At 46.4% G+C, this 461,373-nt stretch carries 405 protein-coding genes and 1 pseudogene (2 of these 406 only partly in view); 213 read left to right on the forward strand and 193 right to left on the reverse strand.

The genetic code is table 11. The features are described 5' to 3' along the window. Window positions 1–816, forward strand: partial view of a transketolase C-terminal domain-containing protein gene (locus tag NWE73_RS02870; RefSeq protein WP_277576764.1) — the end only. It extends 1,191 nt beyond the left edge of the window; 816 of the gene's 2,007 nt are visible here — the last part of the coding sequence; the start codon falls outside the window, past its left edge; it ends in the stop codon at window positions 814–816. 175 nt (window positions 817–991) lie between these two features. Here NWE73_RS02870 and NWE73_RS02875 read toward each other — a convergent pair whose 3' ends face one another. Beyond that, window positions 992–1,489 carry a chemotaxis protein CheW gene (locus NWE73_RS02875; RefSeq protein ID WP_277576765.1) on the reverse strand — a complete coding sequence of 166 codons (498 nt, stop codon included), beginning with the start codon at window positions 1,487–1,489 and terminating at the stop codon, window positions 992–994. 303 nt (window positions 1,490–1,792) lie between these two features. Between NWE73_RS02875 and NWE73_RS02880 the strand changes: the two genes are divergently transcribed. The 3 genes from NWE73_RS02880 to NWE73_RS02890 are packed head-to-tail and all read left to right on the forward strand — an operon-like array spanning window position 1,793 to window position 5,789. Further along, window positions 1,793–3,847, forward strand: coding sequence for a chemotaxis protein CheA (locus NWE73_RS02880; RefSeq protein ID WP_277576766.1), 2,055 nt, complete (start codon window positions 1,793–1,795; stop codon window positions 3,845–3,847). Then, complete coding sequence (locus NWE73_RS02885) at window positions 3,844–4,719, forward strand: CheR family methyltransferase (protein ID WP_277576767.1); 876 nt, start codon at window positions 3,844–3,846, stop codon at window positions 4,717–4,719. The genes NWE73_RS02880 and NWE73_RS02885 overlap by 4 nt, the downstream gene beginning before the upstream one ends. Window positions 4,720–4,730: 11 nt before the next feature. Next, window positions 4,731–5,789, forward strand: coding sequence for a protein-glutamate methylesterase/protein-glutamine glutaminase (locus tag NWE73_RS02890; protein ID WP_277576768.1), 1,059 nt, complete (start codon window positions 4,731–4,733; stop codon window positions 5,787–5,789). 61 nt (window positions 5,790–5,850) lie between these two features. Here the strand turns inward: NWE73_RS02890 and NWE73_RS02895 are convergent, their stop codons facing one another. Next, window positions 5,851–6,351 carry a hypothetical protein gene (locus NWE73_RS02895; RefSeq protein WP_277576769.1) on the reverse strand — a complete coding sequence of 167 codons (501 nt, stop codon included), beginning with the start codon at window positions 6,349–6,351 and terminating at the stop codon, window positions 5,851–5,853. 50 nt (window positions 6,352–6,401) lie between these two features. Further along, on the reverse strand, window positions 6,402–7,589 hold the full coding sequence (locus NWE73_RS02900; protein WP_277576770.1) for a poly(A) polymerase: 1,188 nt from the start codon (window positions 7,587–7,589) through the stop codon (window positions 6,402–6,404). A 77-nt stretch (window positions 7,590–7,666) separates the two neighbouring features. Between NWE73_RS02900 and NWE73_RS02905 the strand changes: the two genes are divergently transcribed. Both NWE73_RS02905 and NWE73_RS02910 read left to right on the forward strand, forming a co-directional pair. Continuing rightward, window positions 7,667–8,509, forward strand: a complete 843-nt coding sequence (locus NWE73_RS02905) for an alpha/beta fold hydrolase (protein ID WP_277576771.1) — start codon at window positions 7,667–7,669, stop codon at window positions 8,507–8,509. Between the two features lie 63 nt (window positions 8,510–8,572). Beyond that, window positions 8,573–10,207, forward strand: a complete 1,635-nt coding sequence (locus tag NWE73_RS02910; RefSeq protein WP_277576772.1) for a DEAD/DEAH box helicase — start codon at window positions 8,573–8,575, stop codon at window positions 10,205–10,207. A 79-nt stretch (window positions 10,208–10,286) separates the two neighbouring features. Here NWE73_RS02910 and NWE73_RS02915 read toward each other — a convergent pair whose 3' ends face one another. Further along, window positions 10,287–10,946 (reverse strand): ankyrin repeat domain-containing protein, encoded by a 660-nt coding sequence (locus NWE73_RS02915; RefSeq protein WP_277576773.1) that lies wholly within the window; start codon window positions 10,944–10,946, stop codon window positions 10,287–10,289. 8 nt (window positions 10,947–10,954) lie between these two features. After that, on the reverse strand, window positions 10,955–12,304 hold the full coding sequence (locus NWE73_RS02920) for a D-alanyl-D-alanine carboxypeptidase (RefSeq protein WP_277576774.1): 1,350 nt from the start codon (window positions 12,302–12,304) through the stop codon (window positions 10,955–10,957). 146 nt (window positions 12,305–12,450) lie between these two features. Here NWE73_RS02920 and NWE73_RS02925 point away from each other — a divergent pair, with 146 nt between their 5' ends. The 3 genes from NWE73_RS02925 to NWE73_RS02935 all read left to right on the forward strand — a co-directional run bounded on the left by NWE73_RS02925 (window position 12,451) and on the right by NWE73_RS02935 (window position 15,288). Further along, on the forward strand, window positions 12,451–12,810 hold the full coding sequence (locus NWE73_RS02925; protein WP_277576775.1) for a CidA/LrgA family protein: 360 nt from the start codon (window positions 12,451–12,453) through the stop codon (window positions 12,808–12,810). Beyond that, the gene (locus NWE73_RS02930; RefSeq protein WP_277576776.1) at window positions 12,803–13,483 is read left to right on the forward strand and encodes an LrgB family protein; all 681 of its coding nucleotides are present in this window, start codon (window positions 12,803–12,805) and stop codon (window positions 13,481–13,483) included. Before NWE73_RS02925 ends, NWE73_RS02930 begins: the two co-directional genes overlap by 8 nt. Before the next feature lie 230 nt (window positions 13,484–13,713). Continuing rightward, a complete protein-coding gene (locus NWE73_RS02935; RefSeq protein ID WP_277576777.1) occupies window positions 13,714–15,288 on the forward strand; it encodes a methyl-accepting chemotaxis protein in 1,575 nt (524 codons plus the stop codon). On the opposite strand, the gene hemH is transcribed toward NWE73_RS02935, so the two are convergent. From hemH to NWE73_RS02980, 9 genes are read right to left on the reverse strand one after another with little or no spacing between them, the layout of a single operon-like run. After that, a complete protein-coding gene (gene hemH, locus NWE73_RS02940) occupies window positions 15,285–16,292 on the reverse strand; it encodes a ferrochelatase (RefSeq protein ID WP_277576778.1) in 1,008 nt (335 codons plus the stop codon). The genes NWE73_RS02935 and hemH overlap by 4 nt on opposite strands. Beyond that, window positions 16,285–17,517, reverse strand: a complete 1,233-nt coding sequence (locus tag NWE73_RS02945; RefSeq protein ID WP_277576779.1) for a protoporphyrinogen/coproporphyrinogen oxidase — start codon at window positions 17,515–17,517, stop codon at window positions 16,285–16,287. Before NWE73_RS02945 ends, hemH begins: the two co-directional genes overlap by 8 nt. Next, window positions 17,514–18,863, reverse strand: a complete 1,350-nt coding sequence (gene hemN / locus NWE73_RS02950) for an oxygen-independent coproporphyrinogen III oxidase (RefSeq protein ID WP_277576780.1) — start codon at window positions 18,861–18,863, stop codon at window positions 17,514–17,516. The genes NWE73_RS02945 and hemN overlap by 4 nt, the downstream gene beginning before the upstream one ends. Then, window positions 18,860–19,879, reverse strand: a complete 1,020-nt coding sequence (locus tag NWE73_RS02955; protein ID WP_277576781.1) for a uroporphyrinogen decarboxylase family protein — start codon at window positions 19,877–19,879, stop codon at window positions 18,860–18,862. Before NWE73_RS02955 ends, hemN begins: the two co-directional genes overlap by 4 nt. Then, complete coding sequence (locus tag NWE73_RS02960) at window positions 19,876–20,550, reverse strand: response regulator transcription factor (RefSeq protein ID WP_277576782.1); 675 nt, start codon at window positions 20,548–20,550, stop codon at window positions 19,876–19,878. Before NWE73_RS02960 ends, NWE73_RS02955 begins: the two co-directional genes overlap by 4 nt. Further along, window positions 20,547–21,398 carry a sensor histidine kinase gene (locus tag NWE73_RS02965; RefSeq protein WP_277576783.1) on the reverse strand — a complete coding sequence of 284 codons (852 nt, stop codon included), beginning with the start codon at window positions 21,396–21,398 and terminating at the stop codon, window positions 20,547–20,549. The genes NWE73_RS02960 and NWE73_RS02965 overlap by 4 nt, the downstream gene beginning before the upstream one ends. Before the next feature lie 6 nt (window positions 21,399–21,404). Further along, entirely contained in the window at window positions 21,405–22,685 is a 1,281-nt protein-coding gene (locus NWE73_RS02970) for a glutamate-1-semialdehyde 2,1-aminomutase (RefSeq protein WP_277576784.1), read from the reverse strand. Then, entirely contained in the window at window positions 22,673–24,184 is a 1,512-nt protein-coding gene (gene hemC, locus NWE73_RS02975; RefSeq protein ID WP_277576785.1) for a hydroxymethylbilane synthase, read from the reverse strand. The genes NWE73_RS02970 and hemC overlap by 13 nt, the downstream gene beginning before the upstream one ends. Continuing rightward, the gene (locus tag NWE73_RS02980; protein WP_277576786.1) at window positions 24,175–25,074 is read right to left on the reverse strand and encodes an NAD(P)-binding domain-containing protein; all 900 of its coding nucleotides are present in this window, start codon (window positions 25,072–25,074) and stop codon (window positions 24,175–24,177) included. Before NWE73_RS02980 ends, hemC begins: the two co-directional genes overlap by 10 nt. Before the next feature lie 119 nt (window positions 25,075–25,193). Here NWE73_RS02980 and hemB point away from each other — a divergent pair, with 119 nt between their 5' ends. The 3 genes from hemB (at window position 25,194) to NWE73_RS02995 (ending at window position 28,902) form a co-directional block, all read left to right on the forward strand. Further along, the gene (gene hemB, locus NWE73_RS02985; RefSeq protein ID WP_277576787.1) at window positions 25,194–26,177 is read left to right on the forward strand and encodes a porphobilinogen synthase; all 984 of its coding nucleotides are present in this window, start codon (window positions 25,194–25,196) and stop codon (window positions 26,175–26,177) included. 79 nt (window positions 26,178–26,256) lie between these two features. Then, window positions 26,257–28,314 (forward strand): hypothetical protein, encoded by a 2,058-nt coding sequence (locus NWE73_RS02990; protein WP_277576788.1) that lies wholly within the window; start codon window positions 26,257–26,259, stop codon window positions 28,312–28,314. Between the two features lie 18 nt (window positions 28,315–28,332). Further along, window positions 28,333–28,902 (forward strand): outer membrane beta-barrel protein, encoded by a 570-nt coding sequence (locus NWE73_RS02995; RefSeq protein WP_277576789.1) that lies wholly within the window; start codon window positions 28,333–28,335, stop codon window positions 28,900–28,902. Window positions 28,903–28,907: 5 nt separating this feature from the next. Here the strand turns inward: NWE73_RS02995 and NWE73_RS03000 are convergent, their stop codons facing one another. The 3 genes from NWE73_RS03000 to mutY are packed head-to-tail and all read right to left on the reverse strand — an operon-like array spanning window position 28,908 to window position 31,569. Further along, window positions 28,908–29,471 (reverse strand): hypothetical protein, encoded by a 564-nt coding sequence (locus NWE73_RS03000; protein ID WP_277576790.1) that lies wholly within the window; start codon window positions 29,469–29,471, stop codon window positions 28,908–28,910. A 47-nt stretch (window positions 29,472–29,518) separates the two neighbouring features. Then, window positions 29,519–30,541 (reverse strand): TolB family protein, encoded by a 1,023-nt coding sequence (locus tag NWE73_RS03005; protein WP_277576791.1) that lies wholly within the window; start codon window positions 30,539–30,541, stop codon window positions 29,519–29,521. Between the two features lie 20 nt (window positions 30,542–30,561). Further along, window positions 30,562–31,569: an A/G-specific adenine glycosylase gene (gene mutY, locus NWE73_RS03010; protein ID WP_277576792.1), complete on the reverse strand. Its 1,008-nt coding sequence runs from the start codon at window positions 31,567–31,569 to the stop codon at window positions 30,562–30,564. A 38-nt stretch (window positions 31,570–31,607) separates the two neighbouring features. Here mutY and speB point away from each other — a divergent pair, with 38 nt between their 5' ends. Next, window positions 31,608–32,540, forward strand: a complete 933-nt coding sequence (gene speB, locus NWE73_RS03015; protein WP_277576793.1) for an agmatinase — start codon at window positions 31,608–31,610, stop codon at window positions 32,538–32,540. A gap of 41 nt (window positions 32,541–32,581) precedes the next feature. On the opposite strand, the gene NWE73_RS18100 is transcribed toward speB, so the two are convergent. From NWE73_RS18100 to NWE73_RS03035, 5 genes are all read right to left on the reverse strand, one after another. After that, window positions 32,582–33,229 carry a transposase gene (locus NWE73_RS18100; protein ID WP_407652925.1) on the reverse strand — a complete coding sequence of 216 codons (648 nt, stop codon included), beginning with the start codon at window positions 33,227–33,229 and terminating at the stop codon, window positions 32,582–32,584. A 185-nt stretch (window positions 33,230–33,414) separates the two neighbouring features. Beyond that, on the reverse strand, window positions 33,415–34,818 hold the full coding sequence (locus NWE73_RS03020) for a sigma-54-dependent transcriptional regulator (protein WP_277576794.1): 1,404 nt from the start codon (window positions 34,816–34,818) through the stop codon (window positions 33,415–33,417). A 170-nt stretch (window positions 34,819–34,988) separates the two neighbouring features. Continuing rightward, entirely contained in the window at window positions 34,989–36,869 is a 1,881-nt protein-coding gene (locus NWE73_RS03025; protein ID WP_277576795.1) for a histidine kinase dimerization/phospho-acceptor domain-containing protein, read from the reverse strand. After that, window positions 36,857–37,540, reverse strand: a complete 684-nt coding sequence (locus tag NWE73_RS03030) for an HAD family hydrolase (RefSeq protein WP_277576796.1) — start codon at window positions 37,538–37,540, stop codon at window positions 36,857–36,859. Before NWE73_RS03030 ends, NWE73_RS03025 begins: the two co-directional genes overlap by 13 nt. Further along, window positions 37,537–38,265, reverse strand: a complete 729-nt coding sequence (locus tag NWE73_RS03035; protein WP_277576797.1) for a DUF2817 domain-containing protein — start codon at window positions 38,263–38,265, stop codon at window positions 37,537–37,539. The genes NWE73_RS03030 and NWE73_RS03035 overlap by 4 nt, the downstream gene beginning before the upstream one ends. Window positions 38,266–38,322: 57 nt before the next feature. Between NWE73_RS03035 and glmU the strand changes: the two genes are divergently transcribed. From glmU to NWE73_RS03050, 3 genes are all read left to right on the forward strand, one after another. Continuing rightward, the gene (gene glmU / locus NWE73_RS03040) at window positions 38,323–39,753 is read left to right on the forward strand and encodes a bifunctional UDP-N-acetylglucosamine diphosphorylase/glucosamine-1-phosphate N-acetyltransferase GlmU (RefSeq protein ID WP_277576798.1); all 1,431 of its coding nucleotides are present in this window, start codon (window positions 38,323–38,325) and stop codon (window positions 39,751–39,753) included. Window positions 39,754–39,760: 7 nt separating this feature from the next. After that, window positions 39,761–41,647, forward strand: a complete 1,887-nt coding sequence (gene glmS, locus NWE73_RS03045) for a glutamine--fructose-6-phosphate transaminase (isomerizing) (protein WP_277576799.1) — start codon at window positions 39,761–39,763, stop codon at window positions 41,645–41,647. Between the two features lie 245 nt (window positions 41,648–41,892). Then, window positions 41,893–42,600, forward strand: a complete 708-nt coding sequence (locus NWE73_RS03050) for a hypothetical protein (RefSeq protein WP_277576800.1) — start codon at window positions 41,893–41,895, stop codon at window positions 42,598–42,600. A gap of 65 nt (window positions 42,601–42,665) precedes the next feature. On the opposite strand, the gene NWE73_RS03055 is transcribed toward NWE73_RS03050, so the two are convergent. Continuing rightward, window positions 42,666–43,289 carry a type II secretion system protein gene (locus tag NWE73_RS03055; protein ID WP_277576801.1) on the reverse strand — a complete coding sequence of 208 codons (624 nt, stop codon included), beginning with the start codon at window positions 43,287–43,289 and terminating at the stop codon, window positions 42,666–42,668. Continuing rightward, the gene (locus NWE73_RS03060) at window positions 43,290–44,237 is read right to left on the reverse strand and encodes a PulJ/GspJ family protein (protein WP_277576802.1); all 948 of its coding nucleotides are present in this window, start codon (window positions 44,235–44,237) and stop codon (window positions 43,290–43,292) included. A 309-nt stretch (window positions 44,238–44,546) separates the two neighbouring features. On the opposite strand from NWE73_RS03060, the gene NWE73_RS03065 reads away from it, so the two are divergent. After that, window positions 44,547–46,424 (forward strand): metallopeptidase domain-containing protein, encoded by a 1,878-nt coding sequence (locus NWE73_RS03065; RefSeq protein ID WP_277576803.1) that lies wholly within the window; start codon window positions 44,547–44,549, stop codon window positions 46,422–46,424. A 36-nt stretch (window positions 46,425–46,460) separates the two neighbouring features. On the opposite strand, the gene NWE73_RS03070 is transcribed toward NWE73_RS03065, so the two are convergent. Then, a complete protein-coding gene (locus NWE73_RS03070; protein ID WP_277576804.1) occupies window positions 46,461–47,159 on the reverse strand; it encodes a Fic family protein in 699 nt (232 codons plus the stop codon). 15 nt (window positions 47,160–47,174) lie between these two features. Then, the gene (locus NWE73_RS03075; RefSeq protein ID WP_277576805.1) at window positions 47,175–47,807 is read right to left on the reverse strand and encodes a hypothetical protein; all 633 of its coding nucleotides are present in this window, start codon (window positions 47,805–47,807) and stop codon (window positions 47,175–47,177) included. A gap of 111 nt (window positions 47,808–47,918) precedes the next feature. Between NWE73_RS03075 and NWE73_RS03080 the strand changes: the two genes are divergently transcribed. Beyond that, on the forward strand, window positions 47,919–48,794 hold the full coding sequence (locus tag NWE73_RS03080) for a LysR family transcriptional regulator (RefSeq protein ID WP_277576806.1): 876 nt from the start codon (window positions 47,919–47,921) through the stop codon (window positions 48,792–48,794). 19 nt (window positions 48,795–48,813) lie between these two features. Here NWE73_RS03080 and NWE73_RS03085 read toward each other — a convergent pair whose 3' ends face one another. From NWE73_RS03085 to NWE73_RS03095, 3 genes are all read right to left on the reverse strand, one after another. Next, window positions 48,814–49,785 (reverse strand): 2-hydroxyacid dehydrogenase, encoded by a 972-nt coding sequence (locus NWE73_RS03085; protein ID WP_277576807.1) that lies wholly within the window; start codon window positions 49,783–49,785, stop codon window positions 48,814–48,816. Between the two features lie 10 nt (window positions 49,786–49,795). Then, on the reverse strand, window positions 49,796–51,154 hold the full coding sequence (locus tag NWE73_RS03090; RefSeq protein ID WP_277576808.1) for an MFS transporter: 1,359 nt from the start codon (window positions 51,152–51,154) through the stop codon (window positions 49,796–49,798). Window positions 51,155–52,185: 1,031 nt separating this feature from the next. Then, window positions 52,186–52,602 carry a hypothetical protein gene (locus tag NWE73_RS03095; protein WP_277576809.1) on the reverse strand — a complete coding sequence of 139 codons (417 nt, stop codon included), beginning with the start codon at window positions 52,600–52,602 and terminating at the stop codon, window positions 52,186–52,188. Between the two features lie 43 nt (window positions 52,603–52,645). On the opposite strand from NWE73_RS03095, the gene NWE73_RS03100 reads away from it, so the two are divergent. Then, complete coding sequence (locus tag NWE73_RS03100; protein ID WP_277576810.1) at window positions 52,646–52,861, forward strand: hypothetical protein; 216 nt, start codon at window positions 52,646–52,648, stop codon at window positions 52,859–52,861. Between the two features lie 54 nt (window positions 52,862–52,915). On the opposite strand, the gene mltF is transcribed toward NWE73_RS03100, so the two are convergent. Next, entirely contained in the window at window positions 52,916–54,295 is a 1,380-nt protein-coding gene (mltF, locus tag NWE73_RS03105; RefSeq protein WP_277576811.1) for a membrane-bound lytic murein transglycosylase MltF, read from the reverse strand. A 329-nt stretch (window positions 54,296–54,624) separates the two neighbouring features. On the opposite strand from mltF, the gene NWE73_RS03110 reads away from it, so the two are divergent. Next, window positions 54,625–55,239 (forward strand): thymidine kinase, encoded by a 615-nt coding sequence (locus NWE73_RS03110; RefSeq protein ID WP_277576812.1) that lies wholly within the window; start codon window positions 54,625–54,627, stop codon window positions 55,237–55,239. A gap of 123 nt (window positions 55,240–55,362) precedes the next feature. On the opposite strand, the gene trmFO is transcribed toward NWE73_RS03110, so the two are convergent. Then, a complete protein-coding gene (gene trmFO, locus NWE73_RS03115; RefSeq protein ID WP_277576813.1) occupies window positions 55,363–56,721 on the reverse strand; it encodes a methylenetetrahydrofolate--tRNA-(uracil(54)-C(5))-methyltransferase (FADH(2)-oxidizing) TrmFO in 1,359 nt (452 codons plus the stop codon). A gap of 35 nt (window positions 56,722–56,756) precedes the next feature. Here trmFO and NWE73_RS03120 point away from each other — a divergent pair, with 35 nt between their 5' ends. Then, the gene (locus NWE73_RS03120) at window positions 56,757–57,161 is read left to right on the forward strand and encodes a DUF721 domain-containing protein (protein WP_277576814.1); all 405 of its coding nucleotides are present in this window, start codon (window positions 56,757–56,759) and stop codon (window positions 57,159–57,161) included. An 8-nt stretch (window positions 57,162–57,169) separates the two neighbouring features. Here the strand turns inward: NWE73_RS03120 and NWE73_RS03125 are convergent, their stop codons facing one another. Beyond that, window positions 57,170–58,033, reverse strand: coding sequence for a S1 family peptidase (locus NWE73_RS03125; protein WP_277576815.1), 864 nt, complete (start codon window positions 58,031–58,033; stop codon window positions 57,170–57,172). A gap of 231 nt (window positions 58,034–58,264) precedes the next feature. Here NWE73_RS03125 and NWE73_RS03130 point away from each other — a divergent pair, with 231 nt between their 5' ends. Together NWE73_RS03130 and NWE73_RS03135 are read left to right on the forward strand one after the other, a co-directional pair. Further along, window positions 58,265–59,842: a L,D-transpeptidase family protein gene (locus NWE73_RS03130; RefSeq protein WP_277576816.1), complete on the forward strand. Its 1,578-nt coding sequence runs from the start codon at window positions 58,265–58,267 to the stop codon at window positions 59,840–59,842. A gap of 76 nt (window positions 59,843–59,918) precedes the next feature. Next, window positions 59,919–61,253 (forward strand): beta-sandwich domain-containing protein, encoded by a 1,335-nt coding sequence (locus tag NWE73_RS03135; protein ID WP_277576817.1) that lies wholly within the window; start codon window positions 59,919–59,921, stop codon window positions 61,251–61,253. A gap of 48 nt (window positions 61,254–61,301) precedes the next feature. On the opposite strand, the gene NWE73_RS03140 is transcribed toward NWE73_RS03135, so the two are convergent. Beyond that, window positions 61,302–61,703, reverse strand: a complete 402-nt coding sequence (locus NWE73_RS03140; protein WP_277576818.1) for an ankyrin repeat domain-containing protein — start codon at window positions 61,701–61,703, stop codon at window positions 61,302–61,304. 30 nt (window positions 61,704–61,733) lie between these two features. Continuing rightward, entirely contained in the window at window positions 61,734–63,227 is a 1,494-nt protein-coding gene (locus NWE73_RS03145) for a catalase (RefSeq protein WP_277576819.1), read from the reverse strand. 243 nt (window positions 63,228–63,470) lie between these two features. On the opposite strand from NWE73_RS03145, the gene NWE73_RS03150 reads away from it, so the two are divergent. Beyond that, on the forward strand, window positions 63,471–65,411 hold the full coding sequence (locus tag NWE73_RS03150) for a hypothetical protein (RefSeq protein ID WP_277576820.1): 1,941 nt from the start codon (window positions 63,471–63,473) through the stop codon (window positions 65,409–65,411). Window positions 65,412–65,445: 34 nt separating this feature from the next. Here NWE73_RS03150 and NWE73_RS03155 read toward each other — a convergent pair whose 3' ends face one another. The 6 genes from NWE73_RS03155 to NWE73_RS03180 all read right to left on the reverse strand — a co-directional run bounded on the left by NWE73_RS03155 (window position 65,446) and on the right by NWE73_RS03180 (window position 69,794). Continuing rightward, complete coding sequence (locus tag NWE73_RS03155) at window positions 65,446–66,345, reverse strand: hypothetical protein (RefSeq protein WP_277576821.1); 900 nt, start codon at window positions 66,343–66,345, stop codon at window positions 65,446–65,448. Window positions 66,346–66,355: 10 nt separating this feature from the next. After that, window positions 66,356–66,880 carry a hypothetical protein gene (locus NWE73_RS03160; RefSeq protein WP_277576822.1) on the reverse strand — a complete coding sequence of 175 codons (525 nt, stop codon included), beginning with the start codon at window positions 66,878–66,880 and terminating at the stop codon, window positions 66,356–66,358. A gap of 70 nt (window positions 66,881–66,950) precedes the next feature. Continuing rightward, window positions 66,951–67,757, reverse strand: coding sequence for an MlaD family protein (locus tag NWE73_RS03165; protein ID WP_277576823.1), 807 nt, complete (start codon window positions 67,755–67,757; stop codon window positions 66,951–66,953). Further along, a complete protein-coding gene (locus tag NWE73_RS03170) occupies window positions 67,757–68,509 on the reverse strand; it encodes an ABC transporter ATP-binding protein (RefSeq protein ID WP_277576824.1) in 753 nt (250 codons plus the stop codon). Before NWE73_RS03170 ends, NWE73_RS03165 begins: the two co-directional genes overlap by 1 nt. Beyond that, window positions 68,506–69,294 (reverse strand): MlaE family ABC transporter permease, encoded by a 789-nt coding sequence (locus NWE73_RS03175; protein ID WP_277576825.1) that lies wholly within the window; start codon window positions 69,292–69,294, stop codon window positions 68,506–68,508. Before NWE73_RS03175 ends, NWE73_RS03170 begins: the two co-directional genes overlap by 4 nt. Next, window positions 69,294–69,794, reverse strand: coding sequence for a hypothetical protein (locus NWE73_RS03180; protein ID WP_277576826.1), 501 nt, complete (start codon window positions 69,792–69,794; stop codon window positions 69,294–69,296). Before NWE73_RS03180 ends, NWE73_RS03175 begins: the two co-directional genes overlap by 1 nt. Window positions 69,795–70,006: 212 nt before the next feature. Between NWE73_RS03180 and NWE73_RS03185 the strand changes: the two genes are divergently transcribed. The 17 genes from NWE73_RS03185 (at window position 70,007) to NWE73_RS03265 (ending at window position 88,575) form a co-directional block, all read left to right on the forward strand. Beyond that, on the forward strand, window positions 70,007–72,781 hold the full coding sequence (locus tag NWE73_RS03185; RefSeq protein ID WP_277576827.1) for a tetratricopeptide repeat protein: 2,775 nt from the start codon (window positions 70,007–70,009) through the stop codon (window positions 72,779–72,781). A gap of 8 nt (window positions 72,782–72,789) precedes the next feature. After that, window positions 72,790–73,629, forward strand: a complete 840-nt coding sequence (locus NWE73_RS03190) for a sigma 54-interacting transcriptional regulator (protein ID WP_277576828.1) — start codon at window positions 72,790–72,792, stop codon at window positions 73,627–73,629. Continuing rightward, window positions 73,626–74,039, forward strand: a complete 414-nt coding sequence (gene flgB / locus NWE73_RS03195) for a flagellar basal body rod protein FlgB (protein ID WP_277576829.1) — start codon at window positions 73,626–73,628, stop codon at window positions 74,037–74,039. The genes NWE73_RS03190 and flgB overlap by 4 nt, the downstream gene beginning before the upstream one ends. Window positions 74,040–74,060: 21 nt before the next feature. After that, window positions 74,061–74,504: a flagellar basal body rod protein FlgC gene (gene flgC, locus NWE73_RS03200; protein ID WP_277576830.1), complete on the forward strand. Its 444-nt coding sequence runs from the start codon at window positions 74,061–74,063 to the stop codon at window positions 74,502–74,504. A gap of 74 nt (window positions 74,505–74,578) precedes the next feature. Then, complete coding sequence (gene fliE / locus NWE73_RS03205) at window positions 74,579–74,914, forward strand: flagellar hook-basal body complex protein FliE (protein WP_277576831.1); 336 nt, start codon at window positions 74,579–74,581, stop codon at window positions 74,912–74,914. Window positions 74,915–74,997: 83 nt separating this feature from the next. Beyond that, window positions 74,998–76,650: a flagellar basal-body MS-ring/collar protein FliF gene (fliF, locus tag NWE73_RS03210; RefSeq protein WP_277576832.1), complete on the forward strand. Its 1,653-nt coding sequence runs from the start codon at window positions 74,998–75,000 to the stop codon at window positions 76,648–76,650. Further along, complete coding sequence (gene fliG / locus NWE73_RS03215; protein ID WP_277576833.1) at window positions 76,650–77,684, forward strand: flagellar motor switch protein FliG; 1,035 nt, start codon at window positions 76,650–76,652, stop codon at window positions 77,682–77,684. Before fliF ends, fliG begins: the two co-directional genes overlap by 1 nt. Further along, window positions 77,671–78,522 carry a FliH/SctL family protein gene (locus tag NWE73_RS03220; protein WP_277576834.1) on the forward strand — a complete coding sequence of 284 codons (852 nt, stop codon included), beginning with the start codon at window positions 77,671–77,673 and terminating at the stop codon, window positions 78,520–78,522. The genes fliG and NWE73_RS03220 overlap by 14 nt, the downstream gene beginning before the upstream one ends. Beyond that, window positions 78,522–79,850 (forward strand): FliI/YscN family ATPase, encoded by a 1,329-nt coding sequence (locus NWE73_RS03225; protein ID WP_277576835.1) that lies wholly within the window; start codon window positions 78,522–78,524, stop codon window positions 79,848–79,850. Before NWE73_RS03220 ends, NWE73_RS03225 begins: the two co-directional genes overlap by 1 nt. 194 nt (window positions 79,851–80,044) lie before the next feature. Next, on the forward strand, window positions 80,045–80,494 hold the full coding sequence (gene fliJ / locus NWE73_RS03230; RefSeq protein WP_277576836.1) for a flagellar export protein FliJ: 450 nt from the start codon (window positions 80,045–80,047) through the stop codon (window positions 80,492–80,494). A 4-nt stretch (window positions 80,495–80,498) separates the two neighbouring features. Further along, complete coding sequence (locus NWE73_RS03235; RefSeq protein WP_277576837.1) at window positions 80,499–81,314, forward strand: magnesium transporter MgtE N-terminal domain-containing protein; 816 nt, start codon at window positions 80,499–80,501, stop codon at window positions 81,312–81,314. A gap of 47 nt (window positions 81,315–81,361) precedes the next feature. Then, window positions 81,362–83,221, forward strand: coding sequence for a flagellar hook-length control protein FliK (locus tag NWE73_RS03240; RefSeq protein ID WP_277576838.1), 1,860 nt, complete (start codon window positions 81,362–81,364; stop codon window positions 83,219–83,221). Window positions 83,222–83,263: 42 nt separating this feature from the next. Continuing rightward, window positions 83,264–84,274, forward strand: coding sequence for a flagellar hook assembly protein FlgD (locus NWE73_RS03245; RefSeq protein ID WP_277576839.1), 1,011 nt, complete (start codon window positions 83,264–83,266; stop codon window positions 84,272–84,274). A 1-nt stretch (window position 84,275) separates the two neighbouring features. Further along, window positions 84,276–84,710, forward strand: a complete 435-nt coding sequence (locus tag NWE73_RS03250; protein ID WP_277576840.1) for a TIGR02530 family flagellar biosynthesis protein — start codon at window positions 84,276–84,278, stop codon at window positions 84,708–84,710. 142 nt (window positions 84,711–84,852) lie between these two features. Then, window positions 84,853–86,136, forward strand: a complete 1,284-nt coding sequence (locus NWE73_RS03255; RefSeq protein ID WP_277576841.1) for a flagellar hook protein FlgE — start codon at window positions 84,853–84,855, stop codon at window positions 86,134–86,136. 371 nt (window positions 86,137–86,507) lie between these two features. After that, complete coding sequence (locus NWE73_RS03260; RefSeq protein ID WP_277576842.1) at window positions 86,508–87,182, forward strand: response regulator transcription factor; 675 nt, start codon at window positions 86,508–86,510, stop codon at window positions 87,180–87,182. Beyond that, window positions 87,163–88,575, forward strand: a complete 1,413-nt coding sequence (locus NWE73_RS03265; RefSeq protein ID WP_277576843.1) for a sensor histidine kinase — start codon at window positions 87,163–87,165, stop codon at window positions 88,573–88,575. Before NWE73_RS03260 ends, NWE73_RS03265 begins: the two co-directional genes overlap by 20 nt. Before the next feature lie 204 nt (window positions 88,576–88,779). On the opposite strand, the gene NWE73_RS03270 is transcribed toward NWE73_RS03265, so the two are convergent. From NWE73_RS03270 to NWE73_RS03310, 9 genes are all read right to left on the reverse strand, one after another. Continuing rightward, window positions 88,780–89,493: an ABC transporter ATP-binding protein gene (locus NWE73_RS03270; protein ID WP_277576844.1), complete on the reverse strand. Its 714-nt coding sequence runs from the start codon at window positions 89,491–89,493 to the stop codon at window positions 88,780–88,782. Beyond that, window positions 89,490–90,266 (reverse strand): ABC transporter ATP-binding protein, encoded by a 777-nt coding sequence (locus NWE73_RS03275; protein ID WP_277576845.1) that lies wholly within the window; start codon window positions 90,264–90,266, stop codon window positions 89,490–89,492. Before NWE73_RS03275 ends, NWE73_RS03270 begins: the two co-directional genes overlap by 4 nt. After that, window positions 90,247–91,221 carry a branched-chain amino acid ABC transporter permease gene (locus tag NWE73_RS03280; RefSeq protein ID WP_277576846.1) on the reverse strand — a complete coding sequence of 325 codons (975 nt, stop codon included), beginning with the start codon at window positions 91,219–91,221 and terminating at the stop codon, window positions 90,247–90,249. The genes NWE73_RS03275 and NWE73_RS03280 overlap by 20 nt, the downstream gene beginning before the upstream one ends. Continuing rightward, on the reverse strand, window positions 91,221–92,123 hold the full coding sequence (locus NWE73_RS03285) for a branched-chain amino acid ABC transporter permease (RefSeq protein ID WP_277576847.1): 903 nt from the start codon (window positions 92,121–92,123) through the stop codon (window positions 91,221–91,223). Before NWE73_RS03285 ends, NWE73_RS03280 begins: the two co-directional genes overlap by 1 nt. 7 nt (window positions 92,124–92,130) lie before the next feature. Continuing rightward, window positions 92,131–93,252: an ABC transporter substrate-binding protein gene (locus NWE73_RS03290; RefSeq protein WP_277576848.1), complete on the reverse strand. Its 1,122-nt coding sequence runs from the start codon at window positions 93,250–93,252 to the stop codon at window positions 92,131–92,133. A gap of 186 nt (window positions 93,253–93,438) precedes the next feature. Then, window positions 93,439–94,428 (reverse strand): 6-phosphofructokinase, encoded by a 990-nt coding sequence (gene pfkA, locus NWE73_RS03295; RefSeq protein ID WP_277576849.1) that lies wholly within the window; start codon window positions 94,426–94,428, stop codon window positions 93,439–93,441. Window positions 94,429–94,544: 116 nt separating this feature from the next. Then, entirely contained in the window at window positions 94,545–94,817 is a 273-nt protein-coding gene (locus tag NWE73_RS03300; RefSeq protein WP_142697633.1) for an HU family DNA-binding protein, read from the reverse strand. Window positions 94,818–95,009: 192 nt separating this feature from the next. Beyond that, a complete protein-coding gene (locus NWE73_RS03305) occupies window positions 95,010–95,249 on the reverse strand; it encodes a DNA gyrase inhibitor YacG (RefSeq protein WP_277576850.1) in 240 nt (79 codons plus the stop codon). Between the two features lie 86 nt (window positions 95,250–95,335). Then, complete coding sequence (locus NWE73_RS03310; RefSeq protein WP_277576851.1) at window positions 95,336–96,034, reverse strand: hypothetical protein; 699 nt, start codon at window positions 96,032–96,034, stop codon at window positions 95,336–95,338. Between the two features lie 270 nt (window positions 96,035–96,304). On the opposite strand from NWE73_RS03310, the gene NWE73_RS03315 reads away from it, so the two are divergent. Next, window positions 96,305–97,132 (forward strand): hypothetical protein, encoded by an 828-nt coding sequence (locus NWE73_RS03315; protein ID WP_277576852.1) that lies wholly within the window; start codon window positions 96,305–96,307, stop codon window positions 97,130–97,132. Here the strand turns inward: NWE73_RS03315 and NWE73_RS03320 are convergent. Beyond that, entirely contained in the window at window positions 97,106–97,852 is a 747-nt protein-coding gene (locus NWE73_RS03320) for a prolipoprotein diacylglyceryl transferase (RefSeq protein ID WP_277576853.1), read from the reverse strand. The two genes, NWE73_RS03315 and NWE73_RS03320, sit on opposite strands and share 27 nt — an antisense overlap. A 106-nt stretch (window positions 97,853–97,958) precedes the next feature. On the opposite strand from NWE73_RS03320, the gene NWE73_RS03325 reads away from it, so the two are divergent. After that, window positions 97,959–99,389, forward strand: coding sequence for a cyclic nucleotide-binding domain-containing protein (locus NWE73_RS03325; RefSeq protein WP_277576854.1), 1,431 nt, complete (start codon window positions 97,959–97,961; stop codon window positions 99,387–99,389). On the opposite strand, the gene NWE73_RS03330 is transcribed toward NWE73_RS03325, so the two are convergent. Genes NWE73_RS03330 through NWE73_RS03345 form a run of 4 tightly spaced genes read right to left on the reverse strand, consistent with a single transcriptional unit; the run spans window position 99,374 to window position 102,720 of the window. Then, the gene (locus NWE73_RS03330; RefSeq protein ID WP_277576855.1) at window positions 99,374–100,183 is read right to left on the reverse strand and encodes a metal ABC transporter permease; all 810 of its coding nucleotides are present in this window, start codon (window positions 100,181–100,183) and stop codon (window positions 99,374–99,376) included. The two genes, NWE73_RS03325 and NWE73_RS03330, sit on opposite strands and share 16 nt — an antisense overlap. Continuing rightward, window positions 100,183–100,749, reverse strand: a complete 567-nt coding sequence (locus NWE73_RS03335; protein ID WP_277576856.1) for an ATP-binding cassette domain-containing protein — start codon at window positions 100,747–100,749, stop codon at window positions 100,183–100,185. Before NWE73_RS03335 ends, NWE73_RS03330 begins: the two co-directional genes overlap by 1 nt. Before the next feature lie 9 nt (window positions 100,750–100,758). Beyond that, entirely contained in the window at window positions 100,759–101,646 is an 888-nt protein-coding gene (locus NWE73_RS03340) for a metal ABC transporter substrate-binding protein (RefSeq protein WP_277576857.1), read from the reverse strand. 9 nt (window positions 101,647–101,655) lie between these two features. Continuing rightward, entirely contained in the window at window positions 101,656–102,720 is a 1,065-nt protein-coding gene (locus NWE73_RS03345) for an outer membrane beta-barrel protein (protein WP_277576858.1), read from the reverse strand. Between the two features lie 158 nt (window positions 102,721–102,878). Here NWE73_RS03345 and NWE73_RS03350 point away from each other — a divergent pair, with 158 nt between their 5' ends. Together NWE73_RS03350 and NWE73_RS03355 are read left to right on the forward strand one after the other, a co-directional pair. Beyond that, entirely contained in the window at window positions 102,879–104,156 is a 1,278-nt protein-coding gene (locus NWE73_RS03350; protein ID WP_277576859.1) for a sensor histidine kinase, read from the forward strand. A gap of 1 nt (window position 104,157) precedes the next feature. Next, window positions 104,158–104,682, forward strand: a complete 525-nt coding sequence (locus NWE73_RS03355; RefSeq protein WP_277576860.1) for a response regulator transcription factor — start codon at window positions 104,158–104,160, stop codon at window positions 104,680–104,682. Window positions 104,683–104,702: 20 nt separating this feature from the next. Here NWE73_RS03355 and lspA read toward each other — a convergent pair whose 3' ends face one another. From lspA to NWE73_RS03385, 6 genes are all read right to left on the reverse strand, one after another. Continuing rightward, window positions 104,703–105,209, reverse strand: coding sequence for a signal peptidase II (lspA, locus tag NWE73_RS03360; protein WP_277576861.1), 507 nt, complete (start codon window positions 105,207–105,209; stop codon window positions 104,703–104,705). Window positions 105,210–105,300: 91 nt separating this feature from the next. Then, window positions 105,301–105,924: a hypothetical protein gene (locus tag NWE73_RS03365; protein ID WP_277576862.1), complete on the reverse strand. Its 624-nt coding sequence runs from the start codon at window positions 105,922–105,924 to the stop codon at window positions 105,301–105,303. A gap of 326 nt (window positions 105,925–106,250) precedes the next feature. Further along, window positions 106,251–107,777, reverse strand: coding sequence for a sigma-54-dependent transcriptional regulator (locus tag NWE73_RS03370; RefSeq protein WP_277576863.1), 1,527 nt, complete (start codon window positions 107,775–107,777; stop codon window positions 106,251–106,253). After that, a complete protein-coding gene (locus tag NWE73_RS03375; protein ID WP_277576864.1) occupies window positions 107,770–109,653 on the reverse strand; it encodes a CHASE2 and HATPase_c domain-containing protein in 1,884 nt (627 codons plus the stop codon). Before NWE73_RS03375 ends, NWE73_RS03370 begins: the two co-directional genes overlap by 8 nt. Before the next feature lie 208 nt (window positions 109,654–109,861). Then, window positions 109,862–111,184: a radical SAM/SPASM domain-containing protein gene (locus NWE73_RS03380; protein ID WP_277576865.1), complete on the reverse strand. Its 1,323-nt coding sequence runs from the start codon at window positions 111,182–111,184 to the stop codon at window positions 109,862–109,864. A 136-nt stretch (window positions 111,185–111,320) separates the two neighbouring features. Further along, window positions 111,321–113,279 (reverse strand): hypothetical protein, encoded by a 1,959-nt coding sequence (locus tag NWE73_RS03385; RefSeq protein WP_277576866.1) that lies wholly within the window; start codon window positions 113,277–113,279, stop codon window positions 111,321–111,323. A gap of 224 nt (window positions 113,280–113,503) precedes the next feature. Between NWE73_RS03385 and NWE73_RS03390 the strand changes: the two genes are divergently transcribed. Continuing rightward, entirely contained in the window at window positions 113,504–113,764 is a 261-nt protein-coding gene (locus tag NWE73_RS03390; protein ID WP_277576867.1) for a 2Fe-2S iron-sulfur cluster binding domain-containing protein, read from the forward strand. Between the two features lie 44 nt (window positions 113,765–113,808). Further along, entirely contained in the window at window positions 113,809–114,789 is a 981-nt protein-coding gene (locus NWE73_RS03395) for an MBL fold metallo-hydrolase (RefSeq protein WP_277576868.1), read from the forward strand. 6 nt (window positions 114,790–114,795) lie between these two features. Here the strand turns inward: NWE73_RS03395 and NWE73_RS03400 are convergent, their stop codons facing one another. Continuing rightward, entirely contained in the window at window positions 114,796–117,108 is a 2,313-nt protein-coding gene (locus NWE73_RS03400; RefSeq protein WP_277576869.1) for a transglycosylase domain-containing protein, read from the reverse strand. A gap of 68 nt (window positions 117,109–117,176) precedes the next feature. Here NWE73_RS03400 and NWE73_RS03405 point away from each other — a divergent pair, with 68 nt between their 5' ends. The 3 genes from NWE73_RS03405 (at window position 117,177) to NWE73_RS03415 (ending at window position 120,109) form a co-directional block, all read left to right on the forward strand. Then, the gene (locus NWE73_RS03405; protein ID WP_277576870.1) at window positions 117,177–117,851 is read left to right on the forward strand and encodes a co-chaperone GroES; all 675 of its coding nucleotides are present in this window, start codon (window positions 117,177–117,179) and stop codon (window positions 117,849–117,851) included. A gap of 10 nt (window positions 117,852–117,861) precedes the next feature. Next, window positions 117,862–119,283 (forward strand): hypothetical protein, encoded by a 1,422-nt coding sequence (locus NWE73_RS03410; RefSeq protein WP_277576871.1) that lies wholly within the window; start codon window positions 117,862–117,864, stop codon window positions 119,281–119,283. A gap of 139 nt (window positions 119,284–119,422) precedes the next feature. Further along, entirely contained in the window at window positions 119,423–120,109 is a 687-nt protein-coding gene (locus NWE73_RS03415; protein WP_277576872.1) for a hypothetical protein, read from the forward strand. Window position 120,110: 1 nt separating this feature from the next. Here the strand turns inward: NWE73_RS03415 and NWE73_RS03420 are convergent, their stop codons facing one another. The 4 genes from NWE73_RS03420 to NWE73_RS03435 form a co-directional block, all read right to left on the reverse strand. Then, window positions 120,111–120,794 carry a hypothetical protein gene (locus tag NWE73_RS03420; protein ID WP_277576873.1) on the reverse strand — a complete coding sequence of 228 codons (684 nt, stop codon included), beginning with the start codon at window positions 120,792–120,794 and terminating at the stop codon, window positions 120,111–120,113. Between the two features lie 2 nt (window positions 120,795–120,796). Then, window positions 120,797–122,500, reverse strand: a complete 1,704-nt coding sequence (locus NWE73_RS03425) for a DUF1501 domain-containing protein (RefSeq protein WP_277576874.1) — start codon at window positions 122,498–122,500, stop codon at window positions 120,797–120,799. Between the two features lie 22 nt (window positions 122,501–122,522). Beyond that, window positions 122,523–124,052 (reverse strand): hypothetical protein, encoded by a 1,530-nt coding sequence (locus tag NWE73_RS03430; RefSeq protein WP_277576875.1) that lies wholly within the window; start codon window positions 124,050–124,052, stop codon window positions 122,523–122,525. Window positions 124,053–124,239: 187 nt separating this feature from the next. Beyond that, window positions 124,240–125,556 carry a hypothetical protein gene (locus tag NWE73_RS03435; protein ID WP_277576876.1) on the reverse strand — a complete coding sequence of 439 codons (1,317 nt, stop codon included), beginning with the start codon at window positions 125,554–125,556 and terminating at the stop codon, window positions 124,240–124,242. A 314-nt stretch (window positions 125,557–125,870) separates the two neighbouring features. Between NWE73_RS03435 and NWE73_RS03440 the strand changes: the two genes are divergently transcribed. Beyond that, window positions 125,871–127,061, forward strand: a complete 1,191-nt coding sequence (locus NWE73_RS03440) for a KamA family radical SAM protein (protein ID WP_277576877.1) — start codon at window positions 125,871–125,873, stop codon at window positions 127,059–127,061. Window positions 127,062–127,110: 49 nt separating this feature from the next. Here the strand turns inward: NWE73_RS03440 and NWE73_RS03445 are convergent, their stop codons facing one another. From NWE73_RS03445 to NWE73_RS03455, 3 genes are all read right to left on the reverse strand, one after another. Beyond that, window positions 127,111–127,578, reverse strand: a complete 468-nt coding sequence (locus NWE73_RS03445; RefSeq protein ID WP_277576878.1) for a hypothetical protein — start codon at window positions 127,576–127,578, stop codon at window positions 127,111–127,113. A 118-nt stretch (window positions 127,579–127,696) separates the two neighbouring features. Beyond that, entirely contained in the window at window positions 127,697–128,320 is a 624-nt protein-coding gene (locus tag NWE73_RS03450) for a hypothetical protein (protein WP_277576879.1), read from the reverse strand. Window positions 128,321–128,398: 78 nt separating this feature from the next. Beyond that, the gene (locus NWE73_RS03455; RefSeq protein WP_277576880.1) at window positions 128,399–130,681 is read right to left on the reverse strand and encodes an ATP-dependent helicase; all 2,283 of its coding nucleotides are present in this window, start codon (window positions 130,679–130,681) and stop codon (window positions 128,399–128,401) included. A 217-nt stretch (window positions 130,682–130,898) separates the two neighbouring features. Between NWE73_RS03455 and NWE73_RS03460 the strand changes: the two genes are divergently transcribed. Both NWE73_RS03460 and NWE73_RS03465 read left to right on the forward strand, forming a co-directional pair. Further along, complete coding sequence (locus tag NWE73_RS03460; RefSeq protein ID WP_277576881.1) at window positions 130,899–132,233, forward strand: hypothetical protein; 1,335 nt, start codon at window positions 130,899–130,901, stop codon at window positions 132,231–132,233. 3 nt (window positions 132,234–132,236) lie between these two features. Beyond that, complete coding sequence (locus NWE73_RS03465) at window positions 132,237–132,845, forward strand: hypothetical protein (RefSeq protein ID WP_277576882.1); 609 nt, start codon at window positions 132,237–132,239, stop codon at window positions 132,843–132,845. Between the two features lie 90 nt (window positions 132,846–132,935). Here NWE73_RS03465 and NWE73_RS03470 read toward each other — a convergent pair whose 3' ends face one another. Beyond that, window positions 132,936–133,739, reverse strand: coding sequence for an SPOR domain-containing protein (locus NWE73_RS03470; protein WP_277576883.1), 804 nt, complete (start codon window positions 133,737–133,739; stop codon window positions 132,936–132,938). Window positions 133,740–133,871: 132 nt separating this feature from the next. On the opposite strand from NWE73_RS03470, the gene NWE73_RS03475 reads away from it, so the two are divergent. Next, on the forward strand, window positions 133,872–134,711 hold the full coding sequence (locus tag NWE73_RS03475; protein WP_277576884.1) for an inositol monophosphatase family protein: 840 nt from the start codon (window positions 133,872–133,874) through the stop codon (window positions 134,709–134,711). Here the strand turns inward: NWE73_RS03475 and NWE73_RS03480 are convergent. From NWE73_RS03480 to NWE73_RS03495, 4 genes are read right to left on the reverse strand one after another with little or no spacing between them, the layout of a single operon-like run. Continuing rightward, window positions 134,708–135,064, reverse strand: a complete 357-nt coding sequence (locus tag NWE73_RS03480) for a hypothetical protein (protein WP_277576885.1) — start codon at window positions 135,062–135,064, stop codon at window positions 134,708–134,710. The genes NWE73_RS03475 and NWE73_RS03480 overlap by 4 nt on opposite strands. Window positions 135,065–135,110: 46 nt before the next feature. Then, on the reverse strand, window positions 135,111–136,034 hold the full coding sequence (locus tag NWE73_RS03485; protein WP_277576886.1) for a phosphatidate cytidylyltransferase: 924 nt from the start codon (window positions 136,032–136,034) through the stop codon (window positions 135,111–135,113). Further along, window positions 136,031–136,687 (reverse strand): CDP-alcohol phosphatidyltransferase family protein, encoded by a 657-nt coding sequence (locus NWE73_RS03490; protein WP_277576887.1) that lies wholly within the window; start codon window positions 136,685–136,687, stop codon window positions 136,031–136,033. The genes NWE73_RS03485 and NWE73_RS03490 overlap by 4 nt, the downstream gene beginning before the upstream one ends. Next, the gene (locus tag NWE73_RS03495; protein WP_277576888.1) at window positions 136,674–136,826 is read right to left on the reverse strand and encodes a hypothetical protein; all 153 of its coding nucleotides are present in this window, start codon (window positions 136,824–136,826) and stop codon (window positions 136,674–136,676) included. Before NWE73_RS03495 ends, NWE73_RS03490 begins: the two co-directional genes overlap by 14 nt. A 264-nt stretch (window positions 136,827–137,090) precedes the next feature. Between NWE73_RS03495 and NWE73_RS03500 the strand changes: the two genes are divergently transcribed. After that, window positions 137,091–137,948 carry an SDR family oxidoreductase gene (locus NWE73_RS03500; RefSeq protein WP_277576889.1) on the forward strand — a complete coding sequence of 286 codons (858 nt, stop codon included), beginning with the start codon at window positions 137,091–137,093 and terminating at the stop codon, window positions 137,946–137,948. 21 nt (window positions 137,949–137,969) lie between these two features. Here the strand turns inward: NWE73_RS03500 and NWE73_RS03505 are convergent, their stop codons facing one another. Further along, window positions 137,970–138,269 (reverse strand): hypothetical protein, encoded by a 300-nt coding sequence (locus NWE73_RS03505; RefSeq protein WP_277576890.1) that lies wholly within the window; start codon window positions 138,267–138,269, stop codon window positions 137,970–137,972. Window positions 138,270–138,638: 369 nt separating this feature from the next. On the opposite strand from NWE73_RS03505, the gene NWE73_RS03510 reads away from it, so the two are divergent. From NWE73_RS03510 to NWE73_RS03565, 12 genes are all read left to right on the forward strand, one after another. Further along, the gene (locus tag NWE73_RS03510) at window positions 138,639–139,172 is read left to right on the forward strand and encodes a flagellar basal body-associated FliL family protein (RefSeq protein WP_277576891.1); all 534 of its coding nucleotides are present in this window, start codon (window positions 138,639–138,641) and stop codon (window positions 139,170–139,172) included. Between the two features lie 9 nt (window positions 139,173–139,181). After that, a complete protein-coding gene (gene fliM, locus NWE73_RS03515; RefSeq protein WP_277576892.1) occupies window positions 139,182–140,192 on the forward strand; it encodes a flagellar motor switch protein FliM in 1,011 nt (336 codons plus the stop codon). A 33-nt stretch (window positions 140,193–140,225) separates the two neighbouring features. Further along, the gene (gene fliN, locus NWE73_RS03520; protein WP_277576893.1) at window positions 140,226–140,597 is read left to right on the forward strand and encodes a flagellar motor switch protein FliN; all 372 of its coding nucleotides are present in this window, start codon (window positions 140,226–140,228) and stop codon (window positions 140,595–140,597) included. A gap of 14 nt (window positions 140,598–140,611) precedes the next feature. After that, window positions 140,612–141,334 (forward strand): FliO/MopB family protein, encoded by a 723-nt coding sequence (locus tag NWE73_RS03525; RefSeq protein WP_277576894.1) that lies wholly within the window; start codon window positions 140,612–140,614, stop codon window positions 141,332–141,334. Then, window positions 141,331–142,092, forward strand: coding sequence for a flagellar type III secretion system pore protein FliP (fliP, locus tag NWE73_RS03530; RefSeq protein WP_277576895.1), 762 nt, complete (start codon window positions 141,331–141,333; stop codon window positions 142,090–142,092). The genes NWE73_RS03525 and fliP overlap by 4 nt, the downstream gene beginning before the upstream one ends. A gap of 8 nt (window positions 142,093–142,100) precedes the next feature. After that, entirely contained in the window at window positions 142,101–142,373 is a 273-nt protein-coding gene (fliQ, locus tag NWE73_RS03535; RefSeq protein WP_277576896.1) for a flagellar biosynthesis protein FliQ, read from the forward strand. Next, window positions 142,374–143,153 (forward strand): flagellar biosynthetic protein FliR, encoded by a 780-nt coding sequence (gene fliR, locus NWE73_RS03540; protein WP_277576897.1) that lies wholly within the window; start codon window positions 142,374–142,376, stop codon window positions 143,151–143,153. Between the two features lie 92 nt (window positions 143,154–143,245). After that, window positions 143,246–144,307: a flagellar biosynthesis protein FlhB gene (flhB, locus tag NWE73_RS03545; RefSeq protein WP_277576898.1), complete on the forward strand. Its 1,062-nt coding sequence runs from the start codon at window positions 143,246–143,248 to the stop codon at window positions 144,305–144,307. Then, a complete protein-coding gene (gene flhA / locus NWE73_RS03550; RefSeq protein ID WP_277576899.1) occupies window positions 144,307–146,406 on the forward strand; it encodes a flagellar biosynthesis protein FlhA in 2,100 nt (699 codons plus the stop codon). The genes flhB and flhA overlap by 1 nt, the downstream gene beginning before the upstream one ends. After that, entirely contained in the window at window positions 146,396–147,859 is a 1,464-nt protein-coding gene (gene flhF, locus NWE73_RS03555) for a flagellar biosynthesis protein FlhF (protein WP_277576900.1), read from the forward strand. The genes flhA and flhF overlap by 11 nt, the downstream gene beginning before the upstream one ends. Further along, entirely contained in the window at window positions 147,856–148,686 is an 831-nt protein-coding gene (locus tag NWE73_RS03560) for a MinD/ParA family protein (protein WP_277576901.1), read from the forward strand. The genes flhF and NWE73_RS03560 overlap by 4 nt, the downstream gene beginning before the upstream one ends. Before the next feature lie 81 nt (window positions 148,687–148,767). Further along, complete coding sequence (locus tag NWE73_RS03565) at window positions 148,768–149,553, forward strand: FliA/WhiG family RNA polymerase sigma factor (RefSeq protein ID WP_277576902.1); 786 nt, start codon at window positions 148,768–148,770, stop codon at window positions 149,551–149,553. 83 nt (window positions 149,554–149,636) lie between these two features. Here NWE73_RS03565 and NWE73_RS03570 read toward each other — a convergent pair whose 3' ends face one another. Then, complete coding sequence (locus NWE73_RS03570) at window positions 149,637–150,440, reverse strand: hypothetical protein (protein ID WP_277576903.1); 804 nt, start codon at window positions 150,438–150,440, stop codon at window positions 149,637–149,639. A gap of 403 nt (window positions 150,441–150,843) precedes the next feature. Here NWE73_RS03570 and NWE73_RS03575 point away from each other — a divergent pair, with 403 nt between their 5' ends. Genes NWE73_RS03575 through NWE73_RS03585 form a run of 3 tightly spaced genes read left to right on the forward strand, consistent with a single transcriptional unit; the run spans window position 150,844 to window position 169,324 of the window. Further along, complete coding sequence (locus NWE73_RS03575) at window positions 150,844–158,091, forward strand: Calx-beta domain-containing protein (protein WP_277576904.1); 7,248 nt, start codon at window positions 150,844–150,846, stop codon at window positions 158,089–158,091. Continuing rightward, window positions 158,085–162,065: an RCC1 domain-containing protein gene (locus NWE73_RS03580; protein ID WP_277576905.1), complete on the forward strand. Its 3,981-nt coding sequence runs from the start codon at window positions 158,085–158,087 to the stop codon at window positions 162,063–162,065. The genes NWE73_RS03575 and NWE73_RS03580 overlap by 7 nt, the downstream gene beginning before the upstream one ends. A 23-nt stretch (window positions 162,066–162,088) precedes the next feature. Beyond that, window positions 162,089–169,324 (forward strand): Calx-beta domain-containing protein, encoded by a 7,236-nt coding sequence (locus tag NWE73_RS03585; RefSeq protein WP_277576906.1) that lies wholly within the window; start codon window positions 162,089–162,091, stop codon window positions 169,322–169,324. Between the two features lie 32 nt (window positions 169,325–169,356). Here NWE73_RS03585 and NWE73_RS03590 read toward each other — a convergent pair whose 3' ends face one another. Together NWE73_RS03590 and NWE73_RS03595 are read right to left on the reverse strand one after the other, a co-directional pair. Beyond that, on the reverse strand, window positions 169,357–170,034 hold the full coding sequence (locus NWE73_RS03590) for an FKBP-type peptidyl-prolyl cis-trans isomerase N-terminal domain-containing protein (RefSeq protein ID WP_277576907.1): 678 nt from the start codon (window positions 170,032–170,034) through the stop codon (window positions 169,357–169,359). 43 nt (window positions 170,035–170,077) lie between these two features. Beyond that, window positions 170,078–171,922 carry a hypothetical protein gene (locus tag NWE73_RS03595; RefSeq protein WP_277576908.1) on the reverse strand — a complete coding sequence of 615 codons (1,845 nt, stop codon included), beginning with the start codon at window positions 171,920–171,922 and terminating at the stop codon, window positions 170,078–170,080. 24 nt (window positions 171,923–171,946) lie between these two features. Between NWE73_RS03595 and NWE73_RS03600 the strand changes: the two genes are divergently transcribed. Then, window positions 171,947–173,749 (forward strand): SpoIIE family protein phosphatase, encoded by a 1,803-nt coding sequence (locus tag NWE73_RS03600; RefSeq protein WP_277576909.1) that lies wholly within the window; start codon window positions 171,947–171,949, stop codon window positions 173,747–173,749. Between the two features lie 15 nt (window positions 173,750–173,764). Here the strand turns inward: NWE73_RS03600 and NWE73_RS03605 are convergent, their stop codons facing one another. Next, window positions 173,765–174,640: an ATP-binding protein gene (locus NWE73_RS03605; RefSeq protein WP_277576910.1), complete on the reverse strand. Its 876-nt coding sequence runs from the start codon at window positions 174,638–174,640 to the stop codon at window positions 173,765–173,767. Next, on the reverse strand, window positions 174,637–175,110 hold the full coding sequence (locus NWE73_RS03610; RefSeq protein WP_277576911.1) for a hypothetical protein: 474 nt from the start codon (window positions 175,108–175,110) through the stop codon (window positions 174,637–174,639). Before NWE73_RS03610 ends, NWE73_RS03605 begins: the two co-directional genes overlap by 4 nt. Window positions 175,111–175,188: 78 nt before the next feature. On the opposite strand from NWE73_RS03610, the gene NWE73_RS03615 reads away from it, so the two are divergent. After that, window positions 175,189–176,538: a hypothetical protein gene (locus NWE73_RS03615; protein WP_277576912.1), complete on the forward strand. Its 1,350-nt coding sequence runs from the start codon at window positions 175,189–175,191 to the stop codon at window positions 176,536–176,538. Window positions 176,539–176,597: 59 nt separating this feature from the next. Here the strand turns inward: NWE73_RS03615 and NWE73_RS03620 are convergent, their stop codons facing one another. After that, window positions 176,598–177,647 carry a hypothetical protein gene (locus tag NWE73_RS03620; RefSeq protein WP_277576913.1) on the reverse strand — a complete coding sequence of 350 codons (1,050 nt, stop codon included), beginning with the start codon at window positions 177,645–177,647 and terminating at the stop codon, window positions 176,598–176,600. Window positions 177,648–177,849: 202 nt separating this feature from the next. On the opposite strand from NWE73_RS03620, the gene NWE73_RS03625 reads away from it, so the two are divergent. The 4 genes from NWE73_RS03625 (at window position 177,850) to NWE73_RS03640 (ending at window position 180,068) form a co-directional block, all read left to right on the forward strand. Then, the gene (locus NWE73_RS03625; RefSeq protein WP_277576914.1) at window positions 177,850–178,830 is read left to right on the forward strand and encodes a TonB-dependent receptor; all 981 of its coding nucleotides are present in this window, start codon (window positions 177,850–177,852) and stop codon (window positions 178,828–178,830) included. Further along, window positions 178,830–179,150 carry a hypothetical protein gene (locus NWE73_RS03630; RefSeq protein WP_277576915.1) on the forward strand — a complete coding sequence of 107 codons (321 nt, stop codon included), beginning with the start codon at window positions 178,830–178,832 and terminating at the stop codon, window positions 179,148–179,150. Before NWE73_RS03625 ends, NWE73_RS03630 begins: the two co-directional genes overlap by 1 nt. A 181-nt stretch (window positions 179,151–179,331) precedes the next feature. Beyond that, a complete protein-coding gene (locus NWE73_RS03635; protein ID WP_277576916.1) occupies window positions 179,332–179,640 on the forward strand; it encodes a hypothetical protein in 309 nt (102 codons plus the stop codon). 113 nt (window positions 179,641–179,753) lie between these two features. After that, window positions 179,754–180,068, forward strand: a complete 315-nt coding sequence (locus NWE73_RS03640; protein ID WP_277576917.1) for a hypothetical protein — start codon at window positions 179,754–179,756, stop codon at window positions 180,066–180,068. Between the two features lie 2 nt (window positions 180,069–180,070). Here NWE73_RS03640 and NWE73_RS03645 read toward each other — a convergent pair whose 3' ends face one another. Further along, a complete protein-coding gene (locus tag NWE73_RS03645; protein WP_277576918.1) occupies window positions 180,071–181,180 on the reverse strand; it encodes a sigma-70 family RNA polymerase sigma factor in 1,110 nt (369 codons plus the stop codon). Window positions 181,181–181,185: 5 nt separating this feature from the next. After that, complete coding sequence (locus NWE73_RS03650) at window positions 181,186–181,491, reverse strand: polyhydroxyalkanoic acid system family protein (protein ID WP_277576919.1); 306 nt, start codon at window positions 181,489–181,491, stop codon at window positions 181,186–181,188. Window positions 181,492–181,803: 312 nt separating this feature from the next. On the opposite strand from NWE73_RS03650, the gene aspS reads away from it, so the two are divergent. Further along, on the forward strand, window positions 181,804–183,621 hold the full coding sequence (gene aspS / locus NWE73_RS03655; RefSeq protein WP_277576920.1) for an aspartate--tRNA ligase: 1,818 nt from the start codon (window positions 181,804–181,806) through the stop codon (window positions 183,619–183,621). Here the strand turns inward: aspS and NWE73_RS03660 are convergent. Next, window positions 183,605–184,285 carry a DUF4097 family beta strand repeat-containing protein gene (locus tag NWE73_RS03660; RefSeq protein ID WP_277576921.1) on the reverse strand — a complete coding sequence of 227 codons (681 nt, stop codon included), beginning with the start codon at window positions 184,283–184,285 and terminating at the stop codon, window positions 183,605–183,607. The two genes, aspS and NWE73_RS03660, sit on opposite strands and share 17 nt — an antisense overlap. 67 nt (window positions 184,286–184,352) lie before the next feature. Between NWE73_RS03660 and NWE73_RS03665 the strand changes: the two genes are divergently transcribed. After that, window positions 184,353–185,129: a DUF1266 domain-containing protein gene (locus NWE73_RS03665; RefSeq protein ID WP_277576922.1), complete on the forward strand. Its 777-nt coding sequence runs from the start codon at window positions 184,353–184,355 to the stop codon at window positions 185,127–185,129. Window positions 185,130–185,242: 113 nt separating this feature from the next. Further along, window positions 185,243–185,587: a hypothetical protein gene (locus NWE73_RS03670; protein WP_277576923.1), complete on the forward strand. Its 345-nt coding sequence runs from the start codon at window positions 185,243–185,245 to the stop codon at window positions 185,585–185,587. Here the strand turns inward: NWE73_RS03670 and NWE73_RS03675 are convergent. Beyond that, complete coding sequence (locus NWE73_RS03675; RefSeq protein ID WP_277576924.1) at window positions 185,584–186,480, reverse strand: LysR family transcriptional regulator; 897 nt, start codon at window positions 186,478–186,480, stop codon at window positions 185,584–185,586. The genes NWE73_RS03670 and NWE73_RS03675 overlap by 4 nt on opposite strands. A gap of 366 nt (window positions 186,481–186,846) precedes the next feature. On the opposite strand from NWE73_RS03675, the gene NWE73_RS03680 reads away from it, so the two are divergent. Next, entirely contained in the window at window positions 186,847–187,287 is a 441-nt protein-coding gene (locus tag NWE73_RS03680; protein WP_277576925.1) for a hypothetical protein, read from the forward strand. On the opposite strand, the gene NWE73_RS03685 is transcribed toward NWE73_RS03680, so the two are convergent. The 3 genes from NWE73_RS03685 to NWE73_RS03695 all read right to left on the reverse strand — a co-directional run bounded on the left by NWE73_RS03685 (window position 187,214) and on the right by NWE73_RS03695 (window position 190,836). Next, entirely contained in the window at window positions 187,214–188,332 is a 1,119-nt protein-coding gene (locus tag NWE73_RS03685) for a CpaF family protein (protein ID WP_277576926.1), read from the reverse strand. The genes NWE73_RS03680 and NWE73_RS03685 overlap by 74 nt on opposite strands. A 9-nt stretch (window positions 188,333–188,341) precedes the next feature. Continuing rightward, window positions 188,342–189,634, reverse strand: coding sequence for a type II and III secretion system protein family protein (locus NWE73_RS03690; protein ID WP_277576927.1), 1,293 nt, complete (start codon window positions 189,632–189,634; stop codon window positions 188,342–188,344). A 98-nt stretch (window positions 189,635–189,732) separates the two neighbouring features. Further along, window positions 189,733–190,836, reverse strand: coding sequence for a hybrid sensor histidine kinase/response regulator (locus tag NWE73_RS03695; RefSeq protein WP_277576928.1), 1,104 nt, complete (start codon window positions 190,834–190,836; stop codon window positions 189,733–189,735). 220 nt (window positions 190,837–191,056) lie between these two features. Between NWE73_RS03695 and NWE73_RS03700 the strand changes: the two genes are divergently transcribed. Together NWE73_RS03700 and NWE73_RS03705 are read left to right on the forward strand one after the other, a co-directional pair. Continuing rightward, window positions 191,057–193,240, forward strand: a complete 2,184-nt coding sequence (locus NWE73_RS03700; protein ID WP_277576929.1) for a hypothetical protein — start codon at window positions 191,057–191,059, stop codon at window positions 193,238–193,240. A gap of 54 nt (window positions 193,241–193,294) precedes the next feature. Next, window positions 193,295–194,557 carry an amidohydrolase gene (locus NWE73_RS03705; protein ID WP_277576930.1) on the forward strand — a complete coding sequence of 421 codons (1,263 nt, stop codon included), beginning with the start codon at window positions 193,295–193,297 and terminating at the stop codon, window positions 194,555–194,557. A gap of 234 nt (window positions 194,558–194,791) precedes the next feature. On the opposite strand, the gene NWE73_RS03710 is transcribed toward NWE73_RS03705, so the two are convergent. The 6 genes from NWE73_RS03710 to NWE73_RS03735 form a co-directional block, all read right to left on the reverse strand. Continuing rightward, on the reverse strand, window positions 194,792–195,700 hold the full coding sequence (locus tag NWE73_RS03710) for a hypothetical protein (RefSeq protein WP_277576931.1): 909 nt from the start codon (window positions 195,698–195,700) through the stop codon (window positions 194,792–194,794). A gap of 20 nt (window positions 195,701–195,720) precedes the next feature. After that, complete coding sequence (locus tag NWE73_RS03715; RefSeq protein ID WP_277576932.1) at window positions 195,721–196,197, reverse strand: hypothetical protein; 477 nt, start codon at window positions 196,195–196,197, stop codon at window positions 195,721–195,723. A 99-nt stretch (window positions 196,198–196,296) separates the two neighbouring features. Then, a complete protein-coding gene (locus tag NWE73_RS03720) occupies window positions 196,297–197,016 on the reverse strand; it encodes a hypothetical protein (protein WP_277576933.1) in 720 nt (239 codons plus the stop codon). Then, window positions 197,001–197,390: a hypothetical protein gene (locus NWE73_RS03725; RefSeq protein WP_277576934.1), complete on the reverse strand. Its 390-nt coding sequence runs from the start codon at window positions 197,388–197,390 to the stop codon at window positions 197,001–197,003. Before NWE73_RS03725 ends, NWE73_RS03720 begins: the two co-directional genes overlap by 16 nt. Window positions 197,391–197,392: 2 nt before the next feature. Then, window positions 197,393–197,674, reverse strand: a complete 282-nt coding sequence (locus tag NWE73_RS03730) for a Flp family type IVb pilin (RefSeq protein WP_277576935.1) — start codon at window positions 197,672–197,674, stop codon at window positions 197,393–197,395. A gap of 182 nt (window positions 197,675–197,856) precedes the next feature. Further along, window positions 197,857–198,147 carry a hypothetical protein gene (locus tag NWE73_RS03735; RefSeq protein WP_277576936.1) on the reverse strand — a complete coding sequence of 97 codons (291 nt, stop codon included), beginning with the start codon at window positions 198,145–198,147 and terminating at the stop codon, window positions 197,857–197,859. 208 nt (window positions 198,148–198,355) lie between these two features. Between NWE73_RS03735 and folD the strand changes: the two genes are divergently transcribed. Genes folD through NWE73_RS03755 form a run of 4 tightly spaced genes read left to right on the forward strand, consistent with a single transcriptional unit; the run spans window position 198,356 to window position 202,776 of the window. Next, window positions 198,356–199,216 (forward strand): bifunctional methylenetetrahydrofolate dehydrogenase/methenyltetrahydrofolate cyclohydrolase FolD, encoded by an 861-nt coding sequence (folD, locus tag NWE73_RS03740; RefSeq protein WP_277576937.1) that lies wholly within the window; start codon window positions 198,356–198,358, stop codon window positions 199,214–199,216. A 19-nt stretch (window positions 199,217–199,235) separates the two neighbouring features. Further along, window positions 199,236–200,276, forward strand: coding sequence for an aromatic ring-hydroxylating oxygenase subunit alpha (locus NWE73_RS03745; RefSeq protein ID WP_277576938.1), 1,041 nt, complete (start codon window positions 199,236–199,238; stop codon window positions 200,274–200,276). A 50-nt stretch (window positions 200,277–200,326) separates the two neighbouring features. Further along, window positions 200,327–201,469: an esterase-like activity of phytase family protein gene (locus tag NWE73_RS03750; RefSeq protein ID WP_277576939.1), complete on the forward strand. Its 1,143-nt coding sequence runs from the start codon at window positions 200,327–200,329 to the stop codon at window positions 201,467–201,469. Between the two features lie 2 nt (window positions 201,470–201,471). Then, a complete protein-coding gene (locus NWE73_RS03755; protein ID WP_277576940.1) occupies window positions 201,472–202,776 on the forward strand; it encodes a class I SAM-dependent rRNA methyltransferase in 1,305 nt (434 codons plus the stop codon). Window positions 202,777–202,864: 88 nt separating this feature from the next. Here NWE73_RS03755 and NWE73_RS03760 read toward each other — a convergent pair whose 3' ends face one another. Next, entirely contained in the window at window positions 202,865–203,236 is a 372-nt protein-coding gene (locus tag NWE73_RS03760) for a cupin domain-containing protein (protein WP_407652933.1), read from the reverse strand. A 196-nt stretch (window positions 203,237–203,432) separates the two neighbouring features. Here NWE73_RS03760 and NWE73_RS03765 point away from each other — a divergent pair, with 196 nt between their 5' ends. The 10 genes from NWE73_RS03765 (at window position 203,433) to NWE73_RS03810 (ending at window position 214,476) form a co-directional block, all read left to right on the forward strand. Then, entirely contained in the window at window positions 203,433–204,119 is a 687-nt protein-coding gene (locus NWE73_RS03765; RefSeq protein WP_277576942.1) for an ABC transporter ATP-binding protein, read from the forward strand. Between the two features lie 2 nt (window positions 204,120–204,121). Continuing rightward, window positions 204,122–205,429 (forward strand): ABC transporter permease, encoded by a 1,308-nt coding sequence (locus tag NWE73_RS03770; protein WP_277576943.1) that lies wholly within the window; start codon window positions 204,122–204,124, stop codon window positions 205,427–205,429. Further along, window positions 205,430–206,170, forward strand: a complete 741-nt coding sequence (locus NWE73_RS03775; protein ID WP_277576944.1) for an outer membrane lipoprotein-sorting protein — start codon at window positions 205,430–205,432, stop codon at window positions 206,168–206,170. A gap of 10 nt (window positions 206,171–206,180) precedes the next feature. Beyond that, on the forward strand, window positions 206,181–207,503 hold the full coding sequence (locus NWE73_RS03780) for an ABC transporter permease (RefSeq protein ID WP_277576945.1): 1,323 nt from the start codon (window positions 206,181–206,183) through the stop codon (window positions 207,501–207,503). Beyond that, window positions 207,496–208,764 (forward strand): hypothetical protein, encoded by a 1,269-nt coding sequence (locus NWE73_RS03785; RefSeq protein WP_277576946.1) that lies wholly within the window; start codon window positions 207,496–207,498, stop codon window positions 208,762–208,764. The genes NWE73_RS03780 and NWE73_RS03785 overlap by 8 nt, the downstream gene beginning before the upstream one ends. Window positions 208,765–208,778: 14 nt before the next feature. Then, a complete protein-coding gene (locus NWE73_RS03790) occupies window positions 208,779–209,885 on the forward strand; it encodes a GNAT family N-acetyltransferase (protein WP_277576947.1) in 1,107 nt (368 codons plus the stop codon). After that, window positions 209,882–210,856, forward strand: a complete 975-nt coding sequence (locus NWE73_RS03795; RefSeq protein WP_277576948.1) for a hypothetical protein — start codon at window positions 209,882–209,884, stop codon at window positions 210,854–210,856. The genes NWE73_RS03790 and NWE73_RS03795 overlap by 4 nt, the downstream gene beginning before the upstream one ends. After that, window positions 210,856–211,722, forward strand: a complete 867-nt coding sequence (locus tag NWE73_RS03800) for a HesA/MoeB/ThiF family protein (RefSeq protein ID WP_277576949.1) — start codon at window positions 210,856–210,858, stop codon at window positions 211,720–211,722. Before NWE73_RS03795 ends, NWE73_RS03800 begins: the two co-directional genes overlap by 1 nt. A 205-nt stretch (window positions 211,723–211,927) precedes the next feature. Next, window positions 211,928–212,692 carry a M48 family metalloprotease gene (locus tag NWE73_RS03805; protein WP_277576950.1) on the forward strand — a complete coding sequence of 255 codons (765 nt, stop codon included), beginning with the start codon at window positions 211,928–211,930 and terminating at the stop codon, window positions 212,690–212,692. Between the two features lie 83 nt (window positions 212,693–212,775). Then, window positions 212,776–214,476 carry a c-type cytochrome gene (locus tag NWE73_RS03810; RefSeq protein ID WP_277576951.1) on the forward strand — a complete coding sequence of 567 codons (1,701 nt, stop codon included), beginning with the start codon at window positions 212,776–212,778 and terminating at the stop codon, window positions 214,474–214,476. On the opposite strand, the gene NWE73_RS03815 is transcribed toward NWE73_RS03810, so the two are convergent. From NWE73_RS03815 to NWE73_RS03825, 3 genes are read right to left on the reverse strand one after another with little or no spacing between them, the layout of a single operon-like run. After that, window positions 214,463–215,710 carry a hypothetical protein gene (locus NWE73_RS03815; RefSeq protein WP_277576952.1) on the reverse strand — a complete coding sequence of 416 codons (1,248 nt, stop codon included), beginning with the start codon at window positions 215,708–215,710 and terminating at the stop codon, window positions 214,463–214,465. The genes NWE73_RS03810 and NWE73_RS03815 overlap by 14 nt on opposite strands. Continuing rightward, window positions 215,707–216,645 (reverse strand): hypothetical protein, encoded by a 939-nt coding sequence (locus tag NWE73_RS03820; protein WP_277576953.1) that lies wholly within the window; start codon window positions 216,643–216,645, stop codon window positions 215,707–215,709. Before NWE73_RS03820 ends, NWE73_RS03815 begins: the two co-directional genes overlap by 4 nt. A gap of 39 nt (window positions 216,646–216,684) precedes the next feature. Beyond that, window positions 216,685–217,683 carry a coiled-coil domain-containing protein gene (locus tag NWE73_RS03825; protein ID WP_277576954.1) on the reverse strand — a complete coding sequence of 333 codons (999 nt, stop codon included), beginning with the start codon at window positions 217,681–217,683 and terminating at the stop codon, window positions 216,685–216,687. 101 nt (window positions 217,684–217,784) lie between these two features. On the opposite strand from NWE73_RS03825, the gene NWE73_RS03830 reads away from it, so the two are divergent. The 7 genes from NWE73_RS03830 to NWE73_RS03860 all read left to right on the forward strand — a co-directional run bounded on the left by NWE73_RS03830 (window position 217,785) and on the right by NWE73_RS03860 (window position 224,826). After that, a complete protein-coding gene (locus tag NWE73_RS03830) occupies window positions 217,785–218,339 on the forward strand; it encodes an SLBB domain-containing protein (RefSeq protein ID WP_277576955.1) in 555 nt (184 codons plus the stop codon). Further along, entirely contained in the window at window positions 218,339–219,625 is a 1,287-nt protein-coding gene (locus tag NWE73_RS03835; RefSeq protein WP_277576956.1) for an O-antigen ligase family protein, read from the forward strand. Before NWE73_RS03830 ends, NWE73_RS03835 begins: the two co-directional genes overlap by 1 nt. A 103-nt stretch (window positions 219,626–219,728) precedes the next feature. Next, window positions 219,729–221,156 carry a GumC domain-containing protein gene (locus NWE73_RS03840; RefSeq protein ID WP_277576957.1) on the forward strand — a complete coding sequence of 476 codons (1,428 nt, stop codon included), beginning with the start codon at window positions 219,729–219,731 and terminating at the stop codon, window positions 221,154–221,156. 6 nt (window positions 221,157–221,162) lie between these two features. Further along, window positions 221,163–222,326, forward strand: coding sequence for a polysaccharide deacetylase family protein (locus tag NWE73_RS03845; RefSeq protein ID WP_277576958.1), 1,164 nt, complete (start codon window positions 221,163–221,165; stop codon window positions 222,324–222,326). A gap of 15 nt (window positions 222,327–222,341) precedes the next feature. Continuing rightward, window positions 222,342–222,731 (forward strand): YkgJ family cysteine cluster protein, encoded by a 390-nt coding sequence (locus NWE73_RS03850; protein WP_277576959.1) that lies wholly within the window; start codon window positions 222,342–222,344, stop codon window positions 222,729–222,731. Window positions 222,732–222,987: 256 nt separating this feature from the next. Beyond that, window positions 222,988–224,052: a hypothetical protein gene (locus NWE73_RS03855; RefSeq protein ID WP_277576960.1), complete on the forward strand. Its 1,065-nt coding sequence runs from the start codon at window positions 222,988–222,990 to the stop codon at window positions 224,050–224,052. Between the two features lie 39 nt (window positions 224,053–224,091). Next, the gene (locus NWE73_RS03860; RefSeq protein WP_277576961.1) at window positions 224,092–224,826 is read left to right on the forward strand and encodes a hypothetical protein; all 735 of its coding nucleotides are present in this window, start codon (window positions 224,092–224,094) and stop codon (window positions 224,824–224,826) included. On the opposite strand, the gene rfaE2 is transcribed toward NWE73_RS03860, so the two are convergent. The 12 genes from rfaE2 to NWE73_RS03920 all read right to left on the reverse strand — a co-directional run bounded on the left by rfaE2 (window position 224,823) and on the right by NWE73_RS03920 (window position 247,754). Continuing rightward, on the reverse strand, window positions 224,823–225,293 hold the full coding sequence (rfaE2, locus tag NWE73_RS03865; protein WP_277576962.1) for a D-glycero-beta-D-manno-heptose 1-phosphate adenylyltransferase: 471 nt from the start codon (window positions 225,291–225,293) through the stop codon (window positions 224,823–224,825). The genes NWE73_RS03860 and rfaE2 overlap by 4 nt on opposite strands. A 5-nt stretch (window positions 225,294–225,298) precedes the next feature. Next, entirely contained in the window at window positions 225,299–226,081 is a 783-nt protein-coding gene (locus NWE73_RS03870; protein WP_277576963.1) for an RDD family protein, read from the reverse strand. 80 nt (window positions 226,082–226,161) lie between these two features. Beyond that, window positions 226,162–226,923: an RsmE family RNA methyltransferase gene (locus NWE73_RS03875; RefSeq protein WP_277576964.1), complete on the reverse strand. Its 762-nt coding sequence runs from the start codon at window positions 226,921–226,923 to the stop codon at window positions 226,162–226,164. A gap of 11 nt (window positions 226,924–226,934) precedes the next feature. Continuing rightward, a complete protein-coding gene (locus NWE73_RS03880) occupies window positions 226,935–227,855 on the reverse strand; it encodes a 50S ribosomal protein L11 methyltransferase (RefSeq protein ID WP_277576965.1) in 921 nt (306 codons plus the stop codon). Then, window positions 227,848–228,630 carry a hypothetical protein gene (locus NWE73_RS03885; protein ID WP_277576966.1) on the reverse strand — a complete coding sequence of 261 codons (783 nt, stop codon included), beginning with the start codon at window positions 228,628–228,630 and terminating at the stop codon, window positions 227,848–227,850. Before NWE73_RS03885 ends, NWE73_RS03880 begins: the two co-directional genes overlap by 8 nt. Window positions 228,631–228,837: 207 nt before the next feature. Beyond that, complete coding sequence (locus tag NWE73_RS03890; protein WP_277576967.1) at window positions 228,838–229,131, reverse strand: hypothetical protein; 294 nt, start codon at window positions 229,129–229,131, stop codon at window positions 228,838–228,840. A gap of 180 nt (window positions 229,132–229,311) precedes the next feature. Further along, window positions 229,312–235,050, reverse strand: coding sequence for a tail fiber domain-containing protein (locus tag NWE73_RS03895; protein WP_277576968.1), 5,739 nt, complete (start codon window positions 235,048–235,050; stop codon window positions 229,312–229,314). A 183-nt stretch (window positions 235,051–235,233) separates the two neighbouring features. Beyond that, window positions 235,234–239,262 (reverse strand): tail fiber domain-containing protein, encoded by a 4,029-nt coding sequence (locus NWE73_RS03900; protein ID WP_277576969.1) that lies wholly within the window; start codon window positions 239,260–239,262, stop codon window positions 235,234–235,236. A 104-nt stretch (window positions 239,263–239,366) separates the two neighbouring features. After that, on the reverse strand, window positions 239,367–244,808 hold the full coding sequence (locus NWE73_RS03905; protein WP_277576970.1) for a tail fiber domain-containing protein: 5,442 nt from the start codon (window positions 244,806–244,808) through the stop codon (window positions 239,367–239,369). 130 nt (window positions 244,809–244,938) lie between these two features. Then, a complete protein-coding gene (locus tag NWE73_RS03910) occupies window positions 244,939–245,826 on the reverse strand; it encodes an EamA family transporter (protein WP_277576971.1) in 888 nt (295 codons plus the stop codon). 3 nt (window positions 245,827–245,829) lie between these two features. Further along, on the reverse strand, window positions 245,830–246,747 hold the full coding sequence (locus tag NWE73_RS03915; protein ID WP_277576972.1) for a pseudouridine synthase: 918 nt from the start codon (window positions 246,745–246,747) through the stop codon (window positions 245,830–245,832). Next, window positions 246,702–247,754 carry a hypothetical protein gene (locus NWE73_RS03920; RefSeq protein WP_277576973.1) on the reverse strand — a complete coding sequence of 351 codons (1,053 nt, stop codon included), beginning with the start codon at window positions 247,752–247,754 and terminating at the stop codon, window positions 246,702–246,704. Before NWE73_RS03920 ends, NWE73_RS03915 begins: the two co-directional genes overlap by 46 nt. Before the next feature lie 173 nt (window positions 247,755–247,927). On the opposite strand from NWE73_RS03920, the gene NWE73_RS03925 reads away from it, so the two are divergent. The 3 genes from NWE73_RS03925 (at window position 247,928) to NWE73_RS03935 (ending at window position 249,648) form a co-directional block, all read left to right on the forward strand. Then, window positions 247,928–248,455: a hypothetical protein gene (locus NWE73_RS03925; protein ID WP_277576974.1), complete on the forward strand. Its 528-nt coding sequence runs from the start codon at window positions 247,928–247,930 to the stop codon at window positions 248,453–248,455. 87 nt (window positions 248,456–248,542) lie between these two features. Further along, window positions 248,543–249,064, forward strand: a complete 522-nt coding sequence (locus NWE73_RS03930; RefSeq protein WP_277576975.1) for a hypothetical protein — start codon at window positions 248,543–248,545, stop codon at window positions 249,062–249,064. Further along, the gene (locus NWE73_RS03935; protein ID WP_277576976.1) at window positions 249,040–249,648 is read left to right on the forward strand and encodes a hypothetical protein; all 609 of its coding nucleotides are present in this window, start codon (window positions 249,040–249,042) and stop codon (window positions 249,646–249,648) included. The genes NWE73_RS03930 and NWE73_RS03935 overlap by 25 nt, the downstream gene beginning before the upstream one ends. Here NWE73_RS03935 and NWE73_RS03940 read toward each other — a convergent pair. The 3 genes from NWE73_RS03940 to NWE73_RS03950 all read right to left on the reverse strand — a co-directional run bounded on the left by NWE73_RS03940 (window position 249,645) and on the right by NWE73_RS03950 (window position 252,590). Then, window positions 249,645–250,022, reverse strand: a complete 378-nt coding sequence (locus NWE73_RS03940; protein WP_277576977.1) for an SRPBCC family protein — start codon at window positions 250,020–250,022, stop codon at window positions 249,645–249,647. The two genes, NWE73_RS03935 and NWE73_RS03940, sit on opposite strands and share 4 nt — an antisense overlap. A 134-nt stretch (window positions 250,023–250,156) precedes the next feature. After that, a complete protein-coding gene (locus tag NWE73_RS03945; RefSeq protein ID WP_277576978.1) occupies window positions 250,157–250,780 on the reverse strand; it encodes a hypothetical protein in 624 nt (207 codons plus the stop codon). Between the two features lies 1 nt (window position 250,781). Continuing rightward, entirely contained in the window at window positions 250,782–252,590 is a 1,809-nt protein-coding gene (locus NWE73_RS03950) for a protein-disulfide reductase DsbD family protein (RefSeq protein WP_277576979.1), read from the reverse strand. Window positions 252,591–252,692: 102 nt separating this feature from the next. Between NWE73_RS03950 and motA the strand changes: the two genes are divergently transcribed. Continuing rightward, complete coding sequence (gene motA / locus NWE73_RS03955) at window positions 252,693–253,562, forward strand: flagellar motor stator protein MotA (RefSeq protein WP_277576980.1); 870 nt, start codon at window positions 252,693–252,695, stop codon at window positions 253,560–253,562. A gap of 152 nt (window positions 253,563–253,714) precedes the next feature. Continuing rightward, window positions 253,715–254,674 (forward strand): flagellar motor protein MotB, encoded by a 960-nt coding sequence (locus NWE73_RS03960; protein ID WP_277576981.1) that lies wholly within the window; start codon window positions 253,715–253,717, stop codon window positions 254,672–254,674. On the opposite strand, the gene NWE73_RS03965 is transcribed toward NWE73_RS03960, so the two are convergent. Next, window positions 254,646–255,326, reverse strand: coding sequence for a TorF family putative porin (locus tag NWE73_RS03965; RefSeq protein ID WP_277576982.1), 681 nt, complete (start codon window positions 255,324–255,326; stop codon window positions 254,646–254,648). The two genes, NWE73_RS03960 and NWE73_RS03965, sit on opposite strands and share 29 nt — an antisense overlap. Window positions 255,327–255,435: 109 nt before the next feature. Between NWE73_RS03965 and NWE73_RS03970 the strand changes: the two genes are divergently transcribed. Together NWE73_RS03970 and lon are read left to right on the forward strand one after the other, a co-directional pair. After that, complete coding sequence (locus NWE73_RS03970; protein WP_277576983.1) at window positions 255,436–256,260, forward strand: exonuclease domain-containing protein; 825 nt, start codon at window positions 255,436–255,438, stop codon at window positions 256,258–256,260. A 221-nt stretch (window positions 256,261–256,481) separates the two neighbouring features. Then, complete coding sequence (gene lon, locus NWE73_RS03975) at window positions 256,482–258,863, forward strand: endopeptidase La (RefSeq protein ID WP_277576984.1); 2,382 nt, start codon at window positions 256,482–256,484, stop codon at window positions 258,861–258,863. Between the two features lie 64 nt (window positions 258,864–258,927). On the opposite strand, the gene NWE73_RS03980 is transcribed toward lon, so the two are convergent. From NWE73_RS03980 to NWE73_RS03990, 3 genes are all read right to left on the reverse strand, one after another. Then, window positions 258,928–259,377, reverse strand: a complete 450-nt coding sequence (locus NWE73_RS03980) for a hypothetical protein (protein WP_277576985.1) — start codon at window positions 259,375–259,377, stop codon at window positions 258,928–258,930. Window positions 259,378–259,537: 160 nt separating this feature from the next. Continuing rightward, window positions 259,538–263,824: an RCC1 domain-containing protein gene (locus tag NWE73_RS03985; protein ID WP_277576986.1), complete on the reverse strand. Its 4,287-nt coding sequence runs from the start codon at window positions 263,822–263,824 to the stop codon at window positions 259,538–259,540. A gap of 156 nt (window positions 263,825–263,980) precedes the next feature. After that, on the reverse strand, window positions 263,981–264,937 hold the full coding sequence (locus NWE73_RS03990; protein ID WP_277576987.1) for a signal peptidase II: 957 nt from the start codon (window positions 264,935–264,937) through the stop codon (window positions 263,981–263,983). Window positions 264,938–265,053: 116 nt separating this feature from the next. Here NWE73_RS03990 and dacB point away from each other — a divergent pair, with 116 nt between their 5' ends. Beyond that, window positions 265,054–266,475 (forward strand): D-alanyl-D-alanine carboxypeptidase/D-alanyl-D-alanine endopeptidase, encoded by a 1,422-nt coding sequence (gene dacB / locus NWE73_RS03995; protein ID WP_277576988.1) that lies wholly within the window; start codon window positions 265,054–265,056, stop codon window positions 266,473–266,475. Between the two features lie 32 nt (window positions 266,476–266,507). Beyond that, on the forward strand, window positions 266,508–267,701 hold the full coding sequence (locus NWE73_RS04000; RefSeq protein ID WP_277576989.1) for a lytic transglycosylase domain-containing protein: 1,194 nt from the start codon (window positions 266,508–266,510) through the stop codon (window positions 267,699–267,701). 82 nt (window positions 267,702–267,783) lie between these two features. On the opposite strand, the gene NWE73_RS04005 is transcribed toward NWE73_RS04000, so the two are convergent. Both NWE73_RS04005 and NWE73_RS04010 read right to left on the reverse strand, forming a co-directional pair. Beyond that, window positions 267,784–268,464, reverse strand: a complete 681-nt coding sequence (locus tag NWE73_RS04005; RefSeq protein WP_277576990.1) for a TetR/AcrR family transcriptional regulator — start codon at window positions 268,462–268,464, stop codon at window positions 267,784–267,786. Between the two features lie 141 nt (window positions 268,465–268,605). Continuing rightward, window positions 268,606–269,073 (reverse strand): hypothetical protein, encoded by a 468-nt coding sequence (locus tag NWE73_RS04010; protein ID WP_277576991.1) that lies wholly within the window; start codon window positions 269,071–269,073, stop codon window positions 268,606–268,608. Between the two features lie 253 nt (window positions 269,074–269,326). On the opposite strand from NWE73_RS04010, the gene NWE73_RS04015 reads away from it, so the two are divergent. Continuing rightward, the gene (locus NWE73_RS04015) at window positions 269,327–270,088 is read left to right on the forward strand and encodes a hypothetical protein (protein ID WP_277576992.1); all 762 of its coding nucleotides are present in this window, start codon (window positions 269,327–269,329) and stop codon (window positions 270,086–270,088) included. A 74-nt stretch (window positions 270,089–270,162) separates the two neighbouring features. On the opposite strand, the gene murB is transcribed toward NWE73_RS04015, so the two are convergent. The 5 genes from murB to NWE73_RS04040 all read right to left on the reverse strand — a co-directional run bounded on the left by murB (window position 270,163) and on the right by NWE73_RS04040 (window position 273,886). Continuing rightward, entirely contained in the window at window positions 270,163–271,176 is a 1,014-nt protein-coding gene (gene murB, locus NWE73_RS04020; RefSeq protein ID WP_277576993.1) for a UDP-N-acetylmuramate dehydrogenase, read from the reverse strand. 14 nt (window positions 271,177–271,190) lie between these two features. Further along, window positions 271,191–271,502, reverse strand: coding sequence for a PilZ domain-containing protein (locus NWE73_RS04025; protein WP_277576994.1), 312 nt, complete (start codon window positions 271,500–271,502; stop codon window positions 271,191–271,193). A gap of 93 nt (window positions 271,503–271,595) precedes the next feature. Beyond that, entirely contained in the window at window positions 271,596–272,114 is a 519-nt protein-coding gene (locus tag NWE73_RS04030; RefSeq protein ID WP_277576995.1) for a dihydrofolate reductase, read from the reverse strand. Then, on the reverse strand, window positions 272,111–272,905 hold the full coding sequence (locus NWE73_RS04035) for a thymidylate synthase (protein WP_277576996.1): 795 nt from the start codon (window positions 272,903–272,905) through the stop codon (window positions 272,111–272,113). Before NWE73_RS04035 ends, NWE73_RS04030 begins: the two co-directional genes overlap by 4 nt. 108 nt (window positions 272,906–273,013) lie before the next feature. Next, window positions 273,014–273,886, reverse strand: coding sequence for a LysR family transcriptional regulator (locus NWE73_RS04040; RefSeq protein WP_277576997.1), 873 nt, complete (start codon window positions 273,884–273,886; stop codon window positions 273,014–273,016). Between the two features lie 117 nt (window positions 273,887–274,003). Between NWE73_RS04040 and NWE73_RS04045 the strand changes: the two genes are divergently transcribed. The 5 genes from NWE73_RS04045 to NWE73_RS04065 all read left to right on the forward strand — a co-directional run bounded on the left by NWE73_RS04045 (window position 274,004) and on the right by NWE73_RS04065 (window position 276,906). Further along, window positions 274,004–274,381, forward strand: coding sequence for an acyltransferase (locus tag NWE73_RS04045; protein ID WP_277576998.1), 378 nt, complete (start codon window positions 274,004–274,006; stop codon window positions 274,379–274,381). Between the two features lie 65 nt (window positions 274,382–274,446). Further along, complete coding sequence (locus tag NWE73_RS04050; protein WP_277576999.1) at window positions 274,447–275,148, forward strand: pirin family protein; 702 nt, start codon at window positions 274,447–274,449, stop codon at window positions 275,146–275,148. Between the two features lie 350 nt (window positions 275,149–275,498). Next, on the forward strand, window positions 275,499–275,960 hold the full coding sequence (locus NWE73_RS04055; RefSeq protein ID WP_277577000.1) for a hypothetical protein: 462 nt from the start codon (window positions 275,499–275,501) through the stop codon (window positions 275,958–275,960). Between the two features lie 215 nt (window positions 275,961–276,175). Then, window positions 276,176–276,652 carry a hypothetical protein gene (locus tag NWE73_RS04060; RefSeq protein ID WP_277577001.1) on the forward strand — a complete coding sequence of 159 codons (477 nt, stop codon included), beginning with the start codon at window positions 276,176–276,178 and terminating at the stop codon, window positions 276,650–276,652. Continuing rightward, window positions 276,652–276,906, forward strand: coding sequence for a hypothetical protein (locus NWE73_RS04065; RefSeq protein ID WP_277577002.1), 255 nt, complete (start codon window positions 276,652–276,654; stop codon window positions 276,904–276,906). The genes NWE73_RS04060 and NWE73_RS04065 overlap by 1 nt, the downstream gene beginning before the upstream one ends. Before the next feature lie 94 nt (window positions 276,907–277,000). Here NWE73_RS04065 and hpt read toward each other — a convergent pair whose 3' ends face one another. Genes hpt through NWE73_RS04080 form a run of 3 tightly spaced genes read right to left on the reverse strand, consistent with a single transcriptional unit; the run spans window position 277,001 to window position 279,404 of the window. Then, a complete protein-coding gene (gene hpt, locus NWE73_RS04070; protein WP_277577003.1) occupies window positions 277,001–277,531 on the reverse strand; it encodes a hypoxanthine phosphoribosyltransferase in 531 nt (176 codons plus the stop codon). 14 nt (window positions 277,532–277,545) lie between these two features. Next, window positions 277,546–278,337 (reverse strand): uracil phosphoribosyltransferase, encoded by a 792-nt coding sequence (locus NWE73_RS04075; RefSeq protein WP_277577004.1) that lies wholly within the window; start codon window positions 278,335–278,337, stop codon window positions 277,546–277,548. A 32-nt stretch (window positions 278,338–278,369) separates the two neighbouring features. After that, on the reverse strand, window positions 278,370–279,404 hold the full coding sequence (locus tag NWE73_RS04080) for a hypothetical protein (protein WP_277577005.1): 1,035 nt from the start codon (window positions 279,402–279,404) through the stop codon (window positions 278,370–278,372). Window positions 279,405–279,557: 153 nt separating this feature from the next. On the opposite strand from NWE73_RS04080, the gene rsmH reads away from it, so the two are divergent. From rsmH to NWE73_RS04105, 5 genes are all read left to right on the forward strand, one after another. Beyond that, on the forward strand, window positions 279,558–280,544 hold the full coding sequence (gene rsmH, locus NWE73_RS04085) for a 16S rRNA (cytosine(1402)-N(4))-methyltransferase RsmH (protein WP_277577006.1): 987 nt from the start codon (window positions 279,558–279,560) through the stop codon (window positions 280,542–280,544). After that, complete coding sequence (locus NWE73_RS04090; protein ID WP_277577007.1) at window positions 280,525–280,845, forward strand: histidine kinase; 321 nt, start codon at window positions 280,525–280,527, stop codon at window positions 280,843–280,845. Before rsmH ends, NWE73_RS04090 begins: the two co-directional genes overlap by 20 nt. Beyond that, complete coding sequence (locus NWE73_RS04095) at window positions 280,846–282,867, forward strand: penicillin-binding transpeptidase domain-containing protein (protein ID WP_277577008.1); 2,022 nt, start codon at window positions 280,846–280,848, stop codon at window positions 282,865–282,867. It begins immediately after the preceding gene. Window positions 282,868–283,060: 193 nt separating this feature from the next. Further along, window positions 283,061–284,527: a DASS family sodium-coupled anion symporter gene (locus tag NWE73_RS04100; protein ID WP_277577009.1), complete on the forward strand. Its 1,467-nt coding sequence runs from the start codon at window positions 283,061–283,063 to the stop codon at window positions 284,525–284,527. Between the two features lie 227 nt (window positions 284,528–284,754). Then, a complete protein-coding gene (locus tag NWE73_RS04105) occupies window positions 284,755–285,735 on the forward strand; it encodes an alpha/beta hydrolase (RefSeq protein ID WP_277577010.1) in 981 nt (326 codons plus the stop codon). 38 nt (window positions 285,736–285,773) lie between these two features. On the opposite strand, the gene NWE73_RS04110 is transcribed toward NWE73_RS04105, so the two are convergent. Continuing rightward, on the reverse strand, window positions 285,774–286,232 hold the full coding sequence (locus tag NWE73_RS04110; RefSeq protein ID WP_277577011.1) for a DMT family transporter: 459 nt from the start codon (window positions 286,230–286,232) through the stop codon (window positions 285,774–285,776). A gap of 105 nt (window positions 286,233–286,337) precedes the next feature. Between NWE73_RS04110 and NWE73_RS04115 the strand changes: the two genes are divergently transcribed. Together NWE73_RS04115 and NWE73_RS04120 are read left to right on the forward strand one after the other, a co-directional pair. Next, window positions 286,338–287,498 carry a C1 family peptidase gene (locus NWE73_RS04115; protein ID WP_277577012.1) on the forward strand — a complete coding sequence of 387 codons (1,161 nt, stop codon included), beginning with the start codon at window positions 286,338–286,340 and terminating at the stop codon, window positions 287,496–287,498. A gap of 134 nt (window positions 287,499–287,632) precedes the next feature. Then, window positions 287,633–291,349 (forward strand): TolB-like translocation protein, encoded by a 3,717-nt coding sequence (locus NWE73_RS04120; RefSeq protein WP_277577013.1) that lies wholly within the window; start codon window positions 287,633–287,635, stop codon window positions 291,347–291,349. 13 nt (window positions 291,350–291,362) lie between these two features. Here the strand turns inward: NWE73_RS04120 and NWE73_RS04125 are convergent, their stop codons facing one another. After that, a complete protein-coding gene (locus NWE73_RS04125) occupies window positions 291,363–292,043 on the reverse strand; it encodes an alpha/beta hydrolase (RefSeq protein ID WP_277577014.1) in 681 nt (226 codons plus the stop codon). A gap of 25 nt (window positions 292,044–292,068) precedes the next feature. Here NWE73_RS04125 and NWE73_RS04130 point away from each other — a divergent pair, with 25 nt between their 5' ends. Both NWE73_RS04130 and NWE73_RS04135 read left to right on the forward strand, forming a co-directional pair. Beyond that, window positions 292,069–293,556 (forward strand): UDP-N-acetylmuramoyl-L-alanyl-D-glutamate--2,6-diaminopimelate ligase, encoded by a 1,488-nt coding sequence (locus tag NWE73_RS04130; protein ID WP_277577015.1) that lies wholly within the window; start codon window positions 292,069–292,071, stop codon window positions 293,554–293,556. 26 nt (window positions 293,557–293,582) lie between these two features. After that, the gene (locus tag NWE73_RS04135) at window positions 293,583–295,004 is read left to right on the forward strand and encodes a UDP-N-acetylmuramoyl-tripeptide--D-alanyl-D-alanine ligase (RefSeq protein ID WP_277577016.1); all 1,422 of its coding nucleotides are present in this window, start codon (window positions 293,583–293,585) and stop codon (window positions 295,002–295,004) included. A gap of 58 nt (window positions 295,005–295,062) precedes the next feature. Here the strand turns inward: NWE73_RS04135 and NWE73_RS04140 are convergent, their stop codons facing one another. Both NWE73_RS04140 and NWE73_RS04145 read right to left on the reverse strand, forming a co-directional pair. Then, entirely contained in the window at window positions 295,063–295,761 is a 699-nt protein-coding gene (locus NWE73_RS04140; RefSeq protein WP_277577017.1) for a hypothetical protein, read from the reverse strand. Window positions 295,762–295,919: 158 nt separating this feature from the next. Beyond that, the gene (locus tag NWE73_RS04145; RefSeq protein WP_277577018.1) at window positions 295,920–296,741 is read right to left on the reverse strand and encodes a substrate-binding periplasmic protein; all 822 of its coding nucleotides are present in this window, start codon (window positions 296,739–296,741) and stop codon (window positions 295,920–295,922) included. Between the two features lie 324 nt (window positions 296,742–297,065). Between NWE73_RS04145 and mraY the strand changes: the two genes are divergently transcribed. From mraY to murC, 6 genes are all read left to right on the forward strand, one after another. Continuing rightward, window positions 297,066–298,142, forward strand: a complete 1,077-nt coding sequence (mraY, locus tag NWE73_RS04150; protein WP_277577019.1) for a phospho-N-acetylmuramoyl-pentapeptide-transferase — start codon at window positions 297,066–297,068, stop codon at window positions 298,140–298,142. A 3-nt stretch (window positions 298,143–298,145) separates the two neighbouring features. Next, window positions 298,146–299,534, forward strand: a complete 1,389-nt coding sequence (murD, locus tag NWE73_RS04155) for a UDP-N-acetylmuramoyl-L-alanine--D-glutamate ligase (protein WP_277577020.1) — start codon at window positions 298,146–298,148, stop codon at window positions 299,532–299,534. 123 nt (window positions 299,535–299,657) lie between these two features. Continuing rightward, window positions 299,658–300,086 carry a hypothetical protein gene (locus tag NWE73_RS04160; RefSeq protein WP_277577021.1) on the forward strand — a complete coding sequence of 143 codons (429 nt, stop codon included), beginning with the start codon at window positions 299,658–299,660 and terminating at the stop codon, window positions 300,084–300,086. Between the two features lie 97 nt (window positions 300,087–300,183). After that, window positions 300,184–301,356 carry a putative lipid II flippase FtsW gene (gene ftsW / locus NWE73_RS04165; protein WP_277577022.1) on the forward strand — a complete coding sequence of 391 codons (1,173 nt, stop codon included), beginning with the start codon at window positions 300,184–300,186 and terminating at the stop codon, window positions 301,354–301,356. Beyond that, window positions 301,353–302,423 (forward strand): undecaprenyldiphospho-muramoylpentapeptide beta-N-acetylglucosaminyltransferase, encoded by a 1,071-nt coding sequence (gene murG / locus NWE73_RS04170; RefSeq protein ID WP_277577023.1) that lies wholly within the window; start codon window positions 301,353–301,355, stop codon window positions 302,421–302,423. The genes ftsW and murG overlap by 4 nt, the downstream gene beginning before the upstream one ends. Continuing rightward, complete coding sequence (murC, locus tag NWE73_RS04175; RefSeq protein ID WP_277577024.1) at window positions 302,420–303,781, forward strand: UDP-N-acetylmuramate--L-alanine ligase; 1,362 nt, start codon at window positions 302,420–302,422, stop codon at window positions 303,779–303,781. The genes murG and murC overlap by 4 nt, the downstream gene beginning before the upstream one ends. A gap of 57 nt (window positions 303,782–303,838) precedes the next feature. Here murC and NWE73_RS04180 read toward each other — a convergent pair whose 3' ends face one another. The 5 genes from NWE73_RS04180 to NWE73_RS04200 all read right to left on the reverse strand — a co-directional run bounded on the left by NWE73_RS04180 (window position 303,839) and on the right by NWE73_RS04200 (window position 310,023). After that, entirely contained in the window at window positions 303,839–305,332 is a 1,494-nt protein-coding gene (locus tag NWE73_RS04180; protein ID WP_277577025.1) for a hypothetical protein, read from the reverse strand. Window positions 305,333–305,379: 47 nt separating this feature from the next. After that, a complete protein-coding gene (locus NWE73_RS04185; protein ID WP_277577026.1) occupies window positions 305,380–306,348 on the reverse strand; it encodes a hypothetical protein in 969 nt (322 codons plus the stop codon). 9 nt (window positions 306,349–306,357) lie between these two features. Beyond that, the gene (locus NWE73_RS04190; RefSeq protein WP_277577027.1) at window positions 306,358–307,299 is read right to left on the reverse strand and encodes a hypothetical protein; all 942 of its coding nucleotides are present in this window, start codon (window positions 307,297–307,299) and stop codon (window positions 306,358–306,360) included. 24 nt (window positions 307,300–307,323) lie between these two features. Continuing rightward, window positions 307,324–309,399, reverse strand: a complete 2,076-nt coding sequence (locus tag NWE73_RS04195; protein ID WP_277577028.1) for a type IV pilus modification PilV family protein — start codon at window positions 309,397–309,399, stop codon at window positions 307,324–307,326. A gap of 162 nt (window positions 309,400–309,561) precedes the next feature. After that, entirely contained in the window at window positions 309,562–310,023 is a 462-nt protein-coding gene (locus NWE73_RS04200; RefSeq protein WP_277577029.1) for a Mut7-C RNAse domain-containing protein, read from the reverse strand. 188 nt (window positions 310,024–310,211) lie between these two features. Between NWE73_RS04200 and NWE73_RS04205 the strand changes: the two genes are divergently transcribed. Next, a complete protein-coding gene (locus tag NWE73_RS04205) occupies window positions 310,212–310,610 on the forward strand; it encodes a nuclear transport factor 2 family protein (protein ID WP_277577030.1) in 399 nt (132 codons plus the stop codon). A 59-nt stretch (window positions 310,611–310,669) separates the two neighbouring features. On the opposite strand, the gene NWE73_RS04210 is transcribed toward NWE73_RS04205, so the two are convergent. Further along, window positions 310,670–312,211: a methyl-accepting chemotaxis protein gene (locus NWE73_RS04210; protein WP_277577031.1), complete on the reverse strand. Its 1,542-nt coding sequence runs from the start codon at window positions 312,209–312,211 to the stop codon at window positions 310,670–310,672. Between the two features lie 173 nt (window positions 312,212–312,384). On the opposite strand from NWE73_RS04210, the gene NWE73_RS04215 reads away from it, so the two are divergent. The 5 genes and pseudogenes from NWE73_RS04215 (at window position 312,385) to NWE73_RS04235 (ending at window position 318,466) form a co-directional block, all read left to right on the forward strand. Next, on the forward strand, window positions 312,385–313,131 hold the full coding sequence (locus NWE73_RS04215) for a cell division protein FtsQ/DivIB (RefSeq protein WP_277577032.1): 747 nt from the start codon (window positions 312,385–312,387) through the stop codon (window positions 313,129–313,131). Window positions 313,132–313,266: 135 nt separating this feature from the next. Then, window positions 313,267–314,523, forward strand: coding sequence for a cell division protein FtsA (gene ftsA / locus NWE73_RS04220; RefSeq protein WP_277577033.1), 1,257 nt, complete (start codon window positions 313,267–313,269; stop codon window positions 314,521–314,523). 91 nt (window positions 314,524–314,614) lie between these two features. Further along, a pseudogene (gene ftsZ / locus NWE73_RS18105) lies at window positions 314,615–315,613 on the forward strand (cell division protein FtsZ); the annotation flags it as partial. A 719-nt stretch (window positions 315,614–316,332) separates the two neighbouring features. After that, on the forward strand, window positions 316,333–317,106 hold the full coding sequence (locus NWE73_RS04230) for a UDP-2,3-diacylglucosamine diphosphatase (RefSeq protein WP_277577035.1): 774 nt from the start codon (window positions 316,333–316,335) through the stop codon (window positions 317,104–317,106). A 91-nt stretch (window positions 317,107–317,197) separates the two neighbouring features. Beyond that, entirely contained in the window at window positions 317,198–318,466 is a 1,269-nt protein-coding gene (locus NWE73_RS04235) for a metallophosphoesterase (protein ID WP_277577036.1), read from the forward strand. Window positions 318,467–318,469: 3 nt separating this feature from the next. Here NWE73_RS04235 and NWE73_RS04240 read toward each other — a convergent pair whose 3' ends face one another. Next, on the reverse strand, window positions 318,470–319,621 hold the full coding sequence (locus NWE73_RS04240; RefSeq protein ID WP_277577037.1) for a hypothetical protein: 1,152 nt from the start codon (window positions 319,619–319,621) through the stop codon (window positions 318,470–318,472). 217 nt (window positions 319,622–319,838) lie between these two features. On the opposite strand from NWE73_RS04240, the gene NWE73_RS04245 reads away from it, so the two are divergent. Together NWE73_RS04245 and NWE73_RS04250 are read left to right on the forward strand one after the other, a co-directional pair. After that, on the forward strand, window positions 319,839–320,516 hold the full coding sequence (locus NWE73_RS04245) for a response regulator transcription factor (RefSeq protein WP_277577038.1): 678 nt from the start codon (window positions 319,839–319,841) through the stop codon (window positions 320,514–320,516). A 6-nt stretch (window positions 320,517–320,522) separates the two neighbouring features. Next, window positions 320,523–322,031 (forward strand): sensor histidine kinase, encoded by a 1,509-nt coding sequence (locus NWE73_RS04250; RefSeq protein ID WP_277577039.1) that lies wholly within the window; start codon window positions 320,523–320,525, stop codon window positions 322,029–322,031. A 43-nt stretch (window positions 322,032–322,074) separates the two neighbouring features. On the opposite strand, the gene NWE73_RS04255 is transcribed toward NWE73_RS04250, so the two are convergent. Beyond that, the gene (locus NWE73_RS04255) at window positions 322,075–322,365 is read right to left on the reverse strand and encodes a hypothetical protein (RefSeq protein WP_277577040.1); all 291 of its coding nucleotides are present in this window, start codon (window positions 322,363–322,365) and stop codon (window positions 322,075–322,077) included. 142 nt (window positions 322,366–322,507) lie between these two features. Continuing rightward, window positions 322,508–323,266 carry a hypothetical protein gene (locus NWE73_RS04260; RefSeq protein WP_277577041.1) on the reverse strand — a complete coding sequence of 253 codons (759 nt, stop codon included), beginning with the start codon at window positions 323,264–323,266 and terminating at the stop codon, window positions 322,508–322,510. 185 nt (window positions 323,267–323,451) lie between these two features. Here NWE73_RS04260 and NWE73_RS04265 point away from each other — a divergent pair, with 185 nt between their 5' ends. Both NWE73_RS04265 and acnA read left to right on the forward strand, forming a co-directional pair. Further along, a complete protein-coding gene (locus NWE73_RS04265) occupies window positions 323,452–324,000 on the forward strand; it encodes an NUDIX domain-containing protein (protein ID WP_277577042.1) in 549 nt (182 codons plus the stop codon). A 17-nt stretch (window positions 324,001–324,017) separates the two neighbouring features. Next, a complete protein-coding gene (gene acnA, locus NWE73_RS04270; protein WP_277577043.1) occupies window positions 324,018–326,696 on the forward strand; it encodes an aconitate hydratase AcnA in 2,679 nt (892 codons plus the stop codon). 46 nt (window positions 326,697–326,742) lie between these two features. Here the strand turns inward: acnA and NWE73_RS04275 are convergent, their stop codons facing one another. The 8 genes from NWE73_RS04275 to NWE73_RS04310 all read right to left on the reverse strand — a co-directional run bounded on the left by NWE73_RS04275 (window position 326,743) and on the right by NWE73_RS04310 (window position 337,734). Further along, the gene (locus NWE73_RS04275) at window positions 326,743–328,788 is read right to left on the reverse strand and encodes a S9 family peptidase (RefSeq protein ID WP_277577044.1); all 2,046 of its coding nucleotides are present in this window, start codon (window positions 328,786–328,788) and stop codon (window positions 326,743–326,745) included. Window positions 328,789–328,896: 108 nt separating this feature from the next. After that, window positions 328,897–330,549, reverse strand: coding sequence for a hypothetical protein (locus NWE73_RS04280; RefSeq protein ID WP_277577045.1), 1,653 nt, complete (start codon window positions 330,547–330,549; stop codon window positions 328,897–328,899). Continuing rightward, window positions 330,546–331,061: a hypothetical protein gene (locus NWE73_RS04285; protein ID WP_277577046.1), complete on the reverse strand. Its 516-nt coding sequence runs from the start codon at window positions 331,059–331,061 to the stop codon at window positions 330,546–330,548. Before NWE73_RS04285 ends, NWE73_RS04280 begins: the two co-directional genes overlap by 4 nt. A 59-nt stretch (window positions 331,062–331,120) precedes the next feature. Continuing rightward, the gene (locus tag NWE73_RS04290) at window positions 331,121–332,062 is read right to left on the reverse strand and encodes an NmrA family NAD(P)-binding protein (RefSeq protein WP_277577047.1); all 942 of its coding nucleotides are present in this window, start codon (window positions 332,060–332,062) and stop codon (window positions 331,121–331,123) included. A gap of 92 nt (window positions 332,063–332,154) precedes the next feature. Continuing rightward, the gene (gene recN, locus NWE73_RS04295) at window positions 332,155–333,849 is read right to left on the reverse strand and encodes a DNA repair protein RecN (protein WP_277577048.1); all 1,695 of its coding nucleotides are present in this window, start codon (window positions 333,847–333,849) and stop codon (window positions 332,155–332,157) included. Between the two features lie 2 nt (window positions 333,850–333,851). Next, the gene (locus NWE73_RS04300; protein WP_277577049.1) at window positions 333,852–334,796 is read right to left on the reverse strand and encodes an NAD(+)/NADH kinase; all 945 of its coding nucleotides are present in this window, start codon (window positions 334,794–334,796) and stop codon (window positions 333,852–333,854) included. Next, the gene (locus tag NWE73_RS04305) at window positions 334,796–336,835 is read right to left on the reverse strand and encodes a M3 family metallopeptidase (RefSeq protein WP_277577050.1); all 2,040 of its coding nucleotides are present in this window, start codon (window positions 336,833–336,835) and stop codon (window positions 334,796–334,798) included. Before NWE73_RS04305 ends, NWE73_RS04300 begins: the two co-directional genes overlap by 1 nt. Window positions 336,836–337,125: 290 nt before the next feature. Beyond that, window positions 337,126–337,734 (reverse strand): hypothetical protein, encoded by a 609-nt coding sequence (locus NWE73_RS04310; protein WP_277577051.1) that lies wholly within the window; start codon window positions 337,732–337,734, stop codon window positions 337,126–337,128. A gap of 285 nt (window positions 337,735–338,019) precedes the next feature. Here NWE73_RS04310 and NWE73_RS04315 point away from each other — a divergent pair, with 285 nt between their 5' ends. The 3 genes from NWE73_RS04315 to NWE73_RS04325 all read left to right on the forward strand — a co-directional run bounded on the left by NWE73_RS04315 (window position 338,020) and on the right by NWE73_RS04325 (window position 339,720). After that, window positions 338,020–338,526, forward strand: coding sequence for a hypothetical protein (locus tag NWE73_RS04315; RefSeq protein WP_277577052.1), 507 nt, complete (start codon window positions 338,020–338,022; stop codon window positions 338,524–338,526). A 3-nt stretch (window positions 338,527–338,529) separates the two neighbouring features. Beyond that, complete coding sequence (locus tag NWE73_RS04320) at window positions 338,530–339,279, forward strand: hypothetical protein (RefSeq protein WP_277577053.1); 750 nt, start codon at window positions 338,530–338,532, stop codon at window positions 339,277–339,279. A gap of 147 nt (window positions 339,280–339,426) precedes the next feature. Beyond that, a complete protein-coding gene (locus NWE73_RS04325; RefSeq protein ID WP_277577054.1) occupies window positions 339,427–339,720 on the forward strand; it encodes a hypothetical protein in 294 nt (97 codons plus the stop codon). 65 nt (window positions 339,721–339,785) lie between these two features. On the opposite strand, the gene NWE73_RS04330 is transcribed toward NWE73_RS04325, so the two are convergent. Together NWE73_RS04330 and NWE73_RS04335 are read right to left on the reverse strand one after the other, a co-directional pair. Next, entirely contained in the window at window positions 339,786–341,564 is a 1,779-nt protein-coding gene (locus tag NWE73_RS04330; protein WP_277577055.1) for an AMP-dependent synthetase/ligase, read from the reverse strand. Window positions 341,565–341,644: 80 nt separating this feature from the next. Next, complete coding sequence (locus NWE73_RS04335; protein WP_277577056.1) at window positions 341,645–343,591, reverse strand: serine/threonine-protein kinase; 1,947 nt, start codon at window positions 343,589–343,591, stop codon at window positions 341,645–341,647. A gap of 65 nt (window positions 343,592–343,656) precedes the next feature. On the opposite strand from NWE73_RS04335, the gene coaE reads away from it, so the two are divergent. Continuing rightward, on the forward strand, window positions 343,657–344,262 hold the full coding sequence (gene coaE / locus NWE73_RS04340) for a dephospho-CoA kinase (RefSeq protein ID WP_277577057.1): 606 nt from the start codon (window positions 343,657–343,659) through the stop codon (window positions 344,260–344,262). Here coaE and NWE73_RS04345 read toward each other — a convergent pair. Then, window positions 344,259–344,825: a hypothetical protein gene (locus tag NWE73_RS04345; protein WP_277577058.1), complete on the reverse strand. Its 567-nt coding sequence runs from the start codon at window positions 344,823–344,825 to the stop codon at window positions 344,259–344,261. The genes coaE and NWE73_RS04345 overlap by 4 nt on opposite strands. A 55-nt stretch (window positions 344,826–344,880) precedes the next feature. Between NWE73_RS04345 and NWE73_RS04350 the strand changes: the two genes are divergently transcribed. Further along, complete coding sequence (locus tag NWE73_RS04350) at window positions 344,881–346,077, forward strand: PorV/PorQ family protein (protein ID WP_277577059.1); 1,197 nt, start codon at window positions 344,881–344,883, stop codon at window positions 346,075–346,077. Here NWE73_RS04350 and NWE73_RS04355 read toward each other — a convergent pair. Beyond that, a complete protein-coding gene (locus NWE73_RS04355) occupies window positions 346,074–346,811 on the reverse strand; it encodes a hypothetical protein (RefSeq protein WP_277577060.1) in 738 nt (245 codons plus the stop codon). The two genes, NWE73_RS04350 and NWE73_RS04355, sit on opposite strands and share 4 nt — an antisense overlap. A gap of 161 nt (window positions 346,812–346,972) precedes the next feature. Between NWE73_RS04355 and NWE73_RS04360 the strand changes: the two genes are divergently transcribed. From NWE73_RS04360 to NWE73_RS04380, 5 genes are read left to right on the forward strand one after another with little or no spacing between them, the layout of a single operon-like run. Then, on the forward strand, window positions 346,973–348,058 hold the full coding sequence (locus tag NWE73_RS04360) for a PorV/PorQ family protein (protein ID WP_277577061.1): 1,086 nt from the start codon (window positions 346,973–346,975) through the stop codon (window positions 348,056–348,058). A gap of 9 nt (window positions 348,059–348,067) precedes the next feature. Beyond that, window positions 348,068–349,045 (forward strand): outer membrane protein assembly factor BamD, encoded by a 978-nt coding sequence (locus tag NWE73_RS04365; protein WP_277577062.1) that lies wholly within the window; start codon window positions 348,068–348,070, stop codon window positions 349,043–349,045. 12 nt (window positions 349,046–349,057) lie between these two features. Next, the gene (locus NWE73_RS04370) at window positions 349,058–350,176 is read left to right on the forward strand and encodes a PorV/PorQ family protein (RefSeq protein ID WP_277577063.1); all 1,119 of its coding nucleotides are present in this window, start codon (window positions 349,058–349,060) and stop codon (window positions 350,174–350,176) included. A 7-nt stretch (window positions 350,177–350,183) separates the two neighbouring features. Further along, window positions 350,184–352,916, forward strand: a complete 2,733-nt coding sequence (locus NWE73_RS04375) for a PD-(D/E)XK nuclease family protein (protein ID WP_277577064.1) — start codon at window positions 350,184–350,186, stop codon at window positions 352,914–352,916. After that, entirely contained in the window at window positions 352,892–355,987 is a 3,096-nt protein-coding gene (locus NWE73_RS04380) for a UvrD-helicase domain-containing protein (protein ID WP_277577065.1), read from the forward strand. Before NWE73_RS04375 ends, NWE73_RS04380 begins: the two co-directional genes overlap by 25 nt. Window positions 355,988–356,121: 134 nt before the next feature. Here NWE73_RS04380 and NWE73_RS04385 read toward each other — a convergent pair whose 3' ends face one another. Then, complete coding sequence (locus NWE73_RS04385) at window positions 356,122–356,907, reverse strand: hypothetical protein (protein ID WP_277577066.1); 786 nt, start codon at window positions 356,905–356,907, stop codon at window positions 356,122–356,124. 176 nt (window positions 356,908–357,083) lie between these two features. Here NWE73_RS04385 and NWE73_RS04390 point away from each other — a divergent pair, with 176 nt between their 5' ends. Together NWE73_RS04390 and NWE73_RS04395 are read left to right on the forward strand one after the other, a co-directional pair. Continuing rightward, entirely contained in the window at window positions 357,084–357,359 is a 276-nt protein-coding gene (locus NWE73_RS04390) for a hypothetical protein (RefSeq protein ID WP_277577067.1), read from the forward strand. Then, complete coding sequence (locus tag NWE73_RS04395; protein ID WP_277577068.1) at window positions 357,349–358,305, forward strand: HNH endonuclease; 957 nt, start codon at window positions 357,349–357,351, stop codon at window positions 358,303–358,305. The genes NWE73_RS04390 and NWE73_RS04395 overlap by 11 nt, the downstream gene beginning before the upstream one ends. A 97-nt stretch (window positions 358,306–358,402) precedes the next feature. Here the strand turns inward: NWE73_RS04395 and NWE73_RS04400 are convergent, their stop codons facing one another. The 3 genes from NWE73_RS04400 to NWE73_RS04410 all read right to left on the reverse strand — a co-directional run bounded on the left by NWE73_RS04400 (window position 358,403) and on the right by NWE73_RS04410 (window position 365,282). Continuing rightward, window positions 358,403–363,442, reverse strand: a complete 5,040-nt coding sequence (locus NWE73_RS04400) for a zinc-dependent metalloprotease (RefSeq protein ID WP_277577069.1) — start codon at window positions 363,440–363,442, stop codon at window positions 358,403–358,405. A gap of 209 nt (window positions 363,443–363,651) precedes the next feature. After that, window positions 363,652–364,395 carry a hypothetical protein gene (locus NWE73_RS04405; RefSeq protein ID WP_277577070.1) on the reverse strand — a complete coding sequence of 248 codons (744 nt, stop codon included), beginning with the start codon at window positions 364,393–364,395 and terminating at the stop codon, window positions 363,652–363,654. Between the two features lie 23 nt (window positions 364,396–364,418). Beyond that, a complete protein-coding gene (locus NWE73_RS04410; protein ID WP_277577071.1) occupies window positions 364,419–365,282 on the reverse strand; it encodes a hypothetical protein in 864 nt (287 codons plus the stop codon). Window positions 365,283–365,419: 137 nt separating this feature from the next. On the opposite strand from NWE73_RS04410, the gene rnhA reads away from it, so the two are divergent. Both rnhA and NWE73_RS04420 read left to right on the forward strand, forming a co-directional pair. Continuing rightward, window positions 365,420–366,169: a ribonuclease HI gene (gene rnhA, locus NWE73_RS04415; RefSeq protein ID WP_277577072.1), complete on the forward strand. Its 750-nt coding sequence runs from the start codon at window positions 365,420–365,422 to the stop codon at window positions 366,167–366,169. Window positions 366,170–366,200: 31 nt separating this feature from the next. Further along, window positions 366,201–366,980 carry an SDR family NAD(P)-dependent oxidoreductase gene (locus tag NWE73_RS04420; RefSeq protein WP_277577073.1) on the forward strand — a complete coding sequence of 260 codons (780 nt, stop codon included), beginning with the start codon at window positions 366,201–366,203 and terminating at the stop codon, window positions 366,978–366,980. 80 nt (window positions 366,981–367,060) lie between these two features. Here the strand turns inward: NWE73_RS04420 and NWE73_RS04425 are convergent, their stop codons facing one another. Genes NWE73_RS04425 through nadB form a run of 3 tightly spaced genes read right to left on the reverse strand, consistent with a single transcriptional unit; the run spans window position 367,061 to window position 370,146 of the window. After that, entirely contained in the window at window positions 367,061–367,642 is a 582-nt protein-coding gene (locus tag NWE73_RS04425) for a hypothetical protein (RefSeq protein ID WP_277577074.1), read from the reverse strand. Continuing rightward, window positions 367,642–368,493, reverse strand: a complete 852-nt coding sequence (locus NWE73_RS04430) for an alpha/beta hydrolase (protein ID WP_277577075.1) — start codon at window positions 368,491–368,493, stop codon at window positions 367,642–367,644. The genes NWE73_RS04425 and NWE73_RS04430 overlap by 1 nt, the downstream gene beginning before the upstream one ends. A 39-nt stretch (window positions 368,494–368,532) precedes the next feature. Next, window positions 368,533–370,146: an L-aspartate oxidase gene (nadB, locus tag NWE73_RS04435; protein ID WP_277577076.1), complete on the reverse strand. Its 1,614-nt coding sequence runs from the start codon at window positions 370,144–370,146 to the stop codon at window positions 368,533–368,535. Window positions 370,147–370,320: 174 nt separating this feature from the next. Here nadB and NWE73_RS04440 point away from each other — a divergent pair, with 174 nt between their 5' ends. The 12 genes from NWE73_RS04440 (at window position 370,321) to NWE73_RS04495 (ending at window position 382,768) form a co-directional block, all read left to right on the forward strand. Beyond that, the gene (locus tag NWE73_RS04440; RefSeq protein ID WP_277577077.1) at window positions 370,321–372,435 is read left to right on the forward strand and encodes a sensor histidine kinase; all 2,115 of its coding nucleotides are present in this window, start codon (window positions 370,321–370,323) and stop codon (window positions 372,433–372,435) included. Beyond that, window positions 372,432–373,925 (forward strand): GGDEF domain-containing protein, encoded by a 1,494-nt coding sequence (locus tag NWE73_RS04445; RefSeq protein WP_277577078.1) that lies wholly within the window; start codon window positions 372,432–372,434, stop codon window positions 373,923–373,925. The genes NWE73_RS04440 and NWE73_RS04445 overlap by 4 nt, the downstream gene beginning before the upstream one ends. Before the next feature lie 23 nt (window positions 373,926–373,948). After that, window positions 373,949–375,139 carry an alanine racemase gene (gene alr, locus NWE73_RS04450; RefSeq protein WP_277577284.1) on the forward strand — a complete coding sequence of 397 codons (1,191 nt, stop codon included), beginning with the start codon at window positions 373,949–373,951 and terminating at the stop codon, window positions 375,137–375,139. Beyond that, a complete protein-coding gene (locus NWE73_RS04455) occupies window positions 375,140–375,967 on the forward strand; it encodes an MlaE family ABC transporter permease (protein WP_277577079.1) in 828 nt (275 codons plus the stop codon). After that, window positions 375,967–376,731, forward strand: coding sequence for an ABC transporter ATP-binding protein (locus tag NWE73_RS04460; protein WP_277577080.1), 765 nt, complete (start codon window positions 375,967–375,969; stop codon window positions 376,729–376,731). Before NWE73_RS04455 ends, NWE73_RS04460 begins: the two co-directional genes overlap by 1 nt. After that, entirely contained in the window at window positions 376,728–378,086 is a 1,359-nt protein-coding gene (locus tag NWE73_RS04465) for an MlaD family protein (protein WP_277577081.1), read from the forward strand. Before NWE73_RS04460 ends, NWE73_RS04465 begins: the two co-directional genes overlap by 4 nt. A gap of 96 nt (window positions 378,087–378,182) precedes the next feature. Next, a complete protein-coding gene (locus NWE73_RS04470; RefSeq protein WP_277577082.1) occupies window positions 378,183–379,874 on the forward strand; it encodes a tetratricopeptide repeat protein in 1,692 nt (563 codons plus the stop codon). Further along, the gene (locus NWE73_RS04475) at window positions 379,874–380,605 is read left to right on the forward strand and encodes a hypothetical protein (RefSeq protein WP_277577083.1); all 732 of its coding nucleotides are present in this window, start codon (window positions 379,874–379,876) and stop codon (window positions 380,603–380,605) included. The genes NWE73_RS04470 and NWE73_RS04475 overlap by 1 nt, the downstream gene beginning before the upstream one ends. After that, the gene (locus NWE73_RS04480; RefSeq protein ID WP_277577084.1) at window positions 380,605–381,567 is read left to right on the forward strand and encodes a 3'-5' exoribonuclease YhaM family protein; all 963 of its coding nucleotides are present in this window, start codon (window positions 380,605–380,607) and stop codon (window positions 381,565–381,567) included. The genes NWE73_RS04475 and NWE73_RS04480 overlap by 1 nt, the downstream gene beginning before the upstream one ends. Continuing rightward, window positions 381,567–382,073, forward strand: coding sequence for a serine O-acetyltransferase (gene cysE / locus NWE73_RS04485; protein WP_277577085.1), 507 nt, complete (start codon window positions 381,567–381,569; stop codon window positions 382,071–382,073). The genes NWE73_RS04480 and cysE overlap by 1 nt, the downstream gene beginning before the upstream one ends. Window positions 382,074–382,079: 6 nt before the next feature. Then, complete coding sequence (locus tag NWE73_RS04490) at window positions 382,080–382,499, forward strand: Mpo1 family 2-hydroxy fatty acid dioxygenase (protein ID WP_277577086.1); 420 nt, start codon at window positions 382,080–382,082, stop codon at window positions 382,497–382,499. Window positions 382,500–382,642: 143 nt separating this feature from the next. Further along, the gene (locus NWE73_RS04495) at window positions 382,643–382,768 is read left to right on the forward strand and encodes a hypothetical protein (RefSeq protein ID WP_277577087.1); all 126 of its coding nucleotides are present in this window, start codon (window positions 382,643–382,645) and stop codon (window positions 382,766–382,768) included. A 22-nt stretch (window positions 382,769–382,790) separates the two neighbouring features. On the opposite strand, the gene NWE73_RS04500 is transcribed toward NWE73_RS04495, so the two are convergent. Beyond that, window positions 382,791–383,147: a hypothetical protein gene (locus NWE73_RS04500; protein WP_277577088.1), complete on the reverse strand. Its 357-nt coding sequence runs from the start codon at window positions 383,145–383,147 to the stop codon at window positions 382,791–382,793. Between the two features lie 363 nt (window positions 383,148–383,510). Here NWE73_RS04500 and rpsD point away from each other — a divergent pair, with 363 nt between their 5' ends. Both rpsD and NWE73_RS04510 read left to right on the forward strand, forming a co-directional pair. Then, window positions 383,511–384,137, forward strand: a complete 627-nt coding sequence (rpsD, locus tag NWE73_RS04505) for a 30S ribosomal protein S4 (protein WP_277577089.1) — start codon at window positions 383,511–383,513, stop codon at window positions 384,135–384,137. A 21-nt stretch (window positions 384,138–384,158) separates the two neighbouring features. Next, entirely contained in the window at window positions 384,159–384,374 is a 216-nt protein-coding gene (locus NWE73_RS04510) for a hypothetical protein (RefSeq protein WP_277577090.1), read from the forward strand. Here NWE73_RS04510 and hrpB read toward each other — a convergent pair. From hrpB to NWE73_RS04525, 3 genes are read right to left on the reverse strand one after another with little or no spacing between them, the layout of a single operon-like run. After that, window positions 384,371–386,899, reverse strand: a complete 2,529-nt coding sequence (gene hrpB / locus NWE73_RS04515) for an ATP-dependent helicase HrpB (protein ID WP_277577091.1) — start codon at window positions 386,897–386,899, stop codon at window positions 384,371–384,373. The two genes, NWE73_RS04510 and hrpB, sit on opposite strands and share 4 nt — an antisense overlap. A gap of 1 nt (window position 386,900) precedes the next feature. Next, a complete protein-coding gene (locus NWE73_RS04520; RefSeq protein WP_277577092.1) occupies window positions 386,901–387,557 on the reverse strand; it encodes an SAM-dependent methyltransferase in 657 nt (218 codons plus the stop codon). Further along, window positions 387,558–388,286, reverse strand: a complete 729-nt coding sequence (locus tag NWE73_RS04525) for an HAD family hydrolase (RefSeq protein WP_277577093.1) — start codon at window positions 388,284–388,286, stop codon at window positions 387,558–387,560. A gap of 102 nt (window positions 388,287–388,388) precedes the next feature. Between NWE73_RS04525 and NWE73_RS04530 the strand changes: the two genes are divergently transcribed. Genes NWE73_RS04530 through NWE73_RS04545 form a run of 4 tightly spaced genes read left to right on the forward strand, consistent with a single transcriptional unit; the run spans window position 388,389 to window position 391,490 of the window. Then, window positions 388,389–389,285 (forward strand): phosphate/phosphite/phosphonate ABC transporter substrate-binding protein, encoded by an 897-nt coding sequence (locus tag NWE73_RS04530; RefSeq protein ID WP_277577094.1) that lies wholly within the window; start codon window positions 388,389–388,391, stop codon window positions 389,283–389,285. Beyond that, a complete protein-coding gene (phnC, locus tag NWE73_RS04535; RefSeq protein ID WP_277577095.1) occupies window positions 389,285–390,088 on the forward strand; it encodes a phosphonate ABC transporter ATP-binding protein in 804 nt (267 codons plus the stop codon). Before NWE73_RS04530 ends, phnC begins: the two co-directional genes overlap by 1 nt. Further along, on the forward strand, window positions 390,066–391,073 hold the full coding sequence (phnE, locus tag NWE73_RS04540) for a phosphonate ABC transporter, permease protein PhnE (protein WP_277577096.1): 1,008 nt from the start codon (window positions 390,066–390,068) through the stop codon (window positions 391,071–391,073). The genes phnC and phnE overlap by 23 nt, the downstream gene beginning before the upstream one ends. Window positions 391,074–391,082: 9 nt before the next feature. Further along, window positions 391,083–391,490, forward strand: coding sequence for an acyl-CoA thioesterase (locus NWE73_RS04545; RefSeq protein WP_277577097.1), 408 nt, complete (start codon window positions 391,083–391,085; stop codon window positions 391,488–391,490). 7 nt (window positions 391,491–391,497) lie between these two features. On the opposite strand, the gene NWE73_RS04550 is transcribed toward NWE73_RS04545, so the two are convergent. Further along, the gene (locus tag NWE73_RS04550; protein WP_277577098.1) at window positions 391,498–392,439 is read right to left on the reverse strand and encodes a chemotaxis protein CheX; all 942 of its coding nucleotides are present in this window, start codon (window positions 392,437–392,439) and stop codon (window positions 391,498–391,500) included. Window positions 392,440–392,643: 204 nt separating this feature from the next. Between NWE73_RS04550 and NWE73_RS04555 the strand changes: the two genes are divergently transcribed. Continuing rightward, window positions 392,644–393,447: a GYF domain-containing protein gene (locus NWE73_RS04555; protein ID WP_277577099.1), complete on the forward strand. Its 804-nt coding sequence runs from the start codon at window positions 392,644–392,646 to the stop codon at window positions 393,445–393,447. 26 nt (window positions 393,448–393,473) lie between these two features. Beyond that, window positions 393,474–394,472, forward strand: coding sequence for a hypothetical protein (locus tag NWE73_RS04560; protein ID WP_277577100.1), 999 nt, complete (start codon window positions 393,474–393,476; stop codon window positions 394,470–394,472). On the opposite strand, the gene NWE73_RS04565 is transcribed toward NWE73_RS04560, so the two are convergent. Genes NWE73_RS04565 through NWE73_RS04575 form a run of 3 tightly spaced genes read right to left on the reverse strand, consistent with a single transcriptional unit; the run spans window position 394,403 to window position 398,145 of the window. Next, window positions 394,403–396,214, reverse strand: coding sequence for an ABC transporter ATP-binding protein (locus NWE73_RS04565; RefSeq protein ID WP_277577101.1), 1,812 nt, complete (start codon window positions 396,212–396,214; stop codon window positions 394,403–394,405). The genes NWE73_RS04560 and NWE73_RS04565 overlap by 70 nt on opposite strands. Then, a complete protein-coding gene (locus NWE73_RS04570; protein ID WP_328517223.1) occupies window positions 396,207–397,964 on the reverse strand; it encodes an ABC transporter ATP-binding protein in 1,758 nt (585 codons plus the stop codon). Before NWE73_RS04570 ends, NWE73_RS04565 begins: the two co-directional genes overlap by 8 nt. Before the next feature lie 16 nt (window positions 397,965–397,980). Then, window positions 397,981–398,145 carry a hypothetical protein gene (locus tag NWE73_RS04575; RefSeq protein ID WP_277577103.1) on the reverse strand — a complete coding sequence of 55 codons (165 nt, stop codon included), beginning with the start codon at window positions 398,143–398,145 and terminating at the stop codon, window positions 397,981–397,983. Between the two features lie 103 nt (window positions 398,146–398,248). On the opposite strand from NWE73_RS04575, the gene NWE73_RS04580 reads away from it, so the two are divergent. Together NWE73_RS04580 and NWE73_RS04585 are read left to right on the forward strand one after the other, a co-directional pair. Then, window positions 398,249–398,992: a helix-turn-helix domain-containing protein gene (locus tag NWE73_RS04580; RefSeq protein WP_277577104.1), complete on the forward strand. Its 744-nt coding sequence runs from the start codon at window positions 398,249–398,251 to the stop codon at window positions 398,990–398,992. 58 nt (window positions 398,993–399,050) lie between these two features. Further along, on the forward strand, window positions 399,051–399,884 hold the full coding sequence (locus NWE73_RS04585) for a murein L,D-transpeptidase catalytic domain family protein (protein ID WP_277577105.1): 834 nt from the start codon (window positions 399,051–399,053) through the stop codon (window positions 399,882–399,884). Here the strand turns inward: NWE73_RS04585 and NWE73_RS04590 are convergent. After that, window positions 399,874–400,530 (reverse strand): TetR/AcrR family transcriptional regulator, encoded by a 657-nt coding sequence (locus NWE73_RS04590; protein ID WP_277577106.1) that lies wholly within the window; start codon window positions 400,528–400,530, stop codon window positions 399,874–399,876. The genes NWE73_RS04585 and NWE73_RS04590 overlap by 11 nt on opposite strands. A gap of 194 nt (window positions 400,531–400,724) precedes the next feature. On the opposite strand from NWE73_RS04590, the gene NWE73_RS04595 reads away from it, so the two are divergent. The 4 genes from NWE73_RS04595 to NWE73_RS04610 all read left to right on the forward strand — a co-directional run bounded on the left by NWE73_RS04595 (window position 400,725) and on the right by NWE73_RS04610 (window position 406,434). Further along, window positions 400,725–402,203 carry a TolC family protein gene (locus tag NWE73_RS04595; RefSeq protein WP_277577107.1) on the forward strand — a complete coding sequence of 493 codons (1,479 nt, stop codon included), beginning with the start codon at window positions 400,725–400,727 and terminating at the stop codon, window positions 402,201–402,203. 2 nt (window positions 402,204–402,205) lie between these two features. Continuing rightward, complete coding sequence (locus tag NWE73_RS04600) at window positions 402,206–405,367, forward strand: efflux RND transporter permease subunit (RefSeq protein WP_277577108.1); 3,162 nt, start codon at window positions 402,206–402,208, stop codon at window positions 405,365–405,367. A 48-nt stretch (window positions 405,368–405,415) separates the two neighbouring features. Further along, window positions 405,416–405,940, forward strand: a complete 525-nt coding sequence (locus NWE73_RS04605; RefSeq protein WP_277577109.1) for a MarR family winged helix-turn-helix transcriptional regulator — start codon at window positions 405,416–405,418, stop codon at window positions 405,938–405,940. 92 nt (window positions 405,941–406,032) lie between these two features. Then, a complete protein-coding gene (locus NWE73_RS04610) occupies window positions 406,033–406,434 on the forward strand; it encodes a four-helix bundle copper-binding protein (RefSeq protein WP_277577110.1) in 402 nt (133 codons plus the stop codon). A gap of 15 nt (window positions 406,435–406,449) precedes the next feature. Here NWE73_RS04610 and NWE73_RS04615 read toward each other — a convergent pair whose 3' ends face one another. Genes NWE73_RS04615 through NWE73_RS04630 form a run of 4 tightly spaced genes read right to left on the reverse strand, consistent with a single transcriptional unit; the run spans window position 406,450 to window position 408,941 of the window. Next, the gene (locus tag NWE73_RS04615) at window positions 406,450–407,220 is read right to left on the reverse strand and encodes an HvfC/BufC N-terminal domain-containing protein (protein WP_277577111.1); all 771 of its coding nucleotides are present in this window, start codon (window positions 407,218–407,220) and stop codon (window positions 406,450–406,452) included. Next, the gene (bufB, locus tag NWE73_RS04620; protein ID WP_277577112.1) at window positions 407,189–408,043 is read right to left on the reverse strand and encodes an MNIO family bufferin maturase; all 855 of its coding nucleotides are present in this window, start codon (window positions 408,041–408,043) and stop codon (window positions 407,189–407,191) included. The genes NWE73_RS04615 and bufB overlap by 32 nt, the downstream gene beginning before the upstream one ends. Next, a complete protein-coding gene (gene bufA2, locus NWE73_RS04625) occupies window positions 408,044–408,328 on the reverse strand; it encodes a BufA2 family periplasmic bufferin-type metallophore (RefSeq protein WP_277577113.1) in 285 nt (94 codons plus the stop codon). A 25-nt stretch (window positions 408,329–408,353) separates the two neighbouring features. Then, the gene (locus NWE73_RS04630) at window positions 408,354–408,941 is read right to left on the reverse strand and encodes a YceI family protein (RefSeq protein ID WP_277577114.1); all 588 of its coding nucleotides are present in this window, start codon (window positions 408,939–408,941) and stop codon (window positions 408,354–408,356) included. A 273-nt stretch (window positions 408,942–409,214) separates the two neighbouring features. Here NWE73_RS04630 and NWE73_RS04635 point away from each other — a divergent pair, with 273 nt between their 5' ends. The 6 genes from NWE73_RS04635 (at window position 409,215) to NWE73_RS04660 (ending at window position 413,888) form a co-directional block, all read left to right on the forward strand. Then, window positions 409,215–409,400: a hypothetical protein gene (locus NWE73_RS04635; protein ID WP_277577115.1), complete on the forward strand. Its 186-nt coding sequence runs from the start codon at window positions 409,215–409,217 to the stop codon at window positions 409,398–409,400. Window positions 409,401–409,585: 185 nt separating this feature from the next. Next, complete coding sequence (locus NWE73_RS04640) at window positions 409,586–410,383, forward strand: outer membrane beta-barrel domain-containing protein (protein WP_277577116.1); 798 nt, start codon at window positions 409,586–409,588, stop codon at window positions 410,381–410,383. Then, the gene (locus NWE73_RS04645; RefSeq protein WP_277577117.1) at window positions 410,380–411,918 is read left to right on the forward strand and encodes a tetratricopeptide repeat protein; all 1,539 of its coding nucleotides are present in this window, start codon (window positions 410,380–410,382) and stop codon (window positions 411,916–411,918) included. Before NWE73_RS04640 ends, NWE73_RS04645 begins: the two co-directional genes overlap by 4 nt. Before the next feature lie 13 nt (window positions 411,919–411,931). Then, window positions 411,932–412,192, forward strand: a complete 261-nt coding sequence (locus tag NWE73_RS04650; RefSeq protein WP_277577118.1) for a hypothetical protein — start codon at window positions 411,932–411,934, stop codon at window positions 412,190–412,192. Next, complete coding sequence (locus tag NWE73_RS04655; protein ID WP_277577119.1) at window positions 412,173–412,892, forward strand: outer membrane beta-barrel domain-containing protein; 720 nt, start codon at window positions 412,173–412,175, stop codon at window positions 412,890–412,892. Before NWE73_RS04650 ends, NWE73_RS04655 begins: the two co-directional genes overlap by 20 nt. A 159-nt stretch (window positions 412,893–413,051) precedes the next feature. Continuing rightward, window positions 413,052–413,888, forward strand: a complete 837-nt coding sequence (locus NWE73_RS04660; protein WP_277577120.1) for a hypothetical protein — start codon at window positions 413,052–413,054, stop codon at window positions 413,886–413,888. Between the two features lie 88 nt (window positions 413,889–413,976). Here NWE73_RS04660 and NWE73_RS04665 read toward each other — a convergent pair whose 3' ends face one another. After that, entirely contained in the window at window positions 413,977–415,410 is a 1,434-nt protein-coding gene (locus NWE73_RS04665) for a S8 family peptidase (protein WP_277577121.1), read from the reverse strand. A 282-nt stretch (window positions 415,411–415,692) separates the two neighbouring features. Between NWE73_RS04665 and NWE73_RS04670 the strand changes: the two genes are divergently transcribed. From NWE73_RS04670 to NWE73_RS04695, 6 genes are read left to right on the forward strand one after another with little or no spacing between them, the layout of a single operon-like run. Continuing rightward, window positions 415,693–416,256 carry an NADH-quinone oxidoreductase subunit B gene (locus tag NWE73_RS04670; RefSeq protein ID WP_407652926.1) on the forward strand — a complete coding sequence of 188 codons (564 nt, stop codon included), beginning with the start codon at window positions 415,693–415,695 and terminating at the stop codon, window positions 416,254–416,256. Beyond that, window positions 416,243–417,925: an NADH dehydrogenase (quinone) subunit D gene (gene nuoD, locus NWE73_RS04675; protein ID WP_277577122.1), complete on the forward strand. Its 1,683-nt coding sequence runs from the start codon at window positions 416,243–416,245 to the stop codon at window positions 417,923–417,925. The genes NWE73_RS04670 and nuoD overlap by 14 nt, the downstream gene beginning before the upstream one ends. 18 nt (window positions 417,926–417,943) lie before the next feature. After that, window positions 417,944–418,417 carry a complex I 24 kDa subunit family protein gene (locus tag NWE73_RS04680; protein ID WP_277577123.1) on the forward strand — a complete coding sequence of 158 codons (474 nt, stop codon included), beginning with the start codon at window positions 417,944–417,946 and terminating at the stop codon, window positions 418,415–418,417. Next, complete coding sequence (gene nuoF, locus NWE73_RS04685) at window positions 418,417–419,709, forward strand: NADH-quinone oxidoreductase subunit NuoF (protein ID WP_277577124.1); 1,293 nt, start codon at window positions 418,417–418,419, stop codon at window positions 419,707–419,709. Before NWE73_RS04680 ends, nuoF begins: the two co-directional genes overlap by 1 nt. Then, complete coding sequence (locus NWE73_RS04690) at window positions 419,690–421,273, forward strand: 2Fe-2S iron-sulfur cluster-binding protein (protein WP_277577125.1); 1,584 nt, start codon at window positions 419,690–419,692, stop codon at window positions 421,271–421,273. The genes nuoF and NWE73_RS04690 overlap by 20 nt, the downstream gene beginning before the upstream one ends. Next, on the forward strand, window positions 421,270–421,794 hold the full coding sequence (locus NWE73_RS04695; protein WP_277577126.1) for a NuoI/complex I 23 kDa subunit family protein: 525 nt from the start codon (window positions 421,270–421,272) through the stop codon (window positions 421,792–421,794). The genes NWE73_RS04690 and NWE73_RS04695 overlap by 4 nt, the downstream gene beginning before the upstream one ends. A gap of 116 nt (window positions 421,795–421,910) precedes the next feature. Here the strand turns inward: NWE73_RS04695 and NWE73_RS04700 are convergent, their stop codons facing one another. Next, window positions 421,911–422,246, reverse strand: coding sequence for a hypothetical protein (locus NWE73_RS04700; RefSeq protein ID WP_277577127.1), 336 nt, complete (start codon window positions 422,244–422,246; stop codon window positions 421,911–421,913). 275 nt (window positions 422,247–422,521) lie between these two features. Here NWE73_RS04700 and NWE73_RS04705 point away from each other — a divergent pair, with 275 nt between their 5' ends. Continuing rightward, window positions 422,522–422,911 (forward strand): hypothetical protein, encoded by a 390-nt coding sequence (locus tag NWE73_RS04705; protein ID WP_277577128.1) that lies wholly within the window; start codon window positions 422,522–422,524, stop codon window positions 422,909–422,911. 67 nt (window positions 422,912–422,978) lie between these two features. Here NWE73_RS04705 and thpR read toward each other — a convergent pair whose 3' ends face one another. Both thpR and NWE73_RS04715 read right to left on the reverse strand, forming a co-directional pair. Further along, window positions 422,979–423,599 (reverse strand): RNA 2',3'-cyclic phosphodiesterase, encoded by a 621-nt coding sequence (gene thpR / locus NWE73_RS04710; RefSeq protein WP_277577129.1) that lies wholly within the window; start codon window positions 423,597–423,599, stop codon window positions 422,979–422,981. Window positions 423,600–423,728: 129 nt separating this feature from the next. After that, window positions 423,729–424,685 (reverse strand): TerC family protein, encoded by a 957-nt coding sequence (locus NWE73_RS04715; RefSeq protein WP_277577130.1) that lies wholly within the window; start codon window positions 424,683–424,685, stop codon window positions 423,729–423,731. A gap of 121 nt (window positions 424,686–424,806) precedes the next feature. On the opposite strand from NWE73_RS04715, the gene NWE73_RS04720 reads away from it, so the two are divergent. Beyond that, window positions 424,807–425,688, forward strand: a complete 882-nt coding sequence (locus NWE73_RS04720) for a LysR family transcriptional regulator (protein WP_277577131.1) — start codon at window positions 424,807–424,809, stop codon at window positions 425,686–425,688. Window positions 425,689–425,690: 2 nt separating this feature from the next. Here NWE73_RS04720 and NWE73_RS04725 read toward each other — a convergent pair whose 3' ends face one another. The 5 genes from NWE73_RS04725 to NWE73_RS04745 all read right to left on the reverse strand — a co-directional run bounded on the left by NWE73_RS04725 (window position 425,691) and on the right by NWE73_RS04745 (window position 431,221). Further along, window positions 425,691–426,356 carry a thermonuclease family protein gene (locus NWE73_RS04725; RefSeq protein WP_277577132.1) on the reverse strand — a complete coding sequence of 222 codons (666 nt, stop codon included), beginning with the start codon at window positions 426,354–426,356 and terminating at the stop codon, window positions 425,691–425,693. Next, window positions 426,340–426,768 (reverse strand): hypothetical protein, encoded by a 429-nt coding sequence (locus tag NWE73_RS04730; RefSeq protein WP_277577133.1) that lies wholly within the window; start codon window positions 426,766–426,768, stop codon window positions 426,340–426,342. The genes NWE73_RS04725 and NWE73_RS04730 overlap by 17 nt, the downstream gene beginning before the upstream one ends. Next, a complete protein-coding gene (locus tag NWE73_RS04735) occupies window positions 426,756–428,054 on the reverse strand; it encodes a transglycosylase SLT domain-containing protein (protein ID WP_277577134.1) in 1,299 nt (432 codons plus the stop codon). The genes NWE73_RS04730 and NWE73_RS04735 overlap by 13 nt, the downstream gene beginning before the upstream one ends. 153 nt (window positions 428,055–428,207) lie before the next feature. Beyond that, window positions 428,208–429,653, reverse strand: coding sequence for an adenylate/guanylate cyclase domain-containing protein (locus NWE73_RS04740; protein WP_277577135.1), 1,446 nt, complete (start codon window positions 429,651–429,653; stop codon window positions 428,208–428,210). Window positions 429,654–429,757: 104 nt separating this feature from the next. Then, entirely contained in the window at window positions 429,758–431,221 is a 1,464-nt protein-coding gene (locus tag NWE73_RS04745) for a class I SAM-dependent methyltransferase (protein WP_277577136.1), read from the reverse strand. Between the two features lie 196 nt (window positions 431,222–431,417). On the opposite strand from NWE73_RS04745, the gene NWE73_RS04750 reads away from it, so the two are divergent. Continuing rightward, complete coding sequence (locus tag NWE73_RS04750) at window positions 431,418–432,962, forward strand: YiiX/YebB-like N1pC/P60 family cysteine hydrolase (protein WP_277577137.1); 1,545 nt, start codon at window positions 431,418–431,420, stop codon at window positions 432,960–432,962. 69 nt (window positions 432,963–433,031) lie between these two features. On the opposite strand, the gene NWE73_RS04755 is transcribed toward NWE73_RS04750, so the two are convergent. Together NWE73_RS04755 and NWE73_RS04760 are read right to left on the reverse strand one after the other, a co-directional pair. Continuing rightward, the gene (locus tag NWE73_RS04755) at window positions 433,032–434,159 is read right to left on the reverse strand and encodes a fatty acid desaturase (protein WP_277577138.1); all 1,128 of its coding nucleotides are present in this window, start codon (window positions 434,157–434,159) and stop codon (window positions 433,032–433,034) included. A 61-nt stretch (window positions 434,160–434,220) separates the two neighbouring features. Then, window positions 434,221–434,844: a hypothetical protein gene (locus tag NWE73_RS04760; protein ID WP_277577139.1), complete on the reverse strand. Its 624-nt coding sequence runs from the start codon at window positions 434,842–434,844 to the stop codon at window positions 434,221–434,223. A gap of 120 nt (window positions 434,845–434,964) precedes the next feature. Between NWE73_RS04760 and NWE73_RS04765 the strand changes: the two genes are divergently transcribed. The 3 genes from NWE73_RS04765 (at window position 434,965) to NWE73_RS04775 (ending at window position 438,522) form a co-directional block, all read left to right on the forward strand. Next, window positions 434,965–435,951, forward strand: coding sequence for a hypothetical protein (locus tag NWE73_RS04765; protein WP_277577140.1), 987 nt, complete (start codon window positions 434,965–434,967; stop codon window positions 435,949–435,951). Then, window positions 435,948–436,547 (forward strand): DNA repair protein RecO, encoded by a 600-nt coding sequence (gene recO / locus NWE73_RS04770; RefSeq protein ID WP_277577141.1) that lies wholly within the window; start codon window positions 435,948–435,950, stop codon window positions 436,545–436,547. Before NWE73_RS04765 ends, recO begins: the two co-directional genes overlap by 4 nt. A gap of 163 nt (window positions 436,548–436,710) precedes the next feature. Next, window positions 436,711–438,522 carry a C1 family peptidase gene (locus tag NWE73_RS04775; RefSeq protein WP_277577142.1) on the forward strand — a complete coding sequence of 604 codons (1,812 nt, stop codon included), beginning with the start codon at window positions 436,711–436,713 and terminating at the stop codon, window positions 438,520–438,522. Window positions 438,523–438,584: 62 nt separating this feature from the next. On the opposite strand, the gene NWE73_RS04780 is transcribed toward NWE73_RS04775, so the two are convergent. The 4 genes from NWE73_RS04780 to NWE73_RS04795 all read right to left on the reverse strand — a co-directional run bounded on the left by NWE73_RS04780 (window position 438,585) and on the right by NWE73_RS04795 (window position 441,740). Then, window positions 438,585–438,869: a hypothetical protein gene (locus NWE73_RS04780; RefSeq protein WP_277577143.1), complete on the reverse strand. Its 285-nt coding sequence runs from the start codon at window positions 438,867–438,869 to the stop codon at window positions 438,585–438,587. A 1-nt stretch (window position 438,870) separates the two neighbouring features. Next, window positions 438,871–440,235 (reverse strand): hypothetical protein, encoded by a 1,365-nt coding sequence (locus NWE73_RS04785; RefSeq protein ID WP_277577144.1) that lies wholly within the window; start codon window positions 440,233–440,235, stop codon window positions 438,871–438,873. Window positions 440,236–440,384: 149 nt separating this feature from the next. Further along, complete coding sequence (locus NWE73_RS04790; protein WP_277577145.1) at window positions 440,385–440,753, reverse strand: TRASH domain-containing protein; 369 nt, start codon at window positions 440,751–440,753, stop codon at window positions 440,385–440,387. Window positions 440,754–440,852: 99 nt separating this feature from the next. Further along, the gene (locus NWE73_RS04795) at window positions 440,853–441,740 is read right to left on the reverse strand and encodes a tyrosine-type recombinase/integrase (protein WP_277577146.1); all 888 of its coding nucleotides are present in this window, start codon (window positions 441,738–441,740) and stop codon (window positions 440,853–440,855) included. A gap of 195 nt (window positions 441,741–441,935) precedes the next feature. Here NWE73_RS04795 and NWE73_RS04800 point away from each other — a divergent pair, with 195 nt between their 5' ends. From NWE73_RS04800 to NWE73_RS04810, 3 genes are all read left to right on the forward strand, one after another. After that, complete coding sequence (locus tag NWE73_RS04800; protein WP_277577147.1) at window positions 441,936–442,991, forward strand: sigma-54 interaction domain-containing protein; 1,056 nt, start codon at window positions 441,936–441,938, stop codon at window positions 442,989–442,991. A 99-nt stretch (window positions 442,992–443,090) separates the two neighbouring features. Next, entirely contained in the window at window positions 443,091–444,107 is a 1,017-nt protein-coding gene (locus NWE73_RS04805) for a hypothetical protein (RefSeq protein ID WP_277577148.1), read from the forward strand. Between the two features lie 140 nt (window positions 444,108–444,247). Next, window positions 444,248–445,261, forward strand: a complete 1,014-nt coding sequence (locus NWE73_RS04810; protein ID WP_277577149.1) for a hypothetical protein — start codon at window positions 444,248–444,250, stop codon at window positions 445,259–445,261. Window positions 445,262–445,488: 227 nt separating this feature from the next. On the opposite strand, the gene NWE73_RS04815 is transcribed toward NWE73_RS04810, so the two are convergent. From NWE73_RS04815 to NWE73_RS04835, 5 genes are all read right to left on the reverse strand, one after another. Beyond that, a complete protein-coding gene (locus NWE73_RS04815; RefSeq protein ID WP_277577150.1) occupies window positions 445,489–446,646 on the reverse strand; it encodes a selenocysteine lyase in 1,158 nt (385 codons plus the stop codon). A gap of 64 nt (window positions 446,647–446,710) precedes the next feature. Then, window positions 446,711–447,346, reverse strand: coding sequence for a hypothetical protein (locus NWE73_RS04820; RefSeq protein WP_277577151.1), 636 nt, complete (start codon window positions 447,344–447,346; stop codon window positions 446,711–446,713). 100 nt (window positions 447,347–447,446) lie between these two features. Beyond that, window positions 447,447–448,208, reverse strand: coding sequence for a hypothetical protein (locus tag NWE73_RS04825; RefSeq protein WP_277577152.1), 762 nt, complete (start codon window positions 448,206–448,208; stop codon window positions 447,447–447,449). Window positions 448,209–448,428: 220 nt separating this feature from the next. Continuing rightward, complete coding sequence (locus NWE73_RS04830) at window positions 448,429–449,262, reverse strand: flagellin N-terminal helical domain-containing protein (RefSeq protein ID WP_277577153.1); 834 nt, start codon at window positions 449,260–449,262, stop codon at window positions 448,429–448,431. A gap of 445 nt (window positions 449,263–449,707) precedes the next feature. Beyond that, a complete protein-coding gene (locus tag NWE73_RS04835) occupies window positions 449,708–449,992 on the reverse strand; it encodes a hypothetical protein (protein ID WP_277577154.1) in 285 nt (94 codons plus the stop codon). Between the two features lie 118 nt (window positions 449,993–450,110). On the opposite strand from NWE73_RS04835, the gene clpB reads away from it, so the two are divergent. Continuing rightward, complete coding sequence (clpB, locus tag NWE73_RS04840; protein ID WP_277577155.1) at window positions 450,111–452,696, forward strand: ATP-dependent chaperone ClpB; 2,586 nt, start codon at window positions 450,111–450,113, stop codon at window positions 452,694–452,696. 70 nt (window positions 452,697–452,766) lie between these two features. Beyond that, entirely contained in the window at window positions 452,767–452,964 is a 198-nt protein-coding gene (locus NWE73_RS04845) for a hypothetical protein (protein WP_277577156.1), read from the forward strand. Between the two features lie 129 nt (window positions 452,965–453,093). Here the strand turns inward: NWE73_RS04845 and NWE73_RS04850 are convergent, their stop codons facing one another. Next, entirely contained in the window at window positions 453,094–453,267 is a 174-nt protein-coding gene (locus NWE73_RS04850; protein ID WP_277577157.1) for a DUF1328 domain-containing protein, read from the reverse strand. Window positions 453,268–453,415: 148 nt separating this feature from the next. Here NWE73_RS04850 and NWE73_RS04855 point away from each other — a divergent pair, with 148 nt between their 5' ends. Next, the gene (locus tag NWE73_RS04855) at window positions 453,416–454,402 is read left to right on the forward strand and encodes a sigma-54 interaction domain-containing protein (RefSeq protein WP_277577158.1); all 987 of its coding nucleotides are present in this window, start codon (window positions 453,416–453,418) and stop codon (window positions 454,400–454,402) included. Here NWE73_RS04855 and NWE73_RS04860 read toward each other — a convergent pair. After that, the gene (locus NWE73_RS04860; RefSeq protein ID WP_277577159.1) at window positions 454,383–454,907 is read right to left on the reverse strand and encodes an OmpA family protein; all 525 of its coding nucleotides are present in this window, start codon (window positions 454,905–454,907) and stop codon (window positions 454,383–454,385) included. The genes NWE73_RS04855 and NWE73_RS04860 overlap by 20 nt on opposite strands. Before the next feature lie 189 nt (window positions 454,908–455,096). Between NWE73_RS04860 and NWE73_RS04865 the strand changes: the two genes are divergently transcribed. The 6 genes from NWE73_RS04865 to NWE73_RS04890 form a co-directional block, all read left to right on the forward strand. After that, on the forward strand, window positions 455,097–455,600 hold the full coding sequence (locus tag NWE73_RS04865; protein WP_277577160.1) for a hypothetical protein: 504 nt from the start codon (window positions 455,097–455,099) through the stop codon (window positions 455,598–455,600). Window positions 455,601–456,044: 444 nt separating this feature from the next. Continuing rightward, window positions 456,045–457,220, forward strand: coding sequence for a hypothetical protein (locus NWE73_RS04870; RefSeq protein WP_277577161.1), 1,176 nt, complete (start codon window positions 456,045–456,047; stop codon window positions 457,218–457,220). Window positions 457,221–457,357: 137 nt separating this feature from the next. Continuing rightward, window positions 457,358–457,957: a riboflavin synthase gene (locus tag NWE73_RS04875; protein ID WP_277577162.1), complete on the forward strand. Its 600-nt coding sequence runs from the start codon at window positions 457,358–457,360 to the stop codon at window positions 457,955–457,957. Between the two features lies 1 nt (window position 457,958). Continuing rightward, window positions 457,959–459,089: a 3,4-dihydroxy-2-butanone-4-phosphate synthase gene (gene ribB, locus NWE73_RS04880; RefSeq protein WP_277577163.1), complete on the forward strand. Its 1,131-nt coding sequence runs from the start codon at window positions 457,959–457,961 to the stop codon at window positions 459,087–459,089. Beyond that, window positions 459,089–459,649, forward strand: a complete 561-nt coding sequence (gene ribH / locus NWE73_RS04885; RefSeq protein WP_277577164.1) for a 6,7-dimethyl-8-ribityllumazine synthase — start codon at window positions 459,089–459,091, stop codon at window positions 459,647–459,649. Before ribB ends, ribH begins: the two co-directional genes overlap by 1 nt. 94 nt (window positions 459,650–459,743) lie before the next feature. Then, a protein-coding gene (locus NWE73_RS04890; protein ID WP_277577165.1) for a sensor histidine kinase crosses the window boundary here: on the forward strand, window positions 459,744–461,373 show its 5' portion. The gene runs 584 nt beyond the window's last position; the window shows 1,630 of its 2,214 coding nt (coding positions 1–1,630); its start codon is at window positions 459,744–459,746; the stop codon falls past the right edge of the window.

The raw sequence follows: 461,373 nt of genomic DNA on the forward strand, positions 1-461,373 counted from the left end.
GGTGTTGCGGAAAGCAACATGGTTTCAGCGGCGGCGGGTCTTTCAAAATTGGGCTATATCCCTGTTGTGGATACTTTTGCGCAATTTGGTGTGACTAAAGGCGCTTTGCCTTTGACGATGGGTGCTTTGTCGGAAGCTCCGATTGTTGCGGTTTTCTCTCATACTGGTTTCCAAGATGCTGCTGATGGTGCTTCTCACCAGGCTTTGAGCTATATGGCGATGGTTTCATCCATTCCGCATGTTGATGTTTACTCATTGTCTTGCAGCGAAGAAGCAGATGCTTTGATGTTTACGGTTCTTGAAAACTTTGCGAAAGATCGCAAAGCTGGAAAAGTTCCGAACAGCTCTATCTTTTTCTTGGGGCGTGAAAACTTCCCTAAGACTTATGTTGCCGGTACCGCTTATGACTTGAAAAAAGCGCAGGTGCTTGCTGATACAACTGCGGGCAAAGCGAAGTCTGTGACGATTGCGACGACGGGTTCGTTGGTGCCACAAGCATTGGAAGCCGCGAAGCAACTGGAAACTCAAGGTGTGGGTGCCGTTGTTGTGAACTGTGCAAACGTCAATCATGTCGACGTTGCCACTTTCAAAACCACTTTGGCAAAAACTCAAGGCCGTCTGGTGACTGTCGAAGATCACCAAGTAATTGGTGGCTTCGGCCAAATGCTGGCTCATGCGCTTTTGCAAGCTGGGGTTGAGATCAAATTGAAATCACTGGGCGTGCACGGGGAGTTTGGCCAAAGCTCTTACACAGCTCTTGAGCTTTATAAGAAACACAAAGTTGATGCCTCAGCGATCGTAACCGCCGCTCTTTAAAAGGTACCTGCTTCCTTTTCGTTCAAAAAAGAACACAGGAAGTCGGGGAAGTCCTCAATTTGGCGTGATCCAATCGGCATATAAATTTGCTTAAGCTGAAAAATAAAAAAAGGCGTTGTTCTAAGAAGAACAGCGCCTTTTTTGTACTTTTTTAAATCAAAAGGAAGCAGGTACCTTAAGCGGCTTTTGCTTCTTCATTGTGAGAGAAGTTGGCCATAACACCCATTTGATCTGCAGAGAATGCAGATACGATGTCCACCAAGATCACGACTTTGTTGTCGACTTTACCCATGCCGCGTACGAAAGACATAGCGTTTTCGTTGCCAAGCACTGGAGAAGGCTCGATTTGATTTTCTTGAAGATCTACGACCTCTTTAACAGAGTCTACGATCATACCCACTTGACCGATTTCAGTGTCGATCACAATGATGCATGTGTCGCGAGTCGTATCCTGAGAATCCATACCAAACTTGATACGAAGATTTACAACAGGAATGATTTTACCACGCAGATTCATAACACCCTTTACGTAGTCAGGTGTGCGCGGAACAGGTGTGATTTCACCAAACTGATTGATTTCGCGTACGGTTTCGATAGCGACACCGTATTGCTCAGACATCAATTGGAAGGTGAGGTATTGGCCCGGCTTAGCTTTCATAGATAAATCGCTCATATGTTATTGCCTTTCACAGTGGAAAAAATGGAATACACATTCTTTTCGTGCGAAAATCAGGGGGACTTAAGAGATATTTGCGAAGTTGTTAATTTTTAGTTAAGTCCCCCATGTCCGACTCAGAATGAAACACGGCTCGACGAACCGATTGCTTTTTATAATTCCTTTGCAAGGAAGGGTACCAAAGGACTAGTTCACCATTAAATGGCGCTTCTCTAGACTAAGGAAGGAAATAGGTCTGACGTCTAAAGGCCGATACTTTTAATGATTAAAAGCACTTAAAAGCATTCACGGAGCATAGTAATGAGCGGTGACAATTCCTTTTTCGAAGAACTGCAGTCAGATTTCCTCAACGAATCAGCCTTCATGTTGGAACAATATGAAGAGTCGATGATCAAATTGGAAACCAGTCAAGAACCTGCAAAAGACTTAACAGATATCTTCCGTGTGGCCCATTCCGTAAAGGGTGGTGCAGCAGCTGTGGGTTTGATGGATCTCGCAAAGTTTGCCCACGTGATGGAGGATCTTTTGGATCTTCTTCGTTCGCGGCCCGAGTTGGTGAATCCAAATGCCATTTCACTCTTGCTTGTGTCGGGCGATGAATTGAAAAATCGCATCGCGGCTTTGCAACAAGGACAGGGTGGCCCATGGGACACTTCCGCTTTGAAAGCTCAATTGATTGAAATTACAGAATCACTTTCTGGTAAAAAGAAAAAACATCACGAGCCGGAAGAAGTGACTCCGGTCAGTGAAGAAGTCAAAGAGCAAGCGCCCGATGATTTCTTTGCCGTGACTCCGGCAGCAGAAGCAGTTTCCGCTTCCGCTCCGCCAGAGGAAGACTTCACAAACCATGAACTGCTTGCAGAGTTGCTTGCGGGATTATCTCCTGAAGATCAGGCAGAGTTCCGAGCTCAAGAAGCGGCTGCGGCTGCTCCTGCTCCGGCTTTGCATGTGGCACCGGCTCCAGAGCCTGTTGTTGAAATGGAAGAAAAAGCTGCGCCAGTTGTGGCGGCACCCGTTGCCCCTGTCGCATTGAAAGTTGTTCCGAAGGCTGCAGCGCCGACTCCTCCCAAAGCGGCGGGCGATGGCGGTGGACCGAAGGGCCCAAGCAAACCAGCAGCCAGCGCTATCAAAGTTGATACAGGTCGCGTTGACTCAGTTCTTGATGCCGTCGGTGAGTTGGTTGTCTTGAAAAATCAGCTGGTGCACGATGAAACGGTTCGCAGCGGAGTCAATCTTCGTCTTGAAGCTATCGTGGACCAACTCGATAAGGCTGTGCGTGAATTGTACGAAAAAACTTTGAGCATTCGTATGACCCCGCTTAAATCTATGTTCATTAAAATTCAACGTATCGTGCGCGACGTTTCTTTGACTTTGGATAAGCCTGTCGATTTGCAATTGGTGGGTGAAGAGACAGAGGTTGAAAGAACAGTCTTTGAACTTCTTGGCGATCCTCTCGTTCACTTGGTTCGTAACTCTATGGATCACGGGATTGAGAAAAGAGAGACCCGTCAACAACGCGGCAAACCTGCGACGGCGAAAGTCACAGTGTCGGCGAAGCAAAATGGCGGTAACGTTGTCATCGAAATTATCGATGACGGTGGTGGTATTAACCGTGAAAAAGTATTGGGCAAAGCGATTGAAAGAGGATTGGTGCCTCAGGGGGTAGACCCAGCGACAATTCCAGACGAAACTGTCTTCCAATATATTTTCCAACCGGGATTCTCGACTGCAGATAAGATTTCTGATCTTTCCGGCCGTGGCGTTGGTTTGGATGTCGTGAAATCAAACTTGGATAAGATCAATGGTAAAATCAATATCATGTCTAAATCTGGAGTGGGAACGACTTTCCGTCTGACGATTCCTCTCAGCACGGCAATTACCGATGGTATCATCGTGGCTTTGGATGGCGCCCGCTATATTCTGCCAATCCATTCAATCCGTGAAATCGTTAGAGTACAACCTAAGGACTACACGAATGTTTCTAATGCCGGAAAAGTGGCAAGCATCCGTGGACTCTTGTTGCCAGTGATTGATGTGTCGAAAACTTTGGGCTCTATCAACTGGAAACTCAATAAAAAAGACGACATGTTAGTAAAGCGCAGCGAAACCTCATTGAGTGCTCGCCGTGAAGAGACCATGCTTGTTGTTATTGAGTCTATGACCGGTCAGATGGCTTTCCCTGTAGATGATGTTTTAGGACAAGCACAGGTGGTCGTAAAACCAATTACGACAGGAGTGCAAATCCCTGAGGTGGCAGGAGCAGCAATCCTCGGTGATGGTCGTACAGTTCTTATTCTTGATCCAAGTGCGTTGGTTAATAATATTGCTAGAAATAGAGATGTGGCGGCTGCATGAGTGCTGTAAAAAAAGTGAATACCGAAGCAACGTCAGCGTTGTATGACTTTGAAGAGATCAAGCTCTCTGACAAGCTGTACACCAAGTTTGCGACGAAGATGTATGAATTGGCGGGTGTGGATCTTCCGTTCACTCCAAAAAATCACGCTCTGATTCGCAATCGCATTGTGAAGCTGTTGCGCAGGCACTCTTTGAAGTCGTACGAAGAGTATTGGGGATTGCTTGAAAGAGGTAATAATGACCTAATTCAGGAATTCATCTCGGCTTTGACCACAAATATGACCTCTTTCTATCGTGAGTCGAATCATTTTGATTTCCTTCAGAAAGCGCTGCCAGAGTTGGCTAAGAAATGTGGAAACGATCTTCGTATGTGGTGTGCTGCTGCGAGTACAGGCCAAGAGCCTTACACCATCGCGATCACAGCTTGTGAGGCGCAGGCAGAGATGCCAAGTGCAAAAGTTCGTCTTTTGGCGACGGATATTGACTTGCAGGTTTTGAAAAAAGCCTCTGTGGGCACTTATGAAGAGCGTGAGATGCAGGGGCTTCCGCCTGTACAACGAAGCAAATATTTTGAAAAAGTAAAATCCAACGGGGATGAGTTTTTCAGAGCAAAAGATCAAATTCATAACATGATCCGCTTTGCCCAATTCAACCTGATGAATCCAAAGTACGAGTTTCAGCATAAGTTCCATGTGATCTTCTGCAGAAACGTTTTGATTTACTTTGATGAAGCAACAACAAAAAGGGTCATCGATAATTTGACCTCTTGTTTGGCGCCTGGTGGCTATTTGATTTTAGGACATTCTGAGTCAGGCAACGTAAAACATTCAAACCTCAAGCCGCTGTCACGTGCGGTTTATCAGAAGATTTAAGGGGAAGCCGTATGGCTAAAATTCGTGTTCTAATTGTTGATGACTCCGCAGTGATTCGTAAACTTTTAGAAAAAATATTTTCTTCCAGCCCTGATATTGAAGTGGTGGGAACGGCGTCAGATCCCTATATTGCACGCGATAAACTTGTGCAACTGAAGCCTGACGTGATGACTTTGGATGTGGAGATGCCACGTATGGATGGCATCAGCTTCCTGGAAAAAGTTATGCAGCATTTTCCCACTCGCACAATCATCTTTTCTAGCTTGGCGAAAACCGGATCCGAAACTTACTTCCGTGCTTTAGAAGCGGGTGCGATTGAGATCATGGAAAAGCCGTCGATTGACGTCAGTCAGTCATTGGAAACTTTGTCTAAAGATATCATTGAGAAAGTGCGTGTGGTCGCCAAAGCCCGCGTGAATGCGATCGCGAAAGTTGCAGCACCCTCGGGGCCTGTGGCGAAAGTGGCGCGTACTTCATTGGCCAGAACAACCCATCAAATGATTGCCGTGGCATCTTCGACAGGTGGAACTGAGGCTTTGAAAGTCTTCTTGTCAGGCATGCCGGCGGATATTCCTGGAACTGTGGTGGTGCAACACATGCCACCGGGTTTTACCAAGTCATTTGCTGACAATCTCAATAAGATGTTTCCCTTCGAAGTGAAGGAAGCCGAAGAAGGTGATCAGGTCGTTCCAGGTCGTGTGTTGATCGCGCCGGGCAACTACCACATGGAGATCACGCGCAGTGGTGCTTATTACTACGTGAAGCTTCATCAGGGGCCAGCCTTGCACAGTGTGCGTCCCGCTGCAGATTATCTCATGAAATCAGTCGCAAAGTTTGCGGGTAAGAATGCCTTGGGTGTTGTTTTGACCGGTATGGGTAAGGACGGCGCAGAGGGTTTGCTTGAGATGAAAAATGCAGGTGCCTATACGGTCGCGCAAAATGAAGAAACATGCGTGGTGTATGGAATGCCTGCGGCCGCGGTGGCCTTGGGTGCTGCAGATAAGGTTCTGGCTCTTGATAAAATTGCCGGAGATCTTTTGAAACAGCTTTCAGCTCGAAATGCTGCTTAAGACTCTTTTTAGTTCAAAGGCCCCACTTTTATTAAGTGGGGCTGCGAAACCTTCTGAATAATTATTTCGCTTCCTTTGCCAGCTCGTTCAGAGCTTGCGTAAAGAATCTCAATCCCAAAGTCAGTTGGGTATTTTCAACGTCAGTCAAAGTGCTATCCTCAGGCGCATCCTGGAACAACTCAGCAATGATGTACTTGAAAACTTCCGGTTGGCAGAACTCTTCGGCGTTCTTAATGAGCGAAACAAACCACTCTTCCGTGATATTTTCGTCGTCAGGCATGGCCGCTTCAAAAGCTTCGTAAAGGCTGATGACTTCCTCTTCTGGCATTGCGCGAAGAGTGCCATAGGTCGCCACGACAGATCTCCAGATAATCAAACCCATGATTACGATCAGATCCTGAGCCTCTTCATTGAGGTCTTCCGCGAAGTCCACCAGGAATTGAGCAAGATCCGGTTGGCCTTCAAAAAGTCCATCCGTCAGTTTGATCATGTCTTCATCGCTATCAATTGTCGAAACAAGCTCAATAGCAGCATCTAGGGTCTTAAAAGAAACTAATTTCAAGGGGCACTCCTAAAGAATCCCACCCAAGGGGCGGGAGTGTGGGCAGAAAATCAGTGAACAGGAGCGGATTTGCCGCCACTGAATTTTTCGATCTGTTGTAGCCAGTAATGAATTTCATTTGCCGAAAGAGAGTAATCCATCATCGACAATTTGAGAGCGAGACCGAAGCAATCGTTGGAAACGAAGGCCATCTGACGGCGCTCTCCTTTGCGGGAGTAAACGTCGATTTTGCGAAGACCTGACATCAAATGCATCGCCTTCATCAAAACCAGAGCTTCTTGTTTAAAGATGCCCAGTTCTTCACGCATAAAATAAGCAAGTTTTGGATCATCGAACACTTCAGCATTGGTCCAAGACTCTTCACCGTATTGAGCTTTCATGAAAGCAAACATGAAGGCTGCGAAAAGTTCTGTGGGATCTTGCTTGTCGATGCCCGCTTGGTTGATGCGCGCCAAATGGATCTCAAAGATTTCCATTTTTGCGGGATCCACAAAGACAGAGTGCAGGCCTGGAAGGATTTGCTCAAGGATGTGCAAATCAAAAAGCTCCATGAAGGCCAAATGAGGCTCTTTCAGGCGCAAGAACTTCAACCATTCTTCACGACGACGTGGCAGGGCTGACTTTTTAAGCTCGCCACTGCATTCTGCAATTGCAGAACGCATCGAGGACTCAATCGAAAAGTGCAATTTGTGCGATAAACGAATCGCACGCAGGATGCGAATAGGATCTTCGATCAGACGCTCTTTAGGATCGCCGATCATGCGAAGCACGCGGTCTTCGATATCTTTGATGCCGCCCGTGTAGTCGATCAACTTGCGTTGAACAGGGTCGTAGAAAATGGAATTCACGGTGAAGTCGCGGCGTTGGGCATCCTCTTCAACCGTACCGAAGTAATTATCACCTTCAACAGCATCTTCTTCTGTTTGCGCCGCCAGTTCTTCAGAGCTGACATTGCGACGGAAAGTAGCGACTTCGAATTGCTGATCGCCGCGTTTGACCAAAACAAGTTTGAAACGACGGCCAATGATGTAGGCATTAGAAACTTTTTTACGGACCTGGTTCGGTAGAGCACTGGTCGCGATATCGAAGTCCTTGGGATGAATTCCAACCAGAAGGTCGCGCACGCAGCCGCCCACTAAGTAGGTTTCGAAACCAGACTCTTGGAGGTTTTTAACAATTCGAAGAGCAAAGGAATCAATCCAGTCTTCATGAAGCTGAGGCTTTTGTTGAGAATTCATCGAGGCTGAATCTAAACGCTTTCCCCTTAAAATTCAAACTTGAAATACCCGAAAGGCGGGCGCAGGATGGGAAAATCATGGCTTATCTCGATAACTTCAATCATCAATTCTATGGTCCAGAAACAGGCAGTCCAGAGCCTCGAAAGTGGATCTTTATTCACGGTCTAATGGGTTTTGGACAAAACTGGCGACGAATCATTTCAGGCTTGGAAAAGACCGAACGATGCCTTGCTTTTGATCAAAGGGGCCACGGTCGATCTTTCAAACCTGAATCTGGTTACAGTCCTGAAGACTATGCCGATGATTTGAAGAAGATTGTCGACGAGCTGGGCTGGAAGAAGTTCAACCTGGTCGGCCACTCCATGGGAGGCCGCAATGTCCTGGTTTTTGCCTCTAAATACCCCGAATACGTTGATAAACTGGTAATTGAGGACATCGGCCCCGAATCTAGCGCCAACGCCCATGAGTATTATGCTTATTTGTTGAATCTGGCTCCCACACCCTTTGCGAGCAGAGATGAGGCCCGCAAATTCTTTGCTGAGGACTTTATTCAGAAGGCTAAGACCCGAGAAAACGTCGAAGTCTTGTCGAAGTTCTTTTATAGCAATATGGAGGAAAAACCAGACGGGACCGTCGATTGGCGCTTCTCAAAGTATGCTATCATTGAGTCAGTTAAGGCAGGTCGTAATATGGATCGATGGCAGGAGGTCAGAGATCTAAAGGTTCCCACTCTGTTGATCAGGGGGGAAAGCTCGCAGGAGCTGAGCCAGCAGAATTACGAAGCCATGTTAGCCAGCAATCCAATGATTAAGGGCGTCGTAATACCCGGCGCTGGACATTGGGTCCATTCAGATCAAGCTCAGGCCTTTGTAGAGGCCCTAAAGAGCTTTGTTGGTGACTTTCCCAGCCCTGAAAAGTAATTTTGGGGCTTAAACCCGGAGTAGTAAAAGTTGAAATTTTCAGAGTTAAATTTAGAAGCCACATTGGCATCCGCAATCACCAAACTTGGTTATGAAGATTGCACCCCAGTTCAAGAGCAGGCCATCCCACACGTTCTCGATGGGAAAGACGTCGCAGGTCTTGCGCAAACAGGCACAGGCAAAACAGCAGCATTCGTTCTTCCTTTGATGGAGCGTATTCTTCGCGCTCGCCCAGCCCCTGGCGACGTGAGTGAAGAAGAAAAAGCAATTATCGAAAAACGCGCTTTCAAAGATTGGAAACCACAAAACTTTATTTTGATTCTGGTTCCAACTCGCGAATTGGCGGAACAAGTTCAAGATAATATTTTGAAATTGAGCATCGATTCAGGTTTGCGCGGATTTGCGATTTACGGCGGCACTGGTTATGACAAACAAAAAGACGCTCTTAAAAATAGCGTTGAGTTTATCGTAGCAACCCCAGGTCGCTTGATTGACCTTTACAAGGAACATCTTGTTGATTTGAAACAAGTGCGTGCAGTCGTCTTCGATGAAGCGGATCGTATGTTCGACATGGGTTTCAAAGATGATATGAAGTTCATCTTGCAAAGAATCCCTAGAGAACGTCAGATCCTGGTGTTCTCTGCCACATTGAATTTCGATGTTTTGAACACGATCTATCAGTTCGGTTCTGAACCGGTAGAGATCAACATCAGCCGTGACCAGGCAAAAGCTGACAACGTGAAGGACCAAATCTTCCACGTCGGTAGCAATGAGAAGCCTCAACATCTTCTTTCTTTGTTAAAAGCACAGAATCCAAAACAAGCGATCATCTTCACAAACTTCAAATTGAATGTTGAGAAGATCACCAAGTTCTTGGTGGATAACGGAGTTCCAGCGATGGCGATTTCGAGCTTGTTGACTCAAGCGCAGCGCAATCGCGTGATTGAACAGTTCAAGGCTGAAAATCATTTGAACATTCTAGTGGCGACAGACGTAGCTGCCCGTGGTTTGGATATCAAAGGCGTAGACCTTGTGATCAACTACGAACTTCCAATGGACAGCGAATCTTACGTTCATCGTATTGGTCGTACCGGCCGTGCGGGAACAACAGGTTCAGCGTTCTCATTGGTTGGCGATAAAGACATCGAGTCCTTGGCGCGCATTGAAGAATATTTGAAGCATAAAATTGAAGTGGGCTATCTTGAAAATGATCAGCTTCTTCAAGAGTTCAAACCTTTCCCATCTCATTTCGATGGTCACTATCCAAAATCATTGGATCGTGGGCCTCGCAAAGAGGGTGGAGACCGTGGACCTCGTCGTGAAGGCGGCCCTCGCAGAGAAGGCGAACGTGGCCCTCGTAGAGAAGGCGGAGGCCGTGATGGCAACCGTGGTCCTCGCAGAGAAGGTGACCGTGGACCTCGTGGTGAACACAGACAAGGTCAAGGTTCAGGCCCTATTGCTCAAGGAACGAAAACGGAAAGACCGCCACGTCCAGAGCACAAACATACAGAACACAAACGCCAAGATGGACAGCGCCCACAACACGCTCACAAACGTCACGAAAATCGTGGCAGCGGACCTATCAAGAAAATTGAAGGTGGACGTAAACCAGGCGGTTACCAGCACGCGAAGAAAGCTCCAGCTCCTAAGAGCGTGGGACAAAAAATTGCGGGATTCTTTAAGAAGATTTTCTCGTAAGGTTTTAGTTTCAGATTTCTTGGAATCTAAATTGAAATAAAAAAGGAGCCCTGCGGCTCCTTTTTTTGCTCTTTGATCTCTACTTCTTCAGTAGTTTCACAACGTCTTCGTTTTGAGCCTTGATCGCGATATCAAGGGCGGTTTTGCCGTTTTGATTTTTCGCTTTCTTGTCAGCTCCGGCCTTCAGTAAGATGCTTGCCGTTTTTGCGGATCCAAAACGTGCTGCTTCCATCAAAGGTGTCGTACTGGCGTTGCTGGCTTTGTTGACCAATGCCGGCTTCTTTTTGATAAGCAAATTCATAATGTCATTTTGATTTGCTGTGGTGGCGATCAAAAGCGCTGATTCACCTTCACCACTGATATCATCAACCATCGCCCCTTGTTTGATCAGATCAAGAGCGATTTCTGGTTGTTCATTGACCAAAGCAAAGTACAAAGCTGTCTGGCCTTCTTGGTTCTTGATATTCACATCGGCTTTGTGTTCCAACAAAAACTTCGCAGCTTCCTGGTGACCGTTCGAGGCCGCCACCATCAATGCTGTGTAGCCGGCTTTGTCTTTCGCGTTGATATCAACTTTTGATTTTACTAAAGAGTTGAGTTTTTTAACGTCGCCTTCGGCCGAAGCACTCATTAGGGGGCTCGTGGTGCCTGCAGTTTCCTTTTTGGCAGTCCCTGCGCAGGCTGTTTGCACAACCAGCGCCAGAGAGAGAGAAACGAGAACTGCGAATTTCTTATTCATAAGAGCTCCTATTTCAAACTTGTTGAAACTTTCGAAGTCTGTTCTTCAACCAATGTAGACTGATCATCCGTAGGGTTCATATCGCCAAGTTGCTTGTAGCTAAACTTCGTGAGCTTTTGTCTTTCCGCCAACGTCTGCACCAAAGAACGGATCAGGACACGCGCGTTTGTGGTGTCTGCACCTCCGTAATTGTCCGGTGAGGTGAGGACTGCGAAGAAGAGGTCGCCATCTTTTGTGGAAAGCATGCCGCCGAAAGTAATCGCCTTATCCGCAGAGCCCGTTTTTGCAACCAAGGTGTTGTCGTAAGTGCTCGAACCGTAGAGACCCTTAAAAGTGGAGTATGATTCGCCCGATCCGCCAACAGCCATGACGTCAGCCATCTGGAAAGGGCGTGAACCTTTGTAGGCCTCAATCGTCTTATCAAGGTCTTGCATGATATGAACAAGTGCAGAGCAAGAAACCAGATTATATAGTTTCACTCCATCAATGATGGCTGGGTATCCCGAACCATTGTACATCTCAATATCATTGGCACTTAACTTCATACGGTCAGCCACGAATTTCTTGTAGCCTTCCGCGCCACCCAACTTTTCAAAGATCACATTCGGTGGATAGTTGAATGAGTACTTGTTGAGGTCCTTCAAGATCATATGCAAAGGACGAGACTTCACAGAGAAAGTCTTTGAAGGAACGGTTTTCAAATACACGGAGTAGCGATCTTTCGTGACCACGCCGATATTATCAAAATTGCCGCGAAGGCCTGATTTGAGCTTTATAAATGCTGTCAGGTCATTTTTAGTTTTTGTTGAATTGAAATAGCGAGCCGGATCTTCCCAGCCTGCTGCGTGATCCTTTTGATGCTTCATAACATCCAAGTACACCGGGAAGAACTGATCATAAGAGAAGGTTTCGATGAACTTGCAGTTCTGCGCCTGCAGTTTTGGTTTTAGTTGTGTGAAAATACGAGTCAACATATCGCGACCCATATACGGATCCATGTCGCCTTCAATATGGATATTGCAGTTCGCTGTTTTTGAACCCGGTGTGACATGAATTTTGGTTTTGAAGCGATACTCAGGCCCCAGTTTCGCAATCGCCCACTGGGTTGTTAAAACCTTTGAGAGGGAGGCGATACGAAATTTCGTTTCGACATCTTTATCAGTCACGTTGGTGGGGTTCTTTTTTAAAACGGAATCATCGGCGATCTCTTCCTTTGTAGGATTGAATGCCTGCGCAGCCGTGTCGCTTTGTTTCATAAAGCACATGGCGTTCATTTCCACTTTGGCCATGGCTGATGAGGCCATCAGGCTCAATCCTAGGGTCAGGGAGGCAGCGTTTACCAGCTTACGTGAGATCATCGGGGCTCCAATCTTTAAACTCGTGGACCTTTTTCCAAGTTCTATACCAGCTCTATCTCCAATCCTTTTAGTTACAGGTGTCTCATTCTTCGACAGTGCCAAAAATTGCGGTTCAATTTGAGACACACTGGGCGTACAGTAGGCTCATGCTTTTGGCCCTCTTTATATTACTATCCTTTCAACTTCTTGGTGAGGGGACTGTCCAGCTTTTCCATTTGTTTATCCCGGGCCCTGTCTTGGGAATGGTTTATTTCTTTTTGGCCCTGCTTTTGTGGAAGCCAATGAAGGGCCACGTTGAAAGTCTGACCCAGTTTATTACCACTCATTTATCTTTGTTCTATATTCCAGCCGGTGTGGGGTTGATCGAGTACTTTGATCTTTTTGGCAAATATGGAGTGGGGATGGTGCTGACAATTATTTTCAGCACGACGATCACCATTGTCGCCACCGCGCTGATTTTCCACTGGGTTTTGAAGTGCTCGGGCAAAGGGGAATCTCATGATTGAGATCTTCTCGCTTATTCTGACCTTGGGAGTCTATTTGGCTTCGCGAAAAGCCAGCACGAAGCTGAACAATCATCCTCTGCTCAGTCCCGCGGTGCTCTCGATCCTGATTATTTCGGCAATCCTTTTGATATTTAAAATTCCCTATAGAGAGTATTTCCAGGGAGCTCGCCCGATTCATTTTATGTTGGGGCCGGCAACGGTGTCTTTGGCGTTGCCACTCTTTGCCCAGTTGGAAAAATTGAAGAAGCTGCTGGTCCCACTGTGCCTCTCTTTGATAGTGGGCTCTGTGATTGGAATTTTTAGCGCGGTATTGATTGGGGCTTCGTTTGGTTTACCTCACGAAATTCTTTTGTCCTTGGCGCCGAAATCTGTGACCACTCCGATTGCTATGGGTGTATCTGAAAAAATCGGGGGCATCGCTTCACTGTCGACAGTGTTTGTGATGATCACAGGTCTTTTTGGTGCGGCGATTGCGACGTCTATTTTGGGCATGGTCAAAGTCAAAGACCCTGCAGTGAAGGGCTTTGCTTTGGGGTTGGCTTCTCATGGTTTGGGTACAGCTCGCGCTTTTCAGGTGTCTTCGGTAGCAGGTGCCTTTGCTGGATTGGCAATGGCCTTGAATGGCTTGATGACAGCGATTCTTGTTCCTCTTTTGTTGTTTTTAATTCCCTAGTTTTTCTCGGTGAAACGCGAAAGTTTATGATTTCGAAATTGAAATCATAAATTAATTACTGTTTTCTTTAGTCCGGTGTGAGTATTTGCTCTACAGCTTGAATATTAAGATTACGCAATCATTGTATCCAAAGGGGCTTGGCGGAGCATTTTGCAATATGGGGTCCTATTGAGTTTTCAAATTTCACCGAACAAGCGTGTGAAGTTTAGAACCATTCAAGGAGACCCAGCATGAAGTTCAACACCAAGGTAATGTTAAGCATCGCACTCGCTTGTATCATCTGTACTGCTGCTGCTGTTTTTGTTTCATCGTCACGTATTTCTGCGCAAGGAGAACAGCAACTGATTGAGAAATCAAAAGCGATTCTCTCCCGCCTGGAAGCAGTTCGGTCCTATGTCGCCGCTCAAGGTGGATTGGATGCAAGTATTGAAAAGGCGGTCAGTACTTATGCCGATGGAAATCTTCCCAAGGATGCGAAGCACACAATTCTAAAACAAGTTCCTATTTTTGCCGCGATGAAAGTGGGGGCGGAAGGTGCTAAAGAAGAAGGTTATACTTTCCGTATTTTTTCAGATGAGCCTCGCAATCCAGATAACAAAGCCACCGCTTCTGAGATGGAAATCTATAAGAGGTTTTTAGAAAATCCTGAACTGCGTGAGATCTCTACTTCGACCGAGCAGGACATCATTGTGTACCGTCCTGTCAGATTGTCAGCGTCACAAGGTTGTATGAATTGTCATGGTGATCCGGCAAAATCTCCGTGGAAAAACGGCAAAGATATTTTGGGTTATCAAATGGAAAACTGGTCTGATGGAAAACTCCATGGAGCCTTTGGTGTGATCTCCAGCAAAGCAGAAATTAAAGCCGCTGCAGCAAGTGCGACTTGGTATATTATCGCTTGGTCAGGCGGTCTGTCGGTTGTTGCATTGTTATTGGCATTTGTAATTTTGCGACCTCCAATGAAGGCCCTTTCAGGAATTGCTGAAAAACTTCAGGATGCGGGAACGGGTGTGGCCCAAGCCAGTGTTGAGATCTCCAAATCATCAAGTGACTTGAGTGCCGCCGCGACAACGGCAGCGGCATCCCTGGAAGAAACGACGGCAGCGACAGAGGAAATGTCGAGCATGATTCGCATGAATGCGGAACATACCAATGGAGCCAGGACCTTGGCGGAGCAGGCGCAAGTCAAAGCTCGAACTGGAAAAGACGAAGTTGAAAAATTAATTGTGTCGATGGACGAGATTGCCAAGAGTTCTAAAAAAATTGAAGAGATTATCACCGTCATCGATGATATCGCCTTCCAGACGAATCTTTTGGCATTGAATGCCGCTGTCGAGGCAGCTCGAGCTGGAGAACAAGGAAAAGGGTTCGCAGTTGTTGCCGAGGCCGTGCGCGCTTTGGCACAAAGAAGTGCGACGTCAGCGAAAGAGATTTCCGGTCTTATCAAAGACAGTGTTGAGAAAATTGAGAATGGTCATGAAGTCGTTCAAGCCAGTGGATCCATGTTGAATGAAATCGTCTTGCAGATTGAAAAGCTCACTTCGTTGAATATCGAAATCTCCACCGCGAGCACAGAGCAGGCTCAGGGGGTCACTTCGATCAACGCGTCTATTAATGACCTAGATCGCGTCACGCAGAGTAATGCGGCGGCGGCTGAAGAATGTGCTGCCTCAGCAGAAGTTCTCACTAAACGATCAAAGCAAATGCACAACATGGTCCAAGAGCTAATTACAATTATTGAGGGGCCGCAGAGTGCGTCTGGTCCTTCGAATGAATTCGAAAAAAAGGCAGCTCACGCTGCCTAGATCTCTTTAAGTTTGGAGGCGAAGCCTTTAACCCAGCGGTCGTCTTCATTGACACAGGGGATGACGTAAAGGTTGTCGCCACCGGCATGTTTGAAGGTTTCAGCACCGCCCATGGCGATTTCTTCCAAAGTTTCGATGCAATCCGCAACAAACGATGGGCAGATGACGGCGACGTTCTTCTTGTCGGTTTTCGCTAGAACTTCCAAACTGTGTTCTGTGGACGGCTTAAGCCATTCCGCTCGGCCCAGTCTGGATTGGAATGAAACACTCCAGTGGGATGACTGCAGATTCAGGCTTTCAGCGATCTTGGTCGCCGTGGCAAAACACTGCGCGCGGTAACAAGGTTTTTCACAAGCTGATTTTTCAAAGCAGCAGTCTTCAGAGCGTAAGCATCCTTCATTTCTGCGAATATGACTTTCGGGAAGTCCATGGAAAGAAAACAGATAGTGATCAATCTTTTTACTTTCCAGACTCTCTTCAAGGATTTCCACGGAGGGCTGAATAAAGCTGTCATCTTGGTAAAAATCACGCAAAGTTTTGGTCGGAATTTGAATGCCGTGCTTCTTTCTAACGCGTTCAAACTCTTTCAGCATGGAGCCAGTGGTAGCATCGGCATATTGCGGGAACATCGGAACTAAAATGATGGAATCCACTTTTTTAGCTGCGAACTCCTTGAGAGAGGTCTCAATGGAGGGTTCACTGTAACGCATGCCCAATTTGATGCTGTAATCAGCACCCATCTCGGTTTGAAGTTTTTCCGCAAAGTGTTTTGAGTAAACCCATAGCGGCGAGCCTTCGCTCATCCAAACTTTTCTATAGTTTTCCGCTGAAAAGGGCGCGCGCCGAGGGACGATGATGCCATGAACCAAGGGCCAGCGAATAATAAAAGGTAAATTGATGACGTCCTTATCCATGAGGAAATCCAGAAGATACTCTTTGACGTCATTCACCTCATAAGAACGAGGTGTCCCAATGTTAAAAAGAATTACACCGGTTTTAGCCATGCTGTCGTCCAATCTCTGCTGCCAATAAATCACTGCGTTCAAGAATTTTGCTCAGACCAATGCCACTTAAATAATTCCCGTGAAGGAATATTTTCTTAGCATCAGCTTCGATTGCCAAAGTCAAGTTCAAGTCCGCCATTTTTTTCTGAGCTTCTTCCAGATGTAAATCATAATAAGGAAGCGCTTTGTTCCAACGGTTGATGCGATATTCGAGCAACGACTGTTTGGCACCCAGGACTTGAAAACGCTCTTCGGCGATCAATTTCAAGATGGCCTCATCAGACATTTCAAGAAGTTGCTCTTCTTTGACTCCGCCCATGATCCAAGTTTCGTTGTAGGTTTTGTCGCGATCTTTAAAGATATAGGAGTTCATTAAAATACCCATGGTTTTGATACCAAAACCTCTCGGGATTAAACAACCGAAACCCTTATAGGTCTCTTGAGCTTTGCTGAAGAACAAAGTGGAGCTCATCAAGGAGGACATTCTGATTTTGGTAAGAATCGCACTGAGTTCAGCATGGGTGTCTTCCAAAAGCTGTGCAGCGACGTTGGCTGGAGTCGCAATGATCACGACTCCTTGCAGATTCTTGAGGTCCACGGAGCTGTTCGTATGAATGTGAACGCCCAGTTCTTTCAAGCGCAGTTCAATTTTATTGATCAGATCCTGCATGCCGCCGGGGCCGGTCAGCAAGCCTTTGTACTTTTCTCTTCGCCCAGAGAATAAAGGAGACAAGATCAGTTTTGAACTCAGCCCTGAGATCTCATTGCCGTAAATTCCCTGCATCGCGGGACCCAGCAAGTACTCCGTCGCAGTGGCGCCCAGGTTGCGGCGCCCCCAGTTTTCCAAAGTCTCCTGGTCGCGGGGTTTGAGGGAGCTTTTAGAGAATAAAAATTTCGGTAGAAACTTGCTGATAAAGAAAAGAGTTTCAAGAAAAGTCAGTGGCCATTTTCTGGGCGTGTATCGGAAGATAAAGCGTTTCTTTGAAGAATCGAGGGGATAGCTGGGAGTAATGCCCAGCTCCTGGAAAAGCTTCTCAGCGCGTTCTGTGCGAATCAAGGCGTTGGCGGCATGCTCTGCAATACCGTGCTCAGTTCGATCGGTGCCTAAAAGGCCTCCGACCCGAGAGCTGCTTTCGTAAAGATCTACTGCATAGCCTTTTTGAGCCAGCCTGAGGGACACTGTCAGTCCCGCAAAGCCGGCTCCGATCACGCTGATTTTTTTCATATAGATTGAGAGAAAATCTTCGTTTGAGGTTGCTTGGCCTTCAGGCGCTCATCGAAAAAGACACAGGCATTGCGCAAGAACGGACGACCTTTTTCTTTCACGATCAGCTTGTGATGATGAATTTCAACCAAATGGTCATTCAGCATCTCTTGAAGGAATTGCTTCGATGCTTCCTCTTGTTCTTCGCTGACAAAATCAACTTCATACTGAGTCATCAAAGTTAAGATCTGCTGGCGACGAACACGATCTTCTTCAGTCAAGACATGCCCACGCAGAGTTGGCAAACGCCCTTCGTTCAAAGCCGCCTCATACAATGGCAAAACTTTTTCGTTCTGATGGAAGCTGTAAGGAGTTTCAGAAATAGAAGAAACTCCGAGGCCCAGCAACACGTCGGTGCGTTGATCGGTATAACCCATGAAGTTTCTGTGGAGACGCTTTTCTTTCAAGGCGATACTCAGATTGTCAGTTGCTAAGGCAAAGTGGTCCATACCGACTTCGATATAGCCAGCTTTCAGCAGGATGCCGCGAGCAATCTCATAAAGCTCACGCTTTTCCGTCGCCTTAGGAAGATCTTCGTCTTTGAACAAGCGCTGCTGTGGTTTGATCCATGGAACCAAGGCAAAGCTGTACAAGGCAATGCGATCTGGACGAAGTTTTACGGTCAATTCCGCTGTTTCGCGGATAGATTCTGCCGTTTGCTTCGCCAGACCATAGATCAAGTCGAAGTTCACTGAAGAATAACCCATATCGCGAGCGGCATTTGTTAAGTTTGCTGTGATTTCATAAGGTTGAATGCGGTTCACCAGGCGTTGAACCTCTGGATTGAAATCTTGAACACCCATGCTGACACGAGTGAAACCCAATTCACGCAGAGCCTTTAATTGCTCAGCGTTGGTGCGGCGAGGGTCCACTTCAATAGAGCCCTCGAAATCATTCGGATCAATTTTCACACGAGTCAAAATCGGACGAAGAAGTTGAGTCAAGGCCTCAGCTGACAGGAAGGTTGGAGTTCCGCCTCCCAAATGGATATGTTTCAAAGGCTTCTGAAGTAGCTCAGGAACTTGATCCAAATAAAGTTGCCACTCTTTCAGGACCATATCCACGTAAGGATATTCTTTTTTGTGGTCTTTAGTGATGATGTTGTTGCAACCGCAGAAGGTGCACAATGATTCACAGTAAGGAATATGCAGATACAAAGACCAGCCGCCCTGACCTTCTTGAAGGGTCGCCTTCAAGTGACTCACCCATTGGTCAGTGGTGGGATTGATTTCCCAGTAAGGAACTGTCGGATAGGACGTGTAACGGGGAGCTGGGACGTCGTATTTGGCCAAAAGGTCTTTGATCATGACAACACCTCGCGCACAGTCTCTACAAACAATTTTACATTCTTTTCAGGAGTTTTCGGAAGGACGCCATGACCAAGTCCGCAAACCCAGCCAGCACGTTGTTCAATGCTCATGTCTTTCATTGGAGCCAGGAAATTGTTCAAAGCTTTTTTGAAATCAGCGTCGTCCATAAATAGAAGACCTTGGTCGAAGTTTCCTTGGACGAAGCCTTTATTTTGAATCTTAAAGCATTCTGGGATGTAGCAACGGTGATCGAAACCTTGTCCTGCCCATGGCAATTCCGTGAACGCCTTGTTGAAGAATACAGCTTGAGTGCCTTTAGAGTAGTATCCGATTTTTCCTGGGTATTCTTTCGCAAGGCTGGTCAGAACGGGCTGAATCCATTCTTGGAAGAACATCGGAGAAACTTCACCCGCTGCCGTGTCGAAGATCATAACCACTTCAACACCACCTTCAAGCTGCAAGCGGATGTTTTCCTTGATCAATGGATACATTTTCTCCAGGAACTTAGGGAATAAATGGATGTTCTTTTTAGATTGAATCAAAGATCCCGCGTGGGAACCTTCGGTTGCATAGACAAACAAAGTCCATAGGCCACCGACAAAGCCAATCAAGCTTTTGTTAGATGGAAGAACCTGGCGTGTCGCAATGACCGCGTCTTTTTGGAAGTGCATGAACTCGATCGCCTTATTGACGTCACCTAAGTTGCCAATGGTTTCATGAGACAATCTATAGCCCAACTGAGGACCGTGGTCTGTGTAGTCCAAGCCCATGCCCAAAGCTTCCAGAGGGAAAAGAATATCGCTGAACAAGATGGAAACGTCGAAATCAAATTCTTCCACAGGACCTAGCGCCACTTGCGCCGCCAATTCCGGCTGTTTACAAAGCTCCATGAATGAATGCTTGGCGCGCAAAGCCTGATAATGCTGATGATAGCGACCTGCTTGGCGCATAAACCATATTGGAGGAGTCTTTTGTGGTGTTCTGTTAAGTGCGTTTTTAAAAAGTTCATTCATGGTGTTTCCTCCGTAGCCCATTGGTAGCCCACACCGCGAACGGAGCGGATATGCTTTTCTCCGTCGTCGCCTAAGAGCTGTCTCAGGCGGACAATAATATTGTCGATGGTGCGAACACTGGGGTTTTTATCAACGCCCCAAATCTCATTCATGATTTCATCACGACTAAGAACTCGGGGAGATTTATCAATTAATAACTGCAAGATCTTCATGTCAGTCACCGGCGGGTATTCGATTTGGCCCGATGATTTTTTGACCGACATATTTGAAAAATTAATCACACATTCGTCCAAGACGATTTCGCGAACCGGAGCATGGGCATCCAGGACGTGTTTCACGCGAATCAAAAGCTCTTTTAAGTGGAAAGGCTTGGGAATATATTCTTCCGCTCCCAGCTCAAAACCTTTGAGGCGGGATTCCGCATCCGCTTGAGCCGTCAAAAACAAAAAAAGCACCGGAGAGATCTGTTTGATTTTAGCAGCCAATTCAAAGCCGCTGCCATCGGGAAGCCCAACATCCAAAAGAACAAGATCGTAGTCTTTGGTTTTGGAAAACAAAGCCCAGGCTTCCGCCAAAGTTTTGCCCCAAGACACTTCATAGTCTTTGCGAAGACGTTCTGTGAGGGTTTCACCTAAAGACAAGTCATCTTCCACCAGAAGGATCTTTCTCATATCAGAGAGCCCTCCACCTGGATAATAGATTGGAAGCCTGAGTTCTCTTTAGATGTAAAATGAATGTCGCCCTTCATTTTACCCAATAAACGTTTTGTGATCAGAAGGCCAATGCCGTTGCCGCGGGAATCCGTGGAAATCAAAATTTCCGATCCTAACTTGGCCAGGCTGCCCTTAAAACCCAAACCATCATCTTCAACAATAAGTTCCAGGCGATGATTTGAAAGGGCACGGACTTTAATTTTGACTGTGCTGGCTTTGCCGTGAATCACGGAGTTTTGCAAAAGATTGCGGAAAATGCTGAGTAAAGCTCTGCGGTCGCCTTGAATAAAGGCTTCTTTTTCGATCTCCAACGACAAATCTGTAAATTCATTACGCAAAGACGCGAAAAGATTATTCAATGAAACTTTCTCGCGCAAGAGATGCCCTTCTTCAAGATTCGCAAGCAGAAGGGAATTCTCAAGCTGCAGGTCCAAGCGCTGAATGTCTTGGATCAGGCGCTTCATCACAGGACTGTTGTTCCCGTGAAGGTCTTCTTCCAAGACTTCCGCTTGCAAACGCAGGCGGGCGATCGACGTTTTGATGTCGTGGCTGAAAGTCGAAAAGAAGAAGCGCAGGCGCTGATGACGTTTTTGATCGCGGTAACTGAAGATCACCAAAGCAATGCCGCCAATAAGTACGGCCGCAATCAGGATGGAGCCTTCCCAGGCAAACATGCGATGAGAAGAGTCTCCGCGGAAACGAAGCAGGAAGAAGATCCACCACCATGTCACCAATGAAAACGTAAAGGCGAACCAGATGATCGCCAAGGCCGTTTTCAAGTTAGGTTTAAGGAACTTCTTCGTCATAGTTAATTACTCTGCGGAATCGATAATGATTTGTGCAGCTTCTGCCAAAAGTTCATCGGAGTGAGCCATTGAGACAAAGCCGACTTCATAGGCATTGGGAGCCAGGTAAACACCTTTATCCAAAGCCTTGAGGAATAACTTCTTAAAGGTCGCGCTTTGATCCTTAGGAATTGCTTCAATGGTACGAATAGTTGAAGTCGTGTTGCCATGGATCCAGAACAAAGAGGCGGTTTGCTCGATCTTCAAAGGAAGACCTTTCTTTGCGAAACCAGCACGCAAAGTTTCTGCGAACCTCGCCGTACGTTTTTCAAGGACATTCCAGCCATCCAAACGCTGCATTTTTTTAAGAGTCGTTAGACCCGCACGCATCCCGATAGGATTCGCACTCAAAGTGCCGGCTTGGTAAACATCCCCACTTGGTGCAACCATGTTCATGTATTCTGCTTTACCGCCGTAGCAACCCACAGGGAAACCGCCACCGATAATTTTTCCATAAGTCACAAGGTCAGGGCGAATGCCGGTTTTCTCGACCATGCCGCCAAGGCCCACGCGGAAACCAGAGATCACTTCGTCAAAGATCAACAAGCTGCCATTCTTTTCGCAAAGTTCAGCCACTTTTTTCAAGAACTCCGGTCGTTGCACCAACAAGCCATAGTTCGCAGGAAGCGGTTCAATGATGACCGCAGAAATATCTTTTCCATGAGTTTGGAAAACTTCCGCCAATTTTTCTTCATCATCAAGCGGAGTTACCAAAGTCAAAGCTGCCAATTCCGCAGAGATGCCGGCGCTAGACGAAGCTGCCGCTCCGGCAAGTCCGCTGCCAGCTTTTACCAAAAGATTATCCACGTGTCCGTGGTAGCAACCTTCAAATTTCAATACTTTACCGCGGCCAGTGGCAGCACGTGCCACACGCAAAGCACTCATAACAGCTTCAGTACCAGAAGATACGAAGCGCAGTTTTTCCATGAATGGAAGAGTCGTGGAAATCCACTCTGCCAATTCCAAAGAATAAATCTCTGTTGCCCCGAAGGTCCAAGCTGTGTCGACCATGCGATGAACTTCCTCAGCCACCTCGGGATCTCTGTGACCCAAAATCAATGGACCGAAGCTTTGGCAGAAGTCGATGTATCTTTTGTCTTCGACAGAAGTCAGGAAGGCGCCTTCAGCTTGTTTGAAGAAAACAGGTGCTCTGTCCAAGCCTTTAAATGATCGAACAGGGGAGTGAACGCCACCAGGTGTGACTTTCAAAGCGCGTTGGAAGAGTTCTTCAGATGTTACTTTGTGCATTGTTGTCTCCAGTCTTCTTGATCCAGGAAAATTCTTAAGCAGGAAGGATCATACATATTTTTTTCTGCAAGATACTGTTGAATCACTTTGTGAGTGTTGCCAGGACCGCAGGCATGTTGTTTCTTTAAAATCTCTGGCGCTTGTTCTGCGGCTGCCAAAAACTGACTGCCACTGCTCCAGAAGAACGTTTCCTTGCCAGAAAGAGATTTGAAATTCTCTTTCGTGTGCAAAGTGTAAGTCGCAACTAACGGCATGACTTTATGGTCTTCTTGAAAGCCGGAGTCATGAGAAAGCTTCGCCCACTTCACAGGAACACCCGCAAGGATGTCCAAGCGCGCTTCTTCTTGTTCGCCCATGCTCTCTGAGCTGCCATGAACCCATATACCTTTTTGCGCGAGGGATTTCCATGTTTTAAGACCTGCTGTCCAAACATAGTGAGTGCCAGCCTGCAAAGTCTCAGGCCAGGCTTCACTTCGTGCCACATAAAGGGCGTTCGTGCCATTTGGCAAAGTCCAATCAGTTAAAGCCGCGCGTTCCGCACTGACTTCACCAGACCACATTTGCTCAGAAGAATATTTTGTCACAGGTGTGTGAGGAATGAGCTCGCGTTTATCTAGAACCACGCCGGCGTCTGTCAGACCCTTGAGGATTGTGATTTCGCCGTAGGGACGGGACAAAACAGCCACGCCAATTTTTTGATGGCAACCGCCACCAAAGCTCGCCAAAACTTTGCGTTCTTTGTCGGCGCAGGCAAATGTCGAAGGATGATCGATCTTGGAGAGCAGTTCGCGCATATCTGAACGGGTCGCAAGAATTTCCACCGCCAAGGCGCCTTGAGCTGCGGCGTTGGGGTTGATGGAAAGAGGCAATGCCATCCATTCCAACTGATCCAGATAACCGCGCAGAAGTTTTTGAACATCGGCAAACTCTTCCTGTGGGGCGGTCAAAAGACGATCCAGAGCCGCCTTCGCAACGATCAAGCCGTCAGTTTCGTTCGCCTCAAGAAGTTTGCGAATACGTGTTGGAATATTGCCACGGACACTTTCAAATTTCACACTGTCCAGATGGAACGGCAAATGAGATTTGAAAAAGCCTGTGAGGTTGTATTCGCGACGAGGTGAGGAGCTGAAAACGCGCATCGCTTTTGAGGTGCGCAGCTTTTCAAAATGAGATTTTTTAACCAATAACAAATCACGTTGATCAGCACGCGGCAAAGTTGCCACGATTGCGGTGTCGGCTTTTACTTCCGTCGGAAGATCTTTCCAGGAATGCACCACCATGTCGGTCTCGCCACGGATCAGCTCGCCGTAGAAGTCTTCGGTGAAGACGCCTTTTTCGGGAATCTGCCAAAGAGCATCCGTCAGGTTTTTATCTCCTAAAGATTCTTTGAAGCGGTACTCAATTTCTAAACCGGGAGTTTGGGCTTTTAAAGAGTCGCCAACCATATAGGCCTGGAGGCGGGCCAAATCACTTTTGCGTGCGGAAATTTTTAGGCGCATATATCGTCCCAACCAAGTGGACGAAGCTCTGTTCTTTGCGTGAAGGCTAAAGCTTTCTCAAGCAGGTATGCTTTGATTGTCTCTAGCTTGGTTTGCGTATCTTTTTTGTTTTCTTCAATTTCACTAAAGAATTGTTGAAGACTCATGACTTTAACATGTGGATGTTGAGCGTGGGCGAGGTCGGCAAGTTTATTGTCTTCTCCGCGCAAGTCGAACACTCCTTGAGGGCGAGTGTCTTGTTTGCCCAACAGTTCCAGAATACGTGCATCACCGACCGGCGCTGCGATCACCATCGCTTCGCCGTGAACAAAGGCTTCGTTGTATGTAGAAATTGTCAGATTGTCGTATTTCTCTGCGAAGGCTTGAAGCTTTGCGGGATTGCGACAAATAATTTGAACTGATTTTTTATGAGCCACCCAAGGAAGAATCTCTTGAGCGAGTTGGCCGGAACCACAGATCGTCACTGAATCGAGATCTTTCGTGTAACGACGTAAAAGGCTGCCGTAACTTTGTGAGCCAATACCAACAAGATGCTCAGAACGGGTTTTCTTTACTTCAGAAGTTATGAAGTTCAACCATTTCTGGCTGTCAGAGAAAAGTGCGTCTTTAATTTGCTTGCGTGATTCGACAAATGCACGGAACTGCCCAAGCACTTCCGTTTCACCCACGATGGGTGAATGCAGGCCGCAAAGAATTTCCAGAAGAAGTGTAAGAGCCTCTTCGCCGCGAAGAACTTTGTCTTCGGGTTCCAGGTAATCCAAAAAATTATTCAACTCGTCTTCGCGACAAAAAAGAATTTTGCGCAAACATGTTTTCCAGATCGCGGCGTCTTGCAGGGCCTCGGAAAAGTTTCGATTGGATTTTCTGTGAACGAGAAGTATATCTTCCATGGGTATTAGGTGTATCAGTAAACTTTCATTAAAGTGTCATTGAAATGTCATCGCCACGTGCGAAAAGTCATCTGCCGCTAGTCATCTAAACCAAGATTCAAACCCCAGGTGGAGGTATTATGAAGCTCACTCAAAGACCGAGACGAAATCGCAAATCTGAAGCCCTGCGCCAAATGGTGGCAGAGACAGAATTACGCGTTTCTCAGCTCGTTTTGCCCCTGTTTTTATGCGAAGGCAAAGGTCAAATGCAAGCAATTGCCTCCATGCCTGGAATTTTTCGTCAAAGTCCCGATATGATCCTTCAGGAAGTGGGAAAAGCGGTGGAATTGGGGGTCAAAAGCTTCGACCTTTTTCCAGCTTTACCAGAGTCAAAAAAGGACCAAACTGGAACTGAATCACTAAATCCCAATGGCCTCTTGCCAACCACATTGAGAATGATTCGCGATAAGTACCCTGACGTCACTTTGATCACAGATGTGGCTTTGGACCCCTACTCTTCGGATGGTCATGATGGCGTGGTCAGAAACGGGGTTATCGTCAATGACGAAACTGTCGAGATCTTGGCAAAGATGTGTCTTGTCCATGCACAAAATGGCGCGGACATTGTGTCGCCCTCTGACATGATGGACGGTCGCGTGGGAGCGATTCGTGAAGCTTTGGATTCTGCTGGTTTTATTGATACAGGAATTTTGTCTTACTCGGTAAAATATGCTTCCAGTTTCTACGGTCCATTCCGTGAAGCCCTGGATTCTGCTCCAAAATTTGGTGATAAAAAAACTTATCAAATGGATTTCCGAAATTCTCGCGAAGCACTTCGCGAAATTGATCTGGATGTTGCCGAAGGTGCTGACATCGTAATGGTAAAACCGGCTCTGAGTTATCTGGATATCATCGCCAAAGTGAAAGCTCACACGAACATTCCCGTGGCAGCCTACAATGTCAGCGGCGAATATGGATTGATCAAGTTGGGCGCGAAACACGGCCTTATTGATGAAACTCGCGCTATGGTGGAAACTTTGTATTCCATGCGCAGAGCCGGCGCCGATGTGATCTTCACATACTTCGCTTTGCCAATGGCTGAGTGGTTGCGAAAGAACACATAAGCACAAAACTTTGATTTTTACCCAAGCTCATACCCCCTTTGCGAATCTGTCCTTAGGATAGATTCAATGGGGGAAAACTATGAGATGGCTTTTAACGGCTTTGTTATTTAGCTCCTATATTTCTGTGGCAATTGCCGCCAAAAAAGCTTCCACCGATTTGGTTTGGCCCAAAGAATTTTCATTCGAAAATAAGCAAGCCATCACTATGTTTCAGCCGCAAGTGGACTCTTTACAAGAGGGCATGGTGACTGCCACTTCTGCTTTCAGATTCTCACGTGATAAAAAGGAATATTTCGGAAGCTTTCGCATTCAAGGGAAGGCGCTAATTAATAAGGAAACCAATGTTGTTACATTGAGCAATATTAAAATCTCAAATGTACAATTGCCGGCTGGCAAATTTGACGTTCAGGAATTGCAACGACAGATTGAAGAAATCTTTGCAGGAAAACAGTACCAAGTTTCCTACCAATCTTTGATTAAAAATCGCGATGTGCAGGTTTCCGAAGGAGATCGGCCAGCTCCTGATATTAAGAATGTCGTTCCTAATTTTATCTATATCACAAGGCCTGGGATTTTAGTGATGGTTTCCGGGGATCCGGTGTGGGGTGAATCCAAAGGGGCGAAGGAAGTAAAAAGAGTTATCAACACCAGTGCTCTCATTATGCATGAAGATAAAAAAGAGTATTACATCTGGGGAATAGGGCGATGGTTTTCAGCTCCGGAGTTGATGGGTCCTTATAAGGTTGCAAAAGCTCCAGGATCTAAATTTGTGATCATAAAAGATGACTTGGTTAAAAACAAAAAAATCGATCCGATGGATGGAAAGACATCAGATGGGAAGTCGATTTATGCCCCAAGTGTGATTCCGGACATCTACATTTCTACCAAGCCCGCAGAGCTTTTGCAGAGTGAAGGGGAGCCAAAGTTTCAAGCTGTTCAAAAAACGGGTTTGCTGTATATGGCGAACTCTCCTAACTCGATATTTTTAGATTCAAACACACAAGATTATTTTGTTCTGGTAACGGGGCGTTGGTTCACCGCTAAAAATTTAAAGAGTGGTCCATGGAGTTACGTTTCTGGCAGAGACTTGCCAAAGGACTTTGCGAAAATTCCAACAACCAGCCCGGTGGCGGAAGTTCTTGTTTCTGTTCCCGGATCGCCGCAATCCAAGGAAGCTCAGATCGTCAGTAAAATTCCTCAAATGGCTGAGGTGAAAAAAGATCTGAAGCCAAAAAATATTGAATGTGACGGAGCTCAGAAATGGGCGGCCATTGCGGGAACCAATTTGAAGTTTGCGGAAAACTGCAACACTCCAATCATTCAAGTCACTGAAAAGCAATTCTATGCCGTTCAGGATGGAGTGTGGTTTACATCTTCCTCCGGAGCGGGTCCGTGGAGTGTGGCGGTTGTTGTTCCCGATGACATTTACAAAATGCCGTCCTCTTCGCCAATTTATTATGTGACCTATGTGCATATCTATGGAGTCTCGGATGACTCAGTCACCGTGGGATATACGCCGGGCTATCATGGAACTTTTGTTTCTGCAGATGGAACCATCGTGTATGGCACTGGCTATGTCTATCCTTCCTATATTTCAGAGTCGGCTTGGTATCCAGCTCCCGCGACATATGGATTCGGCGTTGGCTATGGTTGGGGATATTCGGATGGGTTTTACATGGGCTACTCCATGGGCTCGATTATGTATCCGTGGGGTTGGGGCTCTTGTTGTTGGGGCGGAATCTACGTGAATATTTCTGTCACCAACGTCTATCACAATTGGGGGACTCACACTGTTGTCACGGGCAGTGGTGGTCGCGGATTCAATGTGAATACTGTCGGAAATACGAAGTTTGTCAGAGGTCATGGCAGCAATGAAATTTATGCGGGACATGATGGTCAGGTTTATCGTCGCAACCCAGATGGTCAGTGGCAACAGTATCAGGGGCCGGGCGCCTGGGAGGATGTAAATCGAGGAAATACGGGTCAGTTAGAGAACCTGCATCAGACCCGGAGTGCAGAGCCTGTCAGGCAGCCCAGTAGCATGGCAGAGCGTCCCGCAGCAAGCCAACCCGATCGGTTACGCGGGGGTGGTGCGCGCGCTAGTGGAGGATTTCGTGGCGGCGGTGGCCGTCGTTAACAACGAGGTGAGGTGTGAATGAAAAAGTTATTTTTGGTAATGGCGATGTTTCTTTTCAATGCGGCCGGCACAGCTCAAGCCGCGAAAGATTACGGTTTGGAGCTGGGAGCTCGTCAGCAATCGGGCAATGTTGCTGGGGCGAGCATTTCCACGAACTCGAAGACCGGGATGCAGTTTGGAGGTTACTATCATCACCCTCTGGAAGGCGGAGTCGCACATTTTCGCACGGGACTGCTGTACACGCAAAGGCCCATCGAGAGTGAAAATGATATCACTGGAGCCAAGGTTCAATACAATCTGGATTATCTGGATATTCCGGTGGATATCATGTTCAAGCCGTCTGAATCAGTGGGATTCTATTTGGGCTTTAATGTCGCAATCAATATCACCAAGTCATGTACCGGGGATGTCACCTGCAAAGTGAATAGCGTGAACACACCCTTGTTCCCTTTTGTTTTTGGTGTGATGTTCAACTTTACACCAAAGTGGGGCTTGGACTTCTATGTGGATGGTGCGAATTCAAATGTGGCCAAGGGTTTATATGACTACCGAGCAGTCGGTTTGAATTTAACTTATTCGCTACAGTAGTCTGATTATTTTTTGATAGCGGGTGCACTCGGTGCATCCGGTGTCGTCCAGCGGAAGGTCTTGATGATCTGATTGCACTGTTGCAGAGAGGCGCTGAAAGCCTCTTTCGCATCCATACAAGTCATGATGGCAACTTTATCTTCGTTCTTCAGAACGACTTGGCGTATTTGCTTTCCTTTTGTGCGTGAAAGCAGATCGACAATTAAGGCAGGTTGACCATTCAATGAAAACTGTTTCGTCGCAAGGACTTCAAAGCCGTAGTTGGGATAATCGCGCATCCATTTGCGTGTATAGAGCTCCAAAGAAGCGCTCTTCGCGACTCTGTCAGTTCGGATGCTGAGGTAGCCACCTTGTGGTTTGTCTTTGGAGGCAAAGCGAACCGTGTCGAGCAATTTAGTTTCAGATTCAGCGACCGGCAGCCAGGTGCTGCCATCTGTTTTAAGGGTGAAGCCTTTGTGTAGGAAATAAAGCCCTTGTTCTGGTGCCGTCAATGCAGATGTGCTTGTCGCGGGATGAGGAGCGGCAAGGGCAGAGAGCGGAAATAAGAAAGGGAGCAACAAAGTTTTCACCCTTTTAGGCTAACAAGACCCCCTTTGCCTTTGCAAGGGGAGAATCGCTATTTCGTCGGTGTTGCAGTTGAGCGATCTTCAAGGCAGGGGCCGAGGTCCTCAGGAAGATTGACGATGTAAATTTGTTTCTTATCTTGAAAGTTTCTGACGAAAGCCAGTCTTTCTTGGCGGTCATCAGAAACCACGGGATGGGACAGGGAGTCTGTTCCCTTAAAGACCACTTGAGTGCACTTCTTCTCTAAGTCATAGGATTCAATTTGGTATTGCTTTTCCCCTTTTCGAAGAACGCTATAGAACAAACGCGCGGGTGACCGTGGCGCGAAGTTCAAATCGCGGTACAAGCCATCGCCGCCCTTTAGGACTTCCAACTTTTTGCCCTTGACGGTGAAAAGCATCAGATTTTGTTCCTGGGTCTTTTTATCTTTTTCGATAAAAGCAATCTGCTTCAGATCGGCTGCGATAGTTGGGAAGCGTCGCTCTTTTTCTCCATCCGCTGAAATCAGACTGATAAAAAGATTTTTCAAGTCCATGCGATAAACGCCCATAAGGTCGCCACGATAGGATGTGAACAGAATGAAGGGCTTCACAGGGTGAGGGACAAACAAAGCCTCGGCATCGAAGCCAGGCTGTTCGGTAAGTCGCAAGATCTCTCCACCAAAGCGATCACTCATATAGAGATCTGAAGGAGGAAAGTCTTTATTGAAACTCTTATTGATGAAAGGACTTTCTTTGATTTCGTCTGTGGTCGACGCATAAAGAATTTCCGTGTCACTGACATAGCTGGGATCGAAGGCGTCGCCATCCGAGAACGTCACGCGACGCTCTTTATTTTTTGTCAGATCCATTTCATAGATTTGCAGACCCTTGTGAAGGGGGCGAGAGCGGCTGGCGTAAATTAACTTCGTTCCATCCGGAGAAAAACGAGGGTGTTCGTTGTCGCCTTGAAAAGTGATCTGCTTGGAACCTTTGCTAAGCAGATAGTCAGGAGAGAGAAGATCTTTGGTAAGACTTAAATGGGAACAGCCGCAAAGCAACCCCATCAAAGCAGTGATCTTCAAAGTCCATTTCATATATCAACCTTATGTGAAACTTATTGTGAAACTTTTTGGAATACCTTTTGTAAAACCTTTTGCAACAGAGAAGATGGATTCACCTTCTTGAGTTCTTTCAAGTTTACCCACTGAATGTTTCGGCCGGCGAGGCTTTTTTTCTGAGTGATTTGAATAAAAATATCGTGATGGGTGATGTTATGTTTAACATCATAGTCCTTAGGCTTGCTTTTCTCCATGGCAATTTCCCCAGGGAAAATCCATTGGCCTTTCAGAAAAGGGGCGTAGTCATTTTGAATCAATGCAACCTTGTTGTCCTTAATTGCGACAAGCGGTTTCCAGACCCAGACCTCACTTTGTTTGCGTGGCTTTTTCAAGGGCAATTTCTCGATCAAATTTTTGTCGCGGGCCACGCAATCCTGAGACCATGGACACAACACACACATGACTTTTTGTGGCGTGCAAACTGTGGCTCCTAATTCCATGAGGCCTTGGTTCAATGAATCGGATTGCCCAAAGGCTGCCAACTGATCCGAGATCGTTTGGAGTTCAGCACGCGCTTTATTATTCCACCATTCTGTTTTCAAACCATACTTGCGAGAAAGAACGCGGATGACGTTTCCATCTAAGACACCGACTTTTTCTCCAAAGGCGATACTCGAGACCGCTCTGGAAGTATAAGGGCCAAATCCTGGAAGCTCTAAAAGCTCTGCCGCAGTCTCGGGAAAGCCATTTTCAGCCAAAGCCTTGGCAGCCTTATGAAGATTGCGGGCGCGAGAGTAATAACCTAGACCAGCCCACGCTTCGAGAACGTCTTGTTCGGGAGCTTTAGCCAAGTCCTGGACGGTGGGAAACTTTTCTAGAAATTTTTCGAAGTAGGGAATGACCGCAACGACCGTGGTTTGCTGCAGCATTACTTCGGAGAGCCAAATTTTGTAGGGATCTTTGCTAGCGCGCCACGGGAGAGATCGTTTGTTCTTTTTGTACCACTGTATCAATGATTTATGGTCGTCTTTATGATGCTCTTTGTGTTCGTATTTTGCGCTCATTCGCGGTAATCTAGTCGGTAGATAAATCAGGAGTCAATATGGAATACAAACCACTGAGCGGACGCGAGTTTCCTCGATTTTCTGCGATTAAAACTTTCTTCCGTTTGCCTTATGTTGCCGTCGACGCTGACTATGATGTTGGAATCTTTGGAATTCCCTACGACGGCGGTGTCTCATACAGACCTGGAGCCCGTTTTGCTCCGACAAAAGTGAGAGAGGTTTCTGCCTTAGGCCGTGGCTTTCATATGACTCGCATGGAAAACTTCTTCGAAAAACTCAAAGTCGCTGATATTGGCGATTGCCCGACAGTGCCCATCGATCAAAACCAAACTTATGAGCGCATTGAAAAATTTGTTGGCGAAGTCCTGTCACACAATAAAAAGTTTTTATCTGTTGGCGGAGACCATTCCACAACATTGCCGGTGTTGCGTGCGCTTCGCAAAAAATATGGAAAGCCTTTGGCATTTGTCCACTTCGATGCACATCTGGATACATATCCGGCGGCTTGGGGTTGTGAATACCATCATGGTGCATTTGCTCGCCATGCGGTGGAAGAAGGTTTGGTTGATCCTAAGAAGATGGTGCAAATCGGTATCCGCGGTCCATTGGCTGGTGGCGATGATTTAAGTTTCGTGAACAAACACGGTATTCGCGTGATCACAGTGGACGAGATCCGCAATCAAAACATCAATGACTTCTTAAAGACGCTTCCAACCTTCGATGAAACACCGACTTACATTAGCTATGACATCGACAACTTGGATCCATCCTGTGCACCAGGAACAGGCACACCGGTGCCAGGTGGGCTGACAACTTACGAAGTGCAAAGAATCTTCCGCGCCCTCACAATTCCAAACCTCGTCGGCGGCGACGTCGTGGAAATCTCACCACCCTATGACACCAGCGACATCACGGCCCTTGCAGGCATGGATGCTCTCTTCGAAATGCTTCACTTATTTGTGAAAAAATAATCCGCAAAAGGTGCCAGGCACCTTTTGCTTCACTCGGCGTGTCAGTATTTTTGGTGCTCCAAGGGGTGGGGCATATTTCGTGTGCGGCATTTTGCCAGTTTGAAATTTGCTCTCAATAGGGCTTTGCTTATCGCCTCGGTGTTTTCTTTTCTGGGCTGAGTATTAAGCCATCTGAGAATGGCTTGGGGCGATTCGTTTAGGCTGTCTATAAAGCTATTTTTAAAGTTGAGAGACGATTCCTTTAGTCCCAAACATTCTTGAAGAGTACTATATCTATATTCCTCAACTTTATTGCATATTCCCGCTTCAACCGGGTTTCTATAAGTATATTTTAAGACATTAAAAAGGTAGTGATCGTTTCTAATGAGACTTCGGTGGAATCTATCACCGTAAACCTGATTCTTTTTTTGCGACATTAAGTTAATGCATTTACTCGAGGAGCTCATAAAATAGTGCATTCCCTCACTCAAATTTCCGTCGGGGGTTGTCGTGAGAAGGTGGAAGTGATTGCCCATCAAAAGGAAGGCATGAATTTGGAATTTGTATTCTGATTGAAGCTCAATGAGGTGGCGCTGCATGATTCGCCAAACAGCCTCAAGTTCTAGATCGAAAAAGAAGTTCTGATTATGGCAGCGAGCCGTGACGTGATAAGGAAAATCACTAGAAACGATGTGTTTAGGGCGGGGCATTCTTCACCTCAATGTAAGGACGCTCTGCAAATATCATCCTTGAGTCTATTGAGCTGAATCTTGGCTGGAGTTTGCTCTCGATCCGAATATTGACACATTGAGTGAAGCAAAAGGTGCCTGGCACCTTTTGCGGAATGAAAGAAAAAGCCCCTGGGGGACAGGGGCTGATTCAGATTTTAAATTGTCTAGGTAGGTGTGACTTCGTTTGGTGGAGTGAGACCTTTCTTTTTGATCTTTTCTACCAAGGTTGTTCTATTCAATCTCAACAAAGCGGCTGCCTGGTTGCGATTCCATCCTGTTTTTTCAAGTGCTTTCAGGATCAACGTGTTTTCAAAAGTATCAACAGCGGTGTTAAAGTCCATACCACTATCAGGGATTTCCAAGTTGCCCACATCTGTCGAAACAGTGCGACTGGATTTGTACTTTGGAGGCAAGTCGCTGACTTCGATGGAGCCATGACCTTTAAGAATTGTCATGCGCTCGACTAGGTTTTCAAGCTCACGTATATTTCCAGGCCAAGCATAATTCACCAAGCAGTCCAAGGCGTCTGATGCGATGCCCGTCAATCCGCGGCCCTTCGTTTTATTGAAGATGTCCATGAAGTGAGTCAGAAGCAAAGGAATATCAGTTTTGCGTTCACGCAAAGCGGGAACGACCAGTGGAATCACGTTCAAACGATAGAACAAGTCCTCGCGGAAGCGACCGTTGTCAACGGCTTCTTCCAAATTGATATTAGTGGCTGCAATCACGCGAACATTTACTGACACAGTTTTTGTTGAACCCACGGGTTCAAAGCTTCTTTCCTGCAAAGCGCGAAGAAGTTTCACCTGCAGAGAAGGTTCAAGATCGCCGATTTCGTCCAAGAAGATCGTGCCGTTGTCAGCCATTTCAAAACGGCCCACACGGTTGGCGATGGCGCCGGTGAAAGCGCCTTTCATATGACCAAAGAGTTCACTCTCAAGAAGTTCAGAAGGAATCGCGCCGCAGTTGATAGGCACGAAAGGGCCGGAAGCACGCGGGGAGTTGTAGTGAATCGCACGTGCAATCAGCTCTTTGCCGGTTCCAGATTCACCTGTCACAAGGACAGTGGAATCAGAATCTGCCACGCGTTCGATCAAACGCAAAACACCTTGGATCTGGTCGCTAGAGCCAACAATTTGATCAAATTTATATTTCTTATTAAGTTCAGAACGAAGTTGCTGGTTTTCTTGTTGTAACTTCTTATGCGTCAGAGCCTTTTCGATCAAGCTCATTAGTTCTTCAAGATTGAAAGGCTTCGTGACGAAGTGGAAGGCCCCTTTTTGAGTTGCGCGAATCGCAGACTCAATCGTGGCATGACCAGTAAGAATGATCACTTCGGCAGCAGGATGAAGAGCTTTTAAATGAGTCATGAATTCAATGCCATCTCCGTCAGGGAGATTTAAATCGACGATAGCAAGATCAACGGGAACGTCGCCTTGACACAAAACTTTGGCTTCTTCGATTTTGTTGGCAGTGATGACATTAAGACCTTTTCGATCAAGCACTCTGAAGAGTGCGGTGCGAAGAGATGACTCGTCATCTAATATAAGGACTCGTTGGGTGCGCATGAACCTTCCTTCCATGGTGGGTTCTGTTCCTGCCTACAGTTCGACGCAAATCATTCTGCGATGATTTACATTTTGCCCCATCACTACTTTGACAGAGTTGAAGTGTATGCAGGTTAAAGGATAGATTGATTTTGACTGGACTGTCAAAAAATCCGCGCCCAGATGGGCTTTCAGGACCTTAAAACTAGACGGGTGAAGGAAATTTTTGCCACGTTTTCATGATCAGGACCCGAGAAAAATTCGAGGTCGGCCTCATGATCGCGAAGGATTTGAGTGGCCACTGGAACACCTAAGCCTATGGGAAGACTTGGATTTTTTTCAGGCGTTCCGTTGTCCTTGACTAAAATTTGGGCAATCTCGGGCTGCAGGTTGTTGGGGGAAGAAATTTCTATGTTGATGAAGCCCTTAAACCCTTTCTGCTGGCGGATTCGATCATTGATACGATCAATAGAATTTTGCAGCAGGTTCTTCAAGGCTTGAGCCAAAAGATTCAGATGACCTAGGACAAGAATATCGTCTCCTGGTTTTGAAGTGGACCAGTGTAGTTTCACATCAATGCCTTGTGACTTCGTTTGTAGTTCGACAATTTTGAAAGCGCGCGTGCAAACTTCTTTCAAGCTCACATCGCCTTCCTGATCGGCGTTGGGATTTCTGGTGAAACCCAAAAGATTTTGGACGATCTCTTTGCAGCGTTGGACGCCCGCTTCCATCTCCACCACGTCAGGATAAAGTGGATTCGCAGGATTCATTTCCATCTTGATCAACTGCGTGAAAGAAAGAATTCCTCCGAGGGGATTATTCAGCTCATGGGCAATCGAAGAGCCAATCGTTCCCAACTCGGCCATCTTTGCAGATTCCAAAATCTGTCTTTCCATCTTCAATTGCGCCGTCACATCGTGATAAAGATTCACGTAGACTGCGGGCTTGTCAGAATCAAGGACTAAACTTTGGCTGTACACTTCAAAGGTTCGCGGTGAAGCATCTTTGGAGACCACGCGGAAGTTCGAGCCCCGCTGGCAGCCTGGACAAGGTGTTTCGCGATTGTATAAAGCTTGATAGCATTTGCGAGCGGGCACGGGGTGTTCGCGTTCTTTGAAGCGCTCATCCGCCGCTTTGTTGGATTGAATGATATCGTAGTTTGCATCAATCAAAACGACAGGATCCGACATCGAGTTGAAGGTCGCCTCCCATTGTTCTTTAAGAGATTCAGATTCTTTCAATTTTTGAATACGATCCAGAGCCAGGGCTACGGCCTCGGCAACGCGGGTCAGGAAATCGCTTTCATCGCGATTGAACGGATGATCTGGCGCGCGCAAATAAAATATCGAACCGACTTTTTCGTGCTGGCGGAAAAGTGGAACTTGTAACTGGGTGAAATTTAATTGAGTGCTGACCTGGCGATGAAAAAGTTCATCTTGAGGATGAAAGAAAACGCGAATCCATGACGTTTGAACTGTGGCCGCTAAAGACTCATTCAAAAGCTGCTCAATTTCACCCACAGAGCTGGCTTGATGGACGGCCATCAGGGCGCTCTTAAAGCCTTCAATGCGTGAATTTGTCAGAAAAAGTTTGCGGCGTGCTTCAGTCAGGAAGCGTGTTCTTCGTTGCACTCGTTCTTCCAGCTCGATTTGTAAGCGTTTGAGTTTCGCCGTTTGCTCGCGAATCAAGAGAGCAAGGTTTTCATCCTGCTTGCGTTGATTGGCTTCTTCGAGGGCGGAAAATAAATGAGCTTCCAGATCGGGATCTTGAAAGGTGGCCATCACACGGAAGAAAGAATACTCCTCGTGCAGAATTGAAAGTTGATTCGCGGAAAAGTCATTGGGAACCACGGCGATGAATTGTGTCGCGGGATTCGAGCGTTTGAGCTCCTCATAGAATTCATTAAACTTTTTACCCAAGATCAGGGTCACAGACAAGGCCACGACATTGTAAGTGGAATCTTGAACCCAATGCCAAGCTTGATTCAAATCAGTCGCAATATGGGCACCAAGCTCTTGCAGCCGGGCATCCCAAGGACCAATAAGCAGGAAGCTCGCTTTTAAAGTCCGCATGTCGTGATTAAATCCCTGTGATGATAAATCGTAAAATCAGGATGGTCTTCCGGATACTGGGCTTTTTCGCCAACATGTTCACCATGGGCAAAATAGCAGGTGTCAGAGCCCACGCGTTTGGCGTCACGAATCTCACTGGAAAGGCGATTGCCAATGCTGAGAAGTTCTTTGGCGTGGTGGCCCTCAACTTTTAAGATCTCAGTGAAGGCGATCTCTTTTCTTTCGCCAATAAATCCATTGAGAACGTAGATTTTCTTGAAAAACTTTTCGATTTGTAAGGCGCGGATTTTTTCAGCTTGCGCTTCGAAAGATCCCATTGTTACCAAATACAAATTGTATCGTTCGTGAAGGTGCAAGAGATTTTCTGTGGCACCTGTCATCAAGGGGAGAACCGCGGGAATGTCGGGATTGTAAAACTGCTCCAGGGCATCGTGCACGGCTTTGCCCTTGGTGTGCATTCCATAATGATTGGCAATTTGCGTGAAAATTTCCGTGTGCGAATACTCTGCTGCCAAGTTGTGGCGCATTTTCATGCACTCTTCCAGAGTGCAGCTAAGGCCGGCGTTGACCATGGCCTGACAAGCTCGCAAGGAAGCCATCGGTACCAGCAGTCCGGAGGTGTCGAGAAGGGTGTCATCTAAATCAAAGACGATGGATTTGTATTTGATCATCGAGATTCCTTTCTCTCCGTCTGCACTCCCGCGTTGCTGGAGTTGGTTAATAAAAGTTCTAAGCCCTGTCTAAAGTGAGGCCAGACCAGGTTTAGATCGATATGCTCTTGCTCCTCGATGCAGATCACCGGGATTTGATGTTCGATCCAACCAAACTGCCCTAAGCTTCCAGGTGTGGGATAGCCAATGTCCTCGCGGCATTCGTATCCAGTCCCGGTTGCGAGGGTTTCCGCGGCCTTTTGCCCAGGGTGTCCTGTGAAGACAACGCAAGGCTCCCACGAATGAAAGTGTACTATAAGCTGTGGCTTTTCGTCCTCAATGAGTTTTACCAAAGCCCGAACTTCAGCCTCGCTCCCAGGCGAAGGGCCGGGATAGTATCGAGGCGCCTTAGCTTCCGGGCTCCAATCGCGGCAGGGAAAGTTGCGATTTAAGTCGACCCCGTTGCCATTGGTGCGTTGGTGATGAGAGTAGCCGTCGGGATTAATGCAGGGAATGAGAATCCAGGGGTGAATTTTTTCACTTTGAGTTTTCTCATTTTCTTGAAGCCATGCTAGAAGCTCGGTAGCCAGGCGAACACCTTCGGGCTCGTCGCCATGTACGCCACCAATAAACAAGATGGGCTGTTCCGAAAAACCACTCATTGTGTGTGATTTTTTATACAGCTCGATGGGCGTTCCTGATGATGTCGAGGCCCAAGAAGATTGGTGAAAAATGTTTCTGTGCATGACATAATTAAGCCTGTTTTTTTTAGATAAGAAAAGCATTTAAAAGGAAGTTTGCAAATGCCAGTCAATAAGTCAGAGAGTGCATCAGAACAGTCAGCGGAAAAACAAACGCCGAAACTGACAGTGATTGCCCTAGCAGCAGGGAAGGGGACTCGTATGAAGTCGCCTCTTCCTAAAGTACTTCATCCTGTTGCAGGACGCCCGATGATTGAGAAAGTCATCCAAGCCTCTAAACAAGCAGGTGCGACAGAAGTGCGCGTGATCGTGGGTCATGGGCAGAATCTTGTGCGCCAAGTGGTAGAGCCGATGGGCGTTTCTTGTTATGTGCAAGACGAACAATTGGGCACTGCTCACGCAGTTCGTTGTGCGAAGTTGGAAGACGTCGAAGGCGATGTTGTGATCATGAACGGCGACCATCCTTTGATCGAAGCCTCCGATATCAAGGATTTCCTAAGAATTTTCCGAGATGAAAAATGTGACCTGGCGGTGGTGACGGCGGAACTTAAAAATCCGGGTGAGTTCGGTCGCATCGTGCGTAATCGTGGCGACTTGGTGGCGATCGTAGAAGCGAAGGACGCCTCTGCGGAAGCTTTGAAGATTAAAGAGATTAACACCGGAATTTATATCGCCAAGGCGGCGACCCTGGCGGAGTATCTTCCGCAAATTAAAAACAACAACGCAAAAAAAGAATTTTACATCACCGATTTGATTGCCTTGTGCATTCAGGATAAATTGCGTGTGCAGGCTATTAAGGCGACTCCGAAAGTTGCCGTGGGTGTGAACAATCAGCTTGAGCTTGCTAAAGCAACCAGCATGATCTTCAAGCGTAAAGCATTGCGCTTGTTGGAAGATGGCGTCTTGATGATTGATCCACGTACAACTTATGTGGAAGAGTCTGTGCAAATTGGCGCGGGAACTGTGATCTATCCAAATGTCTTTATTCGTGGACGTACAAAGGTTGGCTCATTCTGCGTGATTGAATCGAACTCCTTCTTGTCTGACAGCGAAGTGGCTGACAGTGTGCAAATTCGCGCAGGCAGCTATCTCGAAAACGCCAAGGTGCACAGCAAGGCGTCAGTGGGTCCTTATGCGCGTCTTCGTCCAGACACAGAGATCTGCGAAGAAGCTCATGTCGGTAACTTCGTGGAAATGAAGAAAACAAAATTTGGGAAAAGATCTAAGGCAGGTCATTTGACTTATCTTGGCGATGCTGAGGTCGGTGAGGACGTGAACGTAGGTTGCGGAACTATAACTTGCAACTACGCTGCGGACAGAAAGAAATATAAAACTAAAATTGGCAATCGTGTTTTCGTTGGCAGTGATACTCAGTTTATTGCGCCCATCGAGATTGGTGACGATGCTGTTATTGGATCAGGCTCCACAATCACGAAGAATGTTCCCGCAAAGGCCCTGGCCGTTGCGCGTGGCAAACAATTCGTAAAAGAAAACTATGTCGTGAAGTCTGAAGAGACTGAAAGTAAAGAGTAGGTGAATTATGTGTGGTATCGTCGGTTATCTAGGACCTCAAAGCCCTAAAGATATTATTATCAGCGGTCTAAAAAAACTTGAGTATCGTGGTTACGATAGCGCTGGTATTGCAATTCTGGATCAAGGAAAAACAAAGCGCGTGCGCGCTCAAGGTAAATTGAAAGCCTTGGAAGACAAACTTGTTGGCGAAAAGTTCGATGGCCATTTGGGCATCGGTCACACTCGTTGGGCGACTCATGGTAAACCGTCAGAGCGCAACGCCCATCCTCATCAGGTTCGTGGAATCAATCTGGTTCACAACGGCATTATTGAAAACTATCTCGATATCCGCGAAGAGCTGCTTGCACAAGGTGCTGACATCACTTCAGACACAGATTCTGAGTTGGTGGCGCACTTGATCGCCAATGAAGTTGAGATCACCAAAGATCTTTTCCAAGCTGTGGAAAGAACCTTGGGAAAACTTCGTGGTGCCTTCTCGATCCTGGTTATGTGGGAACAACAACCAGATCGTTTGATCGCCTTTAAAGACGGTCCTCCTTTGGTGGTTGGTCTTGGCGAAAAGGAGATGTTCGTAGCCAGTGACGTTCAAGCCTTGATTCAGTACACGAAGAAGTTCGTTTATCTGGAAGATCGTGAAATTGCGGATATCAAAGGCAATGAAGTGAAATTCTTCTCTGCGAATGGTTTCCCGATTCAGAAAAAAGTGGTTGAGCTTAATTGGAATCCAGAAATGGTTGAAAAGCAGGGCTTTGCTCACTACATGCTTAAAGAAATCTATGAACAACCTCGTGCGGTGGCATCAGCTATTGAGCCACACGTGAATCCAGAAACATTCTCTGTAGCCTTGAAAAACGTGGGCTTTGGTGGAGTGTCAGTTCAAAAGTTAGACGAACTTGATAGCAAAGCGGACTGGGCAAAGACTCAAGAGATGTTCAAAGGCATTGAACGAGTATTCATCATTGCTTGCGGAACAAGTTTCTATGCGGGTTTAATCGGTAAATATTTGTTTGAGCAATTGGCACGCATCCCTGTTGAAGTGGATATCGCCAGCGAATTCCGTTATCGCAATCCGGTCATTCCGCCAAAAACATTGGTAATGACAATTTCACAAAGCGGTGAGACGGCAGATACTTTGGCAGCAATCCGTATGGCCAAAGAAATGGGCGCGACGACTTTGAGTGTGTGCAATGTTCGCAACTCAACAATTGATCGCGAAGCCCATGGTCACTTGTACATGAATTCAGGTCCAGAGATCGGTGTCGCTTCAACGAAAGCTTTCACCAGTACTTTGGCAGTTTTAAACTGTATCGCTATTGCTTTGGGGCGCACTCGTGGTGCCTTGGATGAAAAGACTGAAGCTGAGCTGGTTAAGTCTATTATGGCGGTTCCAAGCCAAATGGAAGGCGTCTTGGCCTTCGATAAATACTTCGAAGAAGCTGCTTCTGGCTTGAAGCTTTTCAGAGGCTTCTTGTACATGGGACGTGGCACGAGCTATCCAATTGCTATGGAAGGAGCTTTGAAATTAAAAGAGCTCGCTTACATGCATGCGGAAGGTTACGCCGCTGGCGAAATGAAGCATGGACCCTTGGCTTTGATTGATGAGCGTATGGCTATCGTGATGGTGGCTCCAACGGATCATCTTTATGAGAAAACGATCAGCAACTTGGAAGAAGCTCGTGCTCGTGGAGGAAAAATCATCTCTATCGGCACTGGCGACAATGAAAAACTTCGCGCGATCAGTGAATACTATTTGGCGATGCCAAAAGCTCACTGGACAACGCACGCTTTGTTGTCTGTGATTCCGTTGCAGTTGATGTCTTATCATTTGGCGTGCAGCCTTGGATACGATGTCGATCAGCCAAGAAATTTGGCGAAGTCAGTTACGGTCGAATAAGTCTATTCTTCCAAAACATAAAAAGCCCCCTCGCTCATCGCGTGGGGGCTTTTTATTTGAGACTTCTTGCGTGGCTCTATAAGCCTGCCTCATTGAATCAGAAGTGACACTTTGGCCTTTCCTGAACACTGCTTAGACACCCTAATAGTCATAAAACGGTTTAGAACTGTTTTTCTGGTGGCACGAATCTAGCTCAGTGATCTAGCGGTGCATTTTAAACCAGTTCGTTTATGAAAGGATCTTACATGAAAAGTTTGTTGGTTTTGGTTACGGGATGTCTATTGGCGGTAACAGTTTCCGCTCAGCAAGAAAGGCAAGAAAGCATTGAGCTTAAGGCTCAAACAATTGCTCAAGACCTTCAGTATAACGGGCGCAATCTTACTCGTGAACAAAGATTTGAGATCTCTAGAAATCTGGATGCCATTCGCCGTATTATGAAAGGTGGGTCTACTTTGCCGCTTCCGCCACCTCCACCACCACTTCCTGCTCCAACAAGTAATTATACATGTGTTTCACGTGATAATGACGGCCGCAATCCTTACGTATTAGGTATTCGCGAAGGCATCAATGTGACTCGTATCATGGCTGCGACCTTTAGTACTGAAGCCGAATGCCAAGGTAATTTGAATTCCATCCGTTATGTTGGTGGAAAAAGCCTACTTTGCCTGTCACGTGATAACGACGGTAGAAATCCTTTCCTCGTGGCTTCACTTTCAGGAGGCCGCATTTCTCGAATCATAAGAACTGTCGTGAGTACGAAAGGAGAATGTGATGATTTGCTAGGCAACTTCCGTCCTGACAGAAATAACAATGTTTCGTTTTGTACCTCTAGAGACAATGACGGTCGCGTTCCTTATGTGGCGGCAATCTTGAATTTGAATAGCGAAAGCATTCAAACGGGCTCAGAGTCTTTCTCAAGCCTCGGTGCTTGTAAGTCCTTTTTGGGTCAATAGACTTTCAACGAGAATAAAATAATTATTTCCTATACTAAAACCGAGAGTTCTCACTCTCGGTTTTTTTATTTGCAGACCCACTTCTGAACACCGGCAGAGACCATGAATTGTCCGTTGGCGCAGGCGTATTGGGGAAGTTGGCACTGTCCGGTCCCATCTAGATAAAGACCATCTTGTCGGAGACAGCGATCCTTGCTGGAAAGTTCTGCGTAGCAGGATTGTGTTGTACCCGCTGAGTTGACTTCCAAAAAAAGTGGGCCGACGAAGTAGTTCTTATTGTCACTGAGATCTTTCATTTGAAGTTCCCCGTAGAGCAAGTGACGACCATTTTTCAGAGTCGTCACTTTCATTAGATCGCGAATTAGGACGGATTTATTTTTTGCTAATGCGCCGACATAAGACTCTGAAAGTTTAAATGACGCCGAATTTGGTAAAGAAGAGGGATTGAGCAAGGGAGCATTTTGAAAAGAAGAAAGGCAGGACGGGCTTACTGAAAGCAGATCCCGGAGACTGACAACGGCTGTTTGAGTCTCCGAAAGTTGCTCTAAGGCCACTTTTTTTTGGGCGATCACCGAGGAGGTGACCAACCAAGCGGAAACAACGATAGCGAGAATTCCGGCAGCAACGAGGCCTTCGAGTGTCGAAAAGCCTTGTTGATTTTTTCTTCTCTGAATGAAATAAAAGGCCATCTATTTTCCAGCCTTTTTGATAGCGGCTTCGGTGCTGTTGGCGATCTCTCTGCGAATCGACTCAATACTGTTCCCAGGATCATACTGGTTTCCCTTGTTGACTGCATTCCAGTACTCAAAGCCCTCTTTGTCAGGCTCGCGTCCCAAGATATCTCGATAAGCAGTACAGACAGCTGGATTTGTAGCGCACATATCGTTTTTCGCCACAGTGGGCCCTCCACTTCCAGAGCCCGAGGCGACATATACGGTTTGCGTGACATATTCAACGCGCACCGGAGGCACTTCACAGTGGCCTGGCTTATTAGGACCTTGGGAAACAAGGATTTGCCCTGTCGGGCATGCTGGGGGCACAGAACATGCGGGGTCACGGGTAGGATTGAAAACACCTCCCATCAATCGGCAGCTGCCTTCGACACTGATATCAGAAAAACATGAAGTCATCCGATTGCTTGCATCGACTTCAAACATTAAAGCACCCATGTCGGTGGCCTTGTTGGTTTTGCCGCCAATAAGTTCGCCTTTTTTTGAAGACTGAATTGAGAGCTGACCTTTAAAGAGTCTATTCGGAGATCCAGGTATGGGTTCAATTAATGAAATATTATTCAAGTTGAGAGTGACATCGGTCAGACCATACAGGTCTCTGGCAGCGTTTGCATCTTTGCCAATTTCTGTACCATTGATGACAACGAAGATTTTAGAACTCCCATCCGTGATGCTATCGACGGGATCTAATTTGATTTTTTGAGAACACACTGCCTTGTCAGATAAGATGCGGCGTGCATCCTGCTGAAGATTGATTTTTCCGAAGGACGAGGCTACGGATTGCTCCAAATTTTTTGCGACTGAAACTAAAGCCATTGATCCAACACTGACCATCCCGGCTAAGCCAGCCGCGATCAAGACATTGACTAAAGAAAAACCTTGTTGATTGCGGATGAGACTTCTCAAGGCAACTCCCTTCCAAAGTGTACTCATCTCTTATCGGCTTGAAGTGGTCCTATAAATAGAGAATGAAAAAACTTTGACAACTAGGGCGCTCCCGAAAATTGAGCGAGCACTAAGCAAGGCACAGCTCAATTTCGAGAGTTCTCTCGAGTGTCTAATAAACTTTAGACGGTGTACAAAGTTTCATCGGCGAGAACAAACACATCTGCTTTAGCGCGGTTCATGAATTGCAGCATCTTTGTTTAAAGAAATCAAAACAAGCCGGGGGGCTGTGTGATGAAGGACGTTAAGGCTGTATTATCAATTTTTTTTATGTTCTCACTATTTTCAGAGAGCACTTTTTCGCAAACTAAAAAGAAGATCAGTGGGCGAATCGAAATGACTGTTGCGGATGACTTCAAGAATAGAAGAGCAACGACTCAGTATTTTATTAAAGAAAAAGCAACCGGTAAAAAAACGGAACTGCGTTTTAAAAAAGGGAAGTTACCTGTATGGCTTGCGCCAGGACAAGAGATTGTCGTGTCGGGCACTGAAGAAAGCATTGCGCTGAATACAGCACTCAGTGCTGAATCAACAACATTGGTTTCGGAGGCCCCGGCGTTGGTGACTCAAACTTCAGCGATCAAATCCACATTGGTGCTTATTATCGAGATGGATGGCGGGACCATGCCCACAAGTCGTAGGGATGCGGAGGCCGCATTGTATGGATCGACCAAGTCCGTGCGCGATCTATTTTTGAAAAACTCTTTTGGCAAAGTCGATCTGGTGGCTGATTCTGATGGTGACGGCAAGAGCGATATCTATGGACCTATTCATCTGACTCAGCAAATGGGAACAAGCTGCAACTATTCGCAGTGGAGCGATGAAGCCTTGCAGATTGCCAAGCAAACTTATGGAATTAATCCTGACAACTACATGTTCAAAATGTTTATTTTGCCAGGCAATGTTCCGTGTTTTTGGAATGGATTAGCTCCCGGAATGACGACTTATATTCGCGGGTATGACGGAGCGAATACCACTTTTGTTATGGCCCATGAATTAGGCCATGCAATGGGGCTGGGCCATGCGGCGATCGACTCAGACAATGATGGCATTGTTGATTCTGAATACGGCGATCAAAGTTGTATTATGGGCAATGATGTTCCAGACCTTCGCTTTGTCGATGGACCCCATGCCTATAAATCAGGATTTTATGCTGATAATCCTGGCCGAGTTGTCGATGTGACCCAAAGTCAAACAGTGGAAATCTGGCCCTTAGAGCTTGCTCCATCAAGCGCACCAGGTGCTCAGATTGTTCGCATTCCACGCACGGGCACTAGTGACTATTACTATTTGAGTTTGCGCAGTTCAGTCAGTTACGCGAAGACCATGCCGACATCCTTTGTTGAGGGTGTGAGTATTCACCGTGCCGGAGCGACGCCATATTATTCCTATCTTATTCGTACAGTGGCAGCCGGAGAGGTTTGGGAAGACTTAGGTGGTGGTGTGCGCATCTCTGCGATAAAACGCAATAGTGGTAGCATCGTCGTCTCCATTGAAGTCAGCGGTCAAGGTTGTATAGTACGCCCTCCGACTTTTGCATTTACCTTCGGCAACAGTTCACTGACATCAGGTTTTGGAACGACTTCGAATGGAATTGAACTCAGCTTGGTGAATAATGATTCTCTATCTTGCCCCGCGACTCAGTTCTCGCTGGCTTCAATTCTTCCATTAGGTATATCCAGCTCCATGCCTAACTTCACGACGAAGCTTGCCCCTGGAGCCAAATACAATCTGTCTATGGTAATTAAGTATTCGAATCTTCTTAGTGGAACATATCCACTTCAATTTAAATTGATCGACTCTGACGCCCAAGATCCAATTCACTCTGATGTTGCCCTTGCAGCAAATCTGGTTGTTGACCTGGGAGCACCATCAGTTCCTCAAAATCTTGCTGCAGTGATAGGGCGAAGAGGAGCCGTTAGCTTATCGTGGAGTCCTTCTCAAGATAAAGAAACTCAGGTTATTTACTATAACATTTATGCGGACTCGGGATTTGGTCCTCAACTGATAGGTCAATCCAACATTCCGAGCTTTAGCACGACTGCGAGTGGATCTGTGATTTATAAAATTCAGGCGATAGATTGGGTGGGAAATCTATCAGAGTTTAGCAAGGATCTTGTTGTCACTACATCGACAAGAAGAAAGTAGTCGTGGATGTTGTTGGTATAAACATTGGCCCTCGCTTTATTGAGCGAGGGCTTTATCGAGAACAACTTGATAGCTATGGAAGATACTTCGCAAAGTTTTAAGAATGGCTTGCCCTGGAGTGGCAGAGACACGGCTGCCATCGATAGAACCAATAACAGCATCCAGTTTTCGCTCAAAGCTGAGAGGCAGATAACCGCGACTCAGTAACAACCAATCGGCAATCATGACGGAAGTTCTGCCATTCGCATCTTCAAAGGGATGGAGGCTTACGAGCCAGTAGCGCGATAAGGCGGCGGCGACCAAGGGGTGAGAGTGCTTATCAAGGGGAAGCATGTTCTCGTAGTAGTAGCTAAGAAATTTCGGCAATTCTTCAGGAGCACAGGCCTTGTGAGGTCCAATAAATACATCCACGGCTCTGATAGAAGCCTCAGTCTGTTGCCTCATCATAGCGTTAATTTGCAGAATGTCTTGTTCTCGCGGAAGCTGCTCGGCTGCAACTTTCTCTGCAACATAAGTGTTGGCGGCAATCCAGCCTTCCCGTGATCCACGTTTCAATGTGCCGGACGAGCGCAGGCGATAGGGGCTCAGGCGTTGTAGTCCGGCGTGCCATTCTTGAGGGGAGAGTGACTCGGCCCATTCGCGATGCTGCTCTATTTTTTGAATCAGAGACTCCACTTGTGAAGTCTCTGATTCGGTCATTTTCAAAGTAAGACTGCGAAAAAGACTGGATTCCATTTCCACTTCCAATTTCTAATTGGCGCGCACCATTTCTAGGCTTGTTGCTGAAAGACTCCACTGCAGAGTGGATTCCATTTTTTGAGTCTTTTCATTCCAGACATATTGAGGCGCAAGAATTTCAATTCTGTCTTCTGCTGAGAGCGTCAGACTCATCTCTACCAGGTGGTCCCTTCTGGATCCGCCAAAACTCATGGAAAATTGCGAGAAATCACAGGAAGTCAAAGTCGAGTTGCAACCGTAAATACGGTACTCATTGCCTCCGGTTGCGGAGCGGTTCACAAGATCAATAAGCGCTTCCCCGTCGTCGCCAATCAGGCTGCGCACAGTTTTATATTTTTGGCCATTGTACTCAGATGTGTAGGCATCGCTTTCGAAATAAAGATTTCCGCTCATTTCACCATGAAGTTGATTTTGGAAGTGTGGGGTGAACGGAGTTTGATCCAATGAAATTTTGATACGGCCCGGAATCACTTTTCCATCTTGGTCGGTGTAGCGAGCTGGAGCATTCAATGCGAGCGTGAATTGTTTGGCGTAAGATTTTTCCGCCTGATGAGTGGATTTCGCCAAGGCATATTGAGGAAAACTGATTGTGCTAGCCATGCCTGCAGTCAAAGTAAGGACGCTGGCCATAAATTCTTTTTTCATCGGGAACTCCTTTGGGTTGTTGTTACAGGAAGGGGTATACCCTAGGTCTGGAGATATTATCCAATTGAATAAAAAAATGCTTTTGATAGCAATTTGATATATAAGAAATTCATGTTTAATTGGAACTATCTGGAAACATTCGTGATTCTGTCCGAGAACCTGAGTTTTAGTGAGACGGCCAAGGTCCTCAATACAGCTCAGCCAGCGATCTCCCGGCAGATTAGGCTCTTGGAAGACAGCCTGGGGTATCCACTGTTCATCCGCAGCCGCAAGAGCGTGGTCCTATCCAAGGAAGGACAGCAGCTGAAAGTTCAATTGGCTCCCTTGGTAGAAGAGATCAAAAAGCTTTTCTTTGAAAGGCAGGCAGTGGGAAGCCTGCTGTCTGGAGCCATCCGAATCGGGAGTATGCAAGAAGCGGGACAGATCTTACTGATGCCGAAGATCAGTCAATTCCTAAGAATTCATCCTGACTTAGATATCCATACAACCTTCATGTCCTCAAACCAGGTGAGCGAGGCGGTCCTGAAGGGCAGTCTTGATTTCGGCTTTGTCTACCGTCTGCCAGAAAGTAAAACCTTAAGAGCCTATGCCCTCACCGAAGACTGTCCAGTATTGATTCAGTCAGCGAAGTCGAAAGTGCCTTTGGCGGCCAGAAAGACCTTGGAGTTTGTGGGCTATCGTGAGGACGATCTTTATGCCAAGGAATTTCTAAGCCGAATCTTGGCTAAGAGCGAGCAGAAGAAAGTACGCTTTCGCTCAAGTGTAAATTCACACTCAGCCATGGTGCAGCTGGTGTTGGAGGAAGATCTGCTGGCGGTTCTTCCAAAAAATAGCGCGCTGAGGGCTCTTGAAAAAAATAAAATCAAAGTTGTGACCGAAGATGCGAAGACCCATCCATTGCATCTGATCTGTCATGAGCAGATGCTTGTCGATAAAAAGAAGAAAATATTCCGGGACTTTCTAATGAAGGAATTTAGAGCCAAGTAAGACAGATCAGATCCTGCTATTACACCAATGCGGGAATTTGAGTCCGCTCAAGATTCTGTATTGTGGTTGTTGCAATATTGGCTAACGCTTCCTTGGTCAGAAATGCTTGATGAGATGTAATCAAAACATTAGGGAAAGTTGTCAGGCGAGCCAAAATATCATCCTCAATGCCTTCAATGGATTGATCATTGAAGAAGATGCCTTCTTCCTCCTCATAGACGTCTAAACAGGCTCCGCCAATTTGATGTGTCTTGAGTGCATTAATCAGAGCTTTAGTATCTATAATCGCGCCTCGCCCCGTATTGATGAGAATCGCATTGCGTTTCATCTGCCCAAAAGCCTGTTCATTTAAAAGATATCTTGTGTGTTCGTTCAAAGGACAGTGCAAAGAAAGGACATCTGAATTTCTATATATTTCATTCAAGGTGACGTACTCTATGTCGATCTTCAGGTCTGTATTGGGATGCGGATCAAATGCAAGAACTCGGCAGCCAAACCCCTTCATGATAGTTGCAAAGACTCTTCCAATTTTTCCCGTTCCAATTACGCCAACGGTTTTACCATGTAAATCAAATCCTACTAAACCATCGAGAGCAAAATTCAGCTCGCGCACACGGTTGTGGGCACGGTGAATCTTTCGGTTCAAAGTGAGGAGCAAAGCCGTTGCATGCTCAGCGACCGCGTAAGGGGAATATTCTGGCACACGAAAAACTTGAAGGCCCAAATTCTGAGCCGCATTGAGGTCAATGTTATTATAGCCGGCACATCGTAAGGCAATATATTTAATATTGAGGTCGGCGAGTATCCTTAGAACGGGGGCGTCTAAAACATCATTTACAAAACAACAGACGGCATGGTGCCCCTTTGCGAGTTGGGCAGTCTGTTCCGTCAGTCTGGATTCAAAAAAATGAAATTCCAGGGAACTTTTCTGATTGCTCTGCTTGAAAATTTCAACTTCATATTTTTTTGCGCTAAAGAAGGCAACTTTCATAGAGTATCCTTTATCCAAAAACAATAATTCCCTGTTTCTTCATGCGCTCTTTCTTTTGGGAAAGAAGGAACATCGTGCCTCCGCCGACAGAACAGAAAAGAGCCATGATCGGGAACCAGGAAGACCAACCATATCTATCCAACAACCAACCCATGATTGGCATAGCGGCTGCGGCTCCATAGTATTGAAAAGAATCAATCACACCAGAGGCAAAGCCCGCCATTTTTTTGCCGCCGATATCCATGGGTGCCGCTGCACCGACAATGGAATGAGTGGCATTGATAGGAAATGAAATCATAATAAGCATTGCCATGGCAATTGCGACGTTAACGAGATCCATTCCAATCAGAACTCCTCCACCTAGCAAGACGAGGGCTCCAGCGAAATAAAGGAACATGGCGACGGGGGCACGCTGACCTGCGAACAGTTTGTCAGAGATCCAGCCGGAGGCCAGAGATCCCAGAACACCCACGAAAGGCATGAAGGTCAGGGTCCATTTAACTGCGCCTGATCCATTGCCATTCAAGTGCAACTTCTCGACAAAGAAGAGTGTCGCAAGCTGATCCGAGCTGTGTCTGGCCGCTCCGGTGCAGGCGTAGGCGATTGCATAGTACCAGACTAGAGGATGCTTGAAGATTGTTTGGAAACTTTCTTTGAGAGAAACACGGGCTCCGTTGGAGTCGTCAATTTCATCGACCACGACATCTGGAGCGAAGCCTGCATCTTCAGGTGTTTCTTTAACAACCAGAGCCACCAAGATGACAGCAATAGCTGTCACTATTGGTGGAATACGAAACAACCAACGCCAATCATTTTCGGCAACCACAAAGGTGCCAATGGCAAATCCAGTAAGGATGATAGGCGAGAGTTGCGCGGTTGCCATTTGTCCAAGCTGAACCATGAAACCAAAAACTCCAGAAAATGTTCCGCGTTCTTGTCGGCGAAACCAGGCGGCATTAATTTTCACCATACCCGGTGCGCCCCAAGCTTGCAGATATCCGTTGAACAGTAAGATCAAACTCAACGTCGAGAAAGAGGAAATCATGGGGCTAAATCCAAAGATCAAGTTGATGATCACGGTGCCGATGCCGCCAATAAGCATCGCCTTTTTCCCGCCGATGCGATCCGAAAAAAGACCATTGATCAGCTGACCGGTTCCATAGGCAAAACTAAATGCGGCCCACAAAGTGGAAATATCAGTTTTAGAGAAATGAAACTCATCGACAAGATATGGAGTCGCCGAGCGGAAGTTATATCGGCACATATAATAAGACGCATACATCAAGCCAAGGACGAGCCAATTGCGAACACGCTTTTTTCTAAAGCCTTTTGGGTAGTGATGAATGAATTCGATTTTCTTTTCGCCCATGCAAATTTCTCCACCCCAGGTTGTGACATCCAAAGAGTCTCAATAGGTAGTTCATTAAACACATAGGAAGGATGAGGTCAACGCCCGTAGAGAAGGAACGACGTCACCTGCTCTGAATTTACAAAATCGCAGGAGCTGGATCCAATTTGTTCATTGTGGATCAAAATGAAATTCACAAAAAGTGTCTATCTTTTGGTAGATCAATTGATAGACAAAAAATCAGTCATTCCAATCTTAGAGCAAGCGGCACTGTGAATTTTGCAGAATAAAGTGACTACAGGCTATACTGCTTTCGAAAGAACCATGGAGGATCTCGTGAGAAAATGTCTAGTAGGAACGCCGCTCCCGTTAGTATTGGCACTATCACCATTTTTTTGTTCAACGATTGCCTACGGAGGGGCTGGTCAACAGCAAAGCAGTTCTCAAAGTTTGAAAGTCTACTTTGGGACCTTAACCAAGGACTCAGCACTTCAAACGAATAGAAGTGGAAACGATATCTCGGACGTTCAGGTGAATATCGACCGAATTGATTATCTGACCAAGAAAGGTTGGTACTCAGTTCCGTCAGGAAAATCGTTGAAATTCACACAAGGTCAGGACGAGTCAGAGGGAGCTGCCAATCTTGGAGATGCTGAGGGCTGCTCCAAGATCCGACTTGTAGTTAATAAAAAGTTCTATGGAAAAATCCACGATCACAGGGGACATGAGTGTCAGATTAAAGATTCTTATTTTGAAGTTGAACTTCAAAAGGCGCTGACATTGCAGAACAAAGAGGAAAGCGAGATCAAAGTCTTTCTTGATTTAAGAGAATCAACTTTTGAATACAACAAAGATAGAGCCTGCGTATTTAAGCCAAAGTTTAAAGTTCACCACAAGTATCATGACAAGAAGTGCTTGAAAAAACATGGGCATGATGATGACCGGGATCATGGAAAGAAAGTAGGTCATGACTCTTGCGAAGGAAATAAAGACAACCCGGGTAAAGGACACGCATACGCCTATGCTTATGGTCACTACAAACATAAGAAACATCAATGTGAACAAGACACCGACGTACCGGTAGTACCAACACCAGTACCAACACCAGTTCCAACACCGGTTCCAACACCGGTTCCAACGCCGGTTCCAACACCGGTACCGACACCAGTACCAACGCCGGTACCGACACCGGTACCAACACCAGTTCCAACACCGGCTCCAGCGCCAGAGCCAACACCGGTACCAACACCAGTTCCAACGCCGGTACCAACACCAGTTCCAACACCAGTTCCAACACCAGTTCCAACACCAGTTCCAACACCGGCTCCAGCGCCAGAGCCAACTCCAGTACCAACGCCAGCTCCTACACCGGCTCCAGTACCAGAGCCAATACCGGTTCCAACACCAGCGCCCACACCGGCTCCAGCACCAGAGCCAACTCCAGCTCCGGTGGTGAATGCGCCAGTCATTTCAAACTTTAGAGTTCTGGAAGTGTTTTTGACCGGAGTGACGGTGGCATGGACAACGGATGTGCCAAGCACGTCTCAAGTGCTGCTAACGGATCTCACGACGGGGGTGCAAACTGCAACAGGCATGGATATGACAATGACAACTCAACATAAGATGTTCGTCGATAATATGTCAGACGGAACGACATATAATCTTCAGGCAGTTAGTGCGGACGGCTCAGCGAAGGGAGTCAGCGTTGAAATTTCTTTTGCGAAATAATTAGAGAGTAAATTTAGAAACAAAAAAGGGATCTCATGACGAGATCCCTTTTTTTTATCCAGCGTTCATCAAATTATAGAAAGACTTTACGCGCTCGACGAATTCAACAGTTTCATAACCACGAGCGAAACCGTATTCTAATTTGTCGGCGTAGCTTGGATCCGCCAGTAAAGGCAGGATTTCTTTCATATGGTGCCAAGAGTAAGGATTGCGACCCATTTGCTCCGCCAATTTTTGCGCATCACGAAGATGAGCATAACCGACATTGTAAGCTGCCAGAGTTAGGGCCATGCGATCTTTCGAATTTACGAAGGTCGGCATTTTATCCATCAAATAGCGAAGGTACTTTGAGCCACCCCAGATGCTTTGCAAAGGATCTGTGCGGTCTTCGATATCCATGTGATCAGCGGTGTCTGTCGTCAATTGCATCAAGCCACGAACACCGGTGAAGCTGCGCGCTTCCGGATCCCAATGAGATTCTTGGTAGGCCACTGAGGCAATCAATTGCCAAGGAAGACCGTGCTCACTGGCTGCTTCTTTGAAGGCCTGCTTATAAGTCGGCAAAGTCTCTTCGATGCTTTTAAAGAATTTCGAGATGTCTTTCTTATCCAGCTGGGTCAGAGTCGATTTGTAGCGATCCATGATGCGCATGACTTCATCTTCACGAGAAGCTTGTTGATACCAAGACTGCATCAAAAGAAGCAGATCCTGATTTTCCGGTGTCAAAAGCCAGCTCAAAGAATAAGGATCAGTGAGGTTCGAAACCTTTTCCAGTTTCGTGTGGAAACGCACATAGAAATCACCCGCGGCATTTTCGGCGATCGCGCAGTCAAACTTTTTGGCGTTTAAGGATTTCAGTAAATCCTGAGTTTGCACAGACTCGAGTTCTTGGATGCTCACCTGGGGTGAAAGCTGTTGCAGGCGGGTGGCGAACCCTTCGTAGTTGTCCTTTTTGAGGATGCCGACATTTTTGCCGCTCAGGTCCTTGATGTTTTCAATGCGAGATTTTTTCTGGCAATAAAGGCTAAGGTAAGTTTCCTCGTAAGCCGGGCCGGTCAAAAAGCCAATGCGATTTTCGGGAGTCCTCAGGCGGGCCGCTGCCACGTCGCCTTCACCTTTTGAAAGGGCGCGGTAAACAGCTTTCTCATCAGGGAGGACCACAAACTTGATTTTTAATCGATAATGGTCGGCGAAGCTTTGTAAAAGGTCATGGTCGATGCCCGCGGCTTCGCCATTCTTTTTGGAATGACTATATATAAGAGGACTTTCCGTGGTGAGGATTGTGATCTCACCCTTGTTTTGAACTTTGGCTAAGCTTTCTTCTTCATTCAAGTAGATGGCGTCACAACCATTCATCATGATCGTGGTAATTGCCAAACTTCCGAAAACGCAGACCTGGCTTAATTTCTGTCTAAATCTTAAATTCCTACTCATACTGTTCGACCTAGGTAGTCCATGGGGCACTGCGTGTGCAAGCAATAAGCACCCTCTTGCATGCTTTAAATGTGAAAAACTGACGGTTTTTGTATCTTTTAAACGGTGAATCAGAAAAAAGTTCAGTAACCGCAAAGCCTTGATGCGTGCGGAGAACAAAGCGCCAAAGCCTCAGGTTTATGACGCAACCCTGTTGAAATGATCCCTGACAGGGGCATTGCGGCGAGCTTTTCGGAGCTTTAGCGTAACTTTCGGGCAACAAAAGCTCCTCAATTGACAGCTTTTAGGGGCTATTCCATTCTCTTCGAGTCTTAATTGAGGGGGAATGTGTGACTGAGTTTTCTTATGTGTCGCCACGTGGTTGGATCGAAGTTGTTGTGGGTTCTATGTTTAGTGGCAAAACTGAAGAGTTGATCCGTCGTCTTCGTCGCGCAGAATTCGCCCGTCTACAAATCCAAGTTTTCAAACCGATCATTGATAAACGCTATAACGAAATGGCTGTGACTTCTCACAACCTTACAACAATTGATTCATTGCCCATCGAAGATGCTGAGCAAATTTGGGAACACCTGAAACCTGGAACCAAGGTCGTCGGGATTGATGAAGGTCAGTTCTTTTCTTCTAATTTAGTTCAGGTGGCTCAGGATCTGGCCGAGCGCGGTCTTCGTGTGATTATTGCCGGATTGGATACGGATTGGCAGGGGAAGCCTTTTGAGCCGATGCCGACTTTAATGGCTGTCGCTGAAAGTGTGACCAAGCATCACGCAGTGTGTGTGGTGTGTGGAGCCCAAGCCAGTCGCACTCAAAGGACTTCTGGAGGAGACGGCCAAGTTTTGGTTGGAACTCATGATTCTTATGAAGCTCGTTGCCGCCAGCATTTCAAACCGGCGGTGGATACTCCAACGATGGATTGGAAAATGAAGCGAGAAGTGGATCTCGCTTAGCGGTCGGTGAAAAAGGCCCATCCACTTCGTTGGAGGGCCCTTCTCTTCACTCCGACGTGGCGCTGCCACGCCTGCGTTTCGCGAAGAACCCTCCGCCTCGCGGCTGAACCTTTTTGACCGACCTCAAATTCTCCAGGTTTCGAGAGCCTCGCGGGCGATGGCGATTTGTTTTTCTTTGCGAATTTGTTTATCGCGTTCTTTTTCCGCCAATGGAGGGAAAAGCGCGAAGTTAATATTCGTTGGCTGGAAGTGGTCAGCACGAGTTTCATCGGTGATGGCCTCCAGCAATGAACCCAAGGCAGACGCACGCGGCGGAGGATTGAAGGATTTGTCCTTCAGTTTTTGATCCAAGAAACGCGACACCAATAAGCCTACACATGTCGATTCAAAGTAACCTTCAACTCCTGTGATTTGTCCTGCAAAGAACAGCCAAGGATCATTTTTACTGGAGAGATCTTTATTCAATCTCTTCGGTGAATTGATAAATAGATTTCTGTGAATACTTCCCAGTTTCAAGAATTCGGCATTCTCCAGGCCAGGAATCATTCGGAACACGCGCACTTGTTCGGCGTAAGCCATACGCGTTTGGAAACCTACCATGTTGAAGGCGGTGCCTTCTTTATTGTCTTGGCGAAGTTGCACTACAGCCCATGGATAACGACCGGTACGAGGATCATCCAGGCCGATAGGTTTCATAGGGCCGAAACGCAAAGTTTGCGGTCCGCGTTCCACCATCACTTCAATCGGCATGCATCCTTCGAAAAACTCAGTTGTCTCAAAGTGCTTGGGTTCGATCTTCTTTGCAGCGGCCACTTCTTCGATGAAGCGATTGTATTCTTCTTTGTTCATCGGGCAGTTGTAATAATCGTCCGTGCCTTTGCCATAGCGATCGGCTTTCCAGGCGATTTCAGTGTTGATGGAATCAGCATCAATAATGGGCGCAATCGCATCAAAGAAATACAAGAACTCATCGCCAAAATGCTTGCGCAGATCTTCTGCCAAATCATCGTGAGTCAAAGGACCTGTCGCAACCACTGTCGGGCGAGGCACGTCACTCAAAGACTTCACAACATCGGTGCGAACTTCAATGCGCGGATGGTTTTTAATTTTCTCAGTGATCAGTGCTGAGAACACTTCGCGGTCCATGCCCAAAGCTTGCCCCGCTGGAACTGCTGATTCATGGGCCATCTTAAGAATATGTGAACCCAGCTTTTCGGCTTCCCATTTCAACTGACCAGGTGCGGAAATAGGATTCAAGCTGCCAAAGGAGTTAGAGCAAACTAATTCGGCGAATTTTCCGGTTTTATGCGCCGGAGTCATGGTTTTTTCACGCATTTCAAAGAGGACGACCTGATAGCCCATATCAGCCAGCTGTAATGCGCACTCAGAGCCCGCAAGACCGGCACCAACCACGGATATTTTTTGTCCAATATTTTGGAAATCTTTTTGATTTTGAGTCAAGTTGGTCGTCTTTTCTGTCATTTGTCGCGTTCCTCTGTTAACTTACCGGCAATCGTATGGATCAAAATAATCCCAATTATAAAAAGAAAAAACTCACGCTCGGCTCGGAAGTACTACAAAGTCTTTTCGAAAATGGCAAGTCGCCTTTGTCAGAGCAGTTTATGCGCTGGAAGCTGTGGGCGAAATGGGAAGAGGTCGTGGGTCCAACGATTGCCAAAAATGCAGAACCTGTCGGGTTTCAAAGAGGCACTCTGTACGTATGGGTGCGAAACTCAACGTGGATGCAGCAGATGATCTTTATGAAAGATCCTATTCGCGATACCATCAATCAAAAGTTTCAGAATAACTTTGTAAGATTTATCAAATTCACTCTCGACAGACACGACGTCCCTCAAAGCGACGACACCGCATTTAAAAGCATGATTCAGAAAATTGCGCCGAAGGAAGGCGATTCTGAGTAGTCGTTTCTTTACTTGAGATTATAGCCAACTGCAAAGGCCTCTGGAATCTCAATTTTTGCCGACAGGGCCGTTATCATGTTGTCGACCCAGTATTGAAATGGGCGGTATTGAAGATTGACGTATTCTCCGACGTAATTGCATTTATCCACCGGAGTTTTGTCATCTGTTGGGGGTCTATAGCGAGTTTTCGAAACGACACCAACAACATAATCCACGTCATTGTACTTCACCAGTGCTGGTCCGCCAGAATCTCCCTGGCAAATTCCTTTTCCCTCTGTTTGATCGACTGAAAATATTTTTTTCGTCGCATCAAAATTCAAGACTTTTAAAGTCGTCGTGCGCAGAACATCAACCTCGCCGGGCTGACCTTCGACTCCGGTCTTTCTGCCATATCCCGCCACCTGAACCTCTGTGAGATTTCCGCGGGCAACCATATTGGGAATTCTTAAAATGGCAATATTTTGAGGAAGATCATTTTCCAGTGTGATGATCGCAAGATCATTGTCTTTATCTGCTTTGTAGCGCCCGTGCACATAGGCTTTGACTGCCTTTATTTTCGTGATTTTTCCATTAGCGTCGCGCAGTTCGACTCGGGTGAAATCTGCGGAAGTACTCACACAATGAGCGGCAGTTAGAAGGACTCTTCGGGCGATCGCACTGGCCGTGCATTGATAAATTGTGAAATAAGTATTGTCTTGGCTTTTGACGCCCACTCGCAAGGAGAGGACTTTATTTGTTAATTCGTGCTTGTAAGGAACGTTGGTTCCGCCCACGACATTGGTGTTTTCATCTGAGGTGTCTACCTCGTGAGTGTTATTGGACCCTTGGCAGGCTGTCAAAAATAGTAGTGCAATCACGATAAGTTTCTTCATCGCGAATCTGTCGTGCAAAAGTCTTTCTCATTCGAAAAGCAATGAGTTGTAGCTGAGCTGTCAAATACTTCGACAGTGACTTAAAAGGCCCGTACGGGGTTTGTGAGTCCGCATGGGGAGCTGTGATTTTACGCAACTTCCCCGAATACAAGTTCGATTTTTCAAAGCATCGAGACAGAATTATCAGCCAATACCAAAGTTCAGCGATTATCATCTTAGGAGACAATCATTATGGGTCGTAAGGAAGTCGTTCTTGCCGGGGGAGTTTTTCTTTCCATCCTGATAGCTCTTTGCACTTCAGTATCTCATGCTCAATTTCAAGTGAGTCAGCCGATTCGCGAGAACTCAGACTATAGCTCTGTTTTGAATCAGTTCGAACTCGAGGATATGCGCCAGGCTGTTTTGGACGTATGGAAGCATGGATTCAATCCACAATTCTATTGGACGGACAAGCTTGAAGGAATCTATCAACGTGGAGGAAGTTTGGAGATAACCTTACGACCTGCTGCGAACCAAATGTTCCTCCGTCTGTTGAAAGATGTGTATAGAGGAAGTGTGGATCCGCAATCTGCGGGTCGTGACGTGAAGTTCATCCGCAGAGAGTTTTTAACACCCCAGCAGCTGATGACAGTGGCATATGCCTCGGGAAGAAAGAGCGCCGCTTTTATTGATCTGGTGGCGCCTCGGAATCCTCCATACTTTGCAGTTAAACAAGCGATGGAAAAAATATATCCGGTTTGTCAAAGCGGCGCATGGACTGAAATCACTCCCGTCAACACGACACTTCGTTTGTATGCCCGAAACAAAGTGATAGTCGACATTAAGAAACGCCTGGCTCTTCTGGGCTATAAAATGACGAACGCAGATGATTTATTTGATGGTGATCTGTTAAATGCAGTCAGCGATATTCAATGGAATATGAGGATCAAACCGGATGGATTGATTTCTCCAAACGGAAAAGTATGGAAATACTTGAGTGTCTCTTGCATGGATCGCGTTCGCCAGCTGCAGGTTGACATGGAAAAGATGCGCTGGTTTCCGCAGTATTTTGAAGATCGCTACATCTTTGTCAATTTGGCGTTTTCATACTTCGTTCTTTATGACGGTTCGACAGACTGGATAAGAACAATGACTTTCCGCACAGTCAACGGTCGCCCCGCCAGAAAATCTCCAACCATGCAGGATGAAGTTTTGCGTGTGATTATCAATCCGTTTTGGGTGGTTCCTCCGACGATCTTCAGTGAAGACAAGGTCAATGATCTGAAGAATCTCTCCAAGGATCAAATCTATCAGTACTTCACTTCTCACAACTATGAAGTTTGGGATAGCGACTTTAAACGGAAGATTGATCCGACCACAGTGGATTGGCTGGGCATTAGCGAAGGACGGGTGACTCCCGATATTCAAATTCGTCAGTTGCCACACTTGGGAAATGCGCTGGGAGTACTGAAGTTCGATTTGACTAACTCGTATGCGATTTATCTGCATGACACCAATCAGCGAGAGCTTTTTAATGAGCCCATGCGCCAACTCAGTTCGGGTTGCATTCGTCTCGAAAAGCCTCTGGATCTTGCAGAATATTTGTTAGAGGACACACCTTGGGATCGCAAAACCATTGAAGCGGTTATGGCGCGCCCCGGGGAGGTTTTATCCAAGTCCACGGAGCTTCCAATTCCCAAGTCAAAACATACCTCTGTCTACACAGTCTACTTAACTTCTTTGATTAGTTCCGACGGCGTTGTGCGATTTGTTGAAGACATTTACGGGCAAAATGCCGCGATAAGGAGAAACATTATGGCCGCTTTTTAAGGTGAACAAAATGACAACTATGTTTCTAATTATACAAATTTTCTCGAAATGAATAACCAACGAAAGGATTCTGAAAATGTCTCTTCAACTTTTTAGCAAAGTTCTAGTTGCAGTCACTATAGGGACCAGCGGAGCTTATGCGGCGGCACCAGCGAAGCCTGCCCCTCCGGCGAAACCAGCACCACCTGAGGCAAAACCGACGCCTCCAATGCCAAATCCTCCAGCACCGCCTTCTCAACCGGCACCACCGAATCAAAATCAATTTGAAGGTATCGGTCGTATTGATCAAGTTACTCGTGACTCCGGGGGCGCGATTTATCGACTGGATCTTTCCAAAGCCCTTCCTCTAGTGCGCCTTGAGGCGAAATCTAAGATGGGTCGTATGAAGGTCTATTCGACAAATCTCGTCACGGATAAAAATGAAAGAATCCCAGTGCGTCAGTTAGGTGGCGTTTATGTAGAGGAAGCGGGACAGCCGGTAAGCTCAGAAGTGTTCAACTTCCAAACAAATATTGCAGCCATCGAAATCTTGACTGAGGCGATGGGAGGCGAGGGGGCCTTGGAGATTAAGGCGATCTCTACCAAAGAAGCGCCTAAGCTGGCGCTGGGGACTGCTGTGCCAGAGTTCTCTTGTAAAAAAACACTTGATCCAGTTCTTAAAGATAAACTCGACCCGATTCAACTTTGGGTTTCGCGAGCTGAAAGCAGTGCGCCGGGATCCGTTCAGGAAAAGTTTGCGGGGAATCAGTTGAAAGATCAGGTGAGTGATTTCATCTCGACAATTCGCTCTGGCGGATCGTATACAACTTCCGCTTACTTGCTAACACTGATTAACTTTTTCGGAGATCAGTACAATGCAGTCAGAGCGGGAGGAGTTTCTGAACCGGCATACAAAGACTTGCTAAATGGAACCTTTGATGTGCTGATTTTGTCGATTCAGAATGAGATGCCATGTCGCCGCTTCCCGAGTGATGCCCTTATTAAGATTGCCTTAGACCTTAATAAAAAATATCAAGGCTTGCCGGAAGGAGCTCGCGCGAAGGCCGCATATTCCAATATGATGAATAAAATTAGAGATTATGCTCCTAATCAATATCGTAAAGAAGTTGCAGCGGCGAACTTCACTTTCCGCCAGGCAGACACCGAAGGCACCAACTTCTACAAACTGTATATCACAGCTCCAGAGGGTGCATTCTTGAAGACTGTACATCGCGATATGAGTGCTCATGTTTATATGATCGCAGAACAAGCGCTACAGCGTGAAGTGAAGCTGATGGATATCGAGCAAAGATATCAGCTGATCGTTGAATATCAGGCCAAATTCAATTCGAATGAGTTTCCACAGGCAGTTGCTCAGAGATATTTGAACATCCTGTCTGACTCCAGCTATATTCTAAGATTATTAAGATAGAGAATCTTAAAAAGGTCCTTCCGAAAGGAGGGACCTTTTTTATTTGATCTAAGTTGAAAGAATTTTTACCACGTCAGCGCGCCGAAATGTTTTGGCAAATAAAAGGGCCGTCATGCCCATGCAATTCCTCAATTTTCTATCTGCTCCAGAATTGATCAGCAGCGAAGCAATCTGGGGATAACCCTTGAAGGAAACCCCCATTAAAATTGTATTGCCGGAATTGTCTCTTCCATTCACATCAGCTCCGGCCTCCAAGAGCAGTCTGCAGGCTGCTTCTCTTTCGTTGTAAGCAGCCAGCATCAGCAAGGAGTAGCCTCTATGGTTTTTGCGATTGGCGTCTCCGCCTTGGGCCAGGTAATTCACCAGGGCCGGAAGATCCCCCTGGCGGGCGTACTCAAAAATATCCTCTTCATTGCGCATTGTTTTTTTATATTCTTCCCAAGTCGCCATTTCTTTTACTCCTCGCTGATGAGTTTTCGACTAGTGGTGGTGGAGATCTCGACTGTGTCTCATGCTGTCGTCGGCGATCTTTAAATTCATACGTTCCGCAACACCCAATCCATAGTCAGGGTGGACTTTCAGGAAGACATCAATCTGGCGTTGGACAATTTCCAAAGGAACCTTTCCGCCCTGCATATGTTCAGCAATGTTGTCCATCAATTGATTTTTCTGATCCGCAGACATCAGCTTGAAAAGAGCCCGGCATTGAGAGTAGTCATCATTGCCAATTCGATGGTTGAAGCGATCCATAGTTGGATTATCAAAGGCCAGAGATGGCTCTTTGAAGTCCTCCTGCTGAACCGGTCCACCGAAGCTGTTGGGCTCATAGTAGGCATCATGATACTCCGGCACATCGGATCGCATGGCTCCGTCAAGATTGTAGTTATTCACTTCGACCCGGGCTCTGTTGACTGGCAATTGTGCATAGTTGGAGCCGATGCGATAGCGGTGAGCATCGGCATAAGCGAAGATGCGAGATTGCAACATTTTATCTGGCGACCAAGAAATTCCAGGCACCATATTGGACGGCTCAAAGGCGGCTTGCTCGATTTGCGTAAAATAGTTTTCAGGATTGCGATTGAGTTCAAAATGGCCAACTTCGATCATCGGAAAATCGGCATGAGGCCAAACTTTGGTGAGATCAAAGGGATTGTAGGAGGTTTTTTTAGCTTCTTCCTGAGTCATGATCTGCACGAAGAATTTCCATTGAGGATATTCTTTTCTCTCAATAGCCTCGTAGAGGTCCCTCTGATGACTTTCCCGGTCAGAGCCCACCAGCTCCGCGCCTTGTTCGTTGGTGAGGTTTTGGATTCCTTGCTCTGTTTTAAAGTGAAACTTTACCCAATATCTTTCGTTCTGTGCGTTGATAAATGAATAGGTGTGAGAACCAAAACCGTGCATATGACGGTAAGAGGATGGCAATCCGCGATCTGAGAATAGAATCGTCACCTGATGAACGCTCTCGGGGCTTAAAGACCAGAAATCCCACATGGATGTTGGTGAACGCATATTGGTTTTAGGATCGCGTTTTTGAGTATGGATAAAATCGGGAAATTTATAGGGATCACGGACAAAGAAAACAGGGGTGTTGTTGCCGACAAGATCGAAGTTTCCTTCTTCAGTGTAGAATTTCATGGCGAATCCACGGACATCCCTTTCTGCATCGGCGGCGCCGCGTTCGCCAGCGACTGTTGAAAAGCGAATAAGCATATCTGTCTTGCGACCTTTTTGAAGGAAATGAGCCTTCGTATATTTGCTGATGTCGTGGGTGATCTTTAAAGTTCCAAAAGCACCGGAGCCCTTGGCGTGAACGGTTCGCTCTGGGATGCGTTCGCGGTTCTGTCGCGCCAGTTTCTCTAAGAGCTGAAAATCCTGAATGAGGAGGGGGCCTCGTTCTCCGATGGTCAGTGAATTTTGGTTGTCCGCAATCGGTGCGCCCGCATCTGTGGTCAAACCCTTCTTAGACTTTTTCATCTATGCCTCTTGTTTATGAATGTTGAGTTGCTTTAGCAGGATAGCGAAGGAGAAGGGGAGCGGCGTATCTGTTTTATGTCAGGCATTATTGATGAAAATTACCGGTAATTTTGGCCAAAATGTTCCATTAACTTACACGGTCTTACATGAAAATCCGCATGACCAGGCGTGAGTTGCGTTTGTTACAGCTTTGTTAGAGTCTTCGCTCCATTGCATTTTAGTAACTGAACAACGGAGCGTCTTTTGAAGTTCACAGCATTGTTATTCGCCACACTATTAGGAATGTCGTTCACTGCGACACCTGCTCAAGCGGGTTGGGATTTTTTGCAGCCAGCAAAGATCATCGAAAAAATTCGTCAACAAATTGCAAAGCAGGATATTGGCGTATCTATCGGGCTCATCGATGGTGAAATTTTCAGTGGCTTCTCGACAGCTCTTGGCTACAAATTGGAATCAGAACCTTCATATATTGATGGCTATTACACGCGAGTCGATAAATACAGACTCGAAGCCCAGGTAAATCCCGGTGATATTCTTGAGGACAATGATTCTCCGATTGGATTCACAATTCAGCAAAACACGGAAATTATTTTTGCTCGTCAGTTTAAGTCGCAAAGTGATTCTTTGAAGGCTTTCCCATACACATTAAAGAATTTGCCTTTGAATGCCCACAAGGCGATTCGTAATTTGCAAGTCGGTGACTTCGTGGCCCTTCAGGCGAAATTGGGAATTGTATTCTCAGTCGGTGCGAGCACAGAAGTAAATCCAGCACTGAGCCTCGGTGGTTCCACTCACGTCTATTTGTCCGGCGACTTCATGATCCACATCTTCCGCATGGAGAATGACAAGATTCGTGTGAAGCTAATTACCATGCGTAAAAAAGGTGTTGGTGCAAACATCGATCTTGATTATGCAAGGAAGTTTAAAATCGTCGGTCTTAGAGTCATTGATAGAAGAATCGAGAAAATTGTTGATTTGACGCCTTTATCTTTGGGCTTCGGCAAAAGCGCTAACGACGTTTTCATGTTGGACTATGTATTCGATCTAAAGAATTCTCAATCGTCACAATCTTTCGATGATTTGATGTCTAAAAAAGTTCGCTTCAAAGATTTGAAAGTCATTGATCCAACGGCTTCTCGTCCGGAGCTTGCTGAGGATTTGATGACGGACATGTCGGGTGTGGAACAGATTTTCAACGAAGACCGCGACTTGCCGGCTTCGCAAAGACGTATTGATCGCATTTTCAAAGGATCCAACACTTCACTTGATTCAGGCAGCAACTTCAAACTTGGATTGAGCATCATCAAGTTGAAATCGGGTTTCTTGTACAGTCAGAATCAGCTTTTGAACTATGATCGCAATGATCGCGAGCAAAAATATCTGTTGGATAGCTATTCTCGCGATTTCGAGTCGAAGTTCCTTTTTGGTCTGTTCGGAGACAAAACTGCGCAAGGAACCAACGTCGTCTTCAACGCGACGGATTCATGGGCTCCAGCAAGTTTCGTGACTTATACGGGTTACCGCATGGTTAAGATGAGAAGCGTGTCTAAACGCGACTTCCGCCATGTTCAGGAAGAAGTTAAAAATACCATTCCGGCAGATCAATATGCACAAATCGATTGGAAAAATTGGGATTTCTCTGATGGATCTTTTGTAAATGGTTATTTCAGACAGCAATTGTTCATCAACCCTGAGGCTTTGGCGACTTTGCCAGTAATGAGTGAACGTGCTTACAAACAGGCATTTATAAAATATGTGACCAAGGCAGGGGAGCCAGCTCGAAAAGGGGCTGCCGGCCGTGGACATGACAGTTTTTCTGGATGGGAAGATGACTATGATTCAGAGTTGATGACAATCGCACGTTCATTTGTGGGTGTGGTTTCTTCTTTGAACGACAGCACAGCTTTGTATCGCCACTTTAAAACTCTTCAGGCGATTCCTTTGTGGAGAGAGCGTGGAGTGGGTTTCATACTTTCAATGATTCCTCCATACCGTGCAAACTCAATGGTGAGCTACGAAATGACCTTCTCTTCGAAGGGCAACGAAGCAATTAAGTTTAAGTTTGGAACCTTCCCCAATGAGGATCTGTACAAATCTTTGATGTATATCCAAAACATCATCAACAATCGTTCATTTGATTTGCGATTGATTACAGATGAAAATGGTGAGTTTAAGAAGAACTAAATTGGGTGATTAGAGAGGCGAAAGCCTCTCTTTTTTATGGGCAACCCTGGTTGCCGTAGACTTTCAGACAAATCTGATTCTTCTCTTCTGAATTAGGCATTCGACCAAATTTCTTTTGGAACTTTTCAAGAACAGTATCAAACAGGACATCTTCTTTTGTTTCAATCTCTCCACCACCGAACATTTTTTCAAATTTGTCCTTTATGGCGTTGAAAGCGTCGTCGCTTTCCTTTTTGTGATCCTCGTCCAAGGCTGCCAATGTCTTGTTGAAAACCACATAAGCCAGTACAGCGATCGCTACGCGTGAATAATACTTACTGATGAGGGTGTAGCCACGAATGGCCTCTTGGCGAAGCCCATAACGTTTCGCGATCACCTTTCCTTCGGGGGATTGAAGGCCTTTCAAAAGCAGCGTTTGCTTGTCCATGTCCTTCATTTTGAAAAACACTTCCGGAAGCATTATCGGAGGTGTGCCTCGGAGGGCGGCCGAATAGGCGATCCAAGCTGCTTGTGCCGAATTGAAAAGGCCACTGCGATTGATGACCTGTAGTTTGGTATAAAATCGAGTTTTATCAACCAGCAGGTCATGCTCTTCAAAGTATTTGAGCAGACCATGATGAATCACGTCTTCACCGATATAACGTTCTAAAACAGCCAGAGTTCTTTCCTCTGCTGTCTTTCTCCAATAGTGGGAGGGTTTGTATTTCTGACCTTGTTTTTGATCAAAGACTTTTTCGACCAGGAATTCGAGGTCCTTAGTTGAAAGACCTTTGACGGTGCCATCGGGGGTGATGGCTTTTTTTAGAGCCGAATCCAATGCTACTTTGTGATAGGAGTCTTCTGCAAAAATACCCCCGCAGGTTTCTGCAGCATGAGCGGCCACAGAAACCAGAAGAAGTCCCAGAATAAGGATTTTATGCAGAAGCTTTATCATCGGCAGCGGATTACTTCAGAAGCTCTTCTGTTTGTCTTTCCAATTGCTGTTTCAAATCAGCCAAAGTCGCCTCGAGGGCTGGGATCTTCTTTTCATCAAGTTTGAGGATGATGTAGTGATAACCCGCCTTGCCGCCATTAAAGATGGTAAGTGAAGAACCTACGAGTGTTGAGGCCATGGAAAGCATGAGATTTATTTGGTCACCCATCTCACTGCGTCCTGTTTTTCTAATTAACATATAAGATGTAATAGCTGTGGCAACAGCGGTTCCTCCGGCGATGATGAGATCTTTCTTGGCCGCGTAGGAGTTTTCGGCGATATCCGCTTTGATTTTATCGAGATCTGCGGAAACCTTGGCGATCTCTAAAACCAGACGTTGGTTTTCTTGGATTTTAGCACGGATGGCCGCTTGGGCTTCGGGGCGGCTCTCTTCCACTAGTGAGTCAATCTCAGTAGAGGAGGCTGAAGCAGCAAAGCTGTTTAAGGGAATGACATGAAGACAAAAAAGGGCCACTGCGAATAGATTCTTGCTCATAAGATCCTCCAGAATGGTTTTTAAACGTTCCGAGGATCATAAAGCAAATTGCAGGCCCCAATCAGGAAGGCTAGTCTTCCTTTTCAATAGAGGTGCGAAGCAAGGTTTTCACTTGGTTTTTGCGTTGAGTACCGCCACCGCCAAGGGCGGCTTTGAGTTGATTGTGAATGCTTGGGTCATTGATCAAAAGCCCCAAAGAGCCTTCACCCTTATCAATCTTAGTAAGAATCGAATCCAACTTTTCGATAGAATGATTCAGTTTTACGCCACCGCTGGAATTGCCAACGATCTTCTGAATATCTTTGCTTGTCTGCGCAAGGTTCGAAGAAGCTGTATCAAAATTCATCATGATCTTTTCCATGCGGTTTTCGGCATTGATAGTGTGAGCCATCTTGTAAACCTCATTCACCACATCAAAGATCTTTCCGGCTTCACCCCCGCGTTCCGTAAGGATGCCAAGCAAATCAGAAGCTTTCGCCAAAGGAAGCACATCTCCGTCTTTCACTTCGGGTTGACGAGGATCGCCTGGGAAGATCAGAACAAATTTGTCACCCAAGGCGCCTTGGGTGCGGATTTCCACAGCCGATTCCTTGCGAATGCGCTTAAGGAACTTCTCATCAATGCTCATCGTAACATCAAGTTTATTTTCATCAGGCAGGAAGGTGATATCCTGCACGTTACCCACGGTGACTCCTGAAAGGGAGACAACACTGCCGACGGCAAGTCCCTGCACCTGTTCAAAATGGGCATGGATTTTTACATATCGTCTGAAGAGGGCCTTGTCGGCGCCCAAGAAGAAGATCGATCCCAAAATGCAGATGGTCCCGATGGCAAGGTAGATTCCAATTTTGATTTGAGTATTGCCTTGTGATTCCATTATGCACTCTCTCCGTTAATAAATTCAGTCATCGCTCCAGAGGGCTCGGTTTTCAGCTTGTCAATTGTATATTGTTCGCCGATGCGTCCGTTCAGAAGCAGGGCGACCTTGTCGCAGACCGCATAAACAGTCGGCATATCATGGGTTACAAGAATTGACGTCACGCCCTTGGCTTTCATTTTCAAAATAGACTCTTGGATTTTTTTTGTGTTGTAAGGATCCAGCCCCGCAGTCGGCTCATCATAAAGAACCACTTGGGGATGCATCATCATAGAGCGAGCCAAACCCACGCGCTTTTGCATACCGCCTGAAAGGCTGCCTGGATAGAGCTTTTCACTCGAGGGATCCAGACCAAATTCTTCAAGCTGCGCGCGAATTTGTTCGGCAATTTCCTTTTCTGTGAAATGGAAATGTTCTCTGAGTGGATAAGCCAGGTTTTCATAGACTGTCATGGAGTCGAACAGGGCTCCGCCTTGAAAAGCATAGGCAACTTTTTTGCGAACTTCGATCAGTTCGCGTTCATTTTTTGGAACGATATCTTCGCCATCAATGATAATTTTTCCCGAGTCAGGCTTTTCCAAGCCCACCAGACTTCGTAAGAGAACGCTTTTACCGGTGCCGGATCCTCCGATTAAGCCCAGACATTCACCTTTGCGAACATAGAAGCTCACGCCGTCGTGGACCTGCTTTTCACCAAACGATTTTTTGAAATCAATCACTTCCAGAAAGCTTTGTGGTTTTTCATTACTCATAGGATTTTCTCCACAACCCAAAACAGCTTTGAAAGGAAGAAGTCTGCAATAAGAATCATAATGGAAGAGACCACGACTGCTTTCGTTGTCGCAATGCCCACTTCTTTCGTGCCATTTTTGACGGTCAAGCCAAAATAACAAGATGGGATGGAGATGATGAGGGCGAAGAAAAAGCTTTTAGCAAAGCCGGAAAAATAGTCAGACAAGGATGAAGTTGAAAGAACTTTGAGAAGATAGAAGCTGGGATCCAATTTGAGTTCTGTCGCTCCGATGAGGAGGCCGCCGGCATTGCCTACGACGTTGGCAAAGGCCACGAGGATTGGCAAAACAATTAAGGTTGCCAGAACACGAGGAATGACGATCTTGCGAATTGGAGAGGTTCCCAAGGCGCGAATTGCATCGATTTGTTGAGTGACGACCATGCTGCCGATTTCACTGGCAAAGCCTGCACCCACGCGGGCAGCGACCATCAGGCTGGTAAACATGGGGCCCATTTCACGAAGAATGGTTACAGCCAAAAGTTTTGGCACGTACATTTTGCCGCCAAACTTTTCCAATCCCAAACCGAACTGCAGAGCCATGACCATGCCGACACTGACCGAGGTGATGACGACCAGCGGAGTTGATCTGACGCCCACTTGGTAGATTTGTTCGCCCAAGAGCTTCCAATAAAGACGTGTCGTGAAGAACTCTTTGAAGATCTCACGGGATAGCATTCCCACGCCGCCCAGGAAATGCAGCAATTCGTAAATGAAGGGTGCTAAGGGAAGAGCCATTAAGTTCATTATGGTGCCTTAAAGTCTACTTTGAATTTTTCAAAATCATTGAGTTCCATCGGGAACTGTTTTTGTAATCCGCCATAAGTCATCGTGTAAGTGCAGCCATTTTTTTTGAAAATTAAAAGTGCCATCTGCACCGGGACGCCATCAAGCTCGCCCTTGGAAATACTTTGACGTGCTTCTCGACCATTGTAGATCAAAGTTTCAGAACTTACGGTTTGCAGTTTGTTCATGGCACTTAAGGATTCATTTTCAATTGCTTGCAGGCTCATGTCGCCGGGGCCACCGCATTCTGAAAGGTATGAAATGGTGTTGCCTGTTTTTGAACTCAGCCAAGCGCGGTCCGCATTGACGGCCTTGATCTTTTCAAATGGAGATTTGGGTTCAGACAGCTGCACATCCTTGGCTGACGTGACTTTCCCGCCAGGCAATTGGACAGAAACGCAGCCTCCAAAAAGGAGACCGAGCAGAATACATGTGATGCAAAATCTTAGATGGTTTCTCATAGCACCTATCTATCGGAATTTTCTATCAATTAATTCAGTGTTCTTGTTTCACTCTGCGAGAATCAGGACTAAGGTCGCTGTCATGTCTTTGTCAGGCCTGACAAAGATTCTATGAAACTTTTTGCCCATCTTGAACATATTTGCCAATAGACCTTAGAAAGGGGTGGCATCCTCTGTGCATTGGCATGGTGAAGGGAAAAGGGGTTCAAGGAGTGAACGCTTTACGTAATGTTCTTGTGGCAGGATGCCTGATCTTTAGTCTAGTTCCAGCATTGGCGGCGTCCGTCAATGGCGCCATTAGTTTTCAAGGTGACACTGTTCATCTTGAGCTTTCGGGGCAACAAAATTGGGACTACGACGTGAAACGCAGTGAAAGCAAAGGCAAGACTGTTGTTGAGATGACGGTTCCTGCGCTTGATGACAGCACAGTTCAAGCTTTGAATAATTTTAAAAGCGAAATGGTGACTCAAGTTTCAGTGGATCGCAAAGGTCCCGATGGCAAGTACTTGGTTTACTTCACATTATCCGGTGCCAGCATTGATACTTTTGATTATTTGACGGATCAGCCATCACGTTTGATCGTCGACTTTTATGTGAATCCTTCAGCAAAAGCGGATAAGAAATCCGTTGCGAAAAAAGAACCAACAACAAAAGCAGATTCAGCAAAGTCATCGAAAGCATTGGCTAAAAATAAAACTGATAAAACCAGAACGCCAGCGACTGCGGATGCTCTTGCCATTGCAGATCAAGGTGCTGCGGTCGCTCTAAATGATTCGGCGGCTCAAAGAGGCATTTTTGATGGTGGCGATCCCAACTACGAACGCTTCACGATCAAGCCTTATGATATTAAGGAAGAGTCAGTCATTCGTGCCAAAGATAACTATTATATCCCATTCCCGATGCTTGAGACCCCGGTGTCTTATTGGGAAAAGCTTAAGAACACTCCGACAATTTATGAAATCTCTCCGAAGCCGACGGACGAGAATAAGCAAGCTCGATTGCTTCTGACTTTATTTGAAAAGCAAAGATATGCGGTATATCTGAAAACAGTTCAGTGGTTTAAAGAAAAATATCCGACGTCGCAATACAACGAAGTCATCGACTTTATGACTGCGGATGTGCACTTGGCTTTGTCACAAGGTGCTGAGCATGCGAAGAGCTATGAAGATGCCATTCAAAAATATAAAGAAGCTATTGCGAAATATCCTCAATCACCTTTGGCTGAGCGCACGTCTTTAAAGATTGGCTATCTGGCTCTAGAACGTGGTGATAATCTTGCCGCTCTTCGTCTGTTCAATGAGCATATTGCGAATAAAAACTTTGGCGGCAAAGAGTCCTTGTCCAAAGACCTTGCGCGCATGGGGTCTGGCCTTGCTTACATGAGACTGAACAGATGGGAAGATGCGGTTGCTCAGTATGAAGATATCGAAAAAAATTCCATTCATCGTGATTTAAAAGTTGAGGCAGCTTACCGCCGTGGTGATGTTTGGATCAAAGCAAAGAACTACGCAAAAGCGACTAGCGAATACCAAAATGCATTGAAGAAATATCCTGAAGGTCAAACCTTCTTCCCGAATGCCTATTACAATCAGGCGGAGTCTTTGTTTGGAATGCAGAAGTATCCGCAAAGTTTGGATTTGTATCGCGAATTTGTAAAAAAATTCCCATCCAGCGAACACGCACCATTTGCGATGACTCGCATGGGTGAATTGCTGGAAATCCTGGGCGCGGATAAGTCTCGCGTGATGGGCGCCTATCTTGAAACTTATTTCCGCTATGGTGAAAATCCAAGTGCGGTGATTTCACGTTTGCGTCTGCTGTCAACCCGTATGAAGGGCATGAAACCAAAAGAGACGGATAATGCAGTAAAAGAAATCATGTCTTTGGCAAAGAAAGTGGATCTTCCAAATATCGAACAATTCGCAACTGTCATGGTGGCGGATGGTTACACCCAACGTGGTGAATTTGATAAATCTATTTCACTGCTTTCAAAATACTACAAAGAGCATCCAACGAGCGTTGATATTCCTTTGATGACTCAAAGGATTGTGACCAATATCAACAACAAGCTGGAAGATCAGGTCAATGATGGAAACTTTATTGGCGCGTTGAAAACGCACAATCAATATTCTGACAGCTGGTTGAAAAACTCAAAACGTCTGGATACAAAATTCAATGTCGGCCGCGCCTTTGAAATGGCCGGAGTCCCGATTGAATCTGAAAAGTATTATAAAGATGTCCTAAATAGAGTTTATGCGATTCGTGGAACTCCGGAAGCAAAAGAGATCAGTGTTAAAGAACGAGTTCCTACAGAAGATGAGTTGAATCTGCGCCTTGCTGCGGTTTCCACGAACGAGCAGAAATACAATCAAGCCTATGAGTACCTTAAGAATGTAAAGACTCCGGAAAAACTTTCTGAGTTGGAACAGATTGAGCGCGTGAATATCGCAGTTCGTCTTTTGGAAAGACGCGGAGATAATGAGTCAGCTATTCGTTATTTGGGCGAGTTGCTTCGCACTTGGAAAGGCCAACCGGAACTTGTCGCGGAACCTTACTTGAAATTGGCGGAACTGCAAATCAAACAAGGCAAAAAAGATGAGGCCCTTCAGGCTTTGGGCATGATTGATAAGCTTTCGAAAGATTCTGACCACGTTTCACCGGTCGTTCATGCGAAAGCACTGGAATCAATGGGTGATATCTACTTGGCAAAGAACTCCAAAGATCAGGCGATTGATGCTTATCAAACGCTTTTGGAAAAATACGAACAGACGCGTCCGTTGTCGTCAATTCGCTATAAGTTGGGTCAAATTTATTTCAAACGCGGCGACATGCAATTGGCTGCCGAAACTTGGAATGAATTTAAAGGGGAGAAAAGTGGTTTCTGGAAGAACTTAGCCCAGGAACAGCTTAAGAACTCTGAATGGCGCGATGGTTATAAGAAATATATTAAACGTATCCCAGCAATGTCTGAAAAAGAAAGTAAGTAGGAGAGTGGATGTCGTACTTTGATTTTGATGCATTACACATCGAAGACAGAAAAATGAACGAGGCGAAACAGTTGAGCCTTCAGTTGGCGCCAACTCAAGCCAGTCTTCTGATTGTTGGTGACGCGGGTGTGGGTAAAACAAGCTTGGCTCGTTATATCTATACAAAAAGCCGTTCTCCGCGTCTTTATGTTTTGGAATGCAGAAACCCCGGTGGTTTTGATTTTTCAAGAGTCGACGGCGGAACGTTGATGATTGAAGACCTGGATTGCGCTTCATCGGCTTTGCAAACTGAGTTGATGAAATTGGCAGAACGTACGGATGGAACAAAACCTCGTTTCATTTCGACATCACGCCGTGATTTGCGTGCAATGGTAAAGCAAGATCAGTTCCGTCAGGATTTGTTCTATAAAGTTGCCGTTGTTCATTTGGAGCTTCCTCGTTTGGAAGATCGTTCAGTGGATTTCCAGAATATTGTGAATTTTATTTTGGAAGTTTCACAAATCATGCACGGTAAGAGTGGCTTGCGCTTGGCCGCCGATGCCTATTCCCGTTTGAATTCATGGAATTGGCCGGGAAATATTCGCGAACTTGAAAATGTGATTGAGCGCTCTGTGGTTCTTGCAAAAAATTCAACGATTGGCCCTGAAGCTATTCAGTTTGAGGCCGTCGCTGAGGATATGTCGGTGGATTTTGCTCCCGGAATGTCCCTTTCTGAGGTTGAGAAGCGTCTCATCTTACAGACCTTGGAACTGACGGCGCAGAATCGCACCCGTGCAGCTCAAATGTTGGGAATTAGTATCAGAACTCTGAGAAACAAACTCAATGAATACAAGGAGAGTGTCGTATGAGTGGTGATCTTTTCGATAAAACCACAAATGCCTTAGCGACTTCCATGCGCATGAGGCAGCTTCGTCACAATGTGACGTCTTCGAACATCGCGAACGCAGAGACTCCGGGATACCATGCGAAAAAAATGGATTTCGAAGAGGCTTTGGGGCGCGCTCTGGACATGGATGGCGCAAACGGTCTGAGCACTAGCAGCAAAGAGCACTTTGCAGTGGGTGGTGTATCCGTTGCCAAGACCCGTCCCGATATTTACGAGAACCCTGAAGGGGCCGTGAATAATGACGGTAATACCGTAGACCTTGAGAAAGAAATGTCGGCTTTGTCAGAGAATGCGATCATGTACAAAACGGCACTTCAATTGATCAATAAAAAAATGGCGGCACTTAAATACGCAGCGGGCGACGGTCGGTAGATTTTTTAATAGGAGGCCAGGATGGCTGACTTTTTAACTGGTATGAGAATTAGCAGTAGTGGTATGGCAGCGCAAAGAATGCGCATGAATACCATTGCCAGCAATATTGCGAACATTAATACCACCCAGACTCCGGAGGGTGGCCCCTATCGCAGAAAAGACGTGGTCTTTGAAGCGATGCCTGATGCCAAAAATTTTGGCGAAATCATTACGGGCTCGGACCCTCATGGAAACATGCAGCGGGTCCAGGTCAGCGATGTGATCTCGGATCGCAAGGCGCCATTGTTGAAGTATGAGCCGGATCATCCTGATGCAAATCCAGATGGTTACGTGGCTTATCCTAATATCAACCTCATGGAAGAGATGACCAATATGATACAGTCATCGCGTTCTTACGAGGCAAACGTCTCTGCTTTGCAGGCGTCAAAAGATATGGCCATGAGCGCTTTGGAGATAGGAAGATAGTTCCTAGACCTGGCTAAAAAAGCAGGAATTTTAACAACGTTTAGATTACTATTTTATTAGGGAGAGGTGAAGCCATGGAAGGTTTTACGGTATCAAATGCCAATAGATTTCTCGACACTGGAAACATCCGTGATTCCAAGTCTTTGTCTGTCGAGGGACCTTCATCGATTAGTTCTACATCAGATACTGGTAAGAGCTTCGCCGACACTTTGAAAGATGCTGTTAGTTCTGTGAATGAGTTGCAAAAGTCTTCTGACACTTTTGCTCAGAACGTTGCCACAGGAAAAACAGATGACGTCGCTGGTGCGATGATCGCCGCTGAAAGAGCGGACATCGCGCTGAGAGTGATGGTTCAAGTACGTAACAAGATCATTGATGCGTATTCTGAAGTTATGAAAATGCAAGTGTGATTTACTGATTGTTTGATTTGTAGTTTGAGTATGTTTGCCCACTCTGAAGGATTCGGAGTGTTGACAAGAGGGTAGGGGTTACCTTGAACAAGATTTTCGGTGGATTGGTTGTCCAGTTTCGTGAGTTCTTTAAGAATCTCGGTCCAACCAAGAGGCTTTCAGTTATTGCAGTTTCTGTCATTGCCCTTGTGGCCTTGTCCACGATGTTTTTCATGGCGTCGGGTAAGGACTATGTACCTCTTTTTACAAATATCCCGACAGAGCAAGTTTCGACAATCGTAGCGAAGTTGAATGAAAAAAATATTCCATTCCAACTTCGTGATGGTGGCAAGACAGTAGCGATCCCTAAAGAACTTTTGGCTTCGACCCAAATGACTTTGATGGCAGAGATTGGCTCGCCAAAAATGGGAAATATCGGTCTTGAGCTTTTCGATAAGCAGGATTTCGGTGTAAATTCTTACGCTCAAAAGATCAATTATCAAAGAGCCCTTCAAGGTGAGTTGATGAGAGCGATCAACACTTTGACAGCGGTTAAGCAATCAAAAGTGATCTTGGCTCTTCCAGCAAAAAAGACTTTCCTTGAGGATGGTGGACAGGCGTCTGCTTCGGTGGTTGTTGAGCTGCACCAGGGCAAAGAGCTGAACGCGGACCAAGTTCGTGGTATTCGCTATTTGGTGGCGAATGCTGTTGAAGGCATGGATCCGGATAAAGTTGCCGTACTTGATGAACGCGGAAAAGTTTTGACTCGTGCTTCAGACGGTTCAACGGGTGGTTCGAATGAACTCATGGATCTGAAAGCTAAAGTAGAGCGCGACTTTGAAGAGCGTATTGAAGACATTCTTTCTAAAGTTGTAGGTCACGCCAAAGTTGTCGCAAAAGTAAATGCCACTTTAAATCATCGAGTCATTTCTTCAGTGGAAGAAATGGTGGACCCGGATAAAACCGCGATCAAATCGCAACAATCTGAAGAAGAGTCTTTGGATGGAGCCAGAACAAATCCTTCCGGTGTCCCAGGGTCTCGTTCCAATATTCCAGGGGCTGAAGATAACAACGGCCAAGTTGGATTTAAACAAGATGTTAAAAAAGAGTTGAAAACGATCAACTACGAAGTTCCTAAGACCGTTCGTAATATCAAAGAGACCGCTGGTAATTTGGAGCGCGTGAGCGTTGCCGTTGTGGTTGACGGCGTTGCTGTAACGACAACGAAGCCAGATGGTACAACGGAAACGAAATGGCAGCCTCGTTCTGCTGAAGAAGTTAAGAAGTACGAAGACCTCGTAAAGAATGCTATTGGGTTTAAAGCTGAACGTGGTGACAGCGTAAAAATTGAAACGATTCAGTTCCAACCGGAAGACTTCTCTGAAGCAGAAAAAATCCTGACGACACTAGAGCGTAAAAAGTTGATCCACGCTTTGTTCAAGTGGGCTTTGTTGGGCTTCTCTTTGGCATTGTTCTTCTTCATCGTCGTCCGTCCATTTATGCAATGGATTACCGATAGTTTCCAGGACTCTGTGGAGGAAATGTTGCCTCGTACAATTGAAGAACTAGAAGAATTGCAATCCGTTGATAGTACGCTTCCTGGTATGTCCACAGCTCTTCCTGTTTTGCAGGAATCTATTGATCCAGAAAAAGCGGAAAGTGAATTGCTCAAAGATCGCATCATGGCCACGATGGGCCGCGATGAAGAGAAAGCTGCAAATGCCTTTGGTATGTGGCTGGTTAGGAAGGATGGCTAATGAAACTTCATAGAGCCGAGAATATCGAGTATGAGAATCTAAAGGGCTTTGATAAAGCCGCAATCCTTATTAACTATCTGGGCCGCGATGCGGTGAAGGTTCTTTTGCGCCGTATGGATGATGCGGACATTCGCAAGCTGATCAATCAGATGAGCAAGCTGCGTGTCGTTCCAGTTCACGTGACAAAGCGTGTGTTGGAAGAGTTCTATGAAATGATCTCTGAGACTGAAGATTATATCTTCTCTGAAAGTATCTCTGCGAAAGATACCATCGTCGACGCCCTCGGTGAAGAAAGAGCCCGCGGTATCCTTGGGGGTTTGAATATTACTTCCGGTGGTTCGCGTTCTTTGGAATCTTTGGAGATGGTCGATGCGAAATCATTGGCGACCTTCCTGGTGAATGAGCATCCACAAACTGTGGCTGTGATCTTGGCGCATCTTGAGCCCGAGAAAAAAGGTGAGGTTCTTAAACGTCTTCCAGAAGCTCTTCAAGCCGAAGTGGTTCTGCGTATGGCAAACCTTGAACACGTCGATCCAGAGCTTATTGCCGAGATCGATCGTGTGTTGAAAAATCAATTATCAAATACCGCAACAGTCGAGCAGGCAAGTTTGGGCGGCGTTCAACCAGTGGCCGAAATGCTCAACGTTATGGACAAGAACACAGAGACTGCGATCATGTCTCGCCTGGAAGAGAAAGATCCTCTTTTGGCGGAAGAGATTCGCAAACTTATGTTCGTCTTCGACGACATCGTCAAAATCGACGACCGTGGAATTCAAACTCTTCTCAAAGAGGTTCCGAACGACAAACTTCTTCTCGCTCTCAAAACTTCGAGCGAAGAGATCCGCGTCAAGGTCTTCAAGAATATCTCTGCTCGTGCGGCCGAGATGTTGCGCGAAGACTTGTCAAACATGGGACCTTCTCGTTTGTCAGACGTCGAGTCTGCACAACAAGAGATCGTCAATGCGGCTCGTCGCCTAGAGGCGGAAGGCAAAATCCTAATTGCAAGAGGCGGTTCAGAAGATGCCATGGTCTAATAGCGGCTCTAACAGCGGATCAGGTAGTGGTGTTGGCAGCAGCAACACTAGAAATGGTTCTCAAATCCGTAAGGCAAAGTCGGTTCTATCCAAAGAATTGGCTGATGAGTCGGTTTTGGATTTTGTACCAATGCGCTTTGATTTGGGTACGCCGAATCAAGCCATGCAGTACATTAATGAAAAACAACGCGGTTCTGATTTCCGCATGAACGATGCCGTTCGTGTTCAGACTGGCGTTGACCAAGTTGAAAAAGTAAATGAAGAAGAAAAAGTTGAGGCAGCAGCCCTTGAAAAGCTTAAAGAGATTCAAGAGCAAGCTTATCAACAGGCTTATGAGCTAGGCCTTGAAGAGGGTCGCAAAGAGGCCTTCGAAAAGGTGTCCGCTGAAATTGCGGAACGCATGGGTTCATTGGATCAGCTTCTTCTGGGCGTGAAAGAATTGAAGACAGAGATGGCTTCTTTCAATGAATCGCATTTGATGAAGTTGGTATTCCAGATGGCAGCGCGCATTGCGAAAACCCAGTTGGAAGGCAATAACGAAGCGATGGTGCAGATCCTTCGCGATGCGGTCGGCTTGGCTCAGGATGAAGAAGAGATCACGGTCCATGTTTCTCAGTCTCAATTCGAATTCCTTGAGGAATTGAAAAAAGAAACCAGTCGCGAATTTGAATTTACCAAAAAGATCCGTTTTGAACCCCATGCCGACGTCAATGATGGCGGCTGCATCGTAGAGACGAATTATGGGGAAGTCGATGCCCGTGTTGAACAACGGGTGCAACAACTTTGGACAACTCTTTCTGAAAATATGCCTAAGGTAAAACCTAGGATTGCAGTCTAATGAGTGAACTTGAAATCAATCTGGAAAAGTATTCTGATATTATTGATACCGTCCATTTGACTCGCGATAGTGGCAAGGTGACGGAAGTGAATGGGATGCTTATCAAGGGTTACCTTCCCGGTGCCAGTGTTGGCAGCATTGTGCAAATCGCTCCCGCGGGGATGGAAAAGACTTTCTTGGCGGAAGTCGTTGGTTTCAAAGACAAGCATGTTCTGATGATGGCTCTCAATGATATGAGAGGCGTCGCTTTAGGCTCTAAAATCATTCTATCTCGTCAAATTGCAACAGTTCGAGCCGGCGAAGAGCTTCTCGGTCGCGTTGTGGATGGTTTGGGTCGCCCGTTGGATGATAAGGGTGAAGTCGAAAATTTCCGTGAAGTTCCTTTGTACAGTGAAGTAAAAAACCCCTTGGCTCGCCGGCCTATTCGCGAACCTATTGATTTAGGGATTCGCGCTATTAATGGAGCATTAACCGCTGGTCTAGGTCAGCGTGTCGCAATTATGGCGGGTTCTGGTGTGGGTAAGTCCGTCCTTTTGGGGATGATGGCCCGAAACACCAATGCTGACGTGAACGTAATTGCCATGATCGGTGAGCGGGGCCGTGAGGTTCGCGAATTCATCGAGCATGATTTGGGCCCGGAAGGCATGGCCCGCTCTGTGGTGGTGTGTGTGACCAGTGATCAAAGTCCCTTACTTAGAATGCGTGGAGCCTATGTCGCAACGGCAATGGCTGAGTACTTCTGTTCGCAAGGTAAGAATGTACTTTTGATGATGGATTCGGTCACTCGTTTTGCCATGGCTCAACGTGAAATCGGTCTCAGTACCGGAGAGCCACCTTCGCAAAAAGGTTACACCCCAAGTGTGTTCGCGACTTTGCCTAAGTTGTTGGAGCGCGCCGGTTCCTTCGAAGGCGAAGGCAGTATCACAGGCTTTTACACCACTCTCGTAGAGGGTGATGATATGAATGATCCTATCGGGGACTCTGTGCGTTCGATCGTGGATGGCCATATCGTGCTCAGTCGTGCTTTGGCCCAACGTGGTCACTTCCCGGCAATTGACGTCATGCAAAGTGCGAGTCGTGTTATGAAGGCCGTCTCTTCCCCTGAGCACGTGAAACTTGCACAAAAACTGCGTGAGACTCTGGCAGTCTATAAAGATGCCGAGGATTTGATTAACATCGGTGCTTATAAGCCGGGTTCAAATCCAAAGATTGATAAAGCTGTAAAAGTCATTGATCAGGTCAACGATTTCCTAAAACAAAGAGTCGAAGACCCGACCAACTTCAATAGTACCGTCAGAATGATGCAGCAGATTCTAATTAACGCTTAGGCTGTTGAAAAAGGTCCATCCGACGGCGTTGTCGGATCATCTCCTCGCTCCGACGTGCATGAAGCACGCCTGCGCTGCGGGGATGAACCTCCGCGTGGATCGCTCTGCGATCCCCTTCGGGTGACGGCTGAACCTTTTTGAACAGCCTGCTATCATTGTTTGAGTTTTTAAGGGCAGGATGCCCGGAGTTGATTGTGAAGTTTAAGTTTCCTCTTCAAAAAGTTTTAGAACATCGCAAGCTCAAGGAAAACTTGGCGCAGAAGGACTTTCAAGAGGTCGTTACCCAGCTCAATGAGCAACAAGCCGTGCTCGACAAAATGTACCAAGACGTTCAGGACGCTCACAATCGTGCCGGAGAGCTCACTCAGATGGGCGGAGCCCAAGGTCCAGCCCTTTCGCAGATTCATGAATACCTCAAAGGACAGAAAATCCGTATTGCCTATCAAGTCGTTAAGGTTCAAGAGGTCGAGAAATTGGTCGAGGCCAAGAGAGAGCTTTTGCGACAAGCCGCTCTAGACTATAAAATTATGGAGAAGATGAAGGAAAATAAGTTCGAGGCCTATAAAGCTGAGCGTATTTCCCAAGATCAGAAAGAAATGGATGAGCAGGCTATCCTGCGCTTCAAAGCTGTGAAGGAATCTTGAGTCGATGAAAAGCGGATACGATCAATTCTTTAAAAATGCTCGCAAGGTCGCCGACGAAAATGGTGGAGTTAAATTCCATAAGAATCCCTCCGCGCCACGTTTGCATCTTGATTTGGCATCTGAAGATATTGAACAACAGATCCGTCGTCGCATGAAGATGACCGCTCCAAAGAAGAAGAAGAGAACAAAAGTACCTTGGAAAATGATGGGTGTTTCCTTCATTGGTTTGTTGGTGGCTCTTTGGGGATTCCAGAACCATGACGAAGTTGAACGTCTTGTAAAGCGTGTTGAATTTCAAATGACTGGTGAGGCTGTCGCAGAAAATACTCCAGCAAAGCCAGAGGCCGCGGTAAAAGAAAAAACGGCGGATGGAAAAGAAGAACGCGATCCTGCTGCTGAACCGAAAACTTCTGCTGCTATGACCGCAGAGGATCTTGATCATCTGACGAAATTGAATGATCGCAAAAAAGAACTGGATGCCCGCGAAGAAGAGCTCGCACGCCAGGAAACTGAACTGCAAACTCAAAAAGTGGAACTTGATAAACGCCTCAAAGAACTTGAAGAGATGAGAGGTAAGATCTCGTCAATGTTGGAAGAGCGGGTCAAGGCTGATGACCAGAAGATCGATACCTTGGTACAGATGTACTCGAATATGAAGGCACCCCAAGCGGCTAAAGTCTTTGAGACGATGGACGAGGATTTGGTGGTTGAGCTACTTGGTCGTATGAAAAAGAAAAATGCTGCTGATATCATGAATTTATTGAAACCTGAAAAAGCTCAGATCATTTCTGAGAAGTATGCGGGTTACAAACGACGTTAGCAGTTCGATAAAATACAAATACTTTTTGTCCATGGAAGGAGGAAGTTTTGTTAGCAAATATAGTCGGCCCCCCAATGGTGGGTGCGACCGATTTGAGGTCTTCGCCGGATAAGGCGATAGAAAAAAACCTCAAAGGTTCCAGCTCCGAGTCTTCGTTCGGAAAAGCCCTGCAGGATAAAATATCCGTAGGAGCTCAGAAAGAAACGAAAGATTTACCAAGGCAGGAAGTCAGAGCAAAAGATTCAGCCCGAGATTCAAAAGAATCGAACTCTCGGAAAGAGGATAAAGCTCAGAAGCCTGAAGACAGAGCGGAACAAAAGGTTGCAAAGCCAGATGGGACTTTAAAGAAAAAGTCGGCAAATCGACAACAGGCCATTAAAGAATTCATGGACTCCTTCGAGAGTGAATTTGAGATCCCTCCCACGCGACTCGTGGAAGCGATGGCCCAGCTGGACGACAGCCAACTTAAAGAATCCCCAGAAGCAACAGCAGATGCTGTGGTTGATAAATTAGGCCTTGATGATGCGCAAGCTGATAAAGCTCGCGCAATGTACGCGGCACTTTTGACTCAACTGCAACAAACGCCACAATCTCCAAAGGCTCCCCCAGAAATGGCGGCGGGTCTTGGCATGTCGTCTTCACAGAACATGCAGATGCGTGTGGCTGCAGCTCAGGAAAAACAAAATGCCTTGGGGACCTCGTTAGAGAGCTTCAATAAAAAGTTTTGGATGAAGCCTGAGGCTGCCGCAGAACAAACTGCAATGCCAACTCTTGATGGCAACTTGGCGCAAAGAATGAGCATGGATGATGGCGAAGAGGGCATGGATTTGACCGATTCAGCTATGGATTCAGAAGTGCCAGGAAGTGCAATGCCGGAAGCTCCGCAGATGAAAATGCCGGAATTGCCGCCGCACTTGCAGGGGCAAATGAAGGATGCCATGTCACCAGCCCTTCTTGCGGCTTTGGCTGCCAAGAAAGCCGCAGCCTCTCAGCAGGCAGCAGCAGCCGGTGGTGAGGCGGAGGATGCGCCAGAGTTGAGCGAAGAGTTCATGCAGGCATTGGAAGCTCCTCGTATGGAGAAGCCTCTTCAGGGCCCTCAAATGAATAACATTCAAGGCAAGGCCGCGGCTCAAGAATTCTTCCAAAATGAATCTCAAGGTCAGTCTTTGATGCAAAACTCAAAAGAGTTCATGCAGCAGGGAATGGGGCAGGAGAAGGAAGCTGCAAAAGGCAAACTGACCGCAAAATCTGCAGAGTTCAAATCCACGATGACAGGATTGGAGGGACTTCAAGCGCAGCCTTTGAAAGGTGAAGCTTTGAAATTCGATCCAATGACGCCTATGGCGCCGGTAGCTCCAGGGCAAGTCGCGGGAGAGAAAAACGAAGCGGCCGTGAAGCAGTTGATGAATCAAGCACAATACTTGATCAAAAACGGTGGCGGTGAAGTGAAAGTCGAAATGACCCCAGAGGGCATGGGAACGATTCACCTCAAAGTCATGCTTCAAGATGGCAAAGTGAATTTGCAGATGTCGGCGGATACTCAGGAAGCTAAGAAGACTATCGAGTCTAGTCTAGCTGAACTGAAAACCAGTCTTGCTGCTCACAAGCTATCAATGGAAAATGTAAAGGTTGATGTAGTGAATTCTACGTCGACGGATACCGCGACTCAAAACCAGCCGAACATGAATGGACAAGGCCAAAACAATAAAGAGGCTCGTCAATTCTGGAACCAATTTAATGATAATTTTGGTAACCAGGGACGCAGAGAATCTTTTGGCGAATTCCAAAACATCAAAGGCTATGGTGGAAAAAGTCGTGATCCATTGCAACCGATCGACAGCGCCGGAGCGAAAACCGCTTCGCGAGCAGTTGAAGGTAAGGGCAGCGGCTTAAATCTTGTAGCATAAACAACTTCGACTGAAAAGTTGAAGCGGTAGAGGGAGAATGACATGACAATGGTGAACGCTAAATTGGGAGTGAATGCATTCGGTGCGACGGCAACGAAAGCTGAAAGTGTGAACTCGGCTGCGAGTACATTCAGTGCCCAAGACAAAGCAAAAACCGGCGAAGAAGATATTGGCTCGGTGGCCAATAAGCTTTCTGATCCCAATTGGATCGATCCTTCGAAGAAAGTTCGTGCGACGGGAAATCCAAGTTTGGATAAAGATGCATTCTTTAAATTGATGCTTGCACAGATGAAGAATCAAGATCCTACAAATCCAATGAAGAGTCATGAGATGGCAGCGCAGCTTGCGAACTTCTCATCTCTCGAGCAAATGCAGAACATGAATAAGACACTTGAGGAATTGAAGAATGCACAGAAGCCTTCAGAAAATTTCCAAGCGTTAAATCTCATCGGAAAAGCAGTTGCCGGTGACTCATCAAAAGTTGTTCGTGGCTTGAATGATAAAGATCATGATTTCCGCTTCTCATTGCCAATGGATGCAAGTGAAGTCTCTGTGAAAGTGCGCGATGGCGACGGAACTGTTGTGCGTTCGTATAATCTCAAAGGCCTCAAGCAAGGTGAGAACAAGCTCACTTGGAATGGTGAAGATGAAAGAGGAGTGAAAGCGCCAGTGGGTGAATATCAATTCATCGCTGAAGGCAAAACTTCTGACGGAAAAAAGATGGGAATCAAAACTGACTTCGACGGAGTGATCACAGGCGTGAGCTATTCTGCTGAAGGCCCTGTTTTGAACGTTGGAAATCAGGCGATTCGTTTCAGAGACGTAAAAAAGATCACAGACCCACGTCTTATGAGGAACGACCAGAATGTAAATGATGTTACTAACCTAGACTTGAAAAAGGATGATGTCACAGGACAAACTAAAAAAGAGGGGAACGTAGAGTCACAAAAGACTTCCACTGAACCGGCTCCTGTAGCAAAATCTAAGATCATGGATACTGTGGGTTTGTCCCGCGACATGATGGAGAAGATCGCTAAGGAGACGATAAAGTAAGATGGTTGACTTAAAGAAGATACAGACACTCGATCAACTCATCCCGCAGCAGCCAGGTAAGGTTAAACAACCGGCCCTGGATGGAACGGGACCCTCCTTCAAGGAGACTCTGGATAACCTCGGAGGCATGAAGCCTCAGAACGTTGGACAGATTAATCCTCAAGGCTTGGTGAAGCCTGCAGATGGAGTAAAGTTTTCGAATCACGCAATTGAGCGGATGAAAACTCGGGGCATTAGTTACAGCCCAGAGGATATCACGAAGCTGAGTGACGCGATTTCGAGAGCAGCGGCGAAAGGTTCCAAGGATTCATTAGTGTTAATGAATGACTCGGCACTGATTGTCAGCGTGAAGAATAACACTGTGGTGACAGTGATGGACAAGAACGCACTCAAAGAGAATGTGTTCACGAACATCGACAGCACGGTAGTACTCTAAGGCACGCAAATATACTGTGAAGCTGTCCCGAAGAGACAGATAAGCGGATGGTTAGAAAAATTAAATAATTGGGCTGGTCCTCGCAGAGGAGGCCCTCCAAACGACGGATTCCGATTGAAGACGTCAACGACATGGAGGTCACATGGGTATTCTTTCTTCATTGTACACGGGTGTGTCTGGTATGACTGCTCAGGGCGAAGCCCTTGGAGTAATCGGTGATAATATCGCCAATGCCAACACTATCGGTTTCAAAGCAAGCCGCGCAGAATTCCAGGACATTATCTCAAAAAGCTTAAAAGGCGTTCTTGGTGGTAACCAAATCGGCCGTGGTGTGAAGATCGGTGCTGTAAACCCTATTCTTACTCAAGGTAACGTTGACGCGACTGAAAAAGTAACTGACTTGGCAATCTCAGGTGACGGTTACTTCAAAGTTAAAGGTTCAGACGGTGAATCTTATACTCGTGATGGTTCTTTCCATTTTGACCGTGAAGGTTTCTTGGTAACGAACGATAACCAAAAAGTTCAAGGTTTCTCAACAGACGATAAAGGTAATATCCTTAACAAAATGTCTGACATCAAGTTCCCACGCGCTTTGATTCCAGCGAAAGCTTCGAAAGAAGTGAAGTTGGATCTGAACTTGGATTCACGCATGGAAGCTACTAAGAAATTCGATATCAAAGATCCATATTCAACTTCTCACTACTCTACAGGTGTTGAGGTTTATGACTCTCAAGGTAACAAACATTTGCTCAGCATGTTCTTCAATAAGACGGCTGATAGACAATGGGAATACAAAGGCGTTGTAGACGGTAAGGAAGTGACTGGCGGTACTGATGGCGCATTGTCTGAAGTATGTGCTGGTAAGTTGGAATTTACAGTTGATGGTAAACTGAACAAACAGACGATGACATCTTCTAACTTCAACTTCAAGGGTGGCGCTCTTCAAGACCAACAAATCAAAATCAACTTCGGTGATGCTATCGCTGATGGTGGTAAAGGTTTGGACGGTACTAAACAGTACGGTAAAAACTCTGACCTTATCTCTTGGCACCAAGATGGAGCTTCTGCAGGTACAATCACGAGCTTGTCATTCAATGACGAAGGTATCTTGACTGCAGTTTACTCTAACGGACAAGCACAAGACTTGGCACAGATCGCTCTGGCGAAGTTCGAAAATCCGGAAGCAATGTTCAAGGTTGGTAACAACCGCTTGAAAGAATCCAGAGACTCTGGATCCGCTTCAGTGGGTGCTCCAGGTGCAGCAGGCCGTGGTAAATTGTTCGCGAAGTCTCTTGAGAGATCTACAGTGGATCTGGCGACAGAGTTCGTAAACATGATCCAAAATCAACGTGGTTTCCAAGCCAATGCGAAGACAATCACGACAACGGATGAACTTCTTAACGAAGTAATTCAGTTGAAACGATAAGATATCCATAAGTTATTGAAATTTTTAAGCTCTAGCCTGGCTAGAGTGACAAGGTTCTTGCGGCTCCCGCCGCGAGAGCTTTGATAGAATCCTAAAATTGGTCCACCTAAACCATGTCGTTAAACAGGCTCTCTGACCCGGAGCCTGTTTTTTTCGTTTTAAACAGAAGTTTATTTTGTCGAAACCCTAATTTCCTATTTTTTGCAATAGTGTTTCGTATTGGTTCTGATTTCTTCTTCGCAATCTTCCTGTCTGAGGCGATTAAATGTCTGTAATAATGGGAGAATCATTAATATTGGGGCTTTTGTTTAGAAACAAAGCTGATATAAACTGGGCCCAGATTTAACAATCCGTAACAAAGGTGACTCTCGATGAGATGCTTAGTAGTTGAAGACGATAACGAAATTGCAACGATCGTGAAACAGGGCTTAGGGGAGCTCGAAGGGGATGTGGAAGTTGAATCCAACGGACGCCGCGCCTACGAAAGAGCCCTAACAAATAATTACGATATTATTGTATTGGATCTTATGCTTCCAGAGATGGACGGTTACACTTTCGCAAAATCATTGCGCGAGAAAGAAATCAATACACCCATTCTTATCTTAAGTGCCCTCCGTGAATTGGACGATCGCCTTAAAGGCTTGAGTATGGGTGGCGATGACTATCTGACAAAACCTTTCGCGATGGCAGAGTTGCAAATTCGCGTGAAAAATCTTTTGAAGCGTGCTCAAAAAGCTTCCGAAGTAACTCAATTGACATTCCAAGATTTGAAATTGAACCGTTTGAATCGCGATGTGGTTCGTGCGGGTAGAAAATTGGATCTTCAGGAAAGAGAATTCGTTCTATTGGATCTCTTTATGAGCAATCCAAACAAAATCATCGGTAAGCAAACTATACTAAAAGAAGTTTGGAATTATGATTTTGATCCGCAGACAAATGTGGTAGACGTATTGGTATGCCGTTTAAGAAACAAATTGGAAAAAGACTTCCCTACACGCCTAATCTATACAGTCAGAGGTGTAGGCTATGTTCTTAAGTCGTCTTAAGCCGACGCTCTTTCGAATCAGCACCAAGTTGACGTTTGCGTACTCCTTGGTGTTGATCCTCAGCTCGACGCTGATCTTCAGTTATCTGTATTTTCAAATTACGCACGCTCTTCAAGATCAAGAGCGTGTGATTCTTCAAAGTAAACTCGAAGAATATAGCAACCGCATCGAGATTCGTGGTCTCAAAGACTTCAGCGAATACTTTATGTACGTCCCGAACTATGATCGTGATGCGGCTTTGCTGATTGGTGTCTTTTCACCCAAGAATGAGACCATTTTCTTTCACGAACCCTTTCCCAGCTTTAAAGTTGATATGGAGCTGCTCAAGACGGAGCTGAATCAGCACCGTGCTCGCAGTTTTGATTTTTCATTGCCCGAAATTTCCGGCAATGAGGCGGTTCTGGTTTTGGGTCGTACTTTAAAGAACGGCACTCGCCTGGTTGTTGCCAAGAGCACCGAAGGTTTGGGTGTTCAGCTTAGAAATCTTCAGAAAATCTTCTGGTGGTCCTTGGTTCCGGTCGCACTGATTGGTTTCCTTGGGGGCCTCTTCCTTTCGAACTCCACTTTGAGTCCCGTGCGGGAAGTTATCAACTCGATGAAAAAGATCGAGGCGGGGGCATTTTCCACCCGTGTTCCTCTGGGTGATAACGAAGATGAGCTGGAAGAGCTCAAAGTTCTGTTCAATAAGATGCTCGATAAGATTGAGAATCTTGTAAATGGTTTGCGCGATGCCTTTGACCATTTGGCTCATGATATTCGAACTCCCGTTACGCGTCTTCGTGGTCGGGCCGAAATTGCCCTGACTAGCGAGGGCGATGTGGAGTCTTACCGAGAAGCTCTGCAGAGTTGCTTCGAAAATTCAGATAAGATTTTGAATTTCTTGCAAGTTCTGACGGATATCACCGAAGCGGAAAATCGCAGTCGTAAATTGAGACTTGAAAAGAAATTCATCAGCGAGCTCGTTCGCGAAATGATGAGTCTTTATGAAATGGCTTTTGAGGAAAAAGACATCAAGGTTGTGCAGAAACTGGATACCCACGATTGGGCCATGGTGGATGCGCGCTTGATCAGTCGTGTGATCGCCAATCTTTTGGATAATGCTCACAAGTACACACCAGCAGGTGGCACCGTCACCATCGAAACTGTGAATCAGACCGAAAATGTCATTCTAAGAGTGACAGACACCGGTCCTGGTATCGCCGCTGACGAACACGCTATGATCTGGCAAAAACTTTATCGCATCGACAAGTCCCGCTCTGAATATGGAATGGGCCTTGGCCTAACTTTCGTCAAAGCGGTTGTTGAAGCCCATGACGGAAAAGTCTCCGTCAGATCTCCAGTCCACGACGGTCACGGTACCGAATTCGAAGTCACTCTTCAGAAGATGGCCTAATCAAGGATGTTTGCTAAATGCGGGGATTTGCTGAAAAGGTAAATCTTTGCTGTTGCTTCGGTCGGCACGGCATCCTGCCTCGTCAGCGCCGGCTTTGCCGGTTCGGGCCGTCCGGGCCCCGCTGAAGGCCTCTCTACGAACATCAAAGATTTCCCTTTTCAGCAAATTTTGCTTTTAACAAAATTATTGAATTGGAATTTCTTTTTAGATTCCTAGGTAGCTTTTGCGGACTTCGTCGTTGTTGAGGAGGTTTGCGGCTGAGTCTTGCATGACTATTTTTCCCGTTTCGAGCACGTAGGCTCTGTGGGAAATTTTTAGGGCCATGCGAGCGTTTTGCTCTACCAATAAGATAGTCATGCCTTCTTGGTTTAGTTTTTTTACGATTTCAAAGATTTGGGCGACGATCAGTGGGGCAAGTCCCAGGGACGGTTCGTCCAGCAACAGGATCTTTGGTTTGGACATGAGGGCTCTGCTGATGGCGAGCATTTGTTGTTCGCCGCCAGACATGGTGCCGGCCATTTGCCAAAGGCGTTCCTTCAATCGAGGGAAGAGTTCGAGGCACATTTCGTAGTCTTTTTTGATGCCGGCTTTGTCTTTTCTGGAGTAGGCGCCCATTTCCAGATTTTCTTGGACGCTCATTTGTGCGAAAACGCCGCGGCCCTCTGGAGATTGGGCAATTCCAAGTTCAACACGTTTGAAAATAGGAACTTTTGATAGATCCTGATCTTGGAAGTAGAGTTTGCCGCTGCTGGGAACAAGGCCCGAGATGGCGCGCAAGGTGGTTGTTTTACCGGCGCCGTTGGCACCGATCAGGCTGACGACTTCGCCTTCATTCACCTGGAATGAAATGCCTTTGATGGCGTGAATTGAACCGTAATGGACATTTAGGTTGTCGGCGTTGATGATCGGGGACTTCATTCTGACTCCTCAACACCCAGGTAGGCTTCGATCACCTTTTGCGAGTTTTGCACCACAGCGGGGTTGCCTTCTTCGATTTTAGTTCCATGATCCAGAACCACAATATTTTCACAAATTCCCATGACGAGTTTCATATCATGCTCGATCAAAAGAACGGTGAGTTTGAACTGCTCGCGAATCTTGGCGATGGTTTCCATCAAGTGATGGGTTTCCGAGTGGTTCATGCCTGCCGCCGGTTCATCCAGAAGTAAAATCTTAGGTTCCGTGGCTAATGCTCGCACAATTTCCAATTTACGCTGTTGTCCATAAGGCAGCGAAGATGCAGGCTCGTGGGCTTTGGCTTCCAGAGCGAAAATTTGCAGAAGCTCCATCGCTTTGTTGTGGAGATGCTTTTCTGTGTCCTGGAAGTTCTTGGTTTTTAAAAGCGAATCAAAAAGTCCGTAATGAACATGTTGATGAGTCGCCACCAAGACGTTGTCCAAAACTGAAAGATTTTTAAACAGGCGAATATTTTGGAAGGTTCTAGCGACGCCACGATGGGAAATTTGAAAAGGCTTGAGGCCTTTCAATGATTGTCCCTCTAAAACGACTTCGCCTTGAGTTGGCTGATAGACCCCGGTCAACATGTTGAACACTGTGGTTTTGCCGGCGCCATTAGGTCCGATCAATCCAGCAAGCTGACCTTTCATGATTTTAAATTCCAATGAGTCGACGGCTTTTAAACCGCCAAACTGCATGGTGATCTTACGAGCCTCAAGCAGAACGTCGGACATATTTTCTCCAAACATCTGTGATCTCTAATTCGCCAAAGATTCCTTTGGGTCTCCAGATCATAACCAAGATTAATGACAAAGAATAAATCACCATGCGCAAGTCGAAGCCGGTCAGTTCCTGCACGGGGCGAAGTGCTTCCGGTAGAACCGTGATAAAGATAGCAGCCACTATCGACCCAGTCATAGAGCCCATTCCGCCAAGCACAACCATGATCACCGCATTGACGCTGGTTAAGAAAGTGAAAGAGGAAGGGTTGATGAAGTTCGTAAAGTGTGCGAACAAGGCGCCAGCGACTCCGGCAAAGAAGCTTGATAGAACAAAGGCGCGGACTTTCATATTTGTGGTGTTGATTCCAACGGATTCAGCCGCAATTTCATCTTCACGAACACTTAGGAATCCACGGCCGTAACTTGAGTGCATTACACGCCAAATTGTAAAGAAGCAGATCACAAGCCATACCGAAGCAAAGCCGAAAGAGCTGAAGAAGGAGCCAAGGCTAGGGATGTTGGCATAACCACGAGGTCCACCCAAGAAATCCATGTTCAAAAGTGCCACTCTGATGATTTCACCGAAGCCCAGGGTGACGATGGCAAGATAGTCTCCTTTGAGTCGCAAAGAGGGCAATCCGACAATGAATCCTGCGGCGGCCGCAACCAGTCCGCTGCCAATCGCGAAAATAAAAGAACTCACTAAAGTTAGATTTGGGGGGAGGAAGTTCCACTTTGTCGAAGCATAGGCAGAAAAGTAAGCCCCAATGGCCATGAATCCCGCATGGCCCAAAGAGAATTGTCCGGTGTAGCCGTTGACCATGTTCAAACTCATCGACATCAGGCAATTGACCGTAATGAATAGGATGATGAGCTGGATATAGGCATCAAAACCCATCTCAAATCCGAAGCCCACCAGTGCCAGTCCAATAAGAGCTAAAATGGGATTTTTAAATGATTTAATCATCACACTTTCTCCACAGAATATTTGCCCAGGATGCCAGCTGGCTTGAAGATCAAGATCACAATCAAAATGCCAAATGCCAAAGCATCGCGATAGGTACTTGAAAGATAAGCGACAACCATTTCTTCAGAAAGACCCATTATTAAAGCGCCAATCACCGCGCCGCCAACGCTGCCAATGCCGCCGAGAACCGCAGCGACGAAAGCCTTCAGGCCGATCATCATCCCCATTAAAGGATCAATTTTAGGATATTTCATCCCAACCAGAACGCTGCCCACACCCGCCAGGGCAGAGCCCACCACGAAAGTGAAGGCGATTACGCGATCAGGGTTCACACCCATCAGGCTGGCAACTCCAGGGTTGCTGCTGACTGCGCGCATAGCTTTGCCGATTTTAGTTTTATAAATCAGGAACTGCAGACCGAGCATTGCAAGAATGCTGACAATCAAAACTGTGACGTCGAATGACTTCAATTCGATGCCACCAGCGGAAAAGATCACAAAATCTTTCATGACTTCAGGGAAGACTTTGGGATCGGCTCCGAAGACCACTTGACCGCCATATTCCAAAAGCAAACTCACGCCAATAGCGGTGATAAGAATATTTAACTTAGGAGAATTGCGAAGAGGGCGGTAGGCGAGTCGTTCAATTAAAAGGCCTAAGATGCTACAGAAAACCATGGAAACACAAAGAAGCAGAATCAAGGTGCCGATGCCAGGTTGGGCATCAATTCCCATCCAGCGTGCGACATAGTAGGCGGCAAAGGCACCGACCATGTAAACATCTGAATGGGCAAAGTTGATCATCTTCAGAATTCCGTACACCATCGTGTAGCCCAGGGCGATCAAAGCGTAGATAGATCCAAGGCTTATTCCGTTGATTAGATGCTGTACGAAATCCTGCATATTCCCCTTACGGTGTGATCGTCGTGATGAACTTACGGTTTTTTCCATCAACCTGAATTACGACCGCACTTTTCACAGCGTCGCGGTTTTCATTCAAAGTGATTTTACCAGTTACGCCGGCAAAATCTTTTGTCTTAGCTAGTTCATCACGGATTGCCTGGCCTGACAAGTCGGGAGCTCGCTCAATAGCCGCTGCCAGGATTTTTGCAGCATCGTAACCCAAGGCTGCCAACGCATCCGGAGTCTCGTTGTATTTCGCTTTGAATTTTTTGATAAACTCGGTCACTGCAGGGTCCGTGGATTCAGTGGTGTAGTGATTTGAATAGTAGTTGCCGTTGATGGCTTCTTTGCCGATTTCAGAAAGCTTATCGCTATCCCAACCATCGCCACCCAAAAGCGGAGCTTTGATACCCAACTGACGGGCTTGTTGTGCGATGAGACCCACTTCTGTGTAGTAACCTGGAACGTAAATAGCATCTGGGTTCTTAGAGCGAATTTGTGTCAATTGTGCTTTGAAATCGATATCGCCAGCTTGATAACTCAAGTCTGTGACGATCTCACCACCGCGTTTTTTGAATTCTTGAACAAAGACATCCGCCAAACCTACGCTGTAATCATTTTTTACGTCGCGTAGAACAGCCGCTTTCTTAACTTTAAGATTCTCGCTGGCAAACTTCGCCATCACCAAGCCCTGGAAAGGATCGATAAAGCAAACACGGAAGACATAATCGCCGACTTTGGTAACATCTGGATTAGTCGACGCTGGAGAGACAAATGGCACTTTGTGTGATTGCGCAATGGGTGCAGAGGCTTTAGATCTACCGCTGGCAACACCACCAATGATGGCCACCACTTTGTTGGAGGTGATCAAGCGAGTAACTGCAGAAGCAGCTTCCTCATTTTTGCCTTGGTCATCCATCATCTTAAGATCAACTTTTTTTCCTTTGATTCCGCCGGCCGCATTGATTTCATCGAAAGCAAGGCGAACACCTTTATTGGAGCTCAAGCCAAACGTGGCATCGCTTCCAGACATAGAGTCGTACTCACCGATGGTGATGACATTGTCTTTTTTTGTACAGCCAGCAAGAAGCGGCAAAACCAATACTAGAGAAAGTAGAAGACGTTTCATGAGACCTCTTTGTTTAGATTCAGAAATCCTTGAAGATTGCTGAAGGCAAATATCTGTTAAAATTCAAGTATATATAGGAATTCAGCTGAAGGAACAGGTCAAGCCAAAAACAGCTTAATCGGTGGGCGGAGCCAGAGTTGTTCTGCTCCGCCAACCTGTTCATAGATTTCAAGAGGCGAAATTGTGTTAAGTGGCCAAAAGATTTGCTAATGAGATCAAATCGATTTGCGTCTTTTTTTCTGTCTTCGTGACAAGGTCTAGTGGAACGGTGACGAGTCTTTCGCCTTCAGTGCCAATCATAATATCGCACTGACCTTTCAATAAAGAATCTACTGCTGCGGCTCCCATGCGGCTTGCAAGAATACGATCTGCCGCTGTTGGTGAGCCACCACGCTGTTGATGCCCTAGGATGCTGACTTTTGCGTCCATTCCTGACTTTTTGCGGATGGAGTCTGCCAAGTCATAAGCGCGACCTGGTTTTTGTCCCTCGGCAGTGATCAAGATACTGCTGGTTTTTCCGCGTGCGATACCTTCTTTAATGTGGTCGATGGCTTTCTCAACAGTCGTCAGTCCATCGGGCGTGAAGATTTCCTCCGCGCCTCCAGCCAGACCCACATGGGAAGCGATAAATCCCGAGTTGCGACCCATCACTTCAACGATGAAAAGACGATCATGTGAAGCGGCAGTGTCGCGAATTCTATCGATGGCCTCAAGAGCTGTGTTCACTGCGGTATCGAAGCCAATCGTTTTGTCGCTGCCGTAAATATCGTTGTCGATCGTGCCAGGAACACCGACCACTGGAATTTGGTGTTCTTCCCATAAGGCATGTGCGCCACGGAAAGAGCCATCACCACCGATGCAAACCAAAGCATCAATTCCCGCGGCCTTCAAATTTGCAGCAGCTTTGGCGCGGCCTTCAGGTTTCATAAACTCTGTCGAGCGGGCTGTTTTCAGGATGGTGCCACCACGTTGAATGACGTTTGCCATGTCACGCAATTGCAAAGGTTGAATGATATTATCGACCATGCCGATGTAACCACTATGAATACCGAAGACTTCAAGCTTTTGTGCAATCCCGACGCGAACAACAGCGCGAATAGCCGCATTCATTCCGGGGGCATCGCCACCACTTGTATAAACACCGATCTTACTGATTTTTTTTGAAAAAGTTGCCATTTAAAAAGCGTACTGCTTTGGCTGAGTGAAGGCAAAAAAAAAGGCGTTCTTTTCAGAACGCCTTCTTGTGCGCACCAGCTTTGCCGGTGGCAGGAAAAATAATCTCTTAACGGAGATTACTTAACCATTGATTTGAATTCTGCGCCAGCGCGGAATTTTGGAGCCCAAGCAGCTGGGATTTTGATCGCTTTACCAGTTTGTGGGTTGCGACCAGTGCGAGCTTTACGTTTAGCTTTAGTGAAAGTACCGAAGCCAACTAGTTTAACGTCGTCACCTTTTTTAACTGCTTTTTTGATGTTCTCAACAGCGCAGTCCAAGATGTTTTCTGCTTGTGCTTTAGAAACTTTAGTTTCAGAAGCGATTTTTTCGATGAGTTGTGCTTTGTTCATGTGAACTCCTCTTTCAGACACATGTGTGTGTCTATCGTTGTAATTAAAATCGTGATGATAACTCTTCGTCATCCAATGACAGTCAGATAACAAATCAAAAAGTGGTTTTCGTCAATAGCAAATTGCGAAAAAGGCTCGGAGTGCGGTTTTGGAATCTATCGAGAATCCTTCACCGCAACCTCATTTTATATTCTAATGCTTGCTTTCATCATCGGCATCCTCGTCGGGGATGTCGTAAATATCTTCATCTGAAGTTAAAGAATCACTTGAAGAATTCTTCACGGGAATTTTATATCCGCCGGTGGCCCACTCGCCAAGATCAATAAGTCTGCATCTTTCAGAGCAGAAAGGACGAAATGGATTTTCAGGTGAGTACAAAGTCAAACGCCCGCATTGCGGGCATTTGACGTTAAGAACTTTTGGTTCAGTCATAATTTTGGATTCTTGCAAAGTCTTGCGGGGAGGGCAAGACGCAAAGCTTAAGCTCACAATTGTGTGCTTAAGCTCGGTCGAAAGTTTTAGTAGCTTTTAAAAGTTCCTGTAGCAAATGGTGTCGTCGCATTTTTGTAGAAAAGTTTGTATGTAAACTGTGAGTCATTCAAAGTTCCATTCGCTACTTGGATTTGGATCAACCCAAGTCCGCCAGCATTCCAGCTTGAACCGTTTGATCTGATTTCAAAGCCTTTGCTATTGTTAATTAAGCTAAAAGTTGTGTTTGAATAAAGTTGCAATGGATTCAAAGTAGCGCCGCCAGTGAAGAATCCCAAATTTCCGCTCCAGTAAGTTTGTGCAGGAACGGCTCTGAAATCAACAGTTGGCTTCAATGAAGAATCGATGCTGAATGAAACTTGTAGTGAACCTTGGACCCAAGAGTCACAACCAGCACCACCCCAGTTCCATGTTGAAAGGTCACAAACCTTCATCGCTTCTTTCAAGAAGACTTTGTATGCAGCAGCATCATAAATTTGAAGATTGCCTCTGAGGTCAGGGCGATACAAACCTTGTTCAAAGCTGAAATAGAAGCTGTAGTCGCCATAATTTTTAGCAGTCGGAGTTGGATTGACGATCGTGCCGTTTGAGTTCACGCAGTAAGTGCCATTCCAGCTAGAGCCTACCGGGCAGTTGGAAACGCCGCCGCTACCGCCGTCGTTTTTACTACAGCCGACAAACCACACTACAGAAGTGATCGCTACTAAAGACATTAAGAGCTTTTTCATAAAGACCTCTCTAAAAGAATTAAAACTATTCAGAGATATCTACTTCACGACTTGTGCCAAGAAATCTTGTTGCCCAAAGCCTTCTGATTTTAATTTGAGCATGTTGACCTGTCAGGCCCCTTTCAGGAAGAGACAATTTGCGTCTCTGTCCCAAAATTTTTCAGCTCAGAAGTCTCACATTGAGACAATCTCTGGCACCTTGTTAAAATCATTACAGCGTCTTCGGAAGGATCTAAGAGGGGCTCAGTGATTGTGCTAGTTTCCTTTCCCATGAAGGGTCTGAGAGCATTTCTACCTTATATATTGGCGAGTTTGTTGTTGGCTTTGCTGGTCACTATGGCACAGGCTACGAAAGATCATATTCGTAGAAGCCGTCCTGTGAATGCGCAGGAAAGCGCTCGATCTGATTACTTCTATCTGCCCGTGGGTTCCGCGAATGTTTCCGATGTCTCAGAACGAGACTACCTTGAAGTCATTTCGGACTTTCAATCTCACTACATGCAGGCGGTCATAGCTAGGACCGGTAAGCCGTTGATCATTCCCAATGAGTGGGCAAGTCCTTACTTCGCCGCCTTTGCCATGAAGAAAGAATCTTTTATGCAAATTTCTTTGTGGGGAGGAATGGCCCGAGCGCCAGGTGTTACCAAGCCTATGCTGGCGGCAGTTATTTGCCATGAGTTGGGGCATATTTTGGGCGGTGATCCACTGCAAACTATTCCGGGATCTGAGTGGGCTTCAACTGAAGGGCAATCAGATTTTTTTGCAGCAAAAGTGTGCCTGCCGGAATATTTGCAACGTCACTCCGAGGCCGTTCCATTGGCAACTGTGAATTCCCAAGTTTTGCAGATCTGCGGAGATCATGTTGATTGCGAAAAAGTCGCACAAATCGGTTGGGACTTGGTGAACATGTTCCAAAGATATTCGTACCGAAAATTTGTACCGGTGCAGTTGGATGTCGAAGAGAAGGCGGCGACTGAATTGATTTTAAATACTTATCCTTCGGATCAATGTCGCTTGGATACCTACATTGAAGGGGCCCGCTGTCAGCTCGGACAGAAATGCAGAGCCCCGCTATGCTGGCTTCCTGCGGAACATTAGGACAAGTCCTAAAGCAATCACCGCAAGACTAATCCAACTTGAGATTGAAAGTCCCAGGGAAGGTCCGCGGAAGTCTTCGCGGAAGCTTTCCATTAAAAGTCGTCCAAGGCCATGCAGGATCATCCACAGATAGAAGATGCTTCCCGGTCTTCTGAAAAGAGCGGGGCGGCGATGGAGAGAGGAAATTGATTCAATCCCAATTAAGATCAGGACGACACCGAGCTCCCAAATGGAAGCATAAATCTGAGTGGGATGGCGCCCGCTGATGGCCCAGGGAAGTTCGCAGGATTTCCCATAACAGCAACCCGCAAAAAGGCAGCCCAGCCTGCCGATAGCATAGGTCAATGAAATGACCGGGGCAAAAAGATCCAAATACCGTTCATCATCGTTGGGGGCTTTCCACTCTAAGAATAGAACTCCAAACAAGGCTGCCAGAAGTGCTCCACCAAAAAACACAAAGCCACCGTCCCAGAAGTAAAGGACGCGGCTATAGTCCTCTTGATAGTAAGCGAAGTTTTCATAGAACACGTGCAAGAGTCTTGCACCGATGAATCCGCAGACCATGATGATGAGGCTTAGGTCTAGAGTGATTTTGTGACTGAGATTATATTTTTTGGCGCGAGCAGTGATCCAAAATAGAGCTAAAATAATGGCCGCACTGACCACGAAATAGTAAGTTGGAATTAAGATTGAAGATGTGACTCGAATGAATGGAAACAATCTTTCCTCCAAATACCGACGATAGACTTAATTTTTGTAATTTTCCCTGAAATATTCAAGACCTATCTACCCAAGTGGTCTTGTATCACGACATAATTGTTTTTATATGAGATTGCACCCAGCTGAGATTGCTAAGGAAATAAAAGGATACTCTTTTTTCAAGTCCTTCAGTGAAGATTTGTTACTGCAAGTCTCTGCTATGGTTCACACTGTGACTTTTAAAGCTGGTGATTTCGCTCTTACTGAGGGGCAAAAAAACGACTCTCTGTTCTTTCTTCGCAAAGGAAAATTTGAAGTTTCTTTAGCTGGTGAAGTCTTGGTGACTCAGGATACTCCAGGAGAAGTCTTTGGCGAAATGAGTGTGATCACTTCGAATCCTGCTTCTACAACGATCAAGGCGCTGACAGATCTTGAATGCTTTGCCATTCGTTCCGACGACTTTGCGCATGTGCATCCAAAAGACAAAGATCGCTTCCAGGCTCTACTTTATCAGATCTATTGTTTCATTTTGACCGAACGTTTGATGAAGACCAATGAGAAAGCGCGTTTATTCGAAATATTGAACCGCGAACTTCATGAAGCCCAAAGTGCTTTGACCAAAGGTCACGGTGGACGCGTACTTCTTATCGAGCCCGATAAAAAGCAACAAATGCCGGTTCGTATGGCTTTGGGCGGAACGGGCGTGCATCTGGATTTGGCGGGTGATGTTGAGTCCGCCAGAGCTTATTTGAAGGACAATCAATACGATATCGTTCTAAGTGAAGAAGGTTGCGTTGAAGTGTTGAAAGATGTGGTGGAAGGCAAGTTGGCCTCTCATGCCGTTCTACTGACCAGTAAAGATGTACAGGGCAATCTGCGCATTCTTGAAGGCAACCGCTTCGTTGAACATATTATTTCACGTGATGCCGAAGATAAAAATGCGACTATTCGCTATGTATTAACGGCTCTTGGTAAGCTGCTGAATAAAGATCTCTTCGGAGTTGAAAAGTATTTAACTTGGGGTGTGGAAGTTCAGAAGAAGAATGTCTCATCTTCAACTCAAAGAGAACAGCTTCGCGATGAAATGTTCGCTTACTTCAAAAAGATGGGCGTGCGCAGCACCGTCTTGGATAGAGTTAATACAGTCACTGAAGAAATGCTAATGAATGCCATCTACGACGCTCCAACGGATGCACAAGGGAAACCCTTGTTCAACCATATGACTCGTAAAGAAGAAATTCAATTGGACAGTCATCAGCAGTCTCAGTTGTGCTATGGAAGTGATGGCGTACTTTTGGCCGTTTCAGTGGTAGACCCATTTGGCTCTTTAACTAAAGAGGTCATCGTCGACTATCTTCTGACCTGCTACAATGGCGCAGCAGGAAGTTTGAATTCCCAAAAGGGTGGTGCCGGCCGCGGTCTTCACCAAATCATCGAAAATTCTGATTTGACGATTTTCAATGTTAAAAAAGGCGTCCGCTGTGAAGTGATCTGTCTTTTCAACATCGATGGGCAAAAGCGCGAAGCTCAACCCTCTTTCCACTATTTCTTCATGTAACTGCAAATACCCACAAGAATTTGTCCGATCAGCACACAAGGGACTGTGGGCAAGTTTGTGGATAGCAACGACAGACTAAATCCCAAAAGACAACCCAAAGTTGAAATTGTTAGAATCCGCAGGGTGTAGCTCCTTAAATTGCGACTTCTTTGTGAAGCAAAAGTCGTCGCTATGAATAAAGAGCCGATCGTAAACAAATAACCCATGCCTTGAATTGCCAAAGTGGTGACCAGCAGGGTTCCAAAATCAAAAAGTCTGTTTTTCAAGCTGCGATGAATCCAGCTATGATTGACGAGTTCAAATGAAATTCGAGTCAGGTGTCGCCAGTTCACAAGGATAAAAACTGCAAAGACGAGGGCGGCGATGAGCGAAATCTTCCCCGCAGTATCACTCATTACTGCCAAATCACCGAAATACGCAGAAGCCATGTGCGACTCCAACGAAGGAGTCAGTGCGGTCATCAGATAAGTTAGCGCCAAAAAAAAGACGAACAAGGTTAAATAGATATGATTTCTATCCGACTTCCTCTCAACCATCAGATCAGAAAGCACCAAGGTGAGTCCACCCAGGATGAGCCCCAAGAGCAAGCTCAACCAATGAAAATCCGTTCCTAAAAGTATATTGATCACCAAGCCAAGAACAATTCCTAAAGAGGAACCTTGTCCCAGAACGAAGATCTGAGCGCTCTTTTCCCGAGCCGTCCACTGTGCGCCGATCAAAGCCAGCACCGCCGCCATCAAAATGCTGGATGGAAGAGACCATTTATAGATTTGCAGGAGCTCAAGAAATGCCATTAGCGAATCTCCACATAACGAACTTGAGGCCAATCTTGATTTAAAGATCGGTGAGAAATAAGCAGCATCGCGCTTTGGGGGTTTTCCCTTAGATAATCGCTCAGACTTTGTTCGAGCAAATGACTGGCATTTTTATCCACATGATTAAAGGGCTCGTCGAGTAAAAGCACACGGGGTTTTTTCATTAGTGCCGATGCAAAGAGGATCTTCTGTCTTTCTCCTCCACTGGCTGTATTCCATTTTTTACTTAGATCCAAACCCGCAAGAAGGGGAGATGAAACCTCTCCGTCAAGCATGTCAGCCAAGGTTAAAGGCAGGTGGAAGCTGATATTGCCAAGTTGGGGAAGATATTGAATTTCCGAATTACGCGGGAAGAAATCAAAGGTGCCCTTGAAATATTTATGCAAACCCAAGATCGTTTTCAGAAGGGTGCTTTTTCCTGCTCCATTTTCTCCGCGCAGAAAAAGAACCTCTCCCGCATGAAGTTCAAAATTTACTATCGGCGATAGCGTGCGACCTTCACTGCTGAATGCTTGTAAATTTTGAACCTCAAGAAGTTTTGTCATGTGCAATCCTTACGGGAGTGATCTTACTAACAAATTCTGCAAACCTTCAATCGTCTTTGCTTCACCTGTAGTCTGAATATAAGAAGGAACGGTAACGACTGGTATACCAGAAAGTTCGTGGAATCGCTCCAAGGTTGCATGAGGTGCAGAAGCCGTGGCAAAGAGAACAGTCACCTTGCTGGCTTTAGCGAGGTTTGCAATCTGAGCGATGCGGGCTGCAGAAGGCGGCATGCCGGGCTTTTCCTCCAGCGAGCCCATGGATTGAATTCCATAGCTGGCGAAGAAGTAAGTGAACTCTTTGTGATACTCCATGACCTTGTCTTTTTTGACTTTCTTTTGAGTCACCTCATGCAGAGTTGTCATTTGATTTTTGAAAGTATCATAATTTTTCCGGAAGATTTCGGCTTTTTCAGGAGCGGTTGCAGTAAGAACTCTCACAGCTTCGGATCCTGCTTCGACAAGTTTCAAAGGATCAAGAGCGAAGTGGGGATTTCCATGGGGATGAACATCTCCCAAAGATCGATCGACAACTCCTGACGGAATTTCCAAGGGTTTCACGCTGCGACCCAATTCACAGAAGCCAAGACCGCCGGATTGCACTTTTGCATTTCCAGCTTTGTCCAGAACCTTGGGCAACCAACCGATTTCAAGATCAAGTCCAACGGCGCAGACAATATCGGCTTTGCGTACTTTAAGAATGTAATCGGGGCGAGCATCTGAGTAGTGAGGATCTTCACTGCCAGAAAGTAACGTGGAGATTTCCACCTCATCGCCACCGATGGCATGAAGGACTTCGGCGACATCGGGCAAAGTGGCGACAACTTTGATTTTCGCCTGAGCTGTTGAAAAGGCCATGAAAGAAAGAATCAGTGTTAATCCCAAAAAGATATTTTTCATTTTCAACCTCTAGAATGTGTGAGCGGGGTGAGCACCCAGGATGGCGATAAATTGAAACTCAATTTTTCTGTCAATCTTGTCCGCCTCTTGGGAAACGTTTTTTACCTCGTGAGTGTAGGCCATGCGCCAAATTGCAAACTCACTTGTTTTGTATGTAAGTGTCGGAGCAAAAGCATAGTCCAAATTCTTTTGCTTGTCGGTACTGCCTTCAAATGTTTGAGATAAATCAGAGAAGCCGTCAAAGCGCAGACCTACTGCCCAATTTTGACTGATGCCATATTCGGGATAAATATAAGCGCCAATTTTTTCACTGCGATCCGTGACGCTGCTGTTTTGGTTTTGATACCAGATTTCTGACTGCAAGAACCAACGATTGAATCGGCCTTCTTTTTGTTTAAAAACGAAATCCAGGCCGCTCAATTGTGTTTTCAATCCCTGAGCATCGGTGCGAGTTAAATAGTTCAAACCGAGTTGCAGTCCTTTATCCGCGCCGAGATCAATAAATGTGACAGGATGAATGTACAAGACCGGGGCTTGAGGTTTGGCGCGAACGCTGTCTTCGCCCCATTGATATCCATTCGTCACACCCACAGTGATATCCCAATAGCTGTCGGTTGGAAGAAGGTAAGACATTTCCAAACCTGTGTCGTGAATGCCTTCGTCAGCGAAGAACTCGGATTGAACGCGAGGCGCAGATATAAAAGGCCAGTCGTGCTGATGAAATTGATTCAGGCGCCCGACACCCAAGAAGAAAGTACCAGCTTTAAAGCGGAAACCAGGAAGAAGTTTTGTTGAGCCAATATATCCTTCATGCAGTTCGGCTTTGTATTCACCCTCTTCATTGTGCGCGGCAAAGTTGATCAACGCATCAAAGTACGGGTCCAATGCACCATAGAGCATGAATTCAGCGGAGCGGATCTGTAATTGATTATTGCTCGAATCCTCGAAGTCGATAGGTGCTACAGCATCAAGGGCTGCTGAGAAGTTTAAATTCTGTACGAGGGGGGCTTGTGTTTGTGCTGAGGCCCTCTGAGTGAGTGCCATAAAGATAAGTATTCCTAAAACTGAGCGCATTGTTTTGTCCTATCGCTTGTTGTGATCAACTTTAGAGGGGAATATTCCAAACGCAAGTAACTTGCAATAAAAACGATGGAAACGCTGCAACAGCAACTTCGTGTTGCGGTTCAAAAGGATCCTTGCGGGGGCGAGGGGGCTCGACTATGTAAGTTGTTATGAAGACAAGCTTTCTGAGAGTTTTTTGGCCCGAATCATCCACCCGCATTCAGGGGGTTATTCGTTTTCGTTGGATCGCTATTGTTGGTTTGATCTTCGGAGCGATTCCGCTGCTTCAAGTTGGTTACCTGCAAAAGACCCAGATGCCTTACTTGATGGCGGTGATTGCATTGCTTGCCCTCTTTAACGGATTGACTCAAGGGATCTGGAGCAAGCCCTCGGCCTCACAAGAATCGCGAATTCTTTTTGTTCAATTGCTAGTGGACCTCTTGGCAGCGACCGGTCTTTTATTCGCCAGCGGTTCGGCAAATAATCCATTCATCTTTGTTTTGTGCATTCATGCTTTTCTTGGAGGCATGCTTCTTCGCGGATATCGAAGTCTGTCCTTCGGCTTTTTAGTTTTACTTTTGCTATCCATTCTTCAGGCGGAAACTTTTCAAGACGCCAAAATCACGGTCAACGTGGATACCAGAGAGGTGTTTTTTAATTTCCTGGCGCAGTGGACGATCATCATCGTCTCGTGGGGCGTGGCCTATCTTTTTGCCAGCTTGCTTGAAAAACAAGAAGAGCGCATTCGCAATTTACAAGAGCGCCAACTTAAAGCAGATCGTTTGAAATCCCTCGGTGCATTGGCGGCAGGTTTTTCTCATCAGATGGCGACACCATTGAATGCTTTAAAACTTCGGGTTGACCGTGCTGCCCGCAAATCTGTTTCGCAGCCTGAAATTCAAGCCGAGCTAGCAGACGCACAAGAGTCTTTGAGTGAGTGCATTGCCATTTTCCACCAAATGGCGGGTGTGTTTTCTAACTCAACCGGTGGGGATTTACAAAAAATCAAAGTGAAACCTTTGCTGTTGGATATTTTGAAAGCCTGGAAGCAAGACCACCCAAGTGTAAATGTAGAAACCCATTTCCAAGAGGGTGATGTAGTCTGCGAAGTTCAGGCCCTGGCTTTGTCTCAGACTCTTTTCGATCTTTTAGACAATGCCGCTGAAGCCTCTGACTTTAAGGAAACGGTGTCTCTGCGTCTTTTCACTGAGGGGCAAAGTTTGATTTTGGAAGTGGTTGATTTAGGAAAAGGTCTTTCCAAGGAAGTTATTTCGCGCCTTGGGGAGCCCTTCATTACCGACAAAAAGCATGGTAATGGCCTCGGGATTTACTCCGCACAAATGGCGGCTCAAGCAATGGGCGGGGAGTTCTCTTTATTTAATAATAAATCAGGCAAGGGAGCGACAGCCCGTCTGTTGATCTCCATGGTTGCTCCTCAGGAGGGCTGACATGAAAATTGCGGTGAAGAAAATTCTACTTGTAGAGGATGACAAACGTCTGCGCACTGTCTTGCATGAGGAATTGACGGAGCGAGGATTTGAAGTTCAATCCTTCGCAGAGTTACCTGCTTTAGCGTCGATTCAGACTCCAGATGGAGCCCTTTTGGATCTGCGTGTAGGCCAAGAAAGCGGTCTGGATCTGATTGAAGGTCTAAGGAAGAAGTTCCCAGGGATCCGCATTATTCTGATGAGCGGTTTTGGCAGCGTTGCCTCTGCTGTAAAAGCCATGCAGCTAGGGGCGGAAAACTTCCTTACGAAGCCGGTGACTCCGGACATGATTGTAAAAGCATTTTCTACTGAAGAGCCGAAAGAGTTGTCAGAGGAAGAATCAGAAATCTCTTTAGCCCGAATGGAAAGAGAATACATTGATTACGTTTTGCAGAATTCAGATGGCAATATCACACAAGCGGCTAAAAAATTGGGTCTGCATCGTCAAAGTTTACAGAGAAAACTCCGCAAATATATTCCGAAGTAAAATGGTAATAAAAAAGGCGCTTATGAAGCGCCTTCCTCTTTTTCTTTTTTCTTGTTCTCGATGAACATCAAAGCCAATAAAAGTCCAACCCCACCGACAATCGCCATGTCCGCGATGTTGAAGGCTGGCCAGCTCCATTTGTTGTAAAGATGGAAATCCGCGAAGTCGATCACGTATCTGAAACGAATACGGTCGATATAGTTACCAATCGCACCGCCGAAGATGCTCGATAGGGCGATGATCTGCTTGGTATCGTTGTCCTTCACTCCACGCAAAATTCCTAGAATGATAACCAGGGCAATCGGTGGCATAGACAGGAAGAACAATTCACGGAATGAAGGATGGCTTTCAGCCAAGAAGCCAAATGCCGCCCCAAAGTTTCTGACATATGTAAGATTGAAGAAGTTTGGGATCACAATGACAGATTCACCGAGGTGAAAGTGTGTGTGGACGTACATTTTAACGACTTGATCCAAAGCGATCAAAAATCCAGAGATCGCTAGTAGCCAGATATATTTTTTCTTCATGAAGCCTCTGTTCTACGACATTTTTAAATCAATTGTCGTAGACCTGAAAATTAAGATCTCAACTATAACTGAAATTCCTGAGGGATTTAAGCTATTTCAGCATGCCTTTGGATTTCACATAGCCGATTTTGATCAGCATACGTACTGCTTCCAGGTCAGAGCTCAGATTGAACTCCTCTTTGACTTCCTGAATCATAAGGCGGGTGCCGCAGTCCAAAACATCTAAAAGGTCGCCGGAATGGGTCGTCGCAGTCACAGTTTTTTCTGTGTAAGAGACCTGAGTTTGAGTTGGCGCGGAAGAAGCCATATTTTGAGGCATCACTTGTGGCGAAGCCTGATGGTGAACTTGGCTCGCGATAGGAGCAGCTTGATGATTCATTTGAGTCATCGGCGCGGTTGCTGTCGCAGTCATGGTCGCCATTGTTGCCGAAGCTGACATAGTTGCGGGGCCGGCAGAGGTTGCTCCAGCATGGTGAGGGCGATCTAACTCACCCATCATTCCGGCTAAACTCTTCAGCTCGCTCTTGAAGTTTCTAATGCTCGGACGCTCTAGAACACTGTCACCATCACGACCAGCCTTCAAATAAAGGCTCACCAAAATATCCGGAGTCGTCGCGATCTCCTTGATAGAAGAATCTTGCGTCATCAGCCATTGGTAGGCCTTAAGCAAAATATCTTTGGTGTATGCCTGTGGAGGCAACGGATTCATAGTCATGTCTGGTTTTTTCCCCTCGAGCGAGTTGCTGAAACTACAGATTCAATTACGGTGAGTCAATGTGAACACCACGCAAAATAAAAACTATTGCTGCTCAAAAAACGTGCATCACTACATATTGAGGATAAAAATGGATTACAAAACTAGAGGCGCTGCGGAAAATTGAATTTTCCCAAATTCTTTTTCTTGCCAAAGGAATCTTCACGAAAAAGTGCCTGCTTCTTTCTCGGAAAAGGTACCAGGTGTCGCAGAAACACCTGGTACCTTTTCCGCAAAAGAAGCAGGCACTCTTGAAAAAAAAAGCCCCGGGTTTGCCGGGGCTTTTTTTAGTTTACGTAGTCTTTGGCGACGATGCCGTATTTTTCGATTTTTCGAAGAAGTGTTTTCTTCGGGATATTTGCGTGAAGGGCCGTTTGATTGATGCGGCCTCGGAATGTTTTAAGAGCTTTGATGATGAACTCTTTTTCGAAGGCTTCTTTTTGGGCGTTGAAATCCAAGTTTTCGCTTCCAGTGAACGGCACCAGTTCTTCGCCATCCAGATCTGCAGAATCGTCACCAAGATCCGCATCTTCATCATCACCTAATGTTGCGTGTGCTTTTGCTGCCGCTGAAACTCCAGCGGAAGCGACAGTTGCGGCAGTCTCCATGACCGGCGGAACGTCGATCAAGTTTGTTCCGGTAGCGACAAGCAAAGATTCAGGCAAAGAAGCAATCGTGATGATGTTTGTCATTTCTAGAACGAAAGCGTGTTCGATCACGTTTTCAAGCTCACGAATATTTCCAGGCCATGCATGCTTTTTCAATACGGACATTGCATCCGGAGCGATGCCGTTGATGCGTTTGCCGTGAGCCACGTTGAACTTCTTGATGAAGATGTTCACCATGTGCTCCATGTCGTCTTTACGTTCTGCCAAAGCTGGCAAGAATATAGGTACGACATTCAAGCGATAGAACAAGTCTTCGCGGAAAGTTCCCGCTTTGATCATGTCTTCTAAAGGTCTGTTCGTCGCTGCAATGATACGAACGTTGGCAGGGAATTCTCTGTTTGAACCTACCGGAGTGAAAAGCTTTTCCTGAAGCACGCGAAGAATTTTAACTTGCATGAGTTGTGGCATATCGCCGACTTCATCCAAGAACAAAGTCCCGCCCTCAGCATATTGGAATTTTCCGATCTTGCGTTGGTCAGCTCCGGTGAAAGAGCCTTTTTCATGACCAAACAATTCAGACTCAAAAAGATTTTCTGGAATCGCAGAACAGTTGATTGCCACGAATTTTTCATCTTTGCGGGCAGAGTTGAAGTGGATTGCTTTGGCAACCAATTCTTTCCCTGTTCCTGAAGAACCGCGGATCAAAACCGGTGTGTCCACTTTGGCAAGACGGTGAATAATGTTAAACACCTTTTGCATTTGCGAAGTATTGCCGATGATTTTGCGACCGGCTTCCACCATCACAGGAGCAGAAGCTGCAACATTTGAGATCAAGTTGTGAGCATTCACAGCTTTGTCGATCAACGCCAGCAAGTCTTCGCTGGCCACAGGTTTTGCAAGATAGTTGTAAGCGCCATCTTTCACAGCTTGAATCGCGTCGTTGAGAGTCGCGTGAGCTGTCATGACAATGACGATGATGCCTGGATTGAATTCTTTGATTTGACGAAGAGCCTCAAGGCCGTTCATGCGAGGCATGTCCACGTCGAGGATCACGACGTCGTAGCTTTTTTCTCCGGCTTTGATTTTTTCCATCGCATTGACACCGTCGAAGGCTTCGTCGATATCAAAGCGTTGAGTGACCGCTAAGGCTGATTTTACTGAAAGTCTTAGACCTTGATCGTCATCGACAACTAGAACCTTAAGCATGAATACCCCCGTGCTTGATTGGCAGTTCTACCGTAAAAGTGGATCCATTTCCATAGTTTGATTCTACGAAGATGTTTCCCTGGTGTAGCTCTGTAAAATATTTAGCCAAGTAGAGCCCTAACCCCGAACCCTTGATAGGTGAACTCTTGGCATTTTTACTTCTAAAAAATTTCATAAAGATATTGTTAAGCTCTTCAGCTGGAATACCTGGTCCTTGATCGGCAACTTGGATGACGACTTTCTCGCCTTTTTCCTCGCTGCTCACCATGATTTTCGTGTCTTCCGGTGAATACTTGATGGCGTTCTCGACCAGGTTTGAAAGAACCTGCTTCATCAGATCAGAATCCATAGGAATCGGGAACATCGGCTCAAGCTCTGAAACGATTTGAATGCGTTTTACCTTCGCCAGGAACTCATGCTTGCGGATCACTTCTTTAAGAACGTTGTTGATGTCCTTGCTTTGCAGATGAAGCTGAACGCCTTCGCTTTCAATGCGACCGTAATTGAGGATGGCACTGATAAACTTTAATAGATCATCGGCAGAGTGCTTGATGGTATCGACTGCTTCGCGCTGCTGGGAGCTGATGGCATTCGTGTCGGTCAGGATGACGTCTGTCATTCCTTGAATCCGCGCAATCGGTGTTTTCAAATCATGGGACATCATCGAGATAAAGTTTGTTTTAAGCTCTTCAACTTGGCTCAAGAGCTTATTTTTTTGATAGTATTCCCAGCTACGGCGATTCTCGACAATCAAACGATAGGGGATGAAGAAGTAATAACACAGGAAGATAGCAAGAACCGGAGCTGCCATGGGGATCCAAACACCCAAAGGCCAGAAGGCCACATAGCAAAGAACTGTGAAACCCAGAAGTGTTTCACCTAAAAGCAGCAAGCCCGCAGTGGGTTTCATGCTGAGAACAACGTGAATCGTCAAGATAGAGATAAAAAGAATCAAAACTGCATTGAGCCAGGTCGGAGCCATGCGCGGGGCTGAGTTCAAGATCATCGTATCGAACATATTGGCGTGCATCTCTGCCGAAGGCATCGCCATGATTTCGCGGGAGTAAGGGGTCAGAATATAATCGCGTGAAGTTTGGGCCGTATCCTGCCCCACGATAACAACTTTATTGCGTAAAGCGCCTGCCGGCATGGTGGCATCTAAGACATCAGAGAAAGAGTGGCGAGGATAAGAACCCGTCGGTCTGAAATCGATATACACTTGCTGTGATCCCGCGAAATCAAATTGCCCGCGGATGACCTTCAAATCTAAAATGGTGGGATTGTAGGTCGCGGCTACTTTTGCATGAAGAAGTGGCTGTTCCTGGTATGAAACCAACATGCGGCGAGTGACATTGTCTTTCGCAAAGATCTTCAAATCAGAAGTTTTCGGAGCAGAGGCTACAGGAACTTTCTCAAATGGATAAATCAAAGTTAAGGAGTTCTCTTCGCCCTTGAGGACCAAATCGTTACTGACGACAAAGAGTCCCGGAATGTTGGCAGCGACTTCGGCCAGGGCCTTTTTTTCTTCCAAAGTGCCTTTAAGTTCTTCCATGCGAATATCTAAAACGACAAAGCGCGGTTCTTGTGTCTTTAGCTTTTCAAGCAAGGACGTCAGAATCGAAGCCTTCATATCGCTTTTTAGTTTTTGAACACTGAGTGAATCCAGAAGGACCAGTTCAACATTTCCTGAAGTGGGCTGGGCCGCTCGCGTGCGCACACGCAAGTCATATAAGAAGCCTTCGAGATAATCGAGTTTGATCTGGGACAAAAAGAAAGCAATCACCGAGGCGAAGACGACTCTCAGTGCAATGAGGGCAAAACGACGGCGTCGGCCCGGGATTTCAGTTTTCTCTTCAAGGGAGGGCGGAAGAGGCATAACTTTCTGATCTCAGCTTTCTGTTAACTCCGAATTCGTCGGAGTGGCGACTATCGCTCCGATTGTGCCGGAGCCGCTACGACAATTAAAATTTAAGTTCCTTCAAGAGGTACGCAACCTTTGGGACCTTCTTTGATGCCAGTAGGTGCCGTTTTCTTGGGAGCTACTTTTTTAATATGTTTTGTGTTCGTCATTTGTCTCACCTTTTCTAGCCTCTGCTTCTTTCATAATATACCAGGGAGAGGCTTATCAAGTATCTGGTTCTTTCGCAAAAACTCACATGCTTCTTATGTTTGTCGCCTGTGAGGGATTTATGGACAAAAAGGCAACCACCACCGCACAGGAATCGAGCCCAGCAGTTTTGGCAGTTGTTTTTCTCGATCAAGGGAGCTTGGAGTTTCTCCAATGCGGCCATATCGAGATTCTGAGCTTCACCCAGAAGTTCACTCTTCTTACCCACCTCAAGGGGGCAAGAATAAAGTTTATTGTTAGAATCAAAGCTCAACAAGGACTTCCCTGTGCCACAATGATTTTCAGTTTTGCGCTGTTGATCTAGCGCACGGAAGTAGCCGTCAAAAAGTGTAATTTTGCGAAGTTCAGCTTCGCCGCCTCGAGAGTAGGCAAGCTCAGCCACGCGAGTCATTTCCGCCATGAATTTGCCGTTGGCTGCAGAGTCCGACTCGGTCACATCGAAAGTAAACTCATAGGCATCGGCATTGAATTCTGAAAAGAAAATGTAGGCCTTTTCGACTTCCAGGTTTTGCTTGCTGAAAACAGCATGCAAAAGAATGCGACCCAGGTCTTCTTTGCGTGACAGAATTTTCTTAAGACCTGCGATAACAGCTTTGGAAGAACCTTCACCGTTTCTTTGAGGACGAGCCAGGTCATGAGTTTCAGCGGGGCCATCGATACTGACAGTGACAGAGGCCTTGATTGAAGCCAGAAGTTCTAAATTCTTATCGTTCACCAAGGTGGCGTTAGTAATAACGCTAAAGCTGGATTTTAAGTTCTGTTGTTCAGCAATGATATTCACATAATCCGCAATCAACTTGATCGCTTCAGGATAAAGAAGAGGCTCGCCACCCAAGAAAGTGATGTGGAAAGTTTCACCTTCCTTGAGTTTGTTCATAAAGAACAAGATTTGCGGCAAAGTTTTTTCTACAGAGATGCGGGCGATTGGATCACCGTAAGTGCCATCACCACCTGCAGCGCAGTAGGTGCAATGCAAATTGCAGATTTGAGTCACGTTCAGGGTGAGGCTGCGAATGCCAAATTTCAAATTGGCGGTCTTGGCCTCAGGGTTGACCTCTTGATTCCAGTTTTCCAAAGACTCAAGAGCTTCGACATCGACACCAGGTTCATAGCTTTCCATATTCATGACAAAGCCGTTGTCAAAAGTGGAGGGCGCCATAGACTCCCAAGCCTGTTCAGAAACTTGAGCCACTTCCAGATTGCGCGCATGGAATGCCACCGGGGAGGTGTTAAGCCCCGTCTTAATGGCAATAATGTCCTTGTGTCTGCGCAACTGCATCTGGTTTCCCTTCGTCACCAGTAGCAAAAGTGTGCAAAGGATGGGCCAGTATTTTTAGGGCTGAAAAGGGGCTAAACCCCAGAAAACTCTAGATTTTCTGGGGTCAAAATGCACTTTTTACAGGTTTGTTTAAAAGTCAGTAGACTTTGAACTCACCGGTTTCATCGGTAAGTAGGCGGAGGTCGAAGGAGCGGTCGCTAATGACGCGTTGAATGTACATTAGGGACTTGTAGAGTTCTTCCTGTTCGAAGTTCCCGAAACGGTAAGAAATGGTTGGAACATCCTTGGCAGAGAAGGTCATCTCATAGGCGATCAAAGAATTCAGCTGATTGGCAGGAATCAAAGACATCAGGAAGCCGCCGCCGTACTGCTGCCATAATGGATGATCTTTCAAATTCTTGAAGGCGTTGTAGCGCTCAGCCGAAGGTTTCGCTGGATCGAAGATCAAAGTCAGCGCCTTCGCTACATTTTCGATGTCGCGCTCATAGCGGTCCAAGCCAAGCATTCTTTGTTGTGAATCGGCAAAAGGATCTTCATCGCGTGGTGGTGCTTTGGGGCGACCGTGAGTTTTTATGAAATTATAAAAGCGCACTTTTGCCAATGGATAATCCAATTTAGGAATTGCGCGGATCGCCTGAGGATGGAAGAAGAGTTCATTTCTAAAGTAACCATTCACGCGGTTGCCGTCAGAGAAGTCCCATTTTTTCCAGTCAATGCGCGCATATTCTGAAGCGGGAATGACTGACTTGACATGCTCTTGGATGTCTTTGTAGTCGCCTTTAGAGACGTTTTTCATCTTCACTTCTCGACCCAATGTCAGAGCCACGAAATCACGAATAACCCAGTTGTCATCTGCAGAGAAAAGCATGTTGGATGAGATGCGAGTCTCGTCACCGAACAGACCAAAGATGACGTTAATCTGTTTCTTTGTTTGATAAGAATCCAGGATATACTTTTGTTCAGTGTCGTCACGATCTACATGCACGACTTTGTTTTGCGCGTAAGTGGAGCCTGATTCAAAACGTAAAATATTAAGACCGAATTTAAATGAAGAACTCGTGCTCAAGGAGTCATTGGACCCTTTGAAAATACGGTCAATACGACGTTTGAAAGGCTCGAGTTCGTGATCTTCCCTGGCAATCTCTTCAACAGTGGAAAGATCTGTCAGGAGGTCGTCTTGAACGGATTTGCTTTTCTCGAGTGGATTGATGAAAGCAAGGTCTTTAAAGCGCGTTTTCTTCTGAATTAAAGTATCATAGGCTTGTGCTGCTTGAGAATTGTTCAAGTCAAACACATAGTCGAGCATGAAAAGATGGTTCGAACTTTTACCCAAGCCAAGGCTGAGAGGATCAAGATCAATCCAGCTTTTGATTCGTTTATCGAGATACTTAAAGCCTACAATTTTGAAGTTACCCAAGGTCACAGAGCCATCTGCACCCACGCCTTTTCCACGCAGGGCAATCAGCTTCACGCGAAGCTTGTTGTTGGGCATTCTGAAGGTATGAATGAGGAATTCCCCAGAGACAAAGGCATGGGTTGAGGCACCCGCGCTTCCGATTGCAGAAAAGGGAGAATCTGTACCGAGGGAGACGACGAAAGAAAGCTTTCCCGTGATGGCAACGAAGTCACCGGGATTTAAATTGCGAATGGCCTGTTCCGCAGAAAGCGGAAGATTTCTGGGGCCATAAGGAAGGGCCGTTAAAGATTCACTTTGCTTTCTAAACTGGCGCGCGAAAATGATTTCAGACTTATTATCAATGGAAAATCCAAGAGGCAGATCATTGCCGTCGATAAAGTCACCCGGGTTGGCATTAACGTCCAAAGTGTACTTATCCAGTCGTGTATAGAAACCGTCGACATAGGAAGGCTCTGACTGGATTTTATATTTGAGCGCAGCGGAAAGCCCGTCGTAAACAGGGGCATCTACGATGTTGATCGTTCCGCCAACCCTTTGCTTGGCGATAAGGTTTTTAACCTTGGTTGCGACTTTAGAGGGTTCTAAAAAATCCAGGCCCCCTGCGTGTGCGGGAAGAATGGGAGACAATAGAAGACCCGATGAGAGGGTCAAAGACAGGACATGCTGGGCGATTTTCATCGCGGAACCTCCGAATAAATTTGCTAAAACATTACAAAGCATTGCAAGTGAGGTGCCTCGCTAACTAGCGGTAAAGTTTAGTTCATAGTTCGAAGGATCTCTTAAATACTTGGTCTGTCGAGAAGTTCAACAGTGTTTCGAGGCGCGTGGGTTCACCGATGGCGACGCAGTTTAATCAACAGACTCTTCTTCCAAAACTGATGCGAGAGCTTTACCATCACAGTATGAAAATTCAGTTTATTTTGGGTGGAGTTGAAACAGAGGTTGAAGCGGAATCGGGAAGAAATCTTCTGGATATCGCTCTGGTGGCGCGACTTCGACCTCCCTATTCTTGTCTTGAAGGACATTGTGGAACTTGCGAGGCCTTCATCGAACATGGTGAAACCAGTGAAGACAAAACTGATACGCATATCGTTCGCACTTGTCAGGCTATACCTAAGTCTGACTCGGTCAGAGTTAATTACGATAAAGTCGAGCCTAAATAATATGTGTTTGATTCGTGTTTTTTAACGGGTATTCTGACAGCTCTATGTCTCTCACTATAAAATTTTGGGGCGTGCGGGGATCACTTCCTTCAGCTCCTACACCGACGGAATGGACATATCATATTGAAGGAGTTCTTCGTAACTTCTTCTCGTTGGGCTATCGTGATCTTTCACAAGTTTCAAAATACATCAAAAGTATCGAAGAACCTGTGGTTGGAGGTTATGGCACCGCGACTACATCCGTTGAGCTTCGTTGTGGGCGATCGCAAATCATTATCGATGGCGGCAGTGGTATTCGCACTCTGAGTGAAAGTATCATGACGGGAACTTTGGGCAGAGCCAAAGGTCCTTTTCACATTTTCATGACTCACTTTCATTGGGACCATGTGATTGGTTTGCCATTTTTTACTCCGCATTTCATTCCAGGCAGTGAAATTCACTACTATGCGGTTCAAAGTGATCTCGAACAGCTGATTCGGGGAATTTTTAAGAGACCTTATTTTCCAGTTCCATTTGAAGATCTAAAAGCGAAGATTCATTTCCATGTTTTAGAGCCTCGTAAGCCGGTCAAAGTGGACGATTTCACGGTCACTCCATTCAAGCTTGATCATCCAGATCCTTGTTGGGGTTATAAAGTCGAAGCCGCCGGGAAAACATACGCACATTGTGTGGATACAGAAGGAACTCGCGTGACTCCGGAAGAGTTGGGTGAAGATCTTCCTTTGTATCAGAACGTTGATGTGATGTATTTCGATGCGCAATACACTTTGCCTGAGCTTGCTGAAAAGGCAAACTGGGGTCACAGTGCCGCACAAGTGGGACTTGAAATCGCTTTGCGTGAAGGAATTCGCAGAGTTCTTTTTGCCCATCATGATCCGGGTGCGCGTTCTGAGCATGTTATGGAGCTGAAGCGCCAAACCGGCGAGTACTATCAATCTCTGATATCGAAAGCTTCTGAAAACAAAGAGAACATCAACGAGATTATCTGGGACTTCGCTCACGAAGGACTGGAAATCGTCCTTTAGGAACCCTTAGGGTTCCGTTCCTTTTCTGAATATCAATTCTACTGATGTTGGATCGTTCGGGCCCTTGATGGCTCCGAGAGCTTTTAATGTAGCCTCATCCAGAGTGACTTTTTCTGTCCCCTCCGGCCATGGGAAATCGTCTGGAGGATAACGCGTTCCGATCTTTTTCATGAAGTTGATCCACACGGGAAGTGCGCCGCTGGTGCCGGTCAGCTTGTGCGGAATGTTTTTATCGTAGCCCACCCAGACAACGGTTGTGAGGTACGGGGTGAATCCGCCGAACCATGCATCTTTGTTGTCACTGGTGGTTCCCGTTTTTCCTGCTGCGGGATTGAAGAAGCCGTTCAAAGTGACCGAGCGGGCGGTTCCAGACAAAACAGTTTGTTTCATCATGCTGACAAGGCTTGATACAGTTGCAGGGTCTTCCACTTGCTCCGGCTCTGGATTGTGAACATAGACCTCGCTATTTTCTGAATTCAAAACTTTGCGAATGAAGGAAAGTTTTGCTTTTTTACCTAAGGAAGCCAGGGTCATATAGCTCTGCAAAACTTCTTTGGGGTACATTTCGAAAGCACCCAAAGTCAAAGAGGGGAATGTTTTGAGTTCAGATTCAACACCCATTTTATGAGTGATATCGACAATATTTCCCAATCCCACAGCCAAACCCAATGATGCCGTTGCCGCATTCAGCGAGTTTTTAAGAGCAAAGAACATTGGCACAGTTCCAAAATATTGATTGCCGTAGTTGTCAGGGGACCAAGACTGACCTTCATATCTTGTCGTGAACTTTTCATCCTTCAGCAAAGTGATCGGAGTGTAAGGCTTGCCTTCGGGAGTCTCATTCATCAGAGCGGTTAAATAAACAAAAGGTTTCATGATCGAGCCCACTTGGCGGTGTCCATCAATGGCGCGATTGAACTGGGTCATGCGATAGTTGCGGCCACCGACCACAACGCTGACCAATCCCGTTTTATTATCACCAACTAGAACGCTGCCTTCAAGAGTATTTCCTTTTTCTTTAAGTCCCTTGAGGTACTTATTGTTTTTTTCAAGTCCATCCAAGTGATTGCGCAATGATTCTTGCGCCACTTGTTGGGCTTCCAGATCCAAGGCGGTGAAGATTCTCATGCCTTCTGGGGAAATTTTCATGCTGTCCATTTGCTTGCGAACAGCATCAAGATAATAAGGAGCGGTCTCAGTCGCCAAAGAAACTGGTGCGCTCGGTAGTGGTGTGCGATCCGCAATGTTTGCCTGTTCGGCAGTGATAAATCCCTGAGCTTGCATTTTCTCAAGAACAAGATGACGACGGCGTTCCGCATTTTCCGGTTTTTTGAAAGGGTTGTAGAGGCCGGGACTGTTGACGATGGCCGCCAACAAAGAACATTCGCTGAGATCGAGTTCACTCACATCTTTATTGAAATAATGTCGGGAGGCGGCCCCATAACCGCGCACTTGGAAGGAACCATTTTGTCCCATGTAGATGACGTTCAGATAGGTTTCGAGAATCTCGTCTTTGCTGAATCGGGATTCGAGCAAAATCGACATGACAAATTCATTGAATTTTCGTTTAAGAGTGCGTTCGCTGGTCAGGAAATAGTTTTTCACCAGTTGTTGAGTGATCGTGCTTCCGCCTTGAGCGGTGCGTCCGTGAGTCAAATTTTTTAGGAGGGCGCGCAGGATGCCTTTGTAGCTGACTCCGCCGTGCTCAAGAAATTGTGCGTCTTCAATGGACATGATCGCGTTCGAGCACATCGGTGGGACTTCGCCCAAAGTGACCGTTTTCTGCATCAAAGGCTCATTGCCGATGTATTGAGCAAGCAGGGGAGCTTCGCCGAGCAAAGAGGGAACTTCCTGGAAGGGAGCGCCTCTGAAAACCTGGGAAATCAAATTGTCCTTTTGCAATACAAGAACTTGAATGGAGCTGTCGATCCGATTTGTCTCGACTTCTTTATTCACCCAGCCAAAACATTGCACTTGTTCTTCATTCAACGAGACTTGAAGACGTGCGCTGCATTCTTCACGACTTGCAATGAAGTAGTCGCCGGGGAGGAGGCGTTGGTCATAGTTACGACGGCGATAGGATTGTTTTGCAAATTGTGATTCGAGATCCTCAATCTTGAGCAAAGTCCTTGCTGTGAAGGTCGGCGGTGCTGCGTAGTATTCCGTCGGAATTAAGAATTTCTTTGACTCCAACTTCTGAGTCATCTCTTTTTCCAGAGAGAAGTAGGAATAGACTCCAAAGCCAAGGCCCGTGATGATCACAAGCGTCACAAGGATTGTAAAACAAATTAAAATAGTCTTTAATCGTGGTCGCATCATTCATGTAGCGTAGTACGAAATTGAGTCTGAAGCAAAGCTCAGATGCAATTTGATTGAAAGGATCGTTTGTGGCTAAGAAGAAATCTTCTGCTAAGCAAACCAAGCTAGTAAAAAAAACTTCACCTAAGAAGGCTGTAAAAAAGGCCGCTCCGAAAAAGAAACCAGTCGTAAAAAAAGCAGCACCGAAGGCTGCAGCTAAGAAGAAAGCTACTCCGGCTAAAAAAGCTGCGAAGAAAGTGGCTCCTAAAGCTGCCGCGAAGAAGGTCGCTGCAAAAAAAACGGTCGCTAAGAAAACTGTTGCGAAGAAAGCAACTGTGAAGCCAGCTGCAAAAAAAGTTGTGAAAGCAGCTAACAAGGCAAACGCTGCCGCGAAGACTGCTGTAGCAAAACCTGCGAATCAACATTTGTTCAGAACACCAGCTCCAGCGAAAGTGTTGGATCTGAGTAACTTTGTGACTCCTTTGGATGATCGTTTGATCGTACAGTTGTCGGGCGCAGAGAAAATGACCGCAGGTGGTTTGTATATTCCGGACTCAGTTTCTGATGTTTCTGGTAATTTGCAGGGGACCGTTGTCGCCGCAGGTCGCGGTCATATCAGCAAAAAAGGCCACCTTCGTCCTATGGACGTCAAGGTCGGAGACAAGATTGTCTTTGCTGAGTACGCAGGATCTAAAATCAAAATTCAAAATGAAGACCTTGTCATCATTCGCGAAGGCGATGTGATGGGCGTGGTTGCAAAATAAGGGAAAACGAATGTTGAACACAAAATTGATTAAAGTTTTGGGTCTTTCCATTGCCTTGATGTCTTCCACTGCGGGTGCGATGTCTTTGGACTGGAGTGGTGGTTACCGCGCTGAATGGACTGAGGTAGACAAACCTACTTTGGGATCACCATCTGGCAGAAAATCTTATGCCACAAACTTCTTGTACTTGAGCCCAAAAATCATCGCGGCTGATGGAATTAACATCAACACTCGCTTCGATATTTTAACAAATTCATTCTATCAAAACTCTCAATTGGGTGAAATCTGGGGTCTTAATAATAACAGCCCAGTTGTTACTGCACAGAACCAGGGTTCTTCAGCAGTCCGCGTGAGCCAGCTTTATCTGACTGTTAATCAAGAGTACGGCGCTTTGATGGTGGGTCGTGTTCCTTGGGAGTTCGGTATCGGCATGACTTACAATGCAGGCAAAGGGGCTTTTGATCATTGGTATGACACTCGCGATATGATTGCCTACAAAATCGTAGTAGGTGACTGGTTTGTGATGCCAATGTTGGGACGCCAGCAATCTCAAGATTTCGGTCAAGGAAACACCATCAGTACTTTGGGTGTTCAACTTCAATACGAAAATGCTGAGAACAAGTCTTTGATCGGCGTTATGATGGAGACTAAAAAAGGTGCCAATACGGTCCTTGACTACACAACCAGCCAAATGAACGCTTACGGTGCAAATCCAGCGGCTGCCAAAAACTCTTTGAATGAAACAACAACAAGTTTCGTGTTGGGGCGTGGATTTGACAGTTTTGGCTTCAAAGTTGAAGCGTCATTCCTTCAAGGTGAAACAGGTCTTGTTGATATCTACGGAAGCGATGTGCGTTTGAGCGGTTATGGAATCGCTGCTGAGTTGTACTTCCCACAAGCTCAATCTAAATGGGACTGGAAAGTAAAACTTGGAATGGCAACGGGAGATGATCCATCTTCAACTGGCTTCGGTGGATTTGCTTTCGATAAAAACTATGATGTTGGTATATTGCTATTCAATCACCGTCTTGGTGGTGCAGACTTCCTTCAGACAGATACTGTGAAACAGTCAACTGGATCCAATGGTTCAGCTTTGAGTGTTGGAAACTCTGCTGACGATGAAAGCGTAAGCAATGCAGTTTATCTTGCTCCTTCAGTGAACTACACTTGGACAGACAAATTGGATTTCAGAAATACGATCGTGTGGGCTCAATTGTTGAACACACAGAAAAATTCTGTTGATGCCAAAAAAGATTTAGGTCTAGAATGGGATATCGAATTGGTTTACAAGCCGCATGAAAGAATTCAGTGGGTGAATCAGATCGGATTGCTCTTCCCTGGTGAAGCTTGGAAAAACGGTACAGGCGCCGGTGGTAATTTGAGCAATGATTTTACGTTTGGATTAGCAAGTAAAGCCGCCATCAGCTTTTGATAACTACATGATTGCAACTTGTACGACAGCTTGATGACATACTAAAACATCTTGTTTGGTGGTGAGCAGGGCCCGGGGGGGCGCAAGTCCCCTCGGGATTTTTTTTGCCCAAAATCCAAAAGCTCCCTACAATCTAAGCATGAGATATCTTCTTTTCGTCCTAGTTCTGACTTTCTTCACGGGTTGTATCCACAAAAAACCAAAAGGACCTGGGTTGAGAAGCTTTCATATGATTCCAGTCCCTCTGACTCCCTACCATTGGAAAATTGAGTACGATGGGGGAGGCCAGGTTCTATTTAATCCCGATGGCAGTGGGGATCTGATTTTTCAACCGCAACAAGCAAAGACCTCAGCGCAAACTTTTGCCACCTTGTTATTGTTAAAAGACACTCTGGACAGGCCTGTCAAAAATTATGCGGTTCAAATTGAAGTGACTACCGAAAAGCAGCTTCGCTCTTCGACCCCGAATGAGTGGGAGGTCTTTTGGTTTTTTGGAAATTATCAAGGTCGCTCCGCCACGGATAAAACAGCGAATTATTTCTTGTTGAAACCCTACACGGGAGCCGAGTTGGGACGGGTATTTGAGGAGGTCGGCCAGCATTTTCTTAAAACAGATGAAACCAAAGAATTCAAAATTGGCGAACGCGCTACCTTTATTATCGTCAAGGATGACGAGCGATTCCAAGTTTATAAAAACGGCATTGAAATCATGGATTATCAGAGCAAAGAAATGCCAGAAAGTCTTTATGATCAAAGAGGAGCCCTGGGGCTTTACTCCGAAGACTCCTTAGTGCGCGTGCACTCTTTTGCCTATCAGGCCTTATAAACTACTGAAGTTGCCAGCCTGGAGATTCACAGACCTGAAGAATCACCGCTCTCCAACGGTTGGTGGGCGTTTCTGCATTCGCTGCAAGGGCCCGGTCCATATCGATTAAGGATGCGACCACTTCGGGGGAGGCATCGTCACCCCGATAGAACATTTCATAAACCTGGGCGACCGCGGCCGCCGTGGGCGCTGTTGAAGGATTCGTTACTTTTTGTAAAACCGCTGCCACCGCTTGATCCATGCCCAAAATATTTTCGCAGGCCTGAACATTGAAAGATTGGCGGACGGTATTGTCTTCCATTTGATAAGGCAAATTGGCATTCATGATCGAGCCACCGCAGTCATATCCCGAATAAGAGCTGTAAGGATCGCAACCTTGACCGTATTGGCCGCCTTTGAAGAAGACCCATTGATTGATGATGGCCTCTAAGTTCGGTACTGGAGTGGATGTGGAATAGAAGACTTCGCGAAGCAAAGTTGCCACATAGGTTTTATTTACCATTTGCAGTCTTTGGGTTGGCAGCGTCACTGTTTTCTCTGCCGGATGAGACATATCAACTGAACCCAACGAGGCTGATGTTGAGGCAGAGTCCAGCGCTTCAAAACCGCCCAGCTGTGAGCAGTTTTGATAAAGTTGAGTAAGTACTAATCCCGCGAGGGCTGCAGAGAAGAGTCTGTATTTCATATCTACCCCACAATCTTTGCTGTGCGAAGGACGCGCAATTGGTCCCCATTGAAATCAACCAATGAGGCCGCTAAGTTTTCGTACGGATTTTTCGGAACACGTAAAAGGGCGGCAACAGTTGAAGCCGCCATCGTTGGAGTTGGCATTCCCTTTTGATTGTAATCATCAATCGCAGCCCCGATACCTTGAGTACCGGAGTAACTTGCATTCATACCTGCGCGTTTGATGTTCCCGACAACAAAGGGACCATTTTTGATTGCGCCAGAATAAACGCTGGTGATCATTTGGAAGAATCCATGGTCACTGCCAGAGCCATTCGTACGCGCACTTCGCCCAAAGTCAGACATCAACTGAACCACAGTTTCCGACCAAATATCTTTGCCGTTTACTTGGACGGTTTTCAAACGATCAATCAACTCTAGAAGTCCGGCAGCAAATCCACGGAAAAAAGCAGTCGTATAAAATAAACCGGCCATAGCACCTGATTCGTGCATGTCATGGATCAAGTGGTGAGCGGCTGTGCCAGCTATCCCTTTTTCACCCAGAGTCAGCCCGGAAGTTTCACCCATTTGAATATCAATAGAGGTGACCAACCCGCGGGTTAAAACATACTCAGTCAGCGCCAAACTTTCCGCCCAAGCTGCCGGTGCGGCGATGGATCCCAGGCTGTTGCGCAAATCAAAATCTTTACTCAAGACCAAACCACGATTTCCAGAGGCGACATGCAGCTTCCACATGGCGTCTTCGCTGGAAAGCAAAGCAAGATTGCTGATACCAGGAAGATTTCCAGTCCCGGTGTCGCGCATGCTTTTAAGAATGACGTTTTGATAGCGGGCCACTGCCCCAGGCCAATAGCTATCGATATCGCTCACGCCTTTTTTCATCAAAGCGCTGGCGTTTGCAAGATTCTTTTTGACGATAGAGGCGCCACTGCGATCCGACTTGGCGTAAGCTCCCAGTCGGGCTTGGGCCAATTCATAAGCTGCGCGGTTTCGAGACTTCACATCACGTCCCGCAACTCGGCCTCCTTGAGGAGCGCCGAAGCCTTGCATGAGATTGACCAAAGGAGAACCGCTGAGCTTATTCAGTGCTTTGCCTTGCAGTGAAACATAGTTTCCGAAATCTCCGCGATCAGGCCATTGAATGGCCTCGAAAGTTTTTGATGAATTATCTGCGGCAAGTCCTCCAATTGAAGCAACACCGCCGACTGGAGTTTGTTGAGCACTGGCATTGAATGGGTGTCCATCCAAGCCAGTTCCATAGCCTCGTATGACCATCATGTTGCTCAGAAGATCTTTCAAGGGACGATTGGGATTCGCACTTGTCGTGACATTATGGGAAAACATATGCGGAACCAAAACTTTGTTATCTGCTTCAATCGTTGCATATTGAACCCCGACAGCCCGGCCACCGGATTCAACATACTTGGTTGAAACCATAGGATTGAATTCAGGAACTGCTTCGTTGCTATTGGTGCGAATCCAATGGTCAAAGGCATAGCGATAAGGCGCGCCGACCATCATCACATTGACGTAATTTCGAACTCCCAAGGCACCCACGGTTTCAGCATGGGCTTTCTTAATAAATCCCTCAGTCATCAAATTCAAAAGTCTTTCGACCGGAGTCGGTGTTAAAAACGATCCACCGGCGATCAAGCCACCTTGCAAGAACTGTCGGCGATCAAATTTATTATCGTTTTCAGACATAAAAGCCTCTATTTCCTGATAATTAAGGACGGTAGTTCGCCGCGTGATAGTACTCAGAGTTCATAATCTTTTTTATAATTCCCCGGACCGACTGAGTCTGACGAAGTTCAGCTCCGAGCTCCTCGATATATCTTCGATCCGCCACTGATTTTTCAGAAAGCTGTTTGTTCAAGTTTGCATTTTTAGGATCGGTGCGATCATAAAGAGAAACCTGAATTCCAGTGAAATACTCAAAGTACCTCTTGGCGGCACATTGATAGTAGTCATCTTGTTCCGCGATCGCAGCCCCTAAACCACTGATGCGAAGCACGTCACGATTGACCAATTGGCCTGAAGCAAATGAACGGAAATAAAGTTTTCCCGTCGGTGTCTGGCGATGAAAGTTTGCGACCGGTTCTGAAGGCCAGCCCGCAACTGAAGCTTGGTTTTCTCCAAAGGTGGTCAGCAGGCTGGATGTGCGAGAGGGCAGAGCAAGAGTTGTAAAGTTTGTATTGACCACGACTGCATTGCGAGCGGTGTAGGCCATTGGATCCAAACTGGCGTGGCACATCACACAGCTTGTTCCATTTCTGAAGGGAGCGGAAGAATTTCCCACAACGAACTGGGCAACATCAGATTCGCGCAGAGCTGGCAGTGTTGCGCACATAAAGGTGGTCATATTTGTTTGTGCCCAACGACGTGGAACTTTTAAAGAGCCATTGGAGATGGTTCCTTTGCCATGACCAAAATTCATCATTAAATAAATCGGACTGCCAAGGACACCACCACCCAAGCTGCTGTGGGGATTAAACGAATAGTTCAAACCCGCTTGGTTGTTCCCGCGTGTATCTGAAAAAGCTTGCATGGCCACATTGGGAACCAAGGTGCCATCACTGACGGTTTGGCGGATTCCATACAGTTCGCCCACCATAGGCTTCATAAAGTTGGCGACAAAGACATTGTTCACATCAGCAAGAGGCCCTGCTGTCGGCATAAAGTTAAATTGATTGTTATTAAAAGCCGGATTGTTTCCATGCACGCGGCGACCCGAATAATTGGCGCTCCAATCGAAGCCAATCTTGCTGGCCATGGACTGTTCTTGTCTTAGTGCTTGAACGCCTGTTCCTAAAGTCATCACATCGGAGTAGCGGCCATTGCGAACGAACATGGCGCGCGTGAGTGCCAGTGCTGGTTCGGTGGAGTCGTAAATATCCATCGTACCGTTAGAGATCTCATTGTTGTTGTCTTGGATTTGTTCGACAGTGTTTGCAGTGAACCAACTGCGATGAAAGCTGGCGAAGTTGTTTAAGACAGCGCGACTTTCCGAATTGTCGACGTAAAGTCCGCCAGAGTTGGGTTCAAGTTCCGCTTTGTCGAGAAGTTCATTGCAGGCTGTGATCGCTTTCTTGGTGCCGGCTTTAACCTGGGCCATGATCGGACTTCCAAGAGGGACAGGTTTGCCAGTCAAGTGAGAATAGCATCGAGCGTAGAAGGCTCTTTCAGAAATATTTTGCGCGTTCACCAAAGAAGAAAACGATAGTAAGAGTGCGAATGCACCAAACTTTTGAACCATGGTTTTTCCCCCTTAAAGTACCTGATTTCTTATCGGAACAAAGTGGGGGTTTTTGAGCCCGTTTCTCAGAATGAAACATCATATTTGTTTCTTTAGATGGGGCCTCAGATGGAACGTCTCAAAAACGAAAAAAACGGGCCCATCTTGGGCCCGTGGAGGATCGAACATTAAGGAATTGTCTCGAAAACTATTGTGCTCTGATGGCGCCAACTCTTTCAGAAAGAGAAGCTGGAACCGCGATGTATTGAACGCCTGGTGAAGTTGTTGCGGGAACCGAAGAGCTTGGAACCAAAGTTGGTACTACAACTTGATTTCCGTTGATAACTCCTACGCCGCGGCCTGGAGCCAAGCGAGGTGCCAGCAAGCTGCCATCTGGCTGTTGAATGATCACTGTGCCAGGGTTTGAGATTGTGCCAGGGATGCCAGGGTTAGCTGGATTCACCGGAGCACTTGTCAGCAATTGACCATTTACGAAGTTATAGTTTTGTGGAGAGCTGACCAGTTGATTGAAGATTTGGTCTGCTGGATTGGAGTAAGACCAAACAATGTTGTTCAAGTCAGCGTATGAGATTGATTGCTCTCTGAGCGAGTTGTTCGCCCAAGTCGTTTGAATGTTTGCGAAATTATTCTTCGCGGCAAACACGTTATTTTGGCCTTGTTGGTACATATTCATCCAGTAGCTGGAGGCATTCAAATCATTCGTGTTGATCGCAGTTTGATAGTTTGTATAGAAAGTTTTAACTGTGTTACCAGCGTAGCCGATAGAGGCTGCCAAAGTTAAACCCATTCTTTGACGAAGCTCTTTCCAACCTTTTTCTGTGATCAAGTTGTCTTGAAGAGCTGTCAATTGATCCAAGGCTGTTTGATTTTCGTTTTGGTCATCGCTTGCAATGGCTTTTGCAAGTGATTGTTGAACATACTTACCATAGAAAGTTGCCACTTCTTTTTGATCGACTTTTTCATCAGCCAACACAGAAGAGATTTCAGTCAAACGGCAATCCACGGCTTCGGCATCATCTTTGTCGGCGCCACATTTTTTAAGAACTTTTTCTGTGAATGTTAGCTTAGCTTTTACTTTTTTAACTTCGGCTTCAGGTGCAACCTCTTCTTTTTCTTTAGCGGGAGCTGCAACTACCTTTTCGGCTTTGTCTTCTTCGATTTTAGCCATTAAAGCCACATTCAAAGAATCAATGTCTTTGGTGTTCTTATCGAAGGCGACATTCAATGTATATTGCGTGAAGCCGCAATCTTCGCAGTAACCTTTTCCTTCAGTGACTTTTGGAACGAGTGCAAGGACTTCCTTATCACCTGTTTTAATGTACTTCACGTTCGCAACACCTTTAGATGTTGTGATTTTGCTTGGAATGACATCGCCAGCTTCGGATGCGAGATCCATGGCTGCGATTCCACCTGTGTGAGTGTTGAAAGAAACATTAAAACCAAGTACCAGCAAAAGTGCTGATGCCATTGCCCATTTTTTTTGGGTGTAAGTGAAAGTTTTCATAAAGTCCTCCTGTTAATAGGTCATCCAGACCCTTTTTTCTAACTTGATGTAAAGCGAAGGCCGGGCCAAAACCCGAGGTCTGTGCCAAGGCGGGTAAGCCACTGAAATATTTAAGAGTTCTCACGTTGAGAAAAGTTTTTGGCGGGGAGGGCTTTGTCGAACTTGTAGTGTCCCCTTCTGAGAATGAATAAAGTACATATAATTTCAAGTAGTTAGGTCTATTCAGAGCGGAGGTTGGCAAGGGCGAGGAAAGAGACTCTTTTGGGCACCTTTGGCTTGCCTGAAAGCGGTGTCTTGAGGGATAACTCCCTTCGATGAAGTTTCATTTCCCGAAGAGTCCCAAACCAGAACACATTGCCGCCTCCGATTGGAATAATTGGACGTGGCAGCTTCGCCATTCCTTGAAGACTCTGGGTGATTTTGAAAAGCATTTTGAGCTCAGCGCTGATGAGCGCGCCGCCTTCACGGAGGGCAAAGAACTCTTCAATATCCGCACGACTCCTTATTATGCCAGTTTGTCTGGTGGCCCGGGCGAATCCATTCGCCAGATTTTGATGCCTCAGCGTTTTGAGATCGAAGAAGGTTCCCAGCAAATGCTTGATCCTTTGGGGGAGCGAAAGAACAATCCGGCCCCACGCGTGATTCATCGTTATTCTGATCGCGTGCTTTTTCTGATCACGGATATTTGCAGCGTTTACTGCCGTTTCTGCACGCGCAAGCATTTTACCGGTCAAGAGCAGGCCTTCATTCGCAACGAAGAGTACGAACAAGCTTTGGCCTATATCAAAGCTCACACGGGCATTCGCGAAGTGATTCTGTCGGGCGGGGATCCTTTGACAGTCGGGGATGCTCAACTTGATCGAGTGCTGAGTGATCTGCGCAAGATTGATCATATCGAAATCATTCGGATCGGATCGCGCATGCCCGTAGTCTGTCCGATGCGTATCACTGAGGATCTTGTAAAGATTTTGAAAAAGCATAAGCCTGTCTTTTTGATGTCACACTTTAATCATCCGAATGAGTTGACCGAAGAGGCCGCGGCCGCTTTGGAATTGCTGGTGGATAATGGTGTGCCAGTGATGAATCAGATGGTGCTATTGAATGGTATCAATAATCACGCAGCCTTGGTGCAGGCCTTAAACCGACGCTTGCTGTATTTGCGAGTGAAGCCCTATTACATGTTCCAATGTGACCCTTCGATTGGAACAGATCATTTGCGCACCTCTGTTGAAGACTCTTTAGAAATTCAAAAAGAGCTGTGGGGGCACCTGTCGGGTTTGGCGATGCCGAATTTATCTTTGGATATTCCAAATGGCGGCGGGAAGGCTTATCTTGTCCCGAACTTCCAAACCGCTCACGAAGGACAGACTCGTCACTTCACCGGCTGGGACGGAGTCGATGCTCAATACGTCAGTCCTTCTGCCGATAAAATAAAAAAACCACTCTTAGGTTCTTACATGGAAGAGTGGTCTCATCTAAAATGTGGAAAATCGCAAAACGATTAAAATGTAGAAAATCGCAAAGCGATTTATAAAACGGCAAAGCTTAAGGCCACTATCGGCCTGGCTTGTATTCAAGAGTCAGGTAGGCATAGTCATTTTCAACACCTTGGGAAAACGACAGAACTTCTGGATCTGTGAGGCTGTTGAATTGAAGCCAAGTTGATGTTGAAGAGAATGCTTTAGTCGCAGGTTGGTTGCGATCAATCACCCAATACAAAATTTCGAATCCTGTTTTTTCTGCGGCTTTGGCTTTGTATTGTCGAACCAGGAAGTGGACTCGGAACATTTTCAGCATGTTCGTTCCTTTGCCACACCAAACATCCCAGTCCCAAGCTCCCGGTTTGTCGTAAACATGGGCGCACTTTAAATCAAAGGTTCCATCGTTGGACATATAACGGAAGGTGACGTCGTCTTCTTGAATTTCTTTGCTGCGGATTTCGCTGAAACCTTTGGGAACTGCCAGGGAGGTTGAAGAAATTGTCAAAATAGAGGCGATTAGAAGAGCTTTGAATGTTTTCATATGGAAATCCTACCAAGGCGTCAGTCTGCGAAGTAGGAAAATATTCAAATGAAAGCTTTTTGAAATAAAAAAAAGGGCCCCGAGTGGGACCCTTCATTAACTTTTATGTCGCTAGAAACTACCAGATAACAGAGAAGTTCAAGAACGCGATTTGGAAGCCAAGGTCGATGTCGCCTTTTTTAACGAAGCGAGCTTCTGGAGTGTAGCTAACGTTGTTCCAAAGAGCGAAACGTTTACCACCGCCAAAGAATAGACCCAATTTGTTTTCATAGTCGCTTTCGGTGTCATTCAAGACAGAGTAGATACCTAGGCCGGCTTTCAAGAAAAACGCATTCTTCAAGTCAGATTGGAAGTTGTAAGCAGCCACACCAAGAAGATCGATAAGCGTTTTGCTGTTTCCAGTAGGAGAGTACTCTTTTGAAAGAATTTGCAAGCGACCTTCACCACCGACTTGAACACCAGCATTGAGTGAATAGAGGTATGAAGCGCCAACGTCAAATGCAGTTCCTGCAGAAGCATTCTTAGAACGTTTTTCTGAAACAAACACAGCGTGAGTCAAAAGAGTTGTGAACTCATGAGTGTTGCCGCTGCCCATGAAGAAAGAATCATTACTATAAGAAGAATAACTTCTTTCTGAAGGAGCTGCTTTAGCTACCACTGTGTTTGAAGATTTTGTTTTTGCACCAGCAACTGACGTGAAAGCCATGACTACAGCGGCTAGGGAAAGGATCAATTTATTCATTAGAGACTCCTGATTGTTTCAACTTGTTATTTCAACCCCAAAATAATTGAGGTTTCCCAAAAAGGAGTCAATCTCTAATTAAACACGTTCTAGGCGAGCGTATTTGACGACAAATTTCTTAACTGTATTGTCCGTGAACATGACGCTGACCTTCAAATTGTCTCCAGCCCCTTCAGTGGCATAGACAGTGCCGACGCCAAAGGTAGGATGACGCACGCGCATGCCTTTGGAGTAGTTCATGCCGCCGCCATCGCCATCGTAATCAGGGAAATCCTGGGTGTCGAAGTCGTCGCCGCCAGTATTGCGGGCCTTATTGCGATCTGAATTTGTGCTGCCCCATTTGGATTCGTAAAGATCCCCAGAACTATCCCCATAGCGGTTTACGAAGCGAGGAGCTTCCGCCGCAGATTTAAAGGAAATAAAGCTTGGTGGAATTTCTTTAATGAATCTTGATGGAGGATTGAATTGTTCTTGCCCCCAAACACGGCGCATTTTTGTATAAGTCAGCCACAGCTTTTGACGGGCACGTGTCATGCCGACATAGGCAAGACGACGTTCTTCTTCCACATCTTCAGGGTTTTCGCTTTCAGTCGCTCGGCCGCTCGGGAAAAGATTTTCTTCAACACCGACGACAAAGACATAGGGATATTCCAAACCTTTTGAAATATGCAAAGTCATCAAGGTTACAGAGTTCTGTTCTTGATCCAAAGAATCAACGTCGCTGACCAAAGCCATCTCTTCAAGGAAAGAAATGAGTGAGGCTTCTTCGCCGCGCTCTTTGGCAAACTGCGCGATAGCGTTGTCGAGTTCCTCTAAGTTCTCAATACGAGCTTGAGCTTCCGGAGACTCATCTTTTTTCAGAGCCGCCAGGTATTCAGTGCGATCCAAAACAATATGATAGAAGTCAGTCAGTTTGAAACTGGTGGCGCTCGATTGCAATTCATCCATCAGATCAAGGAAACGACGGATTTTGCCAGTGGTGCCGGCGTTGAAGATTTTCTGCTCGACAGCGTTTCGCGCGCCTTCGTACATGGTCATATTCTTTTGAGCCGAAAATTCTTCGATCTTATCAATCGTCGTTTTGCCGATACCACGTGCCGGAACATTAATAATACGCTTTAAAGCAATATCGTCTGCCGGATTGATCGCGAGCTTCATGAAGCTCAAGATGTCTTTGATCTCCATGCGTTCATAGAAGCGCACGCCGCCAACGAGACGATAAGGAATCGCCAACGTGCGAAGTTGTTCTTCAAGGACTCGCGATTGCGCATTGGTGCGATAGAAAACCGCATAGTCATTATAAGAGCCTTCGCCCTCATTCATCATGGTCTGAATAGTCTTCGCGACAAACTTCGCTTCATCGTATTCATTGCGTTCTTCACGCACGTTGATCAAGTCGCCTTCAGGATTTGACGTGAAAAGAGTTTTATCTTTTCGTTGCGAGTTGTTTTTGATTACGGCAGTTGCGGCATTCACGATGTTTGCAGAAGAGCGATAGTTTTCTTCCAGCTTCACAACTTTGGCTTCTGGAAAGTCTTTTTCGAAATCCAGAATGTTTTTGATGTCCGCACCACGCCAGCTATAGATCGACTGATCCTCGTCACCGACGACGCACAAGTTGCGGTGCGCTTTCGCCAAAAGTTGCACGATCAGATATTGAATGTGATTGGTATCTTGATACTCATCCACCATGATGTACTGGAATTTTTCCTGATACATTTTTAAAACGTCAGGATACATGCGGAAGAGATCATAAGTTTTCATTAGCAGGTCATCGAAATCCAAGCTGTTCGCTCGTTTCATTTCGACTTCATAGGCTCTGTAAACTTCAACGGTTTTTTGATCCATCAAACGTTTCGAACTTCTCTCCAAGCCTTCTGGAGTCAGGCCTAACATTTTGGCGTTGCTGATACGCGCTTGGAAGTTCTTTGCCGGATACATTTTGTCGTTAATGCCCAAAGCGGTCATAACTTTTTTGATCTGACTGAGTTGATCGGAAGAATCGTAAATCGTGAAGAATTGCTTATAATCCAAAAGAGTGATGTGGCTGCGAAGCACACGCACACAGAAGCTGTGGAAGGTGTTCACCCAAAGCTGCTCGCGGACCATGATGCCCATGTCGCCCAGAATTTTGTAAATTCGGTGCTCCATCTCTTTGGCGGCTTTATTGGTAAAGGTCACGCAAAGGATGCCATCGGGGGCGGCGGCACCTTGGCCGATGATATTGGCCATACGATGGGTCAAAACCCGGGTTTTGCCAGAACCAGCGCCGGCCAAAATCAAAAGAGGTCCGTTCAGGGTCTCAATGGCATCTTTCTGGGGTGGGTTCATGTTTTTTGTAACAAAATCAAGTATATCCATTGGCCTTCTTCCCTAGAAAGTTCAGCTTTTTAAGCCCGAACTGCCGTATTACTCTCGAGTCCATTGTCTCAAGCACTGTCTAAAAAATGGTGAACCTGACAAAGTTTGTCTATCCCTAAGTTTTCATTGAGAATTTCCCCGAACTCGACTACAACTGTAACGCGTTTAGTCATAAGCCTGGCGGACTCTACCGTTTATAGTGCTTAGAGAGGATTTTGTGAAGCGCGTTTTTAGTCGAATCACAGCAGCAATTTTCATCGCGTCAGGGTTTCTTGCCATGACGGTTCTCGGAGGTTGCTCATCCAATCCTGACTCTGCGGATGTCTCCGGGGACGTGAAAGTCCTTGCTCCCATGAATGATGCCAGTTCCTCGACCAGCTATTCTCTGAAACTTATCGAATTGAGTGGACTGAGCAACTTGCAGGAAGTGTCGGGTCGCTTCGTGCGGTTTTTCTTTAGCCCGCGCATTATCAATAGCCACTTGAATGGCGTTGCTCCCAAAGGAAAATTCATTCGCAGCACCGACGGTCACTATGTTCCGGCGAACGATATGTCCCAACAGATGGTCGTGATCTATGCTCACATGCAGCAGCTGGCGCAGCTTGATAAAGACTTGGGTGCTGGAGACGTCAACAAATGGCCTCGAGATGTGGGTATCGGAGTTCGCGTGCGAGGCGGGATGAGCAATAATGCCTTTTACGACGGTAAAACGGACTCCATGCTGTTGGTGCCTTACACTCAGGAAAATCTTCCGATCGCAATCAATGGCGGCATTCTGGCGCACGAACATTTTCATTCATTGTTTTACAAAATTGTCCTGAATGGTTTCTCTAAAGACGCGTCTGCGCATGATCGCAAGTTGTTTTTGAAAGAGTCGGGCATTGAAGACAATGAACAACGCATTCCTGTGGGCCGCCTTGAAAGTCGCTTTGACACTTCGACAAATAACGAAGAAGCCAATGCGACGGTTCATAAATATTATCACAGCGCACTTCTGCGTGGGATCAATGAGGGGCTTGCTGACTTCTGGGGCTGGATGTACACGGGCAATCCGGATTTTATCGCAGCCTCTTTACCCTCTGAAAAGGTTGCGCGCTCTTTAAAGGCTCTCGATGCAAGAGCGGTGAATGCTTTGCCATCAGAACTTGCGGTGAAGAGATCTGTCGGTATCTATCTTTCTTATGACGAGGAAAACGTAGATCAATATCTGACGGGCTATGCCTATACGTTGGGGACGCAATTCTCAAGAATGCTTAAAAGATTTTCTGATATTTCGGCGGAATCTCGCGGTTTGAATGATAAAGACTCCCGTAAGGCCGTGGCTAAGTTGATTGTTCAAGTTCTGCCTTTGATGCGTGCGGATCTTGATAAAACCAGTGATGGGAGCTACTACAATTCCGCTAAATTTCTTGAGACAATGGTTTCCGTGATGCCGGAGATGAATGAGCAAGAATGTCAGTACCTTGCTGAAGTATTAAAGAACTCTACCGCGGCGACAGATCCGAAGAAGACCTGTAAACAAGATGGCTCTTGGAAATTGGTCGCGGAGTAGTTCATGAAGTTCATTTTGGTGTGTCTCAGCTTACTTTTGTCTACCGCCGCAATGGCGCAGGTTTCCCGATTGAAGACTCCACAGCCGGTGGCGGAATCCACTTTGCAGTTATTTCCTTTGGGAATGGAAATGCGTTATGAACGCAACAACGATCAAGAACTGGCGACGCATGGTTTTTTAAACTTTGCTTTTGCCTATCAAAGAAACAATCTTTCGGCCTTATTTGAATATTCTAAATACAGCGAAGACAGTGGCAATGCGACGACCAGCATAGATCACTCTCATCAAGAGATGATTCTGTGGGGACGCTGGCATTTCTTAAGATCGAAAAAAGAGTTCATGCCTTTGCAGTTTTCAATCTACGGTGGTTTGGGTGTGGGTACTTATCAGGATGAAGTGAAGACCACCTTGTTGGGAACCTCGCAAACTGACAAGTCTGGAAATAAAGTGTTATCGGGCTTGGCCGTCGGGGGCGATATCGCGTATGGATTTACGAAGGACTTTGGCGTGATGGCAGCTTTGGAGGGACGAACACTTTTCGCCGGTGATTATGATCCGAATCCAGTGTTCAGTGGCCTGGCTCGTCTTGGTATCTTTTTTTCTCTCAATTAGTCTTTTATCTTTGAGATTTTGGAATAAAAAAAGCCTGCATTGAAGTGCAGGCTTTTTTCTTATGAGCGATATGCAGGAAGTGGAGGCGGGTTACTCAGTGATTTTTTGTACGATCGCTGAGTTTACTTTTGCTTTACCCAAAAGTTCGGCTCTGTATGAAGCCGCCTCTTTAGGAGTGGCAAACTGTCCTACACTTACGCGGAACCAAGTTTTTCCTTTGATGTTCGCTGGTACGTAGAAAGCGCTGTAGCCTTTGTCTTTCAAGTCAGAAGCAAATTTTTGAGCTTCAGCTTCATCAGCATAAGAAGCCACTTGAACTGTGAACTTTCCAACAGTGTACGCTGCTACGTCCTTAGGAAGTGAAGAGGGAACGCGTGCTTCTTTAGTCGTAGCTGCAGTCGTGTGTTCAGTTGCAGTTGGAACTTTACCAGCTGCGATTTCTTTCGCTGCCGGAGAAGGCTCAGCATGTTTTGTCACTGGAGTTGCTTTGTCTTTACCATGCGGAGTTGCCGGTGCCGGCTTGTGAGCGTCTGCTTTTTCTTCTTTGTGTTCAGCAACTGCCGCTTCATTGTGGGAAGCTTCAACTTTATGTCCGCCTTCTTCAGTTTTAGCCGTTTCAGTAGAAGGAGTCGTTTCGTCAGCCACGAATTCTTCAGCAAGTTTCGCGATCTCTGCATCTGTCATAGTGCCAGAAGATTTCTTTTCGCCTTCAGTGCCTTCTTCTACAGAAGCCACTTCGCGGTCCGCTTTTTCAGCTTTTTGAGGCTCGAGCTGAGACAATTGATGTTGGTTGTCACTGTATTTCTTGCCCACGAAAGTTCCGATAGAGAACGAGAGCAATGAAATAAAGAAAACTAGTACTAGTTTTACGACAACATCTGTCTTTGCAGCCATTTTTTGAATCCTCATAAGTTTAAACTCGCTTGAATGCTTAAGTTTCGGGCCCTTCCTTTGGCCGTATATCCATGTTAGCGTTAAGTCGCGTAACAGGTCAATAACCTGACGCCCTTGCCGGAAGGGGAAACTATGAAAAATACCGTAGAATCAATGAATTGGGACCAGGTCTTAGGTACGGCTATCAAGGCTGTCAGCCTGGGGCGCGAAGTGCTTCTCAATTATTTCGGCAACTTAGAACATATCGAAGAAAAGTTCCAGGCGGGTTTGGTGAGTGAAGCCGACAAAGAATCGGAACGAGTCATCGCAGAGCATCTCAGGAAAAATTTTCCGTCCATAGAGTTCTTGGGTGAAGAGTCTTATGCAGCTGGGGCTAAGGTCCAGTGGCAATCAGCGGGTGCGAAGGGCCGCTGGATCTTGGATCCCTTGGATGGCACCACCAATTACATTCATCGCTTTCCAATTTTTTGCATTAGCTTAGGCTTGGAGATCGACGGAGAAATTCAGTTGGCCGTGATTGATGTGCCGATGTTGAAGGAGACGTACACGGCGATCCGTGGCAAAGGTGCCTTCGTCAATGGACGTCCGTTGAGTGTGAGCAAAACAACAGATTTCAAAAACGCCTTCTTGGCAACTGGCTTTGTCGCAGAACACGAACACATCATTACCGAGCAGCTCAAAATATTTGAACACATCGTCCGTAAGTGCCGAGGTGTGCGCCGACCTGGCGCCGCTGCCTATGATCTGTGTCAGGTGGCCCGTGGTGTTTTTGATGGCTACTGGGAACGCAATATTCAGCCCTGGGATGCAGCGGCTGGAATACTGTTGGTGGAAGAGGCGGGCGGAAAAGTGACCACTTATCGTGGCGACAAATACAACCCGTACAAAAACTCAATCATCGCGGGAACTCCCGCTGTGGTGGAGCAGCTGCAAAAGGAGCTTGCTCCATTTATTAAGGACGAAACTCACTAGGCAGCTTGCTTTGAAAAGATAGCGATGATGGAAATGCCGATGATTACCAAAGCTGTGCCCAGCCATTGCGGCAGAGTCAGGTTTTGTTTGTCGATGACCATTTCCAACAGCGTGCCCCAAAGAAAAGTCGTTGCGTAGATAGGGAACACAACTGAGATCTTGCCACCCAAACGATAAGCAATAACAAAAAGAACCATCACCACGCAGAAACTGAGAATGCCCATGAAGATGTGCCAGTTCTGGTAGAGCGGGACCAACTTCATTTTTGAAGCGCCCACTTTGTAGAAGTACTGTCCACCGGCGCCAAAGATCGCCGCAATCAGATTTAAGATAATCGGAATAGTTTGGTTCATAATCGGTGTCCTCTCAAATCAGACGTCAGATGCCAGATGCTAGATGTTAAATCAGATATTTAAATGCATAAAAGAAAACAATCGAAGTCAGAGCAAGTGAATCAACGCGATCCAAAAGGCCTCCGTGGCCTGGAATTGAATTACCCAGATCCTTGATGTTCAAGTCACGCTTAATAGCTGAGAAAGTGATATCGCCAAAGAAACCCGTGGTGGCAATCAAGGCGCCCAAAATCATGGCTTGGGTGCCGGTTGTGCCGATGAAGCCTGCCAAAGTGTAAGAAAGGGCTGTCGTGGATAAAACACCACCGACAAGTCCTTCGAGAGTTTTCTTTGGAGAGATCTCTGGGCAGACTTTGGTTTTTCCCAAGAGCTTTCCCCAGGTGAATTGGAAAACGTCATTGATCTCTGTCGCCAAGATAAGGAACAAAACCAAATGATACTTCTGGTTTTGATCTGCGAGGGGCAGATTGTGAGAGTAAAGAAGTGCAATATGAGAAAAGCTGAACACGGTCATCATCAACGACCAATGCAGAACGCCCATGGTACGGCTGATGTTTTCAGTCGTTCCTGAAACCACGCTGCGAAGGCTGAGCGCCAAGAACATCATCACGGGAATAAAAGTCAGGAATAAAGATGTCTCATTGTAATAGGCGAGCAAGTACTGAATCGGAATTGCACAGTAGCAGATTCTTAGAACCTTTTTATGGTCTTCTGCCAGATTGTAGTTGCCGATGATTTCACGGAAAGCAAAAATCGACAAGGTCATCAAGCTTAGGGTCGCCACAAGATCATTCAAAAATAAACAGATAGCGGCCACAGTGATCATTGCCCACCAAGAGAGAGTTCGTTCAATCAATTCAGTGATCAGTTTGCCGGGGCCTTTCACCCAGCGAACAATAGCGAAGACTGAAGTTAAAACAGTCAAAAGAGAATAAATGGAAATCAACGCACCAGAGATGGACAAGTTCATTTTTCCTCCGAAACCTGCTTAAGTCTTTGTGAGAGATTTGCCAGGCGGCGCACAACAGTCACAATCAAACCCACCAGCATAATCCACAGAGCCACATAGATGGCTTCGATATTAAAGACGAGCTCGATGACAGCCGCGGCCGTTAGTAAAGCCATGCGATGTTGTTTTGCCATAGGGCCGAGATATTTATGACCATTCCCCAATGAGGCACCCAAAGCTCGAATGTAAGCGGTCATCGTCGCAAGGAAGATATTGACCCAAGTTAAAGTCATAGCGAGGTCATGACTTTGGCAATACAGTCCTGCGCCCAAAATAAGAAATGCGTCGGCAATTCGATCAGGAACTTCATTATACAGATCACCGACGGGGGACTTCTTTTTGAACTCAATCGCAACCATTCCGTCCATTAAGTTGCAAAGAAGGCGGGTTTGAATGCCCAGGACGGCAAGAACCAGAAAAAGATGATGACCCGTTGTATGGGCGGCGGCAAAGGCGGCGAGGCCACCGAGAGCACAGAAGATGCTCAGTGCTGAAATTTGATTGGGAGAAATATTGGAGGAGGCAAGCAGTTGCGCCAACTTGTGGGCCCAAGCCTTGTTACGAGTTTTTAACTCGCGTCTTCCCTCTAAAACCTTGGCGCTAGATGATTCCATCGAGGGCCTCTGTCGGGTCGAAGCAGCCGGAGTCGGAGATGTTGCCGATGCATTTTTGCGTAGAGTGAACTTTGTGCTGGAGGGTATTGCGAATAGCAATAGCGACAACCCATAAGATAATGATTGGAAGCAATGCCATTATAACGACTTTTGAAGCCATAGAAAAACACCCTTTGTTGGTTCAGCTGGGTATAGAGCAAAAGTTCAGCCATGGAAGTAAATGTTAAGGTTTCATTTAATTGTTGTTGGCGGTTGTTTGCGGTGGTGTCTGCTGTCTAAGAGTTGGACAGGGGACCAAGGACGGCGCGCTCTCGCAAAAATCTTCACAACGGCATCCTAAACTGCATAGTGTGGATTCGAGTTTCTCTTGGCCTTTGCAAATCGGGCTGATATCGTTTTCCATATGAAGCACATTATAATTACAGGCGCATCTTCGGGTATTGGTCACGAGCTTACAGCTAATTTCTTAAAGCGTGGATACTTTGTTTGGGGTGGGGTTAGAAATCCAGAAACTTTGGCAAATCTGAAGCAACAATATCCCCAGACTCTGGAGGTTTTGAAGTTGGATGTGACTTCGAATGCGGATATTGAAAGTGCCTTCCAAAAAATTTCACAAGTTGGAGTTGCCAGTCTCTCATTGGTCAACAATGCGGGACTTGCGCTGGGCGGCCCCATTGAGGCCATCGATTTGGATGAGTGGAGAAAACTTTTTGATGTGAATGTTTTTGGTCTGCTGCGCATGACTCAAGTGTTCCTGCCATTGTTAAGGAAAACAAAAGGTCGGGTGATAAATATCGGATCTATCAGCGGCCGCATGTCGAGTCCTTTCTTAGCACCCTACACCAGCTCAAAATATGCGGTGCGTGCGATCACAGATTCTTTGCGTCGCGAATTGCGCACCTTAGGCGTCAAAGTTGTACTGATCGAACCAGGCCCTATCAAAACAGACATTTGGGATAAGTCCATTCAAAGTAGTAGAAAGTTGGAAGCGAAGATTTCCCCGGAACTTCATCGTGTTTATGGAGAGGCTCTGGAGAATCTGGTCTTGGCCGTGGAAGACGTTGCAAAAAATGCGGTGCCGATATCTTTTGTGACCGAGAAAGTTGTTCGGGCTGTCGAGTTGGAAAATCCTTATCCCTACTATCTGGTGGGGAAGGGAATACATCTGCAGGCTCTGGTGTTGAGACTGATGCCTGTGCGTTGGTTGGATGCAATCTTTGCGCGCGGTTTTAGATTTCAGAAAACGGAAAAGAGGGCTTAAGCCCCCTTTTCATCAGCGATTTTAATGGTGCGTGAATTTATTTTTTATTTCATCGTACTTGTGCTCGACGGTCTCAGAGAGTTTTGCCATCCAGCCTTTGGCGGTTTCATCACTGATGTTCAGAGAGCTCATCATCGTATGCACTCTTTTGCTGGCTTCCTCATGTGAAATCCCGGTTCTTTCGCAAATCAAATTGATGAGATCATCTGGGCTCGACATGGCTTTTTTGATTTCATCATCAGAAAGATTTAAGTTGGCGAATTGGCTTTTCAAGGCATTGGAAATCTCTCCGATTTTTCCCTGAAACATTTGCGTGTCCATGGGGTCCTCCTTCTCGACTTTCATCGAGGTTCGTTGAATCACGGTTTCCTTTTAAGGGCACTCCTCTTGCAGTATTTCGTCAATATTGATGGTCAGTTTGTTTCAAAGATCATGGCGTTTTGTCGTCGAAAGCGTGCAGGATAAAAACGCATTTAGCGGATTTCTGACGCCAAAACTTTGACTGGCGTCAGAGAATTTTTGGATGGAAACATTTTCCTCACAGGCAAAAATTGCCTCTAATCAAATATGTTGGAACGCAATGTCGGCTGCTGGACCAGAGTCCTGTTGGCATTCGTGTTGCTTAAGATTTCGGTGAGGTTGGTCTGCGCAAAGGATTTGAGTAGACGCACAGTTCATGGAGGATGAAGAGTGGCTGAAGAAAAAGCGGCAGCAGAAGCGGCACCGGCAGCAAGCGGTGGATCTGGACAAAAGCCTATACTTCTTATTGCATTGGCAGTGATTAATATGCTCATCGTCGCTGGCGTAGGCTTCATGCTTTACAAAGGTAAGCAAAAAGAAGCCGCAGAACCAAAGATTGAACACGTCATTAAAGGTGAAGCGGAAGCTCAACACAAAGAAGCTACTGAAGAGAAGGAAGTGGTGGGCAAGGTTGTACCACTCGAAACCTTCATCGTGAATCTGGCGGGCGCCAAAGGCCGTAAGGTTGCGAAAGTAAACATGGAACTCGAACTTAAAGGGGACCATGCTGCGGAAGAGATCGACAAGCGCAAAGCGCAGATCCGCGACATCATTATCATTATCCTTTCGAGCAAGACGTATGAAGAAGTGTCTTCTCGCGAAGGAAAAGACAATCTAAGAAACGAAATTAAAGACACAATCAATTCTTTCCTGGTTCAGGGAAAGATTTCGAACGTGTTCTTCACAGAGTTTATCTATAACTAAGGCAGGACTATGAATCAGGTTCTTTCGCAAAGTGAAGTGGATGCTCTGTTAGCCGCCGTCTCCGATGGGGATGTGGCGTCTTCAGAAGCTCCCAAAGCTGAAGGTCAGTCCTCAAGCGGTTCCACCAAAATGGACGATCGCAAGATTGTTTCTTATGACCTGACCAGCCAAGACCGTATTATTCGCGGTCGTCTTCCGCAGTTGGAAGTTATTTACGAGAAATTCATGCGCGCATTCCGTGTCTCTTTGTCATCGGCTCTTCGCAAAATTGCGTCGATCACATTGACGGGGACGGAATTTTTGAAGTTTGGTGAGTTCATTAATACTTTGCCGATGCCAACTTGTATGAGCGTTTTGCGTTTCGGTAACCTGCGTGGTTCTGCGCTTTTCGTTATCGAGAGTAAATTGGCTTATGCATTGGTCGACAGCTTCTTCGGTGGAGCGGATCGTCCTTATACGAAAATTGATGGCAAAGACTTTACTCCGATTGAATTGCAGATCGTACAAAAAGTAGTGGGCTTGGCGATCAATGATATGGAAGCAGCCTGGGCATCCATTGAGAAAATCGGTTGTTCATTTGTTCGTACTGAAGTGAATCCCCAGTTCGTAGGTATCGTACCTCCAACAGACGTGGTCATTGCTTCGACTTTTGACGTTGAACTTGAGAATGCATCGGGCACGATTTCCATCGTGATTCCTTATGCGACGATCGAGCCTATCAAGCAAAAGCTTTCTACAGGCTTCCAGGTGGAGTCAGATCAAACAGACAAAAGACTTTGGACTTCAATCATTCAAGAACAACTTCTTGAGACTGACATGAACATCAAAGTGAATCTCGGCGAAACGGAAATCAAATTACGTGATTTGATGACCTTGAAAGTCGGGGACGTGATTCCACTCGATCAGGATGCATCAGGTGAGTTCGACGTTGAAGTTGAAAATGTTAAGAAGTTCAAAGGTTACTACGGAATACATCACGGTACTGTGGCGGTGCAAGTAACTCGCCCGGTAACTAAATAGAGACTAAATATAGAGAATGGGCAGGGGGATGAGATGACAGAAGATAAACTAGATGATTTGGCGGATCAGTTATTGGCGGAAGCGTCGGGCATGGCAGCAAGCCCTGCGGCTGGCAAGAAATCTGATGAATTGAGCGGCCAAAAAGACAGAAATTTGAATTTAATTCTCGATATTCCCCTCAAAGTGACGGTGGAGTTGGGTCGTACAAAAATGCCGGTCAGCGAATTACTCAATTTGACTCAAGGAAGTGTCATAGAGTTGAGCAAGCTTGCGGGCGAGCCTATGGAAGTTTACGTGAACGACAAGTTGATCGCGCGCGGTGAAGCCGTGGTTATCAATGAAAAGTTCGGTGTGCGTTTGACAGATGTTATCTCACCGGCTGAGCGCGTAGAACAACTCAGATAATAAAAGGATTTAAGATGCGTTGGTTGTTGCCTTTACTATTGGTAGTCTCTGTTTCCGCTTCCGCTAAAGCTCGAACGGAAAAATCCGCTCATGCTGAAGAGGTAGCCCCTGTCTCTGAGGCGGTGGAGTCGGTTGCGAACGAGGCGGTTGTTGCGAATGCAGACGCTTCAGAGGCGACACCTATTGCCGTTGAAAAACCAAAAGTAGACACTCGCAAGGAGTCAGAGATTCCTTTGAATCTTGAAGGAAATAAAAAGGCTTCAGCAGAAGGCGGAGGATTCCGCATTCTTTTGACACTTTCTTTGTTGGGTGTTGTTGGTACGGGCGCATTTATCTTCTTGAGAAAGTACTCTGTCCCTAAAGACAGAAAGCACCAGACACAAATCAAAGTATTGCAACAGCACTACTTGGGTCCTAAGAAAAGCCTGGCGATCGTTCGTGTTGCTGGTGAATCAATTCTGATCGGCGTGACAGACCATAATATTTCAATGATCAAATCATTGTCTTTGTTGGACGATGAAGTTCCAGAAGAAGCTCCAAAAAGCTTCGGAAATGTTCTGGGTGGCTTCGGTAAAAATAATTCTGCCTCTTTCGATGAAAACGATGAAGTGGCCGACGAAGCTCCGCGCTCGACAAAACGTACTGCCAAAGAACTTGATGGCGATGAAGAATTTGCTATCAGTGGTATTAAAGATATCGTTTCTAAACGTCTTAAAGGAATGAGGTCTTTCCAGTGAGAAAGCACAACTGGCTTGCACTCCTGAGTTTCCTTCTTCTGCCGCTTGTTTTGTTGGCAAGTTCCAGCGCTTTTGCGCAAGTGACTTTGCCGACAGTAAACTTGGGTTTTAAGACGACAGACAATCCTAATGAAGTGGTGAATGCCGTTAAATTGATCTTGATCATGACGGTGCTGACACTGGCTCCGGCAATCTTGATCATGATGACCGGCTTTACCCGCATCATCATCGTGTTGTCTTTCTTAAGACAAGCGATGGGTGTTCAGCAAATGCCACCAAATCAATTGCTGGTGGGTTTGTCCTTGTTCCTGACATTCTTTATTATGCAGCCTGCGTTCAATGAGATGAATACCAACGGGATTCAGCCTTATATCGCAGGCAAGATTTCTCAAGACGCGGCCATTGAAAAAACTTTGGCGCCTCTTAGAAAGTTCATGTTCACCCAAACTCGTGACGCGGACTTGGCTTTGTTTGTGAAGCTTTCCAAAATTGATAAACCAAAGACACGGGCGGAAGTTCCGACGATGGTTTTGGTTCCGGCCTTTGTGGTTTCTGAGCTGAAAACGGCTTTCCAAATTGGCTTTATCATCTTCCTGCCATTCCTTGTGATCGACATCGTCGCAGCGAGTGTGTTGATGGCGATGGGTATGATGATGCTTCCTCCAGTTGTGATTTCGTTGCCCTTTAAAATCATGCTTTTTGTCCTGGTTGACGGATGGGGTTTGCTCATCGGTTCCATGGTCAAGAGTTTCGGGTGAGGTGAAAGATGACAGAAGAATTAGTAATCAAATTGGGTCAAGACGCTTTGAGAACGACGGCATTGTTGGCAGCTCCATTGTTGATTTCAACTTTGGTGGTTGGTTTGGCTGTGAGTATTTTCCAAGCACTAACTCAAATCAATGAAGCGACTTTGACCTTTATTCCGAAAATGATTGTAGTGGCGTTGGTCTTTGTCCTGGCCGGGCCGTGGATGATGGACGTAATGAGCGCTTACACAGTGAATCTGTTTGATAATATTGCAGTGATGGTCAGGGAATAGATGTTTAACTATACGGCATTGACTGAAGCACAGATTTTGCTTTTTGCGCTGATCCTTCTGCGCATGTTGGCATTTATCATGTCTTCGGCATTCTTTGGCGCGACAGCGATCAATGCCCCTGTGAAAATTCTTCTTTCCGTGGTTCTAAGCATGCTGATCTTCCCGGTGGTGCGCATTGGGAATGTGAACTACCTGGCAATCTCAAGTGATATTATAGGTTTAGCTATCCGGGAACTTATTGTTGGATTAGCCCTGGGATTCTTAACCCGCCTGTTCTTCTTCGTTGTCACAATGGTAGGGGATTTGGTTTCCATGAGCGTCGGTTTGAGTGCATCGCAAATGTACAATCCCATGATGGGAACAAGCGGAAACGTTCTGGATACTTTCTATTCTACTTTGGGCACGTTGATATTTCTTTCGATCAATGGTCATCACATGCTGATCAATGCGATCGTGAAAAGTTATGAGTTGGTGCCAGTCAGTTCTTTACAATTAAATATCGGACCCTTCGCAGAGATGGCGTTGTTTGGTCAAATGGCTTTGGTTTTAACCATCAAGATGTGTGCACCGGTGATTGTGACCATCCTGTTGGTGAATTTAGCATTCGGGATCTTGGGAAGAGCCGTGCCCCAGATCAATGTCCTGGTAACAAGTATGCCAGTGACGATCATGCTAGGAATGACAGTGGTTTTTATTTGTCTCCCACTTTTGACAATGGAGATGACTGGTTTGATTGAGATCACGTCTAGCAAACTGTTCGACGTGATGAAACACTTGTAGTGTAAGTAACTCAAACTATGAAGGTTTGAGTAGACTTGCGTACTCCGACGAAGTCGGAGTGTAGACAAGCTAGGTTCTAGGAAGGAACTGAAGTGTCAGACGATAACGGCGAAAAGACCGAAGAAGCAACGGATGCCAGACGGGAAGAGTTCCGTAAGCAAGGCAACGTTGCACATTCAAAGGAACTTGCGTCAGCGGTATTACTACTCGCTGCGGCTGGTAGCGTTTACTTTTTGGGTCGCTTCTTCTTTAAAAATTTCTACGACCTTTTCCAATATTCTTTCGGCCCCAATATGGTTGAACTTGTCCGTAAGGGCAATTTCACAGAGGCCTTTATGATGAACGGTAAAACCGCTTTCATCCTGATCATGCCAGTTGTCGGCATTGCCGGTATCTTGGGCGTTGCTTGTTCAGTGGCTCAAACTGGTTTCATGCAAGTCGAAGATGCACTCACTCCGAAGTTTGAAAAAGTAAATCCCGTAGATGGATTCAAGCGTGTCTTCAGCATGCGTTCCGTTATTGAAGCGGTAAAATCGCTGTTGAAGATGGGCGCCATCGGTCTCATTTTGTATTATCTTTTGCGCGGCGAAGTCCGTCAAATTCCTTACATGATGAGCTTTTCTGTCGAGCAGATCATTTCTTATTTGGGTGCCGTCGTCGTTAAACTTTTAGGCGGTGTCGGAGCCGTGATGCTGGTTTTGGCAGCAGCTGATTACTTCTATCAGCGCTGGGACCTTGAAAAGAAGATGATGATGACGAAGCAGGAAATCAAAGAAGAGCACAAACAGCGCGAGGGTGATCCTATGATCAAATCGCGCATTCGTCGTATTCAAAGGGAAATGGCCAGCAAGCGTATGATGTCAGAAGTTCCCAAGGCTGACGTGATCATCACCAATCCCACCCATATCGCAGTTTGCTTAAAGTATTCCGACAATTTGCCAGCGCCGCAATTGATTGCCATGGGCGCGGATTCAGTGGCCGAGAATATTAAACAGATTGCCAGAGAGAACAATATTCCCATCGTGGAGAATAAGCCTCTGGCTCGAACTATTTTTAAAACAATGAAGATTGGTCAAGTTATACCACGTGAGCTTTTTGTCGCTGTGGCAGAAGTTCTTTCGTATGTTTATCGTTTGCGTAGGAAGAAAAGATAATGGAAGACGTTTTTCAATTTTTAAAGAGATTCGAAAAGTACACTAAGAATACAGATCTTCTTATTGCTTTTGGCGTCTTGGCTATCTTGGCGGTGATGATCATCCCATTGCCTCCGATGCTATTGGACATCTCTCTGACGTTCTCTCTTGCCATCAGTATTCTCATTCTTTTGGTGAGCTTATATACGCAAAAAGCTTTGGATTTCACATCCTTCCCGTCACTTCTTTTGATGACGACTTTGTTCCGTTTGTCTTTGAACGTGGCAACAACGCGTTTGATTCTGACTCATGGACATGAAGGGGAGGCCGCTGCGGGACACGTGATCGCCTCTTTTGCGAATTTCGTGGTCGGCGGAAACTATGTTATCGGTTTCGTGATGTTCGTGATCCTGATCGTGATCAACTTCATGGTAATCACCAAGGGTTCTGGGCGCGTGGCCGAAGTCGCTGCACGTTTCACATTGGATGCGATGCCTGGTAAGCAGATGTCCATCGATGCGGAGTTGAACTCGGGGCATATCACTGAGGCGGAAGCCCGCAAACGTCGTAGAGCCATCGAGCAAGAAGCCGATTTCTACGGGGCAATGGATGGTGCCTCCAAGTTCGTACGCGGAGACGCTATCGCCGGTATTATCATCACGATGATCAATATCATCGGTGGTTTGGGTATCGGGGTCATTCAAAAAGGCCTTGATGTCGGTAATGCCGCGAAAGTCTATACGATGTTGACGATCGGGGATGGTTTGCTTGCGCAGATCCCAGCTTTGATCATCTCTACTGCTGCCGGTATCATTGTTACTCGTACTTCAAATTCAGATAAAGACATGGGTACTGAGGTCACAAGTCAGCTCTTGCTGAATCCTCGTGCCGTGATGATTTCTGGTGGTGTTTTGATCCTTATGGGTCTGGTGCCGGGCTTGCCGACACTTCCGTTCTTGATGATGGGCGGATTGATGTGCGGTATGTCTTGGGTCATTACCAAATACAAAGCAGAGACTGTTGCCGCAGAAAAGAAACAGATCGAAGCAGCGGCCAACGTGCCGAAAAAAGAAAACATCGAAACGATGCTTCCTGTCGATATGCTCGAGCTGGAAGTGGGTTATGGACTTATCAATATTGTTGAGTCAGACCAAAGCGGTGACTTGTTAGAACGTATTGTCAGCATCCGTAAGCAATTTGCCTTGGATTTGGGGATCGTGGTGCCAAGTATTCATATCCGTGACAACTTGCAGTTGGCTCCCGGAGAGTACCGCATGTTGATCAAAGGCAACAAAGTCGGTGGCGGTCTTCTTCGTCCTGATTCTATGCTGGCAATGGATCCAGGCAATGTCTCCGATACTATTGACGGTATTCCTACCAAAGAACCGGCATTCGGTTTGGATGCCATGTGGATTTCACCGGCTCGTAAAGAAGATGCTGAATTCGCAGGATACACAGTTGTGGATCTTCCAACTGTTATGGCCACTCATATCACTGAGCTTATCCGCGGACATGCTCACGAATTGTTGGGTCGTCAGGAAGCTTCAAGTCTTATTGAGAACTTCAAGAAGACACATCCCAAAGTGGTGGATGAACTTATTCCAGATCTTCTTCCATTGGGATCTGTGGTGCGTGTTATGCAAAGCTTGTTGAAAGAACAAGTTTCGATTCGTAACCTGCTTACGATTTTTGAGTCTTTGGCGGACGATGCTCCCCGCACTAAAGATATCGAAGTGTTGACGGAAGGTGTGCGTAAGTCATTGGCTCGTGGAATCACGGCGAAGTACACAACAGATCAAGGCAATATCCCTGTGATGACACTTCATCCAGTGATTGAAGAGTTGATTGCGAACTCATTGCTACAAACAGAACAAGGCGTGCAACTGGTCATGGATCCAAGCACGGCTCATCGTTTGATTAATGAAATTGCGCGTGCGGTTGAAAGTCATCCTGAAATTGCCAGTCAGCCGATTCTGCTGACCAGCCCGACCTCACGCCGCCATTTGTATAAATTAACTTCAAGATTTATTCCGCAACTCGTAGTCCTTTCTCATAACGAACTGACGGCAGATGCGGACGTCCAATCAGTTGCTCTTGTGGAGATGAACCATGCAGGTTAAGAAATTCGAAGCACGTACGATGAAAGAAGCACTCGAGATGGTGAAGACCCAGTTGGGTCCCGATGCCATCATTCTTTCAGCACGAGACAACAATAAGAGCTTTGGTTTGGTCGGCGAAGGCAGCGTGGAAATCACGGCTGCAGTTTCAGAAGAAACCCTGCAAAGAAAGAAGTTTGCAGAGTCGCGTCTTCGTGAACAAGATCAGCAAAGATTTCATCAAAGCTCCGCCCGTCAACAAAAAGAGTTGATCACTAAGATGGTCGACAAGCATACGCAAAAAAATAAGCCACCTGCGCAGATTACGCAGCGTCGCTATATCGATATCGAAGAAGACGAAAATCAATACGCTCGTCAACAACAGATGTCAGAGCAACGAGTTCGTGCATCGGCACAAAGAGCTTTGAATGCTTTCCAAGAGCAAGAGGAGACTTTTACAGGAACCCGCCGACAACAGGCGGCTCCAGCACCAGTTACGCAACCAGTGGCGAAGCCAGTTGCTAGACCGGTCGCTGCAGCTCCAGACCAGGAGTCTGAAGCAATTCGTGCATTGAAAAATGAAATTGCCAGCTTGAAGCAGGTTATTACTCAGTTCCAACAGATGCCCCAAAGCTTTGTGGGTTCTCATCCCGGTGCTGATTACGGCATCAACTATGACTTGAGCGCGATCTTCCAAAAATTGACTTCTGCGGGTGTGGCCCCGGAAATCACGGCGGACATTTTGACTCAGGCGCAAGAGACCTTGCCAGCCTTGAAACTCAAAAATAAAGCCCTGGTAGAAGCTTGGGTGGCTCGTCATGTATTGGATGCAACAAAAATTGTAAGCAATCCAACAGCGGGAAAAATTCATTGTTTCGTCGGCCCAGCCGGTGCGGGTAAAACTTCTACGATGATCAAGATGGCCAGCAATATGGTCGTTCGCGAAGGCAAGAAGGTTGCCTTGTTCACGACAGACACTTTCAAAGTGGGTGCTGCTGATCAAATGAAGATCTATGCGCAAATTTTGAATGTACCATTCTCTGTGATCCGTACACAAAACGACTGGCACAACTTGATGAGATACCTTGCCAATGTTGATTGTGTTTTGGTGGATTTCACTGGTTTGAGTCTTAAAAATAACGATGAGATTCAAATGATGCGCAGTCTTTTGCCGCCGCAGGCATTGAATCCCAATATCCATTTGGTTCTCTCCGCGAACTCGAAAGACGGCGATGTGACTGAGTTGGGTCGTCGTTACTCAATGTTAAACTATAAAGACGTGATTTTCTCTGGTTTAGATGAGTCTGCTCAGCATGGGACTATCTTTAACTTCCAGAAACGTTTTGATATCCCACTTCACTCATTTGGTATCGGTGCGAGAGTTCCAGAGGACTATGAATTCGCAACCAAAGAACGTTTGTTGGATCTTATTTTCAAAATCACTCAACTGAAACAACAGGATTCTGAAGCTGTATGAAAAGAATAAATGCTTTTGATATGTATCGCACACGCACGATCAGTGTGACTTCAGGCAAGGGCGGCGTTGGTAAGACGACGTTGGTTGCCAACCTTGCATTGACCTTGGCGCAAAAGGGCAAAAAAGTTTTGATCCTTGATGGCGATTTGGGCATGGCCAACGTTGATATCCTGTTCGGCATGAGAACCAACGGAAATATGCATGACATCATTTCGGGTCGCAAAGAGATGAAGGACATTCTTACGGAAGTATCGAAGGATGTATTCTTGATTCCAGGCGGCAGTGGCGTGGTCGAGTTCAATCATATGAATCACTTCGAAAGAAGAGCGATGGTGGAAGCGGTGAGCTCTTTGCCATTGGGCTTTGATTATCTGTTGATTGATACAGCACCGGGCATTGCTGAAAATGTCTTGTTCCTGAACTCTGCGGCTCAAACAGTTTCAGTCGTCATCACGCCTGATCCTGCGAGCTTTGCAGATGCCTACGCTTTAATCAAAGTTTTGAATAAGCAGTACAAGGTCAATCACTTCTCTATTATGTGCAATCAAGTGCGCGATGAAGAAGAGGGTTTGGGCTTGTATAAGCGCTTCAATGACGTGGTAAACAAGTTTCTATACATAGGTCTTGATTACTGGGGTTCAGTTCCGAATGACGTCGTTTTGAAAAAAGCAATCCAAATGCAGCGTCTCATCGTGAGACAGGATGTCGGTGCAGAATCATCAAAAGCAATTCGCCAAATTTCTATGCAGATCGAGAAATCCTCGAAGCAGGTTGAGGCTGGCGGTGGAATGCAGATGTTTTGGGACCAAGTCGTTGGGTCTGCATAAGTGAGTTGAGAATAGATTTCCTGAGAATTGGACTTTCAGCACGAACACCTGTTTGTTAACATGGTTTTAAGAGGGAAAAATATGGCGAAAAATGCGGCATTGTTGAAGAAGTACAAGGATGAGCCACGTCAGCTCGCGCCGACTAAAAAAGACGACCTTATCAGAGAATATGCGCCTCTTATCAAGTTTATCGCACAGAAGATTGCTGTGCGCCTTCCCTCTAATATCGAACTTGATGACTTGATTTCTGCCGGTGTAATCGGTTTGATGGATGCCATCGAAAAATACGATTCCACTCGTGATAATAAATTTAAAACTTATGCTGAATTCCGTATCCGCGGAGCAATTCTGGATGAATTGAGAGCTCAAGACTGGGTTCCGCGTTCTATCCGTGATAAAGCAAAACTTCTTGATAAAACCATGATTCAATTGGAAGCGGACTTGGGACGCGCACCAACAGATGAAGAAGTTGCCAAGCAGTTGAATTGCTCGATCGATGAATTCCATGATCTGGTTAATCAAGTTCGTCCGGTAAGTCTGTTGCCGATCGATCAGGCAACAACATTCAGTAACACCGACAAGAAGTCCATCATGGATATCTTGGAAGGTTCCAGAACGAACAGTCCCTTCAATCAATTGAATGTTAAAAATATCAAAGAAGTTGTTGCACAGGCCATCGAAGAATTGCCTGAAAGACAACGCTTGGTACTTTCTCTTTACTATTATGAAGATTTAAATTTAAAAGAGATCGGGCAAGTATTGCGCGTGACGGAGTCTCGCGTATCTCAACTTCATGCTCAAGCCGTGGCAAGATTGCGTGCTAAACTTGCGGCGACAATTGGTGCGGGTGAGTTGGAAATCGCTTAGTCATATTTTTTTGAATTAGGTTTGAATAATCGAAAATAAAAATGGGAGCTTTTGGCTCCCATTTTTTATGCTTTTACACGAAGTTAAGAGACCTTTGTCAGTTCGCTAGGATCTATGCGACGCGCGGGAACTCCACCCCAGGTTTCACCCGCAGGGACATGGGTCTTTGGTAGCACCACAGAGTTTGGCAGAATCTTGGCACCTTCTCCAATTGTCACACCACCCATAAGAATAGCGCGCAATCCGATGGTGGCTTTGTCGTGGATCTTAACCGGAGCTAAAACTAAATATCCACCTTGGCCATAATGAGCAACAATCGTCACTGATCCACCGAGTGTTACTTTGCGTCCCATTTCCACCAATGAGGGATCAGAGAGATGTGACGTGTTGATGATTGTGCCTTCGCCGATTTTCATTCCCATCATGCGGAAAAAGAAAAGATTAAAAGGTGTTGGCGTGATGAACTCTAGAAATGTATAGCGAACTATGTAAGTTAGACCGTTATGGACATACCAGCGGATGGCAGGCAGTGAGTAATAGGGACCACGCCATTCGGAAAGTTTCGTTCGAAATAGAAAATTCAAAGTGGGTACAATCATGATCATGGAAAAACCATACATGAAATATCCCAGACCTAAACTGCTTCCTAGGAGCCAAAATCTCAGACCTTGAGAAACGCCCTCACTCCATGAACTCATCCAACTAAAAAGATAGAATCCAGGTAAGAGTGCCAGCCCTATGCAGGCGCCGCCAATCATATAGAGTGGAGCCAGCATCACGAGATGAACAATGATCTTAAACTCGCGCAGCAGGTTCTCAAGGCGCCCAGCGAGGCCTTTGCGTTCACTTTTTAGGGAATAGATATCTAGTTTTTGTGGTGCACCCATACTGAACGTATCGGTATAAAACAGGTCCCAGTTAAAGAGATTGTAACAATTTTTAAAATTGAACTTGTTGAAGAACTCCGCAGTTCGAATGGTTGGCCAATTTTATTGGAAATAGAATTGTTCTAAAAGGAGTCGGGCAATGACGTTTTTTTATTTTGTAAGAATTTGCTCCGTCAACAAACTTAGGTCGAGCTTGCCATTAGTACGTACTGAACAAGCCCTTAGTCGAGATGTATTACATTGATTCATTTCAGTGAAAAACCATCCGCCTTAGGTCAAGGCGGTTACCAAAAAAACGTAGGAAAAATCATATTCAACACGCTAAAATGTGAGAAGCAACAGTGTTTTGTAGATGAAAATTTGTGTTTTTTTGTTTGTCGATTCGGGACGTCTTGGAGCATCGATGAAGTTTGTGAAGAAGTTGAAGAAAATATCGCTATTCATTGCCACAACCATGGTGCTGGCGGCATGTGAAAAAACAGACCTAAAAGGGTTTGTTGGTGGTGATACGCAAGCTGGAAGCGGCGGTGGCTCGACAACTCCTATCTCAAATTTGTTGGTAATGACGTCCACTCTTCCTGAAGTTTCTTTTGTCGAAGGTGCAACCAATAAAGTAGTCGTGCAGTTCAACAAGCCGTTGCCTCGTAATACAACGGTGAACTGGAGTATCGAAAATGGCGCGAGTGATTTTCTAGCGACCAGTGGAACCCTGTCATTAGCGTCGGGTGCGGATTCCTTAGAATTAAATTTAACTGCCAAGACGGACGCTCTTTATGAGGGAGAAGAAAAGTTCTATCTGCGCTTGAGCGGCGATGCTTTGCTTTTTTTGGGAACTTTGTCAGTTCCCCTGAAAATTCAAGAGCTGGCGGCGCAACCTGCGGTGAGCTTTCAGATTCCATCGCAAACTGTTTTGAAAAGTGCCGGGAAAACCAATGTTAAAGTTCTTTTGTCCCAGGCGACAGCCATTCCCATTAAAGTTGATTTTACAATCTCTGGCACAGCCGCTGATGGTGTGGACTATACAATATCGGACAAGAACTTTGTCATCATTGAAGCCGGAACAACTGCAAAAGATATCGTAGTTTATCCACGGGCAGACGTAGCTCCCGGAGCTATGAAAGAAGTTAAAATTACGGCAACGGCCGTGACTTCATTGGTCAGCTTGGACAGCGGTAATGCCACTCACTCCGTCTATATTCAGGATAACGGAGCTTCTGCTTTAACATCTATCGCTGGTGTTACTGGGGGAACGGATACAAAGCAAGATGGCTATCTGACCAACGGAAATCATGCGACGATTTCTTGGACGGCGGCACCGGGTGCGACGGGATATCGTTTGGCGATTTACAATAATGCCAGTGCTTTATTGTGTGGGCCGGTGACAGTGGGCGCCTCAATCACCAGCTATGATTATGCAGGTTGCAACTTGGCTGAGGGCACTACGTACAAGATATCCCTTGAAGTGGATAAGAGTGGTACGTACTCGAATGCCAATAATAATATGTTCCCGTTCACGGTGGACACATTGCCGCCAGCGGCTCCACAGATTTTGGGAGCCTTTGGTGGAACTGACTTGAATCCGGATTCTTTTTTGGCCGGTACCGTAAACCCATCAGTCTCTTGGATTGATACGACTGGTGAAAATAGTTATGCCGTGAGTGTCGTGAGTGAGACCGGAAATCTTCCGGTCTGTCCTGAAGTTATTGTTGGTGCAAACGTCACGGCCTATTCATTTTCTGATTGTTCTTTAACTCGTGGGCTTAACTACAAGATCAAGCTTGTCGCGAGGGATGCGGCTGGAAATCAGAGATCGGCTTCAAATGACTTGTTCAGTTTCCTGGTGACAGAAGTTCCTGCGGGTTATGTGGTCACGGGAGTCATGGGTGGCACTGGCGACACTCTGGCAGATGATAAAATGAATGATGGGGTTGATCCGATTATTCAATGGGAAATCGCTGCGGGTGCACAACGTTATGAAGTGATTCTTTTAAATATGGACAACTCGGTAAAGTGTCCATTGGTCAGCGTTCCGGGCACTGACCGCCAGGTGACCTTCACGAATTGTCGCTTGGATCTGCATGAACAATATAAAGTCAAAGTGTCGGCTTATGATGCCAGTGATCTGGTTTATCCCGCAGCGAACTCACCTTTTATTTTTAGACATCAAGTGGGTCTTTATATTTCGGGTGAACCGGTAGGGCCTGGGCGAGTGGGTTCTTACTATCGTGGAATTCCGATCACAAGTTGTGGTGGACCTGATGGTGACTTGTGTGATTCGACGACTCCATATGTTGTTAGCGAAGAGCTTAGTGAAACGCAGATTCGAGTTGATCAGAATGGCGTGTTGGCAGGAACGGCTTATTCGACAGGGGTTCCAGCTATTGGCAATGGAATTCTGAAAGTCACAGCGGACTATTTATTACTTAGTAAGGGCGGCAAGATTTCGATGACAGGTCGGGGCTTTGCTGCCAGCAACGGTCCGGGTAAAGGTGCGGATGGGAATCCAGCAGCGGGTGCAGCTCATGGTGGATTTGGTTCGTTGGTGGGCGCTTTAGCACAAGCTCAACCTTATGGTTTGGTAAAAGCTCCGGATACGCTGGGTAGCGGTGGTGGAACAAACGGTGCAAATCTTGGTGGTGCTGGCGGTGGAATTGCGCAGATCACAGTAAATCAAAAATTAAGTTTTGCGAGCGGCTCGGTTGAATCAGGAGGACGTAACGGTGCCACTGGTGCTGGCGGCGGTTCGGGTGGAAGTGTTGTGGTCAATGCCAAGAACGTCGCAGGTTCTGGTGGAACTATTTCAGCTGAAGGGGGCCTCGGCGGCACCGGCAGCAAAGGTGGTTCTGGCGGTCACGTCGCATTATTATATGAAAATATGCAACATGCCGGAGGCCTTACGGGCATGGGCCTTTGGGTTCGTGGTGGCGGAGTTGGAACGGCTACGGGAACTGTGTATTATTCAACTTTCACGGATCCCTTGGGATATTTGGTCGTGGACAGTGGTGCGAATACGCAAACTCAAGGAGTTGAAACTCCGTTGCCGTTGTCAGAGACCTTTAATGAAATTGTCACACGGAACTATGGAACGTTGATTTTATCTGCGGGCGATTCTTATCAATTGCAACGTCCTGAGCTGACTTATCGACTGGTTGTTGCTGGGACGCTGACAACTCATCCAACCGTCCCCACTCATCTGCAAATTGGTTTGAATGGATATCTCGAATGGCGACGAAACGATGCCATCAACAGTTGGACAGATATTTCTGTCAAAGTGGGTGGAACGCTGACTCACAGCTACAATGCATCGAGCTTGGTTTATGCTTTGAATCTTGTGACTACAAATTTAAATCTGGCCGGAATGATTGATGTTCAAGGCCGAGGATATAGCGCTGGAAACGGAAGTGGTACTGGAACTGGTGGTATGGGTGCCAGCTACGGAGGCCAAGGTGGAATTGCCTCAACAGGTGCCAGGGGAAATGCTTATGGTTCCACCAAAAATCCAACTGATTTGGGAAGTGGATCTTTAGCGGCTTCAGGTGGCGGTTATGTCAATATTCAGGTGACTAATCTTGATCTGAAAGGGCAGATCATTGCTTCAGGTTCACCAGGCTGCGGCGGTGGTTCCGGCGGCAGTATTAATATCACTGCGACGAACGTGAGTGGAACAGGGGCGCTGCTTGCGTCCACAGGTGGTGATGGTAGCGGTGGATGCGCCGGTGGTGGTGGTGGAAGAATCGCCATCAACTACACGAATACCACATATGTCGGAGGGGTCCCTGGGATCAAGTACGATATCTTTGGCGGAGCAGGTACCAAAGATGGTGCGGCAGGAACGGTTTATCATAATCGTGTCGGTGTCGATACCTATGGAAATCTTCTTGTCTATAACGGGACCCGCACTTACGACGAATATATTTTGACTCCTCTTTCTGCAGCGGATCGATTTGATAGTATAACCACTGATTTCACCGGAACAGTTTGGATTCAGCCCTCACAGGTTTTCACTTTGCCAACGCCGACGATCAACTACCGCTTGGTGACTGAGGGTGATTTAGCTTTGCCTTCAGGAAACACTCTCACGGTTGGAAGTGGTGGTTATTTGGAGTGGCGAAAAAACACTCCATTGACCGTGACCAATTTCAATTTGGATCAGGGTGGAATTCTCACTCACACATATAACAACACAGCACAGAACTATATTGTCAGCTTGGATGTTACGAATGCTGTCATCAATGGCATAATTGATACTTCCAAAAGAGGTTATGCAGCGGCGAATGGCCCGGGCAAATCGACAGCTAACGGAACTGGTGCGGGTTATGGTGGTTACGGCGGTCAGAACGGAACGATCGACGCAGCTGCGGGTGGGACGGCTTACGATTATACATCTGCAAAGATTAAAGCTCCGGATCAGATAGGCAGTGGCGCAGTTATCAACAGTGGCGTGATTGGTGGATCCGGCGGTGGATATGTCCGTTTGAATGCAACGAGCACTTTGACTTTGAATGGCGTGATCAATGCGGATGGCAAAGACGCTGCTATTAGCACCAATGTAAATGGTGGTGGTTCCGGGGGCGCGATTTATATCACTGCTCATGAAGTGAAAGGTGCTAATGGCACCATTTCCGCGACAGGGGGCAGTGGTTGCATCTATGTTCCATCCGCTACAGCGTATGTATCAGGGAGCGGCGGTGGTGGACGTATTTCTGTTGTCTATGATGTCGATAGTTATACTGCCGGCTTTCAGTCATTGGTGGATTTTGAAAAAATTCGAACTTTCGGTGGCTACGGCTACAATTATTTTACAGGTGGCGCGGGCACAATTTACTTGAACTATACCGGTGCCCCGTCGGTGAATGAAAAAATCATATTTAACAATGGTTCTAATCCTTACAATCAAGGCGCAGAGACTCCAGCTTTGATTGGGGTCACGGTGGATAAATTTGAAACTCGAAGAACGGCAACTTTGCGGGTGAACAGTGCAGATACCTACAACATGCCATCTTCTACTTTAGATTATCGCATTGTTGTTGCTGGTAACCTGGTTTCTCCGGATAACACACTGACGATGGAGAAAGATTCATATCTCGAGTTTAGAAGAGGAACATTGTATTCCTTGACGAGCCTGAAGATGAAAGAGGGCTCTTTTATTTCTCACTCTTATAATGGTGTTAATGCAGCCACTTTGCCATATCTGGTGAATTTGGATCTAGGCACCCTAGAGATGCAGGGTGGATCGAAAATTGATGTTTCCAGAAAAGGATTTAAGCCGGGCACAGGTACTGGGTTCGGTAGCAACTCTGCAGCTTATGGCGGTAGAACGCAGGATGCTCAGCCTTATGGAGACTTCCAAGATCCTGTTGATCTGGGAAGTGGTGACTCGGGAACATCTGGCGGCGGTCGCATTCAGATAAATGTCACGGGTACATCAACACTCAATGGAATCCTTGCTGCCGACGGTGGAGGCAGTGGCGGAACAATCAATCTTCGTACGCTAACTCTTGCGGGAACGACAGCGAAAGTTTCTGCAAATGGTGGCGGTAACGATTCCGGAGGACGCATTGCCATTCGCTATAAGAATGATAATTATGGCGTCTTCAATATGAACCTGACGGCCTATGGTGGCGATTCTTTCTCTGCGGCGGGAACTATTTTTGTTCAGGACACGGATGAAGCTCTTGGAACTTTGATCATTCGCAATTACGGCCGTGGTTATGGACAAGAGGGTATTGAAACCAATCTACCGAACAACATACCTGTTAAAACGGTCATCGTAGACAAGGATGCTGTAGTTCGCGTTCCTCCAAGTGCTACCTTTGTAATGCCGGATTCTACGATTAATTATAAGATTGTGGTTGAAGGTACTTTACAGCCGACGACTTCCACACTGACTGTTGCCTACGGAGGTCAGGTTGATCTAAGAACCAACACAGCCTTTGGAAAACCGATCTTTAATAATTTAGTGGTGAATCAGGGCGCATCTATATTTCACTCTTATAACGCTAGCTGTGCTGTTCAAAATTACGCGGTAAATCTGGATTTGGATAACTTCACATTAGATGGAGATATGCCTTTGAATGCTCGGGGATTTGCCCAGGCCTGCGGTCCCGGCGGAGGCCCCGGTGGAAATCTCACCAGTCCGGCAGGAGCCAGCTACGGTGGTTTTGGACATGCCGGTGGAACTGCGCAGACGCAACCCTATGGATCTATTTCAAATCCGGTCGATATGGGTAGCGGTGGAGGAACAACTTGGGGCGGCCGAGGTGGAGGACTTGCTCTTATCAAGGTCGCAAATCGATTTACTTTTAACGGAACTATTAAAAGTAATGCCGGTGGTGCTTCAACTTTCGGAGCCTTCTATTCGGGCTCGGGCGGCAGTGGCGGCGGTATCAATATAAATACTAATATTATCGATGGGGCCGGTGGAAGAGTCGAAGCTTCAGGCAGTCCAGGTCAGGTTGCGGCCGGAGGGCATGTTCCTGGTTCAGGCAGCGGTGGTCGTATTGCGATAATCTACAAGGACGATCAGTATACTGGTGGTCTATCTTCAGTTTCGATTAAAAACTTCGGTGGAGCACGCGGTGGTAACATCAATGGTGCCGCAGGAACTACTTACATTGAGAAGCGAGACGGCTCTAATAATCCTTTGAATAAGCATTTGATCATGGACAACGGGATTATTGCTTATGCCGAAGGAAGTGAGACGGCAATTCTTCAAACAGAAACTTTTGATGTCATCGACGTCGGTTCAACCACCGGCGTCTATATCGGGCCTCTGGCGAGTTTTGCATTTTCAAGTTCAGATCTGACTTACCCGTTGAGATTGGCCGGAGCCGTCACCTTCCCAGGAAATAATTTGGTGATCCAACCGACGGGACGTTTGATTTTCTCAAAAACGGGAAGCTTTGTACTGAACAATCTAACGGTAGAGCCGGGGGGAATGATCACACATTCTCCGAATACGAAACCTTCGGATCTGAAAAATTATCTTGTGAATATTGAGGCAAATAATTTCTGGTTGAAGCCTGACGCGAGCATCGATGTTTCATACAAAGGCTATCAGTGCGGTCAGGGTCTGGGGGCTGGTACTATTAACACGTTTGGTTACTCCGGTTCCGGTGGTGGACATGGCGGCGTGGGTGGCACGGTTCCTAGTTGGACCGGTGTTTCGTCGATGCCGGGTGGTGTGTCTTATGGGGATCCAAATCTGCAAGATCCAGTGAATCCCGCGAAAGACATTGGAAGCGGTGGTGCTGCTGGCAATCCAATTAATGGATTGTGCCGCGGCGGTGTTGGTGGCGGTGCCATTTATTTGAAAGTGAACAACACCTTGACCTTGGAAGGTCGCATCTTTGCGAATGGTGCCGTAGGTATTCAAGACGGAGCGGATAAGAGCGGTGGCGGCGGATCCGGTGGTTCTGTTTATATCAATACCACGGATCTGGATGGGGCATTCGCAGAAATCCACGCGGACGGTGGTGCTGTTCCAACTGGTATTCATATGGGTGGTTCTGGCGGCGGCGGTCGCATTTCTCTGAATGTATCTGGAAGCAGAGCCAGCTATGTCGGCAGCATCACATCGAGTGCGAATGCCGGTGCGGGTAGTTCGGATCGTTTGGGTGACGCTGGAACTATTGGGGGCTTGTCATGGTAAGAGCATTGTTATCACTGGCATTCATTTCAAGCTTGCTTTTGGGTTGCACAGTCTCGTCACCTACAGAGCCATTGCCCACTTTCGGTCAGGAACTTGTCGCAGCAAAGGTGATGACTTCCAATATTGAAATTATTGAGGGCAACATCGCCCTGGTGAATGTGAAATTCGAGCGGCCCATTAAAGTCCAAGCTTATGTGTCTTGGGAAGTGCGTGCTGGCATTGGGCGATTTATTCACCCGAATGGAATGGAGATCGTAAAGCCTGATCAGACAGAGTTTACCTTTGCATTGGAAAGCTATAAGAACGACACCATTGATGGCACACAGGAGTTGGAACTCGTCATGGACTCAACAGTGTTCCCCGCGCCATTGACGACGCTGGTGAAATTGATTGATCCCTCTGTTCCGACACAATTGAGTTTTGTAAGTGGAGATCTTTTTGCTTTTCCATCCAGTTCGGTCAATCAGACTGTCACGATGTCAGTCGTCATGCAGAATTCCGGGGCCGTTGCTGCGGGTGCAATTGCCACGTCGGACTTAACAGCCCCTTTCCGTTTTGTCGGAGGCTCATATCCTGGAACCGGTGGAACCTGCACCCTTTTGTTGAAAGCGAATGAAACCTGTACATTGAATCTTGAAGCAAAGATGACGGCACCAGGAATCATTGATCAAGTGGTGACTTTCACTTACTTCAATGGACAAGCTTCGGTTACTAAAGATATCACTTTGCGCGCGGCCTCAGACGATGTGATTACGACCCTTTCGGGTGTCCCTGATCTTTATTCGAATGTTACAAATTTAAATGTCACGGTCGCTGGTCCGGGGATAACGAGTTACAAATATAAAGTTGGTTTGGCATCTTCGACGACTTGTTCGGACAGCAGTGGCTATAGCGCTGGAATCGGCATTGCCACTAAAATTACAAATTCAATTTCGGGTTTGAGTGATGGCGCAATTAAATTATGTGTTGTGGGATTTGATGGCGTTAAATGGCAAGCCTATGCAGCGGCGACTTTCTATTCTTGGACGAAGTCCACAATGCCGCCACAAAATCCGTCAATTAAAATTGAAGGTGATAAGACTTATGTGAACTATCTGGCGGTGGGCTTGCAGCTTTCCGCTGAAGGTGCGCAATTTATGTATGTCACAAGTGCCGCCGGATGCAACGCCGGGGGAACTTGGGAAATTTATGATCTTAATAAAAATTGGACTTTGAGTTTTACAAATAGTCCGAACAATGTTTATGCAAAATTCCGGGACCGGTTGGGAAATGAAACGGCTTGTATCAGTGACTCGATCATTCATGACAATTTAAAACCCACGGTCACTGTAAATCAATCCGGGTCGCAGGCCGATCCGACAATGGTGCTGCCCGTTTCTTTTGACGTGCAGTTTTCAGAAAATATTGATGCTGCTTCCTTTACGGTTGATTCGATTCAGCAGAAGGGTTCTGCTTCGGGAGTGCGTTGGAATATTGTCCATGTTTCCGGGGGACAGTACCGTATTGAAGCCACGTCGGTAGATGTCGGTGGCACGATTGTGCCCTCAATTGATGCTGACTCTGTCAAGGACTTGGCGGGAAACTTCAATCGGGCATCGACCTCAATTGATGCGAGTGTTTCTTTCAATGTCGTAGAGTTCTTTATGAAGGATGTTATTGCCGGAAGCAAAAACACCTGTGCATTAAGCACTGACAATTCAACCTATTGCTGGGGTGATAACAGCAAAGGGCAGTTAGGTATCGGTGTCAACGGGGGAGTCAGAACTCAACCGGCGAAATTGGATCTTTCAGGCCCCATCAAATACTTTACGAAGGTTTCGGTAGGAAATGAGTTTTCTTGCGGACTTAGTATTAACGGGCAGATTTACTGTTGGGGTGAAAATTCTCAGCATAATCTTTCCGACGGGACAGTGACAAATCGTAATGCTCCGGTGCAAGCCGTGCCGTGCGGAGATACTTACGCGAATTGTGATTCGCCTTATCTGGGAGCTTTTAATAACCCCATTCCGACCTATGGTCGATTTACTGACTTGGCGGTGGGGCCTTATCATGCGTGTGGCCTATGGCAAAATGGCAAAGTGGTTTGCTGGGGACGAGCGCTTGAAGGTCAGTTGGGAAATGGCCATCTTCATGAATTTAAAGGCTTTGCTTTTGCTACTGATGAATCCTCTTATGGAATGGATATCACAGCGTTGGAAGCTGGCACGAACTTCACCTGCGGTCTGGTCGCTAATGGCCGAATTGTCTGTTGGGGTCAGGGTGATTCCGGTCAGATCGGCAACGGGCAATGGATTAATCAAAGCCTTCCAAAATTGGTCGCGACTGCAGGTATCACAGGATTTCAAGGTTTCTTAAATCTATCTGCCGGTGCGGAACATGTCTGCGCGGTTCACGCGGATTCGAAAGTTTACTGTTGGGGGCAAAACTCACATGGACAGCTGGGAAATAATTCGGCCGTCAGCTCGAATATGCCTGTCGCAGTCGATGTGTCTGCGATAACACCGACACCGCAATTTATTGAAGTGCAAGCGGGTGCACAGCACACCTGTGCGCGCACTGTGGATTCTCGTGTCTTTTGCTGGGGGGCCTCAGGCAGCGGACGCTTGGGCGCGGTGGCAAGCGGTGATCAATTGACTCCTCTCGAAGTGAAGAACGGTCCAGGTGCGTTGAAAAATGTTTTCAAACTGAGTGTTGGTGAAAACCACAACTGTGCACTGACTGCGGACGGCAAGATCAGTTGCTGGGGTGAACAAGGTGCTGATGGACGTTTAGGTAATAATGCTTTTGTGTTCTCTCAGGATCCAGTCGCGGTGGATGTAAGTGGACTTCTTGGTAAACGTGGATTTGCCCAGTTGTCAGCGGGTTATAACCATACTTGCGGTGTCAACACCGCTGGCAAGGTTTATTGCTGGGGTAATGGAGCAAAAGGGCAATTGGGTAGTGGCAATAGCACACGCAATTCGCCTTATGAAATCACTATGACTTCGGTGACGGGCGGGGCTGCGTTTAAGCAGGTCGAAGTGGGCTATGAATTCTCATGTGCGCTGGCGACCGATGGAAAAATTTATTGCTGGGGTGATAATCCTGAGGGGCAATTAGGCAATGGCAATTCGATCTCATATGGAGTTCCGGTGCCTGTGGATACAAGCAGTATAACTTCGTTCTTAGGCTTTAAATCACTTTCAGTCGGCAAGAGCCATGCGTGTGGATTGCATGCTGACGGAACTCTCTATTGTTGGGGTTACGGATACTTTGGACAGCTAGGGCGAAATACTCCGTTAAGCTCGAATAAGCCAGTGGCAGTTGTTACGTCTTCAACTCCAGGTTTAGGCTTAATTAAACAAGTCGATCTGGGTGATCTTCACTCTTGTGTGAACACCGCAAACGGAAAAGCTTATTGCTGGGGTTACGGAGCTCAAGGGCGTTTGGGTAATAATTCGACATCAGACAGATCTCTGCCTGTTGCAGTTGTGAGTACTTCATTCCCAGCAAGATCAGTCGTCACTCAGATTGCAGGTGGTGGGGATCACTCCTGTGTGTTGTTGTCGGGAGACTCGGGTGTCTATTGCTGGGGCTATGGCTTGGATGGACGACTTGGGGATTCCAATACGTTGACACGATTGGCACCGGTTAAAACTCAATTGCCAATGGGAACTTTTGCAAAATCGTTGTCGTTGGGTCGAGAACATTCGTGTGCGATCGTAGCGAATAATTCCAATGTTTATTGCTGGGGGCAAGGAACGCTCGGACGGGTTGGGGATGGAGCCTTGCTATTCCGTATTGCTCCAACCGCGTCGGTGTTTACTGCCATCAGTGACTATGCAGGTTCTTCTGCCATTACGACTGGTGGAACTCATACCTGTGCAATTGGTATGACTGGAGAGTCTTATTGTTGGGGTGAAGGCGTGGACTTCAAACTTGGAACAACAAGAACGGATACTGAAAACACACCAACAAAAGTTCTATATCCATAACTGGTATTGGATCTGAGGGGATTATGAATAGAACGATTTTTATATCACTGCTGTTGCTGCTGAGTCTGACTTTGTCGGCCTGCAACCTCTTTGATAAAAAGGTTGAAGGTTATGTTGGCACCGAGACCGGAGGAGCCAGCGTCCCTGGCAGTCCTAGTAGTTCTAAGGTGGGTATGGCCGCGACAGCTTCTGTAGTGGTATTCACGGAGGGCGGAACAACCGACGCGATCATTCAATTGAATCGACCTCTTCAGTCTGCGGCAACTTTAAATTGGACAGTTGAAAATGGAACCGCAGACTTTGTAACCTCATCTGGAACTGTCAATCTAAGTGCCAATGACACCAGTTTCCGAATTCCTTTGGCGGCGGTTGCGGATGGACTTTATGAAGGGGATGAAACCTTCAACTTGCGTATCGAAGGTGACAGCAGTGTTTTTTCGACAGTACTTGTTGTTCCATTGAAGATTCAGGAAACTCAAGCTCGTCCCAGTGTCAGTTTTGAAAACGCTGGTCAGTCAAAAACCAGATCTGATGTTATGGCGACCGCAAAGGTTCGTTTGTCGCAAGCCTCTGCCTTTGTCACGAAAGTACTTTTGAAAACTTCAGGTTCGGCAACAGGTGGCGGTGTCGATTATGATCTTTTGCCAAGTGATGCCGTAATTTTTGGGCCTGGAGAGACGGAAAAAATTCTGACGGTTTTAATTAAATCCGGCGGTGGGCCCAAACCTCTTCAGGATATTGTTATTAGTTTAGATCGCATTGAATATGGGGCGGCGGCGGTGGACTCTGCCAACAACGCTCATACTATTTTGCTTTCAGACCCGGCGGGCACGGGGCTTTTTCCTATCACTGGGATCACTGGTGGTACGGATGGCACAGCCGATGGCTATTTGACCAACGGGGCGGTTCCTACAGTTCGTTGGACAAATGCCGCGAATCAGAACGGATACCAAGTTACTATATTTGAAAATGACGGAACCACGATCAAATGTGCCCCGGTCACAACATTGCCTGATGTTATTTTTAAAACGATGACGGGTTGTAATCTTACAGAGGGAAAAACCTATAAAGCTTCCGTCGTCGCATTGTTTGCTTCCGGACCTTCACCTGCAAGCAATGACCTTTTTCCATTTCAAGTTCACACAGTGCCGCCGACAAATTTTGGAATCATTGGTCTTATGGGTGGTACGGATATTTCACCCGATGGATTTTTGGCAGGTTCATTGGTGCCGACCATTGTGTGGGGAGATTCTACAGGGGAAAACTCCTATGAAATCAGAGTTAAGAATACAGGTGGCACGACAATCTGTGGACCGATAACGGTCTTTGCCAATGTCACTTCAGTTTCAATGGAAGGATGCACACTCACTGCTGGCACTTCTTATAAAGCTTCAGTCATAGCTCTGGATGCTGCGGGCTTCAGCGTTGCTGCAACCAACAATGATTTCAATTTTACGGTGACCAATTCAACTTCGGGATATTTGATCTTGGGAGTCACCGGTGGTTTGGGTGATACGACGGCGGATGACAATATGGATGATGGACTTAATCCTATCATCAATTGGCAGACCGCACTGAATGCATCGAATTATGATGTGTCGATTTTGAATTTAGATAATTCAGTGAATTGTGGTCCCGTGAATGTCTCGGCTGCAACGAAGTCTTATATGCTGGCGGGATGTCAGTTACGTCTGCATGATCAGTACAAAGTTGTTGTGGTCGCAAAAGATGCGCTTAATAACAGTTATCCTGCTGCGAATGGTCCTTACGTGTTCCGACATCGTGTAGGATTGTACATTAACGGCGGCGGCGGATCTTACTTCCATGGGCAGACTGTGACTTCTTGTGGGACCGTGGGAAATCGTGATGCTTGTAATGCTGCGACTCCATATGAAGCGACCGCTGAAATCGTTGAGTCACAAATACGAGTTTCTAATAATGGTGTGATTTCTGCGAAGGCCTGGGCCGGTGATGCGGCAACGGTTGGCAATGGAATTTTAAAAATTACAGCGGACTATCTTCGCTTGGATACCAATGGAAGTTTGGTGGCTTCAGGTGCGGGATATAAATCGACATTAGGACCTGGAGCTGGTCAGTCGGGAACCTGGGCGATGGGGGCTTCTTACGGTGGGCTCAGTGGTCTTTTGGTTGGGAAAGTACAGTCACCGGCATACGGTAATGCAAAAATTCCCGGTGTTATGGGTAGCGGTGGCGGTGCCGGCAGTGGAGTTGCAGGCGGCGCTGGCGGAGGGATCATTGATCTCACGGTCAATACCAGCTTGGATTTTGCAACGGGCAGTATTGTTTCCAACGGTGGTGTAGGTGGATATCAGACGGGACCAAGTTGTTGGACTTCAGGCGGTGGTGGTTCCGGCGGTTCTATTTACATCAAAGCGGCGAACATCGGTGGATCTGGTGCGAACATTTCTTCTATTGGTGCCGGGATTCCAACTGTCGGCTGTGCAAACTCAGGTGGTAGTGGTGGACGGGTTTCTTTGAACTACGACACCATCACTTATACCGGAGGCGTGACGACCTTGACTGCGAACACCCACGTCAGAGGTGGAGGAGCAGGGGCCGCAAAGGGCGCTTCAGGAACGATCTACTATCTTAATTGTAAGGATCCTTTAAATTGCAGTGTGTCCCCGAAGAATGGATATTTGATCGCCGATAATGAAGGGGCTGTTCCACATTATCAGGGCGTGGAGACACCTATTCCAATAGATGTGTTTGACGGTATCAGCACACGCAATGATGGAACCTTTATTGTACTTCCAGCAGATGAGTACTTGCATCGTTTTCCAAAGGTTGATTTTAGAATTGTTATCGCAGGCTTGATATCAATGCCAGCACCATTGGATCCAAAAACTTTGGATATTGGACCGAATGGATATTTTGAATGGCGCCGTCTGGGGCAAGTCAGAGATTGGGATAATATTATTGTAGAGTCTGGTGGAGTCTTAACTCACACCAGTAATTCCAACACCGAGACCTATAAGCTGGATATCAGTACCGTCAATCTGACCGTGTTGGGTAAAATTGATACTGATGGACGCGGGTATACGGATCGCAGTGGGCCCGGTGGCGCGACCATTGGCGGAGCGGCCTATGGAGGCATGGGTAGTAGCGGTAGCAACTCTTTGGTTTATGGTGATATCAGAAATCCTCAAGGATTGGGAAGTGCTGCTGCGGGAGCGGGATCTTCGGGTGGAGGCTGGATTAAAATTGCAGCCGACTCATTGGATATTTCTGGCGGGACCTTGTCTGCCAAAGGAGTGTCGGGTGGTTCTGGTGGAACTATTTTTGTTAATGGCAATATTCTAAAAGGAACCGGCGGCACGCTGGATGTCGAAGGCGGTGCGAACGGCCCCAGCAATCTTAGCGGTGGCGGTGGTCGAATTGCTGTGTACTACAATGATGCGAGCTTGCTTCCTGCTGCATCCGTGACTTCTCTGACTTTCAAAACTAAAGGTGGGTCAGCTGGGAACACCGGAGCTTCGGGGACAGTTTTCCACAAACAAAATTTAGAAACGTACGGCAATCTGATCGTGCGCAACGAGACGAACACTTATAACGAGGCCGTGCTCACACCTTTACGAGATGCTGGGACTTTTGATTCGATCACAACGGATACGAACGGAACAGTTATCGTCCCGGCGGGTCTAACGGTGCAATTGCCTTCTACAAATATTAACTATCGTTTGGTGATGGAAGGTGGATTTACACTTCCAGGTGGCGCTTCGAATATGACTATCAAATCGGGTGGCTATCTTGAATGGCGTCAGACATTGCCACTTCAGTTGAGCAATCTCACGATTGAGTCTGCGGGACTGTTGACGTCCTCAACAAACAGTTCTGCAAAACAGTACTTCGTCAATTTGGATATTTCCAACACTTTGCTGATTCAAGGAGATATTGATGTCAGCAGACGAGGCTATGCTTCGATGAGAGGCCCGGGGGCTCCTCGGAATGGGGGCTTAGGTGCCGCGTACGCTGGCTATGGTGGAAGTAATAATGCTCTGACTGTTTTAGACAGCACTCCTTATGGTCTGGCTGATGTAAAGAATCCGACCGAGATGGGCAGTGGAGGAAACGGCTCTGCTGGTGGTGGATTGGTTTTGATCAAGGCACTGGGCGGAACTGGAAGCGTGAATTTGCAAGGGCGAATTTTAGCAGATGGTCAAGGCAGTGGTTCTACCGGAGGCTCGGGTGGAAGCGTTTATATTCAAGCGGATAGTATTACGGGAACTGTCGCGGGGCAGATCTCTGCGAATGGCGGATCCAGCGGTAACAGTGGTTCTGGAGGAAGAATTGCGGTTGTTGTCGGGACAGATTCATTCCCGGGAAAATTAGCCAGTCAAATTCCTGCAGGAAATCTTCGTGCCTACGGTGGCACAGTTAATTATGGCGACAATCGTGGTGGAGCCGCTGGTTCCATTTATCTGAAGGAAAGCACCGACACTCAAGGCCGTGTTTACTATGACAATAACAACTTTGCCTATGCTTCTTATGTCGAAACTCCTTATTCCGAGGGTGTGCTATTCGACTCAATATCAACGACTCGCAATGCGACCCTGATTGTGACAAGTGGACAAACAGTGACTTTGCAGTCGGACACTTTGCCTTTCCGACTTGCGATCGAAGGTATGTTGTCGACACCTGGAAATAATTTGATTCTTGATACCAACTCCTTGTTAGAGTGGCGAAAAATCACACCAATGAGTTTCGGGGATATCACAATAAAAACAGGTGCCACTTTAAGACACACAGCTAATGGCACACAGAAAAGTTATGCTCTGAATATCAATGCTGCCAATTTTGATTTGCAAAATGGCGGTCTTATTGACTTGGATGGAGCTGGCTATTCTGCAGGTAACGGGCCTGGTGCAAGTTCAGGGGCGGGTGCTCATGGTGGCAATTCTAATTCCGGCAAGGCCTATGATTCTGTGATTTGGCCTGAAGATCTTGGTAGTGGTGGCGCGGGTGCCAACGGCGGCGGAGCCTTGATTGGCACAATCTCGGGGACTTTGACATTAAATGGAAATATCAGAGCTCGCGGTACGAACGGGACCCATGGTGGTGCGGGTGGAAGTATCGCATTTGATACGAATGTTCTTGCGGGATCTGCGGGAGTGTTGAATGTGAATGGTGGCAATGGTGCTGGTGGTGAAGGCGGTGCTGGCGGTCGCATTGCAGTTCTTTACAGCTCAAGCAGTTACACACCAAATGTCGATGGATTGATTAATACGGCAACTGCCATAGGTGGAACTGGTGCAGGCAGCCTCGATGGTGGTGCTGGTACAATTTATTATAGAAATAAGACGCTCGAAGCTGCGGGGCAAGGGCATTTGGTCATTCGCAACACAGGCAGAACATACAATGAAGCGGTGACAACGCCTCTTCCAGAGCAGCCAAATATGGGGACTATCGTGGTGGATACTGCGGGAGCCGTGGAGATTCCGATGGGGTCGAGTGCAAACTTGCCCACCTCTGATCTGACCTATCGGTTGATTTTAGCTGGAGACGTCACGGTTCCGACAAGAACTTTGAATGTTAAATCCGGTGGTGTTTTAGAAATCAGACGTGGTGCCCCAGTGACCAGTATTGATTATTTGACGGTCGATGCAGGTGGCTTGATCACTCATACAAAAAATCTGGATGTAAAAAGATATTCCGTCTATTTGAAAACCGTGGATTTTAATCTCAGCGGGAAAGTGGATGTTTCGGCAAGAGGTTACGTCAGTGGCTATGGATCAGGACGTGGTAATTCTGTGGCATCAGGGGGCGCTCCGGGCGGTTCTCATGCAGGTTTGTGCCATCCAGCAACGGGCAGCTGCTATTCAGCTTATGACTCTTTAAAGTCACCAGCAGATTTAGGAAGTGCTGGAGGTTACTCCGGAGCTTATGCCGGTGGATCCGGTGGAGGAATGTTTACACTGGAGACAACGTCGGCAACTTTACAAGCGGGTTCTGAAGTTCGAGCTGATGGGCAAAGTGCTGCTTCCACTGGAGGATTTTATCCAGGTGGTGGTGCCGGGGGCTCAATTAATATTTCTGCAACTGCAACTTTGACGGCGAATGGCTCCACTTTATCGGCCAATGGCGGTAATGGTGCGGGTAACGTCGGTGGAAATGGCGGTGGCGGTCGAATTTCTTTGGTTTATCAGACGGGGCCTAACGAAGCGACACTGCTCAGTAGCAATTCAATTTCAAGCATGGGTGGTAACATTCCAACTATCGGCCTGAAAATGGCGGGAGCTGGAACCGTTTACTATCACTACAAAGACAGCGCTGAAACATACGGTCGTCTTCGTATTGATAATAAAGGCAATCCATACTTCGAAGGCTCAGAGACAGAAATTATTCAAAATGACTTCCTTCAGGCTCTGACAGTTGCGGACTCCACAACGGGGTTGGCGATTCGTTCCGGAGTGAGTTTCGATATGTTGACTTCAAATTTGGATTTCCCTCTGCGCATGGCGGGAACGGCGAATTTCAATGGCGGCATTTTGAATGTGAAGCCAACGGGTTTGTTGAACATCGATCGTAGTACCAAATACAGTCTGAATTCATTGACTGTTGAGAGCGGTGGTAAAATCAGTCATTCCGCGAATGGAGCGGTCCAACGAAGTGCCGTCTATATCGAGACGGTCGGGGATCTTGATTTACAATCCGGCTCATTAATTGATGTGTCAGCGAAAGGATATAGTGCAGGGTTGGGATCTGGTCGTGCGCAATCTTCTGGAGGAGCTAAAGCCGGCGGTGGAGCTGGTCACGGTGGTGTCGGCGGCGGCGACGGTTCAACTTCCACACCAGGTCTGACTTATGGATCCTATGACTTCCCGACTTCTATCGGAAGTGGTGGCGCAGATGGAAAACCTGGTTGTGTCGGTGGAATAGGTGGCGGTGCTGTGCGCTTGAAGGTCAACGGACAGTTGTCTTTGAATGGGCAAATTTTGGCGAACGGGCAGAGTGCATCCTCATCAGGATGTGACAGTGGCGGCGGAGGATCTGGCGGCAGTGTCTTTATTGAAACCAATGTCCTTGCAGGCAATGGAACCACGGGACAGGTGCATAGCGATGGTGGTGGTGCACCGGCTGGCACCAGCAATCACGGTGGCGGCGGAGGCGGCGGTCGTATCGCTATTACAGTAACAACTGCAGGCGGAGTTGTTCCACCGGTAGTGATGGCGAGTGGTGGAACTGCTTATGCAGGTAAGCTTGGTTCTAACGGAACTGTCAAACAAGTGATTCCATAGAGCTGAATCCAGAGCTGAATTGAAGCTCAGTTCTATGGTTTAACTTTTACAAGTTCTAAATCGTAAATCACCAAAGATTGTGGCGGCACGCCAGTCGTGCCGCGAATTCCGAAGGCATGCTGGGGACCCGAGAAGATAATCACTTTTTGTCCTTCATTCATGAGGGGCAAAACTTTTCTCCAGGCACTGATCATGTCTACGACTTTAAATTCTTTGGGGCTCTCTTTGTCTGAGCTATCAACAAACACACTTTCATCAAGCAGGCGACCTTGGTATTTCAGAACGACAGTATCTGAAAGCTTCGGCTGACGTCCGTGCCCTTTGGAAACTATCTTGTACTGTAAGCCATCGTCCAAAAGCTTAATATCCGGTGCGGACTGGTTCTTGCGCAAATAATCTTCCGCTTCAAGTCCACGTTTCACAAGTTCTGCGTTGTTTTTAGAATTCTGATTTTGCTGATAGTTCATCAAGGTCTGATGAACTTCTTTTATTGAGGGCGAGTCAGAGTTGGGATTGAGTCCTTCCTTGAGTCCTTTAAAAAAGGCTTTTTCATTCAAGGAAATTTTTTGCTCCCGAATGCCGTAACCCATTTGCAGACCAAGATTGTAACTGTATTCTTCAAGATCATTTTTTTTTGAAAAACAGCCGGTCAAGCCGATTGATAAAATGAAGCAAATAGAAAGATTTGGTTTGATACGAAATATGTTCATCAGAACTAGGATCGCAGAATTATTATTGCTGTCAATAGCTCAGCTACTGAACACTGACCTGTGTGGGCCTGCTCCATGCTCCCATGTCGCCCTCTTTCCAGCAGCGGGCTCTTAAGTAAAAGCGTCCTCTTTTAATTTGTTTTTGTAAATTGGGAGCGGGACTGGTGAGGACAATAGGATTTGAAAATTTATTTGAGCTATCAATCTCAACCTCATAGTTTTCACAGTGCTCATTGCTCAGTCTAATATCAAGAATGATCGCACCACGTTGAGCGATAAAGTTGCTTGCGGGCAACGGCGACAATACCTTGGGCTTCGGAATGTTTTTGTTAAAACCGTCTTCCGTCTCTTCAGACTCAGGAGCCGCTGGCGTTGGCGAAGGTTCGATCTTCATCGCCAGAGGTGAAGGCTGCGGAATTTCTTTCGCAGCAATGGGCTCGACCGGTTTGCTGGCTGGAATCTTCACAATAGCGGGTGGCGCCTTCTCTGTGATTTTCAGAAGAGCAGGGGGACTCCATTCGCCAGGAAGATTGTCTTTGTTGATCGTACGAACCCGATACGTCGAATTGACTGTGCTTTTGATGGCGCTCGGCCACAGTGCGGTGTTCGTTTTCAAAGTTGTTCCCTGCCATTCGACTTCATAGGAAGAAGCCTCTGGCACTTGAGGCCACCCCACTTTTAGACCCTCTTTCTTTTCCTGAGGTGATAGTTCTTTGGACACGCGGGATATTTTCGGTGGAGGAAGCAGAGGGCTCAGTTGTTTCGCAATTTCGAATTCAATCCAAGGTGTTTCGCCGACAGAGTGAAGAAGATGCCAGCGAAAATGTCCAGAAGGTAAATCGAAGGTTATGGATTGTATGTTTTGGGCTAAGACTTGAGAGACTGTCTGAGGCGGATTGTCCGTCGGTCCCGGTGTCATTGCTTCGATGACAATTTCAAGATGTGTGGGATCTGCCCCCTCCCATGAGAAATTCACGGGGAGCTTTTCCTGAGTACTTTCAAGAGTCAATTTGCCTTCAGTTGGCGTGAGCATCTTAAATTGCGGAAGTCTTTGAATTTTGAAGCTGCGCTTTTCTGAAACAGCTGTCATCTGCAGATTCTTCCAGGCTGAAACCTGAACTTTATATTTTCCAAAGTCGGTGAGCTTTACAGCGGATTTTTCCTGTGTCGCAAAATCAGAGTAGATTAATGAAGAATCCTGGAAAATCTGGATTTCATATTTTTCTGTCTCTGGAATGGGCTCCCAAGATACTTCCACAAGGGGGGTCGTTTGCGGTTGTGTCGCCTCAGGGAGTGGTTGAATCAGTGTGAGTTTGGGAGTGGGCGCACCTTTTACAGAAAAACGGGTGCTTTCTCCTTTTTTGAGAGGGGTGTTTTCGCCGGGGCCTTGAACTTGAGCCTCTCCCTCAAGAAGTTCAATCTCAGTTCCTTTTGAAGATTTGGAATAGCGGATTTTAGAGGTGGGCGAAAGGCTTGTTGTGCTGCGGTTCCCATCGATAATAACGCTTTCCCCGCGGGCAATTGAAGCACTTAAAATGCCCTCACGGATTTGGATACCGTAGCCATCTTCTTGAAGGTGAAGAACGATGTGACTGAGTGGATCTAACTGCACTTGGGTTTTTTCACCCAATCCCAGAAGAGCCCCGGAATTCAGGCCGGTCGTGACTTGGTCATTTAGATAAAGGCCGCTTCCTTGCTCGAGCGGAAAATAGAAAAAGTCGTCTGCTGTTTTTCGGTAAACCTTTTCTTGGGTCGATAAAGTCGTGCCGATTTTTTTTCTGGTGCCCTTGATGGAGGGGCTGAGTTGTCGCGCAGAGAAATAACCAGCCACAAGACTGGTTAAAAGGAAAAGCACGAGTAGAAAAAGATCAAACCTCTTTAACTTCATTCGATAACTATATAATCTTAGTTTATGAATGGGCAGCAAGTTTTGGAAAAAAATGGTCTTTCGCTTAAATATAAAATTCTACTTCTGCTAATCGGAATTTCAAGTGTGGGACTGGGCTCCTTTTTATGGCTCAGTGTTCGTAACTTTACCAACGACAAGAGCAACTATGTTCTTGAAAGCACCACACAGTTCACACTTTCTCAGACTGAAATTATCAATCAAGAGATCGAAAAGTCCTTGGACTTTCTAAGAATGCTGGCCGATCACTACAATGCCGAGGAGTTGCGGTTCAGTACATTTGGTACAGACCTCTTTCAAACACAACGGACTGTTAGCAAGTTGCAGCTTGTTCGCATCGTGGGGCCGAAAATGGAATTTGGGATTGCCCTGAATAAAAGTTCAGAGCCTTTGCCCTTCAATGAAATTCCGTTCTATCGTCTTTTAAAGGAGAAACATCTCTATCTGTTGTGCAATCCGAATGATCCCGCGAAGTTTGTGGCGGTGTATCGTCTAAGGTCAAATGACTATACTTATATGGTGGGTGAGATTCTTGTTCCCCATATTAAGAATTTGGCGGACAACCCTTCCTATGAATTTGCTCTGTACTGTGCTGACGCCGCGAAAGCTATCATTAACATAAGTCCCAAAGTGCCTGACTTGGATGTGCAGTCGCTAAAGAAGGAATTTGAACAAAGTCGAATTTTCACCAGAAAGATAAATGCGGACAATAAAGAATATCTTTTGGGAGTGTCTCCGCTGGCGACCTCGGGGATATTTCTTATCGGCTCTGTTGATACCGGAAAAGTCATGGGCGTGATCCGGGATTTGCAAAAGCAGGCTGTTTTATTTTTTATCAGCTTGCTTGGGGTGATCTGTATCATTGCTCTTTTCTCTGCAAATCACTTAACGATGGCACTTGAACAACTGACGGTGGCGACGCAAAAGATTGCGGCGGGGGATTTCACCTCTGAAGTCAAAGTGAGCTCCAAGGACGAGCTTTTGACGTTGGCAAATTCCTTCAATTGGATGAAGGGCCGCATTCTTGAGTTGCTGGAGAAAACCAAACAATCAGCGCGCATGGAAGCAGAACTTGAGACTGCGACCACGGTGCAAAGGACTTTGTTTCCGGCGAAGGTCACTGAGGCGGAACTCTATCAGATTCACGGTGAATACCGAACGGCCTCCGAATGTGGTGGGGATTTGTGGCATCACTTTGACAACGGTAAAAAGCTGTTTCTTTTTATCGGGGACGTAGTAGGTCATGGAGTGCCCTCGGCATTGATGACCACCGCCGCCAGATCGGTGACGGCCATTGTGAAGCTTCAGGGGGAAGAACGGCCCGCGGAAATTCTCAAGTTGCTGAACCATTGTATTCATGAAACGTCCAAGGGTGAAATGTGGATGACCTTCTTTGTCGGGGTCTACGATAAAGAATCGGGATGCCTGACCTATGCTTCAGCCAGTCAGAACCCACCCTTTTTCTTCCCCAATCAAGAGACAGTCTCCAAGTCCGACATTATGACTTTGATGGAATCGCGTGGACCTTCACTGGGACGCCAAGAACAATCGGAGTATGAAGAAGCCACTTTTCAAATGGATCCAGGAAGTCTGATTTTCTTCTATACTGATGGTTTGACCGAGTGTGTGAATCCAGCCAAAGAGCTCTTAGGGGAAAGTCGCTTGGTGCGCAGCCTGGCCAAGGTTTGGAGTAAGGACAAAAGCTCTGCAGGATTCTGTGCAGCGGTATCCAACATTATGGATGACTACCGTAAGGGTCATCCTTTCGAGGATGATGTTACCTTTTTCTGCCTAAAGCGCTTAAGTTGACTCTATTGAAGCGCTTTAATAATTGAGATGAATATTCTTTGATGTAGAGAACATTTTCTTCATGCCTTTATCGGTTGGGATCAGGGTTCCAAACAAAGAATAGGCATCGGGTTTAACAACCATATAAAAGCTTTCGATGCGGTCTAAGACCATCTTCAGACCCAGTCCAGCACCGCCGGTTCCAATTCGGGGAGTGGGGGGCTCATCATGGGAGTAGATATCATGAAGACGTTTGAGTATGTCTCGAACAACGACCGACCCGTAAGGATCCTGCACTAACACCAGCATGTGGCTTTTTGCCACGCCGATTTTGATCTTAATCTTCTGTCCTTCGGGCAGCGTGAAGTCATCACTGCGATTACGAACCTTGAACAGCGGCTTCTTATTCCGATCGACAGGAGCATTGAAAAAGGCGTTGGTGACCAATTCATCAATAACAGACCTTATCTCTGTGACCTGAGATTCGCTGGTTGTGGAAGGCAGTAAGCCCTTTAAAGCTTCCAAAACTGCCCATTTTTCCGTGGTTTCTGTAAGAGTGAACTCGTGTTCTGTGACTTCACCGGAAAATTGCAGTCGGAAAAACCTCATCATAAATGCCGCAGGGTTATTGCAGAACACTTCATGCTCTAAGTTCATAAGGCCGGATAAGATTATTTCAAGTCTAAAGAGTGATGCTGACGTCTGAATGATTTGTCGTGCCTGTTTGGTGGTCAAAGCTCCGATCACATTCTTAATAGGAGCAGATTCGACAATCAGAATGTCTTTCCCGAGGTCATCTTTTTTATCAGTCTCGATGGGGTGCTCTAGGACGGAAAGGTCACCAAATAGTTCGAACAGGCGCGGAAATTCATCAGCAGGAATGAGGTCGGCATACTTGTCTTTGAGTTTCATCGGTTTTTGCCCAGGAATGAAAAATATTGGCTTTCAACGACATCGACTTCCATATCGTTTCCCAGGGAGTCTTTCACCGGCGGCCAGATTATTTTGCCATCCTCGGAGTACTCTGTTCCTTTTCTGAAAAGAACACTTTTCGTTTCATCAGTTCTTTCAGAAATATATGGAACCCAGAAAGACCCTACGCTCATGTTGGAGGTGAAAAAACCAGCAACCTGATTCAGTTGAATCATGAGGCAAGGGGGGCAGTTTTCCAGAAAGATTTTCGATTGGCGCAGGGATGAAACCCAGTGGACCCATACTTTGATACCAATGGAGTTGATCGACTGAAGGGAAAGGCAATCGATAATAATATTTTTGGCATGAGCAAGGTCGGGGAATTGGACGATCTCGCAGAGATGACCATTCAATTGAATCATGCACATTCCTTCATTTTTTTTAGTTTGGATCTGAAAATGTTCGCTCATAGTCTTGTTTTCAACTCTGTAGTCCCGACCTTTGCTTTACTATTTGTGAGTGTCTTTCCACAATGTTAACCTATTTTTATGACAAATATTCATCTCTTTATAATTTCAATTTCTTTGTCCTGTTTGATGTTTGGTCAGACTGCCAACGCCGAAGAGAGTTCTCCGGCGACTCCTGAAAAGGTCGAGGTGGCTTCGAAAGCAGAACCGCCGACAGCATCTACGACAGATGCGACGACTCCGACCTCTACGGAGGGAACGGATAAAGACAGCAATATTTTGATCGTCAATAAAAGTGAAAAACTCAGTGATAAAGTGCGCAGTATCCGCGACGCCATCGAAGTGGTTTGGTTTAAGCCGGAATCAGTGGCCGATGAAAAAGCCGGGACCGTGCGTATTAGTTTCGCAGGAACTACAAAGCCAGGCACGCGTGTTTATTTGCTTTCAAATGAAATTGAAACAGTGAAGGGTGATAAAAAAGAGAAGATGGTTTTGAAACCCACGGAGCTCAAGTATCTTCCGGGACTTGCAGATCCACGGGGAGTTTTTCTATTTGAGATGACCTTGCCTCCGGGGAACTATGAGATTCCAGTTTCATTTGTCGATCCTGCCGCGCAATCTATCAACGCCGCGAAGTCTTTCATTCTTCTTTTGAATGTGAGTTATAAAGAAGTTGTCTTTGGCTTCCGCGAGATGGATGGACGTGATCCTTTCACACCAGAGTCCGACTATTATGCCTTCGGTGGTGGTTTGAACTATGCAGTTTATAACAAATCGTCACCCGAAGTTCCTGCAGAAGTCAGGTTCAGTTCCTTCAAGATTCCATCGTTGCGTTTTGGCTATGCAAAAACATTGGATCCAAAGTGGCGATTTAATGCCTCGTTGTTATTTGCTCCTGGAGAAACTCAAAATGGCTCCCGAGTGCCCGTTAAAGGGGGATCTTATATTTGGACCAACTTAAATGCCGACGGTATTTACTCCAAAGAAACCTGGAAGAAAACTTATGGAAGGTATCGTGTGCGCTATGGTGTTCGGACTGGCTTGCAGTTGAACAGCATTCCATTCTTAGCTTCTACGACTAAAGACGATAACACTCAGTCCGTGCAAAATGTTTCGATGAATTACCTCTCGGTGGGTGCTCAAGCTGATATCATGACGGATGACGGCTTTAGCTACGAGGTGTTTATGCGAGCGGCACTGCCAGGTTTGTTGATGTCCTCCATTGACGCCAAAGACCTGATGTCCATTGATGGTTCTATCGGTGGAATGTACTTTAAAAAGAAAAGTGCCTGGGGTTACGGGTTGTATTGGTACGGGAACTGGATGAAGTTCAGCTTCAGTGAAAAAGACGCGTACTCGGATAAAAATGTTTCCGGTACATCTGATATTCTGTTTTCTAATTTAGAGTTCCGGGTTCTTTACAAGTATTAAAAAATTAGATGAAACAACAAAAAACCAGAGGGTAATTCCTTCTGGTTTTTTGTTTTTTATTAGAAAGAAAAGCGGATAAAAAGTCCTACTTGCGTATCGTTTTCGGTGGAACGCCCGCGAGTGTTCCCGGAACCTGCCGACCATTCAAAGGTTTTTGCTTTGGATTCATATCCTAATTTAAAACCCACTTTGGTGCTCTGATCAAGTTGGTAGCCGGGCTGCAAAAGAACGCTCCAGCCATTTTCAGTATAAGAGGAAAATCCATCGGGCTTTAAGAGAGGCTGTCGAAATAGCAATTGGATATCCAAAGCCCATAATGAATTCAGCGGCTGAATCCAGGTTGCCCCTCCGTAAAGGTTCAGGGTTGTATATTCTCGGTATGCAGGTGGTGAATCGCTGTCGTTCAGGCTGGCCTCTAAAGATCTTTCAAGTCCGCCTTGAAATTTAACTCGGCTGGCGGTGAAGAAAGTTTTCTGAGGTATATATGAAAGACCTGCGGTAAGGCGGTTCATTGGAAAACGGTCTGTGGAATTGGTCGTCTCTTGCAGGCCTTGGCGCCAGGATGCTTCAACTGCGCAGGATCTGCTGACGGCCCAACTAAATGCAAGCAGGATCGAAAGTGGATTCAGATGAGTCTTCGAAGTTTCAAAGTTTTGCGAATGAGTTTGCGAGGCATAGCGAGTGGCAGCTTCAAATTCGACCCAGTCCAATTCATTGCTGATGTCGGACCTATTTTGCTCGGCCTGCTCTATGGGGGCCGTCATTGATGGGGGAGGGGGTGGCGTATTGGTGGCCACAGTCTGCACAGGCTCGCCCGTGAGGAAAGGTGAGTTGGGAAGTTGTTCTGCCGGCGCTTGCGAAGAAGCTTTTCTTTTAATGGAAACTGGGGCGGCGATTTGCGGTTTTGGTTGTTCGAGAACCTCGGTGGCAGGAGTTGAGGCCGCTAAGGGTTCGGCCAACTCAGAAGTGGACGTTGATAGTGGTTCCTGAGCCGGCATCGGGGAAGCTTCGGCGGTTGCATTGGCAGTGGAACGACGGTCCCAGATGCTGTAGGCCAGTGCGGAAAAAATCAGGATGGCTGCTAAGACGAAGGAAGAACGTTTGCTCATATTAAAATTCTTACTGAGACAAATCTGTAAGTAAACATTTTACGCTGTATTAATGAATGAAATGGACTCCTCTGAGGACAACTTTGAAGATGGCAACGACCGGATTTCGGGATGACTCAAGCCCAGCTCATAAAATCATCTCAAGTTGAGAACTGAGTCGAAATATCTCAGTTTTAACAGAAGCTTGGCCGATGAGTCTTGCATGCTCAGATCGTACTTGTTGCTCATGCTCATTATTCCAACTTTGTTTCTTTGCTGCGTTCTTGAAGCCAAGGAAACAGACAATATCACGGGTCGCTACAAGCGCATTGAAGATAGCACGGAGATTTTAGATCAAGAGATGAATCGTCGTTTGAAAGAGCTCGAGGAAGAAGCGAATTCTGACGGCATTCCTTGCGACAAACCTCGGGACATGCGTGTGCTGTTTCACGATTTGAATGGATCAAGATTTTTTATCGGTTCTATGGAAAGCTGGGCTGAGGACAATGAGAAGATCGCCAAAAGAAGTATGCCTGCTCATGACTCTGTCTATGAAGGTGTGCTTGAAAATGGCTGGATCTTCAATCGCCTGAAACTGGCATCAACAATCAAGGTCAATGGTCAGTTAATTGGAACAGACAAGCTGGGCCATTTTATTGATCAAGGATTTGAATTCTATACTCCCTATCGCCAAAGTGGATACCGTATGTCGGTGGCTTTGGATGGCAGTCTGGGATCGGAAAAAGGTTATTCGGGCGGCGGCTCTACGGGGGCTGTTTCCTATGCCGATGCGACCGCCAACTATCATGGTATTCGCTTCTATCATAATTTAACTGAAGGGCAGAGTCCTTATTTCCGTTGTTCCCAAGGCAAGTGGAAACAAGTGCGGGCTTTTTCATTTTCAGAATACGTCGATGCGGGATGGGATGAAGGCATTAACTGTAGCGGCATTCCTTCTAAAGAGGGACGCGCGCAGTTTGATAAAAATATTCAAAAGCTTGAAGTCGAGGCGCAAAGAGCAGGCAAAGGCGAGCGTTATAAATGCCCTGCCGATCCTCAAGCCTGTGTCGAGATTCAAGCTCGCTACATGAGTGTCGATCGCTATGTGGTTTCACCAGAGTGTCGCAAAGCTGCGGCGACAACGACTCCAGTTTCTAAAACAGGAACGGGCACCGGTCGGAAAAACACTTCGGGGGTGAAGTGATGGATCCATGGTCTATTCAACAAGCGCAAAAATCCCTGGAACAGTTGGAGCAATGCCAGGGGCTTCGCTGTGTGTATGACTTCTTTGCCAAAGATCTTTCGAAGAATTCGCGCGAAGAAATTTATATCTTCATCAAGGATAACGGTCCCGCAAAAGTTTCCAAAGCTTGTGAAGCGAAAGAGAAGCCACGCCGAATGACAGCCAACGAAATCTGCTTTTCGGTGACTTTAAAAAAATTGGGGGATGTGCAAATTCTTTGGCGCAATGAAGAGGGGCAGTGGAAACTAAGTAATGCCTCCAAGCGAAAAGCGTCAGACTAGAAGTTGGCATTCGACAGCCCTTTGAAAGTCGAAATAATTTATCCAGCGTAATCTTACTCGGTATCTTTGGCCGGATCATTTTCACCTTTAGATTTTTATTCTGTAAGCTTCTTGAAGTTGGTCGTGACAGCGGTAAAACGCGAGTGGAGAAGTTTCAGGCCACAGCTCTATGATCAGATACATGAAAAAGCTAATTCAATTGATCACGGTGGCGATGGGTGTATTTATGATTTTAAAAGGCGCATATGCAGCTGACGGAACGTACAGCATGCGGTTTAAAGAAGTCGGGCTGGAGCAGCTTTCTACAGACCTGATTATTCATGATCGCGATGGCGAACCGGAATCCAAAGAAGTGAAAGTCGGTTGGACTGAGGACCTCAAGATTGTCAAATCACACTGTAAGGTCTCGGGTCTTCTCGCCATGGATGATGTCACAGGACAAATTCAAAAAGATATGCAAGCTCAAGCAAATCTACTTTGGTCATTCTAAAGATGGTCCTTCTAAAGAATTGTGTAATTCAAATTTGAGAGTCTAGGACTTCTGGCGCTTTCTGCTTGTCCTAGGCGACTCATGCTAGAATGAGGAACAGAACGGAGGCAGTTATGAGATTTGCATTATTGATGCTTCTCTGTTTTGCTCCTCAATTAGGTTTTTCTGCCGCTAGCGATGTCCAAAATATGTCAACTTATGATCCGGCGGTGGAACTGCGAAGAGCGCCAGCATCGAGCACCCGCAGCCCCAATTTGAAAGCCTGCTCCTATTATGCTGAAGGTTCGAGAGTCACAGATATCACACGTCTGCAAATGCGACGTCTGTCTTGCGAAGAGAATCAATCTCGAGATATCAAATTGCCCGATCGTCCCGAATCCGATGTGTACAGAGTCGGAGAGCCATTTGATGTGCCAAAACGAAATTAGTTCTAGCTTTCCATTTTAGTTTTAATTTTTTTAAGAACACGGGCTTCCATCTGACGAACTGCTTCGCGGGTGATGCCGTGTTTTTCGCCAATTTCCTGCAGGGTCAAAGGCTCATCATTCAGAATTCTTTCATCCAGAATGATTTTCTCTCGCTCAGAAAGTTCCGGGCGGATTTCTTCGAGTTTCTCTTTGAGGATCGCCAGTTGCTCTTGTCTTGCCAGTTGTTCATCCAAGGGTTGGTCAGAGAAGTCTTTTTGCATTTCGCCAAGGCTGGTGCCGGATTCATCGTCAACGGGACGATCCAAGCTGACGTCACGGCCTGACATACGCATTGCCATATCGCGAACTTCATCTTCAGGAATTCCCAATCGATCACTGATCAGAGCCAAGCTGGGCTCGATGCCCATGGCATCAAGAGCTTCTTTTTCTTTTTGCAACTGATAGAAAAGTTTTCTTTGGTTCTGGGTTGTCCCGATGCGAACCATGGAGTACTGACGCATGAGGTACTCTTGAATATAACCGCGAATCCACCAGACGGCATAGGTGATCAAACGTGCCCCTTTATAGGGGTTGAATTCACGAACGGCATGCATCAAACCGACATTTCCTTCTTGAATCAGGTCAATCATCTTGGCGCCGAATTTAGAATACTCCGCTGCAATTTTTACGACGAAGCGCAGGTTGGCCTTCACCATCGCTTGGGCGGCTTCAGGATCCTTGGTTTCAAAATATTTTTTCGCCAATGCGGTTTCTTCTTCTTTAGTTAAAACCTTGTAGCGGCGGATTTCATTTAAATACATTACCAGTGGATCGGCAGATGTCAGAGCTTTCGAAGAATCACTGACAACGACATTCTTTGGAATGACGATCTCTTCGGGGATATCTTCTTCCACACTCGGTACGGCATAAGCTTTATCGGCTTCGACAGGGCTCAGCTCATCATGGACGTCGTGAGTGGCGGTCTCGTCCACAACTTCGGCAACTACCGGCTTTACTTCCACTTTATCTTTGGCGCTTTTGGACAAAGGGCGAACACCAGTGGCTTTTGCAGTCACTGTTTTTTTCTTCCCAGAATCAGTTGAAGAGGGGGTCTTCGCCTTTGTTTTTGCCATAAAAATTAAGCTAAGTATTTAGCAAGCTTCTTTTGCAAAGTCTCGGTAACTTTGCCTTTGAAAGGTGCCAGCATGAAGGGGAGGTCCACCGTGACGCTAACTGTGCTGCCATTGCCCGCAGCGGCAACAAGCACATCAGCTTTAAATTGAGAGCCATTCATTCTGCAACTCATTGCACTATCATTGAAGTCGCATTGGAGCTTTGGATCAAATTTGCGAATGTCTTGATCATTTGACAGGAACTCTTTGATTTTCGCATAGGCCTCTTGAATGGGCTGAGAGCTTTTATGATCAATAGTAAATTTAGGCATGAAGGTCCTTTCGGGCTGAGCAACCAAGTCGAGCAACCAAAATTATATCTTTTTAACCATAGCATGGCCAAGGAGATGCTGATTTTGGTCTTAGGCCTAGGAAATATGGCTGTCCTGAAATATTGAGTCGGAAAAACAACCTGTCAATGTGGGTGCAGTCGAATATTTTCGGGAAGGTAGGCCACGCGCATCAGGGGGCGGAAGGTATAAGGCTTAATTTTCAGACACATAAGGAGATGCTTTTTGACTGCATGCAGGTGAAATGACAGTATATGTGCCTGGTAGTTGTCCCTTCACACAAAAGGTTTTCCAATGAAGTTCGTAAGCCAGTTAAAAAGGTCAGAGTACTGTGGCAAATTAGGCAGTTCTCATGTTGGTCAAAAAGTAGTTTTAATGGGTTGGGTGGATGTTCGCCGTGACCACGGAAGTCTAGTGTTTATCGATTTGCGCGATCGTGAAGGGATTGTGCAAGTAGTTTTGGACCCGAATAAACCCGAAACGGCTGCCTCTAAAAATCTTCGCGGTGAATTCGTTTTGGCCGTGGAAGGTATCGTGCGTGCACGCCCAGACGGTATGAAAAATACTAAAATTAAAACGGGTGAAATCGAGATCGAAGCAACTCGTTGCGAAATCTTGAATGAATCCGCAGTGCCGCCATTCCAAGGTGGGGACGAGAACGTTAACGAGATGTTGCGTTTGAAGTATCGCTATTTGGATTTGCGCACACCGCGTTTGCAAAATCATTTGATGACCCGCCATAAAGTGGCGCAGGTCGTTCGTCGTTTCCTGTCTGACAATGGCTTCCTGGAAGTGGAAACTCCGATTCTTTATAAATCAACACCGGAAGGCGCCCGCGACTATTTGGTTCCTTCACGCGTGAATCCAGGAACTTTCTATGCGTTGCCTCAGTCTCCGCAAACGTTGAAACAGCTTTTGATGATTGGCGGTTATGACCGTTATTTCCAAATTGCTCGTTGCTTCCGTGATGAAGACTTGCGTGCAGATCGTCAGCCAGAGTTCTCGCAAATCGATATGGAAATGTCTTTCATCGATCAAGAGGACATCATGGCGATGAATGAAAAACTTTTGCGCACTATTTGGAAAGAAATCAAAGGCATCGACGTGGGTGAAATTCCACGCATGACTTTCCAAGAAGCAATGGATCGTTACGGCAACGATAAACCTGATACGCGTTTTGGTTTGGAAATCAAAGACTTGAAATCGGTCGTAACAGGGTCGGGCTTTAAAGTTTTCGACGATGTTATCGCTCGCGGTGGTATCGTGCGCGGTATTGCTGTGCCTAAGGGCGGCGCTTATTCTCGTGGTCAGTTTGATAAATTGACTGAAGTCGCTAAGCGCGGTGGAGCGAAGGGCTTGGTTTGGATTAAGGCGGAAGCGGATGGCACATTTGCTTCTCCGGTATCTAAGTTCTTCAGCCAGGAAAAATTGGCAGAGATCTTTAAGACTGTAGGGGCTGGAACTGGCGACTGCGCGTTGATCGTTGCAGATGACTACGACATAGCTTGTGCGTCTCTATCGACTTTGCGTATGCACGTGGGCAGAGAATTGAACTTGATCGACACCAGTAAATATAAATTCCTGTGGGTCGTGGACTTCCCATTGCTTGAGTACTCTTCGGATGAAAAACGTTGGGTGGCTCGCCATCATCCGTTTACATCTCCGAAAGATGAATTCTTCGGCGATCTCTTAGGGAACAACGAAGCTGCTTATGGCAAGATCCTGGCGAAAGCTTATGACCTTGTATGTAACGGTTACGAAATGGGTGGCGGAAGTATCCGTATCTATCGCAATGAGATTCAGCAGGCGATGTTCCGTTTGTTGGGTATGAGCGAGGAAGAAACGAAACATAAATTTGGTTTCTTCTTGGAGGCTTTGAAGTATGGTACTCCTCCTCATGGTGGTATTGCTTGGGGTCTAGATCGCCTTGTGATGCTATTATGTGAAACAGAAGCCATTCGTGAAGTGATCGCCTTCCCTAAGACGGCGAAAGCTTCTGACTTGATGTCAGATTGCCCAAGCGAAGTGAATCGCGAACAACTGGCTGAAGTGGGTGTGCGCTTGAGTCCTCTGGCTGAAAAAGCTTTGGAAGATTCTAAAAAGAATTCTTAATTGAAATATTCCCAGAGGTGGTCACGATACGAATCTTGCCCACCTCTGCGGGATTAATTCCTTCGACTACCTTGCTGTCCTCACTCCGACTTCGTCGGAGTAGTTCGTTTTCAATCTTGCCCGTACCGGACTGCAAATCAAATTCATAGAGTTTATTTTTAGGAACTGTCACCTCGACCGATCCTTCGATGTTTTCTATCGTGATCGGTGCCACGTAATTTTTTGGCAGATAAATTTTGGCAACCAAAGAAGAGTCAGAAACAGAACTGCTTTCATGACCATTGATATTGATATGAACCCAGTTGCTAGCCAAAGGTTCGTGAATTTCCAGGACTAAGTTTGAAGGATCTCCACCTTGTGCGATGAAAGGACCTCGCTCGAAGCGGGGGATTTTCCCAGTCATCTCAATTTTCAGGCTGGGCCCGTCATAGGGAAGCACTTGAATATTTGTTCGACCGGAATTGATCTGCAGACTTTTAATTCCTTGAAGAAAGAATTCGGCTTTTTCCTCATAAGGCTCACCTTGAGTAAGTTTTGATGTTACGGAATTAAAAGCATCAAAGATTGATTCTGGATGATTGAACACATAGCCCATCATCAAGATTAAAGAGCCAACAAGAACCAGAAAGAGGGCCGCAAAGCCTAGAAGAAGCTTCTTCAACATAGACTTCTAATTTAACACATTGAAAATGAGTAGGAAACGTAATTGAATAAAGTAGTTAGGAGAACCTGTGCAGCGCGTACTTCCTGAAACTGACTTAGAAAAGAAATTGATGAGCATGGCCGCGGTTTTTATTGAAGAAAACCATGTTCTGGATGATTTGTATGAAATCATCGGTTCTGATTTGGTCGAGGGCAAAGAGCTGGCTCCTGACGTCAAAGAACAAGTTCTCGATGAAATCGGGGAGTACTTCTTCCGCCTGGACCTAAACTGGGGGGAAGAGATCAAAGAAGACTGTCTGGTCATCCTCGAAGACTTTTGGGGAGTGAAAAGCAAAGAAGCCGCTTTGAAAACTCTCGAGGATATCCGCACTCAAGGGCATCGTACGAAGTTCAATGTTCTTAAGAATATTGCAGTGGCAGATGAAAAAATGTCGGCCGCCTCTTTGGAAAAATTCAAACAGATTTTCAATTTTGATTTTGCCAGCGAAGAGCAAATGCAGATGACTGATGATGATCACCGTCTGCTGGCGAATTGGATGAAGAAGACAGATCGCTTCATCGGCGAATGCGGAATTTTAGCCTGGGACATCGCACGCGCAGTTCATCTGGCGCGCCTGTCCTTCATCGTCGGTTATATCGACGACAACCAAGCTTGGGCAGAAATCCTTAAACTTGCCCCTCTTGCCGAAGGAAAATTCAAAGACTGGCGCGAATTCGCCTTGAGCTTCATCATCGGTCGCACCTTCTGGGCCGGCGAAGAAGATCCTCAAATTAAAATGGTCTGCGAGCGCCTCCTCGGCCACCCCGCAAGCCCATGGCAATTCTTCCCCCTCAGCAAAGACTAAAAAGGTGCCTGCCATCTTTTTGGGTCTACAGTGCGTTAGTTGAGTATCTTCGTCTGATAAAAAAGCCCACAAAAGTTGTGGGCTTTCTCTTAGAAAATCGATTTAATTAAAGTATGAAAAGTTCTTTAATTTTAAATGCCTTAGTTTTTCTTTGTCTTTCATCCTCTACTGCTTTTGCTATAGAAAGTGGACTGTATGAATGCACCAACGGCAACAATGCCAGCATCTGTCCTCAAAAGGTGATTGTAAAACGCCAAGAGGGCAGACTCGCCAGTCTGAAAGTTTATTATTCAGGCTACTGCAACGATCAAGGACCTTACTACTATTCCTGCAACGAGACTGTATGCGGTGATGGAGTCATCGAGTTTTCCAAGATCGAAGACTCCGGCTATCACTGGGAAAATCGCGGCTACAAATTCACCTGCGACTTTCAGAAAAGCTCAGCAGCAGGACGCTAGAGTTTTTTTGCCTTGTTAAGGATTTCCTCCAGGAACTCCTTGAACCAAGTCAGTCGACTGAGGTCTCTGCGGTAATAGATATAGAATTCCGTGCGAACGGATTTATTTCTGATTCGATGCGATTGATGAAGATAACTGGCCTGTGGGCGAACATAGCTGGAAGGAATGACCGACCAGCTTTTTCCAGCGTGCACTCGCTCCTCGAGGGTGAGCCAATCGCGAACTCGGAAATCAACTTTGACCTGTCCCTGCAGTTCCTGGAAAAAATCCAGCTCTTCGGAGTAAAGGCTCATAGGGTATTCAGTTCTTTTTTCTAGCCACCAAGATTGCAGGTCTTTGCTTCCTTTTAGAAAACTTTTCGGTACCACCAAGGTGGGTTCATCTTCAAAAAGTTTTTTGCAGACATACAGTTCAGTATCGTGAAGATCGCGAGTGAGAATGACATCATAGTTGCCCTCTTTCAGATGTCTTTTCAATTCCGCAGAGCTGGCTTCGAACAAATTCAGACGACCATCAAATGTGACCGCAGTCAAAACGCGTCTTAAAACTTCAATATGACCAGCCACCGAAATAGCAACATTCTTGGCGGATGCAAAATTTTGCACAGAATGTCTGATGTCGACGGGGAGGTCGCCCAGGCGTTTCTTAATCTTTTCATAGAGATCTAAAGCAAAGACTGTGGGTTCTTTTTTGCGGCCCCGCAATTCAAAAAGAGCCAGCGGAAGCCCGTCTTCGAGTTGAGCAAGATGGCGGGTGATCGTTGGTTGAGTGGTTTTTATCTTCTCAGCAGCCCGCTGAAGAGTTCCCTCTTCTATGACGGCGATAAAGCTTTCCCATAAATACAGTGGAATGTCGGTTTGAATACTGGAGTGAAGTTTCATAACTGAAAGCATACATAATTGTATGATAGTTATGGAAGGATATCGATGGTGCGGCATCTAGCGCTCCGGCAAGAACTCAAGATGGCCAAACTTTGACTACACACGGAACAACTTCAACCCCTCCGTCACAGTTCAATAGTTGATGGTCGTAGTAAAGACTAAAGACACAAAAAGGCAGAGCCCTCTCCGGCTCTGCTTTTTTATGCCCCTAGCAACAGCATCATAGACCCAAAAAAGTGGCAGGCACCTTTTCCGAAAGGATGGCAGGCACCCCAAAGGTCTAGTTATTGGAGGAGTGTCTCAAGTTTGGGCGTTTCATACCGATACGTAGATTGTGAAGGCTAGGATGGCTTTTACGAAGTACACACGGAGGTGTGAATGGAAAAGATCAGCAGTATTCTTCCGGCAAGTCCGCGCATGAAAGTGGCTGAGTTATCAGCATCACAACCGGCGCGACCTGGGGCTCCTTTGATGGGCAGACCCGAAGGTAAGAACTCAATGGGTGATCGCATTACTCTGAGCAAAGAGTTGGAGCGCATGCGAGAGTCTGGGGATCTTCCAGGGCTTGAACCAGCACCGACTTACAAAAACACCGCTGAGAACAGCAAGATGAAAACGATTGAGGACTTGAACAAGAAGTTCTTCCAAAATCCGAAAGATATCGCTCGCGATAACGGTGGATTGACTCGATCTGAAGAAGTCTTGAAGAGTGTTGAAGACAGTGAGTCCGTCGAGCGAGGCGAGCCTAAAGTGGTAGCTCCACGGGTTCAATCAGAAACCCCTGGTCTTCAAGCGAGCATAGTCGATAAGCCCCTTTAAATTTTCTTTCACCTGAAGCAACTCTCTCTGTCACGACCACATAGTCGAGAGAGAGTTGTATCAAACGTCGAATGGCCGAAAGACTCCATTGCGGAGCGCCCATTTGAATCAACATCTCCAAGCGAATTAAAGCCTGGCTGGCATCTTGAGCATGCAAGGTCCCAAAACTTCCCGAATGTCCCGTTGCTAAAGCCATCAAAAAATCCTTGGCCTCTGCGCCACGTACTTCACCCATTGCAATTCGATCCGGTCTTAATCGCAAAGCTCTTTTCACAAGTTGAGTTTGATCAACGGTCGGCAAGAGTCCGTGCGGATCTTCCCGAGTCAGCAGCTTCATACAAGCGGTATTCGGCAAAGCAATCTCTGGAGTATCCTCGATGACAACCACCCGCTCATTCGATGGCAAGAGATTCAAAAATGAATTTAAAACAGAAGTCTTCCCAGATCCCGTAGATCCCACTACCAAAAAACTTTTTCGTTGATCCACCAACTTTTGAAAAAAGGGAAGCCACTGAGGATCGCACCATCCCTTGTCGGCGAGCTTCGCAAAGGTCCAAGGATTCTTGGGGTGCCGACGCAAAGCCAGATGCGGAGCTGATTTGGTCAAGTCGGTTCCAATGAGACTCAAACGAAACTCCAAGAATTGCCCATCAGCGCAAGGATGTTCCACAGAGATATGAGTTTTCGCCTGCTGACAAATACGCTCTAGGCAATTGCGAAAGCTCAATTCTGAAAAAAAAGAGTCTTCGTGGGGAAAAAGCCGTCCTTCTTTTTCAAACCAAATATGCGAAGGCCCATTGATCAGAATTTCAGTGATGTTTTCATCCGCAAGCAACGAATCCAAAGGCCCCCACGATTCAAACTCCGCACAGACGCGTGCTTTCACTTCGCTGGCGAGCCGCTGGGTTTTATCATTAATAATCGAATCTATTCTGTTGGAACGAAGGACACTCTCATCGTCGGAAGAGAGCATGTATTCGTTGATCTTCAACAGGCCAATTTCATTTTGTATAAGGTTGTAGGTCTTCTTTGCTTCTTGAATCATAAAATCCTCTTAGAGGTCGCCAATGTGTTCATTCGATGGACCTTCTTCGCCTTCTTTCAAAATCGAGGGCTTAACAAAGATCACCAGTTCCGTGCGATTCTCCTTAAACTCTTTACTGCCAAAGAGGGCACCAATAACGGGGACGCTGGACAGGCCGGGCAATCCTTGGCTGCCGCGAGAATCTTCGCTTTTCAGCAGACCTGACAAGGCGATGGTTTGAGTTCCCGTTAGATCAAAGTGACTTGAAACCCGATTGGTCATGATTCCCGGGACATCATCCACTTTGAGGGCGTATTCCACCCGCGAGATTTCCGTCTCAATAGAAATACTCATCCGTCCCGAGGCATCGGCCTTGGGTTTCACTTTGAGTAAAATCCCGAAACGCTTCCACAAAATATCATGGACTTCATAGTTCATGACTTTGATCGGAAATTCGCCTCCGGCTAAAAACTCCGCCTCTTTGCCACTGCGACAAATCAGGTTTGGACTGGCTAAGATCTTTGCTTGCCCGCGGGTCTCCATGGCTTGCAAGGCCAGTTCAAGATCGCTGAAAAGAGTTCCGCCAGAAGCCAGTAAAGTGGCCTTATACTGACTCGGCCACGAGATCCCATGCTTCACCATAAATTCCCTGGAAACTTCAGCAACGGTGATTTGCACTTTGATCGTCGGAGCGATATCCAAGCTTTGCTCGTCGCGAATAATTTGAATTCCAAATGGTCTGAGCAATTGTTGATACTTCTTATAAGTGATCTCACTGCCCACGATCCGCACTTCAGGAGCCGGTTCAAAGATGATTGTTTGCGGCGGAATCTTGGCCTTCTCAAACAAGTCATTAAAATAGCTTTGTGTCTCTTTTTGCAAAGACGAACTCATTTGCGCGCGCATTTGATAGAAGACCGTCGTTTCCCGAATCGTCTCTGCCAAGCGAAGCCAGTCGGCAAAGCGATACAGGCGACCGCTGACGAAAAGATTTCCTTCTGCCAAAGCCGGCGTAAGACCGACAATTTTTTGCAGGCTTTCCTTGAGAGTTTTATAAATGTCTCGTTTGTCGGGATGAAGCACTTGCGCTTTATAGATCTCGGATCCGATTCGCAAAGTGGTCATACCTTCCTTGCGGGCTTTTAGCAGGACACGGCCGCCAGCTCCTTCGGCCTGAATGATTTGCCCATCTTGAATCCAAATGCGCGGAGCCCCTTTGGGAAGGGCTAAGCTTTGAGTCTCACCCAGTGACAGGGTGAGATCTTTTGCTGAGGCCAATTGAGAGAAAGCTGGAATAAGAAAAATTAGCAGGAATGATTTCATGGAAAGGACCCAAGCAAGCATTGGGCCCTTTATTCAAAAGACGGGGTGAGAGTCAGATGCGGACACCGGACAAATGAAGCGAGGGCTGCAAAAGTCGGCTAAGCCAAAGGCAACTCAAAGTAAACCATCACGCCCTTGTCGGTGTTCTTAAACTGCAAAGTCGAGTGATGCGATTTCAAAATAGACTGACAGATGGTAAGACCCAAACCCGTTCCCGTAGAGTGGTGCATGACATCTTCATCAATATAGAAAGGCTTCATGATCTTATCGATAATCTTCAAAGGAACATGAGGTCCCTTGTTGTGGACGATAAAGCGCAGATTGTTGCCACTTTTCATGCTCTCTACATGGATCTCGCTGTTGTCCGTTCCAAATTTCGCGGCATTGTGAATCAAGCGCTGCATGACTTGTTTGATCAGGCGAACATCTGCTTTGATATTCAAAGGTTCGAGCTTGGTCACAACGGTCTGATGTTTTTGTGCCAGAAGGTTTTGGACTTCTTTGGGCTGCTCGTCGAATTGAGTGAAGGCGATGTTCTGAGTATCGATCTTCAATTGATTTGTTTCAGCGCGAACGATTAACAAAACATCTTCGACCAGATTTTTTAAACGCTCGGCGCTTTTGCCGATGCGATTGACCATCAACTTGTCTTCCTCGTTAAGAGGGGATTCCGCCAATAAAGAAGAAAAACTAAGAATCGAAGTCAAAGGTGTTTTCAATTCATGGTTGATCAAAATCATGAAGTTGGATTTGGCAACATCAAGACTTTTGAGTTCTTCCAAGGCTTTGGCAAGTTCAGCATTTTTTTGTTTGAGCTCCTGGCCAATAGTAAAACGCTCAATCGCGTGATCAACCGTGTTCGACAAATCCACTGGATCCCAGGGTTTTGTGAGGTAGCGGAAGATCTGTCCTTTATTAACAGCTGTGATCACAGACTCAAGATCTGTGTAACCTGTCAGAAGAATGCGAATTGTCTCAGGATGAGATTCCAGAGTTTTTTCTAGAAACTCCACACCAGTCATCTCAGGCATTCTTTGGTCAGTAATAATAAGAGCAACCGGTCCTGGATTTTGGTCGAGAACCTCCAGCGCCTGTTTTCCAGACGTAGCCTTTAGTACAGTGTACTTACGACGAAAGAGCCGTTCTAGAGCGTCTACGTTGTCTATTTCATCATCTACACAAAGAAGTGTGTGCTTAGTCATATTTGGTAGTGTAGGATTTCGGAAAGGGCAGTGCAAAGAAATTTGCAAGAGGTCCTCTTGTTGTCATGGATGACGACGGAAAACTTTAGGAACATTTGCTGAACTACAGTCTAGTTTCCATGGGTTTTCCACAGATTTGCCTGATTTTGAGTCAAGTCTAAGTCCGATCCTGACGATGAGAAGAACTATAGAAGAGTTTTATCCTATCAGGAGATCATTTATGAAATTATGGATTCGCATAGCAACTCCATTCACGATCGTGATGAGTCTTGCGGCTGGTGCTCAAGCACAATCCTACGGATACGGTATGTGGGGCGGAATGCAATCATGTCCTTATCCATACTCAGCAGCACCTGGTGCTTCCAGTGAATTGGATGAAGTCAGAGAAATCCAGCAAACCATTAGTGAACTCCAAAAACAGCAAAAAGCGAAAAGCAGTGAATTAAAACGACTCACAGCTCGTGATATGCGCGACTCCAGAAATGCTATCAACGGTGTTTTGGGTGCCGAGTACGCTGAATTCGTGATGGGACACATCGACACGGGTCGCAGCTGTACAGAGTACAAAGGCATTGGCCAAGAAGGCGACACTATTGCTTCGGGTGAAGAAGGTGGCACGGCAGTTCAATCTCCTGGAACTGAAGAGACTTCTCCATTTGAAATTCAAGAGTGGGCTCAACTTTGCGATAAATCAAAAGTAGGTTCTGTATCGGGTTCGGTTTGTACGATCAGAAAGTTCAGAGCTGAAGACAAAGGAGCTTACACTGTTGAAGATTGTAAGAAGTCCCTTGTTGAATACAGAAAACAAAAACTCCAACAAGATAAATTGAAACGTGAAGTTGCGGGCCTCGATCGAATGATCAAAAATGAAAAAGATCGTTTGAAAGATGCAAGACAAGACGCGATCGACGCTCAACGTGAAGCTCAACAAGCTCGCCTTGAGGGTGGTATCTGTGAAGGTTGCGCGATGACTGGCAATGGTTACACTTATCAAAAACCAGAAACAGACTTGGGCAGTGTGATCGGTAACGTCTTTCTAGGTGGCGCGGCTACTTACCTGGGTTACAAAACAAATGAAATGACAGTCGATGCAAATGCAAGTCTTGGCTATCCTTCAAATCCATATCCTGCATGGGGTTACGGATTAGGATACTTCGGTCAAGCAATTCAACAAGCCATCGGTGGTGGTAGCGGTATTTACGGCGCTATCGGCGGTGGTATTGGTCAAGGTGCTTTCGGTTGCGCAGGCAACAACGGTGGTCCTTACGGTATGCAAGGTCCATTCGGCAGTGCGATGGGTAACGGCATGTGGGGCAACCCTTATGCAATGATGGGAATGAACCCTAACTTCGGTATGGGTGGAATTTTCAACGGCGGTATGGGTCCTTGGGGCGCAGCTGGTCCGTGGGGCATGGGCGGTCCTTACCCTGGAGCCATGGGTTATCCTATGATGGGTGGCATGATGGGTATGCCGATGGGTAATATGATTGGTGGAGTTGCTGGCGGCATCATGGGTATGCCGATGGGAGCAATGGCTGGCGGAATGGCTGGCGGTATGATGGGCATGCCTATGGGCGCAATGGCTGGCGGATATCCAATGGGCGGAATGGCCGGTGGTATGATGGGAATGCCGATGGGTTCTATGATTGGCGGCATGGCCGGTGGTATGATGGGAATGCCAATGGGTTCAATGGCTGGCGGTATGATGGGAATGCCAATGGGCTCTATGGCCGGTGGTATGATGGGAATGCCGATGGGCTCTATGATCGGCGGCATGGGCGGCGGAGTCATGGGAATGCCAATGGGCGGAATGGCTGGCGGCATGATGGGAATGCCAATGGGCTCTATGGCCGGTGGTCTCATGGGAATGCCAATGGGCGCGATGGCTGGAATGCCGATGGGTGCAATGGTCGGCGGAATGGCCGGCGGCATGATGGGTATGCCGATGGGCGGAATGGCCGGTGGTATGGCTGGCGGTATGATGGGTATGCCAATGGGTGGAGCCGCAGGCAGCTTGGGCATGATTCAAATGCAACAGCAGATGATGCAAATGCAAATGCAGCAGTATCAGTCTTACATGCAACAGCAACAAACTTATATGCAACAGCAAATGCAACGTCAGCAAGTGGTTGCTAGCTTGCAAACAGAACTTTACGGTTTGATCTCTAGAATCCAACAAGTGCAGTATGGTTACGGCACAAGCATGGGTGGATCTATTGGTGGTTCATTCGGTGGCGGAGGCTACCTTGGTGGCGGCACAGGAACTTACCCAATGGGTGGTTTGACAAGCTTCGGCGGTGCAACTGCAGTCACTCCAATTGGTGGTGGCGGCGCGACGGTGACTCCAATGCCAGTTCCTGGTGGAGGCGCAACAGCTGTGACTCCAATCGGTACAGGACGCTAATTTAAAATTTAAAACTTAAACAATGTAAGGCTCTCTGATAAAACAGAGGGCCTTATGCTTTTTAAGATCCCACGTCTTTATGACAGCCATACTCATTTTATTGCCACCGGGGAGTTTGCCTCGGGTTTGTATTTGACGGCCTTGAAAAATGCCGAAGAGATCGCGCAGTGGGATCTCTCCAAGCCCTCTTATCATCGTGGTGATTGGCTGTTGGGCTTTGGATGGAATGACAAGGACTGGAGTGTTAAACCCAGCAAAGAAATTCTCGATCGTCTTTTTCCGCACAAGCCCGTTTATTTTGCCAAAGGAGATGGTCATTCTTCTTGGGTCAACACGGCGGCATTACAAGCTTTGGGGTTGCGGTCTGAAACGGGTATTCTGACGGAAGCTGAACATCTTCAATCCTGGGATCGCCTTCCGGCTTTTTCAAACGAGCAGCAAAAAAATAATATTCTGGCGGCTTGCCAAGTTTATAACTCCGCAGGTTTTACGCATGTGCGTGATATGACGGGGACGGAGTCCTTGTGGAATTCCTTGTGTGAATTGGAAAGTGAAAATCTGCTGACGGTGGCTTTGGAAGAAAACTTCACTTGTTATGATCTCAAAGGTTTCGAAGATTCTTTGAAGTCAGCACAATACACACGCAAGCATGAGACAGCTTTGTTGCGCTCCAAAGGCGTTAAGTTTTTCTATGATGGTTCATTGGGATCTGAGACTGCTTATTTGTCGAAGCCTTACCGGGGAATCCCCAATGGCAATCGCGGTCGTACCTTGTGGAGCTTGCCTGACGTGGAAGTGATGATCAAGCGCACTTGGGAAGCGGGACTCGAGATCTCCGTTCACGCGATTGGAGATCAGGCGGCTCACGAGATGGTCGAAGTCGCGCGCAAAGTTTCCGCGCAAGGTTTTGTGGGAAGATTGAATCTGGAGCATGCCCAGGTGCTTCGCCCTGAAACTATTTTGATGATGAAGCCTTTGCATGTGCGCTGTCATATGCAGCCGTGTCATTGGCTGAGTGACCGCGTGTGGTTGCAAGAAAAGCTGCGCGATCTGTATCGCTATGCTTTCCCTTGGGAAGCTTTAAGAGCCGCACAAATTCCGATGTCCTTCGGTTGTGACAGCCCCGTTGAACCACCGTCTTTTGTTCGCAATCAAAAAGCTTTGGTGGAAAGCGTGGAAGCGCGAATCAAAAAGTTCACTGGCTCCATTGAAGAAGTTCATGCTCATCCTGATTCGCAATACGCGCCGAACTCTTACTCAATCATTGAGGATGATGTCGTTAAGGAAGTTGTGTTTTGCGGCAAGCGACTTGTGTAAGGACTCAAGGTTCATCAGAAGTCTGAAAAACTTTATGAATAAAGTTTTTCTTTTCAATAAAATCAAAATGAAACCGTGATTTGTTTCTTTGGGAGCGATGCAACACCGGCGCCGAAAGTGCGAGTTGACCTTACCCCGTTTTTTAGGTCCATCAAGTTAAGGTTATGGTTAGTTGTTTTTGACCCTTGCGCAGTTTTTATTACCAACACTTAGTATGGTGGGTATTGCAATTTCTTAAGGCTTATCAATCACCAGAGTCTTTCCTTGGGCGGCAAAGATCGCTCCACCAACAAGAAGGCCGCTTAAGGGATAGACCCACTTTTGGTTGTTCTCCATCCAGTTTGCAAATTGGGTTTTCTGGATAGGACGATGAACGCGCTTCGTGCAATCCTTTGAGAAAAAAATCAAGGCTTTGCTGTTCAATTGGAAATCATCAATTCTCGTCGAGAATCCTTCGCATGTACCCTCGATAAAATTTTCCATCACCAATCTTTGCTGCAGGAATTGGTCGTAAGTTCCATAAAAGGAAATACTTTGGGCCGAGTTAGCCAGAAGAGTCCAATGGTAAGATCTTTCTGGAAGAACCTCCGGCGAAAGATTCTGTTCGTTCAGATATAGCAACTGACTTTCGATGAGCAATGCCTGGGCTTGAGGCCATTGTCTGCGAATTGTCGGCAGATCGACTTTCAAAGTTTTGCATGGAGCATTGGTAACTTCTTCCGTCAAAAACTGGCTTTGGCATGACAGGTCCTTAAAAAAAGATGCTTCAGGTTTCTTAAGAGAAGTTGTCAGAACCTTTTCACTGAGATCGGCCAGAAAACTTAAGCTGACTTGAGTCAGTGGCGCACTTCTATGAAGGATTTCAATCTCTTGAATTAGCTCAGAAGCGGGGCGACCGAGTTGTTCTCCCAGAGTGAAAAGCTTCTCTTCTTGGGAGGCATTGGTTTGGATTTTTTCGATCTGCAAATCCACGATGGTTCGCACACCCTTGGTGTTTTTTGCAGTTTCGATAAAATCAATAGGGCTGGCCCCGGGAGCTTGAATGAGAATGAACTCTTGAGCTTCAGAAATTGCGGAAATGAACAGAATAAGTATTGCGATGAACTTCGATAGCAAGGTTTTAGATAGCATTTTCGATGTCATAACGGCTCCCAGTTTTGCCTCTAATTTTGATAGTCAATTCGGACAGATGATTTCTTACTTTCCGCGATCTCAGTGCCCTTAGAATCAGGATTTTGCACAACTGCGATAAAGGGCCCGGTCACACTGAGCAGTCGCGAGCTGTCGCTTTCCTTAATCAAAACCGCATACTGATTAGGATTAAGGGGAGCACGCAGCAGCTTGATTCTGGCGGCGACCTTCACATTTCTTTTTTTCTCAGCACCCGGCAAATAAAGATCGACCACACCACCCAGGTCTCCGACCAGGGAACTCAACGACTCTGCATTGGCGAGCTCAATCGGCACCAAAACAAAACCACGTGGAATGAATGTGTCGACAGAATTGGGAACATCTGGAGCCTGCGGAGCGGGGTTCTCTTCTTTCTTCTGAAGACTCATCATCATTGAGATCACGCCAAGCAGGAGAAAGGCCGCAAGATAGATTTTAGTATCGAGTTTGAGTTGGCGGATTTTTTCCATGGGCTTTCTCCTGTGTGAATTGATATTTCTGATGGCGAGCTTTACTTTGGCTGAGGTGGCTTAAGGCCGCAAAAAAGATAAGAACCACTAAAAGTAAAACTAATGAGACTTCGATAAGGATCTGTCCCTTTTCATTTGCGGAAACCATTTTGAATTCTCCTCTTTCAAAGTGACCGCACAGCTCTTTTCAAAAACATAGTTGCCGGTCAGGAAAGGCTGCAGCGGTTTAGTGATGCTCAACCGATACTGCCATCTTTGTTCCAAGGCTTGGCGGTTTGAAAAGTTCTCGGCAGGACTGTAAGTCGGAGGCCTGTCTATCGAGTCCGGACGGACCGCGAGTGTGGGTACTTTGCTTGAAAGTACTTGGAGCTCCGACTTAAAGAGCGGAATCGTGCGAAGTGTCTGATCTTTCTCGTTCCATAATTTTATCTGGTTGGAAGTGTGAGCTTTTAGCAGTAGCAAATTGCTTTGCTTAATCAGCTGCTGTTGTTGAGTGATCAGCTTCAAAACTTTGGCTTCTACTTGGGCCAATCGCGCGAGGGCGGCAGGATTCCCAGAAACAGCTTGAGCCTTCGCTTGAATGAGTTCCAGTTTAAGTTTGAGGGCAAGGGGATTGAGTGCCAGAAGACTTTTCAGTAGCGGAGCGACCGCCTCCTGTCCCTTGAGGCTTTCGCTGCGACAGATTTGATGTAGTTTTAAATCAATTTGCACAAACGAAACTATGGCAAAGGTAACCAAAATCAGGCCAATCAGTATTGGCAAAAGAGCCATCATCAAGGCCAGGGCAAAGCCTTTTTCATTTTTTAAAATGGTTTCCATGAAGAACCCGATCGCAAGGGTAGACGGAGTTGTTTTTCAATAACCAGAGGTGGGCCGAAGTTTTTGGCAATAAACGGGAAACGAATTTCAAGACGACCCTGAACCTTATTTCCCGAACGAGAGACAGAAATATTCTTTTCATTCTGGGTGAGCAAAATCTTGGAAATCTGCTGGTGCAAAATACTTTCGCAATCGCCAATTTTGCCGTCATCAGCGCAAAGCAAAGCTTCGTGAAGATAGAAGTCCGCGCAGTAATAAACCACCGAGCGATAGCACAAGAACAAAATAGATGAGAATGCTAAGATCACCAGCGGGAGCGCGAGCAGGCTTTCGACGACTCCCTGGCCGTTTTGATTTTTCCAAGCGGCAACCATAACTATTTCTGTTTGCCGCTGGAATTGACGGAGTCTTCAAAGAAGTTGCTGAAGTCGCGTTTCTTGTAAAGACTTTCGGTGACAGCATGCGCTTCTTTTTTCTTCGAGTCGGTGCCACCCAGAGCTTGTGCCACATTGGCAAACTGCACATCGATATTGGCTCCGACGACTTTGATAACTGCAATACTTCCGACTGCGACAATGGCGACGATGATGAGATATTCGATCAGGCCTTGGCCCTTATTGTTTAGTTTAATTTTTGTTTGAGGTGAATTGGTTTGCATGGCGTTCTCCTGTGGAAGAAGGCCTTGAGCAAAAAGTGGAGAGAGGTGAGGGTGGAGTTATGAAGAGACTGGATCCGAGCAAAAAAAAGTCCGGATTGACCGGACTTTTTTGCACTCCGGCTTCACCGGAGTAGGGCTTTTCTGCACTCCGTCTTCGCCGGAGTATATCCAACAGAGTCGGACTATTTCTTTTTAGCAGTTTTAACTGCTTCAGCTTTTTTCGCGGCTGCTTTTTCTTCTTTGGCAGCAGCTTGAGCTTCTTTCTTCGCGTCGGCTTTTTTCGACTTACGAAGCATGATAATTCTGTCTAGGATCTCGTAAGATTCTTTTTGAAGATCATTTTCGAACACAAAGCGGTAGAAACCTTCAATTTCCGGGCTTTGGCGGAACTTTTTAAGGGATGTAGGAAGGCTGTCTGACTGAACGAAGTCGATGGAACTGCCATCTTTGGAAAGCTTAACTTTTTCTGCCATTTTTAAATCCCCTGTCTTTTTAAGAACTTGTACAAAAAGGGCGGCACCGAAGCAAGGAAAAAGCTTGGCTCCTTGGCGGGGACGAAGGGTTTAGGATTGGACTATTCCTGACTAAATCATTGAATTTCTTTAGAAAATGCTGGAAATTGAGGTCTCATTAATCAGGCCCAAGAAATGGACCAATACTGAATCGACAGGCGGAGGGACGATGCTTATTTTAGATGGCAAAGAAGTGTCTAACAAAGTGCGTGCGTCTCTTTTGCCTCGAATTCAAAAGTTCGTTGAAAAAACGGGTCGTGCCCCGCAATTGACCGTGGTCATTGTGGGAGATGATAAAGCCAGTCACATTTATGTGCGCAATAAGAAGATTGCTTGTGAAAAGTTAGGAATGAGTTCGACCATCCTGGCTTTGCCCGTGACGACGACTCAAAGTCAGCTGAATCAGACACTTCACCAGTTAAATCAAGACCCTACAGTTGACGGCATTTTGGTTCAGTTTCCATTGCCAGCCCACCTGAGCAGCCATGAGGTCCTGGAAATTGTTTCCCCGGATAAAGATGCGGACGGTTTGACTTACAAATCCATAGGCTACTTTTTTGCGGGACAACCGATTGTCAGACCTTGCACGCCAGCAGGGATCATGACGATTTTGAAGCATTACAACATTTCAGTTGAAGGTCTTCGCGCTGTTGTTGTTGGACGTAGTAATATTGTCGGCAAACCGATGGCGCAGATGCTGACCGAGGCCAATGCCACCGTGACAGTTTGTCACTCCAAAACCAAAAACTTAGCGCAATTCACTCGTGAAGCCGATCTTGTTGTCGTGGCCGCTGGTAGAGCGGGTTTGCTGGGTAAAGATGATTTTAAAAAAGATGCCATTGTGATTGATGTAGGAATGCACGGCTCGGGAATGGGTGGGAAACTCTGTGGAGATGTGCGTTTCGAGGAACTTCATGGTTGGGTCGCGGCAGCGACGCCCGTCCCCGGTGGAGTTGGGCCTATGACGATCACAACTCTTTTACAAAATACTTGCCTCCTAGCAGAGAAAAGGGCACGTCTTTCCGTCTAGACAAGCGTAGGAATATTCAATGTATACAGGTTTTTTAAAGAACGTATGGTACGTCGCTTTGCCAAGTCATGAAGTGGCTGTTGGTAAAGCAGTGGCTCGCAAAATTATGAAAGAGCCGATTGTGTTTTATCGCGATTCAAAAGGCAAAGTCGCAGCAATGCGAGACATCTGCCCTCATCGCGGAATTCCTTTGAGCTACGGTCGTGTTGTCAACGATCAACTTGAGTGCCCTTATCACGGGTGGAAGTTTGATTGCACCGGCACTTGCACAGAAATTCCTTCTTTGTTGCCGGATCAAGATTTGAATCCCAATAAAATCAAAGTGCGTTCTTATCAAGTGCATGAAGCTCAAGGCATCATCTGGGTTTTCATCGGTGATAAAAACTTTGATATGAGCAAGGCTCCTCAGCCTCCAGTGATGAAGGCCTTTGGTGCGGATGTGAAGCCAAAGTTGGATTTCGTTGTGAACTTCCCATGTCACGTCGATCACGCGGTGATCGGTTTGATGGATCCAGCGCATGGTCCTTATGTCCATAAAAGCTGGTTCTGGCGTTCTGAAAAATCCATGTTGGAAAAGAAAAAGAAATTTGCTCCGGTGGATTTTGGTTTCTCGATGGTTCGCCATCAGCCATCTAAAAACTCCAAAGCTTATAAACTTCTGGGGGGCGTACCAACCACAGAGATCACATTCACTCTTCCTTGCGTTCGTATCGAACACATTGAGGTGGGCGCTCGCAATTTCTATTCTTTCACGGCATTGACTCCGGTGGATGAAATGAATACGCGAATCACTCAATTGGTGTATTGGGACATTCCTTGGTTGAGCCTTTTGAAACCGGCGGTGAAAAAGTTCGGTCATGTTTTCTTGGGACAGGATATGGATGCTGTCACTAAGCAACAAGAAGGTCTTCGCTATGACCCTAGCTTGATGTTGATCAAAGACGCCGACACTCAGGCAAAATGGTACTATGCTTTGAAGACAGAATATCATGAGCATCTTGAGCAAAATCGCGAGTTCCAACATCCTGTGAAAGAAACTGAGCTTCGTTGGAGAAGTTAACAGAGAACTTGATAGCGAAGCTAACTGAGAAGTTAAGGGTGAAGTTAAGAATGAAAACGGTTTTATTGTCAGTTGCCTTGGTTCTAGCAAGTACTTCCGCGCACGCTTTGCGTTTGGAGTATTTTGGCGAGACTTCGATTCCAACAGGAACGAAATACGAAAAGACCACGATTGGTGGTTTGTCTGCAATCACATGGCAGAACAACACTTTGTATGCCTTGTCTGATGATAAAGGTCGCGCGGGTGACCCTCGCTTTTATGAATTTGATTTGAAGTTGGGCCAGCAAACTGAGACCGCGAAGGCGGGCATTAAAACCGACGGTAAAAAAACTGTAGTATTAACTCCAAAGGCTGTTCATTTTGTTACGAATCTTCCTAAGGAAGGTGAGCGCAAAGCTTTGCTGGATCCTGAAGGATTGGTTCGTCTTCCCGATGGGGACCTTCTTATTTCCTCTGAAGGCAGCAACGATGCGAAGCCTCGCGCGATGCCTAGAATCTTTAGAGTTACCGCAACGGGCGAGTGGAAATCTGACTTCCCAATTCCCGATAAATATCTTCCAGAAACCATAGGTCAGCAGACGAAAGGCATTCAAAACAATTTGGCTTTTGAAAGTCTCACGTCCATTGCTGATGGCAAGTTTGTCTTTACCAGCACAGAATCTTGCCTGGCTCAAGATATCGTCAGTGGCAAAGAGGCTGAAGGCGATACCATTCGTATTTTGAAATTCGAAGACAAAGGCCCTCTGGGGTACAAACCGGTCGCCGAGTTCGCTTATCATGTGGACGCTTTCAAAGATAACCAGAAGGGCCCTGAAGTATTCCGTGGGGTTTCTGAGATCCTTGCTCTTTCTGAAACCAAACTGTTGGTGATGGAAAGAGGCGTGCGCATGGTGGGTAAGAGCTGGGCGCAGACCATCGGAATTTACCTGGTGGATTTGTCGAAGGCCACCAACACCCTAGAGATCAATAAACTGGAAGGCGCTAAATACCAAGTCGCAGACAAAGTGAAGTTGATCGATTTTGAAACTGATTTAAATAAGGAACGTTCTGGAAAAACAATTCAGAACTTTGAAGGCCTCGCTTGGGGTCCGACTTTGCCAGATGGACGTCGCAGTCTTTTGGTGATGGTCGATAATAATTTTTCTAAATACGAACTGACTGAGTTCGTCGTGTTTGCAGTTGAGGGCGAATAATTATGATGACAGTGTGGAGACTTCGTACCGGAGCTGATAAACGTATTCGCAGTGGACATCCTTGGGTGTTCTCAAATGAGTTGTCGGTGTCACCAAAAGGCCATGTGCCAGGGGCACCGGTGGAATTGCAAGATGCCAAAGGCCAATTTGTAGCGCGCGGTTACGGCAATCCTCATTCGTTGATTGCTTTCCGGGCTTTGACCTTCAATAGCCAAGATGCTCAACCGACCGGTTTTGATTTCCTCCACCAGAAAGTCTTGGGAGCATGGCGCGTGCGTAAAGCCGCGGGTTTCCGTGGCAGCTTCCGTCTTTGCTTCGGTGAATCTGATTATATTCCAGGTTTGGTTTTGGACTATTACCTCGTTGATCAAAATGGCAAAAAGGCGCAGGTCTTTGTTGCTCAGCTTGTGACGGCGGGCATGGATACAGCTTTGCAAAATGCGGAAGAGTTCTTCAAAGGTTTGGTTGAAAAGGCCAAGGCCCAAGGATTCTCTGACTTCACTTGGGAGCAAACAGCAGTCGTTATTCGTAACGACGTCGGCATTCGTAAATTGGAAGGCATGACAGTCAATGAGCCGAAAACGATCAAAGATCTTGAAGGCTTTAATCTGGAACATATCGAGATTCTTTTGAACGCGGCCGGTGATGATGGCGTTATCAAGATGAGCTGTGACCTGAAGGAAGGCCAGAAGACGGGTTTCTTCCTGGATCAGACTCATAATATTTATTTGGCTGTGAATTTATTTAAAAGCTGGGCGAAGCAGCAGAATGTCAAATCTGTACGTGTCTTAGATCTTTGTTGCTACGTCGGTCACTGGGCGACTCAAATCACTCGTGCATTGAAGGCCCAAGGTCTTGAGGTGGAAGTGCACTTGGTCGACGTTTCTAAAACGGCTTTGGCTTTTGCCAAAGAAAATGCCGAACGCGAAGGTGCAAAAGTTGTCGTTCATCAAATGGATGTTTTGGAAGGCCTGCAAAACCTTCCAAGTCAGCACTATGATATCGTCATTGCCGATCCGCCTGCGTTTATTAAAGCGAAGAAGGACATTCCAACCGGAAAAGCCGCGTACATTAAGATGAACACTCACGCCTTTCGTCTTGGAAAAAAGAACGGCTTCGTCGCATCTTGTTCTTGTTCGGGATTGTTGGAAGAAGAAGAGTTCCGCGATGCTATTCGCAAAGCTTCATTAAGAAACTATTCCGAAGTGCGCAGCGTTCTGCGCGGTGGCCATGCTGCCGATCATCCGACATTGATGCAGTTCCCAGAAGGTTTCTACCTGAAGATGTACGTTCACTACGTCATGTAATCGAAGGGGTACGGACACACTTATGGTGTCGCAATCGCGTCATTTCATAACGCAACTGCGACACCATAAGTGTGTCCGTACCTAAGCTCTAGTGTTTGTGGGCGGTTTTTTTAGCGTAGTCGACCATTCCTTGGAAGTCGACGATGACGGCGGGCTCATTGCCAATCACCCAAGCGTCATGGCCCGGAGGAACGAGTGAGATGTCGCCTGGTTTGCAGTCGATCTCCGTTCCATCATCCATTTTAATTCTGAGAGTACCAGAGACATGATATTGAAAATGGGGAGCTTCGCAGCTTTCTGTTTGGGCGAATTCTTTTACAGACTTCGACCATCGCCAGCCAGGTTGCAGAGTGGCTCTTCCTACGACCGCGTCTCCGAATTTCACCAATTCCAGTTTACCCAGAGGGAAGTCCCGAACTTCCTCGGCTTTACCGAAGTTTTTTGCCGCTAGAGCTCCCATCACTTTTCCGAACTCTTTGGAGCCTGTTTCTTTTTGGGTAGCACCCGTTGTTTGCATTGCCATAAAAGCCTCCTGAGAAAATCTTACTCTCAATAGCCAGGGACAGCGAGAAGGCTCAAGTCTGGTCACCACATCCAAGGTCGGGCTGCAACACTAAGTTCTGCCTTTCTTGCTAAAAGAAATTCATGATTGAGGGATGAATTCACAACCTATTGTAAAAGTGCAGCAAGTCGTAAAAACCTATCAACTTGGTGAAACAGAAGTGAAGGCTTTGCGAGGTTTGAACTTAACCTTGTTCAAAGGCGAATTCACCGCGCTGATTGGGGCTTCCGGTTCCGGAAAAAGTACTCTTCTAAATTTGATTGGCTGTCTTGATGAACCAGATCAAGGCGTTGTGGAAATTGAAGGCCATGATATCTCCAAAATGTCTGAGCAAGAGAAAAGCCATCTGCGCAACCGTCGCGTGGGCTTTATTTTTCAGTCCTTCAATTTGATTCCGGTACTATCGATTTTTGAAAATATTGAGCTTCCATTGATTGTTCAGCATGAGCTTTCTGCGGAAGAAAGAAAACGCAGAGTCGAGCAGGCGATTCAGGACGTGGGTTTGGAGAAGTTCCGTGACTACTTCCCCAATAAGCTTTCCGGAGGACAACGCCAAAGAGTGGCGATTGCCCGCGCGCTTGTGACAGAGCCGGCTTTGATTTTGGCTGATGAACCCACCGCAAATCTGGATTCAGACACCGCTCATAAAATTATCGATCTACTCAAAGAGATCAATCAACGTCGTCATGTGACCTTCTTCTTCTGCACCCACGACGAAAAATTGATGGGGCGTGTAGGCCGCGTGGTGCGAATCTCTGACGGACAGATTGAGACGGAATAATAATGGAATCATTAAGCTGGAAACTGGCCTTCCGGAATCTTTTGCGCAACAAGCGTCGCAGTCTTGCGACGGGCATTGCTATTTTGACTGGATATGTTGGTTTGGTTCTTCTGGGCGCTTACTTGGTCCGCGCGCAAAATGGTTTGCGAGCCTCCAGTGTTTATTTAAATCACAAAGGTCATATCGCCATTGTGAAGAATGACTCGTTAACGTCTTATTTTTCTAAGCCGAAAAAGTATGTGATGAATGCCGAAGAAGTCACTTCTTTGGAGAACGTCCTCAAAGGCAAAGCGGATGAGATCGAGTTTACGGGTAAGTATCTGACCGGTACGGGACTTATTTCGAATGGGCATAAATCGGTGCCATTTTTAGCTTTGGGATTTGAACCTGCAGTCTATCAGAAAACCAATCTTCACCCGGAACCTTTGAAGTGGGCCAGTGACTGGGTTTTGCGCAAAGAGGGCGACAAGTTTGATGATTTCGTAAAGAACCCTCTGCAAATATCGATCACTCACCGCATGGCGGAATTGTTGGGATTGCCCCAGGATCTGTCGAATTTGCCGGAAGCCACTCGCACAGTGCAACTGGCCGGGAAAAGTTTTTACAACGATTTGAATGCGGTGAATGCGGATCTGGGCTCCGTGCATACGACGGGCTTGTCTTTATCTGAAGATACTAGTTTGCGGGCTCCCTTGGCGCTGTTGCAGCAGCTATATGCAACGGATGGCATTGAGTATCTTGCGGTCTATTTGAAAAATGTCGGGGATACGGCATCGTTTAAGAAGTGGTTGCAAAAGGAAGTGAAAGCCCAAGGTCTTTCTTTGGAAGTCTATGCTTACAATGACGACGCCTGGAATTCCTACTTCGTGGGATCGATGGGATTTCTGTACGTGATGATCACCTTCTTTATTTTCCTGATCTGTGGGGCGATTATTTTGTCGATTGTGAACTCAACCACGATGGGGCTTTTGGAGCGTCTTAAAGAGATCGGAACTTTAAGAGCGATTGGGTTTTCACCGGGTAAAGTTTCAAGTCTGTTTGTTCAGGAAGTCTTCTTGTTGGGCTCCATCAGTGTGGTGTCGGGCTTGATCATTTCATTGATCATCGCTTCAGCGGTGAATTCTGCCAACATTCAGTTCAGTCCTCCGGGAACTCAAGGATCGATTCAGTTTCTATTAATTTTAAATGTCAGTCTTTGCTTGGGGGCGGCACTTTTCCTGATCACTCTCACCACGGGCAGCGCTGCCATTGTAAGCTATATTAAAAACAAATCTAAAATTGTCGAACTACTAGCAGATACGGGAGCTTAAATGAAAACACTTTTCTTCGCTGTTCTTATGGCAGCAAGTCTTTCTGGCACTAAAATGGCTTACGCCGATATGGCCTCTGATCTTTTAAAAGCCTCAGACGGAGCACGCGGTGGCGTTGCCGGTGGTTTGACTTGGAAAACGAAGATTGAGACGACAGAAGATGGGGAATCTTCAGAGCGTGAGTTTATCATTAAAGCAAAGGATCACGATGCTTTGGTCGAAGCAACCAGCCCAGCTCGCACGAAGGGTGAAATCTATCTGTTCAACGATCGCAACATGTGGTTTTTCAAGCCAAGTCTTAAAAAGCCAGTGTCGATTTCTCCTCGTCAAAAATTGAGCGGCCAAGCGGCTAACGGGGATATCGCGAGTACTCACTATGCTCGTGATTACACAGCGACCTTGGAAAAAACTGAGACTCGCGGCGCGGATAAAATCTATGTCCTGATGTTAAAAGCAAAGTCTCCGAATCTGACTTACGATCAGATTCGTTACTATATTAATGGAAAAACCAAACTTGCAGAAAAAGCTGAATTTCTGACTTTGCAAGGTCAGGTCTTTAAAGTGGGCGAGATGGAGTACAATAACTTCATCACTATCGGCGGTAAGAAATCTCCGTTCGTAAGTAAAATGAGCATCGTGGATGCGAAATTCAAAGAAAATAAAAGTGTCATCAATTACGAAGAGCCAAAGACTGAAAATCACGCGGCGGCTTTGTTCAATATCAATAATTTGAGCCGTTAGGAAGAGATCCATGCAGCAGCGACTGATTTCCTTAGCATTCAGGAACGTTCGGGTGAATTGGCGCCACTCTTTGTCGGCGTTGCTTTCGGTCGTTGCGGCTTTCTATTCAATCGTCTTTTTTGAAGGCTATATTCGCGATGTCGCGGATCTGTATTACGACGGTTATCATTCGCGAAATATGTTCGGGGACTTTGTCGTGGAAAACGCCAAGGCGCAGACTCCGGAAGGCCGGGCTGAACCCTTTATGTTTGCGGTGACCAGCCCTGAGCAAAAAGCTCTTAAAGATTTTGCAAACAAGCACTCTGATATCGTCGATGCTTCAGCTCGTTTTTTAAATCTTCAGGGCATGGTGACCAACGGGAAAACCTCTGTGATTTTCTTCGGTAAGTCTATGGACATCGAAGAAGGAAAAAAGATGCGCCAGCCTGATTGGGTTTGGAATGCACTCTATGGCAAGCCACTGCATATGGTTGCAAATCCGAATTCATTACTTGTGGGGCAAATTTTGGGACGCTCGTTAAGCTGTCACACCAAGCCCACACAAATTATGAGCCCTGATAAGGGCTATATCGCGGAAGAGCGTCCTTTTGATTGTGACTCTCCTCAAGTGCAGCTCAGTGTGACGACGGAATCAGGACAGCTCAATGCCATGGATTTTGATGTCGCAGGTTTTGTCGATGGTGGTTATCAGGAAATCGACAACCGCTATATCATGATGCCATTGCCGGCGGCGCAACAGCTTATGAACACCGACAAAGTGTCCTATGTCACCTTCTTGATGAAAGATCAAAAGTACGGTTCGCAATTTATTAAGTTGTTCAATGAAGAGATCGGATCCACATTCAAAGACTTGCGTTTGACTCGCTGGCAAGATCATCCCGTGGGGGAGTTGTACCGAAAGTCGATTGATTTGCTTTCTGTATTTAGAAATTTTGTCGTGATCATCATTATTTCGATTACGACTTTGTCTGTGGCAAATACCAAGATTAAATCTATCAAGGAAAGAACGAAAGAGATCGGCACGTTGCGCAGCCTTGGTTTCTCACCCGGTTCGATTCGCAGCATCTTCATGTGGGAATCTTTTTTCTTGTCAGCCTTTGGGGTGTTCATTGGCGCGGTGGCGGCTTTGGTCACAAGCTTTATGGTCAATCATGCAGGTATCTATTATAAAGCGGGCCTTCTTTCGATGCCGGTTCCTTTTCATATTAAGGCGGAGTTGTCAGTTTATCTCATTGCAGCCGCTGCTTTGATTTCGATTGGTGTTGTCGTCACAGCGGTCGTTTGCCGAGGCACTTTGCGCAAAAAGATCGTGGAGAATCTGGGGCATGTTTAAAGCCTGCGTGAGGCTTTGGCCAGTTCTTCTTCTTTTCAGTTCTTTGACGGCGCAAGCCGCGAAGAAGTGGGACTATCGCAATACTTTCGAGAGCTATCTCTACTATACAAATTCAAGTCCTTTGGATAACGGTGTGAATCCCGGCAATCAGATCCTGGGATTGCCTGGTCATACGGGTGTTGTGGATCTGCGCGATGATTTCAACATTCTGACGTCGAAAACCAAATGGGTGGTTCGCCCTCGTTGGACTTTGACATCCACCAAGACAGAAAAGCAAAATCCGTCTTCAAGCTATACAACCTCCCAAGGCAAGCTGGATCTGACCAGCGGTTATTTGGACTGGGATCTGTCGGAAAAGTGGAAGGCCGTCGTAGGTCTTCAGGTTTATCAATGGGGCCCTGGTGAATTCATCAATCCTTCGAATGTGTTTTTCCATTTTAGTAACGATCAAAGAAGTTTTTTCTATGTTCAAAAAGGTTTGGTATTGGCGCGGTTGAATTGGACTCCGTCACCGAATTGGAGTTTGGTGCTGATTGATGAACCGATTAGCAATAACGAGCAGCCTTTTCAGGTGGAAAAAGATTTCCAGCCGAAGTCGACCTTGAAAATTGACTATCACACCGATGGAAGTTCCTCGTTGGGTGCAGTGGTAGGAACAGAAGGCTATGGCCGTCCGTTCTTTGGTGAGTACTTTACCTGGTATTTGACTGATGCTGTCTCTTTCTATGCAGATCTTCGCCATCTGGTTGGCAGCTACACCTATGATCCTTCCATGGACTCCAACGGATTTATTCAGTTGGTAGAAACAGATCCCAATTCAGGGCAGATGTTCACGATTGCAGACTGGGGACTTCGCTATGAAGGTCGCGTCGATTTCCGCATGGAGTGGTTTTACAATGGGGTCGGCTGGGATAAAGAGGCGTTGAAGTACGCCATACAAGGCATTACTTATCCCAACCCTTATCTGGTCAATAATCTAAAGCGCTACTCTCATTCCGGTCTGGAGCTTCCAGGCCAGAACTACTTCTATCTGTCTTTGCGAATCCCTGACCTCGGGAAAAAGAAAGATGCCAGTCTTTACATGAGAAATATTTTATCGGCTCAAGATCAATCCGGAGTGTTTCAAGTCAGCGCAGATAAAGCGCTGAGTGACAGCTGGACAGGGTATCTTGAAGTCTTAAGCTCTTACGGTGCTGATATGACTGAATTCCGTCTTCTTTACGGAGTTCAAGGTAGTGTCGGACTTCGTTGGGCTTTATAGAAAGGTCTGCACACATGGTTGAAATCAAAGAGAAAGACTTCGAAAGTTTCTTTAGAACTCCCTTCGAAGTGTATCCCAAGGACTTTCCTTTTGTCTCTCAGTTGAAATCAGATCTGAAACGCTTTTTAAGCATGGAGAATCCTTTATTTAGAACAGAAAAGGATTTTTCCTATTTCACTGCGTTCAAAGACGGCAAGCTGGCAGGCAGAATCCTGACTCATATTCATCATGCTTCCAATGAAAAGTATAATTGGAATAGATCCTATTATGGCTTTTTTGACTGCATTGATGATGTGGAAGTGGCTCGTGCCTTGTTGGAAAAAGCCGAAGCTTTTGGTAAAAGCCATGGCTGCAATGAAGTGATTGGTAACTTCAATATGACAGCGATGCAGATGATTGGCGTCGTTAAGAAAATTCATAAAAACTATCACTATACGGATCAGGTCTTCGCGCCGGTTTATATCTCGAACTTATTGGAAAAGTGCGGCTATCAAGAAACCTTCCCCATGGTGACTCATGAGGTGAATGTTGAGGCCTTCAATCCTGAAACTTTGCTGGGACCAAAACAAAAAGAGATCATGAACAATCCGGCCTACACGTTTGAGAAACTCAAGGGTGATAATCTGGATCACGTGATGGAAGCGATGAGACAATGTTTGAATCATGGCTTCTCTGAGAATCCCATGTTTGTACCTTTGACGAAGGAAGAGATTTACTTCCAAGCCAAGGACATGATGATGATCATCGATAAAGAAACGTCTGTGATCGCAAATTATGAAGGGAAACCGGTTGGGGTTTTGATTTGTATTCCGAACTTGAATCCCTTCTTGAAGGGAATCAAATCCAAGTTCGGCATCACGACTCCGTGGCATTTCTTATTGCATAAATTACGTCGCGAATCGGCGACGATCATTTTCTATTCTGTGTATAAGGAATTTCAATCTCGCGGTCTGAACGGCGTGATGTTGTACGATATTATGTCGGCCCTGAAACGCAGGGGTTATAAGCGCTTTGGCGGTACTTGGATTTCATTGGATAATCACGCCTCTCTTCGCCAGGCAGACAAGTTGAATGCGGAAGTCATGCATGAGTTGTGTTTATACAGAAAGTCCTTGGTATGATTCAAAAAGAACAGATTCTAAAGGCCGCAAGCCTCAGCATTAGTGCCCACAATGTTCAGCCATTTCGTTTGGCCTTTCCCTCACAGGAACTCATTGAGATCTATGTCGATTCGACGCGATTGTTGCCAATCGGGGATCCGCACTTTAAAGATCTTCGTCAGTCACTTGGGGCCTTTGTTGAAACTTTGCATATCGCTCTTTCCGTGCGAGGCTTTGACATGGAAGCCGTGGAGATTCACGAAAAGCCTTCCGACAGGCAGCCGATTGCCAAACTTAAGCTGCAATCAAGCGCCTCGGTGGATTCTCTGCATTCGCAGTTGAGCGAGCGCTTCAGCTATCGCGGGAAGTTTGCACAAAAGGCTTCAATCTCACAAAAGGTTGTGACTGGCGAACGTTTCACCTTGGAGTTTCTAACAGATACTCAAGACATCAAAGACATTGCAAAGCTATTTGATGATGTGAATTATCAATTCCTGACCTTGCCTGGATATATCGAAGAACTCTATTCCTGGATGCGCTTCAGTCCCTCTCATCCTCGTTGGGCCACAGATGGTCTAAATACCGAGTCGATGAGTCTGGCGGGAGTGGAGGCTTGGGGCGCTTCCGTAGTTTTGAAGGCTGCGGTCTTCAAATTCCTGGCGAAGTTGGGATTGGCGAAAGCATTGGTGAGTGAAGCCGGGCAAATTCAATCTGCTTCGGGTTTGGCGGTTATATTGTCTGATTCAGACAAAGACTTCGACAAGGGCCGTGCCTTTATGCGCGGATGGTTGACGTTGACCCAACAAGGTCTTTACGGAGCTCCGCTGTCTTTGCTGACTGATGATAAAAAAGCCTTGGAGGTAGTTGCAGGCAAGCTTGCAACTAAAGGAAAATATATCGTCAACGTTCTTAGAGTGGGTCCGTTGCCAAAGGGCTATAAGCGACCAGCCAGTGCTCGTCTTTCATGGCAACAATTGGAATGGGGCAAATAATGTTTAGCTACGACGAATTTGTCACCCGCAATTTGGGTTTCATCACAGAAGAAGAACAAGCGAAGCTTCGCCAAAGCACCATTTTCATTCCTGGGGTGGGTGGAATGGGCGGCGCTGCCTTGGCCTGCCTTGCCCGTTGTGGCGTGGGCAAATTTATTATTGCCGATATTGACACATTCGAGGTCAGTAATTTCAATCGTCAGATTTTTTCAAACCTGGATACTGTGGGTGAATCCAAAGCGGAAGTTTCCAGACAGGCTCTTTTGAAAATCAATCCAGAACTGCAATTGGAAGTATTGGGCGGCGAATGGCCCGACCGACTTTCTGAGATCCTTCCCAAAGTGGATTTGGTTATCAATGGCTGTGATGATGTCAGAGCAACTTTGCTGTTGATGCGTGCCGGTCGCGATCATGGAAAGACTGTGATCGATGCTTTTGCTTCGACCTTGCCGAATGTCTATGTGGTGAGGCCTTCTGATCCGCGTCCTGAGGAGTTTTTGAGATTTCCATCCGTAGGACTTCGTCCTGAAGGTTTGACCGATGCGATGGTGAAAGAATGCTCGGGCTTAGAGATGGAATATGTTCTGACTCACTCTTCGACCTCTGAAAATGTGGTTCTTAAGTACGCGGCAGAGATGATCACTGGAAAAAGAAAACGTATTTCCCTGGCGCCGATGGTGTGGGGAACTGGAATTATGATGAGCTATGAAGCTCTTAAGATTTTGCTCAACAAGAAAACCTCCGCAAGTCACAAAGGAATCTTCTGGAATCCATGGAAGATGCGTGTGGAGAAGCCTTTGAGGTTCCCACTTTCTGTGATCAAGCGAAGCTTCGTTCGCAAATTCCTGCAAAGTCTGGCGGGCTAGAACTCCGTTAGCACTGTCTCATTTTAAGACTTAAAGATCGATATTCTGGCGCCCTCCTTGCTCTTGATAAAAGGCAGTGAGGGCGGCGCGACTGTAGTGGCCCTTTATTGATTCTGAAGAAAAATTCATGTCTATGATTTTACTAGATGTGATCATTTTTTGGATTTGGGTGTTTGCACAGTTATAACTTCAAGTTGGAGGCCTGATGTCGTTCAAGAAGCATTTTCTCGCGAAAGTTCTTTGTGCCTTTCTGTTAGGTTCTCAAGCTCAAGCTTCTGCTTTGCAATATGCAATGCCCGATTTTTACCTTGGAAAAGCTGTTCGAGGTATTTTGAAGGTGGCTAGCGAAGTAGGATACCACCAATATGATGTTCTCGATGCACCCACTCAATACGCTAAAGCCCAAAGTGCTTTGGATAATATTTATCGCTATCCAGCTTTCAAATATACTTACAACAAAGCGACGATTCTTATCATCAGAGGCGTGGAGGGAGAACCAAACGGTTTCTCTTTTGGTTCTTATATGTTTCTTACCAAGAGTATTGTGGATTTGTTAACGACCGAACAGTTAACGGCGGTTATCGCACATGAACTTGCTCACTCTGAAAAGGCTCATAACCTTCAAAAAACACCTTTGCCATTGGAAGCCACTGCCTATCAAATGAAGACGATCTATGATGCGGTAAAAGAGGGGCGTTGGCCTAAAGGAAAAGAACTGGTGACCTCAATCCAGGAGATCATTCAAACCAGCGGTCTTGCGTTGGAGATTCAGGCTGATTGTATTGCGGCTCAACAGTTGGAGCATATGAAAAGCCAGGGTCTTTCCAACCGAGCCACTGATCTTATTTCCGCAAGCAATGCGGTGGCCGGCGTGGATCTCACGAAGGACAACTCCGAAGACCCGGCTGCGGTTCGAGTGCGCATTCTGATGAGCCAAGGTTATCTGCAGGGTTCTTGCGATATCTTCTAAGAGAGTTCCCATATTTTTTGGTCCTTCCTTTGCTTATTCATTGAGTGAGTTAAGAATTGCTACTTAAAACAAAGGAATGGCTTATGACTGGTCTAAAACTATCAAAGGTTTTGACGGTGCTGTCAATTTGCGCGGTTTTCACAGGTTGCATAGAAACCCCTTGGGATTCGTTGGAACTCAATCGATATCGTGAGAAAAACGGCGAACAAAAGAATATGGGCCAAGTTCGCTTTATCTACGACAGCCTCAACTCCCTGTCTTTGGCGGGATTGATGAGTACGAACATTCTTCCTTTGAAGGTCTATGGCACGGCGCTGTTGTTGGCCGATGAGCAGACCTCCCGAGAGAAATTGGATGGCAGCTATCTTCCGAAGGTTATGCAAAAGTATGGATTCATTCGCGCCGAAAAAATCGTCAACTGGCGTTCGGATCTGGCGGTTGAGCCGCAGTTGGATGGCAGCAAAACCTTGGGCTTTGTTCGTCAGAATATCGAAGCAAATATCCTGGGAAAAAGATTAGGCCTTGAAGTGGCCAATATCACCTGTGCGGCCTGCCATGGTGGCGTGACTTATGATGCTCAGGGGATGCCGACTCGCAATGTCTGGTTGGGCGCGCCGAACAGTTCTTTGAATTTCGATGGTTTCTTGGGAAAGATCTATCAAGGTCTGATCATTGCTTTGAAGGATGAAGCGAAGTTTCTCAAGAAGATGAAAGAAGCTTATCCGCAGATGGATGATCTTGAGTACAAGACAATTTCTAAAGACTTGATGCCGATCATTCGCAAAGAGATCGGTAAGATGGCTGCGGCCTCTGGAAAAGTCTTGCCGTTCCCGAATGGAGGAGCGGGTATCACCAATGGCGTGAGCGCATTTAAGCGTGATGCGAACCTCTTAAGTAAAGAGCAGAAGTACAACTTCAATCCTCATGAAGCGGGCTTTGTTTCGATTCCTGATATTTCCTATCGCGGCTTCCGTTCTTCACTCACCTACGATGGAGCTTACGGCATTAAAGGGACGGAGCGTTTCCGCACCGTTGAAAAAGAACAAGCTTACAATCCTGGCTACGGAGCAAAGTTGGCAGAGTTGGCAAGCTTCTTCACCTTCTCTGCGATGGGTAACACCATGGGCAATGCTGAAAAGGCGATTCCTCGCGTGAAGGAAATTTTCTCAGTACTTCAGCAAAATCGAGCGCCGAAATATCCTGCGATGATTGATGAAGACAAGGCATTGCGTGGTTCGCAGGTCTTTGCAGAAAGCTGTTCAAAATGTCACGGAACTTACAGTGCAGGAATTAACAATCCTGAGCTGTTGAGTTTTCCAAATAAATTCATGCCTTCAGATGTGATCGGTACGGATCCTCTTCGTTGGCAAAAAGTGGATAAGAGCATTTCTGATTACAGTCAGAAGACGGCCCTTGGCAAACATGTTGATGCCGGACACTCTATGGGCGGCTATGTGGCGCCGATTCTTTCGGGCTTGTGGTACACAGCTCCGTATCTTCATAACGGTTCTGTTCCAACTTTGTGGCAGTTGATGAACCCGGAACTTAGACCTTCCAAGTTCCAACTCGGTGGTCATGCCCTGGACATGCAGGATTTGGGAATTCGCGGTGAGATCAATGAGGATGGGAAATATGTTTACCCGCAAGATTATACACCGTGGAGTTTGCCAACGGATTATGACACTTCAGAGCCAGGCAGATCCAATAAAGGTCATGAGAAACAGTTCTCGCGCCTCACTCAAGAGCAGAAGCGCGATCTGATCGAATATCTTAAGTTGTTGTAGTGCGTTCAAGCAGCTTTGCATAGTCGCGGATCAAGGCAGTCTTGGTCTCGACAATCTGGCTGTAAGCGACGTAAGGAATATGCAACAAGAGCAGATCACCACTTTTCGCGGAAAGCAGGCAGGCATAGGTCATGCCATTTTCATCCAGCAAATGCTGGATTTGTTCATAGATCTGCACTTCTTCTCGCGGTAAATTGGCTTTCTTCGCCTCGTCGGAAAGCAGCTGGCGAATATCTTCCAGATTGAATAGATGAGTCTGGTGGAGGCTGAACAAATTGATAATCTTAGGGATGTCATAACCCGTCAGATCCGCCGCTGACAAAATCTTGATATCCGTTTTGGCGAACACTTCAGAAATCTTATTTTTAAGGCTGGCCAGATCAAACTTTTCGGAATCGACGAATTGATGCACGTATTTGAAGAAGTCGTCGTCACCATTTAAGAACTTCACCGCAGAATGAATGCGGAAGACTAAAAGCACATCGACCAAGAATACATACATGCGGAAGCCGACATCCCAATTGAAGTCTTCAAAGAGCAAAGAGGCTGGAATTAAAAGAATCGCAGCGAATAAAAGAGTCTTTCCGAGCTTTCTTAGAATAAAGCTGCGGTCTTTGACCAAGGCTTGGTTAAAGAGCGAGAAGTAGGTGAACAGCAATCCGCCTAAAGCACCCAGCTTGGGAATATGGGGCAGACCATAAGTCGTTACGTCCGAAAGGAACAAAGGTCCCAACAGCAGAAGTCCCAGGATGCTGATATCCAAAAGGGTATTCTCGGAGCGACTGTGCTCTCTGCGGTTTCGCAGCAAGGCCGTCAAGGCGACAAAGATTTGAGCGCCCAACATAAAGATTCCGAAGGCAATCAAATGCGGGCGATTTCCCGACAAATGGTTTGCCAGAGCATCAACAATAAATATCAAACTGCCCACAGCCATATAAAGTTTTAGCCAAAATGGCATATGCTTTCTAAGGAGTCCTTCAAAGTAAAGGAATACAAAGAAGGCCAGCCAAATACCGGCAATATAAGTCGCACCACCGAAGGCCCGAATATCGAAGGCAGTTAAAGGGAAGCGCACCACAAACAAAGCCAGCATGGAGGCCAAGATCCCCCACATGCGAATCTCCAAAGGATTCAACGATTCTTGGCGATAAAGACGGCGAAGCGCGGGCCAAATACCCAAAGCACCTAAGAGTGACAAACACGCATCGAAAATCTGCAGGTTTTGATTCATCATTTGCGTGGCCTCAAACTTCCCATTTGCTTGCTGGTAGAGAACCACTGGATCACGGGAACCAAAGAGAATTCAATGCAGCTAAAGAGCACTTTATAGATCAGAACCAAGAAGGAGCCCTTGGGAATTGTGTGAACCATATAGTGGTAATAGGTTTTCACATCCATTTGACCGAGCTGAAGAATATCATCCCCGCGGTCATAATCTAAGGCCGCCTTGGTGAAATCATTGTAAATGGGATTGCGATGCTTCGGAGCTTGTTCAAATGTTTTCTTCAAGTTGTCGCTTCCGCCGGTGTAAGCATTCTTCAAGACAAAAGCCTCTTCATCAAACTCGGCATCTTCGCCGACTCCGAATACATAGCGATAGCGGGTGGTGATTTCCCGAGCCAGCACCAGGTGATCATAGGATCTGCGGGTATTTTGCAGAGGATTTGGATAAACATTCCCGAAGCTTTCAGAGACCATTCCAATAATCGCGGGGACTTGCGTGACGTTGCTAATCCAGACCGGCTTGAAACGATTTTTGATAAACAGCAGGAAAGTAGTTAACCCATAAAGGATCCAGGAAAGACCTTTGGCGCGAGCCGAAGGATCGACGGCAACCAGTCCCAAGTGCACAACTTGCTGGGCATGACCGCGCACAGTGCAATTCATGATCGTCAAAGCATTGAAGGCAAAAGGTTTTCCCGTCGGCCCATCGTAGATCAGGGTAATCACAGCATTGTCCAGGGCTTGTTTGCTGCCTTGGACGATTCCATAATCCAGTTCGCCGATATTGAGAGTGCGAACAACAGTTCGTAAATCTTCGACAAGATTTTCAAGTTGCTGAGGCGTCATCCACAAACCCGGGCGCTCAAGCACGCGGGTGATATGAGATTTTTTAGAGCCCAGGGTCAGATCAAAATAAGGTTTGAATAAATTTAATGGATTGATCACTCCTCTAGTTTAGAAAACCAAACTAGAGGAGGACAAGACTTAACCTTGCGAGGTCTGGGTCTGTACGACTTGTTGTGCGGCGGCTTGAGCCATTTGCGCCACAGCCATCTGCGCCTGTTGAGCTTGCTGATGGTAGTAGTTCAATTTCGCAACATATTCTTTCAAAGCGGTGTTCTCTTGTTTTGAGATACCGGATTGAGTGAGAGCCTGCTGTAAATGACTGTAGTAGTCCTGAGCTTCCAAAGTCTTCTTATCGAGGGCCATTTTCATCTCGATAATTTTTCCTTCAGCGACTTCCATCAAGTTTTTCAGAACGTCGTTTTGCTGGGCCGCTGAAGACTCGACCTCGCTGAAGGCCGTGGAGATTTTCTCAATCTCTTGATTCAAAGATTCGATTTTTTCGTCTCTTTGAAGGATTGTTTCTTTCATCTCTTCAACAGTCTGTTCCAATTCGTGCTTCGAAGTTTTCAAACTTTGAATTTCGTTTTCGAATTGTTCCTGTTTTTCTTCCCACAAAGCCTGTTCGCGAGCGAAAGCAGATTTGGCTTTCGCAAGTTCCATCGCGGTCTCTTCTTTCAAAGCCTGATTAAGATCGAGGTCTCTTTGTAGAATTCTTGTTTTGTCGAAGAGGGCTTGGCTGTACTTCTTTTCTTCGCTTTGCATTTGCATCGCGCGTGCTTTCAAACCTTGAATTTCAAGTTGCAGTTGCAAACTGAGTTCCAAAGATTTTGCCAGATCCGCACTGAGTTTTGCGTTGTTGCCGCGTTCAGCACTCAGTTGGTCCGCAAGCAGCTGCATCTGAGCATCCATCGTTGCAGGTCCGTAAGAAACGTTTTCGAGAGTTTTAATTTTCTCGCGCAGCTCTTCTTGTGAGCCCTTCAAGTCTGAATGAAATTTCTTCATCTGAACTTGCATTTGCTCGTATTTCGGTTGAGGAGGAACAACTTCTTCCTCGGACTGATTCGTGCTCAGCTCGTTAAGTTTGTTGCAGATTTCATCAAAAAGTTTTTCGTGCTCGGGAACTGACGTTGTCATCATTTCATAATTGTTATGCACAGACCGAAGTCAAGTCATCGAAATTTATTGACAAGAGTCTAGGGTCTCGATGTAGGTCCAGTGTAGCAGGAGGAATTTTTTGTATGAATTTGCAGAAAAGCATGTGCCTTGTGACCGCGTTTATTTTTTCTTTGAGTTCCATCGGGTATGCCCGTGCTGAAGAAACGGGATTGTTAAACGACATCAAGCCTCCGCAGCAGGCATCGGAATATATTTTCCGTTCCTCACAAAAGGAGTCCTTGATCACCGTTCAGCTGATGGGTGCCGTGAATAAGCCTGGGATCTATTATGTCCCTCAGAACACGGACTTGTTGAAGTTGATCACTCTTGCCGGTGGATCAACTACAGCGGGTGACGTCAGTGAGGTTTTGGTTCGTAAGCAGGAGCCAAAGTCTTGGGATGAGGTGAAGTCGAAGGCGATCAATGAATACCAAGGCGCTTATGAGGTGAATGCTGAAAAGATCATCAAGTATGGCGGAGCTCGGCAACTCAAGCTGGCGCAAGATGATTTTGTGTATGTTCCACAGAAATCAACTTGGGTTTCCGGCGAAGCGACCAAGACGATCACGGTTGTTTCCTTAGTTGCCGGTATTGTCCTGACGGGACTGCTGATTCAAAAAAATTCGGATCATAAGTAATGATAAGAGCCCGCGACGGACGCATTTTATTTTTAATAAAAGCCCTCGTGGCCTTGGCATTTCTCGCCAAGGTTTCCTTTGGCGCGTTGTTGCCTATTCCTCGTGAAGTTCCTTATTTGATTTTTCAGCAAGGCATGCATCCCTATGTGAATGTGCTGTTTTCGGTACTTCTGGGTGGACCTTTGATTCTGCTATGGATGAAGGTTCGCGACCGGCAACACTTGAGTGGTTTTTATAAACTGTTTGTTTTTGTCTTGATGCTGACCCTGATGGTGCAAACACTTTTGCAAATCCATTATGTCAATTCAGATGAGTCCCCGATGATCCAAGTTGGTGCGGTGCTGGTGTCCTTGTTCATGGTGGTGGTCTACGGATTGGTCATTCCCAGCTTATGGCCCGTCGAGGAATTTTTGCGGTTTGTGCAGCGTTGGGCCGGAGCTTTGGTGATCATCTCTCTTTTACTTCTTCCCGTTGCCGGAGGAGTGGTGTTTAAAGGGGGGCGATTCATTGGCGTCTTCAAGCACATTCCTCACATGGTGACCTGTGCCACTGTCGCTTATATTTTTTCATTGGGAACAATCTTAACTGATTGGAAACTGAAACATAAGATTTGGGATGTGGTGGTTTTGGTTGCAAGCTTCCTTGCCATCATTCTTACGGGAACGCGTTCTTCTGCGGGGGCTGCTGTAATCGCATTTGTGTTAACGATGATTCTGCATCAAACCCAAACCAACAAGGGGCGCATCTTTAAGTTTGCGACTATTTGCTTTATCGTCACTTTCACAACTTTTTTTGGTATGCAAACTTATGACTTCGCACATGGCATTGCCACTGGCGAAAACTCTTTGGGTTCACGTCAAGCGCAGGATGGTATTGCATCGCGGATGGAGGAAGTTCAGCGCGGCACCGAAATTTTCCTGGAGCATCCTTGGCTTGGGCATGGATTGATGTCCAAGTTTGCAGCCGGTAATGAAGTCGATGTTTCGAACTACAATGCGATGAAAGATCCTCACAATATCTTTGTGTCCGCCGGGGTTGTGGGGGGCTGGCCTTTGCTTATTTTAGCGGGTGTGGCCTTAATATTTATGCTTTTGGGCTCACTTAAGGCTCTCAAGTCCTTTGATATTGCCAAGAGGGCTATTGCTATCTATTTGCTTTCCCATATTCCTATCCTCGTGATCTATCACATCCATCTGTCTATTGGCGGGATGGCAGATCGAATGTATTGGTTGGTCTTTGGAATCCTAGCGGCCTCTGTGACAATTCCGCGCCCTGCGCAGTACTAATTTCAAAGTCTTAATCCTCATTACAGATTAAACACAGGTCAACCTTGTCAAACAGTGGCACAACCAATGCTTGGACAATTCATTGCGGAAGGTCGGGACAAATATGGCTGATCAACATATTGAACCAGAACTCACAGTTGGAGAAATTATCAAACTGTATCTGTCACACTGGCGCATGTTTGCGGTGTTTACGGTGGTTCTTTTTGCAGTGAGTGCGGTCGTCTATGTCGTAAAGATCCCCTATGTTGCGACCACGAGCATGGTTTTTAATGACACCCAAAACTCGTCATTGCAGGCGTTCTCAAGTCAGTTCTTTGGTCTTTCGAAATCGCTTCAGGATTCAAAGAAGGGCAGCAGCGTTCTTTCAAAGCATATCGAGTATTTGAAAACTCGTGAGTTCTTTGAGGCGCTTTTAGTTAAAATCAACGAACGTGGTAACAGCGCCAAGATCACATTGGAAGAGCGACAAGGGTATGAGCAGCTCAAGGCCGACTACCTGAATAAAATTACTGACAAGCCTGAAAGCAAACTCGAAGTTTTGCAAAAACTTGATAAATGGATCAAAGCGACTTTGGATTCTGATTTTGAAATCAAGTTGACGGCAGCGACCCCCAGTCGTGCCTTGTCGCTTTTTCTGGCGAATACAGTCACAGAGCTTGCTGGTGATTTGCTGAAGAAGCGTGAGTCCGAAGAAATCACCCGTGTTGAAGAATTCATAACCACTCAGAAGAGGATTGCAGACGAAAAGCTCAATGAGTTGGGGCATCAGCTGGCTGAAGTTCAAAACAAAGATGAAAGTATTTTGCCGCTGGCCTCTAAAGACAAAATGGGAGAGTACGTTTCAGATCTGTTAGTTCGAGCCAATGAGATCAAGCTGAAGATGGCCGAAAATAAAAAACTCATTGAATATCTGGGCAAAGACCGGTCGTCGCAAAAAGAGAGCACCCTGTACGGTGTCGGTGGAAAGATCGAAACTTTGAAGTTCGAAAATAACCTGCTGGCAGGAAAGCTTTCTCAAGTTCAAGGATCGATAGACCGCCTGAAGCAAGAAGTGAAAGAGCTTCCCTATCAAGCACAAATGGCCGAGGACTTGAAAAAGAAATCTGACATGGAGTTCAATCGTTATAAGGAACTCAATGCTGCATTGGGAAAGGTGGAGGCTGCAAAGCTTTCTATCGGAACGCGGTTTGAAATTTTGGACAGCGCACGCTGGGAGACGACTCTTCCGCAAATTGGTTTGTTGGCTCTGGCCCTGTTGTCGATTCTTCTCAGTCAGTTCTTTGGTTCTTTGATTATTTACTTCCGCTACTTGTGGAATCCAGATGTGGTGACGGCACAAGCGTCACGCAATCTGCTTATTTTTGATAATCACTCCGTTGATCCGCGCGTGATTATCGAAAATTCAAAAATTAAATTTAGTATGAAGAAGCAGGACAGCACTTCAGAACATGAGAATCATAAGGACGATGAGAAAAAAGAAATCGCTTGGAATTTACTTAATGTAGGACAGAGTTCAGACCGAACTCAGTAGGTGTTTATGAATAAGATACTCGCGTCACTTCTGATGATCCTTGTTTCTGCGGCCTTTATAGGCTGTGGAAATAAAGTTGGCAGTCAGCTTCAGCAATCTGTGCAAGTGAATCAGGATGCCAAGTCTTTGGCAGAATGGGAAAGTTCGGAATCAAATCCCGAGGCTTTGTTTGCTGAATGGCGCAAAGACTTGAATAATGACGCTGGTAAAAATGCTGGTAAAGACTTGGAGCCAGCCAAAAAATTGAAACAGGAGATTTGCCAGGAGCTTCAAGCCCTGGATGGGCAGTCATTGTCCCTTTTTGAAGGCGAGATTCGCGATGACGCCAACCGCGAATTGCTCGCATCGTGCAAACAAGCTTTGTTGCAGCAGCTGGAGCGCTATTTCGCAGCGGAAAGAAGCACGTTAACAGTGCAAGTAAATGCCCTGAAACCGAAGGCCACTTCGAACAGTTTCAAGTTTCCTGATAATATTCAGAAACGTGATTTCTCAAATGGCTATTTGGCGGTGACTGGCGATGTGGCTAAAAAAGAAGTGATTTTGACTTTTGATGATGGTCCAAGCCCTGAGTACACGAAAACAATTCTTCAGTCTTTAAAGGAAGTCGGGGCGAAAGCTCATTTCTTCCAGCTTGGTAAAAATGTTCGCGTCAATGCGGATATCACAAAGATGGTCGCGGCGGATGGACATATGGTGGGCTCTCACTCTGTGACTCATTCTTGTATTGGCAATTTGAAAGAGTGTGGTCATGCAAACGGTGGTCGCCAATTTACTTTTGAGGAAGCCACTAAAGAGATTATAGGCGGGCATCAGGCGGTTTATGATGTTCTAGGCTGGGTCGATCCCATTTTTCGTTTTCCGTTTGGCGCAGCTTCGCCGGAACTGCGAAAGTTCCTAAATACAGCGTCAACGGCTGAGTTCTATTGGAATATCGATAGCGAAGATTGGAAGGCGCAAACGAATGAGAACCTTCTTCGCAACACCTTGGCGCAGCTGGATGCCAGGGGGCGCGGAATCATTCTTTTCCATGATATTCAAAGAAGAACAGCGGAAATTTTGCCGCAGCTTTTGAGCGAGCTTTACACCCGAGGTTACAGTGTTGTACAACTTCAATCAGCGGATCCTGCCGCAAGGTACAACAGTAAACTGGTGAAAAAGCATCTTCCTTAATTGCTTTGTTTTTGAATGAGCAAACCCGATATAGATCGTCCCTCAACATGGAAAGCTTATCGTTCTGATATGTGCAATGGCTGCTGGGGTGGCTGTTGCACGATGCCGGTAGAAATCAAATCATCTGATTTAGTTCGATTGGGTGTTGCCACAGAGGACGAGGTCACAGGCTCGGTCAAAAAGCTCGCGAAGCGCTTAAAAAAAGAAGGGATCATTGAATCCTATCGCGCCGGAACCGAGTTCTTTATGTTGTCCCAAAAAGCCAATCGCGACTGCCGTTATCTTGATTCAGTCACGCGTCTTTGCACCGTGTATGAAAAACGACCGGACACCTGTCGCCAGTTCCCCTCCATTGGGCCGCGCCCTGGATTTTGCCCCGGGGGCAAAATAGAAAATAGAAAATAGAGATTGGAAATTGGACTGGAGAAGGAGTGTCTTGTTTTGAGACAGAACCTTTTCAGGGTAATGGCGCGGTGAGTGAAGCAAAAGGTGCCAGGCACCTTTTGCGGGATTTGTGGTTGTCGGGTTTTTGGTCAGGTGGGGGCGCGGAAGTGTCACTGACTTGGCATTGTCTCGCTTTGAAATGCTTAAATACGCGTAAATTCTAGAAGAAATGGCACGGGCACTGCTCTTATATCTAAATAAGAACAGGGAGGCCCCAATGAGCTTCACAGATAGAAAACTTGAAATCGCAACTTACGCACTTGTGGCAGTAATGATTGGTGGACTTGGATATATATTCAAGACGCCAGTACAAGCGGTTCTTGCGAACTCTGATGTGAGCTATGAGATGCCTCGCCCGAAATCATTCTTGGCGGCTTTGTTCGGTTTGGGCCTTGAAGATCGCGAGATCAATCGTAAATACGTTAATCCATTTGATAAAAAGAAAGCTGACGCTAAAAAAGTAGCTGATGCAAAAGTGGCGGCTCCATCGGCTCCAAAAGCCGTAGCACAAAAGAAAGCTGACGCAAAGAAGCCCGCGGACGCAGAGAAAAAACCAAATGTTGATGTCAATGTTGTGGGTGCAGAATCAGACTCAGGCCTTGCGGGAAGCGACATCGCAGCAGGTGGCAATGGTGGCGGTCGTGTTAATTTCGAAAATAACGCAAAAACTGCTGCAGCGGCAAATGATGCTGCTAAAGATGAAAAAGGCTTGAGTGGCTCTCAATGGATCGCCCTTGTATCTGCTCAGCCAACGAAAGAAAACGTCGCAAAATTGATCAACGCTTACTTCTCTCAGGAAGTTGACGATGCAACTTTCTACACAATCGTAAATGATTTGCTTCGCAACAATAAATCTGAAACTCAAGCAATGGGTCTGTATGCAGTAAGCTCTGTTTATAACTCACAAAGCTTCTCGATTGTGGCGACAAGCTATGATCAATTGTCTTCTGAAAACCAGGCTAAGGCACAAGCTTACTTGACGAGCTATGCAAACACAGGTCGCTCTGGTGTTCTTTTGACAGCTTTGAAAAGTTCGAAAGCCGAAGTTGTTGAGCTAGCAGCGCAAGTCATCATCAAAGGTTATCAAACTGCAAAATCTAACACGACTGTTACAGATCCACGCAACTCTCGCGGCGACGTCGTAACGGCTTCGAACGCGGTTTCTGATTACTCTAAATTTATCCCGGTGTTTCAACAGCTTGCACAAAGCTCTGACGCAGCAATCGTAGGCCTTGCAAATTCGGCATTGAGCCAAATCCAAACGGGAGTGGCATCTCTTTAGAACTGGACACCAGCCGGATTATTCGACGACAATAGCCTCATGAAGCTTTGTCGTCTTTTGCTTTTTATAGGTCTGAGTTTGTCTGTTGTCTTGGCTGAGGCCGCGGCAGATCTACCTAAGAACCTGACTACTTCTGATCAAATACGGGCGTTGGAAATTCTTGGTTTGGGAACGTCATCGAAGGTTCTCGACAACCCTTATCCTCTCGGTGGGTACACCGGGTTTGAGGTTGGTTTGACGTCCGAGTTTATTCCGATGGAAGACCTATCGAAGTTGGGAAGTAAAACAAGTGACAGTGGTGAGTTTAATTACTACACCCTGACCTTGGGCAAAGGCCTTTACTACAATGTCGACACTTTGTTTTACTTCACGCCGGCAATTCAAACACAGAAAGTGCAATCTTTTGGTGGTCAGGTGCGCTGGGGCTTTTACGAAGCTAGTTTCTTTCCGATTTCATTTTCAGCAATGGCCTATGCTGGCGGCGCGAACTTTTCAAATTTGATCAATGTAACCACGCTTGGATTCGATCTTATTGCGACAGTGGCCATTGATAACGTGGCTTTATATTTTGGAGAAGGTCGAATTAATGCCCAAGGAACTTTCATCGGCGGTGCTGATGGAATCACGGCGACGAAAGAGACTGAAAAACAATACGTCACAGAAGCTCACACTCTTGCGGGCCTGAATGTGAACATCGCCAAATTCTTCGTAGCGCTGGAAATTGATCGCTACGTCGATTCAGTCTACAGCGGAAAACTGGGTTTTAGATTCTAATCTTTTTGAGATTTTTCGATGATCTTGGTCGTAGATCTTCCATCTACGAATTGCAGTGACATGACTTTGCCACCATAGGACATCACAAAGGGGGCGCCGACGATGGAGTCGATTTTCCAATCGCCACCTTTAACCAAAACATCGGGTTTAACTTTGTGAATAAGATTTTCCGGAGTGTCTTCGCTGAAGATGACCGTGAAATCGACACAGCCTAATGCCGCCAGAATTTCGGCACGATCATTTTCATTTTGAATGGGACGGGTTGGGCCTTTAAGGCGTTTCACACTGGCGTCGGCATTGACTCCGATAACCAAGGCATCACCCAAAGAGCGGGCTTCTTGCAAATAGCGCACATGACCCACATGAAGGAGATCAAAGACGCCATTTGTGAAAACGATTTTTTTACCTTGAGAACGAAGAGGAGCCAAAGCCGCTTCGATATTATCAAACGTACGGACTTGGCCCATGCTGACTATACCTTCTTAAGAAGTTTTGCTCCAGTGATGGAGCCCGCGAAATCAATGCCGGTCAAAGCAGACGCGATCGGGAAAATAATAAAACCAGTGAGGATAACAAGAGCACTGCGCGCCGCCACTTTCAAGCCGTACATAGCAGTGTTCAATTCTTCAGGCTTGCCAATGCGCTGATCAAAAGCCCACTCACCAGGAGTGCAGCCCATGAAAATACGATTCACTGTCAAATAGATGAAAGCCACAGTTGCGAACATCGCCACAGTAGAGATGTAGATCATGCCTGATTCATCTGGATGAGTCAGGTTGCCGATCAAATCCACTTTCGTGATAACTAAAAGAATAATCATGCACAGAAGACTTGCCGCGATCACTAACATAGAATCTAACATCGCTGAAGAGAAGCTCCAAGTTGTCGCTTTGAACTCTTCTTTGGTTGTTCCAGTGATTTTGTTTTTAGTCTTAGTTTCGTCGAAGTCGAAGCGACGGCTTTTTTGAAGAGTCTTAAGAATCTCATCCACCGCAGCAGAAGAAGAACCGTCTCCGCCGACTTCAGTCAACGTGCCTGGAGTTGTCGAAGGCATAGGTGTTTTTTTGCGTGGAAGTGGTGGACGAAGAGGATCTACGGAAGATTCTTCGATCAATTCCAAGCCTTGGTCTTTGATGAATTTTTGGGAAGTGAAAGTGTCCACTTGTGCATCAGCCTTAGCAGCCGCTGCTTTCTTCTTGTGGAAACCTAGACCATCCGTGAGTGGTTTAAACTCAAACTCTTCAAAAGGATCCATTCCTTCTCCTGTCTACCCTTCGACTTCGTCGAAGTAACATCTACACTCCGACTTCGTCGGAGTACCTTCTCTACCGAAGCTCAACACATCAAATCAAAGTCATACTTTAGGACTGATACCAGAGCCATGCAAGCCGTTTCAACTCGCAAAACCTGCTGGCCTAAAGTCACTGGATGAAGGCCTAGTTCAGTGAACTTTTGAACCTCAGCGTGAGAGAAGCCGCCTTCGCTGCCCACGATGATCCAAATGTCTTTAATTCCTTGGGGATGGTCCGCTTTAACTTTGGCGCAATAGTCCTTGATGCTTAATGTCGAAGACCCCTCGTAAGCAAATAGACCCACTTGTGAGTCGCTGGGGTTAGTGAAAACCGAAAGTTTCTCGATAGATATGACGGGAAGGACCTTCATCAGGTCGCCTCGGCCACTTTGTTGGGTTGCTGACTTTACGATCTTGTCCCAGCGGTCGATCTTATTTTCAGAAATCTTGTCGCCCTTACGAACGAAGCTGAATTCTGAAAAGAAGGGTTGAATGCTGGTCACGCCTAGTTCAACCGCTTTTTCCATCACCGCATCCATCACTGGAAAACGGGAGACCGATAAAGCGATATGCACATGGGGAGTCTTCAAAGCGGGGATCACGCGTTCTTCCAGGACTCGAGCAGTGGCATTCTTCTTGGTCACTTGTGTGACTTCCACGAAGTATGCCTTGCTGTCTTCAGTGAGGACTTCGAATTTAGAGCCCACGTCTTGGCGACACACATCGAAAATGTGATGAAAGACGTCACCTGTGAAGTTGACTTGATCTGCGAACAGATCTTTTTTCTCAATCCAATATCTTCTCATACCAAGCCTGCTTACACTCCGACTTTGTCGGAAGAAGGTGATTGCACCCAGTAGCCAACCCATTCATCTTTTTCAAGACGGCGAACTACAGTCAGACCAGAGCCTTCGAGGAATTTTTCGAAGAAATGATTGTCACGCTCTTCAAGAATTCCTGTCAGTAGCATGTGGCCGCCAGGTTTCAAAACGCGCATCAAATCTTTTTTGATATTGATCAAAACGCCATCGATGATGTTAGCAACGACCACGTCATAAGGGCCGCGTACATCTTCCAGAAGTGATTCAGGAATGTCGATGGTTTCAAGTTTGTTGATTTTGACGTTTTCACGAGCCACGCGACGAGCTTCGGGATCGATTTCGATGCCAGTGACGGAGCCCACGCCATCCATTTTCGCAAGCATGGCTAAGATCGCAGTACCCGTGCCGACATCTAACAAATTCCATTTGCTGACAACACTTTTATTTTTCTCAACCAATTTGTTGATGAAGAATGCCATCATCTGAGTGGTGGCGTGAGTGCCTGTACCGAATGCCATACCTGGATCGATATAAATCGCGTGTTTACATTCAGGAGGTGGTTGTAACCAAGAAGGGATCACCCAGAAATCGCCAACAAGTTTGAAAGGTTTAAAGCCTTTTTTCCACTCGGCGAGCCAGTCTTTGTTTTCTTCTTCGAAGATGCTCCACTTGATCAATGAACTGTATTCCTGAAGGCCTTCAAAGAAACTCTTTTCAGGATTTTCCGGGAAGAACACATCCATGTCGTGAGTTGCTACATTGGTGATGCGAGGATCATAGGTCAGATCGGGCTGTGTAAACACCAAAGCCTCTGTCACTCCAGAGGCGCCACTGCTAAAGCAATGTGTGGTGATGATGTCTTCAAGGTCAGCTGGGACCTGGCTTAGGCGAACGCGGAAATAAGAATTGTCACTCATGCCCCGAGTTGTTATCAGAATCGGCGACTTTTTCAAGTGTTTCCGCTGCTTTGTTAGTTTCTTGGGCTACTTCCGAGGCAGCTTTTGAAGCCGCTTCATGGGGAACAGCCTCCGCTTTCGCTACAGCGGGCTTAAACTCGGTGGCACCTTGTAAAAGCTTCTCTGTGGACGGGAGGGCAGGTGGTTGGACCACAGGGCCTGCCGCCGTGGGAGGCGTTAGAGGTGAAGGAGAATGAACTCCCGCCGCAGCTGCAACATTAGGGAGGGGCGCTGCCGCGGGAGTTGTAGTTGTTGTCGTTGTGGAAGTTGTGAGGGTGGTCACAACTGTTGTCGTACCAGCGGCCTTTTCGTCGTCGCTGGCAACTTTACGTTTTTTTGGTTTGGAGTTATCGATGAAAGAGCCCTGCAAATCAATGCGGTCTCCGGTCATGATTCCAGTTTGTTCAAGCATTGGCAGTTCATCACGGGAAAGCAGATTGAATTCACGCGCCACTGCCACTTTGTCAAAAATGGCGATGATTTTAAGTTGTCCTACCGGAATAAGAATTTCACCGAAGGAATTGGCGCCACTGGCATCACGAACATTGATTTTTCGAACCGCCGTAACAACGAGATTCTTTTTTAGGCCTGAGCCTGCTGAAGCACTGATGTAGAAATCTTTATAGACAGCATCGTCTTCCGACAGCGTGATATTCCTGCGAACATCAATGACGGAGATATCGGCAGCTTTTGCATCCTGAAAAAAGCCTAAGATACATAGAAAGATGAGCATCATAAAAAACCCTTCCGTGGTTTGTCATAACCTCTATCGGTTGTCTCTTTTTGAAACTTTAGTGGCCCGGATTTAGGTCTGGGAAGGGGGGCCGTTGCTGATGATTTCAAACCATATTTTGTCGAATGATAAGAGGCGATGCGACACCGGCGCCGAAGTGGAGTTGAATGCAGATATCGCAGTAAGGATAAATCGCTGCTGGTTGGCTAGTTAGTTGGAAACGATCGCACCCTGAACAGAGCTATAAACTTTATAGCTGCCATCAGAAGTGGTCTGTTCAATTCCCGACATGTAGTTACCCACAGAGCTTTGCACATGATAAGTTGCACCACCGCCACCAGAGGCCGTACCCGTCTGAGTAGAACCCGAAACGAGGCCCGTTGTCTTTGCAGGATCTTGAAATTTAAGAGCAGGAATGTTTTTAGTGAGGCTCTCTAAAGAAGCATCCATTGAACAGCCCGCAGTCGTAACGGCCATCAATGCCAAAAATAATAACTTCTTCATACCGAAACCCTCCTGGATCAAACCCATTAACGTTCAGATGTATTACTTATCGGCAGATGCCGGAATTCTTTGAGCTTTCTCAATCTAGGACTTGAAGGTTTTGTTGGGATTTCATTTTGAGACACTGACGCAGCCATAGCCCCTAAAACAGCTTTTAACTTGGAGATATGATCTGCGAAGCTATTTGCAGATAGGGGCTTTGGGGTCTTTCTGACAGAGATATGTTTTTAGTTCTGCATTCTGTTCTTTCAGTGTTTCGACTTCTTGTTTTAAGGAAGCCATCTCGCGGTGAGTTTTCTCAGAATCATTACTCCATAGAGCGTAAAACTCTTTAATTGCATTGATCAAAGGTGAAACGAGATTGCCATAAGTCACTGACTTATAACCGTCGGCGTCGGTTTTCACAGCCTGTGGGAACACTTTTTCAATGTCTTGGGCAATGACCCCAATTTGTTCCGACTTGTCGGGATTTACGGAAGGCTTCCAGTGATAAGTCACCCCTTCTAGCTGCAAAACTTTATTGAGAGCATCCGGAATCACATGGATGTCTTTCTTGAAACGGCGATCTGAACCGTTGGAATAAGTTCCGGCGATCCACATATTTCCTGAAGAATTTGTAAAATTCATGCGTGCACCAGCGACGCTATCCCACAATCTAAACATTCCCGAACTTGTCTGATAGCCATAGCCAAAATTGCCTCCACCATCGGAGTCAGCATAGGGAACATAAAAATCCAGATTTGCGGATGATGAAGGTCTTCGAAGTGCAACGATGGCGGCGCTACTTGAGTAATCACCGATCGTGAGTTGGCTTGTTGACCAAGCACTGCCCGTGGAGGACCCGATGGCAACCTGTCCGCTGTTGTTGATGTTCATTCTTTGTGTCGGAGTGTAAGCAGTGCCGATCGTCAGGCCATTATTCGAATAGAAGCTAATTCCACCAGTGCCGACGTTAATAGCGGATGCAGACGTTGATTCAGGAATCCAAGTTGACCCACTCCATTTTGCGCCACCAGAACCGATGAGGGAGTTACTGGCAGAGGCGACGGTCAGGTATCCGCCATAAGTACTGTTGGCGATTCGAACCTGAGAAGTTGCTGTGCTTCCGGTCACAGACAATGTGTTGGCTGGGGCGGTGGTGCCAATCCCGACGTTGCCAGTACTATCAATGCGCATTTTTTCAGTAGCGCTTCCAGCAGTTGTCGTTCTGAACAACAAGACGCCTTTTTCTGCGCCCGGTGTAACGGTAGTTAATTTTGCTCCAATGTCAGCAGCTAAAACAACACTATTGGCACTGTTTGGTAAGCCTAATTGAATGAAGCTTGCGATCTCATTTGCCGGAGTGCCCGAAATGGCTTTCCGGTCAAATTGAACGACAGCAGCATCCCCACTCAAGTTATCATCGCCTGCTCGGACCACGTGTAGCATTCTTCCCGGTGTTGTTGTTCCAATTCCAATGCTGCCATCTGAATCGATTCGCATTTTTTCACTCATGCCAGTCCCATTATTGGTCATAAATTTAATACCACCGGGAGTTGACCCAGCTGCCCAGTTTCCGTCTGCAAATGGTGCCATGTAGGCAGCTGTGGCTGTGGCGCTGGTCGTGTCAAAAGTAGCTGCACTACCAAAGCTTCCAAGCTCATCTCCTTGCAATACCGGAGAGTAAGTTGTTTCGGCAGTGCCTCGATTTTTAAATGTCCAATATCCAGCAGCGACATTGTGATTGCCATATCTAGTAGCGCTATATGTAGATCCAGCGAAGCTGGTATCTAAAAGGTGAACTTTTGAAATTGGCGAAGTTGTTCCGACTCCCAAGTAACCACTGCTAAGCATAGTGACCTTGGGGTTGGCACCTCCGCCAGGCCAAAACTGAATTGGAGCGCCAGTATTTGTTAATAAGGTCAGGCCATTTGTGGAAGCAGAGCCTGCCGCCAAAATAGTTGTTGAAGGTTGAAGTGCGCCAGCGGCGGTATAGTTGGCGCTTAAGTATTGAAGGGATGCAGTTGTTGCGCTGGAGGACCCAATGATGATTCCAGAGCGGGCGGCCGTGTCGGATGTTTCGTTGGTAATATAAGCGAAGGTGGCAGCATTTTGGTCTTTTGAAATGTGTAGAATATTAGTTGGATTACTTGTGCCAATACCGACAGTGCCTCCACTTGGTGCAAGCAGAATGCTTCCTTTAGTCGCATGTGATGTAGAATCCAACGTCAAAGTTCCACTGGCTGCGGAACTACCATATATAATTGGAGTGTACATGCTGGTCGTTGCGGAAACACTGCCTGCGGAGCTGATGCTGCCTCCGGCGTTGATAGCACCACTGACTCCGACGCCACCACTAACAACAAGAGCTCCATTGTTTGAGGCGGTTGAGGCGGTTGCGTTCGTGATGGTCACAATACTGGGAGATGTTACAACTCCGGTGCCCGAAGATTGCAAAGTCACATTTTGATTTGTTCCACCTGCAGCAATCGTAACGGCACCAGAAGAGTTGGTGGTTACATTCGAGCCACCGGCAGAAGTGGTTAGACTGACCCAGGCACCGTTTTGATAAACTTCCGCAAAGTTTGTTGTTGTATTGTAGCGAAGCATTCCATTACCGGGTGATGCAGGTTGTTGCGCGGTCGTTCCATTCGGCATACGAAGAGCGTCAGTTTTTGAACCGATATCCAATGAGACTGCTGGAGTGGTCGTGCCTATGCCAATATTTCCCTTAAAGTAAGACTTACCATTTGTATTTGCATAAATGGCATATCCAGAGTTAAAGCCTGATGCGATGTCGATGGCCTTCGAAGCCTTTGATGTTCCCGTGTCGGCAAAAAGTCTTAGACCTGATCCAGCAACTAAACTGTCATTGATGCCCACATCAATGCCCCGAACATAGGACCCGCCAGCATTGTTAACGGAGGCATAGACATCCACGCCCACGGAGGCTCCATTTGATTCTGTTTCAACTAAAACACCCGTCGAGTAATTGGAACCATTTGCATAAGTGTCGAGGCCCGTCGCATTGGCTGCAGTGCTGGAAATATTGGATTTGAATCCAGTGTAAGAAGCAGTTCCTGATTTGACAATGTCTACAGATGCGTTCGGAAGTCCTGTACCAATACCAACGTTCCCGTTGGTATCGACAGTGACTTGAGTGATGTTGTTAGTCTTAATCGCAAAACTATTATTGTCGTTAGTTCCAATCGTAGCTGCAGCTCCGAAAGAGTTGCCGCCATTAAGGAAAAATCCCGCAGAGTCAAAGGTCGAACAACCTGCAACACCTGAAGCATTAAATGTAATCGTTTGCCCCACGCCGCAGGCGAATGAAGTGTAAGCAGTCCCTGTGCCATTCGCAGCGACAAGCCCGTTGGCTGTGATAGACGAAGCTCCTGTGCCGCCTTTAGAAACCGGCACAACAGAAGGGAAGTTGGCAGGATCGGCAGAGATAGTTCCAGAACTAACAGCGATACCGGCACCTGCTTGCACGACTCCTTTAGTGGAAGTGGTCGCATCATTCACAGAAATCACAGGCGTTGTCGTACCGGTAGCGACGACGACTGGAAGTGTTCCGGTCACACTTGTGACAGTCCCATTCGTCGGCGTCACCCATTTCAAGCCACCGGCTTGAGCCGAATCGGCAGAAAGGACCTGTCCGTCTGTGCCGACAGCAAGGCGAATATTATTGGTGCCATCACGGGTAAGCAGATCACCTTTGGTGGTCAGGGGAGACAGAAGATTGAAGGCCCCCAAAGCTGTAGTCGCACCTGTACCGCCATTTGCAATCGGAAGTGTTCCAGTCACGTCTGAAGCCAAGTTCACACTTGTACCATTGGTGGCACTGGTCACGCGACCTTGAGCATCCACGGTGATGTTCGCGCGGGTATAAGATCCTGGAGTCACCGCGGTGTTCGCAAGATTTAAAGTCACAGTGCCCGTTGTACCTCCACCACTTAATCCAGTACCTGCAGTCACACCAGTGATGGTGCCGCCAGAACCAGAAGACGAAGCGATTGAAATCCAAGAGCCTGAGTTGTATTGATAAATCACTTTAGAATCGGTCGCGAAGTAAATCGCTCCGGCAGAAGGAGAGCCTGGTTTGCTTGCATCCAAACCTGTTTGAATGCTTGGAGTGCCTCCCGCATTTGTAACCAAAGAATCGGTGATGCCATAACCAGTAAGAGTTGTTGGCTTACCGGTTGTGATCTTAGCCCAATCTAAAGCGGGAATATCTGCAGCGACCAACGAAGCCGCGCCAGAAGTGACACGTCCTTTTGAGTCCGTTGTAACTTTATAATAGGTGCCTGCAGTTCCTGCGTCGGCAAGAGTTAAAGTCGTAGAGCCTGCGGAAGAAGTCACATCACCAGAAAAAGAAGGCAAGTTCGCAGCAGGGATTGCTCCACTCAAATCACTGGCAAGCAATGGGGAGTTCACGAATGCGGAACCATTGTATTTCAAATAGTCTTTATTCGCAGGAGTCGTGATCGTAAGTGTATTTCCTTGAAGCTTTGCAACCGTGGCTGCCGCAGAGCCAGCCCCACTGGCCGTCACATCGCCAGTCAGTGCAGTGATATAGTTGCCTGCTGCCTGTTTATTATTGAAGGTGTTCCAATCTGCAGAAGACAAATAACCACTTGTCGAAGTGGTCGCTTGAGAAATCGAAATTGCTGGTGTGGTGGATCCATTGGTCACACTGAGAGGGGCACTGGCACTGACATTTGTGACAGTTCCACCACCATCATTGTCAGAACCAGGGGCCCATTTAGTGCCATCGTATTTTAAGACCTGACCCGTCGTTGGAGCGGCCGTTCCGACTGGAACTCCTTTGATTCTATCAACAGTCACAGCACCAATGCTGCCACTTGCATCGCCGGCAAGAGAGACATTGATGGCCTGACAAAGAAACTTACCAGCAACGGAGTTCCAGTAAGGAGTTTCATAAGTTGTACAGTTCGCACTGCCGACGGCAGTGTTGAATGCCGCGACAGTTTGATAACCGCTAAGAGTCGTAGAAAGATTTGTGACATCAGAAATAGCAATGGCCGAATTAATCCAATTCGTTCCATCGTATTTTAAAACCTGACCAGAGGTCAGTGCGGACGTTGATAAAGTGGTCCCGTTGAGTTTCGCAACGGACGGATTAGGATAAGTTCCGCCAAGATCTCCACCGGCAGTTGTTCCTGGCTGAAGAGCATTGACGATGCGGGAGTCATTTCCGGCAGCTACTGTATTCGCTGTTGTCCCCACATTCACAGTCAAAGCGGGAGTCGATGTATTATTGACTATGGTAAGGTAAGAATTGTTAGAGGTTACGGCTGTGACGGTACCACCTGAAGCTCCCGAAACGGCAGCACACGAAAGACTTGTCCCATCGTAACTTAAAAACGTTCCGGCAGCACAAGTTGGTAAACCCGTTTTAAGAACAAAGTCATCTGCGGTTTTTGATCCAAGAGTCTGTGCGGATTGAGCGAAAGCCGAATAAGGGACTGAGCGAATTTCACTATCAGGGTTGATGACTTTCCAGCCTGCGCCGTCGTGAAATTGCACGCGCAAAATTCGCGAATGACCTTGAGCCGGAGAGTAGGTGCTTGCAACATTATTGTTCGCATCGCCGCAATCCAAATTTGAAGAGTTATCGAAAACACTTAAAAGAGTTTTAGTTGGCGAGGGAGGAAAAAGTTTGGTTCCGGTACCGATCGGGACATCAAAAACCCCACCGGAATTCGTCATGTTCACAGCATTTTTTTGCTCACGATAGATAACACAGGTTCCTGCGGGATTTGTAATTTCAAATAAAAAGCTAACATTGTTGTATTCTAGAGGAGTGCCATCGGATTTAAGAATACGCCCTTGATAGGTTAACGAATTTGGTGAGGCTTTCGCATGGAAAGCTCCAAATATAGAGAATAGAATGATCAAGCACGTACCAGTTCTCATACTGATCTTATCGGCTTTTTAACAAAAATTATGAGACCCCATGGGACTGTTTATTAAATGAGGGATGCTAGTGTTCCTAAAATGAGACTTCCATTTGGCGTGGTATTGAGGCCTATTTCTTTCTGCAGATCTTAGACTTTGGATTGACCTCACAGATAGCCTCACGCAGTTCGCTGTTTTCCTCTACTTGATCTTCACTCTTACGGCAGCGGTATGCCAAAAGCCCGAGCTATAGCTTCCAGTGCAGATATAAATATATCTTCGGCCTTGTGTTTTGAGTGCATACTTACCAAATTGAATATTTCTGAATTCGCCGTTAAACGCGATTGTATTAAACTGTATTCCTGTTGTCGAATCTGTCTTCGAATCGATGATAGTAGAAGTTGCGGTATATGTGACATCTGCAGGAGTGATGTAGTTGTAAATATCATTTTGAAAAGTGACTAAGTTAGACGAAACGCCGATTGAGATAGATTTCGCACTTCCATAGATATAGTTTGCATCCCAAACCAATGCGACATCGGTGTGTGTGATGCCGTCGGTATCCAGGATAATGCATCCTCCGATCCAGTTAGCTCCGGAGGAGCCAGCAACGGCAGAGTGAAGATACACCTTTTGATTCAGGAACCCTCCTTCTGGTTCCATTGATAGCGCATCCGAAGTGTTGTTAAAGTTCTTGCCGACAGTGAGTCGACCTGTCGGTAATGACATCCAACCGCCTTGACTCATGTGGCACCAGACATCCAGCTGTGGAATTGGGCCGGCGCCATCAGGGTCTATAGTGTAAACACCATCCCCGACATCCCCCGCATAAGATTTCAATCCGGCCCCGGCTAGATAAGCTGCACAGCTAGTGGCATAAGTACCATCATAGTATCGTCGACCCGAATTATAGCGAACAATTCCAGATGTGGCACCACTTGCAGAAGCGGCCGTTGTTTGAGTGGTACCATCCGGAAATTTAATACCACCGCTCGTGGATTCGATGGTTCCGGCGACGCTTAACTTTTGCCCCGGACTGGCCGTGCCGATTCCAACTCTGCCAGAAGAATCAATTCTCATTCGTTCAGTGAGTGCAGCAGTGTCATTGCCATCATTCACTTTGAAGAGCAATGCCGCCGGTGTGACGCCTGCTGACCAATCTGATTCCGCGATGTAACTTATTGCCCCCGCAGTAACTTGGGTTCCCACTGTATCTATAACCCCAGCAGCACCAAGAGTGGAAAGATAGTCATTGGCCAATACGGGAGCGTAGACCGCTTCTGATGTGCCCCGATTTTTTACGCTCCAGAATGCGGCGCCTGAGCTGTGGTTGCCATAGCGAGTGGCATAAACCGAGCTATCTGTGAAGCCAGTTCCTACCACACTTAATCTTGCCGCTGGAGTTGTTGTACCAATCCCGACATTGCCAGATGTATCCACAGTCAAACGTGTTGTATTATTGGTTTCAATCGCAAAAGTATTATTGTCATTTGTTCCAATCGTTGCTGCGGCAGCGAATGAGTTTCCGCCATTTAGGAAAAGTCCAGCGGAAGTATAGGTGCTACAGGCAGCAACACCTGACGCATTAAAAGTAATTGTTTGTCCCACGCCGCAAGCGAACGAAGTGTAAGCGGTGCCCGTGCCATTTGCAGCGACAAGCCCATTGGCCGTGATGGAGGAAGCTCCCGTGCCACCTTTAGAAACCGGCACAACAGAAGGGAAGTTGGCAGGATCTGCAGAGATGGTTCCAGAACTGACAGCGATACCTGCACCCACTTGCACGATACCTTTTGTCGAAGTGGTCGCATCATTCACAGAAACTACCGGAGTCGTCGTGCCAGTGGCAACGACGACTGGAAGAGTTCCACTCACGCTCGTAACGGTCCCATTCGTCGGTGTCACCCATTTCAATCCACTGGCTTGCGTCGAATCAGCCGAAAGAAATTGTCCGTCGGTGCCGGCAGGAAGACGAATGTTGTTGGTGCCATCGCGCGTAAGAAGGTCACCTTTTGTGGTGAGGGGAGATAGAAGATTGAAGGCCCCTAAGGCCGTTGTCGCGCCTGTGCCACCATTTGCAATCGGAAGTGTTCCTGTGATTTCTGAAGCCAGGTTCACACTGGCGCCATTGCTCGAACTGGTCACACGACCTTGAGCATCCACGGTGATGTTCGCACGGGTATAGGAACCTGGAGTTACAGCAGTATTTGTAAGATTTAAAGTCACAGTGCCCGTTGTGCCGCCACCACTTAATCCAGTACCTGCAGTCACACCTGTGATGGTGCCACCGGAACCAGATGACGAAGCAATGGAAATCCAAGAACCAGAGTTGTACTGATAAATAACTTTTGAATCAGTTGCGAAATAAATTGCCCCAGCAGAAGGAGAACCCGGCTTACTTGCATCCAAACCTGTTTGAATGCTCGGAGTGCCTCCGGCATTTGTAATCAAAGAATCCGTGATCCCATATCCAGAAAGCGTTGTTGGTTTTCCGGTGGTGATTTTAGTCCAATCCAAAGAGGGAATATCCGTAGCTATTAAAGAAGCAACCCCCGAGTTAACGCGACCCTTGGCGTCTGTTGTTACTTTATAATAAGTGCCTGCAGTTCCTACGTCGGCAAGAGTCAAGGTCGTAGATCCAGCCGAGGAAGTTACATCGCCAGAAAAAGCAGGCAAGTTCGCCGCAGGAATTGCTCCATTTAAATCACTGGCAAGCAATGGGGAGTTCACGAATGAGGAGCCGTTGTATTTCAAATAGTCTTTATTTGCAGGAGTCGTGATCGTAAGTGTACTCCCTTGAAGTTTCGCCACGGAAGCATTTGCGGAGCCAGCGCCACTGGCCGTCACATCACCAGTCAGTGCAGTGATATAGTTGCCTGCTGCTTGTTTACTATTGAAGGTGTTCCAATCTGCAGAAGACAAATAACCACTTGTCGAAGTGGTCGCCTGGGAAATTGAAATTGCTGGCGTCGTGGAACCATTGGTTACGCTCAAGGGAGCGCTCACACTGACATTCGTGACCGTGCCGCCACCATCATTGTCAGAACCAGGGGCCCATTTAGTGCCATCGTATTTTAAAACCTGACCCGTCGTAGGAGCGGCCGTTCCGACAGGAACTCCTTTGATTCTATCGACGGTCACGGCACCAATGCTCCCGCTGGCGTCGCCAGCAAGAGAGACATTGATGGCCTGACAAAGAAGCTTGCCAGCAACGGAGTTCCAGTAAGGAGTTTCATAAGTTGTACAGTTAGCGCTGCCGACGGCAGTGTTGAATGCCGCGACAGTTTGATAACCGCTAAGAGTCGTAGAAAGATTTGTGACATCAGAAATAGCAATGGCCGAATTAATCCAATTCGCTCCGTCGTATTTTAAAACCTGACCCGAGGTCAGCGCATTTAAAGACAAAGCGGTGCCATTAATTTTCGCAACAGAAGGATTTGGATAGCTTCCACCAAGATCTCCACCGGCAGCTCCTGTTGGTACACGAGCATCGGTGAAACGGGGGTCATTGCCTGCCGCAACTGTATTTGAAGCTGTTCCTACGTTCAAAGTCAGCGTAGGAGTCGATGTGTTATTGACGATAGTCAGATAAGAATTGCCGGAGGTTACAGTTGTGACCGTGCCTCCCGCCGCCCCGGAAACGGCAGCACACGAAAGACTTGTCCCATCGTAACTTAAGAACGTTCCGGCAGCACAAGTTGGCAAGCCTGTTTTAAGAACAAAGTCATCTGCGGTTTTTGATCCAAGAGTCTGCGCGGATTGTGCGAAAGCCGAATAAGGGACTGAGCGAATTTCACTATCGGGACTGATCAATTTCCAGCCTGTGCCGTCGTGAAATTGCACGCGCAAAATTCGCGAATGACCTTGAGCCGGAGAGTAGGTGCTTGCGACATTATTGTTCGCATCGCCGCAATCCAAATTTGAAGAGTTATCGAAAACACTTAAAAGAGTTTTAGTGGGCGAGAGAGGAAAAAGTTTGCTTCCGGTACCTATCGGTACATCAAAAACCCCACCGGAATTCGCCATATTTACAGCATTTTTTTGCTCGCGATAGATAACACAGGTTCCGGCGGGATTTGTAATTTCAAATAGAAAGCTAACATTGTTGTATTCTAGAGGAGTGCCATCAGATTTAAGAATACGCCCTTGATAGGTTAACGAATTTGGTGAGGCTTGCACATGGAGAAGCCCAAATATAGAGAATAGAATGATCAAGTACGTACAAGTTCTCATGCTTGTTGTATCGGTCATTTTTCTGGTTTTCATGAGATCCAAAGGGTCAGCTTCTTAACAGACACGAGGGATCATTCTATTCTCAATAGGAGACGACAATGAGGCTATTTCTTTCTGCAGATCTTAGACTTTGGATTGACCTCACAGATAGCCTCACGCAGTTCGCTGTTTTCCTGTTTCAGAGAAGCAATTTCACGACTTTGCTTCTCGACAATAGATTGAAGTTTCGCCAGTTGTGACTCGTTCATTTTGCAAAGACCTGCGAGTTCTTTAGTCGACTCAACCAAAGGTCCAATGAGCTTTGTATAGCCCACAGATTTATAGCCTTCGGTGTCTGTATCGACGGCTTCTGGGAAGACTTTTTCCACGTCTTGTGCGATGACCCCCATGTCCCGTTTTTCCGGGTATTTTAGATTTGGTCGCACATCGTGCCGCCAATCGAAGGTGACGCCGCGAAGTTGAAGAATTTTTTCCAACGAACTTGGAATTGTTTCGATATTTTTCTTAAGGCGTTCGTCCGAAGCATTCACATAGGCACTGGTTCCACCTGCGGTACCATTTACATAAAAGTTGTAACTGCCATTGACGGCACCATTAACTCCAATCAAGCCACCGGCACTGATAGTTAGCGCATTAGCACTTGCAGTTGTTGGCCCCGGGCGAATCCAAAATTGACCGCCGTCAACGCCCTGGAAGAATTTTTGATTCATATCCGCTTCTTCGAAAGCCATATAGGCCGCACTTGGGTTGTAGATGCTAAATGGTGCGATCGACGCGGCCGCGCCACCTTTATTGAGAGTCATCCATCCATTGGTGTCGATGGTCATTCGAACACTGGAGCTCGGAGAGTCATAAATGAAGAAATTTTTGGTGCCGTTGATCTGAGAGTCTTGGCCAACCTCCCAACCACCCATAATCATCGAAGCCCGCTGATCACCAGCAAGTCCACTTGATTGAATATTCAAGAGTCTGCTGCCACTGGTGGCTGCCAGATGTAACAAGCTTCCCGGCGTTTGAGTACCGATTCCGACATAACCTGAGTTGGTGATACGCATTCTTTCAGTTGAAGTGGTTGTTCCATTTGGAGTTGTGCGGAAAGTGATGTAATCCCCCTGTGCCGATGCTGTTTGGTCCTCTGATGCCCAGATCACCATGCCAGGGCTGGTTGTTCCAACGATTCCATTTTTTCCCAAGAACTGAGATATGAGGTCTCCTGAAAGAGGGTGAGTGGGGGCTGCAATTGTACCGCGAGCGCGTGTTCCGATAAATGTTCCTCCACTACTGACGGAGGCAGAGGTGACAGATTTTGCATAGACGACAGCATCATTATCCTGAGTTTGCGTGATGATGTTGCCACCGACGAGTAACTTTAGATTTTGCGACGCACTCCAATTCCCAAGTTGATCAGAGGTATTGCCAATGCGAATGGTGTTGTCGCTTGCGGAAGTCGCAGGACCAATACCCCAATATCCAGAGTTCACCCAGTTTCCATTGTACTGTGCTTGTCCCGCAGAACTGAGATATGAACCAACATAAACTCCGTAAAGGTTTGTTTGCGAACCACTAGGTCCAACTTGCAAAAGATTTTTCGGATCACTCGCACCAATGCCGACATTTCCGGTCTCAGCGATGCGCATTCGCTCAGATGTTGAGGTGCTGCCAGTCGCCGTCGTATTAAAAAGTAATTGCGTGCCAGCGGTTCCCGCCGCCCAATCTTCTGAAGTCTGCGCGTAGATCTGCGCACCGGTCGCATAAGTCGAACCATTTTTTAAACCTTGAAACAGAACTTGTCCTAACTTGTCGCCACTTTTAACTGAAGTCGCTGCTGCGTAAGTTCCCCGAGCTGATTGAAGCAACAAGGAAGCATTACCTGAGGCGGATCCAGAGTAGTTATAAACATTGAATCCAGGAGATCGCGCGCTGGACGAAGATGTATTAATAATCGAAACCCCATTGGAGCTATCCGCGCTGGATAAAGTCAGAAGATCGCTTGGTGTTGCCGTTCCGATTCCCACTTTACCAGCGGTATCAATCGTCATTGCCACAGAGTTGTTCGTTTTGAAACCAAGAGTATAAGCATCATTAGTTCCCAATGTTGCAGCTGCACCAAAAGAGTTTCCTCCATTGATGAAGAAGCCCGCCGCAGTGAAAGACTGACAGCCTGGAATACCACTGGCATTGAATGTGATGGTCTGGCCAACAGCACAATTGAAAGGAATGTAGGAAGAACCCGTACCATCTGAAGCAACCAAGCGATTCGCCGTGATGGATGAAGCCCCGGTTCCACCTTTGGAAACAGGAACAACAGAAGGGAAGTTCGCGGGATCAGCAGAAATGGTTCCTGAAGCCACGGCAATACCGGCTCCGACTTGCACGACACCTTGAGCGGATGTTGTCGCGGCATTCACTGAAATTGCCGGAGTCGTTGTTCCAGTTGCGACAACAACAGGTAAAGTCCCAGTGACGCTGGTCACAGTTCCATTTGTTGGCGTGACCCACTTCAATCCACTCGATTGAGCTGAGTCTGCAGACAGCACCTGTCCGTTTGTACCAACTGCTAAACTGACATCGTTTGTGCCATCATTGGTGATCAAAGCACCTTTGGTTGAGATCGGAGAAAGCGCATTGAAAGCGGTGATCGCTGTTGAAGCTCCCGTACCACCATTGGCAATTGGTAGGACACCTGAAACTTCCGAGGCTAAATTGATAGCGGAACCATTTGCCGCAGTCGTAATTCTTCCTTGCGCATCCACCGTGATGTTTGCTCTGGTATAAGAACCTGCCGTGACGGTTGTATTGGCAAGATTCAAAGTCACAGAACCAGAAGCACCACCACCACTCAGCCCAGTACCTGCAGTCACTCCCGTGATGGTTCCTCCAGAACCCGCAGCAGAAGCAATCGAAACCCAAGAGCCAGAGTTGTACTGATAGATAACTTTGGAATCTGTCGCAAAGTAAATGGCGCCCGCAGTGGGAGATGCGGGTTTACTTGCATCAAGTCCCGTTTGAATGCTTGGAGTCCCACCGGCATTTGATACGAGTGAGTCGGTGATGCCATAACCAGAAAGAGTCGTGGGTTTTCCCGATATGATCTTCGACCAATCAAGACCTGGAATATCGGCAGCCACCAAAGAGGCAGAGCCCGAAGTCACACGTCCTTTAGAATCAGTCGTCACTTTATAATAAGTTCCCGCAGTTCCTACGGCAGCCAGATTTAGCACCACAGAGCCGGCCGAGGAAGTCACATCGCCACCCGTAAAGGCTGGAAGATTTGCCGCAGGGATGGCTCCACTTAAATCACTTGCCAACAAAGGCGAATTCACGAAGGCCGTGCCATTGAATTTCAGATAGTCTTTATTTGCAGGCGTCGTAATCGTTAAGGTACTACCTTGAAGTTTAGCCACTGTCGCAGCTGCAGAGTTTGGCCCGGTTGCCGTCACATCTCCGGTCAGCGCAGTGATATAACTGCCCGCTGCTTGTTTTCCATTAAATGTATTCCAATCCGCCGAACTTAAATAGCCATTCGTAGATGTAGTGGCTTGAGAAATTGAAACCACCGGAGTCGTTGTTCCGGAACTCACACTGATCGGAGCCGTGCCAGTGACATTGGTCACTGTACCGGTGGTTGGAGTGATCCACTTTAAACCACCAGACTGTGCTGAATCCGCTGAAAGAACTTGTCCATTTGTACCAACGGTCAAACTGACATCGTTCGTTCCATCATTGGTGATCAATGCACCTTTGGTTGTGATAGGCGAAAGCGCATTGAAAGCCGTGATAGCTGTTGAGGCTCCCGTACCACCATTGGCGATGGGTAGAACTCCTGAAACTTCTGAAGCTAAATTTATAGCCGATCCATTGGCAGCGGAGGTGATTCGGCCTTTTGAGTCTACTGTGATATTAGCTCTTGTGTAAGAGCCAGCAGTCACGGCGGTGTTGGCAAGAGTCAAGACCACAGAACCTGCGGAGGAAGTGACATCACCGCCGGTAAAAGCGGGAAGGTTTGCAGCGGGAATGGCTCCACTTAAATCACTTGCAAGTAGAGGTGAATTCACGAAGGCCGTGCCATTGAACTTCAGATAGTCTTTATTTGCAGGCGTCGTAATCGTTAAGGTACTACCTTGAAGTTTAGCCACTGTCGCAGCAGCAGAGTTTGGCCCGGTTGCCGTTACATCCCCAGTCAGCGCAGTGATATAACTGCCCGCTGCTTGTTTGCCATTAAAGGTATTCCAATCTGCAGAACTCAAGTAACCATTCGTAGAAGTAGTCGCTTGAGAAATCGAAACCACTGGAGTTGTAGTTCCGGAACTCACACTGATCGGAGCCGTGCCAGTGACATTGGTCACAGTACCGCCACCATTATTATCCGCTGCTGGCGCCCACTTAGTGCCGTCATATTTTAGAACCTGACCGGTCAGGGGAGCTGTCGCATCTACAGAGACGCCTTTGATCTTATTCACAGTGATCGCGCCAATTGCACCGCTCACATCACCCGCGACAGAGACGTTAATAGGCTGGCAAAGAAACTTGGAGGCCACTGAATTCCAGTAAGGAGTTTCATAGTCAGCGCAGTTCGCGCTGCCAACAGCGGTGTTAAATGCGGCCGTGGTGTGGTAACCAGAAAGATTGGTCGATAAGTTAGTAACATCGGCAATCGCAATAGCTGAGTTCACCCACTGACCGCTGGAATATTTCAAATACTGTCCAGAAGCAGGAGCCGCGACGCTAACATCGACCCCCTGAATTTTCGCAACAGAAGGATTTGGGTAGGTTCCACCTAAATCTCCACCGGCAGTTCCGATCGGAGTGCGCGCATCCGTAAAGCGCGAGTCATTACCAGCAGCCACTGTATTAGCAGCAGTGCCGACATTCAGTGTAAGGGCCGGCGTGGACGTATTATTGATAATAGTTAAATAAGAATTGCTGGATGTGACGGAGGTGACTGTTCCGCCGCTGGCTCCACTCACACTATTGCAGGCAAAAGCAGAGCCGTCCCAAGCAAGGAAAGTTCCAGCACTACAAGTCGGAAGAAGAGTCTTCGCAACAAAGTCATTTTCAGTTTTGCTGCCCAGTTTTTCGGCCGCCAAAGCAAACCCTGCATAAGGAACGGAGCGAATTTCACTAGACGGAGAAATCGACTTCCAACCAACGCCATCGTGAAACTTCACTTTCAATAAGCGAATATCACCTTGTGCAGGAGTATAGGTCGCACCACCATCACAGTTTTGAAGTTTGGCATTATTGAAAGAATCTAAAAGAGTATAGAGCGGATCTGAAGGGAAGAGTTGAGTTCCCGAACCAATCGGCACGTCAAACACACCACCCGAGCTCATCATATTTACTGTGTTACGTTGCTCGCGATAAAGAACGCAATTGCCGCTGGGATTTGTAATTTCAAAAAGAAAGCTGACATTATTATATTCAAGGGGAGTGCCGTCGGATTTGAGAATGCGTCCCTGGTAGGTTAAAGAATTGGGCGAAGCCTCTGCCCATAGCGAGCAGAATAGTGAGAAGACTAGAAGTGCAGTTAACGTACAGGTTCTCATTACAGAACTTATCGGCTTTTTGACAAAAAAAATGAGGGGCCTGAGTCTAGAATGAGATTATATATTGGGATTGAAACTCAATAATTAGTGAATATGACTCAGGAAAGCCGTGGAAACTGGTGTAACAGTCTTATTCCGGCTGAGGCTTTTTCGCGAGTGTGTTAGCAACCAAGGCCATCGCAATTATGAGGGCTCCACATAGTTGTCGTAAGCTTAAAGTTTCATGGAAATACCAGGTACCTAAGAGAGCTGCCGTGATGGGTTCGATCATCATCAACAAAGCAACCTCAGAACTTTTCAATTTCTGCAAAGCGGCCAATTCCATAGTTAATGGAATGATGGTGCTGATCACCGCGATGCCCAGAATGCTGGTCGCTTGGGTCGTTGTCAGTTTAAGCAGATCTGAAAAGTGCGGCTGGTGAAACGCCGACAGTGCCAAGGCTCCAAAGGTAATAACATAGAGACTGGAAGTGATGGGGCGAACAGTTTTCTGCAAGCGTCCTGACAGAAGAACATAGATCGCGTAACTGATTGCTGCCCCTAAGCCAGCGGCCACCGCCCAGAAATTGTTCACTTCAAGATGGCCCCATAACAACATCAAAAGTCCGACAGAAGCGGCTATCAAACACAGAGCCTCTTTGCGCGAAATTTTATCGTGAGTGAAGAAGTGCGAAAAGATATTCACCCAAAATGGATAAGTATAAAGCAGGAGCGCCGCGAGAGTGACACTGACGCCTTCGACGGCTTTGAAATACAGGGTCGAGAAAAAGGCATAGCCAAAGATTCCCAACATGGCAGCGACAAAGATTTGTTTTTTCGAAAGACGAATCCAGTCAGGCTTGAACAGCAGAAGGAAGATCCAGATCAGAAGGGCTGCAAGAGTGAAGCGGTAGGAAAGAAACTCTCCGACAGAAAGACCGCTTTGAAAGGCGATCTTTCCGAAGATGCCCAAGAAACCAAAACCCACGCTGCCAATCGAAATTTCAATAATTCCGCGAAGTCGTGGGCTGATTTTCATAAGCTATTTTTTTGAACCTTTAGAAGCTACTTTCACGCCACCAGAATACCCGGTTTTGCCGCCTTCTTTTTTAAGGCGAATGCGTGATGCTGGTTTTGCGGTCTTCTTTGCAGAAGGAGCGCGACCTGCATAAGGCGAAGCTTTTTTCATTTTCAGCTCTTCTGGATCATCCGCCAAGAAGACGCGTTCAGCGGCAGCCTCATTGATATAAACCAAAGCTCCAGTTTTAAGAGCCCCCAAACGCAAGCGACCGATCGCCACACGTTGAAGCTTGATAACGTCAAAACCGATTTTCGCGAACATCTGACGGATCTGACGGTTTTTACCCTCTGTGATCACGATTTTGAACCATTCGTATTTATCAGATTTTTTGTCGCCGGCTTTTTTGATCTTTTCGATATGACGAGCGGATACTTTACCGCCGATGATTGAAACCCCTTGGCGAAGTTTTTCCAATTGGTGCGGTTGCGGTTGGCCATCCAATTTCACAAGATAAGTTTTTGTTACTTCTGCTTTTGGATGCATGACTTTGTTGGCATAGTCGCCATCGTTGGTCAAAAGGATCATGCCTTCGGAGTCCCAGTCCAGACGTCCCACTGGGAATACGCGAGAAGGAACTCCACCAAGGTATTCAGCCACAGTTGGACGACCCTCAGGATCTTCCATCGTAGTCAGAACGCCAGCAGGTTTATTGAAAACTAGATAAAGCTTTTGAGCGAGAGGTTTTCTTAGAACCTTACCGTTTACTTTGATGCTGTCTAGAGTGGGATCTACCTTAACACCAAGCTCGTAAACGCGCTTGCCGTTTACAGTCACTTGGCCTTCTTCGATCATGCGGTCCGCATGACGGCGAGAAGCTAGGCCGCTATCAGCGATTAATTTGTTAAGTCGAACTCTTTGAGTGGAGCTATCTTCAGACATTCTTCATCAGCCTCGGGTAATTGTTGAGCGATCAATATATCACTACTGAGGGCTGATGAGGAGGAGATATTCTTGCGATTGTGTTCTCCGAGGGCGTGACGGACATCACGAGCCAAAAGAGTCATCAATTTATCGCCTAAGAAGATGTTTTCAAGAGCGGTATCAGCCTTGCCCAGGATGATATTAGCCCATTTCAAGGCCTCAGCGTCGCCCTGTTGGATTAGAGCGGCGGTTCTTTCTAGCTGGCTGATAAGATCCTGATAGTAAGGATCTGTGCGACGATCGAGAAAAAATTGCTCAAGTCGCTTGATCGGGAACAAAACGCGAGTCTGATCCTGCAAAGGCTCGTTCTTCATTTCCAAGAGTTTTTGGAAAACATAGCCGCGCAGAAGGACGCCCGTGATCTTGTCTTTTACCACGCGGAACTGTGCTGTGATGTAAGGAGCGACCTCTATTTTATGAGTATTGTGGGCGCTCAATTCCAGTTCAGGAGTGTAGTAAAGAACCAAGTCACTGCGCAAAGGTTCCAGGGCGCCATGACGGATGGTGAATTTTTTGTCGAAAGTGCGAACTTCCAAAGACTTGTCTGCGCGCAAAAGGATCGCAACGACACGTTTGTTTTGATCCGGTAGAACGCGGAACTTATCGCCTTCTTTGCTGATTGTCTTGATGTATGAACTCACCGCGTCAATCAAATCCGAAGCTTGTTCGATTTCAACGATCTGCGTGTGCTGCGGAAAACGAATCGGAGCCAGATCAAATTTCTGCTGATAAAATGCATTGAAGTTTTCCAGCAAGAACTGAACTTCGTGACCCAATTGCTGTTTATTCGAAGCCCAGTGCGGATAATCCATGCAATAAGCAAAGAATGTTTCGATCAATTCCGGAGTCAAAACGTCGTCTGCGTGAGGGAAACCCTTAAGGAAGTTATAGAATGACAGACGCGTCGGCGTATTCTGCGGATTGAGATCACTGACGAATTTTAGCAGCTGTCCAACTTTTAGCATTTTTGCGTGTTTCCCTTGGGCCCTAACGTATGAACATTTGAATTTTTAGTCCAGAAAAAATATACTCAGGTACGGACATTTTTTTGGTAGAGATTGTGCGGCACAAAGTGACGCGCAATCTCTACCAAAAGTATGTCCGTACCTAAGAATGATGTCCTACGGAGGGGCGCAGAATGCATAAAGAATTGAATCCCGAACTTTTTGGCGAAAAGAAAATTGCAAAGTCCTCTAGTTTGACTCCTTCCATGGACAGAAGCATGGAAAGCACGTCCAGTATGGCTTCCAACGGCACGAACTATCTCAATACAGATCGCCAAATCTTCGAATTGAAGACTCAAAATCAAGCCATGGCAGAGCAGATGAACAAAATCGTCGGCACTGTGAACGAGTTGATCAAAAGCACCAACGCCAAGTTTGAGCGCAATCAGCATTTGTTAACTCGTTTGGAGCAAAGTCACAACGGCCTTGCGACTGAGGCAGGACAGAAGATCACTCAGCTTACTCAGCGTGTGAACGAGCGCAGAAGTCTGGATTTGAAAGTTCAAGAAATGGTGGACCGCCACAACAACGTGATCAAAAGCTTTGAAGTCCGCATGAATCACCTGCAAAAGCTTTTGGCAGAGAAAGAAGCGCAAATGATTTCCTGTCAGGCCGCTTTGAACGAGTCGAAAATGGAAATCGCCCGCTTAAAAAGGCTCTAAATGAGCAAAAACAGCCCAGAGACTCACAGAAGTGGGGAATCTGAAAAGGTGGTCCTTCCATGGTGGACCTGGGTTGTTCCGTTTTTTGTGCAAATTGGCGGACGTTTTTTAAGTACAATTGTCACCATTTCCCCAGGGATCTATCTTTTTTATTTTCCATATCTGATCGGCGTTCCCATGGCCTTGTGGTGGGGCCCTCGAGTTTTTATTGCGGCATTTGTCGCCAGTGCAATGGGAGCTCACCTCGCTGGAATTGCTGGTTTTTCTATATTTCTTCTAGCTACCGCCGAACTGTCGAAAATAGCGATGGGCTGGGCCGCTTGGACGGTTTTCAAAATGGGTCAGCGCGATCTCATTAAAACTAAAAATCTTTTTTGTTGTTGGTTGGCTTGTTTTGCTCTGCCCAATATTTTTGGAAGTTATGCCGTGATGGCTGTTTTGGCCCTCAATCAGGCCTATCCGGCAAATATGTTCTTTTATCACTATGTAAAAGTGACTTTAATCGATACCCTGATGGGGCTTTTGGTTAGTTTTCCGCTGTTTATATTTCTTAGTAACAGTTTTTCGCACCGGGGTTGGGCGCAATGGAAAAAGTCACCGTTCCGATAAAGGAAAGTGCTCTGCCTCGTTGGACGTGGTGGGCACCCTTTTTAATTATCACGATGGCGAAAGTGATTTCGTTGCGCTATTTCATGTCGGATCATGTAGCGTGGATCTATTTGCCTTATCTGGTTTCATTGCCCCTCTATTTTTGGTGGGGCGCACGAGTTTACCCACAACACATCGTTGCTGAGATGATGACAGCAAATCTTTATGGTATTGGCGATGGCATGGTGATTATTTTCTACGGCCTCGCAAATGCCACCAAGGTTTTTATGGGCTATTTGCTTTACAGGCAGATGTGCGCGACACAAGCTCTGAGATCGAAAAAGGGAATGTGGAATTTCTTTTTCTGGGTGTTATTAATCCAGAATCTTATTGGCAATTTTTTGTTTTTGTCTTCCTACGTGCAAACCGGCGCATATGGTTCCGAGCTGTTTTGGCGGTTGTACATGATTAATACTTTTAAGGATATTCTCGAAGCCGCGATTCTGATTTACCCATTGTTGATCTTGGCGACACCGCACTTGCGTCTGCTGGGTTTGGCGCGAAATGACTTTTTGATTGAAGAAGAAATAAAAACAGTCCGCTAAAGTTTAGAAATGCGTCTTTCCAATTGTTCTAATACTTTCGGCCACGCCTCTTTGTGCTGAAGCATGGATTCCTCATTGGGGAAGCCTGCGTGAGTCAGCAGAACATGGGTGCGTGATTCTTGAGGAGTCAGCGCCACGGTCACCCAGGTTTCGGCCCCGAGAGTTCCCGTTGTGAGCCAGGTCAGCTCAATCAATTTATTCTTTTCCAATTTAAGAAATCGCCCATAGTGAGGGTGCTGTTGGTCTTCATGGCTGACTAAAAAGAAGAAGGGCTCGTTGATTTCAGGCCTCATTAAAGCCGTCTCGGGAGTGGCAAACCAGGCGTCGATTTGTTGAGTCCAGGCGCGATAGATCGCATCGGGACTTAAATTCATAGTGCGCTCTGTCTGGCAGAACGCGGGTCTTCTTGTGAGATCGGGTTTTGCAAAGACATGCGCCATACAACAGAGGCTAAGACTTTGAGTGTTGTATGGTCAATGTCGCCCGAAAACTAACACAGATTTCCTAGTTAGTTTTTTTGTAATAATAAATAATTGCCGCGATCTTCGTACTTCTTCATAAAAAAGTAGCGTTTGTTGGGATCTTTCATTTTTCTTTCAGCCTGTTTAACAGATAAAGTTACCAGGCACTTAAGATCCAAACGTTTTTCTTGTTCGCAGGCACTTAATGCCTCGGCATCGTAGCCTGAAAATTCAAGCAGATTTAAAGTGAAATAGGTGCGGCCGAGTGGCTGAATCACAGAAGGAATATAGGAATTTTTCTCGAGCTCTTGCGCTTCTTCAGGTTTTACTTTCACCCAACACAATTTGCCGCAGTCTTGCAGATGCATTTTGTCTGCGGCACGGTGAATGGGTTGTCCCAATAGCTTTTCGGCTTCGATGGCAATTTGTTCGGCGAGCACTTGCAGACGGGAATCCTCTTCGGGAACTCCGACGATGATCATGTCATGGCTTTGAAAGTCGGGAAAAAGACGGTAGGCCACAGCGTGACTGACGTTGGTGTCGTTGGTGCTGATCTCTGAGGGTTTGATCAAGGTGTCGGCGCGAAGGCTGACACCTTTCTTAACCAGATAAATCATGGCTCCCATAATGATCAGACTTGCCAGTGATAGCATCGCGATGATTTTTTTCACGTTATTTCGCGCCTTTTTCCATCCGAGTTAAAAACGCGTCCGCCTTTTCAAATTGAGTCAGCGTCAAAGCGTCAATCCAAATGCCATTGGAATTAATGAAGATCACAGTTGGCAAGCCTTGGATGTTATATTTTTTCTTCAAGGCACGAAGTTGTTCGCTGTCTTTGGTCGCGTCGAACTTCAGCAAAGTGTAGTTGCCGGCCATGGCGCGAACGCGCACATCAGTGAAGGTTTTCTCTGCAAGTTCATGGCATGCGGCACACCACTCAGCCCAGAAGTCGATGATGACGGGCTTACGTTCCTTGGTGGCTTGGGCGAGGGCTTCATCGGAGTAGTCCTTCCAATTCAGCATTTGCACCTGATTCAAAGAGTTGTCAGCCATGATGCTGCCGCGAATATAGGGACGCAAATCAAAGACGGACAAACAAATATATCCGATACCGACGATCAATGTCGCCTGCATCATACCCTTTTGAATGAGGCTGGCAGGACCGCGATTTTTAATGTTCATGAAGGCACCATAAACACTCGCAATAATGATCAGGCCGATGCCTAACAAGCCATCGAAAGGACGATCCGGAAGCAGCAGATTCAAATAGTAATAGAATGCAGAAAGCATCAAGGAGCCGAGCACAAACTTAAAGCCATTCATCCAAGCGCCAGATCGTGGCAGGGCTTTGACCATTTGATTGGAAAGTCCGAGGACAATGAAAATCAAACCTAAACCCATGGCATAAGTAAAGAGGAAGAAGAAGCCGATGAGCTTATTCTGAGTCGAAGCAACGTAAGTCAGAATGGCCACTAAGACTGGTCCCACGCAAGGACTTGCAACGATACCAGCGAACAAACCAGTTAGATAAACTCCACCTAAACCTTTGCCGTAAGAACCGTTGCTGAGTTTGTTGCGTAGAAACGCTGGGACTTGCAAGTCGAACAGGCCGTACATGCTGAGTGCCATCGCCAGGAAGATCAAACAAACAACACCAAGGACATAAGGATTGCCCAGGCTAGCTCCAAAGACACCACCGCCAGAGGCTGCGGCGAGACCCAATAACGAGTAGGTCGTCGCAATACCGTGGACATAGACCAAGCTGGTGATGAAATTCTGCAAACGAGTTTTTTGTTCTGAATGGTTTCCCAAGACGGCGAGGGTGATTGGAATCATCGGGAAGATACAAGGAGTGAAGCTTGTGAAAACTCCCGCCAGGAAAACGAAGATCAGTCCTGCAAAAATGCTGGAGCCCAGATATTTTTTAAAGTTATGAGTATCAAAGAAACTGCCTTCAGGTGCAGGAGCACTCTCAGGAGAAGGCGTGGTCAATTGAGATTCACCTTCCACCATCGGAGTAACAATGGGAACGCTCAGAGCTTTGGTCGTCGGGAACAAGCAGAATTGATCAGAGCACGCTTGATAAACCAGCTCCAACTTCATCTTGTCATGTTTTTTTAAGAATCGAGTCGGGGCTTCAATGTGTGCCGTTAAGGTCGCTTCGTGTTGCATGCCACGGCGTTCTCTCTTTGAGAACTTATCAAACCAAGTGGCAATGGGTTCCACTTTTGATGGAGCCACTTTGAAGCCATCCGGTTCAAGAATGACCACGCTGAATTTGTCTTCATAGGCATGATATTCCGGAGGAAGTTTCATCTTAATGGTAAGAGTTCCACTTTGACCTGGACTCCACTCATAAGGAACAACCTGTGCGGAAGCAATCATGGGATCTGTGTCATTGGGATTTGCTTGCGCCCAAGACGTAAGACTGGAGAAAGTAATAAGCAGGGCCAACAAAAGGTAATTTAACGCTGATCTCATATCCTTTTTCTATTCCCTCTCTCGACTATGGGCAAGATTATTTGCATATGACTCAATACTAGCACGTATCAATCCGATAGAGACTCTAAGAGGTCATATCTTATGGGTTTTGTAGGTATATTGATTGTATTTGCGACAGTATTCGGGGGCTATATTGCCGGTCACGGTAAGATGGGCGTCATTCTTGAAGCTGCGGTGCTAGAGATGGTGATCATCGGTGGTGCCGCTTTCGGTGCCTATGTGATTGCCAACCCAATGAAGATCGTAAAAATGGGGATTAAGCTCTCTATTAAGGCGATGACTTCAAAAGGTCCTCAGAAAAAAGACTATGTGGAATTGATGCAGATGCTGTTCCAACTCTTTCAGGTTTTCAGAAAAGAAGGACCTCAGGGAATTGAGAAGCATATCGAGGAGCCGGAAAAGTCTGACATCTTTAAAGCTTACCCAAGCTTTATGCACAACCATCACGCGGTGGATTTTTTGTGCGATACGATGAAGGTGACTTTGTCTGCGGAACTTTCTCCTTATGATGTGGATGATTTGTTGGATGCGGATATCAAAGGTATTCATGCCGAGGAACATTTGGCGCAACATGCTGTTGCAGCAGTTGCCGGTGGTTTCCCGGGACTAGGGATCGTTGCCGCCGTACTTGGTATCGTTAAAACCATGGGTGTTTTGACGGCCGGTACAGAAGTGATCGGGGAATACGTAGCCCATGCCCTTGTTGGTACGATGTTAGGGGTATTTTGCGCCTACGGTTTGATTGAACCGACGGCGACAAAAATGGCTGCGGATATTGAAGCCGAAGGTCGTTACTTACAATGTATTAAAGCAGCCTTGGTGGCATTGCAACGTGGCGCTCCTCCGATAGTTTGTGTGGAGTACGCACGTCGCTCGATCATGCCTGAAGAGCGCCCGACATTTGCTGAAGTAGATAAGGCAACTAAAGAGATTAAGAAGGCAGCAGCCTAATTTCAGCTTGCCTACACTCCGACTTCGTCGGAGTAGGGAAGTCTGTACGGGGTAAAAAGCTACGACTGAGTAATAAGAAAAAGTGCTGGTCTACACTCCAGCTTCGCTGGAGTAGGTAGCTTTAACAGAACTGAACGAACGGATTGTGAAGTATGGCAGAGAAAAAACAGACGATCGTAATCAAGAAGATCATCGTCCAAGGCGGTGGTGGTCACGGGGGCTCCTGGAAAGTGGCTCTTGCAGACTTCATGACGGCCTTGATGGCCTTCTTCCTCGTTATGTGGATCGTAGGACAATCTGATCAGACTAAAAAAGCGGTCTCAGACTATTTCTCTACGCCGTCCGTAATTGAATATAATTTCCAAAACTTCGGTGCTGAAATCACTCTGGAAAAACTTTTCCTCGACTTGTTGAACGAGCCGATGAAAGCCTTCCAAAGTTTTATGGAGCCGATTGATAAAACTCCAAATCTTTTAGATATGGGTTCTACCAAAGTGGTTGCGGCCTTTCTTGCCGATCAGATGAATGATGTGGCAAAGAATGTGGTCGTAACTCCAGAAGGTTTCGACTTCGATATTCCTGATTATATGTTGTTTGAAAGAGGTTCTTCGCAACCGAACGCGAACTTCGTCAATGTCATGGATCGTATCAAAGGAATCACCACGGGTTTGAAAGATGCGGAAATCAAAGTGACATCTGGTTTGTTTGTGCAAGCCGTTCCTGATGCCAGTTTGATGACGGCAAATCGCGTCGCTTCTCAACGTTATGATGTGGTTCGCAATAAGATCCTGGCTTCGCTTGAAAGCAGCACCGTGAATGTCTCGGGCGGCATCAATGTGAAGGAAAAACGTGGCGAAGTGGATCCAAAGAAGTTGATTGGTTTTATCAGAGTTAAAATTGCGCAAAAAGAACTGACTTCGGATGGACGTAAACCTCGTAAGTTGCAAAACTTATTCGGTGAGGCCCGTGTCGACATGTCAGTTTATGATAACTTTGTTCAGCAGATCAGCACTCGTCGTAAAGCAGAAGAGCATTCAAAGAAGCCTCTTAGACAGCAAGTGGACGACGAGCTCAAGGAAGAAACTAAAATTCCGTCTTCGCTGACAGAATAAAGAAAACATCTCCGGCTCCGTTTAGATTTGAACTTGCAGAAGTTCCAGTCACGGAGCCCTCAAAAAAGATCACGCCCCATTTTGTTCCCAAGCCGGTTTTTAAATCAAAATAAGGATCTAAGGTCGTAACATCGGGAGTATTGTATCCCGCTTCGTTATTCCATTCCCAGCCATTAAAGACATGCGAAAGCAGTCCGAAAGCATATCGGGACGAAGCATGCTTTGTCCCCTCCCAATTGCTCATGTGATCGTAAAGAACTTTGAAATCTCCAAAGTTCAAATGCAGACCGACAATATTGCCGTTGCGGTCACCAGCTTTGAAGTACTGACTTTCGCTGTAGGCGATAATGGCATTGGTTGTTGGTGAGAAATTGATTTTCACATCTGCATTGATGCGCAGGTTGAAGTGGTCATCACTGTTATGGAAGTTGGTGTTGGAACCCCACAAACCCAAACGAAACTGGGGTCCAAAATTAAACCAAAACGATCCCTGCAGGGCCGGTGATTTGTCGGATTGTGAAAGGCCGTTCTCCACATAATGTGAAAGAAGGCTTACATCGCCCGTCATTTTGAAAGTGGGTGAAGAATTCTCTGCAGCATGAGCGCCACAAAGACCGAATAAAATAATGATAAAACCAATGTATCTTCGCATAGATAGTGCTTTTCATTGTGGACCATAGGGTGGGGAAAAACAAAGAAATCACGAGAAGCCTGTCCGAGGAACTGGACCAAGAGCGGTGGGCAGGGTACTCTGGCGCACTATGAATTTAGATCTGCCACTTAGCGAGTACACATTTATTGCATTTGATACCGAAACCAGCGGTGCTTACCCCGTGGGCCATGACATCGTCGAATTTGGAGCGGTGAAATACTTTAAGGGTGAAGAAATCGGTCGGATGCAGTTCTTGCTCAAACCTCGTGAGGCGATGACAGATTTTATTATTGGTATTCATGGCATCACCAATGAGATGGTTGCCGATGCTCCTAACATGGGGGCGAAGGTGGTTGAGATTCATGATTTCTTCAAGGGATGTATTGTGATGGCTCATCACTGTCCTTTTGATTTGGGCTTCTTAACCTTGGAATTTGAGAAAGCGGGATTGGCGCTTCCTCCGGAGCCTGCGTTATGCACCAGTCTTCTTTCTCGCAAACTGATTCATGGTGTGGATAATCACAAGCTTCAAACTTTGGTGAAACATTTGGGCATTGATGGCGGACAAGCGCATCGTGCTTATGATGATGCGAAAGCCTGTTTGATGGTGGGACTTGAGTGCTTCAAGAAGCTAGGCGAAGAAGCTACGTTGGCCAAAGCAATCAAAAGCCAGGGCAAGCAATTGTGGTGGAAAGATTATTCACTGTCCGGCAGAAATCCCGTGATCATCACTTTGATTGATGCGATTAACACCAAGAAAGATATCGACTTGGTTTATGACGGTGGGTCGACCAAAGGGGAAACGCGCCGTTTGACTCCGATTGGAATTGTGCGAAATCCTGATGGCGATTATCTTCAAGCCTTTTGTCACAAAGATAAAACGAACAAGCGTTATTATATGTCACGTATCAAAGATGTGGCCGTTGTATTTTAGATTCTCTTAATCTCGTTGATGGCGCGTCATGCGCCCTCTCTATAATATAGATATCAGATAGAATAGTTAATAGTGAGGTGGCTTCCATTTTTTGAAGTCCCTTGACGAAATGTTATTCAGCTACATGTTTTACTTGAAGCGATCTCCTGCGTATTTACGCTAGATGCAGCTCTCATGAGATCACTTCTTAATCTCCATAATGGTGGAGGAAAGGTGTAATCATGTCCTTTGTATCTGGTTTTATCCCAGTCATTCCCTTAAGAAATTCCGTCTTGTTTCCCGGCATTAGCATGCCTCTTCGTGTCGGAAGAGAAAAGAGTGTCGAGTCGCTTCAGAAAGCTTTGAGTGATCAGAAGTGGATTATTTTGCTAACGCAGAAGAATTCCGAGAATCCCAATGTGGAAAAAGCAGAGGATCTGCCTTCTGTGGGAACGCTTTGTAAAATTGAGTCTTTCAAGAAGGAAGACGATGGGAGTTACAGCATTTTTGTAAATGCTCACCAGCGTGTTCGAATCGTGCAGATGCATGCCGCGGGGGGCGCTTTTGAAGCGTTGACCGAAACCATGGATGATGTCAGCAATATTGATGCAAAAACTCAAGAAGCTTTGCTGACTAGCCTGAAACAAATTTCATACGAGACTTTGGATCTTTTAGGCCGTCATATGCGCCGGGTGAAAGAGTGGATTGCGGATATTGAGGATCTCAGTCTGCTTACCAATGTCTGCGCGGCCCATGCGGATTTTGATTTAAAAGTGAAACAAGAGCTTTTGGAAACGGTGGATCTCAAAGAGCGATCTCTAAAGATTTTGGATCTTTTGCAAGAGCAGAAGGAACGCCTCAAAATTCAAATCGGTATTCGTGACAAGCTGAGCGAAAACATCAACCAAAGTCAGCGTGAAAGTATTTTGCGCGAACAAATGCGCGTAATTCGCGAACAGTTGGGTGACGAGGATTCCAAGGGCGCACTTTCGTTGTACGAGGAAAAAATCAAAGCTGCGGGGATGCCGCCAGAAGCTTTGGAATTGGCAACCAGCCAACTGCGCCGGCTTGAAAGTATGAACTCCGCCTCACCAGAGTACCAAATTATTCGCACGCATTTGGACCTCATGGTCAGTTTGCCGTGGAATAAGTCTTCAGAAGAACATGAAATTGATCTTGAAGCGGCAGAAAGAATTCTGAATGAAGACCATTTTGGAATGGATAAAATCAAGAAAAGAATTCTGCAGCATTTGGCGGTGATGAAACTTCGCAAGTCGCATCAAGGGTCTATTTTGCTTTTTGTCGGACCTCCAGGGGTGGGTAAAACTTCCTTAGGCAAAAGCATCGCCAGGGCTTTGGGTAAAAAATATGTGCGCGCAGCCTTAGGCGGCGTGCGCGATGATGCGGAAATTCGCGGCCATCGTCGGACTTATATCGGAGCTTTACCAGGGCGAATTATTTCCAGCATTAAGAAAGCCGGTGAGAATGATCCGGTCTTTATCCTCGACGAAATTGATAAGCTTTCCAGAGGATATGGCGGGGATCCCGCCGCGGCTCTTTTGGAGACTTTGGATCCAGAACAAAATAATTCTTTCCAAGATCACTATTTGGATACGCCCTTTGACCTTTCGAAAGTTTTGTTTATCGCAACGGCGAATACTTTGGAAACCATTCCCGGTCCGTTGTTGGATCGCATGGAAGTGATAGAACTGACTGGTTATACGGTCGAAGAGAAAAAACAAATCGCCAAACGCTACCTCTGGCCTAAGCAATTGAAAGAGCATGGTATCGATGAAAATCAACTTGAAATCACGGATCGCGCTTTGACGAAAATGCTCACGGACTATACGCGAGAAGCCGGGGTGCGTGAACTGCAGCGTAAGGTGGCAACGATCTGCAAGTTCATGAGTCTGAGAATTGTCAAAGCCGGTGGTGAGAAGATCACTGTGGATGTCGGTGACTTGGATGAAATATTTGGTGCAGAAAGATTCTCTGCAGACATGATTGAAAGTGTTTTGCCTCCAGGAGTGGTGACGGGACTTGCGTGGACTCCGGTGGGTGGGGATATTCTTTTCATAGAAACAGAGGAAATGGCGGGCACCGGTCAACTGCAGCTGACAGGGCAGTTGGGGGATGTGATGAAAGAATCGGCAAAGATTGCATTAAGTCTTCTTCGAGCGCGGTTGCCTTTGTTGGATCCAACTATTGATTTCTCGAAGAAAGAGATCCATGTGCATGTTCCCGCGGGTGCCATTCCGAAGGATGGTCCTTCTGCTGGGGTGACGATGCTGACTTCGATTGCTTCGAAGCTTCTGAAAAAACCAATCAGTCCGAAGCTGGCGATGACTGGGGAGATTTCTTTAAGAGGCAGTGTGCTTCCTGTCGGAGGAATTAAAGAGAAGATTATTGCCGCTCACAGGGCGGGGGTCACAGAAGTGATTTTATGCAAAAAGAACCAAAAAGATCTGCGCGAGGTTCCTGCGGAGATCAAGAAGGATATAGAATTTCATTTTGTGGAAAATGTTAATGAAGTTTTGAAAATTGCTCTTGATGTCGAGCTTCCAGATTTCGTTAAAAGAAACATTGGAGATTCGACCCCGTTTTCACCAGATGTTGTAAGCTAAGTTAGACAATAAAAAAGGCCGAGCAGATGATGCTCGGCCTTTTTTTTCAAATTCAAACGAAAATCTATCGAGCTCGTTCCGCGATGCTTTGAAGAGTGTCATAATTTTCCACTTCAGCACCATTCATTGAAGAAAGAGCGGCTCTTAAAAGGCTTAGATCCATGTTATAGGACTTCGCATTACAGATAGCTCCGCCTAAAGATGCGCGTCCCTGAGATGGGCACGCCAATGGATAGCAGAAGAGCTGGTCAGCAGCACTAGAAACAAAGCTCAAAACGTCGTAGCTGCGAAGGTCATACTTTAAAGCATACTTCGCCAGCGACTGAACTCCCTGTTCGCTGAGCTGTTGGCAATAAAGTTTTTTGCCATCCGCAGCTCTTTCCTTGTTGATAACAACAAGTTGCTCATTTACGGATTTTACGAGTTTATCCAGAAACTCCTGATTGGATACTCTGGCCATTGCTGGAGCAGCCATTAAAATAGTTACCAGTACGCCCAAGAACTTTTTCATCATAATTTCCTCCAAGATTAAGTTCGCTAATGCATAAGACCTGCCAGTGTTAAAACCGATAGGACTGAGAATGGCGGCAGATTAGCTGTCTAAAGGAAGAACAGTGACAAAAATTATCTTAAAGGGCGGTTAAACATGCGTAATCTAAGGTGGAAACGGAATTTTATGGAACAAGCCATTTCATGATATTAAGAGCCAAACGCCAATGAGAGGGAATGCCGCCATCGCCGTATTGTCCGTAGTTATTGTTGCCCCAGCATTTGGTAGCTCCCGAAGTTGTGATGCCGCAAGTATGATTGTAACCCAAAGCCAGTTCTGTGTAAGACACACCAGAGTCTATAATTTGTGGGCTGACTTGATAGACAAACGAGTTGTTTCCAACTTGAGCTGAGTCATTCCAGCCCCAACATTTTGCGGTTCCCGCTGTCGTGATTCCGCACGCGTGATAGTGTCCCAAGGCGATCCGAGTATAGGAAACACCGCTATCGATAGTTGTCGGATAGAGAGCATTGCTGGTCGTGCCGTCACCGATTTGGCCGAAGACGTTAAAACCGAAACAACGCAATTGGCCGGTGGTGGTGATCGCGCATGTTGAATCATAGCCCGTTGCAACCATCAAATAGGACACGCCATTATCAACAATAGTGGGTGTGAGTTTGCTCCCCGATGTGATGCCATTACCTTGCTTTCCATAGGACTGGTCGCCCCAGCATTTTAAAACTCCCGAGGTGGTAATACCGCAGGTGTGAGAATCGTGGGCGGAGATTGTCGAGTACGAGACACCCGAATCAATGCTTATTGGATTGGGAGACGTGGTGGTCGTATTGTCACCCAATTGACCCGTGTCGTTTTTGCCCCAACATTTTAGAGATCCAGCGGTCGTGATCGCACAAGTATGATAAGTGCCGACCGCGACCTTTGCGTAGCTTGTATTTGAATCAATCAAGGTTGGACTTACTCGGTTGATGGTTGTGCCATCTCCGATCTGTCCTTTGTCATTTCTTCCCCAACATTTGAGTTTGCTGTCATTCGTGATAGCGCAGGTGTGATAGAAGTTCGCCGCGAGCTGACCGTAACTTGTGACTGCATCAACTTTTGTTGCCAGAACCCGGTTGTTGAGAGTGTCGTCACCAACTTGTCCATAGCCATTGAAGCCCGAGCATGAAATTGATCCGGAGTTACTTAAAAAGCAAGTGTGCCCAAACCCGGCAGCAATTTTTGAGAATGTTCCTGGAATCCCTGTCGAACTAGGAGTTCTCTTATGTGTGATCGTACTGTCGCCAACTTGCCCGGAAGAGTTGCTGCCGCCGCATTTAAGATTGTTAGTGGCCGTGATTCCACAGGTGGCATTGAATCCCGCCGCAACAGTCGCGTAATTTTCAGTGGAGTCAGTGATAGCGGGACTGCTGAGGGTCTGAGTATGCCCTCTTAGCAATTGTCCTTCAGAATTCAACCCCCAACACCACATTTTCCCCGCGGCACTGAGTGCACAGGTGTGTGCACTGCCAGCCCAAACTCGAACAAATGAAGTTCCTGAAGCGACAATGGTTGGAGAAAGCCTTGACGTCGTGTCCCCTTGGCCCAATTGGCCATAGTTGTTTAGACCCCAGCATTTAAGGACGCCCGTAGTCTGTACTATTCCACAAGTATGATTGGGGCCTACGGTGACATCACTGTACTTTGTTGAAATATCCGTGGTTCCGGGAGAGATGCGCGCGACAGTGGTGCCATCTCCCATCTGTCCGTTGTCGTTGGATCCCCAACATTTCAGGGTCCCATCTGTCAGAAGTCCACAGGCGTGGTTCAAGCCCAAGGAAACCCAAGAGTACCCGGAGCCAATGTTTGTTGGAGGATAAATACCTAAACTTGCCAGACCGATGCGGTTTCCAGAGTTGCTGCCCCAACATCTTAACAAGTTGGAGGTGGTGATGCCACAAGAGGCTTGGGAGCCAGCGCTGACTTGAATGTAGGAAGTTCCAGAATCCACAAGATAAGGAGTCATTTCATTGGGACCGGAATGACCTAACTCATTGGAAGAGTTGGAGCCCCAGCACATGAGTTGGTTCGAAGTTTTGATGGCGCAAGTGTGGGAGCTGCCCGCAGAAACATATTGATAGTTCGTGGCCGGATCAACGGCAGTGGGACTTGATTTTTGTACAGAGGTTCCATCACCCAATTGTCCAAAGCTGTTATCGCCCCAACATTTCAATTTTCCATTGTTTAAAACCGAACAAGTATGTTGTGAGCCTATTGAGACCATGGATGGCGCGGGCAATGCCCCGGCATATTTGATATACATTGAAGATTGATACAGATTGTCCGGAATCACCAAGGGCATAGAGATTTGATTGATGCGCACCTTGAGAGTGGAATAGCCCGAAGCCACGCCGCCGTTGTTCAAGATATTAAAAGTCAGGGGCTTTGTTAATTGGCCCGCGGGAATAATGATGGAGCTGTTGTTGGCAAGAGTGTGGTCGATGCCAAAAACAGAATCGCCTTCCACTGTGAAATAAACCTGCACGGGATAGAGTTTGGTCTGACTTAATTCCAAAGAAAACTGTTGAGCGCCGCTACCTGTGTCAACGGTGCGTTCGCGCTCGACGATTTTCAAATAAGCGACAGTCGTATCTTTAATCCAAGACGCCGTTGTTGCTGATCCTTGGATATTTCCGGCGGTGTCAATTCCCAGAACACAAAGTTGTAAGTATCCATCTGGAAAGGTACTGAGAGCCGCCGTGATGGGTGTGGATTTAGTAATGGCGGCGCTGTAGTCAAAAACAACTCCACAATCTGTGGAACCCTGGGGACCTAATTTATATTTGTAGGTTGCTAGATCGACAGGGCCAAAAACCGTCACGGACAATTGCTCTCCGCCACTGGTGTTGGCGGGTGGGCCTGCCAACGAAACAATGGGCGAAGTCGCGTCTTTAATGTAAGTGGCAGTGACACCCGTTGAAATATTTCCCGCCGGATCAATTTGGAAAAAATTAAAATCATAAGAAGCGTCGTTCAGGCTGTTCAGGTCTAAGACTTTGCTAAAGGTATTGCTTGAGCAAGGCAGATCGACAACTCCCGAGATGTATGAAATTCTCACCATGTTTCCAGAGGTGCAGGAGCCATTGATCGCAAAGTTGATTTGATTTGCTTGATTGATGTAAGTTCCAGCAAGAGTCGCAAGAGTTAAAGGCGCCGGCGCAGCAATGTCTTTGTTAATTGTGACAGATGTGCTCGCGCTGACATTTCCCGCAGTGTCTCTTTGGCTGAAGCTGAGCACGACAGTGCCATCAGAAGAACTCGACAAGTTGGTCGTCGCGGCCCAAGTTCCAGTTGGGCACGGAAACTCATGAGCATCGAATAAAACTGTTGCACCGATCTCGCAGGTTCCGTTTACGGGGAAGTTCAGATAGTTCGATGCATTGGCATAGCTCCCTGGTCCTGGTGAAGTAAAGGTTCCTACTGCGGGAGCGATGGTGTCCTTGAAGTAATTGGCAACAGTAACTGGAGATTGATTTCCAGCAACATCAACGGCTTTGAATTGAAGCGAATTGTTTCCTTCCATGAAACTTGAGAACGGAATGACAAGAGACGCATGGCCATCAGGTTGACAGTTAATATTCTGAGAGAAGGCTCCTGAAATTTGAATGGAAGAGTTGATTTCGCAGCTCAACGAGAATGCCAGAGAACTGCTGATACTCGCATTTAATATGGAATTGGGAACTGGCGAGTCCACCGTCACCATGGAAGGTCCTATGCCATCATGTGTGATTTGCTGTGAAAGACAAGAAGTTTGGTTCAAGGCGGCGTCTCTGAATTTCACGTAGATTTGATTTAATGAATTTGCCGTCTGCAAAGTCCAACTTTTTGTAGGACTAAAACTTTCCCAGGTTCCCCCTGCATTGCAAGAAGGGTCTTGAGTGATAAACATTTGTGTCGCGCCACTGCTGGTCAGCTGCAAGTTCACAGGAAGAGTTGTCGTGTATGTTGCATTGGAGTTGATTGTGAAACTGCTTGTTTGTGGAGCCAAGGTGTCGATTTCCAAGATGGCCGAACTGACTGCCTGAGATGCCAGTTGCCAGCTTCCCGTGGCTGCCACTTTTCCGATAGCACAGAAGACGTAAGCACCATCGGCTGTGGGAATGAATGAGCCTTTGCCGGAAGCTGTCTCTACGACTGAGGTGAAGTCGACGCTGCTGCAGCTTTGAACCGATGGAATGACAGTCACCTTGTAAGCTGAATAACCAGTTCCCGAGGCTGTCGCAAATTTTTCAGAATAATCATTGGCTGGATTTTGGCTTGGAATGAATGGAGCAAATAAAATTTTATTGGAGTTATCAAGCTGACCACGCAGAAGGGAAACTTTCGGCACCACATCGGTACAACCGATGAGTCCGCTGGCAACGATCATCATGATCATCGCTAAAAACGTGCTGCTCTTCTTCCCCTTAAACATAAACAACTATTCGGTTTTTTTCGAATCAGGCTGTATATCTGAGAGGGTGGTTTTATGAGATTTCAGGAGTCTAATTAAGGAGAGTCTCAGTCTGAGCCTATTTGCTTGCTCAGACGAGATGGTTTGACAGGTTTTTAATCGGTTCTTGTTGCGGTTTTACTCGACAGGATCTTTTTTCTTCTCAGTTTCGCTCTCTGAGAACTCGATAACGTTGACGGTGCGTTCACGTTTTATCGCTTGAAGACGGGCATTGATTTGGTCCGCAAGTTCTTCAAGATGCTTGAATTCATCACCGTTGCGCAGCTTTAAAGGCCTTGCCGTTCCAGCCAGCGCTTCGGATAAAAATCTTTCGAAAGCATAGAGCGGGCCTGCGATGCGGTGGGAAATCAGGCGACCCACAGCAAATAAAATTGCGCAGAATGCGACACAAATAATCATGAACGTGATCACGTAGGGTACTAAAAATTTATTCATCAGGAACATGTTGTTACCAACGAGCTCCTGGATTGTGACACGCAAATATGTGTAAGAGAATACCAGGCTGATCAAGGTCAAACTCAAACCAACACCCATTAAGACAAAACAGTATTTGAGCTGAAAAGGCATGTTGACCCAATACTGCTTGCGCACGTTATTTTCAGGCCAAAGCAATTCGCCTTCGCGAATGATCGCATAAACAATCAGTCCATAGCCCACCCATTGCAAGGCATCAGCTAAGTTGAACGCCGGGCTTGAAAGGGAGGGAGTTCCGACGACGATGAAGTCGACGACATAGCCCCACAAAATACGATCTGTCACATTGCCGATGATGCCGCCTATTAGAATGGATAGGCCCGAGCGCAAGGTGAGTGATTTGATCGGAAGCAAATATTGAATCAAAGCATAGGTGCAAAGCAGAAAGGCGCCACCCGTCGACAAAGACACAATTCTAAGTACCGATGGCAAATCTGAAAATAGGCCTAGCATTGCTCCGTGATTGTGGTGCAATACGAAATGAAGAGGACCAAAAGATAGAATCTGTTTGAGATCAGCTGCCCACATTTTGGTGACGCGGTCCACGAACCAGGTTGCCAGAAGAGGAAGAATCACGATGAGCCATTCGCGTTTTTTCATGTTCTAAAGTCTATCAAGGGCCTGCTCCTCTTGCGAACTGAATTTTTGATCGCTACTATTGTCCAGCGGGCGTCTGGCTGGTATTGGCGAGAGCTTAGTGAAAGGATTATTTGCCGATGAAGTTCTTTATTCTTACGACAGCTGTGATGTGGATGCTCAATGCACAAGCCAATGTGGAAGCCAAAGGTGTGCAGAGCGAACTGGAGAGTCTCGCAAAAAAGCAAGGGGTCCAGTTAAAAGACCTTTCAGTTTACGCCACGACAGGTGAGGGCGAGGGTCTGAAGACCGTTATTGATATAAACTCAAAGCAAATAATGATTCCAGCCTCCATCAGTAAGGTTGTGACGGCTTCTGCAGTCTTGGCGAATTTTCCTCCGGGGCATAAATTCAAAACGCAGCTTCTTTCCAGCGCTGACGTGAAGAACGGTGTTCTTAAAGGTTCATTGTATCTGAAAGGGGGAGGAGATCCTTCTTTTGTTTCTGAGAACATGTGGTTCCTGGTGAACGCATTCTTGCGCAGTCAGATTAAAAAAATCGAAGGCGATATTATCGTGGATGACTCGCTATTTGATAAAATGCGTTACGACGTTAGTCGCCAAAAAGAACGCGTGGATCGAGCTTACGATGCTCCGGTGGGGGCGATGTCCTTCAATTGGAATTCTGCCAACATCTTTGTCCGCCCAGGTCAGCCAGGACAAGAGGCAAAAGTTTATGCAGATCCAGAAAACGACTACATCCGTCTGGTCTCGAAAGCGAAAACCACCTCTGGCAGCGACAACAAGTTGGTGGCAGATCGAAAAGAAGACTCGAAGTTTGATGGTGATGTGATTCACGTGGGTGGCAGCATCGGTAAGGGCTACAAGGAAATTGCGATCTTTAAAAACATCACACAACCGGACCTTTGGTCTGGATACAATTTGAAGGCCTTCTTGGAGCAAAGAGGAATTCAAGTAACCGGCGGCATCAAAACTGGTGTCACACCAGAGAAGGCGGATGTTCTCGCGGAATCAGAAAGCAAAGCGATTGAGCAAATTTTGGCCGACATGAATAAGTTTTCGAATAACTATGTCGCAGAAATGCTCACTAAAAATTTGGGAACTTTGCGCAAGTCCAAAGGTGCAACTCTGGCAGATGGTGTGGTTTTGATTAATGAACATCTGAAAAGCTTGAACCTTCCTGAAGAGCAATATCACATCGAAAGTCCTTCGGGCTTAACACGTGAAAATAAGATGTCCTCATATGTGATGTGGAAAGTACTTCAGCATTTAAGAAATGACTTTAGAGTCCAGCCAGAGTTTCTCACCTCTTTACCAATTGCAGGCATTGATGGGACACTCAAAAAGAGAATGAATAATTCTGCTGCCGAACGATGGGTGCGCGCCAAAACGGGATACATCAACAATGTTGTAACTCTAGCTGGATACGCGGGACTTGAGGACGGACGAGTTGTGACTTTTAGTTTCATTTATAACGGTTCTACAGATGAAACAAAGGTTCGCCAATTTTTTGATAAATTGCTTATCTTCTTAGTAAAATAAGCCGAATTAGATCCATGACAGGAGCACGTTCGATGAAACTAATGAGTGTCTCAGTATTAAGCGTTTTCTTGCTCAGCTCTACAGCTGCCTATTCGGCAGATGATATTGCTGCGCAGGTGGTGCCGCAGGTCGCGGCGCCTTTAAACGCAGACAGCCGTATTTGGCGTGCTCCCGATTTTAAGAATCAAAAGGATTTCCTTGGTTATTCTGACACGGCTTTTGCTGTTCCTAAAGGAATGGAAAAGCAGGTTCAGTTCTGGGTGGATATCTATTCTAAATATACAACATCGCAAGGTGTGATCCACGATATGGACAACGTAGAGACCATCTATGAAGTTGTGGATTTCAAAGACTTGAAAACTGATCGTGAAAAACAAAAGAAGATCGACACGGTTAAAAAAGAAATCGCAATTCGCCTGAAGATGGATAAGCCGACGGCAGAGCGCATGCGCTTTCAGTTGGGCCAGAAAGATCGTATGCAAGCTGCGATCTTCTATTCCGGTCGTTATATTGAGGACATGGAGAAAATCTTCCGCGAAGCAAAAGTTCCAACGGAGTTGACCCGCCTGGCGTTTGTGGAAAGTTCGTTCAATATCATGGCCCGATCCAAGGTGGGTGCGAGTGGTATCTGGCAAATCATGCCTTACACAGCTCGTCCTTATAAGATGATTTCAGCAAGTGTCGACAAGCGCAATCATCCGCTGGAGGCAACGAAGCTGGCGGCAAAACTTTTGCGCCAGAACTACAGCATGTTGGAGTCTTGGCCCCTGGCAGTGACTGGTTACAATCACGGACCGACGGGCGTGAAAAAGATGACTTCAGAATATAAAACCAAGGATCTTGCTCACTTGATTGAGAATGTTGATTCTCGTCGCAGTTTTGGTTTTGCATCGAGAAATTTCTACGCATGCTTTATGGCTGTATTAGAAGTTGAGAAGAATGCCAGTGCTTATTTTGGTTCCGTAGTTTGGTCAAAACCTTTGGACTCTCAAGACTTGAAGCTGCCGACGGCGGTAAAGTACAAAGATTTGGTGAAATGGTTTGATGGCGATTTGGAGAAAGCACAAGTTTTCAATCCCCATTTGACGGCGCTTGTAACGAAACGTGGTTACGCTATTCCGAAATACACAGTGGTTTCGGTGCCAAAGGATAAATACAACATCGCTTTGATTTCTTTGGCTCATAGAGAGCGTTCAATTGCTGCTGATGAGAAAAGAACCCGATAGAAGCCTGATTCAAGCAGCGCTAAATAAAAAACCCGCTTCATCAGCGGGTTTTTTATTTTAAAGATATGTGGTGCTTCAGTTCTTAAATGAAGTCGCCTTTTCCTGCTGAAAGGCTTTTGGTGCTTTCGGCTGGGGTTCCAATATCCAAATACTTAAAGAACATTTGAGAGATCTCGTTCAGCAATGATTGGTCATTGATATAGTTAGGATTATCAATCGCCATAGTGTTTACAAGGCCGATGAACGCATTCACCAACAGGTAGGAAACTTTATCCATATCCTTGCCGGGAATTTGTGGAAGATTGTAGCGAACAACTTCCTGGAAGAAGCGGATGAATTCAGAAACATACGAAGCTTCTGCAACGTAGTACTGAATCGTCGTTAGCTTCGCACGCAATTCATAATTGCGGCGGCAAATCTCGAACGAAAGTTCGATCATTGCTTTCACGCGCTGTTCTGGAGGTAGAGGTGAGATCGCGCGCATTCTTTCGGTCATGATGCGCTTGTCTTCTTCCATCAAGCTTTTTACAACGGCTTGAACCACAGACTCTTTATTGCCAAAGAATTGATAGAGGGAGCCAATGCTGACGCCAGCCTCTTTTGCAATTTTGTCTGTTGTAATGGAGTAAAAACCTTCTGAAACCAAGAGTCGTGAGCAGGCATCGAGTATAGTTGCTACTGTTTGGCGTGAACGTTCTTGAGTTGGAGCTTTTACGATAATCTTAGTTTTCTTCGCTTTTTCTTTTTCCATAGACTGAATCATGTTGAAGTGATTCTCCCTTTCCCGAGGGGATACGAGTCCCCTGAGGACAGATTAGGCCTCCAAGGACATGTACGCAAGTCTGGATTTTTACAAACCTGTAATGTTCATTACAGCTGGACCTAGGTCTGGGTTCAACAAAATCTACTGAAGCTCCTGGCTGCAGTAAACCTCTGCTCGTTGAGCGTTGGCAGGATAGCTCATGCTTTTTGCGAAAATGCGGCACTGTTTTGTTGAAAGGGACTTGTTGTATCGGCGAATGCACTCCCAGCGAGCCTCGTCTCCAGAATCAGGGTACTCCATAGCTCTAGTGACGGTGAGGCATTCTTTCGGGGTCAATTTTTGACGAAGATCATAAAGACAAACCATGCGGGCATCTTCTGCATTGGTTGAATATTCCATAGAGTTCGCAATGCCCAAACATTGCGTCACATTGAGTTCAGATTTTTTTTGCTTCAAGCAGGCTAAGCGCACGCCATCGCGTTGATCGCGAGCGAGCTTTGCACCCTTAGGGACAGGGCAGAGCGCCGCAGAGGAGCCCTGAGCCGAAGCATTCAGAACTGTCATCATCGTCAATACTACTAATATGAAACTCAACCAACGTGTTTGCATCGATTCCCCTATGTGCAAAGAAAAAGCCCCGCAAAACTACCCTAATTTCATTTTGAGACCAAGTTGGTTGTCGACCTTTTTGACAAGGAACAAATTGCGGGGCTTTAAAGTGCTATGGACGCCATTTTAAATGGCCTCTTGTTGTTCAGACTTTGCGTCGTATTTGTCAGGATTTCGTTCGCACCTATTTAGTTCTTCTCGGGCGCACCGAAAACGTCGCCACCTGAAACTTATCAACTAGGAGTTCGCAACAATGATCACAATAAAGAAATTATTTTTGGCAGCTTTGACCCTTTCTTCACTCGCGGCCTGTTCGGAAAATGGAGTGCAAATTATTAAAGGGGCCGATCTAAAAGCCGAAGTTCAGCAGGGCGATATCTATGTCGATCTGACAACGCATTTGGATTCCAACAACGTGCAAATCTTGGCAGTGCAATTGCCTATCTACAATCCCGAAAATCCCCTGGAGCAATTGGGTTTGGTATCTATCGCGACGCCCTCTCAAGGTGTGACGGATATTTCCTTGGAGCTGAATCTTTCCAAAGTGGCAAAGCTTCAATCTTTGACTCCCGAAAAAGGTCTTCCCAATGGAACAGCTTTCCCAGTCTGGGGAGTGAATGCCAACAACTGGTACTCGCTGCCGTTGAATAACAGCAAGACATCGAAGTTGTATGTGAATATTGAAGGGACTTTGCAAAAAGCCGTGGTTGGTTATGCCTTGGTATCTGACAGCCTAAGCGCAGGAGTAACAGCAAATATCTTCGCGCCATTTAATGCGCAAGGAGTGAGTGGTTACGGTGGCATTTTCAGTGGTGTGACTCCTGGTACGAGCGGTGTGGCGGTTTTTGCGGATATCAGCAGTGTGTTCAAGGCCATCAATCCAACATTCGTACAGGCAAAATCTTCTTCACAGTCCGTCTACTTCCTGGATCGCACAAGTGATGCGCGTAAGAAGCCTTTGTTCAAACGTCTGATCGACTTGAATCTCAAAAAGGCAAAAGTGAAAATCAAATAATCAAAAAAAGGAATCAAAAAAGGTACGGACACACTTATGGTGACGCAAGTGCGACACCATAAGTGTGTCCGTACCTACCAGCGAATGGGTTCGGGTTCGATTTCTACTCCAAATCGAGCTTTGACATCTGCGCAGACTTTGGCGGCGAGCTTCCAGACGTCATCAGCAGAAGCTCCGCCGTGATTTACTAGCACTAACGCTTGTTTTTCAAACATGCCGACGGGGCCTAACTTTTGGCCCTTCCATCCAGCTTGATCAATCAACCAGCCCGCAGCCAATTTGAATTTACCTTCACCAGCGGGGAAGCTTACCAGCTGCGGATATTTTTTTAGCAAATCCTCTTTTTGTGAGGCGGAAACAATCGGATTTTTAAAGAAGCTTCCTGCATTGCCAATCACTTTGGGATCGGGGAGCTTGCTGGAGCGGATCGCGATCACGGCTTTCGAGACATTGACAGGATTTTCTTCAAGCCCCTGACGTTCCAGTTCCTTGCGAACATCGCCATAGTCCAAATTCAATTTTACTTTTTTAGGAAGACGGAAAGTCACATCCCAAATGAGGTATTTTCCGGCGCCTTCCTGCTTGAAGAAACTATCGCGATAAGAAAAACGGCATTCTTCATTAGAGAAGGTTTTAAGTGCACCCGTCTTAAGATCGACTCCCGTTACTTCCCATATTGTGTCTTTAACTTCGACACCGTAGGCGCCGATGTTTTGAATAGGGGCGGCCCCCACGGTGCCAGGAATGAGCGAAAGATTCTCAAGTCCATGATAGCCGTGTTGTAAGGTCCATTGAACAAAGTCATTCCAATTTTCGCCAGCATGAGCTTTGACGAACCAGTGATCGGCCTCTTCATGAAGCAGCTCGCGGCCGGTGTTGGCCACTTTGATCACCAATCCCTGCACCACAGAAGGGAGCACCAAGTTGCTGCCGCCACCAAGGATATGCCATTTTTCATTTTTAAGACTGGGATCTTGGATCAGAGCATGCAGATCAATAATACTGTGCAATTCCGTGTAAAGACCTGCTTGAGAGCGAAGGCCTAAGGTATTTTGCGTACTCAAATCAACTTGTGGATGGATCTGCATGGATCGAGAGCATATTAGAAACCGAGAGCTTTGGCCATCATTCTTTCAAGCACTTCGTCTTTGTTAATAAAGCAAATGCCAAGTCCCATTCCTTCAGTCCAAACAACTTCAGCTGAAACATTGTGGGTTTTCTTGATGGTCTCTAACTGGACTGTAAGGTTCAGAAGGTCGCCTTTTTGAGGCACATAGTCCCCATGGGATACTTCCAAAAAGGCCCCGGTTTCTGACAGGTTTCGAAGGTTGGCTCCGAGGACGCCGACGTGTCCATAGACCTCAATAACGGCCTTTTCTTTCGTTTCAAATCTCTTGGCAATGGTTTCAGTCATTCAAAACTCCGCGACACTTCTATTCTCGGAAGAAAAATCGTGTTCTCTGAGTTAAATAATGCCTGATCTCAAATTGGGACTAAATTCTGGACCTTACTTGCGGATGTAGGTCAGAAACGAAAAAGGAATAGGCGTTTCGACGTCACGGCGATTTGTCAGCGTGAAAACTTTTTCGTCGATTTGTGGGTAATAAGTGTCGCCATGGAATTCGCGATGCACAAGTGTTAGATAAATCTTATCAGTGAGGTTCTTGTCGAGGGCCTGCTTGTAGATCTCTCCACCGCCGATGATAAACACCTCGTCGCCCCATTGAGCGGTCAAGGGCTTCGCCAATTCGATAGCCTCTTCCAGACTCGAAACAAAAACCACGGGACTTTTTTCGGTCGACTCAAATTTTTGTTTCGCAGGTTCGCGCGTGATCACAATGTGGTAGCGATTGGGCAACGCTTTTCCTTTGAAAGATTCAAAAGTTTTGCGGCCCATGATCATGATATGACCCTTGGTAGTGTCTCTGAAAAACTTCATGTCTTCGGCCAAGTTCCAAGGAGGAATATCTCCTTGGGCGCCGATCACGCGATTTTCAGAGCAGGCTACAACATGGGTTAAAATCATACGGCCACCGGTGCCTTGATCGCAGGATGTGGATCGTAGCCAACGATTTCGATATCCTCATAGGTAAAATCGAAAAGGTCTTTTTTGGCTGGATTCAATTTCAACTGTGGCAACGGGCGGAAGTCGCGAGTCAACTGCAGCTGAGCTTGCTCCAAATGGTTTGAATACAAGTGCGCATCACCCAGCGTGTGAACAAAATCGCCCACTTCAAGATTACAAACTTGCGCAATCATATGAGTGAGTAGTGCATAGCTCGCAATATTGAAAGGAACGCCGAGGAAAATATCCGCGCTTCTTTGATAAAGCTGGCAAGAAAGCTTTCCGTTGGCGACGTAAAACTGGAAAAAGGCATGGCAAGGTGGCAACGCCATCTTATCCACGTCACCAGGATTGAAGGCCACAACCAGTAAGCGGCGAGAATCTGGATTCTTCTTGATCTGATCTACGACATTGCTAATTTGATCGATAGTGCGACCGTCGGCAGTTTCCCAAGAGCGCCATTGTTTTCCGTAAACGGGTCCCAAGTTGCCGTTTTCATCAGCCCACTCGTCCCAGATAGAAACTTTATTGTCTTTCAAATATTGAATATTTGTTTCGCCTTTGAGGAACCACAAAAGCTCATGAAAGATTGAACGTGTGTGAAGTTTCTTGGTCGTTAAAAGAGGAAAACCTTCTTGAAGGTTGTAACGCATTTGATATCCAAAAACAGAAATCGTTCCAGTGCCAGTGCGGTCTTCTTTTTTATTTCCATTCTCTAAAACAAATTTTATCAAATCGTGATACTGCTTCATTGAAAACTCCGTGTGGGCGGGTGAGGTACGTCGGTCCCACCAAAGGTGGGCATCAAACAGTTTTTGAGCCTCAGCGCGCAATGGTGGGTGCGGAGGCTTGTTGTTAGTTTATTGGGTCGGTTTTTTTTGTCTATTCGAAAAATAGTCCCAGATGAATTTACCGCAGGGACCCAAATCTTTTGCGGAGTGCCGAGCTATGTTCAGGGTCTCTTTGATGGGTTTTGCCTCGAGCGGCACAAGTGATTTTTGCTTGATTTCTTCTTTGACCAGATGATCAGGCATCAACCCCCAACCTAAACCTGCTTCGAGGAAGCATTTCTTGGTCAGGAAATCTTGAACACTGATCACCTTGTGCGGATTCAGGATTCCTTGGGAGCGATTGGAGTTTTTCACCGTGCTCCTCAGGATGATCTGCGGATATTCGCTGAGCTGCTCTGGTTTGGGCTTCTTAATTTTAGCCAGAGGGTGTTTTGCTGAGCACACCGGCACCATGTTCACTTTGAAAAGCTCCTCGGTAACCAAAAGGCCTTTCTCGTTGAAGATCGCACCCAGCGCAATATCCGCGTGGTCTTCCAGCAACTGTTCGTCATTACTGAGGACATCGTTGATGATTTTGATTTCCGTCTGCGGAAATTTTTGAGTGAACTCCTTGAGCATGCTTGTGAGTTTAGGGAGGGGCCACAGCAGGCTCACGGCGAGACGGATTTCAGGTTCATATCCTCTTTTTAAAAATTCTGCGGTTTCTTTCACTTCATCAAATTGAAAAATCAGATCATCGGTTTTCTTGAGGAAGGCACGTCCTTGAGGAGTCAGTTCGGGGCGATATTGGTCGCGATTGAAGATTTTGAATCCCAACTCATCTTCCAGGGTGCGCATCGCATAGCTCACCGCGCTTTGGGCGCGATGCAGTTCCTGGGATGCGGCTCTGAAGCTTCCGGATTTGACGATGGTTTGAAGAACTTGCAACTGATCTAATGTCATCACCTCCAACTATATCAGAATTTTAGATCATGTTAATCAAAATATTATATTTTTTTTAGATCATTTAGTGGGCTATATTGTTCAAGTTCGATTAAACATACTTTAAGGAGTATCCCTATGAAAAAAGCAGCAGTTGGCGCACGTTTGATTTTCGGTCTTTTGTGGTTGGTATTTGGTTTGAATTTCTTCTTCCATTTCTTGCCACAACCTCCTCCATCAGAAGCAGGTCTTAAATTCTTGAGTGGCTTGATGGCGGCTCCTTATTTCTTCATGCTTTTGAAGGTGACGGAGATCGCAGTCGGTGTGATGTTGCTGGCTAACATCGCCGTGCCTTTGGCTTTGGTGGTGATTTCGCCGATCGTGATTCAGATTCTTCTGTATCACACAGTTTTGGATACCTCAGGAGCCGGCATCGCCTTGGTGATGACAGCTTTCAATTTGTTCCTCGGCATCGCATACTTCCAGAGCTTCAAACCGCTCTTTAAAAAGGTTTAAACTTAGTAGCTATAGCGTGTTTGCGCTTCGGCCACGAGCCGGGGCGCATGAGAAAGGATGATTTTATGATGTTACTTAGAGCATCTCATGAACGAGGGTTTGCAGAGTTTGGTGGTTGGTTAAGATCTTTCCATACCTTCTCGTTCAGTGACTATTACGATCCAAAATTTATGGGCTTTCGCGATCTTCGAGTTATTAACCAAGATTGGATCGCCAAGGACTCAGGATTCCCAACTCATCCGCACCGAGACATGGAAATTATCACTTATGTTCTTAAGGGTGCCGTCGAGCATCGTGACAGCCTGGGAAGTGTTGGCCAAATCAAGGCTGGTGAAATCCAGGTTATGCATGCAGGAACTGGAATTCGGCATTCTGAAAGCAATCCTTCCAAAACGGATGAGCTTCAACTTTTTCAAATTTGGATCCAACCGGATACAGTGGGTGTTGCCCCAGGCTACACTCAGCAATCTTTCCGCAAGGAAGAGAAGCTGAACGTATTGCGCCTGTTGGTTTCTAAGGATGGACGCGAAGACAGTCAAAAGATCCATCAAGACGTGGACCTTTATGCGTCAGTTCTTGAAGCCGGCAAAACCCTGGAATTTAAACTGCGCCCTGAGCGCGGCGTTTGGGTTCAGCTTGCTGAAGGACAAATCGAAGTGAATGGAGAAGTCTTGAATGCGGGAGACGGTTTGGCGATTCAAGATGAGGATTTGGTAAAAATTAAAGCGAACAAGGAAACTGAGTTCCTGCTTTTCGATTTGCGCTAAAGCCTCTGTTTTCAAAGATTCCACGGACCTAAATAGAAAAGGAGAGCCAAAAGCTCTCCTTTTCTATTTTTTCTGACGCTAGATGAGGTTTTAAGAGGACCGTAGAGTGAAATTTTTGGCCTCGGTGGATGGAGGCGCGATATCACAGATGTCCTTGAGATTGTTAGGTATTTCCTAGGCCCTCGTCCTAAATTCGTCGCCATCGGCGGTCTAAGGTAGGAACTTTGGATATGATTTGTCATTGTCCTTTGATACCTGCGGCCTTTGTGTTAACTAAGAGCCTCATTATTGCTTCGACAAAGTTGAAGTGCTGGCAAATTACTCCGCTAAGTCGGAACGAGAGGATCGCCATGAAATCAGTAACTGAATTCCCAACATTTACATTGAACAAAGGTCTTGCTGCTAAAGCGGCGCTTACAACTGAAGGCAAAAACGCTGAAGAAATCTCAGCAAGCCTTGGTGAAACTTTTAAGTTCGAAGGCGATAAATTGAAGCACTTCGTAAACGCTTTGGAAGTTGCTGGTCAAAACAAAGACGCTCTAAAACGCGTTGTTGTTATGAGCTTGAACGAAGGCGAAAAAGCTCCTGCAAAAGCAGTTCAAGTTGAAGAATTCCACTACGTACCAGAATTCCTTATCACTGCAAAACCAGTTGTTGCTGAAAAAGCTGACGGCAAAGGTGGACGCGGCGGTAAAGGTCGTGGTCAAGGTGGCCGTGGCGGCGGTGGCGACAAAAAAGGTTCTCCTTGGGGCATGTCTCCTGAAGAACTAGCTGCTAAAAAAGGTAAAGGCGCTGCAACAGCAAAAGCCTAGTTTTTACCTGAATTGAGTTAAAAACATTAAGACCCCAGGGTGCAAACTCTGGGGTTTTTTATTTGTGCGCACGGCGGGGCGCCCTTCTAAGGGGTGCAAGGGACTGGACGTACTTACTGAATTGGAGAACAGCGGTCGGTTTAGGAGTGGGGTTTGCGACTGAAATGATAGGATTAAAGTTATCTGTAAAACTTAAAATCCTATCGAAGGACGTTATGAAATATCTAGTTCTTGTTCTGCTTGGTCTTGGATTGAACTCTCACGCTGATGAAGCAAAGTTGAAAATGAATGAATGCAAAACGACTTCAGAAAAACGAGCCCTTCTTTTTAATAAAGAAATCTGCGCACTGGAGGCCACATGCATGCGCATGGGTTTTGAAAGTGGCCCTGTAGAGGTTAAAGAGAATGCCTATTGTCGTCCCGACATGTCCAACAGTTGCCCAACGGCAAGCGTGTGCATGGAGGATAAATCAATCACTAAGGCTGATATCCCAATGATCATTCCAAAATTTGGCGGCGACAATGTGGCGCCGATCAAAAGCACCGGGGATGCAGCGAAAACCTGCGCATGCGAGGCTGACAAGTCAAAACGAACTGACGGTTCCAAGCGTGCAGACGGCCCAGCGAAGACGGGTGCAGATGGCGCGGTTATCAAGCGCACAGAAAGCACAAGCGGCCGGGGAGTAAACTAATGAAAGCTCTTTTCTCTTTCATAACTCTGATGGTGATGAGCGCTTCTGCTTTGGCGGTAACGGCGGACACCGTGGCGATCACAGGAAAGATTGTTTCCTTAGAGGAGAAAACTCTGACTTTGAAAGTTGAAGACAGCAAAGTTCAGGTTTCAAAAAAATACCTTAAAAACAAACACTCCGTGGGTGAGGTTGTGACCGTCGCCATCCCTAAAGCTGAGTTCGATCAACTCGCCGTCAGCAAAGCAAAGAAATAAGCAAAAGGTGCCAGGCACCTTTTGCTTCGCTCGGCGCATAAAAAAAAGGAGAGCTTGTGGCTCTCCTTTTTCATTTTAAATTACAGAAAATTTCTTACTGGAAGTTTTGAACTTGCGCGATGTATGGAAGATTGCGGTAGTAACCTTGGTAATCCAAACCATAGCCCACAACGAAGTCGTTCGGGATCTTGAATCCGACGTGATCCAATTGGCATTCCACTTTCAATGCATCTGGCTTTTCAAGTAAAGCCACTGTCGTAAGGCTTTTCGGTTTGCGAGAAAGAATCGCACCTTTGAGATAGTTCATTGTAAGACCAGTATCGACGATGTCTTCAACCAGAATCACATGAACGCCTTCAACGGGGCTCGCAAGGTCCAGAGTCACTTTCACTTCACCTGAAGAAGAAGTGCCGCCGTGGTAGCTAGCAACGCCGAAGAATTCGCAAGTGATGTCAGTTTCCATGCTGCGAATCAAATCAGAGTAGAACATAAAAGAGCCTTTAAGCACGCAAACTGCGACAACTTTTTCGCCCTTGAATTTCTTAGTCAGAGCTGCACCCAACTCTTTAACTTTTGCTTGGAGCTTTTCTTCAGTGATGTAGGGTTTAAGAGTCAAGTTTGTCATTGTGAAGGCCTTTCTTACACGAACGAGTTATTCATGATTTCGCCAAAACCGCCGCCACCGGGAACAATATACTGCTTATCATTTAAGCCGCGTTCCTGATCCCAATATTGGCCTGGAGTTGCATCTAAAACTGCCTGAGGACTGAGCCCTCGGTCAAGTCTTAAGGCATAGATTACGACCTCTGGATGTGCCTTAAGAACATTCTTCAAGTACTCTGGCGTCACAATCAAATTAAGGCAGATAAACTTCTTAGCTGGCCCTTCAATGTGTTTCTTATAATGCTCGATCGCAGTCACCATGGTGTTGCCCGTGGCCCCCATGGGGTCTGGGAAGATCACGTGGGCTTCCTTGACGTCTCCGCCGATCTTCATGCCGCCTAAGTTCGCTCCGGTGACATGTTCCTTGCTGTCTGTCATGCGTGCCGCAAAGATGTGGTCTTGGCGCACGTTTTGAGCCGGAAGCGCAAAGTGCAGGAAGTTGTAACAAATATGGCTTGGATATGTTCCCGCTCGAGCCAAGTTGACGCTGACCGCTTTTTGCTGCGGTGACAGGCGATGGCTTTTGAGTAATTGCTCGGGATGAGCTTCGGTCATGCGCGTGACTTGAGTGAAGTGCTCTTGATCAAACTCATTATTCATCGTCAAAGAGATCAGATGTGTGTAGAGCACCTCTACAATGCGATTGATTTCCGGTTGAACACAGTCGGGGTGGCAGGCTTTTGCCAGCAGGCCATTTAAAAAAGGACTGTCGATGATATGAACTTGAGGCCCGTAGTGGTGACCCAGCTCCTGTTGAAACTTTGCCATGGTGTATTCCCAGCTGTCTGGTTAGTTGTCTGTCAGTTGCCCTTGGCGAACTCAATGAAGATCACAAAATCGCTGTCGCCGGCTCTAAAGCGCGGGGAGTGTAGGATTTTGTAAACATCAATTGCTGTGAGTTCGTCGTCGTTTTCCAGATTAGAAAGAGTGGGCATCACGCCCGACATGAAGAAGCCCGTTCCTGTGCCAATTTCAAAAATGGCGGGGAAGGACTTTCTTTGGATTTCATAACCACCTTGGCCGCCTCCTGCAGAGCTGGCCTCGCGCCAAGTTCTTTGAATCTCCAGGTTTCCGCGAAGATTGTTTGAATCCATCTCGTTCAATTCAAAAAAGGTTGTTAAGCCGATTTCCACCGAAGGATTGCGGCGATCCTTAAGGCCATAGAACCACTGCAGGGTTTTCGACGAATCCAGCGCGCGATCTTCTTTGTGCAGGATCTTGATATTCGGGGCTGTTAAGCGCTTTTCAATATTCGGTAAAATTCCCGCCGTGTAGTCTTTGAAGCTCATAAACTGCCCTGTGTTCTGGCTTGCTTCAAAGATTCCATTCAAAGTGCCGCGACCGACTTCGGCGTAATAGACGACTAAATGCGCTCCCGAAGTTTTTGCCAAGCCGCGCGCGTCTTTGTTGTCTTTTGCGCCGGCGCCTTCTTTATTTGCTGCCAAAGCGGCTTTCGCTCCAGGCATTTCGCTTGAAGCTGCTTCTGTTTGTTGGGAAGCCAGTTCTTCAGCAGTGGGAGCCGGAGCAAAATCAGAGGCAACCTCTGCCGTCGGTGGTGGTGGCGGAGGAGGATTCAACTCTGAGGAATTGATTTGTACAGAGGACTTAAGATAGGTGACTCGTTGTTGAAGATTGTCTTGGCCTTTTTGATAAATGTAAGTGCCAACGCTTCCAGCGGTGACTAACAACAAACTCAATTGCACCAGGGGATTGCCAAATATTTTTTTGAATAGCGGAGCCGCAGGCGGCTTAAAGCTCTCGATATCGACGCCACATTGAGCGCAATATTTATCAATAGGTTGTTGAAAACCACAACGTGGGCATTTAATGAGCATCGATATTCAAGTCCTTTTAAATATTCGAAGAAGCCTTATATACAAGAGTAGGTTAAAGCGACTTGACGCTCAATAGAATTATTCATACCTTGAAAGTCTTACGTCTCTCTGGTTTCAACAGACTTTGACCTGTTACTAACGAAAGTTTCGCACATGAAAAAATATAAGCCGGGAACTGGTGAAAAAATTGAAATCCGCGAAGAGATAATCCCGCCAAAGGTCGAGCTTCCTGTTGAGTTTTCGAAAGAACACAACCCGGTGATGGTTCAGGAAGTGCTTGCCGCATTTTATCCCTATCGCAACCAAGCGGATGTTAAATACTTCGATGGCACCTTCGGAAGAGGTGGTCACTACATGGCCGTGAAGCACACCATTCCGCAGATGAAGGCCGTGGTTATGGACCAAGATCTAGCCGCGATTAATTACGCGAAAACTCGTTTCCAGACGGAAGTCGAGAAAGGTGATCTTCAGGTAATCCATGGAAATTTCTCGAAATTTTCAGAACATAATCTAAATAACTTTGATATGATGCTCTTAGATCTAGGAGTGAGCTCACCGCAGTTAGACCAGGCCGACCGAGGCTTTAGTTTTTACCACGATGGTCCCCTAGATATGCGAATGAATCAGCAGCAAGGATTGACGGCTGAGGTGCTTGTGAATACGGCAACAGAGGACGATCTCATTCGGATCTTCAAAGAGTACGGCGAAGTTTATCGTCCGTCTCGTGTTGTGCGTGCGATCGTGAACGATCGTAAAACCAAGGCATTCCAGTCGACAAATCAACTTGCAGGCTTGATCGAGCGTGTGGATGGTTGGCAAGTTAAAGGCCATCATCCTGCGACGAAATACTTTATGGCTTTGCGTTTAGCAGTGAACTCAGAGCTTGAAGTCGTCGGTGAAGCTTTACCAGCGATGATGAAGGCGTTAAAGCCCGGTGGTCGTTTGGCAGTCATCACTTTCCATTCGTTAGAAGATCGTATTGTGAAGAATATCTTCCGAGATGCAGAAGCGCTTGGCAGACCGGTGTACAAAAAAGTAGTCGTACCATCTCAGGAAGAGTTGGACATGAACTCTCGCTCGCGATCCGCGAAGTTGAGAGTCTTCGAGAGGAGTGCTCAGGATGAGCTCGGAAAACTTTAGGCAACTTAAACCGTTCTTTAGTATTTTACTTATCATTTCTACTTTGTTCGCGATCGTCTTCCTGCAAATGGAAGAGCGCCGCATGGGTTACAGCGTGCTGAAGCTGACTCGCGAACACAAAAAAGTTTCCGAAGAAAAACGAGTGAAGGAAATCGCATTGGCGAAAATCACTCGTCCGCAATTGTTGGACCACATGGCCCAACAGAAATTCACACTTAAAAAAATCCAGGCCAATCAGATCATTCATTTGAGTGGAGTTGTGGAAGCACCTGTTAATAAAGTGGCGAAAAAGGATCTTTAGTTGAAATCACGTATTGTCTTCATCTTTGTTGGTATCGTCGCTCTGTGGTCCATGCTGATTATGCGTGCTGCTTACTTGCAGTTTTTGCCGAACGATCGTTTGAACGCACTTCAAAACCGTCAGTTTCAGACGAAAGTGACTTTGCAGGCCCGCCGTGGGGCGATTGTGGATCGCAACGGAAGAGATCTTGCCATGTCCGCGACGGCTTACTCTTTGTATGCGGATCCGAAGCTTTTGGAAAACCGCAAAGTCGTGGCAAAGAAGATTGCTAAAGTTTTGAATCAGAATCCTGAAGCGGTATTTGCGAAGATCAAAGATGGTTCCCGTCGTTTTGTGTGGATCCAGCGCATGATTGAGCAAGACAAAGCCGATGAAATTAAATCCTGGGACATTCGCGGACTTTCCTTCGTAGAAGAGTGGCGCCGGGTTTATCCAAATGAAACTTTGCTGGCGCAAACCCTGGGATTCTTGGGAATCGAAGGACAGGGGCTTGAAGGCCTGGAGTTGGGTTACGATCAGGCTCTTCGCGGCAATCAGAAAAAAGTGATGGTCAAACGCGATGCGCGCGGACGACCTTTGATCAATGATGGATTGATGTTCACTGAAAATCCCGATGGGAATGAGCTGCGCCTGACGGTCGACTCCGACCTTCAGTACACTCTTGAAAGTGAGCTCCAGAATGTGGTTTCCACGTTCGAAGCGGATCACGCGGTGGGAGTGGTTCTTGATGCGAAAACATCTGCGATTTTGGCGGTGTCTTCTGCTCCTTCATTTGATGTGAACAAAGCAATGACCACAGCGCAAAACTACCGTCGTAATAAGGTCATCACCGACAGCTTTGAACCGGGCTCCACGATGAAGACCCTGGTTATCGCATCGGCTCTTCGCAACGGCACAATTCAGCCAAACACCAAGTTCTTCTGCGAAAATGGAAGTTTCAAAGTTGGTGATAAGATTATTCGTGAAGCAGAAGCGAGAGAAAAATTTGCTGACCTCACCGTCGCTGAGATTCTTGCGGTTTCTTCCAATATCGGAACGACAAAGATTTCATTTAAAATGGGTGCGGATCAACTTCGCCAAGGTCTGCTTGATTTCGGCTTGGGACAAAAAATTGGTGTCGACTTCCCTGGTGAAGCTCGCGGTATGGTGCAAGCCTTGCCTTGGCGTCCACATTTGCTAAGTAATATTTCTTTTGGTCATGGTATCTCGGTGACTCCGTTGCAAATGGCGAATGCTTACGCAGCGATTGCCAATGGGGGAGTATTGAATACTCCATTCATCGTTCAGGCTGTGCGTGATTCTGAAACAGGGGCCTTGACCGAAACCAAAGTAAAACCGATCCGCCGCGTTTTGACTCCAGAGCAAGCTGCCCAAATGCGGGCGATGCTGGTGGGGGTGACGACCTTGCCTATCGGAAGCGGTAAGAATGCACGTGTTGATGGTTTCATGGTTGCTGGTAAAACAGGAACTGCGCAAAAAGTGAATCCCAATGGACGTGGTTACTTGAAGGGCGCCTATGTTTCAAGTTTCGCGGGTTTCATTCCGGCAAATGATCCCAAGTTTGTGATTTATGTGGCGGTGGATTCTCCGCGCAAGGCTTATTATGGAGCGACAGTGGCTGCTCCATTGTTCTCACGGGTTGCTTCTTATGCGGTTCGTAAAGAAGGTATCGCACCTTTGATGTTGGGTGATGAAAGAACTGTGAATCCTAATACGAAAAAAGCTATTGCAGCAGCAAACAAAGCCGCGAAGATCGAGGCGGCGGCCGCAGCCGCTGCCGCAGCGAAAGCGCCTGTTGCAAAGCCAATTATTACTGCTCAAGAGTTGGATCAGGTCACAGTTGTCAAGACAGGCGAAAGTGTTCCTAACCTGATGAATCTTTCCACGCGCGAAGTACTTCGCAGAGTGAGTGGCCAGGATCTTAAAGTGAAATTTGTCGGTCAGGGATTGGTTTCGGAAGTGATTCCTTCCACAGGATCCCCGGTTCCTGAAGATAAAAATATCACAGTTATTTTGCGTTAATTTATATATCTCAGGGATGTGTCTGGCAGAGGAGTCTAAAATGAAAGACTTCCTTTGCCGCTTGTGAACCCACAGAAGAATTCCTTCAATAGCTTGAAAAACAACTGATCTCCCACAAAATAGAATATTCGCTTCGCAGGTCAATTTGACCTTGCCGCGCTCTTCGTTCAGCCTTTTGTAAAGAGGGGGACTTATGGCCTTGGTACCAGTGAAGATTGTCCCGGCTATTATTGCATTTCTTGTGACTATGCTCTTCTGGGTTGTTCTCGCACCACCTCAAGGGGTTGATATAAATGCCTGGCGACTTTTGGGTATTTTCATTGGGACCATTGTTGCGATCATTGGCAAAGCTCTGCCCATTGGTGGCGCAGCTATCATCGGCATTCTTGTCGTTGGCGTCACACAAGTCACAAATCCGGGGAATCCAGGAAAAGCCATGGGGGATGCTCTTAGTGGATTTTCAAATACTCTGATATGGCTAATTGGAATAGCTTTCTTCATCTCTCGTGGGTTTATCAAAACGGGTCTTGGCGCTCGCATCGCATATTACTTTGTAAGACTTTTCGGAAAGCACACGCTGGGTATCAGCTACGGTCTGACATTTGCGGAAGTTGTTCTTGCGCCCGTTATGCCTAGTAACACCGCTCGCGGAGGTGGAGTTCTGTTTCCTATCAATCGATCCATTTCTGAGTCGATGAGTTCACATCCTAGTGAGGACTCACGGCTTAAAATCGGAGCTTTTTTGACTCTGGTTGCATATCAAGTCAATATCATCACCTCCGCCATGTTTGTTACGGCGACGGCTCCGAATCCCCTCATCACGGCGGGCATCCTGGATGTGGCAAAAATAAATGTTTCTTGGGCGCAATGGGCCCTCAGTGCCTGCGTGCCGGGGATCCTTTCTTTGCTGTTGATACCTTTGTTCCTTTACTTTGTTTTTCCGCCACAAATCAAATCAACCCCAAATGCGGCGGAACTGGCGAATCAAAAACTTGCAGAAATGGGCTCGATCAAGCTGGCCGAATGGATCATGATTTTTGTTTTCTTCCTGTTGTTGTTCATTTGGGCGGGAGGCCCCAGTCTTATTTCTGACAGTCCATATTTTGATATAGATCCAACCGCGGGGGCATTTATAGGGTTGGGTGTTCTTCTGTTTTCAGGAGTGCTTACTTGGGATGATTTGCTGAAAGAAAAAGGTGCCTGGGACACGGTGACCTGGTTCTCATCTCTGGTGATGATGGCAACTTTTCTGAATAAGCTCGGAGTCATTGCCTGGTTCGCGCAGTATATCCAAAATCTGGCGACTCATTTGGGATTTGGCTGGCTGGAGGCTTCACTATTTTTGGTGCTGGTTTATTTCTTCATTCACTATTTCTTCGCCAGTACGACAGCGCATATCTCTGCATTGTTTGCTTCTTTTCTCGCCGTGGGTGTTGGAATGGGAGCACCGCCTTTAATGTTGGGGCTGCTTTTGGGTTTTGCTTCTTCTCTCTGTGCTTCACTCACGCACTATGGCACTGGTTCCGCTCCTATTTTGTTTGGCTCTGGCTATGTAACAATGGGCGAGTGGTGGAAGTGGGGGCTGGTCGTCGGCATTCTCAATTTAATTATTTGGGGAGTGAGTGGCGCTGTTTGGTGGAAAATTTTAGGGTATTGGTAGACCGCCTTTCACGGCACCTGTAAAATACTTAAGCATCCATTTTTTGATGAACTCGAATTAAACCGGTTTTTAGCGCTGGCGTGAATGTCGCATCACAAATTACCCGAAACGTCGTTGTCATTGGAATAGAGGGAAGCTAATCCCACCAAGTTTGCAACGGTATCCTGTATATACCGCCTGGTTTCATCCTAATTTATTTAACCTTAATAGTTCGTTGAGATCTGTTAATGGCAAAGATTATTCATGGAGTTGCTATGTTGAAGGCTTTGGCAATACTGGTGTTAAGTTTCACGGGTTCAATGGCCCTGGCAAATGGGGACATGAACCCAGGCACTCAAGCTTGTGTCGAGCAATTTCAAGCCCGCGTTCAGAAGAAGATAGAGCTGGGTGTGCCAAGTAAACATTTGCCTCGTCTCTATTTGCCCTCATCCAATCCAAAAAATACGGTGGTTATATTTACGCACGGGATTTTTGAATCGCCTTACTTTTTTAAAGGTATTAACAACATCTTCGCCGAACAAGGATTTATTACTTTGAGCGTATTGCTTCCCGGGCATTGGGAAGGCAATTGGGGCAGCATGAGAAATGTCAGCTATCGGGACTGGATTTCCGAGCTGAACGAAAATGTGCGCATTGCACAGTGCTTTGGAAATAAGATTATCTTTGCGGGACATTCTTTAGGTGGACTTCTCTCAATGAACGCAGCCTTGCAGCACCCCGATCTCACTGCTGGAGTCATGTTGTGGACGCCCGCTTTGGCGATGAGGATGTTACCTGCAATTGGTGGTGTTCTCGGCGGGCTTTTGCATATTGATGGCAATATCGTTTATAAGTCGCCTGATTTGGATGAACAGGCGCTGTATGCACCCAACGCTGCCAAGCAAGTAGGTAAAATGATTTCCCACGTCCGCGATACCTATGGTGGCGGTGCTATGAGTAAAGTCTATCCACGCTTGGATACCCCCACCTTTTTGGCTTATGCAGCCCGCGATCCGGCCGTTGATGTGGATGAATTGACTAGAGCTGCGCACCAAATTAGGGGACTCAAACCGTTGGATGTTATGTTCTTCCCAACCAAAACCGGCGTGTGGCACGGCAATATAGTGAAATCAAAAGTGGATTCCTATAAAAGAAAAAAATTGGACTACAACCCCAGATGGAATTCGATGAAAGAGCATATCGAGTTGTTTTTGAGAGAGAACTTTTGAGATTAAAGTTCTCGGGGCCGTCGATGCCGGAAGGAAATTTACCTCTGAAGTTTATCGGCGTTCAGAATCAGCAAACATCCTAAAAACATCATGATGGCTCCAGTCGCCAGAGGCCACGTTAGTGGCTTTCCCTGCAAGGTCACATCAATAAGCATTCCTAAAATCAATTGTGTGGCAATTACAATACTGAATGTTAAGGCGGCCCCCAAGTGCATCAATGCCAGGGGTGTTGCCACGACAATCACAACTCCACATAATCCAGGGATGATATTTTTCCAGCCCAAATTTTCAAGAGGCTGTGCTCCCAAAGAACCGCTCAAGGGAATAAGGCCTGCTTTCACTAAGAGCCAAAATAAAGTGCAGGCTGCAAAGAAAACAATTCCATTAATAAACACAGTCGACGTTAAACCCAATGTGGCAGATGCGGCGCGATTGAGCATGGCCTGAGAAACAATGGTAATGCCGGTCAGAACTGGAAGGATGAGGTACATATTCATAGGGCGGGACTTTAAAGTAAAAAAGGAAGACGTACAAGCCGATTGTTTCTCTTGGAAACTTCTCGGAATTTTGAGCTGGGCATGCACATTGCTTTACTTGTCTGTATGATTAAAGAAATCAATTCGACATTGAAAGTTCTGATTCTCAAGACAATGCTATTGGTTTTTGCCATTTCTGTGTTTCATTTTGAAACACAGGCGGCACAAAAATGCTCTAATGCTTTGTTTGACGCTGTCCCAATCGGGGCGCTTCGTCCAGAGTTTGATCACACAGTTCGGTATACCAAAGAGATACCGCAGTCCCGCATAACCAACCAGTGCAACCTGGGAACCTGTCACCTATATTCTTGGAGCAATCACTTAGAGGCAAACTACCTGCGCCGAACCGGGAAAGAGATTCGTCTTTCTGCTGATTATCTTTCATATATACATTTCTTCGCGAGCTCAATAGCGGCTTTGTCTCGAACCAATAAAGATGTGAAGTTAAGTCTCGGTGCGAGCTCGATTAAATCATTTGAATTGATAAAACAATATGGCCTGCGCCCCGAATCCTCCTTTAACATCGGACCGGAATTCAAGGCGGGTGTCCCGAGTGCTCGCGCCAACGCGATGATCGAAAACTATATTGCCAGAGTGCAGCTGGAACTCTCCAAAATTCAGGATCCGACCAAAAAGCAAAAGGCCTTTGTTCGCAGAGTTCAAGAATTGGATTCGCTGTTTAAAGAAATGTTCGGGGACCTTCCAAATAATTTTCAAGTGGAGGGCAAGACCTATAATGCCAGAACTTTCACTCAGGAGTTCTTTCCTGAATTAAAAGAGAAAATCGCGGTCTATCAAGTTCAGCATCGTGCCAAAGAGAAATATCAAAAGGTGCAGGAGACCAACACTCAAGAGGTCTATGATATTGATCGAAGGGCCATGGACGAGCTTATCATTAGCCAAATTGATCAAGGGAAGAACGTCTATCTTTCTTACGAGCACAAGCATGAGCTCGTGGATAAGCCCACAGGAATTATGTCTATTGAGGCTTTCAATATTCCGATCAAAATGCTTCCCCTTCCTCTGAATCGTCGCCAGCAGTTCAAGTTGGATGACGGAGGACATGCTGTTCAGATCGTCGGCTATGAGCTGAATCCCTTCACAAAAGAACTCGTGAAGGTTAAAATTAAAAATAGCTGGGGTGAAAAAAACGGGGATGCCGGATACTTCCATATGTACAGAGACTATCTGCACACATTTGTGAAGAGCGTGGTTACACTCCCTTAGTTCACGAGCGAAAACTCATGTTCTTACGAATCATATGTGAGATAGGCTTAAAATAGTAAGATTGCTTTGTTCCATGCAGGGATGAATGAAATAAAAGTATCAAGATGGGGACCCGGCGTGCCGAAACGTTCTCTATGCATAGGATGCACTTGTACGTCATTTTTCCTATTTTATTTTTAATCATGGGTTGCACCATGGATGCCTCTTTTTCTGATTTCAATAGTAAGAACCAACTGTTTTTGAATTTTGATGAAAGTAACGCGAAAGTTTCTGCGGCAAATTATCGTTCTTATGAAGTGAAAGGCAGCTGTGCCCACATCGATGAAACGGTGACCATCCGTTTGGGGTCATTTCCTGAGCAAACAACTGTATGTCAGGCTGATGGAACTTTTGCGGTGACCTTCGATCTTGATGGAATTCAGGAAGGCACCATTGACCTCAGTGCTAACCAAGCAGAAACTCAGCCTAAGAAAATCTCGTCCGATTTAAAAAACATTGTGGTGGATATCACGCCACCCACTGTGACTGTGGAAACGCCAGACAATGCGGATAACTATTCCCACTCATCTTTGCGAGCTCGCTATCCTTTGACGGGGACCTGTTCGGATGCTTTCAATCTTGTGAAAGTTTCCAGTTCGCTCTTACAAGATTATTTTGCCGTGTGTTCTGTGAATCTTCGCTGGGAGCTCGTTCTGGATCTTTCAAACGAGACGGCACCTTCAATTGACTACTATATTCAGCATTTTGATGGAGCAGGGAATATTTCACTTTCTACAAATGTAGCTATCGCTTTTCCGCAATGGCATAAGATCAGTCCTGACATTACTGCGACCGGTGTGGCCTCGATTCGTCTGATCACACAGTATGGCGAAACAGGGCGTCTTCTTCTTGCGGCTCCGCTGCGAAATGATGACCTCGTGGATCTGGGAATTCTAAATTACAACAACACCGGTCTAACGCGACTTAATCCTATTCAGGGGCAATGGGGAGTCGATACGGCTCGTCCGATCATTGCGGTTCCTAAGTACGGTCGTGCCCTGTACACCCATTTTGCCATGAATCGGGCGCAATTGCGTGAGCTTCATTCAGTCAAAGTCGATGGCACCGATGATAAGGTCCTTATGGGGCCGACGTCCATCAATCCGGTGGGTGGTGTTTCATCTTATATTCTGACTCCGAATCAGGAGACGATCATTGCGATGGGTGATAATGAAGCCATTGACAATGAATTTCATCTGTATGCCATTCAAGTGTCCACCGGCACAATTAAAAAGCTCAGTGGTGATTTTGTGAGTGGCGGAGATGTGCGGGATTATTTGCTAACTCCCGATGGCAGCAAAGTTATTTTCAGAGCCGATAAAGACACGGATGAAGGAATTGATCTTTACGTCGTGAATATTGATGGCACAGGCCTTCGTCGTTTAGGAACCGCAATGGCGACGAGTAAAAGTGTGCTGTCTGGATACCGCATCAGTTCTGATAGCAAATGGGTTGTTTACAGAGAAACACAGAGCTTTCTTTCTGGATCCAACGCCGGAAGTTCTGTTGTAAATATTGAAACCGGTGAGCAAATCAGTTTTGCCACTTCGTCGACGGGCTTTATTGAAGCAGGTCTTTTCAGTCCAAACTCTAAGTATATTGCCTACCGAGTGGATCGTACAACCGCTGGTTGTTATGCTCTTGAGGTTTATGATTTGCAACTTCGAACTGAGACGGAAGTGTCGCCTCCCTGTCCGAACGCAAGTACAGATTTATATACATTCACATGGTCTCCGAATTCCAGTCAGATTGCTTTTGGCATGGCAACCACTGCCAGCATTGCGGATCTTTATGTGAATTCACCCACAGGAGGCAATCTTGTGAAACTGACGGGTGCGACAGCTTTACGTAACGGCCTCTATCAGGGATTCCGTGATGAAAGTATTCTGTTTAACTCCCAAAGTGACCAGATTGTTTTTCAAGCCGATTTGTCGGGTGTAGTCAATGCAACGACTGCGGCGATGAAGTTTGATCTTTACAGTGTGAAGGTCGACGGATCTGAGGGGCCGATAAAACTCACCAGTAATGCCAATGCGGGGGTTGTGAAAGACTATCCGCTAATTGAACTCAGTCCCAGCGGAGATCGCGTGGCTTTTGTGGCTGATTTGGAAGTCGATGCAAAGTATGAGATGTATCTCGCGGCTTTGGATGGCAGCTCCATTCGCAAACTCAATCCGGTCATTGCAAATGCACAAGGGGATGTACTGACGGCAGCTCAAACATTCTTTTTCGACTGGCCTCGAAATCTTGTCGCGATGACCCTGGATCGAACTATCGATCTGGTTTATGAACTTCACTTTGCAGATTTGTCTGCGACAGCAAGTCCGTCCCGACATCTACCACTTCCCAATATTCTTTCGGGGGATGTGGCCACGGTTTTGGTTTCGGAAAATAAAACAAAGATTTTGTTCCGAGCCAACCCCAGCGTCGATGGTGAAATGCATCTTTTTGTCGCGGATGCCGATGGCAGCAATGTGCATCGCGTGACCAAAGACTATCCATCGGGAGGAGGGACGTTACGCAGTTTCATAATCACCGCTGATGGGGCAAAGGTGATTTACATCGCAGACCAGGACACCGCGGGTGTTGAAGAACTTTATGTGGTGAATACATCAGGGGGAGCGCCTGTGAAAGTCAGTGGCGCTATCACAGATCCTGAAGGGGATGTGACTGCTTTTAGTTATAATGAAGCTACGGGCAAAATTTTTTATTCCGGTGATTTTGTAACCGATACGATACTGGATATTTATGTTGTTAAAACAGATGGAAGTGCTCATCTGAAGCTCACTCCTGCCTACCCCCATGCTGTGAATATTTTAGGCTGGGAAGTGGCTCGTGACGGAAGCTTCGTGGGCTTGCGTTGGGATTATAATATCGATGAGAAGTATGAAGTCGCAAAAATCAGTGCGGCGGGGGGAGCTCCCGTAACTCTGAATGCCAGTATTTCAAATTCCTTCGATCTGGCGGGATTTCGTCTTTCTCCGAATTCGGCATGGATTTGTTATTGGGGACCGCTGTCAGTTTCGGGCCGTGCGGATGCTAGAATTGCCAACACCAGCACACCAGCAACCAATTATCTGGTTGCTGTGGGAACTAATACGGTTCAAATGGTTCAAGACTGTGATTTTACCGAGGACTCTAGTTATGTCATCGTGAAAGGGGATTGGCTCTCTGATACACGCAGCAGTTACAAGTCCTTCGCGATTGCGACTCAGACGCTTTATTCATTGAATCCGGGGCTTGCAGCGACAGCACACACAGCTTGGTGGTCGAGCTTGCAAGAGGGCGCGAATAAACGACTGATCACTTTGAGTGAATCATCCCCCGAAGTTTATGAGATTTTCAGTATGAATTTTGATGGAACGGATCTGCGTAAGATTAATGCCAGTCCATATTCGGGGGGGCAGGTGAACGCCAACAATGGTCAAGCGGTGCGAATCCTGGATGACTCAGACAGGACAATTGTTTATTCAGGCCTGATTGACACTGTGGGCACCTGGGATCTTTATGCAGTGAAGTGGGACGGAACCCAAAAGCGAAAACTTGCGTCACTTATTCCAAAAGCAGACATTTATGACTTCCAAGTCTTCCCAGGTTCCACCCGTGTCTACTATCGAGCAGACAATACGAAGGATGGCATCATGAGTCTTTATTCTGTCAATGCCGATGGAACGGGAACTAAGAATCACACGCCGGGACTGAGTGGGAACACGGGCGCCTGGGTCAACTATGGTGTTTCAAATTCCCATTTGTTTTTTACCAGTGACGCCTATGGCAGTCAGATTTTGGATCTTTTTGTGGACCCTTTGTAGCGTAGGCCCGGCATTATCCCAAGTCGTTAATATATTGGCCGATCTTGGTGACAACCTGCTGAGGAATCTCATGGCCACCACGGAATCCCAGCAAAGAGCCCTTCATGCCATTTTGATTTAAAAGCGTTTCTAGTTTCTGTGCCTGTTTAAAGCCCAAAACTTGATCGGCTTCACCATGGCTTTGGAAAAACTTTTGACCTGCACGGGCCGGGATCAGTTGTTTCCATTGGTCTTGGCAAACCAAAGTTCCTGACATGATGACAAGACCCTTCGGAGTTTCAGGCGCACGCAAATAAAGTTCTGTGGCCAGCATGGCCCCTTGGCTAAAGCCGCCAAGAATAATTTGATTCCAAGGAACTTTCAGCTGACGAATCATTTCCATTGCAAGATCGCGAGACTTTTCAAATCCCTTCGGCGTGTCATTGCTGAAGTCACGGTGAGTTCCCGTTTCCATTGCGCGTTGAATCTCCATCATGTCGATGTTCCACCAAGCGCGACCGGTCCAGCCTGGGCCAATGGGGACTTCAAGGGGGCCATTAGGGAAAAGCCAGTTGTAGGTTTTCTTAGTGGGGATGACATCACCCAAAGATTTGAGGTCATTGGCATCGGCTCCATAACCATGGAAGAAGATGACCCAGGGCGCATTATCGTCGTGATTAATTTCTTGGCAATGTATTTTTCCGAGTTGTCTCATAGTCGCTTCATACTATACTTAATTTATGAACCTACAGCATCTTTTTTCAGCCTTAGCAGGAGTCCCAGAGAACGTTTTCAATCACTTGGAAGTGAGTGGACTCTTTAATGATGCGCGCAAGGTGATTCCTGGCTCTGTTTTCGTGGCAATTCGCGGAGTGAAGGTCGATGGCCACAGTTTTATCCCCGATGCGATTTCCAAGGGGGTGCTGGCTTTGGTTGTGGAAGACAAAAGCAAAGTCCCTGACTCCTTCAAAGGCGTTGTTTTTGCGGTTCCCAATACCCGTGAGGCTTTGGATATTTTAGCAGCTCGTTATTATGGTGATCCCGCTCAAGAGCTTTTCTGTGTGGGTGTTACAGGAACCAATGGAAAAACTTCGGTCACATATATGACGGAAGCCATTTTTAATTTCGGTAAAATTCCTACCGGAGTTATCGGAACAGTGAACCATCATCTTGGTGACAAGGTGTGGGCTTCCGACATGACAACCCCTGATCCTATTTTCTTGCAAAAGCGATTGCGTGAGTTCCGTGATGAAGGAGCTAAGGCCGTCGCCATGGAAGTTTCCTCTCATGCATTGGATCAGCATCGCGTCGACAGTATTCCCTTTAATTCGGTGATCTTTACAAATTTGACTCGAGATCATTTGGACTATCATCAAACGATGGAAAACTATTTCGAGGCGAAGCAAAAGCTCTTCACCGATCTTTTGTGGAGAACAACGAAAGTTCCTTCCTTTGCGATCATTAATACGGACGATAAATTAGGCCGTCGTTTGAAAGTGGCAGATCCGGCTATTCTTTGGACCTATGGTTCGAAGGATGCGGACTTCCGCTATAAAATGAAGCGCATGGATTTCGCCTTGTCGCATTTCCATGTCGACACCCCGTTGGGATCGGCAGAGATTCATTTGCCGATGTCTGGTGTTCATAACGTGATGAACTCTTTGGCGGCTTTGGCGGCAGGGATGTCGGCGGGAATTCAGTTAGCGATGTGTTGTGAAGCTCTTTCAAGTTTCACTGGGGTGCCGGGGCGGTTGCAGTCGGTTCCTAACGCTAAAAATGTTTCTGTCTTTGTGGACTACGCTCATTCACCGGATGCTCTTGAAAATGTTCTGACGGCCTTGACGAAGGTTCGAGAGAATCTGAAGGCGCATTCGCGCATCTGGACAGTCTTTGGCTGCGGCGGCGATCGCGATAAGGGCAAACGCCCTTTGATGGCGCAAATGGCTTTAAAATATTCAGATGAAGTGGTGATCACCTCCGACAATCCTCGCACCGAAGATCCGCAGGCGATCATCAATGATATTTTGGCGGGTGTGAGTGATAAAAATAAGGCGCGCGTGATTCTGGATCGCAAAGATGCGATTCTGGAAACCTTGCACAAAGTGCGAGAAGGCGATGTTGTTCTGATTGCGGGTAAAGGTCATGAAGACTACCAAATCATTGGAACCGAAAAAATTCCATTCAGTGACGTGAAGATTGCAGAACAAGCTTTGCAATCTCGAAAATAGGGAGTGATTTAAATGAGAGGCAACAGATGAGAGCCATCGATGTGCAAACAATTGAAAAAGTAACTGGGGCTCAAATCATCAGCTCTAAAGCTATCGACTTCAAAGGGATCGGCACAGATACTCGTGCGGATCTTTCAGGCCAGTTGTTTATCTCTCTTAAAGGCGAAGCTTTCGATGCTCATAGCTTTCTGGATAAAGCGGCCGCTCAAGGTGCGACGGGATTGTTGGTTCATGAGGAAAATGAACAGACCAGAAAACTTGCTGGTCAAGTTACGATTCTCAAGGTTCCTGACACACTGAAGGCACTTCAGCAATTGGGTACTTGGGCTCGTCGTCAGTCGCACGGCAAGATCGTTGCGATTACGGGTTCCAACGGAAAAACGACGACCAAAGAATTCACTGCCGCGTTGATTGCTTCGGCAAAAACAGTTCATGTGAATAAAGGCAGCTTCAACAATCACTGGGGTGTTCCGTTTACTTTGCTGCAACTGGATCCAGCTAAAGAAGTAGCGGTCGTCGAGATGGGCATGAATCACGCGGGCGAACTGACCGAGCTGGTGCATATCGCTGAACCGGATGTTGTCGTTTGCACCATGGTGGGGCGTGCTCACGTGGAATTCTTTGGCACGATCGAAAAGATCGCTGAAGCCAAAGAGGAAATCTATAATGCGGCTTCAGAAAAAACGGTTCGTATCTACAATTTGGACAATGAACAAACTCACAACATGTATGTGCGCGGGAAAGAAAAGTTTCCGCATTCCAAAATCATGACTTTCTCATCGGAAGATCCGAAAGCAGACGTGCATCTGATGATCAGTTCAATGAACATGAATGAGATCTTCATCAAAGGCATGATCGGCGGGGTTGAAGGTCAGGCACGTGTGCAGGTTTTCGGGGCACAGAATTTGACGAATTTGATGGCTGCCGCAGCCTTGGGACTTTCTGTAGGCATGACGCCGAACCAAGTTTGGGCGGGATTGCCTGAATGCAAAACGAACTGGGGACGCAATCAATTGGTTCATCTCAAGTCGGGAGCACAGATGATCTTTGATGCTTATAACGCCAACCCTGACAGCATGAAGGCCTTGATTGATAATGTGAAACTTCTGTCAGTGCCAGGAAAGAAAGTCGGCGTTTTTGGACAGATGCGCGAAATGGGTTCTGCGTCGGCCAACTTACACCAGGAGCTTGGTGAAAGAGTCGGCGCTGCAGGATTTGATAAAGTTTATTTCATCGGTGACGATGCGGAGGCCTTTACTCAAGGCCTTAAAAAAGTAGGTTACGGAAAACCTGCGATGATACAGAAAGATTTCACCGACGATGCTGGTAAAGACCTGGCGCTAACCTTGGCAAACGGGGATATCGCCGTCGTAAAGGCTTCGCGAGGAACGAAACTGGAACGTTTTGTCTTCCCGTGTGATCCACTGGATTTCTCTGAAAAGTCTTAAGGTCCAAAACGAAAAAGGCAGTCAAGAGACTGCCTTTTTTAATATTTAAACAAACTTCTTAGAAGTAGTACATCGCACGAGCGCGAAGTTGGCTGATCTTCATCCAAGATTCGCTTTTGTCGACTGAAAGACCTGATTCCTCGATGCTTTTGACACCGCTGTCGCTCAATGTATGCATTGTGATGTAGTATCCGATATCAAAGCCAAGATTTCTAACGGGAACATAACCCACAGAAGCTTGAAGGCCTCCTCCAAGCGGAGCTGCGAAATCAGTGATGTTGCCACCAGTAAGCAATGAGGCATGAGCGCCGACCATACCCCAAAGGCCATTCGAGAGTGCATAACCCACGTTCCCTTCAGGACGGATTTGCGAAAACCCTTTGGATGATTTCAATGTATTTTTTCCGTTGCTGTCATTTTCCACTTTGTTAATCACACCAAGGCCGACCATATAACCGGCTCTTGCTCGCGGCAAATTCGCATAATTGACCGAGACACCCAGAGCACCAGCGCCTTCATTTGTATTTCCAGAGACTTTGAATTCAGTTCCCGTGCTGGGATCTTTCGCTTTAATTTGCAAATCACCCATCATGCTGGAGTATTCCAATCCCGCGCTGAAGCCCTTCATCACATAGCTTGAAAATTGATCGCGAGGAGCTTCTGCATTTTCTTGTTTCATAGCCGAACGACCGCTTTGTGCGAAAGCTGAAGAGGCGAAAGAAAGAACTACGAGTGTTTGGAATACTTGTTTCAACATGAGATTCTCCTTTTTGATTACTTTTTAAAAGCTTGCAGAAAGGAATGAATGCAAGGCTGAGGCCACCTAGGATTCAATAAAATGAGCCAGGCAAACACAAGGGTGTTTCGCTTTGAGAATGGACCCATTTGTGGCAGCTCCTGTAAACGGATGCAACATTATTTGTCTGGAGCGGTGTCGATCTTGCTTAAATAGTCTTTGGTGATTTTCTCGATTTCATGGTTTTGTTTCATTTTGGAAATAGCCGCGTTGAACTCTTTGATAAAATCCTTTTTATAAGGAAACTTTTTATCATCCATGCTGAAGGCCAGGTAGCCATCTTCTTCAGAGACCACTGCGACTTCTTCCAATTCGGGGGCATTTTTCGGCCACTCACCATGCTGTTTTAAGGTTTTTAAAGTGTACAAAATTGCATTGCGATCATTGACGTAGGCGTCGGTTTTTTTGGTAATTAAGTTGCGCAAATTTTGTTCGTTATTGTTGGATTCTTGGATCTTAATTTTTTTATTCTTAACGGCTTCGCCAAACTCTCTACCCGCGATATCCATCGTGCCTGTGAAAATACCAACGGTATGTCCAAACCAATCGCCGGGCCAATTTCGTTTGTTTTTATTTGCGGAATCTTTCAATGCATACACAACAACCGTTTCTTTAAGGATGGGTGTTGAATAGTCTTTGATGAAAGGACGCTCCAGCGGACGATAATAGGGTGGATAGACAGCAAAAACTTCGCGCTGTTCAAGAGCCTTCATAGCTCGTGGCCAGGGCAAAGGCTTAATCGAGACTTGGTAGCCCTTCATCTCTTTGAAGGCCCTTTTCATGATTTCAGTATAGATTCCTTGTGGGTTTCTATGTTTGTCAGCATAGGAATAGGGTTGATAAGCATCATCACAATAGACGACAACCCTAAGAGGGGCGGCGGCATGTGTGTTATTGGAAAAGCCGCCAGTGGCAGTCATTACCAAAAAGATTAAGCTCATCAGTCGCATTAAATAGCCTCATTAACGTTCAGGATTTCAGGCTCCCCATTTCGCCACTAAGAACACGGGGCTGCAACAACTTAAGAGGGCTTTGCTCCTAGCACAATAGTTTTATATGGCGTTCAATCGAGTACCACCTGTTGGGCCGATGATTTGTTGCTGAAAATTAAATTAACCAAATGATTTCAAATACTTATAAACTAACTGTTGCTTTTGCGGAAGCAAATGTGCTAAACCCTTAAAGTTCCAAAACAAATTCAAATTTCAGTTCTACACTCTGACTTCGTCGGAGTAGACGATACGGACATAGGGGATTCGCGCAGCATGCTTTATCAATGGCTTTATTCGATGGCAGATCAGTTTTCTCCGTTGAATGTATTTCGCTATATCACAGTTAGAACATTTATCGCCTTTTTCACATCTTTCCTTCTTTGCTGGATGTGGGGACCTTACTTCATCAAGCGTTTGCAGATGAAGCACTTCGGTCAGTCGATTCGTGACGACGGCCCTCAGACACATAAGAAAAAAGCGGGCACGCCAACAATGGGTGGTGGTTTGATTCTTCTATCCACTTTGATTCCATGTTTGTTGTGGGTGGACATGATGAACCCATTGGTGTGGGCTGTTCTGATTATCACTTGGGGCTTTGGATTCATCGGGTACATGGATGATTGGCTCAAAGTCAGTAAGAAGAACTCCAAAGGTCTTTCTGGAAAAATTCGTCTTGCTGGCGAGTTCTTGATCAGCGGTGCCGTGGTTGCCTACCTGGTTCAATATCACAATCTGAGCACTTCAGTGACGATTCCCTTCGTTAAATCTTTGTCGTTCGATCTTGGTTATTTCTATATCGTGTTCGCAGCCTTGGTAGTGGTCGGAACTGCGAATGCCGTGAATTTAACAGACGGCTTGGACGGACTTGCGATTGTGCCGGTGATGATCTCGGCAGCGACTTTGGGTTTGTTTGCTTATGTCACAGGTCACTTTTCTATTGCGAGCTATTTGCAAATCCATCACGTGGTGGGTGCCGGGGAGTTGGCTCCCGTGGCAGCGACGATCGTTGCCGCAGGTATGGGCTTCTTGTGGTTCAATGCCTACCCAGCGCAAGTTTTCATGGGTGACGTGGGCTCTTTGTCTTTGGGTGGATTTCTGGGATCAATGGCCGTCATCACTCAGAATGAGTTGTTGATGGTAGTACTGGGCGGGGTTTTCGTGGTCGAAGCTCTTTCTGTGATCACACAAGTTATTTCCTTTAAACTCACAGGGAAGAGAGTTTTCAAGATGGCACCAATTCATCATCACTTTGAATTGGCGGGCCTGACAGAGACGAAGATCATCGTTCGTTTCTGGATTATTTCTATTTTATTGGCTGTTCTAAGTTTGGCGACTCTCAAGTTGAGGTAAGAAATGTATAAAGAGTTTAGTGAATTAAAAGATAAAAGAATTCTAGTTGTGGGCCTTGGTAAAACAGGCGCGGCCTTGGCGCACTTCCTGACTAAGCATGGTGCCCAAGTGACGGTAACGGATCATAAATCCAAGCCGGAATTGTCTGTGCAGCTGGAACAATTGGGTGAATTGCCAATCAAGTTTGAGTTGGGTGGACACAGTCCGAAAACCTTCATCGCGCAAGATCTAGTGATCTTGTCTCCGGGTGTGCCTTCAAACTTGAAGATCTTTGATTATGCAAGATCTCAAGGTATCAAGATCACGGGTGAGTTCGAATTCTCTGCAGGTTTCATCAAAGAGCCGATCATTGGTTTGACTGGTACAAACGGTAAAACGACTGTTGCGAAATTGACTGAAGCGATCTTAACCGAATCCGGTGTAAAAACTTGGGTTGGCGGCGCGACTGACAAACCATTGGTGGAGTATCTTCGTTCAGAAGAAAAAGCCCAGGTGGTGATCGCAGAAGTTTCAAGCTTCATGCTTGAGCATTGCGATACTTTCAATCCTGGCAACGTGGTGTTCACGAACTTGGCTGAAAACCACTTGGATCGTTATCGTTCTATGGAAGAGTACGTAAATGCAAAACGCCGTATCTTCAAAAACACCAACCAAGCAACGACAAGCATCTTGAATGCCGATGACAATGCGGTGGTGGAGTTGGCGCGTGATCCAGCGGTTCAGCGTGGACGTATCTTCTACTTCTCTCGTAAACCAGCCTTGGAACCACAGATCATGAACATCGGTGGTGCTGTGAATATCGGCGACGAAATTCGCGTGCGCACAGGTCCAGAGATCGAAAGCTTCAGCATCAAAAATATGAAAATGCGTGGCAAACACTCTGTAGAAAACATCATGGCGGCGATTCTTGCTTCCCGTGAGCATGGTGCCACTCGTGAAGCGGTTCAAAAAGTGATTGAGACCTTCAAGGCTCTTCCTCACCGTATTGAATACGTGCGTAAAGTGGGCGGAGTGATGTTCTACAATGACTCTAAAGCTACAAACGTTCATGCAGTTCTTCGCGCTTTGGATACTTTCGATGAGAACGTGATCCTGATCGCGGGTGGTAAAGACACGAATTTGAACTACGAACCTCTTCGTTCAGTGGTTAAGAGAAAGGTGAAAACCTTGATCTTGGTCGGGGAAGCGAAAGAAAGAATAAATCGCGACCTTGGTGACTTCTCTGAGACCTTCTTGATCGGTACATTTGAGGAGGCGGTTTTGATTGCTTATCAAAAGTCGAGAATTGGTGACGTCGTTCTGCTATCTCCAGGATGCTCAAGCTTTGACATGTTTGACAGTTTTGAAGAACGCGGCGATTATTTCAAAGAGATCGTGAGAAAATTTCATTGATTCGACAGTCTTTAGGGACGCTGAATTGAGAATTAACAAAAGCTCTCCATCGATGGGGAGCTTTTTTTTTGATGTTTAACCTACTTCAGCGAAGCTGAAGTGCAGACCGGCCAGGAGGGCTTTGTGTTTCGTCTTTGTGCAATCGCACTTTCATCTCTCTTTCTACTTTCTGCTTGTGCTTCTGGAACGTTTAAAGCTCGCCAAGAACAACGCGAAAAAATGGCTTCTTCCACTGGCATGTATTGCGAGTTTGTTAATGGTGATACGCATCCTGATATCGACGTTGAGCTCAATTTGCAGATGGCACGTCGCTGTGATGCGAATAAGAACTTCTCAATTACCAACTATAAAAATGTCTCTGATCAAATTGGTGTGATGTATTGTTGCGCAATGCAGGGTCATGAGCCGAGAGTTTCAAAGCGCGAAAGATCAGCACCGCCGGCGCCAGCAATGACTCCGGCACAGCCTCCTGTTGCTGCGAAGCAAGCTCCAGCGGCTCCGGCTTCTGCTCCCAAAGCGGATGAGTCGAACGACGAAATCGTCGCAGAGTAGCTGTCTGCACTCCGGCATCGCCGGAGTAGTCTAGTTTTTCCCCAAGCCTAGACGTGAAACGGACTTCTGATTAAGCTAAAGGTCAGGAGTCCGCACCATGTTGAGATACTTATCCAGCAGCTTGTTTTTGGCTATCATCACTCTTTTGGGAATTGGTCTTGTCCAAGTTTACTCATCGAGTTTTATCTTCGCGATCGAATCTTATGGCGACGGTTTGTTTTTCTTTAAGCGCCAATTTATCTTTGCAATCATTGCTGTCGCAGTTCTGATCGGAACGATTCATATTCCTTTTCGATACATTGAAAAGTACGGCTGGACATTGTGGTTTGCCGCAGCGGTCGGAGTTCTTGCGACCTTTGTTCCGGGTTTGGGTGTTCGAGTGGGCGGTGCGATTCGTTGGATCCAATTGCCTTTCGGAATTCGCTTTGAGCCGGCAGAGCTTTTGAAAATTGCATTCTCTGTTTGGTTCGCAAGCTTGATGTGCCGTAAGGACAATAGCTTGGGCCGCGTGAAATGGCATTGGCTGGTTCTGGCTCTTATAGCGCCATTACTGCTTCTTTTGAAACAGCCTGACTTCGGAAGCTTTGCGATCATCATGATGGTGGGCGTGGCTTTGTTATTTGCTTTCGGATTGCAGTGGAAGTATATCGCCGGTGCCTTGGCGATTATGATTCCAGCATTCTATTTCCTGGTAATGCTTGTTCCTTATCGTCGCGCCCGCGTTTTGGCTTTCTTGGATCCATGGGCCGATCCTGCGCAAAAAGGCTTTCAAGTGATTCAAAGCATGCTCAGCTTCCATTCCGGTGGATTGACGGGAGCTGGTCTTGGTCAAGGCCAAGGAAAGTTGTTCTTCCTTCCAGAAGCGCATACGGATTTCACTTTGGCGGTCTTCGGGGAAGAAATGGGTTTTGTCGGCTTCGTGGCAATTCTGGCTTTGTATGGCTTTGTGGTCTTCCGCGGAATTCAAATCGCAGTCAAAGCTGAGGAGCCTTATAAGAGGGCTCTTGCGCTGGGTCTGAGCGTGACTTTTGCCCTGAGCGTGTTTATTAATTCCGGCGTGGTCATGGGCCTGTTGCCAACGAAAGGTCTGACCTTGCCATTCCTGAGTTACGGCGGAAGCTCTCTTGTGGCATTATGTTTTATGTTCGGTTTGATTTTAAATATTGAGAATTCATTCGAAGAAGATAGATTCTCTAAAAGATTTGGCCAATCAAATATGGGCCCGAACGGACAATCTCGTTGGAAAACTTCGAAGGTGAAAAATTCATGAGCAAAAGAAATATTGTGATTGCTGGTGGTGGAACCGGTGGACATATCTACCCAGGCATCGCGATTGCTCGGGCAATCCAAAAAGTGGATCCCAGTGTGGAGATTCACTTCGTAGGAACGGCCCAAGGCCTTGAATCCAAAATTGTTCCTCGCGAGGGATTCCCTTTGCACCTGATCGAGTCTGGTCAGCTAAATGTCAAAAGCCCCATTAAGAAAATCAAAACACTTTTGAAAATTCCTTACGGGCTTTGGCAGTCCATTCGATTGCTGATGCAGCTTAAGCCTTTGTACGTGATTGGTGTGGGAGGTTATGCCTCGGGACCCTTCGTGCTGGCAGCCAGCATGATTGGTTTTAACACCGCGATTTGGGAACCCAATGCGATGCCAGGAATGGCGAATCGTTTGCTTTCCCGCTTTGTGGATAAGTGCTTTGTGGTTTTCTCTGAAGCCGGAAAGTACTTGAAGAACGACACGGTGATCCCAGCGGGAATGCCGGTTCGTCAAGAGATTGAGGATGCAATTCACGATACGCAGAAGGATGAAAAATTCCATCTACTGGCTTTCGGTGGAAGCCAGGGCAGTCGTGTTATCAACTATTGCCTTAACGATGCTGTCAAATTAGGCGGCGACTGGGTTAAAGATCTTTCTGTCGTCCATCAATTGGGAAAGCTCGATTACCAGGATGTTTCTGCAAAATATCAAGGGGCTCCTTGTGAAGTGCAGGTTCATGAATTTATTTTTGACATGCCCAAGTATTACAAATGGGCAGACATTATCGTCAGCCGTGGCGGAGCAAGTTCGATTGCTGAAGCGGCGGCGTTCGGGATCATTCCCATAATCATTCCATTGCCTGCAGCCGACGATCATCAGCAGAAAAATGCTGAAAGTCTTGTGGCTAAAAATGCCGGCCGCATGATTTTGCAAAAAGACTTAACTCCAGAGCGTTTGATTTCAGAAGTTCAATCTTTGCGACAAGATAAAGCGTTGCGAGAGCAGATGGTTAGGAATATAAAGAGTCTCTATATTCCTCAGGCAGCGACAACGATCGCGAAGGAAATCTTACAATGAAGTTACAAAGCGCAAAATTTCATTTTGTTGGAGTGGGTGGCATCGGGATGTGCGGCCTTGCTGAACTTTTGTACAATATTGGTGCGAAGGTCAGTGGCAGTGACATTTCCGAAAACGTGAATACAGAACGTCTCAAAGAAATGGGCGTAAAGATATTTAAAGGTCATGCCGCCTCCAATGTCGGCGACGCGGACGTTGTTGTGTATTCCAGTGCCATTCAATACGGAAACCCTGAAATCTCAGAGGCTCGGGCGCGACAAATCCCATTGATTCCAAGAGCGGAAGCCTTGGCTGAAATTATGCGTTTGAAGCGCGGGATTGCAGTCGCGGGAACTCATGGAAAGACCACGACGACGTCAATGACGTCAGCGATCTTTCTTGAGGGAAACTTAAGCCCAACAATCGTGGTGGGTGGGCGTTTTGAGTTGATCAAATCAACTGCGATGCTGGGCACTGGCGAATGGATTGTGGCGGAAGCGGATGAGTCCGATGGCAGCTTCCACAAGCTATCACCTGAAATCGCAATTATTACGAATATCGATTCAGATCATTTGGATCATTTTAAAACTTTCGAGAACTTGCAGAAGTCCTTCTATGACTTCGCCCTTAAAGTTCCGTTCTATGGAAAAGTCATTGCGTGTGGCGATGATCCGATTGTTCGTCAAATCTTTGAAAACTTCCCAAAAAGAATTTTGTATTATGGATTTGATGAGCGAAATGACCTGGTTCTAAGCGGGGAGCAAGGAAACTATTCATTGTATCGCAGTGATCGCTTGTTGGGGGCCCGTCATCTGGTAGGTAATTTTAAATTGAATGTTCCGGGCCGTCACAATGCTTTGAACGCGGTTGCCGCGATCTGCGCAGGGGTTGCCGCTGGAATTCCATTTAATACTTGTGCTGCTGGGTTGCAGCGCTTTGAAGGTGTGGATCGCAGATTCCACTTCAAAGGCGAAAAGAGCGGTATCAAGGTTTACGACGATTACGGACATCATCCCACAGAGGTGCGTGCAGTGATGCAGGCCTTCCGTGAAAAGTATCCCAAAAATCGACTGGTGGTTTTCTTCCAGCCACATCGTTTTTCACGCACGCAACATTGCTGGCATGATTTCACGACAGCTTTCATGGAGGCGGATCAACTTCTGCTGACGGATATCTATCCGGCAGGTGAAACGCCAATTCCGGGAGTGAACAGCGAAAAGCTCGCTCAAGAAATGAAGCATGAAAATGCGCACTATTTCTTGCGTGACGAAAAATCTTCGCAAAAAATCGTCTCTATGCTGAAAGACGGAGACGTCTTCATCACGCTGGGCGCCGGCGACGGCTGGAAACTTGGCTTGGATGTTCTTGAAAAGATCTAGTTAAAAAAGAGCGCCAGTGGCGCTCTTTTTTTTTGGTTGAAACTTTCAGCCCGGGTGTTACTTGCGCCCGCCTTTACCGCCACCCTTTGTTGATGAAGAACCGACGATATATGCAGCAGCACCGCTGGCCTTGTAGGCGGTTGCGCTGCTGTTTGTCGCAGTCGCACTAAAGCTGTAAGAACCAGATAACACTGAAGTAGATGAGGTCACTGTCAATGTCGCAGATGCCGATGAACCTGCATTTATGGAAAGTGATGGAGATGTAAATGTTGAGTTAAAGCCGTTGAGCAAGGCACTCTGCAAGTTGAACGTTGAAGTGCCGCACTCTCCGCTGTCATTGTTTTTTATGCTGACTGCATAATTGAGTGCCGTCCCCGCTAAAGCAGTTTGAGTCGAAGGAGATATTGTTACTGTCGGATTGGCACGTGTGCATGGAGAAGTCAGAGTTATATTGACTGTGAGGCCCAAGCTGCTGGCAGATACAACCGACAGGCTAATCCCCGCAGCAGAATCAATATAGTTTTGCCCCACGACAAGTGCCCCGTCACGCAGATCATCGAAAGTGCCGCTCGAGCGACTTCCGGGGGTCATATCCAAAAGAAAAACAGCATCCGAACTTCCTTGATGTAAAGTAACACCACCAAAAATATTTTTCAGATCATAAAATGATCCAAAATTGTTAAGTCCGCTATCAAAGCCGATCGGCTGACGATATTCTAAATAGTAATAAGTCTTTTCCGAACTGACGGGGTCCACACTTTTTAGAATTTTTAAAGCCTTGGATTTTGTTCCCAGACTCTCAAAAGGTTCAATCGTATAAAATCCACTCACAGTTACTGTCGTGATCAATGAACTCGAATTGGAATTGAGCCAACCAAGTTTTTCTTTTTGAGCAGCGTTAAAATGATAATTGTAAACCGTGCCGTTTGATGTGCCATTGCCACCGCCCATCGTATCCAGGACATCTCCATATTCAAGCCAAGGGCAGTTTCCACTCAGGGTGCCAGCATCGCAATTCATTCCGTGGGCGTGGTTCAATCCAAAATCATGTCCGATTTCATGCGAAACAATCCCCACGTTGAAATTGACAACAAAGGGACCGTCATAAGCGGCGGCCTGGCTGCCACCCCAATTGCCACAATTGGAATTGCCGGGCGCTACATACAAAAATCGATTGTAGGTATTGAGGTTGATTCCAGCAGCGATTGCTGATTGTTGAGCATAAGAGGCAATCTTCGCGGTATCGCAAGACGAGGTCGAGCTCATTGGAATCGTGTACCAACCCGCGACCTTTCCAGTAAGCGACGTCTGGCCATAGGAGTTTTCTCTGTAAAAATTGGCAACACTTAATCCTGAACCAAACATGACATCTGTTGCTTGCGCCGCCGTGAACGGTTGACTCGTAGGCATGTCTTGAAAATTTATAAGAAAGACCAAAATGTTTTGAACTCCTAGGGTGCTGGTTGCGGCTGAGCTAGACAGCGGCAGAGCTAAAAGGGAGACGGCAATCGGAACGTAAGCTCTGATAAGAAATCTTCTGAATGCATTCATGTTTCCCTCCTCAGGCACTATTGGTTTCTCAGGCAAGTTAAACGAGGCTACGGGGTGACCGTAGTCTTAAACGTTAGGATGTTCGATAGGTTATTAACAGCACCGCCATCATTGACTTGAATTGAGATGGAAGCCACTCCGGAAGCTTTAGGTGTCAGGATCATTTGTCCTATCGAGTTAATGAAGCGATAGCATTTTACCTCGACAACATTTGTGTCTGAACTTTTACATTCCTGAAAAACAAAGTCTTGATTTTCAGTCGGTGATCCAGAGTTTGAGTTGACTGCGATTTGCTTCGCGAAAGGCATTGGCAAAGTTTGATCCGCGATTGTGGCAAGAATGGGAGGGTAGTTAAGTTTTATAGGATAGATAATTTTTTTTCTTGTTTCGGCTAACTTTTGAGTTCCAATCGGAGTTGCGACCAGTTCAATGGTCAGGTAATCGGCATGATCACACTGGGGCAAACTGGCCGGGCAATGAGCTGTAAATTTTGTTGAGTAAGTATAGGCGCAGTTGCTCGGGACACTGGTGTTAGGGGTGCAGGGGGCGCCATTAATGTCAAAGTAAGCGGGGTTCGCGGCCGTTCCCGAGAGAGGAATGAGAGGGGGGAGTAGTGAAGGGGGGATCGGCTTCGAATTTGGATCGTAAAAAACAAAATCTGTGGCGACATCTGCAGTACAAAAAGATTTGGAGCAAATATTTGCCCCATCGGATTTCATATTTCCGCCCATGACGCAGGGACAAAGGTCATCATTTATTAGACTTACCCTGGCGCTGATATCCAAAGAGAAATCGGAAGAGCTCATCTTCTGTTCTAAGTTTTGATTCTCAAGAACTCGTGATATTTTACTTTCATTTTGTCTATAATGCTTTTGAATTTCTAGCTGCGGTACCATGAGTATGAAAAGCATAAAGCCAGTCAGGCCAACGCAAACTGCTATTTCCGTAAGAGTAAATCCCTTGTTATTCATACTCTTTAAATAGTCCTTGTTTTTGTCACCAGAGAAAAATTCCATGGGAAGTCCTTAAGGTGTGACAGTCACGTTAAAAAAAGCTTCCTTGGAAAGGTTGTTCTCAAGGCCGCCGTCATTAATTTGAAGGGCAACTTTGGCAGAGCCAATTCCTGTTGGCTTTAACTTGATTTTTGCCGTTCCTGAAGAAAAGGGTGTATCAGGTGGGGTCGTAACTTGCACAACGCTGGAGTTAGAACTCTGACACTTTTCAAAGATAAAGTTTTGAACCTCAGAGGGGTGCCCGGAATAACCTGTGATGCTGACCTCTGTCTCTGTTGCAGATGCCAATGATAACGTGATGTCAGGGACTGGAAGCACTGAGGGAGGATAGTTGATGTTATTGAAATAGATGAGGGTGAAGTTTTGGTCTTTGATATTCTGACCTTTCACTTTGGTGTTTGGATTGGCTACAAGATGAACGGTGGCGATAAGATGTTCGGCGTGATGGCAGGTCGTTTCGTTGCCAGGGCAGACAGCCGTATAAGTTCCACTGAGGCTGTAGCTGCAATCACTTAAATCAACCGTATTGGCAGGGCACTGAGTGTTGTTTGCTTTGTACCAGACAGGAGCTGTGGGAGGGCCGATTAACCGAGCTTTTAGATTTAAATCAGAATTCGAGTCTGAAGGATCTATAAAATAGAAGCCATCTTCATTGCCAGCATTGCAGCAATTCTCGGTACAAGTGCTGGTCGTGGTGCCGAATAGGCAGGAAGCAAGATTGCTATTGAGACTTAATCCACTGGATTCGGTTAAGCTATTTGGGGTTTTTAAGAAAGTTAAGATCTGATTTATACTAAACTGTCGGGAAAATCTATGATTGGCGTAGGACACTCTGCTTTGCATATTCACGATGCTGTTGCTGTAGCTGACACAGAAAATCGAAGCTAGGACTACCAAGCCTAAGGCTAAAGGAAGTGTGGAGCCGCGTTTATTGAAGAGGAAACCTGTTTGCATTCGAACTCGTCCTTTCCGTCGGACCTATTTTAAATAGACCCTAATGACGTCATTCGGTAAAAGGACTCCCGGCTTAAATACCAATGTGGTCCCAGTTAACGAGTAATCGACGTTCGCCGTTAGCAAAATAGTCGTACCATTTCTGAGTAGTTCGACGGCATTTAGATTTGCAGCCACAACGGCTGTTAACTTGATATCGTTGGAAGCAAAAGAGGTGATCCAGGTATCCATTTGAGATAGTTGCGCCGAGTAGTCTGGTGAACAAATGGGCGTGGGTTTTGAGTTTATACCAGTTTTATTGCCAAGCGCTAAATAGCGAGTTCCTACGCTGGAACCGGTGGTCATGGGGCAAGTCGTTGCGTCGGTATGGACGATCGGCATGTAAAAAAAGTTAGACAGATTGACATGATTTTTTAGGCTTTGATAGGTCGCTTCAATAGGATCTGAGATTCCAGGAATAATATCGTACTCAATTTGAGTGGTTCCAACCGATTGATTGAACAAAGTTTCCCGACATGAGTTTGTGACATAGTTAATCGGGACTTGTAGTTGGCCATTTGTAACGTTTTCGCATATGGGCTGTGGGCTCGGATAGTTGAGACCGAGTTTATGAGTTTGGTTAAAAGTGCGACAAGATTCAATGCTGTACCCAGCGCCTATTGTGTAGATGATGTTGGGGAGGAAGGTTTTAAAATATTTTGCAACCAGGGATTCGATTTCTGATTGGGACATAAGTGGAAGATCGGCACTGCAATCTGCAAGAGAAGCATAGCTTGGATTGTAAGGTAATATGGGACTTGCTACGCCAATGGTGTAAGTCCCTGGGGCTCCGTCAATCGTAACATTTGCGGTCACTCGTAGATTGCGCAATTGAACCTTGCCATTGTAGGTGTACATATTGTCAGACTGTTTGAATTCAGTCAGTTTGCCTTTTTTGCATTTGTTAGCCTGATGCCAAGGAATGCTGAAGTCGGTTTGGTCGTCTTCATTTGTGATGACCATAAAAACGGTTGGAGTAAATTGATCAAAGACAAAAGGCGCTTTGGTGCCAGGCATTTCCAAAAACTTAAGCATTGTGCACAGAGGTGTATCGTTATCAATATTGGGAACATTAAAATACGAATCTATGAGGTTACGAAGAGATTGAACTTTATTCGCATGAAGAGTGGCGTCTTCATTCGGGATAAAAGGAAATATATGATTTATAGAATATGGTGATCCAATATAGGAAACGGGATCAAAGGTGCTGGTACTGGAGGTATCCATCCAATAGGTATTATCTATCATCTGAGAATAATAAACAAAGCCGGGCGGAATAGGATTGGGAATAGGAGAAACTTGATTCCCGGATCCATCGATATAGTATTGAGACCAAGCGGTATTAATGACTGTGGCCAAGCTATAAATACCAACGGTTACATTCATGTTAGAAAGTTTAATAATTAGATCGTCTAAGGCCACTTTGATCTGGTCTTTTGCGAAAATCATACTGTTAGAGTTATCTAGAAAAATGACCACGTTGACTGGACGGCCATTGGCGACGGTGGAGTCCGGCACGAAGGTCACAATATTGGTAAAATCGGGGCTCACAATTCCGCGCTTTTCTATGACTGCAGTTTTGAAATTGAGATAATTCAGGTAAGTTTTTGCTGTCACGGTGAAATAAGAAGCCCGATCACATGAGGTGGCGTTGTTAGGGCAGTGAACTCTAAAGGATAATTCGTTCGAGATGTTAGTGGCTGTATCACTGATGCTGGCAAATTTGAGAGGTAATTTTGTGGATAAGTTAAAAGAAAAAAATGGGTATTCTTTGGTTGTGTCGCAGTCGATTTTATCTACGGTCATGCATTGCTGTAGTTGAATATTTTCAGGAAATTCTTTGAGGGCGCCGAAGTAGACGGGTTGCGTGACAAGCTTGAGCATCTCGGTGTTTTCAATTTCTCGGTCTACCTTGGCAGCTTCTTTGGCGACCGACGAGCTCAACCATGTATTCATTGACGCGACACCGGTGACTACGACGCCGCAAATACCGATGGAGATCAGTATTTCGATTAATGTAAACCCACCGTTTTGCCACTTCAATTTATCGTTAGTGATCACTGGTGTTTCTCCCCGTCACTACTCTTATCGACATAAATGCGAGGTGTATTTATGATTTGCGAACTAAAGATGCTCCCAGGATTTCTTGAGAATTACTGTCGTTCAGAATCGCCAGGGGGTGATCTTGCGTTTCAAAGAAGAACAGGTCTCATTGCAATTCGGTCATAAGATTTGAAGGATGAGCCGAACTTCCTCTCGGAGTTTTTTAAAGTGAGAGCCTTCCCAGTAAACACGGTGACAGGTAGGGCATTCAAAGAAGTTCTGGTAAAAGCGGAAGGTGTTTGGGTCTACGCGGTCTTTGAGCGATTCCTTTGGAATTTTTGCGATGATCGTATTGCATTCAAAGCATCTTGATAAAGGAATATTTCCCAAGTCCGAAAATGTCTTTAAAATTTCGATAAGTTGTTCTTGCGGTTTCTCACTTTGGACAAGATAAGCTTCGCCAGAGGGAATCGTTCGGTAGAACTTCTGATCTTTGGTCAAAATAATTCGCTTCTGTGAGGCCGCCGCAAAATAGATTTCTTTGTCAGAGGTTTCCTTTAGGGCGATGGAGTCCACACCCATCATGCGGAGCTTTCTTAATAGACCCAAGAGATTTTCGTCGACCAAAAAGGCGATGTTCATAATAGAGATTCCATATTCAAAGATTATCTTCCTTCTAGCTTTGTGTTTTTCGAATTGCTAAATGCCATAGATTCCAATTGCTTCAAAGCAAGTACATGTATTGCTCCCGACCTATCTTGTCCCACGACGGAACTTTATCTAAATTGATTTTTCAAGTTTAACGACTCAATAAAGTCGAAGGAGTGATTATGGAAATGTCTAAAGAAACACCAGTGGGACCATCTAAAGATACAATGGAGGTTGGCCGCAAGCTCGTAGAGCTTTGCAAGAAGGGCGACAACATGAAGGCGGTTGAGACACTTTATTCACCTGATATCGAGAGCATTGAGGCGATGCAGATGCCAGGCATGGGCAAGGAAAAAGGTCTTGAAGCGGCAATAAAGAAAAATCGTATGTGGATGGACGAGAATGAAGTCAACTCGATGAGTGTGGAAGGGCCTTTTCCTCTGGGGGATCGTTTTGCAGTTCACTATAAATACGATACGACAAATCGAAAGTCGAAAGAACGCATGAAGATGGAAGAGGTGGCACTCTATCAAGTGAAGAATGGGAAAATCGTGAAAGAGGAGTTCTTCTACACGATGTAGGAAGCGATCGGCTGAGTATCTTTGGAGGCTCAGCCGATTTCAATCCAGATTAGAGATTCTTATCCCGCAACGACTTTGGTCAATTCATTCACCACGGACTTCATGATTAGCGACTGACTGTTTAATTCTTCTGAGGCGGCAGAACATTCTTCCGCAGAGGCGCTATTGGCTTGGGTTATTTTCTCCATGCCGGTGAGGGCTTGATTAATCTGGCCAATACCCATTTCTTGCTCGCGACTGGCTGTCGAAATTTCAGTATTCAAATTTGAAAGTTGTTCGATCGTTGTGACGATCTCTTTCAAAGAAGCCTCACTTGCACGCACCACTTGGTGGCCCTGTTCTACTTTGGTGGAACTTTCATTGATAAGAGTTGAAATCTCTTTCGCTGAAGTGGCGCTTCTTTGGGCAAGGCTGCGCACGGCATCCGCCACGACCGCAAAGCCCTTTCCATGTTCGCCAGCACGGGCGGCTTCGACAGAAGCATTCAAAGCCAAAAGGTTTGTTTGGAAGGCGATATCATCAATGACGGTGATGATTTCTTCGATTTTTTTAGAGCTTGCGGCAATCTCATCCATGGAGCCGGTTAGTTTCCGAACTTCTTTCTCACCACGATGAGCTTTTTCCGAGGCACTCTGGGCCAGATCTTTTGCCAAGGTGGCATGCTCAGTATTTCGCTTCACCATGCTGGAGATTTCTTCTGTTGAAGCAGAGGTCTCTTCAATAGAGGCAGCCGCTTGGACTGAAGATTGAGTGAGGTTTTGACTCGATGTCAAGATTTCAGAGCTGGCTTGTGAAACTTGATCCCCAGCGGACTTCAATTTGGAAATTGCTGTATGCAGTGAGCTTAAGTTTGCACGAATCAATATAAAGGAAACTGTAAGAATCGCCAGTGCAATCAGGGCTGTCCATATAAAGATCGACATGTTGGCAGAGGATGCTGCCGCATTCACTTTGTTAACAGAAGATACAACGGCGAAAACTCCATGAAGCTTTCCATCTTTCCAGTCTTCCATTGGAAATCCCAAAATATCTTTTCCATTTTTCCAGGGCGAGTTGGCAGGGGCGCCATGGCAAAGCAGACAGCCTTGAGCTTCGGATAGCCGAACGGGGTGATAAACTGTCACGTCAGTTTTCGACTCCTCGACGATTTCGTGAAGATTGGGATCCGCCTCGAAGCGCTTTAATATTTCAAGCTCGCTGACGGTGGCTTTGTTCTCTTTGCGACGAGGTTCGTCGGAGAAGACGCGAAATTTGTAGTCGTCTTTCTCAGCTCCGTCAAAGCCTACTTTGATGGAGGCAAAGATAGGCACTTTGCGAAGGATGCGGTTTTGCATCTCTGGGCTGAGGTCGCCGTTTGGATAAGTTGCGATAGCTCGGCTGATATCGGACTCAAGTCCTCCTTGAGTTGCGATGTAGGTGCGGATGGACTCCAAGCGAGAGAGAATGGCTCTGGATTTTTCCACGAGTTGTTCTCGTCCCTGGGAATGAATTTTTGCAGATGAGATGGCAACCGCCGCGAGTGTGCAAATGACGATCGAGCCCGCGATGTTGAGGATGATTTTTGTGCCCAGTTTCATTGGTGATTCTCCGATTTGAGTCATATCGGAGAATTCAATGATTACAATATAGACATAAAATCGCGTTGTTTGATTTTCAACCAGGGTTTGATCGACCTAGGTCCTGATTTCTTTTCAAGCCTGCGGAGCATTTCATTGTAAGAGGCTTTGTTGCTAATCTAAAGCAGTCCAGTAAAGGATTTGCGGAGTGTGGAACAGTGAAGAAGTTCGTATTTAAACTTATTTTTGGCTTTGTGATTCTTCCTGTCTCTGTGGCTGGGACTTTATTCTATTTAAATAAAACTGGATTTTTCAATATTCAGAAAATCGAAGTGGTTCTGGAAAGCCCGACTCCGGGGCAAGAGCAGTTTTTAAAACCTAATGTCGACGGTTTGGAAGTTGCGCTTGCCAAGTACAAAGGTCTTTCTCTTTGGAATATCAAGATGAAGGGTATTTCGAAAGACGTCTCTCAATTTGATTGGGTTGAGAGTGCGATGATCACGCGCAGTTGGCCCGCGACCTTGGCGATCAAGGTAAAGCCCTATGAAGTGAAATTGCTTTTGATGGGGAAAGCAGGGAAGCTTGTTCCTATTATTAAAGATGGCTCTTTTCTAGCTCCCGTCGATGCGAAACAAGCACCTGATGTTGCGTTGTTGGACGGAGAAAGTTTTGCGAAGAAAGCGGAGCTTAGAAAAAAAGCAGTTGATGTGATCGAGCAGATACCTGCTGAAGGATCGTTCAGCAAAAAAACAATTTCTGAAATTCGTTTCGATGAAAAAGAAGGATTTTGGATGACCATGATTAAGACCGGAACCCGCGTGAAAATGGGTGAAGATCAAGTGGCACTAAAGTCTGCTCGTGTAAGTCAGGTCGTTGAATATCTCGAAACCCGCCAGTTTGACGCGCGCGTCATAGACGCGAATCTGTCAAAGAAAGTCCTTGTCAGGTTGCGTAAGGATCCCTAAGCTTAAGTCTGGAAGACCGATCAAAGTCGGGGCTAGCTCCGTCTTTTAAAACCTGCAAAATGATTTTGCAGTAGGGTCCCCAGACTTCTCATAGAAGAATTCTAAAGAGAACTTCTAAAGGGCAAAGGCTTAAGGATGAGTACAGCAAAACCAAAAGCACCCGTATTGGCTGGTCTAGATATTGGTTCTACCAAAGTTTGTTTCGTTATCGGAACAGTCAATCCAGAGGGCAAAATTGAAGTTGCAGGAGTTGGAACAGCTCCAAATACGGGCATCCGTCAGGGTGTTGTCGTCAATATCGAAGCAACGACAGATTCAATCAGAAAAGCAAAAGAAGAAGCAGAATTAATGTCCGGCTACACTGTCTCTGACGTGTGGGTGGGGGTTTCTGGTTCGCATATTTCTTCGTTCGACTCCAAAGGCATGGTCGCTATCAAAAATCGTGAAGTAACAACTTCCGAAATTGAACGCGTGATCGAGGCGGCTAAGGCCGTGGCAGTGCCAGCGGATCGATCTGTTTTGCATATCCTGCCAAGAGAATTCAAAGTCGACGGCCAGGATGGCATCACTGATCCAGTAGGCATGTCAGGTATTCGCCTTGAAGTTCAAGTGCATATCGTGACAGGCAGTCAAAGTGCTATCAATAATTCAGTTAAATGTGTTGAGCGTGCGGGGCTAAAAGTCGCAGGCTTGGTGCTTGGTCAGTTGGCCTCTGCTACAGCAGTTATCTCTAACGACGAAAAAAATCTTGGCGTCGTAGTTGTAGATATGGGCGGCGGCGCAAGCAACGCACTTTATTTCGTGAATGGCAGTGTCGCACACTCTTCAACAATTCCAGTTGGTGGCCAGCACTTCACTCATGATGTGGCTGTGGGTTTAAGAACTCCGCAGTTTGCAGCTGAAGAAATTAAGAAAAAACATGGTTGTGCTATGGCCTCCATGGTGAATGAAAATGAAACTATCGAAGTTGAAGGCGTCGGCGGTCGTAAGGCTCGCGTGATTCCTCGCAAAGACTTGGCAGATGTGATTGAGGCAAGAGCAGAAGAAACTGTGAACTTGATCGCAAATGACATTCGTATGAGCGGTGTGATGCCAATGCTTGGCGCCGGCATTGTTCTTACGGGTGGTGCAAGCCAGCTTGATGGTTTGATTGAAATGGGCGAGTTTATGTTTGATATTCCGGTTCGCAGAGGTTCGCCTCAGCAAATCGGTGGCCTGACTGATGTTGTGAAATCTGGAGAGTTCGCGGCAGCAACAGGATTGTTGATGTATGGTTTGAGTCAAAGAAAAGATTTGATGAATCAGAATCAGCAAGAAACAGAGATCAATCTTGGTGAGTCACTGAACGGCATCACGAAGAAGCTCAAAGAAATGTTAGAAAAAGTATTTTAAAGTTTTAGTTTTTACTCGGTGGGGGCTGGAGGCCTCTGGAAATAGAAATTGGTCGTAGATTTTATGACCGCAAATATGTCGGGAGGGACACATGTTTGAACTAGAAGAGAATATCAATATCGGCGCTAATATTAAAGTTGTAGGCGTAGGCGGCGGCGGAAGCAATGCAGTCTCTACAATGATCGCTTCTGAAATGAGCGGCGTTGAATTCATCGTTGCAAATACAGATATCCAAGCTTTGAACGCAAACAAAGCATCTAACAAAATTCAATTGGGTCTGGATTTGACTAAAGGTTTGGGCGCGGGTGCAAACCCTGACGTGGGTCGCAGAGCTGCGATCGAGTCTTACAATGAAATCGTAGAAAAGCTTGAAGGTTCAGACATGGTTTTCGTTACTGCAGGCATGGGCGGCGGAACGGGAACTGGTGGAGCTCCAATCGTAGCGAAAATCGCTCGTGAATTGGGTGCCTTGACTATCGGTGTGGTGACTAAGCCATTCCAGTTCGAAGGTAAAAAACGTGGCAAACATGCTGATGCTGGTTTGCAAGAGTTGAAAGAAAACGTTGATACTTTGATCGTGATTCCAAATCAAAAACTTCTTTCTATCGCTGCAGAAAGAACTCCACTTCTTGAGACATTCAAGAAAGCGGACGAAGTTCTTCTTCAAGCGGTTAAAGGTATTTCTGATTTGATCAACATCCGTGGTTTGATCAACTTGGACTTCGCCGATATCCGCACTGTTATGTCTTCTAAAGGCATCGCGATCATGGGAACTGGCGCAGCTAAAGGTGACAACCGTGCGGTTGAAGCGGCTACAGCAGCGATCTCTTCTCCACTTCTTGAGAATGTCAAAATTGACGGTGCAACTGGCATCATCATCAACGTAACTGGTGGCGCGGATCTTTCATTGTATGAAGTGAACGAAGCTTCAACATTGATCACTGAAGCGGCTCATGAAGATGCAGAGATCATCTTCGGTGCGGTTATCGATGAGAGCATGGGCGATGAAGTTCGCGTAACTGTTATCGCGACTGGTTTCGACGCTCACGACGTGAAACTTGTGAACGACATGGCTCAAGTAAACCAAATGCAATCTTTCTTGAACCAACAAACGGCGCAATTCAATAACATGAACATGAATCATGCTAATCACATGAACAACATGGGAATGGGTATGCACCAAATGCCGCAAATGCCACAGATGCCTCAAATGCCTCAAATGCCTCAAATGCCATCTATGCCGCAAATGCCGCAATTCCAGATGCCACAGATGCCTCCAATGCCACAGATGCCACCACAAATGGCTCAGTCTATGAATCAGCAAATGCCTCCAGTGGAGCTTCCACCGATCGCTGCGGTTCAAACTCAAGTGATGACTTACACTCATCCGGATATGGCTCAGTCCCCGGGGGCATCCCAGGCCACCGTTACTGAGACTGTGATTGTTCCGCCAGTAGCACCTGTGACTCCACAAGTAGCCCAACAAGCGGCGCAAAGTATGGTTGCGCAGTCAGCGCAAAACATGGGTCAAGAGATGCCAACTCCGATTCAACCACAAACTGAATCTGGCGTTTCGCCTCGCGATTTGTTGCTAGCTAAAGCTCGCGCTTTCAAAGAAAGCCAAGAGTTGAAAGCTCGCCACAACAGCCCAGAGCAATTGTCTATGAACGTTGATCATGAGCAGCAATCTTTGGAAGAAGCTCGTCGCATGGCTCGCGAAGTTTTGAGCTCTCCATTCTCTAGCCAAAACTTGGAAGTACCTGCGTTCATCCGCAAGAAACAAGGTTTTGATCTAAACAATAAAGAATAGTGGAAGCCTGGTTTATATCCGACATTCACTTAAAAACCGCTGAAGAGCGCAACGGGCAAATCCTGTTGCGCTTTTTGCGTTCTTTGCTGGAAACGAGCGGTCCCGATGGCCGTACCAAGACAGCCCCCAAGCAGATTCATCTCTTCCTGCTGGGTGACATTTTTGACCTGTGGATTGGCGGCAGCACATTCTTTGCCGATCAGTTTAAAGATCTCATGAACGCCCTTGAACAATTCATCAAGGCGGGTGGCCGAGTCACATATATCGAAGGCAACCACGACGTTCATATCGAAAGATATTTTCAAAAGAAATTGGGCGCGGAAGTCTTTGTTGAGGCTCAATACTACACGATTGATGGTTTAAAAGTTCGTGTTGAGCACGGAGATTTGATCAATCTGAATGACATCAAATACTTGAAATATCGCAGCATCATTCGCAATCCACTGCTCAAGCCATTGAGCTATTTAATTCCCGGCTGGTTCTGGAGTCATGTTGGCAATAAAGCGAGCAAGAAAAGCCGAGCTAAGAGTGGACAGTATCGGGTTCAGAATGAAGATCAGCTGATCGGCATGATCCGTCACCACATTCCTCGTGCTTACAATGAAGGCCCTTTTGATTTGATCATCTCAGGCCATATGCATGTTTTTGATGACCACACTGTCAAAATCCAAAACCACGAAGTCCGTTCTATCAACCTGGGCTCCTGGTTCGAGGAAGAAGTTCGAGTCTTCCGCCTTAAAGACGGCAAGGGCGAATGGATCAAGATTTCCTAGAGAATCCTTTTTTACTGACCCTATTTGATCTGCATATAATTTGACGCAGCCCCAGTCCTTTTCTAGAGTTTTCAAAACACAGGAGGACGGTATGTCCATAATCTCTCTGAAAGCACTTCCCGCAGTGCTGCCGATATCATTCTTGCTCATCATCTCAGCCTGCGCCCATAAGCCTACGACATATGTGGGGCTGGCAGATGAGGGAACCTCCTTCGTCAAGACCGTCAGCTCGAAAGGTTTGGACTGTGAGAAAGTTTCCATTGAATCGACCAGCAGAGATTTCAGCGTGCTTGATCTGAAGAAAACCACTTTTGATGAAGCATCAATCTGCGAAGCAACTCTGCCAAAAGATGCCGCCATCGTTCGCAGTGGCTCTGGAGAGATCACCATTCCCAAGAATCCGAGAAGGATCGTCATCATGGGTGATACCGGTTGTCGTTTGAAGAATCAAAATGGCAAAGGGCCAATTCAAAAGTGTGAAGATGAAAAAGAGTGGCCGTTTTCTCGCCTTGTTCGCGCCGTCGAGAAAGAAAACGCGGATCTCATTATTCATGTCGGAGACTACCACTACCGCGAAGCTTGTACGGATCCTGTAAAGTGCAAACCCTACGAAGGAACTTTGGGGTATGGTTTCAAACCCTGGGAAGCAGACTTCTTAAGACCCGCAGAGATTCTTTTGAATCAAAAGCCTTTTATCTTTGTGCGTGGAAACCATGAGGATTGCAAACGTGCTTACGAAGGTTTCAATAAGCTTCTATCGCCAGTGGGTGAGCAGACTTGCGTAGAAGATCAGGGAACTCGTTACACCAGCTTCGGAAATTTTTTGATTGTCAATTTTGACAATGCCACGGTCGACGACAAGCCGTTGGATTCCAAGTCAGCGGCATTTAAGTCGCTGCAAGACCGCTACAAGAAAATGATTGAGACTTTGAAAGCCCGTCCTGAAACAGAAGTGTGGTTGATTACCCATCGACCGATCTGGGGTTTGGCGCCAAGTTGGTCTGGCCCTGGAGTCGCACCTGTGAACATCAACATGGAAGCCGTTGTGCGCGCGACACCTTTGCCATCTAAAGTGAAGATGGTTTTTGCGGGACATATTCACTCATTCCAAATCGCTCAAGGCAATCATCCGCCGGAATTGATTATTGGTGAAAGTGGAACATCGTTGGATATCTATGACGAAGCGACTCGCAAGGTTATCCCACCAGGTTATACAGTATTTCCATCCGATCACGGATACGCATTGTTAGAGAGAGACGCGAGTGGGAAGTGGATCGCCGCTATTAAGTCATTTGACGGGGCCACAGATTTTGTGTGCAAGGTCAGCGAAATCGGCATTCCTTGCGACACAATAAAATAAAATCTAGAAGCACTTGCTCACTTTGTTTGGCGTGAAGTTGTAAATCATCACGCCGCCATCTTTAAGAATTCCCCGTTTTAATTGATCCAAGTAAGGAGGCTCACCACCTAAAGTGGCGCGGCCTCTTTTCATCGTATCAATTGTTCCCGCAACTCCAAGGCAACCTTGGGTCGGAGTGTAGGGGTCCCAGCCGTGCAGTAAAACGCCACGTCCAAAGATATCCTGATTACCAGGCTCTAAGCCCACCAGCTCAATACCATCGCGAATGTTGCCACCGCGTGGTGGTTTGTAGGACTTGGTCATGATGGCTCCGTCAGGAGTTCGCATCGAACCTTTTCCCTGGCCAAAGCCACCTTCCCCGCGAGAAACCCAAATCGGATTTCTATCGAGGACTTGTGCCAGAGAGCCATCTGAATTGAAGAAATACATTTTACCCATGACTCCACCGGAAGAGAAATCATTGAACATAAAGATGTCTTTTGAAGTTTTGCCGTCGGCTTTAGCTTTTTTGAAAGCATCTAGAGCTTGTTGTAGGCCACAGCCAAACTTCTTATCATCTTTCAAGTGGTCAGGAAGTTGATTCGTACAAGCAGGAATGACTTCCTTCGATGGTCCCAAGAGTTTATTCGATTTTTCAATTTTCTCTGACATCGCAGAGGCCATCGCCTGCGAAGGTGTGAATTTTTCCTGAACAGGGGTGACTAACGATTTTGGTTTTTCACCCAAGCCAAACAAGTTTAAAAACCAGTTTATGAAATCAAAACCACCGGTTTTATAAACGGGAATATCAGAGGAAAGAGTGCAGCTTTCAGAAGTCGCACAACCGGCATTGCCACTGCCCAGATCTGTTTTAGAAACGACGAGTTGATCATTGCTCGAGAGAGCTTTGAGGTCATCAGCATCAGACGAAGTGTCTGAAGTCTTAAGTGATTTCACTTTATAAAGAGTGTTGTTGTCGACTTCTTGAAATCCTGTTTCGCTGGTGGTGCTTTTCACTGCAGGATTAAAGAACGAGCTTTTCGCATCCACAGGTTTGAGTGTGATGGTGGAGTCTTTGCGAATGGCTCCCACAGGCATGACGGCCTCGTATGAGGGACTTTCCGCGTGGGCTGCATGAAATGAAACAACGAGTAGTGCAATTTTAATAAGACTCATATTCCAAGGCTAAATCACTGTGGAATTACATATAAGACCAGAAATAGATCGAAAGGACTTTTGTGTAACAGAAGAACTCGTAGCTGGACGTTGATCTGGGTGCGGCGTTTCGAAATGAGACCGTGACGGGGAAGTTCCATAATTATGGAACAACTATGGATTCGCTCTCTGTCTTGGGCTTTGTTAAAATTATTCAAGAAGCAGATCGGAGTCCGCGATGTTCAGTGTTCTTTTGGTCGAAGATGATCCACAGATTTCTAAAAGCCTAAGTATGAGTCTTCGCTATAGCGACTATGACGTTGCAGTGGCCGAGACGATTGGGGATGCCTGGACGAAGATGGCGGCGATGACCTATGATATTTTGCTTTTAGATGTGAACCTGCCTGATGGAACCGGCATTGAGCTGTGTGAAAAAGTTCGCGCAGCCGGCAAAGAAGTTCCAATTATTTTTCTAAGTGCGCGCACAGATGAAGAGACTGTGGTGACCGGCATGAACATCGGTGGTGACGACTATCTTCGCAAACCTTTCGGTACCGAAGAGCTCAAAGTGCGCATGAATAAAGTTATGAAAAGGCAGGGGGCACCCGCACCACGGAATTCTTTGATGGTGGGTCCTTTGACGATGGATTTTAACAAGCGAACTGTTCAGTTGCAGGGACAGCCTTTAAACTTGGGCAAACGCCAGTTTGATATTCTGGCGATTTTAGCGAAGAAGGCGGGGGATGTTGTGACCCGCGAAAATATTCTTCTGCAACTTGATAACAATATGGAGCTGTATGATCGCACGATTGATTCACACATGAGTCATTTGCGAATCAAATTGCGCGATGCCGGTGATGCCATCCAGATTGTTCCCGTCTATGGAGTGGGCTACCGACTTCAGTGGAAGCAGTAAGATAGCATGAAAAATCTGACTTACTTAAAGCTATTTTTGGTGAGTGTCAGTGCGGCTCTGGTTTTGAGTTTGATCTCAATTCTGTGTTTGATTAAGTTCTCGGATATTTCTTTTCGACCGCATCGTTTGAGCTTGTTGCAGTTTGTAGCACGATCAATTGAAACAAATCCCAAAGGTTTGGTTCTTCCTGATATTCCGTTCGGACCTCCAAGAGAAGGACCTCGGCCGCCACACCGGCATGATGACTTTCCACCACCGCCTCCACCAGGTGGTCCCGGTGGTATGATGGGGCGTCCTCCAGGGCCTCCCCCAGGCGGTCCGGAGTTCCCAGAGTTCTGGATTATCTCAGCATCGGATCAGGTTGTGGCGGGCGATGAAAAGCGCTTGCCAAAAGCTGTGATGGGATTGGCAAAGCCCACCGATGTGCATGGTCTCACTTCGACGGACCGGTTTTGGAATTTCTTCGATCGAACATCAGTCATGCGTTTGGATCATGAGCCTGCGGCATACTTGGTCATTTTCGAAAGGCGCAATCCTTTCCGTGGACCTTTGTTTTTCACGCAGGGAATCTTTACTTTCGCCACGGTGGTGGTCGCATTGTTCCTCGCTTTGACGATCACATTCTCTTATTTGCGTCAGAAATCCGAAGAGGCTCGCTCTGTACTTCTGCGTCTGGAGCGCGGTGATTTAAAAGCACGCTTTGAAATCAAGCCTTTTGACGAATTCGGGGGGCTGTTGCTGGATTTCAATCGCATGGCTCATGAGATCGAACGCTTGGTCAATCGGGTTCGGGAAACAGAAAGTGCGCGAAGCCATTTGCTGAGTGAACTGGGACATGACTTGCGCACGCCTCTGACAAGTTTGACGACGTCATTTGAAACTCTCAAATTCCATTTTAAGAAAATGACGGACTCTGATCGCGATGAAGTTTTTACGATGATCACCGCCGAGGTGGAGTACTTTAAAGAGCTGCTTGAGAAACTCATGACGATCGCGGAATTGGACGAACCTCATTACAAGAAATCGACGGATCTCATTGACCTGTCGAGTCTGGTGCAGCAAGAGCTGCGTTTCAGACAAAGTTCCAGCGCGGCCTCGGGAAAAGATTTTAGTTTTACGGCAGAAGGTCTCAACGGTCAGCAGGCGATGGTTCTGGGTGATTCATATTTGCTTCTTCGACTTCTCAAGAACGCGGTCGACAATGCCTCTCGCTATGCAAAAAGCAAAGTGATGGTTGCCATTGTTGATCGGGATGAGCATATCGAGGTTTCAGTTGCCGATGATGGCCCCGGAATGGATCAAGCGGGCTTGGCAAATTTCGGAAAACGTCAGGAGCGTCGCAAACGCCGTGAAGAGGGGACGGGCCTGAACTTTTCGTTAGGTTTAGGTTCGGTCATTATGAAGACCATCGCAGAATTGCATGGAGGATCTTTAGAGGTCGGCAATATCGAAAATGAGCAAGGCATTCAGGGAGCGATTCTGAAGGTTCGATTTCCCAAATCTAAAAATGCGTAAAAGGTACGACGCACTTTATGTGTGTCGTACCTTATATATCAACCTAGTGGCAGATTACGCGAATGGCGTCGTTGGTTTGTGCAAGGGCCTTGTTGAGCTCACGAAGGGCAAACAGGGCATTGGGGTCTTTAGTTGAGCAATTCTCTGTGACCAGGCTCAAACCTTTTTGATAAATATTTCTGTAGACCTTGGCAGCTTCGCAAGGGGAAAAACAGATAGGCTGGGCATTGATATACTCTTGCAGGGCTGAAGAAATATCTTCATCGGTGCAAGGAATCGCGAAAGATGAAGATGCTGCAAAAGAAAGAACTAAGAGCGCAAAAATATTTTTCATAAGACCTCTGGAGTAAAGTGAGGTCACTTATCTACAGATGTCGGCCCAATGTTTCAAATGACAATATTGTCATGAGGGTAAAAATGAAAAAGGCATTCCTCGGAATGCCTTTAATTGATCCAATATGTTCCCGTTGTAATTTCTAGAAGTTCATTGTGTATCCGATGAGACCTTGAACTCCCGACATGGTTGTTCTTAAATCGGTTCCACTGAGTTCGACCTCAGAGTTGCCCCCACATTGAGAAACACCGGGAATACTTCCGTTGGTACAGTTCCCGCCGTCAGAGATATTTCTTTCAATGGGAAGATAGCGAACATTTCCTTCGATAGTCAGACAGTGCGCATCGGTAAAGCAAAAGTCGACACCAATGCCACCCATCGCTCCAAAGGCACTTCCCTTGAATTTTAAACTATCGGAAGCAGCAGTAATTTCACCATTCAACGTGCCATACCCCACACCTGCTTGCATGTAAAAGTGGATGAATGAATTTTCAAGCGGGTACATACGCACAATTGGGAAAACTGTGAACCCATTCAATTTGTAATCAAAGCTTCCACCTGTACCAGAGCCGGTGGATGATTGCGTGAAATAAGAAGGGCGAAGAACAAATGCATAAGGGGAAGAAGCAAAACGATATATCCAGTTTGCATAAAACTCGTAAGCAGAACCTAAATTTTTTGTGTCGGCGCCAGCAGAGTAGTGAGCGGCATCAATCGCAGAGTTCAAATCATTCTGACCTGCCGTCACCACTGAAAATCCAATCCCAAGTGAGGAATCACCACCAATAGAGGAGCGACTCAGGCCTCCACCTGCGCGGGCAGCATTGGCGCTTTGAAGTGACAACATGGAAATAAGTAACATTGTGCCGGCAAAAAGAGCTGCCTTTCCTAGCATTTTCATAGGTTCTCCTGATAGTCCCAACCGGCGTCGCCGGGGGAGCGTTTGAATAAAAGCAGCTACAAGATTTATACAATTTGAAGAGGCTCTCAACTGTCAGACGACTTATTTTGGACGAAGGCCGAGACCCTCTTTCGCCTGGCCAGTAAAAATGCGACAAAAGACGGTCCCTGTGAGAACCTGTTGTCATGAAGCATCTGTTTGAAAAAATCCTCTCCTCGCGACAAATCTTTAAAGGCCGTTATTTAAAAATTGAACAAGACGAAGTCCAGGCACCTGATGGAAGAACTTATGTACGAGAGTACATAAAGCATCCGGGGGCGGCTTTGATGATCCCAATATTACCAAATGGCAAAGTCGTAATGGTTCATCAGTATCGGCATGCCTTGAAACAGGTTTTCTTGGAGTTTCCAGCCGGGAAGCGCGATAAAGGGGAAGACAGTCTGGTGACAGCTCGCAGAGAGTTGATGGAAGAGACTGGCTATGAAGCTAAAGACTGGAAGTTCCTGACGACGATACATCCAGTTATTGGCTATTCCGATGAGCATATTGATTTGTATCTGGCGAAGGATTTGACTCATGTTGAACAGAAGCTCGATCACGGAGAATTTTTGGAGGTCACGGAAGTGGATCCCAAAGATTTAATGCAATTAGTGCAAGAGGGAAAAGTCAGTGATGTGAAAACCCAAATCGCCGCCTTTTGGCTTGATAAGTTCCTTCGTGGAGAGTGGAATTGAGCGGGGAGGACCCTCTCATGCTGGTTCAGTCAAAAAACAGTTTCAAGACAAAAGAAAATATTAAAATTGGTTCCAAAGAGTACACGATCTTCAATCAACAGAAGATTTCTCATCCAAATCTCAAAAAGCTGCCGATTTCCTTGCGCGTGCTTCTTGAAAATCTACTCCGCCATGAAGATGGAGTTCACGTAACAAAAGAAGATATCGATTCTTTGCTTAGCTTGAGCAAAGAGTCTTTGTCTCGTGAAATCTCTTTCTTTCCCGCGCGCGTTTTGATGCAAGACTTTACCGGAGTTCCAGCCGTGGTCGACCTCGCGGCGATGCGAGATGCGATGAAATCCTTAGGCGGGGACCCCACGAAAATAAATCCTCTGGTGCCGGTCGATCTGGTCATAGATCACTCTGTGATGGTGGACTCTTTTGCCAAGCCCACATCCTTTGATGAAAACGTAAAAATGGAATTTGAAAGAAATCATGAACGCTATGTTTTCCTGAAATGGGGGCAGAGTGCGTTTCGTAATTTCAAGGTGGTTCCTCCGGGGACGGGTATTTGCCATCAGGTGAATTTGGAATATCTGGGCAAAACAGTCTGGCATGCCAAAGGCCATCACGGAGAATATGCATTTCCAGATACTTTAGTGGGGACTGACAGTCATACCACGATGATCAACGGCTTGTCCGTATTAGGCTGGGGGGTTGGTGGCATCGAAGCCGAAGCCGTGATGCTGGGGCAACCACTGAGCATGTTGATTCCCGAAGTAATTGGTTTCCGCCTAGAGGGAAAGCTGCATGAAGGTGCAACCGCCACGGACTTGGTTTTAACGGTCACGCAAATGCTTAGAAAAAAAGGCGTCGTCGGCAAGTTCGTGGAATTCTATGGTCCTGGATTGAAAGGTTTGTCATTGGCAGATCGCGCGACCATCGCCAATATGGCGCCCGAGTACGGAGCCACTTGCGGATTTTTTCCTGTCGATGAAGAGACCATGAAGTATTTGAAGCTTTCAGGTCGTGATGCCGAAACACTGGCGATTGTCGAAACCTATGCGAAGGCCACAGGAATGTGGCGTTCAGAGGATGAAGAGCACTTTGCATTCCAGGACACTTTGAAATTAAATCTTTCTGAAGTTGTACCATCTTTGGCTGGGCCGAAACGTCCGCAAGATCGAGTCCTGCTTGCAGATGCTAAACACGACTTCCAAAAACAACTTGTAGCGGGCTTTCAAGTCACTGAAGAAAATGCGTCGAAAGAAGCTTCCGCCCATACTGTCGAGGGGGAATCCTATAAAGTAGGGCACGGCGATGTGGTGATTGCAGCAATCACCAGTTGCACCAATACTTCCAATCCCTCTGTGATGATTGGGGCGGGATTAGTAGCCAAAAAAGCCGTGGAGCGTGGTTTAAAGGTGAAGCCTTGGGTAAAAACATCTCTGGCGCCGGGCTCGCAGGTTGTGACGGACTATCTTGAAAAATCGGGGGTGCAGAAGTATCTCGATTATTTAGGGTTCAATCTGGTGGGGTATGGTTGCACGACTTGTATTGGGAACTCCGGTCCTTTGCCTTTGCCTATTGCCAATGCGGTGGAAAAGGGAAATCTGGTTGTCGCTTCTGTATTGTCTGGAAATCGCAACTTCGAAGGCCGTATTAATCCAAGCGTCAAGGCCAACTACTTGGCTTCACCGATGTTGGTGGTGGCTCATGCCATTGCTGGAAGTATGTTGGTGGATATCAGTAAAGACTCTTTGGGTGAAGACGAAAATGGCCAAGCGGTTTATTTGAAAGACATCTGGCCCAGCAATCAAGAAATTCAAGAGGCCGTCAATCAGGCGGTGGAAGTACGCCAGTTCCAAACTCGTTATGGAAATGTCTTTGAAGGCACTGAGGATTGGAAAAAAATTAAGACGACGTCTTCGCAAACTTACACTTGGGATGAAAGCACCTATATCAAGAATCCTCCCTATTTCCATGGCATGGGCAAAACCCCGACGGCTCTTAAGGGAATCCATGGCGCGAGAGTGCTGGCCATTCTGGGTGATTCGATCACGACCGATCATATTTCTCCGGCGGGAAGTATCAAAAAAGATTCTCCGGCTGGAAAGTACTTAATGAGTAAAGGTGTGCAGCCTAACGATTTCAATTCTTACGGATCTCGCCGTGGTAATGACGAGGTGATGGTGCGTGGGACTTTTGCGAATATTCGAATTAAGAATGAAATGCTTTCGGGTATTGAAGGTGGAATGACCAAGTATGTGCCAACTGGTGAAACTATGGCGATTTACGATGCCGCGATGATGTATCATGATTCACGCACTCCGTTGGTGGTGGTCGCTGGAAAAGAATATGGCACGGGCTCATCTCGCGACTGGGCGGCGAAGGGGACAAATCTTTTGGGTGTGAAGGCGGTCATCGCAGAAAGCTTCGAACGAATTCACCGGTCGAATTTGATCGGCATGGGAGTTCTTCCGTTGCAGTTCATTGGCGGAATGGATCGCAAGTCCATAGGCTTAGATGGAAGCGAGACTTTTGATATTCAAGGTATTGAGACCATGAAGCCTCAGGAGGAGTTGACGGTGACAATCACCCGAAGCGACGGGGCCAAGGAAAATATCAAAGCGCGTTCGCGCATTGATACGATCGTGGAGCTGGACTACTACAAAAATGGCGGGATTCTTCCTTACGTACTAAGAAAATTGATGTAATAAAAAAGGAGCTCGAATGAGCTCCTTTTAATTTTCTCAGAGACAACTATCTAAATCCATCAACCATTAAAATGAAGGCGTACTCTGTCGCAGACTCTTTCAGTTGATCGAAGCGGCCAGAGGCACCACCGTGACCGGATTCCAAGTCGGTCTTTAATAGAATAACAGATTTTGATTTATTGTGTTCACGAAGTTTGGGTACCCATTTCGCTGGTTCCCAATATTGAACTTGAGAGTCGTGAAGTCCTGTCGTCACCAAGACATTGGGATACCTGGCATCGACAACGTTGTCGTAAGGCGAGTAGGTTCGAATGTAGTCATAGTAAATCTTTTCGTTGGGGTTGCCCCATTCATCGTATTCGCCCGTAGTCAGGGGAATAGTCTCATCAAGCATAGTCGTGATGACATCTACAAATGGAACTTGTGCGACGACACCATTGTAAAGCTCAGGACGTATGTTCATGACGGCCCCGATCAGAAGACCTCCGGCGCTGCCACCCATTGCATAAAGACGTTTTGGATCGGCAAACTTTTTCTTCACCAAGGCCTCAGTGCAGTCAATAAAGTCATAGAAGGTGTTTTTCTTATGAAGTGTACGCCCCTGATCATACCAATCACGACCCATTTCGGAGCCGCCTCGGATATGAGCTTTTGCATAGACAAACCCACGATCCACCAAGCTAAATACATCCGAGCTAAACCATGGATCCATATTGGCTCCGTAAGATCCATAGCCATAAATTAAAAGAGGCGCTTTGCCGTCAGCTTGGAAGTCTTTCCTCATGATCATTGAAACGGGAACAGAGGTGCCATCCCGCGCAGTGATAAAGATGCGTTCGGTTTTGTAAAGTTCCGGATTGAAATTGGGAACTTCATGAGTCTTCTTTAACTCCTGCTTGTGGGTGATCATGTTGATGTCATAGATCGACGGTGGCAGGCGCATGGATTCATATTCAAATCGCAACAGCTCGGAATCATATTCCCGATTGTCGCCGACACCGGCCAAGAAGCTTTGATCTGCAAAAGGAATATAGAAAGAGTTTTTACCTTCTCGATCTGTGATCTGAATCTGTGTTAGACCGTTTTTTCTTTCATCCAGAACCAAATGGTTTTTGAAAACCGCCACATCCTGCAAATAGGTGTCGGGGCGATGGGGAATGAGGTCTTTCCAATACCTTGATTCCGTGTGTTTTAGATCTGTGGTTATCAGTTTAAAGTTTTTCGCATTCTTATTTGTGACGATATAGAATCGATCCATCCCGTCGGTAACCGCGTATTCGTGACCTCGTTCCCGCTGCGAGATGACTTTGAACTTATCGAAGGGTTTATCTGCCGGCAGATATTGCACCTCTGTGGTCAGGGTGCTGTAAGAGCCAATATAGATGAATTTTTCTGAAAGAGATTTATAGACACTGACGGAGAATGTTTCATCCTTCTCAAAGTAGATGAGCTCTTTCTTATGAGTTTTCAGATTGTAGCGGTAGATTTTATCAGTTCTTAAAGTTTCGGGATGTTGTTCTGTAAAGAATACAGTTTCATTGTCATTTGCCCAAACCAGGTTGGAACTAACGCTCTTAATTTTGTCGGGCAGAAGCTGGCCCGTGCTCAAATCTTTAAATTGAATATCGAAAAAGCGTCTTCCGACGGTATCTTGTGCAAAGGCCATGATGTTTTGGTTGGGACTCATCATTGGGCCGGTAGTCTGATAGAACTTGTGAGCCTTCGCCAGCTCTGGGACATTGAGAAGAATTTCTTCTTTGCTTTCGAGTGAGGATTTTTTCCGGGCGTATAATGGATATTGCTGACCTTTTTCGTAGCGACCGTAGTAATAGTAGCCAGCATATCGGACGGGCACAGAGGACTCATCTTCTTTGACTCTGGATTTGAGCTCCTGAAAGATTCTCTCTTGCAGATCTTTGACCGGTGCCATCACGCGTGTGGTGTAGTCATTTTCCTTTTTTAGGTAGTCGACGACTTTGGCATTTTCGCGTTCACGCAGCCAGAAATAGTCATCTTGGCGAACATCCCCGTGTTTTTGCATCCGATGGGGGCTTTTTTCAGGATGAGGATAATCTTGAGGAAAGTTGTGCATGCACGAGGCTTGAAGAAGGCAAATGGAAAGTATGAAGAAATTTTTCATTCCTCTAGGTTAAGTTCTTCATCAGACCGAAACAAGTTGCTGTGCGTATCTAAGAGCAACCTAAGGCATGTTTTTCAGAATTGAAAGAGTTAAACGAAAGGAAGAGGCCCCCGCGCTGGCACTCTTGAAAGCATCGAGGCAGGACTTCTGCATAAATGCTTCCATATTTTGCCGACGGTTGTTTTGAAAGAAATAGTAGTGATCATCTTTCACTAAGTTAGCAGCCAGGGGGGATTGTCTAATGTCGGCGACGGACATAAAAGCCCAATCCTTGCAGCCAGATTCTGGGTCTTTGGCACGTCTAAGATAAGAGCTGACCAAGGGGTTGCGCTTATCCTGGCCAATATTGTTGACAAGGTCATTGCTGAATTTGACACGGACCATTTGATTGAAAGCGCGGCCCCCACCCTCTGTAATACCGATTTGATTCAGTTGTTTTTCACTCAAAAGAGAGGTGTCTAGCGACACTCCCTGAGCTTTTGCGGCCTTGGAAAGTTGAATTTCCTTGAGGGCGCGGGTGGTGCAGGTCTCTGTTTCAGAAATTTCATGAGCCAGAGCTTTCATCATGGAGTCCAGACAACGTGTCTGAGCATCTTCCACAATTTGATCATCTGCGAAAGATGTCATGGGGTGGGTCTTCACGTAAGCCAGGGCATTCGCATACGAGGCATCGTTGGCTTGTTTGATTTGTTCTGTTTTTGTTAGAGATGAGGTGCAAGATTTCGCATCCAGATACTCTTTGCCGTCGAAAACATGCTCTTTGATATAAGCATATTTATCGGGATGCTTTTGCTTCATGTTGGCACCGTCAAATCGATAGGCAACAACAGTCTCGGCAAAATCCTCAGAGGGATTTGTTTGCGCATACTCAGACACTGAATGAGACTTGTCGGTTTGTTCGTATTCGACAAAACGACTCCCATTCTTTTGACTGACTTTTTCTGTCCAACCAGCAAGTTTGTACCATTCAGCAGACGAATCCAGATTCTTCTGTTGAGCGATGACATGACCCAGTTCATGCAAAAATGTCTGCTGCCGTTCTGGCTGAGTCATCTTGTTCCAACTGTCGAAAACTTCCATCACCGAATTTGCAATGACCGCATCCGGATCTGAATGATAGCTCATACCGCGAGTGAAGTGGCTGAGTTTTCGATTGTATTGAATTGGATAAAGAGAATCCGGATAGTCGCCGAGGGCTGTAAGAACATCATCAAGTTCATTGGCTTTCCAGCTAGAGGCATTTTTCGTGCGTAAAGCCGATCCATTGAAGCCGTGGCGCTTTAGCATGTACAAAAGCTGCAAACCTTCTTTGTCGCCAAATATCTCTTTGGCAGCGCAAAGAACTTTATCGCACTTGGAGTTAAACGCCAATGGAGGCTTGTCCTTCATGCTGTAGTCATAGGTATTCAGATCTCGAAAGAGCTGAATCATCGCCGGATCTTCATCTTTAAAGCTAATGCCATTTACTGTCGTCGAAATCTTTTTGCTATCCCCATTGTCGAGATAGTCCAACATAGTGTCTTCACTCGGAGGCTGGTGCGACTTACAAGGCGCATTCCAAACTTGGTCAGGAGAGGCGGCCCACCAAGCAAGTTCGAGATGCTCATGCACGGCTCGCAGAGCGTGAATGTTGGACTTCCGCAGAGCACAGGTTTGATCAGCCTGCGCGAAAAAGCCCAAGAATAAGGAAGCGACGATGAAAATCAACTTCAAGGAGCGGCCTCGCCTTCCTTCCAAACCGTGACAGATTTCAAAGTCATGTCACGGTTGTCAGTGAAGATGAAGGAAGTCCCCAGATTTCTTTTCTCGATTTGAATTTCACGGCCTTTTTCGTTGGAAACCTTCGCACTCATGGTCTTGGCCACCTTCATGAGATCCTCTGTCGTGATCCATTGGCCCAGATGTTTGAAAGTGACTTGTGGAGAAGACGGGGAGTAAACGATGTACAAGAGCTTCTTGTTCTTGAAAGCAACTGTCGTGTCGAAGTCTTTTCCTGTCAGATTGTAGTACAGGATCTCGACGGATTTGTTCGAGGACTTTTGTTTTGGTTTGCCTAAAGATTTGAGGATTTCGTCTTGGGTGGTTTTACCGAAAAGAACTTTTTGCAAACTCGCCGGGAGGATGAGCTCCTTCAAGGCAGCCGCACTGGAATTTTTTGTAGGCGCAGCTACGCCGTGGCAGATAGAGAATGAAAATAGAAGTGCGAGCAAGAGTGAAAATCTCATTGGGGTCTTATCGGAAAGACCCCGCCGGAGATGTACTAGACCTTTGTCCTAAAGGAGCCCTACATGCGGGCTTCCGTGCCTGGAGATGGACGAGAGCGTTTTGATTTCTCTGACTCCATGGCCGCCAAATAGGCCTCTTTGAAGGTTGTGCGTGCAAACTCTTCGATCGAGGTTTTCGTGGTGTTGATTTTATCTCGGGTCGTCGTGGCGTTGAGAGTGCCATTGCTGGTTGCCCGTGACAGCTCATTCATGGCCTCGGCGACGTTGCGAGAGAGGCCCGCACCGATCATATAGTTGAGCATTTCTTTATCGGGCACCTCGATATACTCGATATCTGGCTTTTCAACGGCCATCCCCAAAGCGCGTATCGCCTCATTGAAGGTCAAAGTTCTTTGCCCCAAAACATACTCGACATTGCGTCCCGTGAAGGTGGGATTCATAAGTAAGAAGGCTGCTCGTGCCGCAATATCTGCGGTAGCTACCATATCAATTGGAGCTTCTCCGGGGACTGTGCCGAAGTAACGGTTCATAGAGATGATGGAAGGAATCCCGCTCATCAAATTTTCCATAAAGAAGGCGGGGCGCAAGTGGATGATATCGGCATGAGTGATTTCGTTCAGGCGTTCCTCCTGGTCATGCAAACCCAGGACCGGGCCGGTGCCTTTGTTCAGATCGGCGCCAATACTGCTAAGATTGACTACTTTTTTGATGCCACTTTCTTCGATGCCTTCAGCAATGACTTCGCCAATTTTATTTTGTGTGAAGCGAAGCTCTTCCGTGGTCAGGTTGGGAGGAATGAGTGTGAAAGCAGCAGTGCAATGCCTCATTGAATCGGTGACTGTCGCAACATCATTGGCGTCGCCTTCAATCAGTTCCGCACCTTCAAAGGCATCCTTGTCCGGAAAGTGACGGGCAAGACAGCGAACCTGTTGGCCGTTTTCAAGCAAGTGATTCACGATTTTAGAGCCAATATGGCCAGTTGCTCCCATCACGAAGATCATAAAAAAGCCTCCCAGTTTAAATAGCCTTGTACAATCAATGTTAAGGCTAGAACGAGGAGGCTTCGTACTTACAATTGTTTAAGAAAAAGCGACTACTTCGCTTCCACCAACAGTTGTTCAGCATGGGCGAGAGATGTTTTTGAGATCTTCTCACCACTGATAAGACGGGCAATTTCTTGAACACGGTCTTTTTGTTTGAGTTCTGACACAAGCATCGCCACAGAGTCCTTCTGCGGTGATTTTTGGATGAAGAAGTGAGCGTCACCGAAGGCTGCGACTTGCGGCAGATGCGTGACACAGATCACTTGTTGTCCTTTGCCAATAGTCTTGAGCTTTCTTCCCACTTTTTCAGCGGTCTCACCAGAAACACCCGTATCAACTTCGTCGAAAAGATAAGTGCGCGGTTGATTGCTAGAGCCCACGACACGCTTCAAAGAAAGAAGGATACGGCTCAGCTCGCCCCCAGAGGCAAACTTTGCCAAAGGACGTTTCACGTCTTTCGCAGAGGTTTGACTCAAGAACTCAACATCACTCATGCCTGTTGAGGTTAGCTCAGTGGTCTTTTCGATATTCACATGGAAGGTGACACCTTTCATGTTCAAATCCAAAAGCTCGGCGCCGACACTGTCAGCCAGAAGATCTGCGCCCTTCATGCGGCGTTTGTGAAGATCTGTGCCCAAGGTTTCGAGTTCCTTCAATAAAACCGCAGCCTCTTTTTTCAAAGATTCCACTTTGACGTCGGAATTTTGCAGGTTGGAAATTTCAATTTCCATTTCCATCAAGGCTTTAAGGATGTCATTGACGTTGGTGCCATATTTCTTCTGCAACTTACGCAATTCACTCAAACGACCTTCCACCTCTTCAAGGCGTTGCGGGTCGGCATCAATTTTCGAAGCATATTGGCGAAGCTCATAAACGCTTTCGTCGATCAAAGCTTTGGCTTGTTCCAGGTTTTCCAGTTTCGCCGCAATTTGCGGATCGAGGCTGGCTAGTTCCGCGCCTCTTTTTAGAACCACGTTCAAACGGCTGATCGCAGAATCATCATCGGTGTACAAAGCCGCTTCGGCGGAATCCGCGAAGGCCCCAATGCGCGAAGAGTTTTTCAACTTCTTCACTTCGATTTCCAGTTCTTGGTCCTCGCCAGGGGACAGATCCAAGTTTGCGATCTCATCGCGTTGATAGATGAGGAAATCCAAACGCTGAGCTTTTTGTTTGGCGTCGCTTTCAAGCTTTTTGATCTCTTCAAAGATCGCATGGTAGCGATTGTATTTTTCAGTGAACAACAGGCGCTTGTCCCAAGTTCCTGCATATTGATCCAAAAGATCCATATGGTAAGCTTTGGACATCAAATTGCGATTCTCATGCTGTCCCGTCATTTCGATGAGGGGAGCCGAGTGACCTGCAAGTTCGACCAATGGAGCCACGACATCGCGCAAGCTGCCCAAAGTGCTTAAGCTGCCATTGAGATAGATTTTTGATTTGTCACCAGCACTTAGAACACGGCGGACAATCAGGATGTCTTCGTCAGCCTCAATACCCATGTCTTTCAAGGCCGTCATAACGTCAGGACGCTTACTCAAATCAAAAGAGCCCTCAATGGTCGCTTGAGTCGCACCGGTGCGAATAGTGTCGCTCGAACCTTTGCCGCCCATAAGAAGTGACAAGCTTTTCAAGAGAACAGATTTACCTGCGCCTGTTTCACCAGAAAGGATGTTCAAGCCATCTTTAAAAGTGATATGCAGGTTTTCGATGATAGCAAAATTTGAAACTTTAAGTTCGAGCAACATGCTTAACTCCGATCGCCGAATTTCAATTTTTCACGTAAAAGGGTAAAGTAGTTATGATCTGCCTGGCGTACCATCCAGTGGTCATAGCAAGAACGAGTGAGCACAACTTCGTCATCCGCCGACAACTCCGTTACTTTCATACCGTCGACAATAAAATGAGCCTTCATAGTTCGGCCATCCAATTTGAATGACAGAGTGCTATTGTCAGGAACAATCAACGGACGAGAGGTCAAACTGTGCGGAGCCACCGGGGTGACCACAAACACAGGGGATTCAGGATGAAGAATCGGACCACCGGCAGCCAGATTGTAGGCCGTGGAGCCTGAAGGGCTGGACACGATAAAGCCGTCGGCCTTCACTTCGCTCACTAAAAATTTATCAGAATAAATCGATGTGTTGATCAATTGAGACATCGAGCCTCTTTCGATCACGATATCATTCAAAGCATGGTATTCGCCGCGCGTTTTACCTTTGCGCAAAACCTTCGCGAAAATCATAGAACGGGGACGAAGCTCCATTTTTCCAGCAAGAGCTTCTTCAATGATATCAAAAGTGCTATCCGCACTGTGAGCCGTGAGGAATCCCAAAGAACCCATGTTGAAACCAATGATCGGAACGCTGCGACCTTCAAGAATACGAACGGCACGCAGGTAAGTTCCATCGCCACCAAGAACGATGACAAGTTTCAAGCTGTCGAGTTGTTTCTTCGTTTTTGCCGCCTTGGTTCCCGGGACCAGTTTTTGATCGGGACCAGTGAAGACCTCGTGGCCTTTGGCTTTTAAAAACTCTGCGACTTTTTTAGCCAGGCTGACGGCTTTGGCTGTCTCGATACGGTAGACCAAAGCAATCGCACTTTTTTCCGGAAGTTGTAAGCGATTTGTAGCTGCGGTTTTCTTTTCAGTAGCCGCAGTCATTTTTTTCGCTGTCGTCGTTGCCACCTTCATCATTAAATCAATCCATCTCTTCTAAGCAATGCTTTTGGATCTGGTTCACGGCCACGGAACTTTTTGTAAAGTTCCATTGGGTGCTCCGTTCCACCGCGGCTCAAGATGTTTTCTTTAAACTTCTGAGCGACCTCTGGATCGAACAAGCCTTTTTCTTTGAAATACTCAAAGGCATCAGCGTCCAAAACTTCCGCCCATTTGTAAGAGTAATATCCTGCTGAATAGCCTCCAGCAAAAATGTGGCTGAAGCTAACTGAAGAATTTGCGCCATCCACTTTAGCGAATAGACGGGTGTCGGCCGTCGCTTGCTCTTCAAAAGCGTCGACGTCTTTGATCAATGAAGGATCCGCCGTGTGCCATGCCATATCCATCAAACCAAATTGGATCTGACGGCAAGACATATAGCCCGCTTGGAACTTTTGCGAAGCTTTCAATTTGTGAATCAACTCAGCCGGCATCGGTTCATTGGTTTCGTAATGACGAGCGAACAAATCCAAGCCTTCTTTTTCGCCAACCCAGTTTTCCATAATCTGAGAAGGAAGCTCAACGAAGTCCCAGTAAACGTTAGGTCCGCTCAATGATTGATAAGTGCAATCAGAAAGCATTCCGTGCAAAGCGTGACCGAACTCATGGAACAATGTGCGCACTTCATCGTAAGTCAAAAGGGAAGGCTTGGTTGGAGTCGGCTTCGTGAAGTTACAAACAATGCTGACATGAGGGCGCTTCAAAACACCTTCGCTCAAACCTTGATTGCGGAACTGAGTCATCCACGCGCCACCTTTTTTCGTTTCGCGAGGGAAGAAGTCTGTATAGAACAAGCCCATGTACTTACCGGACTTTTCTTCGAAGACCTCGTAAGCCTTCACTTCCGGGTGATAGACCGGGATGTCTTTGTTTTCTTTGAAAGTCAGGCCATAAAGTTTTTTCGCGTGGGTGAAAACACCTTCAACCACATTTTCAAGTTTGAAGTAAGGACGAAGATCTTCTTCATTGAAAGCGTATTTGTCTTCCTTCAATTTTTCAGAGTAATAGCCAAAGTCCCAAGGTTTCAAATCCGTCAAGCCATCAAGTTGCTGTGCGAAGCTTTGTACTTCTGCCACATCACGTTTTCCCGCCTCGCGAGAAGCCGTCAAAAGCTTTTGCAAGAAATCGAAAACCGTTAAAGGATTTTGCGCCATACGTTCAGCAAGAACGAAGTCCGCATGAGTTTTGAAACCCAAAAGTTTCGCGCGCTCTGCACGCAAAGTGACAATCTTCTTCACCAACTCTTGGTTGTCGAATTCGCCTTTGAAAGCACGTGAAGAATAGGCTCTCCACATTTTCTCACGAAGGGGGCGAGACTTCGCATAAGTCATGAAAGGAAGATAAGAAGGGATTTGCAAATTGAAAAGCCATTGGCCCTTTTTACCTTTGGCTTCAGCCATCGCCGCTGCCGCTTCAAGAGCGCCCTCAGGCAGACCTTCAAGATCCTCTTTTTTATCCAAATACATTTCAAAGGCATTGGTCGCTTTCAAAACGTTCTCAGAATACTTCGGTCCCAAGACGGAAAGATCCAGGTCAATCTGACGAAGCTTGTCTTTGTCCGTAGCAGAAAGCAAAGCACCGTTACGAGCAAAAGAAAGATAAGATTTTTCCAACAAACGATTTTGTTCGCCGTTCAATTTAAACGAAGCGCGATTGTCGTAAACAGATTTTACACGGGCGAAGATTTCTGGATCCAACGAGATGTCAGAAGAAAGTGCCGTCAACTTTGGATAGATATCTTTGGCCAAAGCCTGCAAAGCTTCATCGGCATTCGCCACTTCAAGATTGCCGTAAGTGAGAGCGATTTTTTCCGCCAACTCAGAGGCAGATTCAAGTGCGACAATAGTATTTTCAAAATCTGGAGCCGCGGTATTGGCTTTGATTTTTGCGACGTTCTCTTTAGCGATTTTGATCGCTTCTTCCAGGGCCGGAAGGTAGTGCTCAACTTTGATTTGATCGAAAGGAACTGCTTCGTCTTTACCAGTAAATTTTGTCAAAAAGGGATTGTTAGAGGACATAGAGAGACTCCACTTTGTTAGAGGGAAAACACCAAGTTTTTATCTCTCGAATCGACCCGAAAATAAAGGCCTGATTCACTTCGGCGGCGATGAAGTGTCGTTGCTGTTGATCGCCTCTGTATGTTGTCTCTGTGCGTTGTTTGAGGAATATCCTCGAAGTGTCATAATTTGAATCTGAGGGCTGATAAAATGGAAAGGGCCTTCGAGGTTTTGATACCTCGAAGGCCCATGATTAATGCACCGTATTGGACCGGTAAAAACCGGTGAGAAGAGGTGCGCTTCTCGATTTTCTAGTAGTAATACCCGTAGCCGCCACCGTATCCATAACTTGGATAGCTTGGAATCTGGTTGGGATTAACACAGACTCCCAAGTTCGACCCGCTAATCACTTGGCGGCAAGTCGCCCCTGTGCTGCAAGAATTGGCCTGGTCGAGGAGACAGCTTTGAGTCAAATTTCTGTTACATGTTCCCTGATTTGGTGAACCAGGAATATTGGAAACCTGTGGCTGATTATTCACCGATCCGCCACCGCCCCAGCCTGTGAAGCTAGAACCGAAAATCATGAACACTGTGTAGTTGTAAACGGGTTGGAGATATTGATTGCTGATGCAACCAAGTCCCATGGAACCGTTGTACGCAGGAGAATATCCTTGAGGACATCCACAGAATCCATATTGATTAAAGTAATTTGAATAGTTGTATTGAGTCGATCCATAAGGGAGGGAATAAGTCGTCCAACCATTATAGTTTGCATACGCGCCCGTATTACAAACGGTGCTTCCGTTGATGCAACCCATGTCTGTCGGAGTCACCGCAATCGTATTGCTACCGCCACCGCCGCCTTTATCAGCGCAGGCTGCGACAAAGAGTGCAAAAATGATGAATACAAGCCGTTTCATGGGGCTCCTCCAAAGAGTAATAAGAGAACGAAATCGTCTACAGGATTTTAATGTTCCAAGTTTCGTGCCCTTCCAAAAGTTTCTCAAAAGGGGATAAATTCGATCTCAGAGGTATTTTCTTTAAAAGGAGTGACCAAAAGGGGCACCTTGCGCCGCAGAAGGCCCTCTTTAACACGATGAGTGAAGCAAAAGGTGCCTGGCACCTTTTGCTGGGGGGGCTGTTTTTTCTGGAGGGATGGCAGAAGGCATGGCAATCTTAAGGGGGTCAATCGAAAGGAATCGATTATGAAACTCATCACATGTTTTGCAACTTTGCTTTTTGCTCTTCCGACTTTTGCGGCTGTCGCTACAAAATCAGCAGCTCCTGCGGTCCCAAAAATTCTCTCTGGAGAGGGTGCGACCTATGGTGGCCTGGCGGGTTCTGGTTTCACTTTGTTGGATGTGCGTCGTACGGCAGATAAAAAAATTGAACGTTTGGTCTTTGATGTCGGTGATAAAGCCGGAGCGGTGATGCGCGGCTGGCCTGGTTACTACCATGCTGAATTGAAAAACAATCCGCAACGTTTGGTTATCGACTTCGCGCAAATGCCAAACTCTAATTTGGATCAGGCCGCCTTGAACGCGAAATTGAAAAACTCTATCGCGGTGACTCGCACTGTGATGAGTCTTGAGCCTGTTGATAACTCTTTGAACCTCACGATGGATTTAAAAAAGAACACGAAAGTTCGCGTTTACCAAGTAATGGGTAAAGCGACGACAAGCAAAGTGGTTGTCGATCTTATCACGGAGTAATAGGTGTCCTTCAAAAGGCTTCTTCCCTTAGCACTGATCTTCCTTTCGGCTTCAGCAGAAGCGAGGATTTTCGATTTGGGCCGTGAAAATATCGCGGCCTACTTCGGATTCACCGGAGGAACTTCCGCGGTAGGGCAGTCCGCTTTTGAAAATGAAGCGGGCTCTTCAGTCACGATTTCCAATGAAGTTAAATACAACTACTCCGGCGAATTCGGTGTGGTCTATTCAACTCCGATTGCCAGCGTTCGTTTCGGTTTTGAATTTCTGAAGCCACAAAGCCTTGAAAATCTCGTTGGCAAGAATGCCACGACGGACCTCTATACAGAAACATCAGATATCCTGGGCTACATTCCAAAGATCACCTTTGATATCAACCTCAGAAAAACCGCAGACAGTCGCTCCTTCATTTCCGCGACCGCAGGTTATGCCACTGTCACTTTGAAAAACAGCTATACGCTGACGGCGGCTGGCCAGGCCGCTTACCCTGGCATGGACGACAAAATGGAAGCGAAAGGGACGGGCATCCTGTACGGAGCTTCCCTGGGACATGAAAGCTTCCTCACTGACACCACAACAATGTTATTTGAGTTCGGCTACAGAAAACTGAACATTGAAGATCTCAAGTACACTCGCAGTGGAAGTTATTTCGGCACTGCTCACAATGACGGCGACGCCGTGTTGAACAACGGCTCTCAACGCAATATCGATCTCTCGGGTATGTTCCTGGGGCTCAGCTTCCGTTTCTATATGTAGCGAATGAATCTCGCTACCTTCAAAGACGTTTAAACCGAGTCTGAGACCTGGTTTCGTGCGCGTAATTTGTATGCGGTGCTTCTTAGTTGAATTGCTGACTGGGCCTGTGTTACGAGGCTTTCAAAGTTGTTTACTAAGGAGTTTAATGTGAAAAATCTTTTCGTGGCTGTTCTTGGCTTTTTGATTCCTGCTGTTAGCTTTGCATGGATTCCGCAAATGCAATTTCAAGTGACTCCACAGTGGGCTGCTGTGCAAGTTGTGAATCCTTATGGATTCGATGTTGTCTGCCAAGGTCAGGTGTTTGGTCTTACTCAAACTGGTATTTGGGCAAATGCTTGGTTCCAGGTTGTGGTGCCAGCTGGTGGCTATCAGTACGCATATGTTTACGCAAATGGTGGATACTATTTCGTGAATGCTACTGCAAACGTGCAGTGCCAGTAGTTTTTTTGCCAGTTAGGAAATGAAGTCCTTAACTGGCTAGGCTACCGAAGAATCGAAAGTCAGAACTAGTAAAGACTTTCGATTTCTTTGGTGAACTTCTTGTCGAGGAATTTTCTTTTCACTTTGAGTGAAGGAGTGAGTTCCCCAGCTTCAATAGTGAATTCCTCAGGGAGAATCAAAAACTTTTTGATGGACTCGTAACTTGCCAGTTGCGTGTTCGCATCGGCCACGGCTTTGCGAATGATTTCATTCACAAACGAGCTTTTCACAAGTTCTGGCCAGTCTTTGAAAGCAACGCCCTTTTCTTTCGCCAGCTTTTCCAGACCCGGACGATCTACTGTCAAAAGAGCGACGATATATTTCTTTTGATCGCCGTGGATCAAAACATTAGTGATATAAGGACAAAGTTTCAACAGGCCTTCAAGGCGCTGCGGAGCCACGTATTTTCCACCAGCGGTTTTGATGAGGTCTTTCTTGCGATCAGTGATCTTAAGGTCGCCACCAGGCAGAAGTTCGCCGATATCGCCGGTGTGATACCAACCATCTGTGAAAGCTTCTTTCGTTGCTTCCGGATCGTTGTAATATTCTTTCATAACTTTATCACTCTTCACTAGGATCTCGCCGTCCTCGGCGATTTTCAATTTCACTTCACCAATCGGACGGCCGACACTGCCGAAGCGGTAGTTGAACGGAGTGTTCACGGTGATAGCTGCTGTCGTTTCGGTCAGACCATAGCCTTCAAGAATTAAGACGCCTGCAGAGTGAAAGAAGAGGGCGATATCTTTTGAAATCGGAGCTCCACCACTGATGGCAAAACGCAAACGACCGCCAAATGCGTCCGAGATTTTACCTAGGACAAGTTTTCGAGCGGCTTCATATTTTAAGAGCAAATCCAATGGCAAGGCTTGGCCACTCATTTTATATTCGCCCACTTTTTTTCCAACAGACAATGCCCATTCGAAAAGTTTCATTTTTAAAGGTTGAGTTTGAATTTGCGCCCAGATCGCTGCGTATATCTTTTCAAAAATACGTGGCACCGACATCAAAAATGTCGGACGAATATCAATCATGTTACCGCGGATTTTTTCCAGGCTTTCAGCGTAGGCCATGGTGAAACCGATATAGGCATGTCCCCAATGTTCTATGCGCCCAAGAATATGTGCGTAGGGGAGGAAGCTTAAAGATGTGTCTTTTTCGGTAGCGCCACAAAGTGGAAAAGCTTCGGAAACCTCACTGATCGCCTGAAGATGTGTCAGAACAACACCCTTAGGACGACCGGTCGTGCCTGAAGTATAAAGCAGAGTTGCGGTGTCTTCAGGAGTCAAGGTTTCACAAAGTTCTTTGTAGGCTTGCGAATTCGTCTGACGATATTTCTTTCCGATTTCGTGCAGGGTCTTCCAAGTGATGACCTCTGGATCGGGACAAGTGTCTTCGAAAACAATCACTTTTTCCACGGAAGGGCACTGTGCCTTCACGCTTTGGAAGATTTTTAGAGGTCCGCGCGTTTCGGTAATTACGAAGCGCGCTTTGCTATTATTCAAAATATATTCAACGTCTTCAGGAGTGTTATTCTGATAGATCGGAACAGTAATGGCTTTGATGCCAAAGATTGCGTAATCAGCCACGGACCACTCGTAGCGAGTGTTGGCCATGATGGCAACTCGGTCCCCAGGCTTGATACCCATAGAGAGCAAAGCCGAGCCGATCGTTTCAATGTCTTGGTAATACTCTGGCCAAGACTTGGTAACCCATTTGTCATCGACCTTAAATTTGACGGCTTCCCTTTGAGGATCGCGAGAACGCATTTCTAGAATGGAATTACCCAGGGTGATTTTTGTGGTCATGTTCAGAATACTCCTCAAGCTGCCGTACTACTGAGACCTCAAGAGTGTATATCTTCTTTGAGATCTTTTCTGCTGTGATCTTATTTTAAATACAACTCGACAGTTTCTTTTTGATCGGCATGAATCATAACAGTCTTTTCTGCCGACAGTCCTGTCAGTTTATTGAATGCTTGTATCTTAACACCGACTTCTGCCTGAATGTAGTAAGCGTCGTTTTCTGACTTAATATCTACAGGGACTCCTGAGATACGCAATTCAGGATTTGCTCCACCATTTGCAATTTTAATATACAAAGTAGCTACGCGTACCAATCTTTGCAGATTGCCATCAATAGTTCCGACATCTGTCGTCGGTGTATATGTCGTTACATAATCGGAATAGCCTTCTCTTACAAGACGGATATTCGCAGGGACATTGGCTCTGAGTGTCTTTCTCATTGGTGTGTAGCCACCGGTGTCGACGCCGTTGATTACGACGCGAGCCTTATCCGGATTACTCTTGATCATGACAGTGTACTCTTGAGCCGTGGCTGCTTGATCTAGTTGCTGCACGTCGCCCACTGAAGCAGGGGCTGCCGTTTCTGCCGGAGTCGCTGAAGCACTCGTTGGTGGAAGACCCACAGTTGAGGCTGGATTTTTAGTTGATTTTTTAACGATGAAATTATTGTAACTCCACCATGCGCCGACGGCGATGACCAAACCCATGACGGCTTTCATCGCATAACCTGTATAGTCAGGGCCTGGCTTTGAACTCTTAATGGCGGTGCGTGTACCCATTCCAGATGGAGTGCGAGTCATCGTACCATGATTGCCTGTAAGAGTTCCCGAACCCGCAGATGTGCGAGTGTGTGTGATATTGGTGTTTGTCTTAGGACCTAAAGGCTGAGGTGGTGCTTTCAAACTATCTAAGTTGACCCGAATATCTGTCGACGTATTGATATCCAGTTTTTCCTCTGAGCTGTCATCGGCTGCAACCGGAGCTTTCGGGACATTCTTGGGAGGAACGCGGATATCATTTTGCGTAACAATTGTTTTGTCTTCAGTCGCCTGAGCTTGAATCTTCGCGAACTCCACAAGTTTGCGGCGTTGCTCTAGGAAAACTTGAGAGAAGGCATTCTTCATAAACACACTGAAGTCGTGTGGAGAAAACTCGGGATACTGGGTGTTTAAGAATCTATTCAAATCACGGTGCAATGCCGCCGCTGTTTGATAACGAAGGCTGCGATCTTTTGCCAAAGCTTTATTGACGATGCGCTCAAGCTCCGGAGGAATAGACGGATTGATTTTACGAATGGAAGGAACCTGGCATTCGCGGATTTTACGCAGAATTGCCGCTTCACTGTTCGAAGTGAATAGGCGATCATTCGCCAAAAGCTCCCACAACACAATACCCATAGAGAAGATATCTGTGCGCGGATCGATGTTTTGTCCATCGGCCTGCTCAGGGCTCATGTAGCCGTATTTACCCTTAAGAGTTCCGGCTTTGGTCGCTTCCATTTGCGTTTCCGCTTTGGCGATACCGAAGTCGATGATCTTTACTTCACCTTCGAAGCTGACCATGATGTTCTGCGGACTCATATCACGATGTACGATGTTCAATGGACGACCTGTCGTACCATCAATACAGCGATGGGCGTGGTCCAAGCCGGCAGCAACTTCTTTGATCATGAAAACGATCTGTTCGATCGTAAACTGAGTATTTGATTTTTTTAGTTCGTTGAGAATCTGACGAAGATTGCGGCCTTCGACGTATTCCATCACCAGGAAGAACTGACTTTTCTCAACACCGAAGTCATAGATGGAAACCACGTTGCCGTGGTTGAGGTTGACAGCGATTTTCGCTTCCTCTTTGAACATGTCGATGAATTCTTGATGATCTGAGTACTGAGGGAGAATGCGCTTGATAGCGACAAATTTATTAACACCCACGGCACCTGTCGACTTAGAAAGGTACACTTCGGCCATGCCGCCCGCAGCGAGACGCTCTAGAAGTATATATTTTCCGAACTGTTCCAGTGCTTGAGACATGAAAAGCTGTTCCCCTTTGAGAAGACTATCGGTAAAATATGGATATTCTTTAAGGAGATTCGGATATGAAGTGGGTTGGACTGACCGGAGGTATAGCTTGCGGCAAGAGCACCGTGAGTCGGAAGCTCGTGGAACGTGCCATTCCCGTCGTTGATGCCGATCATATTGCAAAAGAGGTCGTCAAAGTTGGATCTTCTGGACTTAAGTCTATCGTGGAAGAATTTGGACCAGATATTTTATTGGCCGATGGAAACCTGGACCGTCGTAAGCTCGGCCAGAAAGTTTTTGGCAATCCCGATCTTCTCCATAAACTGGAGGCAATAACTCATCCGCTGATCCGCGAGGAAACGAGAAGGCTTCGTCGTGGTTATGAAAATCAAGGGGCCGCATTGGTCATCTATGATATTCCACTCTTGTTTGAGACCAAGGCGGAAGAGCAATTTGATAAGATCATCGTTATTTCGTGCACCCGCGAGCAGCAGCGGGAACGTCTGCGCCGTCGCAATCAGTTGAGCGACGAAGAGATTGAAATGCGTATTGCTTCGCAGATCCCCATTAAATTCAAAGAAGAGAAAGCCGATTTTGTTCTTTATAACAACAAAGACGAGCAGCATCTGCTGAAAGAGATTGATCGTCTGGTTGCCTGGCTGGAAGAGCTGAAAAAAAATTAGAAGTCGAAGTTGTAGCCGAACTGCCCAAATAGATCAGGACCAGTGACCGCAAGGCCAAAACCAAATTCAAAAGTGAATTTAGTGCCCGCTCCGGCTGAGGCGCGCAGGCGCCATCTTTTTATCTGCACAAAATTAGCGAGCTCACCGGAGGCATCAAAGAAGCTGCCTGCAGCCAGACGGACATAAGGGTGATAGTCGTCTTCGCTGACATACCAGCGTTTACCGACGAAGACCCCAAGAATGTTGTCCTTGTTCAGTTCGCCTTGGAAATCCCAGGTGGGCAACAGGTCGGTTCCTTTTAAAGACGAATATCTTAAAGACAATAAGACCCCTTGGGCCCATTGGTCATTCTCAAGAAAGTTTCCGCCCGCATATCCTAAGGCCACATTGATTTGTGAAGTGGGGATCCTATCTTGGAAGCTTAGATTCTTTTTCTTCAAAAAGGGATCTTCCTGCGTCGTCAATGGCGAAGGCTCTAAAGTGGTTTTAGTTTTCGGAGCGGCCTCCGAGATGAAAGCACTCAAGACCAAGGTCAAAAAAAGGATCGAACGTAAAAGTCGCATAAGACAAAGCATAATTTATCTCTACAATGTTGTTAAGCACTTCGGAGGCATAAATATGGTTAATCGAGGAAATTCTCTCCTCACAGGTCTTGCTGTGGGCCTGTTGTCAGTATCTCTTAGTCAAAATGCAATGGCCACGGACAGTGTCAGCACGACGATTCATCATCAATATCAGGCACCTCGTGCATTGGGGATGGGGGATGCCTTTGTCGCTGTGGCGAATGACTACTCTGCGATTTTTTATAATCCCGCGGGTCTAGCTCGATTGGAGCAGGGCCAAGTGAATTTGTCTTTGGGAGTGGGAGCGACGCCGGGGGCGAAGGATTTTTACGATGAGTATAAAGCCATCGAAGGATCCGGGAAGACTGAAACTGACAAGCAGACAGACTATCTCAATCTTATTCAAAAGCATTATGGTGATGTTTACTCGCTTCGCTTGAGTCCGGTGGATGCAGTTTGGGTTCGCCCGAAATGGGGAGTGGCTCTTATTCCCATGGATCTTTCTGTGGAAATGGCGATGCATCAGCAGGTGGGCCCGACGATGAATACCACTGTGTATGCCGATACGACCTTGGCTTTGTCGTATGCAGATGATCTTCATTGGTTTGATTACGGTCGCTTCTCGATGGGTATCACCGGGAAGTTTGTGAATCGCGGATTCTTCAGTAAAGCAATCAGTGCCGTGGATCTTGCTGCCAGCAGCCAGATCGTGAGGAAGGAAGATCTAATTGAGGGTTACACAGTTGATGCTGACATTGGACTGTTGTGGACTCCGGAAATTCCTGATGAAGGATTTTGGTCAGTTCTGAGACTGGCTCGTCCCACCTTCGGTGCAGTTGTGCGCAATGTGGCTGAGACAGGCTTTGGACATTCACTGAAATTGGTGAACAAAGAAGCCCAAGAGGGGACACCTGAAAAGCTGTATCGTGTTGTCGACGTGGGAACGCGTTGGGAGTATCCAGCCGCTTGGATCTTTGGAGGCCGTGGCGTACTTGATGTGCGCGATATGGGGCATCCTGACTTTAGCTGGCGTAAAAGTCTTCACGCGGGTTTGGAGTTCGATTGGACGGTTTCAAGCTGGTGGAAAGGGCATTACCGCGGTGGCTTTAGCGAAGGCTATTGGACTGCGGGGCTATCTGCAGAGTTGGGGATCTTCAATCTTGATGTGGTTAGCTATGCGAACGACGTGGGATCGAAAAGCACACCTGTTGAAAGCCGCGTGTATGCAACGAAACTCAGCTTAGATTTCTAAAGATTTTGTGCCTTCCAGAAGTCGACAAGTTGCTTGCCGATTTCTGCGGGGCTTGTGCTTGAAAGGTCGATGCTTTGGCCGTCACCGCTAGGCGGCAGACTTGCCAAAGCGTCATCGATTGATCCGCAGATGTCAGAATTGGCATTATTACTTCCAGAACAAGTAGCCTGATAAACGGTGGCAATGGCAGAGCCAACGGACTCAAGCTTTGCGGCAACTGCTGGATCATTTGGATCTGCCGCCGCTAAGTTTGCAATTTCTGTTTCCAAGTCAGCCTGGATGGTATCAGGATCGAAGCTAGGAATCAGTGCAATAAGAGTTGTGGCCGTTTTTGCCATAGCCGCAACCAAAGCCATTCCTTTATTTTGAGAGGCCACGCAGGCATCAAATGTCGCATCCGCATTTGAGCCCAAGTTCAAAAAAGACATCATCGCCGTAGCACTGCTGCCACCACTGTTACTGTCCTTAATTGCAGTCAAAGCTTTCGAAAGATTTTCCGTTTTCGTCACACCCGCAGCGATGAAACCCGCAGAGCAGCGAAGCGCATTGGCTGTAGGAGTATTAATTGAAGCAATCTTCGCGACGCAGGCATTGGCGCTCGAGGCGTCGGTGGCTTTGTCGAGGCAATATTGCGCATCAGCGACCTGGTCTTTTGTCGTTTCTTGCTCGCATCCCGCCAACAGCGAGGAAAGCCCGATGAAAAAACTTACAGCTGCAAATTTCTTAGAGAACATTTTCAAACTCCTCTTGAGTACCACCAAAGTACTTATCGGCTTTTAGTCGAGGACCTTAACTCAGTACCTAGGACCGTATTTTATTGAGACGTCTCAATGTGAGGCCCCAGTCTGCCGATAGAGAAGATGAAGTTTTTTTGACCACTTAAAGCGAGAGGCCTATGAAAAGGATTTTCTGGATTGCTCTCATTCAAATAGTTCTATTGCTTGGATTCACATTGGATGTGAATGCCAGGGAACGTCGCTCTTTCTATTCAGGCATTCGCTGTCAAGCTATGGGCGGTGCCTGTATTGCCGTCGTGAATGATGAAACTGCTTTGTTGGTGAATCCTGCGGGGCTGGGAAAGCTGCGCGATATTTACGGGACAATCTTTGACCCGGAAATCGAGTCCAATACCAATGCCAATGATATGTATGCGGACTCGGCCTATTCTAATCCCTTCAATCTATCAGACGTAAAACCAGCTTTGGATGCAAATCGTGGTTCGTACTATCACGCGAAAGCCCAATTGTTTCCGTCTATTGTTGGCAGAAATTTTGGTATCGGTATCTATGGAAATTCTTTACTTGATGCGCAGATGAGCGCAGACGGAACTACTATTGACACTTACTATCGCAGCGATTTAGCTGCTGTCTTGGGTTTCAATTTCCGGTTCTTCGATGGTCGAATCAAACTTGGAGTTAACACCAAGCTGATTGATCGGGTGGAAGTTGATAACACCGCTTTGAGCTCTTCAGGCTCTTTGGAGTATAAAGATATTGCTAACTCGGGCTTGGGTCTTTCGACAGATGTCGGATTGATTCTTTCCGCTCCTTGGACTTTTCTTCCTACAGTTTCCGCAGTCCTTAGAGACATCGGTGGCACTAGTTTCAATCAGGGATCAGGATTTCGCATGTCGACGACGGGGCGCCCGAACGTAGTGTCTCAGGATTTAGATGTCGCTGCGGCACTCTTCCCAATTCATAGTAATTATGTTCGATCAACGTGGACCGTTGAGTACCGTGGCTTATTAACAACAGCGGATGAGCCTGATAAAGCTAAGCTTTTACATGCTGGTATCGAATTGAACCTCGGGGATGTGTTCTTTGTTCGGGCGGGTTATAATCAAAGGTATTGGACAGCGGGATTGGAACTCGCATCGGAACGCTTCCAGTGGCAGCTCGCTAGTTACGGTGAGGAAATCGGAACTGTCGATACGCCAAAAGAAGATCGCCGTTATTCATTGAAGTTTGCATACCGCTTTTAAGGATGAGGCATGAGCAAGTTTAAAAACATTCTTATTCTAATTGCTTGTCTGGGACTAACCATGTCCTGTGCGAAGCCGAATGTTTTTGAGGACTATGCCTCTAAAGATTCTGATGAAGCTCTATACGCTGATGCGCAAAAGAAGATCGATGCTTTGCAGTGGGATAACGCCATTGATATTTTAGAAAATCAATTGTCAGCGGGATTCAAAACTCGCAGAGATGTTCTGAATACTCGTGCCGGAGCCTATGCGGGTAAATGCGGAATTAAATTCTCCACTTTGGTGAATGGTCTTAAAAATGCTTCTGGTGGTTCGGCCAATATCTTTCCGTATATGATGAATCTTTTTTCCGGAGTCACTGTGACGCCATCAGCCTGTGAGAGTGCGATCACTATTATGCAGCAGATTGGCGCCGTGGGTGTACGCACGGCTGATGAAAACTTGTTTATTTCCATATTGGGCCTGGCTCGTATTTCTACAACATTGGCAGCGAAGTTGGATGCTGTCGATCATGATGGAATTGTGGATGCAGGATCAAATGTTTGTGATGATTGGGTGGCCGGAGTTGCTCAACATCCATGGACAAATGCAGAAGATCCGTTGGATGACTATCTTCCTCCTCTCGCAGCCCCGGCTCATTATCTAACGACCGCAGATATCCAAAAGGTTGCGGCTGGTGTGGGATTAATTACTGAAAATTTAACGGCATTGGGTGATGTTCTTGGGGCTGGCAACAGCGTCGTGGGAGCGATCTCCAATATTACGACGGCTTGTACCTCCGTCGGGATAACTTGCACGATTACGGATCCCGCATTGGTGGTGGATCCTAAAGTCATTTATGGATTTCGATTGATTTTAGATACAACGGCCCAGGGCTTTGGTTCATGCACCTTGGGAACAACTTTTTCAGCCCCAATGCATGCTCCTCCAGCAGTGCCAGCAGACTATGCCGGTGTCTGCTGTCCATTTCATAAGATTGTACCGTAGGATGTCGTGCTGATGATAAAGATCATAACCTCCTTACTTTTAATGGTCTTCTCTCAGGCGGTCGCCGCGCAGCAGGTCTATGAGACGGCTCGTTCGCTTCGTTCTTTGGGAATGGGGGGGATGTATATTCCGATCGTGAATGATGCAGATGCCTTATTTTATAATCCAGCAGCATTGGGCAGGCTGAAGGGAATGAATCTTCTTTTGGCAAACGTAGGAGTTGGAATTAACAGTGATAGTATTTCGGAAATCGACACCTTAACAAGTTTTGATCCGAATGATCCATCCTCTTTTGACAGTCTCTTTGGTAAAAGAATTGCCGCGCAAGCGGTCGCTAAAGCTGCGGTGGCCCTTCCTTATTTCGGTTTGGGATACTTCACAAACTATGATGTTTCCTTGGAGCTTCATAATCCCGCTTACCCTCAGTTCAAAACCTTCTTCTTAAATGACTCAGGGTATGTCTTGGGGGGCGCGGTGCCGCTTGGGCCTGATAGTTATTTGGGTATGAACTTTAAACGCATCAATCGTTGGGGCGGAGAAGAAAAAGATCTCGGTCTCACGACCATTGCCAACGGGGCAAGCTTTTCGGACATTGGAAGTAACTTTGATAACAAAGGTGTTGGTTACGGTCTTGATTTGGCCGCGATGACTACGCTTCCACTTCCTCTGGGGCCCACTTTTGCGTTGGTATGGCAAGATGTTGGAGGAACCGCATTTACCAAAACAAGTGGGACGGATGCGCCACCACATATAGAACAAAATTTGAGTGTCGGTGCGGGTTTGGGTTTTGATCTTCCGGGGATTGATTGGACAGCGGGAGCGGAATTGCGCCATTTGTTGGAGCCAGATATTCAAATTGGTAAGAAAATTCATTTAGGCACGGAGCTCTCTTTGCCTTTGATCGATCTCAGAGCGGGTATTAACCAAGGTTACTTCAGCTATGGTTTGGGTGTGAATATTCTCATTTTCCATATTGATGCTGTTAGTTACACCGAGGAGCTTGGCGTCTATCCAGGCCAAACGGCAGAGAATCGCTATGCGGTGAGCCTTAGCATTGATTTAAGCTTTGATGCTAACTTCCATTTCACGGATAATAACGGCAAGAAGAGAAAACTCAAACAACGCCGGTAGTCCATAAATGTTGCAAATAATTTCCATAGAAAATCGCTCGCAAGTAAACGAGCTGTTTGCCAATTATAATCCTCGTGAACAATCCTGGCTCGTGTCGGATCTACGCACTAAGTTTGAACTGCAACAGAAGATCCTGGCTCGCGATGGTCAATACATCGACGAATCAGTTTTGCGTGCCAGCGATCTGTGGAAGATGTTGCTTAAACGCCTGGAGCCGCGCCTTCGCTTGATCAGCGATCCTTTTGCGCGCTCATTGCTTCGTACGATCATGGATGAGAACGCCGATGTCCTCGGTGTGAACTCTTCCGCCGAAGACACAGTTTTCTCGTATATCGACCAAATGGCGGCGATCATTTTCCATCCTGAAGGTACTAAGCGTCTGGATGAGTGGTTTGAGAATCATCCCGAAGCCAAGAATCGCTGGCGTGAATGGTATCTGCGCGCCCGCTTTTGTGCGATTAAGCTGATTGAAGAACACAATGTGATTACTTCTGATTGGATCACCGCTTATCTGCAAAACTTCAATGAACTTGAAAGAGTGTGGAACATTCCTTTGATTGTGGATTTGAGTGGGGAGATTTCCCGGGTCGAATCCGAGATTCTGCATGCGATTTCCCGTTCCATTGACGTGATTGTGCTTGAGCCTTCTCCGGAATGGCGTGCGGACTTTCATTTCCTGCTTCGACCATACGATGAACTGCGCGCACAAAGCACCAAATCGATAAAGCTTCAACCCATCGCCAAAAAAGAAAAGACCAAAGAGATTTTGCGTTTTTCAGGAATGCTCGCTGAAATTAAAAACAGCGTGGGCCAGGTGCGCGAATGGTTGAATGCGGGAATTCCTGCGACATCTATTGCGATCATTGCGCCTGATATTGAAACTTACTGGCCGGTTCTTCAGGCCTTTCTAGCCGAAGAAGGTATTCCCTATCAAAAAGATATTACTCACAAGGCGCAAAGCTTACCGTCGGTAACAAGATGGCTGGCGACTTTACGCTCAAAAAGTGGACGCCTGTCTTCTTCGGATCTGGAAATTGCCTTCTTTGATAAAGGTGAATCGCAGGATCTTCGCTATGAAGAATTTAAGTCGCTGTTTAAAAGTCTCTATGTGAATGAAGACCTAGCTCGTAATGAGATCGTTTATAAGATCTTCTCGGGACAGTTGGATATTTCAGGATTAGTAAGCCGAGAAGAGTTTGTCGGGACCGCGCTGAAAGAATGGCACACCAGTGAGACTGAGATTGTGCAAGTGGTGCTTCGTGAGCTTTTGCAAAACGCCACAGCCAACACCAAATTGATTTGGAAAGAGTGGCTGAGCTATCTTGAGAGTATCGTCGCCGCGAAAGAGTACAGCCTTGAAAAAGGGGAGTCGTCGGGCATTCTGGTCACGAAGCTGATGTCGGCGCACAGTGAAAAAGCCCTTTATAGAATTTTCGTGGGGCTGACTGATGAGTCTTTGAAATCTCGCAACAAAACTCAACTCTCCGGCCAAGACTACTTTGAATTGGCTAAGGATATTGGGTTCTATTTGGATAATCCGGATCAAAGCGATCTGGAATTTGAATTGCGCTTGTTGGCGGAAGCGGATTCGGTTCATGACATTTACTGCTTCGGAGCGACAGATCTTTCCGGCTCCTTGTGTTCTCCATCAACATTCTGGATGAGTCTCAGTGAGCATCATGAGGCCTTGGCTTTGCCAAAGGAAACTCGGTGGGATGAACTGCAGCACTCGGATTTAAATGCCGAGAATGAAAGACGCTCCTGGTTGAGTCTACGCCGTGATGATCTTGAGCAAAGGATTCGTCAGGATCTGGGCAAGGAAGAATTGCCGAATTTAACCTTAGCGGAATTGCCAAGAATTTCGGCGTCTGCCATTGAAAGCTTTTTGGAATGCCCTTTCATTTTTGCGGCGCAAAGATATTTCAAACTTAAAGATCTTCCGGATATTGATCTGGATGTGGATCATCGCACGCGCGGGCAGCTGGCCCATGCGTTGTTTGAGAAGCTCACAGTTGAACCAATGCGCTTTGATTGGAAGCTGGAAGAGCTCGATGCCATTCTTGAAACCATTCGTATTGAGCGTAAGCTGGTTTTTGCAGACGAAAGACTTTGGACGCCACTTAAAAAGAAGCATATTCTTTTGGGGCAGCGATTCTTAGAGGTTGAGAAGAACTGGCGCAATGAATTTAAGAAGACCAAAACGATTGCTCGCGAAAAACGCTTTGAGTTTTATCTGGATCCTAAGACCGAAGAGATTGGCAAAGAGGCCCAACCAGGAACCTTCAGAATTTCCGGCCAGATTGACCGTATTGACAGTGATGACCAGCAACACCTTATTGTTTTGGACTATAAGAGTTCGGCGGGGGGAATCACGGCGCATTCTTCTTGGTTGAAGAATCATGAGATACAGTTGCTGTTTTATATGTGGGTTCTGGAAAAGTCTTTGATGGAAGAAGTGCAGGGCGAGGTGATCGGCTTGTTCTATTATATCTTCCGCACTTTTGATCGTAAGGGCTTTAAGATTGAAGATCTGGCGGGATCATTGTATCCGGCTTCAAAGCGCAAAGACAAAAATGCCACCTTCGAGGCGAAGGATCTTTACCTCACGGAATTTAGTAAAATCTTAATGGGAACTTTGGATCGTATTCAAAAAGGCGAGGCCACTCCGAAACCAGCAGACTTCCAAACCTGCCCAACCTGCGAATGGAGACGACAATGTCGAGCCCCTCACCTCAATTAAAAAACACCATTCTTCGAGCTGGAGCCGGTGCGGGTAAGACGACAACTCTGACCAAGACCTTTTTGCAATTTGCGGATGATTTCAAAATCCGACATCAGAAGTTTCCGCGTATTGTGGTCACGACCTTTACTCGCAAAGCCACTCAAGAGTTGAAGGAGCGTCTTCTTAAGAAAGCCTTGGAAGAAAAGCGCGAGGATCTGTTTCAGTTTGTAAGCTCTCGCTCGCAAGTTCAGATCTCGACCATTCATGGTGTTTTAAGTTTGTTCTTGTCCCGCTATGGCTCATCCATTGGTTTGACGCCGGATTACTCGATTTTAAGTGAAATCGAAGTGCGCAGACACGCACGTAAGATCATGCGCAAGTATATCCTCGAGAATGCACAACTGCAGGAACTCTTGGAAGAGTATGATTTCCAAACTTTGGAAAGCGCGCTGCTGCAGTATTTCTCTGAAAAGATTATTTTTCCGAAAGCCAGCTTTATCTCCAAATTGGAGCTGCAAAAGGAAACCAAGAAGCTGATTGATGCCATTGGTGGTTGTTTAAAGAATGTGTGTTTGGAGATTGAACACGAGGCTGAAAACGATAAATGGAAAGACTATGCCGCCTCCTTGCGAACCTTCAATTGGTCTGTAGAGAATGAAGACTTTGCGGGATTCTTTGAAAGACTGCAAAGTTTATGGGATTTCACAACCAAGCCTCAGTTTAGAAAAGCCACTCCTCCTTTTAGTCTAAGTCTGAATGAGGAGTTGGAGGAATTGCGTGGTCGCGTGGACAAGCTTTTGGAAGAGCCACGCTATCGCCCTGAATTCTGGGCCAAGCATCAAAAGAACTGTGAGCTGTTCGAGGAGTTGGCCAACAGCTTTTGCGACGACTTTTTAAAATTGAAATTAGAAAGTGGTTTCTTGTCGATGGCCGACTTGGAAACCTTGTCCTATAAGATCATCAAAGATTCTCCGGACTCTGCCGAGAAGTTCTCGTTAGAGTGGGATTTCTGGATGGTCGATGAATATCAGGATACCAGCCCCGTACAAGTGGAACTGCTTGGGAAACTTGTCGGCAACAGACCGGTCTTTGTGGTCGGCGACCCCCAACAAAGTATTTATCTTTTCCGTGGAGCCCGATCTGAAGTATTCCACGATAAAGTGAAAGAGATCGAAGCGGAAGACGGTGATGTCCAAGTGAAACTTGTGAACTATCGGTCGTCGCCGGAAGTGTTGGAGTTCTTTAATCACTATTTCACCAGAATCGGCCGGCAGTTTGCTTCGATGACTCCAGATCCGAATAAAGAGAAAAAAGGCCCCACAGATCCGGTTGTTCAGGTGGTGCGAACCGAAACCTCTGATGAAGATGATATTTCTGCAGAGACTTTGGCGGCAGTGGCTCGCATTCAAGAATTATTGAATGAGGGTGTGAGTCCTGAGCAGATCTGCGTTTTGAGCAGAACCCATCGAACTCTGGAAGACATTTCCAAAGTGGCTCAAGAATATGGTGTGCCTTTGCAGCTTCATAGCGGCAGCGGTTTTTATGAACGCCGTGAAGTTCTGGATGCTTTAGCCATTTTGAAATTCTTGGTGAATCCTCATGACAATGCCAACTTTGTGGCGTTGTTGCGGTCACCATGGTTGCATATTTCAGATTCAGAGCTGTTAACCTACTGTCACAGCTTTAAGCATTCCTTCTGGAAAGAAGCTCTGAAAGCTCTAGATTCAAAACCTCAGAATCAGGGGCGGGCTCATCCGTTGCACTTGCTCAAACAGTTGCAGAATTGGAGTGAAGAGCGCGGTCTTTCCTGGACATTGAAGAAAGCTCTCGTTGAATTGGGACTTTTTGACTATTCGGCGCGCATTGATTCAACCGGACGAAGAGAAGCAAATCTTTGGAAGGTGGTTGCCTTATTGAGTGGCGAAGAGCGCCGTCCAGGATTTAACTTCCTGGATTTCTTAGACACCAGCTTGGATACTTTGTCTACGGATGAGGGCGGTGAAGACTCGGATGCGACTCCGGTCATCGAGCCCAAACGTGTGAACTTCATGACCGTGCATGCCTCCAAAGGTTTGCAATTTGAGCATGTGATTTTGCCAGGTATGGGGAAAGATCCCCGAGCCAGCTTTGCGCCGATGATCAGCTTCCACGAAAAAACGGGGCAATGGACTTTGAAAGTCCGCGATGAAGGGTCACAGGCGATGGCGGGCAGTGTGCTGGCCGATCAAATTGTTGATGAACTTCGTCAGCGCGAGGCTGAAGAATTCAACCGGGTTCTTTATGTGGCTTTGACCCGCGCTAAAAGTGGTGTGACTTTGCTTTGGGATCATAAAGTCGGCAAAAAATCCTGGGCGGCTCAATGTCCACTCAATTTGGAGGAAGGTCTGCACGAAGAGCAGGATTTCTCATATGTGGTCCGTCGTGAGAATCCTCAGCCAAGAAAAATGGCCGAGGAAGATTTGCAAAGAAAAGAACTGCGCAGCCCATGGCAGGCGTCGCAATCTGAAGAGCGGAAGAAATATATTTCCGTGACCGAGCTTGTGACTCCGGAAGGAGTGACGGGGGCGGAGTTCACGGCACGTGTTTCACAGTTGGCTCCAGGCTTGGCGAGAGCACAGCAGGGAACCAATGCGCATAGACTTTTTGAAGCCCTGAAGTACACCTCTTATAGTGATCTTACCAAGTTTGCGGATGAAGACTTGAAGAAACCGCTGGAATTTCTAGCGACGACCAAAGAATTGCCGATGCTTGAGATTATTGAAAAGGGTCACGTGGAGTGGGGCTTTGCATTGTCATATCAGAACTCTTTGATGCAGGGGCAAATAGACCTTTGGGGTATTGTCGATGACACGCTTTGGATGGTCGATTACAAAACCGGCTCGCAGCGCTATTCAGACACCGCCTTCAAGCAGCTTGAGGCTTATACCTGGGCGGTTCACCGCATGAAGTATCTTGAGAACGTGAAGTCGGTGAAGCTGGCCGTGGTTTACCCAATGGATGAAGTGGTCAAGGTTCAGGAAATCAAAAGCCTGGCAGACCTCGATAAGCGACTGGAATCCCAAATTCAACACTATCTAGCGAAGAAGTAGAAACTGATCCACCGGGTGAGAGAATCCGGCCCACACCCGCTATGGGTGTAGTGATCACGAGTCCAAAAACAAAACCCGCTGGTTGTGAAGTCAGCGGGTTTGCTAAATGCATAGTTCGAGTGACTAAGGTTTTTCTACCAGACTAACTGACCTTGAATTTGAGTCATCGAACTGTTGCTTAAGCACCAGCTGGCCATGTTGTTCGCGTAGGAGCCATAACTAACCCCAAACTTTGCGATGTAGGCTTGGTCTATAAACTGAGGCAACGAACTACCTTTGGCGAAAAAATTTGTTTGAAGACCTTCATTAGCTAGTTGCTGGTTGCGGCTATACGCCCTGGCCTCTGTGCAAAAAAGGGTTCCAAGAACATAAGATACAACTCGTTGGTCAAAATTATTAACACCCTGTGTTTTGTAGGTACTAACGAAGTTTTGTGATGCTGTACTTACATAAGGATATGATCGAAGATAGAAGTCGACCTCCAGATCATCTTTTATATGTACAAGTTCGTGTGCGATTACATGCGCCTGCTCTTGGGACGCCAAGCCGTTGCTAACATAAATAGTGATGGCGCTGCCGCTGATCTTATAGCCGCCACCATTGTGACCATTAACAGATTGAATATCGCTACTGCTCATAGAGAGATAACTAATGGTGTAGCCTTGATTTCGTAAGGTGGTCAAATCACCTAAAGACTGATTGCCTGTAGATGTTTTAGACAGCAGACCTTCTGCGCTGGAGCTATCGAGCACCATCAGGTCTCCGTTCGCCTTTTCAAATTGCGGAACGCAGCCAGTTGTTAATAGGCCTAAAAGCATCAAGGGCATAAAACTTTTTTTAAATAAATTTCCCATAAATTTAGTATCAGCAATGCACATGCCATGTCTCATTTTGAGATTTTCTAATGCCGGTACGATCACTATTCAAATACTTCTGAGTCCCCAGCGGCGCAAAAATGCGCAGAATAACCGATTGTCCACTTTTGTCCCTGTGTGGAAGGGCATATACGTAAAATGGAATGGACTTATTTTTGGTGTCACATCTGCCTTCTTTCTCTGTTAGATAATTTAGAAAATCGGTGCGCCAGTAAAAGTTAATGAAAGTTTTAATAACTATCTTTTTCTTGTTGACGAGCATTCACGCTCACAAGCAGACGATCCCTGCTATTGAAATTCTGCTTGGCGCGCCAGCTATTCTTTTGCTCAAATTGTTGAATGGCGCCCAACTCTGGGCGATTCATCAGGCAACATTCTTAATTTGCAGAAGTCAGATGGCTTTGGGAAAACCACCGAAAAAGCCTTTTTTAAAACCCGTGTTATACCTTCGGACTGAAAAATCCACATCCGTAGAGGAGGTAACTCGTGAATATTAAATTTCTATCAAACACCGAACTCATGACAAGATTTGGGAAGTTGGTTCAGACCGAAAGAAAGATCACGCATTTGGTGCTGGAATGTATTGCAGAAATTGATGCGCGAAAAATCTATCTCGAGAGGGCTTATCCCAGTCTTTTTGAATTCCTGGTAAAAGAGTTCGGTTATAGTCCATCTTCAGCTGTTCGCAGAATTGAATCTGCCAGGCTGATGCGCGAGCTGCCGCAGATTTCCGAGAAAATCGAGGCTGGAGCCTTAAATCTTTCACAGCTTTCAAAAGTTCAACAGGCAATTCGTACTGTTCAGAAAATTGAAGATCGTAGGATGGATGTTGATGAGAAGTGCGATCTTTTGAGAAAGATTGAGTACACCACTCAAGATCAAACGGAACTGATTCTGGCGCAAGAGCTGTCACTGTCAGGAGGGGCGGACGATCGCAAGAGAACTCATCGAGATGAATCCGTCACTTTGACCATCACGTTCACCAAAGAGCAAATGACTATTTTAGAGCAAGCCCAAGATATGATTGCGCACAACGTCCCTGAAAAGAAGTGGGCAAAAGTCTTTAGCTATCTTGCGCAGAAGGAAGTTGAGCGACGAGCTCAGGTTAAAAGGCAAAGCCAGGTTAAACGACCAAGCCGAGAAGAGGGGTTACGGACAAATGAAAATGATCAGAGTTCTCCAGCCACCGAGGTTAGACTCAACGAAAGAAAATCTATTCGTCCGAACCTTCGAAAGGAAATATTGGTTAAAGGAAAATGTTGTGAATATAAAGATCCACTGACTAAGAAAGTCTGCGGCAGTACACGTTTCGTTCAGATTGATCACATCAAGCCAGTTTGGGCGGGTGGAGACAACAGTCCTGATAATTTAAGAACGCTATGTCGACAACATAATAACTTTAAATATGCGAAAGAATCCGGCCTACACCCGCTACGGGTGTAGAGCAGCAGAGTACTAAACAGTGGCATCGGAAATAAAAAAAAGGGTGGATTGCTCCACCCTTTTTGGGGTTCTTTAATTTACTCCGACGAAGTCGGTTTTAGTAAACATACTCAGGGTTCAACATGCTTGTGAAGCGAGCGAGATCTTCGATCGTGTACATCAAGTTTTGCTGAGCCGTTGTCAAAGGAGTTGCTTCCATCATCAAGCCCATGATCACATCACCAGAAATCGTGCCTTTGCCTTTCAAAGTGATTGAGATGTTTGCAGTCGCCTCTGTCAAAACTTCCTGGCCAAGACCTAGCAAATCAAGCTGTGCCATTGCTGCGTTAGTGGCTTTAACCGCAGAAACTTGTTGCAAGATTTGGTCAAGTTGATCAAGTGGAACCTGCTCAAGAAGCGGTTTCAGCTGAGTGAAGTAAGTCATTGATTTAGTCATCATGCCTCTCAACATTTTAACCTGAACATCGAGTGCCAAGTTAGGATTAGCAGCGATTTGTTGTTTGCTGACCAATACTTCATTCGCATTCAATTTTTCCAGAGACTTCACAAGGTCCTGAGCCACTTTTTCACCATCAGCCTGGAGTTTCTTCAACTCTTCACTTGTTGCGATGATCTCAGCCATTGCTTTACCTTTAAGTTTTGGGTCAGCCTTGATAGCTGCCGCAACTTTTCCGTTCAAAGTCATGTCAGCGTTCAAGACATTGATGATGCCTTGAGAAAGATCCGCTTTATTCTCAAGCAAAAGACCTTTTCTTGCTGCGCGATCCACAAGAACATTGGCGCCTGTCGCATTGTCAGCTGCGAAGAACTTAACACCCGCTGCTGATTTAGAACTTTGACCATAACGAGCCACTGCTGCGCGGTCTTTGATTGTTCTTCCACCTTTTAGAGTTCCCACTTTAAAGAACTCAGCAAAAGTGTCCAAGCCTACAGAACGGTATTGATTCGTGTCTGCCAAGCTGCCCAAAGTCGCTGCATCAAGCAAGTTTCTGTTCACTTCAACCGGCATATCCACCGTTTGAAGGTTGTGGTTTTGATCCACGAAACCCGCTTTCAATTCACCAGTCATGATCTCAAGCAAAGTGATCATGTTAGTTGATTGAGAAGCGTCTTGAACACCCAAGAAGTACTGTTCAAACTCGTTGTAACCAATCCAGCCAGTTTGTGAGTCGTCAGTCAAAGCTGCTGGGTTTGCAGTCAACAAGAACTGAAGAGCAAATTGTTTGTCATAACCGATACCCAAAGTATCCAAACGATTTCCAGTCGAAGCAACAGAAGCATCGTAAACGCGGCGAGCTTCCAAGATCTTAATGTCGTTCTTCTCGTCGAATTTCGCTTTTCCTGCTGCATCGACCGCTTGAGAACCGTCTTCATTAAGAACAGGAGTTCTCAAAACATATGGAACCGGGATCAAACGAGCTTGAATTTCTTCTTTCGTTTTACCGAAACCATAGTCCGTATTCGGGATACGTAGAACTTCGTGGAAGAAGTCGTAACCAAGGTATGCGGCTTCACGGAAGTCTGCCAATTCAGCTTGGTTCAAAGCCGAGCGGTAGATAACCATTTGGAAGTAGTCGTCTAGGAAGCCGCGCACTGTGCGGAATCTTTCGATAGAGCGACGGATAACCGCTACTTTGTTTGACCAACCGAAGTTGATACGATCGCCTGCATGGTAGCTTGTTGCATAAGATCTGTTATAGTTTTGGATCTCATTTTTAACGATTTCAGTTGCAGAAGCACCTTGGTCGTACAATGTACAAGCTGGTTCTACGCCCACCAATTCATCATGACATTGGCTGTAATGCTTCAACAAACCTGACTTATCAATGTTCTGTTTTTGCATTTCAGACCAGTTGCTGTAGCCCAAGAATTTCTTAACATCGTCAAGTTTCATGAACTTACCATCAATCACTGAGACTGATTCTTTAGCCTGGTTCGTGATCATACCGCCAGTTTTAGCCGCGATTTCTTTTGCTTTGTCACTCACTTCAAGCAAGCCAGTGTAGATCGCTCTCAAAGCGTGAACATCGTATGTACCAGGACCTACGTATTCCATTTCCGGAGCCGCGATGTAGTCCATGATTGAAGTGTAGTTACGAGCCGTTTTTTCACCAGCAAAGTTGAAGTTTTCTTTATCGAAAGAACCTTTGAAGTTGTGGCGAAGACCGATCGCATGACCTACTTCATGAAGCAAAGTTGCTTTGATTTCTTTTTTGAACAAAGTATTGAAGTCAGCTTCCAAGAACTTATCGTTGTACTCGTTACGAGAGTACAAGAAACAGCCACCGCGTTTTTTCGCAGCATTCTCGAATTTTGCCGTCATTTCCTTCATTTGTGCTTGCTTCGTCAAAACCGCTTTGATTTCAGGAGACAAGCCTTTTTCCGTGCGCACAAGTTCGCGAGCAATGATTGCTTCAAGCATCATTGGGTCATTCTTGAAGTCGCCAGCCAAGGCTGTTTCCAACACACGGCGAGTGAAGTCTTTATTTGAAGCAACTTGAGCCTCAGAAACCTGAGTTCTGCCTTTAACCGCCTTACCTTTAGTTTTCCCAGCTTTTGCTGCAGAAACCAATGAAGTAATCTTAGAAGTCATTTTTTGGTTCACAACCGGACGAGCCGAAAGAACCAGTTTCTTCAAGTAAGCACCGAAATTCTTCGTCAATGAAGTCGCAGAATCTGCAGCTGCATTGCCAGTGCTTACACCAGCTCCTGCCGCTTGTCCCTTAGCTGCCGCTGCTTCTTCAGCCTGTTGTTTTTGGAATTCCGCCAAAGCTTGTGTTTTTGCTTCTTCCAAAAGTTTTTCGTACTCACGGGACTCTTTATAGTTTTCCATCATGCCGCGAACTTCGGTCTCTGAGTTGCCAGAGTACACGATCACGTTGTTGGCCATGATAGTTCCAGAGTATGGATTCGGAGCGAACTGCGCCACACCCAGAAGACCGTTTTCAGCTGGCATATCCATGAACCACAAGTAGTTGCGGTCCAAGTCACCCAAGTGGCCGCGAGTGGCGTCATCTTCTGTGTTCAACACGATGAAGTCACCAGAGCGGTCCATGTCAGTACCTTTGAAAGCTTTGTGGAATGCTTCATTCCATTCGGCAACCACTTCTTTAGCAGCTTCCTCGATCAAAGCTCTTCTTTCTTTAGGAGCATTCGCAAGACCACCAACCCAGTAGTTCAAAACTTTACCGTTACGGAAGTCATGAATGATCGGGCGGTTGATTTGGCTGCCTTCACGACCAGCACGAACACCAGGTGTCGTCACTGTGTCTGACATAGTGAAGATTGCAAAGTTCATTGAACTTTGTTGGCTCGTAGAGATGTTTGGTGCGAATTGCGTGTCATCTACTGCTGCGTTTGTTCTTTTCTTGAAAGAAAGACGCTCAACAACGTTGTAGTTAAGTTGCGCACCTTCAGCGGTTTGATTCGCACAGTCTGGTCTTACAGTGTAAGAACCTGCAAGAGAGAACTGCATGATGCCGTCGTTCGCCAATCTCATATCCATATCGGTTACGGATTGAGAAGTTTCTGCCTGCCAGCAAGCGCCAGCATCGAAGAATGCAAGTGGAGAGTTGGCTACCGGAATTGTATTTTTAGTCCAGTCGATCTCAAGGTATTCAGCATCTTCTTTTTTAGCCTCAATAAGCTTAGCTACTTGGACCGCTACGCCATCAGCATCAACAGTTTCCAATTTGAAGTATTTTACCGGAACGCTAACCAATTCCTCTTTATCTTTAGGACCTTGGCCGATGTATTGGATCAAAGCTTTTTGATTGCGCACAACCAAGCGGTCTTTTTCAAGCTCGAACTTAACTACGGCCATGTCACCGCTGGTTCCAGTTTTGCCAACAACCATCATGTTCGAAGCGTCTTCAAAAGTTCTTCTGAAGTAGAACTCGCCATTGAGGTCAGAAACTTTGATAGTGTTCAAAGGATCGATGATACCTGTAGGGCGAGCGCGCTCTGCGCGAACTTCGCGAGAGATTTCCACCAAACCTTGAGCTTGAGCTTTCGTAACTTTTTGAAGCTCAAGAGTGTTGCTGGTGTTTTCTTTAGAGTCCGCTAGATTCAAGCGGGCATTTTTGTAAGTCACTGGAACTTTCGCTACGAGGCGAAGAACACAATCCTTTTCTGTTGATACAGTGGCGTCACAGCGAAGGATTTCGCCATTTGCGCGACCAGTATTGATAAGTCTTTGCTCGTCAGCAGAAAGGGCAGACATTTTTGTCAATTCATAGACTTTCATGTCTTCGCTATCAAGTTTAGTCAAAACCTTTGCATCATCAGCTACGAACTTCATATTGAAGTTGTAACGAGCTTGCAAATCTGCCGCTGTAGAAACTTTGTTATCCAAAGATTCCATAGTGAAGATTTGATCCATTTCTCTTTTTTGCTCAACGCTGCCTACGTCTTTACGACCGTCAGAAGTTGTATTCAAACGGATGTGAGTCGCCTGGCTGAACTCCGTTTCACGAAGAGTCAAAGTAGACGTGCTTTCGCGAAGTTCATTCTTGGTTCTTTCAAGAACACCTTTAGCTTGGATGTCATATTTAAAGAGAGGAACAAGCACGTTAACCGCAGCGCGGTTCGTAATAGATAGAGAGCGAGCTTTTTGGGCCGCCGCCATTTTGGCAACGATTTCCTTCTTAGCGCTTGCAATAGTGGCTTTTTGAAGTTCGATAGACAATTGTACTTCGCCCGGAGAGACGGCGAGTTGTTTTTCCAATTTCGTCAGAGAGTTAAGGTTGTTCGTCAGTTTGTAGGCTGTCACATATTTAGAGTCGACGCCAAAAACGATTTTGAAGTCTTGGCTTTCTTGGCCCGAAACTTCAAGGTTGTTAAACATGAAGCGAAGACGCTGAGGGATTGCGGAGTCCTCAGGGTCAATAGTTACAAGACCTTTTTCTTCAGAAGCTTTGTTGCCAATTGTATTGGCACCAAGGGTGCGAACACTGGCTTTGCTGCTGACTTTGTATCCAGCGCTTTCTGAAATTGTACCGAAATCAGAAATTGCAAAAGTTTGCAAAGCTTCTGTATCAGTTAAAGCCGCATCCCGCGTTTTAGTACAGCCTGACGCCAACAAAGCGAAAGACAGTAAAGCAGTAAAGGCTTTTGTGTATTGAGGTCTGTGAGCCATTGTTCTCTCCATTCCATTAATGTCACCGCCGCATCCCCAATTCGAATACACCGAGGGCGCGGGCAGAGACTCTCTCTTAGGGATTACTAGTGCATTGAAAGTGCCATGAAGAAATTTCCCTAATGACTATTAAATGGTTTTAACGGAATTTAACTGTCCAAAAACTTAACAGGGGACAATTCGCGGGCTTCTCATTTTTAGACTGAGTTTTAGAGGATAAAGACGTTTTTACAAAGGGAGTTTTGAGACTTCGCAGACCACAAGTCTGAGGTGATTTGCGAGAATGGTTTGTCGGATTTTCTCGAGAGAACAATCGCCTCTTCCAGAAGAGATTTCCACATCAAGGCTTTGTCTTTTTCGTTCAACCAGGCTTGCTCGGTAGATGGGTAAAATTGCTGGGCAGACTGGCGGTTATCAAAGACTTTTTGATAGTTGAAAACGCCCAAGGAGGGAACTGCTTTCCAAGGGGCTTTACTGAACTCCACCTGATCATCAATGAGGATTGTGCGTTGAGGTGTCGCCCCAGGCAAGAGTCCTTCAAAGGACTTCTTGTATCGTTGTGAGAATTTCAAGTTGCTGTCCTCTGAAACTTGCTGCAAGTTTTCTTTGGAAAGCACTCGGTAAGCGATATCAAAAGCACGTCGGCCGTTGGGCAAAATAAGCTTCTTCAACAGTGCTTCATTGCGGGATTTTTCCCCACCGCTGAAAAAGCTGATGCGCACCTCAGGATGTAAGGAGAGCGCTTGGAGTACTTCGCCCAAATGCTCTGTCGGGCGATAGGTTTTGCCTTCGATTGCGATGTTCTGATTGTCGATTTGATTCGGGGACGTGGTGTCGATGGAGTAAAAGGTTGTCCAGTCGATGTCGAAAACAATATCAATAGGTGCGGCCTGGGCATAAACACTCCCTTGAAAACTTAAAGCTAAGAATAAGCTCGCAAGGAAGAGTTTCATCGTTTTTCCCTATGAAATGCAGCCTAGAAGGCCACCGTCAAAGAGCCGTAAACCAAGGAACTATTTTCGTCGATCAGGGCGACATTTGAGTCAACGCCATTGGCTTTGAGAGCATTGCCTGAGTTCGTGTGACCCACGGCGACTGCGAAAGCGTCATTGATGGAGTAGCCAAGTTCTTCAGTATGTTCGAATGATTCTTTGATGTTGTTTTGGTAAGTCAGGCCATTTTTGTGGATGAACTCGCCGGAGATGCTGACGCCAGAAGCCCAGTCATAACCCACAGAAATTGACTGAGATGAACTGTACTGCGTGTTCACCGCGCCATTCATGGCCGTATCATACTGATGGAAGTTTCTTCTCAGGGAAAGACCACTCACGATGCTGAGTCCCTGAATGAGACGCTCGGGATTGATCGATACGCTCACGCTTCCAGAAACCGCGCCCTGCATGTTTTGCAAGGTTCTTGAGGCCTTTGATGTTGGGGCCACGACGCCCACTTTATAGCCCATCATGATAAGCTTGCCGAGGGCCACTGGTGCGCGGAGCAATCCTAAAGAGGTGTCACCAAAGTCATCGCCTTGAGGATCAACGAGATCTTGAGAGTATCCACCGTCAAGACGAAGCGTGTAGTCCTTGGTAAGTTTCATATTGAAACGGGCAGCATAGTCCATACCGTCTTTGCGGGTGCCGTCTTGAAAGTCATAAAGGCTGGTCGAGCGAGAGGCTTGCACGAATCCACTGAAGATCGAACCATGACGGGGATCTTGCACTGTGGTGGTTGAAGAGGCGACAGACGCATTGTTGTTGGCAAAAACTTGCGTTGTCAAAAAAAGTGCTGGTAAGAAAACAGTCAAAAAACCAGTGACCGATTGAGCTGTGAATTTCATAGACAGGCCTCCAAATAGGATTGATTGCGAAGGTGATGCCATTAAATGCATGACTGGGATGAAATATAAGGCTTTTGGAGCGCGACAAGATGTTTAAGCATTAGACACCAAGCCCAAGTAGGGGCTAGGATCGCAGAGTGAAAAACACTCGAGACTATATTCAGATTTTTTCTGACGGAGCATGTTCTGGAAATCCCGGCCCGGGTGGCTGGGGGGCTATTATTCTGTTTCCCAGTGATCAGATCCTGGAGTTAGGTGATGGCGATCCGCAGACGACAAACAACCGCATGGAGATGAAGGCGGTTGTGGAGTCCTTGCGCGTGGTGGAGGCTCATCCTGAGCCGATTCGCTTCTACACCGATTCCACTTATGTGATTCGTGGAATTACGCAGTGGATTTTTGGCTGGAAAAAGCGCGGCTGGAAAACGGCCGAAGGTGGCGACGTCTCTAACAAGGATCTTTGGGAAGAGATTCTGAAGCTTGTGCAAAAGCGCGGGGCCGCAGGGAAAATCGAATGGCTTTACAGTCGTGGACATGTGGGCATTCCGGGCAATGAGCGCTGCGATGAGATTGCGGTGGCCTATTCCAAAAGAACCGGTGTCGATTTGTATGAGGGGTCTCTGGAAAACTACTCAGTGAATATTCTGGAAGTACCCAAGGATGGAAGTTTGCCGGAGATGAGATCTCCTGGTGAAAAGAAAGTGGCGCATAGCTATTTAAGTAACATCGGCGGGCTCGTATATCGTCACAAGGATTGGCCTTCGTGCCAACGTCGCGTGAGCGGTAAATCAGGGGCGAAGTTCAAAAAGGCGGGATCACCTTCTGAAGAAGTGACGATTCTGAAATCTTGGGGCTTGGACGCGAATACACAAATCAAAGAAGGTTAATGGCCCCTTGGGCCGAAGAAGGTTAGACAGCATGGAAATCACTAATCGTCAGGTTCTTGTTACAGGTGCAAGTCGTGGAATCGGTCGCGCATTCGCAAAAATGTGCGCGCAAGACAAAGCTTTTCTTCATATCGTACTTAGAAAAAATGATGAGACTTTGGTGAAGGAGCTTGAAGAGGCTGGCGCGAAAGCGGTGACTGTCTATGAGGCTGATTTGAGCTCTCGTGAAAGTATTGATGCCCTTTTGCTTAAGCTCAAGGATACACCCATTGATATTCTTTTTAATAATGCGGGCGTTTTGACCGGAGGCCTTATTGAAGAGCAGCCTTTGGATGATATCTACAAAATGTTCCAAGTGAATATCAATGCCTTGGTTCATCTCACTCACGGGATATTGCCGGGAATGATTTCTCGCAAGCGTGGTAAGATTATTAACAACTCCAGCGTTTCCGCATACATGAACTTTCCGTGTGCGTCGACTTATGCTGCTTCAAAAGCAGCTGTGGCGGCGTTCACAAATTGCATTCAATTGGAGTTGAAAGATACCAACGTGACGACGCTGTTGTTGATCACTCCGGGGATTAAGACTCGCATGTTTGATGAGATTGAAACTTTGTACGGAAAGAATATACAAGTTCCTGGTGAATCAACAATTTCTCCAGGTAAATATGCACAGATCATTCGTGAGGCGATTTTGCATGATTTGCCTGTGCTCGAGCCATCAGGCCTTACGGGGATTGGTTTGAAAGTCGCAAAATTTGTGAAACCATTGTTTGATTTCGAAATTTCCCGCCGCTTCCATCGCAATTAAGAAAAAGGTAAGAAAAAGGTACGGACACACTTATGGTGTCGCACATGCGTCACCATAAGTGTGTCCGTACTTTTCAAAGTCTAAGGCTTGAAGTCCAAAGCAGCAGATCCAACAGAACCTGTGACCGTTAATTTCATAGGTAATGATTCGATGCTTTTCATCGGAACATTGAAAGTCACAGAGTAGGGTGTGTAGAAGCGGTTGAATGAAGGATAAAGGCTGATCAATTCAGGCGACGCTGTTTTAATCTTCGCAACTTTCCCTTCGTAGCGTTTTCCTGCGACATCAAGGAACAGTCGCCATTGTGTATTGGGCTTGTTCAAATCATCGCTTTTGCGCTCGGGAGTGTAGAAGGCAACAAAGAACTCGGTTTCCTTGTTGAGTCGACCTTCGAATTTGGATTTCTCTTCAAGATATTTTTTGTCATCCCATTGATAGATCCGTGTCAGTTGATCCATCTGAGCTTCCATAACTTTTGAGTTCAAAGCGGTGCCTTGTACGTCCAACAAATTATAAAGGCCGGAGTACTTGATTTGCTGGTCTGAGTTTTGGTCGATCACATTGAAGTACTCGGACTCGGTGCGAATCGCACGACCACCAGGTGTTACTTCATAAGAGGCACAAGCAGTCAGACATAGGCAGAGGGCGAAAAGATATTTCATTATTTAGACTCCAAAAAACTATCCAAAAACTTTTTTAGATCGGCAAACGCCGTATTTCTCATGACGTCGTTATAGATTTCATGTTTGGCATTTGGATAAATATAGATTTCTTTGCGTTTGCTTCCCATTTTTTCATAGAAAGACTTCGCATCGGGGGTGCTGCAAACAGGGTCATGCTCTGGCAGTTGGAACAAAGCAGGCTTCTTGATTTCATTCGCGCGGGGGCGAACGTAATTCCAAGACTCCAACATGCCCAAGAAAACTCCAGGTGACATGCGCGTATGGCGTAAAGAATCCTGTTCATATTCACGAAGCACGTCCACGTCGCTGGAGAGCATGCTGTTGTCCAGTTCATTTCCCAATGTCACTTGGGGCAGAAGCTTGTGCAGGATGCTCGCGGCTCTCGATTTAATAGCCGGAACTGTGATCGCGAGGCCCAAAAGAGGGGAACTCACCACAATCCCATCAAATTTCAAATCTGGATTGCGCATCAGGGTTTTGAGCTCAATCAGAGCACCCATTGAGTGGCACAATAAGATAACAGGTCCTTTGCGAACTTTTTCGTCCTGCAAAACCATGTCGAGGAAGATTTTGTAATCGCGACAGTAGTCGTCGAATTCCGAAGCGTATCCGCGGCGACCATCAGATTTTCCATGGCCACGCAAATCCCAGCCATAGAAGCTCCACGAATCATTTTCAAAGGCGCTGGTCAGGCGGTGATAAGACTCAGAGTGCTCACCGTGACCGTGTGTGAAGATGATGGTTCCTTTTGCGTTGGGATTTTCCCAAATCTGAAAGAACAAGTTGATGTCTTGGTATCCCTTAAAGAAACCTTCGGATCTTTTATACATGCGATTAGAGTGCCGCCAAATGCGATCTAGATCAAGTCTCTAGATGAGGCCGCGGACCACAATTGTATCGTGGGGGGCTGGCTCTTTATCGAGATGATCAATGTTGTAATGGATTCCGCGAGATTCTTTGCGTCGCAGAGCACATTCCACAGAAAGATCCGCCACGATGGCGATATTACGCAGTTCTAAAATGTCTGAATGGATTTTCATGTTGGAGTAGTACTCTTTCACTTCATCCAAGATATTTTTGAGTCGATGCTGGGCGCGCTCTAGACGTTTGTTGGAGCGAACGATTCCCATATAGTTCCACATCAAACGGCGAATTTCTTCCCACATCGCCGTGATAACAATCATCTCGTCATCGTTGGATTCTTCAGGGTGTGACCAGGGCTTTGGATCAATCGCAATTGCCGTCAGCGAATTCCAGGATTTTCTAAGTTGCTCAGAACAATTGTGAGCGGTGGTGAGGCACTCTAACAAAGAATTGGAGGCCAGGCGATTGGCACCGTGAAGTCCCGTGCAAGCGGTTTCGCCGATGGCCCACAGGCCTGGAATATCCGTGCGACCATTCTCGTCTGTCACTACGCCTCCACAAAGATAGTGGGCTGCAGGGACGACAGGGATCGGCTGTCGAGTCATGTCGATTCCAAATTGCAGGCAAGTGTTGTGAATAGTCGGGAAACGGTGTTTGAGGAAGTCCGCATCCAGCTTGGTCATATCCAGATAAACACATTCAGAACCGGCGCGTTTCATCTCATTATCAATTGAGCGGGCTACGATATCACGGGGAGCTAAGGAACCAAGAGGATGGTACTTCTTCATAAAGGCTTCGCCTTTTGAATTGATAAGCTCTCCACCTTCTCCGCGCAATGCTTCGGAGATCAAAAAATTTCTGGCATCTTTGTGATAAAGGCATGTGGGATGAAATTGCATGAACTCCAAATTGGCGATGCGCGCGCCCACTCGGTAAGCCATCGCGATGCCGTCTCCGGTCGCACCACTCCAGTTGGAGGTATAGAGGTAGACTTTTCCAGCTCCGCCAGTGGCAAGAACTGTGGTTTTTGCTACAAAAGTATGCACTTCTCCGGTGTCGGTGGCTAAAGCGTAGCAACCCACGCAGGTGGTTGGGGCCATGTCTGTGGCATCGACTTCTTTGTTCACGATAAGATCGATGGCGTTAAAGCGCTCCATCAAAACAATATTTGAATGCTCACGAACGCGTGCCAAAAGTTTACGATGAATTTCAAAACCTGTTTGATCTTCGAAGTGCAGAATGCGTCGGAAGCTATGGCCGCCTTCGCGCGTCAAATCGATTTCTTCGGTTTCTTCTCCGCCTTTGTTTCGTAAATCGAAATGAACGCCCCAGTTTATTAAATCCTGAATGCGTTCAGGGGCTTGCATAATGTAGTTACGAACAACAGTTTCGCGACAGAGACCAGCTCCTGCAACCAAGGTATCTTGAATATGAGATTCGAAGCTGTCCTCGTCAGACATTACGGCCGCGATTCCTCCTTGAGACATCTCAGAGTTGGTGTCGGTGAGTTTCTCTTTAGCGAGAACAACGACTTTTCCAAGGGGAGCCATCTTTAGAGCGAGAGCGAGGCCGGCAGTGCCGGAGCCGATGATCAAAACGTCACTGCGATATTTAGGCATGGTGAGTATCCATAATGTTGTTTTCTACGCCCTTTAAATGTGTTTGGCAAAGGAGTCTTGCTTGATTCTTACCAGTTTCTAAAACTACAATAAAATCAAAGACTCACGCAAGGAATTGGCGTGCTAAACTTGAGTACTAGAATGAAGTAGGGTTTTACGGAAGGAACAGCCTCGATGAAAGTGAAATTACTTGCAGTCCTGATCGCCGTGGCGGCCATTTTTATTGGCGCTGTTTTGTGGCGTACTGACAGCTTCGTATATGGCGATCGCATGAGCTGGGTGGAAGCACAGACGCGAACTCAATTGGGTTCGATGAACTATGCTCTTGCAGTCGAACTCAAATCTTTGCAAAGAGTTGTTTCAACTTTCAACGCCGAAAATTTTAGAAAAGAAAAATTCAATTGGACATCCGTAGCGCCATACTATGCGGCCGCTTCTTTCGTTGTGACGAACGGAGAGTTCGATCCTCAAACTTTAATTTCCAAAGACAATTCGAAAGCAGCAACCTGGACAAAAGAGTTTGTGAAGTCTGCACTTGGTAAAGTGACCGAGCGCACGACGGACCTGCGCTACTTCGTGAAGCCTTTCCAGGATAACAATCGTGGTCGCTATGTCGCTTTGGTTTTCCTTGAAGGTAACAAAGCATATGCCTTGATCGGCAATGGTGAAATCTTTCAATCACTGATTGATGGTCAGCGTGGGTCTTTGAGTTCTTTCTCTGTGGTCACCTCAACGGGGCTTACCGTAGGGCATTCGGTTCCGGAGTATCTGGGAACTGTGATGCGTGATGATCCGTTTTTTAAAGAAGCACAGAAGAGTTCGTCGCCACATGGTGGCGGTGTTTTCAAAATGCCGAATGGACAGGAACTCTATGGAATGTTCGAACAAATTCCGCAAAGTAATCTGCTCGTGATCAGCTCGGCTCCTTTGAGTGAGACCATGAAGGGACGCGCTGGATTGTGGTGGCAGTTCCTGCTGCTTGGATGTGGCTTGGTGCTTGTTGGGATTGCGGGTGTTTTGTGGGTTGTGGCTCCGGCGGAAAAAGAAATTGAAAGCCTGGAAATGCAATTGCAGGCAGCCAAACAAAAAGCCGCGGCGGTACCGGTTGCTGAAAAGGCCGTTGCGATGGATCCAGCTCTTGCGCAAAAAGAAAAAACGCAGACCTCTATGAGGGTGGCTTCAGCATTGGCGCATGAGATGCGCGGACCTTTGACCTCAATCTTGGGATATTCACAAATGATTTTGGCAAAAGCTCCTGAAGCTGAAATCGTTGCCAGCACGGATTCGATTCTGCGCGAGACGCGCGCAGCACATGAGGTTCTTGATAAGTTGTTGGGCTATGCCGGCGAAGAGATCAAGGATAAGAATTCCATGAAGATGGAAGGTCCTTTGGCGCGAGCGCTTAAAAACCTGGATGGTTTGTTCCAAACCAAAGGCGTGAAGCTGACGAAGAATTTCCAAGAGACTGCTGCGATGGAGTTGCATGTTGAGGCCATGACGAAGGCCATTGAAAACATTCTTACCAACAGCGTAGAAGCAATGGAAAGAATGCCGAAGAAAGAAATTAAACTGGATCTTTATGAAGACGAAAAGGCCATTCACTTGATCGTGGAAGATTGTGGTGAGGGAATTGAACCACAAAACTTGCAAAAGATTTTTGATCCCTTCTTTACGACCAGATCTTTCCAGAATCATATGGGGCTGGGATTGGCCACGGCCTTTGGAATTTTGAAAGAACACAATGCGGAAGTCCAAGTGAGTTCCGAGCGTGGCAAAGGCACGAAAGTGTCCATCAGCTTTAAGAAACTAGAAACGGCTCCAGTATTGAAAGCGCCTTCAGCAAAGGTGGAAAAAGTGCAAGAAGTTATGATCGCTCCAGAATTGCCGCAATTGAAAGAACAGTCACCAGAACGCGAACAGGCGGAAACGCATTATGCGGAAGTGAAGGCGACTGAAGCGGCGAAGCCTCCGCAGTCACCGTTGGACGTGAATATCGAAAATCTCTTGGAGCTACCGGCAATGGCAGAGGCGAAAGTGACTTCGACAGAGAACATCAACGACGACAAAACTCCTGTTATTGAATACGCGGGTTCGGCAATGGTGATTGAAAACAATCCAGCGGCTGAGTTGGCGGCCATGAATTCGGCGATGGATTCGATGGACTCTATGGATGATGAGCTGACTCCGGTGAATTTGATCAACGCACCAACGACGGCAGCGAAGCCTAAGGCTTCTAAGTTGGATAGTTATCGTGTGGACATTCGCAGACCAGGAAGAGGATTGAATTGAATATTCGCGATCATAGTTCTCAATTTACGATTTATGTCTTCACCACGGATGTGGATCAGGGGGCTTCTGTGAAAGTTTATCTTTCACAGGCGGGCTATGATGCGTACTTCTTCCAGGATCCTGAAGCTCTTGAAACAAGACTGAAGGAAAATCCACCGCATATTCTAGTATTCTCTACAGCGGCCCTTGGCGGTTCGCTCAGTGATTTTGTGACCCATGTTCAGGGTATTAATGATGAAATTCGATTTATCGCGATCACCGCTATTTCACAGTTTGATATTTTAGCTCAATACAATTCATTCGGATTTGTTGATGTGATTTCAGACGAGGCGGCCGCTTTGGAGACTCGAGTTGTCTGGTCCGTGGATAGAGCTTGTGAAAAGTTGTATCTCAGTTATCAAAACGAGCAGCTCTTTGATGATTTGCAGACGGTTAAGCAGCAGGTGGATGAAGTTCACAAAGCGGCCGTAACCAGTATGAAGGCCGCGGCTGCGGCAGAGAAGCTGGAGACGGTTTCTTTTGCGACGAAAATTGGTCAGTATCGTTCGGCGCATAGCAAAGAAGATTTGATTCAAAGGTTCTTGAATAATATTTCCGGCTCCATGTGTATCTTCTTTAAATTTTTGCCTTCTGTGCGTTCGTTCGTTGCGACTCATGGAAATGGTGTTGAAGGTTCACAAATTCAAGGCGTGGGCTGTCAGCTCGAGGCTGATGATGTGAAAGATTTGAATGGTCAGCTCTCCGTAGGACTTCTGCCGGCACGCTTTAATGCGATGTTGGTCGAGGCTTTCCACTTCAATCCTCCCAAAGGTTTGCCGCTTTACGGTGCGCAAAATTTGGAGGGCGTATTTGTTTACTCAGGAAGTTTGGAAAAAGGGGCGGCGACGCAGTTGAATGAAGAGTTTGCGCTCTTCTCGCTGTGCTACTCACATTTGGCGCTGGAAAAAAAGGTGGACGCTCTTGAGGTCCAAGATTTCGTCACAGAACTTCATAACCGCAATTACTATGTTAAAATTCTCGCTGACGAAGTGTCTCGTTCGCGCCGCTTGAAGCAGCCGGTCTCCGTGGTGAAAATCGCCATGGATGACTTTTATGAGATTGAATCATCTTTGGGTGAAGCGGTGAGAGATGAGTTGCTAAAATCCGTTGCGACAGTCATTGCTAAGACCAGCCGCTCGAACGATCAAAGTTGTCGAACGGCGGCGAATGAGATGGCGATGATTCTGCCTCACTGCTCGAAAAAAGGAGCAGCTTTGCGCGCGGAAAGACTTCGTCGAATTATCGAAGGAACTTCATTCCTGGATAAAGGCATGAAAGTTTCAATTAGTTTGGGAATTAGTGAGTATCCGTCTTTGTGTGATTCTGCGAAATCTTTGGATGAGTCAGCGACTAAAGCCCTCAGCCATATCGTGGATAAAGGTGGAAATAAAATCTGTTTGTACAAGGCGCCAGAGACTCATCGTCCTGACTTCGAAGTACCAGTAGAGTAGGGAATAGATAATAGTTGATGGAAATGTATCGACGGACTTTTGCAGAAATTAATCTTGATCACTTGGCACATAACATACGTGTCCTGCAGACGTCTTTTCCTGATGCTCCCTTTCTTTGTCCCATGGTGAAGGCAAATGCCTATGGCCATGGTGACGTTCAGCTTGCGCGCTTTCTTGAAACTCTCGGAATCAAACATCTTGGGGTCTGCCTGATTGAAGAAGGCCTTTTGCTTCGTCACTTCGGGGTGAAGGCGGAGATCTTGGTTTTCCGTGGTTTCGACCGCGAAGGCGCTGAAAAGATCATTCAATACCGCATGACTCCGGTCGTAACAACCTGGGAGCAAATTGATCATCTCGAAGAAGTTGCGAAGTCACCGGTCAACATTCATTTGAAATTTGATACAGGCATGAATCGTTTGGGGTTTCGTCCTGAAGAGGCGCAGAAACTTTACGAACGTCTTTGGCAGAATAAAAAGATACGCGTGAAGGCCTTGGTGACTCATCTTTATAACGGTGAGGATGCAATCTCTGATCAAGGCAACAGCGCGGATCAATTGCGCCGCCTGCATCAAGCCAGCGAAATTTTTAAACCTTTCGAAATCTTCTCTCATGCTCTGAACAGTGCGGGGATTTTAAATCTACTCAAGCTTCGTAAAGAGCATAAAGCAGAACATCCATTGCTTTTGCAAAACTGGGGATTGCGTCCTGGGTTGATGATCTATGGTTACAATCCAGTACCTGGTGTGAATTGTGATTTGAAGCCGGTGATGAGTTTAAAATCCGTGGTCAATACCTTCAGACACCTCAAGGCGGGGGAAACCGTATCGTACGGAGGAACCTGGAAAGCCAAGCAGGATTCTGTCATTGCGGTTGTTCCGATTGGTTATGCCGATGGCTATCACCGTATTTTGTCGAATCAGTCCCATGCCTTGTTCAATGGAGTTCGCGTTCCGTTGGTGGGCAACATTTGCATGGATTATCTCATGCTGGATGTGACAGAGGCGGTTCGCGGAAAAGATTTGGTACAATATAAAGATCAAGAAGTGGTTCTTTTTGGCCAAGACTCATTTGGAAATTTTTTGTCTCCGGAAGAGCTTGCTGGAAAAGCAAAAAGCATCACTTGGGAAATGCTCACCAGTGTGGGGGAGCGGGTTCCGCGTGTTTATACTGGTGCGGATGCCAGTTTTGTTATCGAGAACGTTGGGGGAGAATAAATGACTATCGCGGATAGAGCTGCTTCGGCGGTGACCTGGATAGGTGATTGGGTTATTAAATCAGTCACAGACTTTATTGAGCAGACCGGAAAGATCATTTTGTTCTTCAACGAAAGTGTACGGTTGATTTTCGCAAAGCCTTCACGCTTTCCCGAGATCATCAAGCACATGGAGTTCATTGGAAACCAATCCATTGCCATCATTAGTTTGACGGGTGTCTTCACTGGTCTGGCTTTGTCTTTCCAAATCTATTTGGGCTTCAAGATGTTCAATGCCGTCAATATGGTGGGACCGGTTGTGGCTTTGGGTATCACTCGCGAGTTGGGGCCGGTATTAACGGGCTTGATCGTTGCCGCAAGAGCAGGGGGAGCCATGGCCGCTCGCCTTGGTACCATGCGTGTGAATGAGCAGATCGATGCTTTGGATGTGATGGGTGTCAATACCAAGCAATATTTGATTTCTCCAAGAATGGTCGCAGCAGTTATCTGCATGCCGTTGTTGACGGCGGTATTTGACTTCGTCGCGATGCTTGGAAGTTATGTTCTTTGTGTGAAGCTGGTTCAATTGGACGAAGCCGTTTTCTGGCAAAGAATCAAAGATATGATTGAAGTTAAGCATATCAACGAAGGTCTTTTTAAATCTGCCGTATTCGGTTTGTTCTTCGCTCTTATCTGCACCTATCGCGGTTTCAATACGACGGGTGGTGCAAAAGGTGTTGGCGATGCAACCAATCAAGGTGTCGTACAAAGTATGGTGGCCATTATCATTCTGGATTATTTCCTGACGAACCTGATTCGTTTCTACTACAACGTCATGGGGATTTCATAATGCGCAATGAATCTGCGATCGTTCTAAAAGACGTCACCAAATCCTTCGATGGTGGAAAAGATTTTGTTCTTAAGGGCATCAATTTAGAGGTTCCCAAGGGGTCATTGACCGCGATTATTGGGTTTTCCGGGACAGGAAAAAGTGTCGTCTTGAAGCACTTGCTGGGCTTGTATAAACCAACCGCAGGAAGCATTGAGGTTTTAGGGACGGATCTAAGCACTCTCAATGAAGATCAACTCACTAAGTTTCGCTGTAAATTTGGGGTGCTCTTTCAATCGGCGGCATTGTTCGATGATATGACAGTTCTTGAGAATGTTTGCTTTCCACTTTTTGAGCATCGTCGCGATCTCAAAGAGACACAGGTCCTTCGTATAGCCGAGCAAAAGTTGCACGACGTTGGTTTGGACCCAAAACATTTTCAAAAGCTCCCTTCGCAAATTTCTGGAGGGATGCAGAAGCGAACGGGGTTGGCCCGAGCTCTCGCCCTAGATCCAGAAATTTTGATATACGATGAGCCCACCACGGGATTAGATCCCATTCTGACTGAAATGGTGGATAATTTGATTCTGAGTACTCACAAATCAAGACCAGGCACGACATCAATCATGGTTTCTCATGATTTGTCCGCCGCGTTTAGGATTGCCGATCATATCGCAATGTTAGATAGTGGCCGGGTTTTGCTTTTCGGTACTCCAGAGGATTTCTTCAATACCGATATTGAACTGGTGAAGAGATTCGTGAATAAAGGGATGAAACATCAATGAATTTGCTCCGTGCGACTGAGTTTAAAGTTGGCCTCTTAGTGATCATCGTGGGATCTCTGATCGCCGTGATGTCTATGCAAGTCAGTGATGATCCATCGTATTTGGGTCGCTCTAAAAAAGCCTGGTTCCTTATTCCTAATGCGGGTGGTTTGGTTAAAAACTCTGCCATCCGTTCCGCAGGTATTCCTGTTGGTGTGATCAAAGACATCCGCTTGCAAGATGGCCAAGCCCGCGTTGATATCACTATTAAATCTGAAATTCCTTTGACGACATCAGCGTCTATTGAGATCAAAGCTCAAGGTATCTTGGGTGACTCACACGTTGAGGTATATCCTGGCTCTCCAACAGATCCTCCGTTGCCTGACAATGCCCAAATCACCAACATCAAAGCCAAAGGTTCTTTGGATAACTTGATGGCGGAAGTGGGGGAAGTGGCCTCTTCATTGAAAGTGGTGGCAAAGAACCTGGAAGAGGCAACGACAGAAGATGGCACTCGTAAGCATATCTTGGGTCGTATTGTTAAAAACGTAGAAACAATCACGAACGATCTCGCTCACGTAACTTCTGAAAATAAAGATAAGATCGGCGAAATCGTAGATCAAATCCACGATGTCACTTCGTCTTTGCAAAAGATTGCTAATGACAATAGCGATCAAGGTCTTAAAAAGACTTGGGAGCACTTGTCAGCAACTGTTAAAAACCTTGATGACGTAACTGCTAAGATCAGTCGTGGTGAAGGCACCATTGGTAAACTTGTCAGCGATGAAACCACTGCTGAAAAAGTGGAATCTGCGATCGACGGGGTTAATGACCTTGTGGGCGCAGCAAGCCGTATTCAAACTGCCATGGATTTCCACACAGAATATCTTGGAACCGTGGGAAGCTGGAAATCAACTATTGGGGTTTATATCCAACCAGGTCTAGATCGCTTCTACTATCTTGGTATCGTAGACGATCCAGCCGGTGTTGTGGAAACCACACGTACTCAAACGACGGGAACAACCACTTCCGATATCACAGAGAAGAAAACCTACGAGCAAAAAGTTAAATTCACTTTGCTCTTCGGTAAGAACTTCTGGGACCTTACTTTGCGTGGCGGTATCATCGAAAACGGTGGTGGTTTTGGAATCGATTACTACTTCTTCCGTCGTAAGTTGAAGGTTTCTACAGAGCTCTTCGACTTTACAAGAACGAACTGGCGTACCTTTGCCACATATTACTTCTATCGTGGTCTTTATGTTAATGTCGGTATCAACGACGCTCTTGATAAGAACGGTGCGAGATCTGGCTTTGCAGGAGCGGGTCTTTATCTTACCAACGATGACCTTAAATTTCTCTTAACTAAAGGCCTCTAGATTATGACAGCTGCGCCCGGCAACTCCGAAAGGAACTGGCTTGTTAAATCCTCCACGAGGATTCTCGGGCCGTATACTTTGGAAGAAGTGACGGGCATGTTGGCCAGCAAGCAAATCTCAATTATTGATGAGGTTCGCCAGCCCACCGGCCGCTGGTCTTATATTCGCGAAAGCGAACTTTTCATGGAGATCGTAAGAAACATCCGTGAGGAGCAAGATAACTCTTCTGAAAATACCATGACTCAATCAGTGGCTCAGCACACCGTCACCAAAACGGATGCTCAGACCGCCAGTATTACAATTTCAGATGAGCTGACTCCGACGCCATTTCCTGTGATGGAAGTGAAGCCTCCTGCTATGGAGTCTCATATTAAAGATGTCACTCCTTCGGTTGAACGAGCGAACAGTCGTTCTTTGGCGACGGATAATGCTGCCGCTAAAAGTTATGGTTCGGCGGCAGACAATCGAGTTAAAGGTAAAATTCAGAAACAATCGAATGTTCTTCGTTGGAGTTTGATCGGTATTGCCGGCCTTGCAGCCGTCGCGATTGTCGTTAGCCTGTCTTTAAAGGGTTCCAAAAAATCTGCAGGCTATGAGGAGCTGTTAAAACAAGCTCTTCGCTACAAGAGTATGGGCTTGTACGATAAATCCCTCGCCGCTTATAAAAAGGCGTCTGCGATTAAAGAACCTGATTCTGATACTCAAACACAAATGGCTCCGGTGCTTATTTCAGAAGATCGCCAAAGTTTGCAGGGGCGACGTATTCTTGAAAGAGCTTTGATTCAAGACGGAAGAACGCGTGAAGATTTGGTCGAAGCCTATTTGGGGATCTCTGTTTCTTACATGATGGATGGAGATTTAAAAGAAGCTGAAGATACTTTGCAAAAAGCGATTGGCCATGAGCCTTCGAATATCTCGGCACTTTTGAATTTGGCCATCGTGCAGATGAAAAAGGGAAACTACCTCGAAGCAATGCGCGATTTTGAAGTGATCTATCGCAAAAATGCCAACTCTGTTTTGGCATTGTTTGGTCGTGCAATGTCTGCGATGGAGTATGCAAAATCCACTCAGGATCGTTCGTTCTTGAAGCCACTGATTCATGATATAAAGACAAGTTTGCAAAAAACCGGCTATCTTCGCCAGGAACTGACCTTGTTCTTGGTTTACGCTCAGAATCTGATAGGCGACACGGATGGTGTGAACCAGGCGGTTATTCAGTTCTTGGATTCAGAAGCGGGACTGGCAGAACGCTACACTCATCCGTTGATGGTGGACTGGCGCTTTACCCAGTGGGATTATCTGGAAAAATACTGTTCAGAGCTTTTTGAAAAGAGCATTCAAACTGCGGAAATGAAAGCTTTGCGTTCTGTCTGCTTGATGGAAGTGAATCGTGATTCTGATGCGCAAAAGATGTTGCAAGAAGCATTAACGGAAGGACCGAAAGATCCTTACGTGCTTGCTGCGCAAGCCAGTTACTTGAATAAAGTGAATCGGTTGCCGGAAGCCATGACCATTCTAAAGATGCCGGAACTGACCAGCTTAAAAGTTAGGAATCATCTTTTGGGTGATATTTGCATCGCCAGCCAAGACCTGGCTTGCACGGAAAAGATCTTCACCCAAGTTTACCAGGATAATCGCAACGATGTGGCCGCTCTTTACGGTCTTGCTTGGGTTAAGATGAAAAAGAAAGATCGCGCCGGTGCATATGATTACGTGCGCGCAGGTCTTGAAGCCGAATCCAATTACATTCCAATGCTTGAACTCAGGGACCAATTGGAGTCTGAGTAATGAATAATGCAGCCAAGATTTACTCACTCTGGCTGTTTTTAGCACTGGGAGCCTGCACGAAGGATCCCGGCTTTCACGTTGCTGAATACAAAGAAATTAAATTTGAAGATGTCGCTTCGGATGTAAAAGTTCCGTCGAAAATTTGGGACATGTTGGAGTTCAAAGCCGTCAGCGAGCATGGTGAAGCTCAAGCCGCTTCTCATGGAGAGGCGCCGAAAGCCGAAGGCGGCGGCGAACACGGAGAGAAAAAAGAGGGTGCAGCCGGCCTGCCCAAAGAAATTATATTCTCTGAAGTGAATGTGTTTTTGGTGGAGAAGAACGCTGACATCGTAAAAGGTGAGGCCATTAAGATCGAACTGCCAAAAGGTGGGGGCGAAATTGACTTGGCCCAATTCATCTCTGATCAAAAGGGTTCTTTTTACGTTGGATTTGAATTTCCAGAGTTCACAGAGTCGACCGCTCAAAAAGTGTTGTTTCTTAGCAAAGGCCGCAAACGTCGCATCGACGACAAGGTGATCGGGGCAGGTTGCAATCAGGTCCTCGATATTACAGCGTCTTTTATGAAGGCGATGAGCAAAGAGGGGCTAAAGGTTAACACCACCCGCGAACGTTACACTTCAGTGTTGGCGGGAACATTCTTCATTGCTGCACAAAAAGCCGGAAACATCTATATTTCACAAGTGACTTTTAAGGACTCTAAACACCAGAATCTTTTCTGTGAGGTGCCCTGATGGATAAAAAAACGATTCAGAGTCTTCAAGACAAAGACAATGTCGATCAGCTTTTTCTGGTGAAGGAAAAGACTGTCGCCGTTGGTAAAAATGGTCGTCCTTTCATGGGGCTGCAATTGGGCGATGCCACGGGTACAATTGATGCCCGGTTGTGGGATCGCGTGGATGAGTTGTCCCGCGAGTTTGAAAATGGTGACATTTTAAAAGTAAAGGGCTTGGTACAGCTCTTTCAAAATCGCAAGCAGTTGATCGTTCACAAATTAGAACGCATTGACTCTTCCACAGTGAACTTTGAAGATTTTATTCCTCAGGCGTCTCGGAGTGCGGAAGATATGATGGCAGAACTGCTTCATCTTGTGCGCTCAATGAAGAACGATCAAATTCGTCAGTTGGTTTTGGATACACTGGAAGATCCGGAAATTAGACCCAAGGTTTTACGTGCTCCTGCCGCGAAATCGATTCACCATGCGTGGATTGGTGGTTTGCTGGAGCATATCTTGTCGATCTGTAAAATCATGGATTTTATGGGGACTCACTATCCTTTCTTAAATCGCGATTTGCTTTTGTTTGGAGCGATCTATCATGACATAGGAAAGATCACCGAGCTTTCCTATGATAATGGCATTTCCTATACAGACCGCGGTCGTTTGATCGGGCACATGCAAATTGCCTGCGAGATGATTGATAAAAAAGCCTCGCGCATTTTAGGATTCGACGATGAACTGCGCGACATCTTGAAGCACATTATCCTGAGCCACCATGGCAAGATGGAGTATGGTTCTCCAAAGCGTCCTAAATTTTTGGAGGCCATGGTTGTTGCCATGATTGATGATTTCGACAGTAAAGTCGCGACGGTGAAGACTATTGTCGACAATGAAAAAGGTTCTGGCGAGAAATGGTCTCGCTATAATGAACTGTTTGATCGCTATTTCCTGTTAGATGATCTGAATGAGAAGTATTAATGCTTAAAAGAATTCAAGAGCTGCTCCATACCTATAAAAACTACGATCCAGCAGCGAAGTCGCTGTGGGAGATCGCAATCCTTTATCCGGGACCGAAGGCATTGCTATGTCATCGTATCGCTCATTATTTGTATGGTATTGAGTTGTTTTTCCTGGCGCGTCTGGTGGCGGAGATTTCTCGTTGGATGACAGGAATTGAAATCCATCCCGGTGCCACGATTGGTCGCCGCTTGGTGATTGATCATGGCGTGGGCGTGGTCATCGGAGAGACGGCGATTATTGGTGATGATTGCATCATCTTCCATGGTGTGACTTTAGGCGGAATTAAATTTGATCCGGTGAAAAGACATCCAACCGTGGGCAATCGAGTATTGATTGGTACCGGCGCAAAAGTCTTAGGCCCGATTACCATTGGTGATGGAGCTACAATAGGAGCCAACTCTGTGGTTGTTCGCGATGTTCCTCCTGGAGCCGTGATGGTCGCACCGCTGGCTCAGCAAAAATAAGGGACTATGAAAACACTTGAACAGTGGTTTGCGGAATACAGCGAGAGTCATCAGAATCCTTTAAATCGACGTATTCATAAAGTCTGCGTGCCTGCGATTTTCTTTTCTATTGTTGGCTTGTTAATTCAAATTCCCGTGAACCTGGGACCTCTGCGCTTGGGCGAATTGGTTATCGCGATCGCACTGGGTTGGTATATGACTCTGGGAAGAAAAGCCTTCCTTATGATGCTGGGGCAGGTCATAGCTTCCTATGTTTTGCTTTATATCTTAGGTCACCTTATGAGTCCGGTGATCCCTTTGTTGCTCATCTTCGTTGTAGCCTGGATCGGCCAATTTTATGGCCACAAAGTCGAAGGCAAAAAACCTTCTTTCTTCAAAGACTTACAATTTCTACTCATCGGCCCCCTGTGGGTTTGGACTCACTGAGGTACGCCGTACCTTTCTGAGGCTTGCTGCGTTATTCTCACTCTGTTTTCATGATCTAAAACTAATATTAAATGCTTCGCTTTGCGCTGTGCGTCTCTGCAATAATAGTGGAGTACTTAATCTAGCACGAAAGGAGTTCGGCTATGAAACAGGTAGAGCAAGATTCAACTCCAGCGAACACAAGCCCTAATTCAAAGCAAGTAGAGGGTACTGGAACAGGTACTCCGGTTCGCAAGAGAAATCGCCGCCGTAGACTAGCAGCTTGGTAAAAGCTTAAAGTCTGCGCAATTCCTACTCCACGCATTCCGCGTGGTAGTAGGAATTATAATCCCCCGCATTTTCCAGGACCGCCCAGCTTCCGTCTTTACGAACCAGAGTGCGCTTCGTCTCATCATCCTTACTCAAAGACACATAACCATCTTTTAGATCCTGAGCACTCAGCGTGCGTGTGATAGAACCGCCATCTGTCAGCGATTCTTGAATCTCAAGAAGGCCGTTGGATTTTGCCGAGCTGACTTCGTGAATAACGATATCTTTGAGGTCGGTACGATCAATATTCTTACAGAAGAGCAAAGTCTTGGGAGCCGCTTGCGAAGTGGCCATCGCACACAAAATACTGGCACATAAAAGTGTCGATGTTAATTTCATGAATCCCCCCTCAAGCCGGAGGCCCTTTCTAGCAAAGGCTTTCCCGAGATGAAAGAAAAATGAGAACCAACGCACTACAAAAGTACTTTGCATTTAGTAGTAGTTTTTTGTCGCAGTAATCGTCCCCAGCCGTGTAGAGGTTCCCATCCATTCTCATTAGTCTTTCAGCGCGCTTTCACTGAATTCTCATCATATCGAAAAACATCAGAAGTTCTGTCCAAGCGAAACTGTTCGCTTTATCACTGAGTCCGAATTTAGATGACTCCAACAAATTACGGAGTGCAGAGAACCTACTCCGACGAAGTCGGAGTGTAGAGAGCTTACTCCGACCAAGTCGGAGTGCGGACCAGATAGGATTCAGAAATGAAAAGAAAAGGTAAAACCCCTCGATTTAAAACTCAAAGACGTCTTTTGATGGAGCTTCCGGGCATGGGCAAAGCGGGTGCCATGGAAAGAAAGCCCTATCCTCCGGGACAACACGGTCAACGCCGTCGTAAGTATTCTGAATTCGGCTTGCAATTGGAAGAGAAGCAAAAGATTCGTTTCCATTATGGAGTTCGCGAAGAACAATTCCGTCGTCTTATCAAGAAGGCGCAAAAGTCTTCCAACTCGAACTGGGTCGAAGCTTTGGTCAATCTTTTGGAAAAACGCCTGGACAATGTCGTATTCCGCTTGGGTTTCGCCGTCAGTGTTCCGGCTGCGAAACAAATGGTTTCTCATGGCAAAGTTTTAGTGAATGGGAAGAAAGTTAATATTGGTTCTCAGATCATTAAAGTGGGCGATGTTATAACATTGAAACCTGATGCTTATGAAAATCAAACTTATCTTCAGGCGAAACAAAGCCCGCGTTTACCGCTTCCGTCATTTATGATGAAAGAGGAAAAAGGTGGGGTGGAGTCAGGTCGTCTTATTGATGAACCGAATATTGAAGCGGTTCCATTCGCGTTCGATGCCGGTCTTGTAATTAGCTACTACTCTCTACGTGGTTAATAAATCAACAGGAGACGTGAAATGAAAAACACCAAATTTCTGGAAGCGGAAGAGATTTCCCTCGAGGAAGTAAATAACGAGTGGGTCTCTGTGACAATGGCAGGCGAAAAGTTCGTATTCGACATGGATACTTTGTACGATATCTCTTTTCGCTTTGCTTCGTTTCTGGCCTATCTAGAGCAGCGTGAAGAAGATGGTGAGGCCATCTGCGCGGATTGTGCCGGCAAAGTTCACTAAGGGCTGCGACGACGTCCTTTGGCTTCGGGGGTTCCATCCGCAGGATCTTCGGGCCATTGGTGTTTGGGATATTTGATTCGCAATTCTTTGCGAACTTCCGGATATCCGTTCTTCCAGAAACTTTCGAGATTGGCTGTCACTTGCACGGGCCGGAAATTCGGCCCCAGCAAATGAAAGGTCACGGGGATCTTTCCAAATAGAAGCTTCGGTGTTTCTTGAAGTCCAAAGACTTCTTGAATGCGCACTTCCAGGTACGGAGCTTTATCTTCCGGGTAAATGATTTTAATTTTACTTCCACTCGGAACTTCGATGCGATCGGGAAGTTCTTTTCTGAGCGTGTGTACGAAATCCTGCGGGAAAACATTTTCAAAGAAGAACGCCAGGTCCTTCTCAAAAACTGTCTGCATTTTGCTTTCACCCATGCAGGCTTGAGCAAAAGCTTCCAGTTTCAATTCCGGAATTTCAGACTCAAAAGACAGGCCTTCGTGGCGCTTGAAGAACTCAACCCGCTCCCACCACTGCGCAAGCTTTTCATTGTTTTTTAAGACCAAATCCCATTTTTCAACCAGGACTTGCGGCAGCTTTTCAGAGACTTCTTGCTGCGAGGCCGGTAGCAGGCTGGGTTCTTCCAAGGGAAGACCAAACAAAGACTTGTACTCGCGGATGAAGAATTGCCCCTTCTCTTCGATAAAGGTGACGTCGCGAACTTTTTGAATCTCGTCTTTAAAATGGGAAAGAATAAAATCTTTCGAGAAACCACAGGCCAGGCTGACAATCGTTTCAGCATCACTGCTGCCTTCGACGCCATTGAGGGCCACGAAGAACTCCGAAGATTTTACAAGTGTTTCGTTTTGAAGTTTTACACCTCGTCCACCAACCATCAGGGCCCGATCTGAATTTCCACGACGTCGACAAAGGCGGTCGGGGAAGGCTTTCAACAATAATGTGCGAAGTTCCAGATTGTTTGGCTCAGCTTGGGCCGCTTTACCTGGCACCATTTTCTTGCCTAAGGAAAGAATTTGCCGTGTGGATTGCTCCACCGTTTGCAGGGCAAAGAAGCTCGCTTCGCGCGGAGCTTTCCCGGATTTTCTAAACTGCTGTAAAAGGTCCAAGCGCACGGTGATATCGCATTCAGTTTTGTCACCCAGGAACGAGCTGATCGCTTCACGTCTCAGGAAGTCTCGCTCCTGCAGAATCCCGGCAAGGTCGGCCCCCAATTCCGAAGAGCCGCGCTCCAAGGCTACTAACATCAATTTTGCCAGGCGCACGGGAAGAGGGAAGTGAAGAATCTTTCTGCCAGAGTCGGTGATCTTGTTCTTGCCGTCCAAGGCTTTCGCCAGGCGCAGATATTGAAGCGCTTTTTCAATGGCAATGGAATTGGGCTTTTCAAACCAAGTGAAGTTTTGAAAGTCGGCGACACCCTGGGCGGCCAAGAAAAGCAAACTCTCAGTGAGATCAACCCGTTGAATTTCAGCAACTTCACTTTTTGTGAAGGAAAGCTCATCCATCTTATTCCACAGGCGATAACAAATCCCAGGGAACTGACGAGCGGCACGGCCTGAACGTTGAATGGCACTTGAAAGGCTGATGCGCCCTAATTCTAGGCGCGAAAAACCAGTTCGGTAATCTTGCTTCATATTCTTGGCAAGACCCGAATCAATAACAGTGTTCACACCATCTAAAGTGACAGAAGACTCTGCGATATTTGTAGAAAGAATGATTCGCTGTCTGGAGCCTTTTTGCAGAGCTTTTCTTTGCTCTTCAATGCCCAGGGAGCCATGCAGGGGAACCAGCTCTATATTGCGGCCCTCGCACCATGAAGAAAGATTGTCTTTGGCTCGTTCAATCTCTCCCACACCAGGAAGAAAGACTAAAATGTCTTTAGAAGTTTTGCCTTGTGCCTCTTTGACTGTTGAAAAAAGATTTTCATAAAAAGCAGGGGAGGTTTGCAGCACTTGATGGTTCTTCTGGTAGATCACCTCAAGCTCAAAGAGCTTTCCGGGAACGCTGACAACGGGACTATTTCCCAAATAAGCAGAAATCTTTTCTGCTTCGAGGGTTGCCGACATTACAAGAAGTTTGATATCTCGCCCCAGCTCTTGCAATTCACGAAGCAAGCCCAAAGCGAGGTCCACGTGCATGGAGCGTTCATGAAACTCATCCAGAATAACCAGATCGACATCGGACAGTTCGGGATCATCGATCATCTGTCTCGCCAACAAAGCTTCAGTCATAAAAATCAGACGAGTTTTTGCAGAAGTTTTATTGGCAAAACGAACTTGATAGCCGACTTCCTCGCCAACAGTCCAACCACGCTCTTCCGCAATCCGATGGGCTGCCGCGATGGCGGCCATCCGGCGGGGCTCTAGGACAATAATTTTCTTTTCAACAATATCAAGCAAAGCCGGAGGCAGTCGTGTTGTCTTACCCGCGCCCGGAGCTGCCGTGATGACAAGATTATTCCCCTCAGACAACCTGGTCTGAATCTGCGGAATAAACTCATCAACAGGAAGGTTTAATTTCATATTAGGCCGGGTAGATCAAAAGCATGAACTCGGCTTTTTCAAAAGCATTTTTGTTGATGATCGAATCAATGGTGCCTTCGAGGACCAATTCATCTTCTTGCGAAAGATTGTAGGTGATCAAGAACTGACGATTTGGAAAATGCTCTTTCATGTCGTTCAAAGTTTTTTTCAAACGATAAGGAGTGTCCATGATGACGATCGCACGCTTTTCTTTCGTCAGTTCACGAAGAGCGGCGCCACGGCTTTCTGTTTCTGCTGGCAAGAAGCCTCTGAACACAAATTGATCCAGACGTTGTCCACTCAAGGACAGCAAGCCCATCAAAGATGAAGGACCCAAAACAGATTTAACCGCCAGGTTCTTTTTGCGGCACAGTCGCACAAGATCTGCGCCCGGATCTGCAAAGCCAGGAGTTCCGCAGTCGGTGATCAAAGCCACCATTTTCTCAGCGCACAAAGGAACCAAGGCCGCTTTGTCTTCCGGCGTGGAGTGCTCATCAAGGATTTCAAACTTTTTTCCAGTAATACCGTGCGACCGCAAAAGTTTCGAAGCTTCCTTTGTGCTTTCGCAAATAATGACTTCGGCTTCTCTTAAAACATCCAGAGCACGCAAAGAAATTTCATTATAGTCTCCGATAGGAGTGGCCACCAGATACAACATTTAAGACTCCTTTTTAGAGCGCAGGAAGTTCATAAGACGGGGAAGATTTTCCGGAGGATGGGCTTTCCCAGAGTGAGTGCTTTCGAAGAAGTAACTTTCCACTTGAGGACATTTCGTCGCCATCAGGTGGAGGATCACAGGTTCATTCTCAAAAAAGTAAATTTTCTGATAGGACTTCGTCAGTGCTCCCAGGAACCAGTCTGTTTTAAACTCCGCATCGTCCATGACTTTGTGAGGTTTTAAAACCAAGTGGGCATGATCGTTTAAAGGCAGCCCCCACTTGCGCAGCACTTGTTCTGAGCCGACACCCATGCGCTGCACATCGCGACCCGTAAGGTAAGCGATGTCAGCACCTGCGAGCGCCACTTCATTGACAAACTCAACAGCACCTTCAGTGGGCTTATCGTATTGCAAATATTCATTCGAAAAAAAATGCTGATACCAAAAGTCCATGATGGCTTTTTTAAAATCCGGATGACTGTCGTCAACACCAGCTCGTTCCAAAGCACCCGTGATGCCCCAGTCAGAATGCATAGTTTTAATGTCTTTAAAAAGAGCGACTTGTTCAGGGAAGCGATTTTGAAATTCAGGGACTGCCGCAAAGTCGAGGAGAATGCGCTCCAAGCGAGGGCTGACGTCAAATAAGGTCGAATCCAAGTCAAAGACCACCAGGCACTTTGATCCTTGCGAAGAAACCCTCTGAATGTTGACAAGTAAAGCCTCTAACATACGGGGTCATCCTATCTGTTCAGGTCTGGTTAAGGCAAAGACTTTTCTTGCTCTCACAGGGCCAATTTCTATAACCTGAACCTGTCTAAACCTGGAGTTTTTATGATGAAAAAAATGATAGCTGTGCTCTCTCTCCTCTGTGCAACTGGACTGGCTGGCTGTCATTTCAGAAAGGAAGTTTTAGGGAGCGCTGAAAACCCTATTAAATTTCATCTTGTCCCCTCTGTGGACGCGAAAGTCCTGGCGGACAACTCGAAGATTTTGAAAGAGTACTTAGAGAAAAACACGCCTTACAAATTTCAAATCACAATTCCCCAGTCTTTTGTTGCTGTCGTGGAATCCTTTGGAACCGAACGCGCCGATGTGGCCGCGATTAATACCTATGGATACTACATGGCGCACAAAGCTTACGGTGTGGAAGCGCGTCTGACAGTGATTCGCTATGGTCTGGCAACTTATCAATCTCAATTCCTGGCAAGGTCTGACAGTAAAATCAAAACTCTAAAAGATCTCCAGGGCAAAAAAATGGCCTTCGTCGATCCGGCATCGATGTCTGGATATCTGCTACCGCTTAAGACTTTGAATGATAAGAAGATCACTCTCAAGCAAACAGTTTTTGCCATGAACCATGATGCGGTCGTGACGATGATCTATCAGGGGCAAGTTGACGCCGGGGCCACTTATTACAGTCCTCCTCAGGACGGACATATTGAAGATGCCCGTCGCTTGGTAAAGACACAGTATCCTGATGTCGAGCAAAAAGTAAAAATCATAGAACTCTCAGAGCCCATTCCAAATGATCCCATTGTGTTTCGCAAAGATCTTCCCGAGGAAATGAAGGAAAAAATCAGCGATGCGCTCTTGCAGTTTGTGGCTACTCCTGAGGGGAAGAAATCCATGGATCTGATGTTAGGGGCTACCAATCTTAAGAAGTCGACTGACGCTGACTATGATACCGTTCGGGAAATGCTCAGAACGATGGTCCCGGAGAAAAAATAGTGAAGACTCAAATCTTATCAGTGATCTTATCGGTGAAAAATCTGACGAAGACTTATGGCAACGGCGTCAAGGCCTTGCGTGATGTGAGCTTCGATGTCGAACAGGGCGAGTTCTTGGTTGTGATCGGTCTGAGTGGCTCGGGTAAGTCGACACTCATGCGTTGTATAAATCGCCTGCAGGAGCCCACGAGCGGAGAAATTTATTTTCAAGGCCAAGATATCGGCAAGATCGATAAGAAGGAACAAATCAGAGACCTTCGCCGGAAAATGGGAATGATCTTCCAGCATTTCAATTTGATTCCACGGCAAAGTGTTCTAACGAATGTGTTGATGGGATGTTTGGGACGAAAAAACACCTGGCGCAACAGTTGGCTCAGTCTTCTTGGAATCTTTTCTGAAGAGGATCGCAAGGAAGCTCTGAAAAATTTAAAACTCGTCGGTATCTCAGAGAAATCCCATCTGCGGGCGGATCAACTTTCGGGGGGACAAAAACAGCGAGTGGCTATTGCCAGGGCCCTTACGCAAAATCCGGTTCTTCTTCTGGCGGATGAACCGGTGGCCTCGTTGGATCCCGCCACTTGTCATGTCGTGATGGATTATTTGAAGAAAGTAAATCAAGAGCTCGGGATAACGGTGATCGCAAATCTTCACTTTCTTTCTTTGGTCAGACAATATGCAACCCGGGTGATTGCTCTGAAGGAAGGACAAATCGTTTTCTCAGGAAAGCCATCTGAGATCACAGAGGAATGGTTTCAAAAAATATACGGGGAGGGCGCACAGGATGTTTCGACGGACGGTCTTTGATAGCATTCTTGGAGCATTTCTTCTTTCGGTGCTGGCAATCGCACTTTTTGTGGGAAGTGAAGAACAACTTCTGAATCTGACCAGAGATGTTCTTTTTGTTGGTGGGTTCTTCATTCTCAGTGCGGGGATCAGCTGGTCATTGCGTGCAAGAGGTGTGGTGACTTTGGGTGATGTACTTTTCAAGACTGTGAAAAGTGAAGAAGCCCGGGCTTGGTACAAAAGTTTTTGGGGTTGGCAGTTGGTGGTCAGCTTGATTGTTGCGTTTATGGTCGCGGTGATTAAAACGCAGTTTTCATTCGTCGAGTTGTTTGACTATCATGGTTTCGGCGGTGCGGTTCGTTTGTTCAAGGGACTTTTCAATCCAAATTGGGATGTTTTGCCTCGCGCTGTCCTTAATATCATAGAAACTATTTTTATGGCCTTCCTGGCGACGGCTCTGGCGATTCCGGTAGCTTTCGTACTGAGTTTTTTCTGTGCGAAGAATATTATGAAGGGCCCCGCAGGATATTTTGTCTATTTGATTCTTAGAACAGTGTTGAATGTCACGCGCTCGATTGAAGCCCTGATCTGGGCCATCATCTTTTCAGTCTGGGTGGGGATTGGGCCTTTTGCAGGGATGCTCGCTTTGATGATTCATTCTGTGGCCTCCTTAGCAAAGCAGTATTCAGAGATGGTGGAGTCCGCTGAAGAAGGGCCTATTGAAGCGATTGAGTCAACCGGCGCCAATAAACTGCAAACAATTTGGTATGCGATTGTTCCTCAAGTGCTTCTGCCTTATATTTCATTTACGGTGTATCGCTGGGATATCAATGTGCGCATGGCCACTGTCATCGGACTTGTTGGCGGCGGCGGAATCGGGACGATGCTGATTCAGTATCAAGGACAGGCGATGTGGCGAGAAGTGGGTTGTATCATTGCCGTGATTGCGGTGGTGGTATGGGCTCTGGATCAAGCTTCTGCGTATATCCGCGAAGCTTTGAAGTAAGGATAAAAAATGGCAGAAACATTTCATTATAAAGTGACAATCAAAGAAACCCATATTGATTCTTATGGTCACGTCAATAACGCGGCTTATTTGTCTTTGTATGAAGAAGCCCGCTGGGAGTTGATCACACCTCGAGGATATGGATTTTATAAAATTCACGAGATCAAAAAAGGTCCTGTTGTTTTAGATGTGAATTTGAAATTTATGAAAGAGATCCGTCTGCGCGAGACCATCACAATTACCTGTGAAGTCGTGGATTATAAGGGCAAAGTCGGCCATATGAAGCAGCAGATGATCAAGGAAGATGGCACCATCGCCAGTGAGGCGCTATTTACTTTCGGACTGTTTGATATGCAGGCTCGCAAGTTGATCGAAGCGACCCCGGAATGGATGACTGCAATTGGAATGGGGGAGTAGGCAAGACCTACTCCGACTTACCCACAGGAAGTGCGACGACGACGATGTAGAACTTCCCTTTGCTTGTATTAAAGGGAATCATCATTCCAGCTGAACCTTGCGCGCAGGGGACGACCTGATTGGCCCCCAGCAACACTCGTGGTACAGTCATTTTGACGCCAAAATTGGAAATTTCTGCTTTAGCATTACCAAAAATAATATTATTGATTTCGCCGACCGCATCTTGGTTGTCAGCGTTGAGTTCGGTTTGTTCTTCCATCAACATTGTGGAGACCACTTCGAGGTAGCTGCCTTTATCGAATGATACACACAGGAAACCCTGGAAAGTCTGACTTTGAATATCAACGACAGAAGAGACTTCACCCAGCAGAGGTTCATGCGGAGATCTCGGTCCGGCTTTGTCCATCTTTACAGAAGTCACACCAAATTGACCAAGGACCTTGGTAGTTGCCTGGATCACAGCATTAATCACCCGCACATCGACAGCATACTTGGTCGCGGCAGCCGCGGTGGCGGGAGCATCTTTCACAACGCCATGGTGTTCTGCATTTAAAATTGAAATCATCGCGCTGATAAGTTCTGCTGGAGAAACAGGCTTTTTAAAGAACTTACATTTTTTTAGAGAGTCAGGCAGATCCGTAGCCTCTCTTTGGCTTACAACGATCAGCTCGGCATCCTGGGTGTTCTTATAGGTATGCAAACCGTAAACGAAGCCTCCATCCATCAGGCGGGGAACTTCGGTATCAATAAGGACCATATCAAACCGTTGGTTTTCTGATTTGATCGCAGCCTCAGCTCCATCTTTGGCGCGGACAACGACGGGCGATACGCCGGAGTCCTTGAGCTGCTTCAGCAAAGGTTCTTTTACGAGTTGTTCTAACTCGCAATTGTTATCAACAATGAGGATATTTTTTCTGTAGTTCATGTCTTTTTTCTGTTCAAACACCATAAACAATTATCGGTTTTATACAGCAATTCCTGAAGCAACCATTAACGCTTGGTAAGATATCGGCTATTGGTGGGGGAACTGAAAGGATTAAATTTGACCAGAAGTTCGACAATAAATTGGCACTAAAAGTCCTATAAAATGTCTAAAATCCTACAGTTAAGTCAGGTCCTGTTTGCGCCGATAGATTGCGCAAGGAGTACTTCAATGAATAAGCAATACTATCTTTCTAATAATGGGACTCACGTCGGACCGTACACACTTGAGACCGTCTTGAAAAAGATTGAAATGCACGAAAATCAATGGACCGACTATGTCTTTGATGAATCCCTCGGTGAATGGATGATGTTGCTCGAGCATCCTGAGTTTTCAGTGAATCTTTCAAGCAAGCCAGCAACTAAACCAGACGTTGCGCCAATTCCAATCCCAACATCGTCGGTGGCTCCTCTTAAAGATAAAGAGTGGTTTATCCTTAAAGAAGGTAACAACTACGGTCCCTTCAGCCAAGTTGAGCTGGTGCAAATGCTTCAAGAAAAAACTTTGTTTGAATACGATTATGTATGGCATGCCAAACTTCCTGCTTGGCAGCGCATCGCTGAAATTGAAGACTTTGCGCCGGAAACAATCCGTGCATTAAAACAGTCCCACGAGCAAGGACTGGCAGAGATTTTCTTCCGTCGCCGTCATGCGCGCGCATCTTATGGCGCCTCTTTGATTGTCCATAACAACAAGACGGTCTTCCGCGGTCAGGCGCTTGAAATTAGCGCGGGCGGAGCGGGGGTTCTAATTGATAATCCAAATCTTCAGCCTGGGCAGTCCCTGTTCTTGCATTTCCAACCAGGCGATGGGGTTCCTCCTTTCAATGCTGTCTGCCAAATCGTCAGTAAGCAGTTTGTGAAAGATGGTTCGGATGCCTCGGTCGATCCGGTGAGATATGGTGTGAAGTTCACAACGCTCAGTCAGTCCGTTAGAGAGAGCATTAAGAACTACGCCACAGCGAAAGCGGCATAACTTTAATTTAGTTAACGGAGAATAAAATGGCAAAAAGCTACGGACTGGGCTTCGTCGCACTGGCTTCAGCAATGACTATGATGTTGTTGGGAGCCTGCGCACAAGATGTGAAATTTGATTTGCCACCTACGAGCGACAACTTTGGTCAAAGCATCACGTATAACAATAAAGTCGATATTCTTTGGGTCATGGACAATTCATCGTCCATGTCAAAGCATCAAACAAACCTGAGTCAGGCCATTCCTGGGCTGATGACCAAGCTGAATTCCTTAAAGATGGACTATCAGATGGCTGTCGTGACTAGCAGTATGGGCGGAACGAATCCTAATGGTGGGCAATTTATCGGTTCACCAGGCATATTGAACAAAAACACTCCGAACCTGACCAGTGTCCTTTCCTCGCGACTTGTGGTGGGTCAAGATGGCAGCGATAACGAACGAGGTCTTGAATCTATGGAGACCGTTCTTTCATCATCCTATCAAGCCAATCAAGGCCGCGGATTCTTGCGTTCGGATGCTCTTTTGGTTGTCATTGCCTTGTCTGACGAGGATGACAAAAGTAAATCATCGGCATCCGCAGTGAGCTATTATACGAACTTCCTGGATAGCATTAAGCGCCCATATTCTGACGGCACAAGATCCTGGATGTTTAACTTCATTGGAATTTTGAGTTTGAGTGGAACCTGCAACACCACTTCGTTGGACTACAAGGAGCCCGGATTGGCCTTTATGGGTCTTTCTGATGTGTCTGGTGGGACGAAGGGGTCCTTGTGCAATTCAGATATGTCCAGCGCAGTATCAGAGATTCGTGCGCGAATACTTCAGATTCTCACCGACTTTAAACTTTCAAGTAAGCCGGTTGAATCAACGATCGTAGTCAAAGTGAACGGACAGGTTGTTGCCCGTAATGCCACCAATGGCTGGGACTATCTGGCAGACAAAAACATCATCCGCTTCTATGGATCAGCAGTTCCTGCCGCAGATGCTTCAATTAAAGTTGATTTCAAGCCGGCAGAAGCAAACTGATAATACAATCCCTGGGCTTTCATCAGTTCATCATGAGAGCCCACTTCCATGACTTCCCCTTGATTTAAAACCACAATGCGATCACATTGCTCAATCGTTGAAAGACGGTGAGCAATGATGATGCTCGTGCGACCCTTGGTGATTTCTTTTGTCGCCTCTTGAATGATGTGTTCACTTTCAGAGTCGATGTTTGCAGTTGCTTCATCCAAAATTAAGATATCAGGATTGAAGGCCAAAATGCGGGCAAAGGCAATCAGCTGTCTTTCGCCGACAGAAAGATTAGCACCACGCTCATCGACCGTGCTCAACAGATCTCGACCCGTGCGTTTCAGAAGATCCATATAACCCGTTTTCTCGCAAGCCGTGCGGATCTGTTCATCGCTGATGCGCGGATCTCCCAAGCCGATGTTGTCGCGAATATTGCCTCTAAATATAAAATTGTCCTGCTGAACGACGCCGACATGGTGGCGAATCTCTTCGCGCGGGGTGCGCTCAATGGCCACGCCATCGACATAGATCGTATTTGCTGGGGCATCGTAAAAGCGTTGTAGCAAAGAGATGAAAGTCGACTTGCCGCTGCCAGTGCGCCCAACCAAGGCAATGGATTCGCCAGCCTTGAAATGTAAGTTGATATTTTTCAACACCAAGGGGAGTTGCGGTTCGTATTGGAAATTCAGGTTGCGAATCTCAATGTCGCCGCGAATGACCTGATGACTCTGCAGCTCGGCCGACTCACTTTCCTGATGCTCATCCATAAGTGTGAAAATGCGCTCGGCGCTGGTCAGAGAATTCTGGAACTGTTGATATTTTTCTAAGATCTCGCGAAGTGGGGGGATGAAGTCCTGAATGTTCATCAGGAACGCCACCAGGGAGCCAATCGCCAAAGAATTCTGTGCGCTCAGGAGACCGCCAAAATACAGGGCTGAAGTGATGGTCACCGCATTGAAAAGATTCATGATCGGCTGCATGAGAGCATAGGCGCGAATGGATCGCATATTGGTGTCGCGGTAGTCTGTAGACAGGGCCGTGAACTTTTCGCGATTTCTTTTTACACGATTGTAGAGTTGGACGACTTTGATTCCGTTTAGGTTCTCGGCCAGGAAGGCGTTGATGGTTGAGAGTTTTTTCTTTTGCTCTCTTAAAATATCACGGATCTTGTTGCTGAGATAAAAAGAAGCCCAAATAAATAGGGGTGCGAAAATCAAACAGATGATCGTCAGCTTCCAGGAAATAAAAGCCAAGGCGACGACGACTGAACAAATGATCACGAACTGAGTGAAAACTGAAATCACGCCCTCGGTGAAGAGTTCTCCCAAGGAGGCCACGTCATTCGTGAGACGAGTCACAATACGTCCGGTGGGTGTTTTGTTAAAGAACTGAAGTGGCAGCCTCTGTACGTGGTTCATCAAATCCTCGCGAAGATGATAAAGCATGCGATTGCCAAAAAGCTGAAACAAGTAAACGTTGGTGAATGAAAACGTCGAGCGCAGAATCTCAAGACCTAAATAGGCAAAGGCTACTTGAGTAAAAACATAATACTTTTTCTCTATCACACCGTGGTCAATGGCATAGCCGATCAACGCGGGAATCAAGCGTGCGACCAGTGCTCCACCAGCGACGGCAAAGATTGCGAAGAACAACAGAACTTTTTCACGACGGGCATACGGCCAAAGACGCTTAAAAAGGACCGGGTAGGTGACGGAAGTTTTTACCAGATCTTCATTCATGAAGTTATCACTCATGGCTTGCCTCCTGCCCCTGAATTTGCACAATTTTCTGGAAGGTTGGACTTGAGTTTAAGACTTGAGAATAAGTTCCCCAGGCCTCGACACGACCATCTTTGAGAATTAAGAGCTGGTCGACTGTTTTTAAAGAGGACAAACGATGGGCCACAATAATGCGGCTCATGCCGGAATCCCCTTTGCTTAATTCTTTTTCAATGGCTTTTTCAGTTTTGGTATCCACGGCACTTAATGAATCATCTAGAATTAAGACCGGAGTTTTCATGATAAGCCCACGTGCAATCGTCAGTCGTTGCTTTTGCCCGCCTGAAAGATTCACGCCGCGTTCGCCTAATTGTGATTCGAATTTCATAGGCAATGCATTCACTTCGTTTGTGAGGTCCACAATTTCAGTCATGCGTTGGATGTCGGAATCAGAGGCACGTTCAGCAAGTCCGAAGCTGACGTTCTCGGTAATGCTTTCGCTGAATAAAAAAGCCTCTTGCGGGACCAGTAGGAAGACTTGGCGCAAAGATTCTTGAGTGATGTTTTCTATCGGAATCCCGTTGACCAGAATTTGTCCCTCTTCCAAAGGATAAAGGCGGGTCAGCAAATGCAGGAGGGTCGTCTTGCCGCTGCCGACAGGTCCCATGATGCCGAGGCTGTGGCCGGCTTGCAGCGTGAATGAAATATCCTTTAGAACATAAACGGGGCTGTTCTTATGCTTGAAAGAAACATGTCTGAACTCAAGACTTTCGAACTTGTTAATTTCAACAGTGCCGAGGTCAGGAATATCGGTTTCCGTTTGCAGAACTTCTTTCATGCGATCAAAGGAGGCATAACCTTTTTGGAAGAACGAGAATCCCATTCCCAAGGCGGTCATGGGCCAGACCATCTTTTGAATGTAGCGATGGAACGCCACAAAGGTTCCAATTGTCACAGCTCCAGAATAAAGATCATCCTTGGCGACGAACAGCAGAATCACGCTGCCGGAGGTCACTCCAAATTCCATCACCGGAACAAAGAAGGCATCAACGCGTGCAACTTTGTTGCAGGCTTTTTCGAAGGCGGCACTCACCCCATTAAATAATGTGGTGCGGTTGTCCTCTTGAGAAAAGCTTTTAATAACTCGAATGCCGCCAACTGTTTCCTGGGCGACACCAGTCAACTCAGAAAAACGATCTTGCTGGGTCTTATAGTTGAGATGAATCAGCTTCATCACTTTCCAAATAAGGAAAGGCACCAAAGGCAGAAAGATCAGGGTCTTCCACGTCCAAGTCCAATTCATAGAAATCATAATCGGCAAAACCACCAGAATGATGATGATGCCATCTGCTAGAATGAGCATGCCCGGGCCAATGGCTTGGCGGAATGATTGGACATCATTCGTCAGAAGACTCATCAGTTCGCCCACTTGATTCTTGTGGAAAAAGTTCGGACCTAAAGAGGTAACATGCTTAAAGAGTTTTTGACGAATGTGTTCAGCAGCAAAGGTGTGGAACTTGCCAAAGTGCGTGCGCCAGCCATAGCGAGTCACGGCAAGGCTTGTCATGATTGCAAAGAACAAAACACAGGTCTTGGTGATATCACTCATAGGAACGCGTCCTTCGATTTGATCCAGGGCCTTTTTCATGATGAGTGGGTAAACGCCGTCGAGCGCGTTCGTTAGGAATAGAAAAAACATCCCCAGGCCAAAAGCTCGGGGATTGTTTTTAATGTAATACCAAAGGGGACGTTTAAAGAGGGTCGAATTATCTGACTCAGTCTGCATGTTGGAAGAACTCTATTTAATCCCGACCAGATCGACAAGTGATTTGACCTGTCGAGCGATTTGCGCAGAACAATTGCTCACGGCATAAAAAAGGTCGGCGTTCAAAGTCGCGCTGTTCCCAGTTGTAGTAGAAGACTCTTTCTGTTGTGAGTCGCAGAAAAAGGTTTTTAAGAAATTGCATGTGAACCTCCTCACTGTCACCCCTAGGATCGGCAGAAAAGACCCGTTATTCAATACTCTTGTCAATGGTATCGTATTGTAATACTCTGGTTTCGGAGGCCGATATGTCCCAGATAGACCAATTTCTTGGTGCTCTAAAAAGAACACTCAAAGCGAAGAATATTCTATATCGTGATTTGGCGAAGTCGTTGGATCTCAGTGAATCTAGCGTGAAGCGAATTCTCTCCAGCAAAAGTCTGAGTCTGGAAAGACTTGAGGAGATCTGCAGAATCGCTGACATCAGTTTTGCAGAGGTGGTTAAAGCCGCCAATCTGGAGGAGGCGAATCAGGTTGTGCTATTGGCGGAAGAGCAAGAACGCGCTCTGGCTGAGAATGCCCGCTTGCTGCATTTCTATATGATGCTACATGACGGGAAGACTCCGCAAAAGATTGAAAAGGAATATCAGATTACTCGCGCGGAGTCGCAGAAATTTCTTTTCCAACTGGATCGATTGAATCTGATCGAATTGCATCCTCGCGATAAAGTGAAATTTAAAAAGCAAGGGTTCTTGCGTTTCCGTCGTGATGGCCCGGTGGGAAAGGCCCTTTTTGAACAAACGAAATCAAGTTATCTTTCTTACGAATTTAAGCCGGAAGACTACATTCGATTTACACTCTTGAAAGTCAGTCCTCCGACTTTGGCGAAATACAAATCAAAGTTAGATCGTTTGATGTTGGAAATGCAGGAAGAGGCTCGCTTCGAGGCGGAACATAATGTGCCGGTAGTGGACACCGGTGTCCTTTTGTCCTTCCGACCATGGCAGTATTCCTATATGGGAGCCATCAGGAAAAAAGATCAGCAAGGTTAGGATTTGTCTTTCGAACTCGTAATTTGCTCTCAGGCGAATTCCACAGGACTCTGGGCCCATGAAAGAAATTCGTCTGATCAGCCTGGCTGTTTCTATTTTAATGTTTGGTATTCTTGCTCACGCGGGCTCGATGTTTGATCGCAAGACAACAGCAGGAAAATATCTTTTTGAAACCCTCTTGGATCAAGGGGTTCCGCGCGAACCCTTGGATCAAACTTTTCGGTTGTTCGATTATAATTCGGGCAGAATTCCCAACACAACTTATGCTGTGATCATTGATCATTCCCTGCCTTCAACAATGAAGCGACTTTACCTGATGAACTTCAATACAGGTGTTGTGGAAAGATTCTATGTCGCTCACGGGATCAATTCCGGTGTGATTGAAACGCGTAACTTTTCTAACCTTCAAGACTCTTGGAAAAGTTCGATTGGCTTCTATTATGCCAAAGGAACTTATATGAGCCAGAAAAATGGTTTGTCTTTGTACTTGGATGGAATTGATCGCTCCAATAATAATGCCCGCCTTCGCAATATTGTCTTGCATGGTGCGAAGTACGTGAGCGATGAGTTTATTCGCCAGAATGGCCGTCTTGGTTGGAGCGAAGGATGTCCTGCAGTCAGCTTAGAGGCGCTACCTTATTTGGTAAATTTGCTGCAAAATGGAAGCATTATATTTTCTTATCACAAAGATTTGCTGCAGGCTTCGAAGCAATATCCGACCGAACAAAGTTTGGATGGCGATGAAGTGGTTCCACCGGGGACGAATACCAGTCGCACTCCTGGGGAGGGTGGTGGACAGCAGCAGGCGCCAGAGTATTTCCAGTTACCGGATATTCAATTCTCCGGTTTTCAATTCCCAGAGACGCCCCAGCTCCGAGTTCCTACTTTTTAATTTCGATCGCCGTGGCGTAGGTGTCGACCACGAAGCGCATCCCTTGATTGAGTTTATCTTCTGGGTAGCCCATAAGGATTTTCTCGAAGAGCATCACGCCATGGAAGTAAGTGTCCAAAGTTTGAATGAACAACTCCAAATCCACATCAGTGCGAATCTTTCCTTGAGTCGCCAAATTCTCCAGACGCATCTTTACGTCGGGATGAATTTTCTTCGGAATGATTTCGCGAATGCGTTTGAGGAATTTGGCATCTGTTAAACATTGTGAGATGACAATTTTAAAAAACTCTGAGTCCTTCTGGCAGTGTTTGTAGTACATGGAATCGATGAGTTTATGAAGCTCCTCGCGAACTGTTTCCTGGGGAGGGTAGGGCAGAATATCCAGAGGAACATCTTCGATATGTTTTTCAATAAGTGCGAAGAGCAGTCCCATCTTGCCATCAAAGTAGCGACCAATAAGTGATTCATTGAGTTTTGCTTTGTCAGCGATCATTCGAGTGGTCGCGCCTTTAAATCCATGCTTTGAGAAAATATCTTCCGCTGCATTCAGCAAGCGCTCCTCAGATGCGGATCTATCTCGCTTTTTTGGCCTAGTGCGAGCAGTGCTCACATGTGCGCTCGTCTTTTGCTGAGATGTCTCATCCATAAAAAACTCCTCAAAATCTATCTTAAGTGTCTGATAAAGCTTGTCTTTCTATAATGTATCATAAAACTGCCGACCGAACAAGTAAGTAATTGCTTGAGTACTTTGTGAAATTACCGTAACTATATGTATGTAAGCGATTACTTAATACTTCGATTTCCTCGGAGTCCGAACTGAACCAGATCAGGAGACAGATCATGAAGGCAAAGAGCGTTCTTAACACCTCAAAGCTGATTCTCGCGCTCGGAATTAGCATCGTGAGTACAAGTGCGTCCGCACTCACTTTGGCAGATTACTTGGAGCAAGTTAAAACGGATAACACGTCCTACAAGGGAAGTTCTCAGCAGTCCGAAGGGGCGGCTTTGAAATCCCGTGAAGCGGATTTATTTTTTACTCCAAAGATGTTCGCAGAAGCGCAAGTGGGGCATGATGGGAAGCCGTCTCAACCAAAGACTTCTGATAAAATCAAATCAGAAAACTACTCTTTGGGTCTTACACAGCAGTTCAATTTCGGCTTGCAAAGTAAACTGTACTACAATCTTGCAAAGACCGAGTTTGTGAATGCCAACACGAATATGATTTCCATGCCGGAATATTGGGATGCAACTCCAAAACTTGAGTTGTCGATGCCTTTGTGGGGTGGTGGTTTCGGTCGTACGGCGCAGGCCAATCAAGAGATCACTCGTCAGCAAAATTACGCAGATCAATTCCAGAGTTCATATCAGTCCGTCGGATACTTGGCGCAGGCTGAAGCGGCTTACTGGAAGTTGTCGGCTTGGAATGATGTTGTCGTGATTCAAGAAAATGCGCTGAAAGCGGCACAAAATATCTTTGATTATGTTAGCAAAAAGAAAAAAATGAATCTCGGTGAAGAAGCCGATGTGGTGCAAGCCCGCGCCTTGGTTGAGGCTCGTACGCTCGAGTTGCAAGTTGCCAATAACGAGAAAAAGGAAGCTCTTCGCAACTTCAATAAATATTTGAATCGCAATGCTGACGTGACGGTGGACTCTCTGGAGCCGGTAAACTATGCGGCTTTGGAAAATCTCACGGTTCCGCAGGTGCGTCCTGGTGATCGCTACGACGTGAAAGCGACAGAGGCCCAGTTGGCAACAGCGAAGGCTAATTCGCAGTTGGTCAATGAACGTAACAAACCGACATTTGATGTTTATGGTACCTATGCTCTGAATGGCCGCGATAAAGAACAAAGTGATGCCATGAAAAAGGCCGGTTACACAGAAACAGACACCAGCTTTGTCGGTGTTCGTTTCAATATGCCTTTGAACTTCACTGCGACTTCAGATGTTAAATCCGGTGCTTTGAAAACGGAAAAAGCTGCGGAGTACAATCGCCAGTATGCCCTTTATGCCCAAGAGCAAGATTGGATCAATTTGACTAAATCTTTGGGCGATGCGCGCGATAATCTTCGTCTGTTGGGCCGAATAGAGACTCTGCAAAAAACCAAATTGGATGTCGAAAGAAGTCGTCTTCGCCAAGGGCGCACAACGACTTATCAAGTGTTGTTGTTCGAACAGGATTACTCACAGGCCGCACTTTCTAAAGTGAAGTCCGCTGCCAATATTTTGGGATTGCAAACACAAATCAAACTTTACAATGCCGCTGGCTCTCAATCCGACGCTGGTCTACACTCCGACGCTGTCGGAGTAGAAGGAAAATAGTCATGAGCTTACCTAAGATATCCATTAGCAGACCTATTTTTATGACCTGCGTGACTATCGCCATTGTGGTAGTCGGCTGGGCTTCATTCAAATCCATGAGCGTTGACTTATACCCGGATGTTTCTATTCCGGTGGTCACCGTCCAAACAGTTTATAAAGGGGCAGGACCGGCAGAGATTGAAACTCTGGTCAGCCGTCCTATTGAAGACGAAGTTAGTACCATCTCTGGTATTAAACGTATGACTTCTAAAAATATGGAAGGCGTCTCGCAAGTGATCGTGGAGTTCATCAGCTCTGTGGATTCAAAATACGCGGAACAACAGGTTCGCGATAAAGTAAATATTGCGAAACCAAAACTTCCTGAGGAAGTTGAAGACTCCGTCATCAAAAAGTTTGACCCTTCGGACACACCGATTGTCATGCTTTCGTTAACAGGCGATCTTTCCGATGCCCAACTTTATGATATTGCCGACCAAGTTATTAAGCCGCGCCTGGAGCAGGTCAATAACGTCGGGGCGATTGAAATTCTGGGTGGTCGTAAAAGAGAAGTTCACGTCCTGCTAGATCGTGCAAAACTTAAAGCCCGTGAAATCTCGGTTTCTCAAGTTGCGGCCCAAGTGGGCGCGATGGGGGAGAACATTCCAAGCGGTAAGGTCAATCAGGGCGGTAAAGAGCTCGTATTCCGAGGCTTGGGAGAATTCCGCAACGTTCAGGAAATTTCCGACACTCTCGTGAATCTTTATGGCAATGAAGTGCCGACTCGTGTGGCGGATTTGGGTGTTGTGAAAGATACTGTCGAAGATGAAAAGTCTCGCGGTTTCGTGGATGGCAAGAAGTCCATCTTCCTGCAGGTTTATCGCCAATCCGGTTCAAACACCGTGAAGGTGGCTGATGACGTCTTCAAACAAATGGCTAAAATTGAGCCTGAACTGGCGAAGATGGAAGGTGCGCCGAAAATTCAACTAGTGACAAATGCCTCTCAAAAAATCAGAGACAACGTGGCGGACGTGAATGAGACGATTATTATCGCGATCATTCTGACCGTGATTACGGTGTTCTTCTTCCTGGGAAGTGCACGCACCACTTTGATCACGGCGTTCTCATTGCCGGTTTCATTGGTGGGCGCTTTCATGTTGATGAAAATGGCGGGTTTCTCGATCAATATCGTTTCGATGCTGGCGTTGACTCTCGCAGTCGGTCTTCTGGTCGACGATGCCATCGTTGTCGTGGAGAATATCTATCGACGCATGGAATTGGGCGAAGACTCCATCGTCGCCGCTGAAAGAGGAACCACAGAGATTCAGATGGCCGTGATGGCGATCTCTTTGGTGGTCATCGCGGTGTTCGTGCCGGTAGGTACGATGTCAGGGACTATCGGTCAGTTTTTGAAGCAGTTTGGTTTCACTGTCGTGTTCTCAATGATTATTTCTTGGTTCGTGGCGATGACTATCATCCCAATGTTGACGGCTTACTTCGGTGGGTCAGGTCATGGTGGGGCTGGTCACGATAAAGAGGCGCATAAGCCAGAGTCTTTCTACGACAAAACTTTGGGTCGTATGGTGAAGGGCTTTGACCGCTTCCAATCTTTGCTTGAAAGAATTTACGAGAAATTCCTTAGAGTCACTTTACGCCATCCTTTGATGACGATCGGTGCGACTCTTTTGGTGTTCTTCCTGAGTATCTATACCGTTACCAAAGTTCCGGGTACCTTCATTGCCGATGACGACAGCGGCGAGGTGACCGTTACATTGGAAATGGAACCGGGCACGAGCTTGGATGGTACAAACAAAGTGGGTGAAGAAGTCGATAAGATCATCCATAGCAATTCCAATGTTTTGTACACAACTATGACCATCGGAAGTATCTATGGTGAGGCAAATAAAGCCTCGTTCTATGTTCGTCTTAAAGACGGTAAAGAACGTGGTATGAAGACTGAGATTTTCAGAGATAAACTACGTCAGCAGTTGGCGGGCTTCTCTTATGCAAATCCAGTTGTTAAAAAATACGATGCTTCAGGTGGTATGGCGGCTCAACCATTCATGTTGAATATCATTTCTCCTGATCCTAAAGATCTTGAGAAATATGGTATGCAAGTTTATGAAGCCCTGAAAAAAGATCCACGCCTAAAAGACGTCGACTCAAACTTCCGTGCAGGTAAACCAGAGCTGCAAGTTCATGTTAAGCCAGGTGCTGCAAAAGCTTACGGGATTAACACAAAAACAATGGGTGGCGAACTTCGTGCACAAGTTGAAGGGATGACGCCGGCAAAATTCCGTGAAAAAGGCCGTGAGTACGATGTTCGTGTTCGCTTGAATGAAGATCAACGTGACTTGAAGAAAACATTCAACCAGGTTTATGTGCCGAATATCAATCGTAAGCTGGTGCGTCTGTCTGATGTTGCCAATGGTGATTTGACATCGGGACCGGCATCTATCGAGCGTATGGACCGTGGTCGCTATATCCAGATCACAGCCGGCTTGGCTCCAGGTGTGGGTTTGAGTGATGTGGTGAATGACGCCGTAAAAATGATGAGTCAGGGCGATACGAAATTCCCATCGGGAGTTCGTTATAACTTCGGTGGTGATGCGGAGAATATGCAAGAACTTGCAGGTTCAACGATCTTGGCGTTGGGCTTTGCCGTGATGTTTATCTATCTGATCCTGGCGAGCTTGTATGAATCTTTCATCACGCCAATCACTATCATGGTGGCATTGCCACTGGCCCTTTGCGGTGCCTTCTTTGGCCTGTATTTGGCGAATGAAATTATGTCATTGTTTGCGGTGTTTGGATTCTTCATGCTGATCGGGGTTGCGGGTAAGAATGGTATCTTGCTGGTCGACTTTACAAATCAGATGATGGCGGAAGGAAAGAGCCGCGCAGATGCCTTGGTGCTTGCGGGTAAAACTCGTTTACGTCCGATCCTGATGACGTCATTTGCCTTGATCGCTGGTACATTGCCAGTGGCCATCGGTATGAATCCGGCTTCAAAATCCCGCACAGCCATGGGGGTTGCGATTATCGGTGGTATCCTTTCATCGACGATTCTGACTTTGATTGTCGTTCCGGCCGTGTTTACATACGTCGATCGCTTTAGAATTTGGGCTAATAAAATTGGCGGCAAAATCACGACAAACAAAAAAGACAGCACAGCAGAGCAAGCGTAAATAAATAGCCGGCTTCGCGGCCGGCGCAGTATTGATCGGAGATAGGTTATGGCAAAGTTATTTATTCAAGAGCTACCTAGCCGCGAAGAGATTCACAAGACAGCTTCCGAGCTGCACGCGGGTGTCGAAATGGATGCCTGGGTCTTGCATTCAAATTTGCTCTTTATGAAAGTCGCAACCGAACTGGAAATGAAGTTGGACAGCTTGCTGTCTGAATATCAACTTTCCAGTGGAAGGTTTACCTTGTTGTTTATTTTGCGCAACTCTCCAGAAGGCTTGATGCCATCTGTTCTGGCGCAAAAGGTGGGCGTGACCCAAGCGACGATATCGGGGCTGTTGAACAGTCTTGAAAAGGCGAACTTGATCGTGCGCGAGACCCATCAAAGGGACGGCCGTTCTTTTGTGATAAAGCTCACAGAAAAGGGCGACAGTACGATCAAAGAGATTTTCCCGCGTTGGTATCCCTTTATCCAGTCTTTCTGGGGGCAGTTTGCTGACGATGAAAAATCGAATCTAGACCGTCTTTTGGAACGTATGATTCACACGACCACCCTGCAAAAGGCTGAGCAATAACAGCTTCGGCCCATGCAATCCTGCAGTCTTGATCCCTCCAAGGTCTTTTTGCTCTACTATTTTGGTATGAGCATTTGACCGAGGAGGACCCAATGATTCCCAATCCATCTCAAGACAGCGATACAGCGAAAGCCATTAAGGCTTGTTTTTCTTGTTCCAGAACCTGTTTGGAAACTCTTCAGTATTGTCTTCATCAAAAAATTTCGAAGTTTACCGGTAAGCAGCTCGCGGTGATGCAGTTTTGTTCTGATTCCTGTCAGTTGGCCGCAAGCATGATGATGGCTGATCTTAATACTCAACACCAGAGCTGTGAATTGACGTTTGAATTGTGCACGCGATGCGCAGACGAGTGCGAGCGATATCAAGACGATACGGTCTTGAGCCGTTGCGCCGAAGAATGCCGCCGTTGTGCAGAAATCTGTCGAGGCATGGCTGGAATGACGGTACAGGTTCGCAGCCCTAGCAAAGAGAGCGGAAAGTCAGCTAGGGCCTAGAAGGCTGTTTGGAAACTACAGTGGTGTGATGTCGTCGATAATGCCAGCTCTCATCATCATTTGAAAAAGCTGGGAAATCTTATCGGGTGACATCGAAGTGGGTTGCTCTGCAAGAGCTGCGGAGACGGATTTTCCATCCCGAAGCTCTTTCAGAATGCGAAACTCCTCATTGGCAATTTTCTTCACGTATATTTTTTTATCTTTCTTATAAAGAAGCAGATTTTCTGGAAGCTCCCAATCAATATTTTCAAACTCATATTGAGGCTCTTTGCGCCGTGTCCAGATGTCATAAATTGCATAGGGGCTTTCGAAAAGTTCCATGGCTTCGACAAAACTGACTTTAAAGTCATCTTCATTCATCAATTCCTGAATTCTTTCGACTGTAAGTGGATCAGGGCTGGGGGCGTGGAAGATATTTTTAAAGCGCCATTCAAAGCGTGCCAGATCAAAGACAAAAGGGATACCTTTGATGGCCGGGTGGAGACGGATGAAATCTGGAAAACTGGCGCCATAATCCGACAGGTTGTATGAGGTGGAGGGCTGAGTGTCGATATAGTTTTGGCAGACCTCCTGAAAAATGTGATCGCCCAAAACCCAATGAACCCCTTCAAAGGTTTCATCCAGGGCTTCGGTGAGACGAGCAATGTAAGCTTTGTGGTAGACCTCAAAAGCCTCTTTGAGCTTCAGTTGTCCTCCGGGCTTGAAGGTTTTTAAAACTTCAGGATCCGCTTCCCCAGGAAAAAGGGTCTGCTTTTTAAACAAAGATTGGACTTCTTGCAGTTTCATTTGATTTCTCCAAAATAGACGCGGCTTTGAGAATTTCAGCTTCAAGTTCGCGGAAGTCAGGGATGTTGTCATCGCGTTCAATACACACAGGAATATGGCGGATCTTTGGCGCAAGTGTTTTAAACAGACTCCAAACCGCATCCGGAATATCTTCGGCATGTGTATCAAACAGATGGGTGCCTTTATCTGTGGGGCCGGCCAAATGAATCTGTGCCACGCGCTCGAGTGGAATTGCATTCAGGTAAGTTCGGGGATCATAACCGTGATTGTAGGAGTTAACATAGACATTGTTAATATCCAGCAGAAGCCCACAGCCGGAGCGTTTAGATACTTCAGCGACAAACTCCCACTCAGTCATTTCATTGGCGCGGAAGCTTAAGTAGGTGGAAACGTTTTCCAGAACCAAAGGTGTTCGCAAATAGTTCTGAACAAAATCAATATTTTCAATCAGGCATTCCAGACTTTCTTGCGTATAAGGGAGGGGCAATAGGTCATGCATGTTTTGGTGGGAGGTGGCGGTCCAACAAATGTGATCAGAAACAATGAAAGGCTCCACTCGGTCTATGAGATCACGCAGCTTATTCAAATATTCGATGCGCACCCCGGAGGCGCTTCCAATGTTCATGCCCACGCCATGAAGAGCCAAGGGATAATCCTTGCGAAGAGCGGTGAGCATTTCCAATGGACGCCCTCTGGAGTCCATATAGTTTTCTGAAACTGCTTCAAACCAAGCGACTTCAGTTGTCGGGCTTGTTTCTAGATATGGATAGTGGGGCGGGCGTAAACCCAGCCCCACTTTATGAGAATGAAATTGAGATCGCATTTAGGCACCTTTGTCTGCTTTGAATTTCCCGTGAGCCGCTTCGCATTTTTCTTTAGTCATTCGGAGCCAACCTTTGCCTTTGCAGGAGTTTTTTCCCGCGCAGCCATGGCCTTTTCCGCCACAGTCACCTTTGCCTTTGCAAGAATTCACTCCATGGCATTCGCCCTCGGCGGTGGCGGCATCCGGTTTCTGCGAGTCTGCTCCGTGTGCTTGTAAACTGACACTCAAGGCTCCCGCAGCCAGAAGACCGCTGATTGCTGCTTTTGTAAAAGTACCTTTTGTCATAGATGAAATACTCCCTATTTCCTGACTACTTTGCTTTTGCCACCATCGCTTCACCATCAATACTGATTTTCACTTCGTCACCAACGACAAAACCACCGGCTTCAATCGCTTTGTTCCAAACAAGTCCAAAATTTCTTCTGTCTATTTTTGTCTCAGCTTCGAACGCGACACGACGATTGCCCCATGGATCCGTAACAGCCCCTTTGTATTCCACTTTAAGGGTCACAGGTTTTGTGACTCCGTGAATGGTTAAAAGACCTTCCACTTTTTCAGGCTTGGCGTGGTCGTAAATTGTTTTAGTACTTTTAAATGTCAGTTTTGGAAATTTTGTGACGTCCAGGAAATTAGGTCCGCGTAAATCTTTGTCGCGATCCTTCTCGTTGGTATTGATGGAGTCCGCTGCGATTTCGATAGAAATATTATCGAGCTTTTGAGTTTTCTCGTCGAAGTCGAAGGTGCCCTCAAACTTGTCAAAGCGACCTTTTACTTTAGAGACAACCAAATGAGGCACCGTGAACTGTATTCCCGTATGGGAGATATCCAAAGAGAATTTTTCTGCGAAGGCAGTGCTCGTGGCCAATGAAACTAGTAATGCCGGAAGAAGAAGGCGCATGGAAGTCCTTTCGATGGAGGGAGTAAAATGTTGCTATTCACTTTTTTTGAAGTGCCCTGTTTTTACAAATTAAGATTAGGTAAGACGCTGAGTTGGAGGGTGGCTTTGTTTAAAGACACTGATGTCTCAAGTTTGAGCGCTTGGAATGAGTGTCGATATTATTCTAGGCAGTGCCTACTTCTTATTCGCTCATAGACAATAGAAGGGCTGCACGGGTGGCCCTAAACCTGCATTACCTTATAGAAGGATCACTAACGGCTTTCTGGGGGAACTATGATCATGCGAATACTTTTGCTTGCAGGAATGTTTGTCAGTTGTGTTGGCTGCGCCTCCTTGAAGAAAGCGGTTACATGGGGTGATCCCACCAAGAGCGACTATATTATGGATGCACCTATGGTTACCCCTGAGAAAACTGTACAGCTAAAGAAAAGCCGTAACATCGCAAGTAAGAGAAATTAAACATATGTATTAATATTGTGCGGACCACAGTTCTGGCCCCACTTTGAGGCTGCACATCAGAGCCACAATGTTCCCCGGAATTTTGGGAGGAACGATCCGCTGACAATATCTTTGGGCTAGTTTGTGCCACTAGACACTCCAACTCCGTTGTCAACTCAACGGGAAGTTGTTGAAGTGAACTAATCATGAGCATCAATCATTTTAGAATTATCATCTGTGGTCTTGCGTTGTTATGGAGTGTTGCTTCTTCTGCGCAAGATGCGAACTCTGATCCCGAGCAAAAAGATATCGACTTTGTTGAGAAGTTGCTCGAAACGAAATCGGTCGAATTTAAAAATGCTCCGCCGTCACATGCAGCACCGGCTCAGAAAAAGCAGAAGGCTGAGTACTCGACAGTCCAGTCGGAGTCTTTCTATTCAGATTTAGCGACGATTCAGAAAAACTATATGCCCAAAACTGAACGAGTTCAGTTGAGTGGCGGTCTGACACTTCTTCCGTCAGACGTTTTTTATCGCACCCTGGGTTTGAACATTAAAACCAGTTACCACTTTAATGAAACCTGGGGAGTAGAAGCTTTTGGATATGTTTTCACGTCGCAGGCACGTGATGAAGTCAGCAAACTGGAATCTGTTCAAAAGCTTTCAGTCAAAAGTCTAGTTTCCTTAACCAGCTTTTATGGATTGAATCTCTATTTCAACTCTATCTATGGAAAAACATCCTTCCTGAACAACCGAATCATTCCTTTCGAGGTCTATCAAACATTGGGTGTCGGCAAAGTCCGCACGCAAAGCTCAGAGGAAGTCTCTAGCATCCAAGTGGGAATCGGTGACATCTTCTCTTTATCCAGGTCATCTGCATTACGAGTGGATTTGAATTGGGCCTTCTATAATGCCCATAATTATTTGGGGGAGGAGCAAGCCTCCAATTCACTATTTTTGACCGTGAGTTACGGTCGCTTCTTCCCGGAGCCTTCATACCGATGAAAAAAACTCTTACTTTCATTGCAGCATCTTTTCTGGGTCTCAACTTCGCCTTTGGAGCTTCACCGACTGCGTTGGGGTTAGCGGGGCAATCTCTGCGAAAACAGGAATACCGGAAGGCAAGTAATCAGCTCTATAAGATTGTTTTTTCTTCTGATGCTGATGCCAACACTAAAATGCAGGCGCGTTATTATCTTGGTGTTGCTCTGATGAAGCTTAAGCTATATCAAACGGCGGCCTTTCCTTTGATTATCAATGCAAGAGTGGCTTCGCCGAAAATCGCGCAGCGGTCCTTTGAGAAACTGGTTTTAATTTCAGATAATCTCAATGACTCGGGTCTTCTCGATTACACCTTAAAGAAACTTGATGCCAATGATTTGGGCGAAATTGCCAAAGAGCTCTATTACAACCGCATGGGACAGGCTCTGATGCGTGAGGGAAAATACGCAGAGGCAGTCACCTATCTGCAGAAGTCTTTGCAAATCAAACCCGATAATGATGAGACTCTCTATACTCTGGCATTGGTTTATCTAAAAGAGAACAAGGCCACGGAAGCCTTGCCACACCTGCAGAAGCTTTATGATAAATATTTTTCTCTTCCCTCAACCAACGTGAAGCGGGGGTCTGCGGCGATGGCCATGGCCCGCGGATATTATCAAGCGAAACGCTGGGAAGATGCGGTAAATACTTACCGTGAAATTCCCAAGGATCATGCGCTTTACCGGGAAGCTCAGATGGAACTGGCTTGGTCCCTGTTTAGAATGGCCAAATTCCGAAGTGCTATGAGTGCTATTCAAACCCTGCACACTCCGTTTTACGAAAACTTCTATGATCCGGAATCTTTGACTTTGCGAAGTATTATTCTGCTTTTTGCATGTCAGAACTCGGAAGCGGAAAAAGCTTTGATCAGCTTCCGAAAAAACTATTCTTCCGCGTTCACGACACTGTCGGACATCAACAACTCCGATCAGAAGCCTGAGTACTTCTTCAGTCAAATCGAGGAGTCTCAGAAATATTTGAAGGCTCTGAAAAATGGTACAAAGCCAACTTATAGCGGCCAGGTTCCATTCTTTATCGTCAGGGCTTCGATGGAAGAACCGTCATTGAAAAATAAACTGTCCTATTTTGATCGAATTCAGCAGGAAAAAAATCGACTCGCTAAAGTGTTCAATCAACCGGAAGACGCGGCTCTTCGAAAGTACGCCTTGAAAATTTTGAACTCGCGACAAAAGAATGTTTCTGCTGAGGCGGGGACTGTCTTAAGAAACTCTCTGATTGCCAAAAGCAAAGAGCTTGCCCTGCTTGACGGCGACTTGGATTTGATCGGCTATGAAGTTCTGAATGCTCAGAAGAAAGAAGCACGGGCCGATTATATCAGAACTGTGAACAACTCAGAAGGCAGTCAAATCAATGCCGATGATACCCGAGACTTCTATGTGAAGAATGGTTATCGCTACTGGCCTTTTGAAGGTGAGTACTGGAGAGATGAAATCGGCAACTATCAATATCTTGGGGTAAATCGCTGTGACAAAGAATAGCTTAATGTTGGTCATGTTGCTTTTTTTCTCTCTGCAATCTTTTGCGCAAGATAAAGCTCCGGATAAAGCCCCGGCTAAAGCAGCTGTTGCAAATAAAAAAACCAAAAAAGTCCAAGTGTCCTTTGATGACGAATTGGTCAAAGGCGCAACTGAAAAACCTGATTTGAGCAATATGAACACTAAGACAGACTTCAATTATAAAAAGCTCATTCGCGTAAGAGAAAACTTTGTGAACGAGATGGAGGGGGGCCTCGATGATTTCAAAGGCAACTAAGATCCTCCTAGTGCTCGCTCTGAATTTATTTGCACTGAGCAGTCAGGCGACTGTTATACAATTTGATGCAGACGAATTGCCGACGGAGTCCGTGGTCCCAATACTTGACAGCAATATGGCAGTAAAGAACAAGGCCATTCCTCTTGCGGGACGATTGGAAGTGGGGCTCTTTACAGCCTCTGTCATCGATGAGATGTTTTTTAATAACAGTCTTTGGGGTTTTGAAGCCTTTTACTCATTTTCTGAAGACAAAGCCTGGGGCTTGAAATACGCCGATCGCATGTCTGGACTAAGCAGTTATTCGGATCAGTTTCAAAGCACTTCAGCAAAGCCGAGTTTTTCAAAAGCTCCGGCTCCGAGTTCAATTTTGACAGCGTCTTATCGTTGGACGTTTCTTTATGGGAAAATGAGTCTTTCCAAAAGCATGGTTCTGCCAACGATGTTTGCGACAGAAGTAGATGCGGGTGCGAATAAGGTCGGAGGTCAGTCTTTGCCTTATACATCTTTTGGAATCACCCATAAGTTGTTTTTTAAGAAACATGTTGGTGTCGGTTTGTCATACAGACTGCTTTTGTATCAAACTTTGGATCCTGTTTCAGTGGATTTGGGAAGTGCAGCACCGACGCCAAGTGAGTCAGATTTCTCCAAGAAGATCCAATTGAGCCAAAGCTTGGATATCGCACTGTCTTATTTGTTTTAAAATGGAACACAACTGCGCGTTGGGCTCCATTTGTGAGATGTAGATTTATTTAACAAAAATATAAGTTAGACACACATTCTCAGATACGTTTGAGGAGAAGCTTAAAATAGGGGGTGCACAATCTTTGCATCAAAGTTTGTTTATCGATCAGGGGGAAGTATGAAGATCAGAGTATTGCAGGTTGTAACGATTGCAGCGATTCCAGTTCTTCTTTTGGGATTCCAGAACTGCGCCAAATTGGGAACGAACGGTATCGCCGTGGGTGATAAAGTTTTGACTGCAGAATCAGTTGAAACCATCAGTCCTATGGAGCCAGTTGGCGGTCTTCCGAACACGCCAAGCACTCCAGAAGCTGGATCTGAAGTTTCTGGTGGCACGGTTCCTAGCAACCCAGAAGTTGTCTCCGAGGAGCCTGTTAAAGAAGAACCAGTTAAAGTTGTTGAAACTCCAGCTCCTCCAAAAAACAATGGTGGCGGTTCTGGACATGATGAAGTTAAAAATCCACCAGCAAATAATGGTGGCGAAGTTGCAGATAATTCTGATGATGAAGAGGATGAAGTTTCGACTCCAGTGGTGGATGTAAAGCCACCTGTTGAAATCGAAGATGCCGAGGTGGCGGACGCAATCAAGTATTGTGAGCAACGTGCTGCGCAGGCGAATCCTTCAGCAAATCTTGATTTGAAGTTTAACCATGAGAGCTTTGAAATTGATGCTGCCAAAGTAACTGCTATCAAAGGCAATTACGGTGGTCAGAGTGCGGTGAGAGCGACTGGAGAAGGCGCTTTGGCCGGAGACATTCAAGTGAATCACACATCGTTGGTGATTTGTGGATTTGCTAAAATCGAAAGCATCAAAGGTGCACAGGATAACATTATTGTTGTTGGCGGCGACATTCAAAGCCTTCAGCTTAATAACTCGACAATCGCTTTGGTTAACGCCAGTGCGAATCAAGTTAAGGGCGCAAACTTGATTATCAAGAAGTATTCCCTTAAGTAAAACTTCCTGAATCCTGATTGGACATAAGGCAAAAAAAATCCCCTGATCTTGCGATGAGGGGATTTTTATTTTTATCAGCTTCAATTCTTTAGAACTTCAGTAAAGCTTCCACATCGAGCTTCCCGCCGGAAACTGTTTTGTCAGAGAGATTTGGAAGTTTCTTCGCGGAACCGATAAGGGCCGCTTTCACATCCGCATAGGTCTTCTCTGGATGGGCTGACCAGTAAAGAGCGGCAGCGCCAGCAACATGCGGGCACGCCATAGAAGTGCCATCCCAGGTCGCTTTAAAGCCGAATTTATCAATCACGATGTCAGAATACTTATTACCCACCATTGTTGAGTAAACAGCAACACCAGGAGCCGCGATATGCACAGTCTTCACGCCCCAGTTGGAGAATGAACCCAAGTTGTCGCGCACATCAATAGCCGCTACGGAGACGATGTTATCGTGCGGATAGGTTGCAGGGTAAGAAGGCTTAGGATCAGTGTCATTGCTGTAGCCTTTGCCTTGATGGCCGTTGCCAGCCGCTGCCACGAAAAGAACATCGTGATCTTTTGCGTATTGAACAGCATCACGCAAAGCTTGGTTCTCTTGGCCTTCAGCAGGGTCTTCCCCTTCAGAACCCCAAGAGTTGCTCAAAACCTTGGCGCCATTATCCACAGCATACTTAATAGCTTTAATTGCATCAGCTGTGGTGCCTTGGCCTTTCTCTGTGATGAAGCGAAGAGGCATGATCTTTACGTTTGGTGCAACGCCAGAGATACCTTTGCCGTTGTCGCCGCGAGCGGCAACGTTTCCAGCGCAATGGGTGCCATGGCCTGGGTTGCCGCCTTTGAATAAGATATCCAAAGGATCCATCGCAAGGTCATAAGGCTTGTTGTCATTGGCAGCGAAGTCCCATCCGATCACATCGTCGATGTAGCCGTTGTTATCATCGTCAATGCCGTTGTTTGGAATCTCTTTAGTATTTCTCCAGATATTTGGAAGAAGATCTTCGTGAGTATAATCGACACCCGTATCGATGACCGCCACGATGAAGTCGGGATTGCCCTTGGTCACCTTCCAAGCTTCCTCAATTCCAATGTTCAGCATGCCCCATTGTTTTGGGAAGAGAGGATCCGCACCAGTTGTTGCTTGCGGAGCGTCAGGGATGGCAGGGTTGTCTGCAGCAGCGAGAGCTGTTGGCTGAGGATTTCTGCGAATCATTTTCGCCAAAGCTGCACGACGAAGTGAGTCTTGAATTTGATAATCATCCATCAAGGAGATTTTATAGTTGGGTTGAACAAACTCAACAGCAGGATTTTTTGTGAAATTATGCAGGCTGAAATTCTTAGGGGCGAGCACTCGAACCCAGGAATCAGTGATCTTTTCGACTTTAGCGCCTTGAAATTCAACTTCCGTAAACCCAGGTGCCAACTTAATAAGCAAATCTTGGGTTTTATGCTGTGCTGAATGTTGCGCTGGGGCTGACAAACCGAACGAGAGAAGGGCAGTTGCGACGTACAGGGCCACTTTGTTCATGTTTTTTCCTCCTTGATGAAAACTACTATCAATCGAGCGCGAGAAGGTCACCACGTGGTGTGGCGGTCTCATGTGTAGAGACATAGTAAGGTGGCCCGACGGATGTAGAGTTGAAATTTGAGTTTGTTAGTAAATGAGAGGAGAATCAATTTCATTACTCGCATTTGGAAGGGTGCGTTGAGGAAATCAGACGCGGGCCCTATAATGAGATATCTAGTTGTCAGGATTACGGATTTTCACTATTACTTAATGATAGCTAATTGAAATTGCAGAGGTGTATTTATGCACAACAATCCAGTGCAGGGTTCAGCGTCGCATGGCGGGGCTTCAGGAACTCAAGCAGTAGATGATATGTCGCGAGATTTCGCGTTCACATCGAAGATCGATCACATCGTAGCATGGGGTCGTAAAAATTCTTTGTGGCCAATGCCGTATGGTACTGCTTGTTGCGGTATCGAATTCATGTCGGTGATGGGGCCGAAGTATGACCTAGCTCGTTTCGGAGCTGAGGTTGCACGCTTCTCTCCACGTCAAGCCGATCTTCTTGTTGTTGCGGGTACGATCACAGAGAAAATGGCTCCGGTCATCACTCGTATCTACCAACAAATGCTTGAACCAAAATACGTCATCGCAATGGGCGCATGTGCAAGCTCTGGTGGTTTCTACCGCGCTTACCACGTTCTTCAAGGCGTAGACAAAGTTATCCCTGTCGATGTTTACATCCCAGGTTGCCCTCCAACACCAGAGGCGGTGATGGACGGTATCATGGCTTTGCAACGTATGATCGCTACAAATACTCCACGCCCTTGGAAAACAAACTGGAAGAGTCCATATGAGCAAGCTTGAGACTTTAAAACAAAACCTAGCTGGTAAGTTCAAGGTTGAGAATTTCAAATTCACTCACGCTGTAGGTGATGACATTCTTGAGGTTCCAAAAGAAGACGCTCCGAAAGTGATTCTTTTCCTAAAGGAAACCGGCCAATTCGACTTCTTGATGGACGTATGCGGAGTGGATTATCCAACTCGCGAAAAACGTTTTGATGTCGTTTACAATTTATTCTCTTCAAAAGACAACTCTCGTTTGCGTATCAAAGCGCAAGTGGGCGAAGGCGAGTCTATCGGAACTGCGATTCCCGCTTTCCGCGGTGCTGACTGGTTTGAGCGCGAAGCTTATGACATGTTCGGTATCATCTTTGATGGCCATCCAAATCTGCGCAGAATTTTGACTCACCACCAATTCGTGGGTCATCCACTTCGTAAAGACTACGATGCCAATCACCAACAGGCTTGTACGACTTCTTTGCCAATTCATTTCAACAACGAGCCGGGCTCTCCTGGTAACGTATTGAATGATAAATATGTTCCTTTGAACATCGGTCCGGCCCATACAGCAATGCATGGAACTCTTCGTGTGATGGCTGAAATGGACGGGGAGACTATCGTTCGTTGTAACAACGAAATCGGGTACCTTCACCGTTGTTTCGAAAAAATGGCGGAAACTCATCCGTACAATCAAGTTATCCCTTATACAGATCGTTTGAACTATTGCTCGGCGCCGATGAATAACATCGGATATTGCAAAGCGGTTGAGCGTATCTTGGGTGTGGAAATTCCAGCGAAGGCGCAGGCAATGCGTGTGATCCTGGCGGAACTTTCTCGTATCATCGACCATACGATTGCTATCGGTACGGGCGCGATGGACTTGGGTGCTTTGACTTCATTCTTCTTCATGTTCGGACTTCGTGAGCAAGTTTACGGCTTGTTCGAAAAACTTTGCGGAGCTCGTTTGACTGTATCTATGACTCGCGTCGGTGGTATGGCTCAAGATGCGCCGGAAGGCTGGTACGATGAGGTTTTGGCACTTTGTAAAGAAATTCGCAGAGGCACAGACGAGATGGCTTCGATGGTTTTGGATAACAAAATCTTCATCAACCGTACTCGTGGTGTTTGTCCAGTAAGCGCGGCTGACGCTATTCAATGGGGCTATACCGGTCCTTTGCTTCGCGCAGCGGGCGTGAACTTGGATTTGCGTAAAGCGACTCCTTATTATGGATATGATTCATTGGATTTCGACGTTCCAGTTGGAACTTCTGGTGATATCTATGACCGTTACCTTGTTCGTTTCGAGGAAATGCGTCAGTCCGTTCGTATCGTTGAACAAGTCTGCAAAAACGTTCCTGGTGGCGATTACACAATCCGCGACAAAGGCATCGTTCTTCCAGAGAAAAAAGACGTTTACGGCAATATCGAAGGTTTGATGAATCACTTCATGTTGATCATTAAAGGTCTTCGCCCACCAGTGGGTGAAGTCTACGATGCAACAGAAGCAGCGAATGGTGAGCTTGGTTTCTATCTCGTAAGTGATGGTTCCGCGAATCCATATCGTTTGAAAGTTCGTCCACCGTGCTTCGCGATCTATCAGTCTTATCCGACGGTAGTAAAAGGGGCTCAATTGGCAGACGCGATCGCAACAATCGCTTCTATGAACCTTATTGCCGGCGAACTTGATCGCTAATTTTTGGGGTAAGTAACAATGTTTAAACTTTCTGAACAAGGTTTGGCTGACGTAAAAAAAGAACTCGCTCGCTACGAAGCGCGTGAGTCTGCGATCATTCCAAGTCTTTATATTGCTCAAAAAGAAAATAAAGGCTTCATCACGCCGGATATTATCCGTCACTTGTCTCAAGTGATGGATATTCCTGAGGCGCGTATCAATGAAGTTTTCAAGTTCTATACGATGTTCAACCAAAAGCCTGTGGGTAAATACCATGTGCAAGTGTGCACAAATATTTCCTGCGCTTTGGAAGGTGGCCGTGAAATGGCTTCCCACATCTGTCATGAACTTGGCGTGAAATACAATGAAGTGACTGCGGACGGTCGTTTCACAGTTAGCAAAGTTGAGTGCTTGGGTTCTTGTGGAACTGCGCCAATGATGCAAGTGAACGACACTTATCACGAAAAACTCACTCCAGAGACTGCAATGAATCTCTTGAGAGGTATGAAATAATGGCTGAAGTAAAACTACTTACAGAATTCTATCATTTGCCAGAATATCAAACTTTGGCGGGTTACAAAGCTAAAGGCGGCTATGCAGTTTTGCCGACAGCTTTGAAAATGCAACCTCAAGCGATCATCGACGAAGTGAAAGCTTCTGGTCTTCGCGGTCGTGGTGGCGCGGGTTTCCCGACGGGTATGAAATGGGGCTTCTTGCCGAAAAACGGTGAGCCTCGCTATTTGTTGTGCAATGCCGATGAAGGTGAGCCTGGTACATTCAAAGATCGTATGATGATGGAGCGTGCTCCTCACCAATTGATCGAAGGTATGATCATCTCGGCTTTCGCAGTGGGATCTCATAAAGGTTATATCTACGTTCGTGGTGAATACGTTTACCCGATCGAAGTTTTGAATAAAGCGATCAAAGAAGCTTACGATGCAGGTCTTCTTGGTAAAAACATCTTGGGTTCTGGTTTCGACTTCGACCTTGATGTGTACCGTGGTGCCGGCGCCTATATCTGCGGCGAAGAAACTGGAATGATCTCATCTTTGGAAGGCTTGAAAGGCCAACCAAAATTGAAACCGCCATTCCCTGCGGTTCAAGGCTACTTGAGAAAGCCAACTATCGTTAATAACGTGGAAACTTTGGCGGCAGTCACTTACATCATTAAGGATGGTGCGGCTGCTTATCGCAAGCACGGAACTGAAAAATCTGCGGGAACAAAATTGTTCTCAGTATCTGGTAACGTGATGAAGCCAGGTAACTACGAAGTTCCACTCGGCTATCCTTTGATGGATTTGATCATGAAAGAGTGCGGAGGCATGAAGCCAGGTCGTAAGCTAAAAGCGATCATCCCTGGTGGTTCATCTGCACCGATTTTGACAGCTGAAGAGTGCGCAAAGGCCAATATGGATTACGAATCACTAGCGGGATTGGGCTCAATGCTTGGTTCTGGCGCAGTGATCGTGATGGATGACTCTCAATGTATGGTTGATATGTTGGGTGTTTTGACTCACTTCTATGCACATGAATCTTGTGGTCAATGTACCCCGTGCCGTGAAGGTACTGGATGGTTGGATAAAATCCTTCATTCAATCCTTGAAGGCCGTGGTCGTTTGCAGGATATCGATTTGTTGATCAAAGTTGCTGACAACATGAAGGGCAAAACTATTTGCGCTCTTTCTGATGCAGCAGCATTGCCTGTGTTGAGTTTCGTTAATAAGTTCAGAGACGAATTTGAATTCTATGTTCGTGAAGGACGCTCGAAAGTAAAAGGGACTACATATGCCGAAAATAACCATTAATGGCAAAGAAGTCGAAGTAAAGGAAGGCACCTCGATCATCGAGGCTATGCAACAGTCGGGCGATCGCATTGCTCACTATTGCTGGCATCCGGGTCTAAGTGTTGCCGGTGTTTGTCGTCTTTGTATGGTGGAGATCGAAGGAAATCCACGCGTTCAGATCGCATGTAACACGATGGCTACTGAAGGTATGAAGATCAACAACACATCCGAAAAAGTTCGTGATGCTGTTAAGTGGGGACTTGATTTCCATTTGATCAACCATCCTTTGGATTGCCCTATCTGTGACCAGGCAGGTGAGTGCGGACTTCAAGACCAATACATGGAGTACGGTAAGTACGATCCTGAAATGGCTGAGCCGAAGCAAAAGAAACACAAGGTTGTGGACTTGGGCCCAACTGTGGTTTTGGATTCTGAAAGATGCATCCTTTGCTCTCGTTGTGTGCGCTTCACTGAAGAAGTCTCTAAAACTAATGAATTGGGTCTTTTCAACCGTGGTGACCGCACTGAAATCGGCACTCATGATGGAATGCCTTTGAATAACAAATATTCTTTGAACACTGTGGATATCTGCCCAGTGGGTGCATTGACGTCGAAAGACTTCCGTTTCCGTCAAAGGGTTTGGTATCTAAAAGATTCAGAAACTGTATGTAACGGTTGCTCAACTGGCTGTAACGTTAAAGTTTACTACAATCGCGAAGGTTTCTTCCGCGTAAAACCTGTTTACAATGAAAAAGTAAACGGTCACTGGATGTGCGATGAAGGTCGCGAAATCTATAAGTTTGTAAACAAAGACCACCGTTTGTTGAAAGCTCAAGTTCGTAACAACACTGGTTGGACTGAAATGCACGCAGGTGCAGCGGCGAAAGCGGCCTCTGAAGTTGTTAAGTCAACAGCAGCAGACTCTCTGGCGTTGGTATTGACGGCTCAATACACTGTTGAAGAATTTGATGCCATCGTTGGTACTTTCGTAAATGAATTTAAATCTAAGAAGGTCTACTTCTGGATTAACAACAAAGAGTCTTTCGATGAATTTGACGGTCTTCTGCTTCGTGGTGACAAAAACCCGAATACCAAAGGCTTGTTGAAAGTTCTTGAAAAACACGGAATCTCTGCAACTTGGAACGAATTGTCTCAAGGTCTTGCAGCTGGTTCTATCAAAACTGTTGTTGTTGCGGGCCCAGAAAACCAAGCGGTATTCCCTGACTTCGCAGATCGCGTGAAAGAGCTTTCAAAAGCTCAAAACTTGATCTGGTTGCAAGCGGGTAAGAACGAGGCCTTGTCTGCTTTGACGGGCAACGTTTCATTGATCCCTATGAAAACTTTCGTAGAGAAAGATGGAACATTCATCAACCACGCGGGACTTGAACAAAAATTCAAGAAGGCAACGGTTGTGGTTTCTGAAGCACTTACTTTGACTGAGGCGGCATTGTTGCTTGCAGGTAAAAACCTGGCGATCAATGCTTCACCAGCAAATGAGTTCATGCCGATGAACCAACGTATTGACCAAGTTGAAGTTGAAGCTCGTAAGAAAAACGAGTTCGTATTTAAGAGAGGTAGCCTATGAGCGTAATGCAAAACAACTCTGAAAAGGCCAAATGGTACTTGCCGGGTGTTTTGGGTGGTCTTTGGATCACTGGAAAGCACTTGGTAGGCAATCTTTTGAATCGTAAAAAAATGATGACCTTGAATTATCCTGAAGAGAAGTATGACTACTCTCCAAGATTCAAAGGGAACCATGTTTTGACAGTAAAGAAAGACGGATCTCTTCGTTGCACGGCTTGTATGTTGTGCGCGACGAACTGTCCTGCGGAATGTATCAAAATCGTAGCAGCGGAACATAACGATCCAACGGTCGAGAAATTCCCAATTGCCTACGAAATCGATATCCTCCGTTGCGTATTCTGCGGTTACTGCGAAGAAGCCTGCCCAGTGGATGCAATCCGCTTGGGACCTGAATGGCAAACTCCGGCTGTGAACGGTGGAAACTTCATCTACGACATCAATCACTTGGCTTATCGCCCAAATCTTAAGGGTGGTATCCAAACTCACGTTGACGACGAAGAACGCCACAAGCAGGGGATCTAGACCGCCTTGCACTCCGACTTCGTCGGAGTAGGAAATTGGAAATAAAAAAAGAGGACGGGCAAAATGCCGGTCCTCTTTTTTTTATGGCGAAGCCATTGAGCTCTAACTGGAAACGACTATTTGCCGCAGACATCCAAACGGATTTTAACTGTTGCTTGTCGGTCAGTCTCGATCTCGGCAAAGATCGATAGATCTCCAAGGTACTGCCCAGTTCTGAAGCCAACCAGGGTATATCCTCCTCTGATTTCAATAGATCTCTGGATGATTTCTTCAGCATCCTCTACCGTTCCATTGTAGCAGAGGATCGGCGCAAACAAGACATTGGCAGGGACTTTAGTTTTCTTAGTAAGAATAGTGATTGCTTGGTTGCTACTGACGGCGATGAAAGGTTCGCTTTTGGCCATAGCATTGAAACCACAAAGTAATGAAACTAGCATAATGATCTTTTTCATAGGTTCTCCAAAATAAGTTAATCCGCTCTAAAGGTTGCGGAGTGAATTCCCCGTTATCCAACCGGCGCGGCTCTAATCACTAACTTCTAGTGCGATGATCATTCCAAGGTGGATTCAAATATAAGCGAGGATAACTCTGTGGCCATCGTTTAAGCCACAGGGACCCAGCCAAGGAATGTCACCGAAAAGGTACCTGCTTCTTTTTTGGGTCTACACCGCATTAAACTTGCAACCGCGGGGAGCATCGCCCAGACTTTCTAGTAGGGGGAAATTTTATGAAAAATCTTTTAGCAGCATTGTTTTTGGTTTGCGCTCCGGTCTTGTCTTTTGCGCAAAGCATGGGGACTTTCGCAGTAGAAGCAAAGCCTGTTGATCAATATTATCGTTATAGTTTTGGTAGTGTGAATGTGGGCTTTAATATGTATGCCGACTTCACTTTGACTGCAAATCCAACTGAAACATTGGAAGTGAAAGGCATCTCCATCAGTGGTGCTATGTACGACGCTCGTACAAATTGCCCTAAGGTTTTGAACCCTGGTCAAACTTGTACGACACGTGTTTACTTTACACCGCGTATGGAAGGTGGACATTGGGGAAGACTTTTATTCGTGCTGAATGATCACAACATCGTGATCGATCTTTTTGGCAATGGATGGAAACACTAGTTTTTAAAATTCCATGCTAGGAAATAAAAAAGGAAGGCTTTGGCCTTCCTTTTTTTATTTTAGCTTTCTATTCCTGAATCCCCAGACTCGAGTCCACATCCTCATGGCTCTCGATGGTCCCAGTCAGCTTACAGCGAACCAAAGGTTTATAAACCGTGTAAGCTCCTCGCACTTCCGACTCGTACAAGACGATTTCACTGACATGAATTTTACCAAAGCTTTTTCGCTTGAATGGAGAAAGCATGTCTTTGACGCTTTTTGGATTGCGAAGGCGGGCAAAAGTGATGTGTGGAGTATAGTCACGCTGCTCCGGCTGAGGCAGAAGATCGTTTTTAGTCAGTTCCTCTTCCAGAGCCGTTTTGAATTCATTCAAATATCTTTTATTCTGTACGCCCAGCCAAAGAACGCGTGCATCCTGTTCGCTTGAGAATGCGCCGACATCTTCAACCTTCAAGTCAAACGGGGCAAAGCGAGTACAGACTGTTTCTAAGGTATCAGCAAGCTGAGGAACTGCCTCTTCATCCATGGGACCAATAAAAGTAACAGTCGCATGGAAGTTCTCAAGCGGAACCCATTTCATGACCATTTCTTTTTTGTCGGCTATAATTCGAAGTTTCTTATAGATAGGTAGAAACGTTTTCTCTAGAGGATCACTGGCATTCAAGGCAAAGAACAATCGTTTCTTCATGCATAGATATTAACTTGGGTTGTGCGAAGGACCAAGGTTTAAAACTGAAATTGCCCAGAAAGTCCCTCAGCTCAGACACAAACGAGATAGCAGGCGGGTTTAGCGACAACCAGCCTGCTATACACAAAATTACTTATCTTTGACTTTGGGAGGGAAGATCAAAGAAGCGGCAATGGAGCCACCAATTAGAGCGGCGATGACCCCCAATGAAATTCCAATCGGGAACTTGCCGTCGAAGAGGTTGTTCAACCAAACCATTTTCAATCCAACGAATATCAAGACGGCTGCAAGACCGAACTTCAACAAATGGAATTTGTCGACCACGCCGGCTAGCAAGAAGTACAAAGAGCGTAATCCCAGAATCGCGAAAATATTTGAAGTAAACACAATCAACGGTTCTTTTGTAATCGCAAAGATCGCAGGCACTGAGTCCACGGCAAAAATCACATCCGTAAATTCAAGGAAGATCAGAGCGACAAAAAGCGGAGTCGCCATGCGCAGGCCATTTTCTTTGATAAAGAAGCGATCCTCATGCATGCGATCCGCCACTGGAAAATAGCGTTTCATCAAGCGAATCAACCAGTTCTTGGAAGGATCAACGGCTTGGTCGTGAGAGAACATCATCTTGATACCGGTAAAGATCAAGAAAGCTCCGAAAATAATAACCACCGCGTGGTATTGCATAAGGACGGATCCCAGCGCAATGAAGATAGCGCGGAAAATCAAGGCGCCGATAATGCCATAGAAGAGAACCCGGTGCTGATATTTGGCGGGAATGCCAAAGAATCCGAAGACGACGACGAATACGAATATATTATCGATGGAAAGAGACTTCTCAATGACATAGCCAGTGAGGAATTCTAAGGCGGTTTGTTTCGCGACACTGGGATCGCCAAATTTATCGAGAGTGTACCAATATAGACCGGCATTAAAGATGAGGGCTAAGCTAACCCAGACAAGGGACCATGCAGTGGCTTCCTTGAAGCTGACAGTGTGGGATTGCTTATGGAAGACGCCTAGGTCAAGGGCAAGCATGCCAATTACGAAGCCCAGGAACGCCAGGTAGAACCACCAATATTCAGCCATAGGAAATAATAAATCAGGTATCAAGAGACCTCCTCAATAAAAGCATAGTAACTGCTTTCTTTACTTTTAAAAAATCGATAATCTTAAGGAAGTTATTCGCTTTAAACGAAGGGTTTGGGACATGCAGTGGCTGAATTATCATCATCTTCAATATTTCTATACGATTGCCCAAGAGGGAAGCATTGCGAAGGCTGCTGCTAAATTAAATATCGGCCAGCCAACTCTGAGCACCCAATTGAAACAGCTGGAAGAGTCGCTGGGGCGTCCACTATTCGAAAGAAGCAAGCAGCGTCTGCATCTTACCGAGGCTGGAAAAATTGCATTTGAATATGCGGATCAAGTGTTTCGAATTGGCTCTGAAATGATTGAAGCCTTGGAAGATCGATTGCAGAATAACCGCATCCACGTGCAGATTGGGGCCTTGGACAGTGTGCCCAAGCATATAATCAAGGAAGTGATTTTAAAGGCCTATGAGGCTGGCAACTGTATGGTGTCAGTGTTGGAAGGTGCGGGGGATAAACTTCTTCGCGAACTTTCAGCGCATGAAGTGGATCTGCTTCTTTCGAATTATGCTCCCTCAGTGGATTTTCAAACTGTCTATGCAAAATCAGTCGCAAAAATCGATGTTGTCGTTTGTGCCTCAGAAAAATACAAGCATCTTAAGAAGAATTTTCCGAGATCCCTGGAAGGTCAGCCTTTCGTCTTTCCAACGATTCACAGCAAGCTTCGCCGCGATATAGATCATTATTTTTCAGTGAATGGCATCAAAGTCGATTGCGTTGCCGAGACTCAGGATACCAGTCTGCAAACGCTGCTGGGAACAGAAGGGGTCGGTCTCATCCCTATTGCTGACGTAGTTGCCAAAGACCTGGTCAAGGAGAAGAAGCTTGTTGTCTTGGGCAAGCTCAATGGAGTTTATGAAGAGATTTGGTTGATGGCAGCAAGCCGAAAAATCGAGAACCCCATCGTCGCTAAGTTGATGAAAGAGTTCTCGCTAAAATAAGGCTATTTGATTTTATATCCGTTACGCACGGCTAACTGTGGATCGCTAAAGAAAACACGTCTCCATACAGGAACCTGAGTGATGTCCTTCTGCGAATAAAGAATTTTGGTTTCAAGATCTCCGACCATATTCGTGCCTTGTTGATTTCGTACACTTAGACGAAATTCATAAGGCGCGGCAATGTCATTAAATTGAGGCGAAAACAGTCCCTTGGAGCTGACCGCCGCTGATCGCGCCAGTTCGCTGTATTCTGCCACGATCTTCTTATCAAAGGGGTAGATAAAGTAAAGATAGCCCAAGCCATTCTTTAAGAGTTCGCGGTTGATCTCGATATTATTGACAACAATACGACCCAGGATGCGGTTGTGTTTATCAAAACCGTTCGTGTCGTATGTAACAGTCGCCGTGCTCCCAATCGGGGCTAAGCCACGCACGAAGTCGCGTGCTAGAAACGCGGACTCACCCTGAGTCTGGCTGAAGAAATCCACTTCGGGGGTATCTACTCCAAGCATCCGCACTTTATATTTCGTAATATCACCAGGTATTTGAACGGTGAGAGTGTCTCCGTCATGCACGTCAATCACCCGTCCAGTAATGGCATCGGCAAGACTCCACAAGGGAGCCAGAACAATCAAAGCCCCTAGAAGGGATTTACTTGCAGAGCGCATTGATGATCTCCTGTGCGAGTAGGGCTTCGGAACCAATCTGTCCTTTTGACAACTGGTCTTGGCTGGCGCCGGTAGCGGCCTCCACGCGAGCTTTGGCTGCAGCACATGATTTTTGATTCAGCTTTCTGAGGTCAATATTCATGACATAGGACTCAAACTCATTGAGGCTGGCGAATTCCATAGCGAGCTCGTCGTCAACATTCAAAGCATCTTCTGGCATTTCAAATGTATTCAGACGGTTGCTTAAAAACTCTTTATAACGCTCAAGAGTTGCATTGCGCTCTTGCAGAGTACCTTGCGTTTGCACGTGAGCGATTAAACTCTTAGTGGCATTGATCGTCGCCGAATCAGTGAAAGCAAAAGCGTTCGAGCTAAGGAGTAGTCCCGCAAAGGCAAGTACTAGTTTACGCATGAGCCACCTCCGGCATTTGTTTCGATCTTGTTCAAAAGCGTTGTGATCTTAGGGAAGTACTGCGATGTTTCTTTACGGCGTGCGCGACCTGCATTCGCTGATGCCGGGTATTTTTGCATATACTGCTGAAGTTGATTGATGAAGGTGTCTGCATCAGTCACAGGCTTGTTTCTATAAAGAGTGCGCAGCAATGCTTTAGTTGGAGTAAGCGTGCCCGCAGAGCCCGTATTGTGAGACCATACCATCATGGCTCTTTTGATTTTAGCCAGATCATATTCAGAAAGTTTAAACTTCTTAGAGAAGTCCTTGGACTTAAAGATCGCACGATCCAGGTCTTTCTTTACTCCGCGCAAGTAGGCGAAGGAGTAGAGCATATTTTTAACTGGGTTGCCATTTTTCAAAGAGATGCGATCGCAGGATTTTGAAGAGGCATCACGCATAGGGCTCATGGAGTCTAAGAGTTCCATAGACATGCGTCCACAAACGGGATTGCTATTCGATTCTAAGGAATTGCGAACCTCTGGCAGTTCATTTAAATTCACGTCTTTGATGGCAGCACTTGTAAACTGCCCAATACCGCCGGCCCCAGTGCCACTGACTGCGTTCATATGAAATCCTGATTCAACATTCACCAAAGCATAGACCGCTCTGACATCCAGTTTTTTCATTTCATCACTTTCACCAGAGGCAATGAAGTCCTTCATGCAAGTAGAAACCAAATCAAAACTGTTATTGATTAGCTTAAAATGGTTTTCGCTCACGCAAGCGGCGCCCACTCCGGAACCGTAGCCGTTTGATTTCGAGCAGGTTTTATAAGAGCTGCGGGGAAGAGCCGAGCGACCTAGTTCCATGCTCATCTGCATGCAAATAGGCTTAATAATAGAGTCGGGTCTGATGTTTTTACGGATCAAGCGGCCAAGAAGAGAATTTGAAGTCGACATATTCTCCAGCTCTTTTTCCATATATCCGTTTTTGTCAGAGGAACTGCATTGAGCATAGCGCATATTTGAAATCTGCTTCACGCAGTCTTCACAGTTTTTAGTGGAGTTATTGTCAAACCAGCCAAACAAAGACTGAATATTCTTGGCTCTGTTGACCTGATCCAAGGCGTGTTCAATCACGGGAGCAATCTGTTCAGCATCGGAAGGTTGAGCTTCTGTAGGTTGAGCTTTGGAGGCCAACTCAAAAGATGAAGGGGCGATGCCGTAGTTCATACCTAAAAGAAAGGCTGAACAGACGTTCATCAGCAGAAGCTTCGCAAAATAAGAAGATGTCGAAGGTTTCATCGTAAGGGATCCTCCTGGGACTTTGTAGAGCAAGAGGTCTGCCAATGAATATGTCGTCTTATCAGGAAGTTAGGGATGCGAAACCTGTCTCGACTTGAGACAGGTTTGGAGAATGCCTAAAAGTGTCGGGGGGCTGTCGCGCAAGTAGACAGCTTAGGCTGAGGCACTCATGCTATTGAGTTCATAGCCACACTGACGACACTTCATCACAAAAATGCCGTGTGGATTGGTATCAAGGAACAGAATTGAGTCAGCACAATGAGGGCAGGCTGCATTGTTTGGCATCGCTTCCACTCGGGTGACGGGACCATGAATGAGTTCAAAGACAATATGTTGATCGTCTTCGAAACCTTTGATGACTCTTTCTCCAATGCTTTTAAGATTGTAGCCATCGGCCTCAAGGGCTTGTGCAATATCTGAGTCGATCAGGATCTGATCGGGCTGGGCCAAGTTCGTCAGGCGAGAGGCAAAAGGCAACGGAGCCCCGATTGCCGTGTAAGAGCGGAAGAACTTCTTATTGCCATAGAAGCCGACATTGGCATAACCGGCAGAGATGCCAATGCGGATCTGCATCTCCTTCTTCCAGTTCAATAGATAAAATTCGCGGTCTTGGCGAAGAGCCTCGCGAACCTCCAAAGAAGCCAGACAGGTTCTTTGCATGAAGTCCCCATAGCGGATCGGGTCGTTGGCAAAGGCCAGAATTCCATCGCCTTGGAATTTATCAATAGTAAGATCGTACTTCAGGAATATCGAAACCACAGTGTCCATGAAGCGAGCCAGAACGAGGTCGACCTTGGCTTGATCCAAGCGGACCACGCGCTCGGTGGATCCAACGATATCTACAAAGATCGCGCAGATTTGAGCTCTGCGAACACCTTTCTCAAGATCAACCTTGCCTTCGCGGATGGCTTGTACGACTTGAGGGCTGAACTGCGTGCTTAAAGTATTCAGACGAACGGCTTCATCTGTTTTATTTTTAATTATGTTATCGCGATTGGCGATTTCAGATTTCAAAGCCAGACGGCTGTTGATTTCGCGAATACGCAGCTTTTCATTAAAGAAACGAATTAGGAAACAAATGACAATGGAGCCAACAATGAAGAAGGTATTTAAAAGAATACCAAGATAGTCGTGGCTGGTTTTGGCTTTGCTTAAAACTATTGCGAAATAAGGCAAATAAATTGCGGCGGTAGTCAGGGCGAAGAAACTCAATGAAAAAGGAATGAACGACAAGGCTCCTAGAGCTACAAGATTGAGCCCAGCATAGTATCCCGTCGATACATCAGGAATAAGGCCGACCATCACATTGATGGGCAGGGCGACGAAGAAGGCATAGTAGGTGGCAATCCATTGGGATTTTGCAGAGGCCTGTTCCTTCTCGATGAAATACTTGGCGGTAAAGCAAACAGGCACGATTGTAAGGCGGAGAGCCAGGAACTGCCATTTGAGTTGGGGAATGTAAATCAAATCGGCGATCCAAAACGCCAAAAAGAGTGGCGCGGCCATCCAATTGGCGATGATCTTAAGAACCGATTTGATTTCATCATTCACTTCGAATTCGCGGAGCTCCTTCGAAGTGATCTCTTTTCCATTAAACAACTGACTATCCTGTCCTATCTGGCCTGTCTATACTCCAGCTTCGCTGTCTGGCTGGCACTCCAGCGTTGCTGTCTGGCTTGCACTCCAGCGTTGCTGGAGTAGGGCTATTTCTCGATGACAACAAAAAGGTTTACTCCAAGAGGTTCTTTTTCAACCCAGATTTTAGAGCCCATTCCTTTAAATATTCTCAAAAGATCTTCTTCAGATCTGTAGATTAAATGCCAATCGAGGATCAACTCCATGAACGGCACACAAGGGTTATTTTTGCTGAAGTTACCGATAATCACACGGCCACCTGGCTTCACGGCAGCAAGCATCTTTTGTGCTGCCATTTGCGCAACAGGCTCTGTGAAGTAGTCAAAAAGACCGGCTGAGTAAATCAAATCATAGTTTTGCTCTGGCAAGCCCGCCGCAATGACATTGCGGATCGCCATGTTGTTGAATTTGAAATTGAAACCAGACTTCACAAAGCGATCCACCGATTGAAGCTGTCTTTGTGCATGCTTCAAAGACTCTTCGTCTTGATCCAGGCAGGTAAACTCAGCAGGTCGGCCATAGAATTGGCTGCTATTTTGAAGGAACAATTGTTGCTCCATCGCAGGACCGCTTGCCACGGACATCACTTTCAACGGAGTTGAAGGCGGTGTCGCAGTGAAGAGTTGAGTGATCTTTTCGAAAAGATACTGACCGCGATTTTTAACCGCAGCGCCAGCAGGTTCATCAATAAAGTATTTATGCATACATTGGTCAAAAAGAGTTTTACCAACGAGTTCATCACGGTAAAGGTGATTCATCATTTCATAGTCGCCGGCATAGCCGCGTGGTTTGAAGTAAGCGCGATTTGCAAAGGGTGCGCCGTAAACCAAATGACCGATTTGGTTGCGTGCAAATTCAGTGGCCCATTTCATTTGTTCTGGTGTGAAATTTGCGATGAAAACAGGAACCTTCGCATAAGTTGCAGGGATCACGTGGCCTAAATACTCAGACACCGTTTCTGCAATTGTCAGTTTGTAGTCTTGGGCTTCCTTCCAGTTATCTACGGGAGCATCCGCCTCAAGTTTGTCGATATGGCCTTTGAGTTTCTCAAGCCAGTCTTTCATTTCATAAACGAAGGTTTTAAACTCCGCAGGAAGTTGTGCCAGGTTTTGAGCGTAAAGAGTTTGCTCTTTGATCACCTCAGCAGAAACTTCGAGGGCTTTAATGCGGTCCATTTTGAATGGCTCGCCGATAACTTCGAAGCCAACGATCATTTCGCCGGTGACTGATTTGCTGTGTTTTTCGGCGCGAGCCCAACGCAGACTCAGGTTTTGAGTCAGAATGTTTTTGAAAAGGACATCCGCTTCCATGTTTGGATTTTTTGCGAAGTGATCTTGCATGTTGGGAAAGTCCGTTGCAGAAACCAGGACAGCACAGCCGAAGTGGCTGATGTTAAGAACTTCGAATTGACGGCCATGGAAATCTAAATAACACATACCCGGTTCCAGGGGAGTGCGGTCTTGGCGGACAACTTTTTTGCGCGTGGATTCGTCAATATGGAAGAACTCTTGCTTCATTGCATTCGAACTCATGGTGATTCCTCTGGTTAGATTAAAAGTAAGCATTTCTCTTATCGTCCCAATCCTTCGGGAGTTTATAGTCCAGTTCATGTCCCAGTCCTAAGACTTGCATGCCAAGACAATTGTCGAGTGAAGTTTTGCGGGTAAAGAGCCGAAGTACTTTAGTAATCAAGAAATTAATAGCGACTAAATTGATGGAGAATCGTTCATGAAGAAGATTGCATTATTGGTATTTGCTTCTGCATTCACATTCGCAAACATGGGCTGCCAAAGTCCTTTTAAGCCTTCAGACAGTCAACGAAAACCCGCTAGTACTGAAGACCTCTTTTCTGGAGCATCGACAGTTTTGCGAGATCTAAATGACAACACCGTTTTCAATGCGAAAACTTGTGCGTCTTATATCAATGGTATGACGGACTATCTTTATGGTGCGACTTCCGATTACTTTATTCCGAAAACTCCGCAAGAAATCGGAAAAATGAAAGAGCAGGGCGTTGGCCTGATGAAGTCTCTTTTTCAGGTGCGAGTCACATTGCGTGAAAAGTACCAGCTGTTTGATGAGCGAAATGAACTGACTCCGGAGTGCATCACCAAGGTGCGTGAAGGTATTCAATACTCCCGTATTACTGAGGAGTATCTATTAGAGTGGTTGGTTCATAACAAAGTAGTCGACGTAAGAACTCCGGCAATTCTTGAAGCTGATCCGATTTACACAATGACAAACCCAAAATTCGAAGGTTTTAAACTTCAAACTGGGGATCTCTTGGTGGTGCGTGGTAAGAGCTACGTCTCAGCGATGATCGCTCGTATTGCGGATGAAGAGGGGAACTTTTCTCATTTGGCAATCGTGGGTGAAGACAAAAAGGGCAATCAATATATCGTGGAATCTTTGATTCAAACGGGCATCATCATCACGCCGCTGGAAAAATGGCGTAAAGCCCAAGACGCCCGCGTTGCTCTCTATCGCAATCCAGACAAGGATCTTGCTAAACGTGCGGGTCAAATGATGTATGAGTACTCGAAGGCAGGTATCGCAAAGAATGGCGAAATTCGCTACGACTTCGGTATGAATGATAAGAACTATAATGATGGTTTCTTTTGCTCGGAAGTGGCTCGTTATGCTTACGATAAGGCTTCTAACGGTGCGGTGATTGTGCCGAAGTTCAGAAGTTCAGTGACAAAGTTTAAGAATACGGATTACCCAGCCTCTTTGGGTGTCACTGCGAAAACTCTTTTTGCACCTTATGACGTCGAAGCGGACCCGCGTTTTGATTTCGTGGCTGAGTATAAGTACTATCCATTGCTTCGTCAGGTGCGTATGCAGGATGCGGTCTTGCAAAGCGTTTACGGTTGGATGATTCAGAAGGACTACAACTTCCATTTTTCTATCCCATCAGCAAGCAAAGCATTGCTAGGTAAATTCTTGCGTCAGTTCGGTTTGGTGAAGGACGTTCTTCCGAAGTACATGCCTTTGCAGACACTAAGAACAACTGCTCAGTTCGAGGCCGTGGCGACGACTTTGGAAAAGAATTTGTACGAGAAAGAAGACAAGTATTATAAAGAGCATGGCTATTTGCCAACGTTCAGAGAATTCCTGACAATCAATGATGACTATCGCAGGAAAGATTGTCAGTTGCATAAGGAGTACCAAGACGCGCGCAACTCGCCGTTCCCGGATGATAGATACAGAAATGAAGTGGATAGATCCAAGTTCCATTGGTTCTTCTACTCAAAAGCCAAAAGCTGCGAATAGCAGGCTAAAAACAAAAAACCCGCTCTTTCGAAGCGGGTTTTTTGTTTTTTTAGATATGTAGAAATAAGACTAAAATTTCACTGATTTTCTGTGGAGCTGCCAAAGCTTCATGCCCATTTGGAATTCCAAGTGTGCCACTTCAAGATCACGTTTGATTTCCGCAAGCTTAAGGTCATAGGCATCTTTCAACTCTTCGCGCTTACGAACGGCATCTCTTTTGAACTGTTCGTAATCTTCACGCAGTTTTTTCATCTTGTTCTGTGCTTCGATGATTTTTTCTCTCATGGCTGCAAGTTGATCTTCCGCAAAGCCATGCTTTTTCATCTCAGAAGCTTCCGCTTGTAAGCGTGCTTTCAAGATCTCAACGTTTGAGATCTGACGAAGCTTAGTTGCAAGACCGACTAGATTCAAAGTTTTGATCACCCATTTAGTCGGATCCCAGTGGTACCACTTGATCCCATTGCGATAGTCGATTTGGAACTTATGATGGAAGTTATGGTAACCCTCACCGTGAGTCAAAACCGCAACAAACCATGAGTCACGAGCTGAGATCTCTTTAGAGTAAGTTTGTTTGCCCAAGGTATGGCAAAGTGAATTCACGAAGAAAGTACTTTGCTGAGTCAGGGCAATGCGCAATCCACCGCCGATGACAAAGCCACCTAGCGGGGAGCCCATCATCCAGCCAATCAATGTCGGCAAGCCAAAGCCCATCAAGATTGAAAGCGGAAGGTAGTAGTCGTGCTGGAATTTCACCATCCAATCTTTTTCAAGATCTGGAGCCTGGATTTTTTGGTCTACGGAGTCTTTGAAGAACAACCATCCCATGTGCGCATACCAGAAGCCCTCATTGATGTTGTAAGGGTCCTTCTCGCTGTCGATATGCGAGTGGTGGCGTCTGTGGTCAGATCCCCACTTGAGCGCAGAGCCTTGGAAGCCTGAGGCCCCAATGAGCAAGAACAAAGCTTTTGCCACGGGATGAGCGTCATAGCTTTTGTGAGAGAACAAACGGTGGTAGCCCGCTGTAATACTCAAGTTGGTTGCCGCTGCGAAGATGAGAGCGAATAAAGCGATATCCCATTCAAAGCCGTAGAAATAGAAGTAGATCGGCATAAGAATAAGTGTCGCCAGTGGATTGATAATGAGGAATAGAGCCACTGGCCATTCAATTCTTTTTTGGGCAATTCTTTTTTCGGTCATTTGCACCTCTGACTAAAAGCTTATCAGAGGTGTTGTTTTTTCGATACTTAATTTCAATTCATTAAAATGAATAACCCACTGCGATTTTTAGGTAAGTTCCACTCATGTTAATATCTTGCGTCGAAACATTGCCTGTCGAATCAACTGCATTTTTCCAGCGAAAATCCATATAGCCGATCTCACCGCCAACGATCACACCTGCGAGATGAGTTCCCCCTTCAAGACCAATGCTGTAGCTTGTCTGAGTGCCACCACCGAAATCTGATTTGACTGTTCCATTTTCTGTCGCTTTTAGGCTGACAGAGTGAGAAAGACCGTAAGTAACAATGGGTCCCAAATAAATAAGGGTGTCGATGATGTGATAGCTCAACAACAAAGAAGTGCGCGTGTATTTTTCTTTGATATCCACACCGCTTCCGCTGGCAGTGAGCCCCATGTCTTCGTAGCGCAAACCAAAGTTGGGAACCAGCGGGATAGGAAGACTGACAACCACATCAGCGCCCAATCCATAAGTGGGAACAATGCTGGGGACAGAGCCTCCACAAGTTGGACATAGAGGACCTAGATCTGTATTGCTGCCGAGCAGACCATAATTCAAACGCAAATCAACCAGAGCTTTCGCTTCTTGAGGAAGTCCAGCCACGGTAGAGGTCACAATAGCAATCAAGGCAAATATCTTTTTCATCAACGCACTCCTAGCAATATGGATCTATTCTATTACTGGCGATGTGATCCTACAAATCAGGTCTCAAATTCAGACTAAAGTCTGACGCCTTTTTCGACAAAAAGCTGATACTTTTATTGAATGCTCATCGATGTGTTGCGACCTGAGGCGTGGGACGAAGTAAATGACTCTGTAAAAACCTATTTAGGTCTTGAACCTAAAGTTCGCGCCCGTGCATATCGAGGCCTCGCGCAGGCTATCTATGAGATCTCACAAGGCACTGCTCACTTTATGGCTCACAAACGCGCCATTGGTGTGATCAAAGGGCAAACACCTGTATTTGAAAATCTTCTTCCTTATTATTACAAAGAAACTTACGAAGTGAACGTGCGCTCACATACACAGATGAACGATGTCAAAGAGTGGGTGGAGGGACTTAAAAAAGAAACCTGCTTTGTGATGTTTGCCGAGGATCATCCAGTCACGGGGGAGTTGTATCCCTTTGCCGATGAGTTGGATCGTTTGCTGAATGAAAAGCGTATTTTCTCTTTCCGCATTTCTCATGCTCGGCACTTTTCTGAATCTGTTGAAATTCGCCCTTACACAGTCCGCCTTTGTTCATTCTCAGCAAATGCGGCGGTGGCTATTCTAGGGGAGCGCTTCAGATCGCCAGCGATGGTGGTTGAAAATATGGCGTGGGATAAAGAGGAGTTTCTACAAGAGCTGCAAAATGCGCGTGCTGAAAAAAGTGTTAACCCTGCGTTGGTGACTCAGTTTGAAAAAGAGATTTCCCAAAGTGCTGAGTTGTATTTTAAGCCAGAGGCAACACGATTGTACGATCGTTCTGTTTGTATCTTCAAAGACGTCAGTGCGGAAGCGCTCGCCGAAAGTTTGTTTAAAAAATTGGGCCTTTCCTCTGACGAGGGCTGGCAAAAAATGAGCAGCACGAATATGTGCTATTGGTCAGGAACCAAGATGTTTCGCCATTGGTGGGAACCAGAGCCGTCCCAGGAGCTGCTCCGTGGCCTTCTTGTGATTGGACCGGATCTATTGAATACAAAAGACTTTGCCAAGTTGCTGATATCTTCGTATGAAGAGATAAAGCAACAGCAAAGTTGGAGTCTGTGAGTCAGGGCAAAGATCGCTTCATCATTCTAAGAAAAATGAAATACGGCGAGGCCGATTTGATTCTTCACGCCTTGTCCGTTAACGGCGAAAAGCTTTCATTCATCGCGCGTGGAGCTTTAAGAAGTAAGAAGCGTTTCGGCGGGGGAGTGCTTGAGCCGTCCCACTTCGTGACTTTGACTTATAAGGCAGCCAGCGACGAGGGAAAACTCAACGTCCTTCAAGAGGCGACTTTGATTAACGATTTCGCCGGTATCCGTCAGGATTATGACAAATTGGAATTCGCCCTGCATGTTTTGGAATGTGTCAGCAAGGTCAGCCAAGAGGGCGATCAGCATTCTGATTTCTTGTTCAATCTTCTCGGTCATACTTTGAAGGCGACCGAAACCACCAAAGACGTTCTGGTTTTGAAGATGCATTTCTATCTGCGCTTCATGCTTCAACAAGGCGTTATCGACGCCGAACCGTGGATGACACCTTTTTTGCGAACAAATTTAAGTGAATCGAACACACTGTTGAATCAACGCCAGTTGGTAGATGAAGAATTGCATAACGTTGAAATAATGGTTCGTCACTACCTTCAACATGCGATGATTTAGCTCGAGTCGTCATCTGACTGAAACTTCAGGATAATGCCAAGTTCCTTATCATTTTCCGAAGACATTGCCTCATATTCATATATATTTTGATCTGGACCTTAAGGCTCTAGTTCTCTTCGTCCGTAGTGTTAGAATACACAACTAACCAACTGGAGAACATGAAATGAGAAATTATTTAAAGCCCGTCAGAGCCGCATTTACTCTGACCCTCCTGTTGAACGTTTCTCACAGTTTTGCACAGAGTACAGTCCCTTTCCGTCCCGGTCTTAAAGAGATGACGGGTGAAGAAGATAAAAAACTTCACACAAAAAAAGTAAAGAAGGTGCACACGAACCGGCTCGGCCTGGAGCGTGTGAATAAAGAACGAAGTCAGCGCGGAGAATCTCCTGTTTCGGCAGATCTTTCTCTGCCAGAGTTTGAAACCGATCAAACTCTCGGTGCTACTTCAACTGGAATGGTCACCGGCACGGCACTTGGCAGTGCGCCTGCCCAAGTCGACAATTCTGCGATGGTGTCCTTCCCACCGATTGCCAACCAAGGGGGCCTTGGCTCTTGCGTGGCGTTTGCAACGACTTACTACATGATGAGCCACGAGGTCTGTTTGACTTTGGGGTGCGATAATAAAAACTATGGACAGCGCATTTACTCGCCGAAGTGGACTTACAATCTTATAAATGGCGGCGGCGACAACGGTTCTTTTTTTTCGAACGCTTTCGCTGTCCTGGAAAAGCATGGTGCCGCGCTCAACTCTGAATTTCCATACGATACAAATTATCTTGCTTGGAGCATGAACTCCCTGCATTGGAAAAATGCCATCAACTCTCGCATGCGCCCCAACAGCTACCTTACTGTCAACACGGATGCGGGTATGGCCTCTTTAAAACAAATGCTCGCCAACGGTCACGTTGTAGTCGCAGGAACCTATGTGAACAGCTGGGTGTATAGAAAGGTGCAGACCAATCCGCTTGTGGGGTCTAACCCCTTTGTTGGACAAAACATTGTTTCTCATCTCAATGGGTCCGTGGCAGGACACGCCATTACTATTGTTGGCTATGACGATAACATCTGGACGGATATCAACAACAATGGTGTGGTAGACCCTCAGGAAGTGGGAGCATTTAAAATTGCCAATTCCTTTGGTTCAACTTGGGGAAATCAGGGGTACATTTGGGTCTCATATGATGCCTTCAGAGCCACGTCCACGGTTCCCAATTTCGCGCCAACGGGAAGAGTTCAATTCGCCCAGAGTGGGAATGTTTATTTCTCAACTTACGTTGCTTATACGCCGAAATTGATTGCTGAGGTCAACATGTCTCATGCCCTGCGCGCTCAAATGTCTTTGCAATTTGGTTCTTCTGCAAATACGACCACGCAGCCTTCAACTTACTGGTCTCCGTTTGCCTTTGTGAACAATGGAGGATCTTGGGCCTTTGATGGAACATCCGTTGAAAAGCAGGGCTCCTTCTTCTTTGATATTTCTTCTTTGGCAGGATCTGATGTTAACAGCCAGTATTTCTATCTGGTTGAGAAAGACTCTACTGCGGGCAGTGCTTTATCTACTTACAACTTCAATATCGTGGATCCGGTCCAAGGCAACATCTTGCTTTCTGCTTCAGGAGTTCCGGCCTATGTTGATGCCAACTCATCCACGTTGAGAGCCGGCAATGCACCTGTGGCACCGCCAGCGGATACACTCGCGCCGACGGCACCGACGAATCTTAAGGCCTCTTTGGTTTATCTCCGTGGGGGGAAATCTGCCCGGGTAGCCCTTGGCTGGTCTGCATCTACAGATAACGTGGCGGTGCAAAAGTATCTGATTTATCGCAACGGTGTGAAGATTGGTGAGACTTCTTATTTGAGCTACAACGACAATAACCTCACTCGTGGAGTTACTTACACTTATCAAATTGTGGCAGTAGACTCGAGTGGTAATAAGTCGGCGCCATCGACGGCCGCATCAGCCCTCTGGCAGTAGTTTTCTTTCTTAGCGGTGAATTTAGGAAGGGGCGGGTGACCGCCCCTTTCGCGTGCGATGAATTAGATCAAGTGAAAGTAGCTTAAGGCTTGCGCAATCATCGAGTTTGAGAAACCGTAGCGAAGATTCCCAATAATCAGCACAAGAATGACAATCACTTGAGCTAGATATTTTGTTTTTTGTGAAGTGCTACTTTTTCGGATCTCACTCCATTTCTCTAAAGTGCCCAGGGCGAAAATCAGTGCGACGCTGAATACTGAGGGAATGGCGGATGAAGGAAAGAAGAAAATACTTCCGAAAAATGCATAAATTGTCCAAGGCTTCAAAATCAACTGTTTGTTCTTCATTTTAAGTCCCTTTCATTGGTGTCGAAATATTCTTAAAGTCTTTTTTCTTTTGCTCGAGATTAAACCCGGGAGCTTTTCGGTCTTCCAAGAAGTTCGTAAAAACCTTGATCTCATTTTCAGATTCGCCATCCAAGTTGTCGTCAGAGTCGTCATCGTTGGTGTCGGGCTCTTTCGGCGCCGCGGGAGTTCCAGAATCTGATGTTTTCGGAGCTGGGTCAGTATCATTATTTTCTTTTGGGACGGGAGGCTCATTGGGCTCTGTTGTTTTCGGCGGGTTGTCCTTTGGTGTTTCAGCGGGCTTGGGTTCATTTTTTGGCGGTTCTTGCTTCTTTGGTTCTGTACCCTTGCATTCATTGCTTTGAGAGCAAACATATCCTCCTCCAATCGTCCCAATTATAACTCCGGCCACGGCCCCAATTTGCTGCCCTAAAACAAATCCAATTCCAGCCCCGCTCGCTGCTATGGTAAAAGTGCTATCTATGCATCTTGCAATACATTGGCCACTCATGGAAACCAGATCTAGTTTCGAGAACAAACCTTTCGGGCGTTCTTCGCGATCTTCATTCGAAGAGCGCGGTGTTGAGGTCCAATCTTGTTTTCCGGTAAAACCTTTTTTAGGAGTTTCTTCATTGTTGCGCATTTGTTGTGGTGTGCTGCGAAAGTCTTTCTTTGGTTGAAATCCTTGTGGCTCAGCAGCCCCCTCATCACCATTGCGCATTTGATTTGGATAAAGATTGCGACTCGCGAATCCTAAGAATGAACTCTTCCCAAGTATGGCTTGGGCCATGAAATCTGAATTGTCATTGATGGCCAGTGGTTGTGGTTGATTCCTTTTGAATTCGTCACCAAGCATCTTCTGCATGGAAGATAGAATGTCTCTGTCATTGAGTTTCATAACGCTTTCGAAATTTCTTCCGGTGAATTCCAAAGGCAGGCCATATTGACGGTGCAGGCCTTCAGCCAGTGGTGCGGCTAATCGTTTTAGCATGGGGTTCATCATGTTGCCGAACTCAGGTTTTCCCGCAGCATAAGAGGTATCAATAAGCGCCAAGGCGGGCTCGATAAGGCCCTTCATAAGTCCTTGGTTCTCAATATGGCGATTAATGATTCTTTCAACATCGTTCGGATTAAGCGAGGGATTCCATGCTTGAAGAGCCAAAGAGAAGAAGCGAGCTCCCTGACGAATCTCCGCGGCTTGGGTATTTGCGGGAAGAATAAACTCCGCGAGATCGGGAATGGGCTCGTAGATGTTAGATGGGGTTTGTGGGAAATTTTTTGGTAGGGGAGCTAAAACTTGTTTAGCAGCGTATGCGTTTACGGTTAGTAAAACTGCGGGAACAATAAGTATGATTGATTTGGTCTTCATGAGATCTCCTTTGATGGAGAACCCATAAAGCTAATTCGGTGCCTGGTTTCTTGAGGCTGTAGTCCAATGTATTAGACTACAGTCATTTTCTTCCATGTTTTGAGAATTCAGTCCGAGACTTGGGACGATCTGTCCGGATTCCGGGCCGCTCATTTTCCGCGGGTCTGATATTTCTGAAGACTGGCTTGGCTTTCAAAATAGATCACAGAGCCATCTTCTCGGGCGGCGATAACTGCCGTGGCTTTGTCGACGATTCTCTTAGTTACGGGATCCTGAGCTGTGCGTGCTGAGGCATCTTGCGCTAAGGTCTGTTTGCAGTTTTGGCAGCAACCATAATAAGTCTTTCCACCGTGAGCTACAGGAATTTGATCGCGAGGAAATACCATGTTGGTGACCATGCAGACTCTTTGATTAGGAACAACTTTCAGGTTTTCTTTAGCCAATGCCGTCGTTCCTATGGTGAGCAAAACCAGCACGGCAGAAACTGCGATGACAAAGAAACTCTTGATCTGTTTCATATTGATCTTCCTGTAGGTTGGGCCTTCAACTTATATAATGAATGGCGCGTATACAACTACTAGGGGAGTAACGGCTTCTTTGTGACAGAGAACTGAAAACTATTTGCCCTTACCCAAGGGATGCAGCTTTTCCATGGTTCTCGCTAGCTGATCAATTCCCAAGTGAGTGTACTTCTCGGTCGCCTGCAGGCTTTCGTGGCCCAGCAGTTCTTGCAACGTGCGAAGGTTCGCTCCGCTTGATAGCAGATGAGTCGCAAAGCTGTGCCTCAAGGCATGAGGATGCAGAGGCTTGAGAAGGCCCGCACGAATTCCACTTTGCTTCACCATCTCGTAAGCAGTTCTTTGAACCAGTGGAGTCTCACCGAAGACGAACTCATTAAAGCCGCTTTCTTTTTTCCATCTCTGCAAGACGGCGATGGTCATTGAAGGCAAAGCAATCACTCGCTCTTTCGAGCCTTTTCCCATCACGCGTAAAACTTTTTGCGAGACATGCACATCGGACCACTTCAAGTTGCAAGCCTCGCTCACGCGCAGTCCTCCACCATAAAGAAGCAGGAACAGGACTTTCTCGCGCAGAGGAATTTCGTTTTTTTCTTCGAAGGTTTTTAGAACTGCGAGGGCTTCATCCACACTCAGGAAGTGCGGGATCTTCTTCGGAACCTTCGGGCAAGTGACCTGCATAGAGAGATCTCTCTCGGTGAGTTCCTGGTCAAAGGCCCAGGAAAAGAAGCTCTTCAGAGTGGCTGCCTTGCGGTTTCTTGAGGCCAAAGAAAGCTGCGCCCAACGGTTAAAGGCCAATCGAACAGATGTTAGTAGTTCGGGCTCGGTCCAAGAATTCTTGGCTGAACGTGAATTTTTATCGAGTTCAAAGGCTTGCTGTAAATCGAGGGTGTAGTGCTTGATTGTAAGGGGGGAGGCTGACCTAATAAAAGTCATGTATTTCAGGTATTTATCTATGTTTTCGTTAAGATAAAAAGCCTTACTCATAAGCCTCAAAACTCGTTAAACGGACCCCATGGGCATAAAAAAAATCTAACGCCATGCAAAATTTTTATTGCAAAACCTACACGACCTTGGTTATAACTCAATGCGTTGCCGCAGTGTATCAGGATGAGATAATCAAACTGAGACATCGCTAAAAGGTTTTTTAAATTGCAGACCGTTACCGAAAGGTGGACCCCGATGAACGATAACAACTCAACAATCCTTCCTGCTTCTCAGAATGCTAACCAAGTGATGTGGAATACAAACACAACTTCTAAGGTTATGGAAAACAAGACCATTGTCTATCAGTCTGAAGTGATGGGCAGCATGATGAAGATGATCGACCGCGTAGCTCCTTCTCAAGCAAACATCCTGGTGCTTGGTGAATCAGGTACAGGTAAAGAGTTGATCGCTCGTTCTATCCATGAACGTTCTGGTCGTAAGAATAAACCTTTCATCGCAATCAACTGCGGTGCTCTTCGTGAAACTCTTCTTGAGTCAGAATTGTTCGGTCATGAAAAAGGATCTTTCACTGGCGCTTACAACCGCAAAATCGGTTTGGCAGAAGCGGCTAACGGTGGAACTTTGTTCTTGGACGAAATCGGTGAATTGGATCCAGCGATCCAATCTAAACTTCTTCGCTTCATCCAGGAAGGCGAGATGTTCCGTGTTGGTGGAAAAGACCCTATCAAAGTGGATATCCGTTTGATCTGTGCGACTAACAGAGAATTGGATCAAGAAGTTTCACGCGGTAACTTCCGTGAGGACCTTTTCTATCGCATCAACACAATCGTAGTAAGTGCTCCGCCTTTGCGCCGTCGTAAAGAGGACATCCCTGCACTTGTGAACCATTTCTTGAATAACTCGCAACACGCTTACTTGAATCGCGGTCGTACAGTATCTGAAGACGCGATGAAAGCTTTGATGAAGTACGAGTGGCCAGGAAATATCCGTGAACTTCAAAACGTGTGTGAAAGATTGCAGATCTTGTCTGACGGTCACATGATCATGTTGAATGACGTTCCTGAGAATATCAGAAACCCTGAGACTCAGAAGGACGCTATCGACTACGATCCTGCAATGACTTTGCACGATTTGGAAAAGCGCTACATCCTTAAAGCTTTGGCGCACTTTGGTGGTAACAAAACTCAAGCGGCTAACAACTTGGGTATCACCATCAAGACTTTGTATAACAAACTTCATGAGTACGGCGAGTTCGAAAAATTCGCGGTTCACTCTAAACCGATGAAGTAGTCCTTCTTCCATAAGTTACTAGCTAGGCTCAGCGGGGTTTTCTCTCTTCCCCCCGCTGGGCCTTTTTTTTGAGATTTCCCTGGGCCAATCGGAGCGTTTATGAAAAAATCCCTAGTGCTGGTTTTAATGCTTGTAATGGCGGGTTGTTCTTTTTCAAAACATGATAAAGACAAAAAAGAGGAATCTATTGGGTATAATACAGACATTATTCTTCAGGATTATAAGTTATCAAATTTTGATAAAACAATAGTGGCAATTAAGAAGAACGACAGCATTCTCTTTTATTCAGTAGTAAATAAGCTTTCAAAAAATGAGATTAATTCTTTGACGGAGAATGGACTTTCTCTAGCAGAAATTGCATTGCAGAATGATCGCTATGACTTCTTCAGAGATCTGTTGAAGGCGGGACTGTCGCCCTTTCTTAAGGGCTATTTGTTTCCAAGCGGTGTAGCTCTAGGAGCCGTTCCTCGTCGGGAATATGCATTTGTGATTACTGGGGCTGTTAGGAAGCTTTTGGGACAAGCCACGGATATTTGTAATACGGGTGATATTCGTGAGTTAATTGGGTTCATGGATACTCATTTTATTCCTCCTACGCAGAAGGTGTGTGGCGAAAATAATTTGTTTCAAACTTTTTTAATTGAAACTGCAAACCCAGATGATTTTGGTTATGCAGTGATGCGATATTTGAAGCCAGATGGAGAGGCTTTCGACGTTCACCTTAATGAGATTCTTTTTTTTGCTCTTACGAACGTAAGCAAGAAGACAATATCAGCGATAGATCGGGTTTGTAAGGAGAGAAGCTGTAATATTAACCAATATAGAATTGAAGACTTTATCCAACAGAGCAATGTTGTAGACGTGCTGAATTCATATGAAGCATTGTTAGTTGCGCGCAGTGAGATTCTATTAGCTCCATCTACACGTCTAGAGCTGCCCGCTCCGCCACCACCAGGGGGCCGCAATGAACCGTATATTGATTCACGAATTGCAGGAGGAATGCCTCTCTTGAGTTATATGAAAGGCCTCATCGAAAATAGGCTTGGTCGCCTTTCTGTCGAAGAGGCTGAGCCCTTTGCCGAACGAGCTCAGTCTCTTGGGCTAAAGGCAAACTAATATGCCGAGAAGCCGCTTTTTCGTCGGCCAAATTTAGGCAAGTGTCTCATCTTTAAACACCTCAAATAGCTAATAATCGCCCAGGCGGTAGGCATGCAACCTGCTACGACTTCCTCGAATAGTCTTCACTGAGGAAATGTATGAAAAAGCAGATTTTTTCTATTTCATTGTTGGTTTTGATGGGTGCGAGTAGCGCTGTTGCGGCGACAGTTATTAAGGCCGATGGTTCTGTCGTGAAAACCAATAGTTCTCAGCCTTCACCTGAGAAAGAGCTTTCGCCAATTATTCAAAAATGCTCGGGGGAACTCTTTAGACGGGTGAATGCAGAGTTATCTACGACCGAGGACGCCTGTGAGGTGCGAGTTGATTGGACATATCAAGAGTGTGTGGTTCGTGTTACTGAGACAATAATCCCCCGAATTGATGACGCTAGAAGTTTTGAAGGTGTTGCTCAAGATACGGCTATCGACAGCGCGGCCCTGGCCTGTGCATACATTCCGCAAACATCTAGAAGCCAAGACGTTGATTTGTTCGTGAGCTGTTCTAAGGTTTTAAGAAAGTCGTTTGGCCAAAATAACATGGAATATGTAGGTCAATATTGTGCTCGAGCAAGAAACTTAGAATTTGGTAGCTGTATCAATGCTCTCTCAAAGAATGGTGTTAGAGACGGACAGACTCTAGAGGACGTCTGTAATAGCAATATCAATGTTCAGGTGACAAGCTGTACAGTTGAAGAAGTGAGAAGAACCGGAATCTCTGGTTCTGCAGCAGTACAATTATGCCGTGAAAAGCATGACCCTGAATTACGTAGACAAGCAGAAATTCGTCGTCAGCAAGAGCAGCGTCGTATCGAAGAAGAGCGCCGTCGTAAAGAAGCCGCTGCAAAACAAGCTGCTGAAGAGGCAAAACGTAAAGCGAACGAAACGAAGAAGAATAACAACGGCGTTGGTACAACTCCAGTTCCGACGAAGCCCGCGCCACAACCGGGTGGGGTAGGGACGACTCCGGTGCCGCAACCAGCACCTCAGCCTTCGAATCCAGCTCCAGCTCCGGCGCCGACGAAGCCGACGACTCCTCCACCGGCACCACAGCCGGCTCCGCAAGATCCAGCGGAAAGTGGCGGCGGAGTGATCGTAGACTTGCCTAACTTCTAAAAGGCAAAAATGTTCGGAGATGATCTTGATATCACCCACAATTCTGACGAATTGTGGGTTTTTCTTTTTAGGCGTTAGTTTTTTCTGCCAACAACCGAAGAAGCAATGCGACACCGGCGCCGCAAGTGAACCTTGAGCCTTACCCCGTTTTTAGGTCCACCAAGTTAGGGTAAGCATTTGGGTAACTAACATATGAAGGTTACCCAGCCGACATTATTGGTGGTCCATCAGCACCCAGCAAGAAGCTCGACGGCTTTTTGGATTTGGGTTTTGTCTTGGTAGAGGCCGAAGCCGAAGCGGAGTCTTGTGCCGCGGGAGTCGGTGTGCAGGCCTTTTGACTTCATTTCGTTGACCAGGCTTTGTGTCGCTTCTGTTGACGGCAGATCAAAGGTGAGGAAGTGGCCGTGGTGATTGAGGTCAGCCGCGATCAAAGATTCTCTGTTGATCAGTGGATGGTTTTTCTTTGCGAGTTCATCCAGGAAGTATTTTTGATTCTGTTGGACCCATGCGTGGATCTTTCCCACCGTAAGGTTTTCTTTTTTGAAAAGCTCAAGAGTGGCGATCAGTCGATAGACGGGGGTGAAGTCCATCGTACTTCCGGAGTACTGCATGCCATCTGCAGGGTAAGGCACTTGATTGCCGACGCTGGACAAATGAGACAGCTCCGCAAACCAGCCCGTATAGAAGGGACGGTGTCTGACTGATGATGGGACATGCAGGAAGCAAGCACCTTCGCCCCCTTGGGCGTATTTGTAAGAGCCAGCAAGATAGAACAAACGATCCTCTACAGAGCTCAGGTCTGTCGGGACAGCCATAAAACCATGGTAGCCGTCGACAACGAAGATTGAATCTGCGGGTGCGCTTTTCACAAGACGATGGAAGTCTGCAACCAGGGCCGAGTTAAAGAAAACATGGCTTAAGAAAACCATATTCCATTCGCGTGATTTGAGCTCTGTTTCAAAGCGTTCGTGAAACGTATCAAAAGGGGCGACTGGAACTTTCACCACTTCGAATTGTGCCAGTTCTGCCAAACGGTTCACTTGGCGGTCGAAGCTATAGAACTCTGAATCAGTTGTCAGAATAGAAATCTTATTCGTCCAATCCAGCGAGCTCATCAAACGAAATACAAACTCGTGGGTATTCGGTGCGAAAATGATTTGCGATGGTTTAGAAAGGTTTAAATTTTCAGAGATAAGTTTTTGCGCAAGTGGAACCTTCGTTCCGAACAAATATCCCCACTTATTATCAACGTGTGTGGCAGAATCATCCCAATACTGAAGTTGCGCTTCACGTGTGACATCCGGCCAGTAATGATGGCTGTGACTGGCGAAGTGTAGTTGGGTCGGGTTGGCCTCAAGAAAACGTTTGTAGAGATGTTTGTACATGAGGTGATGATAATAAAAAAGGGAGTCAAAGACTCCCTTTTTTATTTGCTATGTGCGTAGCAGCTTAGAAGTAACCTTCGTCATCGCCGAAGTCGTCATCTTCATCATCTTCTTCGTCTTCATCGTCATCAGAAGATTTATTGCTAGTTTTAGCACTTCCGATTTTGTCTTCTTCCTCTTCGTCGTCTTCATCAAGATCGTCCAAAGCAGACTCATCTTCATCATCTTCTAGGTCGCTGTCTTCGTCGTCTTCAGCTTCCCAGTCAGTTTCAACTTCTTCTTCTTCGATATCAACCATGCTGTCGAGATCGTTTTCTTCGTCGAAATCAGAAGTGATATCTTCAATTGCAGGTTTGATCACTTCAGCAGCGATCGCACCACCAGCAGCTGCAGTAGCTACTTTAGCTGCCTTTTTAGGAGCGGCCTTCTTCGGAGCTGCTTTCTTTGCAGCGGCTTTTTTAGGAGCAGCTTTCTTAGCAGGCTTCGCAGCTTTTTTAGGCGCGGCTTTTTTTACAGCTTTAGCTGCTTTTTTAGGAGCCGCTTTTTTTGCTGGTTTAGCAGCTTTTTTTGGTGCTGCTTTTTTAGCAGGTTTAGCTGCTTTTTTTACAGATTTTTTAGCTGCTTTTGGGGCAGCTTTCTTAGCAGGTTTAGCTGCTTTTTTTACTGCTTTTTTTGCTGGTTTAGCTTTTTTCTTTGCCATGATGTGCTCCTGAAATAAGTCGGTTCAAAGTAAATGCCCTCTTAGACTAGCGAGATCTAAGAGGGCTGGCAAATCAAAAACTCGAATGAAAAACGGTGGCCTAGTGGATGATCCCACTCAAGTGGTCATCGATGATTTTGGCAATATCGTTAGGAAGTGGAAAGGATGTGAAAAGACCGCCACTGAAGTTGCCCGATTTTGGGACAATTGTGAAGTAACCCAAAATTTTGGTCTGTGCCTTGTTTTTGATGGGCAGAGTTATCCCTATATATTGTGGAATGTAGGAGTTTTCGATGTATAGGCCGACCGCATTGACGCCAATATAGAGGTAAACCTTGTTCTCTGAATTCGCATTCAGACCGAAGGCCAGGGAAGGGGCTTCGCCACTTGGCATCGCTGGCAACGCATTACCATTCGGAAGCTTTGAAGAGGGAAGAGTGCTAACTCCTCGCAGCACATGCTTTAGCGGAACGCTGATGGCCACCTGGGGTTTATTGTTAGCATCATAATATGTTTTGATTTTCGCGCCCTTTAAGTTCGGAACGTCCACATAGATGTTGCTGAATGGACCCGCAGGGATGGGGAGGTTGACGATCAGAGCATCGTTTTCTTTATCTAATTTAACAGCGAAGTTGCTGTCATAGGCGCCGCCGGAAACATAACCTTCCATATCCAATTTGTCATAGGCACTGGGAGTCGGGGCCGGAGTCGGTGTGCTTTGGCCATCGTTGGTGCCACCTGTAGACTGACCGGAATTATCCGCGACAGAAGACAAAGATTGAAAACCGCCGCCGCTACAAGCCGCTAAAAGCGAAAGCGCACCAAGGGTTGCAATCATTTGAGCTGCTCTTGCGAAATTCATTGGATACCTCCACCAATGTCTATTATTTCGGTAGAATTCCCGCCGCTCTTGAGCTAAATATTTGAAATTATTGGTAAATAAGTTCTACACTTTTTTGGCGGATTTTCCCCGGTAGCGGGGTGGTGGAAAAACTTTGAACAGAAAAAATAAAAAACCCGGTGAGTTTCCTCACCGGGCTCGTTTGCTCTCCGATTTCTCAGAGTAAACATTCTACTTAAAATTAACCGATCAACTTAAGAGCCAATTGATTAGATTGGTTCGCTTGCGCCAAAGTTGAAGTACCAGCTTGGAGCAAGATGTTGTTACGAGTCATCTCAGAAGATGCTGAAGCAACGTCAGTGTCACGGATACGGCTGTTAGCAGCTGACATATTCTCAGTAGCAACACCCAAGTTGTCTACAGTTGAAGTCAATCTGTTTTGAAGAGCACCCAGGTTTGCACGAGTACCAGATACTGATGTTTGAGCAGCATCCAATTTCGCCAATGCATCTTGAGCACCTTCTTTAGAAGAGAAGTCAATTCCCGCGATTCCTAGAGCGTCCAAAGTTGCAACGTTCTCAGAAGCGTTGAAAGAGATACGATCTTCTTCAGCGTTGTTACGGATACCTACTTGGAAGTCGAATTTTGGAGATGATCCATCCAACAACTTAGTAGTTCCCCATGTTGTTACGTTAGCGATACGTTGAACTTCAGATTTCAACTGTGTCACCTCTTTATTCAACATGCCACGCTCTGTTTCACCAACAGTATCAGAAGCAGCTTGGATGCCCAATTCTCTTAGACGAACAACGATGTTACCGATTTCATTCAAGCCACCTTCAGCAGTTTGAACCATCGAGATACCGTCATTAGCATTTCTTTGAGCTTGAGTCGCAGAACGAATCTGTGCTTTGAAGCTTTCAGAAATTGCCAAACCTGCAGCATCGTCCGCAGCTTTATTGATACGGCTGCCAGATGCTAGTTTCGCCATTGAATCGTTGATTGCTCTTTGTGAACCAACCAAGTTTCTTTGTGCATTAAGTGCTGATACGTTTGTTGATACTCTCATTCCCATTTTAAATTCCTCCGTTAATATTTATTTTTCATTTTCTATATCCTTCCCTGATTTGTTTTTTGGCTTGGCGAAACCTACTTCCGCTAGCCGAGCACTGACATCCGAGTCCGTGCTTAGTTTTTTTATTTAGGCCTTGGCGTCTTTCAACTACCTCTTGGTTTTCATTCTTCGAGGATCATCCTCGCTCTGTATTTACCAAGTATGAACAATCTATTGTTCGTTTTAAGTCATCCTTGAAGGCCCTCCTTTCGGTGTTAGCAAAGAGAGTGACCTTCTCTCTTTGACTCCTTCTGAGTGAATCTTTATGTGAATTAGATCGGGATTTAGGGCGTAGTCTTGACAGGACGTCAGGCTTGTTTTGTTTGTTTTATACAATACTAGCCAAAGGGTAGATCGAGGAATCAGGACGTAGGATGAGAGAAATGAATTTTATCTAGACGGAAGATTAGTCAATTTCGATGAATCGACAGAAGGCCATGTTGCCAGAAAGGAAGTATTGATGAGTTTGCTCGGCCTTAAGATGAAGAGCCGGGTTGTAACCAATAGTGCAGACGATTTTTTCAGGATCAAAATGGCTGCAGTCCTCGCAAGACGAACGCATGTCATACTTCAAAAAGTCAGAGGCCTTCACCGTGTCCTTACGCATGGACGCGTGCAGGCGTGGCTGGGATTTGCCTTTGGATTTTGGGTTGACGATGCCTTTAGGGATCTTGTTAGGTTGCTGGGACATTTGTTTAGTTCCTCATGTTGACAATACCGGATTAAGACTCATCCTTAGGTTAAGAATGAAGCAGGCTAATGCCCAGCATTAGCTCGGTATCAGCCTGATGTAATCGGCTGGAGGAACTATGGCAAATGATATTGAAAAAATGACGCGAAAAAGCCAGGAGGCCATGCAGGCGGCGGCTAAATTGGCTGAGCGTAAAGGCAATCCCTCTGTCGAGCCTGAACATCTTCTTTTGGAACTGGTGCAGCAGTCTGAAGGGATCGTCCCGCGCCTGTTGGACAAATTGACAGTTCCGCAAGCCGATTTCCTGGGTGACCTTCGCAAGAAGGTGGATCGTTTTCCGCAAATGTCGGGTGGAGGTCAAAAGCAATTCGCCAGCCCCCGTTTGGAAAAGATCTTTACCGCCGCTGAAAAAGAGGCGGCCGAGTGGGGGGATGCTTACATCTCGACTGAACATTTCTTTTTGGGGATGTTGAAGTCTGGGGATGCGGAAATCTCAGCACTCTTTAAAAAATTCAACATTAACACTGATAAAGTAAAAACCGCTTTGACGGAAATGCGTGGCAATCAAAAAGTCACTGATGATGATCCTGAAAATAAATACGAAGTTTTGCGTAAATATGCGAAAGATCTGACAGCATTGGCTGCGGAAGGAAAACTTGATCCTGTCATTGGACGTGATGAAGAAATCCGTCGTGTGGTTCAGGTATTGTCTCGTCGTACTAAAAACAATCCGGTCCTTATAGGGGAGCCTGGAGTTGGTAAAACTGCCATTGCCGAAGGCTTGGCTCTAAGAATTTTAAAGCATGATGTTCCAGATAACTTGGTTGGCAAAAAATTAATGGCCTTGGATATGGGGGCTTTGGTTGCCGGAGCGAAGTATCGCGGCGAATTTGAAGACCGTTTGAAGGCTGTAATTAAAGAAGTCACTTCAAGCGATGGACAGATCATCTTGTTCATTGATGAACTTCATACTTTGGTCGGCGCTGGAAAAACCGAAGGTGCCATGGATGCCGGGCAATTGCTAAAGCCTGCCTTGGCGCGCGGCGAACTTCGCTGTATCGGGGCGACGACTTTGGATGAGTATCGTAAATATATTGAAAAAGATGCGGCCCTTGAACGTCGTTTCCAGACCGTGATGGTCGAGGAGCCGAACGAAGAGGATGCGATTACGATCTTGCGTGGGTTGAAGGAAAAATACGAAGTCCATCATGGAATTCGTATAACTGACTCTGCCCTGGTCGCGGCTGTGAAGCTTTCTCGTCGCTATATTACCAACCGCTTCTTGCCGGACAAAGCGATCGACTTGGTCGATGAGGCCGCCAGCAAACTCGGTATTGAAACTCGCTCAGTTCCTGAGGAGATTGACAAGATCGAAAGAGAATTGATGCAGCTTCGTATTGAAAAAGAGGCGATGAAGAAAGAAAAGGATGAGGCGTCGAAGGATCGATTGTCCGTCATTGATAAAGAAATTTCTGAATTAACCGCCAAGAATCAACTTGTTCGCGAAAAGTGGGAGTTTGAAAAAGGCGGCATTTCACAAATTAAAAAATTAAAAGCTGATATCGAAGATCTTAAGGTGGCTATTTCCAAAGCGGAACGCGAGGGGGATTTAGGCAAGGCGGCTGAGTTGAAATACGGCAAGCTTCCTGAAACCGAGCGCAAACTAAAGGCCATGGAAGATCGTAGCAAAGAGCAAAAGACCTCTTCTGAAAGCCGTATGCTGAAAGAGGAAGTCGGCCCAGAGGATATCGCGGAAGTCGTCGCGAAGTGGACACGTATTCCAGTCAGTAAAATGTTGGAAAGTGACACGCAAAAGCTTCTTAAGATGGAAGAGCAATTGCAAAAACGTGTGGTTGGACAAAATCATGCCTTGGAAATCGTGGCAGATGCGATTCGTCGGGCTCGTGCCGAAATCTCGGACCCAAATCGTCCTATTGGAAGCTTTATTTTCTTGGGTCCAACAGGGGTTGGTAAAACCGAAACTGTGAAGGCCTTGGCAGAGTTTCTCTTCGACGATGAGCAAGCCGTAGTACGCATCGATATGAGTGAGTACATGGAGAAACATGCGGTGTCTCGCTTGGTCGGAGCTCCTCCGGGATATGTGGGTTATGAAGAGGGCGGCCAGCTGACGGAGTCTGTTCGTCGCCGTCCTTACAGCGTGGTCCTTTTGGATGAAATTGAGAAGGCGCATCCTGATGTTTTCAATATTTTATTGCAAGTCTTGGATGACGGCAGACTGACAGATGGTCAGGGGCGCACTGTGGATTTTAAAAACACCGTGTTGATTATGACTTCAAATGTGGGTTCGCAAGCGATTTTGGATCTCAACATGAGCGAAGAACAAAAACGTTCAGCGGTTCTGGATGCTTTGAGAAATCATTTCCGTCCAGAGTTCTTGAATCGTATTGATGAAACAGTGATCTTCAACTCTTTGGGCGAAAATCAAATTGCGGGCATTGTGAAGGTGCAGTTGGATCTTGTGGCGCAAAGATTGAGAGCGAAGAAGATCGCCATCGACTTTGACAACAAGGCGATCGAATTCTTGGCGAAGAAAGGTTACGACCCAATTTATGGTGCGCGTCCGTTGAAACGTGTCATCCAGACGGAGTTGCTAAACCCTCTCTCCAAAGAATTGATCGCGGGAAAAGTGAAGTCAGGTGACACTGTGAAAGTCAGTGCGGCGGACAATCATTTGACATTCTAACGTTGGCAGACCTTTTGCTTACTCCGTGGTGTATAAGCAACGACGCTTATACACCAACAAGGAGGAATCATTGGGAACAGAAAGAACTAACAGACCGGGCGCTTCAGAGTCTTCAACTTCTAAATCACAAAAACCGGAAGACAGAAGAAGTGAACAGCGCACTGGTGGTAACATGAATCGTTCAGAAAGAGACAGTCAAAGGTCTCCAAGTTCTGATCGCAGCAGCAGCTCTCAGAAGCCAGGTTCGCAATCAGGCTCTCATAAATAGAGATCTAGAATGAAAAGGGCTTTCTTAACGGAGGGCCCTTTTGTTTTCTGGTTTGTTGTTTGGGCGTCGCAAAAAGGGAGAAGATCACTGGGGAAAATCTCCCAGATTGCGGCAAAATTGAACTGTCGTTTATCGATGTCCTCTACGCCCCATCATATTGATGAAGAAGCTGATGACAGCCAACACCAGGAACACGATAAGCAGTAAGCGCCCAATCTCCATCGACATGCCGGCAATACCTCCGGCACCCAAAACGAATGCGACGATAGCCAAAATAAAGAATGCAATTGCGGCTCTTAACATAGTGGCCTCCTTGTTGATGCGTTCATTCACTACTATAACATGAAGCAATAAACATTCCTTATGCTTTGAAGCAAGGGCCGAGGTATTTCATTGGGGAAAAATGGGACTTACGCTATTCCTAAAAAGACGAAATGAATGGGAAGTGCCTATGCTGAATCACAAGGAAGTCATTGCGAAAAGCCCCGCCTTCATTGAAGCAGTTGAGTTGGCAAAGCGGGTCGCAGAAAGCTCGGCCAACGTTTTAATTTTAGGAGAGAGCGGCTCGGGCAAAGAAGTCATTGCACAGATGATTCATGATTTGAGCAAACGCAAGAGTCGAGCCTTTATTCCCCTCAATTGTTCAGCAATTCCAGAGAACCTCCTCGAGTCAGAACTTTTCGGATATGCCAAGGGGGCCTTCACCGGAGCGGGCATTTCACGCATGGGGCTTTTTGAAGAGGCTGAAGGTGGGACCTTATTTTTAGATGAGATTGGGGATTTGGACCTCAACCTGCAGGCAAAACTTTTGCGCGTTATACAAGAACGAAAAATCAAGCGAGTCGGAGAGAATACCTACAGACCGATCAATATTCGGATCATTTGTGCCACTCACGAAAACCTTCAAGAGGCTATTAAACGAAAGTCCTTTCGCGAAGATTTGTATTTTCGTTTAAATGTGATTTCGATTGAGGTGCCGCCATTGCGGCAACGGCATGAGGATATTATGCCGTTGGCGTATCACTTTTTAAGGCGCTACTCGAGTGCAAACGGCAAAGTACTAAGCAGCTTCAGCGCTGATGCGATAGAGTCCTTGATGAGCCACTCTTGGCCCGGTAATGTGCGCGAGCTGGAAAACTTAATTGAGCGGGCAGTTGTTCTTTGCTCGACCCATGTTATTCAAAGGGAAGACCTGCGGTTGCTGAAGTCCTCTTCGGAGGTAGCCAGCGTCCTGCCATCTACTTTTGAAAGCTTGCAGCAATTTTTGGTTGATAAAAATCCCTATAAAAAAATTCTGCCTATCGAAGAGATTACCCAGCAATATATTCAATACGCCCTGGAAATCAATCGCGGTGCCAAAGATAAAACAGCACGAGATTTGGGAATTGATCGAAAAACATTATACCGGCGTTTGCGCTCTAGCGAAGATAGATCATAATCACGGCCTTCGACTTATTTACTCGCGTGAAGATGTAGTCATTGTTCATGCTATAGCTTTCAGATGCCGTACCCCTCGAGACTTTAATGTTTTTAAACAGGGGATTGGGGCGTTCGCTCATGTTGTAGCTGCTGACATTTTTCAAAGCCAGATCTTGAGTGAGATAATCCCTCATCGATCTGGCACGGGCCTCGCTGAGTTTTACATCGGCGGGTTGTTCCCGTGTAGGCTCCGTGGAGTATTCTTTGTCAGCCCAGACTGCCACTTTAACTTCGGTGATTTCTCCTCTTTTGCTGGCCTCTTTGATGAACGAACGAACTTCAGCGCGAGTCTGTTCGTCTAGAGTTGTTTTTCCTTCGTCAAAGGTAAATTCATTTACCAGATTGGCACCAAGAAGCTTTGATGCGGCTTCGATCTCCGATGAGATTAATGCCTCCGCGGCTAAGGAGTTGAAGATTGTGACGGAAGCCAAAGCGCTCAACATGGTTATTCTGTTAAAGATCATAGCGCCCCATCTTTCATCGGTTTCCTGTTTGTTTCCTTACTCTAAGCAGAATTGATGCCAGATAAACTGTGATGGATTGCATCTCATCCTCTGTGGAGTTCCAGAATGCCTCAAATGAAAAGTGACTGAGGATTAAGGCCCCATGAGCAACATATTGACTGGCGATGAACTAGTTCTAAGAATGGAGATATGAAAAAACTCATCGTGGTTCTTTTTTGTCTCTTAGCTTTTTCCACTAAGTCGTTTGCCCAAAGTCGTTCTGCCTTCACCTATGATTTGAGCGGTGGGGTGGGTACTTACAATGGCAACTCCTACACAGAGATAGATTTCGGTCTCAATTGGTGGATGAAAGAGTGGCTGAACTGGAGAAATTCCATCTTTACACAATTTGGCTCCACCATAAAATCTGTCTACGGTCTCGATACGTCGTTAATCTTCCAGGGATCTTTATTTACTGAAGGCCGTGGATTTGGCATCGATCTGTTTGCCGGCCCGGGTTTGCGATTTGCCAGTGAAGATTCAAATGGTGCTTTCGGCAAGGCGGGGTTGGTATTTAATTTTGGTGGTCTTAGCATCGGCGGTGGCGCGCAAGTCACTCATTACTACAACACGCGCACTGATAAGGATGACGTCAAGCTGCCAGACGATGAAGTGCAGTATTTCATTATCCTATCAGGCGGCGGTTCCTTCTAGGCGGCTGGTGAAAAAGGTCCATCCACTTCGTTGTCAGGCTTTTCGCTTCACTTCAGCGTGGCGCTGCCACGCCTGCGTTTCGCGAAAAACCTTCCGCCTCGCGGCTGAACCTTTTTGACCAGCCTTATTTTTGGTAGGTGGAAGATTTTCGCAAAAGTTTTGGTCGTTTAGAATTTCCACTCTAGTGGTGATGACTTTTCTTTTAGAGGAAACAGTCTAATGTTTCGACAAGCAAAATTATTTTTAAAACTCCTTATTTTTTGACTTCTAAATTAATTCCAACACTTAGCGTGTCTCAGCGTGAAACTAGTTTTTCTTTTCTTAATTCTTCTGGAGACTTAGCTGCATTTTAAGTTCCTGGACCATAATCCGTATACTGTGTGAGAACCGCACTAACAGTTTGTTCTCAAGGTTATGACGACCGACGGGAAAGGGATATGCACTATGAAGACCTACGGAAAAATCGCAGTACTGATCGCAGGCGCTGCAATGACGATGGGAAACCAGAAGTGTCAGCAACAGGCCGCGCAGCCTCCAGCTCGCGTGCTTAAAAAGATTGTCGACATGGGAGCCATCAGATCCAGTGCGATCAATTTTCCAGGTGGAGCTTCTTTTGACTTCCAGTTTGTTGCGAATCAACAAATTTATGGTGTGCTTCAAGAAAGCAAAGAGTTCGCTTTTAAATATGCGCCACCGATTGCCACAGCTCCGGCGACTTCAACCACAAATGCCAACGGTGATACCAACATGTTTAATCTGACGAAAGCCGACGGTGCCATGATGAAGGCGTCAGCGTTAGAGGCCGGCAAGAGCAACTATGAAGTGCAATATGCACAGACAGCTTGGTGTATGGCAAATCTTCCGCAAGTGAAAATTGCGGGTGCTGTGAACTCATTTGAACTGATTGGCGGCGGCGGTATTACGCTTGGATTTACTCCAGCGGGTGCTTATCCAACGAATGGGTTGGCGTCAGCGGGATTGAATTTGCAGTTTGCGCAATTGGATCTTTCCATGGTGGCGACACGCCCATTGACTTCGACTGTGGTTGGCGCGGCGAACGTGACCTCGAAGCAAACTAAAACATCTGTGAATTTTTCTTTGAATTTTGGTGCACTGAGTGTGGGACCAAGTGCTTATTATCAAACTCCGTTGGCAACCGTTTCAAAAACGGCATTGGCAAAAGCAGTGAGTGGCTTGAGCGAGCAGCTTAAGAAGGATGAATGGTACACTCGTGTGATGGCCAATCACGATACCCATTTGATTATTGTCGGCGGTGCTGACGTGGGCTTGGAAGTGGGCGATCAACTCTTGGTTTATAACGAAGAGTACTACTGGGACGGCGAACCATGTAATTCAAAATATCTTGGTGGTGGTGCCGCTGCGAATGCAGCTGTGGCGAAAATCGAGATTGATTATGTGGGGGATGAAATTGCTCGCGGCAAAGTGATCGAGCAAAACGATTACAACGCGGTTGTTGGCGCAAAAGTGAAGCTTTCGAAGTTCCATGCCGCCGACTATGTTCCACCAGGAGCAGGGGTTCAGCCAACCTCCGGCTCAAATGTAGCGTCCAATTCAGCAGCTCCAGGTGCTGTAGCTACCAAGCCTACAGGCGGTAGATAGGACTGGGGCGCCAGGCCTCGTAAGGTAGCTATTTCACTCTGGTTTTCAGAGTGGGTTTTACTCTCAGAAGGGTCATCAAAATCTTGCCATTCTCAGAGTGTCGGTGTAGGGTCTCGGCCATCAAGCTAGAGGCCCTTATGTTTTCTGGAATCGTAGAGTCCGTCATGCCCATTATCAGTTCGGAAGAGCTTGTTAATGCCTATCGTGTAAAAATCAAAAAACCCAGTGAATTCGACGACATAAAGCTCGGCGACAGCATTGCCTGTGATGGCGTTTGCTTGACCGTTGAGGCGTTCGACGACACTCAGATGACTTTCGCTCTGGCAGCGGAAACCATTAAGGTCCTTGAATGGAATCCTTCGAGCTGGCTGGGTAAAAAGGTCAATCTCGAGAGATCTTTGCGTTTCGGCGACAGAATCCATGGGCACCTTGTCACTGGTCATGTCGACAGTCTCGGGACAGTCTTGCGGGCAGAGCATGAAGGGGAATCCTTCTTTCTGGACGTCAAAGTTCAAAATTCGATTTTGCCCTACGTATGGAAAAAAGGCAGCATTACTCTGAATGGAGTGAGCTTGACCGTTAATGAACTTAAGGATGACACCGTTTCTGTGTGTCTGATCCCAGAAACAATCAAACGCACCAACTTGGGTGATTTAACAAAAGGCAGCCGCTTGAATGTTGAGCCTGATTATATGGCTCGTGCAATTCAACGTTCGTTGGAAGTAAAGAAGGACTAAAATGGAATTCAATACAATCCCTGAAATTCTTGACGATGTTCGCGCTGGCAAGATTGTTATCTTGGTGGATGACGAAGATCGTGAAAACGAAGGCGACCTTATTCTTGCGACTGATCACGTGAATGCTCAGTCGATCAACTTTATGATCTCAGAAGCTCGTGGATTGGTTTGTTTGTGTATGACTCCACAACAAATGGATCGTTTGCAATTGCCTCTGATGGTTCGCGATGAGTACAACTACGCTCCAAACAAAACGGCCTTCACGGTCAGTATTGAAGCGGCAGAGGGTATTAGCACGGGGATCTCGGCGGCGGATCGCGCGCATACTTGTAAAGTGGCGGCAAATCCTCATGCCAAACCTTCTGATGTACATATGCCGGGACATATCTTCCCTATTCGTGCGCAACAAGGTGGCGTGTTGAAGCGTGCCGGTCATACGGAAGCCAGCGTGGATTTGGCCCGCCTTGCGGGATTGAATCCAGCCGCAGTCATTTGCGAGGTCATGAATCCAGACGGAAGCATGGCGCGTGTTCCTGATTTGAAGGAGTTCGCCAAAAAGCACAATATTAAAATCGGGACGATCGTTGATTTGATCGCATACCGTTTGGCTAATGAAACTTTGGTCGAAGAGCTTTCGAGCGTCAGCTTGCCGGCGTCCTTTGGTGAGAACTATAAGGCGCGTGTCTTCCGCAGCACGGTGGATGGTCTTGAACATCTCGTTATTCAAAAAGGCGAGATCAAAAAAGATCAACCGACTTTGATTCGCGTGCATGTCGACAACTTCACAAGAGACTTCATGTCCGCTTTGCAGCGTGGAGCTTCGTCTGTCGTTGAAAGCTTGAAAATGATCGAAGAGGCCGGCAGCGGTGCTTTTGTTCTGCTTCGTGGTAACAACCGCACGCAAGGCTTGGCGCAAGAGCTGCAAGTTCTTATGGGATTGGAAGACATTCGTCCCACAACTCCGCTTATGGATGAACGAGACTATGGCATTGGCGCACAGATTTTGCGCGAGATCGGCGCGAACAGAATTCGCCTGATCACCAATAAGCCAGAGAAAAAAGTCGGTTTGAAAGCATTTGATTTGGAAATTGTTGAAATTGTTTCGATTGAAAACTGTAAAGGGGCTAACTAATGGCAAATATCAAAGTCGGTGTTGTAACAGCACGCTGGAATAACGAAATCACTGAAAAGTTGGAAGAAGGCGCTATTAGCTACCTAGAATCTTGTGAGGGTGTAGAGATTTTTGCAGCCTTGGTTCCGGGTGCCGTTGAGCTTCCTTTGGCTTGCCAAGCATTCCTTGATGCTGGTTGTGACGGTGTTATTGCTTTGGGCGCGGTGATCCGTGGGGAAACTTCTCACTACGATTATGTCTGCAACTCTGTCACTGACGGCGTAACTCGTTTGATGCTGGACTACAAAAAACCAATCGGTTTTGGTGTATTGACGACTGAAAACGAAGAGCAAGCTTTGGCTCGTGCTGGTGGTGAACATGGCAATAAAGGCGCGGAAGCGGCTCAAGTTGTAATGGAAATGATTGGCCTCACTCAAGAAATCCCAGCAGCTCTTAGAACTGCGAAGATGATGAAGACAGCTCCAGTGGCTAAAGCCGCTCCTGCTAAGAAAGCCGCAAAAAAGACTGCACCCAAAGCCGCTGCGAAATCAAAAAAACCAGCGAAAAAAGCTAAAAAGTAATCTAGGATAGTTGTCTACGCTCCGACCAAGTCGGAGCGGGGCGCTCTGGCGGAGCCGGGGTGCAACTGTTAAGTGTATTTGGCAAGGACGTGCTGTGAGTTCGGATGACAAGACACCTTTAAAGGATGAATTTCTTCCTTCTGGTCCTCAGGAGTTCAAAAAACGCCGCCGAGAAATCATTATTGTTCTCTTGGTGTCATTTTTATTCGTTTTGCTCACATGGTTTGAGATCCGTCTTTTTGCGACAAGCCAGCAATTGCCATTCGTTCACAGTATCTTTTTCTTCGGTCTCGTAAATTTCAATATCGTTTTACTTTTGCTTTTGTTGTTTATGATCTTCCGCAATGTCGTGAAGGTTTTCGTTGAACGACAGGGCAAGCTTTTTGGTTCCAGTCTTAAAGCCAAATTGATCGCAGCCTTTGTGGCCTTCAGCTTCGTTCCGACGGTGCTGATGTTTATTATTTCAGTCTTCTATATTAATTCGAGCTTCGATAAATGGTTTAGCGCCAAGATGGCGGGGGTTCTTAAAAGCTCTATCGAAGTCACCAATGCTTACTACTTCAATGCCAAGAAAAAGAACTACCACTTTGCCCATCAGATTGCGGATGCGGTTCGCCCCCTGCACAACTCTAACGAGGTAAAGAACAAGATCGAGACCCTGCGTAAAGAGTTCAGTCTGGATGCGGTGGAGTACTACCCATCACTTTTCGGCAAGCGCATCGTGGTTTCTGCCGAAGACGACACAGTCCCGACAGTCCCGGCGGTTTCGCTTGAGTTCCTGCAAAAAGGGATCAAGGTTCAGGCCGAAGCCAGCATCATCCATCAATTTGGGGATGGAAACTTAGTGCGGGTTATTGTTCCAGTGAAAGAGGGTGCTGATCGCGGCGCCATCGTCGTTTCAAGTTTTTTACCTCTCTCCCTTGTTTCAAAGATGGATGATATCTCGACAGCCTATGATGAGTTCCGCGATATCAATCCCCTGGAGTATCCTTTAAAATCGATTTATCTGATCATCTTGGTTTTGATGACCTTTGTGATTCTGCTTGCGGCAACCTGGTTTGGGTTTTATTTGGCCAAACAGTTATCAGTTCCGATCGTGCAATTGGGCCGAGCCACTCGGCGAGTCGCGGGTGGGGATTACACGACCTTGGATATTAAGTCGGGTTCTGAAGAGATCAATGATCTGATTGCAAGCTTCAATCAGATGACTGTGACTCTGGAGAAAACTCTGGAAAAACTCGATGAGCATGCCAGATATACAGATACAGTTCTGAAGAACGTCAATACCGGCGTTATTTCCGTCGATCAATCCGGCATGGTTTCGACCATCAATCGTCGTGCGGCGCAGTTGTTAAAAGTCGATCCGGAAAAGCATATTGGCTATTCAGTTCGGGACCTTTTGACTTTGGAATATTTCCGTACTTTTGCAGAACTTCTTAAGAACATGCAGGATAATAAAGTCGAAAGTATCCAGAAAGAACTGCGTATCAATGTTCATGGTGAAGCGATTCCTCTGCAAATGAGTCTTTCAATTTTGAAGGACGAAAAAGGCCAAGAGGTTGGTAAAATTCTGGTCTTTGACGATATGACACCACTGCAGAACGCCCAAAGGGCGGCAGCATGGACGGAAGTAGCTCGTCGTATTGCCCATGAAATTAAAAATCCTCTGACGCCGATCAAGCTGTCTGCAGAGCGATTGCAACGAAAATTTGGTGCTTCCATCA

The organism is Bdellovibrio svalbardensis, assembly GCF_029531655.1.
Classification (GTDB): Bacteria; Bdellovibrionota; Bdellovibrionia; order Bdellovibrionales; family Bdellovibrionaceae; genus Bdellovibrio; species Bdellovibrio svalbardensis.

Excerpts from the sequence above, each read along its gene's own strand:
- NWE73_RS02875 (WP_277576765.1), bottom strand. The coding sequence starts at position 1,489 with ATGAGCGATTTATCTATGAAAGCTAAGCCGGGCCAATACCTCACCTTC.
- NWE73_RS02880 (WP_277576766.1), top strand. The coding sequence starts at position 1,793 with ATGAGCGGTGACAATTCCTTTTTCGAAGAACTGCAGTCAGATTTCCTC.
- NWE73_RS02885 (WP_277576767.1), top strand. The coding sequence starts at position 3,844 with ATGAGTGCTGTAAAAAAAGTGAATACCGAAGCAACGTCAGCGTTGTAT.
- NWE73_RS02890 (WP_277576768.1), top strand. The coding sequence starts at position 4,731 with ATGGCTAAAATTCGTGTTCTAATTGTTGATGACTCCGCAGTGATTCGT.
- NWE73_RS02900 (WP_277576770.1), bottom strand. The coding sequence starts at position 7,589 with ATGAATTCTCAACAAAAGCCTCAGCTTCATGAAGACTGGATTGATTCC.
- NWE73_RS02905 (WP_277576771.1), top strand. The coding sequence starts at position 7,667 with ATGGCTTATCTCGATAACTTCAATCATCAATTCTATGGTCCAGAAACA.
- NWE73_RS02915 (WP_277576773.1), bottom strand. The coding sequence starts at position 10,946 with ATGAATAAGAAATTCGCAGTTCTCGTTTCTCTCTCTCTGGCGCTGGTT.
- NWE73_RS02920 (WP_277576774.1), bottom strand. The coding sequence starts at position 12,304 with ATGATCTCACGTAAGCTGGTAAACGCTGCCTCCCTGACCCTAGGATTG.
- NWE73_RS02925 (WP_277576775.1), top strand. The coding sequence starts at position 12,451 with ATGCTTTTGGCCCTCTTTATATTACTATCCTTTCAACTTCTTGGTGAG.
- NWE73_RS02930 (WP_277576776.1), top strand. The coding sequence starts at position 12,803 with ATGATTGAGATCTTCTCGCTTATTCTGACCTTGGGAGTCTATTTGGCT.
- NWE73_RS02935 (WP_277576777.1), top strand. The coding sequence starts at position 13,714 with ATGAAGTTCAACACCAAGGTAATGTTAAGCATCGCACTCGCTTGTATC.
- hemH (WP_277576778.1), bottom strand. The coding sequence starts at position 16,292 with ATGGCTAAAACCGGTGTAATTCTTTTTAACATTGGGACACCTCGTTCT.
- NWE73_RS02945 (WP_277576779.1), bottom strand. The coding sequence starts at position 17,517 with ATGAAAAAAATCAGCGTGATCGGAGCCGGCTTTGCGGGACTGACAGTG.
- hemN (WP_277576780.1), bottom strand. The coding sequence starts at position 18,863 with ATGATCAAAGACCTTTTGGCCAAATACGACGTCCCAGCTCCCCGTTAC.
- NWE73_RS02955 (WP_277576781.1), bottom strand. The coding sequence starts at position 19,879 with ATGAATGAACTTTTTAAAAACGCACTTAACAGAACACCACAAAAGACT.
- NWE73_RS02960 (WP_277576782.1), bottom strand. The coding sequence starts at position 20,550 with ATGAGAAAGATCCTTCTGGTGGAAGATGACTTGTCTTTAGGTGAAACC.
- NWE73_RS02965 (WP_277576783.1), bottom strand. The coding sequence starts at position 21,398 with ATGACGAAGAAGTTCCTTAAACCTAACTTGAAAACGGCCTTGGCGATC.
- NWE73_RS02970 (WP_277576784.1), bottom strand. The coding sequence starts at position 22,685 with ATGCACAAAGTAACATCTGAAGAACTCTTCCAACGCGCTTTGAAAGTC.
- hemC (WP_277576785.1), bottom strand. The coding sequence starts at position 24,184 with ATGCGCCTAAAAATTTCCGCACGCAAAAGTGATTTGGCCCGCCTCCAG.
- NWE73_RS02980 (WP_277576786.1), bottom strand. The coding sequence starts at position 25,074 with ATGGAAGATATACTTCTCGTTCACAGAAAATCCAATCGAAACTTTTCC.
- hemB (WP_277576787.1), top strand. The coding sequence starts at position 25,194 with ATGAAGCTCACTCAAAGACCGAGACGAAATCGCAAATCTGAAGCCCTG.
- NWE73_RS02990 (WP_277576788.1), top strand. The coding sequence starts at position 26,257 with ATGAGATGGCTTTTAACGGCTTTGTTATTTAGCTCCTATATTTCTGTG.
- NWE73_RS02995 (WP_277576789.1), top strand. The coding sequence starts at position 28,333 with ATGAAAAAGTTATTTTTGGTAATGGCGATGTTTCTTTTCAATGCGGCC.
- NWE73_RS03005 (WP_277576791.1), bottom strand. The coding sequence starts at position 30,541 with ATGAAATGGACTTTGAAGATCACTGCTTTGATGGGGTTGCTTTGCGGC.
- mutY (WP_277576792.1), bottom strand. The coding sequence starts at position 31,569 with ATGAGCGCAAAATACGAACACAAAGAGCATCATAAAGACGACCATAAA.
- speB (WP_277576793.1), top strand. The coding sequence starts at position 31,608 with ATGGAATACAAACCACTGAGCGGACGCGAGTTTCCTCGATTTTCTGCG.
- NWE73_RS18100 (WP_407652925.1), bottom strand. The coding sequence starts at position 33,229 with ATGCCCCGCCCTAAACACATCGTTTCTAGTGATTTTCCTTATCACGTC.
- NWE73_RS03020 (WP_277576794.1), bottom strand. The coding sequence starts at position 34,818 with ATGCGCACCCAACGAGTCCTTATATTAGATGACGAGTCATCTCTTCGC.
- NWE73_RS03025 (WP_277576795.1), bottom strand. The coding sequence starts at position 36,869 with ATGCGGACTTTAAAAGCGAGCTTCCTGCTTATTGGTCCTTGGGATGCC.
- NWE73_RS03030 (WP_277576796.1), bottom strand. The coding sequence starts at position 37,540 with ATGATCAAATACAAATCCATCGTCTTTGATTTAGATGACACCCTTCTC.
- NWE73_RS03035 (WP_277576797.1), bottom strand. The coding sequence starts at position 38,265 with ATGCACAGAAACATTTTTCACCAATCTTCTTGGGCCTCGACATCATCA.
- glmU (WP_277576798.1), top strand. The coding sequence starts at position 38,323 with ATGCCAGTCAATAAGTCAGAGAGTGCATCAGAACAGTCAGCGGAAAAA.
- glmS (WP_277576799.1), top strand. The coding sequence starts at position 39,761 with ATGTGTGGTATCGTCGGTTATCTAGGACCTCAAAGCCCTAAAGATATT.
- NWE73_RS03050 (WP_277576800.1), top strand. The coding sequence starts at position 41,893 with ATGAAAAGTTTGTTGGTTTTGGTTACGGGATGTCTATTGGCGGTAACA.
- NWE73_RS03055 (WP_277576801.1), bottom strand. The coding sequence starts at position 43,289 with ATGGCCTTTTATTTCATTCAGAGAAGAAAAAATCAACAAGGCTTTTCG.
- NWE73_RS03065 (WP_277576803.1), top strand. The coding sequence starts at position 44,547 with ATGTTCTCACTATTTTCAGAGAGCACTTTTTCGCAAACTAAAAAGAAG.
- NWE73_RS03070 (WP_277576804.1), bottom strand. The coding sequence starts at position 47,159 with ATGGAATCCAGTCTTTTTCGCAGTCTTACTTTGAAAATGACCGAATCA.
- NWE73_RS03075 (WP_277576805.1), bottom strand. The coding sequence starts at position 47,807 with ATGAAAAAAGAATTTATGGCCAGCGTCCTTACTTTGACTGCAGGCATG.
- NWE73_RS03080 (WP_277576806.1), top strand. The coding sequence starts at position 47,919 with ATGTTTAATTGGAACTATCTGGAAACATTCGTGATTCTGTCCGAGAAC.
- NWE73_RS03085 (WP_277576807.1), bottom strand. The coding sequence starts at position 49,785 with ATGAAAGTTGCCTTCTTTAGCGCAAAAAAATATGAAGTTGAAATTTTC.
- NWE73_RS03090 (WP_277576808.1), bottom strand. The coding sequence starts at position 51,154 with ATGGGCGAAAAGAAAATCGAATTCATTCATCACTACCCAAAAGGCTTT.
- NWE73_RS03095 (WP_277576809.1), bottom strand. The coding sequence starts at position 52,602 with ATGACTGGCGCATTCACCACCGGAGCTGGAGTTGGCTCTGGTGCTGGA.
- mltF (WP_277576811.1), bottom strand. The coding sequence starts at position 54,295 with ATGAGTAGGAATTTAAGATTTAGACAGAAATTAAGCCAGGTCTGCGTT.
- trmFO (WP_277576813.1), bottom strand. The coding sequence starts at position 56,721 with ATGACAGAAAAGACGACCAACTTGACTCAAAATCAAAAAGATTTCCAA.
- NWE73_RS03120 (WP_277576814.1), top strand. The coding sequence starts at position 56,757 with ATGGATCAAAATAATCCCAATTATAAAAAGAAAAAACTCACGCTCGGC.
- NWE73_RS03125 (WP_277576815.1), bottom strand. The coding sequence starts at position 58,033 with ATGAAGAAACTTATCGTGATTGCACTACTATTTTTGACAGCCTGCCAA.
- NWE73_RS03130 (WP_277576816.1), top strand. The coding sequence starts at position 58,265 with ATGGGTCGTAAGGAAGTCGTTCTTGCCGGGGGAGTTTTTCTTTCCATC.
- NWE73_RS03135 (WP_277576817.1), top strand. The coding sequence starts at position 59,919 with ATGTCTCTTCAACTTTTTAGCAAAGTTCTAGTTGCAGTCACTATAGGG.
- NWE73_RS03140 (WP_277576818.1), bottom strand. The coding sequence starts at position 61,703 with ATGGCGACTTGGGAAGAATATAAAAAAACAATGCGCAATGAAGAGGAT.
- NWE73_RS03145 (WP_277576819.1), bottom strand. The coding sequence starts at position 63,227 with ATGAAAAAGTCTAAGAAGGGTTTGACCACAGATGCGGGCGCACCGATT.
- NWE73_RS03155 (WP_277576821.1), bottom strand. The coding sequence starts at position 66,345 with ATGATAAAGCTTCTGCATAAAATCCTTATTCTGGGACTTCTTCTGGTT.
- NWE73_RS03160 (WP_277576822.1), bottom strand. The coding sequence starts at position 66,880 with ATGAGCAAGAATCTATTCGCAGTGGCCCTTTTTTGTCTTCATGTCATT.
- NWE73_RS03165 (WP_277576823.1), bottom strand. The coding sequence starts at position 67,757 with ATGGAATCACAAGGCAATACTCAAATCAAAATTGGAATCTACCTTGCC.
- NWE73_RS03170 (WP_277576824.1), bottom strand. The coding sequence starts at position 68,509 with ATGAGTAATGAAAAACCACAAAGCTTTCTGGAAGTGATTGATTTCAAA.
- NWE73_RS03175 (WP_277576825.1), bottom strand. The coding sequence starts at position 69,294 with ATGAACTTAATGGCTCTTCCCTTAGCACCCTTCATTTACGAATTGCTG.
- NWE73_RS03180 (WP_277576826.1), bottom strand. The coding sequence starts at position 69,794 with ATGAGAAACCATCTAAGATTTTGCATCACATGTATTCTGCTCGGTCTC.
- NWE73_RS03190 (WP_277576828.1), top strand. The coding sequence starts at position 72,790 with ATGTCGTACTTTGATTTTGATGCATTACACATCGAAGACAGAAAAATG.
- flgB (WP_277576829.1), top strand. The coding sequence starts at position 73,626 with ATGAGTGGTGATCTTTTCGATAAAACCACAAATGCCTTAGCGACTTCC.
- flgC (WP_277576830.1), top strand. The coding sequence starts at position 74,061 with ATGGCTGACTTTTTAACTGGTATGAGAATTAGCAGTAGTGGTATGGCA.
- fliE (WP_277576831.1), top strand. The coding sequence starts at position 74,579 with ATGGAAGGTTTTACGGTATCAAATGCCAATAGATTTCTCGACACTGGA.
- fliG (WP_277576833.1), top strand. The coding sequence starts at position 76,650 with ATGAAACTTCATAGAGCCGAGAATATCGAGTATGAGAATCTAAAGGGC.
- NWE73_RS03220 (WP_277576834.1), top strand. The coding sequence starts at position 77,671 with ATGCCATGGTCTAATAGCGGCTCTAACAGCGGATCAGGTAGTGGTGTT.
- NWE73_RS03225 (WP_277576835.1), top strand. The coding sequence starts at position 78,522 with ATGAGTGAACTTGAAATCAATCTGGAAAAGTATTCTGATATTATTGAT.
- NWE73_RS03235 (WP_277576837.1), top strand. The coding sequence starts at position 80,499 with ATGAAAAGCGGATACGATCAATTCTTTAAAAATGCTCGCAAGGTCGCC.
- NWE73_RS03245 (WP_277576839.1), top strand. The coding sequence starts at position 83,264 with ATGACAATGGTGAACGCTAAATTGGGAGTGAATGCATTCGGTGCGACG.
- NWE73_RS03250 (WP_277576840.1), top strand. The coding sequence starts at position 84,276 with ATGGTTGACTTAAAGAAGATACAGACACTCGATCAACTCATCCCGCAG.
- NWE73_RS03255 (WP_277576841.1), top strand. The coding sequence starts at position 84,853 with ATGGGTATTCTTTCTTCATTGTACACGGGTGTGTCTGGTATGACTGCT.
- NWE73_RS03260 (WP_277576842.1), top strand. The coding sequence starts at position 86,508 with ATGAGATGCTTAGTAGTTGAAGACGATAACGAAATTGCAACGATCGTG.
- NWE73_RS03265 (WP_277576843.1), top strand. The coding sequence starts at position 87,163 with ATGTTCTTAAGTCGTCTTAAGCCGACGCTCTTTCGAATCAGCACCAAG.
- NWE73_RS03270 (WP_277576844.1), bottom strand. The coding sequence starts at position 89,493 with ATGAAGTCCCCGATCATCAACGCCGACAACCTAAATGTCCATTACGGT.
- NWE73_RS03275 (WP_277576845.1), bottom strand. The coding sequence starts at position 90,266 with ATGTCCGACGTTCTGCTTGAGGCTCGTAAGATCACCATGCAGTTTGGC.
- NWE73_RS03280 (WP_277576846.1), bottom strand. The coding sequence starts at position 91,221 with ATGATTAAATCATTTAAAAATCCCATTTTAGCTCTTATTGGACTGGCA.
- NWE73_RS03285 (WP_277576847.1), bottom strand. The coding sequence starts at position 92,123 with ATGCAGGATTTCGTACAGCATCTAATCAACGGAATAAGCCTTGGATCT.
- NWE73_RS03290 (WP_277576848.1), bottom strand. The coding sequence starts at position 93,252 with ATGAAACGTCTTCTACTTTCTCTAGTATTGGTTTTGCCGCTTCTTGCT.
- pfkA (WP_277576849.1), bottom strand. The coding sequence starts at position 94,428 with ATGGCAACTTTTTCAAAAAAAATCAGTAAGATCGGTGTTTATACAAGT.
- NWE73_RS03300 (WP_142697633.1), bottom strand. The coding sequence starts at position 94,817 with ATGAACAAAGCACAACTCATCGAAAAAATCGCTTCTGAAACTAAAGTT.
- NWE73_RS03305 (WP_277576850.1), bottom strand. The coding sequence starts at position 95,249 with ATGACTGAACCAAAAGTTCTTAACGTCAAATGCCCGCAATGCGGGCGT.
- NWE73_RS03310 (WP_277576851.1), bottom strand. The coding sequence starts at position 96,034 with ATGAAAAAGCTCTTAATGTCTTTAGTAGCGATCACTTCTGTAGTGTGG.
- NWE73_RS03315 (WP_277576852.1), top strand. The coding sequence starts at position 96,305 with ATGAAGGGTCTGAGAGCATTTCTACCTTATATATTGGCGAGTTTGTTG.
- NWE73_RS03325 (WP_277576854.1), top strand. The coding sequence starts at position 97,959 with ATGAGATTGCACCCAGCTGAGATTGCTAAGGAAATAAAAGGATACTCT.
- NWE73_RS03330 (WP_277576855.1), bottom strand. The coding sequence starts at position 100,183 with ATGGCATTTCTTGAGCTCCTGCAAATCTATAAATGGTCTCTTCCATCC.
- NWE73_RS03335 (WP_277576856.1), bottom strand. The coding sequence starts at position 100,749 with ATGACAAAACTTCTTGAGGTTCAAAATTTACAAGCATTCAGCAGTGAA.
- NWE73_RS03340 (WP_277576857.1), bottom strand. The coding sequence starts at position 101,646 with ATGAAAAATATCTTTTTGGGATTAACACTGATTCTTTCTTTCATGGCC.
- NWE73_RS03345 (WP_277576858.1), bottom strand. The coding sequence starts at position 102,720 with ATGCGCTCAGTTTTAGGAATACTTATCTTTATGGCACTCACTCAGAGG.
- NWE73_RS03350 (WP_277576859.1), top strand. The coding sequence starts at position 102,879 with ATGAAGACAAGCTTTCTGAGAGTTTTTTGGCCCGAATCATCCACCCGC.
- NWE73_RS03355 (WP_277576860.1), top strand. The coding sequence starts at position 104,158 with ATGAAAATTGCGGTGAAGAAAATTCTACTTGTAGAGGATGACAAACGT.
- lspA (WP_277576861.1), bottom strand. The coding sequence starts at position 105,209 with ATGAAGAAAAAATATATCTGGCTACTAGCGATCTCTGGATTTTTGATC.
- NWE73_RS03365 (WP_277576862.1), bottom strand. The coding sequence starts at position 105,924 with ATGACTATGAATCCGTTGCCTCCACAGGCATACACCAAAGATATTTTG.
- NWE73_RS03370 (WP_277576863.1), bottom strand. The coding sequence starts at position 107,777 with ATGCTTAAGGTTCTAGTTGTCGATGACGATCAAGGTCTAAGACTTTCA.
- NWE73_RS03375 (WP_277576864.1), bottom strand. The coding sequence starts at position 109,653 with ATGCCTCTTCCGCCCTCCCTTGAAGAGAAAACTGAAATCCCGGGCCGA.
- NWE73_RS03380 (WP_277576865.1), bottom strand. The coding sequence starts at position 111,184 with ATGCAGTTGCGCAGACACAAGGACATTATTGCCATTAAGACGGGGCTT.
- NWE73_RS03385 (WP_277576866.1), bottom strand. The coding sequence starts at position 113,279 with ATGAAAATCGCCCAGCATGTCCTGTCTTTGACCCTCTCATCGGGTCTT.
- NWE73_RS03390 (WP_277576867.1), top strand. The coding sequence starts at position 113,504 with ATGAAAATTCAGTTTATTTTGGGTGGAGTTGAAACAGAGGTTGAAGCG.
- NWE73_RS03395 (WP_277576868.1), top strand. The coding sequence starts at position 113,809 with ATGTCTCTCACTATAAAATTTTGGGGCGTGCGGGGATCACTTCCTTCA.
- NWE73_RS03400 (WP_277576869.1), bottom strand. The coding sequence starts at position 117,108 with ATGATGCGACCACGATTAAAGACTATTTTAATTTGTTTTACAATCCTT.
- NWE73_RS03410 (WP_277576871.1), top strand. The coding sequence starts at position 117,862 with ATGTTGAACACAAAATTGATTAAAGTTTTGGGTCTTTCCATTGCCTTG.
- NWE73_RS03415 (WP_277576872.1), top strand. The coding sequence starts at position 119,423 with ATGAGATATCTTCTTTTCGTCCTAGTTCTGACTTTCTTCACGGGTTGT.
- NWE73_RS03420 (WP_277576873.1), bottom strand. The coding sequence starts at position 120,794 with ATGAAATACAGACTCTTCTCTGCAGCCCTCGCGGGATTAGTACTTACT.
- NWE73_RS03425 (WP_277576874.1), bottom strand. The coding sequence starts at position 122,500 with ATGTCTGAAAACGATAATAAATTTGATCGCCGACAGTTCTTGCAAGGT.
- NWE73_RS03430 (WP_277576875.1), bottom strand. The coding sequence starts at position 124,052 with ATGGTTCAAAAGTTTGGTGCATTCGCACTCTTACTATCGTTTTCTTCT.
- NWE73_RS03435 (WP_277576876.1), bottom strand. The coding sequence starts at position 125,556 with ATGAAAACTTTCACTTACACCCAAAAAAAATGGGCAATGGCATCAGCA.
- NWE73_RS03440 (WP_277576877.1), top strand. The coding sequence starts at position 125,871 with ATGAAGTTTCATTTCCCGAAGAGTCCCAAACCAGAACACATTGCCGCC.
- NWE73_RS03445 (WP_277576878.1), bottom strand. The coding sequence starts at position 127,578 with ATGAAAACATTCAAAGCTCTTCTAATCGCCTCTATTTTGACAATTTCT.
- NWE73_RS03450 (WP_277576879.1), bottom strand. The coding sequence starts at position 128,320 with ATGAATAAATTGATCCTTTCCCTAGCCGCTGTAGTCATGGCTTTCACG.
- NWE73_RS03455 (WP_277576880.1), bottom strand. The coding sequence starts at position 130,681 with ATGGATATACTTGATTTTGTTACAAAAAACATGAACCCACCCCAGAAA.
- NWE73_RS03465 (WP_277576882.1), top strand. The coding sequence starts at position 132,237 with ATGAAGTTCATTTTGGTGTGTCTCAGCTTACTTTTGTCTACCGCCGCA.
- NWE73_RS03470 (WP_277576883.1), bottom strand. The coding sequence starts at position 133,739 with ATGGCTGCAAAGACAGATGTTGTCGTAAAACTAGTACTAGTTTTCTTT.
- NWE73_RS03475 (WP_277576884.1), top strand. The coding sequence starts at position 133,872 with ATGAAAAATACCGTAGAATCAATGAATTGGGACCAGGTCTTAGGTACG.
- NWE73_RS03480 (WP_277576885.1), bottom strand. The coding sequence starts at position 135,064 with ATGAACCAAACTATTCCGATTATCTTAAATCTGATTGCGGCGATCTTT.
- NWE73_RS03485 (WP_277576886.1), bottom strand. The coding sequence starts at position 136,034 with ATGAACTTGTCCATCTCTGGTGCGTTGATTTCCATTTATTCTCTTTTG.
- NWE73_RS03490 (WP_277576887.1), bottom strand. The coding sequence starts at position 136,687 with ATGGAATCATCTAGCGCCAAGGTTTTAGAGGGAAGACGCGAGTTAAAA.
- NWE73_RS03495 (WP_277576888.1), bottom strand. The coding sequence starts at position 136,826 with ATGGCATTGCTTCCAATCATTATCTTATGGGTTGTCGCTATTGCTATT.
- NWE73_RS03500 (WP_277576889.1), top strand. The coding sequence starts at position 137,091 with ATGAAGCACATTATAATTACAGGCGCATCTTCGGGTATTGGTCACGAG.
- NWE73_RS03505 (WP_277576890.1), bottom strand. The coding sequence starts at position 138,269 with ATGGACACGCAAATGTTTCAGGGAAAAATCGGAGAGATTTCCAATGCC.
- fliM (WP_277576892.1), top strand. The coding sequence starts at position 139,182 with ATGAATCAGGTTCTTTCGCAAAGTGAAGTGGATGCTCTGTTAGCCGCC.
- fliN (WP_277576893.1), top strand. The coding sequence starts at position 140,226 with ATGACAGAAGATAAACTAGATGATTTGGCGGATCAGTTATTGGCGGAA.
- NWE73_RS03525 (WP_277576894.1), top strand. The coding sequence starts at position 140,612 with ATGCGTTGGTTGTTGCCTTTACTATTGGTAGTCTCTGTTTCCGCTTCC.
- fliQ (WP_277576896.1), top strand. The coding sequence starts at position 142,101 with ATGACAGAAGAATTAGTAATCAAATTGGGTCAAGACGCTTTGAGAACG.
- fliR (WP_277576897.1), top strand. The coding sequence starts at position 142,374 with ATGTTTAACTATACGGCATTGACTGAAGCACAGATTTTGCTTTTTGCG.
- flhA (WP_277576899.1), top strand. The coding sequence starts at position 144,307 with ATGGAAGACGTTTTTCAATTTTTAAAGAGATTCGAAAAGTACACTAAG.
- flhF (WP_277576900.1), top strand. The coding sequence starts at position 146,396 with ATGCAGGTTAAGAAATTCGAAGCACGTACGATGAAAGAAGCACTCGAG.
- NWE73_RS03560 (WP_277576901.1), top strand. The coding sequence starts at position 147,856 with ATGAAAAGAATAAATGCTTTTGATATGTATCGCACACGCACGATCAGT.
- NWE73_RS03565 (WP_277576902.1), top strand. The coding sequence starts at position 148,768 with ATGGCGAAAAATGCGGCATTGTTGAAGAAGTACAAGGATGAGCCACGT.
- NWE73_RS03570 (WP_277576903.1), bottom strand. The coding sequence starts at position 150,440 with ATGGGTGCACCACAAAAACTAGATATCTATTCCCTAAAAAGTGAACGC.
- NWE73_RS03575 (WP_277576904.1), top strand. The coding sequence starts at position 150,844 with ATGAAGTTTGTGAAGAAGTTGAAGAAAATATCGCTATTCATTGCCACA.
- NWE73_RS03580 (WP_277576905.1), top strand. The coding sequence starts at position 158,085 with ATGGTAAGAGCATTGTTATCACTGGCATTCATTTCAAGCTTGCTTTTG.
- NWE73_RS03585 (WP_277576906.1), top strand. The coding sequence starts at position 162,089 with ATGAATAGAACGATTTTTATATCACTGCTGTTGCTGCTGAGTCTGACT.
- NWE73_RS03590 (WP_277576907.1), bottom strand. The coding sequence starts at position 170,034 with ATGAACATATTTCGTATCAAACCAAATCTTTCTATTTGCTTCATTTTA.
- NWE73_RS03595 (WP_277576908.1), bottom strand. The coding sequence starts at position 171,922 with ATGAAGTTAAAGAGGTTTGATCTTTTTCTACTCGTGCTTTTCCTTTTA.
- NWE73_RS03600 (WP_277576909.1), top strand. The coding sequence starts at position 171,947 with ATGAATGGGCAGCAAGTTTTGGAAAAAAATGGTCTTTCGCTTAAATAT.
- NWE73_RS03605 (WP_277576910.1), bottom strand. The coding sequence starts at position 174,640 with ATGAAACTCAAAGACAAGTATGCCGACCTCATTCCTGCTGATGAATTT.
- NWE73_RS03610 (WP_277576911.1), bottom strand. The coding sequence starts at position 175,110 with ATGAGCGAACATTTTCAGATCCAAACTAAAAAAAATGAAGGAATGTGC.
- NWE73_RS03615 (WP_277576912.1), top strand. The coding sequence starts at position 175,189 with ATGACAAATATTCATCTCTTTATAATTTCAATTTCTTTGTCCTGTTTG.
- NWE73_RS03620 (WP_277576913.1), bottom strand. The coding sequence starts at position 177,647 with ATGAGCAAACGTTCTTCCTTCGTCTTAGCAGCCATCCTGATTTTTTCC.
- NWE73_RS03625 (WP_277576914.1), top strand. The coding sequence starts at position 177,850 with ATGCTCAGATCGTACTTGTTGCTCATGCTCATTATTCCAACTTTGTTT.
- NWE73_RS03630 (WP_277576915.1), top strand. The coding sequence starts at position 178,830 with ATGGATCCATGGTCTATTCAACAAGCGCAAAAATCCCTGGAACAGTTG.
- NWE73_RS03635 (WP_277576916.1), top strand. The coding sequence starts at position 179,332 with ATGAAAAAGCTAATTCAATTGATCACGGTGGCGATGGGTGTATTTATG.
- NWE73_RS03640 (WP_277576917.1), top strand. The coding sequence starts at position 179,754 with ATGAGATTTGCATTATTGATGCTTCTCTGTTTTGCTCCTCAATTAGGT.
- NWE73_RS03645 (WP_277576918.1), bottom strand. The coding sequence starts at position 181,180 with ATGGCAAAAACAAAGGCGAAGACCCCCTCTTCAACTGATTCTGGGAAG.
- NWE73_RS03650 (WP_277576919.1), bottom strand. The coding sequence starts at position 181,491 with ATGCCTAAATTTACTATTGATCATAAAAGCTCTCAGCCCATTCAAGAG.
- aspS (WP_277576920.1), top strand. The coding sequence starts at position 181,804 with ATGAAGTTCGTAAGCCAGTTAAAAAGGTCAGAGTACTGTGGCAAATTA.
- NWE73_RS03660 (WP_277576921.1), bottom strand. The coding sequence starts at position 184,285 with ATGTTGAAGAAGCTTCTTCTAGGCTTTGCGGCCCTCTTTCTGGTTCTT.
- NWE73_RS03670 (WP_277576923.1), top strand. The coding sequence starts at position 185,243 with ATGAAAAGTTCTTTAATTTTAAATGCCTTAGTTTTTCTTTGTCTTTCA.
- NWE73_RS03675 (WP_277576924.1), bottom strand. The coding sequence starts at position 186,480 with ATGCTTTCAGTTATGAAACTTCACTCCAGTATTCAAACCGACATTCCA.
- NWE73_RS03680 (WP_277576925.1), top strand. The coding sequence starts at position 186,847 with ATGGAAAAGATCAGCAGTATTCTTCCGGCAAGTCCGCGCATGAAAGTG.
- NWE73_RS03685 (WP_277576926.1), bottom strand. The coding sequence starts at position 188,332 with ATGATTCAAGAAGCAAAGAAGACCTACAACCTTATACAAAATGAAATT.
- NWE73_RS03690 (WP_277576927.1), bottom strand. The coding sequence starts at position 189,634 with ATGAAATCATTCCTGCTAATTTTTCTTATTCCAGCTTTCTCTCAATTG.
- NWE73_RS03695 (WP_277576928.1), bottom strand. The coding sequence starts at position 190,836 with ATGACTAAGCACACACTTCTTTGTGTAGATGATGAAATAGACAACGTA.
- NWE73_RS03700 (WP_277576929.1), top strand. The coding sequence starts at position 191,057 with ATGAAATTATGGATTCGCATAGCAACTCCATTCACGATCGTGATGAGT.
- NWE73_RS03705 (WP_277576930.1), top strand. The coding sequence starts at position 193,295 with ATGCTTTTTAAGATCCCACGTCTTTATGACAGCCATACTCATTTTATT.
- NWE73_RS03710 (WP_277576931.1), bottom strand. The coding sequence starts at position 195,700 with ATGACATCGAAAATGCTATCTAAAACCTTGCTATCGAAGTTCATCGCA.
- NWE73_RS03715 (WP_277576932.1), bottom strand. The coding sequence starts at position 196,197 with ATGGAAAAAATCCGCCAACTCAAACTCGATACTAAAATCTATCTTGCG.
- NWE73_RS03720 (WP_277576933.1), bottom strand. The coding sequence starts at position 197,016 with ATGGAAACCATTTTAAAAAATGAAAAAGGCTTTGCCCTGGCCTTGATG.
- NWE73_RS03725 (WP_277576934.1), bottom strand. The coding sequence starts at position 197,390 with ATGGTTGCCGCTTGGAAAAATCAAAACGGCCAGGGAGTCGTCGAAAGC.
- NWE73_RS03730 (WP_277576935.1), bottom strand. The coding sequence starts at position 197,674 with ATGCAAACCAATTCACCTCAAACAAAAATTAAACTAAACAATAAGGGC.
- NWE73_RS03735 (WP_277576936.1), bottom strand. The coding sequence starts at position 198,147 with ATGGCAGAAAAAGTTAAGCTTTCCAAAGATGGCAGTTCCATCGACTTC.
- folD (WP_277576937.1), top strand. The coding sequence starts at position 198,356 with ATGCTTATTTTAGATGGCAAAGAAGTGTCTAACAAAGTGCGTGCGTCT.
- NWE73_RS03745 (WP_277576938.1), top strand. The coding sequence starts at position 199,236 with ATGTATACAGGTTTTTTAAAGAACGTATGGTACGTCGCTTTGCCAAGT.
- NWE73_RS03750 (WP_277576939.1), top strand. The coding sequence starts at position 200,327 with ATGAAAACGGTTTTATTGTCAGTTGCCTTGGTTCTAGCAAGTACTTCC.
- NWE73_RS03755 (WP_277576940.1), top strand. The coding sequence starts at position 201,472 with ATGATGACAGTGTGGAGACTTCGTACCGGAGCTGATAAACGTATTCGC.
- NWE73_RS03760 (WP_407652933.1), bottom strand. The coding sequence starts at position 203,236 with ATGGGAGCTCTAGCGGCAAAAAACTTCGGTAAAGCCGAGGAAGTTCGG.
- NWE73_RS03765 (WP_277576942.1), top strand. The coding sequence starts at position 203,433 with ATGAATTCACAACCTATTGTAAAAGTGCAGCAAGTCGTAAAAACCTAT.
- NWE73_RS03770 (WP_277576943.1), top strand. The coding sequence starts at position 204,122 with ATGGAATCATTAAGCTGGAAACTGGCCTTCCGGAATCTTTTGCGCAAC.
- NWE73_RS03775 (WP_277576944.1), top strand. The coding sequence starts at position 205,430 with ATGAAAACACTTTTCTTCGCTGTTCTTATGGCAGCAAGTCTTTCTGGC.
- NWE73_RS03780 (WP_277576945.1), top strand. The coding sequence starts at position 206,181 with ATGCAGCAGCGACTGATTTCCTTAGCATTCAGGAACGTTCGGGTGAAT.
- NWE73_RS03785 (WP_277576946.1), top strand. The coding sequence starts at position 207,496 with ATGTTTAAAGCCTGCGTGAGGCTTTGGCCAGTTCTTCTTCTTTTCAGT.
- NWE73_RS03790 (WP_277576947.1), top strand. The coding sequence starts at position 208,779 with ATGGTTGAAATCAAAGAGAAAGACTTCGAAAGTTTCTTTAGAACTCCC.
- NWE73_RS03795 (WP_277576948.1), top strand. The coding sequence starts at position 209,882 with ATGATTCAAAAAGAACAGATTCTAAAGGCCGCAAGCCTCAGCATTAGT.
- NWE73_RS03800 (WP_277576949.1), top strand. The coding sequence starts at position 210,856 with ATGTTTAGCTACGACGAATTTGTCACCCGCAATTTGGGTTTCATCACA.
- NWE73_RS03805 (WP_277576950.1), top strand. The coding sequence starts at position 211,928 with ATGTCGTTCAAGAAGCATTTTCTCGCGAAAGTTCTTTGTGCCTTTCTG.
- NWE73_RS03810 (WP_277576951.1), top strand. The coding sequence starts at position 212,776 with ATGACTGGTCTAAAACTATCAAAGGTTTTGACGGTGCTGTCAATTTGC.
- NWE73_RS03815 (WP_277576952.1), bottom strand. The coding sequence starts at position 215,710 with ATGATGAATCAAAACCTGCAGATTTTCGATGCGTGTTTGTCACTCTTA.
- NWE73_RS03825 (WP_277576954.1), bottom strand. The coding sequence starts at position 217,683 with ATGATGACAACGTCAGTTCCCGAGCACGAAAAACTTTTTGATGAAATC.
- NWE73_RS03830 (WP_277576955.1), top strand. The coding sequence starts at position 217,785 with ATGAATTTGCAGAAAAGCATGTGCCTTGTGACCGCGTTTATTTTTTCT.
- NWE73_RS03835 (WP_277576956.1), top strand. The coding sequence starts at position 218,339 with ATGATAAGAGCCCGCGACGGACGCATTTTATTTTTAATAAAAGCCCTC.
- NWE73_RS03840 (WP_277576957.1), top strand. The coding sequence starts at position 219,729 with ATGGCTGATCAACATATTGAACCAGAACTCACAGTTGGAGAAATTATC.
- NWE73_RS03845 (WP_277576958.1), top strand. The coding sequence starts at position 221,163 with ATGAATAAGATACTCGCGTCACTTCTGATGATCCTTGTTTCTGCGGCC.
- NWE73_RS03850 (WP_277576959.1), top strand. The coding sequence starts at position 222,342 with ATGAGCAAACCCGATATAGATCGTCCCTCAACATGGAAAGCTTATCGT.
- NWE73_RS03855 (WP_277576960.1), top strand. The coding sequence starts at position 222,988 with ATGAGCTTCACAGATAGAAAACTTGAAATCGCAACTTACGCACTTGTG.
- NWE73_RS03860 (WP_277576961.1), top strand. The coding sequence starts at position 224,092 with ATGAAGCTTTGTCGTCTTTTGCTTTTTATAGGTCTGAGTTTGTCTGTT.
- rfaE2 (WP_277576962.1), bottom strand. The coding sequence starts at position 225,293 with ATGGGCCAAGTCCGTACGTTTGATAATATCGAAGCGGCTTTGGCTCCT.
- NWE73_RS03870 (WP_277576963.1), bottom strand. The coding sequence starts at position 226,081 with ATGGATCCTTTTGAAGAGTTTGAGTTTAAACCACTCACGGATGGTCTA.
- NWE73_RS03875 (WP_277576964.1), bottom strand. The coding sequence starts at position 226,923 with ATGAGAAGATATTGGATTGAGAAAAAAGATCTGTTCGCAGATCAAGTC.
- NWE73_RS03880 (WP_277576965.1), bottom strand. The coding sequence starts at position 227,855 with ATGAGTGACAATTCTTATTTCCGCGTTCGCCTAAGCCAGGTCCCAGCT.
- NWE73_RS03885 (WP_277576966.1), bottom strand. The coding sequence starts at position 228,630 with ATGATGCTCATCTTTCTATGTATCTTAGGCTTTTTTCAGGATGCAAAA.
- NWE73_RS03890 (WP_277576967.1), bottom strand. The coding sequence starts at position 229,131 with ATGAAGAAGTTATTATTTTTGGCATTGATGGCCGTTACGACTGCGGGC.
- NWE73_RS03895 (WP_277576968.1), bottom strand. The coding sequence starts at position 235,050 with ATGAGAACTGGTACGTGCTTGATCATTCTATTCTCTATATTTGGAGCT.
- NWE73_RS03900 (WP_277576969.1), bottom strand. The coding sequence starts at position 239,262 with ATGAGAACTTGTACGTACTTGATCATTCTATTCTCTATATTTGGGCTT.
- NWE73_RS03905 (WP_277576970.1), bottom strand. The coding sequence starts at position 244,808 with ATGAGAACCTGTACGTTAACTGCACTTCTAGTCTTCTCACTATTCTGC.
- NWE73_RS03910 (WP_277576971.1), bottom strand. The coding sequence starts at position 245,826 with ATGAAAATCAGCCCACGACTTCGCGGAATTATTGAAATTTCGATTGGC.
- NWE73_RS03915 (WP_277576972.1), bottom strand. The coding sequence starts at position 246,747 with ATGTCTGAAGATAGCTCCACTCAAAGAGTTCGACTTAACAAATTAATC.
- NWE73_RS03920 (WP_277576973.1), bottom strand. The coding sequence starts at position 247,754 with ATGCTAAAAGTTGGACAGCTGCTAAAATTCGTCAGTGATCTCAATCCG.
- NWE73_RS03925 (WP_277576974.1), top strand. The coding sequence starts at position 247,928 with ATGCATAAAGAATTGAATCCCGAACTTTTTGGCGAAAAGAAAATTGCA.
- NWE73_RS03935 (WP_277576976.1), top strand. The coding sequence starts at position 249,040 with ATGGAAAAAGTCACCGTTCCGATAAAGGAAAGTGCTCTGCCTCGTTGG.
- NWE73_RS03940 (WP_277576977.1), bottom strand. The coding sequence starts at position 250,022 with ATGAATTTAAGTCCCGATGCGATCTATCGCGCCTGGACTCAACAAATC.
- NWE73_RS03950 (WP_277576979.1), bottom strand. The coding sequence starts at position 252,590 with ATGAGATCAGCGTTAAATTACCTTTTGTTGGCCCTGCTTATTACTTTC.
- motA (WP_277576980.1), top strand. The coding sequence starts at position 252,693 with ATGGGTTTTGTAGGTATATTGATTGTATTTGCGACAGTATTCGGGGGC.
- NWE73_RS03960 (WP_277576981.1), top strand. The coding sequence starts at position 253,715 with ATGGCAGAGAAAAAACAGACGATCGTAATCAAGAAGATCATCGTCCAA.
- NWE73_RS03965 (WP_277576982.1), bottom strand. The coding sequence starts at position 255,326 with ATGCGAAGATACATTGGTTTTATCATTATTTTATTCGGTCTTTGTGGC.
- NWE73_RS03970 (WP_277576983.1), top strand. The coding sequence starts at position 255,436 with ATGAATTTAGATCTGCCACTTAGCGAGTACACATTTATTGCATTTGAT.
- lon (WP_277576984.1), top strand. The coding sequence starts at position 256,482 with ATGTCCTTTGTATCTGGTTTTATCCCAGTCATTCCCTTAAGAAATTCC.
- NWE73_RS03980 (WP_277576985.1), bottom strand. The coding sequence starts at position 259,377 with ATGATGAAAAAGTTCTTGGGCGTACTGGTAACTATTTTAATGGCTGCT.
- NWE73_RS03985 (WP_277576986.1), bottom strand. The coding sequence starts at position 263,824 with ATGTTTAAGGGGAAGAAGAGCAGCACGTTTTTAGCGATGATCATGATG.
- NWE73_RS03990 (WP_277576987.1), bottom strand. The coding sequence starts at position 264,937 with ATGAAAAAACGCGAATGGCTCATCGTGATTCTTCCTCTTCTGGCAACC.
- dacB (WP_277576988.1), top strand. The coding sequence starts at position 265,054 with ATGAAGTTCTTTATTCTTACGACAGCTGTGATGTGGATGCTCAATGCA.
- NWE73_RS04000 (WP_277576989.1), top strand. The coding sequence starts at position 266,508 with ATGAAACTAATGAGTGTCTCAGTATTAAGCGTTTTCTTGCTCAGCTCT.
- NWE73_RS04005 (WP_277576990.1), bottom strand. The coding sequence starts at position 268,464 with ATGATTCAGTCTATGGAAAAAGAAAAAGCGAAGAAAACTAAGATTATC.
- NWE73_RS04010 (WP_277576991.1), bottom strand. The coding sequence starts at position 269,073 with ATGCAAACACGTTGGTTGAGTTTCATATTAGTAGTATTGACGATGATG.
- NWE73_RS04015 (WP_277576992.1), top strand. The coding sequence starts at position 269,327 with ATGATCACAATAAAGAAATTATTTTTGGCAGCTTTGACCCTTTCTTCA.
- murB (WP_277576993.1), bottom strand. The coding sequence starts at position 271,176 with ATGCAGATCCATCCACAAGTTGATTTGAGTACGCAAAATACCTTAGGC.
- NWE73_RS04025 (WP_277576994.1), bottom strand. The coding sequence starts at position 271,502 with ATGACTGAAACCATTGCCAAGAGATTTGAAACGAAAGAAAAGGCCGTT.
- NWE73_RS04030 (WP_277576995.1), bottom strand. The coding sequence starts at position 272,114 with ATGATTTTAACCCATGTTGTAGCCTGCTCTGAAAATCGCGTGATCGGC.
- NWE73_RS04035 (WP_277576996.1), bottom strand. The coding sequence starts at position 272,905 with ATGAAGCAGTATCACGATTTGATAAAATTTGTTTTAGAGAATGGAAAT.
- NWE73_RS04040 (WP_277576997.1), bottom strand. The coding sequence starts at position 273,886 with ATGACATTAGATCAGTTGCAAGTTCTTCAAACCATCGTCAAATCCGGA.
- NWE73_RS04045 (WP_277576998.1), top strand. The coding sequence starts at position 274,004 with ATGAAAAAAGCAGCAGTTGGCGCACGTTTGATTTTCGGTCTTTTGTGG.
- NWE73_RS04050 (WP_277576999.1), top strand. The coding sequence starts at position 274,447 with ATGATGTTACTTAGAGCATCTCATGAACGAGGGTTTGCAGAGTTTGGT.
- NWE73_RS04055 (WP_277577000.1), top strand. The coding sequence starts at position 275,499 with ATGAAATCAGTAACTGAATTCCCAACATTTACATTGAACAAAGGTCTT.
- NWE73_RS04060 (WP_277577001.1), top strand. The coding sequence starts at position 276,176 with ATGAAATATCTAGTTCTTGTTCTGCTTGGTCTTGGATTGAACTCTCAC.
- NWE73_RS04065 (WP_277577002.1), top strand. The coding sequence starts at position 276,652 with ATGAAAGCTCTTTTCTCTTTCATAACTCTGATGGTGATGAGCGCTTCT.
- hpt (WP_277577003.1), bottom strand. The coding sequence starts at position 277,531 with ATGACAAACTTGACTCTTAAACCCTACATCACTGAAGAAAAGCTCCAA.
- NWE73_RS04075 (WP_277577004.1), bottom strand. The coding sequence starts at position 278,337 with ATGGCAAAGTTTCAACAGGAGCTGGGTCACCACTACGGGCCTCAAGTT.
- NWE73_RS04080 (WP_277577005.1), bottom strand. The coding sequence starts at position 279,404 with ATGCTCATTAAATGCCCACGTTGTGGTTTTCAACAACCTATTGATAAA.
- rsmH (WP_277577006.1), top strand. The coding sequence starts at position 279,558 with ATGAAAAAATATAAGCCGGGAACTGGTGAAAAAATTGAAATCCGCGAA.
- NWE73_RS04090 (WP_277577007.1), top strand. The coding sequence starts at position 280,525 with ATGAGCTCGGAAAACTTTAGGCAACTTAAACCGTTCTTTAGTATTTTA.
- NWE73_RS04100 (WP_277577009.1), top strand. The coding sequence starts at position 283,061 with ATGGCCTTGGTACCAGTGAAGATTGTCCCGGCTATTATTGCATTTCTT.
- NWE73_RS04105 (WP_277577010.1), top strand. The coding sequence starts at position 284,755 with ATGGCAAAGATTATTCATGGAGTTGCTATGTTGAAGGCTTTGGCAATA.
- NWE73_RS04110 (WP_277577011.1), bottom strand. The coding sequence starts at position 286,232 with ATGAATATGTACCTCATCCTTCCAGTTCTGACCGGCATTACCATTGTT.
- NWE73_RS04115 (WP_277577012.1), top strand. The coding sequence starts at position 286,338 with ATGATTAAAGAAATCAATTCGACATTGAAAGTTCTGATTCTCAAGACA.
- NWE73_RS04120 (WP_277577013.1), top strand. The coding sequence starts at position 287,633 with ATGCATAGGATGCACTTGTACGTCATTTTTCCTATTTTATTTTTAATC.
- NWE73_RS04125 (WP_277577014.1), bottom strand. The coding sequence starts at position 292,043 with ATGAGACAACTCGGAAAAATACATTGCCAAGAAATTAATCACGACGAT.
- NWE73_RS04130 (WP_277577015.1), top strand. The coding sequence starts at position 292,069 with ATGAACCTACAGCATCTTTTTTCAGCCTTAGCAGGAGTCCCAGAGAAC.
- NWE73_RS04135 (WP_277577016.1), top strand. The coding sequence starts at position 293,583 with ATGAGAGCCATCGATGTGCAAACAATTGAAAAAGTAACTGGGGCTCAA.
- NWE73_RS04140 (WP_277577017.1), bottom strand. The coding sequence starts at position 295,761 with ATGTTGAAACAAGTATTCCAAACACTCGTAGTTCTTTCTTTCGCCTCT.
- NWE73_RS04145 (WP_277577018.1), bottom strand. The coding sequence starts at position 296,741 with ATGAGCTTAATCTTTTTGGTAATGACTGCCACTGGCGGCTTTTCCAAT.
- mraY (WP_277577019.1), top strand. The coding sequence starts at position 297,066 with ATGCTTTATCAATGGCTTTATTCGATGGCAGATCAGTTTTCTCCGTTG.
- murD (WP_277577020.1), top strand. The coding sequence starts at position 298,146 with ATGTATAAAGAGTTTAGTGAATTAAAAGATAAAAGAATTCTAGTTGTG.
- ftsW (WP_277577022.1), top strand. The coding sequence starts at position 300,184 with ATGTTGAGATACTTATCCAGCAGCTTGTTTTTGGCTATCATCACTCTT.
- murG (WP_277577023.1), top strand. The coding sequence starts at position 301,353 with ATGAGCAAAAGAAATATTGTGATTGCTGGTGGTGGAACCGGTGGACAT.
- murC (WP_277577024.1), top strand. The coding sequence starts at position 302,420 with ATGAAGTTACAAAGCGCAAAATTTCATTTTGTTGGAGTGGGTGGCATC.
- NWE73_RS04180 (WP_277577025.1), bottom strand. The coding sequence starts at position 305,332 with ATGAATGCATTCAGAAGATTTCTTATCAGAGCTTACGTTCCGATTGCC.
- NWE73_RS04185 (WP_277577026.1), bottom strand. The coding sequence starts at position 306,348 with ATGGAATTTTTCTCTGGTGACAAAAACAAGGACTATTTAAAGAGTATG.
- NWE73_RS04190 (WP_277577027.1), bottom strand. The coding sequence starts at position 307,299 with ATGCAAACAGGTTTCCTCTTCAATAAACGCGGCTCCACACTTCCTTTA.
- NWE73_RS04200 (WP_277577029.1), bottom strand. The coding sequence starts at position 310,023 with ATGAACATCGCCTTTTTGGTCGACGAAAATCTCTTGGGTCTATTAAGA.
- NWE73_RS04205 (WP_277577030.1), top strand. The coding sequence starts at position 310,212 with ATGGAAATGTCTAAAGAAACACCAGTGGGACCATCTAAAGATACAATG.
- NWE73_RS04210 (WP_277577031.1), bottom strand. The coding sequence starts at position 312,211 with ATGACTCAAATCGGAGAATCACCAATGAAACTGGGCACAAAAATCATC.
- ftsA (WP_277577033.1), top strand. The coding sequence starts at position 313,267 with ATGAGTACAGCAAAACCAAAAGCACCCGTATTGGCTGGTCTAGATATT.
- NWE73_RS04235 (WP_277577036.1), top strand. The coding sequence starts at position 317,198 with ATGTCCATAATCTCTCTGAAAGCACTTCCCGCAGTGCTGCCGATATCA.
- NWE73_RS04240 (WP_277577037.1), bottom strand. The coding sequence starts at position 319,621 with ATGAGTCTTATTAAAATTGCACTACTCGTTGTTTCATTTCATGCAGCC.
- NWE73_RS04245 (WP_277577038.1), top strand. The coding sequence starts at position 319,839 with ATGTTCAGTGTTCTTTTGGTCGAAGATGATCCACAGATTTCTAAAAGC.
- NWE73_RS04250 (WP_277577039.1), top strand. The coding sequence starts at position 320,523 with ATGAAAAATCTGACTTACTTAAAGCTATTTTTGGTGAGTGTCAGTGCG.
- NWE73_RS04255 (WP_277577040.1), bottom strand. The coding sequence starts at position 322,365 with ATGAAAAATATTTTTGCGCTCTTAGTTCTTTCTTTTGCAGCATCTTCA.
- NWE73_RS04260 (WP_277577041.1), bottom strand. The coding sequence starts at position 323,266 with ATGAAAATGCTAGGAAAGGCAGCTCTTTTTGCCGGCACAATGTTACTT.
- NWE73_RS04265 (WP_277577042.1), top strand. The coding sequence starts at position 323,452 with ATGAAGCATCTGTTTGAAAAAATCCTCTCCTCGCGACAAATCTTTAAA.
- acnA (WP_277577043.1), top strand. The coding sequence starts at position 324,018 with ATGCTGGTTCAGTCAAAAAACAGTTTCAAGACAAAAGAAAATATTAAA.
- NWE73_RS04275 (WP_277577044.1), bottom strand. The coding sequence starts at position 328,788 with ATGCACAACTTTCCTCAAGATTATCCTCATCCTGAAAAAAGCCCCCAT.
- NWE73_RS04285 (WP_277577046.1), bottom strand. The coding sequence starts at position 331,061 with ATGAGATTTTCACTCTTGCTCGCACTTCTATTTTCATTCTCTATCTGC.
- NWE73_RS04290 (WP_277577047.1), bottom strand. The coding sequence starts at position 332,062 with ATGATCTTCGTGATGGGAGCAACTGGCCATATTGGCTCTAAAATCGTG.
- recN (WP_277577048.1), bottom strand. The coding sequence starts at position 333,849 with ATGTTGCTCGAACTTAAAGTTTCAAATTTTGCTATCATCGAAAACCTG.
- NWE73_RS04300 (WP_277577049.1), bottom strand. The coding sequence starts at position 334,796 with ATGATGAAGGTGGCAACGACGACAGCGAAAAAAATGACTGCGGCTACT.
- NWE73_RS04305 (WP_277577050.1), bottom strand. The coding sequence starts at position 336,835 with ATGTCCTCTAACAATCCCTTTTTGACAAAATTTACTGGTAAAGACGAA.
- NWE73_RS04310 (WP_277577051.1), bottom strand. The coding sequence starts at position 337,734 with ATGAAACGGCTTGTATTCATCATTTTTGCACTCTTTGTCGCAGCCTGC.
- NWE73_RS04315 (WP_277577052.1), top strand. The coding sequence starts at position 338,020 with ATGAAACTCATCACATGTTTTGCAACTTTGCTTTTTGCTCTTCCGACT.
- NWE73_RS04330 (WP_277577055.1), bottom strand. The coding sequence starts at position 341,564 with ATGACCACAAAAATCACCCTGGGTAATTCCATTCTAGAAATGCGTTCT.
- NWE73_RS04335 (WP_277577056.1), bottom strand. The coding sequence starts at position 343,591 with ATGTCTCAAGCACTGGAACAGTTCGGAAAATATATACTTCTAGAGCGT.
- coaE (WP_277577057.1), top strand. The coding sequence starts at position 343,657 with ATGAAGTGGGTTGGACTGACCGGAGGTATAGCTTGCGGCAAGAGCACC.
- NWE73_RS04345 (WP_277577058.1), bottom strand. The coding sequence starts at position 344,825 with ATGCGACTTTTACGTTCGATCCTTTTTTTGACCTTGGTCTTGAGTGCT.
- NWE73_RS04350 (WP_277577059.1), top strand. The coding sequence starts at position 344,881 with ATGGTTAATCGAGGAAATTCTCTCCTCACAGGTCTTGCTGTGGGCCTG.
- NWE73_RS04355 (WP_277577060.1), bottom strand. The coding sequence starts at position 346,811 with ATGTTCTCTAAGAAATTTGCAGCTGTAAGTTTTTTCATCGGGCTTTCC.
- NWE73_RS04360 (WP_277577061.1), top strand. The coding sequence starts at position 346,973 with ATGAAAAGGATTTTCTGGATTGCTCTCATTCAAATAGTTCTATTGCTT.
- NWE73_RS04365 (WP_277577062.1), top strand. The coding sequence starts at position 348,068 with ATGAGCAAGTTTAAAAACATTCTTATTCTAATTGCTTGTCTGGGACTA.
- NWE73_RS04370 (WP_277577063.1), top strand. The coding sequence starts at position 349,058 with ATGATAAAGATCATAACCTCCTTACTTTTAATGGTCTTCTCTCAGGCG.
- NWE73_RS04375 (WP_277577064.1), top strand. The coding sequence starts at position 350,184 with ATGTTGCAAATAATTTCCATAGAAAATCGCTCGCAAGTAAACGAGCTG.
- NWE73_RS04380 (WP_277577065.1), top strand. The coding sequence starts at position 352,892 with ATGTCGAGCCCCTCACCTCAATTAAAAAACACCATTCTTCGAGCTGGA.
- NWE73_RS04390 (WP_277577067.1), top strand. The coding sequence starts at position 357,084 with ATGAAAGTTTTAATAACTATCTTTTTCTTGTTGACGAGCATTCACGCT.
- NWE73_RS04400 (WP_277577069.1), bottom strand. The coding sequence starts at position 363,442 with ATGGCTCACAGACCTCAATACACAAAAGCCTTTACTGCTTTACTGTCT.
- NWE73_RS04405 (WP_277577070.1), bottom strand. The coding sequence starts at position 364,395 with ATGAAACTCTTCCTTGCGAGCTTATTCTTAGCTTTAAGTTTTCAAGGG.
- NWE73_RS04410 (WP_277577071.1), bottom strand. The coding sequence starts at position 365,282 with ATGAAATTCACAGCTCAATCGGTCACTGGTTTTTTGACTGTTTTCTTA.
- NWE73_RS04420 (WP_277577073.1), top strand. The coding sequence starts at position 366,201 with ATGGAAATCACTAATCGTCAGGTTCTTGTTACAGGTGCAAGTCGTGGA.
- NWE73_RS04425 (WP_277577074.1), bottom strand. The coding sequence starts at position 367,642 with ATGAAATATCTTTTCGCCCTCTGCCTATGTCTGACTGCTTGTGCCTCT.
- NWE73_RS04430 (WP_277577075.1), bottom strand. The coding sequence starts at position 368,493 with ATGTATAAAAGATCCGAAGGTTTCTTTAAGGGATACCAAGACATCAAC.
- nadB (WP_277577076.1), bottom strand. The coding sequence starts at position 370,146 with ATGCCTAAATATCGCAGTGACGTTTTGATCATCGGCTCCGGCACTGCC.
- NWE73_RS04440 (WP_277577077.1), top strand. The coding sequence starts at position 370,321 with ATGAAAGTGAAATTACTTGCAGTCCTGATCGCCGTGGCGGCCATTTTT.
- alr (WP_277577284.1), top strand. The coding sequence starts at position 373,949 with ATGTATCGACGGACTTTTGCAGAAATTAATCTTGATCACTTGGCACAT.
- NWE73_RS04455 (WP_277577079.1), top strand. The coding sequence starts at position 375,140 with ATGACTATCGCGGATAGAGCTGCTTCGGCGGTGACCTGGATAGGTGAT.
- NWE73_RS04460 (WP_277577080.1), top strand. The coding sequence starts at position 375,967 with ATGCGCAATGAATCTGCGATCGTTCTAAAAGACGTCACCAAATCCTTC.
- NWE73_RS04465 (WP_277577081.1), top strand. The coding sequence starts at position 376,728 with ATGAATTTGCTCCGTGCGACTGAGTTTAAAGTTGGCCTCTTAGTGATC.
- NWE73_RS04470 (WP_277577082.1), top strand. The coding sequence starts at position 378,183 with ATGTTGGCCAGCAAGCAAATCTCAATTATTGATGAGGTTCGCCAGCCC.
- NWE73_RS04475 (WP_277577083.1), top strand. The coding sequence starts at position 379,874 with ATGAATAATGCAGCCAAGATTTACTCACTCTGGCTGTTTTTAGCACTG.
- NWE73_RS04480 (WP_277577084.1), top strand. The coding sequence starts at position 380,605 with ATGGATAAAAAAACGATTCAGAGTCTTCAAGACAAAGACAATGTCGAT.
- cysE (WP_277577085.1), top strand. The coding sequence starts at position 381,567 with ATGCTTAAAAGAATTCAAGAGCTGCTCCATACCTATAAAAACTACGAT.
- NWE73_RS04490 (WP_277577086.1), top strand. The coding sequence starts at position 382,080 with ATGAAAACACTTGAACAGTGGTTTGCGGAATACAGCGAGAGTCATCAG.
- NWE73_RS04495 (WP_277577087.1), top strand. The coding sequence starts at position 382,643 with ATGAAACAGGTAGAGCAAGATTCAACTCCAGCGAACACAAGCCCTAAT.
- NWE73_RS04500 (WP_277577088.1), bottom strand. The coding sequence starts at position 383,147 with ATGAAATTAACATCGACACTTTTATGTGCCAGTATTTTGTGTGCGATG.
- rpsD (WP_277577089.1), top strand. The coding sequence starts at position 383,511 with ATGAAAAGAAAAGGTAAAACCCCTCGATTTAAAACTCAAAGACGTCTT.
- NWE73_RS04510 (WP_277577090.1), top strand. The coding sequence starts at position 384,159 with ATGAAAAACACCAAATTTCTGGAAGCGGAAGAGATTTCCCTCGAGGAA.
- hrpB (WP_277577091.1), bottom strand. The coding sequence starts at position 386,899 with ATGAAATTAAACCTTCCTGTTGATGAGTTTATTCCGCAGATTCAGACC.
- NWE73_RS04520 (WP_277577092.1), bottom strand. The coding sequence starts at position 387,557 with ATGTTGTATCTGGTGGCCACTCCTATCGGAGACTATAATGAAATTTCT.
- NWE73_RS04525 (WP_277577093.1), bottom strand. The coding sequence starts at position 388,286 with ATGTTAGAGGCTTTACTTGTCAACATTCAGAGGGTTTCTTCGCAAGGA.
- NWE73_RS04530 (WP_277577094.1), top strand. The coding sequence starts at position 388,389 with ATGATGAAAAAAATGATAGCTGTGCTCTCTCTCCTCTGTGCAACTGGA.
- phnE (WP_277577096.1), top strand. The coding sequence starts at position 390,066 with ATGTTTCGACGGACGGTCTTTGATAGCATTCTTGGAGCATTTCTTCTT.
- NWE73_RS04545 (WP_277577097.1), top strand. The coding sequence starts at position 391,083 with ATGGCAGAAACATTTCATTATAAAGTGACAATCAAAGAAACCCATATT.
- NWE73_RS04550 (WP_277577098.1), bottom strand. The coding sequence starts at position 392,439 with ATGGTGTTTGAACAGAAAAAAGACATGAACTACAGAAAAAATATCCTC.
- NWE73_RS04555 (WP_277577099.1), top strand. The coding sequence starts at position 392,644 with ATGAATAAGCAATACTATCTTTCTAATAATGGGACTCACGTCGGACCG.
- NWE73_RS04560 (WP_277577100.1), top strand. The coding sequence starts at position 393,474 with ATGGCAAAAAGCTACGGACTGGGCTTCGTCGCACTGGCTTCAGCAATG.
- NWE73_RS04565 (WP_277577101.1), bottom strand. The coding sequence starts at position 396,214 with ATGAGTGATAACTTCATGAATGAAGATCTGGTAAAAACTTCCGTCACC.
- NWE73_RS04570 (WP_328517223.1), bottom strand. The coding sequence starts at position 397,964 with ATGCAGACTGAGTCAGATAATTCGACCCTCTTTAAACGTCCCCTTTGG.
- NWE73_RS04575 (WP_277577103.1), bottom strand. The coding sequence starts at position 398,145 with ATGCAATTTCTTAAAAACCTTTTTCTGCGACTCACAACAGAAAGAGTC.
- NWE73_RS04580 (WP_277577104.1), top strand. The coding sequence starts at position 398,249 with ATGTCCCAGATAGACCAATTTCTTGGTGCTCTAAAAAGAACACTCAAA.
- NWE73_RS04585 (WP_277577105.1), top strand. The coding sequence starts at position 399,051 with ATGAAAGAAATTCGTCTGATCAGCCTGGCTGTTTCTATTTTAATGTTT.
- NWE73_RS04590 (WP_277577106.1), bottom strand. The coding sequence starts at position 400,530 with ATGGATGAGACATCTCAGCAAAAGACGAGCGCACATGTGAGCACTGCT.
- NWE73_RS04595 (WP_277577107.1), top strand. The coding sequence starts at position 400,725 with ATGAAGGCAAAGAGCGTTCTTAACACCTCAAAGCTGATTCTCGCGCTC.
- NWE73_RS04600 (WP_277577108.1), top strand. The coding sequence starts at position 402,206 with ATGAGCTTACCTAAGATATCCATTAGCAGACCTATTTTTATGACCTGC.
- NWE73_RS04605 (WP_277577109.1), top strand. The coding sequence starts at position 405,416 with ATGGCAAAGTTATTTATTCAAGAGCTACCTAGCCGCGAAGAGATTCAC.
- NWE73_RS04610 (WP_277577110.1), top strand. The coding sequence starts at position 406,033 with ATGATTCCCAATCCATCTCAAGACAGCGATACAGCGAAAGCCATTAAG.
- NWE73_RS04615 (WP_277577111.1), bottom strand. The coding sequence starts at position 407,220 with ATGAAACTGCAAGAAGTCCAATCTTTGTTTAAAAAGCAGACCCTTTTT.
- bufB (WP_277577112.1), bottom strand. The coding sequence starts at position 408,043 with ATGCGATCTCAATTTCATTCTCATAAAGTGGGGCTGGGTTTACGCCCG.
- bufA2 (WP_277577113.1), bottom strand. The coding sequence starts at position 408,328 with ATGACAAAAGGTACTTTTACAAAAGCAGCAATCAGCGGTCTTCTGGCT.
- NWE73_RS04630 (WP_277577114.1), bottom strand. The coding sequence starts at position 408,941 with ATGCGCCTTCTTCTTCCGGCATTACTAGTTTCATTGGCCACGAGCACT.
- NWE73_RS04635 (WP_277577115.1), top strand. The coding sequence starts at position 409,215 with ATGATCATGCGAATACTTTTGCTTGCAGGAATGTTTGTCAGTTGTGTT.
- NWE73_RS04640 (WP_277577116.1), top strand. The coding sequence starts at position 409,586 with ATGAGCATCAATCATTTTAGAATTATCATCTGTGGTCTTGCGTTGTTA.
- NWE73_RS04645 (WP_277577117.1), top strand. The coding sequence starts at position 410,380 with ATGAAAAAAACTCTTACTTTCATTGCAGCATCTTTTCTGGGTCTCAAC.
- NWE73_RS04650 (WP_277577118.1), top strand. The coding sequence starts at position 411,932 with ATGTTGCTTTTTTTCTCTCTGCAATCTTTTGCGCAAGATAAAGCTCCG.
- NWE73_RS04655 (WP_277577119.1), top strand. The coding sequence starts at position 412,173 with ATGATTTCAAAGGCAACTAAGATCCTCCTAGTGCTCGCTCTGAATTTA.
- NWE73_RS04660 (WP_277577120.1), top strand. The coding sequence starts at position 413,052 with ATGAAGATCAGAGTATTGCAGGTTGTAACGATTGCAGCGATTCCAGTT.
- NWE73_RS04665 (WP_277577121.1), bottom strand. The coding sequence starts at position 415,410 with ATGAACAAAGTGGCCCTGTACGTCGCAACTGCCCTTCTCTCGTTCGGT.
- NWE73_RS04670 (WP_407652926.1), top strand. The coding sequence starts at position 415,693 with ATGCACAACAATCCAGTGCAGGGTTCAGCGTCGCATGGCGGGGCTTCA.
- nuoD (WP_277577122.1), top strand. The coding sequence starts at position 416,243 with ATGAGCAAGCTTGAGACTTTAAAACAAAACCTAGCTGGTAAGTTCAAG.
- NWE73_RS04680 (WP_277577123.1), top strand. The coding sequence starts at position 417,944 with ATGTTTAAACTTTCTGAACAAGGTTTGGCTGACGTAAAAAAAGAACTC.
- nuoF (WP_277577124.1), top strand. The coding sequence starts at position 418,417 with ATGGCTGAAGTAAAACTACTTACAGAATTCTATCATTTGCCAGAATAT.
- NWE73_RS04690 (WP_277577125.1), top strand. The coding sequence starts at position 419,690 with ATGCCGAAAATAACCATTAATGGCAAAGAAGTCGAAGTAAAGGAAGGC.
- NWE73_RS04695 (WP_277577126.1), top strand. The coding sequence starts at position 421,270 with ATGAGCGTAATGCAAAACAACTCTGAAAAGGCCAAATGGTACTTGCCG.
- NWE73_RS04700 (WP_277577127.1), bottom strand. The coding sequence starts at position 422,246 with ATGAAAAAGATCATTATGCTAGTTTCATTACTTTGTGGTTTCAATGCT.
- NWE73_RS04705 (WP_277577128.1), top strand. The coding sequence starts at position 422,522 with ATGAAAAATCTTTTAGCAGCATTGTTTTTGGTTTGCGCTCCGGTCTTG.
- thpR (WP_277577129.1), bottom strand. The coding sequence starts at position 423,599 with ATGAAGAAACGATTGTTCTTTGCCTTGAATGCCAGTGATCCTCTAGAG.
- NWE73_RS04715 (WP_277577130.1), bottom strand. The coding sequence starts at position 424,685 with ATGGCTGAATATTGGTGGTTCTACCTGGCGTTCCTGGGCTTCGTAATT.
- NWE73_RS04720 (WP_277577131.1), top strand. The coding sequence starts at position 424,807 with ATGCAGTGGCTGAATTATCATCATCTTCAATATTTCTATACGATTGCC.
- NWE73_RS04725 (WP_277577132.1), bottom strand. The coding sequence starts at position 426,356 with ATGCGCTCTGCAAGTAAATCCCTTCTAGGGGCTTTGATTGTTCTGGCT.
- NWE73_RS04730 (WP_277577133.1), bottom strand. The coding sequence starts at position 426,768 with ATGCGTAAACTAGTACTTGCCTTTGCGGGACTACTCCTTAGCTCGAAC.
- NWE73_RS04735 (WP_277577134.1), bottom strand. The coding sequence starts at position 428,054 with ATGAAACCTTCGACATCTTCTTATTTTGCGAAGCTTCTGCTGATGAAC.
- NWE73_RS04745 (WP_277577136.1), bottom strand. The coding sequence starts at position 431,221 with ATGAGTTCGAATGCAATGAAGCAAGAGTTCTTCCATATTGACGAATCC.
- NWE73_RS04750 (WP_277577137.1), top strand. The coding sequence starts at position 431,418 with ATGAAGAAGATTGCATTATTGGTATTTGCTTCTGCATTCACATTCGCA.
- NWE73_RS04755 (WP_277577138.1), bottom strand. The coding sequence starts at position 434,159 with ATGACCGAAAAAAGAATTGCCCAAAAAAGAATTGAATGGCCAGTGGCT.
- NWE73_RS04760 (WP_277577139.1), bottom strand. The coding sequence starts at position 434,844 with ATGAAAAAGATATTTGCCTTGATTGCTATTGTGACCTCTACCGTGGCT.
- NWE73_RS04765 (WP_277577140.1), top strand. The coding sequence starts at position 434,965 with ATGCTCATCGATGTGTTGCGACCTGAGGCGTGGGACGAAGTAAATGAC.
- NWE73_RS04775 (WP_277577142.1), top strand. The coding sequence starts at position 436,711 with ATGAGAAATTATTTAAAGCCCGTCAGAGCCGCATTTACTCTGACCCTC.
- NWE73_RS04780 (WP_277577143.1), bottom strand. The coding sequence starts at position 438,869 with ATGAAGAACAAACAGTTGATTTTGAAGCCTTGGACAATTTATGCATTT.
- NWE73_RS04785 (WP_277577144.1), bottom strand. The coding sequence starts at position 440,235 with ATGAAGACCAAATCAATCATACTTATTGTTCCCGCAGTTTTACTAACC.
- NWE73_RS04790 (WP_277577145.1), bottom strand. The coding sequence starts at position 440,753 with ATGAAACAGATCAAGAGTTTCTTTGTCATCGCAGTTTCTGCCGTGCTG.
- NWE73_RS04795 (WP_277577146.1), bottom strand. The coding sequence starts at position 441,740 with ATGAGTAAGGCTTTTTATCTTAACGAAAACATAGATAAATACCTGAAA.
- NWE73_RS04800 (WP_277577147.1), top strand. The coding sequence starts at position 441,936 with ATGAACGATAACAACTCAACAATCCTTCCTGCTTCTCAGAATGCTAAC.
- NWE73_RS04805 (WP_277577148.1), top strand. The coding sequence starts at position 443,091 with ATGAAAAAATCCCTAGTGCTGGTTTTAATGCTTGTAATGGCGGGTTGT.
- NWE73_RS04810 (WP_277577149.1), top strand. The coding sequence starts at position 444,248 with ATGAAAAAGCAGATTTTTTCTATTTCATTGTTGGTTTTGATGGGTGCG.
- NWE73_RS04815 (WP_277577150.1), bottom strand. The coding sequence starts at position 446,646 with ATGTACAAACATCTCTACAAACGTTTTCTTGAGGCCAACCCGACCCAA.
- NWE73_RS04820 (WP_277577151.1), bottom strand. The coding sequence starts at position 447,346 with ATGGCAAAGAAAAAAGCTAAACCAGCAAAAAAAGCAGTAAAAAAAGCA.
- NWE73_RS04825 (WP_277577152.1), bottom strand. The coding sequence starts at position 448,208 with ATGAATTTCGCAAGAGCAGCTCAAATGATTGCAACCCTTGGTGCGCTT.
- NWE73_RS04830 (WP_277577153.1), bottom strand. The coding sequence starts at position 449,262 with ATGGGAATGAGAGTATCAACAAACGTATCAGCACTTAATGCACAAAGA.
- NWE73_RS04835 (WP_277577154.1), bottom strand. The coding sequence starts at position 449,992 with ATGTCCCAGCAACCTAACAAGATCCCTAAAGGCATCGTCAACCCAAAA.
- clpB (WP_277577155.1), top strand. The coding sequence starts at position 450,111 with ATGGCAAATGATATTGAAAAAATGACGCGAAAAAGCCAGGAGGCCATG.
- NWE73_RS04850 (WP_277577157.1), bottom strand. The coding sequence starts at position 453,267 with ATGTTAAGAGCCGCAATTGCATTCTTTATTTTGGCTATCGTCGCATTC.
- NWE73_RS04855 (WP_277577158.1), top strand. The coding sequence starts at position 453,416 with ATGCTGAATCACAAGGAAGTCATTGCGAAAAGCCCCGCCTTCATTGAA.
- NWE73_RS04860 (WP_277577159.1), bottom strand. The coding sequence starts at position 454,907 with ATGATCTTTAACAGAATAACCATGTTGAGCGCTTTGGCTTCCGTCACA.
- NWE73_RS04865 (WP_277577160.1), top strand. The coding sequence starts at position 455,097 with ATGAAAAAACTCATCGTGGTTCTTTTTTGTCTCTTAGCTTTTTCCACT.
- NWE73_RS04870 (WP_277577161.1), top strand. The coding sequence starts at position 456,045 with ATGAAGACCTACGGAAAAATCGCAGTACTGATCGCAGGCGCTGCAATG.
- NWE73_RS04875 (WP_277577162.1), top strand. The coding sequence starts at position 457,358 with ATGTTTTCTGGAATCGTAGAGTCCGTCATGCCCATTATCAGTTCGGAA.
- ribB (WP_277577163.1), top strand. The coding sequence starts at position 457,959 with ATGGAATTCAATACAATCCCTGAAATTCTTGACGATGTTCGCGCTGGC.
- ribH (WP_277577164.1), top strand. The coding sequence starts at position 459,089 with ATGGCAAATATCAAAGTCGGTGTTGTAACAGCACGCTGGAATAACGAA.